Origin of the sequence: Citrobacter gillenii (genome assembly GCF_013337685.1) — a bacterium.
GTDB lineage: Bacteria > Pseudomonadota > Gammaproteobacteria > Enterobacterales > Enterobacteriaceae > Citrobacter > Citrobacter gillenii.
In genome coordinates, this window is sequence record NZ_SUQN01000006.1 from 114,718 (window position 1) to 470,723 (window position 356,006).

Annotated in this window: 335 protein-coding genes, 5 tRNA genes, 1 rRNA gene, 1 other RNA gene, 4 pseudogenes and 1 riboswitch (1 of these 347 running past the window's edge); of the genes and pseudogenes, 143 read left to right on the plus strand and 203 right to left on the minus strand. The window is 52.3% G+C overall.

Annotated elements, in window-relative coordinates:
* The 24 genes from FCH32_RS15045 to FCH32_RS15160 all read right to left on the minus strand — a co-directional run.
* Positions 1-1,348: the 5' portion of a VasL domain-containing protein gene (locus FCH32_RS15045; RefSeq protein WP_174361144.1), read on the minus strand. 23 nt of this gene lie to the left of the window's left edge; 1,348 of the gene's 1,371 nt are visible here — the first part of the coding sequence; its start codon is at positions 1,346-1,348; its stop codon lies beyond the left edge, outside the window.
* A 1-nt stretch (position 1,349) separates the two neighbouring features.
* Positions 1,350-1,793, minus strand: a complete 444-nt coding sequence (tssE, locus tag FCH32_RS15050; RefSeq protein WP_137362186.1) for a type VI secretion system baseplate subunit TssE — start codon at positions 1,791-1,793, stop codon at positions 1,350-1,352.
* Positions 1,793-2,326 carry a type VI secretion system lipoprotein TssJ gene (tssJ, locus tag FCH32_RS15055; RefSeq protein ID WP_096755711.1) on the minus strand — a complete coding sequence of 178 codons (534 nt, stop codon included), beginning with the start codon at positions 2,324-2,326 and terminating at the stop codon, positions 1,793-1,795. Before tssJ ends, tssE begins: the two co-directional genes overlap by 1 nt.
* Positions 2,301-3,398 (minus strand): type VI secretion system baseplate subunit TssG, encoded by a 1,098-nt coding sequence (gene tssG, locus FCH32_RS15060; protein WP_174361145.1) that lies wholly within the window; start codon positions 3,396-3,398, stop codon positions 2,301-2,303. Before tssG ends, tssJ begins: the two co-directional genes overlap by 26 nt.
* Complete coding sequence (gene tssF, locus FCH32_RS15065; protein ID WP_174361146.1) at positions 3,359-5,125, minus strand: type VI secretion system baseplate subunit TssF; 1,767 nt, start codon at positions 5,123-5,125, stop codon at positions 3,359-3,361. The genes tssG and tssF overlap by 40 nt, the downstream gene beginning before the upstream one ends.
* A 34-nt stretch (positions 5,126-5,159) precedes the next feature.
* Positions 5,160-6,758: a type VI secretion system protein TssA gene (gene tssA / locus FCH32_RS15070; RefSeq protein WP_174361147.1), complete on the minus strand. Its 1,599-nt coding sequence runs from the start codon at positions 6,756-6,758 to the stop codon at positions 5,160-5,162.
* Positions 6,755-10,141, minus strand: coding sequence for an ImcF-related family protein (locus FCH32_RS15075; protein WP_174361148.1), 3,387 nt, complete (start codon positions 10,139-10,141; stop codon positions 6,755-6,757). Before FCH32_RS15075 ends, tssA begins: the two co-directional genes overlap by 4 nt.
* A complete protein-coding gene (locus FCH32_RS15080; RefSeq protein ID WP_174361149.1) occupies positions 10,113-11,297 on the minus strand; it encodes a type VI secretion protein in 1,185 nt (394 codons plus the stop codon). Before FCH32_RS15080 ends, FCH32_RS15075 begins: the two co-directional genes overlap by 29 nt.
* A 4-nt stretch (positions 11,298-11,301) precedes the next feature.
* Positions 11,302-11,568 carry a PAAR domain-containing protein gene (locus FCH32_RS15085; RefSeq protein WP_174361150.1) on the minus strand — a complete coding sequence of 89 codons (267 nt, stop codon included), beginning with the start codon at positions 11,566-11,568 and terminating at the stop codon, positions 11,302-11,304.
* Between the two features lie 372 nt (positions 11,569-11,940).
* Positions 11,941-12,828 carry a formylglycine-generating enzyme family protein gene (locus tag FCH32_RS15090; RefSeq protein ID WP_174361151.1) on the minus strand — a complete coding sequence of 296 codons (888 nt, stop codon included), beginning with the start codon at positions 12,826-12,828 and terminating at the stop codon, positions 11,941-11,943.
* Entirely contained in the window at positions 12,825-13,712 is an 888-nt protein-coding gene (locus FCH32_RS15095; protein WP_174361152.1) for a formylglycine-generating enzyme family protein, read from the minus strand. The genes FCH32_RS15090 and FCH32_RS15095 overlap by 4 nt, the downstream gene beginning before the upstream one ends.
* Positions 13,709-14,605 carry a formylglycine-generating enzyme family protein gene (locus FCH32_RS15100; RefSeq protein ID WP_420838403.1) on the minus strand — a complete coding sequence of 299 codons (897 nt, stop codon included), beginning with the start codon at positions 14,603-14,605 and terminating at the stop codon, positions 13,709-13,711. Before FCH32_RS15100 ends, FCH32_RS15095 begins: the two co-directional genes overlap by 4 nt.
* Complete coding sequence (locus FCH32_RS23245; protein WP_244958427.1) at positions 14,605-16,884, minus strand: hypothetical protein; 2,280 nt, start codon at positions 16,882-16,884, stop codon at positions 14,605-14,607. Before FCH32_RS23245 ends, FCH32_RS15100 begins: the two co-directional genes overlap by 1 nt.
* A 28-nt stretch (positions 16,885-16,912) precedes the next feature.
* Positions 16,913-19,402, minus strand: a complete 2,490-nt coding sequence (locus FCH32_RS15110) for a type VI secretion system Vgr family protein (protein ID WP_174361154.1) — start codon at positions 19,400-19,402, stop codon at positions 16,913-16,915.
* Between the two features lie 376 nt (positions 19,403-19,778).
* Entirely contained in the window at positions 19,779-20,426 is a 648-nt protein-coding gene (locus tag FCH32_RS15115) for a hypothetical protein (protein ID WP_153880004.1), read from the minus strand.
* Positions 20,427-20,503: 77 nt separating this feature from the next.
* Positions 20,504-23,128 (minus strand): type VI secretion system ATPase TssH, encoded by a 2,625-nt coding sequence (gene tssH, locus FCH32_RS15120; protein WP_174361155.1) that lies wholly within the window; start codon positions 23,126-23,128, stop codon positions 20,504-20,506.
* A gap of 160 nt (positions 23,129-23,288) precedes the next feature.
* A complete protein-coding gene (gene tssD / locus FCH32_RS15125; protein WP_117342662.1) occupies positions 23,289-23,780 on the minus strand; it encodes a type VI secretion system tube protein TssD in 492 nt (163 codons plus the stop codon).
* A gap of 17 nt (positions 23,781-23,797) precedes the next feature.
* Positions 23,798-25,462, minus strand: a complete 1,665-nt coding sequence (locus FCH32_RS15130) for an OmpA family protein (RefSeq protein WP_174361156.1) — start codon at positions 25,460-25,462, stop codon at positions 23,798-23,800.
* 3 nt (positions 25,463-25,465) lie between these two features.
* Complete coding sequence (gene tssL / locus FCH32_RS15135) at positions 25,466-26,107, minus strand: type VI secretion system protein TssL, short form (protein ID WP_117342663.1); 642 nt, start codon at positions 26,105-26,107, stop codon at positions 25,466-25,468.
* Positions 26,108-26,112: 5 nt separating this feature from the next.
* Entirely contained in the window at positions 26,113-27,450 is a 1,338-nt protein-coding gene (gene tssK, locus FCH32_RS15140; protein WP_117342664.1) for a type VI secretion system baseplate subunit TssK, read from the minus strand.
* Between the two features lie 23 nt (positions 27,451-27,473).
* On the minus strand, positions 27,474-29,006 hold the full coding sequence (gene tssC, locus FCH32_RS15145; RefSeq protein WP_096755688.1) for a type VI secretion system contractile sheath large subunit: 1,533 nt from the start codon (positions 29,004-29,006) through the stop codon (positions 27,474-27,476).
* 65 nt (positions 29,007-29,071) lie between these two features.
* Positions 29,072-29,569: a type VI secretion system contractile sheath small subunit gene (gene tssB, locus FCH32_RS15150; protein ID WP_174361157.1), complete on the minus strand. Its 498-nt coding sequence runs from the start codon at positions 29,567-29,569 to the stop codon at positions 29,072-29,074.
* Positions 29,570-30,045: 476 nt separating this feature from the next.
* The gene (gene gss / locus FCH32_RS15155) at positions 30,046-31,908 is read right to left on the minus strand and encodes a bifunctional glutathionylspermidine amidase/synthase (protein WP_115257498.1); all 1,863 of its coding nucleotides are present in this window, start codon (positions 31,906-31,908) and stop codon (positions 30,046-30,048) included.
* A gap of 152 nt (positions 31,909-32,060) precedes the next feature.
* Positions 32,061-34,349 carry an FdhF/YdeP family oxidoreductase gene (locus FCH32_RS15160; protein ID WP_174361158.1) on the minus strand — a complete coding sequence of 763 codons (2,289 nt, stop codon included), beginning with the start codon at positions 34,347-34,349 and terminating at the stop codon, positions 32,061-32,063.
* Between the two features lie 217 nt (positions 34,350-34,566).
* Between FCH32_RS15160 and yghU the strand changes: the two genes are divergently transcribed.
* On the plus strand, positions 34,567-35,433 hold the full coding sequence (yghU, locus tag FCH32_RS15165) for a glutathione-dependent disulfide-bond oxidoreductase (protein WP_174361159.1): 867 nt from the start codon (positions 34,567-34,569) through the stop codon (positions 35,431-35,433).
* A 55-nt stretch (positions 35,434-35,488) separates the two neighbouring features.
* Here the strand turns inward: yghU and hybG are convergent, their stop codons facing one another.
* From hybG to FCH32_RS15215, 10 genes are all read right to left on the minus strand, one after another.
* On the minus strand, positions 35,489-35,737 hold the full coding sequence (gene hybG, locus FCH32_RS15170; protein WP_096755683.1) for a hydrogenase maturation factor HybG: 249 nt from the start codon (positions 35,735-35,737) through the stop codon (positions 35,489-35,491).
* Between the two features lie 30 nt (positions 35,738-35,767).
* Positions 35,768-36,109 (minus strand): hydrogenase maturation nickel metallochaperone HypA, encoded by a 342-nt coding sequence (gene hypA / locus FCH32_RS15175; protein WP_174361160.1) that lies wholly within the window; start codon positions 36,107-36,109, stop codon positions 35,768-35,770.
* Complete coding sequence (gene hybE / locus FCH32_RS15180) at positions 36,102-36,590, minus strand: hydrogenase-2 assembly chaperone (protein ID WP_096755681.1); 489 nt, start codon at positions 36,588-36,590, stop codon at positions 36,102-36,104. The genes hypA and hybE overlap by 8 nt, the downstream gene beginning before the upstream one ends.
* On the minus strand, positions 36,583-37,077 hold the full coding sequence (locus FCH32_RS15185) for a HyaD/HybD family hydrogenase maturation endopeptidase (RefSeq protein WP_096755680.1): 495 nt from the start codon (positions 37,075-37,077) through the stop codon (positions 36,583-36,585). The genes hybE and FCH32_RS15185 overlap by 8 nt, the downstream gene beginning before the upstream one ends.
* Positions 37,077-38,780: a hydrogenase 2 large subunit gene (gene hybC, locus FCH32_RS15190; protein ID WP_115257492.1), complete on the minus strand. Its 1,704-nt coding sequence runs from the start codon at positions 38,778-38,780 to the stop codon at positions 37,077-37,079. The genes FCH32_RS15185 and hybC overlap by 1 nt, the downstream gene beginning before the upstream one ends.
* Positions 38,777-39,955: a Ni/Fe-hydrogenase cytochrome b subunit gene (gene hybB, locus FCH32_RS15195; RefSeq protein ID WP_096755678.1), complete on the minus strand. Its 1,179-nt coding sequence runs from the start codon at positions 39,953-39,955 to the stop codon at positions 38,777-38,779. The genes hybC and hybB overlap by 4 nt, the downstream gene beginning before the upstream one ends.
* A complete protein-coding gene (gene hybA / locus FCH32_RS15200) occupies positions 39,945-40,931 on the minus strand; it encodes a hydrogenase 2 operon protein HybA (protein ID WP_096755677.1) in 987 nt (328 codons plus the stop codon). The genes hybB and hybA overlap by 11 nt, the downstream gene beginning before the upstream one ends.
* Positions 40,932-40,933: 2 nt before the next feature.
* Positions 40,934-42,052 (minus strand): hydrogenase 2 small subunit, encoded by a 1,119-nt coding sequence (hybO, locus tag FCH32_RS15205; RefSeq protein WP_096755676.1) that lies wholly within the window; start codon positions 42,050-42,052, stop codon positions 40,934-40,936.
* A gap of 188 nt (positions 42,053-42,240) precedes the next feature.
* Entirely contained in the window at positions 42,241-42,528 is a 288-nt protein-coding gene (locus FCH32_RS15210) for a DUF2623 family protein (protein ID WP_096755675.1), read from the minus strand.
* Positions 42,529-42,613: 85 nt separating this feature from the next.
* Positions 42,614-44,254, minus strand: coding sequence for a methyl-accepting chemotaxis protein (locus tag FCH32_RS15215; protein ID WP_117342764.1), 1,641 nt, complete (start codon positions 44,252-44,254; stop codon positions 42,614-42,616).
* A 381-nt stretch (positions 44,255-44,635) separates the two neighbouring features.
* Between FCH32_RS15215 and FCH32_RS15220 the strand changes: the two genes are divergently transcribed.
* Complete coding sequence (locus tag FCH32_RS15220) at positions 44,636-45,676, plus strand: aldo/keto reductase (protein ID WP_135911406.1); 1,041 nt, start codon at positions 44,636-44,638, stop codon at positions 45,674-45,676.
* Between the two features lie 55 nt (positions 45,677-45,731).
* On the opposite strand, the gene FCH32_RS15225 is transcribed toward FCH32_RS15220, so the two are convergent.
* Both FCH32_RS15225 and FCH32_RS15230 read right to left on the minus strand, forming a co-directional pair.
* Entirely contained in the window at positions 45,732-46,226 is a 495-nt protein-coding gene (locus FCH32_RS15225) for a TIGR00645 family protein (RefSeq protein WP_115257490.1), read from the minus strand.
* Between the two features lie 70 nt (positions 46,227-46,296).
* Entirely contained in the window at positions 46,297-46,800 is a 504-nt protein-coding gene (locus tag FCH32_RS15230) for an ESA_00282 family adhesion-associated protein (RefSeq protein WP_174361161.1), read from the minus strand.
* A gap of 105 nt (positions 46,801-46,905) precedes the next feature.
* Between FCH32_RS15230 and FCH32_RS15235 the strand changes: the two genes are divergently transcribed.
* Positions 46,906-47,310, plus strand: a complete 405-nt coding sequence (locus FCH32_RS15235; protein WP_174361233.1) for a hypothetical protein — start codon at positions 46,906-46,908, stop codon at positions 47,308-47,310.
* A 1-nt stretch (position 47,311) separates the two neighbouring features.
* Complete coding sequence (locus FCH32_RS15240) at positions 47,312-47,719, plus strand: cytoplasmic protein (protein WP_115257487.1); 408 nt, start codon at positions 47,312-47,314, stop codon at positions 47,717-47,719.
* A gap of 63 nt (positions 47,720-47,782) precedes the next feature.
* Here FCH32_RS15240 and exbD read toward each other — a convergent pair whose 3' ends face one another.
* Together exbD and exbB are read right to left on the minus strand one after the other, a co-directional pair.
* Positions 47,783-48,208, minus strand: a complete 426-nt coding sequence (gene exbD, locus FCH32_RS15245; protein ID WP_174361162.1) for a TonB system transport protein ExbD — start codon at positions 48,206-48,208, stop codon at positions 47,783-47,785.
* A 6-nt stretch (positions 48,209-48,214) separates the two neighbouring features.
* Positions 48,215-48,949, minus strand: coding sequence for a tol-pal system-associated acyl-CoA thioesterase (gene exbB, locus FCH32_RS15250; protein WP_096755669.1), 735 nt, complete (start codon positions 48,947-48,949; stop codon positions 48,215-48,217).
* 250 nt (positions 48,950-49,199) lie between these two features.
* Here exbB and metC point away from each other — a divergent pair, with 250 nt between their 5' ends.
* Together metC and yghB are read left to right on the plus strand one after the other, a co-directional pair.
* A complete protein-coding gene (metC, locus tag FCH32_RS15255; RefSeq protein ID WP_174361163.1) occupies positions 49,200-50,387 on the plus strand; it encodes a cystathionine beta-lyase in 1,188 nt (395 codons plus the stop codon).
* 131 nt (positions 50,388-50,518) lie between these two features.
* The gene (gene yghB / locus FCH32_RS15260; RefSeq protein WP_115257486.1) at positions 50,519-51,178 is read left to right on the plus strand and encodes a DedA family general envelope maintenance protein YghB; all 660 of its coding nucleotides are present in this window, start codon (positions 50,519-50,521) and stop codon (positions 51,176-51,178) included.
* An 80-nt stretch (positions 51,179-51,258) separates the two neighbouring features.
* Here the strand turns inward: yghB and FCH32_RS15265 are convergent, their stop codons facing one another.
* A complete protein-coding gene (locus FCH32_RS15265; RefSeq protein ID WP_135953045.1) occupies positions 51,259-52,158 on the minus strand; it encodes an AraC family transcriptional regulator in 900 nt (299 codons plus the stop codon).
* Between the two features lie 194 nt (positions 52,159-52,352).
* Between FCH32_RS15265 and yqhD the strand changes: the two genes are divergently transcribed.
* The 3 genes from yqhD to FCH32_RS15280 all read left to right on the plus strand — a co-directional run bounded on the left by yqhD (position 52,353) and on the right by FCH32_RS15280 (position 56,209).
* Complete coding sequence (gene yqhD / locus FCH32_RS15270) at positions 52,353-53,516, plus strand: alcohol dehydrogenase (protein ID WP_137399267.1); 1,164 nt, start codon at positions 52,353-52,355, stop codon at positions 53,514-53,516.
* A gap of 222 nt (positions 53,517-53,738) precedes the next feature.
* Positions 53,739-54,566: a 2,5-didehydrogluconate reductase DkgA gene (gene dkgA, locus FCH32_RS15275; protein ID WP_096755664.1), complete on the plus strand. Its 828-nt coding sequence runs from the start codon at positions 53,739-53,741 to the stop codon at positions 54,564-54,566.
* A 182-nt stretch (positions 54,567-54,748) separates the two neighbouring features.
* Entirely contained in the window at positions 54,749-56,209 is a 1,461-nt protein-coding gene (locus FCH32_RS15280) for a DASS family sodium-coupled anion symporter (RefSeq protein ID WP_170973022.1), read from the plus strand.
* Between the two features lie 86 nt (positions 56,210-56,295).
* Here the strand turns inward: FCH32_RS15280 and FCH32_RS15285 are convergent, their stop codons facing one another.
* The 6 genes from FCH32_RS15285 to FCH32_RS15310 form a co-directional block, all read right to left on the minus strand.
* Positions 56,296-58,467 (minus strand): YgiQ family radical SAM protein, encoded by a 2,172-nt coding sequence (locus tag FCH32_RS15285; RefSeq protein WP_174361164.1) that lies wholly within the window; start codon positions 58,465-58,467, stop codon positions 56,296-56,298.
* A gap of 91 nt (positions 58,468-58,558) precedes the next feature.
* Positions 58,559-59,950 (minus strand): hypothetical protein, encoded by a 1,392-nt coding sequence (locus FCH32_RS15290; RefSeq protein ID WP_174361165.1) that lies wholly within the window; start codon positions 59,948-59,950, stop codon positions 58,559-58,561.
* Positions 59,951-59,999: 49 nt separating this feature from the next.
* On the minus strand, positions 60,000-61,412 hold the full coding sequence (gene ftsP, locus FCH32_RS15295; RefSeq protein WP_115257481.1) for a cell division protein FtsP: 1,413 nt from the start codon (positions 61,410-61,412) through the stop codon (positions 60,000-60,002).
* A 71-nt stretch (positions 61,413-61,483) separates the two neighbouring features.
* On the minus strand, positions 61,484-62,221 hold the full coding sequence (gene plsC / locus FCH32_RS15300) for a 1-acylglycerol-3-phosphate O-acyltransferase (RefSeq protein WP_115257480.1): 738 nt from the start codon (positions 62,219-62,221) through the stop codon (positions 61,484-61,486).
* 195 nt (positions 62,222-62,416) lie between these two features.
* The gene (gene parC / locus FCH32_RS15305) at positions 62,417-64,675 is read right to left on the minus strand and encodes a DNA topoisomerase IV subunit A (protein WP_096755658.1); all 2,259 of its coding nucleotides are present in this window, start codon (positions 64,673-64,675) and stop codon (positions 62,417-62,419) included.
* A 129-nt stretch (positions 64,676-64,804) separates the two neighbouring features.
* Positions 64,805-65,197 carry a YgiW/YdeI family stress tolerance OB fold protein gene (locus tag FCH32_RS15310; RefSeq protein WP_137363341.1) on the minus strand — a complete coding sequence of 131 codons (393 nt, stop codon included), beginning with the start codon at positions 65,195-65,197 and terminating at the stop codon, positions 64,805-64,807.
* A gap of 153 nt (positions 65,198-65,350) precedes the next feature.
* Here FCH32_RS15310 and qseB point away from each other — a divergent pair, with 153 nt between their 5' ends.
* From qseB to FCH32_RS15330, 4 genes are all read left to right on the plus strand, one after another.
* Positions 65,351-66,010, plus strand: coding sequence for a quorum sensing response regulator transcription factor QseB (gene qseB / locus FCH32_RS15315; protein ID WP_096755656.1), 660 nt, complete (start codon positions 65,351-65,353; stop codon positions 66,008-66,010).
* Positions 66,007-67,356 carry a quorum sensing histidine kinase QseC gene (qseC, locus tag FCH32_RS15320; RefSeq protein WP_174361166.1) on the plus strand — a complete coding sequence of 450 codons (1,350 nt, stop codon included), beginning with the start codon at positions 66,007-66,009 and terminating at the stop codon, positions 67,354-67,356. Before qseB ends, qseC begins: the two co-directional genes overlap by 4 nt.
* Before the next feature lie 108 nt (positions 67,357-67,464).
* A complete protein-coding gene (locus tag FCH32_RS15325) occupies positions 67,465-68,046 on the plus strand; it encodes an NAD(P)H-dependent oxidoreductase (protein ID WP_117342677.1) in 582 nt (193 codons plus the stop codon).
* A 30-nt stretch (positions 68,047-68,076) separates the two neighbouring features.
* Positions 68,077-68,391 (plus strand): putative quinol monooxygenase, encoded by a 315-nt coding sequence (locus FCH32_RS15330; RefSeq protein WP_096755653.1) that lies wholly within the window; start codon positions 68,077-68,079, stop codon positions 68,389-68,391.
* Between the two features lie 94 nt (positions 68,392-68,485).
* Here the strand turns inward: FCH32_RS15330 and FCH32_RS15335 are convergent, their stop codons facing one another.
* Genes FCH32_RS15335 through FCH32_RS15345 form a run of 3 tightly spaced genes read right to left on the minus strand, consistent with a single transcriptional unit; the run spans position 68,486 to position 72,799 of the window.
* Positions 68,486-69,676 (minus strand): glycoside hydrolase family 88 protein, encoded by a 1,191-nt coding sequence (locus FCH32_RS15335; RefSeq protein WP_174361167.1) that lies wholly within the window; start codon positions 69,674-69,676, stop codon positions 68,486-68,488.
* A 23-nt stretch (positions 69,677-69,699) separates the two neighbouring features.
* Positions 69,700-70,968 (minus strand): oligosaccharide MFS transporter, encoded by a 1,269-nt coding sequence (locus tag FCH32_RS15340; RefSeq protein ID WP_096755651.1) that lies wholly within the window; start codon positions 70,966-70,968, stop codon positions 69,700-69,702.
* A 10-nt stretch (positions 70,969-70,978) separates the two neighbouring features.
* Complete coding sequence (locus tag FCH32_RS15345; protein WP_174361168.1) at positions 70,979-72,799, minus strand: DUF2264 domain-containing protein; 1,821 nt, start codon at positions 72,797-72,799, stop codon at positions 70,979-70,981.
* A gap of 165 nt (positions 72,800-72,964) precedes the next feature.
* Here FCH32_RS15345 and FCH32_RS15350 point away from each other — a divergent pair, with 165 nt between their 5' ends.
* Entirely contained in the window at positions 72,965-73,816 is an 852-nt protein-coding gene (locus FCH32_RS15350) for a helix-turn-helix transcriptional regulator (protein WP_174361169.1), read from the plus strand.
* A gap of 99 nt (positions 73,817-73,915) precedes the next feature.
* Here the strand turns inward: FCH32_RS15350 and parE are convergent, their stop codons facing one another.
* Genes parE through nudF form a run of 5 tightly spaced genes read right to left on the minus strand, consistent with a single transcriptional unit; the run spans position 73,916 to position 78,321 of the window.
* Positions 73,916-75,808: a DNA topoisomerase IV subunit B gene (parE, locus tag FCH32_RS15355; RefSeq protein WP_096755648.1), complete on the minus strand. Its 1,893-nt coding sequence runs from the start codon at positions 75,806-75,808 to the stop codon at positions 73,916-73,918.
* 28 nt (positions 75,809-75,836) lie between these two features.
* The gene (yqiA, locus tag FCH32_RS15360) at positions 75,837-76,418 is read right to left on the minus strand and encodes an esterase YqiA (protein WP_115257472.1); all 582 of its coding nucleotides are present in this window, start codon (positions 76,416-76,418) and stop codon (positions 75,837-75,839) included.
* On the minus strand, positions 76,418-77,245 hold the full coding sequence (gene cpdA, locus FCH32_RS15365; protein ID WP_096755646.1) for a 3',5'-cyclic-AMP phosphodiesterase: 828 nt from the start codon (positions 77,243-77,245) through the stop codon (positions 76,418-76,420). Before cpdA ends, yqiA begins: the two co-directional genes overlap by 1 nt.
* A gap of 24 nt (positions 77,246-77,269) precedes the next feature.
* Positions 77,270-77,692 carry a DUF1249 family protein gene (locus tag FCH32_RS15370; protein WP_096755645.1) on the minus strand — a complete coding sequence of 141 codons (423 nt, stop codon included), beginning with the start codon at positions 77,690-77,692 and terminating at the stop codon, positions 77,270-77,272.
* Positions 77,689-78,321, minus strand: a complete 633-nt coding sequence (gene nudF / locus FCH32_RS15375) for an ADP-ribose diphosphatase (RefSeq protein WP_096755644.1) — start codon at positions 78,319-78,321, stop codon at positions 77,689-77,691. The genes FCH32_RS15370 and nudF overlap by 4 nt, the downstream gene beginning before the upstream one ends.
* A gap of 199 nt (positions 78,322-78,520) precedes the next feature.
* Here nudF and tolC point away from each other — a divergent pair, with 199 nt between their 5' ends.
* The 3 genes from tolC to FCH32_RS15390 all read left to right on the plus strand — a co-directional run bounded on the left by tolC (position 78,521) and on the right by FCH32_RS15390 (position 82,000).
* Entirely contained in the window at positions 78,521-80,008 is a 1,488-nt protein-coding gene (gene tolC, locus FCH32_RS15380) for an outer membrane channel protein TolC (protein ID WP_137363335.1), read from the plus strand.
* Between the two features lie 148 nt (positions 80,009-80,156).
* Positions 80,157-80,834: a DUF1190 family protein gene (locus FCH32_RS15385; protein ID WP_096755642.1), complete on the plus strand. Its 678-nt coding sequence runs from the start codon at positions 80,157-80,159 to the stop codon at positions 80,832-80,834.
* 5 nt (positions 80,835-80,839) lie between these two features.
* Complete coding sequence (locus FCH32_RS15390; protein WP_096755641.1) at positions 80,840-82,000, plus strand: glutathionylspermidine synthase family protein; 1,161 nt, start codon at positions 80,840-80,842, stop codon at positions 81,998-82,000.
* 85 nt (positions 82,001-82,085) lie between these two features.
* Here FCH32_RS15390 and ygiD read toward each other — a convergent pair whose 3' ends face one another.
* Positions 82,086-82,874 (minus strand): 4,5-DOPA-extradiol-dioxygenase, encoded by a 789-nt coding sequence (gene ygiD / locus FCH32_RS15395; RefSeq protein WP_174361170.1) that lies wholly within the window; start codon positions 82,872-82,874, stop codon positions 82,086-82,088.
* A 147-nt stretch (positions 82,875-83,021) separates the two neighbouring features.
* Here ygiD and zupT point away from each other — a divergent pair, with 147 nt between their 5' ends.
* A complete protein-coding gene (zupT, locus tag FCH32_RS15400; protein WP_096755639.1) occupies positions 83,022-83,795 on the plus strand; it encodes a zinc transporter ZupT in 774 nt (257 codons plus the stop codon).
* A 65-nt stretch (positions 83,796-83,860) separates the two neighbouring features.
* Here zupT and FCH32_RS15405 read toward each other — a convergent pair whose 3' ends face one another.
* Both FCH32_RS15405 and ribB read right to left on the minus strand, forming a co-directional pair.
* Positions 83,861-84,037, minus strand: a complete 177-nt coding sequence (locus FCH32_RS15405; protein WP_115257468.1) for a hypothetical protein — start codon at positions 84,035-84,037, stop codon at positions 83,861-83,863.
* Positions 84,038-84,557: 520 nt separating this feature from the next.
* Positions 84,558-85,211 (minus strand): 3,4-dihydroxy-2-butanone-4-phosphate synthase, encoded by a 654-nt coding sequence (gene ribB, locus FCH32_RS15410; protein ID WP_115257467.1) that lies wholly within the window; start codon positions 85,209-85,211, stop codon positions 84,558-84,560.
* A 106-nt stretch (positions 85,212-85,317) separates the two neighbouring features.
* Positions 85,318-85,467, minus strand: a riboswitch (FMN riboswitch).
* Positions 85,468-85,599: 132 nt separating this feature from the next.
* On the opposite strand from ribB, the gene ubiK reads away from it, so the two are divergent.
* Positions 85,600-85,896, plus strand: a complete 297-nt coding sequence (ubiK, locus tag FCH32_RS15415; protein WP_135953046.1) for a ubiquinone biosynthesis accessory factor UbiK — start codon at positions 85,600-85,602, stop codon at positions 85,894-85,896.
* Between the two features lie 33 nt (positions 85,897-85,929).
* Here ubiK and glgS read toward each other — a convergent pair whose 3' ends face one another.
* Complete coding sequence (gene glgS / locus FCH32_RS15420; RefSeq protein WP_096755633.1) at positions 85,930-86,136, minus strand: cell surface composition regulator GlgS; 207 nt, start codon at positions 86,134-86,136, stop codon at positions 85,930-85,932.
* A 178-nt stretch (positions 86,137-86,314) separates the two neighbouring features.
* Between glgS and FCH32_RS15425 the strand changes: the two are divergent.
* Positions 86,315-86,431 (plus strand): annotated as a pseudogene (locus FCH32_RS15425) (hypothetical protein); the annotation flags it as partial.
* A 53-nt stretch (positions 86,432-86,484) separates the two neighbouring features.
* Here the strand turns inward: FCH32_RS15425 and hldE are convergent.
* The 3 genes from hldE to FCH32_RS15440 form a co-directional block, all read right to left on the minus strand.
* Positions 86,485-87,921, minus strand: a complete 1,437-nt coding sequence (gene hldE, locus FCH32_RS15430; RefSeq protein WP_115257466.1) for a bifunctional D-glycero-beta-D-manno-heptose-7-phosphate kinase/D-glycero-beta-D-manno-heptose 1-phosphate adenylyltransferase HldE — start codon at positions 87,919-87,921, stop codon at positions 86,485-86,487.
* Between the two features lie 59 nt (positions 87,922-87,980).
* Positions 87,981-90,821, minus strand: a complete 2,841-nt coding sequence (glnE, locus tag FCH32_RS15435) for a bifunctional [glutamate--ammonia ligase]-adenylyl-L-tyrosine phosphorylase/[glutamate--ammonia-ligase] adenylyltransferase (protein ID WP_146717981.1) — start codon at positions 90,819-90,821, stop codon at positions 87,981-87,983.
* Positions 90,822-90,934: 113 nt separating this feature from the next.
* Complete coding sequence (locus FCH32_RS15440; RefSeq protein WP_174361171.1) at positions 90,935-92,236, minus strand: CYTH domain-containing protein; 1,302 nt, start codon at positions 92,234-92,236, stop codon at positions 90,935-90,937.
* A 241-nt stretch (positions 92,237-92,477) separates the two neighbouring features.
* Between FCH32_RS15440 and FCH32_RS15445 the strand changes: the two genes are divergently transcribed.
* Together FCH32_RS15445 and FCH32_RS15450 are read left to right on the plus strand one after the other, a co-directional pair.
* Entirely contained in the window at positions 92,478-93,098 is a 621-nt protein-coding gene (locus tag FCH32_RS15445) for a TIGR04211 family SH3 domain-containing protein (protein WP_096755626.1), read from the plus strand.
* Positions 93,099-93,160: 62 nt separating this feature from the next.
* Positions 93,161-94,396: a multifunctional CCA addition/repair protein gene (locus FCH32_RS15450; protein ID WP_174361172.1), complete on the plus strand. Its 1,236-nt coding sequence runs from the start codon at positions 93,161-93,163 to the stop codon at positions 94,394-94,396.
* A gap of 98 nt (positions 94,397-94,494) precedes the next feature.
* Here the strand turns inward: FCH32_RS15450 and bacA are convergent, their stop codons facing one another.
* On the minus strand, positions 94,495-95,313 hold the full coding sequence (gene bacA, locus FCH32_RS15455) for an undecaprenyl-diphosphate phosphatase (RefSeq protein WP_096755624.1): 819 nt from the start codon (positions 95,311-95,313) through the stop codon (positions 94,495-94,497).
* Positions 95,314-95,398: 85 nt separating this feature from the next.
* The gene (gene folB / locus FCH32_RS15460) at positions 95,399-95,767 is read right to left on the minus strand and encodes a bifunctional dihydroneopterin aldolase/7,8-dihydroneopterin epimerase (protein WP_096755623.1); all 369 of its coding nucleotides are present in this window, start codon (positions 95,765-95,767) and stop codon (positions 95,399-95,401) included.
* Between the two features lie 106 nt (positions 95,768-95,873).
* Between folB and plsY the strand changes: the two genes are divergently transcribed.
* Positions 95,874-96,491 (plus strand): glycerol-3-phosphate 1-O-acyltransferase PlsY, encoded by a 618-nt coding sequence (gene plsY / locus FCH32_RS15465; protein WP_096759329.1) that lies wholly within the window; start codon positions 95,874-95,876, stop codon positions 96,489-96,491.
* Positions 96,492-96,531: 40 nt separating this feature from the next.
* Here the strand turns inward: plsY and ttdR are convergent, their stop codons facing one another.
* Positions 96,532-97,464, minus strand: coding sequence for an L-tartrate utilization transcriptional activator TtdR (gene ttdR, locus FCH32_RS15470; RefSeq protein WP_135911392.1), 933 nt, complete (start codon positions 97,462-97,464; stop codon positions 96,532-96,534).
* 210 nt (positions 97,465-97,674) lie between these two features.
* Between ttdR and ttdA the strand changes: the two genes are divergently transcribed.
* From ttdA to FCH32_RS15485, 3 genes are read left to right on the plus strand one after another with little or no spacing between them, the layout of a single operon-like run.
* Positions 97,675-98,586: a L(+)-tartrate dehydratase subunit alpha gene (ttdA, locus tag FCH32_RS15475; RefSeq protein ID WP_096755621.1), complete on the plus strand. Its 912-nt coding sequence runs from the start codon at positions 97,675-97,677 to the stop codon at positions 98,584-98,586.
* Positions 98,583-99,188, plus strand: a complete 606-nt coding sequence (gene ttdB, locus FCH32_RS15480; RefSeq protein WP_115454410.1) for a L(+)-tartrate dehydratase subunit beta — start codon at positions 98,583-98,585, stop codon at positions 99,186-99,188. Before ttdA ends, ttdB begins: the two co-directional genes overlap by 4 nt.
* Before the next feature lie 48 nt (positions 99,189-99,236).
* Positions 99,237-100,700 carry an anion permease gene (locus FCH32_RS15485; protein ID WP_115257460.1) on the plus strand — a complete coding sequence of 488 codons (1,464 nt, stop codon included), beginning with the start codon at positions 99,237-99,239 and terminating at the stop codon, positions 100,698-100,700.
* Positions 100,701-100,767: 67 nt separating this feature from the next.
* On the opposite strand, the gene tsaD is transcribed toward FCH32_RS15485, so the two are convergent.
* Positions 100,768-101,781 (minus strand): tRNA (adenosine(37)-N6)-threonylcarbamoyltransferase complex transferase subunit TsaD, encoded by a 1,014-nt coding sequence (gene tsaD, locus FCH32_RS15490; RefSeq protein WP_096755618.1) that lies wholly within the window; start codon positions 101,779-101,781, stop codon positions 100,768-100,770.
* A gap of 235 nt (positions 101,782-102,016) precedes the next feature.
* Between tsaD and rpsU the strand changes: the two genes are divergently transcribed.
* The 3 genes from rpsU to rpoD all read left to right on the plus strand — a co-directional run bounded on the left by rpsU (position 102,017) and on the right by rpoD (position 106,341).
* Positions 102,017-102,232 carry a 30S ribosomal protein S21 gene (gene rpsU, locus FCH32_RS15495; RefSeq protein ID WP_001144069.1) on the plus strand — a complete coding sequence of 72 codons (216 nt, stop codon included), beginning with the start codon at positions 102,017-102,019 and terminating at the stop codon, positions 102,230-102,232.
* A 234-nt stretch (positions 102,233-102,466) separates the two neighbouring features.
* Positions 102,467-104,212: a DNA primase gene (gene dnaG, locus FCH32_RS15500; RefSeq protein WP_117342687.1), complete on the plus strand. Its 1,746-nt coding sequence runs from the start codon at positions 102,467-102,469 to the stop codon at positions 104,210-104,212.
* A gap of 284 nt (positions 104,213-104,496) precedes the next feature.
* On the plus strand, positions 104,497-106,341 hold the full coding sequence (gene rpoD / locus FCH32_RS15505) for an RNA polymerase sigma factor RpoD (protein ID WP_096755616.1): 1,845 nt from the start codon (positions 104,497-104,499) through the stop codon (positions 106,339-106,341).
* Positions 106,342-106,385: 44 nt separating this feature from the next.
* On the opposite strand, the gene mug is transcribed toward rpoD, so the two are convergent.
* Positions 106,386-106,892: a G/U mismatch-specific DNA glycosylase gene (gene mug, locus FCH32_RS15510; RefSeq protein WP_174361173.1), complete on the minus strand. Its 507-nt coding sequence runs from the start codon at positions 106,890-106,892 to the stop codon at positions 106,386-106,388.
* Positions 106,893-107,016: 124 nt separating this feature from the next.
* Between mug and FCH32_RS15515 the strand changes: the two genes are divergently transcribed.
* Positions 107,017-107,092: transfer RNA gene (locus FCH32_RS15515), tRNA-Ile, on the plus strand.
* Between the two features lie 200 nt (positions 107,093-107,292).
* Here the strand turns inward: FCH32_RS15515 and FCH32_RS15520 are convergent.
* The 25 genes from FCH32_RS15520 to FCH32_RS15630 form a co-directional block, all read right to left on the minus strand.
* Positions 107,293-108,060, minus strand: coding sequence for a reverse transcriptase domain-containing protein (locus tag FCH32_RS15520; protein WP_032950187.1), 768 nt, complete (start codon positions 108,058-108,060; stop codon positions 107,293-107,295).
* A 949-nt stretch (positions 108,061-109,009) separates the two neighbouring features.
* Positions 109,010-109,264, minus strand: a complete 255-nt coding sequence (locus FCH32_RS15525; protein ID WP_060683191.1) for a hypothetical protein — start codon at positions 109,262-109,264, stop codon at positions 109,010-109,012.
* 164 nt (positions 109,265-109,428) lie between these two features.
* Positions 109,429-111,132, minus strand: a complete 1,704-nt coding sequence (locus FCH32_RS15530) for a hypothetical protein (RefSeq protein WP_174361174.1) — start codon at positions 111,130-111,132, stop codon at positions 109,429-109,431.
* A complete protein-coding gene (locus FCH32_RS15535) occupies positions 111,132-111,677 on the minus strand; it encodes a baseplate complex protein (RefSeq protein WP_174361175.1) in 546 nt (181 codons plus the stop codon). The genes FCH32_RS15530 and FCH32_RS15535 overlap by 1 nt, the downstream gene beginning before the upstream one ends.
* Complete coding sequence (locus FCH32_RS15540) at positions 111,649-112,374, minus strand: hypothetical protein (protein ID WP_174361176.1); 726 nt, start codon at positions 112,372-112,374, stop codon at positions 111,649-111,651. The genes FCH32_RS15535 and FCH32_RS15540 overlap by 29 nt, the downstream gene beginning before the upstream one ends.
* Positions 112,364-112,948 carry a tail fiber assembly protein gene (locus FCH32_RS15545; RefSeq protein WP_174361177.1) on the minus strand — a complete coding sequence of 195 codons (585 nt, stop codon included), beginning with the start codon at positions 112,946-112,948 and terminating at the stop codon, positions 112,364-112,366. The genes FCH32_RS15540 and FCH32_RS15545 overlap by 11 nt, the downstream gene beginning before the upstream one ends.
* Complete coding sequence (locus FCH32_RS15550; RefSeq protein ID WP_174361178.1) at positions 112,948-114,903, minus strand: phage tail-collar fiber domain-containing protein; 1,956 nt, start codon at positions 114,901-114,903, stop codon at positions 112,948-112,950. The genes FCH32_RS15545 and FCH32_RS15550 overlap by 1 nt, the downstream gene beginning before the upstream one ends.
* 10 nt (positions 114,904-114,913) lie before the next feature.
* Positions 114,914-115,501 carry a phage tail protein gene (locus tag FCH32_RS15555; protein WP_048998134.1) on the minus strand — a complete coding sequence of 196 codons (588 nt, stop codon included), beginning with the start codon at positions 115,499-115,501 and terminating at the stop codon, positions 114,914-114,916.
* A complete protein-coding gene (locus FCH32_RS15560) occupies positions 115,494-116,678 on the minus strand; it encodes a baseplate J/gp47 family protein (protein ID WP_174361179.1) in 1,185 nt (394 codons plus the stop codon). The genes FCH32_RS15555 and FCH32_RS15560 overlap by 8 nt, the downstream gene beginning before the upstream one ends.
* A complete protein-coding gene (locus FCH32_RS15565; RefSeq protein ID WP_174361180.1) occupies positions 116,675-117,004 on the minus strand; it encodes a DUF2590 family protein in 330 nt (109 codons plus the stop codon). The genes FCH32_RS15560 and FCH32_RS15565 overlap by 4 nt, the downstream gene beginning before the upstream one ends.
* On the minus strand, positions 117,001-119,061 hold the full coding sequence (locus FCH32_RS15570; RefSeq protein WP_174361181.1) for a phage tail tape measure protein: 2,061 nt from the start codon (positions 119,059-119,061) through the stop codon (positions 117,001-117,003). Before FCH32_RS15570 ends, FCH32_RS15565 begins: the two co-directional genes overlap by 4 nt.
* The gene (locus FCH32_RS23475) at positions 119,058-119,252 is read right to left on the minus strand and encodes a DUF6890 family protein (RefSeq protein WP_371321192.1); all 195 of its coding nucleotides are present in this window, start codon (positions 119,250-119,252) and stop codon (positions 119,058-119,060) included. Before FCH32_RS23475 ends, FCH32_RS15570 begins: the two co-directional genes overlap by 4 nt.
* The gene (locus tag FCH32_RS15575) at positions 119,249-119,506 is read right to left on the minus strand and encodes a putative phage tail assembly chaperone (RefSeq protein ID WP_021293731.1); all 258 of its coding nucleotides are present in this window, start codon (positions 119,504-119,506) and stop codon (positions 119,249-119,251) included. Before FCH32_RS15575 ends, FCH32_RS23475 begins: the two co-directional genes overlap by 4 nt.
* Complete coding sequence (locus FCH32_RS23250) at positions 119,493-119,681, minus strand: hypothetical protein (RefSeq protein WP_024137079.1); 189 nt, start codon at positions 119,679-119,681, stop codon at positions 119,493-119,495. Before FCH32_RS23250 ends, FCH32_RS15575 begins: the two co-directional genes overlap by 14 nt.
* Positions 119,611-119,991, minus strand: a complete 381-nt coding sequence (locus FCH32_RS15580; protein WP_048225929.1) for a hypothetical protein — start codon at positions 119,989-119,991, stop codon at positions 119,611-119,613. Before FCH32_RS15580 ends, FCH32_RS23250 begins: the two co-directional genes overlap by 71 nt.
* Positions 119,991-120,332 (minus strand): M15 family metallopeptidase, encoded by a 342-nt coding sequence (locus FCH32_RS15585; protein WP_000175561.1) that lies wholly within the window; start codon positions 120,330-120,332, stop codon positions 119,991-119,993. The genes FCH32_RS15580 and FCH32_RS15585 overlap by 1 nt, the downstream gene beginning before the upstream one ends.
* Entirely contained in the window at positions 120,319-120,621 is a 303-nt protein-coding gene (locus FCH32_RS15590; protein ID WP_001738730.1) for a phage holin family protein, read from the minus strand. The genes FCH32_RS15585 and FCH32_RS15590 overlap by 14 nt, the downstream gene beginning before the upstream one ends.
* A gap of 10 nt (positions 120,622-120,631) precedes the next feature.
* Entirely contained in the window at positions 120,632-121,087 is a 456-nt protein-coding gene (locus FCH32_RS15595; RefSeq protein WP_114675655.1) for a phage protein, read from the minus strand.
* Positions 121,084-122,211 (minus strand): DUF2586 domain-containing protein, encoded by a 1,128-nt coding sequence (locus FCH32_RS15600; protein WP_174361182.1) that lies wholly within the window; start codon positions 122,209-122,211, stop codon positions 121,084-121,086. Before FCH32_RS15600 ends, FCH32_RS15595 begins: the two co-directional genes overlap by 4 nt.
* On the minus strand, positions 122,208-122,915 hold the full coding sequence (locus tag FCH32_RS15605; RefSeq protein WP_065554296.1) for a hypothetical protein: 708 nt from the start codon (positions 122,913-122,915) through the stop codon (positions 122,208-122,210). The genes FCH32_RS15600 and FCH32_RS15605 overlap by 4 nt, the downstream gene beginning before the upstream one ends.
* A complete protein-coding gene (locus FCH32_RS15610; RefSeq protein WP_065554295.1) occupies positions 122,912-123,418 on the minus strand; it encodes a phage tail protein in 507 nt (168 codons plus the stop codon). The genes FCH32_RS15605 and FCH32_RS15610 overlap by 4 nt, the downstream gene beginning before the upstream one ends.
* Positions 123,415-123,867: a head completion/stabilization protein gene (locus tag FCH32_RS15615; RefSeq protein ID WP_024143839.1), complete on the minus strand. Its 453-nt coding sequence runs from the start codon at positions 123,865-123,867 to the stop codon at positions 123,415-123,417. The genes FCH32_RS15610 and FCH32_RS15615 overlap by 4 nt, the downstream gene beginning before the upstream one ends.
* A 96-nt stretch (positions 123,868-123,963) precedes the next feature.
* A complete protein-coding gene (gene gpM / locus FCH32_RS15620) occupies positions 123,964-124,665 on the minus strand; it encodes a phage terminase small subunit (protein WP_174361183.1) in 702 nt (233 codons plus the stop codon).
* Positions 124,666-124,668: 3 nt separating this feature from the next.
* Positions 124,669-125,691, minus strand: coding sequence for a phage major capsid protein, P2 family (locus FCH32_RS15625; protein ID WP_003838043.1), 1,023 nt, complete (start codon positions 125,689-125,691; stop codon positions 124,669-124,671).
* 61 nt (positions 125,692-125,752) lie between these two features.
* Positions 125,753-126,556, minus strand: a complete 804-nt coding sequence (locus FCH32_RS15630) for a GPO family capsid scaffolding protein (RefSeq protein ID WP_174361184.1) — start codon at positions 126,554-126,556, stop codon at positions 125,753-125,755.
* A 161-nt stretch (positions 126,557-126,717) separates the two neighbouring features.
* On the opposite strand from FCH32_RS15630, the gene FCH32_RS15635 reads away from it, so the two are divergent.
* From FCH32_RS15635 to FCH32_RS15645, 3 genes are read left to right on the plus strand one after another with little or no spacing between them, the layout of a single operon-like run.
* Positions 126,718-128,493, plus strand: a complete 1,776-nt coding sequence (locus FCH32_RS15635; protein ID WP_003838038.1) for a terminase large subunit domain-containing protein — start codon at positions 126,718-126,720, stop codon at positions 128,491-128,493.
* Positions 128,490-129,551, plus strand: a complete 1,062-nt coding sequence (locus FCH32_RS15640) for a phage portal protein (RefSeq protein ID WP_086551032.1) — start codon at positions 128,490-128,492, stop codon at positions 129,549-129,551. Before FCH32_RS15635 ends, FCH32_RS15640 begins: the two co-directional genes overlap by 4 nt.
* The gene (locus FCH32_RS15645) at positions 129,548-129,871 is read left to right on the plus strand and encodes an Ogr/Delta-like zinc finger protein (protein WP_012602735.1); all 324 of its coding nucleotides are present in this window, start codon (positions 129,548-129,550) and stop codon (positions 129,869-129,871) included. Before FCH32_RS15640 ends, FCH32_RS15645 begins: the two co-directional genes overlap by 4 nt.
* Here the strand turns inward: FCH32_RS15645 and FCH32_RS15650 are convergent.
* From FCH32_RS15650 to FCH32_RS15695, 10 genes are all read right to left on the minus strand, one after another.
* On the minus strand, positions 129,845-130,051 hold the full coding sequence (locus FCH32_RS15650; RefSeq protein ID WP_000364823.1) for a hypothetical protein: 207 nt from the start codon (positions 130,049-130,051) through the stop codon (positions 129,845-129,847). The two genes, FCH32_RS15645 and FCH32_RS15650, sit on opposite strands and share 27 nt — an antisense overlap.
* Positions 130,052-130,170: 119 nt before the next feature.
* Positions 130,171-132,186 carry a replication endonuclease gene (locus FCH32_RS15655; protein ID WP_174361234.1) on the minus strand — a complete coding sequence of 672 codons (2,016 nt, stop codon included), beginning with the start codon at positions 132,184-132,186 and terminating at the stop codon, positions 130,171-130,173.
* Position 132,187: 1 nt separating this feature from the next.
* On the minus strand, positions 132,188-132,400 hold the full coding sequence (locus FCH32_RS15660) for a hypothetical protein (RefSeq protein WP_000988140.1): 213 nt from the start codon (positions 132,398-132,400) through the stop codon (positions 132,188-132,190).
* On the minus strand, positions 132,397-133,266 hold the full coding sequence (locus FCH32_RS15665) for a DNA adenine methylase (RefSeq protein WP_137527125.1): 870 nt from the start codon (positions 133,264-133,266) through the stop codon (positions 132,397-132,399). Before FCH32_RS15665 ends, FCH32_RS15660 begins: the two co-directional genes overlap by 4 nt.
* Positions 133,257-133,490: a DUF2732 family protein gene (locus FCH32_RS15670; protein ID WP_174361185.1), complete on the minus strand. Its 234-nt coding sequence runs from the start codon at positions 133,488-133,490 to the stop codon at positions 133,257-133,259. The genes FCH32_RS15665 and FCH32_RS15670 overlap by 10 nt, the downstream gene beginning before the upstream one ends.
* A 67-nt stretch (positions 133,491-133,557) precedes the next feature.
* Positions 133,558-133,959, minus strand: coding sequence for a hypothetical protein (locus FCH32_RS15675; RefSeq protein ID WP_174361186.1), 402 nt, complete (start codon positions 133,957-133,959; stop codon positions 133,558-133,560).
* Positions 133,959-134,387: a hypothetical protein gene (locus FCH32_RS15680; RefSeq protein WP_065554294.1), complete on the minus strand. Its 429-nt coding sequence runs from the start codon at positions 134,385-134,387 to the stop codon at positions 133,959-133,961. Before FCH32_RS15680 ends, FCH32_RS15675 begins: the two co-directional genes overlap by 1 nt.
* On the minus strand, positions 134,377-134,604 hold the full coding sequence (locus tag FCH32_RS15685) for a phage filamentation protein Fil family protein (RefSeq protein ID WP_065554293.1): 228 nt from the start codon (positions 134,602-134,604) through the stop codon (positions 134,377-134,379). Before FCH32_RS15685 ends, FCH32_RS15680 begins: the two co-directional genes overlap by 11 nt.
* Positions 134,605-134,613: 9 nt before the next feature.
* Entirely contained in the window at positions 134,614-135,117 is a 504-nt protein-coding gene (locus FCH32_RS15690; RefSeq protein ID WP_057521322.1) for a phage regulatory CII family protein, read from the minus strand.
* Between the two features lie 30 nt (positions 135,118-135,147).
* Positions 135,148-135,369, minus strand: a complete 222-nt coding sequence (locus tag FCH32_RS15695) for a helix-turn-helix transcriptional regulator (RefSeq protein ID WP_021293716.1) — start codon at positions 135,367-135,369, stop codon at positions 135,148-135,150.
* Positions 135,370-135,510: 141 nt separating this feature from the next.
* Here FCH32_RS15695 and FCH32_RS15700 point away from each other — a divergent pair, with 141 nt between their 5' ends.
* From FCH32_RS15700 to FCH32_RS23480, 6 genes are all read left to right on the plus strand, one after another.
* Complete coding sequence (locus FCH32_RS15700) at positions 135,511-136,092, plus strand: phage repressor protein CI (RefSeq protein ID WP_021293715.1); 582 nt, start codon at positions 135,511-135,513, stop codon at positions 136,090-136,092.
* 16 nt (positions 136,093-136,108) lie between these two features.
* On the plus strand, positions 136,109-136,675 hold the full coding sequence (locus FCH32_RS15705; RefSeq protein WP_065554292.1) for a PH domain-containing protein: 567 nt from the start codon (positions 136,109-136,111) through the stop codon (positions 136,673-136,675).
* A gap of 3 nt (positions 136,676-136,678) precedes the next feature.
* Positions 136,679-137,707 (plus strand): phage integrase, encoded by a 1,029-nt coding sequence (locus FCH32_RS15710; protein WP_065554291.1) that lies wholly within the window; start codon positions 136,679-136,681, stop codon positions 137,705-137,707.
* The gene (locus FCH32_RS15715; RefSeq protein ID WP_065554290.1) at positions 137,697-138,452 is read left to right on the plus strand and encodes a hypothetical protein; all 756 of its coding nucleotides are present in this window, start codon (positions 137,697-137,699) and stop codon (positions 138,450-138,452) included. Before FCH32_RS15710 ends, FCH32_RS15715 begins: the two co-directional genes overlap by 11 nt.
* 68 nt (positions 138,453-138,520) lie before the next feature.
* Positions 138,521-138,616, plus strand: a tRNA-OTHER gene (locus FCH32_RS15720).
* 330 nt (positions 138,617-138,946) lie between these two features.
* Positions 138,947-139,273, plus strand: a complete 327-nt coding sequence (locus tag FCH32_RS23480) for a LysR family transcriptional regulator (protein ID WP_146717976.1) — start codon at positions 138,947-138,949, stop codon at positions 139,271-139,273.
* 147 nt (positions 139,274-139,420) lie between these two features.
* On the opposite strand, the gene FCH32_RS15730 is transcribed toward FCH32_RS23480, so the two are convergent.
* The 7 genes from FCH32_RS15730 to FCH32_RS15760 all read right to left on the minus strand — a co-directional run bounded on the left by FCH32_RS15730 (position 139,421) and on the right by FCH32_RS15760 (position 146,127).
* Positions 139,421-140,068, minus strand: coding sequence for a response regulator transcription factor (locus tag FCH32_RS15730; protein WP_174361187.1), 648 nt, complete (start codon positions 140,066-140,068; stop codon positions 139,421-139,423).
* Positions 140,069-140,136: 68 nt separating this feature from the next.
* The gene (locus tag FCH32_RS15735) at positions 140,137-140,475 is read right to left on the minus strand and encodes a helix-turn-helix domain-containing protein (RefSeq protein WP_135911380.1); all 339 of its coding nucleotides are present in this window, start codon (positions 140,473-140,475) and stop codon (positions 140,137-140,139) included.
* A 698-nt stretch (positions 140,476-141,173) separates the two neighbouring features.
* Positions 141,174-141,473, minus strand: coding sequence for a DUF1889 family protein (locus FCH32_RS15740; RefSeq protein ID WP_115257453.1), 300 nt, complete (start codon positions 141,471-141,473; stop codon positions 141,174-141,176).
* A gap of 134 nt (positions 141,474-141,607) precedes the next feature.
* Complete coding sequence (locus FCH32_RS15745; protein WP_174361188.1) at positions 141,608-143,422, minus strand: diol dehydratase reactivase subunit alpha; 1,815 nt, start codon at positions 143,420-143,422, stop codon at positions 141,608-141,610.
* Between the two features lie 10 nt (positions 143,423-143,432).
* Complete coding sequence (locus FCH32_RS15750; protein ID WP_071697585.1) at positions 143,433-143,861, minus strand: diol dehydratase small subunit; 429 nt, start codon at positions 143,859-143,861, stop codon at positions 143,433-143,435.
* Between the two features lie 2 nt (positions 143,862-143,863).
* Positions 143,864-144,448 carry a propanediol/glycerol family dehydratase medium subunit gene (locus FCH32_RS15755; RefSeq protein WP_174361189.1) on the minus strand — a complete coding sequence of 195 codons (585 nt, stop codon included), beginning with the start codon at positions 144,446-144,448 and terminating at the stop codon, positions 143,864-143,866.
* Positions 144,449-144,459: 11 nt separating this feature from the next.
* Entirely contained in the window at positions 144,460-146,127 is a 1,668-nt protein-coding gene (locus FCH32_RS15760; protein ID WP_096755610.1) for a propanediol/glycerol family dehydratase large subunit, read from the minus strand.
* Positions 146,128-146,519: 392 nt separating this feature from the next.
* Here FCH32_RS15760 and FCH32_RS15765 point away from each other — a divergent pair, with 392 nt between their 5' ends.
* The 4 genes from FCH32_RS15765 to FCH32_RS15780 are packed head-to-tail and all read left to right on the plus strand — an operon-like array spanning position 146,520 to position 149,035.
* Complete coding sequence (locus tag FCH32_RS15765; protein WP_117342700.1) at positions 146,520-146,948, plus strand: GlcG/HbpS family heme-binding protein; 429 nt, start codon at positions 146,520-146,522, stop codon at positions 146,946-146,948.
* A gap of 22 nt (positions 146,949-146,970) precedes the next feature.
* Entirely contained in the window at positions 146,971-148,134 is a 1,164-nt protein-coding gene (dhaT, locus tag FCH32_RS15770; protein WP_135911375.1) for a 1,3-propanediol dehydrogenase, read from the plus strand.
* Between the two features lie 16 nt (positions 148,135-148,150).
* On the plus strand, positions 148,151-148,504 hold the full coding sequence (locus tag FCH32_RS15775; protein ID WP_135911374.1) for a glycerol dehydratase reactivase beta/small subunit family protein: 354 nt from the start codon (positions 148,151-148,153) through the stop codon (positions 148,502-148,504).
* Complete coding sequence (locus FCH32_RS15780; protein ID WP_096755606.1) at positions 148,505-149,035, plus strand: cob(I)yrinic acid a,c-diamide adenosyltransferase; 531 nt, start codon at positions 148,505-148,507, stop codon at positions 149,033-149,035. It abuts the gene before it with no gap.
* On the opposite strand, the gene dhaR is transcribed toward FCH32_RS15780, so the two are convergent.
* From dhaR to FCH32_RS23330, 3 genes are all read right to left on the minus strand, one after another.
* Complete coding sequence (dhaR, locus tag FCH32_RS15785) at positions 149,013-150,938, minus strand: dihydroxyacetone kinase operon transcriptional regulator DhaR (protein ID WP_117342703.1); 1,926 nt, start codon at positions 150,936-150,938, stop codon at positions 149,013-149,015. The genes FCH32_RS15780 and dhaR overlap by 23 nt on opposite strands.
* A gap of 91 nt (positions 150,939-151,029) precedes the next feature.
* Complete coding sequence (locus tag FCH32_RS15790; protein ID WP_146717970.1) at positions 151,030-152,127, minus strand: glycerol dehydrogenase; 1,098 nt, start codon at positions 152,125-152,127, stop codon at positions 151,030-151,032.
* Positions 152,128-152,385: 258 nt separating this feature from the next.
* Positions 152,386-152,508 carry a hypothetical protein gene (locus FCH32_RS23330; protein ID WP_255433080.1) on the minus strand — a complete coding sequence of 41 codons (123 nt, stop codon included), beginning with the start codon at positions 152,506-152,508 and terminating at the stop codon, positions 152,386-152,388.
* 183 nt (positions 152,509-152,691) lie between these two features.
* On the opposite strand from FCH32_RS23330, the gene FCH32_RS15795 reads away from it, so the two are divergent.
* On the plus strand, positions 152,692-154,350 hold the full coding sequence (locus tag FCH32_RS15795) for a glycerone kinase (protein WP_174361190.1): 1,659 nt from the start codon (positions 152,692-152,694) through the stop codon (positions 154,348-154,350).
* Positions 154,351-154,548: 198 nt separating this feature from the next.
* Here the strand turns inward: FCH32_RS15795 and cfa are convergent, their stop codons facing one another.
* Entirely contained in the window at positions 154,549-155,703 is a 1,155-nt protein-coding gene (gene cfa, locus FCH32_RS15800; RefSeq protein ID WP_096755602.1) for a cyclopropane fatty acyl phospholipid synthase, read from the minus strand.
* Between the two features lie 67 nt (positions 155,704-155,770).
* Between cfa and FCH32_RS15805 the strand changes: the two are divergent.
* A pseudogene (locus tag FCH32_RS15805) lies at positions 155,771-156,618 on the plus strand (helix-turn-helix domain-containing protein).
* On the opposite strand, the gene FCH32_RS15810 reads toward FCH32_RS15805, so the two are convergent.
* Positions 156,615-157,397: a siderophore-interacting protein gene (locus FCH32_RS15810; RefSeq protein WP_174361191.1), complete on the minus strand. Its 783-nt coding sequence runs from the start codon at positions 157,395-157,397 to the stop codon at positions 156,615-156,617. The pseudogene FCH32_RS15805 and the gene FCH32_RS15810 sit on opposite strands and share 4 nt — an antisense overlap.
* A gap of 238 nt (positions 157,398-157,635) precedes the next feature.
* Here FCH32_RS15810 and FCH32_RS15815 point away from each other — a divergent pair, with 238 nt between their 5' ends.
* On the plus strand, positions 157,636-158,259 hold the full coding sequence (locus FCH32_RS15815) for a PadR family transcriptional regulator (RefSeq protein ID WP_174361192.1): 624 nt from the start codon (positions 157,636-157,638) through the stop codon (positions 158,257-158,259).
* 44 nt (positions 158,260-158,303) lie between these two features.
* Here the strand turns inward: FCH32_RS15815 and FCH32_RS15820 are convergent, their stop codons facing one another.
* Positions 158,304-159,824 carry a methyl-accepting chemotaxis protein gene (locus FCH32_RS15820; RefSeq protein WP_174361193.1) on the minus strand — a complete coding sequence of 507 codons (1,521 nt, stop codon included), beginning with the start codon at positions 159,822-159,824 and terminating at the stop codon, positions 158,304-158,306.
* 430 nt (positions 159,825-160,254) lie between these two features.
* Between FCH32_RS15820 and ygjG the strand changes: the two genes are divergently transcribed.
* Entirely contained in the window at positions 160,255-161,634 is a 1,380-nt protein-coding gene (ygjG, locus tag FCH32_RS15825; RefSeq protein WP_168246938.1) for a putrescine aminotransferase, read from the plus strand.
* A gap of 89 nt (positions 161,635-161,723) precedes the next feature.
* Here the strand turns inward: ygjG and FCH32_RS15830 are convergent, their stop codons facing one another.
* Positions 161,724-162,056: a tRNA-binding protein gene (locus tag FCH32_RS15830; protein ID WP_174361194.1), complete on the minus strand. Its 333-nt coding sequence runs from the start codon at positions 162,054-162,056 to the stop codon at positions 161,724-161,726.
* A 209-nt stretch (positions 162,057-162,265) separates the two neighbouring features.
* Between FCH32_RS15830 and ebgR the strand changes: the two genes are divergently transcribed.
* The 7 genes from ebgR (at position 162,266) to FCH32_RS15865 (ending at position 174,206) form a co-directional block, all read left to right on the plus strand.
* Entirely contained in the window at positions 162,266-163,249 is a 984-nt protein-coding gene (ebgR, locus tag FCH32_RS15835; protein ID WP_174361195.1) for a transcriptional regulator EbgR, read from the plus strand.
* A gap of 206 nt (positions 163,250-163,455) precedes the next feature.
* Positions 163,456-166,548, plus strand: a complete 3,093-nt coding sequence (gene ebgA / locus FCH32_RS15840) for a beta-galactosidase subunit alpha (protein ID WP_174361196.1) — start codon at positions 163,456-163,458, stop codon at positions 166,546-166,548.
* Positions 166,545-166,994: a beta-galactosidase subunit beta gene (locus tag FCH32_RS15845; RefSeq protein WP_115257437.1), complete on the plus strand. Its 450-nt coding sequence runs from the start codon at positions 166,545-166,547 to the stop codon at positions 166,992-166,994. The genes ebgA and FCH32_RS15845 overlap by 4 nt, the downstream gene beginning before the upstream one ends.
* 65 nt (positions 166,995-167,059) lie before the next feature.
* Positions 167,060-168,493, plus strand: coding sequence for an amino acid permease (locus FCH32_RS15850; RefSeq protein ID WP_096755593.1), 1,434 nt, complete (start codon positions 167,060-167,062; stop codon positions 168,491-168,493).
* An 83-nt stretch (positions 168,494-168,576) separates the two neighbouring features.
* Positions 168,577-169,638: a protein YgjJ gene (gene ygjJ, locus FCH32_RS15855; protein ID WP_174361197.1), complete on the plus strand. Its 1,062-nt coding sequence runs from the start codon at positions 168,577-168,579 to the stop codon at positions 169,636-169,638.
* Positions 169,639-169,654: 16 nt separating this feature from the next.
* The gene (gene ygjK, locus FCH32_RS15860; RefSeq protein WP_115257433.1) at positions 169,655-172,006 is read left to right on the plus strand and encodes an alpha-glucosidase; all 2,352 of its coding nucleotides are present in this window, start codon (positions 169,655-169,657) and stop codon (positions 172,004-172,006) included.
* A gap of 181 nt (positions 172,007-172,187) precedes the next feature.
* Entirely contained in the window at positions 172,188-174,206 is a 2,019-nt protein-coding gene (locus tag FCH32_RS15865) for an NADPH-dependent 2,4-dienoyl-CoA reductase (protein WP_174361198.1), read from the plus strand.
* Between the two features lie 129 nt (positions 174,207-174,335).
* On the opposite strand, the gene rlmG is transcribed toward FCH32_RS15865, so the two are convergent.
* Complete coding sequence (gene rlmG / locus FCH32_RS15870) at positions 174,336-175,472, minus strand: 23S rRNA (guanine(1835)-N(2))-methyltransferase RlmG (RefSeq protein ID WP_115257432.1); 1,137 nt, start codon at positions 175,470-175,472, stop codon at positions 174,336-174,338.
* Between the two features lie 84 nt (positions 175,473-175,556).
* Here rlmG and FCH32_RS15875 point away from each other — a divergent pair, with 84 nt between their 5' ends.
* The 4 genes from FCH32_RS15875 to sstT all read left to right on the plus strand — a co-directional run bounded on the left by FCH32_RS15875 (position 175,557) and on the right by sstT (position 179,856).
* On the plus strand, positions 175,557-176,060 hold the full coding sequence (locus FCH32_RS15875) for a M48 metallopeptidase family protein (protein WP_117342711.1): 504 nt from the start codon (positions 175,557-175,559) through the stop codon (positions 176,058-176,060).
* A gap of 69 nt (positions 176,061-176,129) precedes the next feature.
* Positions 176,130-177,128 (plus strand): Gfo/Idh/MocA family protein, encoded by a 999-nt coding sequence (locus tag FCH32_RS15880; RefSeq protein ID WP_096755587.1) that lies wholly within the window; start codon positions 176,130-176,132, stop codon positions 177,126-177,128.
* Between the two features lie 270 nt (positions 177,129-177,398).
* Positions 177,399-178,367 carry a TerC family protein gene (locus FCH32_RS15885; RefSeq protein WP_115257431.1) on the plus strand — a complete coding sequence of 323 codons (969 nt, stop codon included), beginning with the start codon at positions 177,399-177,401 and terminating at the stop codon, positions 178,365-178,367.
* Between the two features lie 244 nt (positions 178,368-178,611).
* On the plus strand, positions 178,612-179,856 hold the full coding sequence (gene sstT / locus FCH32_RS15890) for a serine/threonine transporter SstT (protein WP_096755585.1): 1,245 nt from the start codon (positions 178,612-178,614) through the stop codon (positions 179,854-179,856).
* 16 nt (positions 179,857-179,872) lie between these two features.
* Here the strand turns inward: sstT and FCH32_RS15895 are convergent, their stop codons facing one another.
* From FCH32_RS15895 to uxaC, 3 genes are all read right to left on the minus strand, one after another.
* On the minus strand, positions 179,873-180,427 hold the full coding sequence (locus tag FCH32_RS15895) for a YgjV family protein (RefSeq protein WP_115257430.1): 555 nt from the start codon (positions 180,425-180,427) through the stop codon (positions 179,873-179,875).
* A gap of 220 nt (positions 180,428-180,647) precedes the next feature.
* Positions 180,648-182,135, minus strand: a complete 1,488-nt coding sequence (locus FCH32_RS15900; RefSeq protein ID WP_174361199.1) for a UxaA family hydrolase — start codon at positions 182,133-182,135, stop codon at positions 180,648-180,650.
* A gap of 13 nt (positions 182,136-182,148) precedes the next feature.
* Complete coding sequence (gene uxaC, locus FCH32_RS15905) at positions 182,149-183,561, minus strand: glucuronate isomerase (protein ID WP_096755582.1); 1,413 nt, start codon at positions 183,559-183,561, stop codon at positions 182,149-182,151.
* A gap of 473 nt (positions 183,562-184,034) precedes the next feature.
* On the opposite strand from uxaC, the gene FCH32_RS15910 reads away from it, so the two are divergent.
* The 11 genes from FCH32_RS15910 (at position 184,035) to FCH32_RS15960 (ending at position 192,095) form a co-directional block, all read left to right on the plus strand.
* The gene (locus FCH32_RS15910; protein ID WP_135911358.1) at positions 184,035-185,336 is read left to right on the plus strand and encodes an MFS transporter; all 1,302 of its coding nucleotides are present in this window, start codon (positions 184,035-184,037) and stop codon (positions 185,334-185,336) included.
* A gap of 132 nt (positions 185,337-185,468) precedes the next feature.
* A complete protein-coding gene (gene exuR, locus FCH32_RS15915) occupies positions 185,469-186,245 on the plus strand; it encodes a transcriptional regulator ExuR (RefSeq protein ID WP_096755581.1) in 777 nt (258 codons plus the stop codon).
* 350 nt (positions 186,246-186,595) lie between these two features.
* A complete protein-coding gene (yqjA, locus tag FCH32_RS15920; RefSeq protein ID WP_045447871.1) occupies positions 186,596-187,258 on the plus strand; it encodes a DedA family general envelope maintenance protein YqjA in 663 nt (220 codons plus the stop codon).
* A 3-nt stretch (positions 187,259-187,261) separates the two neighbouring features.
* Entirely contained in the window at positions 187,262-187,645 is a 384-nt protein-coding gene (mzrA, locus tag FCH32_RS15925) for an EnvZ/OmpR regulon moderator MzrA (RefSeq protein ID WP_096755580.1), read from the plus strand.
* Between the two features lie 147 nt (positions 187,646-187,792).
* Positions 187,793-188,161, plus strand: coding sequence for a DUF1090 domain-containing protein (locus tag FCH32_RS15930; protein WP_137362785.1), 369 nt, complete (start codon positions 187,793-187,795; stop codon positions 188,159-188,161).
* Positions 188,162-188,194: 33 nt separating this feature from the next.
* On the plus strand, positions 188,195-188,500 hold the full coding sequence (locus tag FCH32_RS15935) for an ElaB/YgaM/YqjD family protein (RefSeq protein ID WP_096755579.1): 306 nt from the start codon (positions 188,195-188,197) through the stop codon (positions 188,498-188,500).
* A gap of 2 nt (positions 188,501-188,502) precedes the next feature.
* Positions 188,503-188,898, plus strand: coding sequence for a phage holin family protein (locus tag FCH32_RS15940; protein WP_096755578.1), 396 nt, complete (start codon positions 188,503-188,505; stop codon positions 188,896-188,898).
* Positions 188,898-189,197 (plus strand): YqjK-like family protein, encoded by a 300-nt coding sequence (locus FCH32_RS15945; protein ID WP_096755577.1) that lies wholly within the window; start codon positions 188,898-188,900, stop codon positions 189,195-189,197. The genes FCH32_RS15940 and FCH32_RS15945 overlap by 1 nt, the downstream gene beginning before the upstream one ends.
* A gap of 218 nt (positions 189,198-189,415) precedes the next feature.
* On the plus strand, positions 189,416-189,808 hold the full coding sequence (locus FCH32_RS15950; RefSeq protein WP_135324236.1) for a DoxX family protein: 393 nt from the start codon (positions 189,416-189,418) through the stop codon (positions 189,806-189,808).
* 71 nt (positions 189,809-189,879) lie between these two features.
* A complete protein-coding gene (yqjG, locus tag FCH32_RS15955) occupies positions 189,880-190,866 on the plus strand; it encodes a glutathionyl-hydroquinone reductase YqjG (protein WP_096755575.1) in 987 nt (328 codons plus the stop codon).
* 863 nt (positions 190,867-191,729) lie between these two features.
* Entirely contained in the window at positions 191,730-192,095 is a 366-nt protein-coding gene (locus FCH32_RS15960; RefSeq protein ID WP_115257427.1) for a DUF805 domain-containing protein, read from the plus strand.
* Between the two features lie 106 nt (positions 192,096-192,201).
* Here FCH32_RS15960 and yhaJ read toward each other — a convergent pair whose 3' ends face one another.
* Positions 192,202-193,098 carry a DNA-binding transcriptional regulator YhaJ gene (gene yhaJ / locus FCH32_RS15965; RefSeq protein ID WP_115257426.1) on the minus strand — a complete coding sequence of 299 codons (897 nt, stop codon included), beginning with the start codon at positions 193,096-193,098 and terminating at the stop codon, positions 192,202-192,204.
* A gap of 104 nt (positions 193,099-193,202) precedes the next feature.
* Here yhaJ and FCH32_RS15970 point away from each other — a divergent pair, with 104 nt between their 5' ends.
* Together FCH32_RS15970 and FCH32_RS15975 are read left to right on the plus strand one after the other, a co-directional pair.
* Positions 193,203-193,904 carry a pirin family protein gene (locus FCH32_RS15970; RefSeq protein WP_115257425.1) on the plus strand — a complete coding sequence of 234 codons (702 nt, stop codon included), beginning with the start codon at positions 193,203-193,205 and terminating at the stop codon, positions 193,902-193,904.
* Between the two features lie 25 nt (positions 193,905-193,929).
* Positions 193,930-194,091, plus strand: coding sequence for a hypothetical protein (locus FCH32_RS15975; protein WP_096755571.1), 162 nt, complete (start codon positions 193,930-193,932; stop codon positions 194,089-194,091).
* 54 nt (positions 194,092-194,145) lie between these two features.
* On the opposite strand, the gene FCH32_RS15980 is transcribed toward FCH32_RS15975, so the two are convergent.
* From FCH32_RS15980 to tdcA, 9 genes are all read right to left on the minus strand, one after another.
* A complete protein-coding gene (locus FCH32_RS15980; protein WP_174361200.1) occupies positions 194,146-195,456 on the minus strand; it encodes an L-cysteine desulfidase family protein in 1,311 nt (436 codons plus the stop codon).
* A gap of 24 nt (positions 195,457-195,480) precedes the next feature.
* Positions 195,481-196,812 (minus strand): SLC5/6 family protein, encoded by a 1,332-nt coding sequence (locus tag FCH32_RS15985; RefSeq protein WP_096755569.1) that lies wholly within the window; start codon positions 196,810-196,812, stop codon positions 195,481-195,483.
* A 281-nt stretch (positions 196,813-197,093) separates the two neighbouring features.
* Positions 197,094-198,458 carry an L-serine ammonia-lyase gene (gene tdcG, locus FCH32_RS15990; RefSeq protein WP_115257423.1) on the minus strand — a complete coding sequence of 455 codons (1,365 nt, stop codon included), beginning with the start codon at positions 198,456-198,458 and terminating at the stop codon, positions 197,094-197,096.
* Between the two features lie 90 nt (positions 198,459-198,548).
* Complete coding sequence (locus tag FCH32_RS15995; protein ID WP_096755567.1) at positions 198,549-198,944, minus strand: enamine/imine deaminase; 396 nt, start codon at positions 198,942-198,944, stop codon at positions 198,549-198,551.
* Positions 198,945-198,957: 13 nt separating this feature from the next.
* Entirely contained in the window at positions 198,958-201,252 is a 2,295-nt protein-coding gene (gene tdcE / locus FCH32_RS16000) for a 2-ketobutyrate formate-lyase/pyruvate formate-lyase (RefSeq protein WP_096755566.1), read from the minus strand.
* Positions 201,253-201,280: 28 nt separating this feature from the next.
* The gene (tdcD, locus tag FCH32_RS16005) at positions 201,281-202,489 is read right to left on the minus strand and encodes a propionate kinase (protein WP_096755565.1); all 1,209 of its coding nucleotides are present in this window, start codon (positions 202,487-202,489) and stop codon (positions 201,281-201,283) included.
* A 31-nt stretch (positions 202,490-202,520) separates the two neighbouring features.
* The gene (gene tdcC, locus FCH32_RS16010) at positions 202,521-203,852 is read right to left on the minus strand and encodes a threonine/serine transporter TdcC (protein WP_115257422.1); all 1,332 of its coding nucleotides are present in this window, start codon (positions 203,850-203,852) and stop codon (positions 202,521-202,523) included.
* 22 nt (positions 203,853-203,874) lie between these two features.
* Positions 203,875-204,864, minus strand: coding sequence for a bifunctional threonine ammonia-lyase/L-serine ammonia-lyase TdcB (gene tdcB / locus FCH32_RS16015; RefSeq protein WP_096755563.1), 990 nt, complete (start codon positions 204,862-204,864; stop codon positions 203,875-203,877).
* Between the two features lie 98 nt (positions 204,865-204,962).
* Positions 204,963-205,901 (minus strand): transcriptional regulator TdcA, encoded by a 939-nt coding sequence (gene tdcA, locus FCH32_RS16020; RefSeq protein ID WP_096755562.1) that lies wholly within the window; start codon positions 205,899-205,901, stop codon positions 204,963-204,965.
* Between the two features lie 653 nt (positions 205,902-206,554).
* Between tdcA and FCH32_RS16025 the strand changes: the two genes are divergently transcribed.
* Positions 206,555-206,695, plus strand: a complete 141-nt coding sequence (locus FCH32_RS16025) for a hypothetical protein (protein ID WP_174361201.1) — start codon at positions 206,555-206,557, stop codon at positions 206,693-206,695.
* Between the two features lie 103 nt (positions 206,696-206,798).
* Here the strand turns inward: FCH32_RS16025 and rnpB are convergent.
* The 5 genes from rnpB to garP form a co-directional block, all read right to left on the minus strand.
* Positions 206,799-207,175: RNase P RNA component class A (gene rnpB, locus FCH32_RS16030), an RNA gene on the minus strand.
* Between the two features lie 32 nt (positions 207,176-207,207).
* Positions 207,208-208,353 carry a glycerate 2-kinase gene (garK, locus tag FCH32_RS16035; protein WP_174361202.1) on the minus strand — a complete coding sequence of 382 codons (1,146 nt, stop codon included), beginning with the start codon at positions 208,351-208,353 and terminating at the stop codon, positions 207,208-207,210.
* A gap of 65 nt (positions 208,354-208,418) precedes the next feature.
* A complete protein-coding gene (gene garR / locus FCH32_RS16040) occupies positions 208,419-209,309 on the minus strand; it encodes a 2-hydroxy-3-oxopropionate reductase (RefSeq protein ID WP_096755560.1) in 891 nt (296 codons plus the stop codon).
* Positions 209,310-209,339: 30 nt separating this feature from the next.
* On the minus strand, positions 209,340-210,110 hold the full coding sequence (gene garL / locus FCH32_RS16045) for a 2-dehydro-3-deoxyglucarate aldolase (protein WP_117342718.1): 771 nt from the start codon (positions 210,108-210,110) through the stop codon (positions 209,340-209,342).
* Positions 210,111-210,125: 15 nt separating this feature from the next.
* Positions 210,126-211,460, minus strand: coding sequence for a galactarate/glucarate/glycerate transporter GarP (garP, locus tag FCH32_RS16050; protein WP_096755558.1), 1,335 nt, complete (start codon positions 211,458-211,460; stop codon positions 210,126-210,128).
* 396 nt (positions 211,461-211,856) lie between these two features.
* On the opposite strand from garP, the gene garD reads away from it, so the two are divergent.
* Positions 211,857-213,428: a galactarate dehydratase gene (gene garD / locus FCH32_RS16055; protein ID WP_174361203.1), complete on the plus strand. Its 1,572-nt coding sequence runs from the start codon at positions 211,857-211,859 to the stop codon at positions 213,426-213,428.
* A 151-nt stretch (positions 213,429-213,579) separates the two neighbouring features.
* On the opposite strand, the gene FCH32_RS16060 is transcribed toward garD, so the two are convergent.
* Entirely contained in the window at positions 213,580-214,383 is an 804-nt protein-coding gene (locus FCH32_RS16060; protein ID WP_115257418.1) for a DeoR family transcriptional regulator, read from the minus strand.
* Between the two features lie 220 nt (positions 214,384-214,603).
* On the opposite strand from FCH32_RS16060, the gene kbaZ reads away from it, so the two are divergent.
* From kbaZ to kbaY, 8 genes are all read left to right on the plus strand, one after another.
* Complete coding sequence (gene kbaZ, locus FCH32_RS16065) at positions 214,604-215,929, plus strand: tagatose-bisphosphate aldolase subunit KbaZ (RefSeq protein ID WP_115257417.1); 1,326 nt, start codon at positions 214,604-214,606, stop codon at positions 215,927-215,929.
* Between the two features lie 19 nt (positions 215,930-215,948).
* Positions 215,949-216,422, plus strand: coding sequence for a PTS N-acetylgalactosamine transporter subunit IIB (gene agaV, locus FCH32_RS16070; RefSeq protein ID WP_117342721.1), 474 nt, complete (start codon positions 215,949-215,951; stop codon positions 216,420-216,422).
* Positions 216,423-216,432: 10 nt separating this feature from the next.
* The gene (agaW, locus tag FCH32_RS16075; RefSeq protein WP_115257415.1) at positions 216,433-217,212 is read left to right on the plus strand and encodes a PTS N-acetylgalactosamine transporter subunit IIC; all 780 of its coding nucleotides are present in this window, start codon (positions 216,433-216,435) and stop codon (positions 217,210-217,212) included.
* The gene (gene agaE, locus FCH32_RS16080) at positions 217,202-218,080 is read left to right on the plus strand and encodes a PTS N-acetylgalactosamine transporter subunit IID (protein WP_115257414.1); all 879 of its coding nucleotides are present in this window, start codon (positions 217,202-217,204) and stop codon (positions 218,078-218,080) included. The genes agaW and agaE overlap by 11 nt, the downstream gene beginning before the upstream one ends.
* 16 nt (positions 218,081-218,096) lie before the next feature.
* Positions 218,097-218,531 (plus strand): PTS galactosamine/N-acetylgalactosamine transporter subunit IIA, encoded by a 435-nt coding sequence (agaF, locus tag FCH32_RS16085; protein ID WP_115257413.1) that lies wholly within the window; start codon positions 218,097-218,099, stop codon positions 218,529-218,531.
* Complete coding sequence (gene nagA / locus FCH32_RS16090; RefSeq protein ID WP_174361204.1) at positions 218,528-219,661, plus strand: N-acetylglucosamine-6-phosphate deacetylase; 1,134 nt, start codon at positions 218,528-218,530, stop codon at positions 219,659-219,661. The genes agaF and nagA overlap by 4 nt, the downstream gene beginning before the upstream one ends.
* Positions 219,662-219,962: 301 nt before the next feature.
* Positions 219,963-221,117, plus strand: coding sequence for an AgaS family sugar isomerase (locus FCH32_RS16095; RefSeq protein WP_117342723.1), 1,155 nt, complete (start codon positions 219,963-219,965; stop codon positions 221,115-221,117).
* Between the two features lie 12 nt (positions 221,118-221,129).
* Positions 221,130-222,011 carry a tagatose-bisphosphate aldolase subunit KbaY gene (gene kbaY / locus FCH32_RS16100; protein ID WP_174361205.1) on the plus strand — a complete coding sequence of 294 codons (882 nt, stop codon included), beginning with the start codon at positions 221,130-221,132 and terminating at the stop codon, positions 222,009-222,011.
* 55 nt (positions 222,012-222,066) lie between these two features.
* On the opposite strand, the gene rsmI is transcribed toward kbaY, so the two are convergent.
* Positions 222,067-222,930: a 16S rRNA (cytidine(1402)-2'-O)-methyltransferase gene (gene rsmI, locus FCH32_RS16105; RefSeq protein WP_115257408.1), complete on the minus strand. Its 864-nt coding sequence runs from the start codon at positions 222,928-222,930 to the stop codon at positions 222,067-222,069.
* A 62-nt stretch (positions 222,931-222,992) separates the two neighbouring features.
* Between rsmI and FCH32_RS16110 the strand changes: the two genes are divergently transcribed.
* The 4 genes from FCH32_RS16110 to dolP are packed head-to-tail and all read left to right on the plus strand — an operon-like array spanning position 222,993 to position 226,596.
* Positions 222,993-225,047 carry a penicillin-binding protein activator gene (locus FCH32_RS16110; RefSeq protein ID WP_174361206.1) on the plus strand — a complete coding sequence of 685 codons (2,055 nt, stop codon included), beginning with the start codon at positions 222,993-222,995 and terminating at the stop codon, positions 225,045-225,047.
* The gene (locus tag FCH32_RS16115) at positions 225,005-225,400 is read left to right on the plus strand and encodes a YraN family protein (protein WP_096755549.1); all 396 of its coding nucleotides are present in this window, start codon (positions 225,005-225,007) and stop codon (positions 225,398-225,400) included. Before FCH32_RS16110 ends, FCH32_RS16115 begins: the two co-directional genes overlap by 43 nt.
* Positions 225,401-225,420: 20 nt before the next feature.
* Positions 225,421-226,011 (plus strand): DnaA initiator-associating protein DiaA, encoded by a 591-nt coding sequence (gene diaA / locus FCH32_RS16120; protein WP_048213380.1) that lies wholly within the window; start codon positions 225,421-225,423, stop codon positions 226,009-226,011.
* A 9-nt stretch (positions 226,012-226,020) separates the two neighbouring features.
* A complete protein-coding gene (gene dolP, locus FCH32_RS16125) occupies positions 226,021-226,596 on the plus strand; it encodes a division/outer membrane stress-associated lipid-binding lipoprotein (RefSeq protein WP_115257406.1) in 576 nt (191 codons plus the stop codon).
* A gap of 99 nt (positions 226,597-226,695) precedes the next feature.
* Here dolP and FCH32_RS16130 read toward each other — a convergent pair whose 3' ends face one another.
* Together FCH32_RS16130 and FCH32_RS16135 are read right to left on the minus strand one after the other, a co-directional pair.
* Entirely contained in the window at positions 226,696-227,331 is a 636-nt protein-coding gene (locus FCH32_RS16130) for an NAD(P)H-binding protein (protein WP_137400195.1), read from the minus strand.
* Positions 227,332-227,363: 32 nt separating this feature from the next.
* The gene (locus FCH32_RS16135; protein ID WP_115257404.1) at positions 227,364-227,792 is read right to left on the minus strand and encodes a YhbP family protein; all 429 of its coding nucleotides are present in this window, start codon (positions 227,790-227,792) and stop codon (positions 227,364-227,366) included.
* Positions 227,793-227,844: 52 nt separating this feature from the next.
* Between FCH32_RS16135 and FCH32_RS16140 the strand changes: the two genes are divergently transcribed.
* On the plus strand, positions 227,845-228,144 hold the full coding sequence (locus FCH32_RS16140) for a GIY-YIG nuclease family protein (protein ID WP_115257403.1): 300 nt from the start codon (positions 227,845-227,847) through the stop codon (positions 228,142-228,144).
* Here FCH32_RS16140 and FCH32_RS16145 read toward each other — a convergent pair.
* Positions 228,131-228,634, minus strand: coding sequence for a GNAT family N-acetyltransferase (locus tag FCH32_RS16145; RefSeq protein WP_115257402.1), 504 nt, complete (start codon positions 228,632-228,634; stop codon positions 228,131-228,133). The genes FCH32_RS16140 and FCH32_RS16145 overlap by 14 nt on opposite strands.
* Complete coding sequence (gene ubiT / locus FCH32_RS16150) at positions 228,628-229,152, minus strand: ubiquinone anaerobic biosynthesis accessory factor UbiT (RefSeq protein WP_115257401.1); 525 nt, start codon at positions 229,150-229,152, stop codon at positions 228,628-228,630. Before ubiT ends, FCH32_RS16145 begins: the two co-directional genes overlap by 7 nt.
* Before the next feature lie 219 nt (positions 229,153-229,371).
* On the opposite strand from ubiT, the gene ubiU reads away from it, so the two are divergent.
* The 3 genes from ubiU (at position 229,372) to FCH32_RS16165 (ending at position 232,342) form a co-directional block, all read left to right on the plus strand.
* Entirely contained in the window at positions 229,372-230,367 is a 996-nt protein-coding gene (ubiU, locus tag FCH32_RS16155; protein ID WP_096755542.1) for a ubiquinone anaerobic biosynthesis protein UbiU, read from the plus strand.
* A gap of 8 nt (positions 230,368-230,375) precedes the next feature.
* Positions 230,376-231,254 carry a U32 family peptidase gene (locus FCH32_RS16160; RefSeq protein ID WP_137400196.1) on the plus strand — a complete coding sequence of 293 codons (879 nt, stop codon included), beginning with the start codon at positions 230,376-230,378 and terminating at the stop codon, positions 231,252-231,254.
* An 80-nt stretch (positions 231,255-231,334) separates the two neighbouring features.
* A complete protein-coding gene (locus FCH32_RS16165) occupies positions 231,335-232,342 on the plus strand; it encodes a luciferase-like monooxygenase (protein WP_174361207.1) in 1,008 nt (335 codons plus the stop codon).
* Positions 232,343-232,428: 86 nt separating this feature from the next.
* On the opposite strand, the gene mtr is transcribed toward FCH32_RS16165, so the two are convergent.
* The 12 genes from mtr to FCH32_RS16225 form a co-directional block, all read right to left on the minus strand.
* Positions 232,429-233,673: a tryptophan permease gene (mtr, locus tag FCH32_RS16170; protein ID WP_096755539.1), complete on the minus strand. Its 1,245-nt coding sequence runs from the start codon at positions 233,671-233,673 to the stop codon at positions 232,429-232,431.
* Between the two features lie 270 nt (positions 233,674-233,943).
* Positions 233,944-235,893 carry a DEAD/DEAH family ATP-dependent RNA helicase gene (locus FCH32_RS16175; protein WP_135911337.1) on the minus strand — a complete coding sequence of 650 codons (1,950 nt, stop codon included), beginning with the start codon at positions 235,891-235,893 and terminating at the stop codon, positions 233,944-233,946.
* Complete coding sequence (gene yrbN / locus FCH32_RS16180) at positions 235,886-235,966, minus strand: protein YrbN (RefSeq protein ID WP_010723222.1); 81 nt, start codon at positions 235,964-235,966, stop codon at positions 235,886-235,888. The genes FCH32_RS16175 and yrbN overlap by 8 nt, the downstream gene beginning before the upstream one ends.
* 106 nt (positions 235,967-236,072) lie before the next feature.
* Complete coding sequence (nlpI, locus tag FCH32_RS16185) at positions 236,073-236,957, minus strand: lipoprotein NlpI (protein ID WP_096755537.1); 885 nt, start codon at positions 236,955-236,957, stop codon at positions 236,073-236,075.
* Between the two features lie 108 nt (positions 236,958-237,065).
* A complete protein-coding gene (pnp, locus tag FCH32_RS16190; protein ID WP_096755536.1) occupies positions 237,066-239,198 on the minus strand; it encodes a polyribonucleotide nucleotidyltransferase in 2,133 nt (710 codons plus the stop codon).
* Positions 239,199-239,446: 248 nt separating this feature from the next.
* The gene (gene rpsO / locus FCH32_RS16195; RefSeq protein ID WP_096755535.1) at positions 239,447-239,716 is read right to left on the minus strand and encodes a 30S ribosomal protein S15; all 270 of its coding nucleotides are present in this window, start codon (positions 239,714-239,716) and stop codon (positions 239,447-239,449) included.
* 273 nt (positions 239,717-239,989) lie between these two features.
* Positions 239,990-240,934 carry a tRNA pseudouridine(55) synthase TruB gene (gene truB, locus FCH32_RS16200; RefSeq protein WP_096755534.1) on the minus strand — a complete coding sequence of 315 codons (945 nt, stop codon included), beginning with the start codon at positions 240,932-240,934 and terminating at the stop codon, positions 239,990-239,992.
* Positions 240,934-241,338, minus strand: coding sequence for a 30S ribosome-binding factor RbfA (gene rbfA / locus FCH32_RS16205; protein ID WP_096755533.1), 405 nt, complete (start codon positions 241,336-241,338; stop codon positions 240,934-240,936). The genes truB and rbfA overlap by 1 nt, the downstream gene beginning before the upstream one ends.
* Before the next feature lie 150 nt (positions 241,339-241,488).
* Entirely contained in the window at positions 241,489-244,185 is a 2,697-nt protein-coding gene (infB, locus tag FCH32_RS16210) for a translation initiation factor IF-2 (RefSeq protein ID WP_096755532.1), read from the minus strand.
* Between the two features lie 24 nt (positions 244,186-244,209).
* Positions 244,210-245,697, minus strand: coding sequence for a transcription termination factor NusA (gene nusA / locus FCH32_RS16215; RefSeq protein WP_096755531.1), 1,488 nt, complete (start codon positions 245,695-245,697; stop codon positions 244,210-244,212).
* Positions 245,698-245,725: 28 nt separating this feature from the next.
* Positions 245,726-246,178 (minus strand): ribosome maturation factor RimP, encoded by a 453-nt coding sequence (gene rimP, locus FCH32_RS16220; protein WP_135911333.1) that lies wholly within the window; start codon positions 246,176-246,178, stop codon positions 245,726-245,728.
* A gap of 208 nt (positions 246,179-246,386) precedes the next feature.
* Positions 246,387-246,463: transfer RNA gene (locus FCH32_RS16225), tRNA-Met, on the minus strand.
* A 345-nt stretch (positions 246,464-246,808) separates the two neighbouring features.
* Between FCH32_RS16225 and argG the strand changes: the two genes are divergently transcribed.
* Complete coding sequence (gene argG / locus FCH32_RS16230) at positions 246,809-248,152, plus strand: argininosuccinate synthase (protein ID WP_115257395.1); 1,344 nt, start codon at positions 246,809-246,811, stop codon at positions 248,150-248,152.
* Between the two features lie 200 nt (positions 248,153-248,352).
* Here the strand turns inward: argG and FCH32_RS16235 are convergent.
* From FCH32_RS16235 to FCH32_RS16245, 3 genes are all read right to left on the minus strand, one after another.
* Positions 248,353-248,439, minus strand: a tRNA-Leu gene (locus tag FCH32_RS16235).
* A gap of 13 nt (positions 248,440-248,452) precedes the next feature.
* Positions 248,453-248,785 carry a preprotein translocase subunit SecG gene (secG, locus tag FCH32_RS16240; RefSeq protein WP_003025000.1) on the minus strand — a complete coding sequence of 111 codons (333 nt, stop codon included), beginning with the start codon at positions 248,783-248,785 and terminating at the stop codon, positions 248,453-248,455.
* 169 nt (positions 248,786-248,954) lie between these two features.
* Positions 248,955-249,848, minus strand: a complete 894-nt coding sequence (locus tag FCH32_RS16245) for a LysR family transcriptional regulator (RefSeq protein WP_174361208.1) — start codon at positions 249,846-249,848, stop codon at positions 248,955-248,957.
* Positions 249,849-249,999: 151 nt separating this feature from the next.
* On the opposite strand from FCH32_RS16245, the gene iadA reads away from it, so the two are divergent.
* Together iadA and dcuC (FCH32_RS16255) are read left to right on the plus strand one after the other, a co-directional pair.
* Positions 250,000-251,133, plus strand: a complete 1,134-nt coding sequence (gene iadA / locus FCH32_RS16250) for a beta-aspartyl-peptidase (RefSeq protein WP_115257392.1) — start codon at positions 250,000-250,002, stop codon at positions 251,131-251,133.
* Between the two features lie 10 nt (positions 251,134-251,143).
* Positions 251,144-252,610 (plus strand): C4-dicarboxylate transporter DcuC, encoded by a 1,467-nt coding sequence (gene dcuC, locus FCH32_RS16255; RefSeq protein ID WP_096755526.1) that lies wholly within the window; start codon positions 251,144-251,146, stop codon positions 252,608-252,610.
* A gap of 43 nt (positions 252,611-252,653) precedes the next feature.
* On the opposite strand, the gene glmM is transcribed toward dcuC (FCH32_RS16255), so the two are convergent.
* The 4 genes from glmM to rlmE form a co-directional block, all read right to left on the minus strand.
* Positions 252,654-253,991, minus strand: coding sequence for a phosphoglucosamine mutase (glmM, locus tag FCH32_RS16260; protein WP_096755525.1), 1,338 nt, complete (start codon positions 253,989-253,991; stop codon positions 252,654-252,656).
* On the minus strand, positions 253,984-254,832 hold the full coding sequence (folP, locus tag FCH32_RS16265) for a dihydropteroate synthase (RefSeq protein WP_096755524.1): 849 nt from the start codon (positions 254,830-254,832) through the stop codon (positions 253,984-253,986). Before folP ends, glmM begins: the two co-directional genes overlap by 8 nt.
* Before the next feature lie 284 nt (positions 254,833-255,116).
* Positions 255,117-257,048: an ATP-dependent zinc metalloprotease FtsH gene (ftsH, locus tag FCH32_RS16270; protein WP_115257388.1), complete on the minus strand. Its 1,932-nt coding sequence runs from the start codon at positions 257,046-257,048 to the stop codon at positions 255,117-255,119.
* Positions 257,049-257,147: 99 nt separating this feature from the next.
* Positions 257,148-257,777 (minus strand): 23S rRNA (uridine(2552)-2'-O)-methyltransferase RlmE, encoded by a 630-nt coding sequence (gene rlmE, locus FCH32_RS16275; RefSeq protein WP_004106110.1) that lies wholly within the window; start codon positions 257,775-257,777, stop codon positions 257,148-257,150.
* Between the two features lie 125 nt (positions 257,778-257,902).
* Here rlmE and yhbY point away from each other — a divergent pair, with 125 nt between their 5' ends.
* Positions 257,903-258,196, plus strand: coding sequence for a ribosome assembly RNA-binding protein YhbY (gene yhbY / locus FCH32_RS16280; RefSeq protein WP_096755522.1), 294 nt, complete (start codon positions 257,903-257,905; stop codon positions 258,194-258,196).
* A gap of 153 nt (positions 258,197-258,349) precedes the next feature.
* On the opposite strand, the gene greA is transcribed toward yhbY, so the two are convergent.
* Entirely contained in the window at positions 258,350-258,826 is a 477-nt protein-coding gene (gene greA, locus FCH32_RS16285) for a transcription elongation factor GreA (protein ID WP_096755520.1), read from the minus strand.
* A gap of 247 nt (positions 258,827-259,073) precedes the next feature.
* Here greA and dacB point away from each other — a divergent pair, with 247 nt between their 5' ends.
* Complete coding sequence (dacB, locus tag FCH32_RS16290; RefSeq protein ID WP_135911329.1) at positions 259,074-260,510, plus strand: serine-type D-Ala-D-Ala carboxypeptidase; 1,437 nt, start codon at positions 259,074-259,076, stop codon at positions 260,508-260,510.
* Positions 260,511-260,639: 129 nt separating this feature from the next.
* On the opposite strand, the gene cgtA is transcribed toward dacB, so the two are convergent.
* The 4 genes from cgtA to rplU form a co-directional block, all read right to left on the minus strand.
* Complete coding sequence (cgtA, locus tag FCH32_RS16295; protein WP_096755518.1) at positions 260,640-261,812, minus strand: Obg family GTPase CgtA; 1,173 nt, start codon at positions 261,810-261,812, stop codon at positions 260,640-260,642.
* A gap of 15 nt (positions 261,813-261,827) precedes the next feature.
* Positions 261,828-262,793, minus strand: coding sequence for a DMT family transporter (locus FCH32_RS16300; RefSeq protein ID WP_096755517.1), 966 nt, complete (start codon positions 262,791-262,793; stop codon positions 261,828-261,830).
* Between the two features lie 127 nt (positions 262,794-262,920).
* Positions 262,921-263,178 (minus strand): 50S ribosomal protein L27, encoded by a 258-nt coding sequence (gene rpmA, locus FCH32_RS16305; protein WP_096755516.1) that lies wholly within the window; start codon positions 263,176-263,178, stop codon positions 262,921-262,923.
* 19 nt (positions 263,179-263,197) lie between these two features.
* Positions 263,198-263,509, minus strand: coding sequence for a 50S ribosomal protein L21 (rplU, locus tag FCH32_RS16310; RefSeq protein WP_003025032.1), 312 nt, complete (start codon positions 263,507-263,509; stop codon positions 263,198-263,200).
* A 258-nt stretch (positions 263,510-263,767) separates the two neighbouring features.
* On the opposite strand from rplU, the gene ispB reads away from it, so the two are divergent.
* Both ispB and sfsB read left to right on the plus strand, forming a co-directional pair.
* Positions 263,768-264,739 (plus strand): octaprenyl diphosphate synthase, encoded by a 972-nt coding sequence (ispB, locus tag FCH32_RS16315; protein ID WP_174361209.1) that lies wholly within the window; start codon positions 263,768-263,770, stop codon positions 264,737-264,739.
* A 236-nt stretch (positions 264,740-264,975) separates the two neighbouring features.
* Positions 264,976-265,254, plus strand: coding sequence for a DNA-binding transcriptional regulator SfsB (sfsB, locus tag FCH32_RS16320; protein ID WP_137363359.1), 279 nt, complete (start codon positions 264,976-264,978; stop codon positions 265,252-265,254).
* A 77-nt stretch (positions 265,255-265,331) separates the two neighbouring features.
* Here sfsB and FCH32_RS16325 read toward each other — a convergent pair whose 3' ends face one another.
* From FCH32_RS16325 to mlaF, 10 genes are all read right to left on the minus strand, one after another.
* Positions 265,332-266,111: a DUF6708 domain-containing protein gene (locus tag FCH32_RS16325; protein WP_174361210.1), complete on the minus strand. Its 780-nt coding sequence runs from the start codon at positions 266,109-266,111 to the stop codon at positions 265,332-265,334.
* Positions 266,098-266,907: a DUF6708 domain-containing protein gene (locus FCH32_RS16330; protein ID WP_174361211.1), complete on the minus strand. Its 810-nt coding sequence runs from the start codon at positions 266,905-266,907 to the stop codon at positions 266,098-266,100. The genes FCH32_RS16325 and FCH32_RS16330 overlap by 14 nt, the downstream gene beginning before the upstream one ends.
* A 5-nt stretch (positions 266,908-266,912) precedes the next feature.
* Positions 266,913-270,005: a T6SS effector BTH_I2691 family protein gene (locus tag FCH32_RS16335; RefSeq protein ID WP_174361212.1), complete on the minus strand. Its 3,093-nt coding sequence runs from the start codon at positions 270,003-270,005 to the stop codon at positions 266,913-266,915.
* 253 nt (positions 270,006-270,258) lie between these two features.
* Complete coding sequence (gene murA, locus FCH32_RS16340; RefSeq protein ID WP_096755510.1) at positions 270,259-271,518, minus strand: UDP-N-acetylglucosamine 1-carboxyvinyltransferase; 1,260 nt, start codon at positions 271,516-271,518, stop codon at positions 270,259-270,261.
* A gap of 53 nt (positions 271,519-271,571) precedes the next feature.
* Positions 271,572-271,826 (minus strand): BolA family iron metabolism protein IbaG, encoded by a 255-nt coding sequence (ibaG, locus tag FCH32_RS16345; protein ID WP_005121314.1) that lies wholly within the window; start codon positions 271,824-271,826, stop codon positions 271,572-271,574.
* A gap of 171 nt (positions 271,827-271,997) precedes the next feature.
* The gene (mlaB, locus tag FCH32_RS16350; RefSeq protein WP_096755509.1) at positions 271,998-272,291 is read right to left on the minus strand and encodes a lipid asymmetry maintenance protein MlaB; all 294 of its coding nucleotides are present in this window, start codon (positions 272,289-272,291) and stop codon (positions 271,998-272,000) included.
* Positions 272,291-272,926: a phospholipid-binding protein MlaC gene (mlaC, locus tag FCH32_RS16355; RefSeq protein ID WP_115257382.1), complete on the minus strand. Its 636-nt coding sequence runs from the start codon at positions 272,924-272,926 to the stop codon at positions 272,291-272,293. The genes mlaB and mlaC overlap by 1 nt, the downstream gene beginning before the upstream one ends.
* Positions 272,927-272,944: 18 nt before the next feature.
* Positions 272,945-273,502: an outer membrane lipid asymmetry maintenance protein MlaD gene (mlaD, locus tag FCH32_RS16360; protein ID WP_115259895.1), complete on the minus strand. Its 558-nt coding sequence runs from the start codon at positions 273,500-273,502 to the stop codon at positions 272,945-272,947.
* A 4-nt stretch (positions 273,503-273,506) separates the two neighbouring features.
* On the minus strand, positions 273,507-274,289 hold the full coding sequence (mlaE, locus tag FCH32_RS16365) for a lipid asymmetry maintenance ABC transporter permease subunit MlaE (RefSeq protein WP_045448070.1): 783 nt from the start codon (positions 274,287-274,289) through the stop codon (positions 273,507-273,509).
* Between the two features lie 7 nt (positions 274,290-274,296).
* The gene (gene mlaF, locus FCH32_RS16370; RefSeq protein ID WP_115257381.1) at positions 274,297-275,109 is read right to left on the minus strand and encodes a phospholipid ABC transporter ATP-binding protein MlaF; all 813 of its coding nucleotides are present in this window, start codon (positions 275,107-275,109) and stop codon (positions 274,297-274,299) included.
* Positions 275,110-275,324: 215 nt separating this feature from the next.
* Here mlaF and FCH32_RS16375 point away from each other — a divergent pair, with 215 nt between their 5' ends.
* From FCH32_RS16375 to npr, 11 genes are all read left to right on the plus strand, one after another.
* Complete coding sequence (locus tag FCH32_RS16375; protein ID WP_174361213.1) at positions 275,325-276,302, plus strand: calcium/sodium antiporter; 978 nt, start codon at positions 275,325-275,327, stop codon at positions 276,300-276,302.
* Positions 276,303-276,315: 13 nt separating this feature from the next.
* The gene (kdsD, locus tag FCH32_RS16380; RefSeq protein ID WP_174361214.1) at positions 276,316-277,302 is read left to right on the plus strand and encodes an arabinose-5-phosphate isomerase KdsD; all 987 of its coding nucleotides are present in this window, start codon (positions 276,316-276,318) and stop codon (positions 277,300-277,302) included.
* Positions 277,303-277,333: 31 nt separating this feature from the next.
* Positions 277,334-277,900 (plus strand): 3-deoxy-manno-octulosonate-8-phosphatase KdsC, encoded by a 567-nt coding sequence (kdsC, locus tag FCH32_RS16385; protein ID WP_115257379.1) that lies wholly within the window; start codon positions 277,334-277,336, stop codon positions 277,898-277,900.
* A complete protein-coding gene (gene lptC, locus FCH32_RS16390) occupies positions 277,897-278,472 on the plus strand; it encodes an LPS export ABC transporter periplasmic protein LptC (protein WP_117342734.1) in 576 nt (191 codons plus the stop codon). Before kdsC ends, lptC begins: the two co-directional genes overlap by 4 nt.
* Positions 278,441-278,995, plus strand: a complete 555-nt coding sequence (gene lptA, locus FCH32_RS16395; RefSeq protein WP_115257377.1) for a lipopolysaccharide ABC transporter substrate-binding protein LptA — start codon at positions 278,441-278,443, stop codon at positions 278,993-278,995. The genes lptC and lptA overlap by 32 nt, the downstream gene beginning before the upstream one ends.
* 6 nt (positions 278,996-279,001) lie before the next feature.
* Positions 279,002-279,727, plus strand: a complete 726-nt coding sequence (gene lptB / locus FCH32_RS16400; RefSeq protein WP_040234138.1) for an LPS export ABC transporter ATP-binding protein — start codon at positions 279,002-279,004, stop codon at positions 279,725-279,727.
* A gap of 46 nt (positions 279,728-279,773) precedes the next feature.
* Positions 279,774-281,207: an RNA polymerase factor sigma-54 gene (rpoN, locus tag FCH32_RS16405; RefSeq protein ID WP_115257376.1), complete on the plus strand. Its 1,434-nt coding sequence runs from the start codon at positions 279,774-279,776 to the stop codon at positions 281,205-281,207.
* A gap of 22 nt (positions 281,208-281,229) precedes the next feature.
* Entirely contained in the window at positions 281,230-281,517 is a 288-nt protein-coding gene (hpf, locus tag FCH32_RS16410) for a ribosome hibernation promoting factor (RefSeq protein ID WP_003025078.1), read from the plus strand.
* Positions 281,518-281,600: 83 nt separating this feature from the next.
* Positions 281,601-282,092, plus strand: a complete 492-nt coding sequence (gene ptsN / locus FCH32_RS16415; RefSeq protein ID WP_096755500.1) for a PTS IIA-like nitrogen regulatory protein PtsN — start codon at positions 281,601-281,603, stop codon at positions 282,090-282,092.
* A gap of 45 nt (positions 282,093-282,137) precedes the next feature.
* Positions 282,138-282,992: an RNase adapter RapZ gene (gene rapZ, locus FCH32_RS16420; RefSeq protein WP_096755499.1), complete on the plus strand. Its 855-nt coding sequence runs from the start codon at positions 282,138-282,140 to the stop codon at positions 282,990-282,992.
* Complete coding sequence (gene npr / locus FCH32_RS16425) at positions 282,989-283,261, plus strand: PTS phosphocarrier protein NPr (RefSeq protein ID WP_096755498.1); 273 nt, start codon at positions 282,989-282,991, stop codon at positions 283,259-283,261. Before rapZ ends, npr begins: the two co-directional genes overlap by 4 nt.
* Before the next feature lie 137 nt (positions 283,262-283,398).
* Here the strand turns inward: npr and mtgA are convergent, their stop codons facing one another.
* The 4 genes from mtgA to mnmL all read right to left on the minus strand — a co-directional run bounded on the left by mtgA (position 283,399) and on the right by mnmL (position 288,459).
* Positions 283,399-284,118, minus strand: a complete 720-nt coding sequence (mtgA, locus tag FCH32_RS16430) for a monofunctional biosynthetic peptidoglycan transglycosylase (protein WP_117342735.1) — start codon at positions 284,116-284,118, stop codon at positions 283,399-283,401.
* Entirely contained in the window at positions 284,115-284,768 is a 654-nt protein-coding gene (elbB, locus tag FCH32_RS16435) for an isoprenoid biosynthesis glyoxalase ElbB (protein WP_174361215.1), read from the minus strand. Before elbB ends, mtgA begins: the two co-directional genes overlap by 4 nt.
* A 229-nt stretch (positions 284,769-284,997) precedes the next feature.
* Positions 284,998-287,334, minus strand: coding sequence for an aerobic respiration two-component sensor histidine kinase ArcB (arcB, locus tag FCH32_RS16440; RefSeq protein WP_117342737.1), 2,337 nt, complete (start codon positions 287,332-287,334; stop codon positions 284,998-285,000).
* Positions 287,335-287,529: 195 nt separating this feature from the next.
* Positions 287,530-288,459 (minus strand): tRNA modification radical SAM protein MnmL/YtqA, encoded by a 930-nt coding sequence (gene mnmL / locus FCH32_RS16445; protein ID WP_115257371.1) that lies wholly within the window; start codon positions 288,457-288,459, stop codon positions 287,530-287,532.
* 687 nt (positions 288,460-289,146) lie between these two features.
* Between mnmL and gltB the strand changes: the two genes are divergently transcribed.
* The 6 genes and pseudogenes from gltB to FCH32_RS16475 all read left to right on the plus strand — a co-directional run bounded on the left by gltB (position 289,147) and on the right by FCH32_RS16475 (position 299,155).
* Complete coding sequence (gene gltB, locus FCH32_RS16450; RefSeq protein ID WP_135953049.1) at positions 289,147-293,607, plus strand: glutamate synthase large subunit; 4,461 nt, start codon at positions 289,147-289,149, stop codon at positions 293,605-293,607.
* A gap of 12 nt (positions 293,608-293,619) precedes the next feature.
* On the plus strand, positions 293,620-295,038 hold the full coding sequence (locus tag FCH32_RS16455; RefSeq protein ID WP_096755493.1) for a glutamate synthase small subunit: 1,419 nt from the start codon (positions 293,620-293,622) through the stop codon (positions 295,036-295,038).
* Positions 295,039-295,249: 211 nt separating this feature from the next.
* Positions 295,250-296,317: a PDDEXK nuclease domain-containing protein gene (locus FCH32_RS16460; RefSeq protein WP_174361216.1), complete on the plus strand. Its 1,068-nt coding sequence runs from the start codon at positions 295,250-295,252 to the stop codon at positions 296,315-296,317.
* 21 nt (positions 296,318-296,338) lie between these two features.
* A pseudogene (locus FCH32_RS23485) lies at positions 296,339-296,437 on the plus strand (FAD-dependent oxidoreductase); the annotation flags it as partial.
* A 197-nt stretch (positions 296,438-296,634) separates the two neighbouring features.
* Complete coding sequence (gene codB / locus FCH32_RS16470) at positions 296,635-297,885, plus strand: cytosine permease (RefSeq protein ID WP_174361217.1); 1,251 nt, start codon at positions 296,635-296,637, stop codon at positions 297,883-297,885.
* Positions 297,875-299,155 (plus strand): cytosine deaminase, encoded by a 1,281-nt coding sequence (locus tag FCH32_RS16475; protein ID WP_117342744.1) that lies wholly within the window; start codon positions 297,875-297,877, stop codon positions 299,153-299,155. The genes codB and FCH32_RS16475 overlap by 11 nt, the downstream gene beginning before the upstream one ends.
* A 64-nt stretch (positions 299,156-299,219) precedes the next feature.
* Here the strand turns inward: FCH32_RS16475 and nanQ are convergent, their stop codons facing one another.
* From nanQ to nanR, 5 genes are all read right to left on the minus strand, one after another.
* Complete coding sequence (nanQ, locus tag FCH32_RS16480; RefSeq protein WP_174361218.1) at positions 299,220-299,687, minus strand: N-acetylneuraminate anomerase; 468 nt, start codon at positions 299,685-299,687, stop codon at positions 299,220-299,222.
* On the minus strand, positions 299,684-300,559 hold the full coding sequence (nanK, locus tag FCH32_RS16485) for an N-acetylmannosamine kinase (RefSeq protein ID WP_174361219.1): 876 nt from the start codon (positions 300,557-300,559) through the stop codon (positions 299,684-299,686). Before nanK ends, nanQ begins: the two co-directional genes overlap by 4 nt.
* An 88-nt stretch (positions 300,560-300,647) precedes the next feature.
* Positions 300,648-302,138, minus strand: a complete 1,491-nt coding sequence (gene nanT, locus FCH32_RS16490; protein WP_117342747.1) for a sialic acid transporter NanT — start codon at positions 302,136-302,138, stop codon at positions 300,648-300,650.
* A 110-nt stretch (positions 302,139-302,248) separates the two neighbouring features.
* On the minus strand, positions 302,249-303,142 hold the full coding sequence (nanA, locus tag FCH32_RS16495) for an N-acetylneuraminate lyase (protein WP_117342748.1): 894 nt from the start codon (positions 303,140-303,142) through the stop codon (positions 302,249-302,251).
* Positions 303,143-303,276: 134 nt separating this feature from the next.
* The gene (gene nanR, locus FCH32_RS16500) at positions 303,277-304,068 is read right to left on the minus strand and encodes a transcriptional regulator NanR (protein WP_115257365.1); all 792 of its coding nucleotides are present in this window, start codon (positions 304,066-304,068) and stop codon (positions 303,277-303,279) included.
* 359 nt (positions 304,069-304,427) lie between these two features.
* Between nanR and dcuC (FCH32_RS16505) the strand changes: the two genes are divergently transcribed.
* Positions 304,428-305,795 (plus strand): anaerobic C4-dicarboxylate transporter DcuC, encoded by a 1,368-nt coding sequence (gene dcuC, locus FCH32_RS16505; protein ID WP_174361220.1) that lies wholly within the window; start codon positions 304,428-304,430, stop codon positions 305,793-305,795.
* A gap of 46 nt (positions 305,796-305,841) precedes the next feature.
* Here dcuC (FCH32_RS16505) and sspB read toward each other — a convergent pair whose 3' ends face one another.
* From sspB to zapE, 5 genes are all read right to left on the minus strand, one after another.
* The gene (sspB, locus tag FCH32_RS16510; RefSeq protein ID WP_096755484.1) at positions 305,842-306,345 is read right to left on the minus strand and encodes a ClpXP protease specificity-enhancing factor; all 504 of its coding nucleotides are present in this window, start codon (positions 306,343-306,345) and stop codon (positions 305,842-305,844) included.
* Positions 306,346-306,350: 5 nt separating this feature from the next.
* Entirely contained in the window at positions 306,351-306,989 is a 639-nt protein-coding gene (sspA, locus tag FCH32_RS16515) for a stringent starvation protein SspA (RefSeq protein WP_096755483.1), read from the minus strand.
* A 314-nt stretch (positions 306,990-307,303) separates the two neighbouring features.
* A complete protein-coding gene (rpsI, locus tag FCH32_RS16520; RefSeq protein ID WP_062774136.1) occupies positions 307,304-307,696 on the minus strand; it encodes a 30S ribosomal protein S9 in 393 nt (130 codons plus the stop codon).
* 15 nt (positions 307,697-307,711) lie between these two features.
* Positions 307,712-308,140, minus strand: coding sequence for a 50S ribosomal protein L13 (gene rplM / locus FCH32_RS16525; RefSeq protein WP_096755482.1), 429 nt, complete (start codon positions 308,138-308,140; stop codon positions 307,712-307,714).
* A gap of 217 nt (positions 308,141-308,357) precedes the next feature.
* Entirely contained in the window at positions 308,358-309,485 is a 1,128-nt protein-coding gene (zapE, locus tag FCH32_RS16530; RefSeq protein WP_174361221.1) for a cell division protein ZapE, read from the minus strand.
* Positions 309,486-309,677: 192 nt separating this feature from the next.
* On the opposite strand from zapE, the gene zapG reads away from it, so the two are divergent.
* The 3 genes from zapG (at position 309,678) to degS (ending at position 312,769) form a co-directional block, all read left to right on the plus strand.
* The gene (zapG, locus tag FCH32_RS16535; protein WP_045448139.1) at positions 309,678-310,076 is read left to right on the plus strand and encodes a Z-ring associated protein ZapG; all 399 of its coding nucleotides are present in this window, start codon (positions 309,678-309,680) and stop codon (positions 310,074-310,076) included.
* A gap of 168 nt (positions 310,077-310,244) precedes the next feature.
* On the plus strand, positions 310,245-311,612 hold the full coding sequence (gene degQ / locus FCH32_RS16540) for a serine endoprotease DegQ (RefSeq protein WP_096755480.1): 1,368 nt from the start codon (positions 310,245-310,247) through the stop codon (positions 311,610-311,612).
* Between the two features lie 89 nt (positions 311,613-311,701).
* Positions 311,702-312,769, plus strand: a complete 1,068-nt coding sequence (gene degS / locus FCH32_RS16545) for an outer membrane-stress sensor serine endopeptidase DegS (protein ID WP_115257362.1) — start codon at positions 311,702-311,704, stop codon at positions 312,767-312,769.
* A 195-nt stretch (positions 312,770-312,964) separates the two neighbouring features.
* Here the strand turns inward: degS and mdh are convergent, their stop codons facing one another.
* Positions 312,965-313,900 (minus strand): malate dehydrogenase, encoded by a 936-nt coding sequence (gene mdh, locus FCH32_RS16550; RefSeq protein WP_115257361.1) that lies wholly within the window; start codon positions 313,898-313,900, stop codon positions 312,965-312,967.
* 436 nt (positions 313,901-314,336) lie between these two features.
* On the opposite strand from mdh, the gene argR reads away from it, so the two are divergent.
* Complete coding sequence (gene argR / locus FCH32_RS16555) at positions 314,337-314,807, plus strand: transcriptional regulator ArgR (protein WP_115257360.1); 471 nt, start codon at positions 314,337-314,339, stop codon at positions 314,805-314,807.
* 375 nt (positions 314,808-315,182) lie between these two features.
* Entirely contained in the window at positions 315,183-315,449 is a 267-nt protein-coding gene (yhcN-B, locus tag FCH32_RS16560) for a DUF1471 family stress response protein YhcN-B (protein WP_096755476.1), read from the plus strand.
* Positions 315,450-315,507: 58 nt separating this feature from the next.
* Here yhcN-B and FCH32_RS16565 read toward each other — a convergent pair whose 3' ends face one another.
* The 4 genes from FCH32_RS16565 to aaeX form a co-directional block, all read right to left on the minus strand.
* Positions 315,508-315,786: a barstar family protein gene (locus FCH32_RS16565; RefSeq protein WP_096755475.1), complete on the minus strand. Its 279-nt coding sequence runs from the start codon at positions 315,784-315,786 to the stop codon at positions 315,508-315,510.
* Positions 315,787-315,903: 117 nt separating this feature from the next.
* Entirely contained in the window at positions 315,904-317,871 is a 1,968-nt protein-coding gene (gene aaeB / locus FCH32_RS16570) for a p-hydroxybenzoic acid efflux pump subunit AaeB (RefSeq protein WP_096755474.1), read from the minus strand.
* Between the two features lie 5 nt (positions 317,872-317,876).
* Entirely contained in the window at positions 317,877-318,809 is a 933-nt protein-coding gene (gene aaeA / locus FCH32_RS16575; protein WP_174361222.1) for a p-hydroxybenzoic acid efflux pump subunit AaeA, read from the minus strand.
* 7 nt (positions 318,810-318,816) lie between these two features.
* Positions 318,817-319,020 (minus strand): p-hydroxybenzoic acid efflux pump operon protein AaeX, encoded by a 204-nt coding sequence (gene aaeX, locus FCH32_RS16580; protein WP_003025177.1) that lies wholly within the window; start codon positions 319,018-319,020, stop codon positions 318,817-318,819.
* A 184-nt stretch (positions 319,021-319,204) separates the two neighbouring features.
* Here aaeX and aaeR point away from each other — a divergent pair, with 184 nt between their 5' ends.
* Positions 319,205-320,134 carry an HTH-type transcriptional activator AaeR gene (gene aaeR / locus FCH32_RS16585; protein WP_117342751.1) on the plus strand — a complete coding sequence of 310 codons (930 nt, stop codon included), beginning with the start codon at positions 319,205-319,207 and terminating at the stop codon, positions 320,132-320,134.
* Between the two features lie 93 nt (positions 320,135-320,227).
* Here the strand turns inward: aaeR and tldD are convergent, their stop codons facing one another.
* From tldD to mreB, 7 genes are all read right to left on the minus strand, one after another.
* Entirely contained in the window at positions 320,228-321,673 is a 1,446-nt protein-coding gene (gene tldD, locus FCH32_RS16590) for a metalloprotease TldD (RefSeq protein WP_096759323.1), read from the minus strand.
* A gap of 88 nt (positions 321,674-321,761) precedes the next feature.
* Complete coding sequence (gene yhdP, locus FCH32_RS16595) at positions 321,762-325,562, minus strand: AsmA2 domain-containing protein YhdP (protein ID WP_174361223.1); 3,801 nt, start codon at positions 325,560-325,562, stop codon at positions 321,762-321,764.
* A gap of 105 nt (positions 325,563-325,667) precedes the next feature.
* On the minus strand, positions 325,668-327,137 hold the full coding sequence (gene rng, locus FCH32_RS16600) for a ribonuclease G (protein WP_096755470.1): 1,470 nt from the start codon (positions 327,135-327,137) through the stop codon (positions 325,668-325,670).
* On the minus strand, positions 327,127-327,720 hold the full coding sequence (locus tag FCH32_RS16605; RefSeq protein ID WP_174361224.1) for a Maf family protein: 594 nt from the start codon (positions 327,718-327,720) through the stop codon (positions 327,127-327,129). Before FCH32_RS16605 ends, rng begins: the two co-directional genes overlap by 11 nt.
* Before the next feature lie 7 nt (positions 327,721-327,727).
* Entirely contained in the window at positions 327,728-328,216 is a 489-nt protein-coding gene (gene mreD, locus FCH32_RS16610) for a rod shape-determining protein MreD (RefSeq protein WP_103928680.1), read from the minus strand.
* Complete coding sequence (mreC, locus tag FCH32_RS16615) at positions 328,217-329,239, minus strand: rod shape-determining protein MreC (protein WP_096755467.1); 1,023 nt, start codon at positions 329,237-329,239, stop codon at positions 328,217-328,219.
* A 64-nt stretch (positions 329,240-329,303) separates the two neighbouring features.
* Positions 329,304-330,347: a rod shape-determining protein MreB gene (gene mreB / locus FCH32_RS16620; protein WP_034498906.1), complete on the minus strand. Its 1,044-nt coding sequence runs from the start codon at positions 330,345-330,347 to the stop codon at positions 329,304-329,306.
* On the opposite strand from mreB, the gene FCH32_RS16625 reads away from it, so the two are divergent.
* The gene (locus FCH32_RS16625) at positions 330,325-330,645 is read left to right on the plus strand and encodes a hypothetical protein (protein ID WP_153880057.1); all 321 of its coding nucleotides are present in this window, start codon (positions 330,325-330,327) and stop codon (positions 330,643-330,645) included. The genes mreB and FCH32_RS16625 overlap by 23 nt on opposite strands.
* 8 nt (positions 330,646-330,653) lie before the next feature.
* Here the strand turns inward: FCH32_RS16625 and csrD are convergent, their stop codons facing one another.
* Positions 330,654-332,594 (minus strand): RNase E specificity factor CsrD, encoded by a 1,941-nt coding sequence (csrD, locus tag FCH32_RS16630; protein WP_117342753.1) that lies wholly within the window; start codon positions 332,592-332,594, stop codon positions 330,654-330,656.
* 225 nt (positions 332,595-332,819) lie between these two features.
* Here csrD and acuI point away from each other — a divergent pair, with 225 nt between their 5' ends.
* The 15 genes and pseudogenes from acuI to FCH32_RS16700 all read left to right on the plus strand — a co-directional run bounded on the left by acuI (position 332,820) and on the right by FCH32_RS16700 (position 345,089).
* Positions 332,820-333,794: an acrylyl-CoA reductase (NADPH) gene (gene acuI / locus FCH32_RS16635; protein WP_174361225.1), complete on the plus strand. Its 975-nt coding sequence runs from the start codon at positions 332,820-332,822 to the stop codon at positions 333,792-333,794.
* A 77-nt stretch (positions 333,795-333,871) separates the two neighbouring features.
* Positions 333,872-334,873 (plus strand): protein-methionine-sulfoxide reductase catalytic subunit MsrP, encoded by a 1,002-nt coding sequence (msrP, locus tag FCH32_RS16640; protein WP_117342755.1) that lies wholly within the window; start codon positions 333,872-333,874, stop codon positions 334,871-334,873.
* A complete protein-coding gene (gene msrQ / locus FCH32_RS16645) occupies positions 334,874-335,473 on the plus strand; it encodes a protein-methionine-sulfoxide reductase heme-binding subunit MsrQ (RefSeq protein WP_117342756.1) in 600 nt (199 codons plus the stop codon).
* 392 nt (positions 335,474-335,865) lie between these two features.
* Positions 335,866-336,336, plus strand: a complete 471-nt coding sequence (gene accB / locus FCH32_RS16650) for an acetyl-CoA carboxylase biotin carboxyl carrier protein (protein WP_135324123.1) — start codon at positions 335,866-335,868, stop codon at positions 336,334-336,336.
* Between the two features lie 10 nt (positions 336,337-336,346).
* Complete coding sequence (gene accC, locus FCH32_RS16655; RefSeq protein ID WP_096755461.1) at positions 336,347-337,696, plus strand: acetyl-CoA carboxylase biotin carboxylase subunit; 1,350 nt, start codon at positions 336,347-336,349, stop codon at positions 337,694-337,696.
* A gap of 107 nt (positions 337,697-337,803) precedes the next feature.
* On the plus strand, positions 337,804-338,046 hold the full coding sequence (locus FCH32_RS16660; RefSeq protein WP_096755460.1) for a YhdT family protein: 243 nt from the start codon (positions 337,804-337,806) through the stop codon (positions 338,044-338,046).
* The gene (gene panF / locus FCH32_RS16665) at positions 338,036-339,487 is read left to right on the plus strand and encodes a sodium/pantothenate symporter (protein ID WP_115257352.1); all 1,452 of its coding nucleotides are present in this window, start codon (positions 338,036-338,038) and stop codon (positions 339,485-339,487) included. The genes FCH32_RS16660 and panF overlap by 11 nt, the downstream gene beginning before the upstream one ends.
* Before the next feature lie 11 nt (positions 339,488-339,498).
* Complete coding sequence (gene prmA / locus FCH32_RS16670; RefSeq protein ID WP_174361226.1) at positions 339,499-340,380, plus strand: 50S ribosomal protein L11 methyltransferase; 882 nt, start codon at positions 339,499-339,501, stop codon at positions 340,378-340,380.
* A gap of 138 nt (positions 340,381-340,518) precedes the next feature.
* Positions 340,519-341,259 carry a carbonic anhydrase gene (locus FCH32_RS16675; protein ID WP_135911309.1) on the plus strand — a complete coding sequence of 247 codons (741 nt, stop codon included), beginning with the start codon at positions 340,519-340,521 and terminating at the stop codon, positions 341,257-341,259.
* Between the two features lie 17 nt (positions 341,260-341,276).
* Positions 341,277-341,366, plus strand: a pseudogene (gene prmA, locus FCH32_RS23255) (50S ribosomal protein L11 methyltransferase); the annotation flags it as partial.
* Positions 341,367-341,504: 138 nt separating this feature from the next.
* Complete coding sequence (locus FCH32_RS16680) at positions 341,505-342,284, plus strand: carbonic anhydrase (RefSeq protein ID WP_174361227.1); 780 nt, start codon at positions 341,505-341,507, stop codon at positions 342,282-342,284.
* Between the two features lie 298 nt (positions 342,285-342,582).
* On the plus strand, positions 342,583-343,548 hold the full coding sequence (gene dusB, locus FCH32_RS16685; protein WP_096755457.1) for a tRNA dihydrouridine synthase DusB: 966 nt from the start codon (positions 342,583-342,585) through the stop codon (positions 343,546-343,548).
* Between the two features lie 25 nt (positions 343,549-343,573).
* Positions 343,574-343,870: a DNA-binding transcriptional regulator Fis gene (gene fis, locus FCH32_RS16690; RefSeq protein WP_000462905.1), complete on the plus strand. Its 297-nt coding sequence runs from the start codon at positions 343,574-343,576 to the stop codon at positions 343,868-343,870.
* A gap of 87 nt (positions 343,871-343,957) precedes the next feature.
* Positions 343,958-344,842, plus strand: coding sequence for an adenine-specific DNA-methyltransferase (gene yhdJ, locus FCH32_RS16695; RefSeq protein ID WP_135911307.1), 885 nt, complete (start codon positions 343,958-343,960; stop codon positions 344,840-344,842).
* An 82-nt stretch (positions 344,843-344,924) separates the two neighbouring features.
* Entirely contained in the window at positions 344,925-345,089 is a 165-nt protein-coding gene (locus FCH32_RS16700) for a DUF2556 family protein (RefSeq protein ID WP_003025279.1), read from the plus strand.
* Positions 345,090-345,151: 62 nt separating this feature from the next.
* On the opposite strand, the gene envR is transcribed toward FCH32_RS16700, so the two are convergent.
* A complete protein-coding gene (envR, locus tag FCH32_RS16705) occupies positions 345,152-345,808 on the minus strand; it encodes an acrEF/envCD operon transcriptional regulator (RefSeq protein ID WP_096755455.1) in 657 nt (218 codons plus the stop codon).
* 413 nt (positions 345,809-346,221) lie between these two features.
* On the opposite strand from envR, the gene FCH32_RS16710 reads away from it, so the two are divergent.
* The 7 genes from FCH32_RS16710 to FCH32_RS16740 all read left to right on the plus strand — a co-directional run bounded on the left by FCH32_RS16710 (position 346,222) and on the right by FCH32_RS16740 (position 355,609).
* The gene (locus tag FCH32_RS16710; protein ID WP_115257348.1) at positions 346,222-347,379 is read left to right on the plus strand and encodes an efflux RND transporter periplasmic adaptor subunit; all 1,158 of its coding nucleotides are present in this window, start codon (positions 346,222-346,224) and stop codon (positions 347,377-347,379) included.
* Between the two features lie 11 nt (positions 347,380-347,390).
* Positions 347,391-350,504 (plus strand): efflux RND transporter permease subunit, encoded by a 3,114-nt coding sequence (locus FCH32_RS16715; protein WP_174361228.1) that lies wholly within the window; start codon positions 347,391-347,393, stop codon positions 350,502-350,504.
* Between the two features lie 269 nt (positions 350,505-350,773).
* Positions 350,774-350,995: a lipoprotein gene (locus FCH32_RS16720; RefSeq protein ID WP_096755452.1), complete on the plus strand. Its 222-nt coding sequence runs from the start codon at positions 350,774-350,776 to the stop codon at positions 350,993-350,995.
* A 458-nt stretch (positions 350,996-351,453) separates the two neighbouring features.
* Entirely contained in the window at positions 351,454-352,479 is a 1,026-nt protein-coding gene (locus FCH32_RS16725) for an amino acid ABC transporter substrate-binding protein (RefSeq protein ID WP_096755451.1), read from the plus strand.
* Between the two features lie 69 nt (positions 352,480-352,548).
* The gene (locus tag FCH32_RS16730) at positions 352,549-353,730 is read left to right on the plus strand and encodes an amino acid ABC transporter permease (RefSeq protein ID WP_174361229.1); all 1,182 of its coding nucleotides are present in this window, start codon (positions 352,549-352,551) and stop codon (positions 353,728-353,730) included.
* Between the two features lie 9 nt (positions 353,731-353,739).
* Positions 353,740-354,843: an amino acid ABC transporter permease gene (locus FCH32_RS16735; RefSeq protein ID WP_174361230.1), complete on the plus strand. Its 1,104-nt coding sequence runs from the start codon at positions 353,740-353,742 to the stop codon at positions 354,841-354,843.
* A gap of 7 nt (positions 354,844-354,850) precedes the next feature.
* Positions 354,851-355,609 (plus strand): amino acid ABC transporter ATP-binding protein, encoded by a 759-nt coding sequence (locus FCH32_RS16740; RefSeq protein ID WP_096755448.1) that lies wholly within the window; start codon positions 354,851-354,853, stop codon positions 355,607-355,609.
* A 160-nt stretch (positions 355,610-355,769) separates the two neighbouring features.
* On the opposite strand, the gene rrf is transcribed toward FCH32_RS16740, so the two are convergent.
* Together rrf and FCH32_RS16750 are read right to left on the minus strand one after the other, a co-directional pair.
* Positions 355,770-355,885: ribosomal RNA gene (gene rrf / locus FCH32_RS16745) — 5S ribosomal RNA — on the minus strand.
* Positions 355,886-355,923: 38 nt separating this feature from the next.
* Positions 355,924-355,999 (minus strand) — tRNA-Thr (locus FCH32_RS16750).
* Between the last annotated feature and the right edge of the window lie 7 nt (positions 356,000-356,006).

Below are 356,006 nucleotides of genomic sequence, written 5' to 3' on the forward strand. Positions count from 1 at the left end.
GTTTCAACAACGCATAACGATTGAGAAGCTGATTCAGGCGCATATCAAGCTGCTGATATAAAGCTGGCGATATACTCCCTTGTGTTTTCAATTCTACGTCCATTTTACGCAGTAATTCTTCTGGCGGTGGCGTTTCATCCAGTTGACGGCGAATAGCAAAAATCGCGGACTTCAATTCCGAACCGGTTAAATATTTCCCCTTACGCTCATCAAGCGCATTTAGCTGGGCAGTTAACGTCTCCAGCCCCAGCTGTGCATGATGCCAGTTCTGTAATGCGCCATCCGGCAACGCTTCGGTAGCCCACTGTTTATATAATCCGCTGACGAGCTCAGCAGCCTGTGCTTCTTCTGGCCACAGAGTAGCTGCCTGCTGCGCGATCGCTGAGGCATATTCCCTTGACCACAAAGGTTGCTGGTGATGTAAAACATCGAGCTGCTTCTGCGTAGAAGCCAAAACATTCTGTTTTTTCTCATCCAGGTCTGAAGATTGCTTCAAGACCGACAACTGTGCAGGCGTCAGTGACATCGGTAACGGTTGCACCACGTCATACTGCGAAGCCTGCATAGCGTTGATCCCCCAAACAATACCAACACTCACCACAGCGGCGAACAGCACGCCAGTCGCAAAACCCTGCAACATCTGTCGGCGCCCGGAAGAAACATGAGTGGTAAAACCTGCGGTATTCACTTGCTCGGATGGTGCAGTTTCATTGACCACAAATACCAGTTGAGGTAAGGAAGTCGAGATATTATTTACCGTAACAGCGCACATTTCTTTATGCTCGCCAGAGGCAGGTGCGGATGCCATCACGACTGCGGCTCCCGACTCTGCTTCAGACGTCTCCAGTCGCAAAGCCGCATTGTGCATCCAGGCAACAACGGTTTCCAGTTTGCTTAGCGCCTTCAATTCAAGGCGTTGCAATACTTCACAGGCCTGTTTCAAACTTTTTTCAACCCGATACACCGTCGCGAGATCAGCATATGACAGCGTCAATGTACGCAATTCTTGCTGTAGTCGGGTCGACAGCCAGGCCAGTATGTCAATGCGCGCATGGGTTTGTTGCGGCCATATTGTAGTCCAGTGATACGTGAGTAAAGCTTCAAGGAGTTCGCAACCTTCAGCAAGCCCTATAAGATCCGCATTACGTATTCTGGCGACGGTATACCAGGCAAGGGTTTGTAGTTCGATCCCATTGTTACGGAACAACGCCAGGCTTAACTGCTCAACCTTTTGCCAGTCAACATCCGGACGCGCAGGGTGCGTCAGCTTGTTGATTTCATCCCGCAGCACCCCAAACTCTGCGAAAGTACGCGGATCGCTGCCCGTACTGATTCGGTTTTTATCCATGTTAATAAACTCCAGAATCAAGCCAACCCTGCCTTTTTAAGTGACGAATCAGTACTCGCCCCTCAGGGGTAAAATCTGTGCCATAGCGAACAACGCCAAGATCATGAAGTTCAGCATCGATGGAATAACGTAAATGCCCCGGCGCTTCCTGTTCCTGCATCGTGACCTGAATACCTTTGAGTCGTGGCTCATACTTCAGCAATACCTGAGAAAGCGTTCCTATAAGTTGGTGGGCTGTCCCCGGCATACCCTGGAGGATCTTCGTCATATCTGGCAGGCCGTAGTCGGGGAGATGCTTGAGGCTGCCAGCGCGAGTGTTCAGAATGCGTTGCATATTGTCCAGAACAGACAGAATGACCTGTGTGTTTTCGCTGACCGCCTGCAAAGGCAGCCCCCCTTCGAAATTCCCGAGTAAAATGTCATACAGAGAAGGTTGTCTGACCATTATTCGTCCTCCAGTGGCATGAGCGCCAGTCCCTGAGTTTTCAATTCAATAATCCGCGCCTTATCAGGATCAAGGTCCTCACGGCTTAATACTACTCGCCATGAATCTTCAGATTGTTCGGGGGAAATAAACATGCCTGCTACAGCGATATATTGTGCTTCTGTTTCTAATGGAATATCGAGCGTAACGCTTTCCCCCGGACGGACCCTGATATCTTTTTGTGCCACTAAATCTGCTTTCACCACAGTGCTATCCTCTGCAAATAATGACTGATAATTTGCAGAATCAAATGCCTTACGATCCTTTAGTTGATAAATACGTACAACCGTTGAAAGTGCGATACCCTGCGCATTTTTATTTACCGCTTCTCTTGCCAGAAAATCTAAATGCAGCGTTTTTATTTCCTTATAAAAAATTGACTTAGTTAATGATACCGTGCTTTCAGATACCGTTTGCGTCAAACCACATCCGGTTAGTAAACTGGCTATTCCGGTTATTACGGCAACGTTAATAGCGATAATCGCCAGTCTCATCGGCTTCCCTCCGCTGAATATTTTGTTTAAGACTCTGCCAGAGTCCAAGTTTAATGGTTATAAGTTGATTCATTGCTTCTGCGTTATTCGTATTATCCAGCCGCATCACCGCTGTACGACCGAGCTGTACGGCTCGTTCACTTTTGCTACTGGTCAGTTGAGCATCCGCAAGTGCCGAGCGAGGAATGCGTAATTGCAGCCTCGCGTTTACTCTGGCACCTAAATAAACATGCATTAGCGCTAAAAAATCACCGTTTAGCTGACCACCAGGTAGCCAGTCACGTATCTCCTCGCGGTTATCCGTGGTCAGCGTAATCAGCACCTGACTGTTAACATCCACGGCGCTTTGTCCCATCACTGGGCGGGAATAGAGGCTAACAGGTTGTCGTGAGCGCATTGTTAACGCCTTATCCAGCAAGATGACTCGCTTATCATGAGGCGTCACGGTCACCTTCGTTGTTGGCGAGAGTAAATACACCAGCGCGGCGATGCCTTCCTGCGTGCGCGTCGGCATTCTCATTATTCCCAACAAAGCCAGAAAACGAGAGACCGGCGTACCTGTTTGCGTTGCACAACCTCGGATCCCCAGCCCCGTCAACCCGAGCAAATACTGTGACGTCTCATCCGTACCTCCGGGACGAAAAGTCGCTGGATAGCTGTATTTACGCCAGATACGGTAAAACTGCGCAATTAAACGATGATTGAAAATATCCAGGAACTCAGCGGCAACATCCGCCCCCTCCTGCCTTTGGGCAATATCATCCAGATAGGTTGTCGGCAGAGGTGATTCCACACCATAAAGCCCCATAAAGGTGATGCGAACCGTGGGCGGAAACGTTGTTTGCTCAGGATGATATTCGGCACTTTTTAGCTCTCCCGCCGGAAATCCCATCCCAGGATGAGGGCGAAAGCGAATGACATCATACCGTGGACTCTGCTGGCTTCCCGGGCAGGGCATGTGCGGATTCCACTGCTCCAGTAACTGGCAGAAGCGATAAAAGTTTGTTCGCGGTAGGTTTTCGCCAAGCGAATTTAGCAACCGGGTAGTCGCTGATTGTGATTCTCTTTCCATCGCAAGCTTTTCCCTGCCGGCTGAATGATTAAAGTAAGCTGATTAAACAAATGAATATCCGCGTACAATGCAAAAAAACGGTTAAGCATTTCGCCAAACAGATGAATATCACCCTCGCCTGTAAATCCGTTCTCATCAAGCGTGACTTCAATATCTACACCGCGAAGCAAAAACCCTTTTTCAAAGCGCTGAATTTCATGCTGTTGGACATCCATAATGGCATCCAGACGACGGTAATTAAGTTCATCATCCTGCCAGTTATAGAGAGACAACGTTCCCTTGAGCACTTCTGCGCTGGCCATCATATTCAGAAAACTGGATCCTAAATGGCTCAATACTCGCCAGTGAAAGCGGTCCTCGGCAGGCGGATAAGCAGGTAAGGTCGGCTTACACAGATTGCGTACCGCAAGCGGCGTCTGGAGAATTTGTTCACACCGATTAAGCAAAGCGCTCTGCAAAGCCCGCCGAGGTAATTGACCGTTGGTCCCGGTCACTTTCAATGACAACGTTTCGTGTTCCGCGATACGCTCTTGCTCCCAGGCATCGCCTCCCAAAATCAACCATGTGTCATAGAGGCCCGCCACGCCACGTCTGACGCGGGTATGGTAATAACGCTCCGGTGCGTTACGGTGCATTAGTCCCCCTTTATGGCGGAAGCTAGTGAACGGAACATAGACAGCGCTACGCGTTCGTTGCGACCCCGAAACTGCATCCACAGAGTAGATTTCGGTATGCCCATCCTGCAATCTTCGCGGACGCAATAAATATTCACTTTCTAACCCATTAACGACCAACGGGTCAGCCTCCATGGTGAATAAATTAATAACCGGCACACAATGCAAACGTATATTTTCGCTGCTTACTGGAAGTTCAGAATCCCATTGTTGATTAAGCACTACTTCTATTTCAAATTCATTTATCCCTGCTGGAAAAGTTATCTCATCCAGACCATTAAGATGGACAAACATAAATTTTTCACGAAAAGTAAAATATTCAAGCAATAGCTGCCAGCCGCCAAAAACAGTATCCCCCTTCGGCCAAAGACAATCTTCCTCGGTAAATCCTCCTGGTGAAAAATAGCCATCCAGGCGAATACGTTCAGAGTTGCCAGGTAATCTTAGATGGAGAGAGGCCTGGCGTTTTGTTAATGCCAGATGCAGGGCATGTGTTACCGGTGCGTCACCGCACAAGTAGAGACTCAGATTTTTAACATCAGTTTGTGACCAATCCATCTGGGGATTACAGGTAAATCGGATACGAATAACAGAACGGCCGTCAGGTTCAGCATCCAGATTCACCGCCGTGATACGCAACGGATTAAGCGCCACTGGCTGTGTGGTACGGTACTGGCAAATCGTTTTCTTAGGGCCAACTGGTTGAGAGAGTACGCCAAATCCCGCACTCACCCGTTCATTCATTTTCAGTACATTAATGTCGGGCAAAAGCTCAACAATGCTTAAAGAAGGAACAGTACGTAAATAATGTGGCCACAGCAGACTCATCAAACCTTCGGTAAACTCAGGAAGATGATCGTCAATTTTGGCGCGGAGTCGCCCCATGGAAAATGCAAAACCTTCAAATAATCGTTCAACATAGGGATCGGGTATTCCCGCTTTGTCCAGATCCAACATAGCGGCCCGATCCGGATGCGCCTGAGCAAACTCTTTTGCTGCTTCCCTTAAATAACGCATTTCCGCATCATAATAACGCAGAGTTAAATCTTCCATTTCACCGTTCGCTTATTCTGTTTCTGTTTTTGCTTCAGCCGCATAAGACGGCTGCCCTGGCGGGATCGATGGCGATCAATCCGGACAACAGTGCGTCCATTTCTTGCGCCAGACGGGTTTTATCACTTTCACTACGGTTGGCTTTTAAACGCAGTAATTTCAGGCGTCTCGCTTTTACTTCAAATAACAGTTCAGGTTCCCACTGTTCGAGGATAAGAGACTGCGCTGCCGTATTTAGCTCCCCAAGCAAATGCAGCGCGAGATCGTTGCGGCCGCATTGTTCAGTCAGGCGAGCCATCAACAGTTGGCGCAGCCAGCGCTGGCGAACCGAAATAATACCGGGCCGAGCCTGAAGCCAGGCAAGCGCCGCCTCAATCCCTTCGCTATCTGCTAGCGCCAGAGCCTCGCTTTCCAGTAGCAAAATATCGTCGTCAGCCCCGGCAGAAACCGCCGTGATGTTCTCTGTCTGCCAGTCACTCTCCTGCATAACATCACGGGTTATCCATTCGCGGGTGACATCATCGGCAAAGGGAGTACCGTCGTTAAATGCCAGCGTATCCAGACCCGGCATTCGATGCAGCAGCATCTTCAGATCGCTGATAATAATTTCAGGATATTTATCCCACGGCGTACCTGCCCGACTGACCGCCTGATGAAGATACCACTGCACATCCAGCCAGAAGTGGTTGACCCCCTCTGCAAATAAACTGTCCGTTAACTCAATCAGCTCTGTCCAACTTTGTTGCAAGTACAGACGCTTGAGCTGGGCTCGGTAATCACTCTTGGGGGGGATAAGACGCGTACGCCCTGCGCCATCGGGCGGTGGAAGTTGACAGACAGTATCCAGCCGCACGCTTTTCATCAAATGATGCGCCGCCAGCCAACCGTCGGGTTGATCGCGGAGATATTTCGCCAGCACTCGCGTCTGCTCAAGCAGTTCTCGTCCGGAAGCAATACTTTTGAGCGCTGGCGCTTCTGCGCTTTGTCGACCCGACTGGACCCCGATGTTTTGCGGTACCAGTGCTTGAGCACCGCCTGATTGCACCAGACGATTCTCCAGGGCGCTATACAGCGCTCCGAGTCCAGGGCGAAGGTTCTCCTCCCGCTGGCTAAACATCTGCTGCAGTAATATCAGCGCACCGGTAATTCGTTGCGCATCGGGTCGTGAGACTTCAGGGTAACGTGCCAGACTATCCAGCATCCGTCCGCCAGCCAGCCATTCAAGAGCCGCCTTATGGCTGTTAGCTCTTAAAGGATGCAGGTTATCGCCATAACGTTGCATCAGACCTGCCAGTAAGGTCAGGCCATCAGCGAGGCCAGACTCACCATTCCGATGCAAACGAGCCCATGTGTAATAGGTTACGACGCGAACATCCTTACTGGTGGTGGTCAGAAGCTTTTCTGCCAGCGCAATGATGAGATCGGTTTGTGCGCCGGAGAGTTTATTGACCTCTTCTCTCATACGCTGAAAATCATCATCATAACCAGGATCTTCGCCGCCAGGACTCACCTCGGAAATCGGCAGTAGCCAGTTCTGCCAAAGCACAGTCTGCGCTTGCGCCTGTTCCATCAACCGCTGTTGTTCATCTGGCGAAGTCATACTGGCTGCCAGGAGACGATTCAGGGCGCTCATTCTTGTTCCTCTGATGAAGTCTGACTGCTTATAACAAAAATATTCTCGGGTAATTCAAAATCGCGTAGCTGGAGTAATGCGAGCGGACCATCACCGGCTTCCGTTCTCAGCGTATAGTTCAGCGGAAGGCCATCCTGGGCAGTCCAGCGCAGGTTAATGCCGCTGTTAACCCCGGCATTATCGGTAATCTCCGCTTTCTCAAGCAGCCTTATCCAGCCCCAGGTTCCTGGATTATCGGAGTAGATTCGGGTCCCCGTTTTCGTGCTCACCCAGCTTAAGGTTGCGCCCGATGCTTCTGTATCCGCCGGCCAGACAATGTTTTTCCATATCGGCATCTGATTGACGTAGGTGAGTTTCTGACCGTCAATCACCAGATCGGTTTGCATGACATCACGCGCGGTTCCGGGGCGTAGCTCAAAACGTAAACCGGCTTCACCACGGGTAAATGCCACATCCGCAAGCTGGCTTAGCGTATCCATCGTCTCAAGAAATACCGGATCAAATACCAGCCCCTGCGCATTCACCGTATCAGGAACCCAGTGGCTGCCCTGTTTATGCAGCACACCGCTTAAGTGACTTTCGAGAAACTGCGGGATCCGACCGTTATCATTGCGCAAATATTGGGCCAGTAGCGGCAACGAGACCTCACTTCCTACGTCACTAAACGGGTAACGACCGCCAAATGCATTGTTCCAGTCATTAACAATCAGCGCCTTCCACTGCGCGTTCAGCCCGGCTGCCGTCGGCTGCAAAACCTGCTGCCATGACTGCTCCAGCGGCTGGACAAACAAGGTTTGACCAAACCCACTCCATGCCTGCCCTAAACTCGCAGCCACCAGATTGCCATAGTCACGCGTGGTGGTGAGATCGACGGTTTTCCCCTGAAATACCGTTTGTGCCAGCGCCTGGCTCATGCCCTGCGGATCGGCGGCATTGGTCACCTGCTGGAGTTTCAGCCGTACCTGGGTAACTCGCGTCAGGTAGGTTTGCAGACTCAGATGGCTGAGATCCTGCCCACCTGATTTATCGTCCATCAAGGCGAGAACCGGCGAGAACGTGTCCGCCATGGGGCCGTCTTCGCGCGCATGCTGATCAATCGTCTGGTTCTCTTTGGTTTTAAACAGATCTTTTGCTGACTTCACCAGTGAGTCCGACAACGCTTCTCCGGTGAATCCGGTACGCCCTTGTACTGAAAGTGTGTTCATTAGCGCAACCAGAGGTGATTGACGAACATCGGCAATCAACGTCAGTTGATCGATAGCGTCACTCAAAGTCTGGCTGCGCTTCCAGCGCAAACTGTTGAGAAAATCCTGCCAGTTCCCGGCAAAGTCAGTGAAATAACGCTCGCTAAGGCGCGCTTTTAGCGCCTCCGGGGAGAGCGGATCGCTTGCGGAATGCGTATCATCACCCAGCACCTGATCCACCTCTTCCCGGCGGTTATTCACTACTTTTTCTATCGCCGGTAACACTTCCTCTTCCCAGGCTTTACGGGTATATACGCCAGCAATCGTACTTCGGGTATAAAATACGCTCTCCGCACGGGTGTCACCGGTCATATCCTCCAGACGAAGATCGGTGTAATGCGGGGTCACCTGCTCAATAATTTTTTGATACAGCGCAGCCTCACCGTTGCGGATCCCCATCTGACGAATTAACAGCGTACGCACCTGGCTAATAAGATTTTTATCCGCCGCCAGCGTCCATTCAGGATGCGCAGGCAGATTTTGCCCCCAGAATCGCCACAGCCCTGGCCCTACGCCCTGCCATGATGCCTGTGACATCCCTGACCGCTCAGGCCAGTCTTTCATCAACGTCTGGCTAAAAAATGACGCCTCCATCTGCTCTGGCCGGGAAAGCATCAAGTACATTTTCAGCTGGTTGTAGGCATTCTTCGCCCGTCCAGCGAACTGAGGGCTGTCTGGCGCGAGCCGGGTTAATGCCGTGAGTTCCTGAGTAAGATGCTTTGCGGCTTCATCACGCAAGAGCGGGATAGCGATACGTGCATAACTCGGCCACAGCGCATCCAACAACACATCGTTCTGGCTTAAGCCAAAGCGGTAATACCACGGAACCCCATTCTGCTGGCGCCAGCGCAGTTTACCAGGCGTTTGCTGCAGCGCGGACAGCGCCGAAAGGCGCTCAGCGAGCGGTTTATCCTGACCGGCAGCCAGCTTAGCTTGATCCCGGCTTTCCACCACCAGGCTGCGGTTAGCCAGAAATGAGACCACCATTCCCGCGCCCCACAGCAACATTAGACCGGCAGTACCGACTGCCAGCACACGCATCCCTGAACGGCCTGTGCGCTGTGCCTTTAGTTCAGCAGGTAATGCGGGGAGTGAATCAAGCAGCGCACGCCAGCGCTCATCACCCGTCCAGGCATGCACCACACGCGACGTAGTACCTTCTACAGACAGGCTAAAAATCACGCCTGCCAGCGGGAGGGTGCGATGAGCGCTGAAAAAGGTGGTTAGCGAATCGCTAATGGCTGCGGCGCTATGCGTCAGCAAATTAGCCATTTTCAGTAAGAAGTTATCGCGAATATTTAGCGTGAGCAGCTGCGTTCCCTGCTGCGCCAGTTGTGAAGCCAACGAGGTAAGCTGCAAGCGACATAATGCCGGGGTACATCCCGGTGACAACAAACAGGTTGCGGACTGAGCATCTACCCCATCATGTGCAGAGTGAGTACCATGCAGCGACCAGAGATATAACGGAATACGCCAGCGAAGCGTGGTAAAAATAGCCTGAAGATGGCGAGCAACGTCGTCCATCTGTTGTGCTGTTAAGGGAGTGATGGGATCGGTGTGAACCAGCACATCCTGTTGCTGGAAGTGGTTACCTACCCATACCGCCCCGTCCAGTGGGCGTCGATGCAGCTTGCGTATCGCATTGAACAAGGTGACATCCGGCGTGTCAGCCAGATCTCCCCCCCAAATTAACACCACACCATCACCTTCAGCCCAGCGCTGAGAGGTGAGTTTAGGCACCAGTTGATCAACCTGAGAGGCATCCCCCATCACCAGCAGGATGCGGGTTTTGGCGCGCCAGCGACGACCATAATTAGTGTTAAGCACGTGGCGCAGTTCTTCAACCAAAAGACTACCGGAGACTGTTTGCGCTATTCGGTTTTCATTCGCGGGAAAGGCCCCCTTTTTTTCCTCTTCTACCCGATGCTGTCGTTGATTTACGTAACGAGTGAAAACTGGCGACATACGGAACAAAATAGCCAATATTATCGTCAAACTCGCTAAGAGTAATTTTTTAGCCGGTGAATCAGCCCCCAGCAGATCGCCATACCGTATAACCAGCCATGCCAGTCCCCCCAAAAATGCCACTATCAGAACACACAGACTTCCCTTACGCCACAGATGGCTTGTCGTATTCATTCTCACTCCAGGGTAAAACGGTACAGATATATGACTGTTCATCCTGAACAGAAACGGCTAAATATGAGTCTGTGTAATGTTGCGCCATATCAGATGCTACGCCAGCACATAACCATCCTGAAAAAGGGCCAGGTATTCCCATGTATTTTTCGAGAATGACACTATTATCCACCTGCCAGTGAGCGCCATAGCTATGCCCCATCGGATATAACTGCACATTCAGCGAATCAATTGATTGGCAATCAGATACAATCGCCTTTGCATTTTTCGCACAAACCTGAGTAGTGAAGAAAGTGGTTAGATCTTGTGTCAGACATGATTTATCCAATGGCATCGGACGTAACAAACGACATTTTCCCTTAAGACTATAATTACGTGCGACGTCATCGCTGACTAAGAGAAAAGCAGCCATTCCATCGGAGTAACTATTTTGCCCATTAAATTGCAAAACCAGAACAAGATCGCTTCTGACTTCTGCATTTTTCAGATTAACGTCCAGTCGATAACAAGGGAATTGCGTTTCTACTCGTACAGAGGAAGGCTGTGGTCTGCCCGGTAAACTTGCCTGCCAAATACTGTGAAAGTTCACATTCAGCAAACGACGCATTTCTGGTGGAGCATCTGTGATGAATGTTACATGCAGAGGTATAGCTGTCGGCAATACATTGAGTGACTCACTTATACAGTTAAGTAAAACAGTTGTAGCATGGTATTGATTTTTAACCTGCGGTAAATAGTCGATACGACGAACCAGTCCATATTGGTTTTCAAGATTCTTTGATTGATTTGCAAGAAATGCGACGGTGATTTTATCCGGTAACAATACACAACTATTGAGCACAACAAACGAACGTTCTCCCCATAACTGCCATTTGCTCTGAGCAAATAAAATTTCCTTTTGCAAAAATTCAAATTCCTCTAGTGCCCGGCTGTATAAATACCCCCTCAAACTGGCTAGTAGTATCCATAGAACCACCGGAAATAATGTAACCAGCCAAATGTTAAACTCACCCAAGAAAAGCACATATTTTTTCGCATGTAACACAAAAAATAAGATACCCGCCAGTAATGATAATAAACCAGCGATTATCCAGCGCCAGAGCGACAACGTCTCAGGCTCTTTAGGTGTCAAAATATTATGGCGTTCCCAGCCCATGATTTTATCCTATTGATGCTTCCGGTGCGCTTGAAATAACCTGACATCCACACATACTTCGACAACCATCGACAACTATCGGCTTCCCATCAGAAAACCATTCTGGCGAGCCTTCAATGATAGGGTTAACGCCATGAAAAGGGATAGGACAACTAACCATATCGCCCAGGAGTGCCACTGTTTTTCCTTGTACAAACATCGTCGAAGATGCAGATATAACCGTTCCACCGTGCGTTGTTTTATCACCCAACAATACAAAACCTTTTGACATAATCAACTCCAAAATAAGCAGTACGAACATTGATAAAATAAATAAACCGCAAAAAACACACAGATAGAAACAGCATTCAAAAAGTATTTATAGCTAATTACCTTATTAACTTATCATTTATATTTTGATGCAATTTAAAATAAGCGAGATTGTGGTTGCGGTTGGGGAATTTACGAGATAACTCCTTTTAATAAATACATTTACCTTAATGTATTTTGTCACGCCGTTAACGCAATTAATATAACACACCAATAAACCACGAATAATTAGAGAGTAACTTTTTTTGACCACCACCCGAGCAAAAGATAGTTTTCATTTATTTAACGAATGAGCCAGATAAACTTATCTATTATTCCGCAATCTATCTGAAAGCTATTTCACATTCACCACGCAGCGAAAGCCAAAATTGGGAGGGAATTCGTTATCTTCTGCTTTATGCCCGTCAAAAAGTGGGGAAGGGAGACTCGACTTACGAAACATGGTCAGGGCATATTGATAATCTCCTCCTGAGTATCCCCTCATAATTTTCTTGTCGCCGCTCTCCGGTCCCTGTGGGTTATCAACCGGCGAGTGCGCATAGTAGTCCGCCGCATACCAGTCATTAGCCCATTCATCACCGCTTAGCCCCATGTCATACAACCCCAGTGGATTGGGGGGATATTTCCCGACCGGGTAAATCGATATCCCTACATCGTTCATTTTTGCTCTTTCATCAAAGGTGGGAACATTGACTCCGCGCTCTATTTTTCCGTTACTGGTGGCATAGGGCAAATACTGTCCCCGGGAGCGGGCCGCGTATTCCCACTGCGCTTCGGTGGGTAAATCCCCCCGTTTACCCGACATTTTACCCAGCCACAGGCAGTAGTCTTTAGCCATCTGCCAGGGGACGCTGACGGACACATTATCCGCCAGTAACTTTCCATCAAAGATATAAGTAAGCTTTTTGCCATGGGTGATTTTTATATACTCATTATAATCTTTATAAGTGACCTTATATTTGCCAATCATAAAGTCACTCAGCCTGACCTTATGCAGGTATTTATCATCCTGGTTCATGCTGAAGGGCAGTTTTTCCCAAATCAGCGGACCGAAGTCCCCCATTAAAAACTCACCGCCCGTGACCGGGACCATATTATCCAGCGAACGCTTCACCAGCGCCTGCGTGAGCTGCTGGTTTTCAGCACTGGTGCTGTTATCACAGCCGGTCAGTAGCAGCAAAAATATTCCTGGGGTGATAACTTTAAGAATATGCGTCGTCATCCGTTATTCACCACGCAGCGAAAAACAAAATTAGGGAGGAATTTATTATCTTCAGTCTTACGCCCGTCTAAAAGCGGAGAAGGAAAATCTGACTCTCGAAACATGGTCAGGGCATACTGATAATCCCCTCCCGCATAGCCCCTCTGCACTTTCCTGTCGCCACTCTCCGGTCCCTGTGGGTTATCAACCGGCGAGTGCGCATAGTAGTCCGCCGCATACCAGTCATTAACCCACTCCTGACCACTTAGTCCCATGTCATACAATCCCAGTGGATTGGGGGGATATTTCCCGACCGGGTAGTAAGGAAATCCCGTACCAGTCATTTTCAATTTTTCATCAGAGGTTGGGACATTGACACCCTCTTCTATTTTTCCGTTACTGGTGGCATAGGGCAAATACTGTCCCCGGGAGCGGGCCGCGTATTCCCACTGCGCTTCAGTGGGTAAATCCACCCGTTTACCCGACATTTTACCCAGCCACAGGCAGTAGTCTTTGGCCATCTGCCAGGGGACGCTGACGGACACATCATCCGCCAGTACTTTTCCCTTCCACAGATAAACGAGTTTTTTCCGATGGGTGATTTTAATATACTCATTATAATCTTTATGTGTGACCTTATATTTGCCAATCATAAAGTCACTCAGCCTGACCTTATGCAGGTATTTATCATCCTGGTTCATGCTGAAGGGCAGTTTTTCCCAAATCAGCGGACCGAAATCCCCCATTAAAAACTCACCGCCCGCGACCGGGACCATATTATCCAGCGAACGCTTCACCAGCGCCTGCGTGAGCTGCTGGTTTTCCGCACTGGTGCTGTTATCACAGCCGGTCAGTAGCAGCAAAAATATTCCCGGGGTAAGAAACTTCAGAATATGCGCCGTCATCCGTTATTCACCACGCAGCGAAAGCCATAATTGGGGGGGAATTTATTATCCTCAGCCTTATGCCCGTCCCAAAGCGGAGATGGAAAGTTCGACTTACGAAACATGGTTAGAGCTGCCTGATAATCTCCTCCTGAGTACCCCCTTAACACCTTCCTGTCGCCGGTTTCCGGTCCCTGCGGGTTATCAACCGGCGAGTGCGCATAATAGTCCGCTGCATACCAGTCATTAGCCCACTCCAGACCACTTAGTCCCATGTCATACAATCCCAGTGGATTGGGGGGATATTTCCCGACCGGGTAAATGGGTACTCCTATATCATTCATTTTTGCTCTTTCATCAAAGGAGGGGACATTGACTCCGCGCTCTATTTTTCCGTTACTGGTGGCATAGGGCAAATACTGTCCCCGGGAGCGGGCCGCGTATTCCCACTGCGCTTCAGTGGGTAAATCCACCCGTTTACCCGACATTTTACCCAGCCACAGGCAGTAGTCTTTGGCCATCTGCCAGGGGACGCTGACGGACACGTCATCCGCCAGTAACTTTCCACCACCAATATAAGTGAGCTTTTTATGATGGGTGATTTTTATATACTCATTATAATCTTTATGAGTGACCTTATATTTGCCGATCATAAAGTCACTCAGCCTGACCTTATGCAGGTATTTATCATCCTGGTTCATGCTGAAGGGCAGTTTTTCCCAAATCAGCGGGCCGAAATCCCCCATTAAAAACTCACCGCCCGTGACCGGGACCATATTATCCAGCGAACGCTTCACCAGCGCCTGCGTGAGCTGCTGGTTTTCAGCACTGGTGCTGTTATCACAGCCATTACAAAAAATGATTGTTACTAATAGCGCGGCGCAGTATTGCTTATTCATTATGATATCCTTAATTAAGCCGTTCTGGTCTGTCCGTCATCACTCATGGGGTCATATGTCTGTTGCAGGTCAATCAACGCTAAATACTGATCCATTAATTTATCGGGTATCGGTTTGAACGGATCTTCTGGTGCAATACAGTCAGGAAGATTGCTATATAACTCAGGTAGTTTCTTACCGTAATGGGTAAAAAATATAGAATCATTCTCACCATCGGAAAGGAATGTAATTACCGTCTGCTCATTTTTAATGCGGTCACCTTTTGTCGCCCCCGGACTTTCAGTAATATGCTGCATAACATTGTCGTAATCCGCTTTACTCTGCACCCATTTCAACGCCAGGAAGATGGCCTGCTTACGACGTTTCATTGGTCCTAACTTCCAGGAGTTAAACGTGAGCGGGTTATTGTTTTGGTTTCGCGGATCGAGAGGGTCTGCCCAATTGATATCCATTAGCTGCGCTATCAGCGCGCCTTTGGTTTCCGGTGGCGAGTATTTAAACTGATCCGGGTTATTCAGCACACTCTCCATCAGCTTAACCCGATTATTTTCCTCAGTTAAATCATTAAGTAATTGAAAAACGATATCCGTTGTCTCACCGACCATAACGACCGCCGCCTGGACGCCACGGGCCGCCATAATTAAGGGGATGGCGCACAATGCCTGAAAGGCATCTAATTCCATCATGTCGGCTAACTTCTGATAATCAACGCTGCGCAGCATATACATAAAGCTTTTCATAAAGGCAAAATAGCAGCCGCTATCAACCTCGAACCCCAGACTCCCCTTTGCACCGGCTCCCCAGCAAAATGCCGCTTTACAAAAAATACGAAAACGCCCCTGGATGTAGGTGACGTAGAAAACCGCACTTCCCCCGGCACCCGCCTGTAGCGATACCCCCAGTTCCAGCTTCGCAATTGCCGCAAATTTCCGTTCTTTACTGACGATGGTTTTATCGTCCGTCTTCCCGACGTTAGCCGGAGGCGTGTCGTCAGGATGCGGGTCGAACCATTCTATGGCACCGCTGATATTGCCCCCGAACTGGGCACCCACAAAAGCGCCGATTTCTCCTCCGCCCTGTGCTTCAGGCGTTTCCGGAGTATGTAAATTAATTGTTCGTTTGCCCGGTAGCGGCGGGGGAGGAAGCTCCGCAGGGCGGCCTTTAATACCGTAACCTTTGCCCATTTCACCACTCCAGTCGAGCGTTGCGCCAACCTCAACGGCTACACTGGCTCCGACACTGCCGGACAACACCATCTTCAGGGCAAAACGCAGCGCCCCCATATTACAGATACCGCCAGGTGTTTGTGGGGTATCGGCTTTTGCCGGAAACAGCAGACTGATGCCTAATCTGTCCGGAACATAGAGAGTGCTTTCTGCTTTCGCTTCACCTAACGCAAAGCTGGCGTGCCCTTCAATTTTCCCTTCGACCTTACCCTGAAGTGGATTAAATTCCACGGATGCCCCTGCACCATGGCTAAATCGCATGAGCTGGGCCTGAGCGCTAATATCAACATACTGATGATAGACGGACTCGTCAGTATTCCCTCCCTTCGGCCAGGTCAGCGATTTATTCATCTCTTTTGCCCAATCGCTGACAATTGTGTTGCTGTCCTCACAAATATCAAAATTGAATTTAACAGAGGCTTCTTTCAGCTGTTTTTTGAGTTCCTGGGGGTCTATTTTTGCCTGGCGCACAGTTTTATTAACAGTTTTTCCGTTTTTATCTTGCGCAGTGATATTTTTGTCATGGTACTTAATAAAGCTAGCTTCACCTGTTTTTTTATCAACATTGCTAAGCTTATACCTGCGCCAACCTTCTTTGATCTTATCAGAACGAATATAAGTTTTTTTGAATCCAGTGACAGAGTTTTTATTAAGGGGAATTAACTCCATGATGCCAATGGCACTCTCCTTCATTTTTTCATCCAAAAGTTCCCCTTCAGGGACATTGGCCGTGAGAGTCATTAATTCCTGGCGAAACGCTTTATTGGCTTTATTGAGTGCGGCGTATGCTTCTGTTACCTTACTCTGAAGCTGTCTTTCTGGTACGCTATCAGCTTGTTGAATTGCCGCATAATTGGCTTCATCAAGATCTTTCTGTGCCTGTAGCTGTTTTTCCAGTAATCCTGATAAAAAGTAATGTTCCTCCTTAATTGTTTTCTCAGCGCCTGCGTCAACACAGAGTATGGTCGCGCTACCTGGGTGGAGATAAAGTTCTGGATCGTATTTACCTTTAACAACTTTTCCCGAACCTTGCGCAGACGTTTTAGTTTTTTCTTCACCTGTTGCCATAAACACCTCCCTGTTTAAAATTAAAAAATCAAAGTAATTCGATATCTAAAGATTCAGGCTGTGCGGTATATACGGTAATGGTTTTACCTTCGGCATCCGTTACCCCCTCATATACGTTTCCCTCCCCTGTTTTAATTCGATAAGGCACGAAAGGCATAATCTCTCCGGAATCCTCATCTTTGGCGATAAAAAAATCATTAAACCCTTTCGGTAACTCTGGTTTTGGCAGATCGTAATCCGCAGCCATTAATTTCTGTACGTTGATAGATTTGAGCAGAATATTTTTTGGACAGCCTATCTCCACATTTCCGCCACTGAGTTTGATATAAGCTCCACCGCAGTTGAGCACCAGCTCGTCGGCTGCCGTCACGACCACTTTGCCCTCCACGCTTGTGACGGTAATGTCCTTTTTCGCCACGGTGTCTATCCCGTCATCCTGGGCCTGGATTTCAACCTTCCCCTTTGCAGCAAATAAACGTATACCCAGCTTCAGGGCCAGCAGACTGATGGCTTCCCCGGCTACGGCAGTAAATTTCTTCATCACGCTGATATCTGTATTACCACCCGCGACCAGCCCCACGCTTTCACTGCCTGATGACAGACGCACCGACTTCGGACTACTGATGCTGATGTGCTCCGGTGCATTGAGCACAATCCCTGGCTGAGTAAGAGTGTTTAACGCTGTATTCAGTGCCTTTGCTGTATCTGAATCTGCCGGCCAGGCCTGTGCGATATCGGCAGCATTCGCCAGGGCATCACTCACAGACAGCGCCTGAACCATTTGCGCGGCAGCATTTTTCATCTCCAGCATCCTGTCCGAAGCTTTGCTCTGCCGGTCCGAAGTGATAAAAACCCCTTTTCCGCCGCGTACCGCCACCCAGTCGTCTGTGCGCAGCTCGGCCCCCTCTCCCCGCAGCGCACGCTGTGCATCCACATTATGCCCAAGGTTCAGTTGCGTCTTCCCGCCGTACTCGGTGCTGAGCTTGATGTGCTCCTCGCCCCGTTTATCTTCCATACGCAGCTTGTTGTTCGCCGGCGTACGGATGACGTTACGCGTGTTGTTTGCGTCCGTCACATGGTCCGGGTGCCGCGAGTCATGCAGCGCATGGGCGATATACGGTCGGTCCGGGTCTCCCTCGTGGAACGCCACCGCCACCTCCGTACCCTGTATCAGCGGGAAGTGAATACCGTAGGTGTCACCGCCGTAGGGTTTGGCCAGGCGCAGCAGCATGCTCTCGTAACCCTGCTGTTTGCTGTCCCGGTCCGCGTCGAACTTCACCCGGTACAACCCTTCCGCCGTCTGGTGAGCATACATATCCCCGCTCTTCGGGCTGCTGACCCGCGCCGTCAGCGTGCCGCTCACCTTCGGCCTCGGCTTCAGCGACGGGCGCCAGCACTGCGTCTCACTGTATGGTACCGCTGCCAGCGACACTTTCAGCGCATCCTTCCTGCTGCCGCTGAAACCGGTGCGGATGACCACCACCGGCTGCTGCAGCACGCCCGGCAGCGTCGACGGCACGCTGCTGTCCGTTACCGTCAGCACCTGCCCCGGACGCAACCCTGCATCCGTACTCACACCCGTTATCAGCGTCTGCTCCGCAAGAAAACGCTCATGGTCCAGCGTCGCCCAAAAGTTCGCCGTCTCCGGGGCCGGGTCGGATGCATCCCCCGCCTCCAGATGACGCGGTTTGTAGTGATACACCTCGCCATAGCGCATTTCCTCGCCTTCACCGCCGGTGATATCCGCCCTCGCCGACTGCAGCACTTTCTGCGCTTCACGGTGGTTGTAATCTTTCGCTGTCACCCCTGCTTCCGCCACCTGATACCGGATGTTCAGACTCCAGACGGAGTCTGCCCCGCTGTCGCTCATCCCTGACGGACTGTCCAGCGCCAGCCGTTTGTCAAACTCATACGCACTCTGCCTGTCCGCAAAATGCACCACTTCCGTGCGCGTATCCGGCTGCAGTGTGAAGAAGTAAAATATCCCCACTTCCGCCAGCAGACGCTCGATAAACGCCAGGTCACTCTCCTGATACTGATTTATCTGTTCACGCTTCGGATAACTCTGCGTCAGCGTGAACTCATACTCCCAGCCGCGCAGCGCGTGCTCCTGCAGGATTTCGCCCACCACCTCCGGGACCGATTTATTCACGAAGAAACGGTGCGTGCGGAACTGTTTATCCAGCAGGGAGAGATAAGGCTCCACGATGATTTCGTGGCTGACCTGGTCCCGCGACCCCGCCAGACGCCGGAAGTGGGTGACCACACCGTGCACAAACTTCACCGGCCGGGCACTGAGTAATTCCCCGCCTTTCATCGTCAGTAACACCGGCTGGTTCAGGAACATATCGGCGGTCAGTTCTGAAGTGCCACAGGTAAACCGGACTGAATAATGATAAAGGACGCTTAACTGCTCCAGCCCCTCAAAACGTTCGACATCTAATTCATACGGGCATGAGGAAATAGTCAGACTATAGCGATTAAGCGAGGCTTCTGGTGTTGCTGGTTCCAAATTCATAGGGTTAACTCCGTTTAATAGCCCGACGTCAAAATCAGTTGAAAAAATGCGCTTTATAATTCATCAGAAAATTACTGCTCGCCATACCCCGATAAATAATCAGAACATCATTTATCAAACGCATATCGATAACTGACAAGCAACGCCCTTCGTGTTAAATTAAATCGTTATAGATAATCATCCCAATGACTACGCACGTGAGGCCAGAAAAGCCGCATCAAAACGTACCCTAAAAAAATCAATAAAATGCTTACCGCACCCCAGAAATATCGATAATTATCTTCAGAAATAAAAAAGAACCAAATAGAAAAACCGATACCCAGAGTGCATAAAATATCACCTACTGCGAATATACAAAAATACATCAAATATATAGTTATATTTCTAAACTTCCCAGACCATCCAGAAAACATTGGCAAACCTCATTAAAACAATCTATATTTGTATTACTAATATCAATCGCTTTCTCAAAGGGTTTCACAATATCCTCAACAAGGAAATAAAGAAGATCCAAATCCCCCCGATCTCTTAGCTTTTGATAGTGAGACGGATTTCTTTCGGCAAGATAGCGAGATGTATAGATTGCTCTGGATACCTCCGCCCCCACTGCAAGAATTGTACCTATAGCAGCACCTGAAAAAAACGCAGCGACCAATCGTTCTGAGATCAGAATACCAAGATTAATGCCAGTTAATTTAGAAAATAACACTTTCCCTGCAATATTCCCGGAAACCCTCTCCGCCATTAAAACAAGATTTACTCTGGAAGCAAAATCATCAATAAAAACTCCAATAACTTTACCTATCAACTCCTTATTGAATGTTACTCTCTTAATAAGTAACGCAAACCTGTATGTATCATTCTGATTATTCCAACGATGTTCTGTATCCAGAAAATCATAGGCCAGATACCCCATGCTCACTGGGAATGATATAAATCCTTTTGCCAGAGCACCTAAAAAACCAGAATGATCAACATTAATCGCATCGAGCATATCTTTTGCTATATCTTTTGCACTATCCATATTTAGTCCTTTAGAAAAAGGTACGACACAGCACAAAATAAAGCCCAGCGATATGCTTATCACTGGACTTTATTTTCTCATTCGGGATCTAATATGAGCTCAATGCCCCCTTCATCACTCCAGCCCAAGGTAAGCTGCTGAGGTTTTTGCTGTGCGGCAAGATACGTTAACAACTGCTGGCTGAGTACTGGCAAGATTTGTTGATTCAGTAGACTGTCAATATTCCTCGCCCCCGTATCCGGCAGCAGGCAAGCGGCGGTCAGGGCATCAAAAAGGTTCTCGGATATCGTTGTGGTGATACCGTAGTGACGCAGTAATCGCTGGCTAACCTGATCCAGTTTCATCTGTACAATCGTACGTAACGCCGGTTCACTGAGCGGATGGTAGATAATGGTCTGGAAGCGCGCCAACAAGGCTGGCTGGAAGTGATCGCGTAAAAGTGGACGCAGTAGTTCATGCAAACCAGACTCTGTCGTTTCCGGCTGTTCATCCAGCATCTGCATTACAGAATCGCCGCCGAGATTGGAGGTCATCAAAATAACCGTATTGCGAAAATCGATTTCACGACCTTCACCATCGCGCATAAAGCCACGATCGAACACCTGGTAGAACAGGTTCATGACATCCCTGTGCGCCTTTTCTACTTCATCCAGTAATACCACGCTATAGGGGCGTTTTCGCACGGCTTCCGTCAGAATTCCGCCCTGACCATACCCTACGTATCCCGGAGGTGAGCCTTTGAGCTGGCTCACGGTATGCGGTTCCTGATATTCAGACAGATTAATGGTAATCAGCGACTTTTCACCGCCAAACAGGATGTCGGCCAGCGCCAGTGCCGTCTCCGTTTTCCCGGTCCCGCTGGGTCCTGTGAGCAGAAACACGCCCTGCGGGCCGTTTTCCGGTGTAAGGCCCGTTTTTGATGCACGCAGACGCTGCGCAATAGCGTTCAGCGCATACTCCTGGCCAACAACGCGTTTACCCATTTGGGTTTCGAGCGTCAGCAAATCGGCCTGGGAATCCTTCAGTAATGAGGAAATAGGAACACCGGTCCAGTCAGCAATTACCGTGGCAACAGTACGTGCATCCACATCCGGAAACAGCAAAGGATTACCCTGCTGAAGTGCATTAAGCTTGTGCTGCAATTCAGTCGTTTCTGCCTGACGCGAAATATCACGACGGCAGTCAATAAGCTGCTCAGTGAGGGTCATTTCCTGACCATACTGGGTTTCGCGTTCATCAAGTTCGACCAGCAGACAGTTTTCCTGCTGTTCAATTGCCGTCAGTCGTTCAGCATGTTGACCATTGCCTACGGCGATATCTTCAAGTAGTGCCTGCTTTTCCATTGCAAGCGCGGTGATCTCTGACTTTAAACGCGTGAGGGGTTCAGGAACAGTATCAAGACTCATCCGCACCCTGGCACCTGCGGTATCCAACAGGTCAACAGCTTTGTCCGGCAATTGTCTTCCCGTAAGATAACGGCGGGAGAGCGTAACAGCAGTTTTGACCGCTTCATCGGTGATATGCACGCCGTGGTGTTTGGCATAGCGCGATTTCAAACCACGCAGCATCAGACAAGCCGTTTCATCATCCGGCTCATCCACTTTTACCATTTGAAAGCGCCGTTCCAGCGCGGCATCACGCTCAAAATATTGTTTATATTCGCTCCAGGTGGTCGCCGCGATGGTCCGCAGCTCCCCTCTGGCTAGAGCAGGTTTGAGCAGATTAGCCGCATCCGCGCCCCCCGCCTGATTACCTGCACCAATGATGGTATGAGCCTCATCGATAAACAGCAAAACTGGCGTTGGGGACTGCTGCACGGCATCAATAATGTTTTTCAAACGCTGTTCAAACTCACCTTTCACTCCCGCTCCCGCCTGAAGCAGGCCAAGATCCAGGGTGCGCAGCGTCACCGATTTCAGGCTATCCGGTACGTTACCTTCAGTAATGCGAAGCGCCAAGCCTTCTACCAGCGCGGTCTTACCCACTCCTGGCTCACCGACCAGAATCGGATTATTTTTCCGCCGACGTGACAATACATCCACCATCTGGCGAATTTCATTATCGCGACCAAATACCGGGTCGATATCGCCGGCACGCGCTTTCGCGGTCACGTCCAGGGTAAATTTATCCAGTACACCTTGTAATGCTGGCGACAACGTCGACTGAGCCAGGCCAGGACGCACTTCGTCATCTGGAAAAACCTGCGCCAGAGCGGCTTCTTGCTGTCTTTCCGGACGCTCATCCGACTGGGCATTTAGTAACGGCAGGAGCCGTTCCAGTTGGGTATGCCCGGCGCTCAGAAGCGGCCACAAACCATCACACTTCAGTAGCGAAGGCTTTCCCACCAGCGCCATCAGCAGATGTACGCCGCGTATTTGCGAATTTTCATCCGTCGCGGCACATAGCCAGGCCTGTTGCATTAAAGAAATAAGCGGTTCTGACAGCTGCGGACGGCTTTTAACGGAACGAGACTGGACATCAAGATGTGCCAGCAACGACTGCCAGAGATTATCAATATCCCATTCATAGCGCCGAGCGATTACCGTAATATCGCCCTCCCCTTGCTCCAGTAACTTCAGTAACCAATGCTCAGGTGTAATTTCTGCATGCGCTCGCGTTTGACATAACGATGCCGCAGCTTCAAGAGCCTGCGCGCAGTAAGGGTTGAGGCGCCGTAATAACACTGCTGACTGATGTTCCATTTGCTTCCTGACTCCCTGTATCCAGACACGCTACCGCCCCTGGCCGTAATCCAATGCCCATAAGGTAATATTGACGTTGTCACTCTCTGCTGAACGTGCTTTCCAAGCGCTCAGCAGAGAGCAAAAAAAACGGATGAGGAAATCCTCATCCGTTTGGGTATTACGCGGTAGTACGCTCGTTCCAGGCGTCTGAATGGATGATATTGCCATCCTTGTATGTCCAGACGATCTTCTCGTAGCGCAGCTCAAGCTGCTCCAGGTGGTTGTGCTTCTCCTTGGCAGGGTCCTTGATGTCGTGCATCACTGGGTTTACTTTCACGACTTTGACGTTATGCAAAGTCGTATTGAAGTACTCCACTTCCTGACCCGCATCATTGATGCGATACCATTTAAATTCCGCCTGGCGCAAGGTCTGACCCGTGGTAACAGCCTTGTACAGATACGGGCTGGATGCATCGATTTCCTTGGTGAACATGAACGGCGTATGAATACGCGTCCCGGTCAGCTTACCGGTGTTATTATCGGTAGGGATGTACAGGTTATGTTCCTGAGCCACCACTTCGATACTGCCCTCACGATCTTTCACATCAACAGAACCTTTGATGTCCGCGCCGCCGTCGTCCTTCAGCCATAAGTAGACTGGAATAGCCATAATTCTTTCTCCATTTTTTACTTCGCTAATGCGTCACCGCCTTCCGGTGACGGTTCCTTCATACCCGGCGTCCGACAGGCATCAGCCTGCGGCACCAGACTGATTTCTACACGACGGTTGGCAGCCCGGCCTTCCGGCGTATCGTTTGTTTTATCAGGGCGCGATTCACCGTAGCCCTGAACGGCAAAGCAACTCTCAGGTACATCGCCGGTGTCACGCATCCAGTCACGAACGGACTCCGCGCGTTTGAGAGAAAGTTGCTGATTTGATTTCTCATCGCCAACATCATCGGTATGCCCAGCGACAACAATCAGCCAACCCGGTTTGGCTTTGATATTGACCAGTGCGGCGATGAGAATTTTGGTTGAATCCGCTTTTAAGGCCCATTTGCCGGTATCAAACAGCGACATACTGTCGAGACGGACGGTTTGCGGTGCTGCGATCTTCGGTTTTGCAGGAGGCACCCAGTCACTGATAGCCGCCCGAAGCGGAGGAATCAGTCTCATACCCTGATATAGGCCCATTGAAAGAGAAAGCGGTTCACCACGCTGGTACCAACGATCAAGTCGCTCGATATCACGCCGCAGTTGGTCCTGAGCCTGAATTTTAGGTTCGACGGGATTGCCAGTCAGACGGCTATATAAAGTCAGATGATCGTTTGTGACTCTGATCAGATGCTGGTTATTGATAAAACTGAACAGCATCGCCAGACCAACAAAAACACCACACAGCAAGCCACTCACGCCTACTGTGCGTTGAAATGCCGTTAATGCCCGGCGACGAGATAAAAAAGACAAAGCCAGATCCGGAAATGGCAGTAAAACGGATTCAGAAGACACTGCAGGAGAAAGCGTTGTCTGACTGGCAATATGCTGCTGCCACAGATTATTTTCTCTGCCGCTTAAAGAAGTGAAGCACACCACGCGCAAAGCTGAAAAAAGAGACGGAACATTACGCCCGGCATCGCCTTGCACGATTTTTAGCCAATTCAATAAGTTATCCAGCCATATGGCATGGGTAAGATGAAAATGGCGAGCCGGACGCTCTTCCGAAGAGAATGGGGCAAAATCGTCTAAGCCCGTGGCAGACTGCACCTCCGCATCCTGAGGCGTACGAATAAACCAGCGCGCAGTTTCTTTACAGTCAGGATAATTCAACCAACAGCACAACCATAACGGTGGTATTCCTGATAGCCAACGCCGACTCTGCATTACCACACGCCGCCAACTGAGCAGCATGTGCTTAAGCGCGTCTTCATCGTTATGCTGTTCCGGGGTCAACGCCAACATAACGGAAACCCGCATCAGAAGACCCGGACGTTGTACCGCTATTTGGCGAACCAGAACCGCAAAATGTTCCGGTGTCTGGACGCATAGATACCAGCCCTGTGAGCTTTCACAAGAAGCCCCCCGTGCGACAAACAATCGCTCACTATCACCACACACCAATACCACCGGCCCTTGAAAACTTTCAGGGGGTAGAGGCACTTCAATACCCGAATGATCAGATGCAAGTTGGCTATAGTGACGCCAGCCATAAACGATCCCTGGAATGGCCAACACCAAAATCAGAACGCTAAGACCGCCTCGCACACCGGTACTTACCGGGCTGAATCCCCAGATCAACAACAATGCCAACACGGTTGCCAGCACGTAGTTCACGATCCCTCGCAACTGGATCATGTCTTAACCTTGTCCAATAAGCAGAGTAACCTGCTCCTGCAGGACGTGAGAAAATACCAGCCACATGGCGCCTAACGTCACCGCCCCCACAACCCAGGCCGACCACCAGCGACGCTGCCCACCAGAAAAACCTGAGGCTCGAATGACCACAGGAGCATCGTGCTTTAATTTAAAAGGCATAGCCTGAGCCGCCAGCGCTTCAAGCACATCCTCACGACGTTCATCTCCCTGCTCACGATAACGGCCAACAAAACCGAGCGTGACCGCACGATAAAAACAGGTTAATACCGCGATATCGGGAACGGGCTCCCGAAGTACCGTACGGATACGTTCCCAAAGCTCTTCTCCGGCGTTGGTGGTATTGAAATAGCGGGCTTGCAATGGTGTGGCCAGCCAAGTGATATAACCGCTGTCCTGCCGATTACGGTTCAATACGCTTTCATCCAGTAATGCACATTGCGTATACAGCATGTGTTCAACGCTATGATCGCTGTATCCCATTTCACGTAAGGCTTCACGCGCAGAATCAACCCACTGACAGGCGCGCCGATAGAGCGCGGCCCCATCGTCTACGTCGGCGCCACTACGTAGCTGGCTTACGGCAAGCCAGGCAGGCCAGAAAACCTGATCGATGTCCTTCTTCATGTCGTTTAATCCCTTAATACTGCGAACAGCTCAAGTTGAATTTCTCCTAGCGTTCCTGGGACATAGAAGGCGCAATTACCCGCCTCCAGCATTGCCTGGGCAGCAGGATGATTAATCTCAAGCGCAAAATATTGGTTTTCCAGTCGTAACGGGATAGCCGCAGGTACATGAGTCAACGGTTTTAAAGGCACACCACTGAGCGCCACATTGACGACATCAGACACATCGGCTCGGCTCCCTGCTTTGCAAAGCTGTGGAAACTGCGTCAGGAGTAAATGCGCAGGAAGATCCGAACGGACAGAAAGGTAAAAATCAGCCCCTTCACGCAATCGGGCATCCGCCAGAACGCCATACCAGAACTGTCGCTCCTGTATCAGTTCAATAGAGACAACACGAGAAGGCAGGCTGGCTTCCAGCAGTTCTACCAGCAGGGCAAACAATGGCGGGAATACGCGATCTGGATGGGTATGCTGATAAGGCGGTACAGCATTGACATCATGATCCAATGAAAACGTCAGGAGACTGCCTGCCAGTCGCGCCAGTTCTCGCCACAGTAGTTCAGGATGTCGTCCGGGATTTTCTAGCATTTCACTCAGCACGGGCTCCGCGCTATTGAGCGCATTTAGCAACCAAAAAAGCGATACATCTGCTACGGCAAAATCTGCCATTCGTTCGTTACTTTCGCGTCGCAACGCCATCAAACGGCGGCATCTGGCCCGGATGCGGTGCACCAAATCGCTCAGTAAATTCATCAATAAGGGGCTTGCCGTGAGTGAAAGTGAAGGCGGTAAAAAATCCCCCCCTAACTCCCATTGCCCTTGGGCATTTCGAATAAGACAAGCGACCGGACAGGTCAGATAAGCACTGTTATCATCATGGGCATACCGCAGCGTAATAGCATTCCGTAATACCGCCATATCAGTCCGTTCCTGGCCGGATAAGTCCTGGACGGGTAACCACTCCTGTTGCCAGCGACAAGGGCGACTGACACCGCCCCCTAATGACAAATTGCCGCCGTTTGCAGAAAGCAGCGGCAATGCCAGCACGACATCAACGTTGTTGTAGCCAGTGAGATGAGATAAATCACACGCCGGAGGCAGGTTGTCTGAAACACTCGTGTCCACTAACGTACCGTCAGGGAAACGCACGACCAGATTGACCGGATTTAAGCGAAAAACAGCCAGTGCACTTTCGTCAAACTCTGCGCTGATGACTCCCCACGGAGATGACAGTGACATACGGGCAACAACGTCAGCCACATAAGCATCCCAGCGTGTTTGTTGCTGAAACTGTTGGGGGGCCAGAAAGGCCCCTTCGCTCCATAATGGACGATAAATCTTCATCGCACCTCCTGTGCTCGGTATCGTTAAGATTTCGACTTCGGCATCTGTGAAACCAACGACAAGCTGACGTCCATCCCCTCAACCTGGAAGTGAGGAATGGCATACAGGCGCACACGGAAGAACCCTGGATTATCCTCAATGTCCTCCACCACAACTCGCCCATCACGAAGCGGATGTGAGGCCTGCAAATCATCACCTGGATCCGTCATTTCGGTTACCAGACTGCGTAGCCAGTTGTTGAGTTCAAGTTCGAGCAAGCGACGATCTTTTGTCGTACCAATATTCTCGCGCTGCAAAATTTTCAGGTAATGCGCAATGCGGGAAAGCAGGAAGATATACGGTAGGCGTGAGTTAATCCGGCTGTTCGCTGTCGCTTCTGGGGTATCAAACTGAGCCGGTTTTTGCGCCGAGTTAGCAGAAAAGAAACAGGCGTAATCTCGATTCTTATAATAAGAAAGAGGAATAAAGCCAAGATTAGCAAACTCAAATTCACGGGTTTCAGGGATCATCACTTCAGACGGAATCTTCACCTGATTACCGGTACCCAAATCGTACAAATGGATCGGTAAGTCTTTAACCGCACCGCCTGCCTGTGGGCCACGAATCTGTACGCACCAGCCATTCTTGATAAAACTTTTCACCATGTTCACAGCAAAAGAGAAAGATGCACTGGTCCACAGGTATTTTTCGTGATCGGGACCTTTAACCTCTTCGACATAATTAAAGCTACGTACCGGCACGGTATCAGGGCCATACGGCAGGCGGCCAAGTACCCGCGGCATTGTCAGCCCGATATAGCGGGAATCATCACTATCACGAAATGCTTTCCACTTGATGTATTCAGCACGTTCAAAATAATCGTTGATATCTTTAATCGCGGCGACGTCTTCCATATTATCTTTCAGGAAGAATTTCGGGCCGACTGCGCCAATGAATGGCATATGACAAGCCGCTGAGACACCAGAAATATTGCGCAGAAGCGCAATATCTTGCGGGCTGTTGTCGAATTCATACGCGGAGATCATTGCAGCAATAGGCTCACCGCCAGGCTGATCGTATTCTTCAATATAAACATGACGATACAACCCACTCTGGATGAGCTCCGGCGCATCGTCAAAGTCATCGCGTAATGCGTCTTTACTGATATCCATCATTTCGACGCGAACGTTACGGCGAAAATCGATACCCATAATCATCGAATGCAAACCGCGCCAGAGCGATTCCTGCTTTTGGAATTCAGCATGGTGCATAACTTCATTGACCTGATCGCTAATCTGTTTGTCCAGACGCGCAATTTGGTCATCAAGTAGCGTTTTATCCAGACGCTCCAGTGGTTGTGTCGCATCTGCCAGACATGAGACTAAAACCTGAATGGCAGCGGTCACACGTTCAGCCGGAGCCGCATCGGAAAGCGCTTCATCACTCTGCCACGCATCGACATTTTTCAATGAAGAAACCGGAGCAAGATTAATTTTGTCAAAGAGGGACTGATAAACACTGCGCTCACCCGTCGTGGTGGTAGCCGCAGCTGAAGAGGTATGTTCCTGAACAGACATCAACATATTCCTTTAATGATCCTTTACTATTCCAGCCGCTTAAGCGGAGGAAACCCTGTATAGCGTTAAATCTCTTCTGGCATCATTGTTGCCAACTCATCACGCAACTCCTGACTCAGGGCAGGATCTTTAAGGACGATTTCCAGCTCACGGCGAAAAGCGGCGTTATCAAGTAAATTAGATTTCAAATCGCGCAGTAAATTACGCATTGCCAATAGCACGCGGAGTTGTGGGATATTTCGCGCTACCTGCTCCGGTTCAAAATCACGGATATTCTTAAAAGTAAGATTAATCTCTTCATTTAAACCGTCACCCGCCAACGTATTTTCCACACTCAGGTTCACGGTTGGAGATAACTTTGCTAACACGTCATTGAAATTATTTTTATTAATATCAATCTTTTCACGCTCAGATAATGGTCGCTGTTCTCTACCATTACTGAAATCACCCACAGTCAAAAGTTTTAACGGTAGTTCAACCTTCTTCTGAACGCCTCCTGTGTGTAAATCCAATTTAATGTTAACGCGTGCCGTCGGCACTTCATTCTGAAAACTGTCACCCATACGTCCCTCTCAAACCGGTGAATCCTACCGGTATATCACTTTTCCCAATGGCGCATTTTCCCTTTCCAATCACTCACAGCCTGACACCGTTGAGGGCGTTTCCTGCGTATGACGACCAGTGACTGTCAATAAGAATTAATGATTATAATTAGTATGCTAAGGTAATCCGATATTTTATAGACATTAAAAACTGATCGAAATCACTATTTCGTTAAATAACACATTAATATTATTTATTTAAATCAAGGGAATAAGAAAAATTACATCTAATACAAACAAACAAAAATAATTAAATCAAAATGCATTCATTGAATTAATGACAAAATAAAAAAACAACTTCACCTGATGAATATCTGAATAAGTTTATATAGCCACCGCAACTAGATAAATGACAATCACAGCCATTGTAAAAACGAATAAAAAAGTCGGAGACATACCCCGACTTCTTTAGCGCAATCAGAAACAGACCTGAAAGGTTACGCCCCTTTCACTACAATCAGCGGTTCGATATCACTCTCTTTTTTAATCACCAGCGAATCGTCACCGCGCAGACAGGTGCCGCCGTAGTTACCGCCCACGGTGAACGTGCAAACCTGAATATATTTACCGGCAACGTTGGGCAGACACCAAAGCTGCTGATAAATGTTCTTCTGTTCAGCAAACTTACCGCTGGTCTTATCGAGCAGTTCTTCCTCGTGGCTGACCAGATCGATGTTGCTGCCACAACGTCCTGCAATAGGTTTCACGGCATAACCGGTTCTCGCCAGCTCGTCGTTAACAGTGAAGTCAGTATCAAGCAGATAGCGATGATGAGGGAACAGTTGCCACAGGATCGGTAATATTGCTTTGTTGCCGGGAATAACCGTCCACAACGGCTCGAAGACCAGCACTTCCGGGCGCAGCAGAACATCAATCAGTCGTACTTCCTGGTGAGTATGTCCTGTACGAATTGGCACGGCAGCGTATTCGGTTTCGCTCACCTCACGCACTTGCTCGATCGCGGTTTCCCATGCCCAGGTTTTCCAGACGCAATTTACCAAACGACCGTCGCCGTCAATCAACTGGCCGGCATCATCCCAGCGTAATTCGTCCAGTCCGCGGAGGATTTTGCTGTCAAACCCGGCCTGATGCAACGCCTGCTGCATAAACTGCGCGTGGTAGTTCTCTTCAATGTCCTTGTCCTGCATGATGTGAACGAAAGGACGCGCGCGACTGTGCTTCCAGGCGCCGGCCAGTTCGTTGATCAGCCCTTCTGCAGGATTATGCCCGCGCCCACGGTAGCCTTGCTCAGCCCAGCGTTCAAGGATCAGGCCTGCTTCGGTATGGCACGATGCGGAATCGGCGTTGTACTCGTACACCTTCAGCCCGCGCTCATCCATACAAAAATCCATACGACCGGTGATCATATGGTGCCGACGACGCTGCCATGAGAGGCGCAGACGCGGCCAGAGAATTTTTGGAATATCGAACAGCGCCAGCAGGTTATCGTCTTTCAGCACTTTGTCGGTGGCGTGCAGATACATCAGATGCAGTTCGTTGGTCGCTTTAATTAGCTCCTGCTCCGCGCTTTCAGTAATGGTGAAGTACTGATGCGGATCCCGATTGATCACATGACCATTTGCCAATACGTAGGCTTTTTGCAACGGATCCTGCTCGTTCAGCCACTTACCATCAAACTGTCCGCTATCTTCCAGTCTCGCGCCGCCAATCTTCAGGGCGTCATTGTCGATCTCTGGCTGCGGCAGACTGTAGCGGGTATCGTCAGTTTGGATCATCCAGCCGAGGATCGTGGTGTCATCAAAGGTATCACGCAGGGTGTAGTGACCATTTTCAACCACCATCTCCAGCTCGCGGGTCCACTGCTGTCCGGGAGGCAGCGGCGTGTGGATCACGTTCTGTTCAGCAATACGGATTTTATTTTCCAGCAACTGGGTGACGACCGCCACATGGCCCGTTTCGTTGAACTCACCGCCTTTTTGCCAGATAAGTAGAGCGCCTGCTACCGGCGCGCGAGGTGAGCCATTAGGGAATGCTTGTAACGGCAGAATATTGTCATTCACCACTTCGCGCAGGAAACGCAAGGAGAAGATCTCCCAGGCCATACCCACATCGGTGAAGACTACGCCATAGTTGAGAAAGAGAAAACGGCGCGCGAACTCGACGCACTGCCATTTGTGGCCCATGTATTCGTCGTCGATATAGCTGCGAAACGCAGCATCATCGTCGTAGTCCCGTGGGTCAAGGGAGCTGTAATCTGAAGAGTAGATTGCTACGCCGCCGGGGGCGTAGCCCAATAATGTCCCAAATGGGGCATCCTGACTGGTCGTTCCTTTGCTCATGCACCTTACCTCAAAACAATACAGCCTGAGCAGGGTGGCGTGAATTTTTCGCTCTGATTGCCTGCTCTGCGACACTAACCGGACAGAGGTTGACTTATCATACACCTCAACGCAGCGGCTGGCGCTCAGAGGCGAAAAATTCGTAGCAGGAGCTACGCTTTACTGAGGATAACCGGCACGCTTTTATACGCCGGGGTCAGACTTTCCGTATCGACCGCATCGAGCGACAGCAGCACATTCGCTTCCGGCAGATACGCGCCGATCGAACCCGCCGCCATGTCGTAAATGACGACCGTTAGCCCGTGCATCATACGATCCACGCAAGGCTTACCGTGGTCATCCAACGCTTGAACATTAACGACATCGCCCTGAGTCAGCCCGCGGGCAGTTGCTTCCACGGCGCTTAAAAACACCACATCACGTCGCCCGCTAATGCCACGATAGCGATCGTTCATGCCATAAATAGTAGTGTTGTACTGATCGTGGCTACGCAGTGTGGCCAGCACCAGCGCCTCAGCAGGCTGGTTTTCCCGCTCGACTGCACGCTGGCGACTGACGACAAAATTGGCTTTACCGTTTGCGGTGTGCCATTCACGCCGCGAAGCCGGCGTATCCATACGAAATCCACCGGGCTCGGCAATACGCGCGTTATAATCGTGAAACGCCGGAATAACGGCCTCGATGGCCTCGCGAATCAACGCATAGTTCCCGGTCAGCGCTTCCCAGTTTACCGGCGAGTGGGGAAGCGTGGCGCGAGCCAGCCCCGCCACAATCGCCGGTTCCGATTTTAGCCATTGAGAGGCCGGTTTTAGCGCACCGCAGGAAGCGTGGACCATCGACATAGAATCCTCGACGGTTACTGACTGAATACCCGTTGCCTGCATATCGCGTTCAGTTCTGCCCAGCGCGGGTAGCAGATAGTTGTGTTTTGCCAGCAGCAAATGCGAACGATTGAGCTTGGTCGCAATGTGAACCTGCATATCCAGCTTTTTCATCGCCTCGAAGGTACGCTGCGGCTGAGGCATCGCCACCGCCAGATTCCCGCCCATGCAAATCAATGCCTTCGCCTCACCGCGCTCTATCGCCCGAATACTTTCCACGCTGGAGCGACCATGCTGACGCGAAACGTTGATAGAAAAATGCGCTTCCAGGCGCTGCAGGAAGTCTTCTGATGCCGCCTCGTTAATCCCTACGGAACGGTCGCCCTGCACGTTGGAATGCCCGCGCAGTGGGCAGATCCCCGCCCCCGGTTTGCCCATATTGCCTTTCAACAACAGCAGATTCACCAGTTGCTGGACGTTCTCGGTACCGTTTTTATGCTGGGTGATACCCAGTCCATAACAAATGATCGTCGCGAGAGATTTGTTATAGCTGTGTGCCAGATCTTCCATCTGGCTGCGCGTCAGGCCAGAGTCCTGCTCCAGTTCAGCCCAGCAACATTGGCGTAAATCGTCATACAACGCCGAATAACCCGCGGTATGTTCGTCGATAAACGCATGATCGAGCGTCGGTTGCTGACCCAGCAAGATCCGCGCTTCATCCATTTCGATCAACGCCTTCATGATGCCTTTGAGCAGCGAGGCATCACCGCCCATTTTGACCTGGTAGTAATCGCTGCTAAGTGCTGTCGTCTGGCCGGTGAACATCTCTTTCGGGCTTTGTGGGAAGCTAAAGCGCTCAAGTCCGCGCTCGGTAAGCGGGTTAATTGAGATAATTTTAGCCCCGCGTTTGGCAACGTCGCGTAACGTGGTCAGCATGCGCGGATGGTTGGTGCCAGGATTATGTCCGATGCAAATCACCAGCTCACACTGTTCAAAATCATCAAGCTCCACGGTCCCTTTCCCAAGACCAATGGCCCGCGTCAGCCCGGCACTGGTTGGGCCATGACACATGTTTGAACAGTCCGGGAAGTTGCTGCTGCCGTATTCGCGGGCAAACAGTTGATACAGGAACGCCGCCTCATTTGAGGTTCTACCGGAGGTGTAAAACTCAACCTGCTGTGCAGAGTCATAGCTGCGCAGTCGCTCGCCGATTTCCTGAAACGCAATGTCCCACGCCACGGCCTGCCAGGTATCCGTCACGGCATCGTATTTCATCGGGTGCGTCAAACGGCCTATATTTTCCAGCGCATAATCACTGTACTGCCAGAGTGCCGATACCGGGTGGCGGCTGAAAAATGCAGGTGAGGCTTTCTTACTGGTGGTTTCCCAGGACACTGCTTTTACGCCGTTTTCGCACAGTTCCATCGGCGCACGATGGCTCGGATCGGGCCACGCACACCCCGGGCAATCGAACCCTTTCACTTGGTTCATTTTGAACATCGCGATAATGTCGCGCGCGACGGCCTTTTGCGAAAACACCGAAGCAGTGACGGCTTTTACCGCGCCCCACCCACCCGCCGGGCCCTGATAACCGCTTACTCCTGGAACACCATTTTTCATTGTTACTGCTTTTTCACCGCCAATTATTGAGGGTAGTACGGTAGCAATTTCCGTCCAACATTGATTTCCTCTTCATGGAGTACGGTCTGCGTACAATGAACGGGTTAGATTTATCTTCCCCTTTCAGCACAACACGACATAAAGTCCCAATCTGTTAAATTGAGTTTTCCCTAACTGCTACACTGCTTCAACACAACCACTCAGAAGGCAGGTCACTATGTCAGACAATACTTATCAGCCCGCGAAAGTCTGGACGTGGGATAAATCCAATGGCGGTGCATTCGCCAACATCAACCGTCCGGTTTCCGGTGCCACCCACGAGAAAACGCTACCGGTCGGCAAGCATCCGCTGCAGCTCTATTCGCTGGGTACGCCAAACGGTCAGAAAGTGACGATTATGCTGGAAGAGCTGCTGGCGCAGGGCGTGACCGGCGCGGAATATGATGCCTGGATCATCCGTATTGGCGATGGTGACCAGTTTTCCAGCGGCTTTGTTGAGGTGAACCCAAACTCGAAGATCCCGGCACTGCGCGACCATTCACAAAACCCACCGGTACGCGTGTTTGAGTCTGGCGCTATCCTGCTCTATCTGGCGGAGAAATATGGTTATTTCCTGCCTCAGGATTTGCCAAAACGCACTGAAACACTGAACTGGCTATTCTGGTTACAGGGCGCAGCGCCCTTCATCGGCGGTGGTTTCGGCCACTTCTACAACTATGCGCCGGTAAAAATTGAGTACGCGATCAATCGCTTCACTATGGAAGCCAAGCGTTTACTCGACGTTCTGGATAAGCAACTGGCGCAGCATCAGTTTGTGGCGGGGGATGAATATACCATTGCCGATATGGCCATTTGGCCGTGGTTTGGCAATGTGGTGCTGGGCAACGTCTATGACGCGGCAGAATTCCTTGATGCGGGGAGCTACAAACACGTTCAACGTTGGGCCAAAGAGGTTGCAGCGCGTCCGGCGGTTAAGCGTGGACGGATTGTGAACCGCACTAACGGGCCGCTGAATGAACAGCTTCATGAACGCCATGACGCCAGTGACTTCGATACCAATACCGAAGACAAACGCCAGGGCTAACGCAAGATGCCTTATCCGGCCTACATATAAGGCGTAGGCCTGATAAGCGAAGTCGTCACGCGCTGGTGACGTCGTAATCCATGCGGCGTAACGCATCTAACGTGGCTTTGGCTTCATCTTCATCGATGATGCTCATAGCGAATCCTACGTGCACCAGTACCCATTGCCCGACCAGCTCAGCCGGATCGCCTTCACAAATCAGGGCAATGTTGACATCGCGCTTGATACCGCAAACTTCAACCTGCGCAAGCTGGTGAATATCTTCACCGACGGTCAGAACCTGACCCGGGACTCCAATACACATATCTGACTCCGTCCCATAGCAACCTATGGGCTATTCGACTTCAATACTTTTCACTTTCAGTGAATCGCCGCTTTCAACCCGCAAACGATCGCCCTGACAACGTGGACATTGCGCATCATGCTGGGTAATTTCCACAACCTGACTGCAATCCCAGCACCAGGCCTGAGCGGGTTTGTATTCAATGTGCAATGCACATCCCTGCGCGACCGTGCCCTGACAGACGATGTCAAAACTGAAACGAACGGCGCTCTCCTCAACGCAGGAGAGCGCGCCAATTTCCAGCCAAACGCCGATAACACGTTTAACATCGTGCTGCTCTGCCTGCTGCTGAATAATCTCAACGGCGCTCTGGCAAAGCGACAACTCATGCATTTTCACAGCTCCGACGGCCCAACAGCAACGCGCGACGACCAAGTTGCGGTGCGTTCGGATCGCTCACCGGCAGCGATAACAACATTTTTGCGCAATCGTCAGTCAGGCGGACACCCTCTTGTGCCGACATGCTGTGCGAAAGCGGCGACATTAACGAACAGGACAGGTATTGCGATACTCCATCTAGCTCGCCTACGGTAAATGTCATCTCACCATACGGTAAACGCAGCCCCATTTTCTCGCTGACTTTTCGCAGGGGCCAGATCTGATCTGGCCCAGGGAAAATCAGCGCGCTCAGCATCCAGGGCGTGATCACACACCCCGTCCACTGGCCTTCAAACAGCGTAAAATCAGAGACATACACCGGCATATTCGGATGCAGGAACGAGAGATCGTGCATCGAACGGCGGGCTACCTCTTCAAACGCGGCCTGAATCTGCGCTTTTGGGGCTGTCTGAAAGCCTAAAAACTCTTCAGACATGGGCCGCCTCCCGAGGGATGGCTTCCACACCCGATTCGCACAGCGCGGCGAGAACCTGCTCAAGCGCAGGTTCAATCATGGCTTCAACCGTCGGCGTTAGCCCGATATGCGGCTCCAGCGATTCCGGAATAACGCCGACCAGAGTCAGCTTCTTCGGAAACTCGCCGGTAAAACGCAGGGCCGACAACACGTCGGCCAGGCCAAGCTGGTGCGGCGAGATTTTATTGGTAAACAGCGCCGGGATCTCTTCATCCCGCAGGACCATCATGGTTCCCGGCGTGCTTTTTCTCGACACAATGGCGTCAGCAATGATCAGATGATCTCTGTCCGCCATATCGCCGAGCAGCTCCATCCCCGCTGTACCGCCATCCAGAACGTCAACGAAATCAGGCAGGATGTACCGTTGCTCTAATGCCTCAACGATACGTACCCCGATGGCTTCGTCAGTCAGCAAAATATTGCCGACCCCTAAGACTAATATCCGCATTACAGAACCTTAACTGAGACGACTTCGTTCCCGTCAACGTCCACCACATGCACCGCACATGACATACAAGGGTCGAAGGAGTGAATAGTACGCACCACTTCCAGCGGTTTGTTCGGATCGGCGATCGGCGTGCCTACCAGTGAACGCTCATACGGTCCCACTTCGTCATTAAAGTTACGCGGGCCAGAGTTCCAGGTTGAAGGTACAACCGCCTGATAGTTGCTGATAATGCCGTCTTTAATCACCATCCAGTGAGAAAGCATACCGCGTGGTGCTTCGAGGAAACCGACACCTTTGAACTCGCCAGTGGCCGGGATATTCGGTTTCACGAAGGTGGTGTGGTCGCCTTTGCCGATGTTTACGATCAGCGCGTTATATTGATTTTGCAGAACGTTCTGCAGTTCACAGCAGTGAACGGTACGACCAATGATACGACCCAGCGTCGAATGCAGCTGTGCCACTTCGATGGTTTTACCGGTCAGCTTGGTGTAAATCGCAATGATCTCATTCAGCTTGGCATGGGTAGACTCGCGTTTTGCCGCCAGTTTACACAGCATGTTAGCCAGCGGGCCCACTTCCACCGTTTTGCCGTAGAAGGTTGGCGCTTTAACCCAGGAGTATTTGCCATCGTCAGACCAGCCGGTGTAATCCGGAACCGTTGTTCCTTCCCACGGCGCCTGCGGCGCTTCGTCTTTGTACCACGCATGTTTCGCACTCTCCTGAATCCCTTTGATCAGGTATTCATCAGAATGAGAGGTGATCGGACGATAGGTCGACAGGTCTGCATCGGTAATGTAACCACCTGGGAACAGGAAGCTGCCGTTTTTGCCGTCAGTCGGGAATTCCGGCGCGCTCAGGTAGTTTACCGCACCCTGGCCGCGTTCCAGCCACTCCGGATAGAATGCGGCAATAACCGCGGTATCCACTTTGTACACCTGCTCAACAAAGTCGCTCAGCTTATCAATGAAGGACTTGATGTACATCAGGCGTTCAAGGTTCAGCACGCCAAGACCGTCGAGGTTGATTGGGTTCGCCACCCCACCGACCGCCAGGTTCTGGATGTGCGGTGTTTTACCACCCAGCAGCGCCACGACGCGGTTGGCATCACGCTGGCATTCCAGCGCCTGCAGGTAGTGTGCAACTGCAATCAGGTTCACTTCCGGTGGCAGTTTCATTGCCGGGTGACCCCAGCAGCCGTTGGCAAAAATACCTAACTGACCGCTAGCAACCAGGTCCTTGATCTTGTTCTGAACCTTAGTGAACTCTTCCGCGCTGTTCAGGTGCCAGGTCGACACGCCGTTCAGCATCGCCGAGGCTTTTGCTGGATCGGCTTTCAGTGCGGAGGTGATATCCACCCAGTCCAGCGCAGACAACTGATAGAAGTGCACGATATGGTCATGCGTGGTGTGCGCTGCCAGAATGATGTTACGGATGTACTGCGCGTTCACGGGAACATCAATGTTCAGTGCGCTTTCAGCAGCGCGCACGGAAGAGATAGCATGCGTGGTGGTACACACACCACAAATACGCTGCACAATCATCCACGCATCACGCGGATCGCGATTCTTCACGATCTCTTCCATGCCGCGCCACATGGTACCGGACGCCCATGCTTTTGATACCACGCCATTTTCGATTTCGCAGTCGATGCGTAAATGGCCTTCAATACGGGTTACCGGATCAATAGTAATTCTCTGGCTCATGCTTTGCTCGCCTCATGACGATTTTGATCGTTTTGTTTTAAAGGAGGAAGTATCGGCAGTAGACGAATGAGTACGATGTATGCACAAATCTCAATAGCCACAAAACCAATAGAAATCAACAGTTCTTCCCAGGTCGGGAAGTAGTGGTAGCCACCACCAGGATTGAACGCCACCAGCGAATAGGACAGACGCCATGTTGCACAACCCAGCAATGCGCTCAGCGCAGACAGGTACAGCATGCGCGAGTCATTTCGCAGTTTCGCGATACGCAGTACCACCAGCGGGAAGACCATCAGCACAACCTCAAGCCAGAACATGGCTGAGTAGAAATCGCCTGCAAACGCATACGACAACTTGTCCCGATAGATCAGTTCACCAAAGCGTAGAACCACGAAGATCGCCAACAAGACGCTAATCGTATTCGTCAGTTTGATGAACAAACTCTTCTCGTCCGGCCCATTACCTTTCAGGCCGCTTTGTACCAGCGAACCTTCAAAGATGACGATCGAGAAGCCCATTATAAAGGCGGTAAGCACCGAGAATAGCGGCAGCATTTCATAGGCTTGCCACAGTGGATGCACCTTATTACCGGCAGAAATCATCAATGAACCCATTGAAGACTGGTGCATTGTCGGCAGCAGTGCGCCGAGGGCGATAATAAAGAACATCACTTTGTTCAGACGCTTGAGCGAAACTTTCCACCCCAGGCGTTCAAACAAGGCCGGCGCAAATTCCAGCGCCATGATGCCGATATAAATGGTCATACAGACTGCCGTTTCGAACAGCACCGAGTTCACGTTAAAGTGGCCCGGAATGTAGAAGTACGGCAGGTTCCAGTAACGACCGACGTCGATGGTGATCGACAGGCCACCCAGAGAATAACCAAACAGGCTCGCCAACAAGGCTGGGCGCACCAGCGGGTGATATTCCCCTTTGTTGAAAACATAGACCGCCCATGCCAGTGCCCAACCGCCACAGGCAAAACCGGTGCCGATCAACAGGTCAAACGCGATCCATACACCCCACGGGAATCCACCGTTCAGATCGGAGACTGAGCCCAACCCGAAGACCAGACGTTTTACGATCAGGAGCATACACAGGACGATTAACGGCCCAAAAATAATGACCGGCTTGCTGATTATTCTTCCGCCCAGCGGTTTAGGATCATGACTCATGATCGTCTCCTCCATCGTGATGGTCGTTTTTCATATTACGACGAACCAGCACGGTTATGCCCGCCAGCGCTGCCAGGGGTAAAATCATGCCCTTATACAGGGAATGTTGAACATGCTCAGAACGCGCACCGGTTGACAGATCAGCCAGCTGTGGGAGATCCAGATTTTCATAAGGAACGCCCGTCAGTACCAATACCTGCGTACCGCCGCCTTCTTTCTCGCCGTACAGGTGCGGGTAATATTTCGGCACCGTGTGCAGATAGGTATCGCTGTCTTTCACCGTCTGACGCGGATAGTGGTATTCGCTGCCAGGCTTCAGCGCCAGGCGTTTTTTCGCCTCAGCCATCAGCTCTTCGCGCGTACCAAAAATCACCGCACCGGCAGGACACACTTCAACACAGCCCGGTAAACCACCTTTATCCAGGCGCTCTACACCTTTCTGGTTACACAGCTCGCACTTATGGAGTGCACCAAACGGGTTGTTGTAGTCGTATTTAGGCACGTTGTACGGGCAAGCGACCATGCAGTAACGGCAACCGGTACAGACATCTTTGTCATAGTGGACGATGCCGGTTTTCGGATCTTTTTTCAGCGCGGAGACCGGACAAACAGAAACGCAGTTCGGATCGACACAGTGCATACATTGTTTCTTGATGTACGCGTAGCCGTTCTGCTCCTGGTCTTTGTTAACGCCTGTTCCACTACGCCACACCTGAATGATGTTATTGGTGTACGGTGACAGTTTGTCGTTGTTCGACCAGGTTTGCTCCCCCTCAGGGTTGCGCGCTGGGAAGTTGATGTCCTGACACTTGGTGACACAGGCCTGACAGCCGACACACAGCGTCGAGTCATACAGCATCCCAAGGGAACCCGGGATCGGCGGACGGTTTTCTGCAGCCGCATGGCTGACGGACGGCGCAGCGCCCAACAGCAATGCTCCGCCAGAAGCTGCTTTAATAAAGTTACGTCTGTTCACGGTTATTCTCCCCGTGAGTCAGCGTTATCTTTCTTTTGCTGACGTCCCAGTTCACGTACCGCCATCACGCTGACGCCGGCCACCAGTCCTACTACGCCACCCAGCAGCCCAATAGCCCCAGCAGAAATGTTGCCACCTTCTTTCAGGTTGACATCCGGCTTCTCTGAACGCGGAGTTTGGTTTTCCACAGAAGCGAGTTGGTGAATGCCTTTATGGAAACCGACGCCTTCTTCGTTACAGCCGTAGCAAGGGTGACCGATCGCCACTGGCCACACGCCGCCAACATCACAGAACTGTAACGTTGAGCAGTTGCCGTAGGTTTCTGGCCCTTTACAGCCCAGATGGTAGAGGCACCAGCCTTCACGATGGCCTTCATCGCCGAACTCTTTAGCAAAACGACCCGCATCAAAGTGCGGACGACGCTCGCAGTGTTCGTGGATCAGACGACCGTAGGCAAACGTTGGACGGTTTTTCGCATCCAGCTTCGGTGGCTTACCGTAGGTGATGATGTGTGCGACCGTTGCGAGGAAGTTATGCGGGTTCGGCGGACAGCCTGGGATATTGATGATGGTTTTGCCTGGCAGGACTTCCTGCAAGCCAACTGCCCCCGTTGGGTTAACGCCTGCGGCAGCAACACCACCCCATGCGGCACATGAGCCGATAGCAATGATCGCCGCAGCGCCTTCGGCCGCCTTGCGGATATGATCCACAATAGGCTCACCGGCAACCATGCAGTAAACACCGTTATCTTTCAGTGGGATAGAACCATCTACGACCAGAACATACTGCCCTTTGTACTTCTCCAGAGCGTTATGTTTGTTCTCTTCGACCTGGTGGCCGAAGGCGGCGGAAAGCACCTCATGGTATTCCAGAGAGATCGTCTCCAGGACGAGGTTTTCCACGGTAGGGTGTGTCGCACGAAGTAGCGATTCAGTACAGCCCGTACACTCCTGAGCACCTATCCAGATAACCGGCGGGCGCTGAGGGCGGGATACTGATTCCGCCATTTCTGCGGCGGCTTTGCTACTGAGCCCCATGGTAGCGGCCAATGCTGCACAAAGCTTCATGAAATCACGGCGATTGATGCCGTTCGAATTGATGAGAGAGTTATCTCCAGTCATTTTATTGTTATTCCGTTGCGAAGACCTGGCTTTTATTTTGCACCATTCGCATGTTGCTTATTGCGATCGGCGCGCCATTACCACACTTTTTATATGGTTATGTGCGTTATAATACTTCGGCAGGGCAACAAAACGAAGGTGTAGGTCAATAGTGTAATTAATTAAAGCAAGATAATACCCCTTTCGGATCAAGCTTCGAGCCGATAACCGGCCATGAAAAAGCGAATTGTTGTACTGGACTGGTTCTCCTTGAAGAAATCCATCACCATTTCTTTATCCAGCCCGTAGCGGCGCGTGAGGATCCCCGCCTCCCACGCACTCAGTTGCCGATCGCCCGTTCGTTCAAACATCCGATGTGAAAAGCCCAGCACAAAGCCACGCTTATAGTCAGCACAAAAATTCGCCACCGTTCGCGCGCTATCTGCACTTGAGGCGTTTAATCCTGCCATCAGGCCTTTTCCAAAATGGTTATCCATGCATTACCTCCAATCGCTATATAATAAATTATATAGCGATTTTTTAAGCAAAGGCCAGAGGTATCACGCACTTTTTTGTGCCAGATTAAAAGGCCACCCATTCATCCGGTTTAGATGCTTTAGGCGCAGCGCTTTCTTCGGTGGGTAAAACGGTGTTGGTTGGTGCATGCTGCACGTCACTTGCGGAAAGCCGGAACTGCTGAACGGCACGCTGCAGGTCTTCGGTTTGTCGCTCCAACGCCACTGCCGCCGCCGATACCTGCTCCACCAGCGCGGCGTTTTGTTGGGTCACGCTGTCCATTTGTGTGATCGCGACGCTCACCTGTGAGATGCCTTTATTCTGCTCTTCAGAGGCGGAGGCAATTTGTTTCATAATTGCCGTCACTTCGGTTGCTCCGCGCAGAATAGCGTCCATCGTCAAGCCGGTCTCCTTGACCAGACGCGCGCCCTGATCGACACGGCGCGCCGACTCGCCAATCAACGTCTCAATCTCTTTCGCCGCGCCTGCGCTGCGGCTGGCAAGATTTCGCACCTCACCGGCAACCACCGCAAAACCACGGCCCTGTTCGCCCGCTCGGGCCGCTTCGACGGCGGCGTTGAGCGCCAGGATGTTGGTCTGGAATGCGATGCTGTTAATAACTGAGGTAATTTCGGCGATCTGCTTAGAACTGGCAGCAATCCCGTCCATGGTATCCACTACCTGCGAAACCAGCGTGCTGCCTTTGCCCGCCGTTTCTGATGCCGTATCGGCAAGCTGGCTGGCCTCGCGCGCATTCTCAGCATTCAGTTTCACCGTGGCGGTGAGTTGCTCCATGCTGGCGGCGGTCTCTTCCAGCGCTGCGGCCTGCTCTTCCGTACGCGAAGAAAGATCGTTATTGCCGCTGGAAATCTCCGTCGCGCCGCGCCAGATGTTGTCACTGCCTGACCGAATCGTACTGACGGCTTCACGCAGGCTGTCCTGCATCGCACTGAGTAAAGGCACCAGTTGCCCTACGCAATTACGACCAAATTCTTCAATCGGATGGCTAAGGTCGCCGTGGGCAATCTGGCGGAACTGCTGGCGAATGCGTGCCAGCGGCTTCACCATCATTGCCACAAGATAGCGGTCGGTAAAGATAAGAATGGCAATACCGAGGATAACGGCGGTGATAATCAAGGTGCGGATAATCGATGTTTTACCGTCGACCATAATGCGCGTCGCATCCAGTCGCTTACCGGCGGCGGTATTAAACCGCTCGGCGCTGGCACCAAAATCGCGGCTTAGCGCCGGTGTAACGGTGCTGGCATGCTCTGACCATGCGGTAAGCGATCCCTGCTGCGCCAGTTGCATCTGCGGGATCACACCTTTCTCCAGCAGCGCTTGCCACGTCGTCAGCACCGCGGTGGCAATTTCCGCATCCATCGGCCCCGGCGACAGCGTTTTCATCTGCTCAAGTTTTTTACGCATGCCATCCAGAGATTGCTGAGCCGGACCAAAGTCAGGCGTTCCGCCGCCGATTTTGACATCCACAGCTCGGCTTAGCCGCGTGACAAAGCGAAAGTACTGATCGTTCCCCTGACTAAGAACCGTCATCTGCTGTACGAGATGACGATCAATCTCATTGCCTTCTGATATTTTAGATAACGAATGGAGGCTAAATAACCCCACGCCCGACCAGAGCAGGCAAAATAGTCCCAGTATTGCCAGCATGACAATACGAATAGTGAAGTTTTGCAGCAAACGCATAATAGTTTCCTTGCCGTAGATGAGGATTTTCGCCATCAGGCGAGACTTATCCTTGTTATCGGCAGGTCACGAAGAAGATATAATGCGTTGTTTATTTTTTTACTTTTTTAAGCACATCGACTCTTCCTGTTCCTCCCCGTTATATCGATATGAAGGCTAATAAAACCAGCAATTATTATTACCTGGGGAATCAAGTCCATACGTTAATTAAGTGCGTACCTATCTGGCCCGACGCCTGAGGGTTACTTTCAACACGAAACACAACTCTCAGTTTTTCATCTCAATGTGACCTGGTGAACGGGATAATCATCGTGAAACAGCTAGAATAGAAACGTCGTTTCGAAATTCACCTGCACGATTAACCTGCACTAAGGAGATCTCATGGCCTGGTTTGCCAACCCTGAACGTTATGAGCAAATGCTCTATCGCTACTGTGGTCGCAGCGGTTTGCGCTTGCCTGCACTGTCGCTGGGTTTATGGCACAGTTTTGGACACGTCCAAGCACTGGATTCACAGCGTGCCCTGCTGCGTAAAGCATTTGATTTAGGCATCACGCATTTCGATTTAGCCAATAACTACGGGCCGCCGCCGGGCAGCGCTGAAGAAAACTTCGGCCGATTATTGCGTGAGGATTTCGCGCAGTACCGTGACGAATTAATCATCTCTACCAAGGCTGGCTACGACATGTGGCCGGGACCGTACGGTTCTGGCGGCTCGCGTAAGTATCTGCTTGCCAGCCTCGACCAGAGCCTGACACGCATGGGCCTCGATTACGTCGACATTTTCTATTCTCACCGCGTTGACGAAAGCACGCCAATGGAAGAGACCGCTGCGGCGCTGGCTCACGCCGTGCAAAGTGGCAAAGCGTTGTATGTTGGTATTTCATCTTATTCCCCGGAGCGCACGCAAATAATGGCCGACCTGCTGCGGGAATGGAAAATTCCGCTGCTGATCCACCAACCGTCCTACAACCTGCTTAATCGCTGGGTCGACAGCAGTGGCCTGCTGGATACGCTGGACACAAACGGTATTGGTTGCATCGCCTTTACCCCGCTGGCTCAGGGGTTGCTGACGGGGAAATACCTGAACGGTATTCCAGAAGGTTCGCGTATGCAGCGTGAAGGGAAAAAAGCCCGTGGCCTGACGGAAAATATGCTGACGGAAGAAAATCTTAACAGCCTGCGGTTGCTGAACGAGATGGCGCAACGGCGTGGACAGTCGATGGCGCAAATGGCATTGAGCTGGTTACTCAAAGATAACCGCGTGACGTCAGTGTTAATTGGCGCCAGCCGTCCCGAGCAGTTAGAAGAAAACGTTCAGGCGTTGAATAACCTGGCATTCAGCGCTGAAGAACTGGCGCAGATAGATAAGCACGTCACCGACGGCAAGCTCAATCTGTGGCAGGCCTCATCAGATAAATAATCGTCTAAACAGTATGCCGGGGGGGCGGTAAAATTGCCGACCCGGCCGTACTGATTTAGTGATTGTGGCGCGTCAGTCGATCCAGATACCCCATCACAAAGGCTGAGAGCACAAAGGTCAGGTGGATAATGACGTACCACATCAGCTTGTTATCAGGGACATTTTTAGCATCCATAAAAATACGCAATAAATGGATGGAAGAAATGGCCACGATAGACGCCGCAACCTTATTCTTCAGTGACGTGGCATCCATCTTACCCAGCCAGCTCAGCTTCTCTTTGCCTTCAGTAATATCCAGTTGTGAGACAAAATTCTCGTAGCCGGAGAACATCACCATGACCAGCAACCCACCGACCAGGGTCATATCGACCAGCGACAGTAGTACCAGAATGAGATCGGCTTCTGCCATCGAAAAGATATTGGGCAGAACGTGAAAGATCTCCTGAAAGAATTTCAGCGCCAGGGCAACCAAAGCAAGAGAAAGGCCAAAATACACGGGAGCAAGCAGCCAGCGGGACGCGTACATTGCGTTTTCCAGAAAACGTTCCATATGATCCTGTCTTGTAACTAAACCGGGCAGTAGTATATCGCAATTGTGCAACATCGAAACAACATACGCCTCAAATCTCTTCGGCATTGATGGGCGGGCGCTGGAGCTCTGGCCACACCAGTGCGACGAGTGCAGGATAGGCTTCCAGGCTGAACTCCCTGAAACATTGACGCAAATTGAGCACATCTAAATCGGCGTGCGGGACTTTCTCTCCGCTCAGGCAGCGTTTTTTGATGTTGTCGTAATATTTGTAGACCGCTGAATTGAGATCGCTGCAGCGCCGCTGTGCATCAAATAGCCCTGGCGTTTCATTTAACTCCACCATGGTCATACGCTTTATTGTCGAGTGGATAAAATCAATATATTCATGATTGACCCGCCAATACCATACCGGCGTAATCGAATTCATCAATGCTGAGAAATGATCTTCCCCCTCTTCTTTGCTAAGCGTTTCCAGTTTGGGATAAGAGGTAAGTTCCTCATTCGATCGATTTTTATTTGCACCGCGCATCAGCACAAGAACCCCGCCGGTAAGCAATAGCAGGGTAATAACAGAATAAAATATACTGTTCATATACAGGCTCCATTTTTTTTGATTTTAAAATTACCCCATGCTATTGTCAACGCAGCCTGTCTTATTAAAAAAACTTACCTCACTGGCAGTAAAGGATATTTCAACATGCTTCCCGAGCATCTTGTTCCCTCTCGTTTTCATTTATCTACATCCCCAACCAATACTGATACCGTAGAAAATAGTGAAAATTTGACTCAGGGAAAGACAACCTTAAGCGAGTTTGAAGCGGATATTTTAATTAGCGCCACCGCTAACGGTCAGACCCGTAACATGTTATTTGAAGAATGTGACCGCCATTTAAAAGAGCGACTGTTTCGCGCAGCAAAAATCGAATCATTCACCCGTCTGCTTAATTCACTGCAAGCAGAAGGTGACATTAACGCACAAGAATTAAGTAAAATTTTGGCAAAAAACACTGCGTTAATAAATGAGCAAGGCAATAAAATTTGGCTTAATTTACTGACTCGCGAAACCAGCGATCCGATTTTTTATTCTCTGGAAGAGAAATAAAATGAAAGATGTTGAGGATAACAACGTTTATTTGGCTTTAGACAACCATAAAAGTGACGAATTTGTCTTAAAGCAGAATCTGGATATCTTAATTGCCAATAAAAATGCCACGCTGGAGAGCGTGGCTCAGGAAATGGTATCAATACCCGCAGCCCTGGTACGCATGAAGTGGCAAAACCGCCGGGAAATCTATGCTCTGCAAGCCAAAGAAGAGATCTACGGTGCCACCATTGAAGCCATTATTGCCCAACAGCCGGCGCTGCGGGACAAAATCATGGCCCGTCTGGAAAGCGCGTACCAGCATTTACTCGCGCGAGAAACGGCGACATTGCGCCTGACGCGTAAGCTATCTGAAGGGAGTTATGCCGCGACCAGAGTCACTACCGTCGCGCTGGACGAAAAGAAATGAGGGGATGGAGGAAGCCGAAAGAGGAGGCCGGGTAAGGCGAAACCCTTCACCCGGCAACAGAGATTACTTCGCTTTCACGGTCTCTTCACCAACCAAACCAATCTTCAGGAAACCTGCCTGATGCAGCGTATCCATCACTTTCATCATGGTTTCATAGTCGACAGTTTTATCAGCCCGGAAGAAGATAGTGGTGTCTTTCTTGCCTTCTGTCAGCGTGTTTAGCGCGTTAATCATGGTATCATCGGTCACCTGATCGTTGCCGATAAACATCGTATTATCCGCTTTCACTGACAGGTAAACCGGTTTTTCAGGACGCGGTTGCGGCGTACTGGTCGAAGCCGGTAGATTCACCTTCACATCCACCGTTGCCAGCGGCGCGGCCACCATAAAAATGATCAACAACACCAACATAACATCGATAAACGGCGTGACGTTGATGTCGTGCATTTCACCGTTATCGTCCAGGTTTTCATTAAAACTCATTGCCATGGAACATTATCCTACACGTAATTTCTGCGCAGCGCGTACCGGATGCGCCGCAGCGCTTGCACTCAGGTCAAGATCGCGACTTTGCAATAACAGCACCTGTGCCGCAACATCACCCAGCATGGCTTTGTAGCTGCCAATCTGACGGGCGAAGATGTTGTAGATAACAACAGCAGGAATAGCGGCAACCAAACCAATCGCGGTGGCTAACAGCGCTTCTGCAATCCCCGGCGCAACCACGGCCAGGTTCGTCGTTTGCGTTTGTGCAATACCGATGAAGCTATTCATGATGCCCCATACTGTACCGAACAGACCCACAAAGGGAGAGATAGCCCCAATGGTCGCCAGGTATCCATTACCCCGCCCCATATGACGCCCTACAGCTGCAACGCGACGTTCCAGGCGGAACCCGGTACGCTCTTTAATCCCTTCGTTGTCATCGCTGCCTTCTGACAGTTCCAGCTCGTTCTGCGCTTCGTTAATTAACATTGCGCCCAGGCTTTTGGCATCGAATCCAGCGGCAATCTCACTTGCCTGGTCTAAAGAGCGGGCATCTGCCAGCAGTTGCTGTTCGCGCTTAAGACGACGCTTCTGCGTAAAGAACTCAAGGCTCTTACTGAAGAAGATAGCCCAGGTGACCACGGACGCCAAAATTAGCCCAATCATCACGCACTTAACCACGATATCGGCGTGCTGATACATACCCCAGACGGAAAGGTCCGTCTGCATCAAATTATTACCCACTCTGTATCTCCAGGACGCAAATCACAAAATCTGAGCGTAATGATATCAAAAAGACGTCGAATTGATAGTCGTTCTCATTACTATTTACATAGTGCCGCACCTTTGGTTTCTTTTCCTTGCGCTTACGCAGTAAAAAAGTCAGCAGACACATTTTGGGACTATTTTCTACTTTATGGCCCTTCTGCAGGATGCGTCGCCGAAGATCCATGCTAGTTTAGACATCCAGACGTATAAAAACAGGTAACCCAACATGGTAGACAAGCATCTTGAGACCAAACTCGTTCAGGCAGGACGCAGTAAAAAGTACACGCAGGGTTCCGTCAACAGCGTGATCCAACGCGCCTCTTCACTGGTATTCGAATCCGTTGAGGCTAAAAAACAGGCCACCCACAACCGCGCTAACGGCGCACTTTTTTACGGACGTCGCGGCACGCTGACGCATTTCTCCCTGCAGGAAGCCATGTGCGAGCTGGAAGGCGGCGCGGGTTGCGCCCTGTTTCCCTGCGGCGCCGCAGCCGTTGCCAACTCGATTTTGGCCTTTGTTGAACACGGCGACCACGTGCTAATGACCAACACAGCCTATGAGCCGAGCCAGGATTTTTGTACGAAAATCCTCGGCAAGCTCGGCGTAACCACCGGCTGGTTCGATCCGTTAGTCGGTGCCGATATTGTGAAGCACATTCAGCCGAACACCAAAGTGGTATTTCTGGAATCTCCCGGCTCCGTCACTATGGAAGTGCATGATGTTCCGGCGATTGTCGCTGCCGTCAGAAGCGTAGCGCCGGACGCCATCATTATGATCGATAACACCTGGGCTGCCGGGGTGCTGTTCAACGCGCTGGATTTTGGAATCGACATCTCAATTCAGGCGGGCACCAAATACCTGATTGGCCATTCCGATGCAATGGTCGGTACGGCGGTATCAAATGCCCGCTGCTGGGACCAACTGCGCGAAAACGCCTATTTAATGGGGCAAATGCTGGATGCCGATACCGCCTATATGACCAGCCGCGGACTGCGGACTCTGGGCGTTCGTCTGCGCCAGCATCACGAAAGCAGCCTGAAGGTTGCCGAATGGCTGGCCGATCATCCGCAGGTCGCCCGCGTCAACCACCCCGCGCTTCCCGGCAGCAAAGGGCACGAATTCTGGAAACGTGATTTTACCGGCAGCAGCGGTCTGTTCTCGTTTGTGTTGAATAAGAAGCTGAACAATGACGAGCTATCAGCGTATTTGGATCACTTTACGCTGTTCAGCATGGCCTACTCCTGGGGCGGGTTTGAATCACTGATTCTGGCCAATCAACCCGAACACATTGCCGCCATCCGTCCTGAAGGCAACGTGGACTTCAGCGGAACGCTCATCCGTTTACACATCGGTTTAGAAAATGTTGACGATCTGATTGCGGATTTAGCCGCCGGATTCGCCCGAATCGAGTAACATTGCCGCAGTTGGACATATATGCAGACACTTCTGGTGGAAAAGTCTGCAATTGTTGCGTCCGGGATCAAGGCATCCCGGACAATTCAGGAGTACAATCCACTCATAAATGCTGTTCCACAGGAAAGTCCATGGTAGTCATTCAAGATATTATCTCCGCGCTCTGGCAACACGATTTTGCCGCGCTGGCAGATCCGCACGTTGTGAGTGTGGTGTACTTCGTCATGTTTGCCACGTTGTTTTTAGAAAATGGTCTGCTGCCTGCTTCCTTTTTACCCGGAGACAGCCTGCTGTTACTGGCCGGAGCGCTGATCGCGCAGGACGTGATGAGCTTTCTCCCGACAATTGCTATTCTGACTGCCGCAGCCAGTCTGGGCTGTTGGCTGAGCTATATTCAAGGGCGCTGGTTGGGCAATACGCGGACGGTGAAAAGCTGGCTGGCGCAATTACCTGAAAAATATCATCAGCGTGCCACCTGTATGTTTGACCAACACGGTCTGATGGCGCTGCTCGCGGGACGTTTCCTGGCATTTGTTCGCACCCTGCTGCCAACAATGGCGGGGATTTCAGGTCTGCCTAACCGCCGGTTTCAGTTCTTTAACTGGCTGAGCGGCCTGCTGTGGGTCACCGTGGTCACCAGCTTTGGCTATGCTCTCAGCATGATCCCATTCGTTAAACGCCATGAAGATCAGGTGATGACCTTTCTGATGATCCTACCCATCGCGCTGTTAACTGCTGGTCTGCTAGGTACCTTGTTCGTGGTGATTAAAAAAAAATGCTGTAGCGCCTGAGTCGTCATCGTTGGCCGGGTAAAATCACCCGGCATTTTCGCCTGATGGCGCTTTGCTAATCAGGCCAACGGGGAACATCATTAACTTCCCTGCATCGTCCGAATTCTTGCCGCATCCTCCCCCGGCGTTACGCCAAAGTACCGTTTAAACTCGCGGCTAAACTGCGACGCGCTCTCATAGCCAACCCGCATTGCTGCCGCGCTGGCCTTCATGCCGTCGTGAATGATCATCATCCGAGCCTTATGCAGGCGATAACTCTTCAGATACTGCAGCGGTGAAGTGCTGGTCACCGATTTAAAATTATGATGAAACGCCGACACGCTCATGTTGGCTTCTGCCGCCAGTTGCTCAACGTTGAGGTTCTCGGTGTACTTGTTTTCGATGCGCTTCAGCACGCGACTGATCAAACTGAAATGCGTCTGACGACTGACCAACGCAAGCAGCGCGCCACCGCGTGGACCGGTCAGCACATGGTACAAAATCTCACGGATGATCTGTTTTCCCAGAATTCGCGCGTCCAGCGGTCGCTCCATCACATCCAGCAAACGCTCGGCCGCGCAAAGAATCTCATCAGAAAGCGTGGCCGAGTTTATTCCGCTCGCCGCCATTGCAGGCTGGAACAGTTCATCTTCGCCAATGTCCATCAGGAGTTCCTGCAATTGCAGGATATCGACATTCAGCCGCAGACCGGCCAGTGGAATCTCCGGTGTCGCATACGTTTCACATTCAAAGGGTAAAGGTACGGTGAGCAGCAGGTATTCGTTGGCGTCATAACGAAATACACGCTCATTGATGTAACCAATTTTATGACCAGAGAAGAGAAATATAATGCCAGGTTCATACATCACAGGGGTGCGCAGCCCAGGCTCCATGCCATACAGTAAACGCACATCAGGCAGCAATTTATTGAGTTTATTTTCATTATTTTTCAGCTGCTTAATTTTTTCCGTCAGCAGAAGGCAGACATCATCACGGTTCATAGAGCGCCCTTTCGTCATCGAATTGTAACGTCCACAGTGTGCGTATTTTTATCCGTTTTCTCCAGTAGTCTGTAGAAATAGGCAAGACATTGGCAGAAATGAGCATTGAGAGGAATGCGTCTGACGACCACAATGTTCACCATCAGGCAGACACTCACCTGCCCTCTTTTTTTACCCACACAAGGTAACGAGCAATGAATAACTTTAACCTCCATACCCCAACCCGCATTTTGTTCGGTAAAGGCGCTATCGCTGAACTGCGCGATCAAATCCCTCAGGATGCTCGCGTGCTGATTACCTACGGCGGCGGCAGCGTGAAAAAAACCGGCGTACTGGCACAGGTTCAGGATGCCCTGAAAGGTCTGGATGTACTGGAGTTTGGCGGTATTGAGCCGAACCCGTCTTATGAAACGCTGATGAATGCGGTCAACATCGTGCGTGATGAGAAGGTGACATTCCTGCTGGCCGTCGGCGGCGGCTCTGTTCTCGATGGCACTAAATTCATCGCCGCAGCGGCCCATTACGCTGAAGGTGTAGATCCGTGGCGCATCCTGGAAACTCACGGCAACGACGTAAAAAGCGCCATCCCGATGGGCTCCGTTTTGACCCTGCCGGCAACCGGCTCTGAATCAAACTCCGGCGCGGTAATTTCCCGCAAAACCACCGGCGATAAGCTGGCCTTTATGACACCGTTTGTGCAGCCGGTCTTTGCCGTGCTGGATCCGGTTTACACCTACACTCTGCCGCCGCGTCAAGTCGCAAACGGCGTAGTGGACGCGTTTGTTCACACCGTAGAGCAATACGTAACATACCCGGTCAACGGCAAAATACAGGACCGCTTTGCCGAAGGTATTTTGCTCACATTGATAGAAGAGGGCCCGAAAGCGTTGCAGGAGCCAGAAAACTACGATGTCCGCGCCAACGTCATGTGGGCAGCGACCCAGGCGCTGAACGGCCTGATTGGCGCAGGCGTACCGCAGGATTGGGCTACCCATATGCTCGGTCACGAACTGACCGCGATGCACGGTCTCGATCACGCACAAACACTGGCCATCGTTCTGCCGGCACTGTGGAATGAAAAACGCGACACTAAGCGCGCCAAACTGCTGCAATACGCGGAGCGCGTCTGGAATATCACCGAAGGGAGTGATGACCAGCGTATCGATGCCGCCATTGCCGCGACGCGTCAATTCTTCGAGAAGATGGGCGTCCCAACCCGCATGTCCGACTACGGTCTGGATGGCAGTTCCATCCCGGCGTTGCTGGAAAAACTGGCAGCGCACGGTGGGACGAAACTGGGCGAACATCAGGACATTACGCTGGACGTCAGCCGCCGCATTTACGAAGCGGCACGCTAGGTTTTTTGACCTCTGACTTTCGTTTTTGGGTATTTATACCAGGCTTAAGTCACACAAACCTCACCGGGGCTGCTCCGGTGAACTCAATTTACACCCAATCATTCATGATGCATCGAGGCGGCAATTGAGTGAATCCCCGGGAGCGTACATAAGTACGTGACCGGGGTAAACGCAAGCAGCCAACAAAGAGGCAGCCTGAAGGATTCAGTGTAGGGGGGAATTATGACCAGTCCGACCATTATCAAGCTACAGGATGGTAACGTCATGCCTCAACTGGGCCTGGGGGTCTGGAAGGCAAGTAATGAGGAAGTCATCTCCGCGATCCATAAAGCGCTGGAAGTCGGTTATCGCTCTATTGATACCGCTGCCGCGTATAAAAATGAAGACGGTGTCGGTAAAGCATTACGCGACTGCGGCGTGCCCCGGGAGGAGTTATTCATCACCACTAAACTGTGGAATGACGACCAGAAACGTCCCCGAGAAGCGTTGCTCGAAAGCATGGAGAAACTCCAGCTCGATTACCTCGATCTTTACCTCATGCACTGGCCCGTCCCGGCAATCGACCATTACGTTGAAGCATGGGAAAACATGATCGACCTGCAAAAACAGGGACTCATTAAAAGCATTGGCGTGTGCAACTTCCAGATCAACCATCTCCAGCGCCTGATGGATGAAACGGGCGTTGCGCCAGTGATTAACCAAATCGAGCTGCACCCGCTTTTACAGCAGCGGCAGCTTCATGCCTGGAACGCCACGCATAAAATCCAGACTGAATCCTGGAGCCCGCTGGCACAAGGCGGCAAAGATGTGTTCGATCAAAAGATAGTTCGCGATCTCGCCGAAAAATACGGTAAATCACCGGCACAAATTGTCATTCGCTGGCATCTGGATAGCGGCCTGGTGGTGATCCCTAAATCAGTCACTCCTGCGCGTATCGCGGAGAACTTTGATGTCTGGGACTTCCGCCTGGACAAAGATGAACTAGGCGAAATGGCCAAACTCGACCAGGGCAAACGTCTGGGGCCGGACCCGGACCAGTTCGGCGGCTAATCCCTTCTCTCCAGCCCGGCATCCCAGTCGGGCTCTTCCTGCATGGAAATATCAAGAAACAATTCACTTACATTTATTGATGTATTTATTTCAGCCGCTGGAGCAGCATTGCGCCACATAACCTACTAATTATTCACTAAATATATTCATACGGTGAATATATTCACCATGTATATAGGTGCATGACCGTGGCTGAAAAAAAAGCGCAGGGAGTTAAATGGCTCCCATTAATTCTAATAATTTTGATTTCAGCCGGGCTCTGGCAACTTACCCCACCAACGGGGTTAAGCGCTTCCGCCTGGCATTCGGCAATTATTTTCGTGGCCACTATCGCCTCTATCGTGGCAAAAGTTCTGCCCATTGGCGCAGTCGGTATTATTGGCATAACCGTCTTTGCCCTCGCCTATGCCGCCGGGGATAAAACCGCCAGCGGTGCGATTACCACCGCTCTGAGCGAACTGAACAGTTCACTCATCTGGCTGATCGTCGTTGCCTTTATGATTGCCCGCGGGTTTATCAAAACCGGCCTTGGTCGACGTATCGCCCTGCAGATGATCCGCCTGCTCGGCAAGCGCACGCTCGGACTTGCCTACGGCCTGGCGTTTGCCGATCTGATCCTCTCTCCGGCGATGCCCAGCAATACGGCACGCTGCGGCGGCGTCATCTATCCGATTGCCGACTCACTGGCGCGCAGTTTTCATTCCAATCCGGAAGATGAATCGCGCAGCAAAATCGGCACCTTCCTCATTACCTGCATTGGCAACGTCAACGACGTCACCGCCGCACTGTTTATGACCGGCTATACCGGTAACCTACTGGCAGTAAAACTGGCGGCCAACGCCGGGGTCACGCTAACCTGGGGAAGCTGGTTTATGGCGGCGCTGCTGCCTTGCATGGTGTCTTTGCTGTTGGTTCCGCTGCTGGTGTACTGGCTGGTGCGTCCGGAAATTAAACACACGCCGGATGCCCCGAACCTGGCCCGTCAGGAACTGGCGGAAATGGGCAGCATGTCACGCGGTGAGTGGTTGATGCTGGGTACCGTTGGCGTCCTGCTGGTGCTGTGGATTTTTGGCGATACGCTAGGCGTCGATGCCACCACCGCGTCGTTCGTTGGACTCTCAATTTTACTGCTCAGCGGTGTGCTGAGCTGGGAAGACGTCAAAAGCGAAAAAGGTGCATGGGACACGCTGATTTGGTTTGCCGCACTGCTGATGATGGCAAACCAATTGAAGAAGCTCGGTTTCACCACCTGGTTTGGTAATCTGATTGGCGATAGCCTCAGCAGTACCATGCATGGCACCAGTTGGGTGGTCGTCCTGCTGCTGCTTAACGCCGCCTACTTCTACACCCACTACTTTTTTGCGAGCGGAAATGCGCAGATCGCCGCATTGTACGCGGTATTCCTTGGCGTCGGCCTGCATCTGAATATCCCGGCAGCCCCGACCGCGTTGATGCTGGCTTTCACCAGCAGCCTGTACTGCTCTCTCACCCAGTACACACATGCGCGTGGTCCGATCCTGTTTGGTGCGGGGTATGTGCCGACGGGCGTCTGGTGGCGAACAGGGTTTATCGTCAGCCTGTTTAACCAGGCAGTCTTTATTACCGTAGGTCTGATGTGGTGGAAGGTGTTGGGGCTGTACTAAAACAGATTTGCCGGATGGCGGTGCAAACACCTCATCCGGCTTTCAAAGCAGTGGCCCAGTAAGCAGAGCGCTACCGGGCTTCAGGATTAACGCCCTGCTACTTTGCCACGCTTTTTATTCGCGGCGGGCGTCTGGCGCTGGTGTGCAACAGGTGTGTGCTTGGTCAGTGCCGGGCGGGTATGACGATTCTGGCGACGCGCTTCACGCATTTCTTCCAGCGTAGGCGACGGAACCAGACATTCACGACGACCGCCAATCAGGTGCTTTTTACCCATATCTTCCAGCGCCTGACGGATTAACGGCCAGTTAACCGGATCGTGGTAACGCAGCAGCGCTTTATGTAAACGACGCTGCTTATCGCCTTTCGGCACCACCACATCTTCACTCTTATAGCCAATTTTACCCAGCGGGTTTTTCCCGGTGTAATACATGGTTGTCGAGTTCGCCAGCGGTGATGGGTAGAAGTTCTGTACCTGATCAAGGCGGAAACGACGCTGCTTCAACCACAACGCCAGATTCACCATATCTTCGTCACGCGTACCCGGGTGCGCAGAGATAAAGTAAGGGATCAGATACTGCTCTTTACCGGCCTGCTTCGAGTAGGTGTCGAACAGCTCTTTAAAGCGGTCGTAGCTACCCATGCCCGGCTTCATCATCTTCGACAGCGGACCTTCTTCGGTATGTTCCGGTGCAATCTTCAGATAGCCACCAACGTGGTGGGTCGCCAGCTCTTTGATGTAGCGCGGATCTTCCACGGCGATGTCGTAGCGCACGCCGGACGCAATCAAAATCTTTTTGATGCCTTTCAAATCACGCGCGCGACGATAGAGGTTAATCGTCGGTTCGTGGTTGGTGTCCATATGCGGGCAGATGTCCGGATAAACGCACGACAGACGACGGCAGGTCTGTTCCGCACGTGGCGACTTACAGCGCAGCATGTACATGTTGGCCGTTGGGCCACCCAGATCGGAAATCACGCCGGTGAAGCCCGGTACGGTATCGCGAATCGCCTCGATCTCGTTGATGATCGAATCTTCAGAACGGCTCTGGATGATGCGTCCTTCATGCTCGGTGATCGAACAGAAAGAACAGCCGCCAAAGCAGCCGCGCATAATGTTGATGGAAAAACGGATCATCTCGTAGGCCGGAATACGGCTGTTGCCATATGCCGGGTGCGGGACACGTTTATACGGCAGCGCGAAGACGCTATCCATCTCTTCGGTCGACAGCGGGATCGCCGGAGGGTTAACCCAAATGTAGCGGTCGCCGTGTTTTTGCATCAGGGCGCGCGCGCAGCCAGGGTTGGTTTCGTGGTGCAGAATACGTGAGGCGTGAGCGTACAACACTTTGTCGCCTTTCACCTTCTCATAAGACGGCAGCAGCACGTAGGTTTTTTCCCACGGCTTCGGACGCGCAGGCTGAACGGTCACCGCTTTGGCTTCCTGCTTTTTAGGCGCTACTGGCTTGTTATCTGCACACGGTAAATCTTCACCGTACGGATGCGGGATAGGGTCAATTTTCCCCGGCATATCCAGACGCGTGGAATCCACACCGCTCCAGCCGGGCAGCGCTTCTTTAACCATAATCGCGGTGTTACGCACGTCGCGGATTTGGTCGATGGTTTCACCCATCGCCAGGCGGTGCGCAACCTCAACCAGCGGACGTTCACCGTTGCCGAACATCAGCATATCCGCTTTGGAATCCACCAGCACCGAGCGGCGCACGGTATCAGACCAGTAATCGTAATGCGCGGTACGACGCAGGCTGGCTTCAATACCACCAAGGATCACCGGCACGTCTTTCCATGCTTCACGACAACGTTGGGTATAAACCAGCGTGGCGCGGTCCGGGCGCTTACCGGCGACGTTGTCCGGCGTATAGGCATCATCATGGCGCAGGCGACGATCGGCAGTATAGCGGTTGATCATCGAGTCCATGTTACCGGCGGTTACGCCGAAGAACAGATTCGGTTTACCCAGACGCATAAAGTCGTCTTTACTGTTCCAGTCCGGCTGGGCGATAATCCCGACGCGAAAACCCTGGGCTTCCAGCATACGGCCACAAATGGCCATACCGAAACTCGGGTGATCAACATAGGCATCACCGGTAACCAGAATAATGTCGCAGCTATCCCAGCCAAGTTGGTCCATCTCTTCTCGCGACATTGGCAGAAACGGCGCGGGGCCAAAACAGGCGGCCCAGTACTGCGGCCAGGAGAAAAGGTCTCTGTCCGGTTGGATCAGGGATATTGCGCTCATAATGCTTCCAAAAATGGTAAAAAAATAATCAAAGGCCGGGGATTATAAGCCGGAACGCAATAGAGATCGAAAGATTATGAGTGCTTAGCCATTATTTTTCCGCACCGCAAACTTCGTCTATTCGCGTTTTGCCATCAAAAATAGAAGACTCGCCAATATACTGCCTAAATGCATCGCGAAGTTCCGTACAAGAAATCCCTCCTGCATGTAGCGCGCTCACTACCTGCGATCCCTTATCTTCAGTGTAAAAACCGTGCGCCAGTTGGTTATTAGAGTACGGCGCCTTACGCTCCAGTATGTCGCGCATAACAAGGGTAAGGACTTGCGGATCTCCATTACTGTAGCCCCTCGCACGATCGATGGCCTCTTCCAGCACCGTATTGTTCCCATCGCGGTCGTCAAAATCCGTCCATTGTACGACGTCTTTGTCCAGAATGGACTGAATCACCGGACGCGGCGCATACTCCACCAAATACTTCCAGAGCGGGTCGCGATAGTCGGAGTCGGTTTCCGCCTTCAGGATAGCGGGCGTAGCGGCAATATCATCCGCGATCGTGACATCTCCTGACAACGCTCTGGCCTGGAGCTGGTACATCCGCTTCATCGGTTGACGGTGATCCCACAGAAACTGCGTCAGTTCAGCATCGCCTTCTTTGAGTATCCTGCGGTAAACCTCATCATTTAATAATGATGGCATGTGGCGTAATAAGACCGTTGCCATTGCAAAATAGCGCTGTTTTTGTTCGGTCGTTGGAATAGTAGAAAAATAAACGTTATTGCTTAATGGGTTATCCTTCATCAGCGCTTCCCGGTTGCGAGCAGCCTGTTCGGAATCACCTGACAATAATTCACTGAAAACCTTCAGCGCGGTCTTATTCTGGCTATTAACCACCTGGGTCAGTGGCGATACATAAGGGTAGCCCGCGTTATCAAAAGGATTAGCCCCACTGGCGATTAAAATCCTGAACGTTGACTCCGGCATATCTTGTTTATATGCCGAATAAGAAAGCATTTTCTGACGGAAAGCGGGATCGCTTAACTGGTTTTTAAAGCTATCACTGGCCTGATGCAGCGTATAGAGTTGATTAATGTCTCGCGCGCGCTGGAAATCTACATAAAGCTGCGGCTCCAGTTGATTCTGACATACGATAAAAATGGCTATGGCGACAAGATGGCCGCCAACCGAAGAACCGAGCAGTGTTTTTCCTTTGTACAGCAACCAAAAAGCCAATGTTCCAGCAAGTATCGCAGGGGAAACGATCAAAAGAATACGCGAGTTTAATTCGTCGCCATAATAAGCAAAAACGCCCCACAGCGATAGCAAAGCTACGCACTGTGGTAATACCAGCCATAGCAGGATATGACGACTGGTGAGATTTTTAAAACTGGAGCAAATCAACACCAAAATAGCGATACCTGCTATTACAGGCATCGCCATCATCAAAAAAAATACAATAAGGTCATACCAGGTAAAACTAATCATCGTTGCATCCTTTGCAATAAAACGAATCCATGCGATATCAATAAATTAGCTACGGCGCTGGGTTCACCAGCATCTGTCCGATCGAGCCACGATCGGCCATTTCCAGCGTCTGACTGTTAAAGTAGAACGGGAAATGCGCCCAGGAAGGCTGTCCGTAATACACCAGCAGCTCAACCTGACCATCCACCCAAACGGTATCTTTCCAGCCCCGGTCTTCCGGGAACGGCATCGCGCCGTTCACATTGCGGATCAGGAAAGAGACGCCTTCGATATGGAAAGACTGCGGCATATCCGCCCGCACCGTCCAGCGCTCCCAGGAGCCCTGCTGAGCGGTAATGTCCATGCGGTTTACATCCCACAACTGCCCATTAATGCCGGGATCGTCATCAAGGCTGATCTCACGACTGCGAATCGGTGAGCCGCTTAAAATTTCCGTAGGTAACAAACGCATCGGCAGATTGTCGGTCACCAGCGGCAGCAGCCCGGTCGGGCGCAGGGTCAGTACCAGCGTGGAAATCAGAATACTGGAGGGCTCGAAGAAGCCGCGGATTCGGTCGACAATGCTGGCCGCCTCACCACAGGTGATCGACACTTCATCGCCGTTGGTCATATCCACCAAAATCTCACGACGTTCACCCGGGGCCAGCGAGAGTTGCTTCACCGAAACCGGCGCGGGTAAAAAGCCCTGATCGCCGGAAATCACATGCAGCGCGCGGCCGTCACTCATTTGCAGCTGGTAACGACGCGAGTTCGACGCATTGAGTAAACGCAAACGCACCCAGCCGCGAGACACTTCCACATACGGGCTTTGTGCCCCGTTAACCAATAGCGTGTCACCAACAAACCCGCCGCTGCCCGGCTCGCTGTATTCAGGCGTGCCGAAGTTATCCAGCCGCTTGTCCTGAATAATGACCGGAAAATCATCCACGCCATAATGGTTGGGAATCGGCAGCGACTTACTGACTTCATCTTCAATCAGCCACATACCAGCCAGACCGTTATAGACCTGCTGCGCGGTACGGTTCGGCGTATTGGCGTGATACCACAACGTGGCGGCGTCCTGGCGAATGGGCAATACCGGCGCCCAGTCCGCATTCGGTGACATCATGCGTGCCGGCCCGCCCATCAGTGGGCCAGGAACCTGCAGCCCGGCGACGGTCATTGAAACATTCTCGGTAAGACGGTTGCTGTAAATAAGCTTGACGTCATCCCCTTTCCAGACGCGGATGGTCGGCCCCAGGTAACGCCCGTTAATCCCCCAGACCGGCGCGCGGGTGCCTTGCGTAAAGGACCAGTGAGCGCGTTGCAGGGTCATAAATAGCGGCTGTCCACGGCGAGACTCCAGCAGCGGTGGAACAGGTAACGGTTGTTGCTGACCGGCAGCATTAGCCTTCAGCGGAATAGCACCTGCACACAGTGCGATCCCCGATGTCTGAATGAACTGACGCCGACTGAGTGACATATAAGCTCCATGTAAAACTGGCGATTAACACGCAGGAAAGTATTTCCTGTAACAAACTCGGATGGCGCGAATCACACCTTACCGGTAGCTTCACGCTCGGCAACTTCTTTGTCGAGTTCGGCGATTTTTTGTTCCATTAACGTGCGGCAATGCGCGGCCAGTTCACGAACCTGATCCTTACCATAGTGGCTGATATCTACTGGCGGTAACATCTCGACGATCGCCAGACCATTATTTAATCGGTTAAGTTTAATCTTATTTGAGGTCGTTGAGACGCACACCGGGATCACCGGAACACCCGCGGCAATTGCCGCATGAAACGCGCCAGTTTTAAACGGCAGCAGACCACGGCCACGGCTACGCGTACCTTCCGGGAACATCCAGATAGAGATACGACGTTTTTTAAAATGATTAACGACCGTCGCAATGGTGCTGTGCGCTTTGGCGCGATTGTTTCTGTCGATCAACAGGTTACCGGTGAGCCAGTACAGCAGGCCGAAGAACGGGATCCACAGCAGGCTTTTTTTACCGACCGTAACCGTCGGTGGTTGCACGATCTTCGCGGCGGTAACCATGTCATAGTTATTCTGGTGGTTACAAATATAGATAGCGTTGCCGTAGTCCTTTGCGTCCGGCGGCATGCGGCATTCCACCTTCAGGCCGTACAAGGGGGCCAGTCGACCAAACATATGGCCAAACGTTGAGACGTGTTTAGGATTTCGTGGGCTGAACAGACAATATATACAACCAAAAACACAGACCAGAATGCAGTAAATTACGGTAATGAATAAACGAAAAATATATAGCATAACAACCTCTAAGGCCTAAGAGCCTGGCATTTTACGTCACCAGATGCAGAACCCTGCGTCAGGTTAGGGCTTTGTTAAGAGCGGCTCTCTGGAAAAGCGTATTGTTAATCGCAATGCACGAATAAACAACGGTTTCACGGGAATTTTTAATGTTGACTCTCCCTGCGTAAAAGCAGGGAGAGTCAGACGACAGCGTTATTCTTCGCTGTCGCCCTGACCGGCACGTCGTGGTGAGTCAATTTCGATACGGTCGATGCGCTGTAAACCGCGCATCAGCGTACCGCGACGCCCACGCTCGCCGGTCACCTTCTGCAGTTCTTCAGGACGCAGTTTAATTTTGCGTTTACCAACGTGAATGGTCAGCGTACTTTGCGGAGGCAACACGTAGAGGTGCGCCAGCCCATCATCCCCTTTCGCCGCTTCTGCAGACGGAATGTTGATGATCTTGTTCCCTTTCCCTTTCGACAATTGCGGCAGATCACTGACCGGGAACATCAGCATACGCCCGGCATGGGTGATCGCCAGCAGCATGTCGCTTTCATCTTCAAGCACCACCGGCGGCATCACATGCGCGTTCTCCGGTAACGTAATCAATGCCTTACCTGCACGGTTGCGCGCCACCAAGTCATTGAAGGTGCAGACGAAACCGTAGCCAGCATCGGAGGCCATCAGCAGTTTCTGGTCATCACTTTCCATCAGCATATGCTCAACCGTCGCTCCCGGTGGTAGCGTCAGCTTACCGGTCAGCGGTTCACCCTGACCACGTGCCGACGGCAGCGTAATCGGGTCGATGGCATAGCTGCGCCCGGTTGAATCCACGAACACCACCGGCTGGTTGCTCTTGCCCTTCACCGCCGCCTTGTAGCTGTCACCCGCCTTATAGCTTAAGCCCGGCGCATCAATGTCATGGCCTTTGGCGCTACGCACCCAGCCGCTTTGCGACAGTACAATGGTGACCGGCTCAGACGGCAGCATGTCGTGCTCGCTCATCGCCTTCGCTTCTTCGCGCTCTTTCAGCGGAGAACGGCGATCGTCGCCATAGGCATCTGAGTCTGCCTGCAGCTCTTTCTTCAGCAGGTTACTCATCTTGCGCTCAGAGGCCAGAATGCCCTGCAGCTGATCGCGTTCTTTCGCCAGCTCGTCCTGCTCGCCACGAATTTTGATCTCTTCAAGTTTGGCAAGATGACGCAACTTCAGTTCGAGGATGGCTTCAGCCTGGGTTTCAGAAATGCCAAACCGCGACATCAGCTCAGGCTTCGGTTCATCTTCATGACGAATGATTTCAATCACTTCGTCAATGTTGAGGAACGCCACCAGCAAACCTTCGAGGATGTGCAGGCGCTTGAGGACTTTTTCCAGACGATAGTTCAGACGACGACGCACGGTATCGCGGCGGAACGCCAGCCATTCGGTGAGGATCTCCAGCAGGTTTTTCACCGCCGGGCGACCGTCGAGGCCAATCATGTTCAGGTTGATGCGGTAGCTTTTTTCCAGATCGGTGGTGGCAAACAGGTGGTTCATCACCTGCTCCATATCCACACGGTTGGAGCGCGGCACGATCACCAGACGGGTCGGGTTTTCGTGATCTGACTCATCGCGCAGATCGTCCACCATCGGCAGCTTTTTATTGCGCATCTGGGCGGCAATCTGTTCCAGCACTTTGGCACCGGAAACCTGATGTGGCAGCGCGGAAATCACCACCGCGCCATCTTCTTTGGTCCAGACCGCACGCATACGCACGGAGCCACGTCCGTTTTCGTAAATCTTACGAATTTCTGCACGCGGGGTAATGATTTCGGCTTCAGTCGGGTAATCCGGTCCCTGGACGATATCCAGCAGCTGATCCAGCGTCGTTTTCGGCTGCTCAATCAGCGTAATCGCCGCTTTTGCCACTTCACGCAGGTTATGTGGCGGAATGTCCGTTGCCATGCCGACCGCAATACCGGTGGTGCCGTTCAGCAGAATATTCGGCAAACGCGCAGGCAGCATCTTCGGCTCCTGCATGGTGCCGTCGAAGTTTGGCACCCAGTCCGACGTCCCCTGGCCGAGTTCCCCCAGCAGCAGTTCCGCATATTTAGACAGTCGAGATTCGGTATAACGCATCGCCGCGAACGATTTCGGATCGTCCGGTGCCCCCCAGTTCCCCTGCCCGTCAACCAGCGGATAACGGTAAGAGAACGGCTGCGCCATCAGCACCATCGCTTCATAGCAGGCGCTGTCGCCGTGTGGGTGGTATTTACCCAGTACGTCGCCGACGGTACGGGCGGATTTTTTAAATTTGGCGCTGGCATTCAGCCCCAGTTCGGACATCGCGTAAACGATGCGTCGCTGAACGGGTTTCAGACCATCACCAATAAACGGCAACGCCCTGTCCATGATGACGTACATGGAATAGTTCAGATAGGCGTTTTCCGTGAATTCATGCAGCGCAAGGCGCTCTGCCATATCGCTCATTAATCGTGGTTCCTCAACTGTTAGCCCGAACAATACCCGGTATTCGTCAGGCAATATTGCCGCAGATACTACCCTATCTGGCGAGTTGAGTCACAAAGAAAAGGGCCGCGAACGCGGCCCTGATGGGGATTATTTGGTGACTTTGGTAATCTGTTTTACGTCGATTTCAACGGAGTTCCAGTCTTTATCCACTTCGCCCTGGATTTCTACGACATCCTGCGGCGTGACGGTTAAACCGTTCCAGCGCTTGTGGTCGATATCCACGTTCACCGTGCCAGATGCATCTTTAAACAGGTACAGATCGTCGGAGATACGCTCGACGATATTACCGCGCAGGGTAACCCAGGCATCATCACGCAGCGATTTTGCACTTTCTACCGTCGTACTGCTGCCATTCGGACCCACAAATCCGCCCGCCTGGCTTTGCGTCGCCGTTGGGCCAGAGAATCCGCCCTGCTGCGCTGCCAGAACAGGTGCGGAACACAGTGCCATCACGGCAACCATTGCAGCTAATTTTTTCATCTTCATGTCTCCCTTATCATGTTGTTTCACGACTATTTAATAAGTTAATCCTTAACAACTTCTTAAGGCAAAAAAAGATTCTTTTTTTGCTGTACATCCCCGGTTGACACAAGGTTTACTGGCAGCCAACTGAGTGAGCGCAGGGAAGAACATATGCGTATTTTACTGGTAGAAGATGACGCGTTGATTGGCGACGGTCTGAAAACGGGCCTGAGTAAAATGGGGTTCACCATCGACTGGTTTACCGAAGGTCGTCAGGGTAAAGAGGCGCTTTACAGTGCGCCTTATGACGCGGTGATCCTCGACCTGACGCTGCCGGGTATTGACGGCCGCGATATCCTGCGCGAATGGCGCACAAAAGGAAAACAGGAGCCGGTGCTGATTTTAACGGCCCGCGACGCGCTGGCAGAACGTGTGGAAGGTCTGCGCCTCGGTGCGGATGACTACCTGTGTAAACCCTTTGCACTGATTGAAGTGGCCGCCCGACTGGAAGCGCTGGTACGTCGCGCCAGCGGTCAGGCTACCAGCGAACTACGCCACGGTCAGGTGACGCTTAATCCCGGCGCACTGGTCGCCACGTTCGCAGGCGAGCCATTGTCGCTCAAGCCGAAGGAGTTCGCACTGTTGGAACTGCTGATGCGTAATAAAGGGCGCGTCCTGCCCCGTAAACACATTGAAGAAAAACTGTATAACTGGGACGAAAACGTCTCCAGCAATGCGGTTGAAGTGCACGTCCATCACTTACGCCGTAAGCTCGGCAGTGATTTTATCCGCACCGTGCACGGCATTGGTTACACCCTGGGTGATGCATGAAATTCACACAACGCCTCAGCCTGCGCGTCAGGCTAACGCTTATCTTCACCATTTTGGTGCTGGTGACCTGGCTGATTTCCAGTTTTGTCGCCTGGAAGCAAACCACCGACAACGTCGACGAGATGTTTGACACGCAGCTAATGCTGTTTGCCAAACGGCTGGTCACGCTGGATCTTGACGAACTAAAAGCCTCTGAGCGCTTTGCCCAAACGCCAAAGAAATTCAAACACGGCCATATTGACGACGATGTGCTGACCTTTGCGGTCTACACCCCGGACGGAAAAATGGTTCTGCACGACGGCGACAATGGTCAGTACATTCCCTATAGCTATCGCCGGGAAGGGTTTGACGACGGCTATCTGAACGGTGACAACGATAAATGGCGCTTTATCTGGCTGACTTCAGCAGATAAAAAGTACCGGGTCGTGGTCGGTCAGGAGTGGGAATACCGCGAAGATATGGCGCTGGCGATTGTGACGGCCCAGCTGGTGCCGTGGCTGGTCGCCCTGCCGTTGATGCTGCTGATCCTGATTGTACTGTTAAGTCTTGAACTTAAGCCGCTGAAAAAGCTGGCGCAGGCTTTACGTTTGCGCGATCCGGAATCTGAAGAACCGCTGAGTCTGAAAGGCATTCCCGGCGAGGTTCGCCCACTGGTTGAGTCGCTCAATCAGCTGTTTACCCGTATTCACACCACCATGGTACGCGAGCAGCGCTTTACCTCAGATGCCGCGCACGAACTGCGTAGCCCGCTGACGGCGCTCAAGGTTCAAACCGAAGTGGCGCAACTGTCTGACGATGACCCGCAGTCACGACAAAAAGCGCTAATGCAGATGCAGGCAGGTATTGACCGCGCCACACGCCTGGTCGATCAGCTGCTGACGCTTTCGCGTCTCGATTCGCTCAACAATCTTCAGGATGTCGCCGATATCTCACTCGAAGAGTTACTGCAATCCGCCGTCATGGATATCTACCACCCGGCACAGCAGGCCCACATCGACGTGCGCTTGCAGATTAACGCTCACGACGTTAAACGCACCGGCCAACCGCTGTTGCTTAGCCTGATGGTCCGCAATCTGCTGGATAATGCAATCCGCTACAGCCCGCAGGGTAGCGTCGTGGACGTGACGCTCAACAACCACTGTTTCAGCGTCAAAGATAACGGTCCGGGCATTGCGCCAGAGGTATTACTGCACATTGGTGAGCGTTTCTATCGTCCACCGGGACAAAACGCGACCGGCAGTGGGCTGGGCCTGTCGATCGTCCGGCGTATTGCGACGTTGCACGGTATGTCCGTATCATTCGCCAACGCCGCGGAAGGTGGATTTGAAGCCAAAATCAGCTGGTAGCGTTGAATTATTGCGCTACCAGCAAAAGACTTTGCACATTTTGCTAATTTCACCGCACCGATCATCGGCGTAAAATCGCTCTCAAACGTAATTCTTTGAGGACACAACATGAGCAACATTCTGATTATCAATGGCGCTAAAAAATTCGGCCATTCCAATGGTCAGTTGAATGACACCCTGACCGAGGTCGCGGACGGTATCCTGCGCGACCTCGGACATGATGTTAGAGTCGTGCGCGCAGACAGCGATTACGACGTACAAACAGAAGTGCAGAACTTTGTCTGGGCTGACGCCGTTATTTGGCAAATGCCGGGCTGGTGGATGGGTGCACCGTGGACAGTGAAAAAATACATCGATGATGTGTTCACTGCAGGGCACGGTACGCTGTACGCCAGCGATGGTCGCACACGTTCTGATGCCACTAAAAAATACGGTTCTGGCGGCCTGATTCAGGGCAAAAAATACATGTTGTCCCTGACCTGGAATGCACCGATGGAAGCCTTTACTGACAAAGATCAGTTCTTCCACGGCGTCGGCGTTGATGGCGTTTATCTGCCGTTCCATAAAGCAAACCAGTTTTTAGGTATGGAAGCGCTGCCGACTTTTATCACCAATGATGTGATTAAAATGCCGGATGTCCCGCGTTATATCGCAGAATATCGCAAGCATCTGACCGAGATTTTTGGTTAACTAGTTACCTGGAATTAGAAGGAGTTAACCATGCTTACCGTTATTGCAGAAATCCGTACACGTCCAGGTCAACACCACCGCCAGGCGGTGCTGGATCAGTTTGCTAAAATCGTTCCAACCGTCCTGAAGGAAGAAGGCTGTCATGGCTACGCGCCGATGGTCGATCACGCCGCGGGTGTGAGTTTTCAAACCACAGCGCCGGATTCAATCGTGATGATTGAACAGTGGGAAAGCATTGCGCACCTTGAAGCGCATTTGCAAACCCCGCATATGAAAGCTTACAGCGAAGCCGTGAAAGGTGATGTGCTGGACATGAGCATTCGTATTCTGGAATCAGGTATTTAAGGTTGTTGATGTACCGGATGACGTCGCCCGCGACGTATCCGGTCTACACACGATCTGTAAGCCCGGTAAGCACAGTGCAACCGGGCCAATAAACTTACCAGTACAACTTCCAGCACTGCGTAAAACGGGTTAACGCCTCAACGTAAAAGTAATCTCCCCAGCTTGCGCACTCATCGACCCCTTTATTGCTCGCAAGATGGTAAACCGAGTGTTTCAGTAGCCCGTTGCCCTTCTCATCTTTGCCCATCAGATAATGCTGCGTCAGCGATGACATGATCCCCATCGCCCACTGTTGATAACGTTCACGATCTGGATCGGTCACCGGCAGGTGTTTAATCAACTCCAGCAGGCCACATACCGCAATGGCCGCCGAAGAAGAATCACGCAGCGCATCGGTGCCCACCAGCGCCAGATCCCAGTGACAAACGGCATCATCCGGCAGGCGATTGAGAAAGTAGTTGGCCAGTTTTTTCGACAGCTGTACCATCTCGCGATCGCCGGTATAGATATAGCTCAACAGAAAACCATAAATCCCCCACGCCTGCCCACGCGACCAGCATGAATCATCAGCGTAACCCTGCTGGGTATTACCGTAGCGCGGCGCGCCGGTTTGCACATCCATGTAGTAGGTATGGAACGTCGAGGCATCTTCACGGATCAGATATTTCGCCGCCTGCGCCACGTGCGCTTTTGCCGCATTGGCAAAGCGCGGATCGCCCGTCTGTTCACTGGCCCAGTACAGCAGCGGCAGGTTCATATTGCAGTCAATGATCATCCGACCGGCCTGCTCGGGATCGCGGAGATCGCCCCATGCCTGAATGATCTGCGCCTTCTCGTGAAAACGTTCGAGCAGCGCTTCTGCCGCCATCAGCGAAAAACCGCGCGCATCGCGATTGCCCGTCAACCGCCAGGCCGCCACACAGGAGAGCGTGTACAGGAAGCCCAGGTCGTGGGTGTTGGTGTCATGACGCCCGGCAATACGCAAACCAAATGAGCGCACGTGCTTTTCGGCCATTTCACGAAATGTCGCTTCACCGCTCATTTCCCACGCCAGCCACAGTTGCCCAGTCCAGAAACTGGTGGTCCACTCCACATTATCCGTCAGCGGGTAATAACCGTTGACGCAGGTTTCGGCAGGATAGTATTCACCGAATTCCGTTAAATGACGGCTAAGCAGCTCGAGGACATGTTCCCTGGCACCATTCATTTGTTCCTGAAAGGCTGCGGTATTAAGCGGGCTACCAGGAAAAGCGCGCAACGTTTCCTCAACGATATGCTTTAACATATTTTGGTTCCTTATTACGTAGATTATCTTGTCGCGTTATTTTCGGCGATATCGAGCGCGGTATTATTGCGACGTTTACTTTGGCAGGCGGATAAGGTAAATGCCGAAATCAGCGTAAAGGTCAGCGCAATAATACCCATAATGATATAGGTCTTTTCAAAACCAATTCGGTCATACATTAATCCGGCAGGTGAAGACACCACCACGTTGCCAACATACAGCATCGCCTGATAACCCAGTAAATACATGGTTGCGTTGACGCGTTTATCAAAATGTTCGGCAATGTATTTAAAGACAGAAACCAGCAATAAACAGATTTCCAGGCCATACAACGGTTTTAGCACTGAAATTAACAGATGCGAGTCGCACAGTCCGGAGATAACCAGACGCGCGCCGACCAGTGCCCCGACAATCAGCAATCCTCGCTTCGCGCCGATGTAGTTAACGAACAGCGGGATCACCATATACATGATAAATTCCATACCTGACTGCACGGTGCCCAGATATCCGAATACCGCATTGCCTTTATGCACATCAGCAAAGAAGGTGACAAAATAACGCGAGAATTGCTGTTCGGCGATAAACATCATCCACGCCACGCCTGCGACATACAGGCAAAACGCCCAAAATTTGCGGTTACGCAGCAGCGCGTAAACATCCGCAGGAGAGATTTTATCTTTGGTCAGTACCTCTGAGGCATTGGCTGAATTTACGTTCACTTTCAGGCTTAGCAGGACAATCAGCATTACCACCGACGCCACGCTACCTAACATAAAGTTATACGCCGGAGAGAGGTTAAACAGCAGCCCCGAGAACGACGACGCGACTGCCCAACCGAGCGATCCCCACATGCGGATTTGCCCAAACTCCATGCCGTTTAAACGACTGTAGCGGTCAGAATAGGATTCGCAGGCAGCCACACCGGCGTACCACGCAAAGCTTAAGTAAATTGCGCCGACAATAATACCCAGCAGGGTATTGGAGATTAATAGCGGCTGATATACATAAATAAAAAACGGTGCCATTAATGCCGACATAATCACGACAAAATAGAGCAGGTATTTACTCATACCGATTCTGTCAAGGATATAGCCATAAATCGGCTTCAGTATCACCGAGAAAATACCGTTCACTGCAAATACGGTACCGATAACCGTCCCACTTAACTGCGCTTTCTGCCCCAGCCAAATGGCCAGCAAACCAATACTGGCCGACCAGGTAAAGAAATAAAGAAAAATAAAGCTACTAATTTTATAATATTCTGTTCTGTTACTCGCTGAACTCTTTTTCATACCATCCTCGCTATAAAAAGAACGACAACTGACGTGCACCGTCAGGTTCGCGAATAACGACCTGGTTACGGTTAATTTGCAGCAGTGGGACCGTGAGCACGTTTTTTTGCTTGCCGCTGGCATTCACGGCACAGCACAGCCAGCTCTCGCCCGGCAGGATCTCGGTGGTCAGCGTCGGAATAGCCGCGCACTCAGCAAACATAATGCTGCTGTTAGGCGGCGTGACCACATTGTCCGGCTGGCGGATGATGACAGGTGACAGATCCACAATCGCACTGGTCCCGTTACGCGCTGCCAGCAGACATCCCCGTGCGCTGAGCTGCGGCTCTGTCTTCATCACTGCAAAGCCCCCTTCTACCGTTTGCAGCGTTCTCGCACTGTGAATGCGGTGCAAACGAATATGCCACTCGCCAAACGGCACCAGCCAGGTCTCAATACTGACGTCATGCCACGGCGACCAACGGGACCAGAGATAATTTTCATCAACGCGAACGTCATCGCACTGACGACGTCCACGGAAGTAATTATCGCCATCTGCCAGCAGCAGCATGGAATCGCACGCCGCATGTTTGATGCCGTAGCGCCCGCGCTCAATGGTGAAGCCAAAACGGCTGGAGTAGGCAAATTTGGTGTACTTGGCCTCGGTATTCACATAGTTGTTCAGCTCAAGCTGGCCTGACGCCAGCATCGTGACATGCGCAGAATCTTCGCTGTGTTGCAGGATCTGCCCGGCATGGGTAATCACCCGTTTTTCGTCAAGCACCGGGAGCGGCAACTCTTCAGCCTGCCAGAACGCGTGATCGTCTGGTAACGCGAGGATCAAAAAGACTTTCAGTGCCCAGTACGGCGATCCCGGCGAATTGTAGTCTTCACACATCGCCAGGTTTGGATAGGCAAAGCCCAACGTCAGGATGCCGTCTCGATCAAAAATCGGCTGCTGTTGCCACCAGCGCAGATGGCGCAGGATCACCCCTTTGATAACCCCGGGTGAGAACACATCCAGTTCAGCAAAGGCCACCGCACTCCAGAAGGCGACCATGGCAAATCGGTAGGTCAGGCTGCGACCAAACGGCACCGATGCCCCGTCGGCGGCAGACATAAAGATAAAATCCGCGGCAAACAGCCGGGAACGTTCACGCAACGTAGCGGCGCGACGGGTGTCCTCCGGGCTGAGGGTGGCATACAGCAGGCCATAAAAATGAAAGGCCATGGAGATGTAATAATCTTTAGGTCGCCCGGGACCGTCGGAATACCAGCCATCGCCGAGGTAGTAGGCGTCCATCATCTCAAATCGCCGATCGATAGCCTGTTGGTCAAACGGTAATCCTGCACGTTTAAAGCCAAGCTGCACGATAATGGCGAAATAGTTCCAGTTGCTGTCCGGCATCTGAGCATCGGTAATTTGATTCAGCCAGCGGTGCAGATTGTCCTGCTCCATTGCGCTGAACATCCCGGTTAAACGCGTCTGCAATAACGCCAGGCCCAGACCATACGCCGCCATCTCGACCAGACGCTGATCGTAAGGACCGGTATCCCCCCAATAGTGCGAGCTGTGGGGATCGGTGCCGAGTTTTATCGCCTGAATATATTTGTCGGCAAACGGCACATCCGCCCCGCCGGCCATCAGCGGAAATAGCCCCCACAGCGCTCGGGAAAGCCCTTCCATGCAGGCAATATCCACGCTGTAATGCGCGCAGGTATCACCGAGAGAAAACTGAGCCTGTCCCGCTGGGAATTGCTTGTCGAGTGCCCGTAAAAGGGTATTAACGGCACGCGTAACGTCTTCGCGGGATGACAATGGATTTGATTTTTCTTCAGTTGCCGACCACATACTCTGCCCCTCTGAATTAAGTGGCTAAAGAATAGTGAATGGCAGACAAGCAGAAATGTTACTTCAATCACACCACAAACATTAAAATAAAACAGTGATTGAAGAAATTTAAAAATAGGGTTTATAAACAGGAATTCGCCGGCAAAAGTTTAAATTTATTGCACTATGAACTTATCTTCCCCTCAAGAGTACCTGGAGCTGATTGCCCTCAACGACGCGGTGGTGTCGTTCAGTCGTTTATTTGCCAATACGGTTCGTTATCACCATTGGCATCAGTGTCTGGAAGTGTTGTACGTGGAAGAAGGGTTTGGCGTGGTGACGGTCGATCATAAGCAATACACCATGCGTCCAGGGCGGATGTTCTTTTTCCCGCCGTTTACGCTGCATAAAATTTTTGTCGACGAGCAGGTGCGGGACCGTTATCGGCGGACCATTATTCATCTCGATCAGCACGCGGTGCTGAAGGTGTTACGCGACTTTCCACTTCATCAACAGCGTCTACAACACCTGAGTGTACGCGGGAGCGAGGCGTGGGTCATCGACGCCGCAGACGTCCATACGCACATTGATTTTCTGTTCAACCGCTATGCAAAACTAGCCGCGCAGAAACCGCTTAACACTGAGCACGTTGCCTGCCTGTTATTGAATTTATTCAGCCTGTTACCCGAAGATAACGTCAATATGCATGATAGTGATACGGGGATGGCCAGCCAGGTGATGTTCTGGCTTGATGAGCACTACATGCATAAATTTAGCCTGGTGACGCTGGCACAAGCGTTAGGAAAATCAAAAAGTTATGTTTCTCGGCGTTTTCAGGTAGAAACAGGCGAGAGCATCCTCGGGTATCTCAACACGCTGAGGTTGAGAAAAGCCTGCGAGGCGCTGTTACACAGTGAGGCAAGCGTCAGAGAGATTGCGCAAAAAGTGGGGTTTTCTGATGTGACTTATTTTATCAGCGCCTTCGGAAAAGGCATTGGCGAGACGCCGTTACAGTACAGGAAGCGGCATAAGCCGTAACGCCTGATGGCGACGCTAACGCGTCTTATCAGGCCTACGGGCACAATGCGAATGTAGGCCGGATAAGCGAAGCGCTATCCGGCATTCACAACATCATGCTTACCCTTCGAGATCCGCCAGGTCGCCTTTCTCCTGCAGCCAGTTACGGCGATCTTCTGAGCGCTTCTTCGCCAGCAGCATATCCATCATGGCGTTGGTACGCTGATCGTCTTCATCATCAATGATGAGCTGCACCAGGCGACGGGTATTTGGATCCAGCGTGGTTTCGCGCAACTGCATCGGGTTCATTTCACCCAGACCTTTAAAGCGCTGGACGTTCGGCTTGCCTTTCTTACGCTTCAGCTGCTCCAGTACGCCCGCTTTCTCTTCTTCCGTGAGCGCGTAATACACTTCTTTCCCGAGGTCGATACGGTACAACGGCGGCAGCGCTACGTAGACGTGTCCGTGTTTGACCAACGTGCGGAAGTGCTTCACAAACAATGCGCACAGCAGCGTAGCAATGTGCAGACCATCGGAGTCCGCATCCGCGAGGATACACACCTTGCCGTAGCGCAACTGGCTGAGATCGTCGCTGTCCGGATCGATACCGATCGCTACCGAGATATCGTGAACTTCCTGGGAGGCCAGCACTTCATCAGAAGAGACTTCCCAGGTGTTCAGGATCTTACCCTTCAGCGGCATGATCGCCTGATACTCACGATCGCGCGCCTGCTTGGCCGATCCGCCCGCCGAGTCACCTTCCACCAAGAACAGCTCGGTGCGGTTAAGATCCTGTGCGGTACAGTCCGCCAGCTTACCCGGCAGTGCCGGACCGCTGGTGAGCTTTTTACGCACCACTTTTTTCGCTGCACGCAGACGACGCTGAGCGCTGGAAATCGCCATTTCCGCCAGCAGCTCTGCTGACTGCACGTTCTGGTTCAGCCACAGGCTAAAGGCATCTTTTACCACCCCAGAAACGAACGCCGCGCACTGGCGCGAAGAGAGACGCTCTTTGGTCTGGCCGGCAAACTGTGGATCCTGCATCTTCACGGACAGCACGTAAGCGCAGCGATCCCAGATATCCTCCGCCGACAGCTTCACGCCGCGCGGCAGGATATTGCGGTATTCACAGAATTCACGCATCGCATCCAGCAGACCCTGACGCAGGCCATTGACGTGCGTCCCGCCCTGCATGGTTGGGATCAGGTTAACGTAGCTTTCGGTCAGCAGTTCACCGCCTTCCGGCAGCCACAGCAGCGCCCAGTCCACCGCTTCCGTATCACCGGAGAACGTCCCGACAAACGGTTTTTCCGGCAGCAACGGCAGGCCGTTCACCGCTTCGCTCAGGTAGTCGGTCAGGCCATCGGCGTAGCGCCAGGTCTGTTCGGTATCGTTGACCTTATCCTTGAAGATGATCTCCACGCCCGGGCAGAGTACCGCTTTGGCTTTCAGCAGATGGCTCAGGCGAGAAGCGGAGAAACGTGGGCTGTCAAAGAAGCTTTCATCCGGCCAGAAGTGCACGCTGGTCCCGGTATTGCGCTTTCCACAGGTGCCGGAAACGTGCAGGTCTTCGACCTTTTCACCGTGTTCAAAGGCGATACTGTGAATCTGACCATCACGACGAACGGCCACTTCAACACGTTTTGACAAGGCGTTAACCACCGAAATCCCCACGCCGTGCAGGCCACCGGAGAACTGGTAGTTTTTGTTAGAAAACTTACCCCCTGCGTGCAAACGGCAAAGGATCAATTCAATGGCCGGGACGCCCTCTTCCGGGTGGATATCGACGGGCATGCCACGTCCGTCATCAATGACTTCCAGTGATTGATCGGCATGAAGGATAACCTCGACACGTTTCGCGTGCCCGGCCAGCGCTTCATCCACACTGTTATCAATAACTTCCTGCCCCATATGGTTAGGACGAGTCGTATCTGTGTACATCCCCGGGCGGCGGCGAACCGGCTCAAGCCCAGTGAGTACCTCAATGGCATCAGCGTTATAAGTTTGCGTCATGGTTTAAATTAGCAATTCGAATTGATCGTCAAAAACTGTGCAGTCCAAGGAAATCGACAATCTGGTTGAAATAATCTTCGAAGCCTGTGAATGCGTGGTTTCCGCCCTCAATAACAGTTTGACGGCAGGAGGCGTAATACGCCACCGCCTGGCGGTAGTCCAACACTTCATCGCCCGTTTGTTGTAGCAGCCAGAGCAAATCCGGCGCCTCCAGCGGGTCAATCTGCATGACTTTAAGATCGTAAATATGGCGAGACTCTAGCACATATTGCTGGCCCGTGTAGGGGTTCTCGTTTTGGCCAAGGTAGTCGACCAGCAGTTCGTAAGGCCGCACCGCAGGGTTCACCACCACCGCAGGCAACATAAAACATTGCGACAGCCAAGTGGCGTAATAGCCCCCTAAAGAGGAGCCAACAATCCCCAGCGACTCTCCGCCATGCTCAAGGACTATTGATTCCAGCATCTCTGCCGCTTGGGCAGGATACGGTGGCAGCTGCGGTACGATCATCTCAACGTGCGGGTGGTGCTCTGCCAGCCAGCTTTTCAGCAGACACGCCTTCGCCGAGCGAGGAGAGCTATTAAATCCGTGTAGATAGAGAAGCGTAGACATCAGTAGCCTTCTGAAGCGGTATCAGGGTGGAACCGAATTCCCGGCAGACGGCACACCTGAGTGTGCAGCGAACCATCAGCAAAAAGTTCCAGCGTACGCCAGCCGGGACTAATGGTATCTAACGTAAAGTTGGCACAATGCGGCTTGAACTGCACGCATGTCGACGGCGTAGCCAGCAGGCGGCGACCGTTCCAGTCGAGATCCAACTCCTGATGAATATGTCCACACAGCAGATACTTCACGCGCGGATAGTTCACCAGCACGTTGTCCAGCTCAGCAGCATTGCGCAGGCTGTGCTGATCGAGCCAGCTACAGCCCGAAGGCAGTGGGTGGTGATGCAAAAGCAGCAAGGTATTCCGTTCAGGCGCATCGGCAAGTTTTCGCTCCAGCCATTCAAGCTGGAACTCACTTAATTCTCCGTGGGGAACGCCAAAAACCTGGCTATCGAGCAGCAAAATTTGCCACTGTTCACCAATGAAGACGCGTTTCGCAGGCGAAATTCCGGCGTCCTGCAGGGCGCTGTACATGGCTGGCTGAAAATCATGATTGCCAGGTAACCAGACGCAAGGCGCACGAAAGCTTGCGATACCCTCAGCAAAATGCTGATACGCCGCAGCGGATTGATCCTGCGCTAAATCGCCTGTCGCCACGATCAGATCGAAGTCGGTCGACTCAGCATGTATAGCGTCCAATACGCACTGATAGCTGTCCCAGGTGTTCACTCCCAGCAGCGTTTCATGCTTTTCGGCAAACAGGTGAGTGTCTGTAATTTGCAAGATCCTGACTCTGGCCTCACCAGCCAAAGGAAGGGTTAACAGGCTTTCCAAATGGTGTCCTTAGGTTTCACGACGCTAATAAACCGGAATCGCCATCGCTCCATGTGCTAAACAGTACCGTAACCAGTCGGCCAGGAACTGATTAATTTGATGCTTTTCGTCGCGTTGATGCAACTTTTTATTTGGGTAATCATACCGCGCTTTGAAGCGAAAGATCTGCTGACTTGAACACACTTCAGCCACCCTCGCATCATGATACAGGCGGACGGTAAGCGATGGCAGGCTCCAGTAAGTGACAGCAGGCGCCGTCTGTTCGATCGCAACCAGCGTAGTGTATCGGGTCGATTCAACAATCGTTAACCGATATTGTGCGTTTGCCACCTGATAGCTCACTGTTTCGCCGACCACATCATTTCGCGGCAACAGACGGCGCAGTTGCGAAAAGTTGGTTTCGCACAGGCGCATCATTTCAGGGAAATCAGGTGTATAACGCTTCATTTTTTCCACTCAGTTTTTAACTCTTGATAGTGCAGCTGCAACCATTGCAAGGCGATGACAGAAGCCGCGTTGTCGATTTTTCCCTCTTCCACCCACTGATAAGCCTGTTCCCGGCTTACAACATGAACGCGAATATCTTCGTTTTCATCCGCCAGACCGTGGATCCCGCTTGCGGTCGTGGCGTCCACTTCGCCGACCAAAATGGACAGGCGCTCGCTCGTGCCGCCGGGGCTTGCCAGATAGCTCAGCACAGGTTTGGTTCGTTTTACGTCCAGTCCGGCTTCTTCCATCGCTTCACGGCGGGCAACGTCCTCAACGGTTTCACCTTCTTCGATCATCCCGGCGACCATTTCCAGCAGCCACGGGCTTTCGCTGGTATCAAATGCCGCAATACGAATCTGCTCAACCAGCACAACTTCGTCCCGCTCAGGGTCAAAGGGTAGCAAGACCGCCGCGTGTCCGCGCTCAAAAATTTCGCGCGTGACTTCCTCACTCATTCCACCGTTAAACAGGCGATGGCGGAACCGATAAAGATCCAGTGAAAAAAAACCGCGGTATAGCGTTTCTCGTGCAATAATTTCTACATCATTTTTCGTGAAAGTCATTGGCAAGCTGTCTGGTTTACGCATTGTGCTGTCCTGATACCAATAGTGATTAAAATGTGAATTTCAAGGTCGTTTGACTGCTGTTTGGGCGCCCTTGTGTTAAATTGATGCAAATTAACGCCGTATGGCACGTAACGCCAACTTTTTGAAGTGGTGGATTCTGCTAGAATCAACAATTATTTTTACCATTTGATCAGCGCTAAATACTGCTTCACAACAAGGAATGCAAATGAAGAAATTGCTCCCCATCCTTATCGGCCTGAGCCTGTCGGGGTTCAGTACTTTGAGCCAGGCAGAGAACCTGATGCAGGTTTATCAGCAAGCACGCCTGAGCAACCCGGAATTGCGTAAATCCGCCGCCGATCGCGATGCTGCATTCGAAAAAATTAACGAAGCGCGTAGTCCGTTACTGCCTCAGCTGGGCTTAGGTGCCGATTACACCTACAGCAATGGCTACCGTGATGCAAACGGCGTGAATTCCAACGCCACCTCTGCTTCGTTAACCCTGACTCAGTCTCTGTTTGATATGTCGAAATGGCGTGCCCTGACGCTGCAAGAAAAATCAGCGGGCATCCAGGATGTGACCTATCAGACCGATCAGCAAACGCTGATCCTGAATACCGCCACGGCCTATTTTAAAGTATTGAACGCGATTGATGTGCTGTCATACACCCAGGCACAGAAAGACGCAGTTTACCGTCAGTTGGATCAGACTACCCAGCGTTTTAACGTCGGCCTGGTCGCCATTACTGACGTACAGAACGCCCGTTCACAATACGATACCGTGCTGGCAAATGAAGTTACCGCACGTAACGATCTGGACAACGCGGTGGAAGAGCTGCGCCAGGTTACCGGCAACTACTACCCGGAACTGGCCTCGTTGAACGTTGACGGCTTTAAAACCAACAAGCCGCAGGCGGTGAATGCACTGCTGAAAGAAGCCGAAAATCGCAACCTGACCTTGCTGCAGGCGCGTTTAAGCCAGGACCTGGCGCGTGAACAAATTCGTCTGGCGCAGGACGGTCACCTGCCGACGCTGGATTTAACCGCCTCTACCGGTGTTTCTGATACCTCTTACAGCGGCTCTAAAACCCGCGCGGCAACCGGTACTCAGTATGACGACAGCAATATGGGTCAGAACAAAATTGGCCTGAATTTCTCGCTGCCGCTGTACCAGGGTGGCATGGTTAACTCGCAGGTGAAACAAGCACAGTACAACTTTGTGGGCGCGAGCGAACAGCTGGAAAGTGCGCACCGCAGCGTGGTACAGACCGTACGTTCATCCTTCAATAACATTAATGCGTCCATCAGTAGTATTAACGCGTACAAACAAGCGGTTGTCTCTGCACAAAGCTCTTTGGACGCGATGGAAGCCGGTTATTCCGTTGGTACACGTACCATCGTGGATGTGTTGGATGCCACCACCACGCTGTACAACGCCAAACAGCAGTTGGCTAACGCACGTTATACCTATCTGATTAACCAGTTAAACATCAAATCTGCGCTCGGTACGCTGAACGAACAGGATCTGGTGGCGCTGAACAATACACTGGGCAAACCGATTCCGACCGCGCCTGACACCGTCGCGCCGGAAAACACACAGCAAGACGCTGCAGCAGACGGCTATACCGCGAGCAACAACGCGGCAGTCGCTCAGCCGACGGCAGCACGTTCAACCAGCAGCACCGGCAACAATCCGTTCCGTAACTGATGGTGATGACGGGGCTTCGGCCCCGTCTGAACGTAAGACAACGTAAAGATCCGCCCCTTCTTCCGCATTCTCGCCTCTTCCCGCTTCAATTTCGACCAGTCATCCTCTATTCTGAGCAGTATTTACCACTGGGTCCTGGAAGACATAAATGAAACGGACAAAATCTATACATCACGCGTCGTTCCGCAAAAGCTGGAGCGCACGCCACCTGACTCCTGTTGCCCTGGCTGTTACCGCCGTTATTATGCTGGCGGGCTGTGAGCAGAGCGACGAAACAGTATCGCTTTACCAAAATGCGGACGACTGCTCGACGGCGAATCCGGGTAAAAGCGCTGAATGTACAACCGCATTCAACAACGCGCTGAAAGAAGCTGAGCGCACGGCGCCGAAGTACGCCACCCGCGAAGACTGTATCGCTGAATTCGGCGAAGGTCAGTGCCAGCAGGCACCTGCACAGGCCGGTATGGCACCAACGGGTGAAGGCCAGGCTCAGGCGCAGAATCAAAGCAGCGGCAGCTTCTGGATGCCGCTGATGGCAGGCTACATGATGGGCCGCATGATGGGCGGCGGTATGGGCGCTCAGCAGCCGCTGTTCAGCTCGAAAAATCCGGCCAGCCCGGCCTACGGCAAATATACCGATGCTGGCGGCAAAAACTACGGCGCAGCAACGCCGGGCCGTAGCATGACCGTACCGAAAACCGCCATGGCGCCGAAACCGGCAACCACATCAACCGTCACGCGCGGCGGCTTTGGTGAATCTGTCGCCAAACAAAGCACCATGCAACGTAGCGCCAGCGGTACCACCACGCGTTCAATGGGCGGCTGATCCACATGGAAAGAGTCAGTATTGTTGAGCGCCCGGACTGGCGCGAAAAAGCCACCGAATACGGTTTTAACTTTCACACCATGTACGGCGAACCGTACTGGTGTGAAGACGCCTACTACAAGCTCACGCTTGCACAGGTCGAAAAGCTGGAAGACGTCACCGCTGAACTGCACCAAATGTGCCTCAAGGTGGTTGAAAAGGTCATCGCCAGCGACGAGCTGATGACCAAGTTTCGTATTCCCAAACACACCTGGGGATTTGTCCGCCAGTCATGGCTGACTCAGCAGCCGTCGCTCTATTCCCGCCTCGATCTGGCATGGGATGGCATCGGTGAACCTAAGCTGCTGGAAAACAACGCCGATACGCCAACCTCGCTGTACGAAGCTGCATTCTTCCAGTGGATCTGGTTAGAAGATCAGCTCAATGCCGGGAACCTGCCGGAAGGCAGCGATCAGTTCAACAGCCTGCAGGAAAAGCTGATTGAACGCTTCACCGCGCTGCGCGAACAGTATGGTTTTCAGCTACTGCACCTGACCTGCTGTCGTGACACCGTCGAAGATCGCGGGACCATCCAGTATTTGCAGGATTGCGCGGCCGAAGCAGAAATCGCCACCGAATTCCTCTATGTCGAAGATATCGGCCTCGGTGAGAAAGGTCAGTTCACGGACTTAGAAGATCAGGTGATTGCCAACCTGTTTAAGCTCTATCCGTGGGAATTTATGCTGCGCGAGATGTTCTCTACCAAGCTGGAAGATGCCGGCGTTCGCTGGCTGGAACCGGCCTGGAAGAGCATCATCTCCAACAAAGCGCTGTTACCACTGCTGTGGGACATGTTCCCGAACCATCCGAACCTGCTGCCTGCGTATTTCGCCGAAGACGACTATCCACAGATGGAAAAATTCGTCGTGAAACCGATCTTCTCGCGTGAAGGCGCTAACGTGTCGATCGTTGAGAACGGTAAAACGATCGAATCGGTGGAAGGCCCGTACGGTGAAGAAGGTATGATCGTACAGCAGTTCCATCAGCTACCGAAGTTTGGCGATAGCTACGTGCTGATCGGCAGTTGGCTGATTAACGATCAGCCAGCCGGGATTGGCATTCGCGAAGACAGAGCGCTGATCACTCAAGATCTTTCCCGCTTCTATCCGCATATTTTTGTCGAATGAATGAAAGTGCCGGGTGGCGGCTCTGCCTTACCCGGCCTACGACACGAACTGTAGGCCCGATAAGCGCAGCGCCATCGGGCATTAATCATCCAACCTGCACCGACAGCATACTCAGACTGCCCATCTCAATGCCGTCCACAGGAATTGTCACGGGTTCTTTTCCATCCCACGCGCCTAATACGTAAAGCAGCGGCAGATAGTGATCCGCCGTTGGATTCGACAACGATCCGCCTTCATGATCCAGATAGTTGACCAGCGGATGTTGTTCAACCAGTCCCTGCCATGTCAGGTTGGCCTTCACATAATCGTTGAATGAGGACGCCCACGGGTATGGCGTATTTTCACCGTGCCAGCGTGCCGTGCGCAGGTTATGTACCACGTTACCACTGGCCACCAGCATAATACCTTCGTCGCGCAGCGCCGCCAGCTTACGACCCATTTCAAAATGCCAGGCGGCCGGCTTCGTGCTATCAATGCTTAATTGCACCATCGGGATGTCGGCATTCGGGTACATCTTGATCAACACGCCCCACGACCCGTGGTCAAAACCCCAGGCTTCTTTGTCTAAGGCGACAGGGACGGGAGACAGCAAATCCACCAGATGCTGCGCCAGTTCTGGCGATCCCGGCGCCGGATAATGTGTGTCATACAGAGCCTGCGGAAAACCACCAAAATCATGAATCGTTTTCGGTGCTTCCATGGCAGTTACGCCAGTGCCACGGGTAAACCAGTGCGCCGAAACCACGACTATGGCTTTCGGGCGCGGCAACGTTTCCCCCAGTTGCTGCCAGGCACGGGTATAAACGTTATCTTCCAGAACATTCATCGGGCTGCCGTGCCCCAAAAACAATGCTGGCATACGAGTTGAAGACATGATGATATCCTTACTGAGGGAGTCATTTTGATATCATCACAATACGCTTTTTCGGTTGATGAAGAACTCAGATAACCATGATGAAGATCATCAGTTATTTTGACGGTCTGGCCCGGACAGCTGATGGATAAGGAGTTGGATTTGTCGATGTCAGTACCTTTACTTCTGACTTTACTGGCGGGTGCCGCCACCTTTATTGGCGCCTTTCTTGGCGTGCTGGGACAAAAGCCCTCAAACCGCGTGCTCGCCTTTTCTCTGGGTTTTGCCGCGGGCATTATGCTGCTTATATCCCTGATGGAGATGCTACCCGCCGCACTGGCTGCAAAAGGAATGTCACCCGTACTTGGCTACGGGATGTTTATCGTAGGCTTACTGGGCTATTTTGGTCTGGATCGTTTGCTGCCGCACGCCCATCCTCAGGATCTCGTGCAAAAAACAACACAACCTTTACCCGGTTCTATTAAACGCACCGCCATTTTGCTCACGCTTGGCATTAGTCTGCACAATTTCCCGGAAGGGGTCGCGACGTTTGTGACTGCCAGCAGCAACCTCGAGCTGGGTTTTGGTATCGCCCTCGCCGTGGCATTGCATAATATTCCTGAAGGTTTGGCCGTTGCCGGACCCGTGTACGCAGCAACCGGTTCGAAACGTACCGCGATATTTTGGGCTGGGATCTCCGGTATGGCGGAAATACTCGGCGGCGTACTGGCGTGGTTAATTCTGGGGAGTTTAATTTCACCGGTGGTCATGGCGGCAATTATGGCGGCTGTTGCCGGAATTATGGTCGCACTGTCCGTCGATGAACTGATGCCGCTGGCAAAAGAAATCGACCCAAATAATAACCCCAGCTATGGGGTACTCTGCGGAATGTCGGTGATGGGACTCAGCCTTGTCATCCTGCAATCAATGGGCATCGGATAATACAGACGGCGGATGCTGTCCTGCCCTGCAGGCCATCCGCCTCTACAACAGCAAAGCGACAGGGATTATTCATGCTCCCTGACCGTGCCAGCCTCTTCGTTCGTACGGCGGAAGAGTTTGTTACGCGCCTCAAGCAACGCATCTCGGTCTTGTCGAAACGCGCGGCAATAACGCTTCATATGACAATAATAACCAATAGCAACGAGTGCAATTAATACCATCCAATACCAGGCAATAAACATTCTTTTACCCTTAAAATTTAACATCATTAAACATTTAACGTTAAAATTTCACATATCCTTATTTCAACCTACCACTATAGTGGCACATTACAGAAACAAATAGATGATTTCGATCATATAAACCAGCGGATAGAGCCAATTGAAAAACGTGCATTCAAAATAAAACAATACAGAACCTGCAAGCATCTATAAATAACATTAATTATAATAAGTACATTCCAAACTTACTTTATTTAATTAAATCAACACACTAGGGGTTGATAACAAACACACCTAAAACAATAAACACATTTACTTATCACAAAGATTTAGCCATATTCTTATATGGTAAAAAATACAAAAATAGCGCATGCGGAATATATTATATGTCGATAAAATATAAAGCAGTATATCCTCGTAAAAGGATACCGTTCGTCCGGGCAAAGCTAAATAGGCGGGCCGTAATAACAAAAAACCGAAGCCAGAAAACTGACTTCGGTTTTTTATTGCCACCGCAACTGGCGTGGTAAAGCGTGTGCTATCAGCTGGCTTTACGTTCGTGCGCCTGACGGTAAGCGACTAAATCTTCGATCGTGACCACAGCCATATTATGCTTGCCTGCAAATTCGATGCACGCTGGCGCACGCGCCATGGTGCCATCATCATTGGTCAGCTCACACAGTACACCAGCCGGTTTAAAACCTGCCAGCGTCATCAGATCGATGGTAGCTTCAGTATGACCACCGCGGGTCAACACGCCGCCAGCCTGAGCACGCAGCGGGAAAACGTGTCCCGGACGGTTCAGATCGGAAGGTTTAGCACCGTCTTTAACTGCCGCGCGAACCGTGGTAACACGGTCAGCAGCAGAAACACCGGTAGTTACGCCTTCAGCGGCCTCAATGGTCACGGTAAAGCCCGTGCCGTAAGCGCTGGTGTTATTTTCCACCATCATTGGCAGATCGAGCTGCTTGCGTCGATCTTCAGTGATGCACAGGCAAACAATACCGCTACCGTGACGGATGGTAAGTGCCATCTGTTCAACGGTCATGGTTTCTGCCGGGAAAACCATATCGCCTTCGTTTTCACGATCTTCGTCGTCAAGCACCATCACACCGCGTCCTTCACGCAGCGCAGACAGCGCAAGTTCAACACGTTCGAAAGGCGTACCAAAAGAGGAAAGTAGCGTCTGATTCATGGTAAAAAAACCTCACTAAAATTATGGTTACCAGAATCAGGGCAGTCTTAGGAGTACCGTCTAAGCGGCAAAAAAATAACGTGAGCGGGTCCATGCCCGACTGGATCGTTACTCTCTCCCATCCGGACTCTAACCGTCGGCCCCGGAATTACACCGGATCTGCTGACCTTTTCGCGTTAACGAAAAGCGCTCGCGGGCTTTCAACATCAGTTGATTTACCGCCGGTGGGGAATTTCGCCCCGCCCTGAGAATAAGCGAGTTAACTATAACGCTATTGATTACCTTCATCAACGCCTTTGCTTGACTTCACTTCACACAATTCTGGTTTATGCCGCTGCCAGTTCGCACTACAATAGGCAGCAACACGTACCAGTTCAGGGAAACCACCATGATTGACCCGAAAAAAATTGAGCAGATTGCTCGTCAGGTCCACGAGTCGATGCCGAAAGGGATCCGCGAGTTTGGGGAAGACGTCGAGAAAAAGATTCGCCAAACGCTGCAGTCACAGCTGACGCGCCTGGATCTGGTAAGCCGCGAAGAGTTTGATGTACAAACCCAGGTGTTGCTGCGCACCCGCGAAAAGCTCGCGCTGCTTGAGCAACGCCTGACCGAGCTGGAAGCGCGCGAGAAACCGGCTGAAGTGAAGCCTGCGCCTGCTATCCCGCCCGTCGATCCGCAAGCGTAAAAACGACAACGGGCCGCAAGGCCCGTTTATCTGTTAGTGTTCCAGCTCTAATTTTTTCGCCTCAGTTGCCTGCTGGCAATACAGCGCGTAGCGTTTGCAAAACCAACTGCGGTGCTCCTCATCCATGTTGCCGGTTACGGCCTGGATATCAACAGGGTGCCCCTCAGCCTGCATCCTGGCAAAACTCCGGGCCAGGAAATCGAAATTGTTCAGTGAATACATATTGCTGTTCATGAGCATACCCTCCAGTTATTGAATATCTGTTAAGGCCATATGCTTTTTCTGATTTCAGTATTTCCCTATACAGAAAGTTGTTCTGTACATAATGTGCGCAAATTTAGAGCTATGCTTCACACTTTCCTACGAAATCTGAGAGGGGGAGATGTCTTTTTTCGGATGTAAGGAACCTGCAGAACTTCAGGCTCCGCTGATTGATTCGCTGTTAAATGAGATTGGTTTGTCCGGCGGTTCGCTTCACGCCCTGGCTGAGCCGCTGAAAAACAGCCCACAGCCTGTGGAGAAAACTGAAGCATAAGAGACAGAAATGCCGGATAAGGTGTTTATACCGCTATCCGGCAATCGACCAGACTATGACTTATCGCTGTCTTTCTGGATCTTTTTGATGATATTGGTCGTTGAGCAGCCGTCTTCGAAGTTCAGCACCAGCACTTCACCGCCGTTCGCCCATACCTCTTCGCTACCCGCAATTTGTTCCGGCTTGTAGTCACCACCTTTTACCAGCAGATCCGGCAGAACACCTGCGATCAGTCGCTGTGGGGTATCTTCTTCAAAAGAGACCACCCAGTCGACGGATTCCAGCGCACCCAGTACGATCATACGCTGCTCGAGAGGGTTGACCGGGCGCGTTTCACCTTTCAGACGTTTGGTGGATGCGTCGCTGTTTACCGCCACGATCAGACGATCGCCCAGCTTGCGCGCATTCGCCAGATAAGAGACGTGGCCCGCGTGCAGGATGTCGAAAACGCCATTGGTCATGACCACCTTCTCACCGCGCTTGCGCGCGCTGGCCACGGCCTGTTTCAGCTCGGCTTCTGTCATCACACCAAAACCGGTATCCGCACGACCGCGCACGGCGTTTTCCAGTTCGATAGGCGAAACGGTGGACGTCCCCAGCTTACCCACTACCACGCCCGCCGCAGCGTTAGCAAAATAACACGCTTCTTCCAGTGAGTTACCCGCCGCCAGCGTTGCCGCCAGCACGCCAATAACCGTATCGCCAGCACCGGTCACGTCATACACTTCCTGCGCCTGGGTCGGCATGTGCAGCGGTGCTTTGCCCGGCTGCAGCAGCGTCATGCCCTGCTCGGAACGGGTGATCAACAGCGCGGAAAGGTCGAAATCCGCAATCACCTTCATGCCGCGTTCAACCAGTTCCTCTTCGCTTTTGCACTTACCGGCAACCGCTTCAAACTCGGAAAGATTTGGTGTCAGCAGCGTCGCACCGCGATAGCGTTCAAAATCAGTGCCTTTCGGATCGATAAGCACCGGTACGCCAGCCTTTCGTGCCAGCGCAATCATCTGCTGCACGCTGGCCAGCGCGCCTTTGGCGTAGTCAGACAGTACCAGAGCACCGATAGAACCCAGCGCCTGGTTAATACGATCGTGCAGCGGCTGTGGATCTACGCCTTCGAAACCTTCCTCGAAGTCCAGACGGATCAGCTGCTGGTTGCGTGAGAGTACGCGCAGTTTGGTGATCGTCGGGTGCGTCGGCACCGAAACGAAGTCACATTTCACATTCACGTCCGCCAGCGTTTTACTCAGCGCACGTGCCGCATCATCAATACCAGTCAACCCTACCAGACGGGAATTTGCGCCCAGAGAGGCAATATTCATCGCCACGTTTGCCGCGCCGCCGGGACGTTCTTCAATGGTATCCACTTTGACTACCGGAACTGGGGCTTCTGGTGAAATACGGCTAGTAGGCCCGTACCAGTAGCGATCCAGCATCACATCACCGACAACCATGACTCCTGCACGTTCAAACTCTGGCAGCGTTACTTTCATTCCTGTCTCCTGAGAGATTCTCTGAGGGTCTTAAAATTTGCGCGCGATCATAGCACACTTCACTCGGCAACCAGCCACTTCTGCCAGCTGTCACGCACCAGCGCGCGCTCAGCGCTGAAGCACTCCGGCGCCACATGGCCCGGAAGTTCCTGCAAAGCAAGATGATGAAGTTCATCACGCAGCGTGGTATAGGCGCGGGTCAGCGCCAGGGCTTCTTGCTCTTCCATAATGTCGTTTTGTGCCAGTAATTCCAGAATGCGCACGTTATCTGACCAGCGAGTCAGTTTCGGTTTTTCATGGGCATAGCGCAGCACCAGATATTGAGTAATAAACTCAATGTCGGTGATCCCGCCTTCATCTGCTTTGATATCAAAGCGATCGCGATGCTTATTACCCAAATGAGCACGCATTTTCTCGCGCATTTCACGCACGTCGGTCTGCAACGTTTTTCCGTCACGAGCGAGCGTCATGATATCGCGACGCACCGCGTCAAACTGAGAGGTCAGCTGCGGGTCGCCATACACCACCCGAGCACGCACCAGCGCCTGATGCTCCCATGTCCAGGCTTCGTTGCGCTGGTAATCGGCGAAAGCCTCGGTTGATGTCACCAGCATGCCTGCGGCACCGGATGGGCGCAGCCGCGCATCCACCTCATATAAAATGCCGGAAGACGTGCGGGTACTGAAAAGGTGCATGATGCGCTGTGACAGACGCAGATAGAACTGCCGCCCGTCAATTTCACGCTCGCCGTCAGTCATCACGTCCATCGGACAATCGTGCAGGAAGATCAAATCAAGATCGGAGCTGTAGCCCAGCTCCCAACCGCCCAGCTTGCCGTAACCGACAACGGCGAAACCGCGGCCCTCGCGATCGCCAAGGTGCGTTGGCTGCCCGTAGCGGGCGACCATTTGCGTCCACGCCTGCTGAACCACGGCATCGATAATCGCTTCGGCCAGCCAGGTTAAGTGGTCGCTCACCTTCATCACTGGCAGCGTCCCGGCGATATCGGCCGCCGCAATACGCAGCAGTTGAGTTTGCTTGAACTGACGCAACGCTTCCAGTTGCTGTTCTTCGTCATCCTCCGGCACACGCAGCAGATACTGACGTAGCTCATCACGGTAGGCATCGGTTGCGGTGGGCTGATACAGGGTGTTCGGATCCAGCAACTCGTCCAGCAGCAGCGGATAGCGCGCCAACTGGCTGGCGACCATCGGCGAGGCGGCGCACAGCGAAATCAGGTGCTTCAGCGCGCCAGGGAATTCACTCAACAGCTCCAGATAGGTCGTACGGGTGACAATGCCCACCAGCAGCGGAGTAATACGCGACAGCGGCACCGAGGCATCAGCGCGGGAGCAAACATCGCTCAGCAAGTGCGGCATCAAATGATCCAGCACCTGGCGTCCACGTGGGCCGATGGTGCGCTTATCCAGCTCTTTGCGAAAATCGGCGATCAGAGTCAGCACGCGGCGCTGATCGTCTTCCGCAAGATGCGCCAGCACTGGCGTGGTGTCATCTTCCTGCAAAGCATCCTGCCACAGTTCGCGCCACTGTTCCGACAACGACTCTTCCTGGGTTTCGGTTTCATCATCACCGATTAACTCATTGAACACCCGACGCACGTTGCCCATGTGAACGTTCAGGACAGCCGTCAACTGCGACCAGTCATCCGCCCCCATGGCCCATGCCAGACGTGCGCGATTTAGCTCATCGCCCGGCAGCGTCTGGGTCTGTTCATCGTTGATGCTCTGCAGCAGGTTTTCCAGACGACGTAAAAAGAGATAGGCACTTCGTAAATGCTCCGCATCGGTATCAGACAGTAGATGCAGCGCGTTGATGGCGCTGAGCGTAGGTAACAGCGCGCGGGATTGTAGCGATGGCTCACGCCCGCCGCGAATCAGTTGGAAGACCTGAACGATAAATTCGATTTCACGAATACCGCCCGCCCCCAGCTTGATATTGTCTTTCAGACCACGGCGGCGGACTTCACGGGCAATCATCCCTTTCATGTTACGCAGCGACTGGATCACGCTGAAATCGATATAACGACGAAAAACAAAAGGCCGCAGCATGGCGCGCAGTTCAGCGACGTAAGTACCGTCAGCATCCCCCATAATACGCGCCTTAACCATCGCGTAGCGTTCCCAGTCACGCCCTTGCTCCTGGTAATAATCCTCCAGCGCCGAGAAGCTCAGCACCAGCGGACCGCTGTCACCAAACGGGCGTAAACGCATATCCACCCGATAGACAAATCCATCCATAGTCGGCTGATCCAACACTTTAATCAGCCGTTGGCCCATACGCGTAAAGAACTGCGCGTTATCCAGCTCACGCCGTCCGCCCTGCGTCGATCCGTGTTCTGGCCAGGCAAAAATCAGGTCGATGTCGGAGGAAAAGTTAAGCTCGCCGCCGCCCAGTTTTCCCATCCCTAAAATCAGCAGCGGCTGCGGAACACCGTCAGGGTTGCACGGCGTTCCCCACTCACGACAGCAGGCGTCATACAGCCAGTCTCGTGCAGCGATAATCAGCGTTTCAGCCAGATGGCTTAACTGCTGCAAAATGCTCTCTTCCGTCACCAGCGACAGCGTCTGCGCCCAGGCAATTCGCACCATGATGCGACGGCGAAACAGGCGCAGCTCACGCATCAGCGCCGCTTCATCACCGACGTCAGCTAATGCTTGCTGCAACCAGACGCCATAGTGCTGCCATTCATCCGCCAGCGGCGGTTCGCTTTCCAGCTCTGCCAGCCACTCGGGATGGGCGATCACGCTGTCGCGAACAAAATCACTGAATGTGAGCACTGACTTCGCCTGCAGGCTAAGCGACGCTTCAGGTATTGCTGCTGGCAGCCGATCAACAACGGTCGGCCAGTACTGTTGTAACGGTGAAGAGAGCTGCTGCATTTACGGGTTATCCTTTAAATGATGCCGGATAGTGGCGTTTCACCTTATCCGGCCTACAAGACATTTACGCCCATCGCGTAGGCCTGATAAAGGCATCCTGATCTCGGTCCTGATTATCGTTTACCGCTGTGCAGCCAGAACGGCTCCTCAGAGATCGCTTCATTACGATAATGTTCAATTTCAATATGTTGGCGCGTCATGATGGCATGACGTAAACCCTGCCAGGTCGCAATCCATTCCGATGCCACCTTCTCATCGTAATAGCCTGCCAGCATCAGAATACTGTCAATGTTTCGCGTCAGGCGCGGGATTTGGTCGGCATATTGATCGCCCAATGGCTGACCAAACACCGTTTTCAGTTCAGCCGCATGACGTGAAAGATGGGTATCAGAGAAACGCTTGAAGGAGTCGGCGATTTTGGCCTGCGCTTTCGCATCGAGGAACGGTTGCCACCCTTTAGTCACCAACCACTCGGTGAGTGCCAGTTTTGCCATTGCCGTTTGCGGGTTGTAAACCGCAGATACCGCAGAAGTTTCAGCGGCAATAATCGCTTCCGACTGGGTCAGCAAATCACGTAAGTGAGCGCTCGCTTTACGTGGAACATTCCCGCCAAACAGCATCAGGATGTGGCGTACCAGCCCCATCGCCGCCAACACTTCCGATTTGGCGCCTTTTACGCCGCGAACCCATAACTCCTCATGGTACTGCCATTGCGACAATGCCAGTTCCAGCGCGGCTTCAAGCCCCTGCTCAATGCTGGCCTTGGCCGGGACTTTCAGAATACGCGTCGGCTTCAGCTCGCGTGGGGCATTCCCCTGCGCCAGATGATAACCCCGTGCCGCCTTACTCAGGCTACCCAGGCGTAAACCCTCCTCGGCAACCAGCTGATTTGCCAACTTCAACACTGCGCGGGTATCGCCGCTGACCAGTTCCAGTTCAAGCTCACAGAGCGGTTCAGCGAACTCTCCGGCCTTCACTTCACCCAGATCGAGGGCGAGTTCAATCTGGCTACCGTCAACCTCAAGCAGCCATTTCTCACGGTTAAAATCAGTGCTGAACAGCGGTTGTAGCTGAGAGGCGAGATCGGCTGGCAGTTCGCCATTTGGCCAGACTTCGGCTGGAAGCAGCGCAAGATCCAGTTCTGGCTCGCTCAACGCAACATTATACTCTGGTCGCTGATGCAACCCCCCCGTGACCCGTCCGGCAATTTTCAGGGTCATTTCATAACGACCATTCTCACCGCGAATACGCAGCCCCATATCATGACTACGCAACCACCCATCCGGCGTTTCATAGTAGATATTCAGCAACTGGCTGGGCGCATGATGCTCTCCCCCCAGCGTATTCAGACGTTCGCGTAATGCATCAACAGCATCATTATTGACGATAAATTTTAATTCGATTTCCTGGGTCATGATCTTGTACTTATGGGTTATGTCACAGTTGAGAAAACAGACTGCGAACTAAGTGCGTTCTTGATTGTCAGTAGATAGTATTTTGCGCCAAATTGCCATGCAACGAGCAATTTGACGGGCGTAAAAGTTTCGAGTGGTGGCAAAAAGGACACAGATGATTCCGATTGATGTTGAATGCTTTGCGTAGAGACACTGATGCCACTACTATCGTTCCACTTTCTATGACAATAACGACAGCCTGATGCCAAAATTACGCCTGATTGGATTAACTTTACTCGCACTTAGCGCCACTGCCGTCACCCATGCAGAGGAAAAGCGCTATGTCTCTGATGAACTGAACACCTGGGTCCGCAGCGGTCCGGGAGATAATTATCGCCTCGTGGGTACGGTTAACGCCGGCGAGGAAGTCATTCTGTTACAGACCGATGCCAGCACCAACTACGCCCAGGTAAAAGACAGTACCGGACGTACAGCCTGGATCCCGCTGAAAGAGCTGAACAGCACGCCAAGCCTGCGTACCCGCGTTCCGGACCTGGAAAACCAGGTAAAAACACTGACCGATAAGCTCAATAATATTGATACCACCTGGAACCAGCGTACCGCCGATATGCAGCAAAAAGTGGCGCAAAGCGACAGTGTGATCAATGGGTTGAAAGAAGAAAACCAGAAGCTAAAAAACGAGCTGATTGTGGCGCAGAAAAAGGTCAGTGCCGCGAATTTGCAGCTTGATGACAAGCAGCGCACCATCATCATGCAGTGGTTTATGTATGGCGGCGGCGTACTGGGACTGGGTCTGTTGCTCGGTCTGGTTCTGCCACACATGATCCCAACCCGTAAACGCAAAGATCGCTGGATGAACTGAATCGCCTTCTCCGCCACACTGACATATGATTAAGGGATAATTTTTTTCAAAAGGAAAGTGGCGTGAAGATTTATCTGGTCGGTGGAGCTGTTCGGGATGCGTTATTAGGGCTACCGGTTAAAGATAAAGATTGGGTTGTCGTCGGCGCCACGCCGCAAGAGATGCTCGACGCGGGCTACCAGCAGGTAGGCCGCGATTTTCCTGTTTTTCTCCATCCGCAAACACGCGAAGAATATGCGCTGGCGCGAACCGAACGAAAATCAGGTTCAGGCTACACCGGATTTACCTGCTATGCCGCAGCAGACGTAACGCTGGAAGCCGATCTCCAGCGCCGCGACCTGACGATCAACGCGCTGGCCCGCGATGATGACGGCGAGATTATCGACCCGTATCACGGACGTCGCGATCTGGAAAATCGTCTACTGCGCCATGTTTCCCCTGCTTTTAGCGAAGATCCGCTGCGCGTACTGCGCGTGGCGCGCTTTGCCGCGCGTTATGCACACCTCAGCTTCCGTATCGCCGATGAAACCCTGGCCTTAATGCGCGAGATGACCGCTGCCGGAGAACTGGCACATTTGACGCCGGAACGAGTCTGGAAAGAAACGGAAAATGCGTTAACTACCCGTAATCCACAGGTCTTTTTCCAGGTCCTGCGCGACTGCGGCGCACTGCGCGTTCTGTTCCCGGAAATAGACGCTCTGTTTGGCGTCCCGGCGCCGGCTCAATGGCATCCGGAAATCGACACCGGTATTCACACGCTGATGACGCTGTCGATGGCGGCCATGTTGAGCCCAAACGTAGATATACGTTTTGCCACGCTGTGCCACGATCTTGGCAAGGCTCTGACGCCAAAAGCGCTGTGGCCACGTCATCATGGTCACGGCCCGGCGGGTGTCAAACTGGTAGAGCAGTTATGTCAGCGTCTGCGGGTGCCCAATGACATCCGCGATTTAGCCAAACTGGTGGCGGAATTCCACGATCTCATTCATACGTTCCCGATCCTGCAGCCGAAAACTATCGTGAAGTTGTTTGATTCCATCGATGCCTGGCGTAAACCGCAGCGTGTGGAACAAATTGCCCTGACCAGTGAGGCCGACGTCCGGGGTCGCACCGGTTTTGAAGCAGCAGATTACCCGCAAGGTAGGCTGCTGCGGGAGGCCTGGCAAGTCGCACAGACTGTGCCGACGAAAGAGGTCGTTGAGGCAGGATTCAAAGGGCCGGACATTCGCGAGGAGCTGACACGACGTCGCATTGCGGCGGTGGCCAGTTGGAAGGAACAGCGTTGCCCAAAAACGTAGGCAGTATGTTGCCGGATGCGCTGCGCTTATCCGGCCTACGGGGTCAACATCTCGTTCCGTAGGCCCGGTAAGCATAAGCGCCACCGGGCACACAAAAGTTAGAAGAACACCACGTAAACAGCGGCGGCGACTACAAAACGATAAATCGCAAATGGAATAAACGAGATACGTTTAATCAGCTGCAGGAAGGTTTTGATCGCCACCAGCGCCACGACAAATGCCGTCACGAAGCCCACAGCAAACATTGGAATGTCTGACGCGCTCAGGAACGACCAGCTTTTGTAGAGATCTAACGCCGTGGCACCCATCATCATTGGTACCGCCAGCAGGAATGAGAATTCCGATGCGGCATAGCGGCTCACGCCCATCAGCATACCGCCTGAAATGGTCGCTCCGGAACGGGAAAATCCCGGCCACAGCGCCAGGCACTGGAAGCAGCCAATCATAAACGCCTGGCGATAAGTCATATCATCCAGACCCGGCGCGCGCGGCTCTTTCGGCTTCAGGCATTCTGCGGCTATCAGCAGCACGCCCCCCACCACCAGCGCATACATCACGTTGATCGGGTTAAACAATGATTTGATGGTATCGTGGAAAATCAGTCCCAGTACCACGGCCGGGATCATCCCTAACAGGATATGCCCCAGCGTTAGTCGTCCCTTGCCGGTTCCTTCATGCGGGGCTTTACCAAAGTGAATGCCAATCAGGCCAAACAAGCGGCGCCAGAACATCACCACAACAGCCAAAATGGAACCCAGTTGAATAACCACTTCAAATGTCTTTGCGGTAGCGCCTTCAAACCCCAGCAGATGGCCAACAATAATCATATGGCCGGTGCTGGATACAGGCAAAAACTCCGTCAATCCCTCGACCACACCCAAAATTGCCGCCACCAGCAGCGAGTGCATATCACTCATCAATTAACCCCTAGATAGAAAACCATGGCAAAAAAGAGCCAACGTTAGGACTCTTTTATACCTGTTAGGTTTAGATATTATTAATTTAATTACTTTCTTTCAGATTATTGCCACGCTCAATGATAACGCCGACGTTTGCCGCTCTCGCCACCGCCCCCGGCTTGCTGAGCTTGATGCGTACCCATGGGGAATTAAAACGGCTAAGCAGGAGGTCTGCCACCTCTTCAGCCACGCGTTCAACCAGCGCAAAACGTCCGCCTTCCACATGGCTGACCACCGTTTGTGCGATATCAGCATAGCTCAGGCAATCGGCAACATCGTCGCTTTTCGCTGATTTGCGGTTATCCCATGCCATTTCGATATCGAACACCAGTTTTTGTTCGATAGTCTGTTCCCAGTCATAAACACCAATAGTGGTGATTACCGAAAGTTGCTCTATAAATACAATATCCATCACGACCTGCCTGCTTTTTGGCTAACCCGGATACCACTTCCGGCGAAATATGCGTATTATCCACGGAAGTAGTGTTTTACACGACATTTTCAAAACGGAACAGCTTATGAGTGCAATCGCGCCTGGAATGATTATCTTCGCGTACCTCTGCGGCTCAATTTCCAGTGCTATTCTGGTATGCCGCCTCGCTGGATTGCCGGACCCACGTGATAGCGGTTCTGGAAATCCGGGCGCGACAAACGTATTGCGAATTGGTGGCAAAGGAGCCGCCGTCGCCGTGCTGATTTTTGACGTCCTGAAGGGTATGTTACCCGTGTGGGGTGCATACGCGCTAGGCGTTAGTCCTTTCTGGTTGGGCTTGATTGCTATCGCCGCCTGCCTGGGACACATCTGGCCGGTGTTCTTCGGTTTTAAAGGTGGGAAAGGCGTCGCCACCGCCTTTGGCGCCATTGCGCCGATTGGCTGGGATTTAACCGGCGTCATGGCGGGCACCTGGTTGCTGACCATCTTGCTGAGCGGTTATTCCTCGTTAGGAGCCATCGTCAGCGCCCTGATAGCCCCGTTCTATGTCTGGTGGTTCAAACCCCAGTTCACTTTCCCGGTATCCATGCTGTCGTGCTTAATTCTGCTGCGCCATCATGACAACATCCAACGTCTGTGGCGTCGACAAGAGCCGAAGATCTGGACCAAGCTGAAGAAAAAGCGCGAAAAAGATCCCGAGTGACGGTGCTGCCGGATGATGATGCGACGGTGTCTTATCCGGCTTACAGGATCTGATACCCGTCAACCGGCTTACCCAACCGCTGCTGGCACCACGTTGCCAGAAACTCTACGCACACCCGTAGCTTTACGCTACGATACAATGGCTCCTGATACACCGCCCAGATATTGGCGCTCTGCGCATATTCTGGCAGCACGCGAACCAGTTCACCGCTGAGCAGAAACGGCTGTACGTCCCACTCAGAACGCAGCATGATCCCTTTTCCTTGTAACGCCCACTGCAACACAATCTCGCCGCTGTTAGAAGAAAGATGCCCCGCCACCTTAACCGATTTTTTCTCATGCCCATTATCAAGTTCCCAAACCCCGTGCGTCATATCGCGCTCTTTGGTAACCAGGCAATCATGGCGACTTAATTCCTGTAACGTCTTTGGATCCCCGTATTCTCGTAAATATGTCGGTGCAGCACACAATATTCTTTTATTTTTCGTTAACAAATGTGCAATATAATAATCGGGAATTTCATCATTAATACGAATATCCAGATCGATATTATCCTGCGCTAAATCAATTTGCCGATCGTACAGTTCAAAATGCACCTGTAATTCAGGATAGCTATGCATCAATTCGGTAATCGCTGGGGCGATATAACTGCGCCCAAACCCAAAGCTACAACCAATACGGATCATCCCTTCCGGTCGCGTTTTGATTTGCGTGACGTCATCCACCAGATGCTGATAGCGGGCGAGGATCTCCTGCGCATGTTCATAGCACCGCTGACCGCTTTCCGTTAACGCCACGCCGCGTGCGGAGCGGTTAAGCAGCGTGGCCCCTAGCGTAGACTCCAGAATCTGAATGCGTTTTGTCACAAACGCTGGCGTCTGCCCAAGGGTCGCTGCCGCCGCGCTAAAGCTGCCGCTATGCACAATTTCAACCAGCACCTGCAGGTCTTTCGCCAGGGGATAGGTGTTCAGCATGTTCAGGATATCCGTGAGGGTGTGAATCGCAGTGTAATTCCCCTGGACATAATAAACCCTGCCTTTGCGCAATTTTTATTATCTTAAGCGGGCATCATTCACGAACTGTTAATTGGTTATTCACAGCGCTAAAAAATATAAAACCACATTTTTAGTGGTAGTTTGTCCGGGAGAATTTATTTCCAGATAAATAAAAGAACTGGAGTTGACATGATGAGCCATCAAAATAACCAACATGCGATAAATACGCTGACTAACATTGTCGCTGATTTTACCGCCATGATTTCTACCCGTATGCCCGACGATGTCGTAGATAAATTAAAACAGCTACGCGAAGGCGAAACCTCGCCGATGGGTAAAATTATCTACCACACCATGTTTGACAACATGCAGAAGGCGATCGACCTGAATCGCCCGGCGTGTCAGGACACCGGTGAAATCATGTTCTTTGTGAAGGTCGGTTCCCGTTTTCCACTGCTGGGCGAACTGCAAAGCATCCTTAAGCAGGCCGTTGAAGACGCCACCGTTAAAGCGCCGCTACGCCACAATGCGGTAGAGATTTTTGACGAGGTAAACACCGGCAAAAATACTGGTACCGGCGTGCCATGGGTCACCTGGGACATCATCCCCGACGCTGACGACGCAGAAATTGAAGTCTATATGGCGGGCGGCGGCTGTACGCTGCCGGGGCGTTCCAAAGTGTTAATGCCTTCCGAAGGCTACGAAGGTGTCGTGAAGTTTGTTTTTGAGAATATCTCCACGCTAGCAGTAAACGCCTGCCCACCGGTGCTGGTCGGCGTAGGTATTGCGACCTCCGTTGAAACCGCCGCCGTGCTGTCACGCAAAGCCGTACTGCGCCCGATTGGCTCACGCCATCCCAATCCCAAAGCTGCCGAGCTGGAACTGCGTCTCGAGGAAGGACTTAACCGTCTGGGTATTGGCCCACAGGGGCTAACGGGTAACAGCTCCGTGATGGGCGTACATATCGAATCTGCCGCACGCCACCCGTCGACTATCGGCGTGGCCGTTTCTACCGGCTGCTGGGCGCACCGTCGCGGCACGCTGCGGGTTCATGCCGATCTCTCCTTCGAAAATTTGTCTCACACCCGGAGCGCGTTATGAAAAAGATCCTGACAACCCCGATCAAAGCCGAAGATCTGGCAGACATTCGCGTCGGCGATGTCATTTACCTGACCGGTACGCTGGTGACCTGTCGCGACGTGTGTCACCGCCGTTTGATCGAACTCAAGCGCCCGATCCCGTACGATCTAAACGGTAAAGCCATTTTTCACGCTGGCCCGATCGTGCGTAAGAACGGGGAAAAATGGGAGATGGTCTCCGTCGGCCCAACCACCAGCATGCGTATGGAAGCCTTTGAGAAAGAGTTCATCGAGCAAACCGGCGTCAAACTGGTGGTCGGCAAAGGCGGCATGGGACCGTTGACCGAAGAAGGGTGTAAACAATTCAAAGCACTGCACGTGATCTTCCCGGCTGGCTGCGCGGTTGTTGCCGCCACGCAGGTTGAAGAAATTGAAGAAGTGCACTGGACGGAATTGGGCATGCCGGAATCCCTGTGGGTGTGCCGGGTTAAAGAGTTCGGCCCGCTGATTGTTTCCATCGATACCCATGGCAACAACCTGATCGCCGAAAACAAAAAGCTGTTCGCTGAACGTCGCGACCCGATCGTCGAAGAAATCTGCGAGCACGTGCACTACATCAAATAACCCTCCCGGAGAGGCGCATACCTCTCCCCCTTTCGCAGGGATACAACAATGGCACCTTTAGCTGGTTGGTGGCGATACCTGGCTCCGCTGGTGGTCATCGCCATTATTGCTGTTTTGCCCGTTCCTGGCGGTCTTGAAAGCCACACCTGGCTCTATTTTGCCGTCTTTACCGGGGTCATCGTCGGGCTTATCCTGGAACCTGTTCCCGGTGCGGTAGTGGCGATGATTGGTATTTCTATCATTGCCGTGCTGTCGCCGTGGCTGTTGTTCAGCCCTGAGCAACTCGCCCAGGACGGATTTAAATTTACCGCCAAATCGTTGTCATGGGCGGTGTCGGGGTTTTCTAACTCGGTTATCTGGCTGATTTTCGCCGCCTTTATGTTCGGTACCGGTTACGAGAAAACGGGTCTGGGTCGGCGTATCGCGCTGATGCTGGTAAAGAAGATGGGGCATCGCACGCTGTTTCTCGGCTATGCGGTGATGTTCTCCGAACTGATCCTCGCCCCCGTAACACCGTCTAATTCCGCACGCGGCGCAGGCATTATCTACCCGATCATTCGTAACCTGCCGCCGCTGTACCACTCTCAACCCAACGATCCCAGCGCCCGCTCCATTGGCTCTTACATTATGTGGATGGGGATCGTCGCCGACTGCGTCACCAGCGCTATTTTTTTAACGGCGATGGCACCAAATCTGCTGCTAATTGGCCTGATGAAAGGCGCTTCCCATACAGCGTTAAGCTGGGGTGACTGGTTCTTAGGCATGCTGCCGCTGAGCATTTTACTGGTGTTGATCGTGCCCTGGCTGGCCTACGTGCTGTACCCACCGGTGCAGAAATCTGGCGATCAGGTCCCGCGCTGGGCGGAAACCGAGCTGAAGGCGATGGGGCCACTGTGCGCGCGTGAGAAAAAGATGCTGGTATTGATGGTGGGAGCGCTGGTGCTGTGGATCTTTGGCGGTGACTATATTGATGCCGCAATGGTCGGCTACAGCGTGGTGGCGTTGATGCTGGTACTGCGCATCATTTGCTGGGATGACATTGTCAGTAATAAAGCAGCATGGAACGTCTTTTTCTGGCTGGCTTCGCTGATTACCCTTGCCACCGGGCTGAACAATACTGGCTTTATCTCCTGGTTCGGCAAACTGCTGGCAAACGGACTCAGCGGCTACTCGCCGATAATGGTAATGGTGGCGTTGATCGTGGTGTTCTATCTGTTGCGTTATTTCTTTGCCAGCGCCACGGCCTATACCTCTGCCCTCGCGCCAATGATGATTGCAGCCGCGTTGGCGATGCCGGATATCCCGCTGCCGGTATTCTGCCTGATGGTCGGTGCCGCCATTGGTCTGGGCAGTATTTTGACCCCGTACGCTACCGGACCAAGCCCGATCTACTACGGCAGCGGCTACTTGCCGACGGCCGATTACTGGCGACTGGGCGCCATCTTCGGCCTGATATTCCTCGTCCTGCTGGTGATAACCGGCCTGCTGTGGATGCCTCTGGTTTTACTGTAAATCCCGCCGGGGCGGCGTAGCGTCGCCCCCTTTCCCTACGCATCTCACCAGTCAGCTCCCGGTGCGCTTACGCCGCCGGTAACTCCGCCAACGGCCAGCGTGGACGCACGGTGACACCAAGGTCTGCCGTTGCTCCGGATTTAAAACGCACCATGCCCGCATAGGCGATCATCGCCCCGTTATCGGTACAAAATTCCGGGCGCGCATAGAACACTTCGCCACGGCGTTTTTGCATCATTTCCGCAAGTGCGGCCCGCAGGGTACGGTTAGCGCTCACGCCCCCCGCCATCACCAGACGCTTAAAACCGGTTTGATCCAGCGCGCGTTTGCACTTGATCATCAGCGTATCGACCACCGCATCTTCAAATGCACGGGCGATATCCGCACGGGTCTGATCGTCGTTTTCGTTATTACGAATGGTATTTGCGGCAAACGTTTTCAAGCCTGAGAAGCTGAAATCCAGCCCCGGACGATCGGTCATCGGGCGCGGGAAGACAAAACGCTTTTCCACGCCCTGAGACGCCAGCTTAGACAGCATCGGGCCACCTGGATAATCCAGCCCCAGCAGTTTGGCCGTTTTATCGAACGCTTCACCGGCCGCATCGTCAATCGATTCGCCCAGCAACTCATACTGTCCAATACCGGTGACGCTAATCAGCTGCGTGTGTCCGCCAGAAACCAGCAGCGCTACAAAAGGATATTCCGGCGGATTATCTTCCAGCATCGGTGCCAGCAAATGGCCTTCCATATGGTGTACAGGAATGGCCGGAACATTCCAGGCGAACGCCAGAGAACGCCCTACGGTCGCCCCCACCAGCAGCGCACCGACCAGACCCGGTCCTGCGGTATAGGCCACCGCATCAATATCTTTTGCTGTTAACCCTGCTTCAATCAGCGCCGCCTGAATCAACGGTACGGTTTTACGCACGTGATCGCGCGAAGCCAATTCAGGCACAACTCCACCGTAGTCAGCGTGCAATTTCACCTGACTATACAATTGGTTGGCTAAAAGACCTTTTTCATCGTCGTAAATGGCGATGCCGGTTTCATCGCAGGATGTTTCAATTCCCAGTACACGCATGACTTGTTTTACCTCGCTCTAATACCGCGCAGTGTAGGTCGAATGCGGGTTGATGTAAAACTTTGTTCGCCCAAGGAAGAACCCTCGTGTATACTCCTCACCCTTATAAAAGTCCCTTTCAAAATCGCGTCGGTGCTTTACAAAGCAGCAGCAATTGCAGTAAAATTCCGCACCATTTTGAAATAAGCTGGCGTAGATGCCAGCGGCAAACCGAATTTATAAAGGTGAGAGTTACATGCCGGTAATTAAAGTACGTGAAAACGAGCCGTTCGACGTAGCACTGCGTCGCTTCAAGCGTTCCTGCGAGAAAGCAGGTGTTCTGGCGGAAGTTCGTCGTCGTGAGTTCTATGAAAAACCGACTACCGAACGTAAGCGCGCTAAAGCTTCTGCTGTGAAACGTCACGCGAAGAAACTGGCTCGCGAAAACGCACGCCGCACTCGTCTGTACTAATCTATTGGGAGCTAAGGCTCTCAATTCAGACTGAGTTGTAGTTGTAAGGCCGTGCTTCCGGAAGGAATGCGCGGCTTATTTTCGTTTATACATCAGTAACTACACAAAATCATTCACACTGTATCAAGACGGCAAGTGAGTGAATCCCCGGAGCTTACTTAAGTAAGTGACAGGGGTGAGCGAGCGCAGCCAACGCAGAGACAGTTTGAAGGATGAAGTGTAATAACGGGGCATATGGCTGGACGAATCCCACGTGTATTCATTAATGACCTGCTGGCAAGAACCGACATCGTCGATCTCATCGATGCACGAGTTAAGCTGAAAAAGCAGGGCAAAAATTATCATGCGTGTTGTCCGTTCCATAACGAGAAAACCCCCTCTTTCACCGTAAACGGTGAAAAACAGTTTTATCACTGCTTTGGGTGTGGCGCGCACGGCAACGCCGTCGACTTTCTCATGAACTACGACAAGCTCGAGTTTGTGGAAACCGTCGAAGAACTGGCCGCAATGCACAACCTTGAAGTGCCTTATGAAGCAGGCAACGGCCCCAGTCAGATAGAGCGCCATCAACGGCAAAGCCTCTATCAATTGATGGACGGCCTGAACACTTTTTATCAACAGTCTCTGATACAACCCGCCGCTACCCCTGCGCGCCAGTACCTGGAAAAGCGAGGACTCAGTAGCGACGTGATCGATCGTTTTGCTATTGGTTTTGCCCCCCCCGGTTGGGACAACGTCCTGAAACGGTTTGGCGGCAATCCTGAGAATCGCCAGGCATTGATTGACGCGGGTATGTTGGTGACCAACGATCAGGGACGCAGTTACGATCGCTTCCGTGAGCGAGTGATGTTCCCTATCCGCGACAAACGCGGTCGGGTCATTGGTTTTGGTGGACGCGTACTGGGCGATGCCCTGCCGAAGTACCTGAACTCCCCGGAAACCGATATTTTCCATAAAGGTCGCCAGCTGTATGGCCTTTATGAAGCCCAGCAGGATAACGCCGATCCGCAGCGCCTGTTAGTGGTTGAAGGCTATATGGATGTGGTGGCGTTGGCCCAATACGGCATTAACTACGCCGTGGCCTCCCTCGGGACGTCAACCACTGCCGATCACATCCAGCTGTTGTTCCGTGCGACGAACCAAGTGATTTGTTGTTACGACGGTGACCGGGCCGGACGCGATGCCGCATGGCGCGCGCTGGAAACTGCACTGCCGTATATGACGGACGGACGCCAGCTGCGCTTTATGTTTCTACCTGACGGTGAAGATCCCGATACGCTGGTGCGTAAAGAAGGGAAAGAAGCCTTTGAAGCCCGGATGGAGCAAGCCTTACCGCTCTCCGCGTTTCTGTTTAACAGCCTGTTACCACAGGTAGATTTGAGTACCCCGGACGGACGAGCACAGCTCAGTACGCTGGCCTTGCCGCTGATCACGCAGGTCCCGGGCGAAACGTTGCGCATTTATCTGCGGCAGGAGTTGGGAAACAAGCTAGGCATTCTGGATGACAGCCAGCTTGAACGTTTAATGCCAAAACTGGCAGAAAATGGAGCTTCCCGCCCTGTTCCACAGCTAAAACGTACGACCATGCGTATACTTATAGGGTTACTGGTACAGAACCCAGGTTTAGCCCCGCTGGTGCCGCCGTTAGGCGCTCTGGATCAAAATAAGTTGCCCGGCCTTGGCTTATTCAGAGAACTGGTCAACACTTGTCTGGCCCAGCCAGGTCTGACCACCGGACAACTGTTAGAACACTATCGTGGCACAAATGATGCGGCCACCCTTGAAAAACTGTCGATGTGGGACGATATAGCAGATAAAGATATCGCGGAAAAAACCTTCACCGACTCACTCAACCATATGTTTGATTCGATGCTTGAACTGCGCCAGGAAGAGTTGATAGCTCGTGAGCGCACACATGGTTTAAGCAACGAAGAACGCCGGGAACTCTGGACGCTGAACCAGGAACTGGCCAAGAAATAAGAGAAAGACAAAACAAAGACAAAATCATTCGCGTTGTATCAAGGCAGCAAGTGAACGAACGCCTGGGAGTGTACATAAGTACATGACCAGGAAGAGAGAACGCAGCTAACGCAGAGACAACGTGAAAGATGAAGTATTTAACGGCTTAACTGCCGAATATCGATCGGGAAGCCCCCGACAGCCGCACGGAGAGGCAGCGGCAAAATATAAGTATGCCCTCGTTTTGCCGTTGGCGGTTTTACCGCCCAACACCAATCAAACGAATTAAGTGTGGATACCGTCTTATGGAGCAAAACCCGCAGTCACAGCTGAAGCTACTTGTCCAACGTGGTAAGGAGCAAGGCTATCTGACCTATGCCGAGGTCAATGACCATCTGCCGGAAGATATCGTCGATTCAGATCAAATCGAAGACATCATCCAAATGATCAATGACATGGGTATTCAGGTGATGGAAGAAGCACCGGATGCCGATGATCTGCTGCTTGCTGAAACCTCCAACAGCACCGATGAAGACGCGGAAGAAGCGGCTGCCCAGGTTCTGTCCAGCGTTGAGTCCGAAATCGGTCGTACAACTGACCCGGTGCGCATGTACATGCGTGAAATGGGTACCGTTGAACTGTTAACCCGTGAAGGCGAAATTGACATCGCTAAACGTATCGAAGACGGGATTAACCAGGTTCAATGCTCCGTTGCAGAATACCCGGAAGCCATCACCTATCTGCTCGAGCAGTACGATCGCGTAGAAGCTGAAGAAGCGCGTCTTTCCGACCTGATCACCGGCTTTGTCGATCCGAACGCGGAAGAAGACATGGCACCAACGGCGACGCACGTCGGGTCTGAACTCTCTCAGGAAGAGATGGATGACGACGAAGACGAAGATGAAGAAGAAGACGACGACAGCAGCGATGACGACAACAGCATCGACCCTGAATTAGCGCGCGAGAAATTCGGTGAACTGCGTACTCAGTACGAAATCACCCGCGACACTATCAAAGCGAAAGGCCGCAGCCATGCTGCCGCGCAGGAAGAAATTCAGAAGCTGTCTGAAGTGTTCAAACAGTTCCGCCTGGTGCCGAAGCAGTTCGACTACCTGGTAAACAGCATGCGCGTCATGATGGACCGCGTGCGTACTCAGGAACGTCTGATCATGAAGCTCTGCGTTGAGCAGTGCAAAATGCCGAAGAAAAACTTCATCACCCTGTTCACCGGCAACGAAACCAGCGAAACCTGGTTCAACGCGGCTATCGCGATGAACAAACCGTGGTCTGAAAAACTGCACGACGTGGCAGATGATGTCCACCGCGGCCTGCAGAAACTGCGTCAAATTGAAGAAGAAACCGGCCTGACCATCGAGCAGGTTAAAGACATCAACCGTCGTATGTCCATCGGTGAAGCGAAAGCCCGCCGTGCGAAAAAAGAGATGGTTGAAGCGAACTTGCGTCTGGTTATCTCTATCGCTAAGAAATACACCAACCGTGGTCTGCAATTCCTCGATCTGATTCAGGAAGGCAACATCGGTCTGATGAAAGCGGTAGATAAGTTTGAATACCGTCGTGGTTATAAGTTCTCCACCTATGCAACCTGGTGGATCCGTCAGGCGATCACCCGCTCTATCGCAGATCAGGCGCGTACCATTCGTATTCCGGTGCATATGATTGAGACCATCAACAAGCTCAACCGTATCTCCCGCCAGATGCTGCAAGAGATGGGCCGCGAGCCAACGCCGGAAGAGCTGGCTGAACGCATGCTGATGCCGGAAGACAAGATCCGTAAAGTGCTGAAGATTGCCAAAGAGCCTATCTCCATGGAAACGCCGATCGGCGACGATGAAGATTCGCATCTGGGTGATTTCATCGAGGATACCACCCTTGAGCTGCCGCTGGACTCTGCCACCACCGAGAGCCTGCGTGCCGCAACGCACGACGTTCTGGCTGGCCTGACAGCGCGTGAAGCAAAAGTTCTGCGTATGCGTTTCGGTATCGATATGAACACCGACCACACGCTGGAAGAAGTCGGGAAACAGTTCGACGTTACCCGCGAACGTATCCGTCAGATCGAAGCGAAGGCGCTGCGTAAACTGCGTCACCCGAGCCGTTCTGAAGTGCTGCGTAGCTTCCTCGACGATTAATCTCGCCGTATAAACATCAACGCCACCGCAAGGTGGCGTTTTTTTTACATCCCACGCATAACCAGCGCGTCATCTAATTCCCGATACGCCGCCACTAACTTATCCAGCGTAATCCGGCTTAACCCACTCGGGTTCGGCAACACCCAGATCTGCGTCGCGCCAATCGTCAGCGTCTGTTTCCCCCACTGTGCACCACGCTGGCTAAAGCCTTGCTCAAATGCCTGTTTTCCCAAAATAGCGAGCGCCGCTGGCTGATAGTCTTCAATCTTCTCAACGAGCTGACGACCACCGCTACGCATCTCCTGGAGCTTCACTTCATTGGCCTGCACCGTCGGCCTGTCGACAAATTTGGTGACACCACAGCGAAAATCCAGCAGGTGTTGTGCCTCTTCTGGCTTTAGCAGGCGATCGGTAAATCCCGCCTGATGGATGACCTTCCAAAAGCGGTTAGCAGGATGCGCAAAGGGAAAACCTGTACCCGCCGAAGAGAGCCCCGGATTGATGCCGCAAAAAACCACCCGCAGCCCCGGCGCCAGTATGTCCTTAACCATAATCACTCCGCACAATACATCAGGCAACCAGTATAACGGACTGAAAACACATTGTTTATAAAAACAGCATCCGTACGCTTATGGCTGGATTGCAACGCAGAGTTACTTTATAATCCACCGTCACGGCCCCTTAGCTCAGTGGTTAGAGCAGGCGACTCATAATCGCTTGGTCGCTGGTTCAAGTCCAGCAGGGGCCACCAAATTTTACCTTTAGAATCATATAATTAAGCCACTCTAGCGAGTGGCTTTTTTGTTTTCAATCAACCATGTGTCGCAAAAGTGTCGCATGAAAATTTAGGCCTGCAGAATGCTCCTATTAAGGAGCGTGTTGTTCAAAAGCAAATTTTGAGCAAAGAAGGGGACAAACTAAAGTGCAAAGGCCACTACTATAGCATCAGGTTCACCGGAACAATTTTGCTTGCGCTTTGTTTATGCTGCCAACGTATGATGCAATGCCTTTACGCTCATAGGGATTTTTGCTGGAAATGAATGCCTGTAAAAACTCAACGATTCTTTTCGATGTTACACGTAGAGAGTTTTGGCTAAGTTCGAGGTTAAAAACGTTAACCATCGAAGCAGGAGACTGAGTTTTATCCTCATTGACGGTATAACCAGACTTTCTTAAAGCTTCAAGAATCATATCAAAAGCATTCTTTAACTGATCAAGATCATCACTTGAGAGCAAAATATCATCCATGAAAATGCTCACCGATACATGGCCTGATTTGCTAATAGTATTGATGGTAGAACCACAGAATGATTGGTGAAAACACAAGCTGGCTAATATTGGTGACTGCGGATACCCATACGGGATAACATGTTTTAATCCGTTGCCATTGAGGTTGTGCACAGTCGATAACTTAGCAATTTCTCTGGCCTTTACATATGGGATTAGTCGCCCAAGCTCCCTTGTTACACGGCTTTGGCTTGTCGCCCCAAAAAAATTGGATATATCAATCAGGCTAAAGTATTTATTTCTAATATGGTGGTTAGCCGCAGCAACGTGACCACCTTCTCTAAGGTGATACATATAGAGCGGTGACTTCCATTTATTTTTGATATAGATGTGTATTTTTTGGCCTAACTGATGCGTTTTGGCATCAGGTATATAAACCCAGCGATTTTCTTTAACCTCAAATTTATGTAGCCAATGGCTAGTTGGTTTCATTCGTACACGTCAAGTAGTTAGGGACTATGTTAAAGAGGCTCAGCACCTTTTCAACGAAAGTCCACGACTCGTTGATAAAGGCCAAAACTACCGTGGTAGTTCCGAGCACTTTAACTAAGCCGAATTTATGTTGTTTAGCCATAAATCGTTCTCTCTATACAATCCTGACGATTCTTAGCGCAAGCGCATAGCCCAAACTAAAAACGCGACGCCCCCTTAGAAGCGTTAAGAAACCTTCGGCAACCCTCCGCGACGAGCGGCAGCGTGAAGCAGCTTGCAGCGTCGAGCGGCGACCATCGGCAAGTCGAATAACGACGAGTACAGAGAGGCCGGATATCCCGGCTAACGTCAGGAATGTTAAGATTACACGGTACACGGGATGATAGAAACATCTTTAAACTACTGGCAACTGAAAATCATGAAAATGTCTACTTTTCGATTTTTTCAGTACCCCCACTTGCACTTTTCTCTTGTAAAACCGCATCAGCCTTGGATTCTCGTTATTTTTTCTCGCCGACTGCATTCGTGTATTTTGCTCTCCCACTGCATCTAAAAACAAAAATAATACTATTTTTCAATCAATTGAAAAAAACAGCCGATACTTGAAAGATCCTTTTCACTGAAAAATACTGAAATTTCTTTCATTCTTTTCAGTTCTGGTTTTCTGCGAAGCTGCCAGCCATGGCGCGGTCTGGCGCTCTGTTTTGTAGAAAAATAAAACTGAAAAATTTTATCGATCCAGAAACCGCAGGCGGGTGCGGTGTAGTGCCGTTTTTGTCTGCGAAAGATTTATTTTGTCAGCGTGTAGCGCCGTCAGCGTAACGTGACAGCACAGATCCTTTTGTGGTGTTATGCGGTAGTGGTCAGAGAAAAGAAGTGCTTATAATGCGTCTGGTTGCGTTTGAATGCAGGTATAAAAAAACCCGCACTAGGCGGGTACTAAGGAGACTTATTTCATTTCGTTAAGTGCGTATGTGCCTCTATCCTGGAGTGCAATAAAACCATCCCTTACGCTGGGTTGAATCAACCCAAACATACGCATTTCTCCCAGTAAATACATTGCGTTACTACCAACACCAGAATGTTTAATAAGAGCACTTTCAGGCTGTTCTTTTTCACTGAGTAAAGTCAATATTTTGACAATAGCATCACGCTTGGTTTTATCTGCAACGTCATGGAAGGGATTGAGGGAACGAGTTGCCATAGTGTTTTCCTTTTTTATCAAATTTGTATTTTACCATTAACCAAAGCGCTATGTTGAAGTGTTCAAAATTCACTCAATTCAAATACATTTGTTACACTATAAGTTCCACTTCACCTTGCTGGCAGAGATAAAAAGCCCGCATTGTGTGCGGGCTGATGGGATGATCAGGCGATTATTTTTTGGTACTTATTGCGGGTCTCTCCTGCCTTCTCTGCCGTCTGGGTAAATGCTCCGGCATTGGTTGGCGTACCAACACTGGGGTGTGAATGGCTAGCACATTGCTGCGCCAGCTCTGCCAGTAAATCAATAGTGTCCAGCATCATAGTCAGGGTATTAACACTCTCACTGCCAATATGGACGGTTGCCCCCATAATCTGCTGACCGCCCGCCGCCACCGATTTACGTAATGCAGCAATCTTTTCAGTCAGGGTTCCCCCCACATCAACATCCACGGCTCCGGCCACCTTAGTGGACTGTTTCCCGGAAATATCGGTTTCGTGATTGCCTTCAATGCTGGCCAGTCTGTTGCCCTTCACGGCCTGGCTAAAATCCCCGGCGCTGACCTGCTGGATGGCACCGGCCATCAGGGTGGCGGTACCCAGAACCGTAGTCTTATCCGTGGCTTTAACCGTTGTTTCACGGCTGACCAGATCACGCTGTTCCGTGTCGGCTTTGACCGTACGCGCCATCGATGTTTCGCTGATGGTCTGATCGGTCTGCCTCACCCAGTCGCCAGCCTGGGTAACACGTTGCGACACTTCCGCCCGCTGCTGTTGCAGCTGCTCACCGGGTTTAACATCCGGCAGGCTGGTACCATCCGGCAGTGTCTGCCTGATAAACGGTTTATCCGGGCGACCTCCGGTAAACGCCACTTCAACCAGCGTCCCTTCTGGCGGGAACTGGAACATGCCAGAGTCATTCCCGGCCATAGGTACCGGCAGCGGCACCGCAGAATAAACCGGTGTCTGGTTGTCCGGGTTGCCGTCTGCATCAAGCAGCTGCACATCAACGGCATAGCGCGGCCGGAACGGATCGGCAAAATTACCACTTTTCACAGCCTCACTGGGTGCCACCACTCTGGCCAGTTTTGGTAGATGCAGCCCGGAAGCCAGTTCCGGGTAATGGCTTTCAATCTGGCGCTGTGCAGGTGTTTTCTGTAATGGCTGACCTGTTACGCGGTTTCTGGGTGTCCAGGTGACAGCCATTGTGTCATTGGTCAGATGAACTTTGGTCACGCATTCCCCGTTCAGCTCCACACCCGGCCGCAGACTCTGGATCACCGGCAGCGTAATGGAATTACCGCCAGCCGCCCCCTGGCTGAACTCTGCCGGGATATCGACCGGGCGACCGGCAAACATCGCTTTTTCCGCACCGCCCACATACAGGGAACCATCCGGCAGCTGGTACCAGATGTAATCCGGGATACTGAACGCCCTGCCCAGATTATTCAGCAACTGATAGCCCGTGCCGTTATGGGTAAAATGGGGGATCGGTTTATCGCTGTAAGGGGCATCCGGCACACTGACAGCAATTCCGCTGTTTTCCTCCAGCCATTTGGCTACCTTGCGCAAAGTGGGATGCTGAAATGAACATGGCCACATTCTTTCAAATACGCCAACCAGCTCGCGCACAAACAGACGCTGAAAGCCGTTTTCGGCGGGTTGTGAGCGTTCCACATAACCAGTAAACCAGCGCAAAAGCAGATCGGAATACCCCACATCCAGCCGCACCAGTTTCCCGGTGTAATCTGTGGTTGTCTGTGCAGTGATAAATCCCCGGCCGCAGCTGTTCAGCTCCAGCACCAGGCTGGCATCAGCCAGGTGAACTTCATCCGTTGAAAGGTACAGGCGTTTAACTGGTTTCATCATTAACCCAAAGCATCATTGACGGGTTTCAGCACCCGTTTTTCAAACCACGTCAGTTTTTCTTCATCTTCCCCGGCCCTCTGGCCGCCAGATTGTTCCGCATTGCCGGCCGTCTGTTTTTTGGCAGACGTTTTGCCTGTTGCCCTGGCTTCCCGCTTTTCCTGCACGCTGATATGTTCTGCCAAGGTGAACGTGACCAGCCAGGCCATTTTCCCGTCCTGCTGAGGGGCATCAAGTGTCCCGCTGAATGTCGCCTCGCGAAAATTCACGGCTCTGGCCACTTCATGTGCCACACGGTATTTCTGGCGATTTCCTCCGGCATCGGTGGCGCTGGCCAGTTCAAAAATACGCTTCAGGATCTCCGGGCTTTTAAAAGGAATTTCACCACTGATACGCAGTTCTTTCCCTTTTGCCCCCTGCTCTGATTTGGTTGTTGCACTTGTCTGGCCGGACTGGTCTTTATCCTGAAACTGCTGCGATACGGTCACGCGCATGTTTTTCAGCCGGATAGCCTCTCCATTAAGCGCCAGTGTTGGGATCGAAGTCATGAATCATTCCCTTTATTCCATCCAGATTGTCACCGACCAGCATCACCGCCGCTGTGTAGACGGCTGACGGTTGCGGGATATCCTTGACCAGTTCCAGCAGCGTGGTAGCCGTATCGCCGGTGCGGGCAAACACCCATGCCCTCGCGCTTTTCCCCTGCAAATCATTCAGCCCGCTGGCCACATCACTGATCAGGCTGTCACGCAGCTGCACGAACTCACCCATTTGCTGCTTTAATCCGTCCAGGCTGAATCCCGCGCTGGCCGCTTTTTGTGCCTGGCTGACAGCCGCTGCAGACAATGCCGCCCTGCTGGTTGGCACAGACAGCGGAATAGCCACCGGCAACCCCGCCCCGGCTTTAGCGGGGATTTGCATTTTTTCGATGGCCAGCGCCGCAGCGGATTGTGCCAGGCGTTTTACCTGAGTGAATGCCGGTGCAGGGAAAACATCGACCAGACCGTTGAGACGGGTCATAAAATTCTCATGCGTCTGACCTGTCACCATCATGATCATCACATCGGCATTCCCGCCCGTTCCGTCCAGCCTTTCAGCAAGATAGCGGACGGCGTTCACCGGGCTGAGATATGCCCCGTTATCCGTCTGCTGCCCCAGACCGTTTATCCACGGATGCGCCGGAACAACGGAACAATTCAGCGCGGCCAGTGAGTCAGTAAACGCCAGACGCGCTTCACGCCACATCAGGCACCTCCGGCCAGCTAATATCAGGCGCATCATTTGGATTTATGCGGTTAAGTAAAACGCGGTATTTTTTCCACGCCAGTAAAAGTGCCGCTTCCGCTTCTGTCGCAATACCCAAATCAACAGCATCCTGCAGCGGTCCAATTTTTGATGTGGCCAACGTCAGAAGGCTTTCTTTTTGCTGTGTCGCCTGTGTGATCTGCGCCATTTTTTCTGCGCCGGTATCATGCACCCATTTTTTCCCATCCCACTTCACGAAATGCCCTTCAGGTGCAACGGAAACAACATCTTCAGGCAAGCTCCCCAGTTGGTTAATCGTGGTGGCACTCCCTGTATGAATGTCGTAAACCGTTTTTCCCCGATGGTCTTCAACAAGTGACCACTTGCCGGACTCAAAATTAAAAACAGCAACAAAGCCATCCGGTGCTGAAGGTGGAGCAATATCGGTACTGTAAGCGGGTAAACCCGTATTTGCCGGGATATACCCATCTCCTTTACCGATAAATTCATTCGTGGAAGACGAAAGGTTATAGATAGTAATTACCCGATCAGCGTCGGTCATTTTAAAAGCCATTAAGCAAGCCTCACTAAGTAGTTAAACGCGGTATTTTTCACGGTGTTTTCAGCATTACCCGCAGCATTGACTGTAATTGCGTGATTGTGCGCCCCCAAAGCAATGCTGTGGCTGTGGGCACCAATTGCAGTGGTGTGGTTATGAGCACCAATCGCAGTGGTATGGGAATGCGCTCCAGCTGATCCTGTTTGCTGAGTCCCCACAACACCGGCATTAGCCCCTGCCCCGACCAACGCTGTCTGTGCTGATGTATTGAGCCAGTAAATTGAAACACCGTGTGTGTGGGCACCTGTGCTATTAGTCGTTTTTGTTCCGTAGTCATAGGAAGACGACGATTTAGTTCCGTAATCAAAGGAGGTTGTGCCCTTCGTTCCGAGATCGGTATTTGCAGCGGATGCTGAGTGGTTGTGCGACTTAATACCGTCCTGCTCAAACGACAAGACTGCACGTCCTTCAGGCTTGCCTTTAATCGTCTGGCCTCGCATATCAGGGATAACGCCAGATGGATACGCTATAGCAAGTAATGGATAGGCCGACTTACTAAAAGTCTGTCCCTGCATTAAGGCATAGCCCACCGGGGTTGTATCCGATGGCCACGGAACGGGTGCACCGACAGGAAAAACATCATCTGGTGCCCACGGTGTCCATGGCTGTGTTGAATACTTGCTCCTCGAATAGCTTCGCGAACTGCCGTACACACGATAAATCTGCGTAATCCCTGCACTTTTCAAAACAACCAGGGAACCGGCATTATTTTCCGGGTAATGCAGTGCTGTACTGGTATTTGCATTTGCTGGCTGGTGAAACAGTCCCGGTTTCTGGTAATTATCCAGATCCTGACCGGCACCAATTTCAATACACTGACCTTCAAAAATATCCTGTGCCGTGACACTGATATCAGCGGTCAGCGCATGCCCGTTAACCTTCCTTTCTGACGGTACGCGACCATTTGCATTCTCATTCACTGCTTTTAATGCCTTTGGCGTGACGGCCAGCTTTTCGGAATTGCTGTCCGTGGCACTGCTTAACTGCACAAACCCTTTTTCACTGGTTGAGGCATCGGGATGATTTCGGGACTGCTCATGCTTTTTCAGCGCATCACTGGCCTGTTGTTCGTTCAGCGTCCCTTTGGGCCGTAAATCCGTGATATTGCCATTCACATCAATGCTGGCCACGGCAAACACATAATGCTGCACGCCGTTCTGCACGTAATCTGCCAGGTTTTCCGCCACGGTGATTTTGCACTGCGCGTTCCAGACACTGGTCAGCGATCCCGTCCAGCACACATCCAGCCAGACTTTGACCGGCTTTGTTGTCACGGTGATATTCTGATTTGCAGCCAGTGACGTACGCAGCCCTGCCACATAGCCAGTGCCTTTGGTCACAAAGAACTGATTGCCCGTTTTACCGACCAGCCAGCCATCGCCAAAGAATGCCGCAGCCCCGTAAATATCCACATTTTCCAGGCGTTGACGCTCATCCATCCCGGCCATACGGGCCGTGAAGTCAATCTGCCAGGTTTCAGCCGGTGTAGTAATCCCGGTTTCAGTCTGTGCGCCGTTGTACTCCATCAGAAACGAACGGGTAAGCACGTTCCCCTGTTGCCCTTCCGCTGTTTTCAGCTTTTGCTGTAAGGGCGCATGAACAATCATGGCCAGGGTGCCGCTGGCCTTATTCAGCAGACCGATCCAGTTGAAACTGAAATCGCCCACGTCAGCGCCCAGAACGGCGGAATACACCACGCCATTTTCATTCACCACGCCAGTGCGGGTAACAGGCTGCCGGTGCACAATCTGCTCCACAGGCGGCAGTGCTTCATTCCGGTCAACGGGTGTATCCGGGTTCAGCCCTGGCACATTCGCAAACACAAACTCATCCAGTAACACCGGCTCGCCGGTTGCACCCTGCTGCGCTTTCCAGTGCTCAAATGCCAGCGTGATAGCTGTCTGTGACATAAAAAACTCCTTACAAACCTGCGCTGAATGTCGCGCTTCGGGTTTCCGTCCCTGCTAACGAAGCCGGATAAACCACGTATTCCCCCTGATCCCATCCAGCTCTGATAGCCATTTTTTCCGATGTGATCACCTCAAACTGATAACGGCGGCATGTTCGCCCGTACTGCCGGATTATCTGGATAAGCAGCTGCGTGTTGTCCGCTATCTGGCTGTCTGTCACACGTACCAGGATCACATCCCAGTCAATACCCGGCTGACGCTCCCGCAGCTCCACATATCCAATGCCCAGCCGTTCAAAGATGTTGATAAATCCCTCAACGGAACCGGCATCACGCGCATTCACGAAGGCAAACGCCACCCGTTTGCGGAACAGACTCAATGGCTCACCATCAAAGCGGGTTATGTCCCTGTCATACGCCAGCAGGTTCAGTAATGCCGGTGTGCAGGTCAGCGGATCAAACTGGTTCAGTGGCCAGGTTATCCAGCCGTAAACCTCCGCCCAGAATCGCCGGGCTGTTTTCAGCAGCTTGTTCGGCTCCCCCTGGTTCATCCAGGAGGGAAGCACCATCCCAGCCAGCTTTTTCATGAACTCATTCATTCTCAAGACTCACTACCAGTGACTTCAGGCGCGGCACATTCAGCTCACTGGTAATGTCACCCAGTGAAAAGGACAGCGAATCCGCCAGCGCAAAGGTTTTGTGGATCTCCCGTCCCAACTGAGAAAACGAGAACCGCGAATATGGCCACGTCTTTCTGACGTCAAAATCAGCGTTTTCACGAAAAGCACAGCGGATCATGTTTTCAATCCCGGCCTTCAGGCTGTTCCGTTCATCGTCTGTCAGGTTGGCCAGATTTCTGACATACACCGTCACGACCAGATCGTGACGGGTTTCCGGCATGGCGTAACACTGCATATCGTCGCCGTGGCCGTGGTGTCCCTGCGTGTTGATGTAATCATTCACCGCATTCACAAACGGCGCGGAAGCTACCCCGCTGTCCAGCAATAAATAGGCGTTTGCGGTACCCGGTCCCCTCGGCGCTTCATGCTCAAAGAAAATCCGGTCAATACTCAGCCCGGCAACACCGGCAATCATTGAACGGTAAACCGCATCCGTGTGGTAATTGCCCACAAGGTTGAACTGGTTGCGGCAGCGTTCACGCAGTTCATCATCACTTTCTTCATCGGCACCCGGCACAGTCAGCCAGTTTTCTTCGCTGGCCACATGACTGATACCATCCACGGCCACAGGCAAAATGCGGTAATACCCTGGCGCAAGGTTATAGGCTCCCCCGGTTCCGGTAGCTTTCACCGGCAGCAATGCGCTGGCCGTGCCGGAAGGGATCACCACATCGGCTGTGGTCGCCAGTTCGTACACCCTGCCGTTAATGCGTTCAGTCTGGATAACCGTCCCGGCCTTCACCGTCACAACAGCTTTGGCATCCTCCTTAAAGAAGCGGATCACACCCTGCGCAGCGCTGGCGGGTTTCGCCGTCACGTTCACCGCCCAAGCCAGCAGACGCAACATGCTCCCGCTGGCCGTGGCCACAAACATATTGGCCAGCACTGTGGACACCAGAACCTCTTTCAGCCACATCACCGGCGCAGTCACAATGGCCGTGACTAACCGCCAGAACGGTGACATGCGGGATGTGTTGGTGATCATGCCTTCCTCAGCCGCAATCGCATTAAAGCGATCCCGCACTTCAGATTCCGTCACCGGCATCCCGCTGGCCTTCACCACTTCCTCAAAATCAACCTGCGGTTTTTCTGTCATAAATCCACCTGCGCAGAAATGCCGCCAAAATCATAGGCGCTGGCCGTTATCCATAATCGTTTCTGGCTTTCCTCACTGATTTCCACTGTTCCCGGAATAATCCGTTCATCATCTTCAATCAGTAATTCCATACGGGTAAAAATATCCGCCCGCATTGTTGGGCTGCGTTCGGCAATCAGTTCCGTTGCCAGTCCGCTTTCAATAATGGAATGAATAATGTCCTGTCCGATACTTTTACGGTTATTACACAGTTCAGGTTCATATCCGGTATTCAGAACAAAATCACCGCCCTGAATAAGCAAATCAATATAAAGGCTCTCACTCATGCGCCCAGCTCCTGAAATTCCATTAACTGACCGGGTGTAATCATTTCTTTCGGATAAATGTTTACCGTGTCAATTTTCCGGCTATTGTCGGTCACGGACTTAGCATTACTGTTAATCGTTTTGGTAATTCCGCCCTTCTCAATGCCTTTTAATTCACCTCCGGTTAAAAGCCTGTCTGGGGTGAAACTATTTTGCGTCACCGCAGGAAGTGCGCCTTCAGCTTTCACGGATTGTTTTAACTCTGGTACCGGATACACCGCTGTTTCATTTTTAGCGATACCTGCTGAAGCAGCGCCCGCCAGTTCAATATCAACACCCGGAATATTATTTAATTTACTTACAATCCAGTTCCATGATTTCAGAAAGCCGTTTTTAACCGACAGCCAGACATTATCAAACAATGACACAATGCCCGTGGCCAGCCCGCTTAATGCCTGAGAAGGAGAAAACCCGGTCAGCATGGAAATAAAACTGTTCCAGCCTTCGCTGATAAACTGCCAGGCTGAAGCAAACACCCCGGCAAGCCATGCCACTACCCTGGCGCATGCCTGAAATGCAGCGGTATCCATGACCGCGTTCTTTACCGTGTCCCAGTGTTTAATCAGCAGCCAGCAACCGGCAGCAAGTAAGGCAACGGCACCAATCACAAGCAGGATCGGCCAGCTCATCAGATTGATACCTATCCCGGCCATCATTGCCGCCATACGGACCGCCAGCAACGTACCGCGCAGAAATTTCAGCGTGGCGTTCCAGGCAACTACGGCAATGTTCCCCAGCCAGACAGTGGCGGTGTAGATTTTCGTGACGGCCGTCAGCGCTACCCAAATCCCGCGCAACCCCATCATGATGAATCTGGAGACACCCATCACGATGTTGGCGACTGCGCCCATAGCCGCAAAGCTGAGCAAGGCCATTGCCGCATAACCGACAACACGCGCAATGTTGGGAAACAGCTGCATCCAGCGGGCAAAGGTCTGCCCCATATCAGCCAGGCGATTCAGTACCGGATATAACACCGGGATCAGCGTCAGGCCAATCACGGTCTGGATAGCCTTCAGGATTGCGACAAAGCGATCCCACGGCTTCACCATTTTCTGCGCCATTTCCTGGGTACGCTTCAGACCATCAGCACCGCCCAGTTCTGTGATATTGCGCTGAAGCAGCGCCACATTACCGTACAGGTGTTTTACCACCGCCGAACTGTCACCAAATGCCGCATCCAGTTCAGCCTGGGCTTTCAGGTTCCCTTCCAGGCTTTTGCCATACTTGCCCTGTAACTTGATCAGCATTTCAGGCATGGACAGCATTTTGCCGGTGGAATCCGTGAAGGACAGCCCCAGCTTTTTACCGCCCTCAATGGCTCCGGTCATAAAGCCTTCATAAGCACTGCTGGCTTCCGTGCCCAGTGTCCGCTGAAGTTGTCCCAGCACGGCCAGCTGTTCGTCCAGCCCCACGCCGTAGTTGGTACCCACACCGCGCGCCCCTTCCATCAAATCCTTGATAGCGGCCATTTCCGTGCCAAAGGTTTTGCGCATGTACACCATTTTTCCGGCCAACTGTTCAGCAAACTCAACCTTTCCCAGCCGGTTGGCATCGGCGGAAAAGTTACCGAACATCTGCCCCATAAACTCAGCGGTTTCCGCTGCGGTGGATTTGAGCGCAAACGCCAGGGTATTAGCGACTTTCGTCACTTTCGGCAGCTCATTCCCGGTCAGCCCGGCAATGGAGGCGTTTATACTTTCCGTGGACTGTACAAACTCCACCGCGCTGGCGCCGTAGGTCGTACTGAAGCGCAGCGCATCACGCTGAACGGCCTTAAGCGCAGAATCATCGATCCCTTTTGCGGCCGCATCATTCAGCGCGTCATACATTTCAATGGCGGGCATTAGCGCACCTTTAATGGCCATCCCTGTACCCGCCAGCGCAAGAACACCGCCGCCAATCTGCATAAAGGCTTCTTTTGATTTTTCAGCAAAGCCCGTTACATTGCCCTGCGCCTGTTTTAACGGGCGGGACAATTTATCAATAAGGCTTAATGTAAAATCTAACTGTTTCATTCAGTGCCTTTAAATGCTTTAGCCACGCCATTAGCCACAGCTATTCCCGTATATTCCCAGTGACGGTTATCCAGCCATATAGCGGCGGCAATATCGTCAACGGAGTCCTGACCATGCGGTAAATAATGACGACGGAGAATTAAATACTGTTCGAGTCCATTTCGTTCAATATCATGGACTCGCTTTGTCAGTTTTTTACTTCAATCTCCAGTTCCGGCGCGTAAATATCATTAACCTTACTAACCAGTTGCAACGCTGCGCCCGGACGTTTTAATACGTCAATCAGTGCTTCTTTCGTTTCCGGGGTAACAATACGCATCAGATAATTATTTGCAGGCGCAACTTTATTATCCATTGCCATTTCATTAATCAGTTTATTGTAAGCAGTCTGATTAGGTTCAAAAACAATATCTGCACCACAAACACTCAGTTTAATTTGTTCCATAAATAACACGCTCTCTTAAATTAATTTCATCAACTAACTGATTATGACGCGCCGCACACTGACCATATATTTCAAGGTAAACAGTCAGCAGTTCCGCTGCATCTTTACCTGTTGCCCCGTTCAGGCGCGGCAGCTGCGTGGCGCATCGTGTTTTCAGGTTTTCCTGATAACGCACGTTCGGTACCGGCGACGGCGCTGTTGTACATGCTGACAAACTCATCAGACAGGCACCTGTTAGTAAAAACCGGCTTAAGCACTTCCGTGCGGATCTCTCGCGGTTGCGCATTTCTTAGCGCCTCCAGTTTATCTTCCAGCGCCCTGGCGGAATCACTGGCAATGCCCTGCATCACCTTGCGCGATTCATTACCTGCCACCTGCGCCGCCGTGTTGATTGCCAGCTCCAGGCTGTCGCGCCGCCAGTCAGCTGTCAGCCAGCCCCAGACAAACGCCAGCGCCACCACAACCAGCCACTGCGCGTGACTCATCAGCGCACCCCGTTATGTTCCAGGCTGAAATGATTACCATCCGGTCTGGATTTGAAGCGCCCGCCCCAGCTTCCGCCCAGTGATTCCCAGTATTCACCCAGCGGCAGATAGTCCTCTGTACGGGTCTGGTACTGACCATTAACAAACAGGTTAAAATCCACGGCCAGACGCTGGGTGTGCAGACTGTTCGAAATACCGCTGCCCTTCTTCGCGTTCAGCGCCGCCTGTTCCGGGGTGCGGTACGCTTCACCAAACGTCAGCCGGTAGCCGCGTTCTTCCGCCCAGTGGATCAGGTTGGCCACCATGACGGTAAACAGCTGCTGCTTTTCACTCAGGGTCATTTGTCACGCTCCCGTTCTTCTTTCCCGCTGCACGTCTGCGCAGCCACATTTCAACAGCCTGATAACCTGCAATACCCAGCGCTGCCCCCAGTCCCTGAATTGCCAGCGGGCTGGCCTCCGGGATTTGAATCAGCACCGCGCCAGCGATGACTGAAACAAAACTGCCCAGGATCACACGGCTGATAAACAGGCGCGGTGTAATGGGATCATCACTGGCCAGCACCTTCGCAACAGCAATGAGCGCCCCCATAATCAGCAGTGAATAAAGACTTTTTTCATGTTCCTGCATTCCGGCTTCCTTATCCGATCAGGTTTTCCGTGGCTTCCGCTTCCAGATACGGCACACCGTTGATGTTCACGAACTTGGGACTGGTCACAAAATATTTGATTTTGTGCGTAGCCACACCGCCGCCCTTTGGATCGATATCCAGCAGATTACTAAGCTGGAGTTTGTTGCCGAACGATTCCACTTTCATTTCTTCGTTGCCCGCTTTGGCATAGAAAAGAAAATCCAGCGGCGGAATACCACGCCACGAACCTGCGGCGCGGGCTTTGGCCGTCAGTACGCCCAGCACCTTGGAACTGACTTCAATTTCTCCTTCTGCGGCCACATCGCCATCAACATGGCCATCCGGCACACCACGGGTCTGGGCGGCGGCGCTGTTATCCGTGATATCGAGTGTGATTTTCTCGATGTGGATCAGATCGCCGTCAAGATAGGTATCAAACGACATACCCGAAATACGTTTACTCATGCAGCGGCCTCCAGACTGGCATCCAGTAACAGACTGATGGTGATTTGCAGCGGAACTTCCCAGGTGCGTACCACCAGATAAATATCCACCGTCTTTTTGTTCTTCCAGACAATGGTCACATCACCCTCCTGCGGCGGCTTCACTTCCCCCGGAAATGACACACCATTGATACTGGCCGCTGTGGACATTTCACGCAGTGGACGTGCAAACAGCGTCTGGTGTGCAGCAATACTGCCTGGTGTGCTGTTGAGTGAGCGATCCGCAATTTTGCTGATAGCCAGCAGACGTACACGACGCGCCGCTTTATCGGCAACACGCAGGGTTTCAATCGACTGGTAATCGCCGCCTTCCACATCCAGCGTCCGCCCGTCAGCCCAGTAAAAACCGTCATAGTCCGGGTACCACATCGGCACACTAAAACGCTGGGCTTCCAGTGCCTGAAGCGTGGCCAGCTCCAGCACCGCCCCGGTACCATCAACCGGCATTTCATCACTGCCCAGATTCAGCAGCGCCCCGGTTTTCACACGGGCAGGACTGTCTGCGATAGTCACGGCACGACTGCAAAGACGGCCAGCCAGCACACCCGGCTCATTTCCCCACAGACGCGGAACCAGTTGCACCGCCTTCTCTGCAATACCATCCTGAATGGCAGACACTCGGGTCAGGTAATCCGCCTGGGCTTCTTCTTCCTGCATTCCCTGCACGGCCAGGATGAACCACACCCAGCGCCCATATTTAGATATCAGCGTGGATCGTAACGTCGCCGCCTGATTCACCGGGGCTTTGGCCGTCACATCACTGGACAGCACGACCCCTTCCACCGAACACACCACCTGTGCGGCCAGAACCGCTTTCACCCAGGCATCGTCCTCAGCATCTGCGGGCAGCACATGAATAAATGCCCACCAGTTCTGACCGGCGTTTGCCAGTGCCGCCAGAACATCGCTTTTCAGCGGGCTTTCCCCTTCTCCCAGCAGTGCATCAAAATCACTCTGGGCATTCACCGCCAGCGTTTTCCCCACATTTTTGGTACCCGTACCGATAAACAGCAGCGTGCGTTCCACTTCATTGGTTTCACCCAGCAGCTGGTTTACCTGGTTCACGGTCACGTTTGGCCAGGTCATGCTTTCCCCTTAATCTCCTGCGCCTTAACATCCCAGCCAAAGCCGATGGCCTGAAGCTGACGCGCCAGCGCGTTATCAAATTCATCGTCACTCATGCCCAGAAAGACACGGGCAGGAAGATCCACTGTCCAGCTGGTTTTCACCGCCTTACCGCTGAGTTTTCGAATCAGTAACCCCGCCCGGCTGTATGGCATCGTTTGGGTTAACTCGCCCAGCGTGGGCTTTTTCCAGCGTTTACCGGTGCGTACCCGGTACCCCAGCACCCGCAGTTTTTTGGCCTGGGCTGGCGTGGCCATTTTTCCGGCCTCCGCCTTCCGTGGCTGACTGCGACGGCTGACACTGACACGCATACCATTTTGTTGCGCATATCCGACTGTCCCGGCCGGTACCGGCGTTTCCCCGTTCCGGTAGCCACCACCCTGCAAATAAATCCGTACCGCCTGAATCTCTGGCATTTCACGGATATGCAGCAGTTTTGGCAGGTTCCGCAGCATCTTCCCTTTGCGCTTCGTTTTACGCCCCGGCCACTTCTGACCATCCGGTGCTTCCTGATTGCGAACGTGCCGTTTTGCGGCGGCAATCACGCCATATTTGGCCAGCCTCCAGATAAGGCGCTGGCGCTTTTTGGGCGGCAGCTCCATGCTGGCCAGTGATTTACGCAACTCTGCAAGCTGCTTTTTATTCAGCTCACCACCGGCAATCATTCGTTACCGCCTACCGGCGCACCGGTTTCATCCACGCCATAAATATTGGCGGTGATCGCTATCCAGACTTCAGGGTTAACCAGCGACCAGCGTTTCCCCTGCCAAGGGATCGCCCCGTTTTCGTCCTCCCTGATCACCAGTTCTTCCACCATTGGCACGGTCAGTACAATGGTGGCGGTTTCCTCATCCTCCACTGACACATCCCAGTCCGGTTCAGCTTCAGTCAGGCCGACTTCATCCAGTAATTCCCTGTCAGCCTCATCCAGCCACGCGGCCAGCAGCGACATAAGCAACTGCGGCGGACACAGGCGGTACGGGAAACGCTGCCAGCTGATTACCGCGTCATAGCGAATCACCGCCTGGCGGTACTGTCCCAGCCCGTAATCCTTCGCGGCGGGGATGAACTTCATTTCATCCAGCACACTGTCAAATGACTGCATGGCGCGCGGCGGCACGTTTTGCTGAAAAAATGCGGTCAGGCTCTCAAGCTGTGTCTGGCTCATACTTTTTTCACCGTTGCACGTTTAAGCCCCTTCATGCGACGGATAACCACTGAAGCCTCAGCCAGTAACCCGGCGCGGGTCTCCATACTCTCCTGTCCCGGATGGGTTTCACGTCGCCCGACAGTGGCAAACTCCCCCAGCAAATCCGCTTTCGCCCTGGCAAATACCGCTTTCATGTACTGGGCGCACAGGCTGTTAAGCCCGCCCATTTTTACGCCCGGAACATCTGCCGCCAGCGTGTGGCCTTTTGCTTTCCAGCTGGCCTCCACGTTTTCCAGCTCGGCATTCACCTCCGCGACTGCGGCCAGCAGCGCCTGACTGATGGTGTCCGCGTCGATATCGGCTGGCAGTGATCGCTGCGCCTGAAAGTCCTTCAGATTCAGATCCGGCCAGAACCCGTTATTCGTCAGCGGTTCATCCTGATAATCCAGCGGTTTTCCGCTAAACATAATTCCCCCGAAAAAGGCGGACTGACCGGTTTCCACGGCACAGTGACACACGGAGTGTTCTGCCCTCCACCGCGTCCGCCTGGCTTGCGGTAGTCTTTACCCCTGCGTCAGTTTTCGGATACGGGCGGCAATCGTCTGCCGGGCCGTTCTGACGCCGATTTTTAAATAGTATTTTTCTGCAGTGGCCAGCAGTTGATCGGCTTTCTCCAGCGTTTCAATGTCATCCACACTCGCTGCCGTTGTCTGGCCATCTTCACCGCGCAGCAGCTCCAGCCCGGCAAACTTGAACCACTTGGCCGTGACCTGTTCATGCAGCCGCCAGGTACTGGCGACACGCTCAAATGTACGGGAGAAATACGGTTCAACACTTTCCCCGCGCCCTGATGTTTCCTGCGCCCAGGCCAGCATCGTATCGGCCACGAACGTGGAAAAATTACTGCGCAACCGATCCGGGGTTGCCTGCTGCTGGCTGATTGCAATGTCAGCCCAGTCCAGCGCCTTATCCAGATCGCCCACGTCAAACAGCCAGATAACACACCAGGCAAATACCGGGTTGGCGTACACCTGCCCGCTTTCCAGATACGCTTCCACAGTCGGTGTCCAGCGCGGCAGCAACACATCCCGCTTAAACTCAACACGATCCGCGATTGTCGGCAGGTTACGGCAATGTTCCACATCCGCTTCCAGCGCCTTAATCAGCAGATGCATGCTTTCCGTGGTTTCCAGTGCCTGGCTGCGTTTCAGCTTTTGTTCCATCGCAATGCGCTGGCTGTGACGCTGCGCGGGAGAAAGTGCCATTTATCAGCCCTCTGCTGGTTCGGAAACCTTGCCGATGGTCACGGCGGATTCATCAATGGCCGCATACAGCTCCGGCACTTCAACCGCATAGCCTTCATTACGCAGGTATTTGTTTTCGAACTGCTTACGGTCTTCAACAAATTCCGCCTTACGCATGCGGGTGTTGCGCTGGGTGTAGATATGCAGATTAGAAAGCGGCGTGACGACCATACGTTTACCCGGCATAAACGGCGGGATAACAGCAGGACGGCCAGCAATGGTGCTGCCCAGCATCTGCGCCGCGATTTTTTCAGTCGGGCGATCTGCGGCCTGATACAGTCGGTATTGTTCAGCAGCAACCAGATCAGCACCGACCAGAACCACCAGACGCGGGTCATTGCGGAACTGTGCCGGGATCTTGGCGTTAATCAGGTCTGAAGCCATTGCATCCAGTGATTTGTAATCCCCGGCTTCATCCAGCACGACCGGATCGGTCATAATCTGATTACCACCCAGCAGCGTTTTCATACGCTCATGCCAGCCGATGTTGACATCTTCGCCGTTCGGGTTATCCGTTGGATTCGTCGTTTTTGCGCGACTCTTACCGTTAAAACCAATACGCAGCATATCCAGCGCAAAAGCCTGTGTGGTAAACGCCTGAACCAGGTTGTAAAACTCGTTTTCGTCCTTACCGGCATTTGCCCAGACCGAAAGCAGATCCCAGCGCAGTGCGGCGCAGCTGTCCGTTTCAACCAGTGAGTAGTCATTGCCGTCCACGCCAACCTGACGAACAAAGCGGCCATTTTCACTGCGGCCGGTATGCAGCACTGAGGAACCGACAGAAATCACCTGGCCACTCAGTTGGTCAACGTCCAGACAGGTAATCATGTTCAGGAACTCCACGGACTCCAGCAGCGCCAGACGCAGCGCATTTTCCTGCGGGTCATTCAGGGAAAAATAACGACTGGTATCACGTGCGCCAAACTGCTGCGCCATACCACTCGAATATTTATCCAGTAAATCCCGTGCACGGTTATTAAGGTGCATAAAACTCCCTCGCGATTAAGCGATAATAAAAATGTTTTGTACTAATTAACGTCAGAACGTATTACAGGAAATTAAATTTCCCCGCTTTTTCTGAAATCTTACGCCCCGGTGTACGGGTGGATTTATTACCCAGATCGTTAAAACGTTGAACGATATCTTTTGCATTATCACGAATAGCCGCAAATTCTTCGGTATCGACCACTTCCGCAATGGTATCCACATCACCCTGAACATCATTCAGCTGATTTTCAATTTTTGCCACACGGCCTTCCAGTTCGTTTACCGCGTTGGCCAGCGCCTGTAACTTATCATCACCCTGCGTGGTATCATCAGGCGGCGTTTCATCTTCAAACTTCGGTTTAATACCAAATAATTTTTGCCAGTTCTTCATTCGTATATCCTGTTTAATTTTTCCGTCACGGGAAATCACGCAACTGTAATATCCCTGCTTAGATAATTTTTTGCGCCGACTACTAAAGCGCAGCCGTGTGGTGCCAACACTGGCGGGAGTATCTGTTACCGCCAGCCCCTTGAGGTATGTACGCCCACTACCGCGCCAGTTCTCATCCGGTTCAATCGAGAAGAACAGGAGCTGATCTTCATGGTTGGCGAAAATTAAACGCATATTCGGGCAAAGGCTGACGTAAAGCCGCGCCAGTCCGTCATCGCCATCATGCCAGGTGGCCTCCAGCACCTCCCCAAAATTACCGCAATCATTCTCGTGTTCAGGCCAGATCAAAGCGACATAGTGGTTATAGTCATAGGTTTCCCCCATATCGATAATCCACTGGCGTTTAATTTCTCTGCCGTCAACGGTATCCCCTTCGGTAGCAACACACAGCCAGTCAGTTTTTAAATGCGACATATCCCCCCTGATTTATTCACCGACGCTGCAAATCAATTATTGCCAAATAAAACCACCACTGCATCACGCTTTATTCTGAACAGTTCGGTTATCACGTATTACCGAACAGACGCGAATTAACACCGCCGTTTTTTCATAACAGCCACGGCATAATTATCCGCATGGCTAAATACTCAGAAGAACTAAAAGGCGTTGTCCGCGCACTTTATTTGCGCCGCTATACGCCAAAAGAAATTGCATCAGAATTAAATCTGCCGAATGCGCGGATCGTTTACTACTGGGCTGAGAAATACAGCTGGGCGGATTTACTCAGCTTTGAAAGTACAGAGGAGGCAATCGAACGCCGCTACCAGCTGCTGGCCAGCCGCGATAATAAAACCGATCTCGACCTGAAAGAAATGGACATGCTGATTGCCCATGCCACAAAGCTGCGTGCTCAAAGCAATAAGCATAAAGAAAAAATGGCCAGCGGCCAGAGTAATGGTCAGGCAGCTGCGCGGGACAGCAACAGCGATGAACCGCGCCCCAAACGCAAAAACAGAAAAAACGATATTTCATCTCTGACCCAGGCGGATTTTGACACCTGGGCGGAAGAACATCTTTTTGAATACCAGAAACACCTGCGCAGGAACATCGGCCAGCAGGTCAGGAACATCCTTAAAAGCCGCCAGATCGGTGCCACCTGGTACTTTGCATTTGAAGCCTTTGAAAACGCGGTCATGACAGGCGATCCGCAAATCTTCCTGTCAGCCTCCAAAGTCCAGGCGGAATACTTCCGGTCTTACATCGTCAACATTGCAGAGCAGTATTTTGGCATCACGCTGACCGGCAACCCTATCCGCCTCAGCAATGGCGCTGAACTGCGTTTTCTCTCAACCAACAAAAACACGGCACAGTCCTACAGTGGCCACCTGTACTGTGACGAATATTTCTGGGTGCCTAACTTCGCCAGGCTTAATGAAGTGGCCAGCGCAATGGCCACCCATGACAAATGGCGCACCACTTACTTTTCAACACCCTCAGCCAAAACGCACCAGGCTTACCCGTTCTGGACGGGTGAAGAATGGAAACAGGGCAGTAAAAAACGCGCGGCCGCACAGTTCCCGTCCTTTGATGAAATGCGCAACGGCGGACGGCTTTGCCCGGATGGTCAGTGGCGCTATGTCATCACGATGGAGGATGCCATTGCGGGCGGCTTCAACCTGGCCAACATCGAGAAGCTGCGCAACCGCTACAACACAGCCACCTTCAACATGCTCTATATGTGCGTGTTCGTGGACAGCAAGGATTCCGTATTCAGCTTTTCAGACCTGGAAGCCTGCGGCGTGGAGGTGGACACCTGGCAGGATCACAACCCGGACGCTGCGCGGCCATTTGGTGACAGGCCAGTATGGGGAGGCTTTGACCCGGCACGCAGCGGCGATTTGTCGTGTTTTGTGATTATTGCCCCGCCGATGTATGCCGCAGAGAAATTCCGCGTTCTGAAGGTTATTAACTGGAAGGGCATGAACTTCCGCTATCAGGCCAGGCAGATCGAACTCCTGTTTAAAAAATACAACTTCACCTATCTGGGAGTGGACGTTACCGGTATTGGCCAGGGTGTTTTTGACAACATCCAGCATTTTGCCATGCGCGTGGCCGTCGCCATTCGTTACGACATGAACACGAAAAATCAGCTGGTACTGAAAGCGGCGGACGTGGTGGAAAGTCAGCGTATTGAATGGGACAAGAACCTGAAAGAGATCCCGGCCAGCTTTATGGCTGTACGCCGCACCACCACGCAAAGCGGTAACGCCATGACATTTGTCGCTGACCGCAGCCAGGACACTGGCCACGCGGAGGCGTTCTGGGCCATTACCCACGCCCTGCATAACGAACCACTCAACTACGAAAACAAACCGAAATCCCGCTGGGGTGTAAGGAAAGAGGCTGCATGAGTAAGAAAAACCGCTTCGTTAAGCGCAACCCGCGCGGCGATAAGTCCAAAAAAATGAGCATCATTACATTCGGCAAACCGGAACCCGTGCTGACCACCGGCACGGATTACCGCGACATCTGGTACGACAATGCCGCCGATCACTTTACCCAGCCGATTGACCGGCTGGCACTGGCACAGCTCATCAATCTGAACGGTCAGCATGGCGGCATCATCCACGCCCGGAAAAATATGATTGTGTCTGATTATCTGGGCGGTGGCCTGACTTACGACCAGCTGGAAGCCGCAGCGTTTGACTATACAACCTTCGGGGATATTGCGATTGGCAAAATCCGCAACGGATGGGGGGATGTGATTGCCCTGGAACCTTTACCCGGCCTGTATATTCGCCGCCGTAAAGTCAGGGACAACGCCACAGACCAGCCCGGCGATTATGTGGTGTTACAGGACGGTGAACCGCAGGTATGGCCGCAGGAAGATATCATTTTTATCAAGATGTACGACCCGCAGCAGCATATCTACGGGCTGCCAGACTATATCGGTGGCGTACACTCGGCATTGCTTAACAGTGAAGCCGTGATTTTCCGCCGCCGCTACTACCACAACGGCGCTCATACTGGCGGCATTCTCTATACACGCGATCCCAGCATGACGGATGAAATGGAAGAAGAAATTGAACAGCAGCTGCGTGACAGCAAAGGTATCGGCAACTTCTCCACCATTCTGGTGAACATTCCTGGCGGGGATGGGGATGCGATCAAGTTCATTGAAATGGGGGATATCTCCGCAAAAGATGAATTTGCCAACATCAAAAACATCAGTGCACAGGACATTCTCAACGCGCACCGCTTTCCTGCTGGCCTGGCCGGAATTGTCCCGCAGAACACTGCCGGTCTGGGGGATGTTGAAAAGGCGGAAAGGATTTACAAGAAAAGCGAGATAGCGCCCATTCAGCGCCGGTTTATGACCGCTGTTAACAACGATCCCGAAATACCGGAACGTCTGCACCTTCACTTTGATTTAAGTTACACAGAATCAACGGATAAGGATGCGGCATGAGGCGAAAAAGGCTAAAATCCAGGCATCATTTAACAGCTGGAGCATGGAATATGCGAGTTCTGAAAATCGAATGCCCGGAATGCGGCTCAAAGGCTGTTATTCGTAAAACAAACCGGAAGCACCGGCAGATTGCGGATATTTACTGCGCCTGTTCAGATGTTGAGTGTGGCCATACGTTTGTGATGAATCTGACGTTCTCCCACACTCTCAGCCCCAGCGCGAAAACGGGCGATGCGATGGTGCAGAAAATACTGAATGCACTTTCACCCGATCAGCGCCAAATGGCATTAGACCTACTGAAAGCGACTCCCGCCGCCTGATAAGCCCCCTTCCTGGGGGTTTTTAGCTTCTGTTCTGACCATCTCCCGCATTTCTCCAGCAATCTCACCAATCCAGGCCAAAGCGATTGTTTTTTCTCTCTGGTTACTTTCGTACACATGGGCAATTTTGGCCAATAACTCAATGCGCTCCAGCTGTGCCGACGCTTCCAAAAGATCCATTTAGCCCCCACAAACAATATATTACTGTATATGCATACAGTACACCGTAAAGCACAAATTGTGAAATGTATTTTCCTACCATCTACTGACAAATGAACGTGTTACACAGATTTATACCGCTACAACCACCCCGGCCACAGCTCGTGCATTGGCTCGCTTCGTGTCTCTTGCAACCTGCCATTACGGTAAATCAATGCCACCTGGCCAAATCTCAAACCACTGCCCCGCATGAGAATGGCTATTTCATCGTCAGAACCATCAAAACCCCGGCTGCGCAATTCCAGTTTTAACCGTCTGCGGGTTCCACCCTCCGTACAGTTATTGACAGAACTCCAAGGGGCGGCGTTGCCGCCAGAAAAACCCGCCTCCGCTGGCGCTTCGGCCAACTTCGCAACCTTCTGCCACTTCACCAGGCGCGTACATACCGCCGAATCTGGAACCAATGGAGAATAGACACCCTGAACGCGCTGCACGTCCTCTGCGTATTCATTACCCTGCTCAGTGATTTCATAAGCCAGACGAACAACCAGATCGCGGCGGGCAACCAGTGCGCCACCCTGTGCCTGGGTATATGCCGCCCAGTCCCCAACATCCGCAGCAGCCAGAACCGCATCCATTCTGCGGTCAGTCAGTACCTGATCACGTAACCGGCGCAGCTCACGCCAGACTGTAACCGGCGCACCACCAATCTGCTGAAACTGGCGAATGCGCCAGCGTGAAGCCCATGCAGAAACGGACTTGGCCATGTCACGCAGGTTCTCCCCTGTTTCGTCGTCCTGTTCACCATCCAGCGCAAAACCATCAATGTTTTTGGATATATATTTGGCGATGTAACCCGTAGCCGAACCTTTAGCGGGATCGATGGCTTCAACATGAAAACGTGCCTTTAGCGCGTTTGGCGTTTGAAGTTCTTCGGAATCGGTAATTCTGGCGTGATAGCAAAGAATATCGCGCACGGTATCCACGTCACCAGGACGCATAAAAAGCAGCATGTGCCAGTGCGGAGTCCCATCGTGGTGAGGCTCTACCACTCGAAAACCAAAAACATGGATACCTGCACGGGAAATAGCGGCGCGGGCTTTCGCCCATACACCACATAAGTAGCGCTGGGTATCCTGCGGGGTGCAGCCATCCCACTGTGAAACAAAGCCCCCTTTGCTGTGCACCGCATGGAATCGCGATGGCGCGGTGATAGTGTAAAACTCACCGGCCAGCCCTTCTTCATTGGCCATATCTTCAAATCCTCTCATTCTTACCATTAGCTCACAGCGACGGATCGCCGGATTAGCAACGCTGCGGTGCACCATGCTGTCCAGTGCAATACGCAGCCCTTCATCATTCAGCAGGTCAAACTTTTTGAAGAACTCAAGGTTCCGCTTTTTCTGGTCTATCCATTCACCCAGGGTTTTACGGGACACATAAGCGCTGGCCGCTTTCTGAACCTGCCCCACGGCAATGGCCATATGCTCACGCTGCGTATCCCGCGCCCGCTTAAGACGCAGATACCACCATTCAGGTGCCATCATGCGGAGAATCCCGGATTCAGCCTTACGTGTTTCCAGTTGTCCGCCATTAGCTTCATGTTCTGCCCAGTACGGCGGTTGATTGTTCAGCATCAGGGAACACGTGCATAAATGGCGGTAAGACTCCAGCGTACGGCGGCGCAGCTCTGCGGCATCGTCAGTGCTGCCCACAAACTGATCGGTGAAGTCATAAAGTGACTGTGAGATCCAGCCAGATATCTGGCCAGCCAATTTTTTGAGGTCCGGGCGGTCAAGTGACGGCAGTCGCTCCAGCGACTTACCGAAAGGAAGATCAAGTGCATCAGCAGCCAGCTTGTAACGTGCAGCCACTTTGCGCAGACGTGGCAATACATTCTCGCCGATAGTTTTACGCAGGAATGTATTGGCACGGCGACGCCCGTCACGACCAGCCAGCAGCTTTTCGTAACGGTTGCCGAAATACCCGGCTAACCAGTCGGGTATCTCATGCAGGTACTGGGAACGCCATTCATAATCCTGTGGGTTAACAGCCCACAGGCGGCGTTCGGTGATCGTCGCATCTGACGGGGTACCAGGCGCAAAGGTTTCACGCCGCCAGGCATTGACGGCATGGTGTTGGCCAGGCTCCAGCATATCAACCACGGTTAACCCACTTGCGCCAGAAATCAATCAGAAAGGCCACAAGTACGGCCGCTACCAGTGGTAGCCAGAAAACCGCGCTCAGTGTGATTAACCCTAAATCCTCAGCATCATGATCAAATTCGTCCTGGCATTCGCCCCATAAGAGAAAGGCGAAAGTGATACAGGCAAACAAGGCATAAAAGCCGGTGATAATTTCCGTCATCATGCCACCACCGCCCTAACGCCGATCGCGGGGTTTGCAGGTGACTTAAGAATCAGCTCTGCGGCAACTTTCTGGCTTGCAGCTGCTGCACCCACACTGCGTGGGGCATTTACCCGCACAGCGTCAAATCCTGCATACAGGTAATGCACCATTTCCAGATCGCTGTTTGACGCGACAACCTTAATCCCACGCTCAGCCAGGCGGCGCAGCTTACGCGCCAGCCGCCCCTGATCCATGTGAGAAAAACCGCGCTCATGGTACGCGGTGAAATTGTCGGTATCAGTCAGGTAAGGCGGATCACAATAAACAACGTCATGCCCGTCCCTTACCAAATCAAGCGTTTCTGAATAGTGGGCAGTAATGAACGTTGCACGTTTCGCTTTTTCTGCAAAAGCGCGGATTTCATCAGCAGGAAAGTAGGTTTTTTTGTACTTACCAAACGGAACATTGAACTGGCCACGGCGATTGTATCGGCACAGGCCATTGAAGCAGTGACGGTTCAGATAAAGAAAACGCGCCGCAGCTTCCACAGATTCAGAACCAAAGGATTTGCCGGACTGGTTGAAGGCATCACGCACCGCGTAATAGAAAACAGCGCGACTTTCTTCATCGCCTAATGAACCGGCAGAAAATAAAGCTTCCAGCTCAATGAGCAATGCATCAGTCTGATAGGCCATAGTCTTATACAGATTAACCAGATCAGGATTCACATCAGCGATCAGGTACTCGTCATAATCCGTATTCATCATGACTGCACAGGAACCAGCAAAAGGTTCTATAAGGCGCTTTCCCTCCGGCAGATGGGGAAGCAACTGCGGCATAAGGCGGGCTTTACTGCCCACCCACTTAAGCGGAGTTTTTACTGCCATGCTGCACCGCCTTTACTGCAAATCGCTGCGGCTTCTTCGCGGATTAACTCAACGATTTCCGTTGCGCTTAAACTTTCATTGACGGCATGGGTGGCCAGCTTATCCAGGCGGGTGGAACACAGATCAGCAGCAGCTGCTTTACCTTCCTGCGTGGCTTTGGTGAGCATAGCCAGCAGGTCAGTGCCTGATTTTGTTGCGGGTAAATCCTGACGTGTCATGTGCATTTTGGTTTCCTTAAGGCAAAAGAATCCCCGGCCACCTAAGCTGTGGCCAAAAAATTCAGGTTGTTAATTAGTGAAAAGCGGGTTGTACAGTGACGGCTGAATAGTTCGGTGCTGGAATAAGGTGCAGCTCGTACGTTGTCCGCCACCACTCCTGGATCAGTGCTTTAATTTCGCCAACACCCAGCGCTCCGGCCGTATAGAAAATTGCTCGGATTCCGGCCAGCGCTTCAATCTGTGCTTCTTTGCTTTCGGCCTCGCGGTACACGCAGCACCAGAAAGCGGCATTGATCGCCAGCCAGTGACGCGGGTTTGTCATGTGTTCGGTGTCATTGAAGAAAAACGGATGCAACGCAATGCGACCATTTTTACTGGTGCTTTTCTCTGCAAACGCTAAAGCGTAGTTATGCGGGACTCCCCACACGGCCAACTCTGCACCCAACGATTTACCCTCGACGGAAATAATAGTCATTAGTGATTCCCCTGCTGCTGCAACTTATGGACTATATGAGGCGCGATAACCATCTGCACCCCGCTACTGCTATAAATTGGATGTACTTTTTTGATCGGACGATTCGCGGTGCGCTTCGAAAAATCGCTGTCACGTAAACTGCCGAAACCTTCAAACGTTAACCGCGCCCGTGAAATTCCTTGGCGCAGCAGAATCATGTCCCGATAGCCCAGGCGTTCATAAAGCTCACGCCAGCAGCACTTGCTTAAGTGGGCTTTAAATGCCCCAGCGCCAGAAGTAACCGCAGCGGCATGAAGCACCACACCGCGCCACTCCGGTGTCAGGTTGTCCCACCATTCAGCGGCCTCGCTGCTTTCGCTGAAGTATTTGCGGCGGATCTGTTTTAAATGTTCCAGCCCGCGCTTTTGTTGTTCCTGGCTAATCGCCATAGCGCCCCCCTATACACCCAACCAAGCGACGGACTTTTGTAGGCAAGAAACGTAAAATCACCCCGCCTTTCGTTCGAACAGACTCATGCGCATTGAATTTATACGTGTGGCCAGGATTCCAGCGCTGACCGTTCGGCAGTTCTATCCAGCCCGTTGAACCGCTTGGCCGTTGCATGGCTGGTGATTCTTTTTTGAGGTAAGTAACAAACGCTTTCATGGTGCTCCCTCACATCAAGCCGGTGGCGTTAGCCGTCACCAGATCCACCGCTGCGGCCAGAACAGGCGCAGACTGGATACGGCTTTCAACGGTATAAGCCAGCACGGATAAGCTACGGATTGCATCGCGAGCGCGATCCAGAATTTGTGTACGGCGGGCGGCGGTCATATGACCAGTTGATACGGCTTCCCCAGCAATTGCGCCCACACAGGCGGTGGCACTCAGTGCGCACAACTGCATGTTGCCTTCTGTGGCATTGTTCACCGGTACGGATGGAAGGCAGTTAATCTGCCCCAGCATCCCATCCAGTAAACGCGCATCTTCGGTGTAATCCGTAATAGCTAAAAGCTCGTCACAGGTTAAACGGTGCGGCTGTGCTGGATTCAATTTGTTGCGCAGGATCTGCGGCCTCATTCCAACCGCAGCAGCTACATCTTCCAGATTGTGCTCAATGGCAAATACTCGGCAAGCCGCATCAAAGTGAGCATGTTTAGAGGTCTGATAATCAAACATTGTTAGCCCCGCTCTAATCCGTAGGATGATTTACGCGTTAAGCGAAACATTGCATTCGCTTAACGCCATAACGGTTAAGGCAGCCATATTGACCTCAACTAAACCTTTTTTTTGCGCGCCTTTGGGTTTGATGGGCAATTTTCCGTATGAAATCAGGTTCTCAGCTGTACTTCTGGACATACCCGTACGACGGCAATATTCATCAAGTGGGATGTATGGATCTGGGATCACGATTGTAATGTTGGGACGCATAATGCAAACTTCTCCGGTTAGGGGATACGCCAATATCCACCGCTATCAACCAATATTCGACTTAACCTACAACACGGAGACTCTACTTCGACTAAATCGAGAAATCAATATCAATTTCGACTTAATCGAAAGAGCGAGCTAATGAGCAAATTTTCCTTTGAACAAATAGGACACAGTAGCGACGTTTTAGATCGGGTCGTTGACGCTTATGGATTCACCTCAAAACTTCAATTAGCAGAACACTTCGATATGGCTTCCAGCAGCCTGTCTGCACGATTCAAGAGGGGGATTTTTCCGGCTGATATGGTTGTCAGGTGTGTAGCTGAAACTGGCGCTTCTCTGGAGTGGCTTGCTACAGGACAAGGTAGGAAATTTGACGACGAAGAACTCGACATTTTGAAAATGCCCCGCCGAAAAATTGTTGATGGTCTTCTATACGATGCTGGTATGTACATGCTGGATAAAGTCTCATTTTTACCAGGCACCCCTTTACCAAATTCCCCAATATGTGTCCTTGAGGGGAATAATCAGTTTATCGTTGATACTTCTTTTACAGAGGTTTATGACGATGAATGGCTAGTTGAAATTGAAGGTAAAACCAGCATTCGAACCCTTACCCGCATCCCTGTTAAGAAAGTAAGAGTTAGTGGCGTTGGTATGGCGTTTGACTGCTCAATTGAAGATATAAAAACCATTGGTAGAGTTGTCTTGACCATAAAATAATCATAAGGATTTGAAGATGATTGACTACAAAACAGCATCAAAAGATCAGCTGAAAGCAGAGATGAAACGCTTGGCCAGTGTGGTATCTGATACCCCTTTTGGTACCAAAAAAGAATTTTTCCACCTCCCGGAGATTTTAAATTCTGGCGAACAACCAGTGGCAATTGCCAGCGGAATGATGGATGGCAACACATGGCTAATAACCCTTACTAACAAACGAGTAATTTTTCTCGATAAGGGTATGATTTTTGGCGTTAAGCAAGTCGACATTAACCTCAACAATATAGTGAGTGTTGGCGGTAAAACCGGGCTTATGTTTGGTGAGATTATGATTTCTACCAGTGGCCAAAATTACACCATTAAAAATGTAATGAAGGGATCAGTAATTCCGTTCACCAACTTAGTGAATGAAACTAGAAACACTTTGAACACCCCCGCCCATTCACAACAAGAACCAACTAAAGCTACTCATTCTTTTGACGAACAAATGTCAAAAATTGAACGGCTGGCAGAAATGAAAGAAGAAGGGATACTGACTGAAGAAGAATTTCAGCAACAGAAACAACGTATTCTTAATGGTTAACTTATGCCAGTTAGGAAATTAGACAATGGTCAATGGGTTGCTGACTTTTACACTGTAGACAGAAGCAACGGTAAACGCGGCAAGCGGGTTCGCAAAAAATTTGCCACCAAAGGCGAAGCGCTGGCGTTTGAAAATTACACCCTCCAGAAAGTGGAGGACGCACCTTGGCTTGGTCAGGGCAAAGACAAACGCCGCCTGTCAGATTTGATACATCTTTGGTTTGAGCGCCATGGGATAACCCTGCGCGATGGAGAGAAGCGTAAAAGCGCCATGCTTTGGGCTGACGAGTGTATGGGTTCCCCTATGGCTACAGAGTTCACCGCACAGCTTTTTACCACTTACAGGGCTAAAAGGCTCGATGGCCATTTCGCCCGTACTAAGCGCATTGCTGAAGTATCGCCCCGTACTATGAATCTGGAGCATGCTTATTTCTTAGCTGTTTTTAATGAATTGAAAAGGCTTGGGGAATGGGAGGCTCCGAACCCGTTAGAAAATGTTCGCCAGTTTAGAACCGAAGAAAGTGAGATGGCCTATCTGACCGGAGAGCAGATTGATAGGCTTTTAGAACAATGTCGCCTGAGTTCAGCGAAAGATTTGGAAATGATAGTCAGGATTTGCCTGTCTACTGGCGCTCGATGGGGTGAGGCTGAAAAGCTAAAACGCAGCCAAATTACAGCAGGGAAAATCACATTTATTAAAACTAAAGGGAAGCGCAATCGCACCATCCCATTAGACCCTGAACTTATTGCCGGGCTTCCGAAAAAAAATGGCGTTCTGTTTAGCCCATGTTATTACGCATTCAGATCTGCTCTGGAAAGGGCTGGCATTGAATTACCGGCCGGGCAGCTGACACACGTTCTAAGACATACCTTTGCATCTCACTTTATGATGAATGGTGGAAATATCTTGGTACTGCAAAAAATCCTTGGACATACAGATATTAAGATGACTATGCGTTATGCTCATTTTGCTCCCAATCATTTAGAAGAAGCACTCAAATACAATCCATTGGCGGTCAAAAATGAAATTTAACTTCAACATTTCTTTATGGGCTATAATTTCGGCATACGCAATTACAAGTGGGCTAATATATTCTTGGGCATTTTGGAGTACTTTTAAAGTAAACATTCTTCAATATGTATCTGTTTACGATCTTATGGCGTCGATTATATATCTTATTGCTGGCCCTTTCGCAATATTTGTGATCTACTCTATCTTTGTTCGTGTAGGATTCTTGGCAACACCTGTACCTAAAATTACACCTAAACTTTCAACCAATACTACTCCCCCAAAACTAGCATTGAGATTAAAGTATTATCTCAATAATGCCTTTAATTTATTATCATTCGTATTTTATTATTTCATGACTGTTACTACATATAATGACAGTGTTGGATACAAAAAACTAATTGTATTATTTTTAATATTCCTACCGATTATGATGATGCTACTTAATATAACATCCGCCGTATATAAAGATAAAATACCATTTAACAGCGTTGTCTTGTCAGTAATAATTGCAGCACCATTTTTTCTATTTCTAAATGCTAAATCAAAAGCAGATGACATAATAAATGGTAGAGATACATTTCTTGTTCAATCAGACTCAGAATGCCTTTCCAATAATAAATTTAGATATATTTCAACGATTGGTGATAAAGCTTTTGCCATTTCCTTGAACGACAATAGCTTGTGTGTATTCAAATATAATTACTTAAAATTGATTGAAGAGACATCCGTTACATCTACGTACGCTCTTCCAGAGGATCGAATCTAGATGAAATGTCGCAAAAGTGTCGCAGCAACTTAAGATTATTGGCTCACATTGGTGGATATTGGCGATCTAACTCACTGATATTAAAGTAAGTAATTGTTTTTAGAATGACTTTCATGGTTCTCATAATCGCTTGGTCGCTGGTTCAAGTCCAGCAGGGGCCACCAAACAAAACAAGGAGTTAGATGAGAGATCGTCTGACTCCTTTTTCTTTGGATGCACTTTGGGTCCGCTTCCCCAACATGCAATACGACTATGATCCCCATCCATTCTCAGCTATGTCTTCTTGAACACTACATCCTTGGTGATGGCGATGTCAGGAAAAGCCCTCTTACGCCGACATTGAATTGAAGGGAAAAATCAGAAAGGGTGGCTAACCCTCTATTTTCATTACATTATATCAAAACGTATATTTAGATATATCTATTATATTGTTTGTTTTGATTTTCTTATATGTTTATATTCTTTTAAGAAAATTAATTCAAAAGGATAATTCATTGCTTACACAATCTGATTTTTCAAAATTCAAAAACCTGAATATTTCGATTAACAACATTCTTGTTTTTGCCGCAGTCATGAATACAGGAGGGATAGTTTCTGCTTCATACTATATGAACTGTTCACCGTCTGCAGTGAGCCTTTCGTTGAAAAAATTTTGTACTTGTTTTCCCGAAAAACTATTCAGCAGAGAGGGCCGTTGTTTAATACCAACAGAAGAGGCACAATTGCTGTATAACGACATTAGCCCTGCAATAAGGAATCTCTTATATGCAATGACGTCCAGCACTGACATTTCCTCAACTGCCGTAGAGCAGATTTCATAAACGTCGTGGCAAGCACATAGTGATTCACAACGAGAACCCTAAATTGTGCATGCTGAGGTAAACTGACAATCGATTTAATAATAAAATCACGACTACATTGCTGTCGGCAATCCGTACAGCGGGATATGGCAATATTATCTTTCTCACTTATAATCGTGACACTCTTTCATTAATTTCACGTAAACTTAATTGAAGACGGACTGATATTCTTTTCCGATAGGTAGCAGCAGTTTTATAGCTAATCCCCATTCGCCTCGCTGTTTCGTTCAGTCCTATTTTTTCTGTCTGCAGGACAAACCACTGCAATTCCCTTTGTGGTAATCGAACTCCGCTGACCTGGCCGACTTTCCTGGTGATTAACGGACTCATGATCGTGCCTGATGATGCGTCAGAGGAGAAAAACATGAGTTTAGATAAGATATTAATCGCCTCCGCGCGATGAACAATGCCCATAGGTTGAAGATTTGCGACTGCTGCCAGCAACAGAGGGTCACGTAAACGGGTAAAAACAATAATACTATATTGGTCTGCAGGCCACTCGTCCTTTGCAAACTTTAAGAATGCTAATCCTTCCGCCAGCGTCTCACTTTCGCTCGTTAACTCGGTAATAACGAGTACCCGCCCTGGTTCCCCATGACGGGCTGACACTTGTTTCTGCAATGCGGAAAGCGTCATTACTCTTAGACTAATTGAGCGACCTGCCAGGCTATCAATAAAGGCACATAGCCCAAGGGCACTATAATAGATAGTGTCCATAACCAATACCCGCTCGTAGGAAAAATTTAAATTTTCCATATTATGCTCTATTTTTTGTCGAATACATTTTAAAAGCACTATTTAACATAACCAATGGTTATGTTTCATTAATTTTTATTTTCACCGATAGCTAATTCACAATCGGCAACAGCACTTTCCCCATGACAGACAGTATCAAGATTATAAAATGCAAGTTTAAGTTGATGACTTAATTCCACAGCATATTCAGTAGGATTAAGATTGCGACCTTCACGTATGAAAAGGGTGTCATTAAAGTAACTTCTGACTCTTTTCAAGTGCAGGCTAATAGATGATGCAGAACAACCAAGTACCAGTGAGGCACCATACAAACTGCCCGTGTCAACAAAAACGATAAACGTTAGTATGGACCTAAAATCCACATCCATAAGATGACGAAGCCTAGAGTCATAATTAATTAAATCCATATTAAACGCCTCAATAACTTTTTACCAAAATATACTTTTCTTTTCAAAGGTGCAATAACCATGCAAAAATAGAAACATTAGGTAAAAACAATTAATAAAAGCAAAAACAAAGATGATTATTTCATACATTTTTAATAAGGAAGTGAAAAAAATCAGATAAATCAAAGAAGATAGAGTTAAATTCTGAAAACATTAAAAAATGAAATAGTTAAATATTACTCAATGATTTAATAAGTTTTATTATTTGAGATACTATCAATAATAAAATAAGAAACCAAACTCTATTAAAGCCCATGTTATTTAAGAGTTTTCTATTCTTAAAACTTACATTAGTCGTCGAAAAATGGTTGGCAAAAAAAAAGAAATGTCGATTTATCAGTTAGGTTTCATAAATAAATAAATTCGAGAAAAGTCTTAACCGTCGTTTAGCAAAGTATTAAAAATTAGTTTCAATAGGGTAACCACGCACATTCCGGGCAGCGTAAAAGCACCCCCACCGTCCAGTGTTAATCTAATAATGTTAATGCTGAAGTTAAATTGGAGGATTCAACACGTTCAATTAAGCGTAGCGGTACACAATGTGTCCATCTGCACCAACGCAAAAAAATCGGCACTGTCTGGCTGGTTGAGGGCAACTCTTTTGGACGCCACCACCTTGAAAGTGGAAACGTCCGTTAGCGTGTTATTCGATAGTCAGCTCACACGAGTTCTTTGAGCTGCTCCTGCATATAGGTCGAAAAGTACTCAGGGTTCTTGATAAGGATACGGTTACCGGAGGCGACTTTTTCAGCCCATCCAGCGACTTTTTTTGTGAACTCAGGATTCCATCCCTCTTGCTCACCGCGTGCCATCACATCTGCTGCGCTCACTGGCACACCTAAATCATGCAAATATTTTAAAATTCCCTTGGCCGTACTTTCGTCCATGGAATGGGGTACTGGCGCCGATGTGTTCATACCACCAATAAAATCCAATGCTTTCTCAATTGCTGTTGGCATGCTCTTATCCTTAAAATTAACCGCGTATTAAACACCTTTATACTATGTACCCAAGTCAGCCGGGATATCAAAGAGAACGTTGCCTTTATTTGATTTATGCCGCAGCCAAACGCTTGCGGTGGTGGTTTTCTGCACTATTTTTTCGCATCACCAGCCAAAACCAGCCCGGTTGCCACCGCATTTCGTGGCCCTTCGGTTCCCCGAATATTGCCCTGACCGGCAACAACGCCGTAATGCGCCAGCGCGTCGGTGATCATCTGCGGGATTTCAAAATCCAGCGATGAACCGCCCACCAGCACCACAAAAGAGATGTTGCGAATTGAGCCGCCGGGTGAGACCTGCCGCAATGCGCGCAGGCAGTTCGTCACAAAGACCTTCTCCTTGGCCTGACGACGTACCAGCCGAATTTTCTCCAGCGACGTCTGGTTCTCAATGGGGATGGCTTTGCCCGCTTTCAGATACACTACTTTGGCAAACACCGACGGGCTGAGCGGTTCACGAAAGAACTCCACCGCGCCGTTCTCGTGGCGAATACTGAACAGACTCTCCACTTTCGCCAGCGGATATTTTTTTATCTCCTCTGCCAGAAAAGGATCGCTCAAGCCGAGCTCCGTTTTGATAAGCAAGCTGACCATGTTCCCTGCTCCCGCCAGATGTATCGCCTTAACGGTGCCATCGTTATGGATAATCGCGGCATCGGTGGATCCGGCACCTAAGTCGAGGATCGCCAACGGCGCGGCGCATCCTGGCGTCGTCAATGCCCCGGCCACCGCCATATTGGCCTCCACGCCCCCCACTTCAACCGGCGTATTCAGCCGCACACTCAGCTCACGGGCGATCGTCTGCATCTGTAGCCGATCGGATTTCACCATCGCCGCAATGCCAACCGCGTTTTCCATTGAATATTCCCCGGCAACACCGCCCTGGACTCTACGGGGAATAAACGTATCGACCGCCAGCAGATCCTGAATGTGTACTGAATTCATATCGTGCCCGCTCAGAGAGGCCATCACCTTACGCACGCGCTCCAGCATGCCACCCGCGTGAGTACCGGCCTCACCGCGAATGTCGCAGACCGGCGCACAGGCGTTCATCGCTTGCATAATTGCCTGAGCGCCTTGGGCCACATCGGCTTCTCCGCCGCGCTTTTCACCACTGATAAAGATCTTGCCCGCCGGGATCACCCGTGATTGCACATCGCCCTGCGGGGTTTTCAGCACCACAGCGGATCGGTTGCCGATCAGTGCCCTGGCGATCGGGACGATCGTTTTTGTTTCCTCCGGCGTCAGGGCAAAGAAAGTGGCGATGCCATAAGGATTCGACAGTACCCGAACCACCTGTCCTGCTGCCGCCACTTCTACCGCCGCCAGCACCCCTTCCGGGACCTTCTCCAGCAGCGTGACTTCATCAATCACCGGCAGCGTTCGTCGCAGACGATTATTGACCAGTACGCCATCGTCCTTTTTCAGGATCGCCGCCACCACGTCGACGCCGCGATCCAGCGCCGCATTGATAAGCCACACCGCCTCGAGAAAATCCATCTCTGCGCCCACCAGCGGGATCCAGCCCTGCGCAAACCGATCGAGGCTCAACGATGCCAGTTTCTCCACGGCGATCGTGGTACCCACCCCTACGCCAACACCGCCTGGCGTTTGCGGGTTATGACCAATCATTGTCGATTCAGTGATGATGGTTTCGGTGATCGTCTCCATCGCCACATCACCAATGACCGGCGCGGCCTCGTTGATGCAGATTTTCGTCACATCCTGAAGCGACGACGACGTTTTTTCCAGCGCCTGCTGCAGGGAGGCCACTACCCCGGCAATGTTATCCCGCGTGCCTTTCATGCCCGTGGTCGTGACGATCCCGCTGGCAACAAACCGGCCATCCTGCGCCAGCGCCACTTCCGTGGTGGCGTTGCCGATATCAATCCCTGCAATTAACGGCATACCGCCTCCGTCACTGACTGCCTTTACGCAGCTTGTTTCTCTGCTGGTACACGTCTGCCGACTCGCGGACAAACCCGGCGTTCACCGTGGCATGCCAGGTGTGCTCCAGTTCATCGGCAATGGCCTGTAACTCCGTAAATGAAGAACGAAATGGGCGCAGCGCATTGTAGATTTCCAGAATGCGAGCATCTGGGATGGCAATCAGTTCCGCCGCACGGCGGAAATTACGCGCCACGGCGTGACGCTGCATCTGCTCGGCGATCTGCGCCTGATACTCCAGCGTTTGCTGAGAAATACGCACATCCTGTGGCCCCACACGCCCTGCCAGTACATTCTCAAGAGTAATATCAGTTAACGGCTTTCCGGTGGGCGTGAGGATTTTCTCCGGGCAGCGAGTCGCTAACGGATAATCCTGCGCGGTCATGATGTTTTCGTTCATCGTCATTCCCTTACTAAGGCAATATGCAGCGTGACAGGCGCGGCATCCTGCACCACGTGTTTGGTTTCTTTAATGTGGAACAGCGCAGCCTTGGCCATAAATTTCGGTCGCACCATCTGGTCATTAACGACCGGTACCGGCGAGGGCGACTCTTTGCGTGCGTAACGCGCGGCGTTCTTACCAATCTGGCGATAGGTTTCCAGCGTCAGCAGCGGGGCCTGAGAAAAAAGCTCCAGGTTGCTCAGCGGCAGCAAATCACGCTGATGAATCACCGTGGTTCCTTTCGACTGAATACCAATGCCGATGCCGGAGCCGCTCAGATTTGCTGCATCCCAGGCCATAAAGGAGACATCCGAGGTGCGCAAAACTCTGACCACCCGCGCATGTAATCCCTCTTCTTCAATACCGGCCACCAGCTCTTTCAGGATTGCCTTGTGCGACATATCAATCAGGGTCTTATGCTGGTATTTATCAAAGGCCGGCCCAACGCCAATCACCACTTCATCCGCGCGATCGTCCGCTTTTGCCGCCTCGCCTTCGCTAACCTGCAAGGTGAAAACCGGCTTACGTTCAGTTGTACATTCCACCGCATACCGCCTTATTCAATGCTGCCAGGCTGAACCACACCCGCAATATTTTTAATTTCCGCCCAGCGTTCGGCAGAGATGCGATAGCCGGTGCCGGGTCCCTGATAATCATTGATGTCATTAACGGCGCTGACCACCTCAAACTGGCGATCCAGAATGGCGGATGTTTGCAGATAATCGCCGGTCACACGCTGCCTCAACATGTTGAGAATGTTGCTGGCGATATCGTCAAAACCGCTGGCACTCAGCGCGCCAACAACATCCAGCCCGGTGATATTGCGCTTCATCATTTCTTCCACCGCGGCCAAATCCTCTACCACATTACGCGCGGGCATATCTTTGCTGCCGTGAGCATAGGTGGCGGCGTCGACCTCTTCATCGCTAATCAGCGGCAGGCCCAGCTCGCGAAACACCGCCTGAATAGCGCGAGCCGCCTGATTGCGAATAGCGATAGTTTCCTCTTCCGTTACCGGACGCAGACCGCCATCAACCATCAGATCACGTTGCAGAATGTTGTAATCATCAAAGTCCTCGGCATCGAAGTTAGACCCAGCAAACATGTTGTCGTAGTTCGGTACCGCGCTGTAGCCGGAAAAGATAAAGTCGGTACCGGGCAGCATCTGCATCAATGTGCGGGCGGTGCGGCGAATATCGGAGTGCGAGAAGGTCTGGTCATTCGCCGACGCCACTTCGAGGTCGAGCATCGAGGCAATCAGGTTTTCCGCCAGCACAGCACGGATCCCCGACGGTACAGCCCCGGTCATACCAATACAGCTGACCGCGCCGTTTTGCAGCCCCTGAACGCCCGCGCCCTTAGTGATAAAAATGCAGCGCGACTCCAGATACAGCATTGATTTGCTTTCTGAGTACCCCATCAGCGCCTCCGAGCCAGTGCCAGAGGTGTAGCGCATCTTCAGCCCGCGGGAAGCGTAGGCCGAGGCGAGAAAGGATTTTGACCACGGCGTGTCATCGCCGTCAGTAAACACTGACTCTGTACCGTATACCGACACCGTTTCGGCGTAGCTGGTTAAGCCGCGCATACCCAGTTCCAGTTCGGTGGCTTCTTCAACGGAACATTGGGTAAGCACGCCAGGACGGCCGCACTGCGAACCAACCAGCAGCGCCAGCGCGTTAAACGGCGCATAGCGGGCGATGCCTACGGTCGTTTCTTGCTCGGAAAAACCACGGATCCCCGCCTCGGCGGCATCGGCGGCAATTTGCACCGGGTTATCTTTCAGGTTGGTGACGTGACACTGGTTAGAGGGTGTGCGTCTGGCGCGCATTTTTTGCAGCGCCATCATCATTTCCACCACGTTCATTTTTGCCATCACCTCCACCGCTTTCGCCGGGGTGATGGCGGTGGTAATGGCAATAATCTCTTCCCGACTGACGTGGATATCCACCAGCATTCTGGCGATGTCCAGCGCGTCGAGTTGCATTGCCCGTTCGGTTTCCGCGACGTTAATCGCGTAGTCAGCAATAAAACGGTCAATCATGTCGAACTGTGCACGATCTTTACCGTCCAGTTCCACAATACGGCCATTTTCCACCTTCACCGACGACGCGGGATCGTAGGGGCTTTCCATGGCGATCAGCCCCTCTTCCGGCCATTCGCCAATCAGCCCATCCTGATTGACAGGCCGCTGGGCAAGAACTTCGAATCGTTTTGATCTTCTCATAGCGCGTTGACTCAAAAAGTAAATAATAAGGACGCCGGGCCGTATCGCTGGTGGTTTACCGTCCCAGCAATCGCCTTTATCAGCAATAGCCGAACTTTAAATGAGCAGAATAATAAAAAAATAAAATTAATTACGTTCCAATTTGGCACGCAATTAAAACGCATCGTTTCATATTGAAACGCATATTTGGAATATCCATAGAGAATTGTGACGAGGTTAAATGATCATTATCAATAAACGCCAAAGGAAGATCACTCACTTGCTATTTTAGAATTTTTTACTGTATTGACTTAATAACGTGCTGCGCGAAAATAAAGAAAACCCAATGATAAAAAATAGCTGCGCGCGATATTTTTCGTGACCTCAGCCCTACACAATTAACAGGAGATACCGTGAATAAGAGCCAACCCATCGCCACCATCACGCTGGCGGCCGCACAGAAAATGGCGGTCGCCGTTGAGGCTAAAGCGCTTGAAATCAACGTCCCGGTCGTCTTTTCCGTTGTTGACCACGGCGGAAACACGCTGCTGATCCAGCGTATGGATGAGGCGTTTGTCACCAGCTGCGATATTTCACTCAATAAGGCCTGGACCGCCTGCTGCCTGCGACAGGGTACTCACGAAATTACCGATGCGGTGCAACCCGGTGCATCGCTTTATGGCCTGCAGCTCACCAACCAACAGCGCATTATTATTTTCGGCGGAGGGCTTCCAGTTATATTAAATGGAAAAATAATTGGCGCCGTCGGCGTGAGTGGTGGCACCGTCGAACAGGACCAGCTATTAGCTGAAACCGCACTATATTGCTTCTCTGAATTATAAAGTAAACGTAAGAAGGTATATTATGAGCTATCGTATGTTTGATTATCTGGTGCCAAATGTGAACTTTTTTGGCCCCAATGCCGTTTCCGTAGTGGGTGAACGCTGCAAACTACTGGGTGGGAAAAAAGCCCTGCTGGTGACCGATAAAGGCCTGCGGGCAATTAAAGACGGTGCGGTAGATAAAACGCTCGCGCATTTGCGTGAAGCCGGTATTGAAGTAGCAATATTTGACGGCGTCGAGCCAAACCCCAAAGACACCAACGTACGCGATGGCCTTGCGGTGTTTCGTCAGGAGCAATGCGATATTATTGTCACCGTCGGCGGCGGTAGCCCACATGACTGCGGTAAAGGTATTGGTATCGCGGCCACTCACGAAGGCGATCTCTACAGCTATGCCGGAATTGAAACCCTGACCCACCCGCTGCCGCCTATCATTGCGGTCAACACCACCGCCGGTACCGCCAGTGAAGTGACCCGTCACTGCGTACTGACCAACACCAAAACAAAAGTGAAATTTGTCATTGTCAGCTGGCGCAACCTGCCGTCAGTATCGATTAACGATCCGCTGCTGATGCTTGGCAAACCTGCGCCTCTGACCGCGGCCACCGGGATGGATGCCTTGACCCACGCCGTGGAAGCCTACATTTCCAAAGATGCAAATCCGGTCACCGATGCCGCCGCTATTCAGGCAATCCGCCTGATCGCCCGTAACTTACGCCAGGCTGTGGCGCTGGGCAGCAACCTGAAAGCTCGCGAGAACATGGCCTACGCTTCACTGCTGGCGGGGATGGCCTTTAACAACGCCAACCTCGGCTACGTACACGCCATGGCGCACCAGCTTGGCGGCCTGTATGACATGCCGCACGGCGTGGCGAATGCCGTACTGCTACCGCACGTGGCACGTTATAACCTGATCGCTAATCCGGAAAAATTTGCCGACATCGCCGAGTTTATGGGCGAGAACACCGACGGCCTGTCTACCATGGACGCCGCCGAGTTGGCGATTCACGCTATTGCCCGCCTGTCTGCTGATATCGGCATTCCACAGCATCTGCGCGAACTGGGCGTAAAAGAGGCCGATTTCCCGTATATGGCAGAGATGGCCCTGAAGGACGGCAACGCATTCTCGAACCCACGTAAAGGTAACGAGAAAGAAATTGCCGCGATCTTCCATCAGGCTTTCTGACAAAAAAGGGGACGCGATGCCACTTTCATCACCGAGCGTAAATCTGTTTTATCACCCATGCTGGCAGGATTCCCGCGTGCTTGATGAACTATGCTGGGGGCTGGAAGAGCAAGGCGTCCCGTGCCGGGCCATCAGCTGCGACGACAGCACCAGCGCGCTGGCGCTCAGCAGACGGGCAGCAAAAAGCTCGGCGCTGCGCGTAGGTCTCGGCCTCAGCGTGAGCGGCGAGATTGCCTTAACGCATGCCCAGTTGCCCGAGGATCGGGCGCTGATCTGCGGGCATATCGCCGCCGGGATCGAGCAGATCCGCACGCTCGGCGCCAACGCAGGCCAACTGGTCAACGTGCTTCCCTTCAGTGAGATAACATAAATGTATCGCATCTATACCCGAACCGGCGATAAAGGCACCACCGCGCTGTTTGGCGGCAGCCGCATCGACAAAGACGACATCCGCGTTAACGCCTATGGCACGGTAGATGAACTGATTTCCCAGCTGGGCGTATGCTATGCCACAACCCACCAGACCGAGCTACGCGAGGATTTGCATACCGTCCAGAAGACGCTGTTTGTGCTGGGTGCGGAACTCGCCAGCGACGATAAAGGGATCATTCGCCTGAAGCAGACGATTAGCGATGAAGATATTCAGAGACTGGAGCGGCTGATCGACCGCAATATGGCGCACAGCGGCCCGCTGAAAGAGTTTGTCATTCCGGGGAAAAACCTCGCTTCTGCACAACTACACGTAGCGCGCACGCTGGCACGTCGACTGGAGCGTATTCTCACGGCGATGGACAGAACGCTCGCCGTGCGCGACGAACTAAAGCGGTACATCAATCGCTTGTCCGACGCGCTCTTTTCGATGGCTAGAATCGAAGAAACTACTCCAGATGTTTGCGCTTAAACTGGCTGGCGTCGATGTCGTACTGCTTCATCTTGCGCCACAGCGTGGTGCGCCCAATGTTCAGCAGCTGCGACATCTCCTGCACGCGCCCGCTGGTGACGCGGGCGGCGTGGATAATCGCCTCTTTTTCGATGGCGGTAAACGTCAGGCTGGCAGGCAGCAGCGAAGATGTCGTATCCATACCCGGTCGTTCGGCAAACAGATAATCTGGCAGGTTGCTCAGGCGAATATGGCCATTCTCGCTGCTGATGGCGATGTTCTCGATAATGCTGTTCAGCTCGAAATCATTACCCGGCCACGAATAGGCCACCAGCTGCGCCAGCGCGTCATCATCCACCTTCAGGCTGGATGAAAAGCGTTTTTTCAGGCTGTTCAGGCGAGTATAAATCAGCGCCGGAATGCTGTTACGCCGCGCGCGCAGCGGCGGAATAACGATTTCAAACGAGTGCAGCGCGTAATACAGCTGACGACTAAAGCGGTTTTGTTCCACCAGATTGGCAAGATCGACCGTGGTGGTGGCGATCACTTTCACATCCACCGGGATCAGGCGTCGAGCGTCGAGACGGGTCAGCACCCCCTGCTTGATCACCTGCAATAATGCAGACTGTAACTCCGGTGCCAAATATTCGATTTTTTCCAGAAACAGCGTACCGCCGTTCGCCAGTTCAAGGCGGCTCAGTCGGCCGTTTTCATCATCGGTTGGCGCACTGCCCATAAAATCCTGTCCCAGCACGCTGTTGGCATACAGCTGACAGTTTACGGCGATATACGGGCCGCTGGCCCGTTCACTTTCATTGTGGATCGCCTGACTGAGCAGCTCTTTACCAACGCCCTCTTCGCCGCACAACAGGATCGGAAAACTTCCCCTCGCCGCCTGGCGGCCAAAATGGATCAGCCGTCGGGTTTCCGGATCGTCCGCCGACATCTGCTCAAAAGTATGGCTTACTTTGCCCAACTGACTGGTCATCAGCTGGCGCATTTGCTCGACCGGATGCAGCAGCAGAATAAAGCTGTTGCCCTGCTCTTCCACAATCGGCTTTAAAGTGATCACCGCATCAACAAACTGGTGCTGGCTCTCAAAGGTGACTTCGACGTGATTGAGGCCACGAGCATGTTTGATTGCCCGGCGCAACAGCATCGGCATATTCACCAGGTCATGAAGATTTTTCCCCTGACTGGCCTGCACATCCAGATGTAACAGCATGGCGGCACGCGCATTGAGGAACTGCAGCACACCCTGTTCATTCCATGCCATCACGCCATCATCCATGCTCTCCAGCAGCCCGTACATCTGATTCAGATGGCGATTAGATTCAGCCAACAGGCTGTCGGTCAGCAACGAATTGCCTACCTCTCTGGCAATCGCCAGCGTCAGGGAGAGATCGGAAACGGACTCATGTTCCACCAGGCAGCACAGCGAGATGGAGCCAAACAGTCGCCCGTGGTTATCAAATACCGGCGTTGAGCAGAACGACCACGGATGTAGCGCTTTTTTAAAGTGCTGATCGCCTGAAGTTTTTGTTGGCTGCCCCGGCATAGTCGCCAGCGACAGCGCACAGCTACCAATAATACTCTCCGCACAGTAGCTGCCGTCGAGAAAACCCAGCTCCGCCAGCTGTTCCACCGTCTGTGGATCGCCGCAGCGGCTGAGAATACAGGCGGACTCATCGAGGATAAACAGTGCACAGGGACGACCATCCATAAACTCCCAGGCGTCTTCCAGTGCGGCCTGAGCAATCGTCACCAGCGCAGTCTTGCGGCGGCAAATCGAGGCAAACGTCAGCCCTTGCGCCTGATGCGGCGCCTGCCAGGTTTCCCGCTGCATAAACTTACTGCAACGGTGCCATGACTGGGCAATAACCGAAGAGACGTCCTTTCCAATGTTCTGAGTGTGCGCCGTCATATTCCTTTCCGCTGTTTTACCCTGGACACCCCCTCCGACAGAGACGGTCAGAGGGGAGAAAATGCCGGCGCAGAGCGTTACTGATGTCTGATTAACGCGCCAGCCACTGCTGTCCCAACAGGTCTGCCGTCAGAATAGCGGCATGCACGCTTTCAGGCGTCACCGGGAACGGCATGTTGTGAATGGTTTCACCTTCTGTGCAGGTGGCTTTGGCAACAGCATGAATTTTGTCGTCAATGCCGTCTTTCACGCCCATTTGCGCCAGGGTGACTGGCAGGCCGACTTTTTGACAGAACGCCAGCACGGTTTCGATCTCTTCCATCGGGCTGTTCTGCAACACCAGCTGCGCCAGCGTACCAAACGCGACTTTTTCGCCATGGTACAAATGGTGGCACTCTTCCAGAATCGTGAAGCCGTTATGAATCGCATGCGCCCCCGCGAGGCCGCTGCTTTCAAAACCAATACCGCTAAGATAGGTGTTCGCTTCCACAATGCGCTCCAGCGCATCGGTTACGACGCCTGCCTGCGCCGCGCAGCGGGCTTTTTCGCCTTCTGCCAGCAACGTATCATAACACAGGCGCGCCAGGCTCAATGCTGCCACGGTGGACTGTCCACCCGCCATGCTGGTCGCGCGGGCGTCATAACAGGCCTTCGCTTCAAACCAGGTAGAGAGCGCATCGCCCATCCCGGCAACCAACAAACGCACCGGTGCTTTGGCGATAATCGCGGTATCCATCACCACCATATCCGGGTTTTTCGGGTAGATCAGATACTCTTCAAACTCACCGGCTTCGGTATAAATGACCGACAGCGCGCTGGTTGGCGCATCGGTCGAGGCGATGGTCGGGATCACCACCACCGGCAGCTTCTGGTAATAGCCAATCGCTTTGGCGGTATCCAGCGTTTTGCCGCCACCGATCCCGACCACGCCACGGCAACCGTGTTGCTTCAGAATGGCAATCAAACGATTAATTTCCACATGGCTGCATTCGCCGTTAAAGCGTTCCGCATGGCAGCTAATATCGTGATTATGCAGGCCATTGAGCACTTTCTCTCCCGCCAGATTCATCACGAAATCATCCGCAATCACAAAAAAGCTGTCCGCCAGATTTTTAGCATATTGACCAAATAAGATAGATGCATCAGGGCCCTGGAGATATTTGGCTGGAGATTGAATAACGTTTAGCATTCCTTTCATCCTCAAATAAGTACATGTTTTGACATGATGAGCCCTGGCATTGACCTGTTTAGCCTGATGCTAACGGCGAAAACAAAGCGCTACCGGAGCGATGCAATCACTGTATGGCGAGGCGAGTACAAAAAAATCATTCGTCTTTTTGTTCTGATATGAAACGGATAAAAGGAACATACGTTCCACATTGAAACAATTAACCCCAAAAAAGATAAGGTTTGCGATCCCGATCCGTTCCTTTAGCCCATATTTCTGTCACGCAAAGAGGCCCGGTTTCGCCTTTTCGTTATCTACCGCCGGAATAACCGGCAAAAAAAAGCGCTCTGTCCCGAACAGCCCGCCCTGACGGCCGGTGAAAAAAGCCGCGTGGGTTCGCATTTAGCCATTTCCATTCGTCATTACGTTCCATTTAGGAACAAAAAACAGTTTTTACGTTCCGAAATGAAACTCATTTTACTTGAGTTTTTTTCCGCGCTGACTCGGCCAGAATCTCTCCATCGCCTCCGCTACCATGACCATGCATTCGGGGGTTTGTTTAATACTCAACCTGCCGGAGCCGTTATGTCTCAATTCTTTTTTAACCAGCGTACCCATCTCGTTAACGATGTCATCGACGGTACGATTATCGCCAGTCCGTGGAATAACCTGGCACGCCTGGAGAGCGATCCGGCCATCCGCATCGTGGTGCGTCGCGATCTCAACAAAGAGAACGTCGCGGTGATCTCCGGCGGTGGCTCAGGTCACGAACCCGCCCACGTTGGATTTATCGGTAAAGGCATGTTAACCGCCGCGGTTTGCGGTGACGTGTTTGCCTCACCGAGCGTCGATGCGATACTGACCGCCATTCAGGCGGTGACCGGTGAGGCAGGCTGCCTGCTGATCGTGAAGAACTACACCGGCGATCGTCTAAATTTTGGTCTGGCCGCCGAGAAAGCGCGTCGGCTCGGTTATAACGTCGAAATGCTGATCGTCGGCGACGACATTTCGCTACCGGATAACAAGCACCCACGCGGGATCGCTGGCACCATCCTGGTGCACAAAGTTGCCGGCTATTTCGCCGAACGTGGCTACAACCTCGCTACCGTGCTGCGTGAAGCGCAGTATGCGGCGAACAACACCTTCAGCCTGGGCGTCGCACTCTCCAGCTGTCATTTGCCACAGGAGACCGACGAGGCTCCGCGTCACCATCCGGGCCATGCAGAGCTGGGCATGGGCATTCACGGCGAGCCGGGTGCGTCGGTGATTGACACGCAAAACAGCGCGCAGGTGGTTAATCTGATGGTAGAGACGCTGATGGCCGCCCTGCCGGAAACCGGCCGTCTGGCAGTGATGATCAATAACCTCGGCGGCGTTTCCGTTGCCGAAATGGCCATCATTACCCGCGAACTGGCCAACAGCCCGCTGCACGAACGTATCGACTGGCTGATTGGCCCAGCCTCGCTGGTCACCGCGCTGGATATGAAAGGCTTCTCGCTGACCGCCATGGTGCTGGAAGAAAGCATCGAAAAAGCGCTGTTGACCGAAGTGGAAACCAGTAACTGGTCAACGCCCGTGCCGCCACGTGACATCACGACCGTGCCGTCATCTCAGCGCAGTGCACGTGTGGAATTTCAGCCTTCGGCTAACGAACAGGTTGCCGGGATTATTGAGCAAGTCACCGCAACGCTCGCCAATCTTGAAGCACACCTCAATGCGCTGGATGCGAAAGTCGGCGACGGCGATACCGGGTCAACCTTTGCCGCAGGTGCGCGTGAAATTGCCGACCTGCTACATCACCAGCAGCTTCCGCTGGCTAACCTTGCCACGTTGTTTGCACTGATTGGCGAGCGCCTGACCGTGGTCATGGGTGGCTCCAGCGGCGTATTGATGTCAATTTTCTTTACCGCTGCCGGACAAAAGCTGGAGCAGGGTGCCGAGGTCGCCGATGCGCTAAATACGGGGCTAGCCCAGATGAAGTTCTACGGTGGTGCAGATGAAGGCGATCGTACGATGATTGATGCGCTGCAGCCCGCGCTAACATCGCTACTGGCACAACCACATAACCTGCAAGCCGCCTATGACGCTGCGCTGGCAGGCGCAGAACGGACCTGCCTGTCGAGCAAAGCCAACGCCGGGCGCGCGTCGTATCTCAGCAGTGAGAGCCTGCTTGGTAATATGGACCCCGGCGCACACGCGGTAGCAATGGTGTTTAAAGCGCTGGCAGAGAGTGAGTTGGGCTAAGTTCTTCGTTCTACGGGTTATCAATGCCTGATGGCGCTACGCTTATCAGGCCTGCGGTTTGCTCGCTTTTGTAGGCCGGATAAGGCGCTTGCGCTGATATCCGGCAAAGAAATGCCTGATGGCGCTTCGCTTATCAGGCCTACGGTTTGCTCACTTTTGTAGGCCGGATAAGGCGCTTGCGCTGATATCCGGCAAACATTAACGATAAACGCGAAGTCCGCCCTCTACGCCCCGGCTAAACAGCACCTGCCAAAGCTCGATATCTCTGGCACGGAATGCCCCAGCACACGCGCATAAATAGTAATTAAACATCCTTTTGAAGGTCGCGGAATAACGCGACGACAGCGTCGGCCATGCCTGGTTAAACCGTTCATGCCAGGCCATCAGCGTTTTATCGTAGTCGCTGCCGAAATTATGCCAGTCCTCCATCACAAACCGCGATTCGCTGGCCTCGGCAATGTGGGAAATCGCCGGTAAACAGCCGTTTGGGAAGATATATTTATTGATCCACGGATCCACACTCATCCCTTTTTTATTGCTGCCAATGGTATGCAGCAGGAACAATCCATCGGGTTTTAAGCAGCGGTCGGCAATACTGAAATAGGTGTCGTAGTTTTTCGGGCCCACGTGTTCAAACATCCCCACGGAGACAATACGATCATAGTGTTTATCGAGGTCGCGATAATCCTGCAGCAGAATAGTGACATCCAGCCCGTCACAGCGCTGCTGCGCCATTTTCTGCTGTTCTTTCGAGATGGTAACCCCGTCTACCGCCACGCCATAATGGCGCGCGGCATATTCAGCCAGCCCGCCCCAGCCACAACCGATATCCAGCAAACGCATGCCCGGTTGCAATTGCAGCTTCTCACAAATCATTTTTAATTTGGCATTCTGCGCGTCGTCTAATGTTGTCGCGTCTTTCCAGTAGCCGCAGGAATATTGCATGTGGGGATCAAGCATCAGGGCGAAAAGATCGTTACCTATATCGTAGTGTTCTTTGCCGACAATCCAGGCACGGCTGCGTGATTGCAGATTAAACAAACGCGCGCTGGCAATGCGTAAAATATCTTTCAGATTGCCCGGCATTTTTTGGTCGAGTTTTGCTTTAAGGATTTTGCAGAACAGAATATCGAGCCGCTCGCAATCCCACCAGCCTTCCATATAGCTTTCACCCAGCCCTAACGAGCCTTGTTGCAGCACCCGTTTAAAGAAACCGGCATGGTGAAGTTGAATGTCCCAGGCGCGCGAACCATTAATCTGGATATCAGCCTGCTGGAGCAGGTCTTTCCCCATTCGGGTCCAGTTATCATTTGTTTCATTGACGATGACAGCATCAGAACACAGCGAATTCATGGTATTTACCAAAGGTGGACGAATAATTCTTACGCAAGATTATTATGGAAAACAGGGTGTATGTATTATGATTTGCGGACAAGATCTATCGAACAGAAGCCACATCACCGGAAGTATCAGGTATTTTTTATGGACACCCTCAGGCAAAAACAGTGGAGTTCCTTCCCGGATGATTCAATGGCGGAACTGCCGCAGGACGTGTACTTTCGTTCTTATGTCCTTGAAGCGAATAACCATGTTCCACCGCATTCACACGCATTTACCCAGTTTCATTTCGCCCGTAAGGGCAGTATGCGCATTGATGTCGCCGGTAAATGCTGGATAATTCCCGCACATTACGGTATCTGGATCCCGAATAATATTGAGCATGCGGTATGGGCGCTGGATGACGTGTATTTAGAGAATCTGGATATTAAGCCAGGCTTTCTTGAGAAGCGCATCGACGAGTGTAAAGTGGTGGCGATCAGTGATTTCGCCAGAGAGTTTATTCATTACGCCACCAACGTCATTTCAGGCCATTATGATAGCCAGTCAAAAGAAGGAAAACTGGTGAGCGTGCTGGTCGATATTATTTTGCAATTACCGGAAGTCGCCTTTGTATTACCCTGGCCGCAGGATGCAGAATTAACAAAAGTGTGCCGGACAATACAGGAATCTCCCGCACGGGAACACTCGGTGGAGTACTGGGCTAATCATCTTGGCATGTCCGCCCGAACTTTCTCGCGTCATTTCAAAAAAGAAACCGGGTTACCGTTCAGCGTCTGGAAGCAAAAGATGCGTATTCTGGAATCGGTGTTAATGCTGAAGAAAAATAAAAGCGTTACCGCCGTGGCGCTCGACGTGGGGTATTCGAGCACCGCGGCGTTTAGCTACGCGTTCCGCCAGGCATTTGGCGTTCCGCCGTCAAATTATTAATCAGCCGCTTTCCGCTGATGCCAGTAGGCTGCCGCACGCACCCGCAGCGGGTCAAACGCCTCGGTTTCAAAGCGGGCGCTCAAATTTTTTACCACTTTCCCTTCGCCGGTTACCCAGATGAAATAATCGTCTGCAGGCACCGTCAGCCGAGCCAGCGCGTCATCCACCGCCTGTTCGTCATGCCCGACAAACCACTGGATAGCAAACCCATCCAGATGGGCAAGGTAGTCCTGATACGCCGCATCCCGCACGCTCACCAGCGCCGTGACGTTCGGGCGTCGCGCTAAGCGACTGAGCGCTTCCAGGCGACGGCGCAATGCAGGCATTCCCGATTCATCGCACACATAAACCTGATACGCATACTCTTCCGGTACCACCAGCGAGCCGCGCGGTCCGCCAATCGTCAGTGTATCCCCTGCACGGGCATGCATCGCCCACGTACTCGCCACGCCACCGTCATGAATATAAAAATCCAGCGCCAGTTCATGACGCGCATCATCGTATAGCGGCGTGTAATCCCGGGACGCAGGGCGCACACCGTCAGCCCAGACGATGCCCTCATCGGTAACCACCGGCGGCACAAAATGGCTGCCTGGCTCAGGAAAGAAAACTTTGGCGTGGTCATCAAAGCCGCGTGAGCTGAAGCCGTCCAGCGCCTCCCCGCCCAGCACGATGCGCTGAAAACCTGCGCTGATACGCTCAACGTGCAGGATGGTAAGTTCACGGAAGCGCAGTTCATTACGAACGCGCTGGGGGTAGCGTGAGGTGTTTTTTGTCATTTTTCGCCTTCGTGAGGATAATACGATATATCTAAATTAACATTCAAATGATAATGATTGCTAATAACAAAGATTGCAAGCATTTTTTTGATACACTCACAGCGTAAAACCCCCTTCTCATCACTGATGATAATTTACATAAAAATCAATTAATTAAAACACAATCCTATCACGAACTTGCAAAATCATAAGTTTTAGATATAAATTAGATATATCGAAACAACATCTGGAGACTACCATGCAAAACCACCATGACGGTTGCTGCAAACATGCAGATCACCCACACGAAGGTTGCTGCAAAGGCGAAGAACATCGCCACGAAGGCTGCAACAGTGAAGGACATCACCACGATCACGGCTGCGGGCATCGCCATGGTCGGGGTGGCGGCGGCGGGCGTCGTCAGCGTTTCTTCGGTCACGGCGAATTACGCCTGGTGATTTTGGATATTTTGACCCGCGATGCCAGCCACGGCTATGAGCTGATCAAAGCCATCGAAACGCTGACCCAGGGCCACTACACGCCTAGTCCAGGGGTGATTTATCCGACGCTGGATTTCTTGCAGGATCAAGAGCTGATTGTCATCAGCGAAGAGGAAGGTGGGCGTAAACAGATCACGATCACGGCGCAAGGCCAGCAGTGGCTGGAGGAGAATCGCGAGCATCTGGCGCTTATTCATGAACGCGTTAAAGCACGCTGCGTTGGCTTTGAATTACGTAAAAACCCGCAGATGAAACGCGCGCTGGAAAACTTTAAAGCCGTGCTGGATCTGCGGGTCAATCATGGTGACACCAGCGATGCGCAGATCAAAAAAATCATCGGTATTATCGATCGCGCAGCGCTGGATATCGCTCAGCTGGATTAATCGGGTCATCGGGCGGAACCCGTTGTTCCGCCCGAATAGCGGTGCTAATGCAGCACCGTCACCGCATCTTCCAGGCGCCCGGCGCGATGTTTCACCCGCACTGAAATTTGCGCGCTCTCTTCAACCAGTTCGGCATTTTTCTGCGTAATGTTGCTCAACTCATTCACCGCGCGAGTCAGGCTGGTCAGCCCGTCAGCCTGTTCCAGCGTCGAATGGCTGATTTGTGCAATCAGTTGGGTGACGTTCTGTACCTGCGCCACAATGTCGTCCATCGTGCGGCCAGCGGCGTGAACCTGGCTGGATCCGGACTGCACCTTGTCGGCACTGGCATCAATCAGCTTGCGGATGTCATTCGCCGCACTGGCGCTCCGGCTGGCAAGATGGCGTACTTCCCCCGCCACGACGGCAAACCCTTTCCCCTGCTCGCCCGCTCGCGCCGCTTCAACCGCCGCATTCAATGCCAGGATATTGGTCTGGAAAGCAATATCGTTAATCAGCGTGGTGATGGTGCCGATACGCTGGGTGCTGCTGGCGATATCGTCCATCGTTTTGATCACCGTCTCCATCGCCTCGCCTCCCTGCGTTGCCGCACTGCTGGCGGCAATCGAGAGTTTGTCAGCCGCAGATGCTGTCGCCGAGTTTTGCTTCACCGACGCCGCCATCTGGTTCATCGTCGTCACCGTTTCCTGCACGTTTTCAACCGTTTGCTGGGTGTGCTTGTTTAAATCATCGCTACCTTTTGCCAGCGTATCGCTGTCGTTACGCACGCAGGAAACCTGGCTTGAAACGTCGTGAATAAGCCAGCGGCACATTAATCCCAGTTGCCCCACCGCCCGCAGCATCAGGCCCAACTCATCGCTGCGGTTCAGGTGCGTCACGCTGTTGCGCTCGCCGGTCGCCACTTTCAGCGCCTGGCGGGCGACATTTTCTATCGGGCGTACAATTTGCCATTCGAAAATCGCCGCACCCGCCAGCATCACCAGCGCACTCACCAGCAGCAGCGGCCACGCCGCGCCCATTTGCTGCAACGCTGCCGCCAGCACGGCAAACATCAGTGTCATCACGCTGCGCACCCGCCAGCGAACCGGCAGCGCCGGCAGCTTTCCCAGCCAACTTTTACGCACCACGAGTCCCTTATGGATGCGTTTGTTGCAACGTCCTTCATTTAGCGCCTGATACAACGGCTCGACCGCCGCAATTTCCTCCTGCGTCGCCCGGGTTCGAATCGACATATACCCGGTCATTCGCCCTTCACGTACCATCGGCACCGCATTGGCTCGCACCCAGTAGTGATCGCCGTTTTTACAGCGATTTTTTACAATGCCGCTCCATGGCTCCCCCTGTTGCAGCGTGTACCACATATCAGCAAATGCCGCCTTGGGCATGTCCGGGTGACGAACCTGATTATGCGGCTTGCCGAGCAGCTCGCTCAGCTGATAGCCGCTAACCTGGACAAACGTGTCATTCGCATGAGTGATGTAGCTTTGTAAATCGGTAGTCGACATGAGGGTAATATCATCATCCAGCGGAGTATGCTGCTGACTAACGTAGGGATCAGAAGACATGGTTGCGTCCTATGCAGGTTATCTGGTTGTTAACTTTTTCGGCATATGTTATTTCGGCGATAATTTTTTTATCTTTAGTTGTTAAATTTGATTTAGATCGCAATTTGCGATTAAACCTCAGAATTTGTATGTTTTCTAATTCATTGATTTAAAATACTTTCATCCTGTAACTATTCAATCAGGCTTCACTCTGCGCACCGTCACAGTGCAACTTCTGCCTGTTTTTGGCGCAGAAGATCGCGTATCTCACCTGTTTTCAGAGAGTCAACCTGGGCAAAATACCGCCAAATGTTAACTTTTGGCATTAAATGTTTCGCAAATGAAATGTATCCTGGTGTTTATCCCGATTTTCGTTAAGCGCGCCGGGATGGCGTAATCCCTGCAATACTTAATTCAGTATCATGTGATACGCGAACTCCGGGAGCATATTTTGAACAGGTTACCTTCCAGCGCATCGGCCCTGGCCTGCAGCGCACACGCACTGAACCTCATCGAAAAGCGAACGCTTGATCATGAGGAAATGAAAGCACTTAACCGAGAGGTCATTGAATACTTCAAAGAGCATGTCAATCCGGGGTTCTTAGAGTATCGAAAATCTGTAACTGCCGGCGGGGATTACGGAGCCGTAGAGTGGCAAGCGGGAAGCCTGAATACGCTTGTCGACACCCAGGGACAGGAATTTGTTGACTGCCTGGGCGGTTTTGGAATTTTCAACGTGGGGCACCGTAATCCAGTAGTGGTCTCCGCCGTACAGAATCAACTCGCTAAACAACCTCTGCACAGCCAGGAATTACTTGACCCCTTGCGGGCCATGTTGGCGAAAACGCTCGCCGCACTGGCGCCCGGCAAGCTGAAATACAGCTTCTTTTGCAACAGCGGAACCGAGTCGGTTGAAGCGGCGCTGAAGCTGGCGAAAGCCTATCAATCGCCACGCGGCAAATTTACGTTTATTGCCACCAGCGGCGCGTTCCACGGTAAATCGCTGGGCGCACTGTCCGCGACGGCCAAATCCACGTTCCGTAAACCGTTTATGCCATTGCTGCCGGGCTTCCGTCATGTTCCGTTTGGTGACATTGACGCGATGCGTACCATGCTCAGCGAGTGTAAAAAGACCGGTGATGATGTAGCTGCCGTGATCCTTGAGCCGATTCAGGGTGAAGGTGGCGTGATCCTGCCACCGCAGGGATACCTGACCGCCGTGCGCAAACTGTGCGACGAGTTTGGCGCGCTGATGATCCTTGATGAAGTGCAAACCGGCATGGGTCGTACTGGCAAGATGTTCGCCTGCGAGCACGAAAACGTGCAGCCCGACATTATGTGTCTGGCGAAAGCGCTAGGCGGCGGCGTAATGCCTATCGGTGCGACCATCGCTACCGAAGAGGTGTTCTCCGTACTGTTCGATAACCCATTCCTGCACACCACCACCTTTGGCGGCAACCCGCTTTCCTGTGCGGCGGCACTCGCAACCATCAATGTCCTGCTGGAGCAGAATTTACCGGCTCAGGCAGAACAAAAAGGCGATATGTTGCTGGATGGCTTCCGACATCTGGCGCGGGAATACCCGGATCTGGTGCAGGACGTACGCGGTAAAGGCATGCTGATGGCGATCGAATTTGTTGATAATGAGATCGGCTACAACTTTGCCAGCGAGATGTTCCGCCAGCGGGTGTTGGTTGCCGGAACGCTGAACAACGCGAAGACGATCCGCATCGAACCACCGCTCACGTTAACCATCGAACAATGTGAGTTGGTATTACGCTCAACGCGTAAAGCGCTGGCCGCATTACGCGTCAGCGTGGAGCAAGTGTGACAGACGCCGGATGGCGCTGCACTTTTCCGGCCTACGGGATCACATGTAGGCCGGATAGGGCGTAGCCGCCATCCGGCAGCATCACACGCTTACACAATCCGCACGCCTGCGGGCATCACGCGCTCTGGCGTCAACAGCACGCTTTCACTGCCATCGTCCGTTTCCGCACACAACAGCATGCATTCTGACGTTTCGCCGCGCATTTTCGCTTTTTGCAGATTACACAGCACCACCACCGTTTTCCCCATCAGCTCATCTTCGCGGTAGTAAGGCACCAGGCTGGTCAAGGTTTGCAGCGTTCGTTCGCCGACATCGACCTGAACGATGTAGAGTTTATCGGCATTGTCATGACGCTTTACCTGGGTAATTTTTCCCACGCGAATTTCCATTCGGGTGAAATCCGTAAATGCGATCGTGTCCATTCTTTTCTCCTTTGGTAAAATTTTACTAAATGTTAGCAAAAAACCGTCCTGGCATTGTTCTCAAAAGCCGTAAAATGATGCGCCCATCACACTCTGAAAGCGGGGTTTTACCGTGAATATGTCAATTAGAGGTACTTTTTTTACTGAAAACAGGTGAATAGATAAGCACTTCATTTACAATGCGGGGGTAACTCAGGGAAAAGGTAAACATGGCAACACTTAAAGACATCGCAATCGAAGCTCGTGTATCCCTGGCGACAGTGTCCCGGGTGTTAAATGATGACCCGACGCTAAACGTAAAAGAAGAAACCAAGCGTCGCATTCTGGAGATCGCGGAAAAGCTGGAGTACAAAACCAGCAGCGCGCGTAAACACCAGATCAGTACGGTCGGCCCCCAGCATATTCTGGCGCTCTACAGCTACCAGCAGGATTTGGAAATCAACGATCCTTACTATCTCGCCATACGACACGGGATTGAAACGCAATGTGAAAAGCTGGGGATCGAACTGACCAACTGCTATGAACACAGCGGGTTGCCCGACCTTAAAAATATTACCGGCATTCTCATCGTTGGTAAGCCATCTCCTGCCCAGCGCGCCGCAGCAACCGCGCTGACCGACAATATCTGCTTTATCGACTTTCATGAACCCGGCAGCGACTATGATGCCGTCGATATCGATCTGACCCGCATCAGCAAAGAGAGTATCGATTTTTTCATCGCCCAGGGCGTGACCCGCATTGGCTTCATCGGCGGTGAAGACGAGCCGGGCAAAGCGGATATCCGCGAGGCCGCGTTTGTCGAATACGGTCGCCTGCAGCAGGTGGTCTCGGAACACGATATCTATCGTGGCGGATTCTCCAGCTCGTCAGGTTATGAGTTGGCGAAAAAAATGCTGGCCAAAGAAGATTATCCCAGCGCCCTGTTTGTCGCCTCAGACTCAATCGCCATTGGCGTTCTGCGCGCAATTCACGAACGTGGCCTGGCGATTCCACAGGATATTTCGCTGATTAGCGTCAATGACATTCCGACGGCACGATTCACCTTCCCTCCGCTGTCCACCGTGCGCATCCATTCAGAAATGATGGGCAGTCAAGGCGTTAACCTGCTGTTTGAAAAAGCCCGTGACGGACGTGCGCTGCCGCTGCTGGTTTTCGTGCCCAGCAAGCTGAAACTTCGCGGCACCACCCGCTAACCTCCCTTTTTCGCGCCCGGTATCTTCTGATACCGGGCATGCTTTGTCATGCCTTGTTTTTCTCTGCACGGGTTATTTTCGTGATCAAGTTAAAGTAAATCATCTTACCCGCTATATTTTAGTAAAACTTTTACTAAAATCACCTGCAATGACACTTACTCACCATCACTTTGAATGGTTCCGATTTCTCTCCACCGGGAGGCCTTATGAATCGCTGGGAAAACATTCAGCTCACCCACGAAAATCGACTGGCGCCACGCGCATACTTTTTCTCTTATGACTCGGTAGCGCAGGCTCGCTCGTTTGCCCGTGAAACCAGCAGCCTTTTTCAACTGCTGAGCGGTCAGTGGAATTTTCAGTTCTTTGAGCATCCGCTGCAGGTGCCAGAAGCCTTTACGTCGCAGTATATGCACGACTGGGGCAGCATCACCGTCCCCGGCATGTGGCAGATGGAAGGACACGGCAAGCTGCAATATACCGACGAAGGTTTCCCGTTCCCGATTGATGTGCCCTACGTCCCAACCGATAACCCGACCGGTGCATATCAGCGGATGTTTACCCTCAGCGAAGGCTGGCAGGGAAAACAAACGCTGATTAAGTTCGACGGCGTTGAAACCTACTTCGAAGTGTACGTCAACGGCCAGTACGTGGGCTTCAGCAAGGGCAGTCGTCTGACGGCCGAATTTGATATCAGCGCAATGGTGCACACCGGTGACAACCTGCTGTGTGTGCGCGTGATGCAGTGGGCAGACTCTACCTACGTTGAAGACCAGGATATGTGGTGGTCTGCGGGGATCTTCCGCGACGTCTATCTGGTGGGCAAGCAGGCGACCCACATTCAGGATTTTACCCTTCGTACCGAGTTCGATGATAACTACCGTGATGCCACTCTCTCCTGCGACATTGTGCTGGAAAACCTTGCCGATTCACCGGCACAGACCTCGCTGGAATACACCTTATTTGACGGCGAACAGGTGCTGCACAGCGGTGTTATCAGTCATCTGACTCTCGATAAGCTCACCCGTACTGCCTTTGATTTCGAGGTTAGTGCGCCACAGCAGTGGTCGGCTGAGTCGCCGTATCTTTATCATTTAGTGATGACGTTAAAAGATGCCAGCGGCAATATTATTGAGGTGGTTCCGCAGCGCGTCGGATTCCGCGACATTACGATCCGCGACGGGCTGTTTTACATCAACAACCACTACGTAATGCTGCACGGTGTTAACCGCCACGATAACGATCATCTGAAAGGCCGCGCGGTCGGAATGGATCGGGTCGAAAAAGATCTGCTGCTGATGAAGCAGCACAACATTAACTCGGTGCGTACCGCGCATTACCCGAACGATCCGCGCTTCTATGAGCTGTGCGATATCTACGGCCTGTTTGTGATGGCCGAGACCGACGTCGAATCCCACGGCTTCGCCAACGTCGGCGATATCAGTCGCATCACCGACGATCCGACCTGGGAACCGGTATACGTTGAGCGCATCGTGCGCCACATCCACGCACAGAAAAACCATCCGTCGATCGTCATCTGGTCACTGGGCAACGAATCCGGGTACGGCTGTAATATTCGTGCCATGTACCACGCTGCGAAAGCGCTGGATAACACGCGTCTGGTGCATTACGAAGAAGATCGCGACGCCGAAGTGGTGGACATTATTTCCACCATGTATACCCGCGTGCCGCTGATGAATGAGTTTGGTGAATATCCGCATCCGAAACCACGCATCATCTGCGAATACGCCCACGCCATGGGTAACGGCCCCGGCGGGCTGACGGAATATCAAAGCGTTTTTTACCAGCACGATTGCATTCAAGGACACTATGTCTGGGAATGGTGCGACCATGGCATTCAGGCAAAAGATGATAACGGCAACGTCTGGTATAAATTTGGCGGTGACTACGGCGACTACCCGAATAACTACAACTTCTGCCTCGACGGCCTGATTTACCCCGATCAAACACCGGGACCGGGTCTGAAAGAGTATAAGCAGGTGATCGCCCCAGTGAAGGTCTACGCGAAGGACCTGACGCGCGGTGAACTGCGTGTCGCAAATAAGCTGTGGTTCACCACGCTTGACGACTACACCCTGCAAATTGAAGTGCGGGCCGAAGGAGAAACGCTCTCCACGCAGCGGATTAAACTTCACGACGTGGCCCCCAACAGCGACACACTGCTGCACTGCACGCTGCCGACGCTGGATGAGAGGGAAGCCTTTCTCAATGTCATCGTCAGCAAAGACTCCCGCACGTCCTACAGCGACGCCGGGCACCATATTGCCACTTACCAGTTCCCGCTGAAGGCCAGAACCGCTACGCCAGTGCCGTTTAGTCAGCAAAACGCCAGCGCCCTGACGCTGGAAGACGATCGCCTGCGCTGCACCGTTCGCGGCTATAACTTCGCGATAACCTTCTCAAAGCTGAACGGGAAGCCGATCAGCTGGAACGTGAATGGCGAAGAGCTCATTACCCGCGAGCCGAAGATTAATTTCTTCAAGCCGACGATTGATAACCACAAACAGGAGTTCGAAGGTCTCTGGCAGCCAAATCATTTACAGATTATGCAGGAGCATCTACGGGATTTTGCCCTCGAACACACTGACAATGCGGTGGTGATTACCAGCCAGACGATCATCGCCCCGCCGGTATTTGATTTCGGTATGCGTTGCACCTACCGCTGGCGGGTAACGGTCGACGGTCAGCTGAATGTTGAGCTTTCCGGTCAGCCTTACGGCGAGTATCCGCACATTATTCCGTGCATTGGCTTCACCATGGGCATCAACGGTGATTTGGGGCAAGTCGCGTATTACGGACGTGGTCCGGGCGAGAATTACGCCGACAGCCAGCAGGCCAACATTATCGATATCTGGCGTTCGACCGTGGATGCGATGTTCGAGAACTACCCATTCCCCCAAAACAACGGCAATCGCCAGGATGTGCGCTGGGCAGCGCTGACCAACCGCCATGGCAACGGTCTGCTGGTCGTCCCACAACGTCCTGTCAATTTAAGTGCCTGGCGCTATACGCCCGAAAATCTCTTTGCCGCACAGCACTGCAATGAACTCCAGCGCAGCGATGACATCACTCTGAATCTGGACCATCAGCTACTGGGCCTGGGTTCCAACTCCTGGGGAAGCGAGGTGCTCGACTCCTGGCGCGTCTGGTTCCGCGAGTTCAACTACGGCTTTACGTTGCTGCCCATTTCCGGCACCGAGGCCACCGTTCAGACCACTGCTAATCGCGCCTTTGGCACGGAGTTCTTTTCCACGAATTTGCACAGCGAGAATACAAAATGAGGATCATCGATAACTTAGAGCAGTTCCGACAACTCTACGCTTCAGGTCGGAAGTGGCAGCGCTGCGTTGAGGCGATTGAAAATATCGACAACATTCAGCCCGGCGTCGCCCATTCCATCGGTGATTCGCTCACTTACCGCGTGGAGACCGACTCCGCTACCGATGCGCTATTTACCGGTCATCGCCGTTACTTTGAGGTGCATTACTACCTGCAAGGGCAGCAAAAAATTGAGTATGCCGCCAAAGAGGATTTACAGGTGGTTGAATACTATCGCGATGAAACCGATCGCGAATACCTGAAGGGATGCGGAAAAACGGTAGAAGTACACGAAGGGCAGCTGGTTATTTGCGACAACCACGAAGCCTACCGCTTTATCTGTAATAGCGCGGTGAAGAAAGTCGTACTCAAAGTCACCATCGAAGATGGTTATTTTCATAATAAATAAAAAGACAGGCGGCACAGAAGTTGTGCCGCCAGTACCCTACAATAATCAGGAATCGGAGATGTGCTATGTCTGATACCAAGCGTAATACCATCGGCAAGTTCGGCTTACTGTCGCTGACCTTTGCCGCCGTTTATAGTTTTAACAACGTAATCAATAATAATATTGAGCTTGGTCTGGCATCTGCACCGATGTTTTTCCTCGCCACGATTTTCTACTTTATTCCGTTCTGCTTAATCATTGCCGAATTTGTTTCGCTGAACAAAAACTCCGAAGCCGGTGTTTACGCATGGGTAAAAAGCTCACTGGGCGGGCGCTGGGCATTTATTACCGCCTACACCTATTGGTTCGTTAACCTGTTCTTTTTTACCTCGTTACTTCCGCGCGTAATCGCTTATGCCTCCTATGCATTTTTAGGCTACGAATACATTTTGACGCCGTTCGCTACCACCGTGTTAAGTATGGTGCTGTTTGCCTTCTCAACCTGGGTTTCGACCAACGGCGCAAAAATGCTCGGGCCGATTACCTCCGTCACTTCCACGCTGATGCTGCTGCTGACGCTGTCTTATATTTTACTGGCGGGGACTGCGTTGGTTGGCGGCGTACAGCCTGCCGATCCCATCACCGTGGATGCCATGATCCCGAATTTTAACTGGGCCTTCCTCGGTATTACGACCTGGATTTTTATGGCGGCAGGCGGCGCGGAGTCCGTGGCGGTGTACGTCAACGACGTGAAGGGTGGCTCAAAATCATTTGTGAAAGTGATTATTATCGCCGGGATTTTTATCGGTGTGCTTTACTCAATCTCCTCAGTGCTGATCAACGTTTTTGTCAGCAGCAAAGAGCTGAAGTTTACCGGTGGCTCGGTGCAGGTATTCCACGGTCTGGCCGCATACTTCGGCTTACCTGAGCTGGTGGTTAACCGCTTTGTCGGTCTGGTGTCCTTTACCGCAATGTTTGGGTCACTGCTGATGTGGACCGCAACGCCGGTTAAAATTTTCTTCTCCGAAATCCCGGAAGGTATTTTTGGCAAGAAAACCGTCGAACTGAATGAAAACGGCGTTCCCGCTCGCGCAGCCTGGATCCAGTTTTTGATCGTGATACCGCTGATGATTATCCCCACGCTCGGTTCGAATACCGTGCAGGATTTAATGAATACCATCATTAACATGACCGCTGCGGCATCCATGCTGCCTCCGCTGTTTATTATGCTGGCCTATTTGAATCTGCGCGCCAAGCTGGACCACTTACCGCGCGACTTCCGCATGGGATCGCAAAAAACTGGGATTATCGTGGTATCGATGCTGATTGCCCTGTTCACCATTGGATTTATCGCTTCAACGTTCCCAACCGGCGGCAACATTATCACCATTATTTTCTATAACGTCGGCGGTATTGTTATTTTCCTCGGTTTTGCCTGGTGGAAATACAGTAAATACATCAAAGGACTAACCAAAGAAGAAAAAGCCATTGAAGCCGCACCAGCTTCAGACAGTCATTAATTCATAAAACATAATAACAATAAACAATATTCGCCAAGGCTATAACAATAAAAACATTATTTTATTTTGCTTAGGATAGAAGCATGAAAATCAATAGCCATTGTTGCAGGGCATTTATTGCCCTGCCCTTTTTCTGTGTCTCCTCTCTGGGTGCAGAAGAAGTGCGACCGGCAGAACACGACGACACAAAAACGCCCGCAATATCCTCTCCCTCATTTCGTTTTTATGGCGAACTGGGAATGGGGGGATATATGGATTTAGAGGGACAGGATAAACATAAATACAGTGACGGAACCTATATCGAAGGGGGCCTGGAAATTAAACACGGCTCGTGGTTTGGTCTGATCTATGGCGAAGGCTGGACCGTGCAGGCGGATCACCAGGGAAACGCCTGGGTGCCCGATCATAGCTGGGGCGGGTTTGAAGGTGGAATTAACCGATTTTACGGCGGTTACCGCACCGATGACGGCACGGAGCTAATGCTCAGCCTGCGCCAGGACTCATCGCTTGATGACCTGCAATGGTGGGGAGACTTCACGCCGGATCTGGGCTACGTCATCCCCAACACGCGCGACATCATGACCGCCATTAAGGTGCAAAACCTGACCGGCCCGCTGCGTTATAGCGTGACCGCCACGCCTGCCGGACATCATGATGAAAGCAAGGCCTGGCTGCACTTCGGCAAATACGATCGCTACGACGATAAGTATACCTATCCGGCCATGATGAATGGCTACATCCAGTACGACCTGACCGAAGGCGTAACCTGGATGAACGGTCTGGAGATCACCGACGGCACCGGACAACTGTTCCTGACCGGCCTTCTCTCGCCTAACTTTGCTGCGCGCGCCTGGCATCACACCGGACGCGCCGACGGCCTGGATGAATGGGGTACAGAGACCGGCTATATGGTCAGTGCCATGTATGAAGCGCTCAAAGGCGTCTACCTCTCCACCGCCTACAGCTATGCCAAACATCGGCCAGACAACGCCGAGGATGAAACCACCTCTTTTATGCAGTTCGGTATCTGGTATGAATACGGCAGCGGTCGTTTCGCCACCGCCTTCGACAGCCGGTTCTATATGCAAAATGCATCTGGCGACCCGAGCGACCAGATCTTCCTGATGCAATATTTCTATTGGTAACAAGGACCGGAATACCATGAACATGACACCTATTCTTACGCCGCTGGCGTGTGGGCTGCTGATGAGTTTTTCCGCACTGGCAGCTAACGTAGACAGCGTTAAAAACGTCATCAATCGCACCGGCGCGCCAGGTTATATGCACGACTACGATTATGACGACCATCAGCGTTTTAATCCCTTTTTCGACCTCGGCGCATGGCACGGACACCTGTTGCCGGATGGCCCTGCAACAATGGGCGGCTTCCCTGGCGTGGCGCTACTGACGGAAGAGTACATCAACTTTATGGCCACAAATTTTGACCGGCTGACGGTGTACCAGAACGGTAAAAAGGTCGATTTCACTCTCGAGGCTTACAGCCTGCCCGGCGCACTGGTACAGAAACTGTCATCCACTGCGGTGCAGATCGAGATGACGCTGCGCTTTGCCAGTTCACATACCTCACTACTGGAAACCAAAATCACCAGCAATACGCCGCTGGATCTGGTGTGGGACGGAGAGTTACTGGAAATGCTGGAAGCGAAAGAGGGAAAACCCCTCTCCGATAAAACCATTGATGGCGAGTATCCGGACTACCAGCGAAAAATCATCGCTACGCGCGACGGCCTGAAGGTCACCTTCGGTAAAGTGCGATCAACCTGGGATCTGCTGACCTCCGGCGAGTCGGAGTATCAGGTACACAAATCACTTGCTATGAACACCACTGTTGATGGCCACCGATTTACCAGTAAAGCGCATATCAATGGCTCTACCACGCTTTACACCACCTATTCACATCTGTTGACCGCGCAGGAGGTCAGCAAAGAACAGGCGCAGATCCGCGATATTCTGGCGCGCCCGTCTTCTTACATGCTCGCCTCACAGCAGCGCTGGGAATCCTATCTCAAAAAAGGTTTAAACAACCCGGATGCCACCCCAGAACAAACCCGCGTGGCGGTGAAAGCGATTGAAACGCTGAACGGTAACTGGCGCTCACCGGGCGGCGCAGTTAACTACAATACCGTGACGCCGTCGGTAACGGGCCGCTGGTTCTCTGGCAACCAGACCTGGCCGTGGGACACCTGGAAGCAGGCGTTTGCAATGGCGCACTTTAACCCGGATATCGCGAAAGAAAATATTCGCGCTGTTTTCTCGTGGCAGGTTAAACCCGGCGATCCGGTGCGCCCACAGGACGCGGGATTTATTCCCGATCTGATTGCCTGGAACCTCAGCCCGGAACGCGGTGGTGATGGCGGTAACTGGAACGAGCGCAACACCAAGCCCAGCCTGGCGGCATGGTCGGTGATGGAAGTCTACAACGTCACCAAAGACAAATCCTGGCTCGAAGAAATGTACCCGAAACTGGTGGCATACCACGACTGGTGGCTGCGTAACCGCGATCATAACGGCAACGGCGTTCCAGAGTACGGCGCCACTCGCGATAAAGCGCACAACACCGCCAGCGGCGAGATGCTGTTCACGGTGAAAAAGGGTGACAAAGAAGAAACCCTGTCAGGGCTGCAAAACTATGCCGCTGTTACCCGCAACGGCCAGTATGACAGTCTGGAGATCCCGGCGCAGGTCGCCGCCTCGTGGGAATCCGGACGTGACGACGCCGCGGTGTTTGGTTTTATCGACAAAGAACAACTGGATAAGTACGTCGCTAACGGTGGCAAACGCAGCGACTGGGTGGTGAAATTCGCTGAAAATCGCAGCCACGACGGAAAATTACTGGGCTATTCGCTACTCCAGGAGTCGGTCGATCAGGCCAGCTACATGGTCAGCGATAACCATTACCTGGCGGAAATGGCGACCCTGCTCGGGAAAACGCAGGAGGCGAAACGCTATCAGGCGCTGGCGACGAAACTGACGGATTACATCAATACCTGTATGTTCGATGCGAATACGCAGTATTTCTATGACGTTCGCATTGAAGATAAGCCGCTGGCAAACGGCTGTGCCGGAAAACCGATTGTCGAACGAGGGAAAGGGCCGGAAGGCTGGTCACCTCTGTTTAACGGCGCGGCCACGCAGTCTCATGCTGACGCGGTGGTGAAGGTGATGCTCGACCCGAAAGAGTTCAACACCTTTGTGCCGCTGGGCACCGCGGCGCTCACCAACCCGGCTTTCGGCCCGGATATTTACTGGCGCGGGCGCGTGTGGGTGGATCAGTTCTGGTTTGGCTTAAAAGGCATGGCGCGCTACGGCTACCGCGATGAAGCGCTGAAAATGGCGGATACGTTCTTCAACCATGCCAAAGGACTCACCGCGGACGGCCCAATTCAGGAAAACTATAACCCGCTGACCGGCGCGCAACAGGGTGCCCCCAACTTCTCCTGGAGCGCGGCGCATCTGTACATGTTGTATAATGATTTTCTTAAAAAACAGTAAGCTGTGACCTATTGCCGGATAAAGTGCTTGCACCGACATCCGGCAAATTCTTTCTCTGGCCCCACTCCTTTTTTGAATCCCATCACAATCACGGCATTCCCCTTTTCCCTTTTGCGCCGCGACGGCTAAATTAGTAACTCATCCGACCACATAACAATAATTTTACATACTGGACACCATTATGAGCTATCCGTCGCTGTTCGCCCCGCTCGATCTGGGATTCACCACGCTTAAAAACCGCGTGTTGATGGGTTCAATGCATACCGGTCTGGAAGAGTATCCCGATGGCGCAGAACGGCTGGCCACGTTCTACGCCGAGCGCGCCCGTCACGGCGTCGCTCTGATTGTGAGCGGCGGTATTGCCCCTGCGCTTTCCGGCGTGGGTATGGAAGGCGGCGCGATGTTAAACGATGCCAGCCAGTTACCACATCACCGCGTAATTACCGACGCGGTGCATGACGAAGGCGGCAAAATCGCGCTGCAAATTCTGCATACCGGACGCTATAGCTATCAGCCGCACCTCGTCGCGCCCTCCGCTATTCAGGCGCCGATCAACCGCTTTACCCCGCATGAGCTGACCCACGATGAAGTGCTGCAACTGATTGAGGATTTTGCCCATTGCGCACAGCTGGCGCGGGAAGCAGGCTACGACGGCGTAGAGGTCATGGGCTCGGAAGGCTATCTGATCAACGAATTTCTCACCCTGCGCACCAACCAGCGGACTGACCAATGGGGCGGCGATTACGCCAACCGCATGCGATTTGCCGTCGAGGTGGTACGGGCCGTTCGTCAACGTGCCGGTAACGACTTTATTATTATCTTTCGTCTGTCGATGCTCGACCTGGTGGAAAATGGCGGCACGTTTGACGAAACTGTCCAGCTGGCGAAAGCCATTGAGGCGGCAGGTGCTACGATCATCAACACCGGGATCGGCTGGCACGAAGCACGGATCCCGACCATCGCCACGCCGGTGCCGCGCGGGGCGTTTAGCTGGGTGACGCGCAAGCTGAAAGGTCACGTAACGGTTCCACTGGTCACCACTAACCGCATTAATGATCCGGGCGTTGCCGACGATATTCTGGCCCGTGGTGATGCTGATATGGTGTCGATGGCACGCCCGTTCCTCGCCGATGCCGAGCTGCTGTCAAAAGCGCAAAGCGGGCGAGCGGATGAGATCAACACCTGCATAGGCTGTAATCAGGCCTGTCTGGATCAGATCTTCGTCGGCAAAGTGACGTCCTGCCTGGTGAACCCCCGCGCCTGTCATGAAACCAAAATGCCGATCGTAGCGGCGACACATCTGAAGAATCTGGCGGTAGTCGGTGCCGGTCCTGCGGGGCTCGCCTTTGCCATCAACGCCGCTTCACGCGGTCATCAGGTCACGTTGTTTGATGCCAACGCGGAGATCGGCGGACAGTTCAATATCGCCAAACAGATCCCCGGCAAAGAAGAATTTTACGAAACATTGCGCTATTACCGCCGGATGATCGACGTCACCGGCGTGACGCTGAAGCTGAATCATTTTGTCACCGCAGACGATCTGCTCTCGTTTGATGAAGTGATCCTCGCCAGCGGGATCGAACCACGCACGCCGCCGATCGACGGCATCGATCATCCTAAGGTACTGACCTATCTTGATGTCTTACGTGATAAAACGCCGGTAGGTCAACGCGTGGCGATTATCGGCAGCGGCGGGATCGGCTTTGATACCGCCATGTATCTGAGCCAGCCCGGCAAGCCCACCAGCCAAAACATTGCAGAATTCTGCGTGGAATGGGGAATCGATACCAGCCTCCAGCAAGCAGGTGGTTTACGCCCGGAAGGGCCACAGTTATCCCGTAGCCCGCGCCAGATAGTCATGTTGCAGCGTAAAGCCAGTAAACCGGGACAAGGGCTAGGTAAAACCACGGGCTGGATCCATCGCGCCACCCTGCTGTCTCGTGGAGTGAAAATGATCCCGGCGGTGAGCTATCAGAAGATCGATGATGATGGACTGCACGTGTTGATCAACGGCGAGCCTCAGCTCCTGAACGTGGATCATGTGGTAATTTGTGCAGGTCAGGAACCTCGTCGTGGACTGGTCGATCCGCTGCATGCGGCCGGTAAAACAGTACATCTGATCGGCGGGTGTGATGTGGCGTTAGAACTGGATGCCCGACGCGCCATCGCGCAAGGCACCCGACTGGCGCTGGAAATTTAACGTTATGTCTTTCGTTGGCCGGATAAGGTAATTACACACATCATTGCCTGATGGCGCTACGCTTATCAGGCCTACGAGGCAGTTCGTTGTAGGCCTGATAAGGTGTTAACCACCATCCGGCATCAGCGATTAGCGGCGACGCCCTAATTTCACCGCTTTCAGCACCACAAATTTGTTGTTGGTGGCGATGGTTTCGCAGTTACCGAAAATCTTCTTCAGCTTGTGGAAGTAGTCGAGATGACGGTTCGCCACGATATACAGCTCGCCGTTAATCTTCAGGCAACGGCGGGCGTGGTGGAACATCTCCCACGCAATGTTATCAGTCAGTGCGTGCTTCTGATGGAACGGCGGGTTACACAGCACAGCGTTATAGCGGAACGGTTCCACGCCAGACAGCGCGTTGTTGATCATAAACTCGCAGCGGTCCAGCGCGTCTGGCATGTTGGTTTCCACGTTCAGGCGGCTGGACGCCACCGCCATCGGCGATTCATCCACAAACACCACGCTCGCTTGCGGGTTCTTCTCCAGCAACGTCAGACCCACTACGCCATTACCGCAACCGAGATCGACAATCTCACCTTCCAGATTGTCCGGCAGATGTTCGATAAAGAAACGTGCGCCAATATCCAGCCCGGTACGGGAGAAGACATTAGCGTGATTGTGGATCGTCCAGTCGGTGCCTTCCAGCTTCCAGCTCAGCGTTTGTGAGGCGTCAGCCAGTTCAGGATTGCTGAACGTACAGTTGATCAGACGGGCTTTTTTCCATGCCAGCGTGGTGGTGGTTGGGCCCAGCACCTTTTCAAACAGCTCAAGCGTCGAGGTATGCACATCGCGCGCCTTCGCCCCGGCGATAATGCGCGTTTGCGGCGTGACGACCAGGCGTAACGCACGCAATTGCTGTTCCAGCAGCGCCATGGTTTTTGGCAGCTTAATCAGTACCACGCCCGGCGCCTGTGGGTAATCGACCGTGCTGTCGAGGAACTGGACGCTGGATTCGGCAATGTCGTTATGACGCAGGTTTTCACGCGTTGCCAGTTCGCTTAAATAAGAGTCGCCAATGCTGTACGGCGAATGTTCCGCCAGCGCACAGCCCAGCGCACCGAAGGTATCATTCAGGAGCAGCACCGGGCCGCAAATCTCGGTATCGTCCAGCTGTTGCAGCAGATATTCATCTGCAGCTTCCCACGCCAGCAGCGGGTTAACGTCATCCGTTTCCGGGAAACGTTTAAGTGACAGCGAACGGAAACCGTTGTCTATGTGGCTCATCGGCCCTCCTGAATGGTAAAATTTCGGCGTATCCCTGAAAAGGGTGCGTGAGTATACACTTTTTATACTTTATATGGGGCACAAATGAGTCAGTTGACCTATCTGCAGGGCTACCCGGAGCATTTACTTGATCAGGTTCGAACCTTGATCAGCGAGCAACGTCTGGGCGCGGTCCTGGAAAAGCGTTATCCGGGTACGCATGACTTCGCGACCGATAAGGCGCTCTGGCAATATACCCAGGATCTGAAAAGTCAGTTTCTGCGCAATGCCCCACCGCTCAATAAAGTGATGTATGACAGTAAGATCCACGTGTTGAAGAATGCGCTTGGACTGCATACTGCCGTCTCTCGCGTGCAGGGCGGCAAGCTGAAAGCAAAAGCGGAAATTCGCGTCGCCACCGTATTTCGCAACGCCCCGGAACCTTTTTTACGCATGATCGTGGTTCATGAACTGGCGCATCTGAAAGAAAAAGAACACGACAAAGCGTTTTACCAGCTGTGCTGCCATATGGAACCTCAGTATCACCAACTGGAGTTCGACACCCGCCTGTGGTTAACGCAACAATCGCTAAAGCAAACTGCGCAGTAGCGCACTGGCTTTGTCAGCAAGGCATGCTAAATTGGCGCAAGGATCCCTTTTCGCAGCCTGAAGGCCTTTATGATACGTTTCGCAGTGATTGGCACAAACTGGATCACCCGCCAGTTTGTGGATGCCGCCCATGAAACCGGCAAATATAAGTTAACCGCAGTCTATTCCCGCAGCCTTGAACAGGCGCAAAGCTTCGCTAACGATTATCTCGTCGAGCATTTGTTTACTTCGCTGGATGCAATGGCGCAGAGTGACGCTATTGATGCAGTGTATATCGCCAGCCCAAACTCTCTGCACTTCCCGCAGACCGAGCTGTTCTTACGCCATAAAAAGCACGTCATTTGTGAGAAACCGCTGGCATCAAACCTGGCAGAAGTCGATGCCGCTATCGCCTGCGCTCGGGAAAATCAGGTGGTGCTGTTTGAGGCGTTTAAAACCGCCTGCCTGCCCAATTTCCTGCTGCTGCAGCAATCTCTGCCCAAGGTAGGAAATGTCAGAAAGGCGTTTATCAATTACTGCCAGTACTCTTCACGCTACCAGCGTTATCTGAACGGTGAAAACCCGAATACCTTTAATCCAGCGTTCTCAAATGGCTCGATTATGGATATCGGCTTTTACTGCCTGGCTTCGGCGGTTGCGCTGTGGGGCGAACCGCAGAGCGTACAGGCCAGCGCCAGCCTGCTGGCAAGCGGTGTTGATGCCCACGGCGTTGTGGTGCTGAACTACGGTGATTTCAGCGTCACGTTACAGCATTCCAAAGTGAGCGACTCGGTGCTGGCCAGCGAGATTCAGGGCGAATCAGGGTCACTGGTTATTGAGAAAATCTCCGAATGCCAGAAAGTCTGTTTTGTTCCGCGTGGTGGAAAAACGCAGGATCTGACGGTGCCTCAGCACATCAATACTATGCTGTATGAGGCAGAGCGCTTTGCTCATCTGGTTGAATCCGGCGAAGTGGATCACCCGGCACTGGCTGTCAGTCGCATTACCGCTAAGCTGCAAACGGAAATTCGCCGCCAGACCGGCGTCGTTTTCCCAGCAGATAGCGCGAATACGTCGCTGATTGCGTAAAACTGTGTAAAACAAATGTTGCAGGCCATTGACTGAAAGCGTGGCCTGTAATACTTTGTTACCCGCAAAGGGGAGTAACTTCGTTGTCGGTTGATCGTCATTACGATGTGTGAAAAACCACATCCGGTCGCCGGGCGATAACAAAGGAATACGTCAACGTATTCCTTTGTTGTTGTAAGTGAGACCTTGCCGAATGGCAAGGTCTATGCATGAAAAGCAGCGGCTAACGTCATTCGGCGTTGGCCGTTTTTTTATGCATGGGGAAATATAATGAATACTGTCGGCACACCGTTGTTATGGGGTGGCTTCGCTGTTGTAGTGGTGATTATGCTGGCCATCGACCTGCTGTTGCAGGGTCGTCGCGGCGCGCATACGATGTCAATGAAGCAGGCGGCTGCCTGGTCAATCGTCTGGGTCACGTTGTCGTTACTGTTTAACGCCGTATTCTGGTGGTATCTGGCAGAAACCCAGGGGCGTGCGGTCGCAGACCCGCAGGCGTTGGCGTTCCTCACCGGCTATTTGATCGAGAAATCATTGGCGGTGGATAACGTCTTTGTCTGGCTGATGCTGTTTAGCTACTTCTCGGTGCCGCCAGCGTTGCAGCGTCGAGTGCTGGTGTATGGCGTGCTGGGGGCGATTGTTCTGCGTACTATCATGATCTTCGCGGGCAGCTGGCTTATCACCCAGTTCGAATGGCTGCTGTACGTGTTCGGCGCGTTCCTGCTGTTTACCGGCGTGAAGATGGCGCTGGCAAAAGAAGATGCTTCCGGCATTGGCGACAGGCCGTTAGTGCGCTGGCTGCGCGGTCATCTGCGTATGACCGACACCATCGAGAACGAGCATTTCTTCGTGCGTAAAAACGGTCTGCTGTTCGTTACGCCGCTGATGCTGGTGCTGATTCTGGTTGAGTTGAGCGATGTTATCTTTGCCGTCGACAGCATTCCGGCAATCTTTGCCGTGACCACCGACCCGTTCATCGTACTGACCTCTAACCTGTTTGCCATCCTTGGTCTGCGTGCGATGTACTTCCTGCTGGCCGGCGTGGCGGAGCGTTTCTCGATGCTGAAGTACGGCCTGTCGATCATTCTGGTGTTTATCGGCATCAAGATGCTGATTGTCGACTTCTACCATATCCCTATCGCTATCTCGTTAGGCGTGGTGTTCGGGATCCTGTTTGTGACGCTGATTGTGAATGCGTGGGTCAACCACCAGCACGATAAAAAGCAGCAAACGCAGTAACACTCATCCACTAGCCTACAAAGCCCGACGCCCACTGTGTGTGCGTCGGGCTTTTTGTTTAACATGTCATCACAATGTTAATTTAAAGTTATAAAATATGATCTCAGCGTAAAATCCAGGATATTTCGCTTCCCGAAGCGTGTTCTTTCCTTATACTCAGCCATGCAAACATTTGCCTCACTCTGAAAGATGCGTCTATAGAACGTACAAGGGTCAGGCGACAACACAATAAAAGGATTACGAAATGACTACGCAACGTTCGTCGGGGCTGATCTCGCGTTTGGCGCAAGGGAGCCTTGTTAAGCAAATTTTGATAGGTTTAGTACTGGGGATTGCGCTGGCACTGATCTCAAAACCGGCTGCAGAAGCCGCTGGTTTGCTGGGCACCCTGTTCGTCGGCGCATTAAAAGCCGTCGCTCCCATCCTGGTTCTGATGCTGGTAATGGCCTCGATTGCGAACCATCAGCATGGGCAAAAAACCAATATCCGTCCGATTCTGTTCCTCTACCTGCTCGGTACCTTCTCCGCGGCATTAGCGGCAGTGGTGTTCAGCTTTGCCTTCCCCTCGACGCTGCATCTTGCCAGCAGCGCTAACGATATTGTGCCACCATCGGGCATTGTCGAAGTGATGCGTGGGCTGTTGATGAGTATGGTGTCGAACCCGATTGATGCCCTGCTTAACGCGAACTATATCGGCATTCTGGTATGGGCCGTCGGCCTGGGCTTTGCCCTGCGCCACGGGAATGAAACGACCAAGAATCTGGTCAACGATATGTCCAACGCCGTCACCTTTATGGTGAAACTGGTGATTCGTTTCGCCCCTATCGGTATTTTCGGCCTGGTCTCCTCCACGCTTGCCACCACGGGTTTTGCTACATTGTGGGGCTATGCGCAGCTGTTGGCAGTGCTGGTAGGTTGTATGCTGCTGGTGGCGTTCGTGGTTAACCCGCTGCTGGTGTTCTGGAAAATTCGTCGCAACCCGTATCCGCTGGTGCTGGCTTGCCTGCGTGAAAGCGGCGTGTATGCCTTCTTTACCCGCAGCTCTGCCGCCAACATTCCGGTGAATATGGCGCTGTGTGAGAAGCTGAATCTGGACCGCGATACCTACTCGGTTTCTATCCCACTGGGTGCAACCATCAACATGGCTGGCGCGGCAATCACCATTACCGTGCTGACGCTGGCAGCGGTGAATACACTGGGGATCCCGGTTGATTTACCGACTGCGCTGCTGTTGAGCGTCGTGGCATCGCTTTGTGCCTGTGGCGCATCTGGCGTGGCGGGTGGCTCTCTGCTGCTGATCCCACTGGCGTGTAATATGTTCGGTATCCCGAATGATATCGCCATGCAGGTAGTTGCCGTCGGCTTTATTATCGGCGTGTTGCAGGACTCCTGTGAAACCGCACTGAACTCCTCAACCGACGTATTGTTTACCGCTGCAGCCTGCCAGGCTGAAGACGAACGTCTGGCAAACAACGCCCTGCGCGGCTAATCACTTTTCCCCTCCGTCATGGTGCGGAGGGGTTTTCTTTCTGTACGCTTTTTTCAATTTTGAAGGGATCTATCCCCCGTTTTTGCATGCGTCTGAAACGAATAATATTCAGGCCGTTCATCACCAGAAAACTGCCTTCAATCATCGTGCCGCCAATCGATCCCAACCAGAAATTATGCACCACCCAGCAGGCGGTCGCGCACCACATCACACAGCGGACGGTTAATCCTTTACAGCGAAACAGCGCCCAGGTGCTGGCCAGCGTGCCAATAATGGGGAGTAACTCCATCGCATGCTGTAGTTTCGCCAATCCAAGAACCAGCGTGAGAACGATAAAAACGGTCATCACCCACAGTTTGCGGGTGCGCATCGAGACCAGGGTTCGGATGGTGTTTAGCTCCGCACTCATCCCCGCGGGCCAGGCCCCCATCAAAAAGAAGTGTACCCCGATAGTGGCACTATAGACGGCAAGCTGCAGCCGGAAGCGGCGCTCATCGCGGTTGAAAAAGGTGGTAATCCCGATCAGAAAGGCGATGACACCTACGCCCTGGGCCAGCCAATACGCGGTCATGAAAAATCCTTGTGAGGAAATGCAAAAACAAACGGCGCCTCATATTATGAAACGCCGTTTTTAAAATCTACTCTATTTCGATTACCCAATAGATTTCGTGCGACAGCAAGGCGGCAAGCATGTAGGCCGGATAAGGCGTTTACGCCGCCATCCGGCAACGGTTTATGCCTGATGGCGCTACGCTTATCAGGCCTACTGATCGCGTAGGCCTGTACAATTATTACAACGTTACGCCACTTTTGAAAATAGCCAGCTCACGGAAGTCATTACGTTCGTTACAGGTCGGTTTACCATTAGCAAACTCGACGATGGTATCGACAAACTCATTCAGCAGTTGAGGCATGGCTTTACCGTGGATCAGCTGTCCCGCATCAAAATCGATCCAGTGCTTTTTCTTCGCCGCCAGCTCGCTGTTCGTGGCAATTTTCACCGTCGGTACAAAGCCGCCGTAAGGCGTGCCTCGACCGGTACTGAATAGCACCATATGGCAGCCAGCACCCGCCAGCGCGCTGGTGGCAACGGCGTCGTTCCCCGGCGCGCTTAACAGATTCAGACCGTGCGTTTTTAGCCGTTCACCGTAACGCAATACATCGACAACCTGGCTGGAACCCGCTTTCTGCGTGCAGCCCAGTGATTTATCTTCCAGCGTGGTGATGCCCCCCGCCTTGTTACCCGGTGACGGGTTCTCATAAATCGGCTGGTCGTGGGCAATGAAGTACTGCTTGAAGTCATTGACCATCGTCACCAGCTTACCAAACGTCTCTTCGTCACGGCAATGGCTCATCAGCAGTTGCTCAGCGCCAAACATTTCCGGAACTTCGGTCAGCACGGTGGTGCCACCGTTGGCAATCACATAGTCGGAGAAACGTCCCAGCATCGGGTTAGCCGTGATGCCGGACAGGCCGTCAGACCCGCCGCATTCCAGACCAAACTTCAGCTCGCCCAGTTTACCTGGCTCACGCTTATCGTGGCGCATCACGTTGTACAACTGATGGAGATGTTCGATTCCCGCCTCCACTTCGTCTTCCTGATGTTGGCAGACCATGAAGTGCACGCGTTCAGGATCGAACTCGCCCAACGTTTCGCGGAAGGCATCCACCTGGTTGTTTTCACAACCAAGCCCCACCACCAGCACCGCCCCCGCGTTCGGGTGACGCACCATGTTTTGCAGCATGGTGCGGGTGTTGATGTGATCGTCACCCAGCTGCGAGCAGCCGTAGGTGTGGCTGAAAAGATGAACGCCATCGATGCCTTCAGCATCGTTGGTCTCTTTCAGGAAGCGGGTCTGCATCTGACGCGCCATGGCGTTAACGCAGCCGACGGTCGGCAGGATCCACAGTTCGTTACGCACCCCGACATCACCGTTGGCACGACGGTAGATCTGCACATCGCGATCTGCCGGTTGTACCTCAGGTTCCTGAAAGTCGGGTTGATAGCTATATTCATCCAGATCGCTCAGATTGGTGCGCGTATTGTGAGCATGGATATGTTCACCCGCCGCAATATCCGCCAGAGCATGGCCAATCGGCAGGCCATATTTAATGACGTTCTCACCCTGAGCAATATCGCTCAAGGCAAATTTGTGTCCACGTACAACGTCCTGTCGTAGCGTTACGGTATGGTTATCTACACTAACCTGCGTGCCTTGCGCCAGATCGGCCAGCGCAACCGCAACGTTATCCAGCGTATGGATCTTGATGTATTGCATATCAACCCGGACCTTAGTTCAGTTCAATGGCAAAATAATCGCGCGCATTGTTGAAGCAGATATTTCTCACCATTTCACCCAGCAACTGGATATCTGCCGGGGCTTCACCCGCGGCAACCCAGCGGCCAATCATCTGGCACAGAATGCGGCGGAAATATTCATGGCGCGTATATGACAGGAAGCTACGGCTGTCGGTCAGCATGCCGACAAAACGGCTCAGCAGACCGAGCTGCGCCAACTGCGTCATTTGGCGTTCCATTCCGTCTTTCTGATCGTTGAACCACCAGCCGGACCCGAACTGCATTTTTCCCGGCATACCTTCGCCCTGGAAGTTGCCGATCATGGTGCCCAGCACTTCGTTGTCGCGCGGGTTCAGGCAGTACAGGATGGTTTTTGGCAGCAGGTTTTCTTCGTTCTGCTTGCTCAGCAGTTTGGAGAGTTCTTCCGCAACCGGCCGATCGTTGATCGAATCGAAGCCCACATCCGGCCCCAACAGTTTGAACTGACGCAGGTTGTTATTACGCAGTGCGCCAATATGGTACTGCTGGACCCAACCACGACGGGCATATTCCGCACCAAGGAACACCAGCACGGCCGTTTTAAACTGCGCCACTTCATGCTCGCTCAGCGTTTCACCGGCCAGACGACGCGTCAGGATGTTGTCGAGTTCAGATTCATTAGATTCAGCAAACAGCACTACATCCAGCGCATGGTCAGACACTTTACAGCCGTGTGCAGCGAAGTGATCCAGGCGTTTGGTCAGCGCGGTTTGCAGATCGGTGAAGCGACGGATATCGGTGTCGGACACCTCACCCAGCTTCGTCATGTAGTCGTTAAAGGTTGCCTGCTCAATATTGAAGGCTTTATCCGGGCGCCAGCTCGGCAGCACTTTGACGGCAAAGGTGCTGTCCTTGGCGACCGAGGCGTGATGTTCCAGTGAATCAATCGGATCGTCAGTGGTACCGACCATTTTCACGTTCATCTGCTGCATGATGCCGCGCGCGGAAAATTGTTCCTGCGCCAGCAGTTCGTTGCACTGATTCCAGATTTCATCCGCCGTCGCAGGCGACAGCAGCTTACCTGTAATACCAAACGGGCGACGCAGTTCAAGATGCGTCCAGTGGTAAAGCGGGTTGCCAATAGTGTGCGGAACCGTCGCGGCCCAGGCGTCAAACTTCTCACGATCGGACGCATCGCCGGTACACAGGCGCTCAGCAACACCGTTAGTACGCATAGCGCGCCATTTGTAGTGATCGCCTTTCAGCCAGATGTCATACAGGTTGTTAAAACGGTAGTTGTCCGCGATTTGCTGCGGCGGCAGATGGCAGTGGTAATCGAAGATTGGCTGATCTTTGGCGTAATCATGATACAGACGGCGGGCAAATTCGGTATCCAGCAGAAAATCTTCAGTCATAAACGGGGTCATTATCGTCTTCCTCTCAGCGAGTGCGTCAGATTGCTTATGTTTTGATGCTGACAAAGTTATCACACCAATTTCCACAAACTGAAGATATTTTCGTGAGTTAGATCAACAAATGGCGACAAAAAAATTACTCTCAAAGAGGTAAATCTTACGCCAGCCCGCGCCAGCACTGGCTTTGCTGAATCGAAATAATGACCACACGAAGATTCACACTTTTGTGATGGCACTCACCTTTTAAAGCTGTATGACAAGTTATCTTTTTGCCGTCGCAATACATAAGCCGACGGAATGCAAATTACCGATGGTCCACCATCGGATTGACCGGTACGGAAACCGAATTAGCACGATTCTTGAAATGGCAAAGTTCGGGGAGTACCGGTTTTTTTCGGTCACCCCTTTCGTAAAAAGAACATCCTCCGCCCTACACAGGAAGATGACCGCTCGTTCGCGGAAATAACAAAACGATGAGGTTTTACATGCGTAAAATTAAAGGGTTACGTTGGTATATGATCGCACTGGTGACGCTTGGCACCGTGCTGGGTTACCTGACGCGTAACACTGTGGCGGCAGCTGCGCCAACGCTGATGGAAGAGTTACACATCTCCACTCAACAGTATTCCTATATCATCGCAGCGTACTCTGCTGCTTACACCGTTATGCAACCCGTTGCTGGCTACGTTCTGGACGTGCTGGGAACAAAAATAGGTTACGCGATGTTCGCCGTTCTGTGGGCCGTCTTCTGTGGCGCGACTGCACTGGCTGGAAGCTGGGGTGGACTGGCGCTGGCGCGAGGCGCGGTCGGTGCAGCTGAAGCGGCGATGATCCCAGCGGGTCTGAAAGCCAGCTCGGAGTGGTTCCCGGCCAAAGAGCGCTCCATTGCCGTCGGTTACTTTAACGTCGGTTCCTCTATTGGCGCGATGATTGCACCGCCGCTGGTAGTCTGGGCCATCGTGATGCACAGCTGGCAGATGGCGTTCATTATCTCTGGTGTCCTGAGCTTCATCTGGGCCATGTGCTGGCTTGTGTTTTACAAACACCCACGCGATCAGAAAAAACTGTCCGACGAAGAACGTGATTACATTCTCAACGGCCAGGAATCACAGCATAAAAACGGCACGGCGAAGAAAATGTCCGTCGCGCAGATCCTGCGTAACCGCCAGTTCTGGGGCATTGCACTGCCGCGTTTCCTGGCAGAGCCGGCCTGGGGTACCTTTAACGCCTGGATCCCGCTGTTCATGTTTAAAGTTTACGGCTTTAACCTGAAAGAAATTGCCATGTTCGCCTGGATGCCCATGCTGTTTGCTGACCTCGGCTGTATCGTTGGTGGGTATCTGCCGCCGCTGTTCCAGCGCTGGTTCGGCGTCAACCTGATTGTGTCACGTAAAATGGTCGTCACCATGGGCGCATTCCTGATGATTGGCCCGGGCATGATTGGTCTGTTTACCAGCCCGTATATTGCCATCGCGCTGCTGTGCGTCGGGGGCTTTGCTCACCAGGCCCTGTCCGGTGCGCTGATCACCCTCTCTTCTGACGTCTTTGGTCGTAATGAAGTGGCTACAGCGAACGGTCTGACCGGGATGTCTGCCTGGCTGGCAAGCACCCTGTTTGCGCTGGTCGTGGGCGCCCTGGCTGACACCATCGGCTTTAGCCCACTGTTTGCGGTACTGGCAGTATTCGACCTGCTCGGTGCGTTAGTCATCTGGACGGTGCTGCAAAACAAACCGGCCAGCGAGCTCGACTCGGGACCGCAAACCGGCGATCCCGCACCACAAAGTTGACCTGACTCAATCACCAACGAAATACGTTCAAAGCCGCCAGCGTTCTGGCGGCTTTTTTATCGTCACAAGTGGAGCCAAATTCGCAAAAGTGGTATAACAAATAGAGTCTGCCGTATCATGCCTGGAGCGCATATGGAAATCACCGAACCACGACGTTTGTACCAACAACTTGCTGCCGATCTGAAGGCGCGCATTGAGCAGGGTGTTTACCTGGTGGGTGAAAAACTTCCCGCCGAGCGCTTTATCGCCGATGAAAAGAACGTCAGCCGTACCGTGGTCCGTGAAGCCATTATCATGCTCGAGGTTGAGGGCTACGTTGAGGTGCGTAAAGGATCCGGGATCCACGTCATCTCTAACCAGCCAAAACACTACGTCGCGCCAGATGCCAATCTTGAGTTTGCCAGCTACGGTCCATTTGAACTGCTGCAGGCACGCCAGCTTATAGAGAGCAATATTGCCGAGTTTGCCGCCACCCAAGTGACCAAACAGGACATCATGAAACTGATGGAAATCCAGGAGAAGTCGCGCAACGAAAAAAGCTTCCGTGACTCCGAGTGGGATCTCCAGTTCCATGTGCAAGTGGCGCTGGCAACGCAAAATACCGCACTGGCGGCAATTGTTGAAAAAATGTGGACTCAGCGTGTCCACAACCCGTACTGGAAGAAATTGCACGATCACATCGACCTGCGCACGGTAGATAACTGGTGCGATGACCATGACCAGATCCTACGGGCATTAATCCGTAAAGATCCTCATGCTGCCAAACTGGCGATGTGGCAGCACCTTGAGAACACCAAACAGATGCTGTTTAACGAAACCAGCGATGATTTTGAGTTCAACGCCGACCGTTATCTTTTTACCGATAATCCGGTGGTTCATCTGGATACGGCCGCTAACGGGGCAAAATAAGCGTTCTCATATTCACAGGCGCGCCAGGGCGCCTGTTTCTGACGCTCGGTAAGCATTAGGTATAAAGTGTCAGCCTGTGTAAATCCTCTCGCCACCCTCCTTTGCGATAAGCAAAATCACGGTTCAGCGACCGTAATTTCTATAACGGACTACGTTGACCTTTGTTACAATTACATGCGTTTTGAATTTTTGTGTATCAGTGCTTGCTTACTTTGCAACTTAACAGGGAACAGTTCAGGCCGTGAATTTGTGTCAGACCGCGATACATGCAAAAAAAGATCAATAATATTGCGGCGTTACAAACTCCAGAAAACCGGCATGACGACAACCGATTTCTCCAGGAATACTGAATGGAACTACTGACTCAATTACTGAATGCCTTGTGGGCTCAGGATTTTGAAACTCTGGCCAATCCGTCGATGATTGGCATGCTGTATTTTGTCCTGTTTACCATTTTGTTTCTGGAAAACGGGCTGCTTCCTGCGGCCTTTTTACCTGGTGACAGCTTACTGGTGCTGGTCGGCGTGCTTATTGCTAAAGGCGCAATGGGCTTTCCACAAACGGTGCTGCTCCTCACCACCGCGGCCAGCCTCGGCTGTTGGGTCAGCTACATTCAGGGACGATGGCTGGGGAATACCCGCATCGTGCAAAACTGGCTTTCTCATCTTCCCGCGCATTATCATCAGCGCGCGCACCATCTGTTCCATAAACATGGCCTGTCTGCGTTGCTGGTCGGGCGATTCATTGCCTTCGTCAGAACGCTGCTGCCGACCATTGCAGGACTCTCCGGCCTGAACAATGCGCGCTTTCAGTTCTTCAACTGGATGAGCGGACTGCTGTGGGTCTTGATCCTGACGTCACTCGGTTATCTGCTGGGCAAAACGCCGGTGTTCCTCAAGTACGAAGATCAGTTAATGTCGTGCCTGATGCTGCTTCCCGTTGTTTTACTGGTGTTTGGCCTCGCCGGTTCACTGGTTGTTTTATGGAAAAAGAAATACGGGAACCGGGGATAAATTATGCTGCTACCACGCATAACGCTCCGACGATTGGCCTGGACAACCACCTTTATCCTGTTTTTAGGCGCGCTTATCCTGACCTGGTCTGCCATTCGTCAGCAGGAGTCGACGCTAGCCATTCGCGCCGTTAATCAGGGCGCCAGCATGCCAGACGGTTTTTCTATCTGGCATCATCTGGATGCCAACGGTATTCGCTTTAAAAGCATTACCCCGCAAAATGATGCGCTGCTGATCACCTTTGATTCCAGCGCGCAAAGCGCAGCCGCGAAGGTCGTTCTCGACAGAACGTTGCCGCATGGCTTCGTCATCGCCCAACAGGATGATGATAATCAGGCAGTGCAGTGGTTATCACGTTTGCGTGATAACCCACACCGTTTTGGTTAACTTCCAGGAATCTGAATTATTTCACCCACTTTGGTGATTTCGCCGTTTAGTGCCTATGATTAATAAGCTGGGTTTATGGCCCACGCTTTTTTATCTGGAGCAACGACCCTCGCGTTACCGGGTCGAATCACAATGGAAGGTTCAAGTATGAAATACCGCATCGCTTTGGCTGTTACCCTTTTCGCTCTCAGTGCCAGCAGCTACGCCAACACCCTCTGTCAGGAAAAAGAACACGATATTCAGCGGGAGATTAGCTATGCCGAAAAGCACAACAATCAGAGTCGTATCAACGGCCTGAACAAGGCCCTGAGCGAAGTCCGGGCCAATTGTTCTGACAGCAAGCTACGTGCCGAGCATCAGAAAAAAATTGAAGAACAGAAAGATGAGATCGCCGAGCGTAAACGTGATCTCGCCGAGGCGAAACAAAAAGGCGATACAGATAAAATCACCAAACGCGAGCGCAAGCTTGCCGAAGCTCAGACTGAACTGAAAGAACTCGAGTCACGCGATTACTAAGTACGGTAACGACCCACTCACCTGGAGAAAACTATGTCAAAAGATAATGCTACGGAACACCTGCGCGCTGAGCTGAAATCCCTTGCGGATACGCTTGAAGAGGTACTGAGCTCCTCTGGCGATAAGTCGAAAGAAGAGTTGAGTAAAATTCGCAGTAAAGCAGAACGCGCGCTGAAAGAGAGCCGCAATCGCCTGGGTGAAACCAGCGATGTGATTGCTAAGCAAACTCGCGAAGCCGCGGCAAAAGCCGACAACTACGTACGCGAAAATCCATGGACAGGCGTTGGTATTGGCGCTGCGGTCGGCGTGGTGCTTGGCGTACTGCTGTCGCGCCGCTAACAATGGCGGACTCCGATCACGCACAAGGTCCAGGCAAAAACGTACTGGGTATCGGACAACGGATCATCACGATCCTCGTCGAGATAGTTGAGACCCGGTTACGTCTGGCCGTTGTTGAACTGGAAGAGGAAAAAGCCAACCTCTTTCAGCTACTGCTGATGCTGGGGCTAACCATGCTGTTCGCAGCATTTGGCCTGATGAGCCTGATGGTGCTTATCATCTGGGCCATTGACCCTCAGTACCGTCTCAACGCGATGATAGCCACCACCGTTGTGCTGTTGCTTCTGGCGCTCATTGGCGGGATATGGACGCTACGTAAAGCCCGTAAGTCAACGCTGTTACGTCATACCCGCCATGAACTTGCTAACGACAGGCAGGCCCTGGAGGATGATGCATAATGAGCAGTAAAGTCGAACGCGAAAAACGTAAGGCGCTGCTGCTTAGTCAGATCCAGCAGCAACGGCTGGATCTGACCGCCACCCGCCGCGACTGGCTGGAGGTCACTGCTGCATACGATCGCGGCTGGAACACGCTGTTGAACCTGCGCTCGTGGATACTGGTTGGCAGCAGCATCATAGCCGTTCGTACTATTCGCCACCCAAATATGCTCGTCCGTTGGGCCAAACGCGGCTTTAGCGTCTGGAGCGCCTGGCGACTGGTCAAAGCGACCATCAGACAGCAGCAACTGCGCGGTTAATCTCTTCTGTTCTCCCCACGTAGGCCTGATGGCAAGGCCTACTTCATTCTATCACCCCCCTTCACTCAAAATTTTTGAAAAATACTGACAGTTTTCCTTGCTAACAATTGTCATTCGTCACGTTTATGATTCTCTCCATCGACAGCAACAACGCCCTATACAGCGTTAATGCAACAAAAAACAAAATCAGCCGCCTGAGTGGTTTCCTGGAGAGTACGATGAAAAAATTAGAAGATGTTGGTGTACTGGTAGCACGCATTCTGATGCCAATCCTGTTTATTTCTGCAGGCTGGGGAAAAATCAGCGGATATGCGGGTACCCAACAATATATGGAAGCCATGGGCGTTCCGGGGTTCATGTTACCGCTGGTTATTCTGCTTGAGTTCGGCGGCGGCCTGGCCATTCTGTTCGGCTTCCTGACCCGTACTACCGCGCTGTTTACCGCAGGCTTCACGGTGCTGACCGCGTTCATCTTCCACAGCAACTTTGCGGAAGGGATGAACTCGCTGATGTTCATGAAAAACTTAACCATCGCAGGCGGTTTCCTGCTGCTGGCTATCACCGGTCCAGGCGCATTCAGCATTGACCGCGTACTGAATAAAAAGTGGTAAGCAAGCTATACTAAACGCATCAAAAAGCGAGGAGACATCTCCTCGCTTTTGCTATCTGAGGAGGCAAAACCATGGGACAACTTATTGACGGCGTCTGGCATGACACCTGGTATGACACAAAATCTACCGGGGGAAAATTTCAACGTTCTGCATCGGCTTTCCGTAACTGGCTCACCGCGGATGGCGAACCTGGCCCGACCGGCACAGGCGGTTTTGCCGCCGAAAAAGACCGTTACCACCTGTACGTTTCCCTCGCCTGTCCGTGGGCGCATCGCACGCTGATTCTACGCACGCTCAAAGGTCTGGAGCCATTTATCTCCGTTTCCGTTGTGCATCCGCTGATGCTAGAGAACGGCTGGACGTTTGATGATAATTTCCCGGCCGCCACGGGAGATACGCTCTACCAGCACGAGTTTCTCTATCAGCTCTATTTGCATGCCGACCCGCAGTACAGCGGCCGCGTCACCGTACCGGTGCTGTGGGATAAAAAGAATCACACCATCGTCAGTAATGAATCGGCGGAGATCATCCGCATGTTTAACACGGCGTTTGATGCACTGGGCGCCAAAGCCGGTGATTACTACCCGCCTGCCCTGCAAAGTAAAATTGACGAGCTGAACAGCTGGATTTATGACAACGTCAATAATGGCGTCTATAAAGCCGGTTTTGCCACCAGTCAGGAGGCATATGATGAGGCGGTTGATAAAGTGTTTCACTCACTGGCGCGACTGGAGCAGATTCTGGGTCAGCATCGCTATCTGACCGGTGACCAGTTGACCGAGGCAGATATTCGCCTGTGGACCACGCTGGTACGCTTTGATCCGGTGTATGTTACCCACTTCAAGTGCGATAAGCACCGCATCAGTGACTACCTGAATCTGTACGGTTTTCTGCGCGATATTTACCAGATGCCGGGCATTGCGGAGACCGTCAATTTTGACCATATCCGTCATCACTACTTCCGTAGCCACAAAACCATCAATCCGACCGGTATTATTTCAATCGGGCCATGGCAGGATCTCAGCGAGCCACACGGACGAGACAGCCGTTTCGCATGATTTACACAGGTCCCTTTGGGGTAATGCCGATTAGTTAAGCATGTATGGCGAACATGTGATTTTTGCTCAGGGTTCCGTTCACCTCAGCTGTGTCATTTCTCTGAAACGCCGTTACCCGTGAACGTGCAAGGGAGGCTCACCGCCGCCTCCCTTGCAACCCAGGCTCCCGGCGGGAAAATCGTCGCTACGCGATTCATTCGTCTTATGCCGTCTGCCTGTCGGGTCGGGGCCGAGCCTGCATCCTTGCAGGCCGTCCCCTCTGCCCGCATCCCTGCGGGCAGACCCGGTCAGCCGTCAACGACTCATCGATTTTCAGCCGGACATGGGTCATCGCTTCAACTCTCTGACTTTCAGTTAAATCTCTTATGCTGTTCAGATATATTCAAATAAAAATACCGGTAGTCAGGCGTGGCTGGTCCGGCTGAAAATTGCCGACGTGTTTCCGTAAGGCCGGGAGAACCCGCAGGGATGCGGGTTCAGGGCGCGCTTTACAGGGACGTTACATCGCGCCCGGCCCGAAAGCCTGAAGGAAAAAGCGGAGGGAACCACGAAGTGGCAATTTTCCCGCCGGGAGCCGGGATTGTAAAGGGCGTGGCGGAGAACGCCCTTTACACGTTCACATGAACCAATACTTAAGAGAAGCGATGAACATAAGGTGAACGGAACCCTTTCTCTGAGAGCGTATATTCATTACTTCCGCCAACACAGGTTGATACTTTCTGAAACTGAGGCGTTCACTGATAAGTATTACCCATCAGGGGACCAAATAATTAATACGACAAATATTTACCACCATTTCATTCGCAGCTATTCTTAATTTGATTACTTTAAAAACAAGTGATTGAACGCAAAATGAGGCGCAAATGGATTGGTATCTAAACGTTCTTAAGAACTATTTTGGTTTTGGCGGCCGGGCTCGGCGCAAAGAGTACTGGATGTTTGTTCTGGTCAACATCATCTTTTCTTTCGTACTCAGCATCCTGGACAACATGCTTGGCTGGCAACGCGCCGGGGGAGAAGGCGTATTAACGACGATTTATGGTGTGCTGGTATTTATACCGTGGTGGGCAGTGCAGTTCCGTCGTTTGCATGACACCGACCGTTCTGCATGGTGGCTGCTGATCCTGTTGATCCCCATTATTGGCTGGTTAGTTATCATTATTTTCAACTGTCAGAACGGCACGCCGGGTAGCAACCGCTTCGGTGCAGACCCTAAACAACTGTCCTGACGTAGCACGTAGAGATGCCTGATGGCGCTGCGCTTATCAGGCCTACAACCTACTCCGTTTTGTAGGCCGGATAAGGTGCTTGCACCGCATCCGGCTTAACCCCACCTTATTTCCCCGCAAACAGCTTCGGAATTTCGCGCAGACACCAGGATTTGGCCTCACCCATACTGTCCCGTCGCCAGGCCATGATGATATCAATTTCGTTGGTGGACTCCGGGCTCACCACGCGCAAACGACCTGCGGCAATATCCTCTTCCACCAGCGGATACGGCATGGTCGCCACACCCAGCCCGGCCAACAGCGCCTGGCGCTTATCTTCGATTGAACTCACCGTCAGGCGCGGCTGTTTATCCAGTAACTGGACGGTCAGCACCGGGCGCTCACGGGCGGTATCCGCCACCGCAATTCCCCGGTATTTCACTCGGGTCACTTCCGACAACGGCTCCGGCTCCTGATGGATAGGATGATCCGGCGCGGCCACGTAGACGTTCATCAGCGTGTACAGCTTGCGGGAATTAATTTCTGACGATGAACGAAAATGCATATCCGGGGCGATCACGATATCCGCCCTTCCCTGCTCCAGGCGTTCCCATGCCCCAGCCAGCACCTCAGTGATCACTGAAAGCTGGGTATTGGCCTTCACGGCAAGCCGGTCGATGAGCGGAAAGAACGCTGCCGTGGGTACCAGCGCTTCGGTGACGATCGTCAGATGCGTTTCCCAGCCGCGGGCCAGCGCTTCGGCATCGGTGGTCAGCTTATCAGCCGCCTCGAGCAGCACGCGCCCACGTTCCAGTAGCATGCGTCCAACGTTAGTAAATTTTGTGCGATGGCCTGAGCGGTCAAACAACACCACATCCAGCTCTTCTTCCAGCTTTTGCATGGTATAGCTGAGAGCGGAAGGAACGCGCCCCAGTTCGTCCGCCGCAGCGGCAAAGCTGCCACGTCTGTCGATTGCATCCATTACGCGTAACGCTTCAAGCGTTAATGCCCTTTCTTTGGCCATGTCGTTCTCATTCAGGAAATTTGAACATACCGGGCAGAATATCTGGCTAACAATACAGCGTCCAGCCATTTAACATAAAAGGAAGTAAAGAGAGGTCAAGAAAGATGATTACTACCCGAACAGCAAAACAGTGCGGACAGGCAGACTACGGCTGGCTGCAAGCTCGTTATACCTTCTCCTTTGGACACTATTTTGATCCTAAGCTGCTGGGTTATGCCTCGCTGCGTGTTCTGAACCAGGAAGTTCTGGCACCGGGGGCCTCTTTCCAGCCGCGTACCTATCCGAAGGTGGATATCGTCAACCTGATCCTTGAAGGGGAAGCGGAATATCGCGACAGCGAAGGCAACCATGTCCGGGCAAAAGCCGGTGAGGTTTTACTGCTCGCCACGCAGCCTGGGATTAGCTACAGCGAGCACAACCTTAACAAGGATAAGCCATTAACCCGCATGCAATTATGGCTGGACGCCTGCCCGCAGCGGGAAAATGCCTGTGTACAGAAAGCCACGCTGGCGACCGGCAAGCATCAACTGATCGCCTCCCCGGACGGAGAACAAGGCAGCCTGCATCTTCGCCAGCAGGTGTGGATACACCATGTCGAATTGAAGCAAGGTGAATCACTGAGTTTTCAGTTACATGGCCCACGCGCCTATCTGCAGTCGATCCACGGCACGTTCCATGCGCTAACGGCTGGAGCAGAAAAAGAAGCGCTGACCTGTGGTGATGGCGCATTTATTCGTGACGAAGCTAACATAACATTAGTTGCCGATACGCCTTTGCGCGCTTTGCTGATAGATTTGCCCGTATAGTCAGGAAAAACAAGGGAGTACGACTATGAGCAAGAAAGCGTCAAAAAAGCGTAAGCCGGCGGTCAAAGCCAAAATTCAGGACACGGTCGTCCAGACCAAAACCTTTGGCTATGAAGATATGCTGACGGAACTGGAAGCGATTGTTGCCGATGCCGAGCAAAGGCAGGAAGAAGAAGACGCCGCCTGATAAGGCGGCTCAGACTGACGCCGGGTGGCGGTTACGCCTTACCCGGCCTACAGATTAATGCGCTTTGCTGGCCATGATCTCAATGATCTGCTTGTCGGTTTCCTGCATCGAACGACATGCCAGCGCACACAGATTCGCAATAGATTGCTCGACATTATGCGCCACAATCCCTTCGTTACCGGTCACTGCCGTATCGTCCAGCGCCATGAGTACCGCCTTCCATGCCGCCGACGCGCTGGTAGACACTTTCATCGCACAGCTGTTTGACGCGCCATCGCAAATCATCCCACTCACATCGCCAATCATGCTGCTGATCGCCATGGCGATGGTGTTATAGCGCCCATCCACCAGCCATGCCATCCCCGCCGCCGCGCCCATCGCCGCCGTCGTTGCCGCACACAGAGCCGACAAGCGAGGAAGCTGATGATGGATATAGATTGCACTCAGGTGTGACAACATCAGCGCACGCGCCTGTTTTTCATCATCCGCACCAAAGTGCTCGGCCACCACCATCACCGGAACCGTGGCGGTGATCCCCTGGTTCCCGGAACCGGAGTTACTCATCGCCGGCAGCGTCGCGCCGCCCATTCTCGCATCCGACGCCGCACTGGTACGGATCAGAATAGCGGTTGAAAGATCGTTTGCCAGCAGGCCACGGGCACACTGCTTCTCCAGCGTAGCACCGATATGTAATCCCCATGTCCCGCGTAACCCTTCCTGAGACAGCGCCCCGTTTAGTTTTGCCGCCTGCAGAATAAAGCGGATGGACTCAAACGGCACCGCATTCACAAACGCCAGAATCTCTTCCAGCGAGGTGTGGGATAACACCGCCAGCGGCGAATCCAGCTCTTCATCCTGCGTCTGTTCTTCTTTACTGAACACCACACCATTATGGGTTTCGATGTGCACAATGTTGGTATGACCGCCAACAATCGTGACGCACGCCCACCCGTCACGGCTGTACACCTTAGCGCGTGAGAAGAGAATATCTTCGCAAGGTTGCTGCAGCATCACCGCCACGTTTCCGGCAGCCAGCATGGCTTTGGCGTCGGCTATGGCCTCTGCGGACGCATCCTTCAGCACTTCTAAACCCGCGTGGGCATTGCCACCCAGCGCACCCAGCGCAGCGGCGACGGGCAACCCTACCATTCCGGTGCCCGGTACGGTCACGCCCATGCCGTTTTTCATCAGGTTGGGTGAGACCCACGCATCAATGCGTTCAACCGCGCCGTTCAGCTCAGCGGATGCGACTGCCGCCGCCAAAGCCAGAGAGATAGGTTCGGTGCAGCCCAGGGCAGGTTTGACTTCTTCCTGCACCGCGCGGATAAAACAGTCCCATAATGGATTCAATGTAGTCTCAAACATAGCAACGACCTTCACTCAGATAACTCAAGAAAATGCCAGGAACGGAGAAACGCACAACAGCAGGCCTGTGATGATGATCAGGTACAGGGAAGCGCCTTTATATTTGTGCAGTGCAGGAACTTTGTAGACCAGCCAGGCCGGGATCAAACAGCCCACCATGCCGAAGATTGGGCTACAAATAGAGGTGAAGCTCAGTACCGGCGCATTGAGCACAATTGCACTCCAGGCCAGTAAAATAGCGAAGACCATGATGCCGCGCTGAACGAAGATTTCGTTGATCTTCTCAGCAGGCATGTAGCGACGCAGCACATTCATCACAATGCCTTGAGTCGCTTCACGGAAGCCTAAGTACACACCGAAGAAGGCGGTCATCACGGCAAAAATGTTCAGAATAACGCTGACGATTTTCACCCAACCCGCGCCGTCGCCGCTAATAAACTGTGCGGCAATCGCCAGGGCGGAAATGTTCTGCTCGTAGGCTTTCACCGCTTCATCATGGCCCATTGCCAGGGTGAAAGAGACGGCGTAGAAGAAGACAGTGACAAACAGTATGCCAAACGCGATGTTCATGGCGCGCAGCGCTTTATGACGCGCGACCTCAATGGATTTTGCGCGAGAACGGTACGAGATAACCATCGGGCTTAAGGTTTGAATAAACAGAATCGAGGTCAGCGTAAAGGGCAGCGTAATAATCGCATTCTTGATCAGCAGCCCCATCGGCGGCAGCGAGCCAGCGTTATGTAAATGCCACATCCCGACCATCGACACGCCAAGGGCGGCAACGACCAGCAGCTTGGTCAACACCATGCCGGTGGAGATTTTAAACAGTAATTTTTCACCGCGTGACGAGATAGCCACCAGGATGCAAATCAGCACCAGGCCATAGAACGGGCTGTCGGACAGTAACCCTTCGGTCACGCCAAATGTATGCAGATACGAAGCGCTGTCGTTAGTGATGGCGGTGGAATAAACAAACATCCAGATAACCAACATCACAAAATACAACGCCCCTAACAGGATGCCCCAGTTTTTGCCTAAATAACCGCTAATGACGCTTGGGTAATCTTTGCACTCAGGAGATTCAGCCAGCGTGTTGATGAACAGACGCTGGAACAAATACATCGCGGGATAGCCGATAATCGAGGACAGCAGGAATACCCACAACCCCATCAGACCCACCTGGACGGGAAGAAAAACAATCCCCGCGCCAATCGCCATACCGATACTCATAATGACCCAACCGGTGTCCATGCTGTCGAATTTAATGGCTTCCTGCCATTCACTTTCGGTCATTCCCGCCCGGCGCGCCGGAGCGGATGCGTCGAGTATTACGCTGTTATTCGTAGCCGTTTCCATAATTTCCCGCTTAATGTGTAGGTAGAGGTTTTTTTATTTTTTTCGTATTGCGTCAAGGCGATACGCAATTCATAAGATGCAGGCGAGCTCTTAGAATGAAGAAAATCATACGCTCAGGGTCAGAGAAAAACTTCACAAACAAAACCCTATAATCCCTACAGGTAAAGAAAGATTTTCTCTTGAAAACATCAAAGGTGGGATCGATTTCTGTTTTTGAAGCAGATCACAACAAAAAAAGGTGCACTTCTGTGCACCTTTTTGGTCATGCTATTTTGATTAACTCACATACACACTACTTTGATCGCCAGACCGCCGCGCGAGGTTTCGCGGTATTTATCGTTCATGTCTTTGCCAGTTTCATACATCGTCTCGATAACTTTATCGAGCGACACCCGAGGTTCTGACGTGCGGCGCAGCGCCATACGCGCGGCGTTAACCGCTTTTACTGCGTTGATCGCATTACGTTCAATGCACGGAATTTGCACCTGTCCGGCGACCGGATCGCAGGTTAACCCCAGGTTATGCTCCATGGCGATTTCAGCGGCAATACAGACCTGCGCAGGGCTCCCGCCAAGCAGTTCTGTCAGTCCGGCGGCAGCCATGGAACAGGCCACACCAATCTCACCCTGGCAGCCCACTTCGGCCCCAGAGATAGACGCATTCATCTTATACAGCGCGCCTATCGCCCCCGCGGCCAGTAAATAACGGGCGATGGAGTTCGCATTCACCGGGCGGCGGAACTTGTCGTAATAGGCCAGCACGGCGGGGATAATGCCACACGCACCGTTTGTCGGGGCGGTAACAACCCGGCACCCGGCGGCGTTCTCTTCGCTCACGGCCAGTGCGAACATGTTAATCCAGTCGATGACGTTCATTGGGTCACTGGACAGATTGTCGCTGGAAACCAGCAACCGACGTAATGCCACGGCGCGACGCGGAACGTTAAGCGGACCGGGCAGGACGCCTTCGGTGTTCATGCCGCGCTCGATACCGGCGTGCATGACATCCCAGATTGCCGCAAAACCCGCGTCAATCTCATCTTTACTGCGCATCGCCAGCTCGTTTTGCATCATCAGGCCGGAAACGGAAAGCCCGTTTCGCTCACACAGTTTCAGCAGCTCGCTGGCAGAATGGAAATTGTACGGCACATGCGCTTCAACGTCGTGCGCCTGACCAAAGTGATCCTCCTCAACGATAAAACCACCGCCAACGGAGTAATAGGTTTTGCTTAATAGCGTCTCGTTGCTGTTCCACGCGGTGATGCGCATACCATTTTCATGGCGCGGGAGCGTTTCGCTATGGAAGAGAATGTTCTCAGCAGGAGGGAAATCAACGATATGCGTGCCCTCTGCCACCGGGAGACGTCCGGTACGGGCCACGTCCTGGGTAAAACCCGCAATGGTATCAATCTGCACGTTTTGCGGACTGTTACCTGCGAGGCCCATCATGATGGCGACATCGGTCGCATGACCTTTTCCGGTCAGGGAGAGTGAACCATAAAGATCGACCACAATGCGCGTGGTCTGGTGCAATTCTCCGCTACTGACCAGTTGGTCGATAAAGCTTTTACCTGCGTTCATTGGCCCCACGGTATGGGAGCTGGAAGGTCCAATGCCAATCTTAAAAATATCGAATGCGCTAATCATATCCACACCCTCGGATTGCCGTTCAGTGAAGACCAGGTTTCACACTCATTAACGGGATCGGGGCGATCCTGACGATCGCCCCGCGGGGAGTTACACCGTGTCGCCGCGTACGGCGATGGCTTCAATCTCCAGCTTCACATCCTTCGGCAAGCGAGCAACCTGCACACAGCTGCGTGCCGGATAGATAGCCTCGTGCTCATCAAAGAACTGCTGATACACCTGATTAATGGTGGCGAAGTCGTTCAGATCGGCCACGAAAACGGTGGTCTTCACGATATCGTTCACTTTCAAACCGGCGGACTCAACGATCGCTTTCACGTTTTCCAGACTCTGACGCGCCTGATCGGTCACGTGTTCGGCAACTTCACCGGTCTGCGGACATACCGGGATTTGACCTGAGGTCAACACCATGCTGCCCAGATCCACGCCCTGTACGTAAGGCCCAATCGCCCCTGGCGCACAGTCGGTTGCAATAACTTTTCTCATAAACCCTCCGGCGTTAAAGCGCCTGGGTGAAAGTGCGTGAAATAACGTCCTGCTGCTGTTCGCGGGTTAGCGCGTTAAAGCGCACCGCATAGCCAGACACGCGGATCGTCAGGTTCGGATAGTTTTCCGGGTGCTCAATAGCATCCATCAGCATTTCGCGGTTCATGACGTTGACGTTCAGGTGCTGACCGCCTTCGACATGCGCTTCATGATGGAAATAACCGTCCAGCAGACCGACCAGGTTGGTTTTACGCACGCTATCTTCTTTGCCCAGTGCAGCCGGCACAATCGAGAAGGTGTACGAGATACCATCTTTGGCATAGGTAAACGGCAGTTTAGCCACCGAGGTCAACGAGGCGACGGCACCTTTGCGATCGCGGCCGTGCATCGGGTTCGCACCTGGCGCAAACGGCGTACCTGCGCGACGCCCGTCCGGGGTATTCCCGGTTTTCTGGCCGTACACCACGTTAGAGGTGATGGTCAGAATGGACTGCGTCGGCACCGCGTTGCGATAGGTTGGCAACACTTTAATTTTCTTCATAAAGCGTTCAACCAGGTCGCAGGCAATGCTGTCTACGCGCTCATCGTTGTTACCGTACTGCGGATAGTCACCTTCAATTTCGAAGTCGACCGCCAGGCCGTTTTCATCACGGATCGGTTTGACGCGAGCGTACTTGATAGCCGACAAGGAGTCCGCAGCAACGGACAGACCCGCCATACCGCATGCCATGGTGCGATAAACATCACGATCGTGCAGCGCCATCAGCGAGGCTTCGTAGCTGTACTTGTCGTGCATATAGTGAATGATGTTCAGCGCACTGATGTACTGCACGGCCAGCCAGTCCATAAAGTGGTCCAGGCTCTCCATCACCGTGTCGTAATCCAGCACGTCATCCATCAGCGGCGCAGTTTTCGGCCCGACCTGGATTTTCAGCTTCTCATCCACACCGCCGTTGATTGCGTACAGCAATGTTTTGGCGAGGTTGGCACGCGCACCAAAGAACTGCATTTGTTTGCCGATGACCATCGGGCTGACGCAGCAGGCAATGGCATAGTCATCGCTTTCAAAGTCAGCGCGCATCAGATCGTCATTTTCATACTGTAAAGACGACGTGACGATAGACACCTGTGCGGCATATTTTTTGAAGGCAATCGGTAAGCCTTCAGACCACAGCACCGTCAGGTTCGGCTCAGGTGCCGGTCCCATGGTGTGCAGCGTATGCAGGTAGCGGAACGAGTTTTTGGTGACCAGCGTGCGGCCGTCCAGCCCCATCCCACCAATAACTTCGGTCGCCCAGATAGGATCGCCGGAGAACAGGGTGTCGAATTCCGGAGTACGCAGGAAGCGCACCATGCGGATCTTCATGATGAAGTGGTCGATCAACTCCTGCGCCTGCTGCTCGTTTAAGATACCGGCTTTGAAGTCGCGCTCAATGTAAATGTCGAGGAACGATGCAGTACGGCCCAGCGACATCGCGCCGCCGTTCTGCGATTTCACCGCGGCCAGATAAGCAAAATACACCCACTGTACGGCTTCCTGTGCGTTACGCGCCGGACGGGAAATATCGCAACCGTACTTCGCCGCCATTTCCTGCATTTGCAGCAGCGCACGACGGTGCTCAGACAGCTCTTCACGCAGGCGAATCGTCGCCTCCAGATTCTGCCCCCACTCCAGATTTGACTGGAGATCGGCAAACTGCTGCTCGCGTTCACGCACCAGGTAGCGAATACCGTACAACGCAACACGGCGGTAATCGCCAATGATACGACCACGGCCATAGCCATCCGGCAGACCGGTTAATACGCCGGACTTACGGCAGCGCAGCATATCCGGGGAATACGCGTCGAACACGCCCTGGTTATGGGTTTTACGCAGTTCGGTATACTGGTACTCAAAATCAGCATCCATTTCACGACCGTAAGCATCAAAAGAGCTTTTGATCATGTTGATGCCGCCAAACGGATGCAGCGCACGCTTCAGCGGCTTATCCGTTTGCAGACCGACGATCTTTTCCAGTTCTTGTTCAATATAACCGGCATCGTGCGCGGTGATCGTAGTGGCAATATTGGTATCGAAATCTACCGGCGCATGCGTCGAGTTTTCAATACGGATGCCCGCCATGACTTTTTCCCACAATGCGGTGGTTGCCGGCGTCGCTTCGGCGAGGAAAGATTCATCCCCTTCATAAGGCGTGTAGTTATGCTGAATAAAATCACGGACATTAATTTCTTCTTTCCAGTCCGTACCTTTAAAGCCAAGCCACGCGTCGGCATACAGCATATCGCTGGTATCGATATTTACCTTCATGAAAAATAATCTCTCTACAGAAAATTAATTATGCAAATTCTACTGGTGTGTTAATTCTGCCTAAATGAATGGCATCACGAGCAATCATTTTCTCTTCATTCGTCGGAATAACTGCACAAATAACTCGAGCATCATTAGCAGAGATAATTCTCTCGCCATGAGAATTTGGCAGACTATTCATTTCGCTGTCGATATTCACACCTAATACGGCCAGATGTTCAATCACCAGACGGCGAATTAAGACTGAGTTTTCACCAATGCCGCCGGTGAAAATAATCCCATCAAGACGATGTAACGATGCAGCATGTCCGGCGATATGGCGTGCAATACGATGCACAAAGGTTTTAATCGCCAGCTGCGCACGCTCGTGTCCTTCGTGCCAGGCTTTTTCCAGCGTACGTAAGTCAGAGGACAAACCGGAAATACCCAGCAGGCCAGACTCTTTATTGACGACACGCTCAAGGTCGCTCAGCGTCTGATTGGTTTCACTGGCGATCCACGCCATCGCGCCAAAGTCCACATCACCGCTACGCGTACCCATCATCAGTCCTTCCAGCGGCGTCATACCCATTGAGGTATCCACGCTTTGTCCGTTACGGACCGCACAGATGGACGCGCCGTTACCCAGGTGCGCGACAACCAGGCCAGAATCATCATCCTGGAGGTCGAGAAGCTCGTGCGCTCGCTGAGAAACATAGCGGTGCGACGTGCCGTGGAAGCCATAACGACGAACACCCAGCTCCTCGTAATATTTCCACGGTAAACCGTACAGATAGGCTTCAGGTGCCATCGTCTGGTGGAAGCTGGTATCAAATACCGCCACCTGCTGTACACCCGGGAAAAGATGCTGTGCGGATTCAATCCCGCTCAGGTTCGCATAATTATGTAATGGTGCTAAAGGAGATACCCGACGAATATTGTCGATAACGTCATCTGTAATTATCGCTGATTCCGTAAAGATACTTCCACCGTGGGCAATGCGGTGGCCAATTAAGGCCACGCTATCCATTAAATTACGTTGTTCCAGTTCAGCGGCAATAGCCTTTAATGCGTCTTCGTAGCTGTGGTGAGCCAGCTTAGCCGGCTCCCCACCATTAATTGCTATGAACGCATTTTCAGAGTTAATACCGTCTGCAATTCCCGCCATTAAAACATCACAGTTGGCTGCATCCAGCACTGAGAATTTAATGGAAGATGAACCACAATTAATAACCAGTACTACCGGAAACTCATTCATTTCACTACTCCGCTCATCCTGAGCTTAAGGATTAAAACAGTTTGTAGACGATGTTCAGGATAGTCAGCAGACCAATCGCAGTAACAAACACGTTATCCAGACGGCCACGGTATTTCGCCAGAGACGGCGCTTTACGGATGGCATACATCGGCAGCAAGCAGAGCAGTGAGGCGATAATTGGCGCGCCCATCGCTTCAATCAGGTCCAGGATGTTCGGGTTGGCGTAAGCCACAACCCAGGTGGAACCCATGATGAAGATCATGCTGATGGTGTTAAGTTTGCCAACAGAGACTTTGTTCTTATCACCTTTATAACCAAACTTCAGGACCAGACCGTTCAGACCTTCCAGCGTGCCCAGATAGTGGCCGAAGAAAGATTTGAAGATAGCGACCAGTGCGATGATAGAAGCACCGTATTCCAGAACGGTCGCGAAGGTCGACTTGGTGCCGGACAGTGAAGCAAAGTGGTTCGCCAGGTATGACAGTACCGGAATGTTCTGCGCTTTGGCTTCGGCCATATTTGCCGGAGACAGCGTGAACAGGCAGCTAAAGGCGAAGAACATGACCACTGCAACCATCAGCATACTGGCACGGGAGATGATCTTGGAACATTTCTGCTCGGTAAATTCGCGGCCATAATCTTTTTCATACTCTTCGCGTTTAGACACCACGAAAGAGGAAACAATTGGCGAGAAGTTGAAGGAGAACACCATGATGGAAATACCCAGCCATACGGTGACCAGAATACCGTCATGCCCGGTCAACGCTATATTGCTGAGATCCACCTGCTGGATAACCGCTGAGTTCCAGTAAGGGATCAGGGACAGAGAGATAAGTACCAGGCTGGCAATGAATGGCCATACCAGGAAGCTCATCACTTTAACCATCAGATCTTTACCGAAGTAGATGACGAATGCCATCAACAGCAGCAGGAACAGCGCGACGAAGCCACGATTAAGCGCTGGCATCTGCAACTGGTTTTCCCAGAAGGTCATAAAGGTGTTGGTAATGGTGACGCCATAAATCCACAGCAGTGGGCAAATCGCAAAGAAGTAGAGGAACGTGATGACCACGCCGCCCGTTTTACCAAAATGCTCTTCAACCGTTTCGGTGATGTTGCCGGAAGGGTTAGAACCGGAAAGACACAGGCGCGCCAGTGCACGGTGGCAATAGAACGCGATGGGGTACGCTAACACCAGCATTAACAGAATGGGGATCAGCCCGCCAAAGCCTGCGCGGATAGGGAAGAACAACACCCCGGCGCCGATGGCTGTACCAAATAAACCCAGTGTCCAGGTGGTGTCCGATTTGCGCCAGGACGATTGTTTTGTCTGGCTGGATACAATGCTATCAGTAGTACTCATATCCTATCCTCAACGAAATATATTAAGCGTCAACTAAACCAGTAATTTGGGATACACGAGAAAGGTCGATATTACCGCCAGAAATAATGCTGACTGTTTTTCTATTCTGGATGTAGCTATCTAATTTCCCGCTTAATAATGCAGCACATGCCAGCGCGCCAGCGCCTTCTGTCACAACTTTATTTCGCTGAATTAATGCCACCATACTGTTGCGAATTTCATCTTCGCTGACCAGGACAATGTCATCCACTAACTCACGAACGATTTCATAGGTCAAAGTACCCGGGCGGGAGACGTCACAACCATCCGCCAGGGTCCCGGTCGTTCGGTGCGTGGTTATTTCTCCAGCGTGGAAAGAAGCCGCCATGCCGTGAACGTTTTCAGACTGTACGCCAATAATTTTAATGGTCGGGTTGATAGATTTAATGGCTATCGCAATACCGGCAATCAGTCCGCCGCCACCAATTGGCACAATCACGTTATCGACATCATACAGATCTTCCAGAATTTCCAGACCGATAGTCCCCTGACCGGCAATCACTTTCGGATCATCATAAGGCGGAATAAAGATGCGGCCTTCAGTTTCAACAATCTCGCTCACTTTAGCGATCGTGTCGTTGAAGTTGTCACCGTGCAGCACAACTTCTGCGGAGTAGTCGCAGGTAGCAGCCACTTTAGACTTCGGTGCGCCTTTTGGCATCACCACTTTGCCGTCAATACCGAGCATCGCACAAGAGAGGGAAACCCCTTGCGCATGGTTACCTGCAGAGCAGGCCACCACGCCTTTACATCTTTCCGCTTCAGTTAAAGAACTGAGCTTGTTAAAGGCGCCGCGAATTTTAAATGAACCAGTACGCTGCATGTTCTCAAACTTAAGGAAAATTTCCCCTTTGCAACGTTCACTAAAATAGTTAGAGCGAGGCATTCCCGTTTTATAAATTTTCCCCGCCAGTCTTTTTTTCGCTTCGAGGATATCTTCAATTGCAACTGGGAGATCGTATGTAATGTGCATTAGAACCTCTTACCTGGGTATTAAAGTAAATAGATAGCCGTGACCAACGTCTGATATAGACCGATGGCATTAATTCCGTATTAAATCGAGTTTAATCTTTAATCAACTTCAATTAATTGCTTTCGTCGCTGGCAATTATATGATGAATATTCTTTGGCTAATTCCACCAAAATTGATGCTGCTTTTTTAATTCGATAATTTTTAGACCAGACGGCGGCGTAACGCGCGACCGGTAAGGCCTCTTCTACCGGAATAGTAATAAACTGGTTTGAACCAAATGGAGTGGTCATATCGCAGGGAATTACTGTTAAGAAATCAGCATTGAGAACAAGATTATAAATTGTGACGACCGAGTCTGTTTTAACGATGTTTTCACTGCTGATGCCATTTTTTTGTAACGTAGTAAGAAGCTCGCTGTAGTAACCCATATTCGTTTGCGGCAACACCCACTGTTCATTTTGCAATGCGCTCAGCGTAGTGATGCCGGTGCGTGTTCGGGACTTACTGGCAACCAGAACAAATTCTGACTCGAACAGCGGCTCCACATGCAGGTCGTGCAATTTCATCTCATCGCTTAACGTGCCGATTGCAAAGTCCAGACGCCCATCACGAACCGCTGGTAAGAAAGAGGAAAGCTGGGCTTCATACATGGAAACCTGCGCGTTCGGGAACACCTCTTTAAACTTCTTAATCATGCCGGACATGATGGTAAAGGCGATCAGTGAGGGGAAACCGAACGACACATCAACAACCGCATTGCTCGTCATGCTATTCATCTCATCAACCATGTTTTTCATTTCACGGGTAATAGATTCAGACCATGAGAGCATCACCTGACCGGCTTGGGTCAATGTGACGCCTGTATTTTTACGCACCACCAACTCAATACCAAAATAAGCCTCAACATCATTAATGATTTTGCTTACTGCGGGTTGAGTTAAACCTAATTCTTTTGCAGCTGAGCCGATAGAACCACTTCTAATGACTTCCTGAAAGACCACTAAGTGCTGTGTTTTAGGGAGAGAAATAGTATTCATATCGGCCTGCTCTAATTACTTTGTTGACGGCAGGAAGTGTACCAAATTAAACGTTCACGGATATGTGCGACCACTCACAAATCCCCTTCACTTACATTTTGTAAGATTATTATAAACCAATAAAATCGTTATTTATCAATGCAATGAAGAAAAACGATCTCACTTTAACCTGACTTTAATCAAAAAAAGATGGGGGGATAACGAAAATTTATGGCGATAACACATGCACGTTAACGGTTATTTAACCGACGGTTGAAAGATGATAATTCAAGCAATTACAGAGTAATTATCGGTCGGGATAACGTTTAAATTTAATGAGCAATTTATCAAATAAAATTATAATTTAATTATTATCGTGGTTAAATAACGCCATGCATCACACTATTTTGCCTTATTTGTTTGTAAAGAAACATTGCATTTATCATTATTCAAAACAAAACAAACAATAAATTATCAAATGCAACAATAAATTAACGCTGGTTTTTGGTATTTTCACAGCAAGTAATTTTGTGATTTCGATCGATTGCGTGTGTTTTTTCTATAGCGAAACGTATCGATAAGCGTTTTGTGTTAGCTGTCACAAAACTGGAACTTTTCAGCAACCCCTTTGCCGCTGAAAAAGACGTTTTCGAATAAATAACGGGAAAATAAAAATGAGATTTACCGCAAATTTGCCGGATGGCGGTGCAAGCACCTTATCCGGCCTACAAAAAATCGGGGCCAGCAGGCATAAAAAACACGCCATAAAAGCAAAAACCCTCGCCATTTCTGACGAGGATTTCCTTAATAGTTGACGCTGACCGATAAGCCGCGTTCTTTTGAGCATAGCGTCGTGGACAGTCATTCATCTTGTTGCCTGCCGTAAAGCAAAAACCCGCCGAAGCGGGGTTTTATAAAGAGTGAAGCTGACCGATAAGCCGGGTTCTGTCGTGGACAGTCATTCATCTAGGCCAGCAATCGCTCACTGGCTCAAGCAGCCTACCCGGGTTCAGTACGGGCCGTACCTTGTGAACCCCTATTTGGCCTTGCTCCGGGTGGAGTTTACCGTGCCACGGACTGTTACCAGCCGCGCGGTGCGCTCTTACCGCACCCTTTCACCCTTACCTGATCCCACTTGCGTGGGCCATCGGCGGTTTGCTCTCTGTTGCACTGGTCGTGGGTTTCCCCCCCAGGCGTTACCTGGCACCCTGCCCTATGGAGCCCGGACTTTCCTCCCCTCCGCCCGTCTCCCCCGAAGAGGACGACGACGAAGCGGCGACTGTCTGGTCAGCTTCGGCGCGAAGTATAGAGGGTTTGCGGGCCAATGTCACCCCGCACTGCGCATTCCTATCGCCAACGTAGCGGCGATGTTTCTGGATGACCGATAAATATTATCAAATGCTCCCCGGAAGGCCTCTTCCAGCGTACCTATGCTGGTCAATACGCTAAACACGGCATCGATACCATATTGATGCACCACGCCCACATCGCGTGTCAGGCTGCCCGCAATACCGATCACCGGCTTGTGGTATTTCTTCGCCACACTTGCCACGCCGACAGGCACTTTGCCGTGAATACTCTGGCTGTCGAGGCGTCCTTCACCGGTAACCACCAGCGTACAGTCGTGAATATGCTCTTCCAGATTCAGCGCCTGGGTCACAATCTCTATCCCGCTACGCAGTTCTGCACCTAAAAATGCCATTAATGCCGCCCCCATACCGCCAGCGGCTCCGGCTCCGGGCACATTTTTCACATCAACGCGCAACGATTTTTTTATGATGTCGGCAAAGTGAGACAAATTACGATCCAGCTCGATAATGCGTTCTTCAGTCGCGCCCTTCTGCGGACCAAAAATGCGGGACGCACCGTTTTCGCCGGTCAATGGATTCGTCACATCACAAGCAACACGAATCGAACAGGTTTTTAAGCGCGGGTCCAGACCCGAGATATCAATGGTATTCAGGCTATTCAGGCAACCGCCGCCAAAGCCAATGTCAGTACCGTTGGCGTCACAGAGTTTTGCCCCCAGCGCCTGTACCATACCCGCACCACCGTCGTTGGTCGCACTGCCGCCAATACCAATAATGATATTTTGCGCGCCGCTTTCCAGCGCCTTGAGAATCAACTCCCCGGTACCACGCGACGTGGTGACTAAGGGGTTGCGTTTTTCTGGAGGGACCAGCGCCAGCCCACTGGCTGCCGCCATTTCGATAAACGCGGTGTTACCGTCTCCGGACATGCCCCAGCTGGCATTCACTTTTTCGCCCAACGGTCCCGTTACCCACGCGAAATGTTCCGTTCCCTGCGTGGCGGCAATCATCGCTTCAACGGTCCCTTCGCCGCCATCGGCGACCGGAACAGAAACATAGTACGCATCGGGAAAAATTTCCCGAAATCCTTTTTCTATCGCCTGCGCTACCTCGGTGGCAGAAAGGCTTTCTTTATAAGAGTCTGGGGCAATTACGATTTTCATAGTTATGTAGCCTGACAGTGCCGCGCGAGGCAAGAATTACAGGGCGCATAGTCGCGCCCTTCTTGTTAGCGAGTGACTTCCACTTTCGCCAGTTTTTCGTAGTAGCATGCCAACGCACTGTGGTCAGCCGTTCCCAGCCCGTCAGCGCGCAGCGCCTGCATCATTTCCATTACCGCTGCAGTCAGCGGCAGCTGTGCACCCACGCCGTGTGAGGTATCCAGCGCATTCGCCAGATCTTTGATGTGCAGGTCAATACGGAAACCCGGTTTAAAGTTACGGTCCATCACCATCGGCGCTTTGGCATCCAGCACGGTGCTGCCCGCCAGTCCGCCGCGAATAGCCTGATACACCAGATCCGGGTTCACACCCGCTTTGGTCGCCAGGGTCAGCGCTTCAGACATCGCCGCAATATTCAGCGCCACGATCACCTGGTTTGCCAGCTTAGTGACGTTACCCGCGCCAATGTCGCCGGTATGCACCACAGAACCCGCCATCGCTTTCAGCAGATCGTAGTACTTGTCGAAAATCGCTTTATCACCACCGACCATCACCGACAACGTGCCATCAATCGCCTTCGGTTCGCCGCCACTCACCGGTGCATCCAGCATATCCACGCCTTTCGCTTTCAGCGCATCGCTGATTTCACGACTGGCTAACGGGGCGATTGAACTCATGTCGATCAGAACGGTGCCCGGCTTCGCGCCTTCGATGATACCGCCTTCGCCCAACGCCACTTCTTTTACGTGTGGAGAATTCGGCAGCATGGTGATAATCACATCGCACTGTTCGGCAATGGCTTTCGCCGTGGTAGCGGTTTCTGCGCCTGCGGCGATGACTTCCGCAATCGCTTCTGGGTTACGGTCAGCAACCACCAGCGAGTAACCTGCCTTGAGGAGGTTTTTACTCATTGGTTTACCCATAATACCGAGGCCAATAAAACCTACTTTCATTGTCATGTCTTTATCTCTCTATACTGTCGATGGTGGTTATTTCTTAAAAGAATCAGCCAGTTTTTGCGTCGCTGAACGGAACACGCCGAGATCGCTACCGACGGCAACAAACGTCGCGCCCCAGTCCAGATAGCGACGGGCATCTGCATCAACCGGTGCCAGAATGCCGCTTGGCTTACCGTGCTTTTTCGCGACCGCAAAGATGTGCTGAATCGCCTTTTGCACTTCCGGATGGGAGGCATTGCCCAGGTGGCCTAACGCGGCGGCCAGGTCGCTTGGGCCGACGAAAATACCGTCCACGCCTTCGGTTGCGGCAATCGCATCCACGTTATCAACACCCTGCTGACTTTCGATCTGCACGATGATGGTGATGTTTTTGTTTGACTGTGCGAAGTAGTCCGGCACGGTGCCAAACATATTGGCGCGGTGAGAAACCGATACGCCGCGAATACCTTCCGGCGGATAGCGGGTAGATGCCACGGCGTTCACCGCATCTTCTTCGGTCTCAACAAACGGAATCAGGAAGTTATAGAAACCAATATCCAGCAGACGCTTGATGATCACCGGCTCGTTGGTCGGCACACGTACAACCGGCGCGCTGGAACTGCCTTTCAGCGCCATCAGCTGTGGGATAAACGTCGAGATATCGTTTGGCGCATGTTCACCGTCCAGCACCAGCCAGTCAAAACCGGCCAAGCCTAATACTTCGGTACTGATCGGGCTTGCCAGCGCGGACCAGCAGCCAATCTGAACCTGATGCGCCGCAAGTGCCGCTTTAAATTTGTTTGGGAAAATCGTGTTATTCATCGCCTATACCTTTGTTTATTTCTGCAATTCCATACGTTTAATGTCACCGACAATAAACAGGTAGCAAACCATCGCCATCAGCGCCGAGCACCCTACAAATACCAGCGCAGCATTAAATGAGTGCAGCTCGCTCACCAGGTAACCAATCACCAGCGGGGTTACGATAGAAGCCACGTTACCAAATACGTTAAACACGCCACCGCACAGACCCACAATCTCTTTCGGGGCGGTATCGGAAATCACCGGCCAACCCAGCGCGCCAAAACCTTTACCGAAGAACGCCAGCGCCATCAGCGCCACTACGAAGGTGGTATTATCCGTGTAATTGCACAGGATAATGGTTGAGGCGAGCAGCATTCCGAGCACGATCGGCAGCTTACGCGCCAGGGTGATGCTGGCGCCGCGTTTAATCAGGTAATCCGAGAACACGCCGCCCAGTACACCACCAGCAAATCCACACAGTGCCGGAATAGACGCGACCAGGCCGACTTTCAGGATCGACATACCTTTTTCCTGCACTAGGTAGATAGGGAACCAGGTCAGGAAGAACCAGGTGATGGTGTTGATAAAATACTGTCCAAAGAACACCCCCAGCATCATGCGGTTTGTCAGCAGTTGCTTGATGTAATGCAGTTTCGGACCGCTCGCCGCAGCACCACCCGGCTTCTTGTGGTCCATATCCACTACCGCGCCGTTATCCGAGATAAACTTCAGCTCTTCCTGCGACATCCGTGGGTGATCGGTAGGGTTATGGATCAGTTTTACCCACAGTCCGGTCAGCACAAAGCCAATCACGCCCATCACGGTAAAGACGTGTTCCCAGCCCCAGGCGAAGGTCAGCCAGCCCAGCAACGGTGAAAACAGCGCCAGTGAGAAATACTGCGCGGAGTTAAAAATCGCAGAGGCCGTGCCACGCTCTTTGGTCGGGAACCAGGCCGCAACAATACGGGCGTTAGCCGGGAAGGAAGGCGCTTCCGAGAAGCCCAGCATAAACCGCATGATAAACATGGAGATCCCCGCCCAGGCCAGCGGGAACATATCGACAAAACCCTGCAGGAAGGTAAACAGCGACCAGAAGAAAAGACTGTAGGTATAGACTTTCTTCGAACCAAACTTGTCGAGCAGCCAGCCGCCGGGAATTTGCATCAGCAAATAGGCCCAGCCGAAGGCGGAGAAAATGTAACCCATTGATATGGCACTGAGCTGCAACTCTTTGGCCACTTCAGTACCGGCAATAGACAACGTCGCGCGGTCTGCATAGTTTACGGCAGTGACAATAAATATTATCAGCAGTATTAAATATCGGGTGTGCGTACCTTTCTTTTTCTCTACAACCGTATCCAGTATCATTCTATTTACCTCAGGTACAAAAAGATTTTTATTATTATTTTGAAGGATGTTTACGCTGATAAATTACCGTAAGATAAAATACGCTTTTATTTATCAGTCGCTATTAAACCGTGATTCAGTATAATCAGCGCAGCGTCGTTAATCATTGTGCAAACGCTCATTAAAAGCATAATATTAAAATATTATTTTATGCATATGCACATAACCATGGGCGCTGATGCACACATTTACGTATTGATACCCTTGGTGGCGCGGCGTTTCTAAGTTTAAGTGATCTCGCTCACATTCTTAAATTAAAACTCCTGACATTCTTATTCCACGACACTGAGTCTTTATTACTTATAATTAGATTCGATATATATCTATTATCACCACCTGGCTGGAGAATACTGGACAATGGCCGACATCGAAATTAGACAAGAATTGCCCACGGCGTTTTATATTAAAGTACACGACACTGATAATGTGGCGATTATTGTCAATGACAATGGTCTGAAAGCCGGGACACGTTTCCCGGACGGACTGGCGCTGATTGAACATATTCCCCAGGGTCATAAAGTGGCGCTAACGGATATTGCTGTTCACGGCGAAATCGTGCGCTATGGTGAAGTGATCGGTTACGCCGTTCGCGACATCGCACGCGGTAGTTGGATTGATGAGTCAATGGTTGAGCTGCCCAAAGCCCCGCCGCTGGAGACGCTGCCGCTGGCAACCAAAGTGCCGGAGCCGCTTCCTCCTCTTGAAGGCTACACCTTCGAAGGCTACCGTAATGCCGACGGCAGCGTGGGCACCAAGAACCTGCTCGGCATCTCCACCAGCGTACACTGCGTGGCGGGCGTGGTGGATTATGTGGTGAAAATCATTGAGCGCGATCTGCTGCCCAAATACCCGAACGTTGACGGCGTGGTGGGGCTGAACCATCTGTATGGTTGCGGTGTAGCCATCAATGCACCGGCCGCTATCGTGCCAATTCGTACCATCCATAACATTGCCCTGAACCCCAACTTCGGTGGCGAAGTGATGGTTATCGGACTCGGCTGCGAAAAACTCCAGCCGGAACGCCTGTTAGAAGGCACGCACGATGTGAAAAGCATCCCGGTAGACAGCGCCAGCATTGTCAGCCTGCAGGATGAAAAACACGTAGGCTTCAAATCGATGGTTGAAGACATTTTGCAGGTTGCCGAGCGCCATCTGGTAAAACTCAACCAGCGTCAGCGAGAAACCTGCCCGGCCTCTGAACTGGTGGTCGGCATGCAGTGCGGCGGCAGCGATGCGTTTTCTGGCGTCACAGCTAACCCGGCAGTGGGCTACGCGTCCGATCTGTTGGTGCGCTGCGGTGCCACCGTGATGTTTTCGGAAGTGACTGAAGTGCGTGACGCCATCCACCTGTTAACGCCGCGCGCCATCAATGAAGAAGTGGGCAAGCGCCTGCTCGAAGAAATGGCCTGGTACGATAACTACCTGGATTTGGGACAAACCGACCGCAGCGCTAACCCCTCTCCGGGCAACAAGAAAGGCGGTCTGGCAAACGTGGTCGAAAAAGCGCTGGGCTCCATTGCCAAATCGGGTAAGAGCGCCATTGTGGAAGTGTTATCACCGGGCCAGCGTCCGACCAAACGCGGCCTGATTTACGCAGCCACACCGGCCAGTGACTTTGTGTGCGGTACACAACAGGTCGCCTCCGGGATCACCGTGCAGGTGTTCACCACCGGTCGCGGTACACCGTACGGTCTGATGGCGGTCCCGGTGATTAAAATGGCAACACGCACCGAACTGGCCAACCGTTGGTTTGATCTGATGGATATCAATGCCGGAACCATCGCTACCGGTGAAGAAACCATTGAAGATGTCGGTCTGAAGCTGTTCGAGTTCATTCTCGACGTGGCGAGCGGACGTAAGAAAACCTTCTCGGATCAGTGGGGACTGCACAACCAGCTGGCGGTGTTTAACCCGGCACCGGTGACCTGATTTTCTCTGGCTGAGCATTTTTCCGGCCTATAAGCGCCCTGTCCCGTAGGCCGGATAAGGCGCTTTAGCGCTGCTATCCGGCATTTCAACGATTAGCAGCCCTGTGTCTGTAACTGAATAGGCATCACTACTGCTGAATTTGTCCCTGCCATCACTGAACAATGATCACTTCGACGCCGCTACGGTGTAATTCTTGTAGACATTCCGCTGGAATACCTTCATCCACAATGATGGTATGAATACGTTGTGTATCAATGATTTTATGCAGGCTGGAGCGATTGAATTTGCTGGAATCAGTCACCACGATAATCCGCTCAGCCACTTCGCACATCCGACGGTTAAGCCGGGCTTCGTCTTCATTGTGCGTACTCACACCGCGTTCTAAATCAATAGCATCAACACCAAGAAACAGCATGTCGAAGTGGTAATTCTGCAGAGACTGCTCGGCCTGATCACCATAAAAAGACAGCGACTGACGACGCAGATGTCCACCGGTCATCAGCAGCTCGACACCTTCAGCTTCCAACAAGGCACTGGCGACATTCATCCCATTGGTCATCGCAATCACATCGGTATGCTGGCGCATCAGACGGGCAATTTCATAGGTCGTAGTGCCGGAATCCAGGATCACGCGATGCCCTGGTTTGATCATTTCAGCGGCAGCCTTGGCGATACTGCGTTTAACCGCCGTATTCAGCGAGCTCTTATCTTCAACAGAAGGCTCCACGCCCGGCGTATTGCTGTCACAGATCAGCGCCCCACCATAGGCACGAACGGCAATACCCTGCTTTTCCAGAAACGCCAGATCGTTGCGGATCGTCACCGTAGAGACGCCAAATAAAACAGAAAGATCGTTCACCTGCACGCTTCCTTGCTGTCGCAACCGCTGGATAATCTGCTCGCGCCGCTCGCTGGTACCTGTTACCCGCTTACTTGCAGAATCGGTATTGCTCATAAGAGATCCTTTAGTTAATTCTTTCGTTTCATTTCGTTTTGCCTATTAACGCCTTTCTTTTACCGGATTGCAAGCACTACAACCGGCTCAGATAGCGATAGAATCGCCGCTGAAACCTTTCATTATGTTTCTTTTGTGAAACAGATCGGAAAACAAGAATCTTTCGTTTTATTTTTATGGCAACTTGGATCAGTATCAAATGAAACAAAACGAAAGATTGATGTCGCAGCAATCTGACCTGGAGAGGAAAGTGAAACATCTAACTAAAATGGTGGAGCAGCATAAACGGGGGAAAGCAAACGGGATTTATGCCGTTTGTTCCGCGCATCCATTGGTACTGGAATCAGCAATACGCTACGCCCATGCAAACCATACACCGTTGCTGATAGAAGCAACGTCCAATCAGGTTGACCAGTTTGGCGGCTATACCGGTATGACGCCAGCCGATTTTCGCAGTTTTGTCTGTCGCCTGGCAGAATCTTTTGACTTTCCTCAGGAAATGCTAATTCTGGGTGGGGACCATCTCGGACCAAACCGTTGGCAAAACCTACCCGCAGAGCAGGCAATGGCCAATGCTGACGACCTCATTAAAAGCTACGTGGCTGCAGGATTTAAAAAAATCCACCTGGATTGCAGCATGTCCTGCCAGGGCGATCCTGTTCCATTAACGGATGCCATCGTCGCTGAACGCGCGGCACGCCTGGCGAAGGTTGCCGAAGAAACCTGTAAGGCACATTTTGGCGAGTCCGATCTGGTTTACGTGATCGGCACGGAGGTTCCGGTTCCCGGCGGTGCCCACGAAACGTTAACGGAGCTGGAAGTTACTACACCTGACGCGGCACGTGCCACGCTGGAAGCTCATCATCATGCGTTTGAAAAACAGGGTCTGGACGCCATCTGGCCACGCATTATCGCGCTGGTGGTGCAACCCGGCGTTGAATTTGACCACACACATATTATTGATTATCAGCCGCAAAAAGCCGTTGCTTTAAGCAAGATGGTAGAAGCCTACGACACATTGGTCTTTGAAGCGCATTCCACCGATTATCAAACACCACAGTCACTGCGCCAGTTGGTCAAAGATCACTTTGCGATCCTGAAAGTTGGCCCAGCCCTGACCTTCGCCCTGCGTGAAGCGTTGTTCTCACTGGCCGCTATTGAAGAAGAATTACTGCCAGCAAAGGCCTGCTCAGGTCTACGCCATGTTCTGGAAAGCGTGATGCTCGATCGCCCGGAATATTGGCAGAGCCATTACCACGGAGATGGCAACGCACGTCGACTGGCACGAGGTTACAGTTACTCCGATCGGGTTCGTTACTATTGGCCAGACAGCCAGATTGATGACGCCTTCGACCGACTGGTACGCAACCTGGCAGACGAGCCAATTCCGCTGCCGCTCATCAGCCAATATTTACCGTTGCAGTACGTAAAAGTGCGCGAGGGAGATCTCAACGCCACACCACGAGAACTCATCATTAACCATATTCAGGACATACTGCAGCAATACCACCGTGCCTGCCAGGGCGCATCATCCCATAACGCATAAAAAGAAAGAGAAAAACACTATGCCAAACATTGTATTAAGTCGCATTGACGAACGTTTAATTCACGGTCAGGTCGGTGTGCAGTGGGTCGGATTTGCGGGGGCAAATCTGGTTCTGGTTGCCAATGATGAGGTCGCTGAAGATCAGGTTCAGCAAAACCTGATGGAAATGGTGCTCGCGGAAGGGATTGCCGTGCGCTTCTGGTCACTACAAAAAGTGATCGACAATATCCACCGTGCTGCCGATCGTCAGAAAATTCTGCTGGTCTGCAGAACCCCCGCAGACTTCTTACGGCTGGTTGAAGGCGGCGTTCCGGTTAACCGCATCAACGTTGGCAATATGCACTACGCCAACGGCAAGCAGCAAATCGCTAAAACCGTTTCTGTAGACGCGAACGATATTACGGCATTTAACGGGCTGAAAGCCGCCGACGTGGAATGCTTCGTTCAGGGCGTACCAACCGAACCCGCCCAGGACCTCTTTAAACTTCTCTGAGGAATTCACAATGGAAATTAGTCTGTTGCAGGCTTTTGCGTTGGGTATTCTCGCCTTTATCGCAGGCCTGGATATGTTCAACGGGTTAACGCATATGCACCGCCCGGTGGTTCTTGGACCGCTGGTCGGGCTGATACTGGGCGATCTGCATACCGGTATTTTAACCGGTGGTACGCTGGAACTGGTGTGGATGGGCCTGGCCCCACTGGCGGGTGCTCAGCCACCAAACGTCATCATCGGGACCATTGTCGGAACAACATTTGCTATTACGACCGGCGTAAAACCAGAGGTTGCCGTTGGTGTGGCTGTGCCATTCGCCGTAGCGGTTCAAATGGGGATTACCTTCCTGTTCTCCGTGATGTCGGGTGTTATGGCTCGCTGCGATCGGATGGCAGCGAATGCCGATACAGCCGGAATTGAGCGGGTGAACTATCTGGCATTACTGGCATTGGGGACGTTCTACTTCTTATGCGCCTTCCTGCCGATTTACTTTGGCGCGGAACATGCCAAAACCGCCATTGATGTGCTACCCACACGCCTGATTGACGGCCTCGGCGTCGCCGGCGGCATCATGCCAGCAATCGGTTTTGCCGTACTGCTGAAAATCATGATGAAGAACGTCTATATCCCCTATTTTATTCTGGGTTTTGTTGCCGCTGCCTGGCTCAAGCTCCCGGTACTGGCTATCGCCGCCGCCGCACTGGCAATGGCGCTGATCGATTTTCTGCGTAAATCACCTGAACCTACAGCCCCGGTAGCACAAAAAGAGGAATTCGAAGATGGAATCTAACCAAACGGCTCTGCCGAACGTTTCCGATACCGAAGATACGCTGCTTACCGGCACCAATGAAAACATCTATGAAGATCAGAACATTGGGGCGGAGCTGACAAAAAAAGACATCAACCGCGTAGCCTGGCGTTCCATGCTGCTACAGGCATCTTTTAACTACGAACGTATGCAGGCATCAGGATGGCTGTACGGTCTGTTGCCCGCACTGAAAAAGATTCACACCAATAAACGCGATCTTGCGCGTTCAATGAAAGGCCATATGGGGTTCTTTAATACCCATCCGTTTCTGGTGACGTTTGTTATTGGCATCATCCTCGCGATGGAACGCTCCAAGCAGGACGTGAACAGTATTCAAAGTACCAAGATTGCCGTAGGCGCACCGCTCGGGGGCATCGGGGATGCGATGTTCTGGTTAACGCTGCTGCCCATTTGCGGAGGGATCGGAGCCAGCCTGGCGCTACAGGGGTCTATTCTTGGCGCAGTCGTGTTTATTGTTATGTTCAACGTTGTCCATCTTGGTTTGCGTTTTGGCCTGGCACACTACGCGTATCGGATGGGCGTCGCGGCCATCCCACTGATTAAGGCCAATACCAAGAAGGTTGGGCATGCGGCATCCATCGTTGGGATGACGGTGATTGGCGCCCTGGTTGCAACTTACGTTCGCCTTAACACCACGTTGGAAATTACCGCAGGTGATGCGGTGGTAAAACTGCAGACGGATGTTATTGACAAACTGATGCCGGCTTTCCTGCCACTGGTCTACACATTAACCATGTTCTGGTTGGTTCGTCGTGGCTGGAGTCCTCTGCGTCTTATCGCCATTACTGTGGTGCTCGGCGTAGTCGGAAAATTCTGTCATTTCCTGTAAATACAAGGGGCTGTAGATGTTAGGTATTATTTTGACGGGTCATGGCGGGTTTGCCAGCGGAATGGAAAAGGCGATGAAACAGATTCTGGGGGAACAGTCTCAGTTTATCGCCATCGACTTTCCAGAAACCTCAACCACCGCCTTGCTCACTTCGCAACTTGAACAAGCGGTGAGTGAACTGGACGCTAAGGAAAATATCATTTTTCTGACTGACCTGCTGGGTGGCACTCCGTTTCGTGTCGCGTCTACCCTGGCGATGCAAAAACAAGGAAGTGAAGTGATCACCGGTACCAATCTGCAGCTTCTGCTGGAGATGGTGCTGGAGCGTGAAGGCTTGAGCAGCGAAGAATTTCGTCTACAAGCACTGGAGTGCGGGCATCGCGGCCTGACCAGCCTGGTCGATGAGCTGGGACGGTGTCGCGAGGAACACCCCGTTGAGGAAGGGATATGACACAACTGCTGCGCGCCAGACGTCTGCTGACTGAACAGGGCTGGTTGGACGATCATCAATTACGTATAGAAGAAGGCACTATCACGACGATTGAGCCTATCCCCTCTGGCGTGATGGGGCGTGATGCCGACCTGCTGTGCCCTGCTTACATCGACACCCATGTCCACGGAGGGGGTGGCGTCGATGTTATGGATGAAGCGGCAGACTCACTCGACAAGCTGGCGATGCACAAAGCACGTGAAGGGGTAGCCAGCTGGCTGCCCACTACCGTCACCGCCCCATTGCAGGATATTCACGGGGCACTGCAACGAATTGCCCATCGCTATCATTCAGGTGGCCCCGGTGCGCAAGTGCTGGGCAGCTATCTGGAGGGACCGTATTTCACGCCACAGAATAAAGGCGCGCACCCTCCTGAGTTATTTCGGGAGCTGGAACTTAACGAGCTGGATGAGCTGATTGCAATTTCCCGGCAAACTTTGCGCGTGGTGGCGCTGGCACCAGAGAAACCAGGCTCATTGCAGGCTATTCGGCACCTCAGGCAACAGGATGTCAGGGTGATGCTGGGTCATAGTGCTGCAACCTGGGAACAAACCCGAGCCGCCTTTGACGCCGGTGCAAATGGGTTAGTGCACTGCTACAACGGCATGACAGGGCTGCATCATCGGGAACCCGGTATGGTCGGCGTGGGGTTAACCGATCCGCGCGCATGGCTGGAGCTTATTGCCGACGGACACCACGTCCACCCGGCAGCCATGACGCTGTGCTGCAACTGTGCAAAAGATCGGATAGTGTTAATCACCGATGCAATGCAGGCCGCCGGTATGCCCGATGGGCGCTATACGCTGTGTGGCGAAACGGTAGACATGCGCGGCGGTATCGTACGGACCGCTTCTGGCGGTCTGGCCGGCAGTACGCTGTCCGTTGATGCGGCCGTTCGCAATATGGTCGAATTCACCGGAAGTACGCCAGAAGATGCTATCCATATGGCTTCACTGCATCCTGCTCGCTTGTTAGGTATTGATCACCAGCTAGGATCATTAAAAACGGGCAAGCGTGCCAGCATTATTGCCCTTGATAGCGCTCTGCATTTACAACAAATCTGGATCCAGGGCCGCACGTTCCCACTCTAGACCTTTCACTGTGTATGCTATTGGCCTTCGCTTAAACACCGCAAGGCCTTTCTTTTCCTTTCGAAGTAACAAACGCCATACGCTACGATTCCAAATTTAAATCTTATATATCAACAAGATAATAAAACCATACTCTTGCACGATCACAATTTTCGTTTTATTTCCTTTTATTCATTTGAACTTTCAATTTCTTTTCTATACATTTAATTCAACTGATTACATGTACAAGTGAAACGAAACGAAAGATAGCGACAAGTTTGCCAGCGTCTGATGTGGAATTCACACGACTAAGGACTGAGTTATGCCAGAAACCTACACCCCTGTTCGCGCGATAACGGGCACCTGGACAGAAGAAGAAATTCGCCAGCAGCCCGCCAGTTGGATCCGCTCACTCAGCAATATCGAAAAAATCCGATCCTCCATCGACAGTTTTCTCGCACCCTTGTTGCGTAAAAGCGATCTGCGGATCGTACTGACGGGAGCGGGAACCTCCGCGTTTATCGGTGACATTATTGCCCCATGGCTCGCCAGCCACACCGGAAAGAACATCAGCGCCATCCCGACAACCGATCTGGTCACCAATCCAATGGATTATTTGGCACCAGCGCATCCGCTGCTGTTGGTCTCTTTTGCCCGGTCGGGTAACAGCCCGGAAAGTGTTGCAGCAGTTGAGTTGGCTAATCAGTTTGTCCCTGAATGCTATCACCTCTCAATCACCTGTAACGAAGCGGGCAGCCTGTACCAAAACGCGGCCGATAGCGATAACGCGTTTGCACTGCTCATGCCTGCAGAAACGCACGATCGCGGTTTCGCGATGACCAGCAGTATCACCACTATGATGGCCAGTTGTCTGGCGGTATTTGTTCCAGAGAAAATCAACAGCCAGACATTCCGCAACGTGGCCGATCGCTGTCAGGCGATCCTGACGTCACTGGGCGATTTTAGCCACGGCGTGTTTGGTAACGAACCGTGGAAACGGATCGTTTACCTCGGCAGCGGTGGATTACAAGGTGCCGCACGTGAATCAGCGTTGAAAGTTTTGGAACTCACGGCGGGTAAACTGGCCGCATTCTATGACTCGCCAACCGGTTTTCGCCATGGTCCTAAATCACTGGTCGATAACGAAACGCTGGTCGTGGTGTTTGTCTCCAGCCATCCCTATACACGTCAGTACGATCTCGATCTGCTGGCAGAGTTACGTCGTGATCAACAGGCACTGCGCGTTGTGGCCATTGCCGCAGAGACCGATGCCATTATTGAAGCCGGTCCACATATTCTATTGCCACCTTCACGCACTTTTATCGATATGGAGCTCGCTTTCTGCTTCCTGATGTATGCCCAGGTGTTCGCACTGACGCAATCCATCAGTATCGGCAATACACCGGATACGCCTTCTGCCAGCGGTACAGTCAACCGCGTCGTTCAGGGCGTTGTTATTCATTCCTGGAACGGCTAAAAGGATCGCATCATGAGCATTATTTCTACGAAATACCTCCTGCAGGATGCCCAGGCAAAGGGCTATGCCGTACCTGCGTTTAACATCCACAATGCCGAAACTATCCAGGCTATCCTCGAAGTCTGTAATGAAATGCGATCGCCGGTGATCCTCGCCGGAACACCAGGCACCTTTAAGCATATTGCGTTAGAAGAGATCTACGCGCTATGCAACGCCTACTCCACAACCTATGACATGCCTCTGGCACTGCATCTTGACCATCACGAATCGCTGGACGATATCCGTCGTAAGGTGAACGCTGGAGTGCGTAGCGCGATGATTGACGGCAGCCACTTCCCGTTCGAAGAAAACGTGAAGCTGGTGAAATCCGTTGTGGATTTTTGCCACGCCAAAGATTGCAGCGTTGAAGCTGAATTGGGTCGTCTGGGTGGCGTTGAAGATGACATGAGCGTGGATGCAGAAAGCGCTTTCCTGACAGATCCTCAGGAAGCAAAACGTTTTGTCGAACGTACTGGTGTAGACAGTCTCGCCGTCGCTATCGGCACCGCGCACGGTCTCTATACCAAAACCCCGAAAATTGATTTCCAGCGTCTGGCAGAAATTCGTGAAGTGGTCGATATCCCACTGGTATTGCATGGCGCAAGCGATGTACCTGATGAATATGTCCGCCGCACCATTGAGCTGGGGGTGTGTAAGGTCAACGTCGCCACCGAACTGAAAATCGCCTTTGCCGATGCGGTCAAAGCCTGGTTTGCAGAAAATCCACAGGGTAACGATCCCCGTTACTACATGCGTGTCGGTATGGATGCCATGAAAGAAGTGGTACGCAGTAAAATTAATGTCTGCGGATCGGCAAACAGATTATTAATTTGCGAAACTCTCGTTCATTCTTGAAAGTCATGCTGAATGATGTCCACACCCTGGCTGGTGTGGACATCAACAATTGGATTTACTCTCCCTGCTGTTCCAGGGCGTACTTATACAACGCATTCTTTTTCACGCCGTGGATTTCGGCAGCCAGTGCGGCGGCCTTTTTCAGCGGCAGTTCTGCCTGTAACAGCGCCAGCGTCCGCAAGGCATCGGCCGGGAGATCGTCGTCCTGCGCTTTATGGCCCTCAACAATCAGCACCATTTCGCCTTTACGGCGGTTTTCATCTTCTTTTACCCACGCCAGCAATTCGCCGACCGGGGCGCCGTGAATGGTTTCCCAGGTTTTAGTCAGCTCGCGCGCCAGCACCACATAACGCGACTCTCCCCATACGGCGACCATGTCTTCCAGGCTGTCGAGCAGACGGTGGGTGGACTCATAAAAAATCAGTGTACGAGGTTCCGCTTCAATGGCCTTCATTGCATCGCGACGGCCTTTGGATTTGGCGGGCAAAAAGCCTTCGTAGCAAAAACGGTCTGATGGCAGGCCTGCAGCACTTAATGCGGCGATGGCCGCGCAAGGACCCGGTAGCGGCACAACTCGAATACCCGCCTCACGACAGGTACGCACCAGGTGATAGCCAGGATCGTTAATCAGCGGCGTTCCGGCATCGGAAACCAGCGCGATGTTCTGGCCCTCCTTGAGCTTCGCCACCAGCATTTGGGCTTTTTGTTGCTCATTGTGATCGTGTAACGCAAACATACGGGCGCTAATCGCGAAGTGTTGTAATAATAATCCGGTATGACGGGTGTCTTCAGCGGCAATTAAATCAACGGCTTGTAAAACTTCGAGCGCTCGTTGGGTAATATCAGCCAAATTTCCGATAGGAGTAGGTACAATAAAGAGTTGGCCTTGAGAATTATCCGCCGATTCGTGTTGTTTCATTGTGTCGTCCGTATTGCCGATTTAATATTGAGCATTGCGTAAAAAATATCACTGGATACAGTATGGTACCCTCAACATTTTCTCGTATGAAAGCCGCGCGCGCTCTGCCAGTCATTCTGGCAGCATTGATTTTCGCCGGTTGTGGCACCCAGGCGCCAGACCAGAGTGCAGCCCATATGCAGGGCACAGCACAAGCTGATTCCGGCTTTTATCTGCAACAGATGCAGCAAAGCTCAGATGATAGCAAGACCAACTGGCAATTACTCGCCATTCGTGCACTGCTGAAAGAAGGTAAGAGCCAGCAGGCTGTCGATCTGTTCAACCAATTGCCGCAGAACCTGAACGATGCCCAGCGTCGTGAACAATCCCTGCTGGCCGTTGAGATCAAACTTGCGCAGAAAGATGTCGCGGGCGCGCAGGCCCTGCTGGAGAAGCTAAAACCAGCCGATTTCGATCAGAACCAACAGGCGCGTTACTGGCAGGCACAAATTGATGCCAGCCAGGGGCGTCCATCGTTAACGCTGCTGCGTGCGCTAATCGCTCAAGAGCCGCTGTTGGCCGCCAACGATAAGCAGAAAAACATCGATGCGACCTGGCAGACACTCTCGTCAATGACACCAGAGCAGGCGCAGGCGCTGGTCATCAACGCTGATGAAAATGTTCTGCAAGGCTGGCTGGATCTCCAGCGCGTCTGGTTTGATAACCGTAGCGATGTCGACATGATGAAGGCCGGCATTGCCGACTGGCAAAAACGCTATCCGCAAAACCCGGGGGCAAAATTACTGCCCACGCAGTTGGTTAACGTCCAGAGCTATAAGCCAGCGTCCACCAGCAAGATAGCCCTGCTACTGCCGCTGAACGGTCAGGCCGCTGTTTTTGGTCGCACTATTCAGCAGGGTTTTGAAGCAGCGAAAAACAATGGCACGCAACCAGTATCAACCCCTGTCGCCGCAGCCCCTGCAGCCGTCACGGACGCCACCACGCCCGTTGCACAGCCGCAGTCCGTCGACGGCGTGGCCAGCCCTTCCCAGGCCTCGGTGAGCGATCTGACCAATGATGCACCAGCACAGCCAGCCACACCGGTTAGTGCGCCGCAAACAGCACCAACTCAGCCAACGACGGCCAGCGCCCCGGCGAATCCTTCCGCAGAGTTGAAAATTTATGACACCTCGTCACAGCCGCTGAATCAGATCCTGGCCCAGGTGCAGCAGGATGGTGCCAGCATTGTTGTCGGCCCTCTGTTGAAGAACAATGTTGAAGAACTGATGAAGAGCAGCACACCGCTGAACGTACTGGCGCTTAATCAGCCTGAAGCCGTGCAGAACCTGGCGAATGTGTGCTACTTCGCGCTGTCACCGGAAGATGAAGCGCGCGATGCCGCACGTCACATCCGCGATCAGGGAAAACAAACCCCGCTGCTGTTAACGCCGCGTAGCGCGTTAGGCGATCGCGTGGCCAACGCCTTTGCACAGGAATGGCAAAAACTTGGCGGCGGCGTGGTGTTGCAACAGAAATTCGGCTCTACAGCAGAACTGAGAATGGGCGTCAACGGTGGTGCAGGGATTGCCCTGACGGGCAGCCCGGTCGTCTCCTCTGCGCCAGCACAGCCTGGCGTCACGATTGGTGGACTCACCATCCCGGCTCCGCCGACCGATGCGCAAATCACCGGTGGTAGCGGTCGTGTTGACGCCGTGTATATTCTGGCCACGCCGGAAGAGATCGCCTTTATTAAGCCGATGATCGCCATGCGTAACGGCAGCCAGAGCGGTGCCACGCTGTATGCCAGCTCCCGTAGCGCGCAGGGTACTGCCGGTCCTGACTTCCGCCTGGAAATGGAAGGCTTGCAGTACAGTGAAATTCCGATGCTGGCCGGCGGTAACGAACCGCTCATGCAGCAGGCGCTTAGCGCCGTGCACAACGATTACTCGCTGGCACGCATGTACGCCATGGGGGTCGATGCGTGGTCGCTGGCTAACCACTTCACGCAAATGCGTCAGGTGCAGGGCTTTGAAATTAACGGCAACACTGGCGCATTAACCGCCACGCCGGATTGTGTGATTAACAGGAAGTTATCATGGCTCAAATACCAGCAAGGACAGGTCGTCCCCGCCAGTTAACGAGTAAACAGACCGGTGACGCGTGGGAAGCCACCGCGCGTTGCTGGCTGGAGGGCAAAGGACTGCGTTTTATCGCCGCCAACGTGCGCGAACGCGGCGGCGAAATCGACCTGATAATGCGTGAAGGCAAGACCACCGTCTTTGTTGAAGTCCGTTTTCGTCGTTCCGCTCTTTTTGGCGGGGCGGCGGCGAGTGTGACCCGCAGCAAACAACAGAAATTATTACACACCGCCCGCTTGTGGCTTGCGCGCCACAATGGGAGTTTTGATACTGTGGATTGTCGGTTCGATGTGTTAGCCTTCACCGGAAATGATGTTGAGTGGTTAAAGGATGCCTTTAACGACCACTCATAATTGAAGATTTAAGGATTAGCGTGTTAGACAGAATTAAAGTCTGCTTTACAGAAAGCATTCAAACTCAGATTGCTGCGGCTGAAGCGCTCCCGGATGCGATTTCCCGTGCAGCCATGACGCTGGTTCAATCCCTGCTCAATGGCAACAAAATTCTCTGTTGTGGTAATGGGACATCCGCTGCCAACGCACAGCATTTTGCTGCCAGTATGATCAACCGTTTTGAAACAGAACGGCCCAGTTTACCTGCTATTGCACTAAATACTGATAATGTGGTCTTAACTGCGATTGCCAACGATCGCCTGCACGACGAAGTTTATGCAAAACAAGTCCGTGCGCTGGGACATGCAGGTGATGTTCTGTTGGCAATTTCTACGCGTGGCAACAGTCGCGATATCGTTAAAGCCGTTGAAGCTGCCGTCACCCGCGACATGACGATCGTCGCTCTGACCGGTTATGACGGGGGAGAGCTGGCCGGATTATTAGGGCCGCAGGATGTCGAAATCCGCATTCCCTCACACCACAGCGCACGCATTCAGGAAATGCATATGCTGACGGTGAACTGCCTTTGCGATCTTATCGATAACACGCTTTTCCCTCACCAGGATGATTAAGGAGTACACATGAAGGCATTTTCGCCGCTCGCAGTGGTTCTTTCTGCGCTGCTGTTGCAAGGCTGTGTCGCTGCCGCCGTTGTCGGAACGGCAGCTGTCGGAACGAAAGCCGCAACTGACCCTCGCAGCGTCGGCACCCAGGTAGATGATGGAACCCTGGAATTACGCGTCAGTACCGCGTTATCAAAAGATGCCCAGATCAAGAAAGAAGCGCGCATCAACGTCAGCGCCTATCAGGGTAAAGTGCTACTGGTGGGGCAGTCTCCTAACAGCGAGTTGTCTGCGCGGGCGAAACAGATTGCAATGGGTGTAGAAGGCACGACGGAAGTGTTTAACGAAGTCCGTCAGGGTCAGCCAATCGGCCTGGGTGAAGCCTCCAACGATACCTGGATCACCACCAAAGTGCGCTCCCAGCTGCTCACCAGCGATCAGGTAAAATCATCCAACGTTAAAGTGACCACCGAGAACGGGGAAGTCTTCCTGCTGGGTCTGGTTACCGACCGTGAAGCGAAGGCTGCGGCGGATATCGCCAGCCGGGTCAGCGGCGTGAAACGCGTCACGACCGCGTTTACATTTATTAAGTAATACTGCTACAGATGCCGGATGGCGACGCCTGGGCGTCTTATCCGGCCTACAGGACTTCATCGTTTGTAGGCCGAATAAGCGTCAGCGCCATCCGGCATTTTATTTAGCCCTTTCGCGCAGCTCGGACGAGGTCAGGATCGAAACCCCTTCATGTCCTGGCGCAAGTGCCTCCACCAGCATTGCCCGTGCGACATCACGTGCCTCAATAGATTTCCAGTTCCCCGGTAGCAGCTTGAATAATGGCGCAAAGAGCTTTTCATTCGCTCGCTGTTGTTCCCTGTCACCCAGCAACATCGAAGGCCGTACAATCGTCAGCCGGGGCCATTTCTGCGCAATCAGCGCCTCTTCCATCTCACCTTTAACCCGATTGTAGAAAAATGGCGAGTGCGCATTGGCCCCCATCGAACTCACTACCAGCATATGCTGAGCCCCCAGACGACGCCCCGTCAGGGCGGTATCTACCACCAGCGTATAATCAGCGTGGATAAAGGCCTCTTTACTGCCCGCTTCACGTCGGGTGGTTCCCAGACAGCAAAAAACAATGTCGACCGGATCGGTGACCTGTGCCAGCGCATCGGTCAACTGCGGATCGTGAGGGTTAAAGACGCCAACCGTATCGGCGAGCGGGCGGCGCGTTGGAGCCGTAATCGCATGGACCCGGGGCTCGTTCAGTAGCATCCGCAATAAATGTCCGCCCACCAGACCCGTGGCTCCGGTTATTAACACCTGGCTCATCGCTTATCCTTTCCCTTCAATCATTCCTCTAACTATAGATCACGTAGCCAGAGCAGCTTTTTACCAAAGCCCAGCGTGTTGTCAGTGAACTTGATTTCATCAAGACGAATCTCCCACACGGGTGCAGACAGCATTCTGGCGACGGGGAAGCGACGATTATACGCTTTACGCGCGTCGTCGCTCTCCTGCCCCTCCAGACGCCTGATTTCGCCTTTAAACTGGACGCCACGGATCAGCGCGACCGTTTTGGGTTGACCGTTTACCGTCCCGGCAACGGACGCGCATGGGCCGGACATCTGGGCATGGCGAGTTTTATCTTCGGTGAGCACATAGAAGGCAACCTTCTGCGCATCAAACAGATAAAACGCATTGGCGCACCACAGTTCACCGTCATGATGCACACACCAGGTCACGACGTGCTGTTTTGCCAGCCAGCGCGTCACCGCAGTCAGTGTTTCCATTTCTGTTCTCTTTTATACTGTAGGCCTGAAAATTATCACGTCGATGGTGACAATGACACCCTGGTATCTGTACCTGATCCGTACCGCAGACAACGCCCTGTACACCGGTATAACCACCGATGTGCAGCGCCGCTATAAGCAACATCAAAGCGGAAAAGGCGCGAAAGCCTTGCGTGGGAAGGGAGAGTTAACTCTGGCATTTGCCGCGCAGGTCGGCGATCGTTCGCTGGCCCTGCGTCTGGAATATCGAGTCAAGCAGCTCACAAAGCGTCAGAAAGAACGCCTTGTAGAAGGTGAAGGGCTTGAGGCATTGCTGAGTAGCCTACAAGCCCCGGTGCTTAAAAGCGATTGAAGTGCTCGTGGTATTCCACCAGACCAGACACGCCCTCCAGCGCATCTTCTGCCAGGCGATGCACCTGGAACGCGCTTTCGGTGCCCGGCCAGCGGCAGTGTAGATCGTGGTGGGCTGCCAGCTCAAAGCCAAAGCGACTGTACAGTGCCGGATCGCCCAGCGTGACCACCGCGGCGTACCCAAACTCGTTCAGTGAATCCAGTCCCTCATAGACCAGCTGACGCGCCAGGCCCTGCCCACGGTAGTTTTCATCTACCGCTAACGGAGCCATACCGACCCATTGCAGATCTTCACCTTGCACATCAACAGGACTGAACGCGACGTAGCCGACCACCTGACCTTCGTCGTCGGTGGCAACCAGACCCAGCGTCAGAAAACCGTCTTCACGCAGGTCGTGCACTAACTTCGCTTCCGCATCGCTTTCAAAGGAACGACGCAGCAGCGCATCAATACCTGGGGCATCAATGGGAATTTCAACTCGAATCAGCATGGTTCACCTACCGAGGTCTGTTTGGTTTCTGGCGAATGTTTCATACCCGCCTCAACAAAGTCCGCCAGTTGCAGCAGCATAACGCGCAATGCTTTCGGCATCTGCTCCAGTTCAATGGCGTCCATCAGATTTTTCACATGTAGCCCTAATTCTGTATCGCCTTCAATCACCAGGCGACGCTGGAAGAAAAGCGTATCCGGATCCTGCTTACGCGCCGCAATCATCAATAAATCGCTGGCGTCTGCGCTAAAACTCACATCAGCGTCTGCATTCTGACTGACGATAAGTTTGTCGTTCTCAACAGAGGTATACCATCTGAGGCCAATATCACGAACATTTATGCTCAACCAGCGACCGTCGAGAAACTCCAGTTCCCCGTCGGCCAGCGCCTGGCGAAATTGCCAGCTCAGAACCTGTTCCAGTACCTGGCGCTTGAGCGTAAAGGGCGTCAGTTTAACCGGTACACTCATCAGAGAAGGACCAAAATGTACTAAGCGTGAACGCAGTTTATCCAACACGAGCTTTACTCCCTGTTTCTATAGTCCGGCTATTTTGCCATATCAAATAAACGACATAGCGGCATAAATCAACAATTCGCTACGAAATTGTTACCTCTTTATTGGTGATACCAATACGACTTTAACTGCCTCAAATCAAAAATTGTCTCAGCAAGGTTAACTAAAATCCCTCTTCGTTAACATTTTTGCGCCCAGGCGGCGTAACTTTCAGGATAAATTATGGAGCTGCTGTGCCCTGCCGGAAATCTCCCGGCGCTTAAGGCGGCCATCGAGAACGGCGCTGATGCTGTGTACATCGGGCTAAAAGATGATACCAACGCCCGTCATTTCGCCGGCCTTAATTTTACCGAGAAAAAATTGCAGGAAGCGGTGAGTTTCGTCCATCAACATCGCCGTAAGCTGCACATCGCGATTAACACCTTTGCCCACCCGGATGGGTACGCTCGCTGGCAGCGTGCCGTGGATATGGCGGCACAACTGGGCGCGGATGCACTGATCCTCGCCGATCTCGCCATGCTTGAGTATGCCGCAGAACGCTACCCGCATATTGAGCGCCATGTCTCTGTTCAGGCATCGGCAACCAATGAAGAAGCGGTAAATTTCTATCACCGTAACTTTGACGTCGCGCGTGTGGTGCTGCCGCGCGTGCTGTCGATTCATCAGGTGAAACAACTCGCGCGCGTAACACCGGTTCCTTTGGAAGTGTTTGCCTTCGGCAGCCTGTGCATTATGGCGGAAGGCCGCTGCTATCTTTCGTCTTATCTGACGGGCGAATCCCCCAATACCGTCGGCGCGTGTTCCCCTGCCCGCTTTGTACGCTGGCAGCAGACCGCGCAGGGGCTGGAATCTCGCCTGAACGAAGTGCTGATTGACCGTTACCAGGATGGTGAAAACGCCGGATATCCCACGCTGTGTAAAGGGCGTTATTTGGTGGATGGCGAGCGCTATCATGCGCTGGAGGAGCCCACCAGCCTCAATACCTTAGAACTGCTACCTGACCTGCTGGCCGCCAATATTGCCTCGGTGAAAATCGAGGGGCGTCAGCGTAGCCCGGCCTATGTCAGCCAGGTGGCGAAAGTGTGGCGTCAGGCGATCGACCGCTGCAAAGCAGATCCGCAAAACTTCGTTCCGCAAAGCGCCTGGATGGAAACGCTCGGCTCTATGTCCGAAGGCACGCAGACCACACTTGGCGCGTATCACCGTAAATGGCAGTGAGAAAAGCAATGAAATATTCCTTAGGACCGGTGCTCTACTACTGGTCGAAAGAGACGCTGGAAGACTTTTATCAGCAGGCAGCCACCAGCCATGCCGACGTTATCTATCTTGGCGAAGCAGTGTGCAGCAAGCGCCGGGCGACCAAAGTGGGTGACTGGATCGACATGGCGAAGTCCCTCGCCGGGAGCGGTAAGCAGGTGGTCCTGTCCACGCTGGCACTGGTGCAGGCGTCATCTGAGTTGGGTGAGTTGAAACGCTATGTAGAAAACGGTGACTTCCTGCTGGAAGCCAGCGATCTCGGCGTGGTCAATATGTGCGCCGAACGTAAGCTGCCGTTCGTGGCCGGGCACGCACTCAACTGCTACAACGCCGTAACGCTGCGTATTCTGCTCAAGCAGGGCATGGTGCGCTGGTGTATGCCGGTTGAGCTGTCACGTGATTGGCTGGTGAACCTGCTTAACCAGTGTGACGAACTGGGTATTCGCGACCAGTTTGAAACCGAAGTACTGAGCTACGGGCATTTGCCGCTGGCCTACTCTGCCCGCTGCTTCACCGCACGCTCCGAAGATAAGCCTAAAGACGAGTGCGAAACCTGCTGCATCAAGTATCCCAACGGGCGTGATGTCCTGTCGCAGGAGAATCAGCAAGTGTTTGTCCTCAACGGTATTCAGACCATGAGCGGCTACGTCTACAACCTCGGTAATGAGCTGGCGTCCATGCAGGGGCTGGTTGATATTGTGCGCCTGTCCCCGTTGGGAACCGAGACATTCGCCATGCTGGATGCCTTCCGTGCCAACGAGAATGGTGGTGCCCCGTTACCGCTTGCCACCCACAGTGACTGCAACGGCTACTGGAAACGACTGGCAGGCCTGGAACTGCAGATGTGATTAATAGCTCACTTTGTTAACAACAATCGCTAGTCTTTAATGCAATATTAAAAGATTAACCGGTAACAAAGTGAGCCGTTATGACTGACAAAACCATTCCGTTCTCGGTGCTCGATCTAGCGCCGATCCCTGAAGGATCCAGCGCAAAGCAGGCCTTCTCGCACTCTCGTGATCTCGCCCAACTGGCGGAAAAGCGCGGCTACCATCGCTACTGGCTGGCTGAACATCACAATATGACCGGCATCGCCAGTGCGGCAACCTCGGTGCTCATCGGTTATCTGGCGGCCAATACCACAACCCTGCATCTGGGTTCTGGCGGCGTGATGTTACCCAACCATTCCCCGCTAGTGATTGCCGAACAGTTCGGCACGCTGAATACGCTGTATCCGGGACGTATTGACCTCGGTCTGGGTCGAGCGCCGGGCAGCGATCAACCAACCATGCGCGCGCTGCGCCGCCATATGAGTGGTGATATCGATAACTTTCCCCGCGACGTAACAGAACTGTTGGACTGGTTTGACGCACGTGACCCGAATCCCCACGTGCGTCCGGTTCCCGGCTACGGAGAGCAAATCCCGGTCTGGCTGTTAGGCTCCAGTCTGTATAGCGCACAGCTGGCCGCTCAGCTTGGCCTGCCGTTTGCCTTCGCCTCCCACTTCGCCCCGGATATGCTGCACCAGGCGCTGCATCTTTATCGCACTCAGTTCAAACCCTCCACGCGTCTGGCAACACCGTATGCGATGGTATGCATCAACATCATCGCTGCCGACAGCAATCGCGACGCTGAGTTTCTCTTCACCTCTATGCAGCAGGCGTTTATGAAACTGCGTCGGGGTGAAACCGGACAACTCCCACCGCCGGTGGAGAATATGCATCAGCTGTGGTCCGCATCCGAGCAATATGGCGTACAGCAGGCATTAAGCATGTCGCTGGTGGGGGACAAAGCGAAAGTGCGTCACGGGCTGGAGTCAATCCTACGTGAAACCCAGGCCGATGAGATTATGGTTAACGGGCAGATTTTTGACCATCAGGCACGCCTGCATTCGTTTGAGTTGGCGATGCAGGTGAAAGAGGAGTTGGTTGGGTAGGTTTGGGTTGCCCGGTGGCGCTACGCTTACCGGGCCTACGGGTTCGAGTAGGCCGGATAAGGCGTAGCCGCCATCCGGCACGCTACTTACTGATACACCGGCAACAAATTAACGCTCGACAGGATATGGATAACCGCGTTGCCGACACCGAACACCAGAATCAGCGCAATCATCGGCTTGCCACCCCAGACGCGGAATTTCGGGCTACCAAACCGCTTGCGGGATTTACGTGCCAGCAGCGCCGGCACAATGGCCGCCCAAATAGTGGCCGCGAGCCCTGCATAGCCAATGGCGTACAGGAAGCCGTTCGGCCACAGCAGGCCACCGACAATCGGTGGGACAAAGGTCAGTAAAGCGGTTTTCAAACGCCCCATTGCTGAGTCATCAAAACCAAACAGATCCGCCAGATAGTCGAACAGGCCCAGCGTCACGCCAAGGAACGAACTCGCCACGGCAAAGTTGGAGAACACCACCAGCAGCAGGTCCAGACTGCGGCTGTTCAGCACCCCACTCAGCGCCTGTACCAGTACATCAATGTTACCGCCCTGCTTAGCAATGCCAATGAATTCCGGGCGTGGAATATTGCCCATCGTCCCCAGCAACCATACGGTGTATAGCACCAGCGCCAGCAACGTGCCGTACACCAGGCACTTCACGATGGTCTTCGGATCTTTACCGTAATACTTCATCAGACTCGGTACGTTACCGTGATAACCAAAGGATGCCAGACAGAACGGCAGCGTCATCAGCAGATACGGTGTGTACGACGCATTGCTTTCTGCGACGTTAAACAGCGTGGTTGGGGATACATGTCCCATCAGGCTGCCGAAGGTCAGGAAGAAGGTGATCACCTTCGCACCCAGCACGATAGCCGTCATGCGGCTCACTGCTTTGGTACTCAACCACACCACAAACGCCACCAGTAGCGCGAAGCCAAACCCTGCCGCTCGCGCCGGGACGTTCAGCGACATCTCGGCAAAGGTATGGTGCAGAATCGAGCCGCTCGCCGAGATATACGCATAGGTCAGGATATACAGTACGAACGCAATCGAGATGCCGTTGACAACGTTCCAGCCTTTGCCTAGCAGATCTTTGGTGATGGTGTCGAAGCTCGAACCAATACGATAATTGAGGTTAGCCTCGAGGATCATCAGCCCGGAATGCAGCATGCAGAACCAGGTAAAGATCAGTGCCGCCATTGACCAGAAGAACCACGCCCCGGACATGACCACGGGCAGAGAAAACATCCCCGCGCCAATAATGGTGCCGCCGATAATCACCACGCCGCCAAGCAGCGATGGTGATGTTTGGGTGGTGGTTAGTGTTGCCATTTAGCCTGATCTCCAGTGTATTTACCCGTCATACTTCAAGCTGTAGATGCGTTGGCTGCACTCCGCCATCCCAGTCACTTACTTGAGTAAGCTCCTGGAATGTCCTCGTTTTCCGCCTTCCTACAACTCGAATTATTTAGGGTTAAAATTAGCTAATACAGTTCAATGCGCTGCACTGTACCAGTACACGAGTACAAAAGGAATAAAAAAAGCCCCGACCGTTAAGATCGGGGCTGTATATTTTACTTTACAGCTATGAAGCCAAGAGGCTTATGCGTCACCGCCGAAACGACGACGACCTGCGGAGTCATCACGACGCGGAGCGGAAGCATCGTCACGACGTGGAGCACGGCTGCCTTCACGACGTTCGCCACTGAAACGACGACCATCACCACGGCCACCTTCACGACGCTCGGTGCTGTTACCACGGTTTTCGCCACGGCCGCCTTCACGACGTTCGCCGCTGAAACGACCACCGCCGCCGCCACGACGCTCACCACCGGTGTGCGGTACTGCATCGCCAACCAGCTGCATGTTCATCGGCTTGTTCAGGATGCGAGTACGGGTAAAGTGCTGCAGCACGTCGCCCGGCATACCTTTCGGCAGTTCGATGGTGGAGTGCGTACCGAACAGCTTGATGTTACCGATGTAACGGCTGCTGATGTCACCTTCGTTAGCGATCGCGCCAACGATATGACGAACTTCAACACCGTCATCACGGCCCACTTCAATGCGATACAGCTGCATATCGCCAACGTCACGACGTTCACGACGCGGACGGTCTTCACCACCGCGTTCCGGTCGGTCACCACGCGGGCCACGATCGTTACGATCATTACGATCGCCACGTGGAGCACGTTCATCACGGTCGCGGAATTCGCGCTTAGGACGCATCGGTGCATCTGGTGGCACGATCAGCGGACGTTCACCCTGTGCCATTTTCAGCAGTGCTGCGGCCAGCGTTTCGATATCCAGCTCTTCTTCCGGCTGCATTTTCGCCAGCAGAGCACGGTACTGATCCAGATCGCTGCTTTCCAGCTGCTGCTGTACTTTCGCGGCGAATTTTTCCAGACGGCGTTTGCCCAGCAGATCTGCGTTCGGCAGTTCAACTTCCGGAATGGTCAGCTTCATGGTGCGTTCGATGTTACGCAGCAGACGACGCTCACGGTTCTCAACGAACAGCAGCGCACGGCCAGCACGACCCGCACGACCGGTACGGCCGATACGGTGAACGTAAGACTCGGAGTCCATCGGGATGTCATAGTTAACAACCAGGCTGATACGCTCAACGTCCAGGCCACGGGCCGCAACGTCGGTTGCAATCAAAATATCCAGACGGCCGTCTTTCAGACGTTCCAGAGTCTGCTCACGCAGGGACTGGTTCATGTCGCCGTTCAGTGCAGCGCTGCTATAGCCGCTACGCTCCAGCGCTTCTGCCACTTCCAGGGTCGCATTTTTGGTACGAACGAAGATAATCGCCGCATCAAAATCTTCTGCTTCCAGGAAACGCACCAGCGCTTCATTTTTACGCATGCCCCAGACAGTCCAGTAGCTCTGGCTGATGTCAGGACGCGTGGTGACGCTGGACTGAATGCGTACTTCCTGCGGCTCTTTCATAAAGCGGCGGGTAATACGGCGAATCGCTTCCGGCATGGTTGCAGAGAACAGAGCGGTCTGATGACCTTCCGGGATCTGCGCCATAATCGTTTCAACGTCTTCGATGAAGCCCATACGCAGCATTTCATCGGCTTCGTCCAGCACTAAACCGCTCAGTTTAGAGAGGTTCAGGGTACCGCGCTTCAGGTGATCCAGCAGACGACCCGGCGTACCGACGACGATCTGCGGGCCCTGACGCAGGGCACGTAATTGCACGTCATAACGCTGGCCGCCGTAAAGGGCTACCACGTTCACGCCGTGCATATGTTTAGAGAAATCCGTCATGGCTTCTGCAACCTGAACCGCCAGTTCGCGGGTCGGTGCCAGCACCAGAATCTGAGGTGCCTTCAGCTCAGGATCAAGATTGTTGAGCAGCGGTAAGGAGAACGCTGCAGTTTTGCCGCTACCGGTCTGGGCCATACCCAGAACATCGCGACCGCCCAGCAGATGCGGAATGCACTCTGCCTGGATTGGAGATGGTTTTTCGTAACCCAGATCGGTAAGGGCTTCAAGGATAGGAGCCTTCAGGCCCAGATCTGCAAAAGTGGTTTCGAATTCAGCCATGTAGTACGTGTGCCTCAAAATTAATGGCGGCCAGTCTACATAACTCATCATGAAATTGATCTGCAATTTTCATTGAAAAGTGTGAACCGGCTCAAAGTAGGTGTATTAACGAACAACAACGCCCTCACCGGTGAAGGTGATGGCAATCAAAAAAGATTACGGGCTGATGTGTACGTCAGCTATTGCTGGTCCGATTCTGCCAGGTCATCTTGGTCCTGGCCCAGGAGCGATAATTCCAACAATGCGTATCGGTGCTCAACAAAGTTATGAACGTTGTTAGCCACCGCCAGTTTGAACAATGCCGTAGCGTTGTCCAAATCCCCCAGACTTAGGTAGTACTTACCTAAATAGAAGTTGGTTTCACTGAGATGCTCAGCGAGCGAGGTGTTATCCGTTGCGTCCGCCTTCAGGCGCTCCATCAGCGTTGCTTCGCTAATGTTGCCCAGGTAGAACTCGACAATGTTCCATCCCCATTGCTCTTTATCCGATTTCTCGAAGCGCTGTATTAACGCTTCTTTAGCCTGCTTCTCATCGAGCTTCTGCTCGGCGAGATACAGCCACAGACTGCGGAATGGATCATTGGGATCGTCTTGATAAAACGCTAGCAGATCATCTTGCGCTAACTTGTCGCGACCGCCGTAATACAATGCGATACCGCGATTTAAGTGCGCGTAGTTGTAAGTTGGATCAAGCTCAAGTACAGAATCAAACGCTTCATAGGCAGCATCAAAATTGCCTGCCTGCGTTAAATATATACCTAAGTAATTGAATACTTCAGGCATATCTGGTCGGATTGCCAACGCTTGTGAAAAATCATTTCGCGCTAGTGCCCTCAGACCGAGACTATCATACAACACTCCGCGCTCATATAAAAGCTGTGCGCGTTCGTCATCGGTTAAAGCCCGACTGGCAAGAATTTGTTCCATACGTGCCAGAATCACTTCCTGCTGTAAAGTCGGTTGCAGTGGTACTGCGAGGACTTCACTCTTACGCCAGGCGGAATTACTGCATCCAGCCAGCGTGAGTGCTGTCGCAACGAAACACCAGCGCAAAAAAGGCTTCATTTCCCACTCCCGAAGACAACGATTGAATGAACGTCCTGTTCCCCGGTTGCTAACAAGGCTTCCTGCCGGGTTAAAGGCCCCCCGCTCACGCGGAGGGCAATGGCAACCTTACTCGCCGAGGCTTGCCGGTGCTTCCGGCGCAGCTGCTGGCTGAGACTGCTCAGTTGCTTCTTTAATGCTCAGACGTACGCGGCCCTGGCGATCAACTTCCAGAACTTTAACCGGTACTTCCTGACCCATCTGCAGGTAATCGGTCACTTTCTCTACGCGCTTGTCAGCGATCTGAGAGATGTGTACCAGACCTTCTTTACCGCCACCGATGGCAACGAATGCGCCAAAGTCAACGATACGGGTCACTTTACCATTGTAGATACGGCCAACTTCGATTTCTGCAGTAATCTCTTCGATACGACGGATAGCATATTTCGCTTTTTCACCGTCGGTCGCCGCGATCTTCACAGTACCATCATCTTCGATTTCGATGGTGGTGCCGGTTTCTTCGGTCAGAGCACGGATAACAGAACCGCCTTTACCGATAACGTCTTTGATTTTGTCCGGGCTGATCTTAATGGTGTGGATACGCGGAGCGAACTGAGAGATGTCGCCGCGCGGCGCATTGATCGCCTGTTCCATCACGCCCAGGATGTGCAGACGCGCACCTTTAGCCTGGTTCAGAGCAACCTGCATGATCTCTTTGGTGATACCTTCGATTTTGATATCCATCTGCAGTGCAGAGATACCATCGCGGGAACCCGCCACTTTAAAGTCCATGTCGCCCAGGTGATCTTCGTCACCCAGAATGTCAGACAGAACCACAAAGTTATCGCCTTCTTTCACCAGACCCATCGCGATACCCGCAACAGCGGCTTTGATCGGCACACCTGCGTCCATCAGTGCCAGAGAAGCACCGCACACGGAAGCCATGGAAGAAGAACCGTTGGATTCGGTGATTTCAGACACAACACGTACGGTGTACGGGAATTTGTCCAGTTCCGGCATCACTGCCAGCACGCCGCGTTTCGCCAGACGGCCGTGACCAATCTCACGACGCTTCGGAGAACCGACCATACCGGTTTCGCCTACGCAGTACGGAGGGAAGTTGTAGTGGAACAGGAAGTTGTCAGTACGCTCGCCCATCAGTTCGTCGAGGTTCTGCGCATCACGGGTGGTGCCCAGGGTCGCAGTAACCAGCGCCTGAGTTTCGCCACGGGTGAACAGTGCGGAACCGTGAGTACGCGGCAGTACGCCAGTACGCACGTCCAGACCACGGATCATGTCTTTTTCGCGGCCATCGATGCGCGGCTCGCCTGCCAGTACGCGACTACGAACAACGTTTTTCTCGATAGCGTGCAGGATTTCACCCAGTTCGTTAGCGTCCAGGGTTTCGTCTTCTGCAACCAGTTGAGCGATGGTTTCAGATTTGATCACGTCAACCTGAGCATAACGCTCTTGTTTGTCGGTGATACGGTAAGCATCGCTCAAACGCGTTTCTGCCAGCGCGGCAACGCGTGCATTCAGCGCTTCGTTGACAGCTTCTGGCTGCCAGTCCCAACGCGGTTTGCCAGCGACTTTAACCAGCTCGTTGATTTCTTTGATAACAATCTGCTGCTGTTCGTGACCGAATACGACAGCGCCCAGCATCTGGTCTTCGCTCAGCAGTTCAGCTTCGGATTCAACCATCAGTACGGCAGCTTCAGTACCGGCAACAACCAGGTCCAGCTTGCTTTCTTTCAGTTCGTCTTGAGTCGGGTTCAGTACATACTGGTCATTGATATAACCAACACGAGCAGAACCGATCGGGCCGTTGAACGGCAGACCAGACAGGGACAGCGCAGCGGATGCGCCGATCATTGCCACGATATCTGGGTTAACCTGCGGGTTAACGGAGACAACGGTCGCAATAACCTGAACTTCGTTGATGAAACCTTCCGGGAACAGCGGACGAACCGGGCGGTCAATCAGACGCGCGATCAGGGTTTCGCCTTCACTCGGACGGCCTTCACGACGGAAGAAGCTACCCGGGATACGGCCAGCAGCGTAGGTACGCTCCTGATAGTTAACGGTCAGCGGGAAGAAATCCTGGCCTGGCTTGGTCTTTTTCTGACCAACAACGGTCACAAATACCGCGGTGTCATCCATGCTAACCATAACAGCAGCAGTAGCCTGACGTGCCATCATGCCGGTTTCCAGCGTTACGGTATGTTGGCCGTACTGGAATTTACGAACGATCGGATTAAGCAAAATAATATCCTTTCTCTTTTTTTAACGGCGTATTTATACACGCCATCGTTAATACCCGACCTTCTGCGCATCCTCGCGACTAATGACAACCCTAACCCACGCGTATTGGGTAAAGCCTCTCATTAGCCGCGCGAACCTCTGCGACGGAAGATCATTCATAGCAACAATACATTAGTTTCCAGCGAATTGCTGCCATCTGCTGGAAAAAAGGGGCCATGAAGGCCCCCTCTTTCTGAAACTCGAAAGACTTAGCGACGCAGACCCAGACGCTCGATCAGCGCAGTGTAACGTGCAACATCTTTACGCTTCAGGTAGTCGAGCAGTTTACGACGCTGAGAAACCATACGCAGCAGACCACGACGGCTGTGGTGATCTTTTTTGTGTTCAGAGAAGTGACCCTGCAGGTGGTTAATCTGTGCAGTTAACAGAGCAACCTGAACATCGGTAGAACCGGTGTCGTTTGCATCACGACCAAACTCAGAAACAATTTTAGCTGTAGCTTCAGTACTTAGAGACATTTTAAAACTCCAAAGTGTTAAGAATGTAAGGACGCCGATCTCTAATTCAGCGATCCCAGTGTATACACTTCATCCTTCAAACTGCCTCTGCGTTGGCTGCGTCCGCTCACCTCAGTCACTTACTTCAGTAAGCGCCTGAGGATTCTCAGACTTGCCGCCTTGATGCAGCTCGAATGATTTTGTGTACACGCCGCGCGAACTGTTAAATAATTTACGCGACGTTAAGCGGCGGTATTCTACTCGCAGCGCCTTCTTATCGCAAGACAGAGAGCGCTATGCAGGATACTCAACCACCAGTCGACGAGGGGCGACACGACCTTCATCGTCGATCTCCCCCATGCCGATAAATTTGCCATCATCGCCTTCCGTCACGCGAACCAGCCCTTCCAGCGGCACGCCCGACGTACGTACCGGATTACCATTTTTAAAGTAAACCGATGATGTTAAAGGCAGATTAACAATGGGATAGTCCGATGCCGGACTGTCCATTGGCATCAGCAGCGGATCAAGTAATTCTGCCGCCGGAATGTTCTGCTGTTCAGCCTGTTCAACCAGGCTGTGCAAATGTTCCAGCGTGACCATACGGTCTACCGGATACTTGCTGACCGTAAGACGACGCAGATACGTCACGTGCGCGCCGCATCCGAGCTTCTCGCCCAGATCGTCAACAATCGTGCGAATGTACGTGCCTTTGGAGCAATGGACTTCCAGCTCCAGTTCATTACCTTCGTGGCGAATAAACAGCAGTTCGTACACGGTAATCGGTCTGGATTCACGCGGGACCTCAATACCCTGACGCGCGTACTCGTACAGCTTTTTACCCTGATACTTCAGCGCTGAGTACATCGACGGAATCTGTTGGATGTCACCGCGAAACGTCTCCAGCGCGCTGGCAAGCTGTTCCGGGGTAAACGTCACCGGACGCTCCTGCACAATTTGCCCATCGGCATCAGAGGTATCAGTACGCTGTCCCAAGCGGGCCACCACGCGATAGCGTTTGTCAGAGTCCAGCAGGTACTGCGAAAACTTGGTCGCCTCTCCCAGGCAGATAGGCAGCATGCCTGTCGCCAGCGGATCCAGCGCACCGGTATGACCGGCACGGTTGGCATTGTAGAGGCGTTTTACTTTTTGCAGCACGTCATTGCTGGACATGCCTTGCGGCTTATCCAGCAACAGGACGCCATGAATGTCGCGACCACGACGACGAGGACGACTCATTAGTCCTCCTTGCTGTCGTCCGCAGGATTCACACGACGTTCATCGTCATGCTTCACCACGCTGGTCACCAGGTTAGACATGCGCATCCCTTCGACCAACGAGTTGTCGTAGAAGAAAGTCAGTTCCGGCACGATACGCAGGCGCATGGCTTTACCCAGCAGAGAGCGGATGAAGCCAGAGGCTTCCTGCAAGGCTTTAATACCGTTCTTCACGGCAGCTTCGTCCTGGTCATTCAGGAACGTCACGAACACTTTGGCATACGCCAGGTCACGAGACATCTCAACGCCGGACACGGTAGTCATCACGCCGACGCGCGGATCTTTGATTTCGCGTTGCAGGATGAGTGCGATCTCTTTTTGCATCTCCTGGGCCACGCGCTGCGGGCGACCAAATTCTTTCGCCATAATAAATTCTCCAGAATAAAGACAAAAAAGGGGCCATAAGCCCCTTTTTAAATTTCATTGCCGGGTGGCGCTTCGCTTACCCGGCCTACCTCAAATAAGCTTCTATGCCTTGAACTACCAACACAGCGGCAGCCCAAAAGACGACGAAAATTATGCGATGGTACGTTTGATCTCGATGATTTCGAACACTTCGATCATATCGCCAACGCGAACGTCGTTGTAGTTCTTAACGCCGATACCACATTCCATGCCGTTACGGACTTCGTTAACGTCATCTTTGAAGCGGCGCAGGGATTCCAGCTCGCCTTCATAGATAACCACGTTGTCACGCAGAACGCGGATTGGGTTGTGACGTTTAATCGTACCTTCGGTAACCATACAACCTGCGATGGCGCCAAATTTCGGTGATTTGAACACGTCACGTACTTCAGCCAGACCGATGATCTGCTGTTTCAGTTCCGGAGACAGCATGCCGCTCATCGCAGCTTTCACTTCGTCGATCAGGTGATAGATGACGGAGTAGTAACGCAGATCCAGGCTTTCAGATTCAATCACTTTACGTGCAGAGGCATCAGCACGAACGTTGAAGCCAACCAGAATCGCGTTGGATGCCGCAGCCAGCGTGGCGTCGGTTTCGGTGATACCACCTACGCCGGAACCGATGATCTTCACTTTCACTTCGTCGGTAGACAGTTTCAGCAAGGAGTCGGAGATCGCTTCGACAGAACCCTGAACGTCAGCTTTCAGGACAACGTTCACTTCGTGAACTTCGCCTTCGGTCATGTTGGCGAACATGTTCTCGAGTTTAGATTTCTGCTGGCGAGCCAGTTTAACTTCACGGAATTTGCCCTGACGATACAGTGCAACTTCACGCGCTTTTTTCTCGTCACGTACGACGGTAACTTCGTCACCCGCAGCCGGAACGCCGGACAGACCCAGGATTTCAACTGGAATAGACGGACCTGCTTCCAGGACTTCCTGACCCAGTTCGTTACGCATTGCACGAACGCGGCCATACTCGAAGCCACACAATACGATATCGCCCTTATTCAGGGTACCTTCACGAACCAGGACGGTAGCAACTGGGCCACGACCTTTGTCCAGGAAGGATTCGATTACCGCACCGCTTGCCATACCTTTACGAATCGCTTTCAGCTCCAGAACTTCAGCCTGCAGCAGGATAGCGTTCAACAGGTCATCAATACCGGTACCTGCTTTCGCAGAAACAGGGATGAACTGAGATTCGCCGCCCCACTCTTCCGGCATAACGCCGTACTGAGACAGTTCGTTCTTAACGCGATCCATATCGGCTTCTGGCTTATCGATTTTGTTGACTGCAACAACCATCGGCACCTGCGCTGCTTTCGCATGCTGGATAGCTTCAATGGTCTGAGGCATCACGCCATCATCTGCTGCAACAACCAGAACAACGATATCTGTTGCCTGTGCACCACGAGCACGCATAGAGGTAAACGCGGCGTGCCCCGGGGTATCCAGGAAGGTGATCATACCGTTGTCAGTTTCAACGTGGTATGCACCAATGTGCTGGGTAATGCCGCCCGCTTCGCCAGAGGCGACTTTCGTTGAACGAATGTAGTCCAGCAGAGAGGTTTTACCGTGGTCAACGTGACCCATGATAGTCACAACCGGTGCACGCGGTTCAGCCGCTGCGCCAGTGTCACGGTCGCTCATTACCGCTTCTTCCAGCTCGTTTTCACGACGCAGGATAACTTTGTGGCCCATCTCTTCAGCAACCAACTGTGCGGTTTCCTGATCGATGACCTGGTTGATGGTGGCCATCGCACCCAGCTTCATCATCGCTTTGATGACCTGAGAACCTTTAACCGCCATCTTGTTCGCTAAGTCGCCAACGGTGATGGTTTCGCCAATCACAACGTCACGGTTAACGGCCTGAGCTGGCTTCTGGAAGCCTTGCTGCAGGGAAGAACCTTTACGCTTGCCACCTTTACCACCGCGACCAGCAGCACGTGCTTCTTCGCGATCGGCTTTAGATTCAGCGTGCTTATTGCCTTTCTTCTGAGGACGAGCAGCTTTCGTCGCAGTACGCGTACGGCCACGGCCGCCTTCTACTTCGCGATCGTTTTCGTCTTCTGCCTGGCGAGCATGCTGAGAAGTGGTGACGTGATAATCGGTCTTATCCTCTTCACCTTTTGCTTTCTCTTGCTCTGCCCAAACACCGGCATTTTCTTCCGCCATACGACGGGCTTCTTCAGCCACACGGCGAGCTTCTTCTTCAAGCTTGCGACGCGCTTCTTCTTCCGCTTTACGCTTCAGTTCTGCGGCTTCATTTTCACGGCGGGCTTTTTCGGCCTGGGCGGTTTTAGTCATATCGTCGGTCTGTTGATTGCTCACTTTGTCTTTTTCCGCAGCTTCACGTTTCGCTTTATCAGCGGCTTCACGTTTAGCTTGTTCTGCGGCCTCACGTTCGGCTTTTTGTTGCGCCTCGCGTTTAGCAGTTTCTTCTGCCTCACGACGGGCTTGCTCTTCCGCTTCACGCTGCGCCTGCTCTTCCGCGGCAAGGCGTTCTGCCTCTTGCGGATCGCGTTTCACAAAGGTGCGTGTCTTGCGGACTTCGATTTGTACCGATTTACTTTTTCCACCGGTACCAGGAATATTGAGAGTACTGCGCGTTTTACGCTGCAATGTCAACTTATCTGGTGCAGAGCCGTTCTCACGGTTCAGGTGCGCCAGTAAGGTTTGTTTCTCTTGTGCGGACACAGAGTCGTCAGCAGACTTCGGGATACCTGCATCAGCAAATTGCTGTACCAGGCGATCCACGGAGGTCTGTATCTCTGCAGCCAGCGTTTTTACGGTTACATCTGTCATACTGTTCCTTCCTGCTACAGTTTATTACGCTTCGTCGCCGAACCAGCAAATATTACGGGCAGCCATAATCAGCTCACCGGCTTTTTCGTCGGTCAACCCTTCGATATCAGCCAGATCATCAATGCCCTGTTCAGCGAGGTCTTCCAGCGTACAAACACCACGGGCAGCCAGTTTGAAGGCCATATCACGATCTAATCCTTCCAGATTCAGCAGATCGTCAGCCGGTTTGTTATCACCGAGGCTTTCTTCCTGGGCCAGTGCCAGAGTGGTCAGTGCGTTTTTAGCACGCTCGCGCAGCGCTTCAACGGTTGCTTCATCCAGGCCGTCGATTGCCAGAAGCTCTTTCATTGGCACGTAGGCCAGCTCTTCCAGCGTAGCAAAACCTTCTTCTACCAGAACCGTCGCGAAATCTTCATCGATATCGAGATATTTGGTGAAGGTATCAATAGCAGCATGCGCTTCAGCCTGATGCTTAGCCTGCAGGTCATCAACGGTCATTACGTTGAGTTCCCAACCGCTCAATTGTGAAGCCAGGCGGACGTTCTGACCATTACGTCCAATCGCCTGAGCCAGGTTACCGGCTTCAACCGCGATATCCATGGTGTGTTTATCTTCATCCACCACGATAGACGCGACGTCTGCAGGCGCCATTGCGTTGATCACGAACTGTGCCGGGTTATCATCCCACAGGACGATATCGATACGTTCGCCGCCCAGTTCGGTAGAAACCGCCTGAACGCGTGCACCGCGCATACCTACGCAAGCACCCACCGGATCGATACGCTTATCGTTGGTTTTCACCGCGATTTTCGCACGAGAACCCGGATCGCGAGCCGCCGCTTTAATTTCAATCACTTCTTCGCCAATTTCTGGCACTTCAATGCGGAACAGTTCAATCAGCATTTCCGGTTTGGAACGCGTCACAAACAGTTGCGCGCCGCGTGCTTCCGGGCGAACGGAGTACAGAACACCACGGATACGGTCACCCGGGCGGAAGTTTTCACGCGGCAGCATGTCTTCACGCAGGATCACGGCTTCAGCATTGCTGCCGAGGTCCAGCGCAATGTTGTCACGGTTAACTTTCTTCACCACACCGGTGACGATCTCACCTTCGTGCTCGCGGAATTGATCAACAACCATCGCACGTTCAGCTTCACGTACTTTCTGTACGATAACCTGTTTCGCCGTCTGGGTGGTGATACGGTCAAAGGTGACTGATTCAATCTGGTCTTCAACGTATTCACCCACGTTCAGACTCTCGTCTTCGTAACGTGCGGCTTCCAGAGTAATTTCTTTGGTTGGCTGAGTGACTTCTTCCACAATTACCCAACGGCGGAAGGTATCGAAATCACCGCTTTTACGATCGATTTCTACGCGAACGTCGATCTCTTGTTCGTATTTTTTCTTTGTTGCTGTAGCCAGCGCACTTTCCAGCGCTTCAAAAATTTTCTCGCGTGGCAGCGATTTTTCATTGGATACGGCTTCAACAACAGCCAAAATTTCTTTGTTCATCGCGGGCTTTTCACCTCAATCCAGACTGTTAAAAGTGGGGAACCAGGTTCGCCTTCTGGATATTACTCAGCGCGAACACTTCATCTTTACCGTCGACTGTGACAGTGATCATCTCACCATCCACCGCTTTGATAACGCCCTGCCATTTACGGCGATTTTGTACCGCCATACGAAGAACCAGCGTGACTTCTTCACCCAGGAAACGCACGTAGTGTTCAGCCGTGAACATAGGACGGTCGAGACCCGGTGAGGAGACTTCCAGGTTATAAGCAACGGTGATCGGATCTTCAACGTCCATCACGGCGCTAACCTGGTGGCTCACATCAGCACAATCATCAACATTGATGCCATCTTCACTATCAATATAGATGCGCAGTGTGGATGTGCGACCACGAATAAATTCGATGCCGACCAGCTCGTAGCCCAAGGCTTCAACTGGTGCTTTAATCATCTCTGTTAATTTTTGCTCTAATGTGGACAAGCCCACCCCCAAGACATAAAAAAAGGGCCTAAAGCCCAGTTATTCTGTAATCAGATAACAAAAAACCCCGATAAATCGGGGCTTTAGATAACTGAACCCTATAACCGCACCTGCGGTTCGGAGAACCTTCCGAAAGAATTTTTTTTCAAATCCAGCTACGAAGGCCTAAGTCTTCACAGTATATTTGAAAAAGAACTCTAAGGGAAAGTGGTTGCGGGGGCCGGATTTGAACCGACGACCTTCGGGTTATGAGCCCGACGAGCTACCAGGCTGCTCCACCCCGCGCCTGAAACGTGGCAAATTTTACTCGCTTTGGGTAAAAAATGCAAATACTGCTGGGATTTGGTACCGAGGACGGGACGTAAAATCTGCGCACAGTATATTGATTTTCTATCCCTTATGTCAACCTTGTTACTACTATGCAAATGAATGAATGCCAGCCTGCGCAAATTTAGCAAAGTGCAACAAAGATAAATCTGCCTTCAACGCCGTTATTTAACGAAATTATCACTAAACTCTTCCTGTCACCGTTAAAAGGTGATTAAATGAAAACTCATTTATTTTGCATAAAAATGCACTTAGCATAAAAAACCAACCTCTTCACCAGTCTATCAAGCAGGGTTTTATTTTATGACGACGATTCTCAAGCATCTCCCGGTAGGTCAACGTATTGGTATCGCTTTTTCTGGCGGCCTGGACACCAGTGCTGCACTGCTGTGGATGCGACAAAAAGGGGCTGTCCCATATGCATATACTGCGAATTTGGGACAACCGGATGAGGATGACTATGACGCCATCCCTCGCCGTGCAATGGAATATGGTGCTGAGAACGCTCGCCTGGTTGATTGCCGCAAGCAACTGGTTGCCGAAGGGATCGCAGCGATTCAATGTGGTGCATTCCATAATACCACCGGCGGACTGACCTATTTCAACACCACGCCACTAGGCCGCGCGGTGACCGGCACCATGTTGGTGGCCGCCATGAAAGATGACGGTGTGAATATCTGGGGTGACGGCAGTACCTATAAAGGCAACGATATTGAGCGTTTCTATCGTTACGGTCTGCTGACCAATGCCGAACTGCAGATTTACAAACCATGGCTGGACACTGACTTCATTGACGAACTCGGCGGTCGCCATGAGATGTCTGAATTTATGATCGCCTGCGGTTTCGACTACAAAATGTCTGTCGAAAAAGCGTATTCCACTGACTCCAACATGCTCGGCGCTACGCACGAAGCGAAAGATCTGGAATTCCTTAACTCCAGCCTGAAGATCGTTAACCCGATTATGGGCGTCAAGTTCTGGGATGAAAGCGTGAAGATCCCGGCGGAAGAAGTAACCGTACGTTTTGAGCAGGGACATCCAGTTGCGCTGAACGGCAAAACCTTTAGCGACGATGTTGAGATGATGATGGAAGCCAACCGCATTGGCGGCCGTCATGGTCTGGGCATGAGCGATCAAATTGAAAACCGTATTATCGAGGCCAAAAGCCGTGGTATTTACGAAGCCCCGGGGATGGCGCTGCTGCATATCGCTTACGAGCGTCTGCTGACCGGTATTCACAATGAAGATACCATTGAGCAGTATCACGCTCACGGCCGCCAACTGGGTCGTCTGCTGTACCAGGGTCGCTGGTTTGACTCCCAGGCGCTAATGCTGCGTGACGGTCTGCAACGTTGGGTTGCGAGCCAAATCACCGGCGAAGTTACGCTGGAGCTGCGTCGCGGTAACGACTATTCCATTATGAATACCGTCTCCGACAACCTGACCTACAAGCCAGAACGTCTGACCATGGAGAAAGGGGATTCCGTCTTCTCACCGGACGATCGTATCGGTCAGTTGACTATGCGTAACCTGGATATTACCGATACCCGCGAGAAGCTGTTCGGCTACGCCCAGTCGGGCCTGCTGACCGCCTCTTCCGCCACCGGTCTGCCGCAGGTAGAGAATCTGGAAAACAAAGCGAAGTAATCGCCAACAGAAATGACAAAAGCCGCGCAAGCGGCTTTTTTATGCGCGGAATTTAAGGCGTGTAGCCGCCATCCGACAATTTGCAGGACATGCCTGATGGCGCTATCGCTTATCAGGCCTACGTGCTACTACGCACACCTACGGATCACAACATACAGACGAAAAAAAAGACGCTTTTCAGCGTCTTTCTTTCGGAATATTGGTACTGAGGATGGGACTCGAACCCACAAGCCCGTTAGGGCACTACCACCTCAAGGTAGCGTGTCTACCAATTCCACCACCTCAGCACAGATACTACTATTAGCGCGGGATATCGCTGGTCGGCTGAGCCGGAGCAGCTGGCTGAGTTTGCTCGGTTTTCGCCGGTGCACTCAGATTTTCCCACTCACTTCCTTTATTGGTCTTATTGCTGTTCATGTTACCCAGCACCAGACTGATAATGAAGAACAAGGTTCCCAATACAGCTGTCATTCGGGTCATGAAGTTACCAGAACCACTTGAACCAAACAGTGTACCAGAAGCGCCTGCGCCAAAAGAGGCTCCCATATCAGCGCCTTTGCCTTGCTGCAGCATGATCAAGCCTACCAGGCCAATTGCTACAATAAGGAAAACTACTAAAAGAGCTTCGTGCATAATCAACCTGTTCCTTGCGGAGTTGCCGCGTACCAATGCTTCGACCATTAAAGCGGGAATGTTTAACTGTTTCCCACTGAAGCGGGTGTGAATACTAACCAATGCGAATAACCTTCGCAAGGGCAATTTAAGTGTATTGTATCAACTGAAGAAAAAATCGCCACATCAATCAAAAACGCAGCAATTTATCCCAGCATCGCTGCATCACGGGTCGCTGATCGTCAAGATTTGCCCAAACAACGACCGGGATTTCACCTATCAGATCTGAATTATCTGGCCAACAGTGGATAATTTCATTATTCACTAATTCTTCAGCCACCATCGACTCGGGCAACCATGCCATTCCCATATGGCGAAGCACCATTTCCCGGATTGTTTCGCTTAACCCACTCTCAAAGACCTTTTTCAGTCGTGGGTGAACCTGTTGCTCTAGCGGATCGATAATGCGTCTGACAAAGGTATAGTCGCTGTAGCAAAGCCAGGGAATCGGAGCATCTGGAGAATCAAGCTTGTCCGCCAGTTGGGCTGAAATCACCGGGATGAACCGCTCATATCGCCACAATGAGCGTTTTAGCCCCCCGACAATCTCCAGCCCCGGCTGCGAAGACGGCAAATCGTAGGTTACCAGAAAATCAATTTGCCGGTTTATCAGCGCGTTAAAGTGATTATCAATTCCCTGGATGCTGGCGTTTACCGTAAAACTTAATTGCGGTTCGCTTTGGCGCAGGTAATTGATCATGTCAGGCAGGATATTCACCGACAGCGTGTGAAGACTGACCATCACCAGCGTATTTTCCGTTACCGGCATCATGGCGGCCAGCTCATGACGCGCCTCCGTCAGCATACTGAGGACATGCCGGGCATAGGGTTCAAACCGTTCACCATAACGGGTTAACGTAACGGGTGTCGTGGTACGATCAAATAGCGGGACGCCTAACGTCTCTTCCAGCGCTTTAATACGCCGACTTAGCGCAGGCTGAGTAATATGCCGCTGTATGGCGGCCTGGGAGTAATTCCCATGCTGACTTAAAGCCAGGAAATCATCTAACCACTTACTATCCACGTCGCATTCTCCACCATTCCATATCCGTATCCTCCGATAACAAATCGGAAATAGTCACAGTTATAGTAATGGCTTTAGTGTGGGCCGCATAACAACAATATTCTGTTTCACCTGCCGAGTCTCCCTCCCCTTGACGTTTGACAGGACTAATATGTTTACTTTACTGACTAATGCCCGTGTCTTTTCCCCGGAGGATTTAGGCCTCTGCTCTCTGCTCATATATGCCGATCGTATTGTGGCGGTAGGCAACGATATTTCACGTTTCGATGGCGTCAACGAGGTCATCGATTGCCGGGGTAAATGGGTAATTCCGGGGATTATCGACCAGCATGTCCATCTGACCGGCGGCGGTGGTGAAGCAGGATTTGCCAGCCGAACGCCTGCCGTAAAACTGCGCGATCTGCTTCAAGCTGGCATTACGACGGTCGTCGGCGTGCTGGGCACCGATGCCATTTCTCGCTCGCCCAAAGATCTGTACGCCAAAATGCAGTCACTGAATCTAGAGGGCGTGCGCGCGTTTATGCACACTGGGGCTTACGCGGTACCCAGCCCGACGATTACGCAATCCATTCGCGATGACATAACCTTTATCCCGGCCATTCTCGGCGTTAAAATCGCCCTCGCCGATCATCGGGGTTCATATCCCTCTTTCCAGGAGCTGTTGAGAATCGTCAGCGATATCCGCGTGGCCTCACTGCTGGCGGGGAAAAAAGGGCTGCTGCATGTGCACCTGGGCAACCTGCCGGAAGGCATGTCGCAACTTACTGCGCTTTGTGATGCCGGTATTCCGATCCACCATATTTCACCGACTCACGTGGCCAGAACCGAAGCCCTGTTCAACCAGGCGATCGCTTTCGCCCATCGCGGCGGCCATATTGACGTGACGTCTGGCGGTAGCCGTTTTATGCCCCAGGAACAGGCCATTCTCCACGCGCTGGAGGCTCAGGTTCCAGCCGATCGCATCACCATCAGCTCAGATGGCAATGGCAGCGTGCCGCGCTTTAATGCTCAGGGTATGGTTGAAGGACTCACGGCCGCGCCGGTAGGCGGTAACCTTGCACTGCTCCCTCGCCTGATTGATGCGGGCATTCCGATCGCACAGGCCGTGGCCATGATGACGGCAAACGTTGCATGCTCGCTGGGAATTTCCGGCGGCAAGCTTTGTGCCGGAGAACGCGCCGATATTTGCGTCCTCAATGATGACCTGTCGCTGGCGCATCTGTTCGCCGCGGGTAGGCTGTTACTGCGCGATGGAGAGTGTTTGGTCAACGGCAACTTTGAGTGAGGATGAAAGAATGTCTTTATTGCTGGCGCTAGTCGCCATTGTCTTTGCCGGACGGCTGATCCTGAAAAAGTACCATCCCCAGTCCGTGCTGCTGCTCACCGGGATTGTATTACTACTCATCGCCCATTTTAGCGGAATGACCACGCTCAGTAGCCTGGTGAAGAAAAGCACCGGGTTTGGCCCCTTTGATGCGTTTGAGTTTATCCGCGATACCCTGAGCGTGCGCCTGGGTGGCCTTGGTCTGCAAATTATGCTGATTGGCGGCTTTGCCACCTATATGTCAGCCATTGGTGCCAGTCAGGTGCTGGTTCGGGTGACTTCGCGTCCATTACAGCGTCTGAACTCGCCATATCTCCTACTGGGGCTGGCGTTGCTGCTGGGGCAATTTTTGTCGCTGTTTATCAGTAGCGCTACGGGGTTGGGTTTGTTGTTGATGGCAACGCTTTATCCGCTGCTCACCCGCCTTGGCTGCAGCCGTGCCGCCGTCGCCGCCGTTATCGCCAGTACCTGTGCGGTTGAATTCGGCCCCGGTTCCGGTAACTCGGTTCTTGCCGCCAAAACAGCGGGTATCGAGGTGGTGAACTATTTTGTTCACGATCAGCTTCCCATCGTCGTGCCGGTCATTCTTTTCATCGCCCTGCTCCATATTGTCGTCCAACGCTTTTTCGATCGCCGGGAAAGCGGCGGCGATGTAGCCCAGCAGATGCAAACGTTGACCGCCACAGAAGAAACCCACGCCCCGATCGCCTGGCTGTTTCTGCCGATGCTACCGTTGGTATTGATGCTACTGTGCAGTGATTTACTGTTTAGCTCGCTCAAAATTACGCTGGATACCGCCGTTCTGATTAGCCTGGCCATTACGCTGATTTGCGAGTATTGGCGTCATCGCAAGGCTCGTGAAGTGATGGCTGGCGTGCAAAAAGTTTTCGACAGCATGGGCAGCGTGTTTGCCACCGTCGTAACGTTGATTATCGCGGGTGAAGTTTTTTCAGCCGGGCTAAAAGCCATTGGTGCAGTCGACGCGCTGCTCTCACTCTCCGGTGAATTTGGTCTCAGTGCCGCCTCGATAATCCTGCTGATGACGCTGATCACCTTTGCGATTTCTGCGTTGATGGGGTCGGGGAATGCCGCGTTCTTCTCCTTCGCCCCCATGGTGCCGGATATCAGCCGCCATATCGGCAGCGACATCGCCGTGATGATGCTACCTATTCAGATTTCGGCGGGTATTGGCCGGACGTTATCGCCGATTGCTGGCGTGATCATTGCCATTGCCGGGATCGCAGGCGTATCACCAGTGGATATTGTTAAACGTACCGCAATTCCAATGCTGGGAGGGTGGTTACTGATGATTGCCCTGACATTTGCCCGTTCAGGGCATTTGCTGGCGGTCCTGCCGTGGCTGGCTGCTCTTGTGCTGATGATGGCCGGGGGCTACTTCTGGCAGCATCGACGCAAACAAGCACTTTCAGTAGGATAAAAAAAAGCCGGAGTCTCGGACTCCGGCTCTCAAACTTCAGGACTTATACGGCTTTCACCGCATCTGCAATACGGTGCGCGAACTCAGTAACCTGCGCTTCATCTTCGCCTTCAACCATCACACGGATTAACGGCTCAGTGCCTGATTTACGCAGCAGAACACGACCTCGGTTACCCAACGCCGCTTCAACGTCCGCCATCACCGCTTTCACGGTTTCATGTTCCAGCGGATCGCCGCTACCGGCGGTGAAGCGAACGTTAACCAGCAGTTGTGGGAACATTTTCATACCGCTGCACAGGTCGTGCAAACTCATATGGTTACGTACCATTGCTGCCAGCACCTGCAGACCCGCCACAATACCGTCACCGGTGGTGGTTTTATCCAGCAGGATCACGTGCCCTGAGTTTTCAGCCCCGATGCGCCAGCCTTTTTCCTGCATTTTTTCCAGCACGTAGCGGTCACCCACTTTCGCCCGAGCAAAGGGAATACCCAGCTGCTTCAGCGCCAGCTCGAGACCCATGTTGCTCATCAGCGTACCGACAGCACCACCACGCAGTTGCCCCTGACGTAACGCTTCACGGGCAATGATATACATGATCTGATCGCCATCGACCTTATTACCTTCGTGGTCCACCATGATCACGCGGTCGCCATCACCATCCAGCGCAATACCCAGATCGGCTTTTTCTGCAATCACGCGCGCCTGCAGCGCACGAACGTCGGTCGCACCCACTTCTTCATTGATGTTGACGCCATCCGGCTCACAGCCAATCGCAATGACATTTGCGCCCAGTTCACGGAGTACATTTGGCGCAATGTGATACGTCGCGCCGTTCGCACAATCCACCACGATTTTTAGCTCGTTCAGGCTCAGCTCGTTCGGGAACGTACCTTTGCAAAATTCGATATAGCGGCCCGCAGCATCGACAATACGGCTGGCTTTCCCCAGTTCAGCAGAGTCCACACAGGTGAGCGGCTTTTCCATCTCGGCTTCGATAGCTTCTTCAACGGAGTCAGGTAATTTGGTCCCGTCGATGGAGAAGAACTTAATTCCGTTATCATAAAACGGGTTGTGCGAGGCAGAGATGACAATCCCTGCTTCGGCGCGGAAAGCGCGCGTCAGATACGCAACCGCGGGGGTTGGCATTGGCCCGGTGAATGAAGCAGACAGGCCCGCTGCGGCCAAACCAGCCTCCAGCGCTGACTCCAGCATATAGCCAGAAATACGCGTATCTTTACCGATAATAATTTTACGTGAACCATGACGTGCCAGCACTTTTCCTGCCGCCCAGCCCAGTTTGAGCACAAAATCAGGCGTAATTGGGGCATCGCCAACGCGACCGCGGATACCGTCAGTGCCAAAATATTTACGATTACTCATAGCGTTTTTTTTCCTTTGCAGACAATGTGGCTTCCACCACACGCATCGCTTCTACGGTTTCTTTGACGTCATGGACACGAATAATCTGCGCGCCCTGCATGGCAGCAATCACCGCACATGCCAGGCTTCCGCTCAAACGTTCAGATGGCCCCACGTTCAGTAACTGACCAATCATTGATTTTCGTGACATCCCGACCAGCAGCGGCAGATTAAAATGATGAAACTCTGCCAGGCGTGCCAGTAATGTGTAGTTGTGGGTAAGATTTTTACCGAAACCGAATCCCGGGTCGAGCAACAATTTATCTTTTGCGATCCCAGCCCTTTCACAACGTGCTATTTGCTCAACAAAGTAGCGATTTACCTCAGCAAAAACATCTTCGTACTTTGGCGCTTCCTGCATGGTCTTCGGCTGCCCCTGCATATGCATCAGACACACGGGTAATCCAGTTTCCGCCGCAGCTTCCAGTGCACCTGGTTCTGTCAGGGAGCGAATATCATTAATGATATGCGCACCGACTCGGGCACATTCACGAATCACCTCCGGTTTTGAGGTATCCACCGAGATCCACACCTCAAAGCGTTGGGCAATGGCCTCAACGACCGGGATCACCCGTTCCAGTTCTTCTTCTACGCTGACGTCTGCTGCCCCCGGCCGCGTGGATTCGCCACCCACATCAATGATAGTCGCCCCGGCGTTAATCATCAGATTGGCGTGTTTCACCGCTTCAACCAAGGTGTTGTGCGCGCCGCCATCGGAAAAAGAGTCCGGCGTGACGTTTAAAATCCCCATAACGTGGGGATGGCTGAGATCCAGCGAAGAACCCTGAGCAAAGAGTTTCATAGTGTTATCCCTGGTATATACCCATCGTCTTTCAAGCTGCATCTGCGTTAGCTTTATTCGGCCTTCGGCCTCACCCCTTCGGGGCCAGCGCAAGCGCTGTTCAAACCGGCATAGCCGGTTTGTCCTCGCTCACCCCAGTCACGTACTGATGTACGCTCCTGGGGATTCCCTGCGTCGCCGCCTTGATGCAACTCGAAATTCATTGGGTATAAGTTGATAAATAAAAAAACCCCGGAGCAAGCCCCAGGGTTTTCAATTAAAGCACGGTCATCAGCAACGATAACTTATTTGTCACCTAACTGCTCTGACATGTTACCCGGATTCGGCGAGGTCGGTTCATCAACCGGACGCGGCGCACTTGGGGTGCCATTATTGCCAGAGTTGTTAGACGTACCTGACTCTTCCCAACCTGCTGGCGGACGCACATCACGGCGAGCCATCAGATCGTCAATCTGCGGTGCATCGATGGTCTCATATTTCATGAGCGCATCTTTCATCGAGTGCAGAATGTCCAGGTTATCGTTCAGAAGACGACGAGCGCGCTCGTAGTTACGTTCAATCAGCAATTTAACTTCCTGATCGATAATGCGCGCGGTTTCATCGGACATATGTTTTGCTTTAGCAACAGAACGACCGAGGAACACTTCGCCTTCTTCTTCCGCGTACAGCAACGGACCCAGCTTTTCAGAGAAGCCCCACTGCGTCACCATATTACGTGCCAGGTTAGTCGCGACTTTAATGTCGTTCGACGCGCCGGTAGAAACATGTTCAGCACCGTAGATAATCTCTTCAGCCAAACGACCGCCGTACAGCGTAGAGATCTGACTTTCCAGTTTCTGACGGCTAGCGCTGATTGCATCGCCTTCCGGCAGGAAGAAGGTCACACCCAACGCACGACCGCGTGGAATAATCGTTACTTTGTGCACCGGATCGTGTTCCGGTACCAGGCGACCGATAATCGCGTGGCCTGCTTCGTGGTACGCGGTAGATTCTTTCTGCGCTTCCGTCATCACCATGGAGCGACGTTCCGCACCCATCATGATTTTGTCTTTCGCTTTCTCGAACTCAACCATCGATACAACGCGCTTGTTACCACGGGCAGCGAACAACGCTGCTTCGTTCACCAGGTTCGCCAGGTCTGCACCGGAGAAACCAGGCGTACCGCGGGCAATAATTGCCGCATCGATGTCCGGAGACAGCGGTACGCGACGCATATGCACTTTCAGAATCTGCTCACGACCACGAACATCCGGCAGACCTACAACCACCTGACGGTCAAAGCGACCTGGACGCAACAGCGCAGGGTCAAGAACGTCCGGACGGTTAGTTGCCGCGATAACGATGATACCTTCGTTACCTTCGAAGCCATCCATCTCAACCAGCATCTGGTTCAGCGTCTGCTCACGTTCATCGTGACCACCGCCCAGACCCGCGCCACGTTGGCGGCCGACGGCGTCGATTTCATCGATAAAGATGATGCACGGTGCTGCTTTCTTGGCCTGTTCGAACATGTCACGCACACGAGATGCGCCGACACCCACAAACATTTCCACGAAGTCAGAACCAGAAATTGTGAAGAATGGAACCTTCGCTTCACCCGCGATGGCTTTTGCCAACAGGGTTTTACCGGTACCCGGAGGGCCGACCATCAGGACGCCTTTCGGGATCTTACCGCCCAGCTTCTGGAAACGGCTCGGTTCGCGCAGGTACTCAACCAGCTCAGCCACCTCTTCTTTCGCTTCGTCACAACCTGCAACGTCGGCAAAAGTGGTTTTGATCTGATCTTCCGTCAGCATGCGCGCTTTACTCTTACCGAACGACATGGCGCCTTTGCCACCCCCGCCCTGCATTTGACGCATGAAGAAGATCCAGACACCAATCAGCAGCAGCATTGGGAACCAGGAAATGAAGATAGAAGCCAGCAGGCTCGGCTCTTCAGGCGGCTCGCCAACAACCTTGACGTTTTTGGTCAGCAGGTTATCAAGCAGCTTCGGATCGTTAACCGGGATGTAGGTCGTGTAACGGTTACTGTCTTTCTTGGTAACGTTAATCTCACGTCCGTTGATACGCGCTTCACGAACCTGGTCCTGATTGACCTCTTGCAGGAAGGTAGAGTAATCCACCTTACGGCCATTAGACTCGCTGGGCCCAAAGCTCTGGAATACTGACATCAGCACAACGGCAATGACCAGCCAGAGTATTAGGTTTTTCGCCATGTCACTCAAGGGATTAACCTCTTATTACAACTGTGTTAAAAACAGCGTCAGGATACTCTATATCCAGCGTCTTTCAAACTTTCGTTTAAAATCTGCCGGTTATGGTTTACGCCCGGTCGCTACAATGTACACTTCACGCGAACGAGCGCGGGAAGAGTCCGGCTTACGAACTTTGACCTTCGTAAACAGGGAGCGAATCTCTCTTAGATACTCATCGAAGCCTTCGCCCTGGAACACCTTAACTACAAAACTACCACCTGGCGCTAATACATCACGAGCCATTCCAAGCGCCAGCTCTACCAAATACATGGCCCGGGGAATGTCCACCGCCGGTGTTCCACACATATTTGGTGCCATATCGGACATGACAACTTGTACTTTACTGTCACCTACGCGCTCAAGTAACGCTTTCAGGACTAATTCATCACGAAAGTCGCCCTGAAGGAAGTCCACACCAACGATTGGATCCATAGGTAAAAGATCGCAAGCGATAATGCGGCCGCTGTTTCCGATCTGCGTAACCGCGTATTGCGACCAGCCACCGGGTGCAGCGCCGAGGTCAACTATCGTCATCCCCGGTTTAAAAATTTTGTCACTTTGCTGTATTTCATCAAGTTTAAACCAGGCACGGGAACGTAACCCCTTTTTCTGTGCCTGCTGAACATATTTATCGCTAAAGTGTTCCTGAAGCCAGCGGCTTGAGCTGGCAGAACGCTTTTTACCTGTCATTTTACTTTCCCATCGGGTAGTTCATCGTAACCAATGGTGTAAATTTCTACACTGCTATTTGGTGATATATGGGAGATGGCGGTAGAATGACCCGTTTTCAATCCCAACCTAAGCAAAAATATACGATGAATCTGAGTACTAAACAAAAACAGCACCTGAAAGGTCTGGCACATCCGCTCAAGCCTGTAGTCATGCTTGGCAATAATGGTTTGACCGAAGGGGTACTGGCCGAGATTGAACAAGCGCTAGAGCACCATGAACTTATCAAGGTGAAAATCGCCTCGGAAGATCGCGATAACAAAACCTTGATCGTGGAAGCTATCGTACGCGAAACCGGCGCCTGTAACGTACAGGTCATCGGCAAAACGCTGGTACTGTATCGCCCGACTAAAGAACGTAAAATCTCGCTGCCACGCTAAGAATATCCCAAAGTTGAACACGTAGTTTGTGTAAAACGCGGGAATTTCCGCTAGCAGGAGAGCAAAATGCCACGCTCTCTTCGTTGATAAAAGGCCGCTATGCGGCCTTTTTCCTTTCTTTACAATGTATCAACATCTTAACCAAGATGCGAATTACAGGTATTCTACTTTCACCACTTCATATTCCACTTCACCGCCCGGCGTTTTGATAACCACCACGTCATCCTGCTCTTTGCCAATCAGGCCACGAGCAATAGGCGAGTTAACTGAAATCAGGTTCTGTTTAAAATCGGCTTCGTCATCACCTACGATGCGCCAGGTCTGTTCTTCATCGTTATCAAGATTCAGAACGGTCACCGTTGCACCGAAAACGACACGGCCATTGTTCGGCATTTTAGTGACGTCGATAACCTGCGCGTTAGACAGCTTAGCTTCGATATCTTTAATGCGTCCTTCGCAGAATCCCTGCTGTTCACGGGCCGCGTGGTACTCCGCGTTCTCTTTCAAGTCACCGTGTTCACGCGCATCGGCGATCGCGGCAATGATTTCAGGGCGGCGCACAGATTTCAGAAAATCCAGCTCTTCACGCAGTTTTTCAGCACCACGTAAGGTCATCGGGATAGCTTGCATTTGTTATACCTCTTGAACATTCCTGTAGGGGGCGGTTGTCCTCACCCCGGCTGCTAAGCCCACCCTGGCAAACGCGATGCCAGAGTCAGAAGCAAAAAAATACCGACCCGGGTCCGAGGACCCAGGTCAGCTACAATTCTCTATTTGATGATCATTTTACCCTGGAGTTCCCTATGGGTCATCGTTTACTTTTTGGGGCGTTGCGCCGTAGTATGACGGCCTGTTTCCAGGTTGTTAGCGCGAGATTATGCGATTTCCCAGATTTACCATCGGATTGACTGCCAGTATTGCGGCGTTCAGCGTTCAGGCTGCGAATGTTGACGAGTATATCAACCAGCTCCCTGCCGGGGCCAACCTCGCCCTTATGGTACAGAAGGTTGGGGCTCCGACGCCTGCTATTGATTACCATAGCCAACAAATGGCCCTACCCGCCAGCACCCAAAAAGTCATCACCGCCCTGGCGGCCTTGATCCAACTTGGGCCGGACTTCCGTTTTACTACTACGCTAGAAACCAAAGGTCGCGTGGAAGGCGGGGTATTGAAAGGCGACTTGGTGGCGCGATTTGGTGCCGATCCGACGCTAAAACGTCAGGATATTCGCAATATGGTAGCAACCCTGAAAAAATCAGGCGTGACGCAAATTGCCGGAAATGTCCTCATCGACACGTCCATTTTCGCCAGTCATGATAAAGCACCTGGCTGGCCCTGGAACGACATGACGCAGTGTTTTAGCGCACCGCCTGCGGCAGCGATTGTTGATCGTAACTGCTTCTCGGTGTCGCTTTACAGTGCGCAAAAACCTAACGATCTCGCCTTTATTCGCGTGGCATCATACTACCCGGTAACCATGTTCAGCCAGGTTCGCACCCTCGCGCGTGGTTCTGCAGAAGCGCAATATTGTGAACTGGATGTCGTTCCTGGCGATTTAAACCGCTTCACGCTAACCGGTTGTCTGCCCCAGCGCACCGACCCACTGCCGCTGGCGTTTGCCATTCAGGACGGCGCCAGCTATGCCGGGGCAATTATTAAAGATGAGCTGAAACAAGCGGGTATCGCCTACAGCGGTACGCTGCTGCGCCAGACGCAAGTCAACGAGCCGGGTACCGTTGTCGCCAGCAAGCAGTCAGCACCTTTACATGACCTGCTTAAGATTATGCTGAAAAAGTCGGACAACATGATTGCTGACACCGTTTTTCGTATGATCGGCCACGCGCGATTTAATGTCCCTGGCACCTGGCGCGCAGGTTCCGATGCCGTACGCCAGATCCTGCGCCAGCAGGCGGGTGTCGATATTGGTAACACGATCATTGCCGACGGATCCGGCCTCTCTCGCCACAACCTGATTGCGCCCGCCACCATGATGCAGGTGCTGCAGTACATCGCACAGCATGACAACGAGCTGAACTTTATTACGATGCTGCCGCTGGCAGGCCATGACGGCTCTCTGCAATACCGTGCGGGTCTGCATCAGGCTGGCGTGGATGGCAAAGTCTCCGCGAAGACCGGCTCGTTACAGGGGGTGTATAACCTTGCAGGATTCATTACCACGGCAAGCGGGCAACGCATGGCGTTTGTACAGTATCTGTCTGGCTATGCGGTAGAACCCGCTGACCAGCGTAACCGCCGTATCCCGCTGGTACGCTTTGAAAGCCGGTTGTACAAAGATATTTATCAGAACAACTGACGGTGATGCTGTCGGATAGCGCTTGCGCGTATCCGACCTACAGCGCACATAACAAAACGGGCCGCATTTGCGGCCCGTTGATATTGTTGGCCGGATAAGACGCAATCGCGTCGCCATCCGGCACCAGGATTAACGCTTGTAGATGAACTCAACGCCTTCTTCGTCGTCTTCGTCCCAATCTTCATCCCAGTCATCTTCCGCTTCGTCTTCGACTTCAGCAAGCTGCTGACGGTGATAATCGTCCCACATGAACTCCACTTTCTCTGGCTGCTTCGCTTCTTCAGCCTGAACAATTGGGTTCTCAATGATAAACGTCATCACATCCCAGCAAAGATCCTTCACGCCCAGCTGACTGGCAGCAGAGATCAGGTAATATTTACCTTCCCAGCCCAGCGCTTCAGCGATCGCTTTCGCTTTCTCTTCCGCTTCGTCTTTGTCCATCAAATCAATTTTGTTGAACACTAACCAACGCGGTTTGGAGGCCAGATCCTGACTGTATTTCTCCAGTTCGCCAATAATAATACGGGCGTTTTCTACCGGATCTGAACCGTCAATCGGATCGATATCGATGAGGTGCAGCAGGACGCGGCAACGCTCCAGGTGCTTCAGGAATCGGATCCCCAGACCCGCGCCTTCCGCAGCGCCTTCAATCAGACCCGGGATGTCAGCAACCACAAAGCTCTTTTCGTTGTCCATACGCACAACGCCCAGACTCGGCACCAGCGTGGTGAACGGATAATCCGCCACTTTCGGTTTCGCTGCAGAGACCGCACGGATAAACGTTGATTTACCGGCGTTTGGCATACCCAGCATACCGACATCCGCTAACAGCATCAGCTCCAGCATCAGATCGCGTTTATCGCCCGGCGTACCCATTGTTTTCTGACGCGGAGTACGGTTGACCGAGGATTTGAAACGGGTGTTACCCAGACCGTGCCAGCCGCCTTTAGCGACCATCAGACGCTGACCGTGCTTGGTCATGTCGCCCATGGTTTCGCCCGTGCCCTGATCGATCACACGCGTACCGACAGGCACTTTAATCGTAACGTCTTTACCACGCTTACCGGTGCAATCACGGCTCGCGCCATTCTGACCACGTTCCGCACGGAACGATTTTTCGAAGCGGTAATCGATCAGCGTGTTCAGGTTTTCGTCGGCTTCCAGCCAGACGTCACCACCATCACCACCATCACCGCCGTCCGGACCGCCTCTCGGGATGTACTTTTCGCGGCGGAAGCTGACGCAACCATTACCGCCATCACCTGCAACGACCAGAATCGATGCTTCATCAACAAACTTCATTTTACTCTCCGTAAATCATTCGCCTGAGCGGGGTTGCGAAACCACCGTTTCATGCTTACGTAAACCGCCCCAAATACGATGACCAATGGCGGAATACATCGCGCCCGCAACCACGATAAACGCACCGAGATAACCTAAAAGGTTTAGCATCGGTCTGGCGAAGAAATCGGGCCAGGCCAGTGATAATAAATCTGAAAATAATAACGTAAACAGCGGTGTGAGCGTAATAATGGCGCTCACCTGAGCCGCCTGCCAGCGCGCCATTGCTTCCGCAAGTGCGCCGTATCCTACCAGCGTATTCAGGCCGCAGAATATCAGGCAAGCCAGCTGCCAGTCGCTGAGCTGCGTTATCACACCGGGTTTAGCCAGCGGCAACAACGCGAGCGTACATAAAGTGTACAGTAAAAACAGGATCTGCTGTGATGCCAGGCGACGCAATAACACCTTTTGCGCAACCCCATAGCTCACCCAGACCGTCGCCGCACCCACACCAAAGATCACACCCCAGGTGTAATCAGTGAGTTTGGTAAAAATCTCGATCAGACTGGTATTAAAAAACATCACCAGTCCACTCAGCAGCATTATGGCGCCAATAATCTGCGTACCGCGCATCTTTTCCTTCAGGATAAAGACGCTGGCGACCATCATGCCAACCGGTGACAATTGTCCGATAACCTGCGAAGTCGTTGGGCTCAAATATTGCAAAGATGAACTAAACAGAATGAAGTTACCAAACAGCCCACCGGTGGCGATTGCCAACAGTACCAACCAACGCGCTTTGCGAAAAATACGCAATGGCGGGAGCTTTTTTTTAACCGCAAGAATCGCCCCAAGGCCAATACTTGCCATTAAAAAACGGTAGAACACTACCGTAGGAGGCTCCATCACCTCCAGCACTTGCTTCATCGCTATTGGTAAAGCGCCCCAACAGACTGCCGTCGTCAGCGCTAAAAGAATACCAATACCTGCCTGCTGCTTCATGCCGTATTCCCTGCAAGAGCTCGTTTCCGGGTTGTCACGGCGAGACGAGCATATTTACCGGCCATCGAATGTAAAAAGCCCCGCAACACGTTGCGGGGCTTTCATCCGTTACCGGGACGCGAAAAACTTATTCAGCAACAATGCTGATGAAACGACGGTTTTTCGGGCCTTTCACTTCGAATTTCACTTTACCGTCTGCTTTAGCAAACAGAGTGTGGTCTTTGCCGCAGCCCACGTTAGAACCAGCGTGGAACTGAGTACCACGTTGACGAACGATGATGCTACCTGCCAGAACTGTTTCGCCGCCAAAGCGTTTTACGCCCAGACGTTTAGCTTCTGAATCGCGACCGTTACGAGTCGAGCCGCCAGCCTTTTTATGTGCCATTTAATCTGCTCCTCTTAACTTAAGCGCTGATGCCAGTGATTTTCACATCAGTGAACCACTGACGATGGCCCTGCTGCTTACGGTAGTGTTTACGACGACGAAACTTAACAATTTTAACTTTCTCGCCACGACCGTGAGCAACAACTTCAGCTTTGATAACGCCGCCATCAACGAAAGGAACGCCGATTTTGACTTCTTCACCGTTTGCGATCATCAGAACTTCTGCGAATTCAACAGATTCGCCAGTTGCGATGTCCAGCTTTTCCAGGCGAACGGTCTGACCTTCGCTTACTCGGTGTTGTTTACCACCACTTTGGAAAACCGCGTACATAAAAAACTCCGCTTCCGCGCACACCTTTTTGATGATTCAGAGTGCGCTATAAATATTCACAATAGGGCGCGAATATTACGCAAAACGCGAGCCTTTGACAAGTGCTACCGTCAATACATGCAGAAAAAAAACACAACGTGTATGGTAACGTTTATCTGTGGCGTTTTTTCAGTACAATCAGCATATATTTCTAACCCTAAACCCGTAGTTACCTTGCCATACAGTGAGGTAATCGGGGCGAGAAGCCCGGCTTTTGCGATGAATTTAGAAAAAATCAATGAGTTAACCGCGCAAGATATGGCGGGTGTCAATGCGACAATCCTTGAACAGCTCAATTCCGACGTCCAGCTGATCAATCAGTTGGGGTACTACATCATCAGCGGCGGCGGAAAACGCATTCGCCCAATGATTGCCGTACTTGCTGCTCGCGCCGTTGGCTATGAGGAAAACGCCCACGTTACGATCGCGGCCCTAATCGAGTTTATCCACACCGCAACCCTGCTTCATGACGATGTGGTGGATGAATCCGACATGCGCCGTGGGAAAGCAACGGCAAACGCAGCGTTTGGTAATGCAGCCAGCGTATTGGTCGGCGATTTTATCTATACCCGCGCCTTTCAGATGATGACCAGCCTTGGCTCACTGAAAGTGCTGGAAGTGATGTCTAAGGCAGTGAACGTCATTGCTGAGGGTGAAGTTCTGCAATTGATGAACGTCAACGACCCTGACATTACCGAAGAAAACTATATGCGCGTCATCTACAGCAAGACAGCGCGCCTGTTTGAAGCGGCAGCACAGTGCTCTGGTATTCTTGCCGGCTGCAGCGAAGAACAAGAAAAAGGCTTGCAGGATTATGGCCGCTATCTTGGCACAGCTTTCCAGTTAATCGACGACTTACTCGATTACAGCGCAGACGGCGAGCAACTGGGTAAAAACGTGGGCGACGATCTCAACGAAGGGAAACCGACGCTGCCGCTGCTGCATGCGATGCGCCACGGTACCCCAGAACAGGCGCAAATGATTCGTCAGGCTATCGAGCAAGGAAACGGGCGTCATCTTCTGGAGCCGGTTCTGGAGGCCATGAACGCCTGCGGCTCGCTGGAATGGACCCGCCAGCGTGCAGAAGAAGAGGCCGACAAGGCCATCGCCGCGCTTCAGGTACTCCCTGAAACGCAATGGAAAGAAGCCCTGATTGGCCTGGCACATATCGCCGTACAGCGCGACCGTTAATCCTTTCCTCACCTTTCTTCGTATAACATCATCCCGTGCACTGCACGGGATTTTTTACATTCCAGTAAATTCCAATAAACACAACAATTTTACATAACACTAGAAAAAATCTTGGTTTATTCTGAATATACAAACCCTTTACACGAACATTTTAGAACATTCGTTCTCCGCGAGTATAGTGTCACTACTGGCTAATTGTTAAACCATAAGTGGTGAACCAAAGGAGAAAGGGACGTATGGAAAGCAAACTCATTGACTGGCATCCAGCTGATATCATCGCAGGACTGCGCAAGAAAGGGACCTCAATGGCCGCAGAGTCGCGGAGAAATGGGTTGAGTTCATCAACGCTGGCAAATGCGTTAACTCGTCCATGGCCAAAAGGAGAAGTCATTATCGCGAAAGCGCTAGGCACGGAACCCTGGGTAATTTGGCCGTCACGATATCACGACGCAAAGACGCATGAATTCATCGACAGAACACGGATGATGAGAGTGCGTAAAAACAGCGAAAAATAATGGCACACAGCGATAGAAGTCTTTGTAGTATGGTTAAGGATAAAACGACTAATCCTTAACCGCTTATCCGACTTATTTTAGTACGGTGCAGTCGAAGACTGTTTATCGATATCTTCCGGCCAGCGGACGGTGGTAAAGGGTGTCCAGTCCCGGGGCCTGTCGGTCCACAATGGTTTTGTCGGCATCGGCTTTGCTTCCATATAGTGACAGCAATGACTCCACAGGCCGTAAACCGCTGACACATCCCCCACGGTCCAGGTCAGGACAAAACGGTCCACAACGTCACAGGTGCCTGGTTTACAGACCGCGCAGTATATCCGGTGCCCCCATTCTGCATGCCCGCTCATCTGCACCCGCTCGGCATGAATATCCGCCCAGTCAAAAACCTTCACCTGCACCGGCCAGCGTTTCCACGGCCAGATACCACGCTGGTATTCATAGGCATACACTTTCTGCCGCTTACGGTTAAAGCGGAGCGGCGCACCACGGGGTTCGAATAAAACAATTTTAAGAAAAAAAACATTCAATGAACCTAATAAAATAAAAGATATTAAATAAAAAATAAAACCTGATATTCCGGAAAACATATCCAATAAGGCATAAGGTGAAGTGACGAAATAACAAGCAGATAATAATATAACGATGCAAACCAACCATACTCCCCACCAGCCATGATTTACATAGCGGGGGATCTCCATCCAGATATCATTAATTTCATTCACCCGGATTAGCTGCGGTGGATAAAACTGCTGCTCTGCCGTGTCGGGCAGATCGCCGCTCCAGTGCTCCACCGGCGGTATCATCCGTGGCATCACTGGCTGACGGACTTTCCTGGCGCGACGTTTAATTTTTCCCATTGGTGATATTCATCCCTGTGCTGTCTGGTGGGGTGCTCGACTCCCGGTCGATATCTTCCGGCCAGCGGACGGTGGTAAAGGGCGTCCAGTCCCGGGGTGTATCGGTCCATAACGGATTTTTCGGCACCGGCTTTGCTTCCATATAGTGACAGCAATGACTCCACAGGCCGTAAACCGCTGACACATCCCCCACGGTCCAGGTCAGGACAAAACGGTCCACAACGTCGCAGGTGCCTGGTTTACAGACCGCGCAGTATATCCGGTGCCCCCATTCTGCATGCCCGCTCATCTGCACCCGCTCGGCATGAATATCCGCCCAGTCAAAAACCTTCACCTGCACCGGCCAGCGTTTCCACGGCCAGATACCACGCTGGTATTCATAGGCATACACTTTCTGCCGCTTACGGTTAAAGCGGAGCGGCGCACCACGGGGTTCGAATAAAACAATTTTGAAAAAATGAGCTAAAAAGGACAGAAAAATAAAAACAATAACTCCCGTGACAAACAACAATAAATAGTTTAATTCCCTATATATCTCAAAAATAAACAATATACCTGCAGTTATTGGTATTAATGGAATGAAAGAGAACAACCATATACCCCACCAGCCATGATTTACATAGCGGGGGATCTCCATCCAGATATCGTTAATTTCATTCACCCGGATTAGCTGCGGCGGATAATACTGCTCTGCCGCCGTGTCGGGCAGATCGCCGCTCCAGTGTTCCACCGGTGGTGTCATCCGTGGCGTCACCGGCTGGTGGGCTTTCCTGGCACGACGTTTAATCTTGCCCATTGTGTTTAGTCCCGCTTCGCGCTGACCGTCAGCCCCAGTTGATAATGGGGGTCGCTCTTATCTGGCCAGTATGCAACCACCAGCGTGGCCTCTGGCGTGCTGAATTCCTTCACCCAAATGCTGACGATCACGCTCAGGCTTTTCGGTTTTGTGACTTTTTCGTCCTTATTATCCGCACCTTCAATGCGATATGCATATTTATAGTAGCCCTGCGGACTGCTGCTCTGGCGATGGTTTTCAACGCCTGGCACATCACTGGATTCAGCAAACAATACCTGGCTCCCCCCGGTCAGCGTGAGCGACCAGCCGCTGCGTTCTTCCTGCCATCCTGGCAGGCTTACGCGAAAATCCAGTCGTCGGTGTGCCACAGCGTCGATGGTTGTGTTGCCCGTCACGACATCCAGCGCCGAGGCGAAGGCGATATCCGCCACCATTCCGCTAACAATGGCCCGGTATTCCACTACGGACTCCGCCAAATCCTCGAGACTCCAGGCTCGCCAGACAAAACCGTGAAATTCGCTGGCCGGAATGCCAAAGCAGGAGCGCCGCAGCCAGTGTTCAAACGCCGTCGTCCTTAGTTCGTTGGCAATAAACGCCAGCGTAACCCCGGCAATGATCAGTAGAGTGGCCCATCCGGCAGGACCAAGTCCCATAAGACCGGTACTACTTGTTAAGGCAAAAACCCCTGTAAAACCAAATCCTGAACTGATACCTCCTGCAATGATTGAAGTAATTGCCGATGCACGATGAATTCGACCTGCATTAATATCACCAGCATCATACGCATCAGTGCCATGCTTCCAGTTTCTCATCCCCTCAACAATAGCCGCCATCCCGCCCAGTACCGCACCAAACCGGACCAATGAAGGTATCTGCTGCGCTTTGGAGAGCACCGCCCAGTTTTGTTTTAACGCCAGTTTGGAAGCAAAGCCGGAGAGCTCCGTGAAACCCTCAATAAGCAGCAGGTTGTTAATGGAAATATCGGCAACAACATCCACATCGGAGCCACCGGATGTCTCCAGGCGTTCTAACAGATCGCTCCAGTTTGCCACCTGTAGCGCCATCAGCCCGGCTCCCAACATCAGTCCGGCGCTGTCACCGCTAATCAGGCGCATTCCCCGCTCATGCCATACTGCCAGTTGTGCATAGCTTGCTTTTACTACCGGGCCAGCAAGCCCTTTTCCCTGTAATGACAGATCGGAAATAAACAGGTCGTGGATCTCACTGACCATTGCCGGATTATTGAAAGGTGTTTTCCCCATATTAAGATAAGGGAGCTCCGCCCGTAGCTGCTCCAGTGTACCGGGCGCGCTGTAACGCACCCGTATTGGGGTATCCAGTGCCTTGCCCCGCATGCTCATCAGCTCATCAACTACCCGCGCGCCACCGCCCCGATAGCCAGTATCTTTAAAAGTAGCGTTATTCACTGACAGCGACTGACGTAAGGTCTCGTTATTTTTAAGATGCCGCTTTAACTTACGGAAGGTCGTTTCATACTCCAGCACAACGGTAGATTCTCCCGCAGTTAGCATTGCCGCCTGCGTCATTGCCAGATAACTTTTGCGGGTCGCTTCATTCAACGTTTTGTTCAAACGGCTGAATGAACCCGCAGCCGCCAGAAGCCTGCTTGCCCATCCCTGCTTAATGGCTGCACTTTTCAGATATCGGCCAAATTCATCCGACGTTGCTGCCGCCTTGAGATCACCATAAACATTAGCGCCGCTGAACACGAGTGCCGTCAATGACGTTTTCATTCCGGTAAACCCCAGCCAGGCTGGAGAATCGGATGTCTGTAGCCACTGGTGCCAGACTTTGTCCGTCGCCTCCCCCATAGCCCCGCCCTGAAGGCAGGCTGACAACGACAGCATCTGCGCCGCCCAATCAGCAATACATGTTTCCGGAGCATAGTCATTAGTGAGAATATTTTGCCAAAGCACAGACTGGTACCAGGCGGCCAGATCGGTATCAACGTCATTAAGTCGTTGCAGCGGCCAGGTGAATTTACTGTCAAACTGTCTGTCAAAATCAGCCCTGACCGGCTCCTTATAGCTTTTTAATAAGCGGGCATACTTTCGGGCAAACGCCTCTGCAGCAACATCTTCTTGCGGAATAGCCTTTGGTCCATAACCGCCGATTGACGGTCCAGTAGATTCAACAAGCGGGCCGCTTTGCGCGGTAATATCAGACTTTATTTTCTCGAGATACTGGGTGATGGCCTGCGATATCACATATTGGTGGAGAACTTCTGGTCGCTCAATATAGGCCTGAATAGACTCCGTCAGCTGCATGCGGGCGTTGTTCAACTCCTGAATAATACCCATCTCATCAGCAAGCGGTACTGCCATTACAGTACAGTGATACTCCTGAGACAAGCGGAATATCTGATAGCTCAACGCGTCCTGCTTTTCAGGATTGGTGCGAGGGTAAAATCCATGCACGCCCCCCACATCGTCACCCTCAACCTGTTCAATATTTTGAAAATTTTCGCTGTTAAATTCGGCCACGTTGGCTTTGAGCGTAGAAAGAGACTCATCCAGAGCAAAGCATCCATCCCCGGATACCTGTCCTTCTTTTGAGAGGATAATTTTGGTAAAACGACTGTCCGGACGGGAACCATCCTGGTAGCCTTTCAGCACATCAGGACTCCATGGATAACGACTAAAGGCCAGCCAGGCTTCGCTGTAGCACGTATTATCGATGTTGATAAACCCTGCTATAACATCATGGTTAGTCATCCTGCACATCTGCGCAAGCGGCTCGACGGTGTCACCTTCTGGCATTAATAGCGCCTCAAATTGCCGCATACACCCATCCGCCGTAACTTCATAACCATGCCAGACAATTTTATCGAGTAGTACATACAGATACCCCATCCGCAACGTGCGCAGGGCATACTTAAATTCGTCTCCGCTTAGCTGGACATCCTGTTCAGGGACTTCGGGACGCCATGTTGAGCCAGCCTGCCCTCTCGGCACTGCAGCGACGCGCAGTGGGTAGACAGGAACACCTTTACGTTCACAAACTCTGCAACCGGTAGGGTACGAAGCTGCCTGCAGGCTGGCGACACGATTACGGTTTAATTCTTCACGAAGTCCCATAGCGAATTAATCCATTATGTTTGCATGGTTTAATACGCATACTACTCCATAGTGACTTAACCGAAATTCGATCCACCTGAAATTCAGATATTATCAAGGAAGAACTGGCGACCCAGGCAGCCAAAGGCTAATCGGCATTCAAGGAACTGCAGCAATTTTAGTGATCAATGCGCAACTGGCATTTACTGTCAGGTAGTGACGTACTACGAGGGGTCAGACTCTCGCCAGAACGGCGAGAGTGCTGTAGAAAAAATTACTCGCCTTTCACGCGCTCGATATTTGCGCCCAGCGCACGCAGCTTATCTTCGATGCGCTCATAGCCACGATCGATGTGATAAATGCGATCAACTACCGTGGTGCCTTCTGCAATACAGCCTGCCAGTACCAGGCTTGCTGATGCACGCAGATCCGTTGCCATCACCTGCGCGCCGGAGAGCGTTTCAACGCCGTGACAAATCACGGTATTGCTTTCAATCTCTGCGTGAGCGCCCATACGGCTAAGTTCAGGCACGTGCATGAAGCGGTTTTCAAACACGGTCTCCGTGATGAAACCGGTGCCTTCTGCCACCAGATTCAGCAGCGTGAACTGTGCCTGCATGTCAGTCGGGAACGCCGGATGCGGAGCAGTGCGCACATTGACCGCTTTCGGACGCTTGCCGTGCATGTCGAGGCTAATCCAGTCTGCCCCGACTTCAATATCCGCACCTGCATCACGCAGTTTCGCCAGAACCGCATCCAGCGTGTCCGGTTGTGCGTTATGGCAGATGATTTTGCCGCGAGAAATCGCCGCTGCCACCAGGAACGTCCCGGTTTCAATACGGTCTGGCAGAACGCGATACACGCCGCCACCGAGACGCTCAACGCCCTCGATGGTGATACGATCGGTGCCCTGACCGGTGATCTTCGCACCCAGAGCAATCAGGAAGTTCGCGGTATCAACGATTTCCGGCTCGCGCGCGGCGTTCTCGATGATGGTCGTACCTTCGGCAAGCGTAGCCGCACACATGATAGTGACCGTCGCGCCGACGCTCACTTTATCCATCACGATGTGCGCACCTTTCAGACGGCCATCAACGGACGCCTTCACATAGCCTTCTTCCAGCTTGATGGTCGCCCCTAACTGCTCCAGACCGGTAATGTGCAGGTCAACCGGACGCGCGCCAATCGTGCAGCCGCCCGGCAGTGATACCTGGCCCTGACCAAAGCGAGCCACCAGCGGACCCAGCGCCCAGATGGACGCGCGCATGGTTTTTACCAGGTCGTATGGCGCGCAGAAGACGTTAACGTCGCGAGCATCAATGTGCACGGAACCGTTACGTTCAACCTTTGCGCCCAGCTGACTCAGCAGCTTCATCGAGGTGTCAACGTCCTTCAGTTTCGGGACGTTTTGGATTTCGACAGGTTCTTCTGCCAGCAATGCCGCAAACAGGATTGGCAGTGCAGCGTTTTTAGCGCCTGAAATTGTGACTTCGCCCTGGAGCTTAGTCGGCCCCTGTACACGAAACTTATCCATTATTCTGTTCTCTGTTAAGAATTCATATTCGCTACCGGCGCATCACCCGTAGCTCAAAAACCGTTAAGTTTGCGATCGCGTGCCCATTCCGCTGGGGTAAATGCTTTGATCGACACGGCATGAATGCGGTTGTCCGCAATGTACTCCATCAATGGGCCATAGACCGATTGCTGCTTCTTGACCCGGCTCATGCCGTCAAACATCTCACCCACGGCAATAACCTGAAAGTGACTGCCATCGCCAGAGACGTGGACTTCCTGGAGGGAGAGTGCGTTCATCAGCACGCTCTGAATTTCATTATTTTCCATGGGCTCTTCATTCGTCAGATAGTGAAAACAGCCCAACATCTTAGAGCAAAGTTGCGCTGTCATAAATAAGCAAAAAGCCTCGCCGATAAATCAGACAAGGCTTTGGTGGCTGCTACCCCCTCAGGGGGTTTGCCGGATGGCGGCACAAGACCTTATCCGGCCTACAAAAAATTAACGCGGAAGGACATCGTCAGGCAGATTGTAAAGCTTTGCCAGCGTATAAACCTTATCGTTCACACCGCTGAGTACAACACGGTTCCCCTGCCTCTTGCCCTGGTCAATAAGATGGACCAGCAGTGCCAGTCCACCGGTATCAACCCGGGAAACCTGGCTCAGATCGATGCAGGTAACCCCTTTCATCGCTTCAACACGCGCATCCCATAATGGGTTTAACACGTCCTGATCCAGTTCCCCCACCAGCAACAACTTGTCACCTTCACGCGCCCAGGCGAGTGACTGCGTCATTATTTTTTCTCTTCCAGGGTGATTTTCTGCTGAGAAATAGATTTCAGTTGCGCCGTCAGGCCATCAATACCTTTGGTCCGCAGCAGGTCACTCCACTCATTTTGTTTGGTGGTGATCATGCTGACGCCTTCGGCGATCATGTCATACGCCTGCCAGTGACCGGTCTGGGAGTTTTTACGCCACTGGAAATCCAGACGTACCGGAGGACGGCCATTCGGATCGATAATGGTGACACGGATCGGCACGATGGTCGCGTCACCCAGCGGTTGTTCCGGGGCAATCTGATAAGTCTGGCCATGGTACATCGCCAGCGCCTGGCCGTAGGCCTGTTTCAGGTACTCACGAAACGCAGCAAAATACGCGTCACGTTGTGCAGGCGTCGCTTCTTTGTAATAACGACCCAGCACCAGCGCGCCGGCATATTTCACCTGCACGTACGGCAACAGCTCCTGATCGACGATATCACGCAGGTAATCCGGGTTAGAACGGATTTTCGGCTGTTCGTTCTTCAGACGGTCGAAGGTTTTCTGCGCCGCCTCATCCATCTGTTTGTAAGGGTTGGCTTGATCCGCTGCCGTTGCTGCGCTAAGTGGAGCAATGACCAGCATAGCCACCATCATCAATCGTTTAAACATATGTCGATTCTCCTGAGATTATTTCGTCGCGCCCGCAGGCGTGGTGGCTTCATTATTACCCTGAGCCGCAGTCGGCGCATCGCCAGAATTCTTATTGTCATCGCCTTTACTGTTACTGTTGTAAAGGAACTGACCAATCATATCTTCCAGCACCATCGCCGATTTGGTGTCCTGGATCGTATCACCATCCTTGAGAATAGCGGTTCCCAGTTCAGGATCCTCAAAACCGACGTTCAATGCCAGATATTGCTCACCCAGCAGACCGGAAGTGCGGATACTCAGCGAACTGGTATCTGGAATCTGGTTAAAGCGCGATTCAATCTCCAGCGTCACACGCGGCAGGTACGATTTCGGATCCAACGAAATGTCCGACACGCGTCCAACAACTACCCCGCCAATCCGCACCGGAGAGCGTTCTCTCAAGCCGCCAATGTTATCAAAGGTCGCATAAATCGTGTAGGTCGGCTCAGTACGCATAGAAGTGACGTTAGCTGCTTTCAGGCAGACGAACAGCGCCGCCAGCAGCGCAACCAACAGGAATAACCCGACCCAAATTTCATTTTTTTTCGTTTGCATGAACTCAATTCCCAAACATCAGTGCGGTCAGCACAAAATCCAGCCCCAGAACGGCAAGAGAGGCGTGCACAACGGTACGTGTCGTTGCCCGGCTAATCCCGGCAGAGGTCGGGATTGCATCATAACCATTGAACAATGCAATCCATGTGACCGTAATGGCGAACACCACGCTCTTAATTAAACAGTTGACCAGGTCCAGGCGCCAGTCGACGGCATTTTGCATCGCAGACCAGAAAAAGCCTGCATCAATACCTTTCCAGCTTACGCCGACCAGTGAACCGCCCCAGATACCTACCGCGACAAAAATAATCGTCAGCAGCGGCAGTGAAATCACCCCCGCCCAAAAGCGTGGGGATATCACCCGACGCAGGGGATCAACCGCCATCATTTCCATACTGGAAAGCTGTTCGGTTGCCCGCATCAGACCAATTTCTGCGGTTAAGGCCGACCCGGCTCGCCCGGCGAACAGCAGCGCCGCCACAACCGGTCCCAGTTCACGCAGCAGCGAAAGCGCCACCAGCATACCAAGACTGGTTTCCGCACTGTAGGTCGTCAGAACCAGGTATCCCTGCAGCCCCAACACCATACCGATGAACACGCCAGAAACGATAATAATCAGCATCGATAAGACGCCGACATTATAGAGTTGACGGATCAGAAGCGGCGCATGTTTGCGAAACTCCGGCTTGCCGACTACCGCATTGAACAACATTAATCCGGCACGCCCGAACGTCCTGAGGGTTTTAATCCCTCGATGTCCGAGTGAGGCCAGCGCATTTAACAACATGGATGGCTTAACTCCCTGTTTTAAGTAAATCGGAGTGGTAATCACCCGCCGGGTAGCGGAACGGAACCGGCCCATCAGCAATGCCATCGAGGAACTGACGTACACGCGGATCGGCATTTTCTTGCAGTGCCTGAGCACTACCGTAGGCCACAATTTTTTTATCCGCCATTATATAGGCGTAATCCGCAATACTCAGAACCTCCGGCACATCATGAGACACCACCACACAGGTGACACCCAGCGTGCTGTTCAGTTCAGAGATCAGCTTCACCAGCACGCCCATGGTGATGGGGTCCTGACCGACAAACGGCTCATCAAACATGATCAGGTCTGGTTCCAGCGCAATGGCGCGTGCAAGTGCGGCACGTCGCGCCATCCCACCAGATAATTCAGAAGGCATTAATTTTGCTGCACCGCGCAGGCCAACGGCCTCAAGCTTCATCATCACCGTGCTTTTCAGCAACGGCGCGGGTAGCGTCGTATGCTCACGTAGCGGATAGGCAACGTTGTCGAACACGTTCATATCGGTAAACAGCGCACCCGATTGAAACAGCATACTCATACGTTTACGCACGGTGTATAACCGCGAACGAGACATGGCCGGGACGTTCTCGCCATCAAACAGGATCTCACCCTTATCCGGGGGAATTTGTCCGCCAATCAGACGCAACAGCGTCGTTTTGCCGATGCCTGATGGCCCCATGATCGCCGTTATCTTGCCGCGCGGCACCGTCAGGGAAATATTATCAAAAATGCAGCGGTCGCCTCGGGAAAAGCTGACATCGTGCATATCGACTAGATTCGCCACAGACTGACCCATTGATTCATCCTTTACTATTGCCTCGTTGATCGAAGAGTTTGGCGCTCAATTTAGCCATGAACCCAACATATTTACAGATTATTACCCGCTCTGGTTAGCGAAAGCTGGCATTTGTTTTACTTTTTAGCCGCATAAAGTCAAAATTAAGACTTCGTTACGGCTTCCAGAAGATCCTTCACGTGGACCGGCGAGTATACCTGAAGAAAGGACTTTAGATGCTTTTAGCGACGGCGCTGTTAATAATTGGTTTACTTCTGGTGGTCTACGGTGCCGACCGTCTGGTATTTGCCGCCTCTATTTTATGCCGCACCTTCGGCATTCCCCCCATCATCATTGGGATGACCGTCGTCAGCATAGGCACATCGTTACCTGAAATTATTGTCTCCGTTGCCGCCTCTATGAATGGGCAGCTCGATTTAGCCGTCGGCACCGCGCTCGGCTCAAACATCACCAATATTCTCCTGATTTTAGGCCTGTCAGCGCTGATTCACCCTTTTACCGTGCATTCTGATGTTCTGCGTCGCGAATTACCGCTAATGTTGCTGGTCAGTATTCTGGCCGCATCCGTGCTGTACGACGGGGAACTAAGCCGCAGCGATGGTTTTTTTCTTCTGCTTCTGGCCGTGCTATGGCTGCTATTCATTGTTAAAATCGCGCGGTTGGCGGAACGGGAAGGCAATGACAGCCTGACCCGGGAGCAAGTGGCAGAACTGCCGCGCGAAGGGGGACTACCTGTCGCCTTTCTGTGGCTGGGCATTGCGCTGATTATTATGCCAATGGCAACGCGAATGGTGGTCGATAACGCCACCGTACTGGCGAATTACTTTGCCATTAGCGAACTCACCATCGGATTAACGGTGGTGGCGATTGGCACCAGCCTGCCAGAGCTGGCAACGGCTATCGCGGGCCTGCGTAAGGGTGAAAATGATATTGCTGTCGGCAACATCATCGGGGCCAACATTTTTAATATTGTTATCGTTCTCGGACTCCCCGCACTGATCACACCGGGCGAGGTCAATCCGATGGCCTTCGTCCGTGACTACAGTGTGATGCTACTGGTAAGTGTTATTTTTGCATTACTCTGCTGGCGACGTCCGCGCCAGATTGGTCGCGGCGCGGGTGCGCTGCTGACCGGCGGTTTTATCATATGGCTGGCGATGCTGTATTGGGTATCGCCACTTCTCGTTGGATAACTGGAAACGCATTATGTCGCAATTAGAGTTGCAACCGGGTTTTGACTTTCAGCAAGCAGGCAAGGAAGTCCTGGCTATTGAACGTGAAGGCCTGGCGGAGCTTGATCAGTACATCGACCTGAACTTTACCCTCGCCTGTGAGAAAATCGTCAACTGCGCGGGTAAAGTTGTGGTGATGGGAATGGGGAAATCCGGGCATATCGGGCGCAAAATGGCCGCCACGTTTGCCAGTACCGGTACGCCGTCCTTTTTCGTACATCCTGGTGAAGCCGCACACGGCGATCTGGGCATGGTATCGCCGCAGGACGTGGTGATCGCCATTTCTAATTCCGGTGAATCCAATGAGATTGCCGCATTAATTCCGGTGCTCAAACGCCTTCACGTCCCGCTTATCTGCATAACCGGTCGTCCGGAAAGCAGCATGGCGCGTGCAGCAGATGTGCATCTGTGTGTTAAAGTACCCAAGGAAGCCTGCCCATTAGGTCTGGCGCCGACCAGCAGCACAACCGCGACGCTGGTGATGGGCGATGCGCTCGCCGTGGCATTATTGAAAGCCCGCGGCTTTACTGCGGAAGATTTTGCGTTGTCGCACCCCGGTGGCGCACTGGGGCGTAAGCTTTTGCTGCGCGTTAACGATATTATGCATACGGGCGACGAGATCCCGCATGTGAATAAAAACGCCAGCCTGCGCGATGCGTTACTTGAGATTACGCGTAAAAATCTCGGCATGACCGTCATTTGCGATGACACCATGAAGATCGACGGCATCTTCACGGATGGTGATTTACGCCGCGTCTTTGATATGGGCGTTGACGTTCGTCAGTTGGGGATTGCCGACGTGATGACCCCCGGGGGCATTCGCGTGCGTCCGGGCATTCTTGCCGTGGACGCCCTGAATTTAATGCAATCCCGCCATATTACCTCGGTGATGGTTGCTGATGGCGACCATTTACTCGGTGTGTTACATATGCATGATCTCCTGCGTGCAGGCGTAGTGTAAAAAGTAGAGTAGAAACGCAAGGATAAAAGAAATGAGTAACGCAGGTGCGTCGCTTGCGACCTGTTATGGACCCGTCAGCGCTGAAGTCATCACCAGGGCAGAGAATATTCGTCTGCTGATCCTTGATGTGGATGGCGTACTGTCTGATGGCCTGATTTATATGGGCAACAACGGCGAAGAGCTCAAGGCGTTTAACGTCCGTGATGGCTACGGAATTCGTTGTGCGCTCACTTCCGGTATCGAGGTTGCTATTATTACCGGACGAAAGGCTAAACTTGTAGAAGACCGCTGTAACACGTTGGGGATTACCCATCTGTACCAAGGGCAGTCGGACAAACTGGTCGCCTTCGACGATCTGCTCAACAAGCTGGCGATCGCGCCGGAACAGGTGGCATACGTCGGCGACGATCTGATCGACTGGCCGGTGATGGCAAAAGTCGGATTAAGCGTGGCGGTGGCGGATGCCCACCCGCTGTTAATCCCTCGTGCCGACTATGTCACGCGCATTGATGGAGGGCGCGGCGCGGTACGTGAAGTCTGCGATTTATTACTCCTGGCGCAGGGCAAACTGGACGAGGCCAAAGGTCAATCGATATGAGCAAAACCAGACGTTGGGTTATCATTCTACTGTCGCTGGCCGTCCTTGTGCTGATCGGTATTAACCTGGCAGACAAAGACGACACCACTCAGGTGGTAATCAATAACAACGAGCCGACCTATAAGAGCGAACATACCGACAGCGTCGTGTATAGCCCGGAAGGCGCACTGAGCTATCGACTTATCGCTCAACACGTTGAATATTATTCCGATCAGGCTGTTTCGTGGTTTACTCAACCGGTATTAACCACGTTTGATAAGGATAAAGTGCCGACCTGGTCTATCAAGGCTGATAAAGCAAAATTGACTGAGGATCGGATGCTGTATCTGTATGGCCATGTTGAAGTCAACGCCCTGGTGGCAGACTCTCAACTACGCAGAATTACGACCGATAACGCGCAGATTAACCTGGTGACGCAAGATGTCACCTCAAACGATCTGGTCACGTTGTATGGAACAACATTTAACTCCAGCGGACTGAAGATGCGCGGCAATTTACGCAGCAAGAACGCCGAGCTGATTGAAAAGGTTAGAACCTCATATGAAATCCAAAACAAACAAACTCAGCCTTAATCTTGTGCTTGCCAGCTCCCTTCTGGCCGCCAGCATTCCGGCATTTGCCGTCACCGGCGATACCGAGCAGCCGATTCACATTGAATCGGATCAGCAGTCCCTGGATATGCAGGGTAACGTGGTGACATTTACCGGTAATGTTATCGTGACGCAGGGCACCATCAAAATTAATGCCGATAAGGTTGTCGTGACCCGTCCGGGCGGTGAAGACGGTAAAGAAGTGATCGATGGCTACGGCAATCCGGCAACGTTTTACCAGATGCAGGATAACGGTAAACCCGTTAACGGCCATGCCTTACAGATGCACTATGAACTGGCAAAAGATTTCGTTGTGCTGACGGGTAAAGCCTATCTGGAGCAGGTGGACAGCAACATCACCGGCGACAAAATTACCTATCTGGTAAAAGAGCAGAAAATGCAGGCCTTCAGCGATAAAGGCAAACGCGTCACTACCGTTCTGGTGCCGTCACAACTGCAGGATAAAAACAAAACCAAAGCTCCGGCAGAGAAAAAAGGTAACTGATTCGTTATGGCAACATTAACTGCAAAGAACCTTGCAAAAGCCTATAAAGGCCGCCGTGTGGTGGAAGACGTCAGTCTGACCGTCAACTCTGGGGAGATCGTCGGTCTGCTCGGCCCTAACGGTGCGGGCAAAACAACGACCTTTTACATGGTGGTGGGCATTGTGCCGCGCGATGCGGGCAACATCATCATCGATGACGAAGACATCAGCCTGCTGCCGCTGCATGCACGCGCCCGTCGCGGCATCGGTTATTTACCGCAGGAAGCCTCTATTTTTCGTCGTCTGAGCGTGTTTGATAACCTGATGGCGGTACTGCAAATTCGTGACGATCTCTCCAGCGAACAGCGCGAAGATCGTGCTAACGAACTGATGGAAGAGTTCCATATCGAACACCTGCGTGACAGCCTGGGACAGTCGCTGTCCGGGGGGGAACGTCGCCGTGTGGAAATCGCTCGAGCATTGGCTGCAAATCCGAAATTTATCCTGCTGGATGAACCATTTGCGGGCGTTGACCCGATCTCCGTTATCGATATCAAACGTATCATTGAACACCTGCGCGACAGCGGACTGGGCGTGCTGATCACCGACCATAACGTACGTGAAACGCTGGCGGTCTGTGAACGCGCCTATATTGTGAGTCAGGGACATCTGATAGCACACGGCACGCCAACCGAAATACTGCAAGACGAACACGTTAAGCGCGTATACCTTGGGGAAGACTTCAGACTCTGATAGGGTAGAAGACGTCACGTTACTGCAGGAGAAAACCACTCTGAACATGAAGCAAGGTTTGCAACTCAGGCTTAGCCAACAACTGGCAATGACGCCTCAGCTACAACAGGCTATCCGTCTGTTGCAGTTGTCTACGCTGGAACTTCAGCAAGAACTTCAGCAAGCGCTGGAAAGTAACCCACTGCTCGAGCAAACCGATCTTCACGACGAAATTGATACCCAGGAAAAACAGGACAGCGATTCCCTCGATACCGCAGATGCTCTCGAACAAAAAGAGATGCCGGAAGAACTGCCGCTGGATGCCAGTTGGGATGAAATTTACACCGCAGGCACGCCGTCGGGCACCAGTGGGGATTACATCGACGACGAACTGCCTGTGTATCAGGGTGAAACCACGCAATCATTACAAGATTACCTGATGTGGCAAGTGGGATTGACCCCGTTCTCGGATACCGATCGCGCCATTGCGACGTCAATTGTCGATGCGGTTGATGACACCGGATATCTCACCGTTTCTCTGGATGATATTCTCGAGAGCATGGGTGATGACGACATTGGTCTCGATGAAGTCGAAGCCGTGCTAAAACGCGTTCAACGTTTTGATCCGGTTGGCGTGGCGGCGAAAGATCTCCGCGACTGCCTGTTGATTCAACTGTCGCAGTTTGACAAAGCCACACCATGGCTGGAAGAAGCCCGCCTGATCATCAGCGATCACCTCGATCTGTTAGCCAATCACGATTTCCGCTCGCTCATGCGCGTTACCCGGTTGAAAGAAGATGTGCTGAAAGAAGCCGTCAACCTGATCCAATCGCTGGATCCGAGACCCGGGCAGTCGATCCAAACCGGTGAGCCAGAGTACGTGATCCCAGATGTACTGGTCCGCAAACATAACGATCGTTGGGTCGTCGAACTGAACAGCGACAGCATTCCGCGTCTACAGATTAATCAGCACTATGCCGCCATGTGCAATGGCGCGCGCAACGATGCCGACAGCCAGTTTATTCGCACCAATCTCCAGGATGCAAAGTGGCTGATTAAAAGTCTGGAAAGCCGTAACGACACGCTGTTGCGCGTCAGTCGATGTATCGTTGAGCAACAGCAAGCCTTCTTTGAGAAAGGCGAAGAATTTATGAAGCCGATGGTGCTGGCGGATATCGCCCAAGCCGTCGAGATGCACGAATCAACCATTTCCCGAGTGACCACGCAAAAGTATCTGCACAGTCCACGCGGCATTTTTGAACTCAAGTATTTCTTTTCCAGCCACGTCAACACTGAGGGCGGGGGCGAAGCCTCTTCTACAGCGATACGCGCACTGGTGAAGAAATTAATTGCTGCGGAGAACCCTGCGAAACCGCTGAGTGACAGCAAGTTAACCTCTATGCTGTCAGAACAGGGTATCATGGTGGCACGCCGCACCGTTGCGAAGTACCGAGAGTCTTTATCCATTCCGCCGTCTAACCAGCGCAAACAGCTGGTCTGACCCAACCGATAAGGAAGACACTATGCAGCTCAACATCACTGGAAACAACGTCGAAATCACTGAAGCACTGCGTGACTTTGTGAACACAAAGTTCGCCAAACTTGAGCAATATTTCGACCGAATTAATCAGGTCTATATTGTGTTGAAGGTGGAGAAGGTGACACACATCTCGGATGCAACACTGCATGTGAACGGTGGCGAAATTCATGCCAGCGCGGAAGGTCAGGATATGTACGCAGCCATTGACGGTTTAATTGATAAACTGGCTCGGCAGTTAACAAAACATAAAGATAAACTGAAACAGCACTAACTTGTCCGGGCAGTTAGCGGGTGCAGGACGGCCTGTTGTGCAGCACAACGGGCCATTTGTACAGTTAGCGCTTAGGTGAAATTATGACAAATAACGATACGACTCTACAACTGAGTACTGTTCTTAACCAAGAATGTACGCGCTCTGGTGTTCACTGCCAAAGCAAAAAACGCGCTCTGGAAATCATCAGCGAACTGGCAGCAAAGCAGCTCAGCTTGCCTTCTCAGGTGGTATTTGAAGCCATTCTGACGCGTGAAAAAATGGGCAGTACCGGCATCGGCAATGGTATTGCCATTCCGCACGGAAAGCTGGAAGAAGACACGATGCGCGCGGTCGGCGTGTTTGTGCAGCTCGAAACGCCTATCGCATTCGACGCCATTGATAATCAACCGGTCGATCTGTTGTTCGCCCTGCTGGTTCCCGCAGACCAAACCAAGACGCATTTGCACACCTTGTCACTGGTTGCAAAACGTCTGGCGGATAAAACCATCTGTCGCCGCCTGCGTTCCGCGCAGAGCGATCAGGAGCTGTATCAAATCATCACGGACACCGAAGGTGTACAGGATGAAGCATAACAACCCAATGGCACCCGTTTTTGTCGTTGTGAGGAGAAACAGTACATGGTACTGATGATCGTCAGCGGTCGTTCAGGGTCAGGCAAATCTGTTGCCCTGCGAGCGCTGGAAGATATGGGTTTTTACTGCGTGGATAACCTTCCCGTAGTGCTGTTGCCCGATCTGGCCCGCACCCTGGCCGATAGCCAAATTTCTGCGGCCGTCAGCATTGATGTGCGCAATATGCCTGAGTCACCAGAAATTTTCGAGCAGGCAATGAATAACCTGCCTGAAGGTTTCTCGCCGCAGCTGCTGTTCCTCGATGCTGACCGTAACACGCTGATCCGTCGCTACAGTGATACCCGTCGACTGCACCCACTCTCCAGCAAAAATCTGTCACTGGAAAGTGCTATCGATAAGGAAAGTGACTTACTGGAGCCACTGCGTTCTCGCGCGGACCTGATCGTCGATACCTCTGAAATGTCCGTGCACGAGCTGGCAGAAATGTTGCGTACCCGACTGCTGGGCAAACGTGAACGTGAACTGACCATGGTATTCGAGTCCTTTGGCTTCAAGCACGGCATCCCGATTGATGCGGATTACGTCTTTGACGTGCGCTTCCTGCCAAACCCACACTGGGACCCTAAACTGCGTCCGATGACCGGTCTGGACAGGCCCGTTGCCGCGTTTCTCGACCGCCACACAGAAGTACACAATTTTATCTACCAGACTCGCAGCTATCTTGAGCTATGGTTACCCATGCTGGAGACTAACAACCGCAGCTACCTCACCGTAGCCATCGGCTGTACCGGCGGGAAACACCGATCGGTGTATATTGCAGAGCAACTGGCTGACTACTTCCGCTCTCGCGGTAAAAACGTGCAGTCACGCCATCGCACGCTGGAAAAACGCAAATCATGACCGTAAAACAGACTGTCGAAATCACCAATAAGCTGGGCATGCACGCCCGGCCTGCGATGAAGCTGTTTGAATTAATGCAGGGTTTTGAGGCGGAAGTGCTGTTGCGTAACGATGAAGGTACAGAGGCGGAAGCGAACAGCGTCATCGCCCTGCTGATGCTGGATTCCGCCAAAGGTCGCCAGATAGAGGTTGAAGCCTCTGGCCCACAGGAAGTAGAAGCCCTGGCAGCGGTGATTGCGCTGTTTAATTCGGGGTTTGACGAGGATTAGTCAGTACAGAGCTACCGTTTCAGCACGTAGCGAGTAGGTCGGATAAGGCGTTTACGCCGCATCCGGCAATGTCGTTGTGTCGTATTCTGCCTGATGCGCTGCGCTTATCAGGCCTACAAAAACAGCGTCAGCATCGATTAATACAGCTTATTTTCCCGCATAAACGACTCACCGCCTAACTGGCGCATTTGCCTCATGATCCATGCCTGGCGGTTACGTACATAACCTGACGGGGCATTCGCCTTAAAACGCAGAGGATTTGGCAGCACCGCCGCCAGCAGCGCTGCTTCAGACTGACTCAGGCGGCTGGCCGGTTTATGGAAATAATGTTGTGCTGCCGCTTCTACGCCGAATACACCGTCGCCAAACTCGGCGATATTCAGATAAACCGTCAGAATACGTTTCTTACTCCACACTGTTTCCATACCCAGTGTGAGTCCGGCCTCAAGACCTTTACGCACCCAACTGCGTCCATCCCACAGAAAGAGATTTTTTGCTGTCTGCTGCGAGAGCGTCGATGCTCCACGAATGCGGCTTTCATTGCGCTCATTATGCGCCAGCGCCTTTTCTATCGCAGAGACATCAAATCCCCAGTGCTGCGGAAATTTTTGGTCTTCTGCGGCAATAACCGCCAGCCCCATCCACGGTGAGATCTCATCCATACTGACCCAGTCAGAATGCGCCACATAGCCGAAATCACCGTGCAACCAGGCGCTAATTTGTCGTTCAGCCATCACCGCTGAAAAGGGCACGGGCAGCACGCTGAAGAGGGCGATGCCCCCGCCCCAGAACACGGCGAGGACAATGACCGCCCGCAGAAAGAGTCGCCGCAAACTGGCGGTCACCCCTTTTTTCATTCAGTCAGCACCAGCACACGCGAGACCAGCTTGTCGATACCGCTCGCCGCCTGGGCAATATCCTGCGCCAGCATATAAGCCGGCGTGGTGACGATTTTGTGGTCCTCATCAACCACAATATCATCGACCGGACACGGCACATGCTCTGCCCCCATATCTTCCAGCACTTCCGCAGTATCGATATCGGTGCCAATCGTCAGACGCAGCGGAAAATCGAATATTTTAGGCAGCATCGCTGGAGCAATACACATGAACCCCAACGGCTTACCGGATTGATGCATGGCGACTGCCAGCGCGGCTAAGTCGCTATCCACCCGGCATTCGCTTCCCTGGCTGGCGAAATTGCTCAGGTTCTTCGCTGCACCGAATCCACCAGGGACAATCAGCGCATCCAGTTCAGCAGAGACCGCCTGGGCAAGCGGGCGAATATCACCACGGGTTATACGTGCAGCCTCAATCAGGACATTGCGGGTCTCCTGCATGGGTTCGCCCGTCAGATGATTAATCACATCTACTTGTTGTTTATCCGGCGCAAAGCAGATGGCCTGAGCCCCGTTGCGGGCAATAGCCAGCAGCGTTAACACGGCTTCATGGATCTCCGAGCCGTCATACACGCCGCATCCACCGAGCACTACGCCAATTTTCTTCATCGTGATACTCCTTTCGCAACTGGCTGTAGCATATTAATAATTCTTATTAAAATGCTACGCTTCACACATTTAACTGATTCATGTAACAAATTATTTAAGATTTGCTATCTTAACTGCGTGCGGCCTGAAAATTAGGGCTGCGCCCTTGTAAACAATGATAATAATTTACGGCGCAGCCACGATTTCCCTGGTGTTGGCGCAGTATTCGCGCACCCCGGCTAAGCCGGGGTCATTTTTTTTCAACACTCGCCACCCAGGCTCTTAATACCGCCACGTCGTGCTGCCACTCCTGCTTCATCTCTTCAATCCATTCCCCCACGTTGTCCTCCCAGGCAGGAAGGTCCGGGGATTGAATTTGCTGACCCAGCTGCTGCAGATGGCGCAGTCCCACTGACCCCGCGGCACCTTTGATTTTATGGCCTTCCTCAACAACACCTTTTTTATCACGCGCGGTCAGGTTGGACTCCAGCACACTTAAATAACCCGGCATCATCTTCTCAAATACCGCCAATCCGTCGGTAATTAACTTCGGTCCCACCAGCTCGAGGTATTGTTCCAACATGGGAATATCTAACAGCGCTTGCGATTTACTGCTTTCTTCAGATGTCACAGTGCTCTCCTCTTTGTTTCGGGTATCCCAGTATTTTTTAATCATGGCGGTTAACGCTGGTACCGACAGCGGCTTGCTCAGCACGTCATCCATACCCGCTTCCAGATATTCTTTTTTGTCTTTCAGAACGTTAGCGGTGAGCGCCACCAGCGGCGGCAGATCTTCCCGCGCGTACTTTTGCGTTAACTCTCTGGAGATATCCAGACCCGTCATATCCGGCAACTGAATATCCAACAGCACCAGGTCGTACTCACCCGGTTTGAACATTTCCAGCGCGGCTTTCCCGGTCATGGCGACGTCCACGCTGTTACCCAGTTTTTCCAGCACCGAACGGGCGACAATCACGTTCAGTTCAATGTCCTCAACCAGCAGCACATTCAGGGCAGGCAACGGCATGTCGTCTTCTTCGAAGGCGTCTTCAATCTCTTCCGCAACGGCTGGGGCATGAACGGTAAGGGTAAAGACGGAACCTTTCCCCGGCTGGCTGGAAACCGTAATATCGCCGCCCATGTTTTTCGCCAGACGACGAGACACTGCCAGACCAATCCCGGTCCCGGTGGCCGGTTTACCGCCATTGCTGTCCTTCACCTGATAATACATGGCGAAGATTTTATCCTGCTCATCCTGCGGAATACCGATACCAGAATCTTCCACTTCAAAATGCAGCATGTTGCCTTTGTCATAGCGCGCCCGCACGGTGACCTGCCCTTTCTGGGTAAACTTCACGGCGTTGCTGATCAGATTCCACAGGATTTGACGCAGACGCGTCCCGTCGGTAATGACCTTATGCGGCAGCGGCAAGGTTGGATCAAGTACAAAGCGCAGCCCTTTTTGCTGCGCCTGCAGGCCGGAGAGGTTTTCCAGATCCGCCATAAAGCTGGTGAAATCTATCGGCTGGTTATCGAGCTGAACTTTACGCCGCTCCATCTTATCCATGTCGATAATATCGTTGAAAATATTCCCAAGCGTAACGGCAGAAACATGGATAGTTTTCAGGTATTTTTCCTGCTCAGCGGTCAGATCCGTATCCAGCAGGATCCGACTTAAACCGACAATACCGTTCAGCGGCGTACGCAGTTCGTGGCTGATGGTGGAAATAAAGGTCGTCTTGTCACGGCTGGCACGTTCAAGTGCATCCTGGTAGCGCTTGCGCTCGGTAATATCGCGGCCAAAGCCCATCAGGCCGTGTCGTTTACCGACGCGGTCGTAATAAGGCACTTTACGAATTTCAAAGCAGGCTTTACGTCCGTCCGGGTAATCCAGCCATTGTTCATAGGTCAACGAGACATTATGGCGGAACACTTTCTCGTCGGTTTCGATAACTTTTTCAGCCGCTTCTGGCGAGTAAACTTCAATCGGTTTTAAATTCACCAGTTGCTTTTCGCTCTTGCCTGTCAGCAATTCCATGGCGCGGTTACAGCCGGAGAACTCTTTATCTTCATTGCGATAAAAAACCAGATCCGGTGAAGCATCGAGAAAAGAACGCAGAAAAGAGGATTGTTGTTCCAGTTGGATCTGCGCTTCTTCACGCTCTTTAATTTCGACTTTGAGTTGTTCAAACGTTTCCTGGCGCTCCGCTTCCGCCTTTTCACGTTCGACAATCTCCTGGTTAAGCTGCGCAATATTGTCCTTTAACTGCACGTTAAGCTTGAGATCGCGTTCGCGCATCTCTTCCAGCTTCTGCACCAGTCGTGACAGGCGTTGCCGGGACTCCTCCAGTTGCTCCACGACCACTGACAGGAAATAGACCGCCCAGGGGGTAATTAACAGGCCAAAAAAGATGGAGCGAATAACATCAATACTTTCTACCTGGCCATGCAGCACCATGGTGACGGCCATTTGCACCACTATGGCCAACACCACCAGAGCCAGCGCCAATAGCAGCGAAAAGCGCACCAGACCTAATTTCATCATCAGGTCGACATAATACTGCGCCAGCATTCGAATTTGCTTCATAGAGGGTTCCTTCACGACAACTTGGCACAATAATACTCAATTCTCGGCGTGACGTTTGAGATTGTGCAATAAATGCGGAGGCTATCGGTGAAATGACTGAGGAGAGGTCATCGTAGACCTGATAAGCGAAGCGCCATCAGGCAAGCAGGCGCAGATTGCCGGAGGTCGGCTTTGCCTTATCCGGCCTACAGAGGGTTAGCTCCCCGGCTGAGCCCACGGCGTTCCAAGAGCGGAGCCTTGTACACCATGCTCATTGAGATAACGGTCCAGTTCGACCATCCCAGTCCAGCGATTTTCACACCACAGCGGCGCCAGTAACGTCGGGCGACGGGCGCTGGCAGAAATACGATGATAAATAACCTCTGGCGGCGTATGGCGAATCATCTCGCCCGCCGTCACGGTGTAATCGGCCAGCTCAATACCGCTCAGACGCCCTGCTTCCCAGGCCTTCGCCATAATGCTGCCCTTCACGATATGCAGCGGATGCAGCTTAATGCCATCAACGCCGGTCTCCACCACGCGCGCCAGCGTTTGCAGACATTCCGCTTGCCCTTCTCCCGGCAGGCCGACAATCAGATGTGAGCACACTTTCAACCCACGCTCACGCGCCAACTGCGTGGTGCGTTGATAGCAGGCAAAGTCATGCCCACGGTTAATACGGTGCAGCGTTTTATCATGGGCCGTTTGCAGCCCCAGTTCCAACCACACCTCGTAGCCCTGATCTTTATATTCGCACAGCAGATCGAGCACCGCCTCTGGCACGCAGTCAGGGCGCGTCCCGACGCACAGCCCGACAATATTGGCCTGAGTGACCGCCTGCTGGTACATCGAACGCAGCACCTGCACTTCGGCAAACGTGCTGGTATAAGCCTGAAAATAGGCCAGGTAGCGCTTGGCGCGATTCACCAGTTGAGCCTGATGTTCGAGCTGCTCAGCAATCGAATGATGCTGCTGTGCCTCATCGGCAAAGGAGGCGACATTACAGAAGGTGCACCCGCCACGTCCAATGGTGCCATCGCGATTTGGGCAGCTAAACCCGCCGTGCAGCGTGAGTTTATGAACCTTTTGCCCATAACGACGAGAAAGATCCCCACCAAACATATTGACTAATTTCTGTAACTGCATAATCTGATAGACCGCGCCTTGAAAAGAGGCCAAAGCCTGCCATTTTTAGCCCCCGTCGGCGATGACCTGGATCAATCGCCCCGGCGTGCTTTTATTCATTGCATATTCAAGCAAAATAAATGAAATTTCATTCAATCAAAATGTGATTACTTTTCCTTATATCCGATGATTTTTTTTATCTTCCGACGGCCAACGGATAAAAACAGTATCTTTAAGACGCGTAAACTCTATAAACCAGCATAAAATACCAAACATCGCGATAAACAAAGGGAGGACAAGCGATAACGGACCTTTCTGACAGTGAGACAGATCACACTTCCCTCGCCATCCACTGTGCGTTAAATCAATGTAAAAATGCCATTAATTTCAATATATTCATATCGTTAATCGACCTATAGCACATTTTTGTATAAATAAGATTGCCATTTGACCTGTGTGTGGATTCCCGATAACGTGGAAATCCGCTGGAAGCTTTCTGGATGAGCAGCCTGCTCATCATATTTATGCAGTAATTGAGATTCCCTCTGAAGCAAGTCCTCAAACTTGTTTGACCTATGCGAAAAGGATTAAAGAGGGCGAATGCGAGGTGAGCGTATAACGCGCAACCCCCGTCGCCATGCTCTTGGTGTGCCTGTGCGCAAACGGTATCGGAGAGGCGTCCCGCAGAGCCTGGGGAGGTTCACTGATATGTTGTACGATAAATCCCTTGAGAAGGATAACTGTGGTTTCGGCCTGATCGCCCACATAGAAGGCGAACCTAGCCACAAGGTAGTGCGTACCGCCATACACGCACTGGCCCGTATGCAGCACCGTGGAGCCATCCTCGCGGACGGTAAAACCGGCGACGGCTGTGGCCTGTTATTACAAAAACCCGATCGCTTTTTCCGCATTGTTGCGCAAGAGCGCGGCTGGCGTTTAGCCAAAAACTACGCGGTCGGCATGATCTTTTTAAATAAAGACGCTGAACTGGCGGCGGCATCTCGTCGCATCGTTGAAGAAGAGTTACAGCAGGAAACCCTGTCGATTGTGGGCTGGCGCGACGTGCCGACCAACGACGGTGTTCTCGGTGAAATTGCCCTCTCCTCCCTGCCCCGTATTGAGCAAATTTTTGTTAACGCCCCTGCGGGCTGGCGTCCACGCGATATGGAGCGCCGTCTGTTCATCGCGCGTCGCCGCATCGAAAAACGTTTACAGGACGATAAAGACTTCTACGTCTGTAGCTTGTCCAATCTGGTCAATATCTATAAAGGTCTGTGTATGCCGGCGGATCTGCCGCGCTTTTACCTGGACCTCGCGGACCTGCGTCTGGAATCGGCCATCTGCCTGTTCCACCAGCGCTTTTCCACCAACACCGTACCGCGCTGGCCGCTGGCCCAACCGTTCCGCTACCTGGCGCACAACGGAGAAATCAATACCATTACCGGTAACCGCCAGTGGGCGCGCGCCCGTACTTATAAGTTCCAGACCCCGCTGATCCCGGATCTCCACGATGCCGCGCCGTTCGTCAACGAAACCGGCTCCGACTCCAGCTCAATGGATAACATGCTCGAACTGCTGCTGGCAGGCGGGATGGACATCATCCGCGCGATGCGCCTGCTGGTGCCACCGGCCTGGCAGAACAACCCGGATATGGACCCGGAGCTGCGCGCATTCTTTGACTTTAACTCCATGCACATGGAGCCGTGGGACGGCCCGGCAGGCATTGTCATGTCTGACGGTCGCTTTGCCGCCTGTAACCTTGACCGTAACGGCCTGCGCCCGGCGCGCTACGTCATCACCAAAGACAAGCTCATCACCTGCGCCTCCGAAGTGGGTATCTGGGATTATCAGCCCGATGAAGTCGTCGAGAAAGGCCGCGTCGGTCCCGGCGAACTGATGGTGATCGACACCCGCTCGGGTCGCATTCTGCACTCGGCGGAAACCGATGATGACCTGAAAAGTCGCCATCCGTACAAAGAGTGGATGGAAAAGAACGTCCGCCGTCTGGTACCGTTTGAAGACCTGGCTGACGATCAAGTCGGCAGCCGTGAGCTGGACGACGACACCCTTGCCAGCTACCAAAAACAGTTTAACTACAGCGCCGAAGAACTGGATTCCGTGATTCGCGTGTTGGGTGAAAACGGCCAGGAAGCGGTCGGTTCAATGGGCGATGACACCCCGTTTGCCGTGCTTTCCAGCCAGCCGCGTATCATTTATGACTACTTCCGTCAGCAGTTCGCGCAGGTGACCAACCCACCTATCGATCCGCTGCGTGAGGCGCACGTGATGTCGCTGGCCACCAGCATTGGTCGTGAGATGAACGTCTTCTGTGAAGCCGAAGGCCAGGCGCATCGCCTGAGCTTTAAATCGCCGATCTTGCTGTACTCTGATTTCACCCAGCTCACCACCATGAAAGAGGAACATTATCGCGCTGACCGGCTCGATATCACCTTCGACGTGAGTGAAACCACGCTGGAAGAGACCGTCAAGGCGCTGTGCGATAAAGCCGAACAGATGGTGCGTAACGGCACGGTATTGCTGGTGCTCTCTGACCGTAACATCGCCAAAAATCGCCTGCCGGTCCCGGCACCGATGGCGGTTGGTGCGGTGCAAACGCGTCTGGTGGAACAAAACCTGCGCTGCGACGCTAACATCATCGTCGAAACCGCCAGTACCCGCGATCCACATCACTTCGCGGTACTCCTCGGCTTTGGTGCCACAGCAATCTATCCGTATCTGGCCTATGAAACGCTGGGGCGTCTGATTGACACTCACGCTATTGCCAAAGATTACCGGACCGTGATGCTGAACTACCGTAACGGCATCAACAAAGGTCTGTACAAAATCATGTCCAAAATGGGCATTTCGACCATTGCCTCCTACCGCTGTTCGAAGCTGTTTGAAGCCGTTGGCCTGCATGACGACGTGGTGGCATTGTGCTTCCAGGGCGTGGTCAGTCGCATCAGCGGCGCAGGCTTTGCCGACTTCCAGCAGGATCTGCTGAACCTCTCCAAACATGCCTGGTTGGCGCGCAAACCGATTAGCCAGGGCGGCCTGCTGAAGTACGTTCACGGTGGCGAATACCACGCCTACAACCCGGACGTAGTACGCACCCTGCAACAGGCAGTACAAAGCGGCGAATACAGCGACTACCAGCAATACGCGAAGTTGGTTAACGAGCGTCCGGCAGCAACGCTGCGCGATCTGCTGGCTATCGCACCTGGCAATGAAGCAGTAAGTATTGACGACGTCGAACCCGCAACCGAGTTGTTTAAACGTTTTGATACCGCAGCCATGTCCATCGGCGCGTTAAGCCCGGAAGCGCACGAAGCGCTGGCCGAAGCGATGAACAGCATCGGCGGCAATTCCAACTCCGGCGAAGGCGGTGAGGACCCAGCACGTTATGGCACCAACAAGGTGTCGCGCATCAAGCAGGTGGCTTCCGGTCGCTTCGGTGTAACCCCGGCGTATCTGGTCAACGCTGACGTCATTCAGATTAAGGTCGCACAGGGCGCGAAGCCCGGCGAAGGCGGTCAGTTACCGGGAGATAAAGTTACCCCGTACATCGCCAAACTGCGTTATTCGGTGCCGGGCGTGACGCTGATTTCCCCGCCGCCACACCACGATATCTACTCTATCGAGGACCTGGCGCAGCTGATTTTCGATTTAAAACAGGTTAACCCGAAGGCGATGATCTCTGTGAAGCTGGTTTCCGAACCGGGCGTCGGTACCATCGCCACCGGCGTGGCAAAAGCCTACGCGGATCTGATAACCATTGCCGGTTACGACGGCGGCACCGGTGCCAGCCCGCTCTCTTCGGTGAAATACGCAGGTTGTCCGTGGGAACTGGGGCTGGTAGAAACTCAGCAGGCACTGGTGGCTAACGGTCTGCGCCATAAGATCCGTTTACAAGTTGATGGCGGTCTAAAAACTGGCGTCGACATCATCAAAGCAGCCATTCTCGGCGCGGAAAGCTTCGGCTTTGGTACCGGCCCGATGGTCGCGCTGGGCTGTAAATACCTGCGTATTTGCCACCTGAACAACTGTGCAACCGGTGTAGCAACCCAGGACGAAAAACTGCGGAAGAACCACTACCACGGTCTGCCGTTCAAAGTGACCAACTACTTTGAGTTTGTCGCCCGTGAAACCCGCGAGCTGATGGCATCGCTTGGCGTAACACGCCTGGTGGATCTGATTGGTCGTACCGACCTGCTCAAAGAGCTGGACGGGTATACTGCCAAGCAGCAGAAACTGGAGCTGTCTCACCTGCTGGAAACCGCACAACCTCACCCAGGCAAAGCGGTGTATTGTACTGAGAACAACCCACCGTTCGACAACGGCGTGCTCAACGCGCAGTTGCTGCAACAGGCCAAACCATTTGTTGATGAGCGCCAGAGTAAAACTTTCTGGTTCGACATCCGCAACACCGACCGTTCTGTCGGCGCATCACTGTCGGGCTATATCGCTCAGACGCACGGCGATCAGGGGCTGGCTTCCGACCCGATCAAGGCGCATTTCAGCGGTACCGCAGGCCAGAGCTTTGGCGTGTGGAACGCGGGCGGCGTGGAGCTGTATCTGACCGGCGATGCCAACGACTATGTCGGTAAAGGCATGGCGGGCGGCCTGCTGGCGGTACGTCCTCCGGTCGGTTCTGCCTTCCGCAGCCATGAAGCGAGCATCATCGGCAACACCTGCCTGTACGGCGCAACCGGCGGTCGTCTGTTTGCCGCAGGTCGCGCGGGTGAACGCTTTGGGGTACGTAACTCAGGTGCCATCACTGTGGTCGAAGGCATCGGTGACAACGGCTGTGAATACATGACCGGCGGCATCGTCTGTATTCTCGGTAAAACGGGCGTCAACTTCGGCGCAGGCATGACGGGCGGGTTCGCCTACGTGCTGGACGAAGACGGCGAATTCCGCAAACGCGTGAATCCAGAGCTGGTCGAAGTCCTGAGCGTGGACTCGCTGGCTATCCACGAAGAGCATTTGCGTGGACTGATCACCGAGCATGTACAGCATACCGGTTCGTCACGCGGAGAAGAGATCCTGGCCAACTGGCCGGCATTCTCGGCGAAATTCGCGCTGGTTAAACCGAAGTCCAGTGATGTGAAAGCACTGTTGGGTCACCGTAGTCGTAGCGCAGCTGAGCTGCGCGTGCAGGCGCAGTAAGGGGTAGCAGCAATGAGCCAGAACGTATACCAATTTATCGACCTGCAGCGCGTTGATCCGCCGAAGAAACCGCTGAAGATCCGTAAGATCGAGTTTATCGAAATCTACGAGCCGTTTTCCGAAGGCCAGGCTAAGGCGCAGGCCGATCGCTGCCTGTCCTGCGGCAACCCGTATTGCGAGTGGAAATGCCCGGTGCACAACTACATTCCGAACTGGCTGAAGCTGGCTAACGAAGGACGTATTTTTGAAGCAGCCGAGCTGTCACACCAGACCAACACGCTGCCGGAAGTCTGCGGTCGTGTGTGTCCGCAGGACCGTCTGTGTGAGGGTTCTTGCACGCTGAACGATGAGTTCGGCGCGGTAACCATCGGCAACATTGAGCGCTATATCAACGATAAAGCGTTTGAAATGGGCTGGCGCCCGGATATGACCGGCGTACGCCAGACCGATAAACGCGTCGCCATTATCGGTGCCGGTCCGGCAGGGCTGGCCTGTGCCGACGTACTCACCCGTAACGGCGTAAAGGCGGTGGTGTTTGACCGTCATCCGGAGATTGGCGGCCTGCTGACCTTCGGTATTCCAGCCTTCAAGCTGGAAAAAGAGGTGATGACCCGTCGTCGTGAAATCTTCACCGGTATGGGCATTGAGTTCAAACTCAATGTAGAAGTGGGTCGTGACGTGCAGCTCGACGATCTACTGAAAGATTATGACGCTGTGTTTCTCGGCGTCGGAACCTATCAGTCGATGCGCGGTGGGCTGGAAAACGAAGATGCCGATGGCGTATTCGATGCCCTGCCGTTCCTGATTGCCAATACCAAGCAGTTGATGGGCTTTGGCGAAAGCAGCGACGAGCCGTACATCAGTATGGAAGGCAAACGCGTGGTGGTGCTGGGCGGCGGTGATACTGCGATGGACTGCGTACGTACTTCCGTTCGTCAGAACGCATCACACGTGATTTGCGCCTATCGTCGCGACGAAGAAAACATGCCTGGCTCGAAACGCGAAGTAAAAAACGCGCGTGAAGAAGGTGTAGAGTTCCAGTTCAACGTGCAGCCGCTGGGCGTGGAAATCAACGCCAACGGCAAAGTGTGCGGTGTGAAAATGGCGCATACTGAAATGGGCGCACCGGACGCACAAGGCCGCCGCCGTGCGGAGATCGTGCCCGGTTCTGAACACGTGGTCCCCGCCGATGCCGTGGTGATGGCATTCGGTTTCCGTCCGCACAGCATGGAATGGCTGGCAAAGCACAGCGTCGAGCTGGATTCACAGGGCCGCATTATCGCCCCGGAACGCAGCGACAACGCGTTCCAGACCAGCAACCCGAAAATCTTCGCCGGTGGCGACATCGTGCGCGGTTCAGATCTGGTGGTGACGGCAATTGCCGAAGGCCGTAAAGCCGCTGACGGGATCCTGAATTACCTGGAAGTATAAAAAGCCTCTCTGCTGGCCCCCTGCCAAAATTCACATTGCTGGATGGGGGCCTGTTTTCTTCTGCCTCACACATTCACGTCATTCCTGGAAAGCGACTCGCAAATGCTGATGCAGGTCCATGTAATGCAATCGTCATGGATTGACGGCATTAGACCTCGAGCGTATTGATAACGATATATTTTCATTTCGCAACTATCACGCCAGGGAAGACATGAATACACTCACCTCGACACACCATGCTGAGGATTATCAGCAAATCCATGACGGAATAATCCATTTATTGGATAACGCCAGGACAGAAACGGTCCGCAGCATCAACGCAATTATGACGGCAACCTATTGGGAGATTGGCCATCGAATTGTCGAATTTGAACAAGGCGGTGAAGCGCGAGCGGCTTACGGTACTCAACTGATTGAACGTTTGTCCGTCGATTTAAACCAGCGGTACAAACGTGGGTTTTCCACGGGAAACTTGCGACAAATACGAGCGTTTTATCTTTATTTTCAAAATATTGAAATTCAGCAGACAGTGTCTGGTGAATCTTCCCGTCTGGCACAACTCGCCAAAATTTTCCCGCTTCCCTGGTCAGCCTATGTCCGCCTGCTATCGGTTAAAAATCCTGATGCCCGCATCTTTTACGAGAAAGAGACGCTACGTAACGGCTGGTCAGTACGGCAACTCGACAGGCAAATCACCACCCAATTTTACGAAAGAACATTATTGTCCCACGACAAAACCGCCATGTTACAGCAGGTCGCCCCCACCGTCGCTGACGTTACGCCAGAACAAGCAATACGTGACCCGTTCATTCTTGAATTCCTAGATTTAAAGGACGAATATTCTGAATCTGACCTTGAAGAAGCGCTGATAAACCACCTGATGGATTTTATGCTGGAACTCGGTGATGATTTTTCCTTTGTGGGTCGCCAGCGTCGCTTACGCATTGACGATAGTTGGTTTCGCATCGATCTGCTGTTCTTCCACCGACGCTTACGCTGCCTGCTCATCGTTGACCTCAAGGTAGGAAAATTCAGCTACGCCGATGCAGGGCAAATGAATATGTACCTGAATTACGCCCAAGAGCACTGGACAATGCCTGGAGAGAATCCGCCCGTAGGCTTAATCCTGTGCGCGGAAAAAGGTGCTGGCGAAGCTCACTATGCCCTAACCGGTTTACCTCATAAAGTGCTTACCAACGAATACAAAATGCAGTTGCCTGACGAGAAATTACTGGCGGATGAACTTGCCCGTTCACAAACTCGATTAGCGTCTCAATGAGAGCATTCACGGAGCGACTGAGCCAATGGCGACATCGTGCGCGGTTCGGATCTGGTGGTGACGGCGATTGCCGAAGGCCGTAAAGCCGCTGACGGGATCCTGAATTACCTGGAAGTATAAACACATCTTTTCTGGCATCTCGTCCGCACATATGGATGAGATGCCGGATATCCGTCTTCTCTTCTAAAAATACGTAGTTGCTACATAGCATAAATTCGCGAACAACCAGCTTAAAAATCCAGTACGTAAACGTTTGCATTCTTCTGAAAAGTGTATATTATGCGGCGGATTTTTTGGGCAAAATTCATGGAGGTGTTGTGTCGCAAGATAACAATTATAGCCAGGGCCCCGTCCCTCTGGCCGCGCGGAAAGGCGTAGTTCCACTGACATTTGTAATGTTGGGATTAACGTTTTTTTCCGCCAGTATGTGGACCGGGGGCACACTCGGTACCGGTCTTTCCTATAATGATTTCTTCCTGGCAGTTCTCTTCGGTAATCTTCTCCTCGGTATTTACACTGCCTTTCTGGGTTTCATCGGCGCAAAAACCGGACTCTCTACCCATCTCCTGGCGCGTTACTCATTTGGCGTAAAAGGTTCATGGTTTCCCTCAATGCTGTTAGGCGGCACGCAGGTGGGCTGGTTTGGTGTTGGCGTGGCGATGTTTGCTATCCCAGTCAGCAAAGCGACGGGAATCGACGTTAATATCCTGATTGCTGTATCTGGCCTGTTGATGACCATGACCATCTTTTTTGGCATTTCGGCGCTGACGGTTTTATCGATTATCGCCGTACCCGCTATCGTTATTCTTGGTAGTTACTCCGTCTGGCTGGCAGTATCCGACGTGGGCGGCTTAGATCATTTAAAAACGATTGTGCCACAGACACCGCTGGATTTTTCAACCGCGCTGGCGCTGGTCGTGGGATCGTTTGTCAGCGCAGGTACCTTGACGGCCGACTTCGTTCGCTTTGGCCGTAATGCCAAAGCTGCGGTGCTGATTGCCATGGTGGCTTTTTTCCTCGGCAACTCCCTGATGTTTATCTTCGGTGCTGCTGGCGCTGCCGCTGTAGGACAGGCGGACATCTCCGACGTGATGATTGCCCAGGGGCTCCTGCTGCCAGCGATTGTCGTTCTCGGCCTGAATATCTGGACAACCAACGACAACGCGCTGTATGCGTCGGGTCTGGGCTTTGCCAATATTACCGGTTTTTCCAGCCGTACATTGTCGGTGGTTAACGGTATTATTGGCACGCTGTGCGCGCTGTGGCTGTACAATAACTTTGTCGGCTGGCTGACATTTCTGTCGGCCGCGATCCCTCCGATTGGCGGGGTGATTATTGCCGACTATCTGTTAAACCACCGCCGATACGCCGATTTCAACAACGCACAATTTACGCCGGTGAATTGGATAGCCATTCTGTCCGTTGCACTGGGCATCGCTGCCGGCCACTATATTCCCGGTATTGTGCCCGTCAACGCCGTACTCGGCGGTGTAGTCAGCTATATCCTGCTGAATCCACTTTTTAATCGCAGTCTTGCTCAGTCCACGGAGGTCAGCCATGCAGACTAATACCCTCACCATTCGTCAGGCACGTTTACAGGGACGCGAAGGGTTATGGCAACTTACAATTGAAAACGGGCGTTTTAGCCGTATTGAATCCCAGGAAGCCGCATCTTTACCGCAAGGTGAGGTCCTGGACGCTGAAGGTGGACTCGCCATCCCGCCATTCGTCGAGCCGCATATCCATCTGGACACCACGCAAACGGCAGGCGAGCCAAACTGGAATCAGTCGGGTACGCTGTTTGAGGGTATTGAGCGCTGGGCTGAACGTAAAGCGATGCTGACTCACGAAGACGTGAAGACGCGTGCCATGCAAACCCTGAAATGGCAGATGGCCAACGGCATCCAGTATGTTCGTACGCACGTTGACGTTTCCGATCCCACACTAACGGCACTGAAAGCGATGCTGGAAGTGAAGCAAGAGGTCGCACCGTGGGTGGAGCTGCAAATTGTGGCATTCCCACAAGAGGGGATTCTATCTTACCCCAACGGTGAGGCACTGTTAGAGGAAGCGGTACGCCTGGGCGCCGACGTGATTGGTGCGATTCCCCACTTTGAATTTACGCGTGAATATGGCGTGGAGTCGCTGCATAAAATTTTCGCCCTGGCCCAGAAGTACGACCGCCTTATCGATGTGCACTGTGACGAAATTGATGATGAACAATCACGCTTTGTTGAAACCGTTGCAGCACTGGCGCATCGCGACGGAATGGGCGGGCGCGTTACTGCCAGCCATACCACAGCGATGCATTCCTACAACGGCGCGTATGCTTCCCGTCTTTTCCGTCTGCTGAAAATGTCAGGTATTAACTTTGTTGCGAATCCTCTGGTGAACATTCACCTGCAGGGACGTTTTGACACCTATCCCAAGCGTCGCGGTGTCACCCGCGTCAAAGAGATGCTGGAGGCAGAGATCAACGTCTGCTTTGGCCATGATGATGTCTTTGATCCGTGGTATCCGCTGGGCACCGCGAATATGCTGCAGGTGCTGCATATGGGATTACACGTGTGCCAACTGATGGGATACGGGCAGATTAATGATGGGCTGAACCTGATAACCACTCACAGCGCAAAAACCCTGCACTTGCAAGACTACGGCCTGAGCGTTGGAAATTCCGCTAACCTGGTAATTTTACCGGCAGAAAATGGGTTTGACGCGGTTCGTCGCCAAACACCTGCCCGTTATTCCATTCGCCACGGGCGGGTCATCGCCGAGACCGTACCGAGTCAAACAACGTTGCATCTGTCGCAGCCAGAAACAGTGACATTTAAGCGGTAGATTGTCTTTTGAATAATTGCCGCAGACACGCAGCTGCGGCAATTACCATGTTGGTGCATTCCTATCAGGCGTGTAGCAAGCTGGCTCGGATCTTCACCACCACCTTCTTAATTTCTCCAGGTGCACTCACCACGCAGCCCGGTTTATGTGGCTCGCCAGGCATAAACACCGCGAACATCCCCGGTTTCAGGGTAACAACTTGTTCATCGGCAATCTCGCTGCACAGTTGATAATCCTCTTCAACATGCACGTCTTCGCACTGACGTGCGGAACCTGCCAAACCGAAAAAAATACGCTCTTCACCTGCCAGCAGCAATTGGATATCAATATAACATTCATGCAGCTCCGCCTTTTTTTCTTGTGGCGGTTGCGTGGCGAACTGCATCACGTTCATAAACAGATCGTCGCCTTTCAGTACATAGTGTCCCGGCGCGTTATTCTGCACGTCTACCGCCAGCGCAAGGGTCAGCGCATCAAGCAGAACAGGGGGTAATCCCGCAGCGGATAGCGACTGTAACTCGCCTAATATCATGATAACTCTCCTTGTGCTAACAATGCTGCGCCCAGCAACCCGGCGTCATGTCGGTAATGTGCTGTGCGCAGTGGGACGTGATACACCGAGGGTTCCTGCGCCAGCAGCGTGTGGACCTGCGTCAGATATCCTTGCGCCAGCCCAACGCTGCCACCCACAACTACGCACTGGCAGTCGGTAGACGCTTTGACGTCGGCAATCAGTCGCGCCAGCACCTGTGCAGAATGTGCAATCAACCGCGTGGCCTGTTTATGCCCTTGCACCGCACGCGTAAACACCGTTCTGGCATCGCAACCGGCAAGGTCGCCCTGTGCGGCAGCGGCAATTCCACGACCAGATGCAATAGCCTCCACGCAGCCGGTACGACCGCAGCCGCAGACTGGTCCATTAGGGTCTGCCAACGTATGCCCTAAATGCCCCGCCAGACCACCTGCCCCGGTGAGTAACTTGCCGTTGCTGACCACGCCGCCGCCCACACCGGTCGACACGGTGATAAATACCATGTCGCTTATCTCGTCAGCCATTACGTGGTATTCCGCCCAGGCCGCCGCCTGCGCATCATTGACCGCCATGGTCGGCAAGCCGGTCAACTCTCTTAAGGTTTGTACCAGCGGGAAGTGCATCAGCCCGCCAAGATTGAGCGGATTAATCGCCAGTAGTGTGCCCTCGCGGATAATACCGGTGGAGGCAATGGCAACGCGCTCTGCTTGCGCCTGCAGCGGCTCAATGAGCGTCTGTAACGCGGCCCGCAGGGCATCCGGCGTTTTGCTGGCAGGTGTCGGCAGTTCACGGCGTTCGCGGATCTGTAAATCGCGGTCTACCCGTGCAGCGGCCAGTTTGGTGCCGCCAATATCAATCGCCAGCGTTGTCATAGCACGACCTTTTTCAGCGTCAGTTGCTCAAGTAACGACATACTTATTCCCTTACCAAAATAGCCCGGTGCAGGACCGGGCAATCGGATTAACTTTTTGATTTCACCAGCGCGCTTTTATCGCTGCCAAACGGCACGGCTCCGCTAAACGGTTTACCATCAATGGCATCATGGGTACGCAGCGCTTCCGGGCGCAGCCAGCGCTGCACGCGGGACGGCATATCAAGGCCAATCAGCAGGATCACCACGAAAGTCAGGCTAAACGACAGCGATCCCAGCGCCGTGCCCAGATCCAGACGCTGTGCAATCAGCGCACCGATGATCGGCGCCAGTGCCCCGCCCAGCGCACCCACGTTGTAGGTAAAGCCCAGACCCGCCGCACGTTGGTCAGTATCGAAATAACCGCCGATCAGTTTGGGTAAGATCCCGGAGATCCCCTGCCCGAGCATTTGCTGGAAAAACAGCAGCAGACCCAGTACCCAGACGTTGGCACCGCCAATCGCAAACACGGGAATAATCAGCAACTGTGAGGCCAGCAGGCTGTAGACATAGGCTTTGCGCGTACCCAGCCAATCACCCAGAAAACCACCGACACAACAGCCTACCGCCGCCCCAAAGCCGCTGAAGAACAGCACCCTGGCGACCGTCGACGGGTCATACATCAATTCAGTTTTCAGGTAGGTCGGCAGCAGCGCCTGAATTGGCCACGAGTAGAGGAAGGCGAACAGCACCACTACCATCAGCATTACGCCCGTCGGCCAGCGTTTACCGCTGCTTTGCACCATAAAGCTAATGAAGATAAACGCGCAGACCAGACCGAGGATCGCCACGATAGCCGCATTTTGCAGGTTACCGGCAAAACAGAACCACAGCGCGGTTGCGGCGGCGAGCGTCATCAGAATATTAATGACCCGATGTTCACCCCGATAGAGGGTATCCACCATCGTGCGCACCGGCGCTTTGCCTTCGTGTTTTTCCTTCCAGTCTTCGGCTTCCGGAATATTTTTACGCAGCCAGAGGGCGAAGATAATCGGTACAATGCCGATGAAAAACAGCGCGCGCCACCCCCACACCGGTACCACCAGACTGTAGACCTGAGCGGCGATCACAGCCCCCACGGAGAAGCCAGAAATCAGGAAACCACTGGCTTTATTGCGCAACTGTTTAGGCCAGCTTTCAATCACATAGGTCGCACTTGAACCGTACTCACCTGCCATCCCCATGCCGATGACCAGGCGGGCGATAAACATGGTGGTGTAGCCCGGTGCAAAACCGCAGGCCAGCGTCCCTAGCGAGAACAGAATAATGCTGGTGACCATCGCCAGGCGACGTCCGTAGCGATCGCCCATCGCTCCCAGCATCAGCCCGCCAAACCAGCGAGAAATAAAGGCGGCCGAGATCAGGCTGGCAGCCTGCACCGTCGTCAACCCGAATTCACCTTGTACTTCCGTCAGCACAAGGGCAATTAAGACAAAATCAAAACCATCCAGCAAATATCCCAGCCAGGCGGCAGAGAACGCACGCCATTGTGCCCGGTTGAGATGGCGGTACCACGGAATGCTCTGGGTAGAAGTACTCATGTGACTCTCCCGACGATTTTCATTGTTGTACTGGTGGGCGACTGTGCCTCATCCGGCCTACGGTCTGCCTGTGTAGGCCGGGCAAGCAAAGAGCCCCCGGCAATCCGCTGTTACGCCTTTTCTGCCAGCAGTTGGTCAGCCAGCGCTTTCAGTTCTGGCAGGTACTTTTCGTCAACAGGGGCAAACGGCTTACGGCACAGTGGGACGGAAACCACGTCCATATAGTGCAGAACCGTTTTCAGTCCACGGAACACACCGACTTTAATCAGTAAATCGATAACCTTATTGCACTCGGTTTGCAGCTTTTGTGCCGTCTGGATGTCGCCTTCTTTGAGTGCTTTCACGATTCCCTGATAGCGCCAGCCCATAATGTTGTAGGTACTGCCGATACCACCGTCTGCCCCAGCCAGCAGGCCTGACGCGAAAATTTCGTCATAGCCGTTGTACAGCACCAGATCCGGATGGGCGCGACGGATCTGCTCCATTTGATAGAGATCGCCAGAGGTCTGCTTCAACGCGCCAACACCCGGCAACGTGACCAGCGTGTTGATCTGATCCAGCGTCAGTTTTACGCCGCTCAGCGCCGGGATGTTATAGACCACCATTGGCAAGCCATCAGAGGAATCAATAATTGCACGGTAGTGATCGCAGTGCTCTTCAAAACTGAACGGATAGTAAAACGGTGTGACGGCAGAGACAGCATCAAAGCCGTAGCGATGGGCTGCGCTCGCCAACTGCTGGCTCTCTTCGGTGCTCACCGTGCCCACATGTGCGATAAGCGTGACTTTACCCTTCGCTTCTTCCGCCACGATCTCCAGTACCTGCTCTCTTTCAGCCCGGTTCTGGACAAACGCTTCACCCGTTGAGCCACCGACGTACAGGCCATCAACACCCTGCCCAATGTTGAAACGTACCAGACGACGTAGGCTCTCAATGTCCAGTCGCTGTTGGTTGTCGAATGGGGTTAACAACGCTGGCATTACGCCTCTTAAATCTCTTGCCATAACTACCTCTGTCGATGATTAGTGTTGTCCAACTGCGTACCTTTATACCTGTTATACCAGATCAAATAAGCAGCAATACAATACAGAACGCTTATATTGCGATCTGCCTCACTAAACGATCATCAGGATCGCGATCACTTCCTCAATTTTTTATTTTTACCGAAGGCGTGCCAGGTAGCGGACACGCTGTTGAGATGGTCCTGTAATGCGCGGTCTGCTTCATCAGGATCGTGCTGACGAATGGCGTCGACAATAGCAATATGCTGTTGATAACTTACGCTATTATGCTCGTATAATTCGCGGTCAGCGACGGTCGGACGTGCGGCGATCAGCCAGTCCAGCAGCGCGACATGGATCGCCATAAAGATAGGATTACCAGGGATCTCCGCCAGCACACGGTGAAAATCCACGTCCGAACGAATGAACAGCGCGTTGTCATCCAGCGACTGGCTGTTAATCTCCAGCGCTTTCGCCAGTCTGTCAATTTGCTCGTCGGTTGCATGCTCTGCGGCGTAACGCACCAGGCTTGACTCAAAGAACAGTCGCAACTGTTCAAAGTGCGCGATGCCGCCGGGATGCGAGAGAAAATCTTTCGCCATCCCCGACAGTTCACCAATGATGGTGTCCGCAGATGGACGCGAAACGCGGGCACGTTCGCCGTTGTTGATTTGCACCAGGCCTTTACGTTTTAACGCCGCCAGGGCTTCTCGTACCGAGGGACGACCGACGTTAAAGAAGGCCATCAGCTCCCGCTCGGACGGCAACTGTTCACCCTCGCCAAACTCCCGACGACGAATCATCTGTTCCAGTTCTTCTTCAACCATTTCAGACAGCTTTTTACGCGCCAGCGGGCGGTTACGTAAACTACGGCCAATGGTGGATGGAGAGTCTTCAGCTTGCGAATCAAATGCGTTCATAGGGTCCATTCAGCTAAGTCATTGGTGAAAAACAACAGCGGGTTCATCGTAACACAGGATCGAAAGCGGGGTGAAATGGAGGTCAATCGGGTTAGCCCGCTTATTGATAACATATGAAATACAAATATATTTTCACTTAAAAACAATATGATGAATTTTAATTTCTGAGCATGACATCGAATTTATGAAATCTGCGAATATGATCGTGAAAAATTATCATAACCAACTATTTTAAAAAGAAAAATAATTTAATCTCGATTTTAAAAATACGATATTCACTCCATAAAAAACGGTAAAAAAAATATAACATCCGCTTTTATAACAGCGCTATTACCGGATTTATCTTCTTTCCTGCATGGAGTGAAAAAATGTTCGGCATCATACTTTCTGTCATCGTTTTATTAACGATGGGTTACCTGATCCTCAAAAACTACAAACCCCAGGTGGTCCTTGCGGCTGCCGGGATCTTCCTAATGATCTGCGGCGTCTGGCTGGGGTACGGTGCGCTGGTTGCACCCGAAAAAAGCAGCGGCTACCTGCTGGTTGATATTTATAACGAAATTCTGCGCATGCTCTCCAGTCGTGCAGCAGGTTTGGGGCTGTCGATTATGGCCGTCGGTGGCTATGCCCGCTATATGGACAGGATGGGAGCCAGTCGGGCGATGGTGAGCTTGCTGAGCCGTCCGCTAAAGCTTATCCGCTCACCGTATATCGTGCTTGCCGCCACCTATGTGATCGGTCAGATCATGGCGCAGTTCATTACCAGCGCCTCCGGGTTAGGGATGTTGCTGATGGTCACCCTCTTCCCGACGCTGGTCAGCCTTGGCGTAAGCCGTTTGTCGGCAGTGGCGGTCATTGCCACGTCAATGTCGATTGAATGGGGTATTCTGGAAACAAACTCGATTTTTGCTGCTCAGGTAGCGGGAATGAAAATCGCCACCTACTTCTTCCACTACCAGTTACCCGTGGCCTCGTGCGTGATTATCGCCGTTGCTATTGCGCACTTTTTTGTGCAGCGCCAGTTTGATAAAAAAGCGGCACCAGAAAACATCGGCTTTACCGAACAAAAGGTGCTGGAAGATGTTCCGCCGCTCTATTACGCCATTTTACCGGTGATGCCACTGATCCTGATGCTAGGCTCGCTGTTCCTTGCACATAGTGGATTCATGAAAACAGAGCTGAATCTGGTGGTGGTGATGCTGATGAGCATGACAGTCACCATGCTTGTCGAATTCTTTCGCACCCATAATCTGCGCGAAACCATGGATGATGTGCAGGCGTTTTTTGATGGCATGGGCACCCAGTTCGCCAATGTCGTGACGCTGGTCGTCGCCGGTGAGATCTTTGCCAAAGGCTTAACCACCATCGGCACTGTCGACGCGGTGATTAGGGGGGCGGAACATTCCGGGCTTGGCGGTATCGGCGTGATGATCATCATGGCGGTGGTCATCGCCGCCTGCGCCATTGTCATGGGCTCCGGTAACGCACCGTTTATGTCATTCGCCAGCCTGATCCCGGACATCGCCGCAGGGCTGCATATTCCGGCGGTGGTAATGATTATGCCAATGCACTTTGCCACTACCCTGGCCCGCGCGGTTTCACCCATTACTGCGGTCATTGTAGTAACTTCCGGTATTGCGGGTGTATCGCCTTTTGAGGTGGTTAAACGCACGGCGATCCCAATGGCGGTAGGATTTGTGGTGAATATGATAGCCACGATTGTGCTGTTTTATTGATGGCTGGCACAGAAAGCAAAACAGGCCCGCAAGGGCCTGTTTGATTTTACTTCACTACGCGTAGCGCCGGACGCCCACCACGCGGAGGTGGCGGCGTATCATCCGGGTCGTTGTCATCACCGTGATCGGGCTTATCGCCATCAATGACGGACATGACCGTTTCGCTTTCAAAGCCGGACGTGTCGTTGTCGTCATCATTTAAGCTGGCGACATCTTCGTCGTAGGCCGCTTCTGGCTCGAACATGGTACCTGCACCGTTTTCACGGGCATAGATAGCCAGAACAGCAGCCAGCGGCACGGAAACCTGACGCGGTATACCGCCAAAGCGCGCGTTAAAACGCACTTCGTCGTTTGCCAGTTCCAGGTTGCCCACTGCACGTGGAGCAATATTCAGAACAATTTGCCCGTCACGCGCATATTCCATAGGAACCTGCACATCCGGAAGCGTCACATCCACCACCAGGTGCGGCGTGAGCTGGTTGTCTAACAACCACTCATAGAATGCGCGCAGCAGATACGGACGGCGCGGTGATAGCTGTGGCAAATCCATACAGATTAACCCCGGCCCAGACGCATTTCACGTTCAGGCTCAGTCAGAGAAGCCAGGAAAGAGTCACGTTCAAATACGCGGGTCATATACCCTTTCAGCTCTTTCGAACCAGCACCGCTGAATTCAATACCCAGCTGCGGTAAACGCCACAGCAGCGGCGCCAGGTAGCAGTCTACCAGGCTGAACTCATCGCTCAGGAAATACGGTTTCTGACTAAACACTGGCGCAATTGCCAGCAGCTCTTCGCGCAGTCGCTTACGTGCGACGTCCGCTTCAGAAGCAGAACCGTTTACGATGACGTTCATCAGCGTATACCAGTCTTTTTCAATACGCTGCATGTACAGGCGGCTTTCACCACGCGCAACCGGGTAAACCGGCATCAGCGGCGGATGCGGGAAACGCTCATCCAGGTATTCCATAATGATGCGAGATTCCCATAGGGTCAGCTCACGATCCACCAGTGTCGGTACGCTCTGATTCGGGTTGAGGTCGATCAGATCCTGAGGTGGATTGTCTTTCTCCACATGCTCAATCTCGAAACTAACACCTTTCTCCGCCAGTACAATGCGGACCTGATGGCTATAGATGTCAGTAGGACCAGAAAACAGCGTCATTACCGAACGTTTGTTGGCAGCGACAGCCATGAAAACCTCCAGGTATATTAAGAATTTTACTGCTACCAGCCACCAGGTGGCCAGCCAGAAGTGATGTCACCCAGATTCGGAAAGCCATTGCTGTTCAAAATACAAACAAAAAATGAACAATACCGCACATTTGGGCAGAAAATTGGATGATAGTTTACCAGATTTTGTGACCTTTGTGGTGAGTCGATTCTGGAAATGGGAAAAAAGAGGTGGCAATCAGCAGATTACCGTGCTTATTCGCGGGTAAAAATCCATAAAAAAACCCGCCGAGGCGGGTTTTTTCGCAAATTGCAATCTGCCGAAGCAGAAACCAATTAACGCTTGGAGAACTGAGGACGACGACGTGCTTTACGCAGGCCGACTTTCTTACGTTCAACTTCACGAGCATCACGAGTAACGAAGCCTGCTTTACGCAGTTCGCCACGCAGTGACTCGTCATATTCCATCAGTGCGCGGGTGATACCGTGACGGATCGCACCAGCTTGACCAGAAATACCACCACCTTTAACGGTGATGTACAGGTCCAGTTTACCAATCATGTCGACCAGTTCCAGCGGCTGACGAACTACCATGCGGGCAGTTTCACGACCGAAGTACTGTTCCAGAGAACGTTGATTGATAACGATTTTACCACTGCCCGGTTTGATGAAAACGCGAGCTGCAGAACTTTTGCGGCGACCAGTGCCGTAGTATTGATTTTCAGCCATTGCCTATAATCCCGATTAGATGTCAAGAACTTGCGGTTGCTGTGCCGCGTGGTTGTGCTCATTGCCCGCGTAAACTTTCAGTTTACGGTACATTGCACGACCCAGCGGGCCTTTTGGCAGCATGCCTTTAACCGCGATTTCAATCACACGCTCAGGATGGCGAGCAATCATCTCTTCAAAGGTCGCTTCTTTAAGACCACCGACGTAGCCACTGTGACGGTAGTACATTTTGTCAGTACGCTTGTTGCCAGTTACCGCAACTTTGTCAGCGTTCAGAACGATGATGTAATCACCGGTATCTACGTGCGGAGTGTATTCCGCTTTGTGCTTACCGCGCAGGCGCAGAGCCAGTTCGGAAGCCAGACGGCCCAGAGTTTTACCGGTCGCGTCAACAACATACCAGTCGCGTTTTACGGTTTCTGGTTTAGCTGTAAAAGTTTTCATTAAAAGCTTACCCAAATAAATTAGTTACACGTTGGTGAACACCCAAACGTTTTGTCAGTTGAGGTTCACACGACATTGTCCAGCAAACCTACCCCTTCGAATAGCCTATGCCGGCACATAGAAAGTTTTGGGAAAAAACTCTCTCGTAACGTGGGGTCGCAAGATTATAGAGAAGTCAGGGTCAAAGATCGACCCCTTTATGTGATTTGCGGTGGGTTTAACCGGCTAAATGTTCGCGCTTCAGATACTCTTCGCTTTGCATCTCCTGCAAACGCGACAAACAGCGCTGGAATTCAAACTTTAGGCGCTCTCCCCGGTAGATCTCATATAAAGGAACTGCCGCACTCACCACCAGCTTGACGTGGCGTTCGTAGAACTCATCTACCAGCGCGATAAAGCGCCGTGCTTCGCTCTCCATCAACGACGTCATCACTGGGACGTCAGAGAGCAACACGGTGTGAAACAGGCGCGATAGCGCAATATAGTCGTGCTGACTGCGGGCATCGACGCACAGGGTAGTAAACGAGACGCCCAGCGTTTGGTTTTCGACGGCCAGTGTCTGCATCGGGCGATGATTTATCTCAAGCGTCGGCGCATGTTCACTTTTGCTTCCCGCTAACGCCAGCCACAGCTTATCCATCTGCCGTTGGGTTTCATCATTCAGCGGCGATAACCATAAATGCGCCTGGGTTAACGTACGCAGACGGTAATCAACTCCGGCATCCACATTCATGATGTCGCAGTACTGTTTAATAGCCTCAATCGCCGGAAGAAAGCGGGCACGTTGCAGACCATTGCGGTACAGGTCATCAGGCGGAATATTGGATGTCGCCACGAGCGTGATGCCGCGGGCGAACAGCGCTTTCATTAATCCACCGAGCAGCATCGCATCGGTGATATCTGAGACAAAAAACTCATCAAAGCACAGCACGTCGGTTTCTGCCTTAAAGCGGTCGGCAATCACTTCCAGCGGGTCGCTTTGCCCTTGCAGGGCGGTCAACTCTTCATGTACGCGCAGCATAAAGCGGTGAAAGTGCAAACGCTGTTTACGCGTGCCCGGCAGGCTATGGTAGAAAAGGTCCATCAGCCAGGTTTTCCCGCGCCCCACGCCCCCCCACATATACAGACCACGCACCGGCGTGCTCTCCGTCGGTTCACGTTTACCCAAAAATTTGCTAAAGCGAGCAATCAGCCCACTTTCCTGCAACGCAGGACGGGCTGGGGCAGTCAGTTCCTGGAAAATAATATCCAGTCGATTCACTGCCTCTTGCTGTACGTTGTCGGGTTGATGACTGCCGTCGTTGAGGGCCTGCAGGTAACGCGATGTCGGGGAAAAGCTTTGCATGATGTTATTGTTATTCCTTGAGAATCGATGTGCCGTCGCTCACGGTTGACGAAAAAAAGGCCGTTCTACACTACGCGATATAAAGTCGGGATTCCACTTCTACGGGATTAGCGGTTATAGTGGCATAATCAGGCGCAGGCATGGAGCCTAAAGCCAACACCCTACGGAAACACAAGACAACGGGAGATGTTCATGACCTGGGAATATGCGCTAATTGGGTTAGTCGTCGGTATCATTATTGGTGCCGTAGCCATGCGTTTTGGTAATCGTAAATTACGCCAACAGCAGGCATTGCAGTACGAACTGGAAAAAAACAAAGCTGAGCTGGAAGAGTATCGTGAAGAGCTGGTAAGCCACTTTGCCCGCAGCGCTGAGCTACTGGATAACATGGCCGACGACTATCGTCAGATCTACCAACATATGGCAAAAAGTTCCAGCAACCTGCTGCCGGGTATGTCGCCAGAATCCAACCCGTTCCGTAACCGTCTGGCAGAGTCTGAAGCAGGCAACGATCAGGCACCGGTTCAGATGCCACGCGACTATTCCGAAGGGGCCTCCGGCCTGCTGCGTAGTGGCGCAAAGCGCGACTAACTGCACATCGTTAAGAAATTTATTGGGCGCAGCAATTGCGCCCTCCGCTTCTCTTCCCGTCCCAGCTATTATTTAGTCGTTAGCCGCATTGTGACCAAACCGAAAATTCAATAACATCAAACTGTTTTGAATCATCTTCCGTTTACTCAAGGTACGAGAGCAGGATCAATGAAAAAACAAACCCAGCTGTTGAGTGCATTAGCGTTAAGTGTCGGGTTAACTCTCTCGGCGCCGTTTCAGGCCATTGCGTCGATACCCGGCCAGGTTCCCGGTCAAGCCGCACTCCCCAGCCTCGCACCAATGCTGGAGAAAGTGTTACCTGCGGTCGTGAGCGTGAGGGTCGAAGGTACCGCCGCACAGGGGCAGAAAGTCCCGGAAGAATTCAAAAAATTTTTTGGCGATGACCTACCCGATCAGCCGTCACAACCGTTCGAAGGCCTGGGTTCAGGAGTCATCATCGACGCCGCCAAAGGCTACGTGCTAACCAATAACCACGTTATTAATCAGGCACAGAAGATCAGTATCCAGCTCAACGACGGTCGCGAGTTTGACGCCAAGCTGATTGGTAGCGACGATCAGAGCGATATCGCCCTACTGCAAATCCAGCACCCTAGCAACCTGACACAAATTGCCATCGCCGACTCCGACAAACTCCGCGTGGGTGATTTTGCCGTCGCCGTCGGTAACCCGTTCGGGCTGGGGCAAACGGCAACCTCCGGCATCGTCTCGGCATTGGGTCGCAGCGGCCTGAATCTGGAAGGTCTGGAAAACTTTATTCAGACCGATGCGTCCATTAACCGGGGTAACTCCGGTGGCGCGCTGCTTAATCTGAATGGTGAATTGATCGGTATTAACACCGCCATTCTGGCACCGGGCGGCGGCAGTATCGGCATTGGCTTTGCCATTCCCAGCAACATGGCGCGCACGCTGGCGCAGCAGTTAATGCAGTTTGGCGAAATCAAACGCGGCCTGTTGGGTATTAAAGGGACGGAAATGACCGCCGACATCGCCAAAGCGTTCAAGCTGGATGTGCAGCGCGGCGCGTTTGTTAGCGAAGTGCTGCCGAACTCTGGCTCCGCGAAGGCGGGCGTGAAATCCGGTGACGTCATTACCAGCCTCAACGGCAAGCCGCTGAACAGTTTTGCCGAGTTACGTTCGCGTATTGCCACCACTGAACCGGGCACCAAGGTTAAACTGGGTCTGCTACGTAACGGTAAGCCACTGGAGGTGGAAGTCACACTGGATACCAGCACGTCGTCGTCCGCCAGTGCGGAGATGATCGCCCCGGCGTTACAAGGTGCAACGCTTAGCGACGGTCAGTTAAAAGACGGCACTAAAGGCATCAAGATTGATAACGTCGAAAAAAGCAGCCCAGCCGCGCAAGCCGGTCTGCACAAAGATGACGTTATCATCGGTGTAAACCGCGATCGCGTGAACTCCATTGCCGAAATGCGCAAGGTGCTGGAAGCGAAACCGTCGATCATCGCGTTGCAGGTGGTACGCGGTAACGAGAATATCTATCTGCTCCTGCGTTAAGCTGGTAGACCGGACATCAGCCCACCGTGTGATGTCCGGTAAACTCGTGATATGCTGCTGCCGTTCCCCTTTTTAATGACGCCGCTATCATGTTTGTGAAGCTTTTACGTTCGGTCGCGATTGGTTTAATCGTCGGCGCCATTCTGCTGGCCGCGATGCCCTCTCTGCGCAAAATTAATACGCTTACAGCACCCCAGTTTGACAGTGCTGATGAAACGCCTGCCAGCTATAACCCGGCGGTTCGTCGTGCCGCCCCCGCCGTTGTTAACGTGTATAACCGCAGTATGAACAGCACGACGCATAACCAGCTAGAGATCCGCACGCTCGGCTCCGGCGTTATCATGGATCAGCGCGGCTATATCATCACCAACAAACACGTGATTAATGATGCCGACCAAATCATCGTCGCTCTGCAGGATGGACGCGTGTTTGAAGCGCTGCTGGTCGGCTCCGATACCCTGACTGACCTGGCGGTGCTGAAAATCAACGCCTCTGGTGGGCTGCCCACAATCCCTATCAACAACAAACGGATACCGCACATTGGCGACGTCGTTCTTGCTATCGGGAACCCGTACAACCTCGGGCAAACCATTACTCAGGGGATCATCAGTGCTACCGGTCGCATTGGCCTGAACCCCACGGGACGGCAAAACTTTCTGCAAACAGACGCCTCTATCAACCACGGCAACTCCGGCGGTGCGCTGGTCAACTCGCTGGGTGAGCTGATGGGCATTAATACCCTGTCGTTTGATAAGAGCAACGATGGCGAAACGCCGGAAGGGATCGGCTTTGCTATTCCGTTCCAGTTAGCAACCAAGATTATGGATAAGCTGATTCGTGATGGTCGCGTCATTCGCGGGTATATCGGGATTAGCGGTCGCGAGATTGCGCCACTGCACGCGCAGGGCGGCGGAATGGATCAAATTCAGGGGATTGTGGTTAACGAAGTCTCCCCGGATGGCCCGGCGGCACAAGCAGGCATTCAGGTTAACGATCTGATTATCTCGGTCAATAATAAACCGGCCGTCTCTGCGCTGGAGACCATGGATCAGGTAGCGGAAATTCGCCCAGGCTCAGTGATCTCCGTCGTCGTGATGCGTGATGATAAACAGTTAACGTTGCAGGTCACCATTCAGGAATACCCGGCCACCAATTAACATCACGCCTCCCACTTACCATAACCATAAAAAACCGGAGCAATTTGAATTAGCTCCGGTTTTTATTAGGCGATATCGTAGGGACTTAGCACGTAATGCCTGATGGCGCTACGCTCATCAGGCCTACAAATACACGCTGACCGTAGGCCGGATAAGGTATTTACACCGCCGTCCGGCATCCGGCCTCTTGTCGCGTTACTTAACGAACTCTTCGCCCAGGGTGATATCTTTCTTCAGCGTGTCCAGCATGCCTTCCAGCGAGCTCTGTTCAAACGCGCTCAGCTTGCCGATAGACTGACGCTCTTCTACGCCGTTTTTGCCCAGCAGCAGCGGCTGAGAGAAGAAGCGAGCGTACTGGCCGTCACCTTCAACGTATGCACATTCCACCACGCCTTTTTCGCCGTTCAGTGCGCGAACCAGCGACAGACCGAAACGTGCTGCGGCCTGGCCCATAGACAGGGTTGCGGAACCGCCACCGGCTTTAGCCTCGACGACTTCAGTACCCGCATTCTGGATACGTTTGGTCAGCTCAGCAGCTTCTTGCTCGGTGAAGCTTACGCCAGGGATCTGTGACAGCAGTGGCAGAATAGTCACGCCAGAGTGTCCGCCGATAACCGGAACTTCAACGTCGGTCGGCTGCTTGCCTTTCAGTTCCGCCACAAAGGTGTTGGAGCGGATGATGTCCAGCGTGGTCACGCCAAACAGTTTGTTCTTGTCGTAAACGCCTGCTTTTTTCAGCACTTCTGCAGCGATTGCAACGGTGGTGTTCACCGGGTTAGTGATGATACCGATGCATGCTTTCGGGCAGGTGGTCGCAACCTGCTGAACCAGATTCTTCACGATACCTGCGTTGACGTTAAACAGGTCGGAACGGTCCATACCCGGTTTACGCGCGACGCCTGCTGAGATCAGTACCACGTCAGCACCTTCCAGTGCCGGGGTCGCATCTTCGCCGCTGAAACCTTTGATTTTCACAGCAGTAGGGATATGGCTCAAATCAACGGCCACACCAGGCGTTACTGGAGCGATGTCGTACAGGGAGAGTTCTGAACCTGAAGGCAGTTGGGTTTTTAACAGTAATGCTAGCGCCTGACCGATTCCACCAGCAGCGCCGAGGACTGCAACTTTCATCCTAAACTCCTTATTATATTGATAAGCAAAGTGTCTGTTGCTCCGCGGCGGCGACCATAATTCACAAATCCGATGAACACAACAACCACGCGTCAAGAATGCGTAGTTACGCAAATTTGGCTTTTATGCATTTAACTTACGTAAATTAAAAGCTAAGTTACGTAATTCAATACGACTCGCACAGTAGAGCAACTTTCCAACAGGTGCTGACAATATACCTAACTGCCCTCCCAAAACAACATCAATTTGATAACAATTGATTTACTTTTAAGCTTATTTGCATGCCGTGACATAGGCATGTTTCTTGATAACGAAATTTGATAAAATTCCGCTCTTTCATAACATTATTTCAGCCTTGAATGAGGCAGACCGTTTGCATAAAAATTCATCTGTATGCACAATAATGTTGTTTCTACCGCCATATTACGGGTGACTTATGCGAAGCTCGGCAAAACAAGAAGAATTAGTAAAGGCGTTTAAAGCGCTTCTCAAGGAAGAGAAATTCAGCTCTCAGGGCGAAATCGTCCTCGCATTGCAGGATCAGGGCTTTGATAATATCAACCAGTCCAAGGTTTCACGCATGCTGACCAAGTTTGGCGCCGTGCGTACCCGCAATGCCAAAATGGAAATGGTGTACTGCCTTCCGGCAGAGTTGGGGGTACCGACAACCTCCAGCCCACTGAAAAATCTGGTGCTGGACATTGATTACAACGATGCCGTGGTGGTCATTCATACCAGCCCAGGCGCCGCACAGTTGATCGCACGTATGCTGGATTCACTGGGTAAAGCAGAAGGTATCCTCGGCACTATTGCGGGCGACGATACTATCTTCACCACTCCGGCGATGGGGTTCTCGGTAAAAGATCTGTACGAAGCTATTCTGGAACTGTTCGAACAAGAGCTGTGATCCCCTCCCCGTCGCATCGCGTGGCGGGGAAAAACCTTTCTTTCTGACTCCTGACCACTCTTTTCCTCTGCCTGCCATTTAACAAATAGTGCGTTTCACCATCCAAAAACATTCACACAGTGAATACTTCGAATTATAAACGCACAAATTGCGAAGTTAACTATCACCATGAATTTACTGTATTTTTTTAAAATAATGAGTTCAATTATGTGTTTTTAATTCCAATAAGTTATTAAAACCACATTTCTTAACACCTAATTACAGCAGAAACCATTAGCGTGGTATTAATTTATCGAGTGATTAGTGTATACTTGATTTTGTGATGAGGGTCACGAAACGAAGACCCCAATAAAAGAATTCGACGAGGTAAATATCATGAAAATCAAAACGACTGTTGCAACCTTAAGCCTTCTTTCCGTTCTCTCTTTTGGCGCCAGTGCGGCGGTTAATCAGGTGAACACACAAGAAGCACAGAATTTGCAATCCATGGGTACCATCTCTGTTTCTCAGATTGGCAGCTCACCGATGGATATGCGTCAGGAAATCGTCGCCAAAGCTGAAAAAGCAGGCGCCAGCAGCTACCGCGTGACCGAACTGCGTGAAGGCGCGCATTGGCACGCAACCGCTGAACTGTACAAATAAACCCTCGTCGTCTGGTCCGAGACGACTTGCCCCCGCCTGTCGGGGGCTTTTTTATGCCTTACATTGAATGACGGACGTTAAAGCGTAATTGCCCTTCCAGCTCTTCTTCTGCTTCATCAAACAGCAAAATCAGCGCTCCGTAGCGTCGGCGTTGTTTGTCCGGTAAATGGACAAACTCAATCTCCAGCGGCAGAGGTAGAACGTCGCCCATCACCACCTCCCACAGCGAATCGAGATCGCTTACCTTTTCCCGAGCAAGGCCGAATGCCCGCGTAAACTCGCGGTAGAAATCACCCTGTTCTTCAATCTCGTCAAAATCAAATGTATAGATGTTCATCTATAGCTACCATCCAAACGCCAGTCGCTCTACAGGCTCTCTCTATGCAGGGATTCCCACACATCAGGTAAGTATAGCCATAAAAAAACCGACGCTTCTGGCGTCGGTTTATCAGTCTTAACTGCTGGTCAGTGCATGCTGGTATTTGTGGAGCATACCGGTGAGTCGCTTCACCGGCTCCGTCACCTGAGGCGGCGCTTGCCAGAGGGTTAACTTCTCCTGATAGACATCAAGCTCCTCCAGCAATTGGCTAAAGTAGCGTCGGCGTTTGTCGTCGTTCCCTGCGGATATGATGTGATCGGCAGTACGTCGCAGCTGACGGTGAAAGGCGGATAAATCCTCGTTTACCGGTACTGGTGCATCGCGCAGACGCTGGTGTGCGATGATCATCGTCAGCGCCAGACGAAACTTCGCCAGGTCACCGGGGAATTTGTTCATCAGCAAAAAGAGCTGCTGGTAAAGCGCCGGGAGATGGTTTTCTTTGCGGCGAACCACATTGGTGGTCATCGCTGAAACCGCCGCCGACACGAACTGATTAAGCAGCACGCGACCGGTTCTGTCACGCGAGTTATCACGCACCAGTAAGATCACCAGAAACGCCAACACGCATCCGACAATCTGCCCAAGCGCACTGTCGAGGAACTGACTAAAGTGGAAGGTCATCGGGTTATCCAGCACGATGATGTTAATGGTACTGGCCAGCGCGCCCATTGAGCCCAGACGTCGCTTCTGAACCTCGATGCCCAGAAAGAACCCCAGCACTGCCAGGCTCAGGCACAGTAACAACATACTTTGCTGCGTATTGGGGATGATAACCAGAAAGTAGAGCGCACCCAGCGGTAACGCCGCCAGCGTGCCGTAAATAAAGTCGATTGCCACCATCCGCGGGTTGGGTAAACGCATCGCCAGTGAGGTCACCACCGCAATCATCACCATTGCGCCGCTACCTGACGTCCAGCCAGTCCACAGCCAGAACAAGGTGCCCAGCACGCAGGACAGCGTGGTGCGCCAGAAGTTGACCATCGCATGGTGGCGTTCGGCGGATTCCACTTTCACCACCGGCTCGCCCTGCAGGATCTCTTCTTCCGTAGCGCTGATTTTCGTGTTGCTAACCACCCCACGTTTCAGCAGCAGGTAACGGGTTGCCGCACTGGCCCAACTATAAAGGGTCACCGGCGTTTCGCGCTCGCCGGTCCAGACCATCACCCGGCGCATGCGCTTCAGTTGTTTATGCACATCCTGCACGGTTTCCACCGGCGTATCGAACAGCTCACGGAAGGTATCCGTAATCAGTTCCGGACGCGTGTTCTGGATAAGATAGGTTTCACAGGATTGGGTAATCAACGTCAGTGACAGCGTATTCAGCGCTTTGAGCCTGCGGTTGGCGCGCCCCCAGCGTGAGGACTCCATATTCAGGTTACTGCGCATGCCTTCCAGCGCCGCAGTCCGACGAACTAAATCGCCCCAGGCTTTGTCCACTTCTTCACTGTCACCATGCTTAATACACAGTTGCATAAGCCGATACTGCGCCACCAGAAGGCTGTCCAGTTCAACGTCAATTTCTTGTTTCACCGAGCGGGGAGAAAATAGCAGATCAGCAACAATTGCGCAGACAATACCGATCACAATCTCGCTGCAGCGCTCGAGGGCAAATTGCGGTGTCAGCAGAGGCTCAGCCTGGATAGTAATGACGATAATCAGCGCCGTATAACCCGAAAGCCCCCAGGCATAGGAGTTCTCGATCTTCACCAGCGAAGAGATCCAGGTACAAAAACCGGCCCAGACACAGCACACGAGGATCATCAGCAGCGGCGCACGGATCATGCTGATGATAATTACCAGTGCCGCAATACAGCCGATAAACGTCCCGATAATACGCAGCATCCCACGATAGCGGATCGCACCCGAATAAGGTTCTCCGCCCGCCGCAAAAGCGGGGCCTGCTGCCACAATCGCTGCGGTCAACACCGCCCAGCGCGGGGTCTCAAGCTGAAAATGAAAGCCAACGAACAGCGCCAGCACAATGGCGCATGCCAGTTTTAACGCAAAGCGGATATGCTGATTGGCAATGGAGAAAATGCCCATCGCAATTAACCAAACTCGCGCAGACGGTGCGCCATTTTACGGAAGAAGGACTCCTGGCTGGCATCGCGATCCTGCTTCCCGGTAATGACCACAGTCGCCGTGGTCCCGGCTGGCCACAACGTTCCCAGCTGGTCATCAAGACGGACGCGCACTGGCACACGCTGAGCAAGTCGCACCCATTCAAGGTTGGAATCAATGGTCGCCATGCCTTTCGCATCCTGCGTACTGCTGGCATTCGTCACGCCCGCCGCCACGCTATCAACGGTACCTTTCAAAACCTTGTTGCTGCCAAGCGGCGTAATTTCAGCGCGGTACCCCGGACGCACACCTTCCAGCTTGGTCTCTTCCATATAAGCCAGCACGTAGAAAGAGTGCTGTTTGACCAGCGCCACCGCCGTCGAACCACGGGTAATAAACTCACCGGAATAGACGTTAAGATTCGTCACCCAGCCGTCGGCTGGCGCACGGATAACCGTACGTTCAAGATCGAGTTTTGCCAGATCGCGGGTCGCCTGCGCCTTCGCCAGCTGATGTAATACGGTTTGCAGCACGTTATTCGACTGGTCAATCTCTTCGCGGGACATGGCCTGAACGCCAAGACGGTTACGACGCCCCGCTTCCTGGCGTTTTTCCTGCGCCAGGACCTGATAATAGGCGACGTCCGCTTCGGCTTGTTCGAGGGCTTTTTTATAGCGCGGTTGGTCGATGGTGAACAGGACCTGATCCTTTTTCACCAGCTGGTTATCATGCACGTTAACGTGAGTAATCAGGCCCGCGACGTCCGGGGCGATAGCAACAACCTCAGCACTAAAACGCGCATCACGCGTCCACGGCGACTCGGTGTAATAGACCCATGCGCGGAAAATAGCGATAAAAGCCAGAATGACCAGTACGAGAGTCATGGCCGTACGGGAGAGTTTTCTTGTTAGTGTTTTCACTTCAACCTCAAACGAACAGGCGCGTTATTAGATAGAACAGACAGCAATACAGCGCGGTGTTAAACAGGGCCGGATGCCAGACAAAATCATAGATGCCAGTTGGAACCAGCACCCGGCGCACCAGCCAGAAAATCGCCAGTGACAAAAGTAACTCGAAAAAAATCGGTGGGAAGGAAAGACCAAACACCACGATAACGGGAAACAGACTCATGTTGACCTTGGTAGCTTAAGAGAGTGCAGGCGATCGTTTATTGAGCGTATGTCACCGCAGAGAAGGGCAAGGATGAGCCAGGCGAGAGCGACATAGCTGTTATTTGAATAATAATATATTAACGTAACTGTTATGCTGTTATCTATATTATGTGATCTAAATCACTTTTAAGCCAGAGTGAACAATGGAACGATTAAAACGTATGTCGGTGTTCGCCAAAGTCGTCGAGTTTGGCTCCTTCACCGCCGCTGCCAGACAACTGCAAATGAGCGTTTCATCAATAAGCCAGACGGTATCAAAACTGGAAGATGAACTGCAGGTTAAGCTGCTAAACCGCAGTACACGCAGCATTGGGTTGACCGAGGCCGGAAAAATTTATTATCAGGGCTGCCGTCGCATGCTGCACGAAGTGCAGGACGTTCATGAGCAGCTCTATGCGTTTAACAACACGCCGATCGGTACACTGCGGATCGGCTGTTCTTCAACCATGGCACAAAATGTCCTCGCCGGACTGACCGCGAAAATGCTGAAAGAGTACCCTGGACTGGCGGTCAATCTGGTCACCGGCATCCCGGCCCCGGACTTAATTGCTGACGGTCTGGACGTGGTTATCCGTGTGGGCGCTCTCCAGGACTCCAGTCTTTTTTCACGTCGTCTGGGGACGATGCCAATGGTGGTCTGTGCCGCTAAAAGCTATCTCGCCCAGTTTGGCATCCCGGAAAAGCCCGCCGATCTCAGCAACCATTCGTGGCTGGAATACAGCGTGCGTCCAGATAATGAATTTGAGCTTATTGCCCCGGAAGGGATTTCAACCCGACTGATCCCGCAGGGACGCTTCGTAACCAACGATCCCATGACGCTGGTGCGTTGGCTGGCCGCAGGCGCGGGGATTGCCTATGTCCCACTTATGTGGGTGATCAATGAGATCAATCGTGGTGAATTGGAGATCCTGCTGCCCCGCTACCAGTCAGATCCGCGTCCGGTTTACGCGCTATATACGGAAAAAGACAAGCTGCCGCTCAAGGTGCAGGTCGTGATTAACTCTCTCACAGATTATTTTGTCGATGTAGCGCAGTTGTTTCAGGGGATGTACGGCAGGGGTAAAGATAAATAAAAATGCCCGGTGGCGCTTCGCTTACCGGGCCTACGGTCGGTGCAGATATGTAGGCCGGATAAAACGCGAAGCGTTGCCATCCGGCATGTACAGTTACGCGGTACCGCCTACAGTAAGGCTATCTACCTTCAACGTCGGCTGACCCACGCCCACTGGCAGACTCTGCCCTTCTTTACCGCAAACGCCGACGCCGTTATCCAGTTTCAGGTCATTACCCACCATCGAAACCTGCTGCATCGCTTCAATGCCGGAGCCGATCAGCGTCGCACCTTTCACCGGCTTGGTCACTTTACCGTTTTCAATCAGATACGCTTCAGACGTTGAGAACACAAACTTCCCGGACGTGATGTCCACCTGACCGCCGCCGAAGTTCGGAGCATAAATACCGTATTCAACGGACTCAATAATTTCCTGCGGCGTAGATTTACCCGGCAGCATATAGGTATTGGTCATGCGCGGCATTGGCAAATGTGCGTAAGATTCACGACGTCCGTTACCGGTCGGCGCTACACCCATCAGACGCGCGTTCAGCTTGTCCTGCATATAGCCTTTCAGAATACCGTTTTCAATCAGGACATTGTACTGGCCAGGCGTACCTTCATCATCAATAGCCACTGAACCACGGCGATCCGCCATCGTGCCGTCATCCACGATGGTGCACAGCTCAGATGCCACCAGCTCACCCATGTGGCCGCTAAAGACTGATGTCCCACGACGATTGAAGTCACCTTCAAGGCCATGACCGACCGCTTCGTGCAGCAGCACGCCCGGCCAGCCTGCACCCAGCACGACCGGCAGTGCGCCTGCTGGCGCGGCTACCGCGGAGAGATTCACCAGCGCCATGCGCACGGCTTCTTTCGCCCATGCATCGGCACGGACTTCGCCGTCAAGGGAGGCGAGGAAATAGTCATAGCCAAAACGACCACCACCGCCGCTAGCGCCACGTTCACGCTTACCGTCATCTTCAACCTGCACGCTAACGGACAGGCGCACCAGAGGACGAACATCAGCCGCCAACGTACCGTCAGTCGCCGCAACCAGAATCAGCTCATAAACGCCGGTCAAGCTAGCGGTCACTTCCTGCACACGTTTGTCGGCGGCACGCGCGACCTTATCAACGCGACGCAGAATATCCAGCTTCTCTTCACGGCTCATGCTCTGCAACGGATCAAGTGAGGTATAAAGCGCCTGATGCTCTACTGCACCCAGCGTTTTCACTTTGCCATCACCGTTGTCGCGCACAATAGTACGGGCAGCAAGAGCACTTTGCTCCAGCGCCAGCAGACTTATCTGGTCCGCATAGGCAAACCCGGTTTTTTCGCCGCTGATGGCACGCACACCAACGCCCTGATCAATATTGTAAGAACCATCTTTAATGATGCGGTCTTCTAAAACCCAGGATTCGTGATAGCTCGACTGAAAATAGAGATCGCCGTAATCAAGACGGCGTTCGGCCAGTTGGCCCAGAATGGCAAACAGGTCCTGATGTTTCAGGCCATTCGCCGCTAGCAATTGTTCACTTACCAGGTTCAGACTCATCGTTTTGCTACTCATTAGTTGCCGCCGTAAAACAGCGGTAAGAAGATCATATTTACTGAGATTGGGGCAATTACTCGCCCCCGTCAAATCATTGCTGGCTTTCTTTACGCGGCTGGCGCAGAACTTCGTTAATCTGCGGTTTATCGACCGGACCAGTAATGCGATAGCGCAGAATCGAGACTTTGCTCCACAGCGGCCCCAGAACTTTACTGGCGGCAAACACCGCCGCGCCGACAATCGGGTTAACGGCAAATGCGGCGGCAACCCCCACGGTGGCAGAAATTTCCGGCGCGACCACGGCTTCCATATTCAGCTCACGGCGCACCAGATTGACCGAGCCTTTCATGGCGATATCGGCCTCCAGACCATCCACCAGCGTATCGTCGGTATGCATCACGCCATCTTTGATCCACGCAGTACTGCGAATGGAGTCAAAATAAAAGCCTTCGTTAAACGTATCGCTAAAATCGAAACGCAGTTTACGCAGCAACGCATCAAAGCTCAGTAGGCGCAGCAACTGCCCCGCATGCCCGGTGCTGAGTTCAGTAATCTCACCTTTGCCCAGACGGGTCCGCAAAATACCATTCAGCGACGCTTCATCCGGATCCCAGGGCGGGTTACGCCAGTGCAAATCGTACTCGACGTTGAATGAGGAGTTGCGGATCGGGGTCGATACACCAAAGAAACCGGCCGCTGAATCAATTTTATTACCGTTCAGTTTTCCTTTAAGCGACGTACGCACATTACCCGGCGCGTTAACCCATTCACCGTCGAGGGTCAGTCTGGCAAAGCCCGTATCCAGCAGTCCGTTATCCAGGGTCAACGTATCACCCTTAATCGCGACGTCAGCATCAATGCGCCCGTATTTCTGCCCCCACATCCAGCACTCTTCGCAGCGCAGTTGAACGTCCGGCCAGCCACGGAAGCTGACGTTATTGATCGTGGAAAACGGTGAGGCCGGAGTGGCGTTCGGTGCGGGTTTCGCGGCGCTCGGGTTGTAATAGAGATACTTCACGTTTGCCAGCCACGGTGCGTTATTGCGCATCGCCAACGTCGCGTTGATCTCACGCCCCTGCGCCTGCACTTTACTGCCGTTCAGTGAAGGCTCAGATACAATACTGAGATTATTCCACTGCTGACCGCCCAACGATAGCGACGGCGTGCGCACCGTTATACGCTGCGGGAAGTCCGCATTGGTGCCCACGCTGTCCGCCGCGCCTTTGTTAAACAGTGCCAACCATTGCGCACCATCCATTGGCGGCAAATTGAGCTCAATACCTTGCTGCTCGGGCAGGTCAGGCACAGTGCGGCTTTCAGAAGCCCAGATAGCACGATCAAGGGTCAGTTTCTGATTCAACAGCCAGTGGCTGTTAAAGTGATTTTTAGGCCCCGCGTTACCCGTCAAATCGAAACTGCGCAGGTTGCCGTCGGCCTTCACGTTTAATGGCAGAGACTCGCCGGCCGCTTTATTCAGCGGCGCAGGTAAGTGACTGCTTACATTCTTCAGGTCACCTTTAAGCTCAATGCTGTAGGTCGCCCCGGCATGGTACGGAAGATCGATACCCACTTTGCCATTCCACGCTACGCTGCCGCCTAAGGCCTCGTTCACCTGCGTTGGCAGGATACCCATGCGGGTTGGCTGCCAGTCCCCGTTCAGGTTTACCGCAACCTGATAGGCTTTAGCACCCTCGGTGGTGGAAAAGTCGACGTTCAGCGGCTGATTAAACCAGTTGGCCGTCATCGGCTCGCTTTGAAGTGAGCCGTTGATAAAGCTAAATTTGCCGTTCAGGTTCTTTAATGTACTGTCGAGTGGCTTAATAAACAGGCTGTTATTACGCAGGTTAACATCACCTTTGGCCGTCACCAGCGAGCCATCAAAGGGGATATCCAGATGTAAGCGAGCATTCACATCGCCGTCAATCTGGAGCTGCTCCAGCGTGGCGCCCAGTGAATCCTTCAACGGCGTCTCATCAAAATACGGTCCAACTGCCTTGCCCGGACCATTAATGTCGGCATCAATCAGCAGCTTTTCTTTCGCGTAGTCGGGAATATCAGCTGTCAGGTTGCTGGCTCTCACCCCACCTAAATTGACGCCGTCGGTCTTCATCCACAGACCGTTATTCATGAAGTTCAGCTCAATGTTGAGATTGGTAAACGCTGGCCAGTCAGGCTGGAAAGCAAACTTAGCATTGCGCAGCGGCACCAGTACCTGAAACTGACCTTCGTTATGTGGATACGGGAACAGACGCGGGTTGCCGCCGTACACCAACGTGGCGTTATCCGCCTCACCGCCCTGAATCGCACCGCTCAGGTAGTCGACCAGGTCTTTACCCATCAGGTTTTCCGGGAAATAACGCCAGGCCTGAGAACCATCGTCGGTGCTGATACCCGCCAGAATGCCCAGCCACGGCTCATCACCTGTCGGCTGCAGATAGCGAAAGCCGCCGCGCGCATGGACGGCTTTCGCTTTAACATCAATATTTCGCCCATCCAGCTGAAAACCTTTGTCATTCTTCAGCCAACTTAGCGTCGCCACCCCGTCTTCGATTTCCAGCGGCGCGCGGAAGACGGTTTCATACGGCATTTTTGCCTGCTTCATCGAAACGGTGAGCGCACCATTTTCTACGCTACCGGCAAGCGTACCGGAGAAATGCTCGGCGCCCGGTAACAGCTTCCACTGCTTCCAGGCCAGATCGGTCCACGAGGACTGGAAGCGCGTTTTTTCTGTCGCCTGTAATGGGATATCCAGCGCCAGCGTATCTATCTTGCCGCTCGGCTGCGTGGCCCGCCAGATGTCACCTAACGCCGAAGAGAGCTTTGCCGCCATGGGGCGAAGTCCTTCCAGGCCAGCCAGCTCGAGGTTACTGGCTCGAATGCGCAGCTCATCGCTGCGTTTGTTATTCTCGCCCCCCACTTCCTGCTCGGGGATCCAGGCCAGGGTGAGCGCGCCACTCGGCCAGGGCTTGTTATCCATCGTAATGCGCGTATCCGGGATCGCGAACACCCAGCCGGGCTGCTCGCGGCTAATATGCGCGGTCAGGTTATCAACGGACAGCGTGTGCGTGTTGTTGTCACCTTTCCAGCTTGCCCCGCCTTTCTTCAGCCAGACATCGCCACTGGAAATTTCGCCTTTGCTGAGCGTCATCCACCCTTCCAGGCTAAAGCGTGCCGTTTGCAGCGCGACGTTATCCTGCATCCATTTCCCCAGCCACGGTTTGACGTCGATGTCATCGGCCTGTAGCCAGACCCGGCCATTGTTCAGCAGCCCTTCGTCATCACGCAGATCCATCCGTACCTGCATGATACCGTGCTGCCCGGTCAGGCTGGAGAGGCTGACCTGGCCTTCGGCGCGGTGTCTGTTTTTTCCGTTCAGCCAGGTAAGCTGCGGGATCGCCAGTTCTGCACGCTGACCAGAGAGGGTCAAGAAACTGATTTGGCTGTCGCGGAGATCGAAGTGATCGAACTGGCGTAAAAACAGATCGCTAACGCGGCCGGGTTCGACTCCATCGTCATTGTTGCTGCGCTGGATAGGCGTATTAGTGCGTAAATGCAGTTGCCAGAAGGTGAGGTCGCGAAACTGCCAGCGCATGTGCAGCAAGCTTTGCCAGACATCCAGCGCCAGCGTGACGCGTTTGACCGAGAATTCGCCGCCGTCGCTAAGCTGAGTGTGGATATCGCGGGCTTCAAGGGTGGGGCCAAAATTCTGCCAGTTGGCGGAGAGCTGGCTGGCAGAAACGGTCATACCGGTGGCCGACTCAATTTTACTGAGGATCGCAGGCCGCCAGCTATCGAGATGCGGCAACGCAAGGCGCAGGCCACTGACCAGTAGCGCTGCGATGACGACGAGCGCGGCTCCAGTGAGCAGTAAAATCCCCGGCAATCGCCTCACGCATCTCTCCTTGTCTGCCAAAAAATGTGACTCACAAAATCGTTTTGCCGGATGGCGGCGTGAACGCCTTATCCGGCCTACAAGGTATCGCCATCAGGTGGTTAACTACATCATAACGACGTCGAACTGCTCCTGGTTATAGAGCGGTTCGATTTGTACTTTAACCTGCTTACCGACAAAAATTTCCACTTCCGCCAGCGCGTGTGACTCTTCACCTTTCAGGGCTTCCGCCACGGCCGGAGAAGCATAGACCAGGAAACGATCGGAGTCGTAAGCATGATGGACACGCACGATCTCCCGCATAATTTCATAGCATACGGTTTCGACCGTTTTGACCGTACCGCGTCCGTGGCAGGTCGGGCACTCGTTGCATAGCACATGCTCGACGCTTTCACGCGTGCGCTTACGCGTCATCTCCACCAGCCCCAGCTGTGAAAAGCCGTTAATGCTGGTTTTAACGCGATCTTTACTCAGCGCCTGCTCCAGAGAGTGCAGCACCCGGCGGCGGTGATCTTCATTACTCATGTCGATAAAATCGATAATGATAATGCCGCCCAGGTTACGCAGACGCAGCTGACGCGCAATCGCCTGCGTAGCTTCAATATTGGTATTAAAGATGGTGTCATCGAGATTACGATGCCCAACGAACGCACCGGTATTGATATCCACGGTGGTCATGGCTTCGGTTTGATCGATAATCAAATAGCCACCGGATTTCAGCTCAACCTTGCGTTCCAGCGCACGCTGAATTTCATTTTCCACATCAAAGAGATCGAAAATGGGCTGTCGTCCACTGTAATGTTCCAGCTTGCTGGTCATCTCAGGGATGTATTCTGCTGTAAACTCCAGTAACGCTTCGTAGGTCAGACGGGAGTCCACGCGGATCCTGTCGAGCTGAGCATCAGCAAAATCACGCAACACGCGCTGCGCCAGCGCCAGCTCGCCGTACATCTGGTAACGGGTTTGCGGGCGCTTTTTGCGCTCCATGACTTTGGTCCAGACACGCTTGAGATACGCCGCATCTGAGGCCAGATCGTCCTCGCACACGCCTTCTGCAGCCGTGCGAATAATAAATCCACCCTGCTCATCGCAGTAATCCGCCACCACTTTTTTCAGGCGTTCACGCTCGGTTTCGCTTTCGATACGCTGGGAAACCCCAACGTGCGAAGCACCAGGCATAAAGACCAGGTAACGGGAAGGCAGCGTGATGTCTGTCGTCAGGCGAGCGCCCTTGGTGCCCAGCGGATCTTTGACCACCTGTACCATCAGGTCCTGGCCCTGACGAACCAGTTCGGAAATGTCGCGCACGGTGAACTGCTTCTGTTCTTCACCCGCTACGCATTCGGTGTGCGGCATGATGTCTGAAGCGTGAAGAAAAGCGGCTTTATCCAGCCCAATATCTACAAAAGCCGCCTGCATACCCGGAAGTACACGACTTACACGACCTTTGTAGATATTGCCTACGATTCCGCGTCGCGCCTCACGTTCAATATGAATTTCCTGCAGAATACCGCCATCAATGTACGCCACGCGTGTTTCCGAGGGCGTTACGTTTACCAACAATTCAGCCGTCATGTTTATCCCTTTTTTCACGCAGTGCGTTAAAATTGCTCAGCAACTCATACGTTTCTACCAGCGGTAAGCCGACCACGGCGTGATAGCTGCCATTTATCTTCCTGACAAAACAACCACCCAACCCTTGAATACCGTATGCACCTGCTTTATCCATCGGTTCACCGCTGGCAACATAGCCCGCGATGTCCCCATCTGTTAGTGCTCTGAACGTGACGTCCGTAACCACCAGGCAGTCCAGACTGTGCTGACGATCGGCTAATGCCACCGCCGTCATCACCTGATGTGTTTTGCCTGACAGCTTATGCAGCATTGCGGCCGCATGCGCGGCGTCGTGCGGTTTTTCCAGCACTTCGCCATTCAGGATGACAATGGTATCAGCCCCCAGCACCGGTAAATCTCGCGCAGCCAGCGCAACACCAGCCTGAGCCTTCTCACGCGCCAGGCGAACAACATACTGCTGCGCGCTCTCTTGCAGATGACGCTGTTCCTCAATCCCTGGAACCAGCCGTTCAAAGGTGACGCCAAGTTGGGTCAATAATTCCTGACGGCGTGGAGAACCTGAAGCCAGATACAGAGTATTCATATCAACCTTATTGCACCGCAAACTGCTGGCGGACTTTACGCATCAGTAAAAATAGCCATGGCCAAAGCACACCATTTACTACACTACTCCAGAACACTTCAGGTCTGAAAGAGACGTTGATCACTAAAAACTCGGCCCAGAAAACAATAATGTCCACGACCAGTGATAACAACATAACCACCAGCGCCTGTTGCCAGAGCGCCAGGTTACGGAATAGCTGGAATTTCAGCGCAACCAGGTAGGCAATGATACTCATCGACAAAGCCCGCACGCCAAGTGTGGAGCCGCTAATGAGATCCAGTATGGCACCCACCACAAATCCTGTGCCCACATTTACGCGATGCGGCAGTGCCAGGATCCAATACAACAAGATGAGCAGCACCCAGTTTGGCCGGTAAACAAGAATGTCGTCCGGCCAGGGCATGACTTGCAGTAAAAGTGCGATAAGGAACGAGAGCCAAATAACCCAACGCCCCTGACTACGATAGCTTGCCACTTACTGCCCTCCCGGCTTACGCGGAGAAGGTGCTGGCGGCGTTGTCGTTGCAGGCGTTGGCGTCACGCCAGTTGCTGGTGCAGGAACGGGCGCAGGCGGGCCCATCGCGTCCGGTGCAGGCAGGACCTGCGGCATCATTTGCATCAGACGCTCATTGGCTACGCGATGCACTTCTTCCGGCGTCATCGGATTGGCGCCATTACGATCCGCCCCCCACAACAGCAGCAGGTAACGCAGACGCTGTAACCCTGCCGTCGGACGCGCCTGAATCACGGTGTAAGCACGCTGAGTGTCCAGTTTAACGGAAGAGACCACGGCAACCGGATAGCCTTCAGGGAAGCGGCCGCCCAGACCGGAGGTTACCAGCACGTCGCCAACGCGAATGTCGGTATTGGCCGGCAGATGCTCGAGCTGCAGATCGTCCGTACAACCGTTACCGGCAGCAATCACGCGGATATCGTTACGCAATACCTGGATTGGCAGCGCATGGGTGGCATCACAAATCAGCAGCACGCGACTGGTCAGTTTCGCCACGGCAACAACCTGGCCCACAACGCCTTTGTCGCTGATGACCGGCTGCCCTTCATAGACACCGTTCACGCTACCCTTGTCGATAACTACCTGATCGCTGTAAGGGTCATTAACCGTTGAGATGACCTGAGTCACCATCTTTTGTTCATCCTGGCGCAGCGGCGATCCCAGCAGCTCGCGCAAGCGCGCGTTCTCCTGTTTATATTGCCCCAGCATCAGCAGTTCACTGTTTTTCAGCAGCAGTTCCTGACGCAGCGCCCGGTTTTCAAGTTCAAGTTGGTCACGCGAGGCCAGCGTTTGCGACACGCCATCGAGTAATTCACGGGGACCATTAGAAATAAAGTAGAAAGGACTGACGGCGGTATCCATGTATGTTCGGATTTGACTAAACATACCCAGGCGGCTGTCGGCAATAATAACGCCGAGCGCCACCAGCACCGCCAGAATAAGGCGAATCTGTAGCGACGGGCCACGGCTAAAAATTGGCTTCATAAGTTTGCGTATTCTCGTATCAGATTCGGCAGGGCAATCGGATGTTAACCCTGCCGGTATCCGATTACTCTTCGCTGAACAGGTCGCCGCCGTGCATATCGATCATTTCCAGCGCCTTGCCGCCGCCGCGCGCCACACAGGTCAGCGGATCTTCAGCAACAACGACTGGAATACCGGTCTCTTCCATTAACAGACGGTCAAGGTTACGCAGCAGTGCACCACCGCCGGTTAACACCATACCGCGCTCGGAGATGTCAGACGCCAGTTCTGGCGGACATTGTTCCAGGGCAACCATGACCGCGCTGACGATACCGGTCAGCGGTTCCTGCAGCGCTTCCAGAATCTCGTTAGAGTTCAGGGTAAAGCCACGTGGAACGCCTTCAGCCAGGTTACGGCCGCGCACTTCGATCTCAAGCACTTCGTCGCCCGGATAAGCCGATCCGATTTCATGTTTGATACGTTCAGCGGTCGCTTCGCCGATCAGGGAACCATAGTTACGACGCACATAATTAATGATGGCTTCATCGAAACGGTCACCACCGATACGTACGGAGGAGGAGTAAACGACGCCGTTCAGGGAGATAACAGCAACTTCAGTGGTACCACCACCGATATCCACAACCATAGAACCGGTTGCTTCGGAAACAGGTAGACCTGCGCCGATCGCTGCCGCCATCGGCTCTTCAATCAGGAATACTTCACGCGCACCGGCACCCTGAGCAGACTCACGAATAGCACGACGTTCAACCTGAGTTGCGCCAACCGGAACACACACCAGCACGCGCGGGCTTGGGCGCATAAAGCTATTGCTGTGCACTTGTTTGATAAAGTGCTGAAGCATTTTTTCAGTCACGAAGAAGTCAGCGATAACGCCGTCTTTCATTGGGCGAATTGCAGCAATGTTGCCCGGCGTACGACCCAGCATCTGCTTCGCATCATGACCTACTGCTGCCACGCTTTTCGGCGAACCGGCACGATCCTGTCGAATGGCCACAACAGAAGGCTCATTCAATACGATGCCTTGTCCTTTTACATAAATAAGGGTATTCGCGGTACCCAGGTCAATGGACAGGTCATTGGAAAACATGCCACGAAATTTTTTCAACATACTAAGGGATAATCCTGAAAGCTGGGGCGGAAAACAAAATCCGCTTACTTTACCAACCACACGCAGCAGCGACAAGGCGGAAAAATCATCTGCTACGGTGAAAATTAGTGCAGTTCGTTTCCTTTGTTACAAAACCGGCCTGAGTCCATCAGGGCTGAAAAAATCAGCAGCACTCCTCGCTTTTGTTTGCAACCTGTCAAAGGTCATTCACCTGCATGTTTGCTGTTACATTCTGGCGAGCAGACAAGCACACCCCCAGAAGGCACAACGCGCGTTATTCTACGTGAAAACAAATTAAACGGCAGGTTAAACCGAGTATCTTTGCGAATATTTTTTCACGTTTGTGTCAAGTGGCTGTGATGCGGCAAAAAAATCCCCTTGCCCACCCGCGACTCCACGTTCTGTCAGCGTACGCCACTCACTACGCGAACGAACGCCAGTGGCATACACCTGCGTTGGCGTGCCTGAGCAGGCCTCCACCAGGCTCTGAACCAACAGCTGGTTCTCCGTACGTTTATCAATGTTTCTCACCAGACTTGGATGAAGCTTCAAGAGCTCGACATTGAGTTCTTTAATCCAACTGGTACTCACCAGCGTCAACCCCGCCTGCGTCACGGCAATGCGGACACCCAGCGCATCCATCAAACGGATAACGGGCTGTAACCGGCTGATGTGTTGACAAACATCTGCCTCAGCAAGTTCAATAATTATGCGTTTTCGCAGCGATTTTTCGCACTGCATCAAGGTATCACGCAGCCAACGCTGAAAACGCGGTCGAATAAGTGACTCTACCGTCGTCTGGATCGCCAGACTTTCCTGCGGCCAATATCCCAATAACAAGATCAGACGGCTAATCTGCAAACGGTCATATTCTTCCGCCAGGCCAAATTGCAGCACCATCGGCATATATTCCGCCGAGATAACCTCTTCACTGCCATCAAAAATGCGGCACATTAATTCCCGATGGTGTACTCGTCCTTCATGGGTGACCGCGGGTTTCTGATAGAGCCTTGGACCGCCCCGACTGAGCATCTGCTCAATGAGCGTGCGCCAGCGTACATTACCCCGACCTTTTTCCGGCAGCGAGTCATCATAAACTGACCAACTGTTCCCGCCCTGTAATACCGAGTTCCGGGTTGCCGCTTCAGCGTGCTCCATCACCTGTTCAGCGGACTGGCCGCTGCGACAGACGCAAATGCCAATATGAATCATATCGGCACGATCAATTTTTTTGTTAGTCGGAAGGGCATCGACCGCTTTTAATAACTGCCCAGCGATGCTTTCCGCCTCTTTCAAGGTGCGGTGCGGCAGCAGGATGGCAAAATCGCTACGGTGGTAGCGCGCCAACAGCGCCCCAGGATAACGCGCAATAAAGGTCGATAATAAATTGACCAGCGCCGAGATTTGTTCTTCCGCAAGATCCCCCCCCCAGCTGTCGCGCAAAAGCGTAAAGTCCGGCAAACGCACCATCATTACCACGCCGTGGGCGCCCACTTTCTCCTGATCTTCCAGCAGCGTCGCCAGTTGATTGTCAAAAAACAGACGATTGCTGAGCCCGGTTTTTGTATCCTGCGCCACATACGATCGGATAAGCGTATCCAGCCTGCTGCGCTGCTCGCGAGCGCTTTGAATTTCGGTGAGCAGCATATCGAGCGCACTGCTGGTGCGCGCCGGCCATTCATACACGGTTCCCCGCACGTTCGGCCCACGTTCACCGTTAAGGATCCGCGTGGAACGAATCTCCAACAGTTCCTGCCCGGAAAGCTGGCGCTGTAACCAGCGCACCGACAAAAATAACATCAGGATAATAAAACCAATCGATAACGTGAGCGGTGCGGTGGTCATCAGCGAATGGAAATAATTGCCCATCGGATCCTGATACACCAGGCGCAGCGACATCCCCGGATGCTTGAGCAAAGGGACGGTGATCTCACGGTACAGATTGTTTGTTCCCGCCGGGCGATAACTGCTGGTGCGGGAATGGCTATAAACCTTGCTTTCCCCCTGCAGCAGCTCAACGCGAACGATATCAACCGACACCATCAGCTCGTCTATTTGCGGCGTTAAGGTGACAAAATCTTTAGAGACCAGGTGCGTGTCGATCGCCGTCGCGACGGCATGGACACGACTAGTGAACTTATATTGGATCGCATTGTAGAAACTCAGCGAGCAGCCGATCAGCGTCACGAAGATCGTTAACCCTGTGAGCAAAGTCACAAAAGCTGAAAATTTCGTCGTTAATCGCATCCTTGTGTTAACTCCGACAGTTATGAATTAGGCATGAAAATGGAAAAGCGACACGAAAATGCAAAAATGAACGCGAAATCCGTCAATTTACATAAATAGTGTGGGCATACTACCAAATCAGGTATATCTGGCAATTTATTGCGCAGAATCGGCATCATGTTTTGATTAACGAGTATAGTCTTCATCATTCATTTTCCAATCCACTATATGAATTGAGGACAGGTTATGCAGGCTTTGATCTTAGAACAGCAGGACGGTAAAACCCTCGCATCCGTTCAACCCCTCGACGAAAATCAGCTACCGGAAGGCGATGTGACGGTGGATGTTCACTGGTCGAGCCTGAACTATAAAGATGCCCTGGCCATCACCGGCAAGGGAAAAATTATCCGTAATTTTCCGATGATTCCTGGTATCGATTTCGCCGGTACCGTTCGCCACAGTGAAGATCCCCGTTTTCACGCTGGTCAGGAGGTGTTGCTGACCGGTTGGGGCGTGGGCGAAAACCATTGGGGCGGACTGTCCGAACGGGCTCGTGTAAAAGGTGACTGGCTGGTTGCGCTACCAAATGGACTGAGTAGCCGCAATGCGATGATCATCGGCACTGCCGGTTTTACCGCCATGCTGTGCGTGATGGCGCTTGAAGATGCCGGTATCCGCCCGCAAGACGGCGAGATTGTTGTCACCGGCGCCAGCGGTGGTGTCGGCAGTACTGCCGTTGCGTTACTGCATAAGTTGGGGTATCAGGTTGCAGCGGTATCCGGTCGTGAAAGCACGCACGACTATCTGCGTAGTCTGGGCGCCAACCGAATCCTCGGTCGTGATGAATTTGCAGAAACTCGCCCGCTGGAAAAACAGCTGTGGGCAGGCGCCATTGATACCGTTGGCGACAAAGTGCTGGCAAAAATTCTCGCACAGATGAACTACGGAGGCTGCGTCGCTGCCTGTGGTCTGGCAGGTGGTTTTGCACTGCCCACCACGGTGATGCCATTCATTTTGCGCAATGTGCGCCTACAAGGTGTTGATTCCGTTATGACGCCAGCGGCGCGCCGTGCTCAGGCCTGGCAACGTCTGGTCACTGACCTGCCGGAATCTTTCTACGCTCAGGCCGCAACTGAAATTACGCTCGCCGACGCGCCGAAGCTTGCTGACGCCATCATTAATAATCAGGTGCAGGGCCGCACGCTGGTGAAAATCGCATAATCTGCAATTTTTCGTGATAAATTCGCGATAAGCCTTTGCCTCCGTCATGCTTAGCAAAACGCATGACGGAGGATGATATGAAATCCAAAAAACTGACGGAAACCGACGTAACGGCAGAATCTGTTTTTATGCTGCAACGTCGCCAGGTATTGAAAGCGCTGGGCATCAGTGCGACAGCCCTTTCCCTCTCTCCCAACGCCCAGGCCGATCTGCTAAGTTGGTTTAAAGGCAATGACCGACCGCCCGCACCCGCCGGAAAACCGCTTGATTTCACGAAACCTGCCGCCTGGCAAAATACATTGCCGTTAACGCCGGAAGATAAAGTCACCGGCTACAACAACTTCTATGAGTTCGGTCTCGATAAAGCAGACCCGGCGGCCAACGCGGGCAGTTTAAAAACCGATCCGTGGACGCTGAAAATTAGTGGCGAAGTGGCAAAGCCATTAACCCTCGATCACGATGCGTTGACCACCCGCTTCCCGCTGGAGGAACGCATTTATCGCATGCGCTGTGTAGAAGCCTGGTCCATGGTCGTGCCGTGGATTGGCTTTCCTTTACATAAGCTGCTGGCACTGGTTGAACCCACCAGCAATGCGAAATATGTGGCGTTCGAAACGCTCTACGCACCGGATGATATGCCGGGACAGAAAGATCGCTTTATTGGCGGAGGGCTGAAATACCCCTACGTTGAAGGTTTACGCCTTGATGAAGCCATGCACCCGCTCACGCTGCTCACCGTGGGCGTTTATGGCAAAGCGCTTCCCCCGCAGAATGGCGCCCCTATCCGATTAACCGTACCGTGGAAATACGGTTTTAAAGGAATTAAGTCGATAGTCAGCATTAAGCTGACGCGCGATCGCCCGCCGACCACCTGGAATATGGCGGCGCCTAATGAATATGGGTTTTATGCCAATGTTAACCCCGGCGTCGATCACCCCCGCTGGTCACAAGCCACAGAACGTTTTATTGGCGCAGGCGGTATCCTCGACGTACAGCGTCAACCTACGCTGCTGTTTAACGGCTATGCCGATGAGGTCGCTTCGCTGTATCACGGCCTTAACTTGAGGGAGAATTTTTAAGTGCGTCTGACGGCAAAACACATCACCTGGCTGAAAGTTTGCCTGCATCTTGCCGGCTTTTTACCTTTTGTCTGGCTCTTTTGGGCCATTAATAATGGCGAATTAAGCGCCGATCCGGTCAAGGACATTCAACACTTTACCGGTAGGACGGCTCTGAAATTCTTGTTGGCAACCTTGCTGGTCTCGCCGCTGGCGCGCTACGCTAAGCAGCCACTCTTAATACGCACTCGCCGCCTGTTAGGACTCTGGTGTTTTGCCTGGGCCACCTTGCATTTAACCAGTTATGCGCTGCTGGAGCTGGGCATTAACAACCTGAGTCTGTTGGGTCGAGAGCTAACGACACGGCCTTATCTGATGCTGGGAATCATCAGTTGGACTTTATTATTTGCCCTCACACTCACCTCCACCCAGGCTGCGCAGCGGAAACTGGGAAAACGCTGGCAACTTTTACACAACTTCGTCTATCTTGTGGCGATCCTGGCCCCCGTGCATTACCTGTGGTCGGTGAAGATTTTATCCCCGCAACCAATCATTTATGCCGCGCTCGCCGTCGTGCTTTTAGCCTGCCGTTATAAGAAGTTCCGCCAGTGGTGGCGGTAGTTTCGGGATATGTGCAGTGCGTTGCAAAACACAGACGAACCCACGTTCTTTACATGCAGGCGGTTGATTATCTTCCCTGATAAGACCAGTATTTAGCTGCCAATTGCTACGAAATGGTTATAATGTGCGACCTTGCTTTCCCTGGAGGCGTTTTTACAGCGCGGAAAGGGTGACAATCGGGTATTGAAGGTATATTTTGTCTTTTACCCGAAAATGGCAGAAGATAGCCACACAATGACTGGTAAGTTTTGATATCTCGTTTAATGGCTGCAGCACGCAGTGCAACGCCAGAGAGGGGTGGCATATTGTCACCAACAGTTATTCAAATGCTATACAGACGGCGATAAAACGCCTGTCACAATTTCACTAAACAAAGAGTACGGAACCCACTCATGGATATTCGTAAGATTAAAAAACTGATCGAGCTGGTTGAAGAATCAGGCATCTCCGAACTGGAAATTTCTGAAGGCGAAGAGTCTGTACGCATCAGCCGCGCAGCGCCAAATGCAGGTTTCCCGATGATGCAACAGGCTTATGCTGCACCAATGATGCAACAACCTGCTCTGTCTAACGCTGTTGCGCAAACTGCAGCGCCAAGCATGGAAGCCCCTGCTGCAGCGGAAATCAGTGGTCACATCGTACGTTCCCCGATGGTTGGTACTTTCTACCGCACCCCGGGCCCTGACGCTAAACCGTTTATCGAAGTGGGCCAGAAAGTGAATGCGGGCGATACCCTTTGCATCGTTGAAGCCATGAAAATGATGAACCAGATCGAAGCCGATAAATCCGGCGTGGTAAAAGCGATTCTGGTAGAAAGTGGTCAACCGGTAGAATTTGACGAGCCGCTGGTCGTCATCGAGTAACGAGGCGAACATGTTGGATAAAATCGTTATCGCCAACCGTGGCGAGATTGCCCTGCGTATTCTTCGTGCCTGTAAAGAACTGGGCATCAAGACCGTCGCTGTACACTCAAGCGCGGATCGCGATCTAAAACACGTATTACTGGCAGATGAAACGGTCTGTATTGGCCCGGCTCCGTCTGTTAAAAGCTATCTGAATATCCCGGCAATCATCAGCGCCGCTGAAATCACTGGCGCGGTCGCTATTCACCCGGGTTACGGCTTCCTGTCTGAAAACGCCAACTTTGCTGAGCAGGTAGAACGCTCTGGCTTTATCTTCATCGGCCCGAAAGCCGACACCATCCGCCTGATGGGCGACAAAGTGTCTGCAATTACTGCCATGAAGAAAGCAGGTGTACCGACCGTTCCAGGTTCTGACGGCCCACTGGGCGACGATATGGACGCAAACCGCGCCCATGCCAAGCGCATCGGCTATCCGGTCATCATCAAAGCCTCCGGCGGTGGCGGCGGTCGCGGTATGCGTGTTGTACGCGGCGACGCTGAACTGGCTCAATCCATTTCCATGACCAAAGCTGAAGCGAAAGCCGCTTTCAACAATGACATGGTTTACATGGAAAAATACCTGGAGAACCCACGCCACATCGAAATTCAGGTGTTGGCTGACGGTCAGGGCAACGCAATCTATCTGGCAGAACGTGACTGCTCCATGCAGCGCCGTCACCAGAAAGTGGTCGAAGAAGCACCAGCACCGGGCATTACCCCGGAACTGCGTCGTTACATCGGCGAACGTTGCTCCAAAGCCTGTGTAGATATCGGCTACCGTGGAGCGGGTACTTTCGAGTTCCTGTTCGAGAACGGCGAGTTCTATTTCATTGAAATGAACACCCGTATCCAGGTAGAGCATCCAGTTACCGAAATGATCACCGGCGTTGATCTGATCAAAGAGCAGCTGCGTATCGCTGCGGGTCAGCCGCTGTCCATTACGCAGGATGAAGTTGTGGTTAAAGGCCATGCGGTAGAATGCCGTATCAACGCCGAAGACCCGAACACCTTCCTGCCAAGCCCGGGTAAAATCACGCGTTTCCACGCGCCGGGTGGTTTTGGTGTGCGCTGGGAGTCTCATATTTACGCGGGTTACACCGTACCGCCTTACTATGACTCCATGATCGGCAAACTTATTTGTTATGGCGAAAACCGTGACGTGGCGATTGCCCGCATGAAAAACGCCTTGCAGGAACTGATCATCGACGGGATCAAAACCAACGTCGATCTGCAGATCCGCATCATGAATGACGAGCACTTCCAGCGTGGTGGTTCCAATATCCACTACCTGGAGAAGAAACTCGGACTTCAGGAAAAGTAAGTACGCATTAACTGCAAAGGCCGGATCCTCCGGCCTTTTGTTTTTCTCCCCTCCGGCACGTCCCATAAGGTACAATCCCCGCTTTCTTTATCCACAAGGGACAAAAAATGGACGCTCGTTTTGTTCAGGCCCATAAAGAGGCGCGCTGGGCGCTGTGGCTGACCCTTTTCTATCTTGCTACATGGTTAGTAGCCGCTTACTTACCAGACTCCACGCTGGGCTTTACTGGCTTACCACACTGGTTCGAAATGGCCTGCTTGCTAACCCCGCTGGTTTTCATTGTTCTGTGCTGGGCGATGGTGAAATTTATCTATCGCGATATTCCTCTGGAGGATGACGATGCAGCTTGAAGTGATTTTGCCGCTTGTCGCCTATCTGGTAGTGGTGTTTGGTCTCTCTGTGTACGCGATGAGAAAGAGAACAACCGGCACGTTCCTGAATGAATATTTCCTCGGCAGCCGCTCAATGGGCGGGGTCGTTTTAGCCATGACGCTGACCGCAACATACATCAGCGCAAGCTCGTTTATTGGTGGCCCGGGGGCCGCGTATAAATACGGGCTGGGATGGGTGCTGTTGGCGATGATCCAACTGCCGGCCGTCTGGTTGTCACTGGGTATTCTTGGCAAGAAATTTGCGATTCTGGCGCGACGCTACAACGCCGTCACCCTTAACGATATGCTGTTTGCCCGCTATCAGAGCCGTTTGCTGGTCTGGCTGGCGAGCCTCAGCCTGTTGGTAGCTTTCGTTGGCGCGATGACAGTGCAATTCATCGGCGGCGCACGTTTGCTGGAAACCGCTGCGGGTATTCCATACGAAACAGGTCTGCTGATCTTTGGTATCAGTATTGCGTTATACACCGCATTCGGTGGATTTCGTGCCAGCGTGCTCAATGACACCATGCAGGGCATGGTGATGCTAGTTGGGACCATTGTTCTGCTTGTGGGTGTGGTCCACGCAGCGGGCGGCCTCAGCAACGCGGTGGAGACGCTGCAAACAATCGATCCGAAACTGGTGACCCCACAAGGCGCTGATGACATTCTGTCCCCAACCTTTATGACTTCGTTCTGGGTTCTGGTGTGCTTTGGCGTGATTGGCCTGCCGCATACCGCCGTGCGCTGTATCTCTTATAAGGACAGTAAAGCGGTCCATCGTGGGATGATTATCGGCACGATTGTGGTGGCAATCCTGATGTTTGGTATGCACCTGGCGGGTGCATTAGGACGCGCGGTGCTCCCTGACCTGACGGTACCTGATCTGGTTATCCCCACCTTGATGGTAAAAGTCCTGCCACCGATTGCCGCGGGGATCTTCCTTGCCGCACCGATGGCGGCGATCATGTCGACGATCAACGCCCAATTGCTGCAAAGTTCCGCTACGATCATTAAAGATCTCTACCTGAATCTGCGCCCGGAACAGCTGAAAAATGAAACCCGCCTGAAGCGCATGTCGGCGGTGATCACCCTGTTATTGGGGGCGTTGTTGTTGCTGGCCGCGTGGAAACCACCAGAGATGATCATCTGGCTCAACCTGCTGGCGTTTGGCGGGCTGGAAGCGGTATTCCTGTGGCCGCTGGTGCTGGGCCTGTACTGGGAGCGAGCGAACGCAGCGGGCGCACTGAGCGCCATGATTGTCGGCGGTGTGCTGTATGCCATACTCGCTACCTTTAACATTCAGTACCTGGGCTTCCATCCAATTGTGCCCTCGTTGCTGCTAAGTTTGCTGGCTTTCCTGGTCGGAAACCGTTTTGGTTCTGCCGCCCCGCAAGCCGCCATATTGACTACTGATAAATAAAGAGTTTTGCCATGCCATGGATCCAACTGAAACTGAACACCACCGGTGCTAATGCAGAAGAGTTGAGCGATGCGCTGATGGAAGCGGGTGCCGTTTCTATCACCTTCCAGGACACGCATGATACGCCGGTGTTTGAACCACTGCCGGGCGAAACCCGTCTTTGGGGTGACACCGATGTAACGGGTCTGTTCGATGCAGAAACCGACATGAAAGAAGTGGTTGCCCTTCTGGAACAGCATCCGCTGCTCAGTGCGGGGTTTGTGCATAAAATTGAACAGCTTGAAGATAAAGACTGGGAGCGTGAATGGATGGATAACTTCCACCCAATGCGCTTTGGCGAACGTCTGTGGATTTGCCCAAGCTGGCGCGATGTGCCGGATGAGAACGCCGTCAACGTGATGCTGGACCCAGGTCTGGCGTTTGGTACCGGCACTCACCCAACCACCTCTTTGTGTCTGCAATGGCTGGATGGCCTCGATCTGAACGGAAAGACGGTGATCGACTTTGGTTGCGGTTCCGGCATTCTGGCTATTGCAGCACTCAAATTAGGTGCAGCCAAAGCCATTGGTGTAGACATCGATCCGCAAGCCATTCAGGCAAGCCGCGATAATGCGCAGCGTAATGGCGTTTCTGACCGCCTGGAACTGTACCTGCCACAGGATCAGCCAGAAGCCATGAAAGCCGACGTGGTGGTTGCCAACATCCTTGCTGGCCCATTGCGTGAACTGGCACCGTTAATCAGCGTGTTGCCAGTTGAGGGCGGCTTACTGGGCCTTTCCGGTATTCTTGCCAGCCAGGCGGACAGCGTCTGCGAAGCCTACGCCGATCTCTTTACGCTCGATCCGGTGATCGAGAAAGAAGAGTGGTGCCGCATTACTGGCAGGAAAAAATAAACTCCCCTCGTGGCCTCTTCGCAGGCCACGTCTTTCCCGTTTTTTGTACATCCCGCACAACGTCCCTGCGCTAGAATATTTGTTTAACTCATTGAAGTTAAAAACAAATAAATACTAACCATTCACTGGACGAATTGTATGAAAACAACTTTTGGTAAGGCGGCGCTGTTGGCGCTAAGCATCATGCCCGCAACAGTTTTTGCATCTCACTGGAGCTATGAAGGAGAAGGCTCTCCTGAACACTGGGGCGCGCTCAGCGAGGAGTACAAAACTTGCCAGGCCGGAATGAACCAATCCCCCATCAACATTGACACAACGCTTACAGCTCATCTCCCACCGCTTACCATTCACTATACCGATGGACCGGCCACGCTCATCAACAATGGCCATACCATTCAGGCGGGTCTAAAGACCTCGACCAAAGATAGCGTTACCATTGATGGAATACCATTCATCCTCCAACAGTTCCATTTTCACGCCCCCAGCGAAAATACCGTTCATGGCAAACATTACGCCATGGAGGCACATCTGGTGCACAAAGATGCAAAAGGTGATGTTGCCGTCGTCGCAGTCATGTTTGATATCGGGGCAGAAAACGCAGAGCTAAATAAACTGTGGGCAACAATGCCCGAACAAGCTGAGCAGGACGTCAGAGTAACCTCGCAGATGGATCTTAATGCACTGCTGCCCATCGATAAGACTTACTGGCGCTTTAGCGGTTCTCTGACAACCCCTCCCTGCACCGAAGGCGTAACCTGGATTATCCTGAAACACCCGATGACGCTTTCAGAAGTACAGCTTAAAAAATTCACTCAGACTATGCATCACAACAACAACCGGCCAGAACAACCGCTCAATGGCCGCGTGATCGTGGAGTAATCCTCAGAACCCGCTCAGAAGGCGTCTGCGAAGACTACGCCGATCTCTTTACACTCGATCCAGTACTCGAAAAAGAAGAGTGGTGCCGCATTACCGGTCAAAAAAAATCTTTACGGCGTAGTTCTCTGGCTGCGCCATTTTCAGACAATACACCAGCCAGTAATCCCCCACCCCAACGCTAAAATGCTCAACATAGTCATTTGATTTTATTTGTTTTTAAACACAGACATTTACCGGGTGAATATATGTATCTAATCCGTGTTAGAACAACGCTGCTGCTGGCATGCATCATGTCCTTTTCAGTGCAGGCATCGTCATGGGGATATAGCATCGGAGATACCTCCCCTGAACATTGGGGGGAAATCAACAACGAGTATAAAAGTTGCCAGACCGGGGTAAATCAATCCCCTATCAATATTCAGCCCACCGATACCAGCAAACTTGGGCTCCCTATACTCACCATGCAGTACACCGATAGCCCAGTAAGGTTCCAGAGCATCAATCATACGCTTCAGGCGACGATGAACAGCTATACCCCTGATACCCTCAACATTGACAATCAGCTTTACTATTTAAAGCAATTGGATTTTCACGCACCGAGTGAACACACCATCGAGGGGAAACACTACGCGATGGAGCTCCAGCTGCTCCACAAAAATCAGCAAGGTGATACCGTTATTGTGGCTGTCATGTTTGATGTTGACGAACCGAATCAAGCCATTAAAAATTTGTGGGAATCCTTTCCAACCATGGAAGGTAGCAACATGCCCATCTTCTCACCGGTCAACATCAACCAACTTTTGCCCGACAATAAAGCCTACTGGCGCTACAGCGGCTCATTGACGATTCCGCCATGTAGTGAAAACGTTATCTGGATTGTCCTGAAAACGCCAATGTCCCTCTCAACCGAACAGCTTGAAAATTTCAGGTACATCGTAGGACATATGAACAACCGTCCACTGCAACCACTGAATGGTCGCGAGGTTGAGGATAGCCAATCAGGCAACACCGAGATCCTGTACTAAAATGAGGTGACGATCACACAATGTCCCGATAATTTGCTGATTAATTCAGCAGATTATCTTGCCAGTATCTCCAGGCGATGAAGAAAAAATGAGAAGTTACGCAAAATTATATGCGTATATAAAACAGACACATTTTTATAATCCAATGATTTATATAATTAATTATTTTCATCCGTTCACATTTACGGCAATTCATTGATCCACCTCAGTGGATTGGTCAAAGTTTGGCCTTTCATCTCGTGCAAAAAATGCGTAATATACGCCGCCTTGCAGTCACAGTATGGTCATTTCTTAACTCATGCGTATCGGACAATATCAGCTCAGAAATCGCCTGATCGCAGCACCTATGGCTGGCATCACTGACAGACCATTCAGGACGCTGTGCTATGAGATGGGAGCAGGATTGACGGTATCCGAGATGATGTCTTCTAACCCGCAGGTTTGGGAAAGTGATAAGTCTCGTTTACGGATGGTGCACGTTGATGAACCAGGAATTCGCACGGTGCAAATTGCCGGTAGCGACCCTGTTGAAATGGCCGATGCCGCACGTATTAACGTGGAAAGCGGCGCCCAAATTATTGATATCAATATGGGGTGTCCGGCTAAAAAAGTGAATCGCAAGCTTGCAGGTTCAGCCCTCTTGCAGTACCCGGATTTAGTGAAATCGATACTAACCGAGGTCGTCAATGCAGTGGACGTTCCTGTCACTCTCAAGATTCGCACCGGCTGGGCTCCGGAACACCGTAACTGCGTAGAGATTGCCCAACTGGCTGAAGACTGTGGCATTCAGGCTCTGACCATTCATGGACGCACCCGCGCCTGTTTGTTCAATGGAGATGCTGAGTACGACAGTATTCGGGCAGTTAAGCAGAAAGTTTCCATTCCGATTATCGCGAATGGCGACATTACTGACCCGCATAAAGCCAGAGCTGTGTTCGACTATACGGGGGCTGATGCCCTGATGATAGGCCGTGCAGCTCAGGGAAGACCCTGGATCTTTCGGGAAATCCAGCATTATCTGGACACTGGGGAGCTGCTACCCCCCCTGCCTCTGGCAGAGGTGAAGCGCTTGCTTTGTGCGCACGTTCGGGAACTGCACGACTTTTATGGTCAGGCAAAAGGGTACCGAATTGCGCGTAAACACGTATCCTGGTATCTCCAGGAACACGCTCCAAATGACCAGTTTCGGCGCACATTCAACGCCATTGAAGATTCCAGCGAACAGCTGGCGGCGTTGGAGGCATACTTCGAAAATTTTGCGTAAACAGAAATAAAGAGCTGACAGAACTATGTTCGAACAACGCGTAAATTCTGACGTACTGACCGTTTCTACCGTTAACTCTCAGGATCAGGTAACTCAAAAACCCCTGCGTGACTCGGTTAAACAGGCACTGAAGAACTATTTTGCTCAACTGAATGGTCAGGATGTTAATGATCTCTATGAGCTGGTACTGGCTGAAGTAGAACAGCCCCTGTTGGACATGGTGATGCAATACACCCGCGGTAACCAGACCCGTGCTGCCCTGATGATGGGCATCAACCGTGGTACGCTGCGTAAAAAACTGAAAAAATACGGCATGAACTGATACTAATCAGTTAAATGTTTGTTTTAAAAGGCGCTACTCGGCATGGGGAAGCGCCTTTTTTATAAGCATCATAAGGAGGCTTTGACGATGAACGCAGGATGTGAACCCGTCTATTTTGGCGATGAATCGAAAAAGATAATCCACGGTGATGCGCTGACCGAACTGAAAAAACTGCCGTCTACAAGCGTCGACCTCATTTTTGCTGACCCACCTTATAACATCGGCAAAGATTTTGACGGGCTCGTAGAATCCTGGGACGAAGAGACCTTTCTGGCATGGTTGTTTGAGTGTATTGATGAATGCCATCGAATACTCACGCCGCAGGGTACCATGTACATCATGAACAGTACGGAGAACATGCCGTATATCGACCTCAAATGTCGCCAGCTTTTCACCATCAAAAGCCGCATCGTGTGGTCCTATGATAGCTCGGGAGTCCAGGCCAAAAACTTCTTTGGCTCAATGTATGAGCCTATCTTGATGATGGTCAAAGACTCGAAAAGCTATACCTTTAATCGTGATGACGTTCTGGTTGAGGCTAAAACGGGCGCCAAGCGCGCGCTAATCGATTACCGAAAGAACCCACCTCAGCCGTACAATCATCAAAAGGTGCCCGGTAACGTCTGGGATTTTCCCCGCGTACGCTATCTGATGGATGAGTACGAAAACCATCCGACCCAAAAACCTCAGGCGCTGTTAGAACGCATTATTCTCGCGTCCTCCAACCCGGGTGAGATTGTGTTAGATCCGTTCGCAGGAAGCTTCACCACGGGCGCGACGGCAGTGGCGTTGAATCGCAGATTTATCGGTATCGAAGTCAATGATGAATACGTAAAAATGGGGCTTAGAAGACTGAGCATTAGCTCCCACTTTTCAGAAAATGACCTTGCAAAGGTCAAAAAGCGAAAGACAAAAAACCTGTCTAAAAAGAGCCGATTAGCTGAAAAGAACAACGTAATTTCAACAAAGTAAAAGCATTGTAAGTCTGCTTTTCAGCATAGAGATTTCGTGTATATTCCCTGCACGCTTGGGTATGAATACACAGGATTTGGTAATGATTCGCAAGTATTGGTGGCTGGTTGTTTTTGCTGTCTTTGTTTTTCTTTTTGATGCCCTACTCATACAGTGGATTGAGTTAATGACAACAGAGCATGATAAGTGCCGGAATATGAACTCGGTGAATCCCCTCAAGCTGGTCAACTGCGTCGACCTTGAATAACGCATCCGCTAACGCGTGTTTCCAGCCGTCATGCCATGGCGGCTGACTGCGATCAGCCGAAACTACCCTACCTGATTTTCGCGCTCAACAAATTGCATCACACAGCCATCGGGACTTAGCATTTTTAATACGTTATCGACTAATACTGGCGCCTGTTCATAAAGATCATAACTGACTGGATTCATTAACCAGTTTTTTATTATCCCACTAAAGCTCCCGTGTAAAATAATCAGGATAACGTCTAAATCCAGACTGGTAGCGATAAGATTTTCATCCATACATTTCTGTAATGAATCACGTATTCTTTGATGGCAAAGGCCTATTTTATCGCGAATATCCTGTTCCGATATCATATCGTTATGGAATTCACATTTATGATATAAAATTTGCATTAATGCCTGCTGGCGAGGGATTTTTGCAATATATTGCAAACCCACGACTAATTTCTCCCGTAGCCTCTGTAGCGGATTGTCACCCCAACGTCCGATGAGTTGGTCCTGAATAAGATCGCGCAAGGGAGGTTGCTGCAGCCAAAGCTCATTAAACAGTTGACTCTTATTGTCGAAATGCCAATAGATTGCACCTCGCGTCACGTTAGCGGCATCCGCTATGTCATTAAGCGTTGTATTGCCGACACCCCGTGCCGCAAACTGTACAATCGCCGTTTCAATCAGATGCTGGCGCGTTTTGAGGGCATCAGCTTTCGTTTTTCTCGCCATGGTTCGAATGCCTGAGACAGAGTAGGGAATGATAAACTTTCTTATCTAATATTTACTGTACGGAATTAATGTATCACTTAGCCTTTATTTAGACGAGTTCTAAAATATTTCATTACATACACTCAGCACAAATAAACAATGTGAATAAAATGAAAAAACACATTCACCAATGCAATACCTATTTCTATATGTGTTAATGCAAGTCATAACATGACTAATCTTCGCTTAATGAAAGGGCAGTTGTTTCTTCTTTTTTTGTTTTTATGTGCCGTGGATTACGCCGCAAAATAAGTATTGCTTACATCGCAAGCTAATTATTTGTAGGATAGCTAACTATTATTTTTTATTTGTGCGCGTTATCACCTGCCATTACTCCGGTAAATAACGAGCCTTCGGTTCTTTAAGGAATAGAAATGACGAAAACTGCCAGGTTCTCGCTCCTGCCCTCATTCATCATCATCTCCGCTGCATTACTCGCCGGCTGTAACGATCAAGGAGAAACACAGGCACATCCCACCGAGCCACAGGTGACAGTCCATGTTGTTGAGTCAGCCCCCTTAGCCGTGACGACCGAATTACCCGGGCGTACAAGCGCATTTCGCATTGCAGAAGTACGCCCTCAGGTCAGCGGGATTGTACTTAAACGGAATTTCACCGAAGGCAGTGATGTTGAAGCTGGCCAGTCGCTTTACCAGATCGATCCCGCGACCTATCAGGCTGACTATGACAGCGCTAAAGGTGAACTGGCAAAAAGCGAAGCCGCGGCAGCAATCGCGCACTTAACGGTAAAACGCTATGTTCCACTGGTCGGAACAAAATATATCAGCCAGCAAGAATACGATCAGGCTATTGCTGACGCACGTCAGGCCGATGCCTCCGTTATTGCCGCCAAAGCGGCTGTCGAAAGCGCGCGTATTAACCTTGCCTACACCAAAGTGACATCACCAATTAGCGGACGCATCGGTAAATCTAGCGTCACCGAGGGCGCGCTGGTCACTAATGGTCAGGCTACAGCGCTCGCTACCGTGCAACAGCTCGATCCGATTTACGTCGATGTGACGCAGTCCAGTAACGACTTTATGCGCCTCAAACAGTCTATTGCACAAGGCAGTCTGCATAAAGACAACACCAGCAGCACCGTCGAACTGGTGATGGAAAATGGCCAGTCATACCCGCTGAAAGGCACGTTGCAATTTTCTGACGTGACGGTTGATGAAAGCACTGGGTCAATCACTCTCCGAGCCGTATTCCCTAACCCGCAGCACACTCTGCTACCCGGTATGTTTGTGCGCGCACGTGTTGATGAAGGCGTTCAACCCAATGCCATCCTCGTTCCACAGCAGGGCGTGACGCGTACGCCGCGCGGCGATGCCACCGTGATGGTCGTTAACGACAAGAGCCAGGCTGAAACTCGCCCAGTCGTCGCCGTGCAAGCTATTGGCGACAAGTGGCTGATTAGCGAAGGCTTACAGTCGGGTGACAAAGTCATCGTAAGTGGTTTACAGAAAGCGCGCCCTGGCGTGCAGGTTAAAGCCACCACCGATGTCCCTGCAGCGACTGCGGCGCAATAAGGTAACAGGACATGGCAAACTTTTTTATTAGGCGTCCTATCTTTGCCTGGGTACTGGCCATCATTTTGATGATGGCGGGTGCGCTGGCAATCATGCAGCTGCCCGTGGCGCAGTATCCTACTATTGCCCCTCCTGCCGTTGCGATTTCCGCAACCTACCCAGGTGCGGATGCGCAAACCGTGCAGGATACGGTCACACAGGTTATCGAACAAAACATGAACGGTATCGATAACCTGATGTATATGTCATCCACCAGCGACTCAGCTGGCAGCGTGACTATCACGCTGACGTTCCAGTCCGGCACCGATCCTGATATTGCTCAGGTACAGGTACAAAACAAACTGCAGCTCGCGACCCCATTACTGCCACAGGAAGTCCAGCAGCAGGGTATCGGCGTTGAGAAATCAAGCAGCAGCTTTTTGATGGTCGCGGGCTTTGTTTCTGACAATCCACAGACCACGCAAGATGACATCTCGGACTATGTCGCCTCAAACGTTAAAGATTCCATCAGTCGTTTAAACGGCGTGGGCGACGTGCAGCTGTTTGGTGCACAGTACGCCATGCGTATCTGGCTGGATGCGAATTTATTGAACAAATACCAGCTCACACCGGTTGATGTCATTAACCAGTTGAAGGTGCAAAACGATCAGATAGCCGCAGGCCAGTTAGGCGGGACACCTGCATTACCTAATCAGCAGCTTAACGCTTCGATAATTGCGCAAACACGCCTGAAAGATCCTCAAGAGTTCGGCAAAGTGACATTACGCGTGAACAGTGATGGCTCTGTTGTTCACTTGAAGGATGTGGCGCGCATTGAGTTAGGTGGAGAAAACTACAACGTCGTTGCCCGTATTAACGGTAAACCGGCATCCGGCCTTGGTATCAAGCTGGCTACCGGTGCTAACGCGCTGGATACCGCCAACGCAATTAAAGCTAAACTGGTCGAACTGCAACCGTTCTTCCCGCAGGGAATGAAGGTTGTTTACCCATATGACACCACGCCGTTCGTCACCATCTCTATTCATGAGGTAGTGAAAACACTGTTCGAAGCGATCGTGTTGGTGTTCCTCGTGATGTACCTGTTTCTGCAAAACATCCGCGCCACGCTCATTCCAACCATCGCCGTGCCCGTCGTATTACTGGGTACCTTTGCCGTACTGGCAGCGTTTGGCTACTCGATAAACACCCTGACGATGTTCGGGATGGTACTCGCCATCGGCCTGTTGGTCGATGATGCGATAGTGGTGGTCGAGAACGTTGAACGCGTGATGATAGAAGAAAATCTCCCCCCCAAAGAGGCGACGGAGAAATCCATGTCGCAGATTCAGGGGGCGTTGGTGGGTATCGCCATGGTGCTGTCTGCGGTGTTTATCCCGATGGCCTTCTTTGGTGGTTCCACCGGGGCAATTTACCGCCAGTTCTCAATCACCATCGTTTCTGCCATGGCACTTTCGGTACTGGTCGCATTGATTTTGACCCCTGCGCTCTGTGCCACATTGCTCAAACCGGTGTCAGCAGAGCACCACGAGAAAAAGAGCGGCTTCTTCGGCTGGTTTAATGCCAAATTCGATCACAGCGTCAACCACTATACCAATAGCGTCAGTGGCATTATTCGTAAAACCGGACGTTATCTGGTCGTCTATCTGATCATCGTTGTGGGAATGGCGGTGCTGTTTATGCGCCTACCCACCTCCTTCCTGCCGGAAGAAGATCAGGGCGTATTCCTGACCATGATTCAACTTCCGGCTGGCGCAACACAAGAACGTACCCAAAAGGTGCTGGATCAGGTCACCCACTACTACCTGAACACGGAGAAAGCCAACGTTGAAAGCGTCTTTACGGTTAACGGCTTTAGCTTCAGCGGACAAGGGCAAAACTCAGGGATGGCGTTTGTCAGCCTCAAGCCCTGGGAAGAGCGTAGCGGAACGGAAAATAACGTTGAATCGATTATTGCCCGTGCGACCCGCGCCTTTAGCCAGATTCGTGATGGTCTGGTATTCCCCTTCAACATGCCCGCCATTGTTGAATTGGGCACGGCAACTGGCTTTGACTTTGAGCTGATTGACCAGGGAGGACTGGGACACACGGCGTTAACCCAGGCACGTAATCAGTTGATGGGGATGGTCGCCCAACACCCGGACCTGCTGGTTCGTGTACGCCCTAATGGCCTGGAAGATACCGCACAGTTCAAGCTGGATGTCGATCAGGAAAAAGCGCAGGCGCTGGGTGTTTCGCTATCTGATATTAACGAAACCATTTCCGCTGCACTGGGCGGCTACTACGTCAATGACTTCATTGACCGCGGCCGCGTGAAAAAAGTGTACGTCCAGGCTGATGCAAAATTCCGTATGTTGCCGGAAGACATCAATAATCTCTATGTCCGCAGCGTCAATGGCGAAATGGTGCCATTCTCAACATTTAGCTCTTCTCAATGGGTCTATGGTTCACCGCGGCTGGAACGTTACAACGGTATGCCATCAATGGAGCTACTGGGAGAAGCCGCACCGGGTAGAAGTACCGGTGAAGCCATGGCGATGATGGAAAGCCTGGCAGAAAAACTGCCAACCGGTATCGGTCATGACTGGACCGGTATGTCTTACCAGGAACGCCTGTCAGGTAACCAGGCACCTGCGTTGTATGCCATCTCGTTAATCGTTGTCTTCCTTTGCCTTGCCGCATTGTATGAGAGTTGGTCGATCCCCTTCTCCGTCATGCTCGTGGTTCCACTGGGTGTTGTGGGCGCGCTACTGGCCGCGTCGCTACGCGGAATGAATAACGATGTGTACTTCCAGGTCGGCTTGCTTACCACCATCGGTCTCTCTGCCAAAAACGCCATACTGATTGTGGAATTTGCCAAAGACCTGATGGATAAAGAGGGTAAAGGCTTGATTGAAGCGACGCTGGAAGCCTCCCGCATGCGTCTTCGCCCAATCCTGATGACTTCGCTGGCCTTTATTCTGGGGGTTATGCCGTTGGTAATCAGTCGCGGCGCAGGTAGTGGCGCACAAAATGCGGTTGGTACCGGTGTGATGGGGGGAATGCTCACCGCCACATTGCTCGCTATCTTCTTCGTTCCTGTCTTCTTTGTTGTCGTTAGACGACGTTTTAGTCGACACAATGATTAATTTGTAAAATAAAGGCGTCTACGGACGCCTTTTTACCGGATATTGAGATCTTTATTTATTAATAAGATAGCCATTTATTTTTCCCACCCCTCAGAAAAAAAGCATTTATTGCTATCTGCTTTATTCATTATGTTTACAAACCACACGAATTGAGATTATTCCTCATGTCAGTCTTTTTTTAAGAGGTGGTAAAATAGCTTTCGATTTCGCAGATGGCTTTGCGTTTGTCTTTGCTTTATTAGCGAAACGTTTATTTTAGAGGTAACACCATGAAAAGATTAATTTCCGTTGCATTGCTGACAGCATTACTGGCAGGCTGTGCACACGATTCTCCTTGCGTACCTGTCTATGACGATCAGGGCCGCTTGGTTCATACCAATACCTGTATGAAAGGCACCACGCAGGATAACTGGGAAACAGCAGGTGCAATCGCCGGTGGTGCTGCTGCCATTGCCGGCCTAACACTTGGGATCGTTGCCTTAACCAAATGAATCCTCTTAAAAGCGCGGTACCTGCCGCGCTTTTAATCAGAATGATAATTATCATATAAGACAAAAGGTTGGTGTAAGACATCAATCATAGAATAAGATTATTATAGATTCCACTCACATATCCGCGATGTGAAATTAGCATTTTTTGTATTCTTCGTAACAACATGTCCTCCTATCGTTATTCTCACGTCATCAATATTACCGCCCGAAATCGTTATCCTGCGTCCTGTCTGAATTTTAAATTTTTTGCGCCGAAATGTGGCTTACGTTTCAATTTTGCACCACTTCAGGGCGCTGCATTTATTTTTTCCTGTCTACACTCTGCATATTGCGTCGAATATTCGGTCGCAAAAAACTGGCACTACCTTTGCTTAGAAGAGTATGGCCAAAGCCACAGACAGGTAAAAGACGTTTTCAAAACGTCTCCATAACAATAATTCCTCCACACAGGATGCTCTATGAAAAAGATGATAATAGCCAGCCTGGCTGCGGCCGGCGTGATGCTTGCGATCGCAAATCAGGCACATGCCGGCGCAACGCTTGATGCCGTAAAGAAAAAAGGATTTGTACAATGTGGTATCAGTGATGGTTTGCCTGGTTTTTCTTACGCCGATGCGAACGGTAAATTTTCGGGTATTGATGTCGATGTTTGCCGCGGTGTTGCCTCTGCCGTATTCGGTGATGATACAAAAGTAAAATATACTCCACTCACCGCCAAAGAACGCTTCACAGCGTTACAGTCCGGCGAAGTCGATCTTCTCTCACGTAACACCACCTGGACCTCTTCTCGTGATGCTGGTATGGGCATGTCCTTTACTGGTGTAACGTATTACGATGGCATTGGTTTTCTCACCCACAATAAAGCTGGTCTGAAGAGCGCTAAAGAACTGGATGGCGCAACGGTGTGTATTCAGGCAGGTACAGATACCGAACTGAACGTGGCCGATTACTTTAAGGCCAACAACATGAAGTACACCCCCGTCACCTTTGACCGATCGGACGAATCCGCCAAGGCACTGGAATCTGGTCGCTGCGATACGCTTGCCTCCGACCAGTCTCAGCTGTATGCCCTGCGAATCAAGCTAAGCAATCCTGCAGAATGGATCGTCCTGCCTGAAGTTATCTCCAAAGAGCCGCTGGGACCTGTCGTCCGCCGTGGAGATGACGAGTGGTTTTCCATTGTTCGCTGGACCCTGTTCGCCATGCTGAACGCTGAAGAGATGGGTGTTAACTCGAAAAACGTTGATGAAAAAGCAGCTAACCCGGCAACACCGGATATGGCTCACCTGCTAGGCAAAGAAGGTGACTACGGCAAAGATCTGAAGCTCGATAACAAATGGGCTTACCATATTATTAAGCAGGTAGGAAATTACGCGGAGATCTTTGAACGTAACGTGGGATCGGAAAGCCCGCTGAAGATCAAACGCGGACAGAACAACCTCTGGAATAACGGCGGCATCCAATACGCACCGCCGGTGCGTTAATCCGTAGCGATGTAACGGGCGCCGCAGCTGCGGCGCTCAGCCCAGAGTCACAGTTACCGAGGTTTTCTTATGCTCCATCGCCGCTCAAGCGTAAAAGGATCATTCTCCTTTTCTAACCCTGCGGTCCGCGCCTGGTTATTTCAAATACTCGCCGTCATTGCGGTCGTCAGCATTGCGGTCTACCTCATTCATAACACGATTAATAACCTGAGCAGCCGCGGTATTACCTCGGGGTTTTCTTTTCTCGATCGCAGTGCCGGATTTGGCATTGTTCAGCATCTGATTGATTACGAGCAGGGCGATACCTATGGCCGCGTCTTTCTGGTCGGTCTGCTTAATACACTGTTAGTCTCAGCGCTGTGCATTGTTTTCGCGTCATTTCTCGGTTTTTTTCTCGGACTGGCGCGGTTGTCGGATAACTGGTTACTGCGCAAGCTCTCAACGATTTATATCGAAACGTTCCGCAATATTCCCCCGCTGCTACAAATCTTCTTCTGGTATTTTGCTGTGTTACGTAATTTACCTGGCCCACGCCAGGCTGTTAACGCATTGGATATCGCATTCCTGAGCAACCGCGGGCTCTATATTCCGGCACCACAAATGGCAGAGGGTCTTGTTGCCTTTTGCGCTGCAGCCCTGATTGCTGCCATCATCTCCATTGGGTTATTTCGCTTTAATAAAATGCATCAGACTAAAACAGGTCAGTTACGACGGACCTGGCCTACGGCCCTGGCGCTGTTCGCTTTTTTACCGATGCTTTCACAGTGGATTTTTGGCGCAGCGCTACACTGGGATGTGCCTGAACTACGCGGCTTTAACTTCCGTGGCGGCATGGTGCTTATACCAGAACTGGCTGCGCTGACGCTGGCACTTTCGGTGTATACCTCCGCATTTATTGCAGAAATTATTCGCGCAGGTATTCAGGCCGTGCCTTATGGTCAGCACGAGGCAGCACGCTCACTGGGGCTGCCAAATCCGGTAACCCTTCGCCAGGTTATTATCCCGCAGGCGCTGCGCGTCATCATTCCCCCGCTGACCAGTCAGTACCTGAATATCGTAAAAAACTCCTCCCTGGCTGCAGCCATCGGCTACCCGGATATGGTTTCACTGTTTGCTGGGACCGTACTTAACCAAACAGGACAGGCCATTGAAACCATTGCCATTACCATGTCGGTGTATCTGATCATCAGCCTGAGCATTTCTCTGTTGATGAATATTTATAACCGTCGGATCGCACTGATTGAGCGCTAAGGAGCCATGATGACAAAAGCACTGCTGTCTCACCCCACGCGCCAGAACAGTAATCACGCAGGACGCGTTATTTTGTGGGTACGCAAGAACCTGTTCTCTAGTTGGTCAAATAGCCTGCTCACGCTGTTGTGCGTGTGGTTAATGTGGGCGTTTATTCCCCCTCTATTGAACTGGGCATTTCTACAGGCGAACTGGGTAGGATCTACCCGGGCAGATTGTACGAAAGCAGGAGCCTGCTGGGTGTTCATCCATGAACGCTCTGGCCAATTTATGTATGGACTCTATCCACACGATCAGCGTTGGCGAGTAAATCTGGCCCTGGTTATCGGTCTGCTTTCTATCGCCCCGATGTTCTGGAAAGCCATCTCCCACCGTGGTCGCTATATCGCCGTCTGGGCAGTGGTTTACCCCATTGTGGTCTGGTGGCTGATGTACGGTGGTTTTTTCGGTCTCGAACGTGTCGAAACCCGGCAGTGGGGAGGATTAACGCTAACCTTGATTATCGCCTCCGTCGGTATTGCCGGTGCACTTCCATGGGGAATTTTACTGGCATTAGGTCGTCGTTCTCATATGCCCGTCGTGCGGATTTTATCCGTTATTTTCATTGAGTTCTGGCGTGGAGTACCGTTGATCACCGTGCTGTTTATGTCCTCAGTGATGCTGCCATTGTTTATGTCGGAAGGTACCAGCATCGACAAACTAATTCGCGCGCTGGTTGGGGTGATCCTTTTCCAGTCTGCCTATGTCGCGGAGGTGGTGCGCGGAGGATTACAAGCCTTACCAAAGGGGCAGTATGAAGCCGCCGAGTCACTGGCACTAGGATACTGGAAGACGCAGGGACTGGTTATTCTTCCCCAAGCGCTTAAGTTGGTTATTCCCGGCCTGGTCAACACGATTATCGCGCTGTTCAAAGATACCAGCCTGGTCATCATCATAGGTCTGTTTGATCTTTTTAGTAGCGTACAACAAGCAACCGTCGATCCCGCCTGGCTGGGGATGTCGACAGAAGGCTACGTTTTTGCCGCACTGATTTACTGGATTTTCTGTTTCAGCATGTCTCGTTACAGCCAGCATCTGGAAAAACGTTTTAACACCGGGCGTACACCGCACTGAGGAATTTATGAGCCAATTATTAATGCCGTCTACCGACGCGATGATTACGCTGGAAAACGTCAACAAGTGGTATGGGCAGTTTCATGTTCTTAAGAATATTAACCTGAAGGTAAAACAGGGGGAGCGCATCGTATTATGTGGGCCTTCTGGCTCTGGTAAATCGACAACCATCCGCTGTATTAATCATCTGGAAGAGCATCAGCAAGGACGCATTGTGGTGGATGGGATTGAACTCAACGAAGACATCCGCAATATTGAGCGTGTCAGGCAAGAAGTCGGTATGGTCTTTCAGCACTTTAATCTCTTTCCGCATTTGACGGTCTTGCAAAACTGTACATTGGCCCCTATTTGGGTCCACAAGATGCCAAAGAAAGAGGCTGAGGTTCTGGCCATGCACTATCTTGAACGGGTTCGTATTGCGGAACATGCGCATAAATTCCCGGGACAAATCTCCGGAGGACAGCAGCAGCGTGTGGCTATTGCGCGCTCGCTGTGTATGAAACCCAAAATTATGTTGTTTGACGAACCCACCTCGGCGCTGGATCCTGAAATGGTGAAAGAAGTACTGGATACTATGATTGGCCTGGCGCAATCAGGAATGACGATGTTGTGTGTCACCCATGAAATGGGCTTTGCACGCACGGTAGCCGACAGAGTGATTTTTATGGATCTAGGTGAAATAGTGGAACAGGCACCCCCGGATGAGTTTTTTGCCAATCCACGTTCTGAACGTACGCGAGCGTTTTTATCGCAGGTAATACATTAATATTATCATCCAGTTGCATATAACGGCACTACATTTATCAGACCAATAATGGTACCAATCCTAAAGGTCGGATAGGGCGTTGACACCGTCATCTGGCCTTTTCTGAGTACACATAACGCAAAAAGGCCATCCTTTCGGATGGCCTTTTCACTTATTTGATGTCTGGCAGTTCCCTACTCTCGCATGGGGAGACCCCACACTACCATCGGCGCTACGGCGTTTCACTTCTGAGTTCGGCATGGGGTCAGGTGGGACCACCGCGCTACAGCCGCCAGACAAATTCTTTTCTACGTGCCGAACATTAACCTAAAAACTGGTGCTGATACCCAGAGTCGAACTGGGGACCTCACCCTTACCAAGGGTGCGCTCTACCAACTGAGCCATATCAGCACACTAA

Bases quoted from the DNA above. Each gene is read 5' to 3' on its own strand.
- metC (WP_174361163.1), top strand. From the start codon at position 49,200: ATGGTAGACAAGCATCTTGAGACCAAACTCGTTCAGGCAGGACGCAGT.
- rplM (WP_096755482.1), bottom strand. From the start codon at position 308,140: ATGAAAACTTTTACAGCTAAACCAGAAACCGTAAAACGCGACTGGTAT.
- FCH32_RS16700 (WP_003025279.1), top strand. From the start codon at position 344,925: ATGATTCGCAAGTATTGGTGGCTGGTTGTTTTTGCTGTCTTTGTTTTT.
- FCH32_RS16460 (WP_174361216.1), top strand. From the start codon at position 295,250: ATGAATACACTCACCTCGACACACCATGCTGAGGATTATCAGCAAATC.
- FCH32_RS15900 (WP_174361199.1), bottom strand. From the start codon at position 182,135: ATGCAATACATCAAGATCCATACGCTGGATAACGTTGCGGTTGCGCTG.
- qseC (WP_174361166.1), top strand. From the start codon at position 66,007: ATGAAATTCACACAACGCCTCAGCCTGCGCGTCAGGCTAACGCTTATC.
- hybO (WP_096755676.1), bottom strand. From the start codon at position 42,052: ATGACTGGAGATAACTCTCTCATCAATTCGAACGGCATCAATCGCCGT.
- parE (WP_096755648.1), bottom strand. From the start codon at position 75,808: ATGACGCAAACTTATAACGCTGATGCCATTGAGGTACTCACTGGGCTT.
- tsaD (WP_096755618.1), bottom strand. From the start codon at position 101,781: ATGCGTGTACTGGGAATTGAAACATCCTGCGATGAAACCGGCATCGCC.
- FCH32_RS16110 (WP_174361206.1), top strand. From the start codon at position 222,993: ATGGTACCCTCAACATTTTCTCGTATGAAAGCCGCGCGCGCTCTGCCA.
- glgS (WP_096755633.1), bottom strand. From the start codon at position 86,136: ATGCTCATGAACAGCAATATGTATTCACTGAACAATTTCGATTTCCTG.
- kbaZ (WP_115257417.1), top strand. From the start codon at position 214,604: ATGTCGCAGCAATCTGACCTGGAGAGGAAAGTGAAACATCTAACTAAA.
- arcB (WP_117342737.1), bottom strand. From the start codon at position 287,334: ATGAAGCAAATTCGAATGCTGGCGCAGTATTATGTCGACCTGATGATG.
- FCH32_RS16330 (WP_174361211.1), bottom strand. From the start codon at position 266,907: ATGGGCAAGATTAAACGTCGTGCCAGGAAAGCCCACCAGCCGGTGACG.
- FCH32_RS15775 (WP_135911374.1), top strand. From the start codon at position 148,151: ATGCCACTTTCATCACCGAGCGTAAATCTGTTTTATCACCCATGCTGG.
- ebgR (WP_174361195.1), top strand. From the start codon at position 162,266: ATGGCAACACTTAAAGACATCGCAATCGAAGCTCGTGTATCCCTGGCG.
- FCH32_RS15350 (WP_174361169.1), top strand. From the start codon at position 72,965: ATGAACTTATCTTCCCCTCAAGAGTACCTGGAGCTGATTGCCCTCAAC.
- FCH32_RS15590 (WP_001738730.1), bottom strand. From the start codon at position 120,621: ATGCAGGAACATGAAAAAAGTCTTTATTCACTGCTGATTATGGGGGCG.
- kdsD (WP_174361214.1), top strand. From the start codon at position 276,316: ATGTCGCAATTAGAGTTGCAACCGGGTTTTGACTTTCAGCAAGCAGGC.
- nanA (WP_117342748.1), bottom strand. From the start codon at position 303,142: ATGGCAAGAGATTTAAGAGGCGTAATGCCAGCGTTGTTAACCCCATTC.
- FCH32_RS16720 (WP_096755452.1), top strand. From the start codon at position 350,774: ATGAAAAGATTAATTTCCGTTGCATTGCTGACAGCATTACTGGCAGGC.
- prmA (WP_174361226.1), top strand. From the start codon at position 339,499: ATGCCATGGATCCAACTGAAACTGAACACCACCGGTGCTAATGCAGAA.
- FCH32_RS15540 (WP_174361176.1), bottom strand. From the start codon at position 112,374: ATGTGGCGTGAAGCGCGTCTGGCGTTTACTGACTCACTGGCCGCGCTG.
- yhcN-B (WP_096755476.1), top strand. From the start codon at position 315,183: ATGAAAATCAAAACGACTGTTGCAACCTTAAGCCTTCTTTCCGTTCTC.
- FCH32_RS15555 (WP_048998134.1), bottom strand. From the start codon at position 115,501: ATGAATGAGTTCATGAAAAAGCTGGCTGGGATGGTGCTTCCCTCCTGG.
- yqhD (WP_137399267.1), top strand. From the start codon at position 52,353: ATGAATAACTTTAACCTCCATACCCCAACCCGCATTTTGTTCGGTAAA.
- sspA (WP_096755483.1), bottom strand. From the start codon at position 306,989: ATGGCTGTCGCTGCCAACAAACGTTCGGTAATGACGCTGTTTTCTGGT.
- degQ (WP_096755480.1), top strand. From the start codon at position 310,245: ATGAAAAAACAAACCCAGCTGTTGAGTGCATTAGCGTTAAGTGTCGGG.
- FCH32_RS15390 (WP_096755641.1), top strand. From the start codon at position 80,840: ATGGAAAGAGTCAGTATTGTTGAGCGCCCGGACTGGCGCGAAAAAGCC.
- FCH32_RS15330 (WP_096755653.1), top strand. From the start codon at position 68,077: ATGCTTACCGTTATTGCAGAAATCCGTACACGTCCAGGTCAACACCAC.
- FCH32_RS16680 (WP_174361227.1), top strand. From the start codon at position 341,505: ATGTATCTAATCCGTGTTAGAACAACGCTGCTGCTGGCATGCATCATG.
- yhdJ (WP_135911307.1), top strand. From the start codon at position 343,958: ATGAACGCAGGATGTGAACCCGTCTATTTTGGCGATGAATCGAAAAAG.
- mtgA (WP_117342735.1), bottom strand. From the start codon at position 284,118: ATGAAAAAAGGGGTGACCGCCAGTTTGCGGCGACTCTTTCTGCGGGCG.
- rpsO (WP_096755535.1), bottom strand. From the start codon at position 239,716: ATGTCTCTAAGTACTGAAGCTACAGCTAAAATTGTTTCTGAGTTTGGT.
- FCH32_RS15705 (WP_065554292.1), top strand. From the start codon at position 136,109: ATGATTGACTACAAAACAGCATCAAAAGATCAGCTGAAAGCAGAGATG.
- FCH32_RS15225 (WP_115257490.1), bottom strand. From the start codon at position 46,226: ATGGAACGTTTTCTGGAAAACGCAATGTACGCGTCCCGCTGGCTGCTT.
- mnmL (WP_115257371.1), bottom strand. From the start codon at position 288,459: ATGCAGTTACAGAAATTAGTCAATATGTTTGGTGGGGATCTTTCTCGT.
- FCH32_RS15185 (WP_096755680.1), bottom strand. From the start codon at position 37,077: ATGCGGATATTAGTCTTAGGGGTCGGCAATATTTTGCTGACTGACGAA.
- nlpI (WP_096755537.1), bottom strand. From the start codon at position 236,957: ATGAAGCCTTTTTTGCGCTGGTGTTTCGTTGCGACAGCACTCACGCTG.
- glnE (WP_146717981.1), bottom strand. From the start codon at position 90,821: ATGCAGCAGCTCTCTTCACCGTTACAACAGTACTGGCCGACCGTTGTT.
- FCH32_RS16725 (WP_096755451.1), top strand. From the start codon at position 351,454: ATGAAAAAGATGATAATAGCCAGCCTGGCTGCGGCCGGCGTGATGCTT.
- mreB (WP_034498906.1), bottom strand. From the start codon at position 330,347: ATGTTGAAAAAATTTCGTGGCATGTTTTCCAATGACCTGTCCATTGAC.
- fis (WP_000462905.1), top strand. From the start codon at position 343,574: ATGTTCGAACAACGCGTAAATTCTGACGTACTGACCGTTTCTACCGTT.
- rbfA (WP_096755533.1), bottom strand. From the start codon at position 241,338: ATGGCGAAAGAATTTGGTCGCCCGCAGCGCGTGGCCCAGGAGATGCAA.
- FCH32_RS15750 (WP_071697585.1), bottom strand. From the start codon at position 143,861: ATGAACGAAAACATCATGACCGCGCAGGATTATCCGTTAGCGACTCGC.
- sspB (WP_096755484.1), bottom strand. From the start codon at position 306,345: ATGGATTTGCCACAGCTATCACCGCGCCGTCCGTATCTGCTGCGCGCA.
- mlaC (WP_115257382.1), bottom strand. From the start codon at position 272,926: ATGTTTAAACGATTGATGATGGTGGCTATGCTGGTCATTGCTCCACTT.
- tssD (WP_117342662.1), bottom strand. From the start codon at position 23,780: ATGGCTATTCCAGTCTACTTATGGCTGAAGGACGACGGCGGCGCGGAC.
- rpsU (WP_001144069.1), top strand. From the start codon at position 102,017: ATGCCGGTAATTAAAGTACGTGAAAACGAGCCGTTCGACGTAGCACTG.
- FCH32_RS15760 (WP_096755610.1), bottom strand. From the start codon at position 146,127: ATGAGAAGATCAAAACGATTCGAAGTTCTTGCCCAGCGGCCTGTCAAT.
- FCH32_RS15940 (WP_096755578.1), top strand. From the start codon at position 188,503: ATGGCGGACTCCGATCACGCACAAGGTCCAGGCAAAAACGTACTGGGT.
- rng (WP_096755470.1), bottom strand. From the start codon at position 327,137: ATGACGGCTGAATTGTTGGTAAACGTAACGCCCTCGGAAACACGCGTG.
- agaV (WP_117342721.1), top strand. From the start codon at position 215,949: ATGCCAAACATTGTATTAAGTCGCATTGACGAACGTTTAATTCACGGT.
- nanQ (WP_174361218.1), bottom strand. From the start codon at position 299,687: ATGATATTAGGCGAGTTACAGTCGCTATCCGCTGCGGGATTACCCCCT.
- mlaB (WP_096755509.1), bottom strand. From the start codon at position 272,291: ATGACGCAGTCACTCGCCTGGGCGCGTGAAGGTGACAAGTTGTTGCTG.
- panF (WP_115257352.1), top strand. From the start codon at position 338,036: ATGCAGCTTGAAGTGATTTTGCCGCTTGTCGCCTATCTGGTAGTGGTG.
- gpM (WP_174361183.1), bottom strand. From the start codon at position 124,665: ATGGCACTTTCTCCCGCGCAGCGTCACAGCCAGCGCATTGCGATGGAA.
- FCH32_RS16660 (WP_096755460.1), top strand. From the start codon at position 337,804: ATGGACGCTCGTTTTGTTCAGGCCCATAAAGAGGCGCGCTGGGCGCTG.
- FCH32_RS15715 (WP_065554290.1), top strand. From the start codon at position 137,697: ATGAAATTTAACTTCAACATTTCTTTATGGGCTATAATTTCGGCATAC.
- yqiA (WP_115257472.1), bottom strand. From the start codon at position 76,418: ATGTCTACGCTTCTCTATCTACACGGATTTAATAGCTCTCCTCGCTCG.
- tssJ (WP_096755711.1), bottom strand. From the start codon at position 2,326: ATGAGACTGGCGATTATCGCTATTAACGTTGCCGTAATAACCGGAATA.
- nanR (WP_115257365.1), bottom strand. From the start codon at position 304,068: ATGGACCCTATGAACGCATTTGATTCGCAAGCTGAAGACTCTCCATCC.
- FCH32_RS15160 (WP_174361158.1), bottom strand. From the start codon at position 34,349: ATGAAAAATGGTGTTCCAGGAGTAAGCGGTTATCAGGGCCCGGCGGGT.
- FCH32_RS15220 (WP_135911406.1), top strand. From the start codon at position 44,636: ATGGCCTGGTTTGCCAACCCTGAACGTTATGAGCAAATGCTCTATCGC.
- ftsP (WP_115257481.1), bottom strand. From the start codon at position 61,412: ATGTCACTCAGTCGGCGTCAGTTCATTCAGACATCGGGGATCGCACTG.
- FCH32_RS15885 (WP_115257431.1), top strand. From the start codon at position 177,399: ATGAATACTGTCGGCACACCGTTGTTATGGGGTGGCTTCGCTGTTGTA.
- FCH32_RS15325 (WP_117342677.1), top strand. From the start codon at position 67,465: ATGAGCAACATTCTGATTATCAATGGCGCTAAAAAATTCGGCCATTCC.
- degS (WP_115257362.1), top strand. From the start codon at position 311,702: ATGTTTGTGAAGCTTTTACGTTCGGTCGCGATTGGTTTAATCGTCGGC.
- hypA (WP_174361160.1), bottom strand. From the start codon at position 36,109: ATGCATGAGTTGTCGCTTTGCCAGAGCGCCGTTGAGATTATTCAGCAG.
- ttdB (WP_115454410.1), top strand. From the start codon at position 98,583: ATGAAAAAGATCCTGACAACCCCGATCAAAGCCGAAGATCTGGCAGAC.
- FCH32_RS15580 (WP_048225929.1), bottom strand. From the start codon at position 119,991: ATGAGTCACGCGCAGTGGCTGGTTGTGGTGGCGCTGGCGTTTGTCTGG.
- FCH32_RS15285 (WP_174361164.1), bottom strand. From the start codon at position 58,467: ATGAGCGCAATATCCCTGATCCAACCGGACAGAGACCTTTTCTCCTGG.
- FCH32_RS15945 (WP_096755577.1), top strand. From the start codon at position 188,898: ATGAGCAGTAAAGTCGAACGCGAAAAACGTAAGGCGCTGCTGCTTAGT.
- murA (WP_096755510.1), bottom strand. From the start codon at position 271,518: ATGGATAAGTTTCGTGTACAGGGGCCGACTAAGCTCCAGGGCGAAGTC.
- FCH32_RS16115 (WP_096755549.1), top strand. From the start codon at position 225,005: ATGGCTCAAATACCAGCAAGGACAGGTCGTCCCCGCCAGTTAACGAGT.
- FCH32_RS15310 (WP_137363341.1), bottom strand. From the start codon at position 65,197: ATGAAAAAATTAGCTGCAATGGTTGCCGTGATGGCACTGTGTTCCGCA.
- rpsI (WP_062774136.1), bottom strand. From the start codon at position 307,696: ATGGCTGAAAATCAATACTACGGCACTGGTCGCCGCAAAAGTTCTGCA.
- argG (WP_115257395.1), top strand. From the start codon at position 246,809: ATGACGACGATTCTCAAGCATCTCCCGGTAGGTCAACGTATTGGTATC.
- argR (WP_115257360.1), top strand. From the start codon at position 314,337: ATGCGAAGCTCGGCAAAACAAGAAGAATTAGTAAAGGCGTTTAAAGCG.
- mlaD (WP_115259895.1), bottom strand. From the start codon at position 273,502: ATGCAAACGAAAAAAAATGAAATTTGGGTCGGGTTATTCCTGTTGGTT.
- glmM (WP_096755525.1), bottom strand. From the start codon at position 253,991: ATGAGTAATCGTAAATATTTTGGCACTGACGGTATCCGCGGTCGCGTT.
- rplU (WP_003025032.1), bottom strand. From the start codon at position 263,509: ATGTACGCGGTTTTCCAAAGTGGTGGTAAACAACACCGAGTAAGCGAA.
- FCH32_RS15810 (WP_174361191.1), bottom strand. From the start codon at position 157,397: ATGACAAAAAACACCTCACGCTACCCCCAGCGCGTTCGTAATGAACTG.
- FCH32_RS15995 (WP_096755567.1), bottom strand. From the start codon at position 198,944: ATGAGAAAAGTTATTGCAACCGACTGTGCGCCAGGGGCGATTGGGCCT.
- garL (WP_117342718.1), bottom strand. From the start codon at position 210,110: ATGAATAACACGATTTTCCCAAACAAATTTAAAGCGGCACTTGCGGCG.
- acuI (WP_174361225.1), top strand. From the start codon at position 332,820: ATGCAGGCTTTGATCTTAGAACAGCAGGACGGTAAAACCCTCGCATCC.
- FCH32_RS16140 (WP_115257403.1), top strand. From the start codon at position 227,845: ATGACACCCTGGTATCTGTACCTGATCCGTACCGCAGACAACGCCCTG.
- ebgA (WP_174361196.1), top strand. From the start codon at position 163,456: ATGAATCGCTGGGAAAACATTCAGCTCACCCACGAAAATCGACTGGCG.
- FCH32_RS15645 (WP_012602735.1), top strand. From the start codon at position 129,548: ATGAGGCGAAAAAGGCTAAAATCCAGGCATCATTTAACAGCTGGAGCA.
- FCH32_RS23330 (WP_255433080.1), bottom strand. From the start codon at position 152,508: ATGCGAACCCACGCGGCTTTTTTCACCGGCCGTCAGGGCGGGCTGTTC.
- tssH (WP_174361155.1), bottom strand. From the start codon at position 23,128: ATGGAACATCAGTCAGCAGTGTTATTACGGCGCCTCAACCCTTACTGC.
- FCH32_RS15215 (WP_117342764.1), bottom strand. From the start codon at position 44,254: ATGCGTTTGCTGCAAAACTTCACTATTCGTATTGTCATGCTGGCAATA.
- rlmE (WP_004106110.1), bottom strand. From the start codon at position 257,777: ATGACAGGTAAAAAGCGTTCTGCCAGCTCAAGCCGCTGGCTTCAGGAA.
- tssF (WP_174361146.1), bottom strand. From the start codon at position 5,125: ATGGAAGATTTAACTCTGCGTTATTATGATGCGGAAATGCGTTATTTA.
- FCH32_RS15335 (WP_174361167.1), bottom strand. From the start codon at position 69,676: ATGTTAAAGCATATCGTTGAGGAAACGTTGCGCGCTTTTCCTGGTAGC.
- nudF (WP_096755644.1), bottom strand. From the start codon at position 78,321: ATGCGTAAACCAGACAGCTTGCCAATGACTTTCACGAAAAATGATGTA.
- greA (WP_096755520.1), bottom strand. From the start codon at position 258,826: ATGCAAGCTATCCCGATGACCTTACGTGGTGCTGAAAAACTGCGTGAA.
- lptA (WP_115257377.1), top strand. From the start codon at position 278,441: ATGAAATCCAAAACAAACAAACTCAGCCTTAATCTTGTGCTTGCCAGC.
- FCH32_RS15115 (WP_153880004.1), bottom strand. From the start codon at position 20,426: ATGGATAGTGCAAAAGATATAGCAAAAGATATGCTCGATGCGATTAAT.
- rapZ (WP_096755499.1), top strand. From the start codon at position 282,138: ATGGTACTGATGATCGTCAGCGGTCGTTCAGGGTCAGGCAAATCTGTT.
- FCH32_RS15635 (WP_003838038.1), top strand. From the start codon at position 126,718: ATGGCTAAATACTCAGAAGAACTAAAAGGCGTTGTCCGCGCACTTTAT.
- FCH32_RS15445 (WP_096755626.1), top strand. From the start codon at position 92,478: ATGCCAAAATTACGCCTGATTGGATTAACTTTACTCGCACTTAGCGCC.
- aaeB (WP_096755474.1), bottom strand. From the start codon at position 317,871: ATGGGCATTTTCTCCATTGCCAATCAGCATATCCGCTTTGCGTTAAAA.
- nusA (WP_096755531.1), bottom strand. From the start codon at position 245,697: ATGAACAAAGAAATTTTGGCTGTTGTTGAAGCCGTATCCAATGAAAAA.
- tssC (WP_096755688.1), bottom strand. From the start codon at position 29,006: ATGTCTGTTCAGGAACATACCTCTTCAGCTGCGGCTACCACCACGACG.
- FCH32_RS15340 (WP_096755651.1), bottom strand. From the start codon at position 70,968: ATGAAAAAGAGTTCAGCGAGTAACAGAACAGAATATTATAAAATTAGT.
- tdcD (WP_096755565.1), bottom strand. From the start codon at position 202,489: ATGAATGAGTTTCCGGTAGTACTGGTTATTAATTGTGGTTCATCTTCC.
- FCH32_RS15230 (WP_174361161.1), bottom strand. From the start codon at position 46,800: ATGAACAGTATATTTTATTCTGTTATTACCCTGCTATTGCTTACCGGC.
- FCH32_RS15930 (WP_137362785.1), top strand. From the start codon at position 187,793: ATGAAATACCGCATCGCTTTGGCTGTTACCCTTTTCGCTCTCAGTGCC.
- FCH32_RS15815 (WP_174361192.1), top strand. From the start codon at position 157,636: ATGCAAAACCACCATGACGGTTGCTGCAAACATGCAGATCACCCACAC.
- ispB (WP_174361209.1), top strand. From the start codon at position 263,768: ATGAATTTAGAAAAAATCAATGAGTTAACCGCGCAAGATATGGCGGGT.
- tolC (WP_137363335.1), top strand. From the start codon at position 78,521: ATGCAAATGAAGAAATTGCTCCCCATCCTTATCGGCCTGAGCCTGTCG.
- FCH32_RS15970 (WP_115257425.1), top strand. From the start codon at position 193,203: ATGATTACTACCCGAACAGCAAAACAGTGCGGACAGGCAGACTACGGC.
- tssA (WP_174361147.1), bottom strand. From the start codon at position 6,758: ATGAGCGCCCTGAATCGTCTCCTGGCAGCCAGTATGACTTCGCCAGAT.
- FCH32_RS16730 (WP_174361229.1), top strand. From the start codon at position 352,549: ATGCTCCATCGCCGCTCAAGCGTAAAAGGATCATTCTCCTTTTCTAAC.
- FCH32_RS15405 (WP_115257468.1), bottom strand. From the start codon at position 84,037: ATGTTTATTGCCTGGTATTGGATGGTATTAATTGCACTCGTTGCTATT.
- FCH32_RS16025 (WP_174361201.1), top strand. From the start codon at position 206,555: ATGAGATTTACCGCAAATTTGCCGGATGGCGGTGCAAGCACCTTATCC.
- tdcC (WP_115257422.1), bottom strand. From the start codon at position 203,852: ATGAGTACTACTGATAGCATTGTATCCAGCCAGACAAAACAATCGTCC.
- FCH32_RS15880 (WP_096755587.1), top strand. From the start codon at position 176,130: ATGATACGTTTCGCAGTGATTGGCACAAACTGGATCACCCGCCAGTTT.
- zapE (WP_174361221.1), bottom strand. From the start codon at position 309,485: ATGCAAAGCTTTTCCCCGACATCGCGTTACCTGCAGGCCCTCAACGAC.
- FCH32_RS15600 (WP_174361182.1), bottom strand. From the start codon at position 122,211: ATGACCTGGCCAAACGTGACCGTGAACCAGGTAAACCAGCTGCTGGGT.
- yhaJ (WP_115257426.1), bottom strand. From the start codon at position 193,098: ATGGCCAAAGAAAGGGCATTAACGCTTGAAGCGTTACGCGTAATGGAT.
- FCH32_RS15625 (WP_003838043.1), bottom strand. From the start codon at position 125,691: ATGCACCTTAATAACCGTGCACGGGATTTACTGGATAAATATTCGAGT.
- FCH32_RS16740 (WP_096755448.1), top strand. From the start codon at position 354,851: ATGAGCCAATTATTAATGCCGTCTACCGACGCGATGATTACGCTGGAA.
- FCH32_RS15740 (WP_115257453.1), bottom strand. From the start codon at position 141,473: ATGCCAACAGCAATTGAGAAAGCATTGGATTTTATTGGTGGTATGAAC.
- iadA (WP_115257392.1), top strand. From the start codon at position 250,000: ATGTTTACTTTACTGACTAATGCCCGTGTCTTTTCCCCGGAGGATTTA.
- FCH32_RS15370 (WP_096755645.1), bottom strand. From the start codon at position 77,692: ATGAAGCGTTATACACCTGATTTCCCTGAAATGATGCGCCTGTGCGAA.
- dcuC (WP_096755526.1), top strand. From the start codon at position 251,144: ATGTCTTTATTGCTGGCGCTAGTCGCCATTGTCTTTGCCGGACGGCTG.
- elbB (WP_174361215.1), bottom strand. From the start codon at position 284,768: ATGAAGAAAATTGGCGTAGTGCTCGGTGGATGCGGCGTGTATGACGGC.
- FCH32_RS16605 (WP_174361224.1), bottom strand. From the start codon at position 327,720: ATGAATACTCTGTATCTGGCTTCAGGTTCTCCACGCCGTCAGGAATTA.
- FCH32_RS15640 (WP_086551032.1), top strand. From the start codon at position 128,490: ATGAGTAAGAAAAACCGCTTCGTTAAGCGCAACCCGCGCGGCGATAAG.
- sfsB (WP_137363359.1), top strand. From the start codon at position 264,976: ATGGAAAGCAAACTCATTGACTGGCATCCAGCTGATATCATCGCAGGA.
- FCH32_RS15530 (WP_174361174.1), bottom strand. From the start codon at position 111,132: ATGATGAAACCAGTTAAACGCCTGTACCTTTCAACGGATGAAGTTCAC.
- msrP (WP_117342755.1), top strand. From the start codon at position 333,872: ATGAAATCCAAAAAACTGACGGAAACCGACGTAACGGCAGAATCTGTT.
- dusB (WP_096755457.1), top strand. From the start codon at position 342,583: ATGCGTATCGGACAATATCAGCTCAGAAATCGCCTGATCGCAGCACCT.
- ubiK (WP_135953046.1), top strand. From the start codon at position 85,600: ATGATTGACCCGAAAAAAATTGAGCAGATTGCTCGTCAGGTCCACGAG.
- ptsN (WP_096755500.1), top strand. From the start codon at position 281,601: ATGACAAATAACGATACGACTCTACAACTGAGTACTGTTCTTAACCAA.
- yhbY (WP_096755522.1), top strand. From the start codon at position 257,903: ATGAATCTGAGTACTAAACAAAAACAGCACCTGAAAGGTCTGGCACAT.
- FCH32_RS15845 (WP_115257437.1), top strand. From the start codon at position 166,545: ATGAGGATCATCGATAACTTAGAGCAGTTCCGACAACTCTACGCTTCA.
- mug (WP_174361173.1), bottom strand. From the start codon at position 106,892: ATGGTTAAGGACATACTGGCGCCGGGGCTGCGGGTGGTTTTTTGCGGC.
- tdcB (WP_096755563.1), bottom strand. From the start codon at position 204,864: ATGCACATTACATACGATCTCCCAGTTGCAATTGAAGATATCCTCGAA.
- FCH32_RS16095 (WP_117342723.1), top strand. From the start codon at position 219,963: ATGCCAGAAACCTACACCCCTGTTCGCGCGATAACGGGCACCTGGACA.
- FCH32_RS16165 (WP_174361207.1), top strand. From the start codon at position 231,335: ATGACTGACAAAACCATTCCGTTCTCGGTGCTCGATCTAGCGCCGATC.
- kbaY (WP_174361205.1), top strand. From the start codon at position 221,130: ATGAGCATTATTTCTACGAAATACCTCCTGCAGGATGCCCAGGCAAAG.
- FCH32_RS15110 (WP_174361154.1), bottom strand. From the start codon at position 19,402: ATGAATTTGGAACCAGCAACACCAGAAGCCTCGCTTAATCGCTATAGT.
- ubiU (WP_096755542.1), top strand. From the start codon at position 229,372: ATGGAGCTGCTGTGCCCTGCCGGAAATCTCCCGGCGCTTAAGGCGGCC.
- FCH32_RS15575 (WP_021293731.1), bottom strand. From the start codon at position 119,506: ATGGAACAAATTAAACTGAGTGTTTGTGGTGCAGATATTGTTTTTGAA.
- FCH32_RS15655 (WP_174361234.1), bottom strand. From the start codon at position 132,186: ATGCTGGAGCCTGGCCAACACCATGCCGTCAATGCCTGGCGGCGTGAA.
- agaW (WP_115257415.1), top strand. From the start codon at position 216,433: ATGGAAATTAGTCTGTTGCAGGCTTTTGCGTTGGGTATTCTCGCCTTT.
- tdcA (WP_096755562.1), bottom strand. From the start codon at position 205,901: ATGAATACTATTTCTCTCCCTAAAACACAGCACTTAGTGGTCTTTCAG.
- nagA (WP_174361204.1), top strand. From the start codon at position 218,528: ATGACACAACTGCTGCGCGCCAGACGTCTGCTGACTGAACAGGGCTGG.
- FCH32_RS15595 (WP_114675655.1), bottom strand. From the start codon at position 121,087: ATGAGTAAACGTATTTCGGGTATGTCGTTTGATACCTATCTTGACGGC.
- FCH32_RS15820 (WP_174361193.1), bottom strand. From the start codon at position 159,824: ATGTCTTCTGATCCCTACGTTAGTCAGCAGCATACTCCGCTGGATGAT.
- FCH32_RS15240 (WP_115257487.1), top strand. From the start codon at position 47,312: ATGAAAGATGTTGAGGATAACAACGTTTATTTGGCTTTAGACAACCAT.
- ttdA (WP_096755621.1), top strand. From the start codon at position 97,675: ATGATGAGCCATCAAAATAACCAACATGCGATAAATACGCTGACTAAC.
- ftsH (WP_115257388.1), bottom strand. From the start codon at position 257,048: ATGGCGAAAAACCTAATACTCTGGCTGGTCATTGCCGTTGTGCTGATG.
- nanK (WP_174361219.1), bottom strand. From the start codon at position 300,559: ATGACAACGCTGGCGATTGATATTGGCGGCACCAAACTGGCCGCTGCA.
- FCH32_RS16060 (WP_115257418.1), bottom strand. From the start codon at position 214,383: ATGAGCAATACCGATTCTGCAAGTAAGCGGGTAACAGGTACCAGCGAG.
- aaeX (WP_003025177.1), bottom strand. From the start codon at position 319,020: ATGAGTCTGTTTCCCGTTATCGTGGTGTTTGGTCTTTCCTTCCCACCG.
- FCH32_RS23245 (WP_244958427.1), bottom strand. From the start codon at position 16,884: ATGGCAACAGGTGAAGAAAAAACTAAAACGTCTGCGCAAGGTTCGGGA.
- dhaR (WP_117342703.1), bottom strand. From the start codon at position 150,938: ATGACGGCGCACACTCAGAACATTGGAAAGGACGTCTCTTCGGTTATT.
- hpf (WP_003025078.1), top strand. From the start codon at position 281,230: ATGCAGCTCAACATCACTGGAAACAACGTCGAAATCACTGAAGCACTG.
- FCH32_RS15525 (WP_060683191.1), bottom strand. From the start codon at position 109,264: ATGGCAACTCGTTCCCTCAATCCCTTCCATGACGTTGCAGATAAAACC.
- FCH32_RS16715 (WP_174361228.1), top strand. From the start codon at position 347,391: ATGGCAAACTTTTTTATTAGGCGTCCTATCTTTGCCTGGGTACTGGCC.
- FCH32_RS15935 (WP_096755579.1), top strand. From the start codon at position 188,195: ATGTCAAAAGATAATGCTACGGAACACCTGCGCGCTGAGCTGAAATCC.
- rpoD (WP_096755616.1), top strand. From the start codon at position 104,497: ATGGAGCAAAACCCGCAGTCACAGCTGAAGCTACTTGTCCAACGTGGT.
- FCH32_RS15585 (WP_000175561.1), bottom strand. From the start codon at position 120,332: ATGACCCTGAGTGAAAAGCAGCAGCTGTTTACCGTCATGGTGGCCAAC.
- folP (WP_096755524.1), bottom strand. From the start codon at position 254,832: ATGAAACTCTTTGCTCAGGGTTCTTCGCTGGATCTCAGCCATCCCCAC.
- mdh (WP_115257361.1), bottom strand. From the start codon at position 313,900: ATGAAAGTTGCAGTCCTCGGCGCTGCTGGTGGAATCGGTCAGGCGCTA.
- FCH32_RS15700 (WP_021293715.1), top strand. From the start codon at position 135,511: ATGAGCAAATTTTCCTTTGAACAAATAGGACACAGTAGCGACGTTTTA.
- truB (WP_096755534.1), bottom strand. From the start codon at position 240,934: ATGAGTCGTCCTCGTCGTCGTGGTCGCGACATTCATGGCGTCCTGTTG.
- FCH32_RS15910 (WP_135911358.1), top strand. From the start codon at position 184,035: ATGCGTAAAATTAAAGGGTTACGTTGGTATATGATCGCACTGGTGACG.
- FCH32_RS16735 (WP_174361230.1), top strand. From the start codon at position 353,740: ATGACAAAAGCACTGCTGTCTCACCCCACGCGCCAGAACAGTAATCAC.
- ibaG (WP_005121314.1), bottom strand. From the start codon at position 271,826: ATGGAAAATAATGAAATTCAGAGCGTGCTGATGAACGCACTCTCCCTC.
- FCH32_RS15615 (WP_024143839.1), bottom strand. From the start codon at position 123,867: ATGTTTAGCGGAAAACCGCTGGATTATCAGGATGAACCGCTGACGAAT.
- FCH32_RS16135 (WP_115257404.1), bottom strand. From the start codon at position 227,792: ATGGAAACACTGACTGCGGTGACGCGCTGGCTGGCAAAACAGCACGTC.
- sstT (WP_096755585.1), top strand. From the start codon at position 178,612: ATGACTACGCAACGTTCGTCGGGGCTGATCTCGCGTTTGGCGCAAGGG.
- yqjA (WP_045447871.1), top strand. From the start codon at position 186,596: ATGGAACTACTGACTCAATTACTGAATGCCTTGTGGGCTCAGGATTTT.
- FCH32_RS15080 (WP_174361149.1), bottom strand. From the start codon at position 11,297: ATGGGCTGGGAACGCCATAATATTTTGACACCTAAAGAGCCTGAGACG.
- hybG (WP_096755683.1), bottom strand. From the start codon at position 35,737: ATGTGTATTGGAGTCCCGGGTCAGGTTCTGACCGTCGGTGAAGATATT.
- uxaC (WP_096755582.1), bottom strand. From the start codon at position 183,561: ATGACCCCGTTTATGACTGAAGATTTTCTGCTGGATACCGAATTTGCC.
- FCH32_RS16375 (WP_174361213.1), top strand. From the start codon at position 275,325: ATGCTTTTAGCGACGGCGCTGTTAATAATTGGTTTACTTCTGGTGGTC.
- lptC (WP_117342734.1), top strand. From the start codon at position 277,897: ATGAGCAAAACCAGACGTTGGGTTATCATTCTACTGTCGCTGGCCGTC.
- gss (WP_115257498.1), bottom strand. From the start codon at position 31,908: ATGAGCAAAGGAACGACCAGTCAGGATGCCCCATTTGGGACATTATTG.
- FCH32_RS15975 (WP_096755571.1), top strand. From the start codon at position 193,930: ATGAGCAAGAAAGCGTCAAAAAAGCGTAAGCCGGCGGTCAAAGCCAAA.
- FCH32_RS15630 (WP_174361184.1), bottom strand. From the start codon at position 126,556: ATGTCGCATTTAAAAACTGACTGGCTGTGTGTTGCTACCGAAGGGGAT.
- yghU (WP_174361159.1), top strand. From the start codon at position 34,567: ATGTCAGACAATACTTATCAGCCCGCGAAAGTCTGGACGTGGGATAAA.
- FCH32_RS15695 (WP_021293716.1), bottom strand. From the start codon at position 135,369: ATGCGTCCCAACATTACAATCGTGATCCCAGATCCATACATCCCACTT.
- secG (WP_003025000.1), bottom strand. From the start codon at position 248,785: ATGCACGAAGCTCTTTTAGTAGTTTTCCTTATTGTAGCAATTGGCCTG.
- FCH32_RS15610 (WP_065554295.1), bottom strand. From the start codon at position 123,418: ATGAGCCAGACACAGCTTGAGAGCCTGACCGCATTTTTTCAGCAAAAC.
- dacB (WP_135911329.1), top strand. From the start codon at position 259,074: ATGCGATTTCCCAGATTTACCATCGGATTGACTGCCAGTATTGCGGCG.
- qseB (WP_096755656.1), top strand. From the start codon at position 65,351: ATGCGTATTTTACTGGTAGAAGATGACGCGTTGATTGGCGACGGTCTG.
- FCH32_RS15795 (WP_174361190.1), top strand. From the start codon at position 152,692: ATGTCTCAATTCTTTTTTAACCAGCGTACCCATCTCGTTAACGATGTC.
- FCH32_RS15865 (WP_174361198.1), top strand. From the start codon at position 172,188: ATGAGCTATCCGTCGCTGTTCGCCCCGCTCGATCTGGGATTCACCACG.
- FCH32_RS15605 (WP_065554296.1), bottom strand. From the start codon at position 122,915: ATGATTGCCGGTGGTGAGCTGAATAAAAAGCAGCTTGCAGAGTTGCGT.
- dkgA (WP_096755664.1), top strand. From the start codon at position 53,739: ATGACCAGTCCGACCATTATCAAGCTACAGGATGGTAACGTCATGCCT.
- FCH32_RS15385 (WP_096755642.1), top strand. From the start codon at position 80,157: ATGAAACGGACAAAATCTATACATCACGCGTCGTTCCGCAAAAGCTGG.
- FCH32_RS15730 (WP_174361187.1), bottom strand. From the start codon at position 140,068: ATGGAAAATTTAAATTTTTCCTACGAGCGGGTATTGGTTATGGACACT.
- rlmG (WP_115257432.1), bottom strand. From the start codon at position 175,472: ATGAGCCACATAGACAACGGTTTCCGTTCGCTGTCACTTAAACGTTTC.
- zapG (WP_045448139.1), top strand. From the start codon at position 309,678: ATGACCTGGGAATATGCGCTAATTGGGTTAGTCGTCGGTATCATTATT.
- FCH32_RS15485 (WP_115257460.1), top strand. From the start codon at position 99,237: ATGGCACCTTTAGCTGGTTGGTGGCGATACCTGGCTCCGCTGGTGGTC.
- ttdR (WP_135911392.1), bottom strand. From the start codon at position 97,464: ATGCTGAACACCTATCCCCTGGCGAAAGACCTGCAGGTGCTGGTTGAA.
- FCH32_RS15790 (WP_146717970.1), bottom strand. From the start codon at position 152,127: ATGCTAAACGTTATTCAATCTCCAGCCAAATATCTCCAGGGCCCTGAT.
- FCH32_RS16710 (WP_115257348.1), top strand. From the start codon at position 346,222: ATGACGAAAACTGCCAGGTTCTCGCTCCTGCCCTCATTCATCATCATC.
- FCH32_RS15520 (WP_032950187.1), bottom strand. From the start codon at position 108,060: ATGAAACCAACTAGCCATTGGCTACATAAATTTGAGGTTAAAGAAAAT.
- tssE (WP_137362186.1), bottom strand. From the start codon at position 1,793: ATGGTCAGACAACCTTCTCTGTATGACATTTTACTCGGGAATTTCGAA.
- cgtA (WP_096755518.1), bottom strand. From the start codon at position 261,812: ATGAAGTTTGTTGATGAAGCATCGATTCTGGTCGTTGCAGGTGATGGC.
- FCH32_RS15850 (WP_096755593.1), top strand. From the start codon at position 167,060: ATGTCTGATACCAAGCGTAATACCATCGGCAAGTTCGGCTTACTGTCG.
- FCH32_RS15675 (WP_174361186.1), bottom strand. From the start codon at position 133,959: ATGACTATTATTTCCGTCGAGGGTAAATCGTTGGGTGCAGAGTTGGCC.
- plsC (WP_115257480.1), bottom strand. From the start codon at position 62,221: ATGCTATATATTTTTCGTTTATTCATTACCGTAATTTACTGCATTCTG.
- ygjJ (WP_174361197.1), top strand. From the start codon at position 168,577: ATGAAAATCAATAGCCATTGTTGCAGGGCATTTATTGCCCTGCCCTTT.
- FCH32_RS15440 (WP_174361171.1), bottom strand. From the start codon at position 92,236: ATGACCCAGGAAATCGAATTAAAATTTATCGTCAATAATGATGCTGTT.
- dolP (WP_115257406.1), top strand. From the start codon at position 226,021: ATGAAGGCATTTTCGCCGCTCGCAGTGGTTCTTTCTGCGCTGCTGTTG.
- FCH32_RS15570 (WP_174361181.1), bottom strand. From the start codon at position 119,061: ATGAAACAGTTAGATTTTACATTAAGCCTTATTGATAAATTGTCCCGC.
- mlaF (WP_115257381.1), bottom strand. From the start codon at position 275,109: ATGGGTCAGTCTGTGGCGAATCTAGTCGATATGCACGATGTCAGCTTT.
- tssK (WP_117342664.1), bottom strand. From the start codon at position 27,450: ATGAAGATTTATCGTCCATTATGGAGCGAAGGGGCCTTTCTGGCCCCC.
- hybB (WP_096755678.1), bottom strand. From the start codon at position 39,955: ATGAGTCATGATCCTAAACCGCTGGGCGGAAGAATAATCAGCAAGCCG.
- FCH32_RS15565 (WP_174361180.1), bottom strand. From the start codon at position 117,004: ATGAGTGAGAGCCTTTATATTGATTTGCTTATTCAGGGCGGTGATTTT.
- FCH32_RS15780 (WP_096755606.1), top strand. From the start codon at position 148,505: ATGTATCGCATCTATACCCGAACCGGCGATAAAGGCACCACCGCGCTG.
- hldE (WP_115257466.1), bottom strand. From the start codon at position 87,921: ATGAAAGTAACGCTGCCAGAGTTTGAACGTGCAGGAGTCATGGTTGTC.
- hybC (WP_115257492.1), bottom strand. From the start codon at position 38,780: ATGAGCCAGAGAATTACTATTGATCCGGTAACCCGTATTGAAGGCCAT.
- FCH32_RS16325 (WP_174361210.1), bottom strand. From the start codon at position 266,111: ATGGGAAAAATTAAACGTCGCGCCAGGAAAGTCCGTCAGCCAGTGATG.
- FCH32_RS15550 (WP_174361178.1), bottom strand. From the start codon at position 114,903: ATGTCACAGACAGCTATCACGCTGGCATTTGAGCACTGGAAAGCGCAG.
- FCH32_RS15950 (WP_135324236.1), top strand. From the start codon at position 189,416: ATGAAAAAATTAGAAGATGTTGGTGTACTGGTAGCACGCATTCTGATG.
- FCH32_RS16160 (WP_137400196.1), top strand. From the start codon at position 230,376: ATGAAATATTCCTTAGGACCGGTGCTCTACTACTGGTCGAAAGAGACG.
- mreC (WP_096755467.1), bottom strand. From the start codon at position 329,239: ATGAAGCCAATTTTTAGCCGTGGCCCGTCGCTACAGATTCGCCTTATT.
- garK (WP_174361202.1), bottom strand. From the start codon at position 208,353: ATGAAAATCGTAATTGCCCCAGACTCTTATAAAGAAAGCCTTTCTGCC.
- FCH32_RS16175 (WP_135911337.1), bottom strand. From the start codon at position 235,893: ATGGCTGAATTCGAAACCACTTTTGCAGATCTGGGCCTGAAGGCTCCT.
- rsmI (WP_115257408.1), bottom strand. From the start codon at position 222,930: ATGAAACAACACGAATCGGCGGATAATTCTCAAGGCCAACTCTTTATT.
- parC (WP_096755658.1), bottom strand. From the start codon at position 64,675: ATGAGCGATATGGCAGAGCGCCTTGCGCTGCATGAATTCACGGAAAAC.
- FCH32_RS15545 (WP_174361177.1), bottom strand. From the start codon at position 112,948: ATGGCTTTTAAAATGACCGACGCTGATCGGGTAATTACTATCTATAAC.
- plsY (WP_096759329.1), top strand. From the start codon at position 95,874: ATGAGTGCAATCGCGCCTGGAATGATTATCTTCGCGTACCTCTGCGGC.
- FCH32_RS16145 (WP_115257402.1), bottom strand. From the start codon at position 228,634: ATGCTGATTCGAGTTGAAATTCCCATTGATGCCCCAGGTATTGATGCG.
- FCH32_RS15650 (WP_000364823.1), bottom strand. From the start codon at position 130,051: ATGGATCTTTTGGAAGCGTCGGCACAGCTGGAGCGCATTGAGTTATTG.
- rpoN (WP_115257376.1), top strand. From the start codon at position 279,774: ATGAAGCAAGGTTTGCAACTCAGGCTTAGCCAACAACTGGCAATGACG.
- FCH32_RS16300 (WP_096755517.1), bottom strand. From the start codon at position 262,793: ATGAAGCAGCAGGCAGGTATTGGTATTCTTTTAGCGCTGACGACGGCA.
- FCH32_RS15075 (WP_174361148.1), bottom strand. From the start codon at position 10,141: ATGAATACGACAAGCCATCTGTGGCGTAAGGGAAGTCTGTGTGTTCTG.
- FCH32_RS15660 (WP_000988140.1), bottom strand. From the start codon at position 132,400: ATGATGACGGAAATTATCACCGGCTTTTATGCCTTGTTTGCCTGTATC.
- FCH32_RS15875 (WP_117342711.1), top strand. From the start codon at position 175,557: ATGAGTCAGTTGACCTATCTGCAGGGCTACCCGGAGCATTTACTTGAT.
- FCH32_RS15680 (WP_065554294.1), bottom strand. From the start codon at position 134,387: ATGGCGATTAGCCAGGAACAACAAAAGCGCGGGCTGGAACATTTAAAA.
- gltB (WP_135953049.1), top strand. From the start codon at position 289,147: ATGTTGTACGATAAATCCCTTGAGAAGGATAACTGTGGTTTCGGCCTG.
- rpmA (WP_096755516.1), bottom strand. From the start codon at position 263,178: ATGGCACATAAAAAGGCTGGCGGCTCGACTCGTAACGGTCGCGATTCA.
- garR (WP_096755560.1), bottom strand. From the start codon at position 209,309: ATGACAATGAAAGTAGGTTTTATTGGCCTCGGTATTATGGGTAAACCA.
- ygiD (WP_174361170.1), bottom strand. From the start codon at position 82,874: ATGTCTTCAACTCGTATGCCAGCATTGTTTTTGGGGCACGGCAGCCCG.
- folB (WP_096755623.1), bottom strand. From the start codon at position 95,767: ATGGATATTGTATTTATAGAGCAACTTTCGGTAATCACCACTATTGGT.
- lptB (WP_040234138.1), top strand. From the start codon at position 279,002: ATGGCAACATTAACTGCAAAGAACCTTGCAAAAGCCTATAAAGGCCGC.
- nanT (WP_117342747.1), bottom strand. From the start codon at position 302,138: ATGAGTACTTCTACCCAGAGCATTCCGTGGTACCGCCATCTCAACCGG.
- mtr (WP_096755539.1), bottom strand. From the start codon at position 233,673: ATGGCAACACTAACCACCACCCAAACATCACCATCGCTGCTTGGCGGC.
- npr (WP_096755498.1), top strand. From the start codon at position 282,989: ATGACCGTAAAACAGACTGTCGAAATCACCAATAAGCTGGGCATGCAC.
- accC (WP_096755461.1), top strand. From the start codon at position 336,347: ATGTTGGATAAAATCGTTATCGCCAACCGTGGCGAGATTGCCCTGCGT.
- FCH32_RS15690 (WP_057521322.1), bottom strand. From the start codon at position 135,117: ATGTTTGATTATCAGACCTCTAAACATGCTCACTTTGATGCGGCTTGC.
- FCH32_RS15685 (WP_065554293.1), bottom strand. From the start codon at position 134,604: ATGAAAGCGTTTGTTACTTACCTCAAAAAAGAATCACCAGCCATGCAA.
- hybE (WP_096755681.1), bottom strand. From the start codon at position 36,590: ATGTCTGAAGAGTTTTTAGGCTTTCAGACAGCCCCAAAAGCGCAGATT.
- FCH32_RS16565 (WP_096755475.1), bottom strand. From the start codon at position 315,786: ATGAACATCTATACATTTGATTTTGACGAGATTGAAGAACAGGGTGAT.
- tssB (WP_174361157.1), bottom strand. From the start codon at position 29,569: ATGGGTGACAGTTTTCAGAATGAAGTGCCGACGGCACGCGTTAACATT.
- mlaE (WP_045448070.1), bottom strand. From the start codon at position 274,289: ATGTTGTTAAATGCGCTGGCCTCACTCGGACATCGAGGGATTAAAACC.
- tssL (WP_117342663.1), bottom strand. From the start codon at position 26,107: ATGAAGAAGGACATCGATCAGGTTTTCTGGCCTGCCTGGCTTGCCGTA.
- FCH32_RS15290 (WP_174361165.1), bottom strand. From the start codon at position 59,950: ATGATTAGTTTTACCTGGTATGACCTTATTGTATTTTTTTTGATGATG.
- garP (WP_096755558.1), bottom strand. From the start codon at position 211,460: ATGATACTGGATACGGTTGTAGAGAAAAAGAAAGGTACGCACACCCGA.
- mzrA (WP_096755580.1), top strand. From the start codon at position 187,262: ATGCTGCTACCACGCATAACGCTCCGACGATTGGCCTGGACAACCACC.
- FCH32_RS15130 (WP_174361156.1), bottom strand. From the start codon at position 25,462: ATGATCCAGTTGCGAGGGATCGTGAACTACGTGCTGGCAACCGTGTTG.
- exbD (WP_174361162.1), bottom strand. From the start codon at position 48,208: ATGGCAATGAGTTTTAATGAAAACCTGGACGATAACGGTGAAATGCAC.
- FCH32_RS15095 (WP_174361152.1), bottom strand. From the start codon at position 13,712: ATGACGGCGCATATTCTGAAGTTTCTTACCCCGGGAATATTTTTGCTG.
- yrbN (WP_010723222.1), bottom strand. From the start codon at position 235,966: ATGAAAATTGCAGATCAATTTCATGATGAGTTATGTAGACTGGCCGCC.
- FCH32_RS16130 (WP_137400195.1), bottom strand. From the start codon at position 227,331: ATGAGCCAGGTGTTAATAACCGGAGCCACGGGTCTGGTGGGCGGACAT.
- aaeR (WP_117342751.1), top strand. From the start codon at position 319,205: ATGGAACGATTAAAACGTATGTCGGTGTTCGCCAAAGTCGTCGAGTTT.
- FCH32_RS15280 (WP_170973022.1), top strand. From the start codon at position 54,749: ATGACCGTGGCTGAAAAAAAAGCGCAGGGAGTTAAATGGCTCCCATTA.
- FCH32_RS15345 (WP_174361168.1), bottom strand. From the start codon at position 72,799: ATGTGGTCGGCAACTGAAGAAAAATCAAATCCATTGTCATCCCGCGAA.
- tdcG (WP_115257423.1), bottom strand. From the start codon at position 198,458: ATGATTAGCGCATTCGATATTTTTAAGATTGGCATTGGACCTTCCAGC.
- FCH32_RS15710 (WP_065554291.1), top strand. From the start codon at position 136,679: ATGCCAGTTAGGAAATTAGACAATGGTCAATGGGTTGCTGACTTTTAC.
- FCH32_RS15560 (WP_174361179.1), bottom strand. From the start codon at position 116,678: ATGACAGAAAAACCGCAGGTTGATTTTGAGGAAGTGGTGAAGGCCAGC.
- ribB (WP_115257467.1), bottom strand. From the start codon at position 85,211: ATGAATCAGACGCTACTTTCCTCTTTTGGTACGCCTTTCGAACGTGTT.
- agaF (WP_115257413.1), top strand. From the start codon at position 218,097: ATGTTAGGTATTATTTTGACGGGTCATGGCGGGTTTGCCAGCGGAATG.
- FCH32_RS16625 (WP_153880057.1), top strand. From the start codon at position 330,325: ATGCCACGAAATTTTTTCAACATACTAAGGGATAATCCTGAAAGCTGG.
- exuR (WP_096755581.1), top strand. From the start codon at position 185,469: ATGGAAATCACCGAACCACGACGTTTGTACCAACAACTTGCTGCCGAT.
- FCH32_RS15670 (WP_174361185.1), bottom strand. From the start codon at position 133,490: ATGCACATGACACGTCAGGATTTACCCGCAACAAAATCAGGCACTGAC.
- ygjK (WP_115257433.1), top strand. From the start codon at position 169,655: ATGAACATGACACCTATTCTTACGCCGCTGGCGTGTGGGCTGCTGATG.
- cfa (WP_096755602.1), bottom strand. From the start codon at position 155,703: ATGAATTCGCTGTGTTCTGATGCTGTCATCGTCAATGAAACAAATGAT.
- FCH32_RS16675 (WP_135911309.1), top strand. From the start codon at position 340,519: ATGAAAACAACTTTTGGTAAGGCGGCGCTGTTGGCGCTAAGCATCATG.
- FCH32_RS15265 (WP_135953045.1), bottom strand. From the start codon at position 52,158: ATGAACCGTGATGATGTCTGCCTTCTGCTGACGGAAAAAATTAAGCAG.
- yghB (WP_115257486.1), top strand. From the start codon at position 50,519: ATGGTAGTCATTCAAGATATTATCTCCGCGCTCTGGCAACACGATTTT.
- FCH32_RS15735 (WP_135911380.1), bottom strand. From the start codon at position 140,475: ATGGATTTAATTAATTATGACTCTAGGCTTCGTCATCTTATGGATGTG.
- infB (WP_096755532.1), bottom strand. From the start codon at position 244,185: ATGACAGATGTAACCGTAAAAACGCTGGCTGCAGAGATACAGACCTCC.
- envR (WP_096755455.1), bottom strand. From the start codon at position 345,808: ATGGCGAGAAAAACGAAAGCTGATGCCCTCAAAACGCGCCAGCATCTG.
- FCH32_RS16475 (WP_117342744.1), top strand. From the start codon at position 297,875: ATGCAGACTAATACCCTCACCATTCGTCAGGCACGTTTACAGGGACGC.
- csrD (WP_117342753.1), bottom strand. From the start codon at position 332,594: ATGCGATTAACGACGAAATTTTCAGCTTTTGTGACTTTGCTCACAGGG.
- tdcE (WP_096755566.1), bottom strand. From the start codon at position 201,252: ATGAAGGTAAATATCGATACCAGCGATATGCTGTATGCCGACGCGTGG.
- FCH32_RS16455 (WP_096755493.1), top strand. From the start codon at position 293,620: ATGAGCCAGAACGTATACCAATTTATCGACCTGCAGCGCGTTGATCCG.
- FCH32_RS15960 (WP_115257427.1), top strand. From the start codon at position 191,730: ATGGATTGGTATCTAAACGTTCTTAAGAACTATTTTGGTTTTGGCGGC.
- FCH32_RS15745 (WP_174361188.1), bottom strand. From the start codon at position 143,422: ATGCCGTTAATTGCAGGGATTGATATCGGCAACGCCACCACGGAAGTG.
- FCH32_RS15665 (WP_137527125.1), bottom strand. From the start codon at position 133,266: ATGGCAGTAAAAACTCCGCTTAAGTGGGTGGGCAGTAAAGCCCGCCTT.
- FCH32_RS16335 (WP_174361212.1), bottom strand. From the start codon at position 270,005: ATGGGACTTCGTGAAGAATTAAACCGTAATCGTGTCGCCAGCCTGCAG.
- FCH32_RS15895 (WP_115257430.1), bottom strand. From the start codon at position 180,427: ATGACCGCGTATTGGCTGGCCCAGGGCGTAGGTGTCATCGCCTTTCTG.
- yqjG (WP_096755575.1), top strand. From the start codon at position 189,880: ATGGGACAACTTATTGACGGCGTCTGGCATGACACCTGGTATGACACA.
- kdsC (WP_115257379.1), top strand. From the start codon at position 277,334: ATGAGTAACGCAGGTGCGTCGCTTGCGACCTGTTATGGACCCGTCAGC.
- agaE (WP_115257414.1), top strand. From the start codon at position 217,202: ATGGAATCTAACCAAACGGCTCTGCCGAACGTTTCCGATACCGAAGAT.
- FCH32_RS15985 (WP_096755569.1), bottom strand. From the start codon at position 196,812: ATGGAAACGGCTACGAATAACAGCGTAATACTCGACGCATCCGCTCCG.
- garD (WP_174361203.1), top strand. From the start codon at position 211,857: ATGGCCGACATCGAAATTAGACAAGAATTGCCCACGGCGTTTTATATT.
- FCH32_RS15830 (WP_174361194.1), bottom strand. From the start codon at position 162,056: ATGGACACGATCGCATTTACGGATTTCACCCGAATGGAAATTCGCGTG.
- bacA (WP_096755624.1), bottom strand. From the start codon at position 95,313: ATGAGTGATATGCACTCGCTGCTGGTGGCGGCAATTTTGGGTGTGGTC.
- tssG (WP_174361145.1), bottom strand. From the start codon at position 3,398: ATGGAAAGAGAATCACAATCAGCGACTACCCGGTTGCTAAATTCGCTT.
- dcuC (WP_174361220.1), top strand. From the start codon at position 304,428: ATGTTCGGCATCATACTTTCTGTCATCGTTTTATTAACGATGGGTTAC.
- FCH32_RS15090 (WP_174361151.1), bottom strand. From the start codon at position 12,828: ATGACGACGCATATTCTTAAAGTTATCACCCCAGGAATATTTTTGCTG.
- dhaT (WP_135911375.1), top strand. From the start codon at position 146,971: ATGAGCTATCGTATGTTTGATTATCTGGTGCCAAATGTGAACTTTTTT.
- FCH32_RS15235 (WP_174361233.1), top strand. From the start codon at position 46,906: ATGCTTCCCGAGCATCTTGTTCCCTCTCGTTTTCATTTATCTACATCC.
- dnaG (WP_117342687.1), top strand. From the start codon at position 102,467: ATGGCTGGACGAATCCCACGTGTATTCATTAATGACCTGCTGGCAAGA.
- zupT (WP_096755639.1), top strand. From the start codon at position 83,022: ATGTCAGTACCTTTACTTCTGACTTTACTGGCGGGTGCCGCCACCTTT.
- FCH32_RS15980 (WP_174361200.1), bottom strand. From the start codon at position 195,456: ATGTTTGAGACTACATTGAATCCATTATGGGACTGTTTTATCCGCGCG.
- FCH32_RS15210 (WP_096755675.1), bottom strand. From the start codon at position 42,528: ATGGATAACCATTTTGGAAAAGGCCTGATGGCAGGATTAAACGCCTCA.
- accB (WP_135324123.1), top strand. From the start codon at position 335,866: ATGGATATTCGTAAGATTAAAAAACTGATCGAGCTGGTTGAAGAATCA.
- tldD (WP_096759323.1), bottom strand. From the start codon at position 321,673: ATGAGTCTGAACCTGGTAAGTGAACAATTGCTAGCGGCGAATGGCCTG.
- FCH32_RS15085 (WP_174361150.1), bottom strand. From the start codon at position 11,568: ATGTCAAAAGGTTTTGTATTGTTGGGTGATAAAACAACGCACGGTGGA.
- FCH32_RS15535 (WP_174361175.1), bottom strand. From the start codon at position 111,677: ATGACTTCGATCCCAACACTGGCGCTTAATGGAGAGGCTATCCGGCTG.